The sequence below is a fragment of the Streptomyces tatrensis genome, from assembly GCF_049310065.1.
Taxonomy (GTDB): Bacteria; Actinomycetota; Actinomycetes; order Streptomycetales; family Streptomycetaceae; genus Streptomyces.
The window spans coordinates 2752643-3200005 of the sequence record NZ_JBMDLB010000011.1 but is presented as its reverse complement, the minus strand read 5'-3'; the positions used below and the strand labels follow the sequence as shown (position 1 = coordinate 3200005).

The 447363-nt window shown below is 71.7% G+C and carries 427 protein-coding genes, 1 tRNA gene, 1 other RNA gene, 4 pseudogenes and 1 riboswitch (1 of these 434 running past the window's edge); of the genes and pseudogenes, 212 read left to right on the top strand and 221 right to left on the bottom strand.

What is annotated here, in order from left to right; genetic code table 11:
• The 3 genes in view from ACODT5_RS30340 to ACODT5_RS30330 are tightly spaced (at most 1 nt apart) and all read right to left on the bottom strand, a layout consistent with a single transcriptional unit that may run on beyond the window.
• Positions 1-829, bottom strand: partial view of an aspartate ammonia-lyase gene (locus ACODT5_RS30340; RefSeq protein WP_422522343.1) — the beginning only. 1064 nt of this gene lie to the left of the window's left edge; 829 of the gene's 1893 nt are visible here — the first part of the coding sequence; the start codon lies at positions 827-829; its stop codon lies beyond the left edge, outside the window.
• 1 nt (position 830) lies between these two features.
• The gene (locus ACODT5_RS30335) at positions 831-1580 is read right to left on the bottom strand and encodes a class I SAM-dependent methyltransferase (RefSeq protein WP_422522342.1); all 750 of its coding nucleotides are present in this window, start codon (positions 1578-1580) and stop codon (positions 831-833) included.
• The gene (locus ACODT5_RS30330; protein WP_422522341.1) at positions 1565-2971 is read right to left on the bottom strand and encodes a class-II fumarase/aspartase family protein; all 1407 of its coding nucleotides are present in this window, start codon (positions 2969-2971) and stop codon (positions 1565-1567) included. The genes ACODT5_RS30335 and ACODT5_RS30330 overlap by 16 nt, the downstream gene beginning before the upstream one ends.
• A 112-nt stretch (positions 2972-3083) precedes the next feature.
• Here ACODT5_RS30330 and ACODT5_RS30325 point away from each other — a divergent pair, with 112 nt between their 5' ends.
• Positions 3084-4241 (top strand): aminotransferase class V-fold PLP-dependent enzyme, encoded by a 1158-nt coding sequence (locus ACODT5_RS30325; RefSeq protein ID WP_422522340.1) that lies wholly within the window; start codon positions 3084-3086, stop codon positions 4239-4241.
• Positions 4242-4714: 473 nt separating this feature from the next.
• Here ACODT5_RS30325 and ACODT5_RS30320 read toward each other — a convergent pair whose 3' ends face one another.
• Positions 4715-5398, bottom strand: a complete 684-nt coding sequence (locus ACODT5_RS30320) for a ScbR family autoregulator-binding transcription factor (protein WP_422525089.1) — start codon at positions 5396-5398, stop codon at positions 4715-4717.
• 269 nt (positions 5399-5667) lie between these two features.
• Here ACODT5_RS30320 and ACODT5_RS30315 point away from each other — a divergent pair, with 269 nt between their 5' ends.
• The 21 genes from ACODT5_RS30315 to ACODT5_RS30215 all read left to right on the top strand — a co-directional run bounded on the left by ACODT5_RS30315 (position 5668) and on the right by ACODT5_RS30215 (position 26432).
• Positions 5668-6717 carry a ScbA/BarX family gamma-butyrolactone biosynthesis protein gene (locus tag ACODT5_RS30315; protein WP_422522339.1) on the top strand — a complete coding sequence of 350 codons (1050 nt, stop codon included), beginning with the start codon at positions 5668-5670 and terminating at the stop codon, positions 6715-6717.
• A gap of 59 nt (positions 6718-6776) precedes the next feature.
• Positions 6777-7469 (top strand): HAD family hydrolase, encoded by a 693-nt coding sequence (locus tag ACODT5_RS30310; protein WP_422522338.1) that lies wholly within the window; start codon positions 6777-6779, stop codon positions 7467-7469.
• Between the two features lie 32 nt (positions 7470-7501).
• Positions 7502-8272: an SDR family NAD(P)-dependent oxidoreductase gene (locus tag ACODT5_RS30305; RefSeq protein ID WP_422522337.1), complete on the top strand. Its 771-nt coding sequence runs from the start codon at positions 7502-7504 to the stop codon at positions 8270-8272.
• A gap of 203 nt (positions 8273-8475) precedes the next feature.
• Complete coding sequence (locus tag ACODT5_RS30300) at positions 8476-9108, top strand: TetR family transcriptional regulator (RefSeq protein ID WP_422522336.1); 633 nt, start codon at positions 8476-8478, stop codon at positions 9106-9108.
• Between the two features lie 128 nt (positions 9109-9236).
• Positions 9237-10196 (top strand): 2-dehydropantoate 2-reductase, encoded by a 960-nt coding sequence (locus ACODT5_RS30295; RefSeq protein ID WP_422522335.1) that lies wholly within the window; start codon positions 9237-9239, stop codon positions 10194-10196.
• A complete protein-coding gene (locus ACODT5_RS30290; protein WP_422525088.1) occupies positions 10196-11254 on the top strand; it encodes an NAD(P)/FAD-dependent oxidoreductase in 1059 nt (352 codons plus the stop codon). Before ACODT5_RS30295 ends, ACODT5_RS30290 begins: the two co-directional genes overlap by 1 nt.
• 75 nt (positions 11255-11329) lie before the next feature.
• A complete protein-coding gene (locus ACODT5_RS30285; RefSeq protein ID WP_422522334.1) occupies positions 11330-11602 on the top strand; it encodes a 2Fe-2S iron-sulfur cluster-binding protein in 273 nt (90 codons plus the stop codon).
• A 111-nt stretch (positions 11603-11713) separates the two neighbouring features.
• Positions 11714-12466 (top strand): hypothetical protein, encoded by a 753-nt coding sequence (locus ACODT5_RS30280; RefSeq protein WP_422522333.1) that lies wholly within the window; start codon positions 11714-11716, stop codon positions 12464-12466.
• 86 nt (positions 12467-12552) lie between these two features.
• Positions 12553-13935, top strand: a complete 1383-nt coding sequence (locus ACODT5_RS30275; protein WP_422522332.1) for an ATP-grasp domain-containing protein — start codon at positions 12553-12555, stop codon at positions 13933-13935.
• Positions 13932-15317: an ATP-grasp domain-containing protein gene (locus ACODT5_RS30270; RefSeq protein WP_422522331.1), complete on the top strand. Its 1386-nt coding sequence runs from the start codon at positions 13932-13934 to the stop codon at positions 15315-15317. Before ACODT5_RS30275 ends, ACODT5_RS30270 begins: the two co-directional genes overlap by 4 nt.
• Positions 15314-16570 (top strand): ATP-grasp domain-containing protein, encoded by a 1257-nt coding sequence (locus ACODT5_RS30265; protein WP_422522330.1) that lies wholly within the window; start codon positions 15314-15316, stop codon positions 16568-16570. Before ACODT5_RS30270 ends, ACODT5_RS30265 begins: the two co-directional genes overlap by 4 nt.
• Before the next feature lie 50 nt (positions 16571-16620).
• Positions 16621-17700: an LLM class flavin-dependent oxidoreductase gene (locus ACODT5_RS30260; RefSeq protein ID WP_422522329.1), complete on the top strand. Its 1080-nt coding sequence runs from the start codon at positions 16621-16623 to the stop codon at positions 17698-17700.
• Entirely contained in the window at positions 17697-18953 is a 1257-nt protein-coding gene (locus ACODT5_RS30255) for an MFS transporter (RefSeq protein ID WP_422522328.1), read from the top strand. The genes ACODT5_RS30260 and ACODT5_RS30255 overlap by 4 nt, the downstream gene beginning before the upstream one ends.
• Complete coding sequence (locus tag ACODT5_RS30250; protein ID WP_422522327.1) at positions 18943-19443, top strand: flavin reductase family protein; 501 nt, start codon at positions 18943-18945, stop codon at positions 19441-19443. The genes ACODT5_RS30255 and ACODT5_RS30250 overlap by 11 nt, the downstream gene beginning before the upstream one ends.
• Positions 19440-19715, top strand: a complete 276-nt coding sequence (locus ACODT5_RS30245; protein ID WP_422522326.1) for a hypothetical protein — start codon at positions 19440-19442, stop codon at positions 19713-19715. The genes ACODT5_RS30250 and ACODT5_RS30245 overlap by 4 nt, the downstream gene beginning before the upstream one ends.
• Complete coding sequence (locus tag ACODT5_RS30240; protein WP_422522325.1) at positions 19706-20938, top strand: fatty acid desaturase; 1233 nt, start codon at positions 19706-19708, stop codon at positions 20936-20938. Before ACODT5_RS30245 ends, ACODT5_RS30240 begins: the two co-directional genes overlap by 10 nt.
• A 62-nt stretch (positions 20939-21000) precedes the next feature.
• On the top strand, positions 21001-21465 hold the full coding sequence (locus ACODT5_RS30235) for a cobalamin-dependent protein (RefSeq protein ID WP_422522324.1): 465 nt from the start codon (positions 21001-21003) through the stop codon (positions 21463-21465).
• Positions 21462-22928: a methylaspartate mutase gene (locus ACODT5_RS30230; protein WP_422522323.1), complete on the top strand. Its 1467-nt coding sequence runs from the start codon at positions 21462-21464 to the stop codon at positions 22926-22928. The genes ACODT5_RS30235 and ACODT5_RS30230 overlap by 4 nt, the downstream gene beginning before the upstream one ends.
• Entirely contained in the window at positions 22928-23890 is a 963-nt protein-coding gene (locus ACODT5_RS30225; RefSeq protein WP_422522322.1) for a quinone oxidoreductase family protein, read from the top strand. The genes ACODT5_RS30230 and ACODT5_RS30225 overlap by 1 nt, the downstream gene beginning before the upstream one ends.
• The gene (locus tag ACODT5_RS30220; RefSeq protein ID WP_422522321.1) at positions 23887-24924 is read left to right on the top strand and encodes an EamA family transporter; all 1038 of its coding nucleotides are present in this window, start codon (positions 23887-23889) and stop codon (positions 24922-24924) included. Before ACODT5_RS30225 ends, ACODT5_RS30220 begins: the two co-directional genes overlap by 4 nt.
• On the top strand, positions 24921-26432 hold the full coding sequence (locus ACODT5_RS30215; RefSeq protein WP_422522320.1) for a pyridoxal phosphate-dependent decarboxylase family protein: 1512 nt from the start codon (positions 24921-24923) through the stop codon (positions 26430-26432). Before ACODT5_RS30220 ends, ACODT5_RS30215 begins: the two co-directional genes overlap by 4 nt.
• Here the strand turns inward: ACODT5_RS30215 and ACODT5_RS30210 are convergent.
• Positions 26383-27741, bottom strand: coding sequence for a cation:proton antiporter (locus tag ACODT5_RS30210; RefSeq protein ID WP_422522319.1), 1359 nt, complete (start codon positions 27739-27741; stop codon positions 26383-26385). The genes ACODT5_RS30215 and ACODT5_RS30210 overlap by 50 nt on opposite strands.
• Positions 27742-27849: 108 nt before the next feature.
• Positions 27850-29064, bottom strand: coding sequence for a carboxylate-amine ligase (locus ACODT5_RS30205; RefSeq protein ID WP_422522318.1), 1215 nt, complete (start codon positions 29062-29064; stop codon positions 27850-27852).
• Positions 29065-29278: 214 nt separating this feature from the next.
• On the opposite strand from ACODT5_RS30205, the gene ACODT5_RS30200 reads away from it, so the two are divergent.
• Complete coding sequence (locus tag ACODT5_RS30200) at positions 29279-30550, top strand: MFS transporter (RefSeq protein ID WP_422522317.1); 1272 nt, start codon at positions 29279-29281, stop codon at positions 30548-30550.
• A gap of 33 nt (positions 30551-30583) precedes the next feature.
• On the opposite strand, the gene ACODT5_RS30195 is transcribed toward ACODT5_RS30200, so the two are convergent.
• Positions 30584-30982: a cupin domain-containing protein gene (locus ACODT5_RS30195; protein ID WP_422522316.1), complete on the bottom strand. Its 399-nt coding sequence runs from the start codon at positions 30980-30982 to the stop codon at positions 30584-30586.
• A 49-nt stretch (positions 30983-31031) separates the two neighbouring features.
• Between ACODT5_RS30195 and ACODT5_RS30190 the strand changes: the two genes are divergently transcribed.
• Both ACODT5_RS30190 and ACODT5_RS30185 read left to right on the top strand, forming a co-directional pair.
• Complete coding sequence (locus ACODT5_RS30190) at positions 31032-31868, top strand: helix-turn-helix domain-containing protein (protein WP_422522315.1); 837 nt, start codon at positions 31032-31034, stop codon at positions 31866-31868.
• Positions 31869-32001: 133 nt separating this feature from the next.
• Complete coding sequence (locus tag ACODT5_RS30185; protein WP_422522314.1) at positions 32002-33114, top strand: esterase-like activity of phytase family protein; 1113 nt, start codon at positions 32002-32004, stop codon at positions 33112-33114.
• 5 nt (positions 33115-33119) lie between these two features.
• Here ACODT5_RS30185 and ACODT5_RS30180 read toward each other — a convergent pair whose 3' ends face one another.
• The 3 genes from ACODT5_RS30180 to ACODT5_RS30170 form a co-directional block, all read right to left on the bottom strand.
• Positions 33120-34481, bottom strand: a complete 1362-nt coding sequence (locus ACODT5_RS30180) for a carboxyl transferase domain-containing protein (RefSeq protein WP_422522313.1) — start codon at positions 34479-34481, stop codon at positions 33120-33122.
• A gap of 277 nt (positions 34482-34758) precedes the next feature.
• A complete protein-coding gene (locus ACODT5_RS30175) occupies positions 34759-36354 on the bottom strand; it encodes a sensor histidine kinase (RefSeq protein WP_422522312.1) in 1596 nt (531 codons plus the stop codon).
• Positions 36351-37388, bottom strand: coding sequence for a rod shape-determining protein (locus ACODT5_RS30170; RefSeq protein ID WP_243329362.1), 1038 nt, complete (start codon positions 37386-37388; stop codon positions 36351-36353). Before ACODT5_RS30170 ends, ACODT5_RS30175 begins: the two co-directional genes overlap by 4 nt.
• A 242-nt stretch (positions 37389-37630) precedes the next feature.
• Between ACODT5_RS30170 and ACODT5_RS30165 the strand changes: the two genes are divergently transcribed.
• Positions 37631-38473, top strand: a complete 843-nt coding sequence (locus ACODT5_RS30165) for an esterase/lipase family protein (protein WP_422522311.1) — start codon at positions 37631-37633, stop codon at positions 38471-38473.
• Here ACODT5_RS30165 and ACODT5_RS30160 read toward each other — a convergent pair.
• Positions 38470-39066, bottom strand: coding sequence for an RNA-binding protein (locus ACODT5_RS30160; protein WP_422522310.1), 597 nt, complete (start codon positions 39064-39066; stop codon positions 38470-38472). The genes ACODT5_RS30165 and ACODT5_RS30160 overlap by 4 nt on opposite strands.
• A 79-nt stretch (positions 39067-39145) precedes the next feature.
• Here ACODT5_RS30160 and ACODT5_RS30155 point away from each other — a divergent pair, with 79 nt between their 5' ends.
• On the top strand, positions 39146-39910 hold the full coding sequence (locus ACODT5_RS30155; RefSeq protein WP_422522309.1) for an SCO2400 family protein: 765 nt from the start codon (positions 39146-39148) through the stop codon (positions 39908-39910).
• 71 nt (positions 39911-39981) lie between these two features.
• Here ACODT5_RS30155 and ACODT5_RS30150 read toward each other — a convergent pair whose 3' ends face one another.
• Complete coding sequence (locus tag ACODT5_RS30150; RefSeq protein ID WP_385375592.1) at positions 39982-40404, bottom strand: MarR family winged helix-turn-helix transcriptional regulator; 423 nt, start codon at positions 40402-40404, stop codon at positions 39982-39984.
• Positions 40405-40508: 104 nt separating this feature from the next.
• Here ACODT5_RS30150 and ACODT5_RS30145 point away from each other — a divergent pair, with 104 nt between their 5' ends.
• From ACODT5_RS30145 to ACODT5_RS30135, 3 genes are all read left to right on the top strand, one after another.
• Positions 40509-41531: an NADP-dependent oxidoreductase gene (locus ACODT5_RS30145; protein WP_422522308.1), complete on the top strand. Its 1023-nt coding sequence runs from the start codon at positions 40509-40511 to the stop codon at positions 41529-41531.
• A gap of 66 nt (positions 41532-41597) precedes the next feature.
• Positions 41598-42020 (top strand): organic hydroperoxide resistance protein, encoded by a 423-nt coding sequence (locus ACODT5_RS30140; protein WP_266909067.1) that lies wholly within the window; start codon positions 41598-41600, stop codon positions 42018-42020.
• A gap of 138 nt (positions 42021-42158) precedes the next feature.
• Entirely contained in the window at positions 42159-43010 is an 852-nt protein-coding gene (locus ACODT5_RS30135) for an EI24 domain-containing protein (protein ID WP_422522307.1), read from the top strand.
• Here ACODT5_RS30135 and ACODT5_RS30130 read toward each other — a convergent pair.
• Entirely contained in the window at positions 43000-43911 is a 912-nt protein-coding gene (locus tag ACODT5_RS30130; RefSeq protein ID WP_422522306.1) for an NAD(P)-dependent oxidoreductase, read from the bottom strand. The two genes, ACODT5_RS30135 and ACODT5_RS30130, sit on opposite strands and share 11 nt — an antisense overlap.
• Before the next feature lie 97 nt (positions 43912-44008).
• On the opposite strand from ACODT5_RS30130, the gene ACODT5_RS30125 reads away from it, so the two are divergent.
• A complete protein-coding gene (locus tag ACODT5_RS30125) occupies positions 44009-44359 on the top strand; it encodes a winged helix-turn-helix transcriptional regulator (protein WP_422522305.1) in 351 nt (116 codons plus the stop codon).
• 16 nt (positions 44360-44375) lie between these two features.
• On the opposite strand, the gene ACODT5_RS30120 is transcribed toward ACODT5_RS30125, so the two are convergent.
• The 3 genes from ACODT5_RS30120 to ACODT5_RS30110 all read right to left on the bottom strand — a co-directional run bounded on the left by ACODT5_RS30120 (position 44376) and on the right by ACODT5_RS30110 (position 46740).
• Positions 44376-45110, bottom strand: a complete 735-nt coding sequence (locus ACODT5_RS30120; RefSeq protein WP_422522304.1) for a class I SAM-dependent methyltransferase — start codon at positions 45108-45110, stop codon at positions 44376-44378.
• Between the two features lie 274 nt (positions 45111-45384).
• A complete protein-coding gene (locus ACODT5_RS30115) occupies positions 45385-46128 on the bottom strand; it encodes a carbon-nitrogen hydrolase family protein (RefSeq protein ID WP_422522303.1) in 744 nt (247 codons plus the stop codon).
• 36 nt (positions 46129-46164) lie between these two features.
• Positions 46165-46740 carry a TetR/AcrR family transcriptional regulator gene (locus ACODT5_RS30110; protein WP_422522302.1) on the bottom strand — a complete coding sequence of 192 codons (576 nt, stop codon included), beginning with the start codon at positions 46738-46740 and terminating at the stop codon, positions 46165-46167.
• Positions 46741-46910: 170 nt separating this feature from the next.
• On the opposite strand from ACODT5_RS30110, the gene ACODT5_RS30105 reads away from it, so the two are divergent.
• Positions 46911-49370 carry a beta-glucosidase family protein gene (locus tag ACODT5_RS30105; RefSeq protein ID WP_422522301.1) on the top strand — a complete coding sequence of 820 codons (2460 nt, stop codon included), beginning with the start codon at positions 46911-46913 and terminating at the stop codon, positions 49368-49370.
• 90 nt (positions 49371-49460) lie between these two features.
• On the opposite strand, the gene ACODT5_RS30100 is transcribed toward ACODT5_RS30105, so the two are convergent.
• Positions 49461-50366, bottom strand: coding sequence for a GDSL-type esterase/lipase family protein (locus ACODT5_RS30100; RefSeq protein ID WP_422522300.1), 906 nt, complete (start codon positions 50364-50366; stop codon positions 49461-49463).
• A gap of 250 nt (positions 50367-50616) precedes the next feature.
• Between ACODT5_RS30100 and ACODT5_RS30095 the strand changes: the two genes are divergently transcribed.
• Entirely contained in the window at positions 50617-51111 is a 495-nt protein-coding gene (locus tag ACODT5_RS30095) for a DUF3145 domain-containing protein (protein ID WP_267754836.1), read from the top strand.
• A 65-nt stretch (positions 51112-51176) separates the two neighbouring features.
• Here ACODT5_RS30095 and fabF read toward each other — a convergent pair whose 3' ends face one another.
• The 5 genes from fabF to ACODT5_RS30070 form a co-directional block, all read right to left on the bottom strand.
• Positions 51177-52454 carry a beta-ketoacyl-ACP synthase II gene (gene fabF, locus ACODT5_RS30090; RefSeq protein WP_422522299.1) on the bottom strand — a complete coding sequence of 426 codons (1278 nt, stop codon included), beginning with the start codon at positions 52452-52454 and terminating at the stop codon, positions 51177-51179.
• A gap of 76 nt (positions 52455-52530) precedes the next feature.
• Entirely contained in the window at positions 52531-52779 is a 249-nt protein-coding gene (locus ACODT5_RS30085; RefSeq protein WP_243329395.1) for an acyl carrier protein, read from the bottom strand.
• Between the two features lie 61 nt (positions 52780-52840).
• On the bottom strand, positions 52841-53845 hold the full coding sequence (locus ACODT5_RS30080; RefSeq protein ID WP_422522298.1) for a ketoacyl-ACP synthase III: 1005 nt from the start codon (positions 53843-53845) through the stop codon (positions 52841-52843).
• 19 nt (positions 53846-53864) lie between these two features.
• A complete protein-coding gene (locus tag ACODT5_RS30075; protein ID WP_422522297.1) occupies positions 53865-54797 on the bottom strand; it encodes an ACP S-malonyltransferase in 933 nt (310 codons plus the stop codon).
• Between the two features lie 89 nt (positions 54798-54886).
• Positions 54887-56104 carry a PucR family transcriptional regulator gene (locus ACODT5_RS30070; RefSeq protein WP_389697222.1) on the bottom strand — a complete coding sequence of 406 codons (1218 nt, stop codon included), beginning with the start codon at positions 56102-56104 and terminating at the stop codon, positions 54887-54889.
• A gap of 81 nt (positions 56105-56185) precedes the next feature.
• On the opposite strand from ACODT5_RS30070, the gene ACODT5_RS30065 reads away from it, so the two are divergent.
• Entirely contained in the window at positions 56186-56857 is a 672-nt protein-coding gene (locus tag ACODT5_RS30065) for a pirin family protein (protein WP_422522296.1), read from the top strand.
• Positions 56858-56907: 50 nt separating this feature from the next.
• Here the strand turns inward: ACODT5_RS30065 and ACODT5_RS30060 are convergent, their stop codons facing one another.
• Positions 56908-57735, bottom strand: a complete 828-nt coding sequence (locus ACODT5_RS30060; protein ID WP_422522295.1) for a serine hydrolase domain-containing protein — start codon at positions 57733-57735, stop codon at positions 56908-56910.
• Positions 57736-57786: 51 nt separating this feature from the next.
• Here ACODT5_RS30060 and ACODT5_RS30055 point away from each other — a divergent pair, with 51 nt between their 5' ends.
• Together ACODT5_RS30055 and ACODT5_RS30050 are read left to right on the top strand one after the other, a co-directional pair.
• On the top strand, positions 57787-58203 hold the full coding sequence (locus ACODT5_RS30055; RefSeq protein WP_422522294.1) for a MerR family transcriptional regulator: 417 nt from the start codon (positions 57787-57789) through the stop codon (positions 58201-58203).
• Positions 58200-59231 (top strand): aldo/keto reductase, encoded by a 1032-nt coding sequence (locus ACODT5_RS30050; RefSeq protein ID WP_422522293.1) that lies wholly within the window; start codon positions 58200-58202, stop codon positions 59229-59231. The genes ACODT5_RS30055 and ACODT5_RS30050 overlap by 4 nt, the downstream gene beginning before the upstream one ends.
• Before the next feature lie 237 nt (positions 59232-59468).
• On the opposite strand, the gene ACODT5_RS30045 is transcribed toward ACODT5_RS30050, so the two are convergent.
• The 3 genes from ACODT5_RS30045 to ACODT5_RS30035 form a co-directional block, all read right to left on the bottom strand.
• The gene (locus ACODT5_RS30045; protein WP_422522292.1) at positions 59469-60311 is read right to left on the bottom strand and encodes a DUF4429 domain-containing protein; all 843 of its coding nucleotides are present in this window, start codon (positions 60309-60311) and stop codon (positions 59469-59471) included.
• Between the two features lie 73 nt (positions 60312-60384).
• On the bottom strand, positions 60385-61524 hold the full coding sequence (locus tag ACODT5_RS30040; protein ID WP_422525087.1) for an alpha/beta hydrolase: 1140 nt from the start codon (positions 61522-61524) through the stop codon (positions 60385-60387).
• A gap of 282 nt (positions 61525-61806) precedes the next feature.
• Entirely contained in the window at positions 61807-62466 is a 660-nt protein-coding gene (locus tag ACODT5_RS30035; RefSeq protein WP_422525086.1) for a TetR family transcriptional regulator, read from the bottom strand.
• Positions 62467-62557: 91 nt separating this feature from the next.
• Between ACODT5_RS30035 and ACODT5_RS30030 the strand changes: the two genes are divergently transcribed.
• Positions 62558-64174, top strand: coding sequence for an MFS transporter (locus tag ACODT5_RS30030; protein WP_422522291.1), 1617 nt, complete (start codon positions 62558-62560; stop codon positions 64172-64174).
• A gap of 263 nt (positions 64175-64437) precedes the next feature.
• A complete protein-coding gene (locus tag ACODT5_RS30025; RefSeq protein WP_422522290.1) occupies positions 64438-64851 on the top strand; it encodes a peptidase inhibitor family I36 protein in 414 nt (137 codons plus the stop codon).
• Here the strand turns inward: ACODT5_RS30025 and ACODT5_RS30020 are convergent.
• On the bottom strand, positions 64832-65689 hold the full coding sequence (locus ACODT5_RS30020; protein WP_422522289.1) for a potassium channel family protein: 858 nt from the start codon (positions 65687-65689) through the stop codon (positions 64832-64834). The two genes, ACODT5_RS30025 and ACODT5_RS30020, sit on opposite strands and share 20 nt — an antisense overlap.
• Positions 65690-65760: 71 nt before the next feature.
• Positions 65761-68493, bottom strand: coding sequence for a pyruvate dehydrogenase (acetyl-transferring), homodimeric type (gene aceE / locus ACODT5_RS30015; protein WP_422522288.1), 2733 nt, complete (start codon positions 68491-68493; stop codon positions 65761-65763).
• A 435-nt stretch (positions 68494-68928) separates the two neighbouring features.
• Here aceE (ACODT5_RS30015) and ACODT5_RS30010 point away from each other — a divergent pair, with 435 nt between their 5' ends.
• The 6 genes from ACODT5_RS30010 to ACODT5_RS29985 all read left to right on the top strand — a co-directional run bounded on the left by ACODT5_RS30010 (position 68929) and on the right by ACODT5_RS29985 (position 73571).
• Complete coding sequence (locus ACODT5_RS30010; RefSeq protein ID WP_243329420.1) at positions 68929-69354, top strand: DUF3052 domain-containing protein; 426 nt, start codon at positions 68929-68931, stop codon at positions 69352-69354.
• A gap of 213 nt (positions 69355-69567) precedes the next feature.
• Complete coding sequence (locus ACODT5_RS30005; protein WP_243329422.1) at positions 69568-70026, top strand: peroxiredoxin; 459 nt, start codon at positions 69568-69570, stop codon at positions 70024-70026.
• Between the two features lie 160 nt (positions 70027-70186).
• Positions 70187-70762, top strand: coding sequence for a TerD family protein (locus ACODT5_RS30000; RefSeq protein WP_327252569.1), 576 nt, complete (start codon positions 70187-70189; stop codon positions 70760-70762).
• 194 nt (positions 70763-70956) lie between these two features.
• The gene (locus tag ACODT5_RS29995; protein ID WP_422522287.1) at positions 70957-71532 is read left to right on the top strand and encodes a TerD family protein; all 576 of its coding nucleotides are present in this window, start codon (positions 70957-70959) and stop codon (positions 71530-71532) included.
• A gap of 25 nt (positions 71533-71557) precedes the next feature.
• Positions 71558-72673, top strand: a complete 1116-nt coding sequence (locus ACODT5_RS29990; protein WP_422525085.1) for a DUF475 domain-containing protein — start codon at positions 71558-71560, stop codon at positions 72671-72673.
• A gap of 157 nt (positions 72674-72830) precedes the next feature.
• On the top strand, positions 72831-73571 hold the full coding sequence (locus ACODT5_RS29985; RefSeq protein ID WP_250745558.1) for a TerD family protein: 741 nt from the start codon (positions 72831-72833) through the stop codon (positions 73569-73571).
• Positions 73572-73623: 52 nt separating this feature from the next.
• Here ACODT5_RS29985 and ACODT5_RS29980 read toward each other — a convergent pair whose 3' ends face one another.
• Complete coding sequence (locus tag ACODT5_RS29980; RefSeq protein WP_422525084.1) at positions 73624-74394, bottom strand: TerD family protein; 771 nt, start codon at positions 74392-74394, stop codon at positions 73624-73626.
• 193 nt (positions 74395-74587) lie between these two features.
• On the opposite strand from ACODT5_RS29980, the gene ACODT5_RS29975 reads away from it, so the two are divergent.
• From ACODT5_RS29975 to ACODT5_RS29960, 4 genes are read left to right on the top strand one after another with little or no spacing between them, the layout of a single operon-like run.
• Positions 74588-75754 (top strand): HpcH/HpaI aldolase/citrate lyase family protein, encoded by a 1167-nt coding sequence (locus ACODT5_RS29975; RefSeq protein ID WP_422522286.1) that lies wholly within the window; start codon positions 74588-74590, stop codon positions 75752-75754.
• A gap of 32 nt (positions 75755-75786) precedes the next feature.
• Positions 75787-78417 (top strand): phosphoribosyltransferase, encoded by a 2631-nt coding sequence (locus ACODT5_RS29970; protein ID WP_422525083.1) that lies wholly within the window; start codon positions 75787-75789, stop codon positions 78415-78417.
• A complete protein-coding gene (locus ACODT5_RS29965; protein WP_422522285.1) occupies positions 78414-79244 on the top strand; it encodes an HAD family hydrolase in 831 nt (276 codons plus the stop codon). The genes ACODT5_RS29970 and ACODT5_RS29965 overlap by 4 nt, the downstream gene beginning before the upstream one ends.
• Positions 79245-79263: 19 nt before the next feature.
• Positions 79264-79923 carry an O-methyltransferase gene (locus ACODT5_RS29960; RefSeq protein ID WP_422522284.1) on the top strand — a complete coding sequence of 220 codons (660 nt, stop codon included), beginning with the start codon at positions 79264-79266 and terminating at the stop codon, positions 79921-79923.
• Here the strand turns inward: ACODT5_RS29960 and ACODT5_RS29955 are convergent.
• Together ACODT5_RS29955 and ACODT5_RS29950 are read right to left on the bottom strand one after the other, a co-directional pair.
• Positions 79920-80129 (bottom strand): FmdB family zinc ribbon protein, encoded by a 210-nt coding sequence (locus tag ACODT5_RS29955; RefSeq protein WP_422522283.1) that lies wholly within the window; start codon positions 80127-80129, stop codon positions 79920-79922. The genes ACODT5_RS29960 and ACODT5_RS29955 overlap by 4 nt on opposite strands.
• A gap of 38 nt (positions 80130-80167) precedes the next feature.
• Positions 80168-80635, bottom strand: coding sequence for an NUDIX hydrolase (locus tag ACODT5_RS29950; RefSeq protein ID WP_422522282.1), 468 nt, complete (start codon positions 80633-80635; stop codon positions 80168-80170).
• A 17-nt stretch (positions 80636-80652) separates the two neighbouring features.
• On the opposite strand from ACODT5_RS29950, the gene ACODT5_RS29945 reads away from it, so the two are divergent.
• From ACODT5_RS29945 to ACODT5_RS29935, 3 genes and pseudogenes are all read left to right on the top strand, one after another.
• On the top strand, positions 80653-81444 hold the full coding sequence (locus ACODT5_RS29945; protein ID WP_422522281.1) for a GntR family transcriptional regulator: 792 nt from the start codon (positions 80653-80655) through the stop codon (positions 81442-81444).
• A gap of 365 nt (positions 81445-81809) precedes the next feature.
• Positions 81810-82896: pseudogene (locus tag ACODT5_RS29940) on the top strand (RNA-guided endonuclease InsQ/TnpB family protein).
• Between the two features lie 338 nt (positions 82897-83234).
• On the top strand, positions 83235-84092 hold the full coding sequence (locus tag ACODT5_RS29935) for an MFS transporter (protein WP_422525082.1): 858 nt from the start codon (positions 83235-83237) through the stop codon (positions 84090-84092).
• 47 nt (positions 84093-84139) lie between these two features.
• On the opposite strand, the gene ACODT5_RS29930 is transcribed toward ACODT5_RS29935, so the two are convergent.
• Both ACODT5_RS29930 and ACODT5_RS29925 read right to left on the bottom strand, forming a co-directional pair.
• Positions 84140-84688, bottom strand: a complete 549-nt coding sequence (locus ACODT5_RS29930; protein ID WP_422522280.1) for a DUF4383 domain-containing protein — start codon at positions 84686-84688, stop codon at positions 84140-84142.
• A gap of 246 nt (positions 84689-84934) precedes the next feature.
• Positions 84935-86182: a hypothetical protein gene (locus ACODT5_RS29925; RefSeq protein ID WP_422522279.1), complete on the bottom strand. Its 1248-nt coding sequence runs from the start codon at positions 86180-86182 to the stop codon at positions 84935-84937.
• A 116-nt stretch (positions 86183-86298) separates the two neighbouring features.
• Between ACODT5_RS29925 and ACODT5_RS29920 the strand changes: the two genes are divergently transcribed.
• The 5 genes from ACODT5_RS29920 (at position 86299) to ACODT5_RS29900 (ending at position 89029) form a co-directional block, all read left to right on the top strand.
• Positions 86299-86373: transfer RNA gene (locus tag ACODT5_RS29920), tRNA-Val, on the top strand.
• Positions 86374-86790: 417 nt separating this feature from the next.
• A complete protein-coding gene (locus ACODT5_RS29915) occupies positions 86791-87123 on the top strand; it encodes a hypothetical protein (RefSeq protein ID WP_422522278.1) in 333 nt (110 codons plus the stop codon).
• A 205-nt stretch (positions 87124-87328) separates the two neighbouring features.
• The gene (locus tag ACODT5_RS29910) at positions 87329-87790 is read left to right on the top strand and encodes a hypothetical protein (protein WP_422522277.1); all 462 of its coding nucleotides are present in this window, start codon (positions 87329-87331) and stop codon (positions 87788-87790) included.
• A gap of 542 nt (positions 87791-88332) precedes the next feature.
• Entirely contained in the window at positions 88333-88509 is a 177-nt protein-coding gene (locus tag ACODT5_RS29905; RefSeq protein ID WP_422522276.1) for an HGGxSTG domain-containing protein, read from the top strand.
• A gap of 289 nt (positions 88510-88798) precedes the next feature.
• Positions 88799-89029, top strand: a complete 231-nt coding sequence (locus ACODT5_RS29900) for a DUF2277 domain-containing protein (protein WP_385372720.1) — start codon at positions 88799-88801, stop codon at positions 89027-89029.
• A gap of 31 nt (positions 89030-89060) precedes the next feature.
• On the opposite strand, the gene ACODT5_RS29895 is transcribed toward ACODT5_RS29900, so the two are convergent.
• The 6 genes from ACODT5_RS29895 to ACODT5_RS29870 form a co-directional block, all read right to left on the bottom strand.
• Positions 89061-89963, bottom strand: coding sequence for a universal stress protein (locus ACODT5_RS29895; RefSeq protein WP_422522275.1), 903 nt, complete (start codon positions 89961-89963; stop codon positions 89061-89063).
• Between the two features lie 152 nt (positions 89964-90115).
• The gene (locus tag ACODT5_RS29890; protein WP_422522274.1) at positions 90116-90631 is read right to left on the bottom strand and encodes a hypothetical protein; all 516 of its coding nucleotides are present in this window, start codon (positions 90629-90631) and stop codon (positions 90116-90118) included.
• An 863-nt stretch (positions 90632-91494) separates the two neighbouring features.
• The gene (locus ACODT5_RS29885; protein ID WP_385372726.1) at positions 91495-92121 is read right to left on the bottom strand and encodes a DedA family protein; all 627 of its coding nucleotides are present in this window, start codon (positions 92119-92121) and stop codon (positions 91495-91497) included.
• Between the two features lie 161 nt (positions 92122-92282).
• Positions 92283-93935, bottom strand: a complete 1653-nt coding sequence (locus tag ACODT5_RS29880) for an alkaline phosphatase D family protein (protein ID WP_422522273.1) — start codon at positions 93933-93935, stop codon at positions 92283-92285.
• Positions 93936-94111: 176 nt separating this feature from the next.
• Positions 94112-94777 carry an HNH endonuclease family protein gene (locus tag ACODT5_RS29875; RefSeq protein ID WP_422522272.1) on the bottom strand — a complete coding sequence of 222 codons (666 nt, stop codon included), beginning with the start codon at positions 94775-94777 and terminating at the stop codon, positions 94112-94114.
• Between the two features lie 480 nt (positions 94778-95257).
• Entirely contained in the window at positions 95258-95464 is a 207-nt protein-coding gene (locus ACODT5_RS29870; RefSeq protein ID WP_422522271.1) for a hypothetical protein, read from the bottom strand.
• 105 nt (positions 95465-95569) lie between these two features.
• On the opposite strand from ACODT5_RS29870, the gene ACODT5_RS29865 reads away from it, so the two are divergent.
• Positions 95570-96022, top strand: a complete 453-nt coding sequence (locus ACODT5_RS29865; protein WP_422522270.1) for a VOC family protein — start codon at positions 95570-95572, stop codon at positions 96020-96022.
• 601 nt (positions 96023-96623) lie between these two features.
• Here the strand turns inward: ACODT5_RS29865 and ACODT5_RS29860 are convergent.
• A complete protein-coding gene (locus ACODT5_RS29860) occupies positions 96624-97307 on the bottom strand; it encodes an HAD-IA family hydrolase (RefSeq protein ID WP_422522269.1) in 684 nt (227 codons plus the stop codon).
• Positions 97308-97440: 133 nt separating this feature from the next.
• A complete protein-coding gene (locus ACODT5_RS29855) occupies positions 97441-99042 on the bottom strand; it encodes a peptidoglycan-binding domain-containing protein (RefSeq protein ID WP_422522268.1) in 1602 nt (533 codons plus the stop codon).
• 337 nt (positions 99043-99379) lie between these two features.
• Between ACODT5_RS29855 and ACODT5_RS29850 the strand changes: the two genes are divergently transcribed.
• On the top strand, positions 99380-101440 hold the full coding sequence (locus ACODT5_RS29850) for an MDR family MFS transporter (protein WP_422522267.1): 2061 nt from the start codon (positions 99380-99382) through the stop codon (positions 101438-101440).
• Between the two features lie 46 nt (positions 101441-101486).
• On the opposite strand, the gene ACODT5_RS29845 is transcribed toward ACODT5_RS29850, so the two are convergent.
• The gene (locus ACODT5_RS29845) at positions 101487-101918 is read right to left on the bottom strand and encodes a GNAT family N-acetyltransferase (RefSeq protein ID WP_422525081.1); all 432 of its coding nucleotides are present in this window, start codon (positions 101916-101918) and stop codon (positions 101487-101489) included.
• Between the two features lie 279 nt (positions 101919-102197).
• On the opposite strand from ACODT5_RS29845, the gene ACODT5_RS29840 reads away from it, so the two are divergent.
• On the top strand, positions 102198-102593 hold the full coding sequence (locus ACODT5_RS29840; RefSeq protein WP_422522266.1) for a nuclear transport factor 2 family protein: 396 nt from the start codon (positions 102198-102200) through the stop codon (positions 102591-102593).
• A gap of 78 nt (positions 102594-102671) precedes the next feature.
• Here ACODT5_RS29840 and ACODT5_RS29835 read toward each other — a convergent pair whose 3' ends face one another.
• Positions 102672-103043 carry an antibiotic biosynthesis monooxygenase family protein gene (locus ACODT5_RS29835; protein WP_422522265.1) on the bottom strand — a complete coding sequence of 124 codons (372 nt, stop codon included), beginning with the start codon at positions 103041-103043 and terminating at the stop codon, positions 102672-102674.
• Positions 103044-103267: 224 nt separating this feature from the next.
• Here ACODT5_RS29835 and ACODT5_RS29830 point away from each other — a divergent pair, with 224 nt between their 5' ends.
• Positions 103268-105208, top strand: coding sequence for a bifunctional glycosyltransferase 87/phosphatase PAP2 family protein (locus tag ACODT5_RS29830; protein WP_422525080.1), 1941 nt, complete (start codon positions 103268-103270; stop codon positions 105206-105208).
• Between the two features lie 521 nt (positions 105209-105729).
• Here ACODT5_RS29830 and ACODT5_RS29825 read toward each other — a convergent pair.
• Together ACODT5_RS29825 and ACODT5_RS29820 are read right to left on the bottom strand one after the other, a co-directional pair.
• Complete coding sequence (locus tag ACODT5_RS29825) at positions 105730-106080, bottom strand: DUF6193 family natural product biosynthesis protein (protein WP_422522264.1); 351 nt, start codon at positions 106078-106080, stop codon at positions 105730-105732.
• A 174-nt stretch (positions 106081-106254) separates the two neighbouring features.
• Entirely contained in the window at positions 106255-107499 is a 1245-nt protein-coding gene (locus tag ACODT5_RS29820; protein ID WP_422522263.1) for a cytochrome P450, read from the bottom strand.
• 274 nt (positions 107500-107773) lie between these two features.
• On the opposite strand from ACODT5_RS29820, the gene ACODT5_RS29815 reads away from it, so the two are divergent.
• The gene (locus ACODT5_RS29815; protein ID WP_266877343.1) at positions 107774-108943 is read left to right on the top strand and encodes a steroid 3-ketoacyl-CoA thiolase; all 1170 of its coding nucleotides are present in this window, start codon (positions 107774-107776) and stop codon (positions 108941-108943) included.
• A 169-nt stretch (positions 108944-109112) separates the two neighbouring features.
• On the opposite strand, the gene ACODT5_RS29810 is transcribed toward ACODT5_RS29815, so the two are convergent.
• From ACODT5_RS29810 to ACODT5_RS29780, 7 genes are all read right to left on the bottom strand, one after another.
• Positions 109113-109517: an aggregation-promoting factor C-terminal-like domain-containing protein gene (locus ACODT5_RS29810; RefSeq protein ID WP_422517824.1), complete on the bottom strand. Its 405-nt coding sequence runs from the start codon at positions 109515-109517 to the stop codon at positions 109113-109115.
• A 333-nt stretch (positions 109518-109850) separates the two neighbouring features.
• Complete coding sequence (locus ACODT5_RS29805; protein WP_422522262.1) at positions 109851-110759, bottom strand: ECF transporter S component; 909 nt, start codon at positions 110757-110759, stop codon at positions 109851-109853.
• On the bottom strand, positions 110756-112951 hold the full coding sequence (locus ACODT5_RS29800) for an ATP-binding cassette domain-containing protein (RefSeq protein ID WP_422522261.1): 2196 nt from the start codon (positions 112949-112951) through the stop codon (positions 110756-110758). The genes ACODT5_RS29805 and ACODT5_RS29800 overlap by 4 nt, the downstream gene beginning before the upstream one ends.
• Before the next feature lie 5 nt (positions 112952-112956).
• Positions 112957-114273: an energy-coupling factor transporter transmembrane component T gene (locus ACODT5_RS29795; protein ID WP_422522260.1), complete on the bottom strand. Its 1317-nt coding sequence runs from the start codon at positions 114271-114273 to the stop codon at positions 112957-112959.
• On the bottom strand, positions 114270-114944 hold the full coding sequence (locus ACODT5_RS29790; RefSeq protein WP_422522259.1) for an SCO2322 family protein: 675 nt from the start codon (positions 114942-114944) through the stop codon (positions 114270-114272). The genes ACODT5_RS29795 and ACODT5_RS29790 overlap by 4 nt, the downstream gene beginning before the upstream one ends.
• A complete protein-coding gene (locus ACODT5_RS29785) occupies positions 114944-116209 on the bottom strand; it encodes an SCO2321 family membrane protein (RefSeq protein ID WP_422522258.1) in 1266 nt (421 codons plus the stop codon). The genes ACODT5_RS29790 and ACODT5_RS29785 overlap by 1 nt, the downstream gene beginning before the upstream one ends.
• 301 nt (positions 116210-116510) lie before the next feature.
• The gene (locus ACODT5_RS29780) at positions 116511-117575 is read right to left on the bottom strand and encodes a Strvi_7410 family MBL fold metallo-hydrolase (protein WP_422522257.1); all 1065 of its coding nucleotides are present in this window, start codon (positions 117573-117575) and stop codon (positions 116511-116513) included.
• A 231-nt stretch (positions 117576-117806) separates the two neighbouring features.
• Here ACODT5_RS29780 and ACODT5_RS29775 point away from each other — a divergent pair, with 231 nt between their 5' ends.
• Together ACODT5_RS29775 and ACODT5_RS29770 are read left to right on the top strand one after the other, a co-directional pair.
• A complete protein-coding gene (locus ACODT5_RS29775; RefSeq protein ID WP_422522256.1) occupies positions 117807-119285 on the top strand; it encodes an aldehyde dehydrogenase in 1479 nt (492 codons plus the stop codon).
• Positions 119285-119518 carry a ferredoxin gene (locus ACODT5_RS29770; RefSeq protein ID WP_422522255.1) on the top strand — a complete coding sequence of 78 codons (234 nt, stop codon included), beginning with the start codon at positions 119285-119287 and terminating at the stop codon, positions 119516-119518. The genes ACODT5_RS29775 and ACODT5_RS29770 overlap by 1 nt, the downstream gene beginning before the upstream one ends.
• Before the next feature lie 60 nt (positions 119519-119578).
• On the opposite strand, the gene ACODT5_RS29765 is transcribed toward ACODT5_RS29770, so the two are convergent.
• Entirely contained in the window at positions 119579-120064 is a 486-nt protein-coding gene (locus ACODT5_RS29765; RefSeq protein WP_422522254.1) for a hypothetical protein, read from the bottom strand.
• Positions 120065-120268: 204 nt separating this feature from the next.
• Positions 120269-120928, bottom strand: coding sequence for a TetR family transcriptional regulator (locus ACODT5_RS29760; protein WP_422522253.1), 660 nt, complete (start codon positions 120926-120928; stop codon positions 120269-120271).
• 247 nt (positions 120929-121175) lie between these two features.
• On the opposite strand from ACODT5_RS29760, the gene ACODT5_RS29755 reads away from it, so the two are divergent.
• From ACODT5_RS29755 to ACODT5_RS29745, 3 genes are all read left to right on the top strand, one after another.
• Positions 121176-122552, top strand: a complete 1377-nt coding sequence (locus ACODT5_RS29755) for a glycosyltransferase family 4 protein (protein WP_422522252.1) — start codon at positions 121176-121178, stop codon at positions 122550-122552.
• A 61-nt stretch (positions 122553-122613) separates the two neighbouring features.
• Positions 122614-123372: a class I SAM-dependent methyltransferase gene (locus tag ACODT5_RS29750; protein WP_422522251.1), complete on the top strand. Its 759-nt coding sequence runs from the start codon at positions 122614-122616 to the stop codon at positions 123370-123372.
• Positions 123369-124457, top strand: a complete 1089-nt coding sequence (locus ACODT5_RS29745; RefSeq protein ID WP_422522250.1) for a prenyltransferase — start codon at positions 123369-123371, stop codon at positions 124455-124457. The genes ACODT5_RS29750 and ACODT5_RS29745 overlap by 4 nt, the downstream gene beginning before the upstream one ends.
• A gap of 114 nt (positions 124458-124571) precedes the next feature.
• Here ACODT5_RS29745 and ACODT5_RS29740 read toward each other — a convergent pair whose 3' ends face one another.
• Positions 124572-124874, bottom strand: coding sequence for a hypothetical protein (locus ACODT5_RS29740; RefSeq protein WP_422522249.1), 303 nt, complete (start codon positions 124872-124874; stop codon positions 124572-124574).
• 127 nt (positions 124875-125001) lie between these two features.
• Here ACODT5_RS29740 and ACODT5_RS29735 point away from each other — a divergent pair, with 127 nt between their 5' ends.
• Positions 125002-125646 carry a hypothetical protein gene (locus tag ACODT5_RS29735; protein ID WP_422522248.1) on the top strand — a complete coding sequence of 215 codons (645 nt, stop codon included), beginning with the start codon at positions 125002-125004 and terminating at the stop codon, positions 125644-125646.
• Between the two features lie 112 nt (positions 125647-125758).
• Positions 125759-126217, top strand: a complete 459-nt coding sequence (locus tag ACODT5_RS29730) for a hypothetical protein (RefSeq protein ID WP_422522247.1) — start codon at positions 125759-125761, stop codon at positions 126215-126217.
• Positions 126218-126254: 37 nt separating this feature from the next.
• Here the strand turns inward: ACODT5_RS29730 and ACODT5_RS29725 are convergent, their stop codons facing one another.
• Together ACODT5_RS29725 and ACODT5_RS29720 are read right to left on the bottom strand one after the other, a co-directional pair.
• Positions 126255-127067, bottom strand: a complete 813-nt coding sequence (locus ACODT5_RS29725) for a CPBP family intramembrane glutamic endopeptidase (RefSeq protein WP_422522246.1) — start codon at positions 127065-127067, stop codon at positions 126255-126257.
• Between the two features lie 96 nt (positions 127068-127163).
• Positions 127164-128150 (bottom strand): AraC family transcriptional regulator, encoded by a 987-nt coding sequence (locus tag ACODT5_RS29720; protein WP_422522245.1) that lies wholly within the window; start codon positions 128148-128150, stop codon positions 127164-127166.
• A gap of 81 nt (positions 128151-128231) precedes the next feature.
• Between ACODT5_RS29720 and ACODT5_RS29715 the strand changes: the two genes are divergently transcribed.
• Positions 128232-129164: an NADP-dependent oxidoreductase gene (locus ACODT5_RS29715; protein ID WP_422522244.1), complete on the top strand. Its 933-nt coding sequence runs from the start codon at positions 128232-128234 to the stop codon at positions 129162-129164.
• Between the two features lie 33 nt (positions 129165-129197).
• On the opposite strand, the gene ACODT5_RS29710 is transcribed toward ACODT5_RS29715, so the two are convergent.
• The 4 genes from ACODT5_RS29710 to ACODT5_RS29695 all read right to left on the bottom strand — a co-directional run bounded on the left by ACODT5_RS29710 (position 129198) and on the right by ACODT5_RS29695 (position 133198).
• On the bottom strand, positions 129198-130208 hold the full coding sequence (locus tag ACODT5_RS29710; RefSeq protein ID WP_422522243.1) for an LLM class F420-dependent oxidoreductase: 1011 nt from the start codon (positions 130206-130208) through the stop codon (positions 129198-129200).
• Positions 130209-130311: 103 nt separating this feature from the next.
• Positions 130312-131133, bottom strand: a complete 822-nt coding sequence (locus ACODT5_RS29705; protein WP_422522242.1) for a hypothetical protein — start codon at positions 131131-131133, stop codon at positions 130312-130314.
• Positions 131134-131281: 148 nt separating this feature from the next.
• Positions 131282-132295 (bottom strand): N-acetylmuramoyl-L-alanine amidase, encoded by a 1014-nt coding sequence (locus ACODT5_RS29700; RefSeq protein WP_422522241.1) that lies wholly within the window; start codon positions 132293-132295, stop codon positions 131282-131284.
• A gap of 261 nt (positions 132296-132556) precedes the next feature.
• Positions 132557-133198, bottom strand: coding sequence for a class I SAM-dependent methyltransferase (locus ACODT5_RS29695; protein ID WP_327252521.1), 642 nt, complete (start codon positions 133196-133198; stop codon positions 132557-132559).
• Between the two features lie 210 nt (positions 133199-133408).
• Here ACODT5_RS29695 and ACODT5_RS29690 point away from each other — a divergent pair, with 210 nt between their 5' ends.
• Positions 133409-134032, top strand: a complete 624-nt coding sequence (locus ACODT5_RS29690; RefSeq protein WP_422522240.1) for a hypothetical protein — start codon at positions 133409-133411, stop codon at positions 134030-134032.
• Between the two features lie 51 nt (positions 134033-134083).
• Here ACODT5_RS29690 and ACODT5_RS29685 read toward each other — a convergent pair whose 3' ends face one another.
• Together ACODT5_RS29685 and ACODT5_RS29680 are read right to left on the bottom strand one after the other, a co-directional pair.
• Complete coding sequence (locus ACODT5_RS29685; RefSeq protein WP_422522239.1) at positions 134084-134926, bottom strand: uridine kinase family protein; 843 nt, start codon at positions 134924-134926, stop codon at positions 134084-134086.
• A 40-nt stretch (positions 134927-134966) separates the two neighbouring features.
• The gene (locus ACODT5_RS29680; RefSeq protein WP_422522238.1) at positions 134967-135602 is read right to left on the bottom strand and encodes an AAA family ATPase; all 636 of its coding nucleotides are present in this window, start codon (positions 135600-135602) and stop codon (positions 134967-134969) included.
• 108 nt (positions 135603-135710) lie between these two features.
• Between ACODT5_RS29680 and ACODT5_RS29675 the strand changes: the two genes are divergently transcribed.
• Entirely contained in the window at positions 135711-136811 is a 1101-nt protein-coding gene (locus tag ACODT5_RS29675; RefSeq protein WP_422522237.1) for a DUF8094 domain-containing protein, read from the top strand.
• Between the two features lie 57 nt (positions 136812-136868).
• On the opposite strand, the gene ACODT5_RS29670 is transcribed toward ACODT5_RS29675, so the two are convergent.
• Positions 136869-137753 (bottom strand): LysR family transcriptional regulator, encoded by an 885-nt coding sequence (locus ACODT5_RS29670; RefSeq protein ID WP_422522236.1) that lies wholly within the window; start codon positions 137751-137753, stop codon positions 136869-136871.
• A 77-nt stretch (positions 137754-137830) separates the two neighbouring features.
• On the opposite strand from ACODT5_RS29670, the gene ACODT5_RS29665 reads away from it, so the two are divergent.
• Entirely contained in the window at positions 137831-138577 is a 747-nt protein-coding gene (locus ACODT5_RS29665) for a CTP synthase C-terminal region-related (seleno)protein (RefSeq protein WP_422522235.1), read from the top strand.
• Here the strand turns inward: ACODT5_RS29665 and ACODT5_RS29660 are convergent.
• Positions 138528-138947: an ATP-binding protein gene (locus ACODT5_RS29660; protein WP_422522234.1), complete on the bottom strand. Its 420-nt coding sequence runs from the start codon at positions 138945-138947 to the stop codon at positions 138528-138530. The genes ACODT5_RS29665 and ACODT5_RS29660 overlap by 50 nt on opposite strands.
• 135 nt (positions 138948-139082) lie before the next feature.
• Here ACODT5_RS29660 and ACODT5_RS29655 point away from each other — a divergent pair, with 135 nt between their 5' ends.
• Positions 139083-139931, top strand: coding sequence for a helix-turn-helix domain-containing protein (locus ACODT5_RS29655; RefSeq protein WP_422522233.1), 849 nt, complete (start codon positions 139083-139085; stop codon positions 139929-139931).
• Positions 139891-140151: a DUF397 domain-containing protein gene (locus tag ACODT5_RS29650; RefSeq protein WP_422522232.1), complete on the top strand. Its 261-nt coding sequence runs from the start codon at positions 139891-139893 to the stop codon at positions 140149-140151. Before ACODT5_RS29655 ends, ACODT5_RS29650 begins: the two co-directional genes overlap by 41 nt.
• Before the next feature lie 53 nt (positions 140152-140204).
• On the opposite strand, the gene ACODT5_RS29645 is transcribed toward ACODT5_RS29650, so the two are convergent.
• The gene (locus ACODT5_RS29645; RefSeq protein WP_422522231.1) at positions 140205-140723 is read right to left on the bottom strand and encodes a hypothetical protein; all 519 of its coding nucleotides are present in this window, start codon (positions 140721-140723) and stop codon (positions 140205-140207) included.
• 301 nt (positions 140724-141024) lie between these two features.
• On the opposite strand from ACODT5_RS29645, the gene ACODT5_RS29640 reads away from it, so the two are divergent.
• The gene (locus ACODT5_RS29640) at positions 141025-143052 is read left to right on the top strand and encodes a serine/threonine-protein kinase (RefSeq protein ID WP_422522230.1); all 2028 of its coding nucleotides are present in this window, start codon (positions 141025-141027) and stop codon (positions 143050-143052) included.
• A gap of 28 nt (positions 143053-143080) precedes the next feature.
• On the opposite strand, the gene ACODT5_RS29635 is transcribed toward ACODT5_RS29640, so the two are convergent.
• Positions 143081-143791 (bottom strand): response regulator, encoded by a 711-nt coding sequence (locus ACODT5_RS29635; protein WP_422522229.1) that lies wholly within the window; start codon positions 143789-143791, stop codon positions 143081-143083.
• 4 nt (positions 143792-143795) lie between these two features.
• The gene (locus ACODT5_RS29630) at positions 143796-145058 is read right to left on the bottom strand and encodes a sensor histidine kinase (protein WP_422522228.1); all 1263 of its coding nucleotides are present in this window, start codon (positions 145056-145058) and stop codon (positions 143796-143798) included.
• Positions 145059-145252: 194 nt separating this feature from the next.
• On the opposite strand from ACODT5_RS29630, the gene ACODT5_RS29625 reads away from it, so the two are divergent.
• The 4 genes from ACODT5_RS29625 to ACODT5_RS29610 all read left to right on the top strand — a co-directional run bounded on the left by ACODT5_RS29625 (position 145253) and on the right by ACODT5_RS29610 (position 149879).
• Positions 145253-145900 carry a hypothetical protein gene (locus tag ACODT5_RS29625; protein WP_422522227.1) on the top strand — a complete coding sequence of 216 codons (648 nt, stop codon included), beginning with the start codon at positions 145253-145255 and terminating at the stop codon, positions 145898-145900.
• Between the two features lie 8 nt (positions 145901-145908).
• Positions 145909-146445, top strand: coding sequence for a hypothetical protein (locus ACODT5_RS29620; RefSeq protein ID WP_422522226.1), 537 nt, complete (start codon positions 145909-145911; stop codon positions 146443-146445).
• 95 nt (positions 146446-146540) lie between these two features.
• Entirely contained in the window at positions 146541-148673 is a 2133-nt protein-coding gene (locus tag ACODT5_RS29615) for an acyl-CoA dehydrogenase family protein (protein ID WP_422522225.1), read from the top strand.
• An 18-nt stretch (positions 148674-148691) separates the two neighbouring features.
• A complete protein-coding gene (locus ACODT5_RS29610) occupies positions 148692-149879 on the top strand; it encodes a thiolase C-terminal domain-containing protein (protein WP_422522224.1) in 1188 nt (395 codons plus the stop codon).
• A 589-nt stretch (positions 149880-150468) separates the two neighbouring features.
• Here the strand turns inward: ACODT5_RS29610 and ACODT5_RS29605 are convergent.
• On the bottom strand, positions 150469-151752 hold the full coding sequence (locus ACODT5_RS29605; protein WP_422522223.1) for an amidohydrolase family protein: 1284 nt from the start codon (positions 151750-151752) through the stop codon (positions 150469-150471).
• 254 nt (positions 151753-152006) lie between these two features.
• On the opposite strand from ACODT5_RS29605, the gene ACODT5_RS29600 reads away from it, so the two are divergent.
• Positions 152007-153248 carry a cytochrome P450 family protein gene (locus tag ACODT5_RS29600; protein ID WP_422525079.1) on the top strand — a complete coding sequence of 414 codons (1242 nt, stop codon included), beginning with the start codon at positions 152007-152009 and terminating at the stop codon, positions 153246-153248.
• Between the two features lie 149 nt (positions 153249-153397).
• Here ACODT5_RS29600 and ACODT5_RS29595 read toward each other — a convergent pair whose 3' ends face one another.
• Positions 153398-153775, bottom strand: coding sequence for a response regulator (locus ACODT5_RS29595; RefSeq protein ID WP_422525078.1), 378 nt, complete (start codon positions 153773-153775; stop codon positions 153398-153400).
• Between the two features lie 282 nt (positions 153776-154057).
• On the opposite strand from ACODT5_RS29595, the gene ACODT5_RS29590 reads away from it, so the two are divergent.
• From ACODT5_RS29590 to ACODT5_RS29580, 3 genes are read left to right on the top strand one after another with little or no spacing between them, the layout of a single operon-like run.
• Positions 154058-154930 (top strand): MaoC/PaaZ C-terminal domain-containing protein, encoded by an 873-nt coding sequence (locus ACODT5_RS29590; RefSeq protein ID WP_422522222.1) that lies wholly within the window; start codon positions 154058-154060, stop codon positions 154928-154930.
• A 59-nt stretch (positions 154931-154989) separates the two neighbouring features.
• Positions 154990-156066 (top strand): Zn-dependent alcohol dehydrogenase, encoded by a 1077-nt coding sequence (locus ACODT5_RS29585; RefSeq protein WP_266958368.1) that lies wholly within the window; start codon positions 154990-154992, stop codon positions 156064-156066.
• 24 nt (positions 156067-156090) lie between these two features.
• A complete protein-coding gene (locus tag ACODT5_RS29580) occupies positions 156091-157035 on the top strand; it encodes a 3-oxoacyl-ACP reductase (RefSeq protein ID WP_422522221.1) in 945 nt (314 codons plus the stop codon).
• A gap of 111 nt (positions 157036-157146) precedes the next feature.
• Here ACODT5_RS29580 and ACODT5_RS29575 read toward each other — a convergent pair whose 3' ends face one another.
• From ACODT5_RS29575 to ACODT5_RS29565, 3 genes are all read right to left on the bottom strand, one after another.
• Positions 157147-157788, bottom strand: a complete 642-nt coding sequence (locus ACODT5_RS29575; protein WP_422522220.1) for an HAD family hydrolase — start codon at positions 157786-157788, stop codon at positions 157147-157149.
• Between the two features lie 37 nt (positions 157789-157825).
• Entirely contained in the window at positions 157826-158956 is a 1131-nt protein-coding gene (locus ACODT5_RS29570) for a hypothetical protein (protein WP_422522219.1), read from the bottom strand.
• Positions 158957-159268: 312 nt separating this feature from the next.
• Positions 159269-161743: a serine/threonine-protein kinase gene (locus tag ACODT5_RS29565; RefSeq protein ID WP_422522218.1), complete on the bottom strand. Its 2475-nt coding sequence runs from the start codon at positions 161741-161743 to the stop codon at positions 159269-159271.
• A 101-nt stretch (positions 161744-161844) separates the two neighbouring features.
• Between ACODT5_RS29565 and ACODT5_RS29560 the strand changes: the two genes are divergently transcribed.
• Genes ACODT5_RS29560 through ACODT5_RS29550 form a run of 3 tightly spaced genes read left to right on the top strand, consistent with a single transcriptional unit; the run spans position 161845 to position 164881 of the window.
• Positions 161845-162714, top strand: coding sequence for a Nif3-like dinuclear metal center hexameric protein (locus ACODT5_RS29560; RefSeq protein ID WP_422522217.1), 870 nt, complete (start codon positions 161845-161847; stop codon positions 162712-162714).
• Positions 162711-163454, top strand: a complete 744-nt coding sequence (locus ACODT5_RS29555) for a zinc ribbon domain-containing protein (protein ID WP_422525077.1) — start codon at positions 162711-162713, stop codon at positions 163452-163454. Before ACODT5_RS29560 ends, ACODT5_RS29555 begins: the two co-directional genes overlap by 4 nt.
• Positions 163454-164881, top strand: a complete 1428-nt coding sequence (locus ACODT5_RS29550; RefSeq protein ID WP_422522216.1) for a bifunctional RNase H/acid phosphatase — start codon at positions 163454-163456, stop codon at positions 164879-164881. The genes ACODT5_RS29555 and ACODT5_RS29550 overlap by 1 nt, the downstream gene beginning before the upstream one ends.
• A 159-nt stretch (positions 164882-165040) precedes the next feature.
• Here ACODT5_RS29550 and rnpB read toward each other — a convergent pair.
• Positions 165041-165442: RNase P RNA component class A (rnpB, locus tag ACODT5_RS29545), an RNA gene on the bottom strand.
• A gap of 78 nt (positions 165443-165520) precedes the next feature.
• On the opposite strand from rnpB, the gene ACODT5_RS29540 reads away from it, so the two are divergent.
• Entirely contained in the window at positions 165521-166297 is a 777-nt protein-coding gene (locus ACODT5_RS29540) for a MerR family transcriptional regulator (RefSeq protein ID WP_422522215.1), read from the top strand.
• Positions 166294-167130 (top strand): hypothetical protein, encoded by an 837-nt coding sequence (locus ACODT5_RS29535; RefSeq protein WP_422522214.1) that lies wholly within the window; start codon positions 166294-166296, stop codon positions 167128-167130. The genes ACODT5_RS29540 and ACODT5_RS29535 overlap by 4 nt, the downstream gene beginning before the upstream one ends.
• 267 nt (positions 167131-167397) lie before the next feature.
• On the opposite strand, the gene ACODT5_RS29530 is transcribed toward ACODT5_RS29535, so the two are convergent.
• The 6 genes from ACODT5_RS29530 to ACODT5_RS29505 all read right to left on the bottom strand — a co-directional run bounded on the left by ACODT5_RS29530 (position 167398) and on the right by ACODT5_RS29505 (position 173660).
• Positions 167398-167994, bottom strand: coding sequence for a phosphatase PAP2 family protein (locus ACODT5_RS29530; RefSeq protein ID WP_422522213.1), 597 nt, complete (start codon positions 167992-167994; stop codon positions 167398-167400).
• On the bottom strand, positions 167991-169166 hold the full coding sequence (locus ACODT5_RS29525; RefSeq protein WP_422522212.1) for an MAB_1171c family putative transporter: 1176 nt from the start codon (positions 169164-169166) through the stop codon (positions 167991-167993). Before ACODT5_RS29525 ends, ACODT5_RS29530 begins: the two co-directional genes overlap by 4 nt.
• A 1-nt stretch (position 169167) precedes the next feature.
• On the bottom strand, positions 169168-169869 hold the full coding sequence (locus tag ACODT5_RS29520; RefSeq protein ID WP_422522211.1) for a hypothetical protein: 702 nt from the start codon (positions 169867-169869) through the stop codon (positions 169168-169170).
• 153 nt (positions 169870-170022) lie between these two features.
• Positions 170023-170535: an XRE family transcriptional regulator gene (locus tag ACODT5_RS29515; RefSeq protein ID WP_385372859.1), complete on the bottom strand. Its 513-nt coding sequence runs from the start codon at positions 170533-170535 to the stop codon at positions 170023-170025.
• Positions 170536-171066: 531 nt separating this feature from the next.
• Positions 171067-171972 carry a helix-turn-helix domain-containing protein gene (locus tag ACODT5_RS29510; RefSeq protein ID WP_422522210.1) on the bottom strand — a complete coding sequence of 302 codons (906 nt, stop codon included), beginning with the start codon at positions 171970-171972 and terminating at the stop codon, positions 171067-171069.
• A gap of 245 nt (positions 171973-172217) precedes the next feature.
• Positions 172218-173660, bottom strand: a complete 1443-nt coding sequence (locus ACODT5_RS29505; protein WP_422522209.1) for an RNB domain-containing ribonuclease — start codon at positions 173658-173660, stop codon at positions 172218-172220.
• A 267-nt stretch (positions 173661-173927) separates the two neighbouring features.
• Here ACODT5_RS29505 and yaaA point away from each other — a divergent pair, with 267 nt between their 5' ends.
• Positions 173928-174728: a peroxide stress protein YaaA gene (yaaA, locus tag ACODT5_RS29500; RefSeq protein ID WP_422522208.1), complete on the top strand. Its 801-nt coding sequence runs from the start codon at positions 173928-173930 to the stop codon at positions 174726-174728.
• A gap of 189 nt (positions 174729-174917) precedes the next feature.
• On the opposite strand, the gene ACODT5_RS29495 is transcribed toward yaaA, so the two are convergent.
• On the bottom strand, positions 174918-175556 hold the full coding sequence (locus ACODT5_RS29495; protein ID WP_422522207.1) for a MerR family transcriptional regulator: 639 nt from the start codon (positions 175554-175556) through the stop codon (positions 174918-174920).
• A 170-nt stretch (positions 175557-175726) separates the two neighbouring features.
• Here ACODT5_RS29495 and ACODT5_RS29490 point away from each other — a divergent pair, with 170 nt between their 5' ends.
• The gene (locus ACODT5_RS29490; protein WP_422525076.1) at positions 175727-176683 is read left to right on the top strand and encodes a hypothetical protein; all 957 of its coding nucleotides are present in this window, start codon (positions 175727-175729) and stop codon (positions 176681-176683) included.
• A gap of 4 nt (positions 176684-176687) precedes the next feature.
• On the opposite strand, the gene ACODT5_RS29485 is transcribed toward ACODT5_RS29490, so the two are convergent.
• Entirely contained in the window at positions 176688-177437 is a 750-nt protein-coding gene (locus ACODT5_RS29485; RefSeq protein WP_422522206.1) for a bifunctional DNA primase/polymerase, read from the bottom strand.
• A 191-nt stretch (positions 177438-177628) separates the two neighbouring features.
• On the bottom strand, positions 177629-178279 hold the full coding sequence (locus ACODT5_RS29480) for a TetR/AcrR family transcriptional regulator (RefSeq protein ID WP_422522205.1): 651 nt from the start codon (positions 178277-178279) through the stop codon (positions 177629-177631).
• A 115-nt stretch (positions 178280-178394) separates the two neighbouring features.
• Here ACODT5_RS29480 and ddaH point away from each other — a divergent pair.
• A pseudogene (gene ddaH, locus ACODT5_RS29475) lies at positions 178395-179213 on the top strand (dimethylargininase); the annotation flags it as partial.
• 87 nt (positions 179214-179300) lie between these two features.
• Here the strand turns inward: ddaH and ACODT5_RS29470 are convergent.
• Together ACODT5_RS29470 and ACODT5_RS29465 are read right to left on the bottom strand one after the other, a co-directional pair.
• A complete protein-coding gene (locus ACODT5_RS29470; RefSeq protein WP_422522204.1) occupies positions 179301-180305 on the bottom strand; it encodes a small ribosomal subunit Rsm22 family protein in 1005 nt (334 codons plus the stop codon).
• Between the two features lie 55 nt (positions 180306-180360).
• Positions 180361-181677 carry a Bcr/CflA family multidrug efflux MFS transporter gene (locus tag ACODT5_RS29465; protein ID WP_422522203.1) on the bottom strand — a complete coding sequence of 439 codons (1317 nt, stop codon included), beginning with the start codon at positions 181675-181677 and terminating at the stop codon, positions 180361-180363.
• A 108-nt stretch (positions 181678-181785) separates the two neighbouring features.
• On the opposite strand from ACODT5_RS29465, the gene ACODT5_RS29460 reads away from it, so the two are divergent.
• From ACODT5_RS29460 to ACODT5_RS29450, 3 genes are all read left to right on the top strand, one after another.
• Complete coding sequence (locus ACODT5_RS29460; protein WP_422522202.1) at positions 181786-182556, top strand: SDR family oxidoreductase; 771 nt, start codon at positions 181786-181788, stop codon at positions 182554-182556.
• Between the two features lie 90 nt (positions 182557-182646).
• The gene (locus ACODT5_RS29455; protein ID WP_422522201.1) at positions 182647-183504 is read left to right on the top strand and encodes a PhzF family phenazine biosynthesis protein; all 858 of its coding nucleotides are present in this window, start codon (positions 182647-182649) and stop codon (positions 183502-183504) included.
• The gene (locus ACODT5_RS29450) at positions 183504-184082 is read left to right on the top strand and encodes a GNAT family N-acetyltransferase (protein WP_422522200.1); all 579 of its coding nucleotides are present in this window, start codon (positions 183504-183506) and stop codon (positions 184080-184082) included. The genes ACODT5_RS29455 and ACODT5_RS29450 overlap by 1 nt, the downstream gene beginning before the upstream one ends.
• Before the next feature lies 1 nt (position 184083).
• Here the strand turns inward: ACODT5_RS29450 and efeU are convergent, their stop codons facing one another.
• From efeU to ACODT5_RS29420, 6 genes are all read right to left on the bottom strand, one after another.
• Positions 184084-184959 carry an iron uptake transporter permease EfeU gene (efeU, locus tag ACODT5_RS29445; protein ID WP_422522199.1) on the bottom strand — a complete coding sequence of 292 codons (876 nt, stop codon included), beginning with the start codon at positions 184957-184959 and terminating at the stop codon, positions 184084-184086.
• 18 nt (positions 184960-184977) lie between these two features.
• Entirely contained in the window at positions 184978-186282 is a 1305-nt protein-coding gene (efeB, locus tag ACODT5_RS29440) for an iron uptake transporter deferrochelatase/peroxidase subunit (RefSeq protein ID WP_422522198.1), read from the bottom strand.
• 34 nt (positions 186283-186316) lie between these two features.
• A complete protein-coding gene (efeO, locus tag ACODT5_RS29435; protein WP_422522197.1) occupies positions 186317-187468 on the bottom strand; it encodes an iron uptake system protein EfeO in 1152 nt (383 codons plus the stop codon).
• 187 nt (positions 187469-187655) lie between these two features.
• Positions 187656-188579 carry a heme ABC transporter ATP-binding protein gene (locus ACODT5_RS29430; protein ID WP_422522196.1) on the bottom strand — a complete coding sequence of 308 codons (924 nt, stop codon included), beginning with the start codon at positions 188577-188579 and terminating at the stop codon, positions 187656-187658.
• Positions 188576-189715 carry a FecCD family ABC transporter permease gene (locus ACODT5_RS29425; protein ID WP_422522195.1) on the bottom strand — a complete coding sequence of 380 codons (1140 nt, stop codon included), beginning with the start codon at positions 189713-189715 and terminating at the stop codon, positions 188576-188578. Before ACODT5_RS29425 ends, ACODT5_RS29430 begins: the two co-directional genes overlap by 4 nt.
• Position 189716: 1 nt before the next feature.
• Positions 189717-190709: a heme/hemin ABC transporter substrate-binding protein gene (locus ACODT5_RS29420; protein ID WP_422525075.1), complete on the bottom strand. Its 993-nt coding sequence runs from the start codon at positions 190707-190709 to the stop codon at positions 189717-189719.
• A gap of 183 nt (positions 190710-190892) precedes the next feature.
• On the opposite strand from ACODT5_RS29420, the gene ACODT5_RS29415 reads away from it, so the two are divergent.
• The 3 genes from ACODT5_RS29415 to ACODT5_RS29405 all read left to right on the top strand — a co-directional run bounded on the left by ACODT5_RS29415 (position 190893) and on the right by ACODT5_RS29405 (position 194926).
• Positions 190893-192416: an HtaA domain-containing protein gene (locus ACODT5_RS29415; protein ID WP_422522194.1), complete on the top strand. Its 1524-nt coding sequence runs from the start codon at positions 190893-190895 to the stop codon at positions 192414-192416.
• A 283-nt stretch (positions 192417-192699) separates the two neighbouring features.
• Positions 192700-194181, top strand: a complete 1482-nt coding sequence (locus ACODT5_RS29410) for an HtaA domain-containing protein (protein WP_422522193.1) — start codon at positions 192700-192702, stop codon at positions 194179-194181.
• Between the two features lie 19 nt (positions 194182-194200).
• A complete protein-coding gene (locus tag ACODT5_RS29405) occupies positions 194201-194926 on the top strand; it encodes a PhzF family phenazine biosynthesis protein (RefSeq protein WP_422522192.1) in 726 nt (241 codons plus the stop codon).
• Positions 194927-195072: 146 nt separating this feature from the next.
• On the opposite strand, the gene ACODT5_RS29400 is transcribed toward ACODT5_RS29405, so the two are convergent.
• Positions 195073-195720 carry a biliverdin-producing heme oxygenase gene (locus ACODT5_RS29400; protein ID WP_385378405.1) on the bottom strand — a complete coding sequence of 216 codons (648 nt, stop codon included), beginning with the start codon at positions 195718-195720 and terminating at the stop codon, positions 195073-195075.
• A gap of 146 nt (positions 195721-195866) precedes the next feature.
• On the bottom strand, positions 195867-196724 hold the full coding sequence (map, locus tag ACODT5_RS29395) for a type I methionyl aminopeptidase (protein ID WP_266909281.1): 858 nt from the start codon (positions 196722-196724) through the stop codon (positions 195867-195869).
• Between the two features lie 59 nt (positions 196725-196783).
• Here map and ACODT5_RS29390 point away from each other — a divergent pair, with 59 nt between their 5' ends.
• On the top strand, positions 196784-197023 hold the full coding sequence (locus ACODT5_RS29390) for a hypothetical protein (RefSeq protein ID WP_422522191.1): 240 nt from the start codon (positions 196784-196786) through the stop codon (positions 197021-197023).
• Between the two features lie 26 nt (positions 197024-197049).
• On the opposite strand, the gene ACODT5_RS29385 is transcribed toward ACODT5_RS29390, so the two are convergent.
• A complete protein-coding gene (locus tag ACODT5_RS29385; protein ID WP_422522190.1) occupies positions 197050-197655 on the bottom strand; it encodes a hypothetical protein in 606 nt (201 codons plus the stop codon).
• A gap of 173 nt (positions 197656-197828) precedes the next feature.
• Between ACODT5_RS29385 and npdG the strand changes: the two genes are divergently transcribed.
• Complete coding sequence (gene npdG, locus ACODT5_RS29380; RefSeq protein ID WP_351375796.1) at positions 197829-198554, top strand: NADPH-dependent F420 reductase; 726 nt, start codon at positions 197829-197831, stop codon at positions 198552-198554.
• A gap of 167 nt (positions 198555-198721) precedes the next feature.
• On the opposite strand, the gene ACODT5_RS29375 is transcribed toward npdG, so the two are convergent.
• Complete coding sequence (locus ACODT5_RS29375; RefSeq protein ID WP_422522189.1) at positions 198722-199066, bottom strand: hypothetical protein; 345 nt, start codon at positions 199064-199066, stop codon at positions 198722-198724.
• A gap of 45 nt (positions 199067-199111) precedes the next feature.
• On the opposite strand from ACODT5_RS29375, the pseudogene ACODT5_RS29370 reads away from it, so the two are divergent.
• Positions 199112-200187: pseudogene (locus ACODT5_RS29370) on the top strand (RNA-guided endonuclease InsQ/TnpB family protein).
• On the opposite strand, the gene ACODT5_RS29365 reads toward ACODT5_RS29370, so the two are convergent.
• Positions 200148-201362: an IS110 family RNA-guided transposase gene (locus ACODT5_RS29365; RefSeq protein ID WP_422522188.1), complete on the bottom strand. Its 1215-nt coding sequence runs from the start codon at positions 201360-201362 to the stop codon at positions 200148-200150. The pseudogene ACODT5_RS29370 and the gene ACODT5_RS29365 sit on opposite strands and share 40 nt — an antisense overlap.
• Before the next feature lie 262 nt (positions 201363-201624).
• On the opposite strand from ACODT5_RS29365, the pseudogene ACODT5_RS29360 reads away from it, so the two are divergent.
• Both ACODT5_RS29360 and ACODT5_RS29355 read left to right on the top strand, forming a co-directional pair.
• Positions 201625-201870, top strand: a pseudogene (locus ACODT5_RS29360) (zinc ribbon domain-containing protein); the annotation flags it as partial.
• A 311-nt stretch (positions 201871-202181) separates the two neighbouring features.
• Entirely contained in the window at positions 202182-202376 is a 195-nt protein-coding gene (locus ACODT5_RS29355) for a hypothetical protein (protein WP_385378417.1), read from the top strand.
• A gap of 15 nt (positions 202377-202391) precedes the next feature.
• Here the strand turns inward: ACODT5_RS29355 and ACODT5_RS29350 are convergent, their stop codons facing one another.
• Positions 202392-203216 (bottom strand): site-2 protease family protein, encoded by an 825-nt coding sequence (locus ACODT5_RS29350; protein WP_422522187.1) that lies wholly within the window; start codon positions 203214-203216, stop codon positions 202392-202394.
• A 72-nt stretch (positions 203217-203288) separates the two neighbouring features.
• Here ACODT5_RS29350 and ACODT5_RS29345 point away from each other — a divergent pair, with 72 nt between their 5' ends.
• Positions 203289-207593: an AfsR/SARP family transcriptional regulator gene (locus tag ACODT5_RS29345; protein ID WP_422525074.1), complete on the top strand. Its 4305-nt coding sequence runs from the start codon at positions 203289-203291 to the stop codon at positions 207591-207593.
• Between the two features lie 50 nt (positions 207594-207643).
• Here ACODT5_RS29345 and ACODT5_RS29340 read toward each other — a convergent pair whose 3' ends face one another.
• From ACODT5_RS29340 to panB, 3 genes are all read right to left on the bottom strand, one after another.
• Entirely contained in the window at positions 207644-208495 is an 852-nt protein-coding gene (locus ACODT5_RS29340; RefSeq protein ID WP_422522186.1) for an ABC transporter permease, read from the bottom strand.
• Complete coding sequence (locus ACODT5_RS29335) at positions 208492-209523, bottom strand: ATP-binding cassette domain-containing protein (protein WP_422522185.1); 1032 nt, start codon at positions 209521-209523, stop codon at positions 208492-208494. The genes ACODT5_RS29340 and ACODT5_RS29335 overlap by 4 nt, the downstream gene beginning before the upstream one ends.
• A 156-nt stretch (positions 209524-209679) precedes the next feature.
• Entirely contained in the window at positions 209680-210540 is an 861-nt protein-coding gene (gene panB / locus ACODT5_RS29330) for a 3-methyl-2-oxobutanoate hydroxymethyltransferase (RefSeq protein WP_422522184.1), read from the bottom strand.
• 285 nt (positions 210541-210825) lie between these two features.
• Between panB and ACODT5_RS29325 the strand changes: the two genes are divergently transcribed.
• Positions 210826-211854 (top strand): endonuclease/exonuclease/phosphatase family protein, encoded by a 1029-nt coding sequence (locus ACODT5_RS29325; protein ID WP_422522183.1) that lies wholly within the window; start codon positions 210826-210828, stop codon positions 211852-211854.
• A 13-nt stretch (positions 211855-211867) separates the two neighbouring features.
• Here the strand turns inward: ACODT5_RS29325 and ACODT5_RS29320 are convergent, their stop codons facing one another.
• The 4 genes from ACODT5_RS29320 to ACODT5_RS29305 form a co-directional block, all read right to left on the bottom strand.
• Positions 211868-213622, bottom strand: coding sequence for an NAD+ synthase (locus tag ACODT5_RS29320; RefSeq protein ID WP_422522182.1), 1755 nt, complete (start codon positions 213620-213622; stop codon positions 211868-211870).
• A 131-nt stretch (positions 213623-213753) separates the two neighbouring features.
• Positions 213754-215139: a DUF4352 domain-containing protein gene (locus ACODT5_RS29315; RefSeq protein ID WP_422522181.1), complete on the bottom strand. Its 1386-nt coding sequence runs from the start codon at positions 215137-215139 to the stop codon at positions 213754-213756.
• Positions 215140-215346: 207 nt separating this feature from the next.
• Positions 215347-217005 (bottom strand): multicopper oxidase family protein, encoded by a 1659-nt coding sequence (locus ACODT5_RS29310; RefSeq protein ID WP_422522180.1) that lies wholly within the window; start codon positions 217003-217005, stop codon positions 215347-215349.
• Positions 217006-217095: 90 nt separating this feature from the next.
• Entirely contained in the window at positions 217096-217614 is a 519-nt protein-coding gene (locus ACODT5_RS29305; protein ID WP_422522179.1) for a hypothetical protein, read from the bottom strand.
• A 255-nt stretch (positions 217615-217869) separates the two neighbouring features.
• Between ACODT5_RS29305 and ACODT5_RS29300 the strand changes: the two genes are divergently transcribed.
• Positions 217870-218532, top strand: coding sequence for a DUF998 domain-containing protein (locus ACODT5_RS29300; protein ID WP_422525073.1), 663 nt, complete (start codon positions 217870-217872; stop codon positions 218530-218532).
• 113 nt (positions 218533-218645) lie between these two features.
• Entirely contained in the window at positions 218646-219488 is an 843-nt protein-coding gene (locus ACODT5_RS29295; protein WP_422522178.1) for an alpha/beta fold hydrolase, read from the top strand.
• Here the strand turns inward: ACODT5_RS29295 and ACODT5_RS29290 are convergent.
• The 4 genes from ACODT5_RS29290 to ACODT5_RS29275 form a co-directional block, all read right to left on the bottom strand.
• A complete protein-coding gene (locus ACODT5_RS29290) occupies positions 219473-219892 on the bottom strand; it encodes a CBS domain-containing protein (RefSeq protein WP_422522177.1) in 420 nt (139 codons plus the stop codon). The two genes, ACODT5_RS29295 and ACODT5_RS29290, sit on opposite strands and share 16 nt — an antisense overlap.
• Positions 219893-220284: 392 nt before the next feature.
• Complete coding sequence (locus tag ACODT5_RS29285; protein WP_422522176.1) at positions 220285-220995, bottom strand: DUF305 domain-containing protein; 711 nt, start codon at positions 220993-220995, stop codon at positions 220285-220287.
• A complete protein-coding gene (locus ACODT5_RS29280) occupies positions 220992-221645 on the bottom strand; it encodes a DUF3105 domain-containing protein (RefSeq protein WP_422522175.1) in 654 nt (217 codons plus the stop codon). Before ACODT5_RS29280 ends, ACODT5_RS29285 begins: the two co-directional genes overlap by 4 nt.
• Positions 221646-221718: 73 nt before the next feature.
• Positions 221719-222129: a hypothetical protein gene (locus ACODT5_RS29275; protein ID WP_422522174.1), complete on the bottom strand. Its 411-nt coding sequence runs from the start codon at positions 222127-222129 to the stop codon at positions 221719-221721.
• Between the two features lie 172 nt (positions 222130-222301).
• Between ACODT5_RS29275 and glnA (ACODT5_RS29270) the strand changes: the two genes are divergently transcribed.
• Positions 222302-223663: a type I glutamate--ammonia ligase gene (gene glnA, locus ACODT5_RS29270; protein WP_243329674.1), complete on the top strand. Its 1362-nt coding sequence runs from the start codon at positions 222302-222304 to the stop codon at positions 223661-223663.
• A gap of 77 nt (positions 223664-223740) precedes the next feature.
• On the opposite strand, the gene ACODT5_RS29265 is transcribed toward glnA (ACODT5_RS29270), so the two are convergent.
• From ACODT5_RS29265 to ACODT5_RS29255, 3 genes are all read right to left on the bottom strand, one after another.
• Complete coding sequence (locus tag ACODT5_RS29265) at positions 223741-223983, bottom strand: TM2 domain-containing protein (protein ID WP_266909300.1); 243 nt, start codon at positions 223981-223983, stop codon at positions 223741-223743.
• A gap of 127 nt (positions 223984-224110) precedes the next feature.
• Entirely contained in the window at positions 224111-224575 is a 465-nt protein-coding gene (locus ACODT5_RS29260; protein ID WP_422522173.1) for a DUF2752 domain-containing protein, read from the bottom strand.
• A gap of 119 nt (positions 224576-224694) precedes the next feature.
• Positions 224695-226794 carry a PIG-L family deacetylase gene (locus ACODT5_RS29255; protein ID WP_422522172.1) on the bottom strand — a complete coding sequence of 700 codons (2100 nt, stop codon included), beginning with the start codon at positions 226792-226794 and terminating at the stop codon, positions 224695-224697.
• A 678-nt stretch (positions 226795-227472) separates the two neighbouring features.
• Between ACODT5_RS29255 and ACODT5_RS29250 the strand changes: the two genes are divergently transcribed.
• Positions 227473-230460: a bifunctional [glutamine synthetase] adenylyltransferase/[glutamine synthetase]-adenylyl-L-tyrosine phosphorylase gene (locus tag ACODT5_RS29250; protein ID WP_422522171.1), complete on the top strand. Its 2988-nt coding sequence runs from the start codon at positions 227473-227475 to the stop codon at positions 230458-230460.
• Positions 230461-230485: 25 nt separating this feature from the next.
• Here the strand turns inward: ACODT5_RS29250 and ACODT5_RS29245 are convergent, their stop codons facing one another.
• Positions 230486-231346 (bottom strand): siderophore-interacting protein, encoded by an 861-nt coding sequence (locus ACODT5_RS29245; protein ID WP_422522170.1) that lies wholly within the window; start codon positions 231344-231346, stop codon positions 230486-230488.
• A gap of 209 nt (positions 231347-231555) precedes the next feature.
• On the opposite strand from ACODT5_RS29245, the gene ACODT5_RS29240 reads away from it, so the two are divergent.
• Positions 231556-232473: a DUF418 domain-containing protein gene (locus tag ACODT5_RS29240; RefSeq protein WP_422522169.1), complete on the top strand. Its 918-nt coding sequence runs from the start codon at positions 231556-231558 to the stop codon at positions 232471-232473.
• Here the strand turns inward: ACODT5_RS29240 and ACODT5_RS29235 are convergent.
• Together ACODT5_RS29235 and ACODT5_RS29230 are read right to left on the bottom strand one after the other, a co-directional pair.
• Positions 232460-233191 (bottom strand): response regulator, encoded by a 732-nt coding sequence (locus ACODT5_RS29235; RefSeq protein WP_422522168.1) that lies wholly within the window; start codon positions 233189-233191, stop codon positions 232460-232462. The two genes, ACODT5_RS29240 and ACODT5_RS29235, sit on opposite strands and share 14 nt — an antisense overlap.
• Before the next feature lie 22 nt (positions 233192-233213).
• Positions 233214-234407, bottom strand: a complete 1194-nt coding sequence (locus ACODT5_RS29230) for a sensor histidine kinase (protein ID WP_422522167.1) — start codon at positions 234405-234407, stop codon at positions 233214-233216.
• 178 nt (positions 234408-234585) lie between these two features.
• Between ACODT5_RS29230 and ACODT5_RS29225 the strand changes: the two genes are divergently transcribed.
• The gene (locus tag ACODT5_RS29225) at positions 234586-236724 is read left to right on the top strand and encodes an FG-GAP repeat domain-containing protein (protein WP_422522166.1); all 2139 of its coding nucleotides are present in this window, start codon (positions 234586-234588) and stop codon (positions 236722-236724) included.
• Positions 236725-236728: 4 nt separating this feature from the next.
• Here ACODT5_RS29225 and ACODT5_RS29220 read toward each other — a convergent pair whose 3' ends face one another.
• Both ACODT5_RS29220 and ACODT5_RS29215 read right to left on the bottom strand, forming a co-directional pair.
• Entirely contained in the window at positions 236729-238438 is a 1710-nt protein-coding gene (locus ACODT5_RS29220) for an ABC-F family ATP-binding cassette domain-containing protein (protein WP_422522165.1), read from the bottom strand.
• 199 nt (positions 238439-238637) lie between these two features.
• Positions 238638-239513 carry an SDR family oxidoreductase gene (locus ACODT5_RS29215; RefSeq protein ID WP_422522164.1) on the bottom strand — a complete coding sequence of 292 codons (876 nt, stop codon included), beginning with the start codon at positions 239511-239513 and terminating at the stop codon, positions 238638-238640.
• A 109-nt stretch (positions 239514-239622) separates the two neighbouring features.
• On the opposite strand from ACODT5_RS29215, the gene ACODT5_RS29210 reads away from it, so the two are divergent.
• Positions 239623-240033 carry a winged helix-turn-helix transcriptional regulator gene (locus ACODT5_RS29210; RefSeq protein ID WP_422522163.1) on the top strand — a complete coding sequence of 137 codons (411 nt, stop codon included), beginning with the start codon at positions 239623-239625 and terminating at the stop codon, positions 240031-240033.
• 36 nt (positions 240034-240069) lie between these two features.
• Here ACODT5_RS29210 and ACODT5_RS29205 read toward each other — a convergent pair whose 3' ends face one another.
• The 3 genes from ACODT5_RS29205 to ACODT5_RS29195 all read right to left on the bottom strand — a co-directional run bounded on the left by ACODT5_RS29205 (position 240070) and on the right by ACODT5_RS29195 (position 242289).
• Positions 240070-240810, bottom strand: coding sequence for a PP2C family protein-serine/threonine phosphatase (locus ACODT5_RS29205; RefSeq protein WP_422525072.1), 741 nt, complete (start codon positions 240808-240810; stop codon positions 240070-240072).
• 100 nt (positions 240811-240910) lie between these two features.
• Positions 240911-241591 carry a hypothetical protein gene (locus ACODT5_RS29200; RefSeq protein ID WP_422522162.1) on the bottom strand — a complete coding sequence of 227 codons (681 nt, stop codon included), beginning with the start codon at positions 241589-241591 and terminating at the stop codon, positions 240911-240913.
• A gap of 71 nt (positions 241592-241662) precedes the next feature.
• The gene (locus tag ACODT5_RS29195) at positions 241663-242289 is read right to left on the bottom strand and encodes a TetR/AcrR family transcriptional regulator C-terminal domain-containing protein (RefSeq protein WP_422522161.1); all 627 of its coding nucleotides are present in this window, start codon (positions 242287-242289) and stop codon (positions 241663-241665) included.
• A gap of 121 nt (positions 242290-242410) precedes the next feature.
• Here ACODT5_RS29195 and ACODT5_RS29190 point away from each other — a divergent pair, with 121 nt between their 5' ends.
• Together ACODT5_RS29190 and ACODT5_RS29185 are read left to right on the top strand one after the other, a co-directional pair.
• Positions 242411-243949 carry an APC family permease gene (locus ACODT5_RS29190; RefSeq protein ID WP_422522160.1) on the top strand — a complete coding sequence of 513 codons (1539 nt, stop codon included), beginning with the start codon at positions 242411-242413 and terminating at the stop codon, positions 243947-243949.
• 80 nt (positions 243950-244029) lie between these two features.
• A complete protein-coding gene (locus ACODT5_RS29185; RefSeq protein ID WP_422522159.1) occupies positions 244030-245631 on the top strand; it encodes an amidohydrolase in 1602 nt (533 codons plus the stop codon).
• 13 nt (positions 245632-245644) lie between these two features.
• On the opposite strand, the gene ACODT5_RS29180 is transcribed toward ACODT5_RS29185, so the two are convergent.
• The 3 genes from ACODT5_RS29180 to ACODT5_RS29170 all read right to left on the bottom strand — a co-directional run bounded on the left by ACODT5_RS29180 (position 245645) and on the right by ACODT5_RS29170 (position 249387).
• Complete coding sequence (locus ACODT5_RS29180) at positions 245645-246565, bottom strand: phosphatase PAP2 family protein (RefSeq protein WP_422522158.1); 921 nt, start codon at positions 246563-246565, stop codon at positions 245645-245647.
• 126 nt (positions 246566-246691) lie between these two features.
• A complete protein-coding gene (locus tag ACODT5_RS29175; RefSeq protein ID WP_385377499.1) occupies positions 246692-247732 on the bottom strand; it encodes a LacI family DNA-binding transcriptional regulator in 1041 nt (346 codons plus the stop codon).
• A gap of 26 nt (positions 247733-247758) precedes the next feature.
• Positions 247759-249387 (bottom strand): glycoside hydrolase family 13 protein, encoded by a 1629-nt coding sequence (locus ACODT5_RS29170; RefSeq protein ID WP_422522157.1) that lies wholly within the window; start codon positions 249385-249387, stop codon positions 247759-247761.
• 219 nt (positions 249388-249606) lie between these two features.
• On the opposite strand from ACODT5_RS29170, the gene ACODT5_RS29165 reads away from it, so the two are divergent.
• Complete coding sequence (locus tag ACODT5_RS29165; RefSeq protein WP_422522156.1) at positions 249607-250884, top strand: extracellular solute-binding protein; 1278 nt, start codon at positions 249607-249609, stop codon at positions 250882-250884.
• Here the strand turns inward: ACODT5_RS29165 and ACODT5_RS29160 are convergent.
• The gene (locus ACODT5_RS29160) at positions 250868-252121 is read right to left on the bottom strand and encodes an RNA-guided endonuclease InsQ/TnpB family protein (RefSeq protein WP_422525071.1); all 1254 of its coding nucleotides are present in this window, start codon (positions 252119-252121) and stop codon (positions 250868-250870) included. The genes ACODT5_RS29165 and ACODT5_RS29160 overlap by 17 nt on opposite strands.
• Before the next feature lie 187 nt (positions 252122-252308).
• On the opposite strand from ACODT5_RS29160, the gene ACODT5_RS29155 reads away from it, so the two are divergent.
• From ACODT5_RS29155 to ACODT5_RS29140, 4 genes are all read left to right on the top strand, one after another.
• A complete protein-coding gene (locus ACODT5_RS29155; protein WP_422522155.1) occupies positions 252309-253367 on the top strand; it encodes a carbohydrate ABC transporter permease in 1059 nt (352 codons plus the stop codon).
• 23 nt (positions 253368-253390) lie between these two features.
• Positions 253391-254272 carry a sugar ABC transporter permease gene (locus tag ACODT5_RS29150; protein ID WP_422525070.1) on the top strand — a complete coding sequence of 294 codons (882 nt, stop codon included), beginning with the start codon at positions 253391-253393 and terminating at the stop codon, positions 254270-254272.
• Positions 254273-254348: 76 nt separating this feature from the next.
• Entirely contained in the window at positions 254349-255965 is a 1617-nt protein-coding gene (locus tag ACODT5_RS29145) for a glycoside hydrolase family 13 protein (RefSeq protein ID WP_422522154.1), read from the top strand.
• Complete coding sequence (locus ACODT5_RS29140) at positions 255962-256969, top strand: LacI family DNA-binding transcriptional regulator (RefSeq protein ID WP_422522153.1); 1008 nt, start codon at positions 255962-255964, stop codon at positions 256967-256969. Before ACODT5_RS29145 ends, ACODT5_RS29140 begins: the two co-directional genes overlap by 4 nt.
• Positions 256970-257657: 688 nt before the next feature.
• Here the strand turns inward: ACODT5_RS29140 and ACODT5_RS29135 are convergent.
• Positions 257658-258122 (bottom strand): DUF6415 family natural product biosynthesis protein, encoded by a 465-nt coding sequence (locus ACODT5_RS29135; protein ID WP_422525069.1) that lies wholly within the window; start codon positions 258120-258122, stop codon positions 257658-257660.
• A 132-nt stretch (positions 258123-258254) separates the two neighbouring features.
• Here ACODT5_RS29135 and ACODT5_RS29130 point away from each other — a divergent pair, with 132 nt between their 5' ends.
• From ACODT5_RS29130 to ACODT5_RS29120, 3 genes are all read left to right on the top strand, one after another.
• Positions 258255-259520 carry an NsdA family TPR-like regulatory protein gene (locus tag ACODT5_RS29130; protein ID WP_422522152.1) on the top strand — a complete coding sequence of 422 codons (1266 nt, stop codon included), beginning with the start codon at positions 258255-258257 and terminating at the stop codon, positions 259518-259520.
• Position 259521: 1 nt separating this feature from the next.
• Positions 259522-259836, top strand: coding sequence for a 4a-hydroxytetrahydrobiopterin dehydratase (locus tag ACODT5_RS29125; protein ID WP_422522151.1), 315 nt, complete (start codon positions 259522-259524; stop codon positions 259834-259836).
• 112 nt (positions 259837-259948) lie between these two features.
• A complete protein-coding gene (locus ACODT5_RS29120) occupies positions 259949-260326 on the top strand; it encodes a DUF6193 family natural product biosynthesis protein (protein ID WP_422522150.1) in 378 nt (125 codons plus the stop codon).
• A gap of 40 nt (positions 260327-260366) precedes the next feature.
• Here the strand turns inward: ACODT5_RS29120 and cutA are convergent, their stop codons facing one another.
• Positions 260367-260693 (bottom strand): divalent-cation tolerance protein CutA, encoded by a 327-nt coding sequence (gene cutA / locus ACODT5_RS29115; RefSeq protein WP_422522149.1) that lies wholly within the window; start codon positions 260691-260693, stop codon positions 260367-260369.
• Between the two features lie 102 nt (positions 260694-260795).
• Here cutA and ACODT5_RS29110 point away from each other — a divergent pair, with 102 nt between their 5' ends.
• The 3 genes from ACODT5_RS29110 to pulA all read left to right on the top strand — a co-directional run bounded on the left by ACODT5_RS29110 (position 260796) and on the right by pulA (position 269448).
• Positions 260796-261584, top strand: coding sequence for an aminotransferase class IV (locus tag ACODT5_RS29110; RefSeq protein WP_422522148.1), 789 nt, complete (start codon positions 260796-260798; stop codon positions 261582-261584).
• Between the two features lie 697 nt (positions 261585-262281).
• Positions 262282-264021, top strand: coding sequence for a carbohydrate-binding module family 20 domain-containing protein (locus ACODT5_RS29105; RefSeq protein WP_422522147.1), 1740 nt, complete (start codon positions 262282-262284; stop codon positions 264019-264021).
• A 42-nt stretch (positions 264022-264063) separates the two neighbouring features.
• Positions 264064-269448: a pullulanase-type alpha-1,6-glucosidase gene (pulA, locus tag ACODT5_RS29100; RefSeq protein ID WP_422522146.1), complete on the top strand. Its 5385-nt coding sequence runs from the start codon at positions 264064-264066 to the stop codon at positions 269446-269448.
• A 39-nt stretch (positions 269449-269487) separates the two neighbouring features.
• On the opposite strand, the gene ACODT5_RS29095 is transcribed toward pulA, so the two are convergent.
• The 8 genes from ACODT5_RS29095 to ACODT5_RS29060 form a co-directional block, all read right to left on the bottom strand.
• Positions 269488-270033, bottom strand: coding sequence for a GNAT family N-acetyltransferase (locus ACODT5_RS29095; protein ID WP_422522145.1), 546 nt, complete (start codon positions 270031-270033; stop codon positions 269488-269490).
• 39 nt (positions 270034-270072) lie between these two features.
• Complete coding sequence (locus ACODT5_RS29090) at positions 270073-270816, bottom strand: TetR/AcrR family transcriptional regulator (protein ID WP_422522144.1); 744 nt, start codon at positions 270814-270816, stop codon at positions 270073-270075.
• Between the two features lie 69 nt (positions 270817-270885).
• Positions 270886-272328, bottom strand: coding sequence for an RNA-guided endonuclease IscB (gene iscB / locus ACODT5_RS29085; RefSeq protein ID WP_422522143.1), 1443 nt, complete (start codon positions 272326-272328; stop codon positions 270886-270888).
• 367 nt (positions 272329-272695) lie between these two features.
• Complete coding sequence (locus tag ACODT5_RS29080; RefSeq protein ID WP_422522142.1) at positions 272696-273745, bottom strand: PDR/VanB family oxidoreductase; 1050 nt, start codon at positions 273743-273745, stop codon at positions 272696-272698.
• On the bottom strand, positions 273742-274644 hold the full coding sequence (locus ACODT5_RS29075) for a metal-dependent hydrolase (RefSeq protein WP_422522141.1): 903 nt from the start codon (positions 274642-274644) through the stop codon (positions 273742-273744). Before ACODT5_RS29075 ends, ACODT5_RS29080 begins: the two co-directional genes overlap by 4 nt.
• A 79-nt stretch (positions 274645-274723) precedes the next feature.
• Positions 274724-276649, bottom strand: a complete 1926-nt coding sequence (locus ACODT5_RS29070) for a hypothetical protein (RefSeq protein ID WP_422522140.1) — start codon at positions 276647-276649, stop codon at positions 274724-274726.
• 135 nt (positions 276650-276784) lie between these two features.
• Positions 276785-277600: a tyrosine-protein phosphatase gene (locus ACODT5_RS29065; RefSeq protein ID WP_422522139.1), complete on the bottom strand. Its 816-nt coding sequence runs from the start codon at positions 277598-277600 to the stop codon at positions 276785-276787.
• Between the two features lie 66 nt (positions 277601-277666).
• Positions 277667-278299, bottom strand: coding sequence for a rhomboid-like protein (locus tag ACODT5_RS29060; protein ID WP_422522138.1), 633 nt, complete (start codon positions 278297-278299; stop codon positions 277667-277669).
• A 66-nt stretch (positions 278300-278365) separates the two neighbouring features.
• Between ACODT5_RS29060 and ACODT5_RS29055 the strand changes: the two genes are divergently transcribed.
• Together ACODT5_RS29055 and ACODT5_RS29050 are read left to right on the top strand one after the other, a co-directional pair.
• On the top strand, positions 278366-279136 hold the full coding sequence (locus tag ACODT5_RS29055) for a hypothetical protein (protein WP_422522137.1): 771 nt from the start codon (positions 278366-278368) through the stop codon (positions 279134-279136).
• An 80-nt stretch (positions 279137-279216) separates the two neighbouring features.
• A complete protein-coding gene (locus ACODT5_RS29050; RefSeq protein ID WP_422522136.1) occupies positions 279217-280704 on the top strand; it encodes a PepSY-associated TM helix domain-containing protein in 1488 nt (495 codons plus the stop codon).
• A 602-nt stretch (positions 280705-281306) separates the two neighbouring features.
• Here the strand turns inward: ACODT5_RS29050 and ACODT5_RS29045 are convergent.
• The 4 genes from ACODT5_RS29045 to glnII form a co-directional block, all read right to left on the bottom strand.
• Entirely contained in the window at positions 281307-281435 is a 129-nt protein-coding gene (locus ACODT5_RS29045; RefSeq protein ID WP_422522135.1) for a hypothetical protein, read from the bottom strand.
• Between the two features lie 247 nt (positions 281436-281682).
• Positions 281683-282276, bottom strand: coding sequence for a winged helix-turn-helix domain-containing protein (locus ACODT5_RS29040; protein ID WP_422522134.1), 594 nt, complete (start codon positions 282274-282276; stop codon positions 281683-281685).
• Positions 282277-282632: 356 nt separating this feature from the next.
• Complete coding sequence (locus ACODT5_RS29035) at positions 282633-283541, bottom strand: DUF6891 domain-containing protein (protein WP_422522133.1); 909 nt, start codon at positions 283539-283541, stop codon at positions 282633-282635.
• 95 nt (positions 283542-283636) lie between these two features.
• On the bottom strand, positions 283637-284656 hold the full coding sequence (glnII, locus tag ACODT5_RS29030; RefSeq protein ID WP_422522132.1) for a glutamine synthetase: 1020 nt from the start codon (positions 284654-284656) through the stop codon (positions 283637-283639).
• A gap of 280 nt (positions 284657-284936) precedes the next feature.
• Between glnII and ACODT5_RS29025 the strand changes: the two genes are divergently transcribed.
• Positions 284937-285866 carry a Gfo/Idh/MocA family protein gene (locus ACODT5_RS29025; protein WP_422525068.1) on the top strand — a complete coding sequence of 310 codons (930 nt, stop codon included), beginning with the start codon at positions 284937-284939 and terminating at the stop codon, positions 285864-285866.
• A gap of 81 nt (positions 285867-285947) precedes the next feature.
• On the opposite strand, the gene ACODT5_RS29020 is transcribed toward ACODT5_RS29025, so the two are convergent.
• Positions 285948-286529, bottom strand: a complete 582-nt coding sequence (locus ACODT5_RS29020) for a hypothetical protein (protein ID WP_422522131.1) — start codon at positions 286527-286529, stop codon at positions 285948-285950.
• 186 nt (positions 286530-286715) lie between these two features.
• Here ACODT5_RS29020 and ACODT5_RS29015 point away from each other — a divergent pair, with 186 nt between their 5' ends.
• From ACODT5_RS29015 to ACODT5_RS29005, 3 genes are all read left to right on the top strand, one after another.
• Complete coding sequence (locus ACODT5_RS29015) at positions 286716-287423, top strand: NADPH-dependent F420 reductase (RefSeq protein ID WP_422522130.1); 708 nt, start codon at positions 286716-286718, stop codon at positions 287421-287423.
• Complete coding sequence (locus ACODT5_RS29010; RefSeq protein ID WP_422522129.1) at positions 287420-288346, top strand: ketopantoate reductase family protein; 927 nt, start codon at positions 287420-287422, stop codon at positions 288344-288346. Before ACODT5_RS29015 ends, ACODT5_RS29010 begins: the two co-directional genes overlap by 4 nt.
• A gap of 166 nt (positions 288347-288512) precedes the next feature.
• Positions 288513-289610: a serine hydrolase domain-containing protein gene (locus tag ACODT5_RS29005; protein ID WP_422522128.1), complete on the top strand. Its 1098-nt coding sequence runs from the start codon at positions 288513-288515 to the stop codon at positions 289608-289610.
• Between the two features lie 13 nt (positions 289611-289623).
• Here the strand turns inward: ACODT5_RS29005 and ACODT5_RS29000 are convergent, their stop codons facing one another.
• Positions 289624-290034: an ArsC/Spx/MgsR family protein gene (locus tag ACODT5_RS29000; RefSeq protein ID WP_422522127.1), complete on the bottom strand. Its 411-nt coding sequence runs from the start codon at positions 290032-290034 to the stop codon at positions 289624-289626.
• Positions 290035-290140: 106 nt separating this feature from the next.
• On the opposite strand from ACODT5_RS29000, the gene ACODT5_RS28995 reads away from it, so the two are divergent.
• Entirely contained in the window at positions 290141-290404 is a 264-nt protein-coding gene (locus tag ACODT5_RS28995) for a hypothetical protein (RefSeq protein WP_243329786.1), read from the top strand.
• Between the two features lie 15 nt (positions 290405-290419).
• Here the strand turns inward: ACODT5_RS28995 and ACODT5_RS28990 are convergent, their stop codons facing one another.
• Both ACODT5_RS28990 and ACODT5_RS28985 read right to left on the bottom strand, forming a co-directional pair.
• Positions 290420-291205, bottom strand: a complete 786-nt coding sequence (locus ACODT5_RS28990; protein WP_422522126.1) for a polysaccharide deacetylase family protein — start codon at positions 291203-291205, stop codon at positions 290420-290422.
• Between the two features lie 111 nt (positions 291206-291316).
• Entirely contained in the window at positions 291317-292447 is a 1131-nt protein-coding gene (locus tag ACODT5_RS28985; protein ID WP_422522125.1) for a PP2C family protein-serine/threonine phosphatase, read from the bottom strand.
• 76 nt (positions 292448-292523) lie between these two features.
• Here ACODT5_RS28985 and ACODT5_RS28980 point away from each other — a divergent pair, with 76 nt between their 5' ends.
• The 3 genes from ACODT5_RS28980 to ACODT5_RS28970 all read left to right on the top strand — a co-directional run bounded on the left by ACODT5_RS28980 (position 292524) and on the right by ACODT5_RS28970 (position 295686).
• A complete protein-coding gene (locus ACODT5_RS28980) occupies positions 292524-293231 on the top strand; it encodes a VIT1/CCC1 transporter family protein (RefSeq protein ID WP_422522124.1) in 708 nt (235 codons plus the stop codon).
• 101 nt (positions 293232-293332) lie between these two features.
• Entirely contained in the window at positions 293333-294226 is an 894-nt protein-coding gene (locus ACODT5_RS28975) for a TIGR01777 family oxidoreductase (RefSeq protein ID WP_422522123.1), read from the top strand.
• 209 nt (positions 294227-294435) lie between these two features.
• Positions 294436-295686 (top strand): FAD-dependent oxidoreductase, encoded by a 1251-nt coding sequence (locus tag ACODT5_RS28970; protein ID WP_422522122.1) that lies wholly within the window; start codon positions 294436-294438, stop codon positions 295684-295686.
• A 252-nt stretch (positions 295687-295938) separates the two neighbouring features.
• Here the strand turns inward: ACODT5_RS28970 and ACODT5_RS28965 are convergent, their stop codons facing one another.
• Positions 295939-297468: an NsdA family TPR-like regulatory protein gene (locus tag ACODT5_RS28965; RefSeq protein WP_422522121.1), complete on the bottom strand. Its 1530-nt coding sequence runs from the start codon at positions 297466-297468 to the stop codon at positions 295939-295941.
• 103 nt (positions 297469-297571) lie between these two features.
• Complete coding sequence (gene iscB / locus ACODT5_RS28960) at positions 297572-298984, bottom strand: RNA-guided endonuclease IscB (protein ID WP_422522120.1); 1413 nt, start codon at positions 298982-298984, stop codon at positions 297572-297574.
• 410 nt (positions 298985-299394) lie between these two features.
• Here iscB (ACODT5_RS28960) and ACODT5_RS28955 point away from each other — a divergent pair, with 410 nt between their 5' ends.
• The 5 genes from ACODT5_RS28955 to ACODT5_RS28935 all read left to right on the top strand — a co-directional run bounded on the left by ACODT5_RS28955 (position 299395) and on the right by ACODT5_RS28935 (position 302882).
• Positions 299395-299736: a hypothetical protein gene (locus ACODT5_RS28955; RefSeq protein WP_422522119.1), complete on the top strand. Its 342-nt coding sequence runs from the start codon at positions 299395-299397 to the stop codon at positions 299734-299736.
• Between the two features lie 88 nt (positions 299737-299824).
• Positions 299825-300622 carry a lipoyl(octanoyl) transferase LipB gene (lipB, locus tag ACODT5_RS28950; protein ID WP_422522118.1) on the top strand — a complete coding sequence of 266 codons (798 nt, stop codon included), beginning with the start codon at positions 299825-299827 and terminating at the stop codon, positions 300620-300622.
• Positions 300623-300741: 119 nt separating this feature from the next.
• Positions 300742-301689: a lipoyl synthase gene (gene lipA, locus ACODT5_RS28945; RefSeq protein WP_267758544.1), complete on the top strand. Its 948-nt coding sequence runs from the start codon at positions 300742-300744 to the stop codon at positions 301687-301689.
• Positions 301690-301975: 286 nt separating this feature from the next.
• Entirely contained in the window at positions 301976-302173 is a 198-nt protein-coding gene (locus ACODT5_RS28940) for an SCO2195 family GlnR-regulated protein (protein WP_250743563.1), read from the top strand.
• Between the two features lie 10 nt (positions 302174-302183).
• Complete coding sequence (locus ACODT5_RS28935; protein WP_250743562.1) at positions 302184-302882, top strand: DUF4191 domain-containing protein; 699 nt, start codon at positions 302184-302186, stop codon at positions 302880-302882.
• Between the two features lie 102 nt (positions 302883-302984).
• On the opposite strand, the gene ACODT5_RS28930 is transcribed toward ACODT5_RS28935, so the two are convergent.
• Positions 302985-303452 carry an RDD family protein gene (locus tag ACODT5_RS28930; protein WP_422522117.1) on the bottom strand — a complete coding sequence of 156 codons (468 nt, stop codon included), beginning with the start codon at positions 303450-303452 and terminating at the stop codon, positions 302985-302987.
• A gap of 186 nt (positions 303453-303638) precedes the next feature.
• Here ACODT5_RS28930 and glnA (ACODT5_RS28925) point away from each other — a divergent pair, with 186 nt between their 5' ends.
• Positions 303639-305048 (top strand): type I glutamate--ammonia ligase, encoded by a 1410-nt coding sequence (gene glnA / locus ACODT5_RS28925; RefSeq protein WP_422522116.1) that lies wholly within the window; start codon positions 303639-303641, stop codon positions 305046-305048.
• A gap of 90 nt (positions 305049-305138) precedes the next feature.
• Here glnA (ACODT5_RS28925) and ACODT5_RS28920 read toward each other — a convergent pair whose 3' ends face one another.
• Positions 305139-306296 carry a tyrosine-type recombinase/integrase gene (locus tag ACODT5_RS28920; RefSeq protein ID WP_422522115.1) on the bottom strand — a complete coding sequence of 386 codons (1158 nt, stop codon included), beginning with the start codon at positions 306294-306296 and terminating at the stop codon, positions 305139-305141.
• Positions 306297-306548: 252 nt separating this feature from the next.
• On the opposite strand from ACODT5_RS28920, the gene ACODT5_RS28915 reads away from it, so the two are divergent.
• From ACODT5_RS28915 to ACODT5_RS28875, 9 genes are all read left to right on the top strand, one after another.
• A complete protein-coding gene (locus tag ACODT5_RS28915; protein WP_422522114.1) occupies positions 306549-306899 on the top strand; it encodes a helix-turn-helix domain-containing protein in 351 nt (116 codons plus the stop codon).
• Positions 306900-306963: 64 nt separating this feature from the next.
• Complete coding sequence (locus tag ACODT5_RS28910; RefSeq protein WP_422522113.1) at positions 306964-307209, top strand: hypothetical protein; 246 nt, start codon at positions 306964-306966, stop codon at positions 307207-307209.
• A 97-nt stretch (positions 307210-307306) separates the two neighbouring features.
• Complete coding sequence (locus tag ACODT5_RS28905; protein WP_422522112.1) at positions 307307-307810, top strand: hypothetical protein; 504 nt, start codon at positions 307307-307309, stop codon at positions 307808-307810.
• Complete coding sequence (locus tag ACODT5_RS28900; protein WP_422522111.1) at positions 307807-308166, top strand: hypothetical protein; 360 nt, start codon at positions 307807-307809, stop codon at positions 308164-308166. Before ACODT5_RS28905 ends, ACODT5_RS28900 begins: the two co-directional genes overlap by 4 nt.
• Positions 308163-308576 carry a hypothetical protein gene (locus tag ACODT5_RS28895; protein WP_422522110.1) on the top strand — a complete coding sequence of 138 codons (414 nt, stop codon included), beginning with the start codon at positions 308163-308165 and terminating at the stop codon, positions 308574-308576. Before ACODT5_RS28900 ends, ACODT5_RS28895 begins: the two co-directional genes overlap by 4 nt.
• Positions 308577-308988: 412 nt before the next feature.
• On the top strand, positions 308989-309924 hold the full coding sequence (locus ACODT5_RS28890; RefSeq protein ID WP_422522109.1) for a hypothetical protein: 936 nt from the start codon (positions 308989-308991) through the stop codon (positions 309922-309924).
• 183 nt (positions 309925-310107) lie between these two features.
• Positions 310108-310539: a hypothetical protein gene (locus ACODT5_RS28885; RefSeq protein ID WP_422522108.1), complete on the top strand. Its 432-nt coding sequence runs from the start codon at positions 310108-310110 to the stop codon at positions 310537-310539.
• On the top strand, positions 310539-311219 hold the full coding sequence (locus ACODT5_RS28880; protein ID WP_422522107.1) for a hypothetical protein: 681 nt from the start codon (positions 310539-310541) through the stop codon (positions 311217-311219). Before ACODT5_RS28885 ends, ACODT5_RS28880 begins: the two co-directional genes overlap by 1 nt.
• Complete coding sequence (locus ACODT5_RS28875; protein WP_422522106.1) at positions 311216-311770, top strand: hypothetical protein; 555 nt, start codon at positions 311216-311218, stop codon at positions 311768-311770. Before ACODT5_RS28880 ends, ACODT5_RS28875 begins: the two co-directional genes overlap by 4 nt.
• A 36-nt stretch (positions 311771-311806) precedes the next feature.
• Here ACODT5_RS28875 and ACODT5_RS28870 read toward each other — a convergent pair whose 3' ends face one another.
• Positions 311807-312394 (bottom strand): hypothetical protein, encoded by a 588-nt coding sequence (locus tag ACODT5_RS28870; RefSeq protein ID WP_422522105.1) that lies wholly within the window; start codon positions 312392-312394, stop codon positions 311807-311809.
• 150 nt (positions 312395-312544) lie between these two features.
• Between ACODT5_RS28870 and ACODT5_RS28865 the strand changes: the two genes are divergently transcribed.
• A complete protein-coding gene (locus tag ACODT5_RS28865; RefSeq protein WP_422522104.1) occupies positions 312545-313498 on the top strand; it encodes a DUF2726 domain-containing protein in 954 nt (317 codons plus the stop codon).
• A 73-nt stretch (positions 313499-313571) separates the two neighbouring features.
• Here ACODT5_RS28865 and ACODT5_RS28860 read toward each other — a convergent pair whose 3' ends face one another.
• The 7 genes from ACODT5_RS28860 to ACODT5_RS28830 form a co-directional block, all read right to left on the bottom strand.
• Positions 313572-314327, bottom strand: a complete 756-nt coding sequence (locus ACODT5_RS28860) for a ComF family protein (protein WP_422522103.1) — start codon at positions 314325-314327, stop codon at positions 313572-313574.
• Positions 314324-315283 carry a DNA-processing protein DprA gene (locus tag ACODT5_RS28855; protein WP_422522102.1) on the bottom strand — a complete coding sequence of 320 codons (960 nt, stop codon included), beginning with the start codon at positions 315281-315283 and terminating at the stop codon, positions 314324-314326. The genes ACODT5_RS28860 and ACODT5_RS28855 overlap by 4 nt, the downstream gene beginning before the upstream one ends.
• Positions 315284-315692: 409 nt before the next feature.
• Positions 315693-316712, bottom strand: coding sequence for a tyrosine-type recombinase/integrase (locus tag ACODT5_RS28850; RefSeq protein ID WP_422525067.1), 1020 nt, complete (start codon positions 316710-316712; stop codon positions 315693-315695).
• A gap of 493 nt (positions 316713-317205) precedes the next feature.
• Positions 317206-317496 carry a hypothetical protein gene (locus ACODT5_RS28845; RefSeq protein WP_422522101.1) on the bottom strand — a complete coding sequence of 97 codons (291 nt, stop codon included), beginning with the start codon at positions 317494-317496 and terminating at the stop codon, positions 317206-317208.
• Between the two features lie 236 nt (positions 317497-317732).
• Positions 317733-318308 carry a hypothetical protein gene (locus tag ACODT5_RS28840; protein ID WP_422522100.1) on the bottom strand — a complete coding sequence of 192 codons (576 nt, stop codon included), beginning with the start codon at positions 318306-318308 and terminating at the stop codon, positions 317733-317735.
• A gap of 60 nt (positions 318309-318368) precedes the next feature.
• On the bottom strand, positions 318369-319088 hold the full coding sequence (locus ACODT5_RS28835) for a hypothetical protein (RefSeq protein WP_422522099.1): 720 nt from the start codon (positions 319086-319088) through the stop codon (positions 318369-318371).
• A gap of 354 nt (positions 319089-319442) precedes the next feature.
• Complete coding sequence (locus ACODT5_RS28830) at positions 319443-319709, bottom strand: hypothetical protein (RefSeq protein WP_422522098.1); 267 nt, start codon at positions 319707-319709, stop codon at positions 319443-319445.
• Positions 319710-319944: 235 nt separating this feature from the next.
• Between ACODT5_RS28830 and ACODT5_RS28825 the strand changes: the two genes are divergently transcribed.
• Both ACODT5_RS28825 and ACODT5_RS28820 read left to right on the top strand, forming a co-directional pair.
• Positions 319945-320592 carry a hypothetical protein gene (locus ACODT5_RS28825; RefSeq protein ID WP_422522097.1) on the top strand — a complete coding sequence of 216 codons (648 nt, stop codon included), beginning with the start codon at positions 319945-319947 and terminating at the stop codon, positions 320590-320592.
• Positions 320593-320618: 26 nt separating this feature from the next.
• Positions 320619-320888, top strand: a complete 270-nt coding sequence (locus ACODT5_RS28820; RefSeq protein WP_422522096.1) for a hypothetical protein — start codon at positions 320619-320621, stop codon at positions 320886-320888.
• A 154-nt stretch (positions 320889-321042) separates the two neighbouring features.
• Here ACODT5_RS28820 and ACODT5_RS28815 read toward each other — a convergent pair whose 3' ends face one another.
• The 8 genes from ACODT5_RS28815 to ACODT5_RS28780 all read right to left on the bottom strand — a co-directional run bounded on the left by ACODT5_RS28815 (position 321043) and on the right by ACODT5_RS28780 (position 324652).
• The gene (locus tag ACODT5_RS28815; RefSeq protein ID WP_422522095.1) at positions 321043-321681 is read right to left on the bottom strand and encodes a hypothetical protein; all 639 of its coding nucleotides are present in this window, start codon (positions 321679-321681) and stop codon (positions 321043-321045) included.
• Between the two features lie 401 nt (positions 321682-322082).
• Positions 322083-322673, bottom strand: coding sequence for a hypothetical protein (locus ACODT5_RS28810; RefSeq protein WP_422522094.1), 591 nt, complete (start codon positions 322671-322673; stop codon positions 322083-322085).
• A 277-nt stretch (positions 322674-322950) separates the two neighbouring features.
• Positions 322951-323307, bottom strand: coding sequence for a hypothetical protein (locus ACODT5_RS28805; protein WP_422522093.1), 357 nt, complete (start codon positions 323305-323307; stop codon positions 322951-322953).
• Between the two features lie 48 nt (positions 323308-323355).
• Positions 323356-323544 carry a helix-turn-helix domain-containing protein gene (locus tag ACODT5_RS28800; protein WP_422522092.1) on the bottom strand — a complete coding sequence of 63 codons (189 nt, stop codon included), beginning with the start codon at positions 323542-323544 and terminating at the stop codon, positions 323356-323358.
• A gap of 60 nt (positions 323545-323604) precedes the next feature.
• Complete coding sequence (locus ACODT5_RS28795) at positions 323605-323895, bottom strand: hypothetical protein (protein ID WP_422522091.1); 291 nt, start codon at positions 323893-323895, stop codon at positions 323605-323607.
• Positions 323895-324083, bottom strand: a complete 189-nt coding sequence (locus ACODT5_RS28790; RefSeq protein ID WP_422522090.1) for a hypothetical protein — start codon at positions 324081-324083, stop codon at positions 323895-323897. Before ACODT5_RS28790 ends, ACODT5_RS28795 begins: the two co-directional genes overlap by 1 nt.
• Positions 324080-324418: a hypothetical protein gene (locus ACODT5_RS28785; protein ID WP_422522089.1), complete on the bottom strand. Its 339-nt coding sequence runs from the start codon at positions 324416-324418 to the stop codon at positions 324080-324082. Before ACODT5_RS28785 ends, ACODT5_RS28790 begins: the two co-directional genes overlap by 4 nt.
• A gap of 66 nt (positions 324419-324484) precedes the next feature.
• Positions 324485-324652, bottom strand: coding sequence for a hypothetical protein (locus tag ACODT5_RS28780; protein ID WP_422522088.1), 168 nt, complete (start codon positions 324650-324652; stop codon positions 324485-324487).
• 595 nt (positions 324653-325247) lie between these two features.
• Here ACODT5_RS28780 and ACODT5_RS28775 point away from each other — a divergent pair.
• Positions 325248-325382 carry a hypothetical protein gene (locus ACODT5_RS28775; protein ID WP_422522087.1) on the top strand — a complete coding sequence of 45 codons (135 nt, stop codon included), beginning with the start codon at positions 325248-325250 and terminating at the stop codon, positions 325380-325382.
• Positions 325383-325461: 79 nt separating this feature from the next.
• Here the strand turns inward: ACODT5_RS28775 and ACODT5_RS28770 are convergent, their stop codons facing one another.
• The 13 genes from ACODT5_RS28770 to ACODT5_RS28710 all read right to left on the bottom strand — a co-directional run bounded on the left by ACODT5_RS28770 (position 325462) and on the right by ACODT5_RS28710 (position 338532).
• Positions 325462-326019: a hypothetical protein gene (locus ACODT5_RS28770; RefSeq protein WP_422522086.1), complete on the bottom strand. Its 558-nt coding sequence runs from the start codon at positions 326017-326019 to the stop codon at positions 325462-325464.
• A gap of 70 nt (positions 326020-326089) precedes the next feature.
• Positions 326090-326287: a helix-turn-helix domain-containing protein gene (locus ACODT5_RS28765; RefSeq protein WP_422522085.1), complete on the bottom strand. Its 198-nt coding sequence runs from the start codon at positions 326285-326287 to the stop codon at positions 326090-326092.
• A gap of 71 nt (positions 326288-326358) precedes the next feature.
• Entirely contained in the window at positions 326359-327432 is a 1074-nt protein-coding gene (locus ACODT5_RS28760) for a DUF932 domain-containing protein (protein ID WP_422522084.1), read from the bottom strand.
• 93 nt (positions 327433-327525) lie between these two features.
• Positions 327526-327906, bottom strand: coding sequence for a hypothetical protein (locus ACODT5_RS28755; RefSeq protein ID WP_422522083.1), 381 nt, complete (start codon positions 327904-327906; stop codon positions 327526-327528).
• A 155-nt stretch (positions 327907-328061) separates the two neighbouring features.
• Positions 328062-328343: a hypothetical protein gene (locus ACODT5_RS28750; RefSeq protein ID WP_422522082.1), complete on the bottom strand. Its 282-nt coding sequence runs from the start codon at positions 328341-328343 to the stop codon at positions 328062-328064.
• Positions 328344-328437: 94 nt separating this feature from the next.
• Positions 328438-328692: a hypothetical protein gene (locus tag ACODT5_RS28745; protein ID WP_422522081.1), complete on the bottom strand. Its 255-nt coding sequence runs from the start codon at positions 328690-328692 to the stop codon at positions 328438-328440.
• Positions 328693-328944: 252 nt separating this feature from the next.
• Positions 328945-329982, bottom strand: a complete 1038-nt coding sequence (locus tag ACODT5_RS28740; protein WP_422522080.1) for a PD-(D/E)XK nuclease family protein — start codon at positions 329980-329982, stop codon at positions 328945-328947.
• Positions 329979-331382, bottom strand: a complete 1404-nt coding sequence (locus tag ACODT5_RS28735) for a hypothetical protein (protein ID WP_422522079.1) — start codon at positions 331380-331382, stop codon at positions 329979-329981. Before ACODT5_RS28735 ends, ACODT5_RS28740 begins: the two co-directional genes overlap by 4 nt.
• A 1478-nt stretch (positions 331383-332860) precedes the next feature.
• A complete protein-coding gene (locus ACODT5_RS28730; protein WP_422522078.1) occupies positions 332861-333649 on the bottom strand; it encodes a DUF2786 domain-containing protein in 789 nt (262 codons plus the stop codon).
• A gap of 198 nt (positions 333650-333847) precedes the next feature.
• Positions 333848-335638: a serine/threonine protein kinase gene (locus tag ACODT5_RS28725; protein WP_422522077.1), complete on the bottom strand. Its 1791-nt coding sequence runs from the start codon at positions 335636-335638 to the stop codon at positions 333848-333850.
• Positions 335639-335769: 131 nt separating this feature from the next.
• Positions 335770-336879 carry a hypothetical protein gene (locus tag ACODT5_RS28720; protein WP_422522076.1) on the bottom strand — a complete coding sequence of 370 codons (1110 nt, stop codon included), beginning with the start codon at positions 336877-336879 and terminating at the stop codon, positions 335770-335772.
• A 149-nt stretch (positions 336880-337028) separates the two neighbouring features.
• Positions 337029-337436 carry an ASCH domain-containing protein gene (locus ACODT5_RS28715; protein ID WP_422522075.1) on the bottom strand — a complete coding sequence of 136 codons (408 nt, stop codon included), beginning with the start codon at positions 337434-337436 and terminating at the stop codon, positions 337029-337031.
• A gap of 103 nt (positions 337437-337539) precedes the next feature.
• Positions 337540-338532: a hypothetical protein gene (locus ACODT5_RS28710; protein WP_422522074.1), complete on the bottom strand. Its 993-nt coding sequence runs from the start codon at positions 338530-338532 to the stop codon at positions 337540-337542.
• Positions 338533-338748: 216 nt separating this feature from the next.
• Between ACODT5_RS28710 and ACODT5_RS28705 the strand changes: the two genes are divergently transcribed.
• Together ACODT5_RS28705 and ACODT5_RS28700 are read left to right on the top strand one after the other, a co-directional pair.
• A complete protein-coding gene (locus tag ACODT5_RS28705; RefSeq protein WP_422522073.1) occupies positions 338749-339963 on the top strand; it encodes a helix-turn-helix domain-containing protein in 1215 nt (404 codons plus the stop codon).
• A 41-nt stretch (positions 339964-340004) separates the two neighbouring features.
• Entirely contained in the window at positions 340005-340640 is a 636-nt protein-coding gene (locus ACODT5_RS28700) for an HAD family hydrolase (protein ID WP_422522072.1), read from the top strand.
• 17 nt (positions 340641-340657) lie between these two features.
• Here the strand turns inward: ACODT5_RS28700 and ACODT5_RS28695 are convergent, their stop codons facing one another.
• Entirely contained in the window at positions 340658-341038 is a 381-nt protein-coding gene (locus tag ACODT5_RS28695; protein WP_422522071.1) for a WhiB family transcriptional regulator, read from the bottom strand.
• A gap of 129 nt (positions 341039-341167) precedes the next feature.
• Between ACODT5_RS28695 and ACODT5_RS28690 the strand changes: the two genes are divergently transcribed.
• From ACODT5_RS28690 to ACODT5_RS28660, 7 genes are all read left to right on the top strand, one after another.
• Positions 341168-341608: a hypothetical protein gene (locus ACODT5_RS28690; RefSeq protein ID WP_422522070.1), complete on the top strand. Its 441-nt coding sequence runs from the start codon at positions 341168-341170 to the stop codon at positions 341606-341608.
• Between the two features lie 142 nt (positions 341609-341750).
• Positions 341751-341924, top strand: coding sequence for a hypothetical protein (locus ACODT5_RS28685; RefSeq protein WP_422522069.1), 174 nt, complete (start codon positions 341751-341753; stop codon positions 341922-341924).
• Complete coding sequence (locus ACODT5_RS28680) at positions 341921-342259, top strand: DUF6415 family natural product biosynthesis protein (RefSeq protein WP_422522068.1); 339 nt, start codon at positions 341921-341923, stop codon at positions 342257-342259. Before ACODT5_RS28685 ends, ACODT5_RS28680 begins: the two co-directional genes overlap by 4 nt.
• A 168-nt stretch (positions 342260-342427) precedes the next feature.
• Positions 342428-343618 carry a radical SAM protein gene (locus ACODT5_RS28675; RefSeq protein WP_422522067.1) on the top strand — a complete coding sequence of 397 codons (1191 nt, stop codon included), beginning with the start codon at positions 342428-342430 and terminating at the stop codon, positions 343616-343618.
• Positions 343615-344229, top strand: coding sequence for a 3'-5' exonuclease (locus ACODT5_RS28670; RefSeq protein ID WP_422522066.1), 615 nt, complete (start codon positions 343615-343617; stop codon positions 344227-344229). Before ACODT5_RS28675 ends, ACODT5_RS28670 begins: the two co-directional genes overlap by 4 nt.
• Entirely contained in the window at positions 344223-344807 is a 585-nt protein-coding gene (locus tag ACODT5_RS28665) for an AAA family ATPase (RefSeq protein ID WP_422522065.1), read from the top strand. The genes ACODT5_RS28670 and ACODT5_RS28665 overlap by 7 nt, the downstream gene beginning before the upstream one ends.
• Positions 344804-345583, top strand: a complete 780-nt coding sequence (locus ACODT5_RS28660; protein WP_422522064.1) for an aldo/keto reductase — start codon at positions 344804-344806, stop codon at positions 345581-345583. Before ACODT5_RS28665 ends, ACODT5_RS28660 begins: the two co-directional genes overlap by 4 nt.
• Before the next feature lie 129 nt (positions 345584-345712).
• Here ACODT5_RS28660 and ACODT5_RS28655 read toward each other — a convergent pair whose 3' ends face one another.
• On the bottom strand, positions 345713-345988 hold the full coding sequence (locus ACODT5_RS28655) for a hypothetical protein (protein ID WP_422522063.1): 276 nt from the start codon (positions 345986-345988) through the stop codon (positions 345713-345715).
• A 203-nt stretch (positions 345989-346191) separates the two neighbouring features.
• Between ACODT5_RS28655 and ACODT5_RS28650 the strand changes: the two genes are divergently transcribed.
• Complete coding sequence (locus ACODT5_RS28650) at positions 346192-346794, top strand: hypothetical protein (RefSeq protein ID WP_422522062.1); 603 nt, start codon at positions 346192-346194, stop codon at positions 346792-346794.
• 150 nt (positions 346795-346944) lie between these two features.
• Here ACODT5_RS28650 and ACODT5_RS28645 read toward each other — a convergent pair whose 3' ends face one another.
• From ACODT5_RS28645 to ACODT5_RS28605, 9 genes are all read right to left on the bottom strand, one after another.
• Positions 346945-347628 (bottom strand): GIY-YIG nuclease family protein, encoded by a 684-nt coding sequence (locus ACODT5_RS28645; RefSeq protein ID WP_422522061.1) that lies wholly within the window; start codon positions 347626-347628, stop codon positions 346945-346947.
• 68 nt (positions 347629-347696) lie between these two features.
• Positions 347697-348641 carry a hypothetical protein gene (locus ACODT5_RS28640; RefSeq protein ID WP_422522060.1) on the bottom strand — a complete coding sequence of 315 codons (945 nt, stop codon included), beginning with the start codon at positions 348639-348641 and terminating at the stop codon, positions 347697-347699.
• Positions 348638-349162, bottom strand: a complete 525-nt coding sequence (locus ACODT5_RS28635; RefSeq protein WP_422522059.1) for a hypothetical protein — start codon at positions 349160-349162, stop codon at positions 348638-348640. The genes ACODT5_RS28640 and ACODT5_RS28635 overlap by 4 nt, the downstream gene beginning before the upstream one ends.
• A gap of 2 nt (positions 349163-349164) precedes the next feature.
• Positions 349165-349521, bottom strand: a complete 357-nt coding sequence (locus tag ACODT5_RS28630) for a hypothetical protein (RefSeq protein WP_422522058.1) — start codon at positions 349519-349521, stop codon at positions 349165-349167.
• 2 nt (positions 349522-349523) lie between these two features.
• Positions 349524-349715, bottom strand: a complete 192-nt coding sequence (locus tag ACODT5_RS28625) for a hypothetical protein (RefSeq protein ID WP_422522057.1) — start codon at positions 349713-349715, stop codon at positions 349524-349526.
• Positions 349716-349918: 203 nt separating this feature from the next.
• A complete protein-coding gene (locus ACODT5_RS28620; protein ID WP_422522056.1) occupies positions 349919-351286 on the bottom strand; it encodes a DUF2637 domain-containing protein in 1368 nt (455 codons plus the stop codon).
• 73 nt (positions 351287-351359) lie between these two features.
• Positions 351360-351635, bottom strand: a complete 276-nt coding sequence (locus ACODT5_RS28615; protein WP_422522055.1) for a hypothetical protein — start codon at positions 351633-351635, stop codon at positions 351360-351362.
• On the bottom strand, positions 351632-351811 hold the full coding sequence (locus tag ACODT5_RS28610) for a hypothetical protein (RefSeq protein ID WP_422522054.1): 180 nt from the start codon (positions 351809-351811) through the stop codon (positions 351632-351634). Before ACODT5_RS28610 ends, ACODT5_RS28615 begins: the two co-directional genes overlap by 4 nt.
• Positions 351808-352050 (bottom strand): hypothetical protein, encoded by a 243-nt coding sequence (locus tag ACODT5_RS28605; RefSeq protein ID WP_422522053.1) that lies wholly within the window; start codon positions 352048-352050, stop codon positions 351808-351810. The genes ACODT5_RS28610 and ACODT5_RS28605 overlap by 4 nt, the downstream gene beginning before the upstream one ends.
• Positions 352051-352216: 166 nt before the next feature.
• On the opposite strand from ACODT5_RS28605, the gene ACODT5_RS28600 reads away from it, so the two are divergent.
• Positions 352217-352453 carry a hypothetical protein gene (locus tag ACODT5_RS28600; protein ID WP_422522052.1) on the top strand — a complete coding sequence of 79 codons (237 nt, stop codon included), beginning with the start codon at positions 352217-352219 and terminating at the stop codon, positions 352451-352453.
• A gap of 69 nt (positions 352454-352522) precedes the next feature.
• Here ACODT5_RS28600 and ACODT5_RS28595 read toward each other — a convergent pair whose 3' ends face one another.
• The 3 genes from ACODT5_RS28595 to ACODT5_RS28585 form a co-directional block, all read right to left on the bottom strand.
• Positions 352523-352723 carry a zinc finger domain-containing protein gene (locus tag ACODT5_RS28595; protein WP_422522051.1) on the bottom strand — a complete coding sequence of 67 codons (201 nt, stop codon included), beginning with the start codon at positions 352721-352723 and terminating at the stop codon, positions 352523-352525.
• A complete protein-coding gene (locus ACODT5_RS28590; RefSeq protein ID WP_422522050.1) occupies positions 352720-353169 on the bottom strand; it encodes a zinc finger domain-containing protein in 450 nt (149 codons plus the stop codon). The genes ACODT5_RS28595 and ACODT5_RS28590 overlap by 4 nt, the downstream gene beginning before the upstream one ends.
• A gap of 164 nt (positions 353170-353333) precedes the next feature.
• Complete coding sequence (locus ACODT5_RS28585) at positions 353334-354725, bottom strand: GntR family transcriptional regulator (RefSeq protein ID WP_422522049.1); 1392 nt, start codon at positions 354723-354725, stop codon at positions 353334-353336.
• A 708-nt stretch (positions 354726-355433) separates the two neighbouring features.
• On the opposite strand from ACODT5_RS28585, the gene ACODT5_RS28580 reads away from it, so the two are divergent.
• Positions 355434-355751, top strand: coding sequence for a MazG-like family protein (locus ACODT5_RS28580; protein WP_422522048.1), 318 nt, complete (start codon positions 355434-355436; stop codon positions 355749-355751).
• A 57-nt stretch (positions 355752-355808) separates the two neighbouring features.
• Here ACODT5_RS28580 and ACODT5_RS28575 read toward each other — a convergent pair whose 3' ends face one another.
• Entirely contained in the window at positions 355809-356462 is a 654-nt protein-coding gene (locus ACODT5_RS28575; protein ID WP_243329969.1) for a TetR/AcrR family transcriptional regulator, read from the bottom strand.
• A gap of 86 nt (positions 356463-356548) precedes the next feature.
• Between ACODT5_RS28575 and ACODT5_RS28570 the strand changes: the two genes are divergently transcribed.
• Complete coding sequence (locus ACODT5_RS28570) at positions 356549-357319, top strand: SDR family NAD(P)-dependent oxidoreductase (protein ID WP_422522047.1); 771 nt, start codon at positions 356549-356551, stop codon at positions 357317-357319.
• A gap of 36 nt (positions 357320-357355) precedes the next feature.
• Here ACODT5_RS28570 and ACODT5_RS28565 read toward each other — a convergent pair whose 3' ends face one another.
• The 6 genes from ACODT5_RS28565 to ACODT5_RS28540 form a co-directional block, all read right to left on the bottom strand.
• Positions 357356-357874, bottom strand: coding sequence for a DUF4240 domain-containing protein (locus ACODT5_RS28565; RefSeq protein WP_422525066.1), 519 nt, complete (start codon positions 357872-357874; stop codon positions 357356-357358).
• Positions 357875-358026: 152 nt separating this feature from the next.
• On the bottom strand, positions 358027-360711 hold the full coding sequence (aceE, locus tag ACODT5_RS28560) for a pyruvate dehydrogenase (acetyl-transferring), homodimeric type (RefSeq protein WP_422522046.1): 2685 nt from the start codon (positions 360709-360711) through the stop codon (positions 358027-358029).
• Between the two features lie 244 nt (positions 360712-360955).
• The gene (locus ACODT5_RS28555; protein ID WP_243330441.1) at positions 360956-361579 is read right to left on the bottom strand and encodes a GntR family transcriptional regulator; all 624 of its coding nucleotides are present in this window, start codon (positions 361577-361579) and stop codon (positions 360956-360958) included.
• Between the two features lie 244 nt (positions 361580-361823).
• Positions 361824-363581 (bottom strand): 2-oxoglutarate dehydrogenase, E2 component, dihydrolipoamide succinyltransferase, encoded by a 1758-nt coding sequence (gene sucB / locus ACODT5_RS28550; protein WP_422522045.1) that lies wholly within the window; start codon positions 363579-363581, stop codon positions 361824-361826.
• A 54-nt stretch (positions 363582-363635) separates the two neighbouring features.
• The gene (gene lpdA, locus ACODT5_RS28545) at positions 363636-365024 is read right to left on the bottom strand and encodes a dihydrolipoyl dehydrogenase (RefSeq protein ID WP_250742547.1); all 1389 of its coding nucleotides are present in this window, start codon (positions 365022-365024) and stop codon (positions 363636-363638) included.
• Positions 365025-365319: 295 nt separating this feature from the next.
• Positions 365320-366858: a leucyl aminopeptidase gene (locus ACODT5_RS28540; RefSeq protein ID WP_422522044.1), complete on the bottom strand. Its 1539-nt coding sequence runs from the start codon at positions 366856-366858 to the stop codon at positions 365320-365322.
• Positions 366859-367202: 344 nt separating this feature from the next.
• On the opposite strand from ACODT5_RS28540, the gene ACODT5_RS28535 reads away from it, so the two are divergent.
• From ACODT5_RS28535 to ACODT5_RS28515, 5 genes are all read left to right on the top strand, one after another.
• Positions 367203-369227, top strand: coding sequence for a hypothetical protein (locus ACODT5_RS28535; protein WP_422522043.1), 2025 nt, complete (start codon positions 367203-367205; stop codon positions 369225-369227).
• Between the two features lie 161 nt (positions 369228-369388).
• On the top strand, positions 369389-370921 hold the full coding sequence (gene pelF, locus ACODT5_RS28530) for a GT4 family glycosyltransferase PelF (protein ID WP_422522042.1): 1533 nt from the start codon (positions 369389-369391) through the stop codon (positions 370919-370921).
• Complete coding sequence (locus ACODT5_RS28525; protein WP_422522041.1) at positions 370918-372561, top strand: hypothetical protein; 1644 nt, start codon at positions 370918-370920, stop codon at positions 372559-372561. The genes pelF and ACODT5_RS28525 overlap by 4 nt, the downstream gene beginning before the upstream one ends.
• A 61-nt stretch (positions 372562-372622) precedes the next feature.
• On the top strand, positions 372623-373285 hold the full coding sequence (locus ACODT5_RS28520) for a spherulation-specific family 4 protein (RefSeq protein ID WP_422525065.1): 663 nt from the start codon (positions 372623-372625) through the stop codon (positions 373283-373285).
• The gene (locus ACODT5_RS28515; RefSeq protein WP_422522040.1) at positions 373282-374166 is read left to right on the top strand and encodes an endo alpha-1,4 polygalactosaminidase; all 885 of its coding nucleotides are present in this window, start codon (positions 373282-373284) and stop codon (positions 374164-374166) included. The genes ACODT5_RS28520 and ACODT5_RS28515 overlap by 4 nt, the downstream gene beginning before the upstream one ends.
• Before the next feature lie 53 nt (positions 374167-374219).
• Here ACODT5_RS28515 and ACODT5_RS28510 read toward each other — a convergent pair whose 3' ends face one another.
• From ACODT5_RS28510 to ACODT5_RS28490, 5 genes are all read right to left on the bottom strand, one after another.
• Positions 374220-375401: a sensor histidine kinase gene (locus ACODT5_RS28510; RefSeq protein WP_422525064.1), complete on the bottom strand. Its 1182-nt coding sequence runs from the start codon at positions 375399-375401 to the stop codon at positions 374220-374222.
• A gap of 71 nt (positions 375402-375472) precedes the next feature.
• The gene (locus tag ACODT5_RS28505; RefSeq protein WP_422522039.1) at positions 375473-376240 is read right to left on the bottom strand and encodes a hypothetical protein; all 768 of its coding nucleotides are present in this window, start codon (positions 376238-376240) and stop codon (positions 375473-375475) included.
• A complete protein-coding gene (locus ACODT5_RS28500; RefSeq protein WP_422522038.1) occupies positions 376237-378210 on the bottom strand; it encodes a phosphatidylglycerol lysyltransferase domain-containing protein in 1974 nt (657 codons plus the stop codon). Before ACODT5_RS28500 ends, ACODT5_RS28505 begins: the two co-directional genes overlap by 4 nt.
• An 82-nt stretch (positions 378211-378292) precedes the next feature.
• A complete protein-coding gene (gene cobT, locus ACODT5_RS28495; RefSeq protein WP_422522037.1) occupies positions 378293-379354 on the bottom strand; it encodes a nicotinate-nucleotide--dimethylbenzimidazole phosphoribosyltransferase in 1062 nt (353 codons plus the stop codon).
• Positions 379355-379495: 141 nt separating this feature from the next.
• The gene (locus ACODT5_RS28490; protein WP_422522036.1) at positions 379496-380701 is read right to left on the bottom strand and encodes a bifunctional adenosylcobinamide kinase/adenosylcobinamide-phosphate guanylyltransferase; all 1206 of its coding nucleotides are present in this window, start codon (positions 380699-380701) and stop codon (positions 379496-379498) included.
• A 104-nt stretch (positions 380702-380805) separates the two neighbouring features.
• Here ACODT5_RS28490 and ACODT5_RS28485 point away from each other — a divergent pair, with 104 nt between their 5' ends.
• Entirely contained in the window at positions 380806-381018 is a 213-nt protein-coding gene (locus tag ACODT5_RS28485; RefSeq protein ID WP_385383375.1) for a hypothetical protein, read from the top strand.
• Between the two features lie 72 nt (positions 381019-381090).
• Here ACODT5_RS28485 and ACODT5_RS28480 read toward each other — a convergent pair whose 3' ends face one another.
• Both ACODT5_RS28480 and ACODT5_RS28475 read right to left on the bottom strand, forming a co-directional pair.
• The gene (locus tag ACODT5_RS28480; protein WP_422525063.1) at positions 381091-381813 is read right to left on the bottom strand and encodes a class I SAM-dependent methyltransferase; all 723 of its coding nucleotides are present in this window, start codon (positions 381811-381813) and stop codon (positions 381091-381093) included.
• An 89-nt stretch (positions 381814-381902) separates the two neighbouring features.
• Positions 381903-382511 (bottom strand): DUF3043 domain-containing protein, encoded by a 609-nt coding sequence (locus tag ACODT5_RS28475; RefSeq protein WP_422522035.1) that lies wholly within the window; start codon positions 382509-382511, stop codon positions 381903-381905.
• Between the two features lie 232 nt (positions 382512-382743).
• On the opposite strand from ACODT5_RS28475, the gene ACODT5_RS28470 reads away from it, so the two are divergent.
• Both ACODT5_RS28470 and pspAA read left to right on the top strand, forming a co-directional pair.
• On the top strand, positions 382744-383538 hold the full coding sequence (locus ACODT5_RS28470; RefSeq protein WP_422522034.1) for a PspA/IM30 family protein: 795 nt from the start codon (positions 382744-382746) through the stop codon (positions 383536-383538).
• Between the two features lie 13 nt (positions 383539-383551).
• Positions 383552-383830 carry a PspA-associated protein PspAA gene (gene pspAA, locus ACODT5_RS28465; RefSeq protein ID WP_422522033.1) on the top strand — a complete coding sequence of 93 codons (279 nt, stop codon included), beginning with the start codon at positions 383552-383554 and terminating at the stop codon, positions 383828-383830.
• Positions 383831-383902: 72 nt separating this feature from the next.
• Here the strand turns inward: pspAA and ACODT5_RS28460 are convergent, their stop codons facing one another.
• A complete protein-coding gene (locus ACODT5_RS28460) occupies positions 383903-384667 on the bottom strand; it encodes a hypothetical protein (RefSeq protein WP_422522032.1) in 765 nt (254 codons plus the stop codon).
• Positions 384668-384737: 70 nt separating this feature from the next.
• On the opposite strand from ACODT5_RS28460, the gene ACODT5_RS28455 reads away from it, so the two are divergent.
• Complete coding sequence (locus tag ACODT5_RS28455; protein ID WP_422522031.1) at positions 384738-385559, top strand: adenosylcobinamide-GDP ribazoletransferase; 822 nt, start codon at positions 384738-384740, stop codon at positions 385557-385559.
• A 16-nt stretch (positions 385560-385575) separates the two neighbouring features.
• Here ACODT5_RS28455 and ACODT5_RS28450 read toward each other — a convergent pair whose 3' ends face one another.
• Positions 385576-386172: a hypothetical protein gene (locus ACODT5_RS28450; RefSeq protein WP_422522030.1), complete on the bottom strand. Its 597-nt coding sequence runs from the start codon at positions 386170-386172 to the stop codon at positions 385576-385578.
• A 168-nt stretch (positions 386173-386340) separates the two neighbouring features.
• Here ACODT5_RS28450 and ACODT5_RS28445 point away from each other — a divergent pair, with 168 nt between their 5' ends.
• Together ACODT5_RS28445 and ACODT5_RS28440 are read left to right on the top strand one after the other, a co-directional pair.
• Positions 386341-387060, top strand: a complete 720-nt coding sequence (locus ACODT5_RS28445) for a response regulator (protein WP_422522029.1) — start codon at positions 386341-386343, stop codon at positions 387058-387060.
• 217 nt (positions 387061-387277) lie between these two features.
• Entirely contained in the window at positions 387278-390409 is a 3132-nt protein-coding gene (locus ACODT5_RS28440) for an efflux RND transporter permease subunit (RefSeq protein ID WP_422522028.1), read from the top strand.
• Positions 390410-390502: 93 nt separating this feature from the next.
• Here the strand turns inward: ACODT5_RS28440 and nadA are convergent, their stop codons facing one another.
• Positions 390503-391705 carry a quinolinate synthase NadA gene (nadA, locus tag ACODT5_RS28435; protein WP_422522027.1) on the bottom strand — a complete coding sequence of 401 codons (1203 nt, stop codon included), beginning with the start codon at positions 391703-391705 and terminating at the stop codon, positions 390503-390505.
• Between the two features lie 318 nt (positions 391706-392023).
• On the opposite strand from nadA, the gene erpA reads away from it, so the two are divergent.
• Entirely contained in the window at positions 392024-392380 is a 357-nt protein-coding gene (erpA, locus tag ACODT5_RS28430; RefSeq protein ID WP_243330017.1) for an iron-sulfur cluster insertion protein ErpA, read from the top strand.
• 107 nt (positions 392381-392487) lie between these two features.
• On the opposite strand, the gene ACODT5_RS28425 is transcribed toward erpA, so the two are convergent.
• Together ACODT5_RS28425 and ACODT5_RS28420 are read right to left on the bottom strand one after the other, a co-directional pair.
• Positions 392488-393984, bottom strand: coding sequence for a hypothetical protein (locus tag ACODT5_RS28425; RefSeq protein ID WP_422522026.1), 1497 nt, complete (start codon positions 393982-393984; stop codon positions 392488-392490).
• A 93-nt stretch (positions 393985-394077) separates the two neighbouring features.
• Positions 394078-394296 carry a hypothetical protein gene (locus ACODT5_RS28420; protein WP_422522025.1) on the bottom strand — a complete coding sequence of 73 codons (219 nt, stop codon included), beginning with the start codon at positions 394294-394296 and terminating at the stop codon, positions 394078-394080.
• A gap of 132 nt (positions 394297-394428) precedes the next feature.
• Between ACODT5_RS28420 and ACODT5_RS28415 the strand changes: the two genes are divergently transcribed.
• Entirely contained in the window at positions 394429-395406 is a 978-nt protein-coding gene (locus tag ACODT5_RS28415; RefSeq protein WP_422522024.1) for a carbohydrate kinase family protein, read from the top strand.
• A 271-nt stretch (positions 395407-395677) separates the two neighbouring features.
• Here the strand turns inward: ACODT5_RS28415 and ACODT5_RS28410 are convergent, their stop codons facing one another.
• The gene (locus ACODT5_RS28410; protein WP_422522023.1) at positions 395678-397060 is read right to left on the bottom strand and encodes a cysteine desulfurase/sulfurtransferase TusA family protein; all 1383 of its coding nucleotides are present in this window, start codon (positions 397058-397060) and stop codon (positions 395678-395680) included.
• A gap of 350 nt (positions 397061-397410) precedes the next feature.
• Between ACODT5_RS28410 and ctaC the strand changes: the two genes are divergently transcribed.
• The 4 genes from ctaC to ACODT5_RS28390 all read left to right on the top strand — a co-directional run bounded on the left by ctaC (position 397411) and on the right by ACODT5_RS28390 (position 401893).
• On the top strand, positions 397411-398385 hold the full coding sequence (ctaC, locus tag ACODT5_RS28405; protein ID WP_422522022.1) for an aa3-type cytochrome oxidase subunit II: 975 nt from the start codon (positions 397411-397413) through the stop codon (positions 398383-398385).
• The gene (ctaD, locus tag ACODT5_RS28400; RefSeq protein ID WP_422522021.1) at positions 398382-400112 is read left to right on the top strand and encodes an aa3-type cytochrome oxidase subunit I; all 1731 of its coding nucleotides are present in this window, start codon (positions 398382-398384) and stop codon (positions 400110-400112) included. Before ctaC ends, ctaD begins: the two co-directional genes overlap by 4 nt.
• Complete coding sequence (locus tag ACODT5_RS28395; protein WP_403709455.1) at positions 400109-400507, top strand: cytochrome c oxidase subunit 4; 399 nt, start codon at positions 400109-400111, stop codon at positions 400505-400507. Before ctaD ends, ACODT5_RS28395 begins: the two co-directional genes overlap by 4 nt.
• Positions 400508-400645: 138 nt before the next feature.
• Positions 400646-401893 (top strand): L,D-transpeptidase, encoded by a 1248-nt coding sequence (locus ACODT5_RS28390; protein WP_385381432.1) that lies wholly within the window; start codon positions 400646-400648, stop codon positions 401891-401893.
• A gap of 121 nt (positions 401894-402014) precedes the next feature.
• Here ACODT5_RS28390 and ACODT5_RS28385 read toward each other — a convergent pair whose 3' ends face one another.
• On the bottom strand, positions 402015-402416 hold the full coding sequence (locus ACODT5_RS28385; protein WP_422522020.1) for a DNA-binding transcriptional response regulator: 402 nt from the start codon (positions 402414-402416) through the stop codon (positions 402015-402017).
• 200 nt (positions 402417-402616) lie between these two features.
• Between ACODT5_RS28385 and ctaE the strand changes: the two genes are divergently transcribed.
• The 8 genes from ctaE (at position 402617) to ACODT5_RS28345 (ending at position 410861) form a co-directional block, all read left to right on the top strand.
• The gene (gene ctaE, locus ACODT5_RS28380; RefSeq protein WP_008738823.1) at positions 402617-403237 is read left to right on the top strand and encodes an aa3-type cytochrome oxidase subunit III; all 621 of its coding nucleotides are present in this window, start codon (positions 402617-402619) and stop codon (positions 403235-403237) included.
• A 76-nt stretch (positions 403238-403313) separates the two neighbouring features.
• Positions 403314-404123, top strand: coding sequence for a cytochrome bc1 complex diheme cytochrome c subunit (gene qcrC, locus ACODT5_RS28375; protein ID WP_422522019.1), 810 nt, complete (start codon positions 403314-403316; stop codon positions 404121-404123).
• On the top strand, positions 404120-405178 hold the full coding sequence (gene qcrA / locus ACODT5_RS28370) for a cytochrome bc1 complex Rieske iron-sulfur subunit (protein WP_385381426.1): 1059 nt from the start codon (positions 404120-404122) through the stop codon (positions 405176-405178). The genes qcrC and qcrA overlap by 4 nt, the downstream gene beginning before the upstream one ends.
• Entirely contained in the window at positions 405175-406803 is a 1629-nt protein-coding gene (qcrB, locus tag ACODT5_RS28365) for a cytochrome bc1 complex cytochrome b subunit (protein ID WP_422522018.1), read from the top strand. The genes qcrA and qcrB overlap by 4 nt, the downstream gene beginning before the upstream one ends.
• 209 nt (positions 406804-407012) lie before the next feature.
• Positions 407013-408077 carry an anthranilate phosphoribosyltransferase gene (gene trpD / locus ACODT5_RS28360; RefSeq protein ID WP_422522017.1) on the top strand — a complete coding sequence of 355 codons (1065 nt, stop codon included), beginning with the start codon at positions 407013-407015 and terminating at the stop codon, positions 408075-408077.
• Between the two features lie 125 nt (positions 408078-408202).
• Entirely contained in the window at positions 408203-408361 is a 159-nt protein-coding gene (locus tag ACODT5_RS28355) for a hypothetical protein (protein ID WP_422522016.1), read from the top strand.
• 110 nt (positions 408362-408471) lie between these two features.
• Positions 408472-408588: riboswitch (SAM riboswitch) on the top strand.
• A 256-nt stretch (positions 408589-408844) separates the two neighbouring features.
• Complete coding sequence (locus ACODT5_RS28350) at positions 408845-410263, top strand: aminotransferase class V-fold PLP-dependent enzyme (RefSeq protein WP_422522015.1); 1419 nt, start codon at positions 408845-408847, stop codon at positions 410261-410263.
• Positions 410264-410276: 13 nt separating this feature from the next.
• On the top strand, positions 410277-410861 hold the full coding sequence (locus ACODT5_RS28345; protein ID WP_422522014.1) for a ferredoxin: 585 nt from the start codon (positions 410277-410279) through the stop codon (positions 410859-410861).
• A gap of 4 nt (positions 410862-410865) precedes the next feature.
• Here the strand turns inward: ACODT5_RS28345 and ACODT5_RS28340 are convergent, their stop codons facing one another.
• Together ACODT5_RS28340 and ACODT5_RS28335 are read right to left on the bottom strand one after the other, a co-directional pair.
• Positions 410866-411147, bottom strand: a complete 282-nt coding sequence (locus tag ACODT5_RS28340; RefSeq protein ID WP_266877137.1) for an Lrp/AsnC family transcriptional regulator — start codon at positions 411145-411147, stop codon at positions 410866-410868.
• Positions 411144-411878, bottom strand: coding sequence for a rhomboid family intramembrane serine protease (locus ACODT5_RS28335; protein ID WP_422522013.1), 735 nt, complete (start codon positions 411876-411878; stop codon positions 411144-411146). Before ACODT5_RS28335 ends, ACODT5_RS28340 begins: the two co-directional genes overlap by 4 nt.
• A 135-nt stretch (positions 411879-412013) precedes the next feature.
• Between ACODT5_RS28335 and ACODT5_RS28330 the strand changes: the two genes are divergently transcribed.
• The 7 genes from ACODT5_RS28330 to ACODT5_RS28300 all read left to right on the top strand — a co-directional run bounded on the left by ACODT5_RS28330 (position 412014) and on the right by ACODT5_RS28300 (position 421501).
• Complete coding sequence (locus ACODT5_RS28330; RefSeq protein WP_008738811.1) at positions 412014-412253, top strand: hypothetical protein; 240 nt, start codon at positions 412014-412016, stop codon at positions 412251-412253.
• A gap of 40 nt (positions 412254-412293) precedes the next feature.
• A complete protein-coding gene (locus ACODT5_RS28325) occupies positions 412294-413658 on the top strand; it encodes an NYN domain-containing protein (protein WP_422525062.1) in 1365 nt (454 codons plus the stop codon).
• 264 nt (positions 413659-413922) lie between these two features.
• Complete coding sequence (locus ACODT5_RS28320) at positions 413923-414954, top strand: C40 family peptidase (protein ID WP_422522012.1); 1032 nt, start codon at positions 413923-413925, stop codon at positions 414952-414954.
• A gap of 251 nt (positions 414955-415205) precedes the next feature.
• Positions 415206-416258: a C40 family peptidase gene (locus ACODT5_RS28315; RefSeq protein WP_422522011.1), complete on the top strand. Its 1053-nt coding sequence runs from the start codon at positions 415206-415208 to the stop codon at positions 416256-416258.
• Between the two features lie 82 nt (positions 416259-416340).
• Complete coding sequence (locus ACODT5_RS28310) at positions 416341-417546, top strand: hypothetical protein (RefSeq protein WP_422522010.1); 1206 nt, start codon at positions 416341-416343, stop codon at positions 417544-417546.
• A 995-nt stretch (positions 417547-418541) separates the two neighbouring features.
• Positions 418542-419684: a glycosyltransferase family 4 protein gene (locus ACODT5_RS28305; protein WP_422522009.1), complete on the top strand. Its 1143-nt coding sequence runs from the start codon at positions 418542-418544 to the stop codon at positions 419682-419684.
• 203 nt (positions 419685-419887) lie between these two features.
• Complete coding sequence (locus ACODT5_RS28300; protein ID WP_422522008.1) at positions 419888-421501, top strand: GMC oxidoreductase; 1614 nt, start codon at positions 419888-419890, stop codon at positions 421499-421501.
• Between the two features lie 43 nt (positions 421502-421544).
• On the opposite strand, the gene ACODT5_RS28295 is transcribed toward ACODT5_RS28300, so the two are convergent.
• On the bottom strand, positions 421545-423341 hold the full coding sequence (locus ACODT5_RS28295; RefSeq protein WP_422522007.1) for an AMP-dependent synthetase/ligase: 1797 nt from the start codon (positions 423339-423341) through the stop codon (positions 421545-421547).
• 228 nt (positions 423342-423569) lie between these two features.
• Here ACODT5_RS28295 and ACODT5_RS28290 point away from each other — a divergent pair, with 228 nt between their 5' ends.
• From ACODT5_RS28290 to ACODT5_RS28265, 6 genes are all read left to right on the top strand, one after another.
• Positions 423570-424364 carry a metallophosphoesterase family protein gene (locus ACODT5_RS28290; RefSeq protein ID WP_422522006.1) on the top strand — a complete coding sequence of 265 codons (795 nt, stop codon included), beginning with the start codon at positions 423570-423572 and terminating at the stop codon, positions 424362-424364.
• 83 nt (positions 424365-424447) lie between these two features.
• Complete coding sequence (locus tag ACODT5_RS28285) at positions 424448-424897, top strand: SRPBCC family protein (RefSeq protein ID WP_422522005.1); 450 nt, start codon at positions 424448-424450, stop codon at positions 424895-424897.
• Between the two features lie 804 nt (positions 424898-425701).
• Entirely contained in the window at positions 425702-426850 is a 1149-nt protein-coding gene (locus ACODT5_RS28280) for an ArsA family ATPase (protein ID WP_422522004.1), read from the top strand.
• 139 nt (positions 426851-426989) lie between these two features.
• Positions 426990-427508, top strand: a complete 519-nt coding sequence (locus tag ACODT5_RS28275; protein ID WP_422522003.1) for a DUF5304 domain-containing protein — start codon at positions 426990-426992, stop codon at positions 427506-427508.
• Positions 427509-427569: 61 nt separating this feature from the next.
• Entirely contained in the window at positions 427570-428511 is a 942-nt protein-coding gene (locus ACODT5_RS28270) for an ROK family glucokinase (protein WP_250743712.1), read from the top strand.
• An 87-nt stretch (positions 428512-428598) separates the two neighbouring features.
• A complete protein-coding gene (locus ACODT5_RS28265) occupies positions 428599-429348 on the top strand; it encodes an endonuclease/exonuclease/phosphatase family protein (RefSeq protein WP_422522002.1) in 750 nt (249 codons plus the stop codon).
• A gap of 748 nt (positions 429349-430096) precedes the next feature.
• Here the strand turns inward: ACODT5_RS28265 and ACODT5_RS28260 are convergent.
• A complete protein-coding gene (locus ACODT5_RS28260; protein WP_422522001.1) occupies positions 430097-430678 on the bottom strand; it encodes a hypothetical protein in 582 nt (193 codons plus the stop codon).
• On the bottom strand, positions 430671-431450 hold the full coding sequence (locus tag ACODT5_RS28255; protein ID WP_422522000.1) for an alpha/beta hydrolase: 780 nt from the start codon (positions 431448-431450) through the stop codon (positions 430671-430673). Before ACODT5_RS28255 ends, ACODT5_RS28260 begins: the two co-directional genes overlap by 8 nt.
• Before the next feature lie 163 nt (positions 431451-431613).
• Between ACODT5_RS28255 and ACODT5_RS28250 the strand changes: the two genes are divergently transcribed.
• The 5 genes from ACODT5_RS28250 (at position 431614) to ACODT5_RS28230 (ending at position 436641) form a co-directional block, all read left to right on the top strand.
• Positions 431614-432378: a lysophospholipid acyltransferase family protein gene (locus tag ACODT5_RS28250; RefSeq protein WP_422525061.1), complete on the top strand. Its 765-nt coding sequence runs from the start codon at positions 431614-431616 to the stop codon at positions 432376-432378.
• A 38-nt stretch (positions 432379-432416) separates the two neighbouring features.
• On the top strand, positions 432417-433625 hold the full coding sequence (macS, locus tag ACODT5_RS28245; RefSeq protein WP_422521999.1) for a MacS family sensor histidine kinase: 1209 nt from the start codon (positions 432417-432419) through the stop codon (positions 433623-433625).
• 95 nt (positions 433626-433720) lie between these two features.
• A complete protein-coding gene (locus ACODT5_RS28240; RefSeq protein ID WP_266913160.1) occupies positions 433721-434365 on the top strand; it encodes a response regulator in 645 nt (214 codons plus the stop codon).
• 172 nt (positions 434366-434537) lie between these two features.
• Positions 434538-435566 (top strand): 6-phosphofructokinase, encoded by a 1029-nt coding sequence (locus ACODT5_RS28235; RefSeq protein ID WP_385384066.1) that lies wholly within the window; start codon positions 434538-434540, stop codon positions 435564-435566.
• An 82-nt stretch (positions 435567-435648) separates the two neighbouring features.
• Entirely contained in the window at positions 435649-436641 is a 993-nt protein-coding gene (locus ACODT5_RS28230; RefSeq protein ID WP_422521998.1) for a 2-hydroxyacid dehydrogenase, read from the top strand.
• Between the two features lie 376 nt (positions 436642-437017).
• Here the strand turns inward: ACODT5_RS28230 and ACODT5_RS28225 are convergent, their stop codons facing one another.
• The gene (locus ACODT5_RS28225; RefSeq protein ID WP_422521997.1) at positions 437018-438928 is read right to left on the bottom strand and encodes an anthranilate synthase family protein; all 1911 of its coding nucleotides are present in this window, start codon (positions 438926-438928) and stop codon (positions 437018-437020) included.
• Positions 438929-439231: 303 nt separating this feature from the next.
• Between ACODT5_RS28225 and ACODT5_RS28220 the strand changes: the two genes are divergently transcribed.
• Both ACODT5_RS28220 and ACODT5_RS28215 read left to right on the top strand, forming a co-directional pair.
• Complete coding sequence (locus tag ACODT5_RS28220; RefSeq protein WP_385384057.1) at positions 439232-440596, top strand: class II 3-deoxy-7-phosphoheptulonate synthase; 1365 nt, start codon at positions 439232-439234, stop codon at positions 440594-440596.
• A 162-nt stretch (positions 440597-440758) separates the two neighbouring features.
• On the top strand, positions 440759-441025 hold the full coding sequence (locus tag ACODT5_RS28215) for a (2Fe-2S)-binding protein (protein ID WP_266877117.1): 267 nt from the start codon (positions 440759-440761) through the stop codon (positions 441023-441025).
• 31 nt (positions 441026-441056) lie between these two features.
• Here ACODT5_RS28215 and bfr read toward each other — a convergent pair whose 3' ends face one another.
• On the bottom strand, positions 441057-441533 hold the full coding sequence (bfr, locus tag ACODT5_RS28210; RefSeq protein ID WP_112446344.1) for a bacterioferritin: 477 nt from the start codon (positions 441531-441533) through the stop codon (positions 441057-441059).
• A 177-nt stretch (positions 441534-441710) separates the two neighbouring features.
• On the opposite strand from bfr, the gene ACODT5_RS28205 reads away from it, so the two are divergent.
• Complete coding sequence (locus tag ACODT5_RS28205; protein ID WP_422521996.1) at positions 441711-442343, top strand: sulfite oxidase-like oxidoreductase; 633 nt, start codon at positions 441711-441713, stop codon at positions 442341-442343.
• Positions 442344-442360: 17 nt separating this feature from the next.
• On the opposite strand, the gene ACODT5_RS28200 is transcribed toward ACODT5_RS28205, so the two are convergent.
• The 5 genes from ACODT5_RS28200 to ACODT5_RS28180 form a co-directional block, all read right to left on the bottom strand.
• Positions 442361-442927, bottom strand: coding sequence for a DUF4396 domain-containing protein (locus ACODT5_RS28200; RefSeq protein WP_422521995.1), 567 nt, complete (start codon positions 442925-442927; stop codon positions 442361-442363).
• Positions 442928-443015: 88 nt separating this feature from the next.
• Complete coding sequence (locus tag ACODT5_RS28195; RefSeq protein ID WP_422521994.1) at positions 443016-443891, bottom strand: deoxyribonuclease IV; 876 nt, start codon at positions 443889-443891, stop codon at positions 443016-443018.
• A 9-nt stretch (positions 443892-443900) separates the two neighbouring features.
• The gene (gene pknB, locus ACODT5_RS28190) at positions 443901-445847 is read right to left on the bottom strand and encodes a Stk1 family PASTA domain-containing Ser/Thr kinase (protein ID WP_422521993.1); all 1947 of its coding nucleotides are present in this window, start codon (positions 445845-445847) and stop codon (positions 443901-443903) included.
• A 100-nt stretch (positions 445848-445947) separates the two neighbouring features.
• Positions 445948-447150, bottom strand: a complete 1203-nt coding sequence (locus tag ACODT5_RS28185) for an RNA-guided endonuclease InsQ/TnpB family protein (protein ID WP_422521992.1) — start codon at positions 447148-447150, stop codon at positions 445948-445950.
• Complete coding sequence (locus ACODT5_RS28180) at positions 447147-447347, bottom strand: hypothetical protein (protein WP_422521991.1); 201 nt, start codon at positions 447345-447347, stop codon at positions 447147-447149. The genes ACODT5_RS28185 and ACODT5_RS28180 overlap by 4 nt, the downstream gene beginning before the upstream one ends.
• Positions 447348-447363 lie beyond the last annotated feature (16 nt).

Here is a 447363-nt window from a genome sequence, read left to right as displayed (position 1 = left end):
TAGAGATCTCCTGGAAGATGTCGCCGTTCTGGATGCAGTCGAAGAAGTTGGGGTGCTTGCGGACCGGCAGGCCGGTGACCTCGGCCAGGCGTGGATAGATGCGCTCGAGGTAGCTGGCACCCACCCCGAGGCCGGTGCCGACGATCGTGGCGCCCATCGGCACTTCCAGGCTGTTCGCGGCGGCGGCACGCAGGCGGGCGATGCTGCGCCGGACGACGGCGAGATACGCGCCGAACTCCTGGTCGAAGGTGATCGGCACCGCGTCCTGCAGACAGGTGCGGGCCAGCTTGACGGCGCCGCGGTACTCCTCGATCTTCTCCTCCAGCGCACTCTCGAGCACGCCGACGGCGGCGATCAGCGCCTCGAGGTCCCGGCGTAGCGCCAGGGTGATCGCAGTGGCGATCACGTCGGTGGTGGACTGGCACGCGTTGACGTGGTTGTTCGGGTGCACCAGGTCGTAACCCTTGCGGCCGCACAGGATCTCGTTGGCCCGGTTGGCCAGCACCTCGTTGACGTTCATGTTCGGTGAGGTCCCGCCGCCGCCGCTCATCATGTCGACGGGGAACTGGCGCCGGTCGAACCGGCCGGCCGCGACCTCGTCCGCGGCCTGGCAGATGGCCGCGGCCACCTGCGGCCTGAGGACGCCGATGTCCGCATTCGCGAGCGCTGCCGCCTTCTTGACGTGGGCGAGCGCGGTCAGGTAAGCGGGAAAGTCGCCCAGCACGGAGCCCGAGACGTCGAAGTTGCCCTGCGCGCGCACCGTGTTGACGCCGTAGTACACGTCGTCCGGCAGGCTGACCGTCCCCAGCTCGTCCTCATCTGTGCGCATCTCAGGCCCCACTTCCACCGGTGTAGCGTGCAGCGACGTACAGGACGGGGCCGCTCAAGTCGTTCTCCTTGGACTCGGTGTTGTCGTACATGCCGATCACTTCGAAGCCGTGCGTGGCCAGGTAGTGCTCCACCTCCATGGGGAACAAGAGCCGGAATCGGACGAAGTCCGTCCGGTCGGGTTGTCCGGCGATGGACCACACGCGCTTGCGCACGAGCAGTTGTTGCCGTCGGTCCAGCCGGTAGACGGCGTCGGCCGTGGCCTGCAAAGACGGGGTGTCGATGGTGAACCGGTGCCGCATGCTGCGCCCGTCCGGGTCAGAGATGGCGTTCGGCAGGTGCAGGAGCAGCAGCGTGCCGGGTTCGGAGTGCGCCGCGAAGGTCGCCATCGCGCTCTCCAGGTCGCAGGGTGCGTGCAGGTTGCACAGTGCCCAGCCGACGCACGTGATCACCTCGAACGTGGTGCCGAGCCGGAACTCGCGCATGTCGCCGACGTGGAATTCGATCCTGGGCCGGCGTGTGCGGGCGAAGGCGATCATGTCCGGTTGGAGGTCGACCCCGGAACACCGGACGCCGCGCCGGTCGTAGTAGTCGAGGTCGCGGCCGGTTCCGCAGCCGACGTCCAAGAGGCTGGCGGGACTACCGCCGAACAGCTCCAGGCACATGCGCGGGATCTCGTCCCCTGACCCGTCGTAGATCTCCTCGTATAACGCCGGATTGTCGTAGAGCAGGTTCTTCAGGCTGCTTTCCATGCCGTCCTTTCCTTGAGCCACTGCCTCGCCTCGTCGACGACGCCTTCCACGAGCCGCGCGGAGTCGCCGAGATAGCCGGATGGTTCGAAGACTGCCTCGAGGTGGGTCGCGCTCAGGTGTTGCAGCACCGAGCCTTCGCGCAGCAGCTCTTCCTTGAGGCTCAGGCCGCGGCTGCGCGCGTCCTGGCTGCGGTCGTAGACCCAGGTGTACGCAGGCTGCGCGCCTATCTCCGCCGCCAACAGCAGCATGAGGCGTTCGGTGCACACCTGGTCGCTTACGGCGCGCACGTTGGCCAGGAGCCGGTCCCGGTGAACGGCCAGCCCGCCGATCACATGCTGCAACGTGGCTGCGGCAGCGAGCGTGTAATGGGAGACGTCCGGCACGCAGGCCCATTCCAGGCGCAGGGTTCGTCCGTCGCGTTCGTGGTCGCCCGCCATCGCTGCGAGCGCCGGCGCTACTTGGGCCGCTGCCAGCCGGGCCAGCGCGACCACTTGCTCGCATGCTTCGGGGTTTCGCTTATGCGGCATGGTGCTGCTGCCGACCATGCCGGGCCGCCACGGCAGCTCGAGCTCGCCGAACTCCGGACGGGACAACGTCCGTACCTCGTCCGCGATTCTGCCCAGAGTCCCGGCCATCATCGCGAGAGCGCACACGTACTCGGCCACCCGGTCCCGGGCCGTGTGCCAGCCGACCCGGGGCACCTCGAGACCGAGACGCCGCGCGAAGACCTGGATGAGCTCCGGCCCCTGCCCGCCGAATCCGGCCATGGTTCCGACGCCGCCGAAGAGCTGGGCCACGAGGACGCGCCTGCGCATCTGACCAAGGCGCTGCGCATCGCGCAACACCTCGTCAATCCAGCCGGCCACCTTCAACCCGAACCCCATGGGCAGGGCAGGCTGGGCGTGGGTGCGCCCGAGCGCCGCGTCACTCGCGTGCGCCTCGGCCAGCTGGGCCAGGTCAGCCACCAGGGGTGTCAGCAGCCTGTCGAGCTCGTCCAAGACGTCGCGCATCTCAAGGCACTGACCTGTGTCCTCGATGTCCTGAGTGGTGGCGCCGACGTGCAGGTACCGTCCGGCCTCCGGACCGCACGCCTGCCGCACGCAGGCGAGCAGCCCGACCAACGAGTGACCGGTCCTGCCGATCTCGGTCCGCACCCGCTCGAGATCGAGGCCGCTCACGTCGGCCGCCGCTGCGATCTCGTCCGCCGCGGCTTGTGGGATCAGTTCCAGCTCGCCCTGGCTCAGCGCGAGCACAGCCTCCACCTCCAGCCAGCGCTGGAACCGGCACACGTCGCAAAAGATTCGCCGACTTTCGTCGGTGCCGTACCCGTTCCCGAAGAAGCGCGAGTCGACGATGTGCCCACGCTCGTGTCTACAGCTCTCTAATGGCATGCGGGCACCCTTACCCAGGGAATCGGAGATCTACTGATGTGCGTGCGGATCTCTGGCAGAGTCTGTCTCTGTGATCAACCCCGAGGAGGTCCGCGAGGACACGCCTGGCAGCGTGGGCCAGGTGTTCTTGGACAGCGCGGGCTCTTCGCTGATGCCTCGCCAGGTGCTCGACGAGGTCGTCGGGCACCTGCGACGTGAAGCCGAGATCGGCGGGTACCGTGCCGCCGAGGAGCGCCGCGCCGACCTCGACGCAGGATACGGCGTGGTCGCGGAGCTCTTGGGCTGCCGTCCGGACCAGGTCGCGTTCACCGACAGTGCGACAAGGTCCTGGCTGGCCGCGTTCGACGCGGTGCCGCTGAAGGCCGGGGACCGCATCCTCATCGGTGAGGTCGAATACGCGGGTAACGCCGTCCCGCTGCTGATGCGGGCCGAGGCGGTCGGGGCGACCGTAGAGGTCGTCCCGTCGGACCGGGACGGAGTGTTCTCGACCGCGGCGCTGGAGGAGATGCTCGACGAGCGTGTCAAGCTCGTCTCGCTGGTGCACGTGCCGGCCAACGGCGGTGTCGTCAATGAGGTCCGCCGGGTTGCCGACGCCGCGCACGCGGTCGGCGCGTTGCTCATTCTCGACGCGTGCCAGTCCGCCGGGCAACTGCGCCTCGACGCCGCTGGACTCGACGCCGACATCGTCACCGTCACCGGGCGCAAGTGGCTGCGCGGCCCCCGGGGCACCGGCGCCCTGGTGGTGCGCGATCGCGCCGCGAGACTCCTGCGGCCCCGCCTGGCCGACCTGCGCGGTGGCAGCTGGTACGGCCCGGGGGAGTACCGCCTGCGCACGGACGCCCAAGTATTCGAGCTCTGGGAGGCCGGGATCGCGCAGCGCCTCGGCCTCATCCGCGCGGCCCGTTACGCTCTGCGTCTCGGCGTCGGGGAGATCGAGGCCGCCGTCAAGGCCAGGGCCGCCCGGTTGCGCGTCGGCCTGGCCGGGCTCGCCGGTGTTGTCATCCACGACCTCGGCGCGGCCCGATGCGGCATCGTCACCTTCACCGTCGAAGGGATCGACAGTGCCCGGGTGCGGGATGTGCTGGCCGGTCAAGGCATCACGGTGAACGTGAGCCGCAGCCCGTCCACGTTGCTGGACATGACCCGGCGCGGCCTGAGCGGCATTGTCCGCGCGTCACCCCACTACTTCGTCGACGACGTCCAGATCGACAAATGCATCGACGTCGTCGCGGATCTTCCCCGACTCAGTCGACCGCCGAAGGGGAGGTGAAGGCGAGCCGGGCCGGCCTACCTGGGATATACGGATTTTCGTGGCGGACCTGCCCCAGGACCTGCCCAACCCGTGATCGTCCGGTTCATGGCCGACGCGGGAAGTCGGTGAGGCGATCGCCTCACCAAGTCCGATTCGGCAAGGCCGAGGAGGATCCGGCAGGATCGAAACAGGCGGAAAGGTCCGACTTGCTGGGGAAGTCGCAGGTGAGACGGGTCACGCCAATAGGTTCGAGTCCCACCCGCCCCACCACAGCCCGTGGTCGCAGGAAGGTTTCACCTCGTGTGAGCCGCGTCCACCGTGCATCACCGGTTCTCACCGGTCCCCAGGGAAGTGCGGCAGCGGCAGAGAGCCGTACGCGCCTGGCCTCTACCGCTCCCGGACGCCCGCGCCACGTCGATGACGGCGTCGGACCGTCCGCAGAAGGTTCCGACGGACCGTCCGCAGCAGGTTCCGACGGAGCGGCCGCTGGTTCAGGGCGTGTCCTCGGAGGGTGTCCCCACCGTTGCCGCCGAAGTCATCGCGTCCAGGAGGGCGGCCTTCGCGCGGGCCGGGTTCACCTCGGTGCGGGCGATGACGGTCGGGACGGCGATGCCGGGCATGAGGAGGCGCCACATGCGGATGACGCGGTCGTACAGGTCCGCGCGGTCCTCGCTGGCGACGGCCGAGTAGGTCTGCATGCCCGTACACGCCTCGACCACGAACTCGGCGAGCTCCGCGGGGTCGACGCCCGCCTGGAGTTCGCCCTTCTCGATGGCGACCCGCAGACAGTCGGCCATGATGCGGCTCCAGTCCTGGTACGGGGCGATGTCGCGGGAGCCGAAGGCGCCCTGTTCGTTGGTGAGGCGTACGCCCGCTCGCAGGAGGACGTCGGTCTGGAGCTGGTGGGCCCAGACCAGGGTGATGTCGACCAGGCGCTGGAGGCCCTCGGAGGAGAGCCAGGGGATGATCGAGTCGGGCTGCGCGTTCATGACCGCGCGGGCCAGGTCTTCCTTGGACTTGAAGTGGAAGTACAGGGCGCCGGCCGTGAGGTCGGCTTCCGCGAGGATGCGGTTGATGCTCGCGCCGGCGAATCCCACCTTGTCGAAGACGACGGCCGCAGCCCGGAGGATCTCCTTGCGGGTCTGGATGGCCCGTTCCTGCTTCGGCCGCTGCACCACGATGCCTCCTAGAACAAACAGAACATTTCTTATGTTACGTAAGGATTGCTGGTGGTGCTACTCCCCCGGTTCTGAGGGGAGTGTGCGGCAGGATCGGGCATGGCGGGATTGGATGCTATCAGTCGCCTTGACCAGAAAAGGATGCCCCTGGGCACCTCCGCTTGGCGAAGTGATGGGCTTTCCTTTGCCATCTATTTACTCAAAACAAAACGAGCATTCTTTATTTTCGTGGCTGGAACAGCGTCTGCTTCTCGGGGGGATCCCAGATGTCCGTCACCATCGCCAGAGCGAACCCGCATGACCTGCACGCCCTGCACGACCTGCTCGCCACCTCGGTTCCCGGGGAGTTCGTCCACAAGACGGTGCAGTCCGAAGTGCTGCTGACCGGCTGGTTCCCGGTGGAGCCCGACCGGTTCCGGGTCACCGCGCGCTGGCCCGTCGACCACGCCTTCTACGAGCCGGTGAACGGCTATCACGACCCGTTGTTCATCGCCGAATCCGTACGGCAGACCGTCCCGTTGCTCAGCCACGTCGCCTACGACGTGCCTTTCGGCCACCGCCAGACGTGGAGCACCTTCCGCTACGAGATCGACCCCGCCCCCCTGATCGCCAAGACCACGGCGGCCGAGGTCGAGATGGACATCCGCTGCTCGGACGTCGTCCGCCGCGGCGGACGGCTCGCCTCGGTGCGGATGCGGGTCGAGATGACCGTCGACGGGGTCCGGCTGGGCTGGGTGGAGACCGCCTTCTCCAACCTCTCGCCCACCATCTACCCGCGCCTGCGCGGCCCCTACGCCGACATCGCGGAGGCGGTCCGGCGGGCCGTTCCGCTGGCCCCGCCGCTGGCCCCCAGCCGGGTCGCCCGCTCGCGCTTCGCCGACGTGGTGCTCTCGCCCACCAACGCCCCGGACCGCACCCAGCTGCGCGCCGACCACTCCCACCCGTTCCTGTTCGACCACCCGGTCGACCACGCGCCCGGCATGCTGCTCCTCGAAGCGGCCCGGCAGGCCACGCACGCCGCGGCCGGGAAACGGCCGGTGATCGCCACCGCGATGGACGTCTCCTTCGCGCAGTACGTGGAGTTCGACGCGCCCTGCTGGATCCAGGCCGAAGCCGTCGGTGATCAGGTGCGCGTCCAGGCCGAGCAGAACGACGTCTCCGCCTTCACCGCTCTTGTCACCGCGACCCCGGTCCCGGCGTTCCTGCGCACGACCAGGCCGCAGGCCGCGACCCCGGCCAAGGCCCCGGCCGCGACCCCGACCCCGACCCCGGCCACGGCCCGTATCCCCGGGCAGCGCAGCCTCCGGGCATTCTGACCGGACCCGACCCGCACGACCTCGTTCCGACAACCAGCCCAACATCACGGGGGATCCACATGCTCCAACCGCTCGCCCATCTGCGCCTCGCGGCCGTCAACATCGACGGGGTCGTGCTGGAGGACACCTTCAGTCCGGTCATCCACCACTTCCTCGTCAGCCGCGGCTGCGCCTACACGGCCGACATCGAGCGCAGCATCTTCTCGCAGCCCCGCGCCATCGCCGGCCGGCTGCTCGCGGAGGCGATCGGCGGCACCATGACCGGCGCGCAGGCGCTGGAGGAGTACTTCGTGGAGCGGGCGGCGTACGTGGCCGCGCATCCGGTACGGGTGAGCGACGGGGCCCTCGAGCTCCTCGGGCGGCTGCGGGCGGCGGGGCTCGCGACCGTCTGCTACGGCGGCCTCGCCAAGGACCACTTCGACACCTTCCTCGGCGCGCACGCCGACCTCTTCGACGGCCCCGGCTACCTCTGCACCGACTCCTGCCGGCCCGGACTGCGCGAGATCGCCGCGGAGTTCGGGCTGGCGCACGACCGGGTGCTCGTCCTCGACGACGTGGCCCGGGTGGGGGAGGAGGCCGGGCGGCTCGGGATGTCGTTCGTCGGGCACCCGAGCGGCTTCGAGCACAGCTTCCAGCGGCAGTTGATGCGGGAGGCGGGGGTCCGGCATGTGGTGGACTCGTTGCACTCCGTCGACGCGGAGCTGCTGAACATCCTCGACAAGGAGGCTGCCGCCTCCGCGTCGGCGCATTGAAGACCGGTACGGCGAGGGGGCGTTGCGAGCACATGAGCAGTGAGAAGTTGCTGAGCGGCAAGGTGGCCATGGTCACGGGGGCATCGAGCGGCATCGGGGAGGCGGCCGCCCGGTTGTTCGCCGCGGAGGGGGCCGCAGTGGTCCTCGTCGCCCGGCGCAAGGACCGGCTCGACGTCCTGGTCGACGAGATTCGCGCGGCCGGCGGCCGGGCCGTCGCCGCCCCCGCCGACGTGGAGTCCTCCCGCGAAGTGGAACGTGCCGTGGCGACCGCCGTGGACACCTTCGGAGGCCTCGACGCGGCCTTCAACAACGCCGGTTACGCGACGGCGGGAGTGCCCCTGCACGAGATCGACGACGAGGTCTACGAGCGGACCGTCGGGGTCAATCTGCGCGGGGTGTGGAACTGCATGCGCCATCAGGTGCCGGTGATGCTCGCGTCCGGTTCGGGCGGCTCGATCGTCAACACCTCCAGCGTGGCCGGTCTGAAGGCCACCGGTGCCTCGGCCGCGTACGTCGCCGCCAAGCACGCGGTGATCGGGCTGACCAAGGCGGCCGCGCAGGACTACGCCCGTCAGGGGATCCGGGTCAACGCGCTCGTCGTGGGCTGCACCAGGACCGAGATGATGGACGGGGTCCTCGACGCGCACCCGGCGCTGGAGGAGACCTTCCTCTCCCACTCGATGCAGCACCGGATGTCGGCGCCGTCCGAGATCGCCCAGGCCGCCGTCTGGCTGTGCAGCGACCGTTCCTCCTTCGTCACGGGCACCGCGATGGCCGTGGACGGAGGGGCCAGCGCCTTGTAGGCCGGTCGTCGAGGAAAAGCGTCTCCTTCGGGGGCGGCCGGGGTCTCCCGGCCGCCCCCGAAGGCGTTCACGCCCCATCGACCGCGTTCACGTCCCATCGCTTTTTCGTCAATGGCGCACCAGGGGTCAGAAAGTAGAGAACGTTTGCTATGTTTTTTGGAATGAGAGACGGGGGGTCGGCGGCGAGGTAGGAGGTCAGGTGGATGGCGATCCAGGGGAGGGCCGTGCGGACGCGCGGCGCGCTTGTCCGGGCGGCGGCGGCGGAGTTCGACGAGGCCGGCTACGAAGGCGCCAGGCTGTCGCACATCAGTGAGCTGGCGGACGTCTCGATGGGGGCGCTGACCTTTCATTTCCCTGCCAAGGCGACCCTTGCGGCCGCCGTGGAGGAAGAGGGCCTGGCGATCACGAAGGCCCTGGTGGAGCGCCTGTCGGACGGGCGTGCCCCCGGCTTCGAGGCGGTCGTCGAGCTGACCGTCGGGCTCGTGGGGCTGCTTGAGGAGGACCTCGTCGTACGGTCCTGCGTGCGGCTCGCCAGAGAGCGTCCCGGTGGCGGGGGGCGGTGGGTGGACGTCTGGCTCCCGGCGGTGCGCGACCAGCTGTCCCTGGAATGCGCGGGTGGGCACTCGGTCCTGATCGAGGAGGTCCGGCAGGGGATGGCGGACCTGGTCGTATACCTGCTCGCTGGTGCAGAACTGCAGGTCAGAGGCGGTATCGGTGCCCCGGTCGGCGTGCCGTACAGCGCCGGCCGGCGGCTGGAGCGGATCTGGCGTCTGATCCTCGCGGGGGTCCTGGCCGAGCAGGCCTGGTCCGGGGGAACCTGCTCGCTCTCTTCTTGAGTGGGTGAAAACCCCTAGCAAAACAAAGCGAGCGTTCTGTATTGTTCTCGCTGTGGGGGCGATCCGGCCTCCAAGGCGCGCGCCCCTCGGGCGCCCGCTTGGCGCATCGCAGAGAAACGGGGAAGTCCGTGAAAGTAGCGGTGGTTGGAGCCGGCGGCATCGGCGGCTACTTCGGCGGCCGTCTCGCCGCGGCCGGACAGGACGTCCGGTTCATCGCGCGGGGACGCCACCTGGAGGCACTGCGGCGCGACGGGCTCACCGTCGAAGGCCCGGCGGACGGCTCCGGCGGCTTCTCCGTCTCCGCGAAGGCGCTGCGGGCGACGGACGACCCCGCCGGGATCGGGCCGGTGGACTTCGTCCTCCTGGCCGTCAAGACCTGGCAGTTGCCCGCCGCCCTGTCCCTGCTGAAGCCGCTGACCGGAGACGGTACGGCGGTCCTCACCACGCAGAACGGGGTCGGCGCGCCGGCCGAGGTCGCGGAGGCCTTCGGCAGGGAATCGGTGCTGCCGGGCAGCGCGAAGATCATCACGTATCTGGCGGGACCCGGCCGGATCCGCCATGTCGGCGGTCTCGGCTCCCTCACCTTCGGCGAGTGGGACAACCGCCCTTCGGCGCGGGTCGAGAAGCTGCGGCAGGCGCTCGACGAAGCCGGCGTGACGGCCGTGGTCCCGAAGGACATCTGGGCCGAACTCTGGGCCAAGTTCCTGTTCGTGGCCCCGTTCGGCGGTCTCGGCGCGGTCACCGACGCGCCGATCGGCGCCCTGCGCGGCCGACCGGGCACCCGGCGGCTGCTCGCGGACGCCATGACCGAGATCCAGCGGGTGGCCCTGGCCGCCGGCACCACGCTGCCGGCCGACATCGTGACCAGTACCCTCGCCTTCGTCGACGCGCAGCCCGCCGAGGGCACCTCGTCGCTGCAGCGCGACATCGCCGCCGGTCTGCCCTCCGAGCTGGAGGCGTGGACGGGCGAAGTGGTCCGCCTCGGCGCCCGCCACGGCGTCGCGACTCCGGTCAACGGCCTTCTCTACGAGGTGCTCAGCCTGCGCGAGGCGCTCGCCGCCGAGCGCCGCGCCGGGGCGGGTGCGTGATGGCCCCCCGTATCGACGCACCCGGTACGGAGGGCTCCCGTACGGCAGCCGCCGAGATCTCGGCGGACCTCGCGATCGTCGGCGCCGGCCCGGCCGGCCTCTACGGCGCCTACTACGCCGGCTTCCGCGGCCTGTCGGTCGCGGTGATCGACGCACTGGACGAGCCCGGCGGGCAGGTGTCCGCCATGTACCCGGAGAAGCTGCTGTACGACGTGGCCGGGCACCCCGGCATCAAGGGCCGGCACCTGGTCGACAACCTGCTGCGGCAGGCCGAGCCCTTCGACACCACGTACCTCCTCGGCCGCACGGCCGTCAGCCTGACGCCGCGGGGGACCGGCTGGAGGCTCGGCGCCGACGACGGCACCCGGGTGCTCGCGGGCGCCGTGGTGATCGCCGCTGGACTCGGCCGGTTCGTCCCGCGCAAGCTCCCCTGCTCCGTCCCCTACGAGGGCCGTGGTGTCGCCTATCACGTGCCGCGGCTCGACGCGCACGCCGGTCGGGAGGTGGTGGTCGTCGGCGGCGGCGACAGCGCCGTCGACTGGGCGCTGGCCCTGGCCCCGATCGCCCGGAGCGTGACCCTGGTGCACCGCCGGGACACCTTCCGCGCCCACGACTACAGCGTCCGTCAGCTGTTCGCCTCGTCCGTACGGGTCCTCACCGACGCCCAAGTCGTCGCCTGCCACGGCACCGACCGGCTGGAGCGGGTCGAGATCCGCGCCGGGGAGGAGTCCCTCGTGCTGCCGGCCGGTTCGCTGGTCGCCGCGCTCGGCTTCTCCTCCGGGCTCGGCCCCCTCGCCGGCTGGGGCCTGGAACTCGAACACCGCCGCATCCGCGTCGACCAGTCCATGCGGACCAACCTCTCGCAGGTGTACGCCGTCGGCGACGGCTGCACCTACCCGGGCCGGGTCCCCCTGATCTCGGTCGGCTTCGGCGAGGCGGGGACCGCCGTCAACCACGCGGCGGTGGCCCTGCGTCCGGGCCAGCGGCTCGCGCCCGAGCACTCGTCCGACACCCACCCCGGGGGCGTCCTCTCCGTGCCGGAGCCGGTCCCCGCGTAACCCGCCCCAAAGGCGCACCACTTCAACCTGCCCAGAGGGGGCTTGGAAGCGATGATCCTCCACACACTCACCCTCATGCCCGACGGAGTGGCGATAGCCCTCCCGAAGGGCTCGCCGCTGACGGACATCGAATACGAGACGTCCGAGCCGCTGATCCCCTTCGGCTGCCGCTCGGGAGCCTGCGGGGCCTGCGTCGTCGAGGTCATAGACGGCTTCGACGCCCTCGGCGAGAGCGACCCCGAGGAGACCGACTTCCTGGAGGACCTGGGCTGGGCGGGCGGCAACCACCGGCTCGCCTGCCAGTGCCGCCTCCTGGATTCCGCGACCGTCCGCGTCGTGGAGAACTAGTTCACCCGAACCCCGGTACCACGTGAACGCTCCCAACTTCCCGATCTTCCAGACCATCCGAACCTTCCAGACCATCCGAACCATCCGGACGAACCTGATCAGGAGAATGTCATGAAGAACCGTGTGACGAACGCGGGTTACGGCAACCGCAAGCCGTTCCTCAACGCCGCCGCCGCGGTCGAGCTGCGTGCCGAGATGGACCAGCAGATCGACGCGCAGGTCGTCGAGTGGTACGCCAACGTACCGGCCGCGGCCCACCTGGAGAGCAAGAACGTCGTCTCCGCCTACTACAAGCGCAACCTCATAGAGACCGCCTGGCGCATCCGCCTGCTGCGCGTCGCCGAGGCGAAGGCCCTCACCGAGATCGCCAAGCAGAGCCCCGAGGCGGCTCAGATCTGGGCCAACTACGAGCAGGAGGAGATGCTCCACGACGAGCTCTTCATCCAGGACCTCGCCAAGGTGGGCGTCTCGCGCGAGGAGTTCCTCGCGACGGAGCCGTACCTCACCACCAAGCTGCTCGCCGGCTACTTCTCCTACCTCCTGGACCACGAGGGACCGCTCGGCGTGGTCGCGTACTCCTACCTCGTCGAGTACGTGAACGTGAAGCTGGAGCCGCGCAAGCTCGTCGCCCTGAAGGAGTCGATCGGCGAGCAGAACATCGGCGGCCAGATCAGCCACTCGCACACGGACATCAACGACGACCACCCGGGCGAGGTCTGGGCGGCGGTGCGCCACCTGATCCGTGACGAGCAGGACATCGAGGCCTTCAGGAAGTACCTCCAGGAGCACCAGACCGTTCTGGCCCTGTACTTCAAGGAGCTCGCCGACAACACCGTCGCCGCGGACGAGAAGGCCGTCGCCTGATCGTGCCCGGCACGGGAGGCGCGCGACGCCGCTGTCGCCACAGCGGCGTCGCGCGCCGGCCCCTCGGCAAAGGAGCAAGGAGCATCGTGCACAAGCAGCACACGGGCGGGGGGATCCTCCTTCTCAGCCACGTCGGCTTCTCCTTCGTGGAGGACCTCGTCGAAACGCTCGGCGCAAGGCGGCTCAAGACCTTCGTCCTCAGCTCGCGGCCGGAGCCGGCCCACGCGGGACGCCTGGACGCACTGCGGAACATGACCGACCACCTGACGGCCGCACCGGAGCACGTCCTGACCTACCAGGACGTCACCGCCTGCCTGGAAGAACTCCACCGCAACGGCGAGACCGTCCTGGCCTGCGTCACGGTCTGGGAGGGCTACCGCCATCTGATGGCCTTCGCCAACGAGACGCTCGGCGTGAGCGACCTCGACGAGAAGCAGATCCTCGGACTCCGCGACAAACTCGCCTTGCGCAACCGGCTGTTCGACGCGGGACTCACCCGCGTCCGGGCGTCCGGGCTCACCCCGCAGACCCTCGCGCTCCGCCAGGGCGACGGGGGACGCCACTTCATCAAACCGGTGAGCGGCATCGCCTCCTACGGGGCCTTCCCGCTCACCCCCCGCACCACCTGGGCCGACATCGAGCGGATCACGGCCGAAGCGCGCGACGACACGGTCTACGCCTCGGCCTTCGGCGACGAGGGTCTGAGCTTCCTCGTGGAGGACTACCTGCCCGGGCGGGAGTTCAGCTTCGAGGTCGTCGCCGTCGACGGAACGGCCCACGTGGTCGCCCTGCACGAGAAGTGCGAGGTGACCGAGACGGCCGGCACGGTCCTGGAGAACGCCTGCACCAGCCCGCCGGTGAGCGTCGGCCCCGGGGAACGCGCCGCCGGCATCGCCTGGGTGCGCCGGATCCTCGCCGAACTCGACGTGCGCTGGGGCTGCTTCCACATCGAGGCCCGCCACGACGCGTCCCGTCCGCACGGGACCCGCTGGGACCTCATCGAGGTCAACCCCCGGGTCGGCGGCAGCCTGATCTCCCACAGCACCAGGGAGCTGACCGGCGGCTCGAGCCTCCTGGACCTCTGGATCGACGCGCTCCTCGCGGCCCGGAGCGCCGCTCCGACAGGAGCGGCGGAGGAGTTCGCGGAGCACCTCGCCGCACTCTCCTACACGGCCGACGGCGAGACGCCGACGGAGAACGCCACCTTCTTCCGGGTCTTCTTCGCCGAGAAGGGGCGTATCGCATCGGTGCGGGTGAGCGAGGAGCTCCCGCTCGAACCGGTGGTCACGCACATCCTGCTCAGGGCCGGCGACACCGTCGACGCCACCGCGCGCGAGGTGTTCCTCGGGCAGCTCCTGTGGAGCTACCCGCGCGGCGACGGCGACCGGCTGCTGCCGGAGGTGACGCGCACCTCCGCGCACGCCATCGACATCCAGTACGAGATCCAGGACGAGAGGGGCCCGTGGTGAGCCGACCGACCAGCCGGTTCCTGATCATCGACTACAACCTTTCCCGGGTCGACGACGTGCGCCACATGAGCGCGTACGCCCGTGAGCACCACGGCGCGGACGTCACCCTCATCCGCGCCGACCCGACCGCCGTCGACGCCGAGATCTGCGACGAGGTCATCGACCTCGACCCGCTGCGCGCCGACTTCGTGGAGGTGGCGGAGCGGCTCCTCGGGCCCCGGCGCGAGGAGTTCAGGGCGGGCGTCGTCTTCTCCGACAACGCGGTCCAGAGCGGGGCGCTGCTCCTGGAGCGCCTGGGACTGCGGATCGACTCGCCGGAGCTCGCCGGCGGGGCCTTCTGCAAGCACGAGTACCGGCTCAGCGAGGCGGCCCACCGCAAGTTGCTCGCCGCCCAGCGGCTGCTCGTACCCGACTTCGCCACGGTCGACTCGCGCGAGGGCCTGGAGGCCTTCTCCCGCAGCCACCCGGACGGCTTCGTGGTGAAGCCGACCAAGGAGGGCAACAACCGCGGCGTGGTCGTGGTGCGGCCCGGGGACTCCCTCGACGCCGCGTTCGCCGAGGTCGGCCCGTACGTCGAGGGCGGGGTGATCTGCGAGGAACTGCTGCCCTACCGGCGGGAGTACTCCTTCGACGGCCTGGGCCAGCTCTCCTTCGTCACCGAGAAGGTCAGTGCCACCGGCCGCTACCCCGTCGAGGTCGCCCAGATCCTGCCGGCCCGGCTGAACCACGCCGAGCGGTCCGCCGTGGAGCGGGCCGGACGGCAGGTCAACTGGCTGGTCGGACAGTACGAGGGCCCCTTCCACAACGAGATCAGGCTGAGCGACGACGCCGGTTCCACGGCGGTCGTCGAGCCCAACCGGCGGCCCGCGGGCATGAAGATCTGGTCGCTGGCCCGCTGGGTCTACGGCATCGACCTCTACCACCGCTGGGTCGACGCGGCCTTCGGGCACCCGGCCGGCCCCGCCCTGCCCGAGCCGGCCTGCTCGGCCGCCACGGTGATGCTGGGCGTGAAGACCGACCGGCCGTTCGCGCCGGAGGACGTCGCCCCCGGCGCGACCCCCTTCGAGGACGCCGTCGCGGCGACCGCCGCCATCCACCGGCTGCTCCCGCACGAACTCTCCGTCAGGGAGTTCGGCTGGGTTTCCCCCGCGCGGCGCCGGCTGCACGCCACCGCCCGGGACAACGCCGACTTCGCCGCCCAGGGCTGTGTGGTCCTCACCGCCACGGACGTCGACATGGGCGAGCTCGTCCAGACCCTGCGCGAGGCCTGGCTGGACGCGCTGGACGCGAGCTCCGGCCGGCGCCCGTTCCACGGGGCACCGCGCACGGCGGCTTCCGCGGCCCCCCTCGAACCGACCACGATGATGGAGGCAGCCCGATGAGGATCCTCGTCCTGCACCGCGTGCCGTACCAGAAGATCGCGTACCACCGGGGCATCGATCACGACCTGCACGAGGTCACCTACTTCGGCCGGCGGGAGGCGCTCGCGACCCTCCCGGACGACCTGCGCTGCGAGCGGGTGGAGCGCCCGGGGCTGCGGGCGCCCTACGACGAGGCGCGGACCTGGCTCGACGAGCGGCCGCGGAGCTTCGACCGGGTGATCTCGATGTCGGAGTACGAGCTGCTCGACGCCGCCCGCCTGCGCGCCGACCTCGGGGTCGGGGGCGCGACGGTGGAGCAGGTCGAACTCGCCCGCGACAAGGTCCTGATGAAGCAGGCCGTCGAGCGGACGGGGCTGCGCGTGCCGCGCTTCCTGCCGGTGGTGCAGTTCCTGGCGGACGGTGGGAACTCTCCGTGGACGGGCAGGACGGTCCTCAAGCCGCACCGGGGCGCGTCCAGTGTCGACGTCGTCGTCTTCGACAGCGCGGCCGAGGCCCACGAGGCCCTGGTCGGGCGGCGGACCGGAGTCTCCTCGATCGACGAGGACGGCAGGGGACTGCCGGAGCACGAGGTCGAGGAGTTCGTCGACGGGCCGATCCTGCACTTCGACGGCCTGGTCGAGAAGGGGACCGTGCTGACCCTGGGCGGCAGCGAGTACGTGGGCACCTGCCTGGAGTACGCGCACGGCACCCCGATGGGCTCCTTCCAGTTCGAGGCAACCGACCGGCTGCGCGACTGGGTCGCCACCGCGCTCGCCGCCGTACGCATCGAGAACGGCAGCTTCCACCTGGAAGCCATCCTCGACGGGACCGAGCCGGTCTTCCTGGAGGTCGGAAACCGGGTCGGCGGCGCGGACGTCGTCGACACCTTCGAACTGGCGACCGGCGTCCACCTGCCCTCCTTCGAACTGCGCATCCTGGTCGGCGATTCCGTCGCGGGCACGCTGCCGCAGCCCCCCGCCGACCGCTCCTGGTACGGCTGGTTCGTCCACCCCGGACACCACCTCGGAGCCCGCGTCTTCGACGGCTTCGACGGGGCGGAGTCCTTCCGCTCGGCGCCCGAGACCGTCACCTGGCACGAGCTGCAGGCCGGCAGCCCGCTGCCCGACCACATCACGTACGGAGCCCACGAGACCGCGCTCGCCGGCATCGTCGGCACCAACTCCCCGGAGAACACGCGCAGTTGGCTGACGCGCCTGTTCGCGTCGCTGCGGCTGCGGACCTCCGCCCCGCGCGCGCTCGATCCGGTCGCGTAGAGCCCCGAACCGCGCGACCCACCATCCGAGACCGAGAGAGAAGAAAGACCATGGCCGAACTCAGGTTCCACTGGGGCTCGTCGCTGGACAGCGGGCAGAAGAAGTCGACGCAGAAGTACCGCTCCGACCTGCTCGACCTGGACGGCGCGATCGAATTCGCGCAGGACGCGGACGCGCTCGGGGTCGAGTCCCTGCTGATGGCACAGAGCTACACCCTGCCGGACCCGCTGCCCATCATCGGAGCGCTGGTACGGGAGACCGAGCGGGTCAAGTTCATCCTGGCGTACCGGCCCGGCCTGCTCGCCCCCACCCTCTTCGCCCAGATCGTCAACACCGTGTCGTGGATGTCCGACCGCCGGGTCGCGCTCAACGTGGTCGCCGGCACCTCGCCGGTCGAGCAGGCCTACTACGGCGACTTCCTCGCCCACGACGAGCGCTACGCCCGAGAGGGAGAGTTCCTCGACATCCTGCACCAGCTGTGGAACGGCGAACAGCCGGTGACGTTCACCGGCGACCACTACCGGGTCGTCGACGCGCAGCTCGGCCTCGGCCACAAGGGCGGCGGCCGCCCCGAGATCTACATCAGCGGCAACTCGGCCGTCGCCCAGCAGACCGCCATCCGGTACGGCGACTGCTGGTTCCGGTACGGGGACACCCCCGAGGAGATCGCCAAGGCCGCCGCCCCCCTCGTCGCCGCCGGCACGGACGTGGGCCTGCGCATGCAGGTGCTGGCCCGCGCGACCCGGGAAGAGGCGCTCGTCGAGCTCGCCGAGGTGATGAGCGAGACCGACGAGAACCACCGGGCGTACGTGAAGGCCTTCGTCGAGGCCGGCGACTCCGAGGCGGTCAAGAACTCGATGCGCCTCGCCGAGCGGGCCGGGCACGGCTGGCTCTCCCCGGTCCTGTACTCCGGCGCCGTCGCCTACCGGGGCGGCCCGGCGCTGTGCCTGGTCGGCAGCTACGAGGAGGTCGCCGCGTACCTCATGGAGTACAAGGCCGCGGGAGTCGGGCAGTTCATCTTCTCCGGCTGGCCGGCCCGCGACGAGATGCGGAACTTCTTCACCCACGTGGTGCCGGCGGTGCGCGCGTTCGAGAAGGAGCACGACGTCTCCCTTGCGGGCGCGCGATGACCGTGGAACGGACCCGCCGCGGCCTCTTCGGGACCGGTGTCCTGGTCGGGCTGACGGCCGAGCAGGTGGTGATGTTCAGCGTCCCGCTGCTCATCTTCCAGGAGACCCGCCAGGTCTCCTCCCTCGGCATCGCCTACGCCGTCGAATGGCTGCCCTGCCTGCTCGCCTACCCCTTCGCGGGACTGATCGCCGACCGGGACGGCGGCCCGCGGCTCTTCTCGCGCGCCAACACCGCCCGCGCGGTCGTCATCACCTGCGCCGTCCTGCTCTGCGTCCTGCGGCCGTCGTGGACGGTACCGACCCTGATGGCGACCGGCGCCCTGCTCTCCACGCTCGTCGCGCCGATCCGGATGTCCATCGAGAAGGTCGTCCCGCAGCTGGCCCAGGGCGCGGACCTGGCCAGGACCCAGTCGCTCGTACAGAACATGGAACTCCTCGCCATGGCGCTCGGCCCGGGCGTGGCGATGGTGGCCGTGACCTTCCTCGGGAAGGTCTGGCTGCTCGCCCTCGCCGGCGCGCTCTTCGCGACCGCCGCCGGCAGCTGGCTGGTGCTGCCGCGCACCGCACCGCAGGCGCCGGCCCTGGCGCGCGGGGTCCGGGCGACCGCGGCCGACCTCGGCCTCGGCTGGAAGCTGCTGGTCGGCAACCGGCCGGTCATCCTGCTCGCCGGCCTGAACTTCGCGATCAACCTGGTCTTCTCCACCGTCCTCGCCGCGAACGCGGCAGTGGTGACCGGTGTCCTGAAGGCCCCCGAGTCGCAGTTCGCGATGCTCAACATGTTCGTCGGCATCGTCGGGCTGCTGAACCTGCTCCTCACCCCGCTGCTGCTGCGCAGGTTCGACGTGAACTTCCTCGGCTCGCTCGGCTACACGGTCCTCACCGGCTGTCTGCTGCTGCTCGGTACGGCCTCGTCCTTCTGGCTGTACGCGGCGGCGTTCGTGGTCGCGATGTCCGGGGTCGCGTACTTCAACATCTTCAACCGCACCCAGCGGGTGAAGGTCATCCCCCGGGAGCACCTGGGCAAGGTGATGGGCCCCTTCTTCCTGGTGGGCCTGCTCTCCTACCCCGTCGGCGGCCTCCTCATCGGCACCGTCGGAGCGACCGTCGGGCCCCAGCGGCTCGTTGCCGCCCTGGCGGTCCTGCTCGGCCTGTACGGCGCGGTCTTCCTGCCGCTGACCATGCGCAGCTTCCGCGAGAAGGAGGTGTCCCGTGTCGGCTCCGCAGCTCAGCCCGCCCTGTCCGGTGGACAGTGACACGTTCCGCGAGGCGATGGCGCACCTCACGGCCCCGCTGACCGTCGTCACCACCCGGGACGCGGCCGGGCGGCGGTGGGGGTTCACCGCCAGCGCGGTGACCTCGGTGTCGATGGACCCACCGCTCGTCCTGGTCGGCCTGGGCAACGAATCCAGCTGCCGGGAGGCACTGAGCACCTCGCCCGAGTTCGTGATCAACGTGCTCGGCGAGCACCACACGGAGATCGCCCACCGCTTCGCCCGGCGCGATGTCGACCGGTTCGCCCAAGGCGGCTTCGAGGACCTGCCGGAGAGCGGACTGCCCTACCTCACCGACGCCACCGCGGTGTTCCGCTGCACGGCCGTCGACCGGATACCGGCGGGCGACCACCAGCTGCTCATCGGCCGGCTCACCGGTCTGCGCACCCACGGAGAGGCCAAGCCGCTCCTGTGGTACCGACGGGGCTTCCGCGCCGCGGGCCCCACACCCGCGATGGGAGAACCCCGATGACCCGGACACCGAACAGCATGATCCCCGGAGTCGTGGACGGCACGGTCACGCCCACGCTGGACGCGGAGGGCAACCTCTCCCTCCACATCGTGGTCAGGAACGGCCGGGGCCGCTCCGGCGCCGACGACTACATCGAGATCGTCCTCACGGGCAGCGACGCACGAGAGCTGCTGTCCGTGCCGGGCCGGGTGACCTTCCCCTGCTCGGTCGGCGTCCGCCTCCAGTCCGACCCCTCCCGCACTTCCGCACTCCAGGAGTCCTCATGCCCGTGATCACCTCCGAAGCCCCCACGGTCCACCGCGCCGGGACCGAGACCGCCCAGGACCCGCGGGAGAGCATGAACGCGCTCCCCGGAGTGCTCCAGTACCCACTGACGGTCTTCACCGGAAAGGCCCTTCCCCAGCAGCGGTCCCTCCGCTGGACCCCCACCTTCCACCTGGTGACCGCGACCACGTCGCTGGTCCTCGGACTGCTCGTCAGCATCCTCGGGTACGGGCTCGGCGGCACCGGCCTGCTGTTGCTGCTCCCCGGATGGGCGATGACCCTGCACGGGTTCCGCAACCTCCGCATGATGATCTACCACCAGTGCTCGCACCGGAACATGTACCGGCGCCGAAAGCCGGACAAGGCCATCGGCCACGCCATATCGAGCGTGCTCGTCATCCAGAACTTCGCCCGCTACAGCCGTGAGCACGTCGCCGACCACCACGCCACCGGCCACATGACGCTCCAGGACCCCACGGTCCAGGCCTTCCTGGTCAGCCTCGGCATGCACCCGGGGATGACCCGCCGCCAGATGTGGCGCCGGCTCCTGCTGAAGCTGGTCTCGCCGCGCTTCCACTTCGCCTTCGCCGTCTCGCGCGTGCTGTCCTTCTCGAAGGAGTCCGCGCGCAGCGAGAAGGTCACCGCGCTCGCGCTGTACGGCACGGCCGTCGCCGCCACGGTCCTCACCGGTACGTGGCAGGCGCTGCTCGTGGTCTGGTTCGTGCCGCTCGTCCCGCTCTTCCAGATCAGCAACACCCTGCGGCTCTGCGTGAAGCACACCTTTCCCGAGGCGGGCCTGACGGACCGGCGCAGCCGGGCGTACTTCACCTCCCTCACCAACGCGATCTTCATCGGCGACCCCGCCCCCTCGGCCGAACTGCCCGCCGGGCGACGGGCCCTCGCATGGAGCCGCTGGACGCTGCGGATGCTGTTCGTGCACGCCCCGTCCCGCTACCTGGTGCTGACCGGTGACACCGTCGTCCACGACTACCACCACCGCCACCCGCGCAGCGACGACTGGTCCAACTACATCTTCGCCCGCCAGCAGGACGCCGAGGCGGCGGCCGCCGCGTGGGACCCCAACCGGCCGCCGTACCACGAGGTGTGGGGCCTGGTGCCCGCGATCAGCTACGTCTTCGACTCGCTGGCCGTGGCCGACGCCGAGGAGTTCGACGTGAACCGCCTCAAGTCCGTCAGCAAGCGCGAGCTCTTCGCCGCGTTCGACGACTGAGCCCGGGCCCGCCCCGCCCCCCTTCCTCCCCTCGTCCCTCCTCTTGATCCAGGAACTCACCGATGCGGACCACCTCCCACCCGGACACTGCAGCTCGTACCGTCATCCTCGGCGTCGCCGCCAGCGACAGCCACGCCGTGGCCAACCACCTCATCGCGTACTCGCTGCGCGGGCTCGGTTTCGACGTCGTCAACCTCGGCACCTGCACCCCCGTCGAGGAGTTCGCCGAGGCGTGCGCCCGCTACCCCGAGGCCGAGGCCGTGGTCATCGGCAGTCTCAACGGCCACGTCCACGAGGACCTGCGCGGGCTCGACCGGGCCAAGCAGTCCGGCCGGATCGCCTGCCCCGTCATCGTCGGCGGCAACCTGTCGGTCGGCAGCCACAAGGACGGCTCCTCGCACGACCGCCTCTACGCCGCGGGCGTGGACCACATCCTGGGTGACCCGTCCGAACTGCCCGGCCTGCTCGACGCGTTGCGCGCCGAGCGCGAGCGCGTCGCCGTGACCTCCGCGCTGGCGGCGTCATGAGCCCGACCTCGCTCCGGGCGCTCGGCAAGGCACCGCGCCCCGACACGACGGGGGCGCCACTGCCGACACCGGCCGAGTCCGCCGCCTACATCACCTCGCTGGGCAAGCCCACCGCCGCCGAGGTCCTCGACCGGTGCCGCGCGCAGGGCCGGGTGGCGATCCAGCCGCGCTGCGGCGTCGGCGGACACGAGGAGATGAAGGCGCTCCTCGCCACCCTGGAGGCAGAGGCCGCGCCCGACATCCTGACCCTCACCATCGACTCGCACACCCGCCTGCTGCGGTTCGAGGAGGCGCTGCGCACCCTCAACCTGCGCCCCGGCGACCTCAACGGCTACCCGATGGTGGCCCACGGCTGGCAGCGCGGCCGCGAGATCAACGAGCTGATCGCGGCGCCGCTGGAGATCCGCCACGGCTCCCCGGACGCCCGCATCCTGTTCGACGTGTCCGTGGCCTCCGGCATCACCTCCTTCGAGGGCGGCGGGATCTCGTACAACCTGCCCTACTCGAAGGCCGTCCCGCTCGCCGAGTCCCTCGGTGCCTGGCAGGACGTGGACCGGCGGTGCGGGGAGCTCGCCGAACACGGGGTGGTCATCGACCGCGAGCTGTTCGGCACGCTCACCGCCGTCCTCGTACCGCCATCCATCAGCCTCGCCATCAGCGTCCTGGAAGCCGTCCTCGCCGCCCGCGCCGGCGTGCGCTGCATCTCCGTGGCGTACCCGCAGGGCGGCCATCTCGCCCAGGACATCGCGGCCCTGCGGAGCATCCCGGTGCTGGCCGAGCGCTACCTTCCCGCCGGGGTCACCGTCCACGCGGTGCTCCACGAGTTCATGGGCGTCTTCCCCCGGGAGCGGGGCAACGCGGAGGACCTGATCCTCTACGGCGCGCTGGTCGCCCGGCTCGGCGGCGCCTCCAAGCTGATCACCAAGACCCATCAGGAGGCGTACGGGATCCCCGACACGGCCGCGAACGTGGAGGGCCTGCGGCTCGCCGACCGTGCCAACTCGCCGCTCCTCGACTTCATCACCGTCGACGACGTCCAGGTACAGCGGGAGATGGGGTGGATCCTCGAAGAGGTCGCCGACCTCGTCGAGCCGCTCCTGGAACGGGCCGACCTGATCGAGGCGATCGTCGAGGCGTTCGCGGAGGGCCGGCTCGACATCCCCTTCAGCGCCAGCCGGTACGCCCGCTCCGACCTCATCCCCCGGCGCGACCGCTCGGGCGCCATCCGCTACCTGTCGATGGGCGCGCTGCCGTTCTCGCCGGCCCACGTACGCCGCAACACCGAGCTCCTGCACACGGTCGACGGCCCGGATCCCGCCCTGGACACGCTGATGCGGGGACTCACCGGCGACATCAACCACTTCCGCCACGTCTTCCAGGAGGAGGATCCGGCCTTCGCCCGGCCCCGCCCCGCCCCGGCACCCGTCCGCGCCACCCGCACCCCGCGAACCGAGGAAATCTGATGCGAGCCGTCCACGTCACCGGGGCCGGTGCCCCCTCCGCCCTCACCCCCACGGAACTCCCCGAACCGGCCGCCCTCCCCGGCCAGGTCGTCGTCCGCAACACCGCCGTCGGCCTCAACTTCATCGACGTCTACTACCGCAACGGCACCTACCCGGCCCCGTACCCGCTCGTCCCCGGCCAGGAGGCCGCCGGCATCGTCACCGCCGTCGGCGAGGGCGTCGACGACGTCGCCCCGGGCGACCGCGTCGCCTACGCGACCCAGCTCGGCGCCTACGCCGAGTACACCGCCGTCCCCGCGGCCAAGCTGGTCCCCGTCCCCGAGACGGTGACCCTCGACGACGCGGCCGCGGTCCTGCTCCAGGGCCTCGCCGCGCACTACCTCAGCCACACCACCCACCCGGTGGCGGCGGGCGAGACCGTCGTCGTCCTCGCCGCCGCCGGCGGCCTGGGCCAGCTCCTCGTACAGCTGGCCGGGCACCGCGGCGCGAACGTCATCGCCGTCGCCTCCACCAAGGAGAAGCGGGAGACCGCTCTGGCGGCCGGCGCCCACCACGCCGTCCCCTACGAGGAGTTCGGGGAAGCCGTGCGCGAACTCACCGGCGGCGAGGGCGCGCACGTGGTCTACGACTCGGTCGGCGCGGCCACCTTCGAGACCAGCGTCAAGGCCCTGCGCCGACGCGGCACCCTCGTCGTCTGCGGCCTGTCCAGCGGCCCCGTACCACCGTTCGACGTGGAGCTGCTGCGCACCGCCGGCTCGCTCTACCTGACCCGTCCCACCCTCGCCGACCACGTGCCGGACGCGCCGTCCCTGCGGGCCGCGGCCGCCGAGCTGTTCCGCTACGTCTCCCAGGGCGTCGTCCGCCCGAACGTGCAGGCGCGGCTGCCGCTGGCCGAGGCGGCGCGGGCGCACGAGCTGCTCGAAGGCCGCGGCACCACCGGAAAGGTCCTGCTCACGCCATGAGCATCGACATCGGAACGAGCACGAGCACGAGTACGGGTACGGGTACGGGTACGAGCGCGAGCGCGGGTACGGGTACGAGCACGAGCGCGGGTACGGACGCGAAGGCGGGCGTGCGTCCCGCCGCGGCCGCCGGCCGCCGGGGCATCGGTGTGGTCCCGGCCCCGGCCCTGATGCTCATCGGCATGGTCAGCACCCAGCTCGGCGCGGTCTTCGCCAAGCAGCTGTTCGGCACGGTCGGCCCGGCGACGGTGACCCTGATGCGCCTGGGCTTCTCGGCCCTCGTGCTCCTGCTCTGGTGGCGGCCCTCCGTGCGCCTCGACCGGCGTACGGCGAGTGCGGTGGCCGCCCTCGGCGTGGCCATCGCGGGCATGAACATCTGCTTCTACCTGGCCATGGCCAGGATGCCGGTCGGGGTGGCGCTCACCGTGGGCATGGCGGGCCCGCTCGCGATCGCCGGCCTGTCCTCGCGCCGGGCCGGTGACCGGCTCTGGATCGTGCTCGCGGCCGTCGGCATCGCGCTGCTCGGCTGGCAGGGCGGCGCGGCGGGCCTCACCGGCCTGCTGATCGCCCTCGCCTGCGCCGTCTTCTGGGGCTCGTACGTGCCGCTGTCGGCCAGAGTCGGGAAGGTGATGCCCGGCGGTGGGGGGCTCGCGCTCGCCATGGCCTTCGGCACACTGTGCTCCCTGCCGGCCGGGCTCGCGGAGGGTGCGCAGACGCTCGCCCGCCCCGAGATCCTGATCTTCGGCTTCGGCGTCGCGATGCTGTCCTCGCTCGTTCCGTACACCTGCGAGATGGAGACCCTGCGCCGGGTGTCGGCCCTGGTCTTCGGCGTGCTGCTCAGCCTGGAACCGGCGATCGGGGCCCTGGTCGCCCTGCTCGTCCTGCACGAGACCCTCGCTCCGGCCCAGGTGGCGGGCCTGATCGCAGTCGTGGCCGCCTCGATCGGGGTCATCCGCGGCTCCCGCAAGGCCCCCGCCCCAGCCCCCGCCTCCCACCCCTCTCCCACCCTCACCGAAGGAACCCGGCAGTCATGATCTCCACTGGCAGGAACGCAGCCCTCGCAGGCCGTCCGGAGGGTCTGGAGCAGCTCAGGAGCCTCCTGGACACGGCCCTCGGCACCCTCCGCGACGCCTCCCTCAAGCGGGGCGGCCCGGTCGCGCCCGGCGGGCCCGAGGCGGCCTCCGCCGCGGTGCGCGAGGTGCTGGGCGGCGGACGGTTCCTCACCGACGAGCCCAGCGCGCAGCGGGTGACGGAACTCTTCGAGGCGTACGCCATGGGGGCCGTCGACCTCACCCACCCCTCGGCCGTGGCCCGCATGCAGTGCGCGCCCACCGCCGCGTCCGCCGCCGCCGACATGCTCGCCGCCGCACTCAACCAGTCCCTGCACGCCTGGGAGAGCGGCCCGTTCGCGCTCGAACTGGAGCGGCAGCTCATCCAGGAGATGGCCTCGTGGGTCGGCTTCGGCGCGGAGGCCGGCGGAACCCTGACGCCCGGGGGCTCCATCTCCAACCTGATGGGCCTGCTGTTCAGCCGGGACCGCGCCCTGAAGGACACCGGCGAGGTGTCCGCGACGGGACTCGCGGGCCGCCAGGTCCGCCCGCGGATCCTGTGCTCCGCCGCCGCCCACTTCTCGGTCGCCCGGGCCGCCGGCTTCCTGGGGCTCGGCCGGTCCGCCGTGGTGAAGGTGCCGGTGGACGACCGGGGCCGGATGCTCGCCGGCGAGGCCCGCCGGATCGTCGAGGGCTTCGCCGCCGACGAGGTCCCCATCGCCATCGTCGCCACGGCCGGCACCACCGACCACGGCTCCTTCGACCCGCTGCCCGAACTGGCGGACCTCGCAGGCGAGTACGGGATCTGGCTGCACGTCGACGCCGCCTACGGCATCGGCGCGCTGTTCTCGCCGAGCCTGTCCCCGCTCCTGGACGGCCTCGGCCGGGCCGACTCGGTCGCCTTCGACCTGCACAAGTTCGGCTGGACCCCGGCCTCTTCGAGCGTGATCGTGGTCCGTGACCGGCGGCACATGGAGTGCCTCGACGAACAGGCCGTCTACCTCAACCCGTCCGACGACGAGGCCCTCGGTTTCACCGCCCTGCTCGGCACCTCGCTCCAGACCACCCGCCGCTCCGACGCCTTCAAGATGGCCGCCACGCTGCTCACGGTCGGCCGCGAGGGCATGGGCGACTGGGTGGACGCCTGCCACGACCAGGCGCGCTACGCCGCGAGCCGGATCGCCGCCACCGACGGCCTGACACTCGTGGCGGACCCGCTGCTCACCACGGTCATCTTCCGCTGCACCCCCGTGGACGGGACCCCGGTCGCGGACGAGAGCGCCTGGAACGCGGCGGTGCGCCGCAAGCTGATGACGGACGGCCGCGCCCTGCTCGCCCGCACGAAGATCGCCGGACCGGACGGCACGCCGCAGGTCCATCTCAAGCTCGTCTTCCTCAACCCGACGACGACCGAGGACGACATCGACGCCCTGCTCACCGACGTCACGGCCGCGGCCCGGGAGCTCTCGGGGCAGGTGACGGCCGGGCGTTGAGCACCCGTACCGGAAGGACGTCCGGCTCCCGCGGGCGGGCCCGGGAGCCGGCCCGGTCGACGCGTACCGGAGCCTTCGGAAGGAAGGGTCCGGTGAGCACGGTCGTGAACAACGCCATCACGACCATCATGGTGAACATCCGGCCGTCCAGGACGCCGAGGCTGACACCGGCATTCAGGATGATCAGCTCGGTGAGGCCGCGCGTGTTCATCAGGATGCCGAGGGTGCCGGCCTCCCTCCACGGCAGTCCGGCCAGTCTCCCGGTGACCGAGGCGCCGATCAGCTTGCCGGCGGAGGCGACGGCGATGATGGCGGCCAGTTCGAGCAGATCGCGGCCGGACAGCGCGCCGATGTCGACGTTCAGCCCGGTGACGACGAAGAAGACCGGCAGCAGCACCAGGCTCATCCCGCCGAACGGCCGTTCCACCCCTTCGCCGAGCACGCCGCGCGGCTCTCTCGGCATGACGAAGCCGAAGGCGAACGCGCCGAATATCGCGTGGATCCCGATCCACGTCGTCACGTAGGAAGACAGGAACAGCCCGGCGACGAGCACCACGACGAACTGCGGCGGCATTCGGTCGCGGACCCAGCGGCGCACGAGGAATGCCAGGAGGGGGCGCACGACGAGCAGCATCGCCGCGATGTAGAGCACCGAAAGGACGGCTGTTCGCGCGAAGTCCCCGGAACCGCCGGACGCGGTCACGAGGGCCGCCACCAGGGCGAGCAGGCACCAGGCGAGGACATCGTCGATGGCGGCACTGGCCAGTGCCAGTGCGCCGACGCGCGTTCCCGTCATCCGGTGTTCCGTCAGAATGCGGGCCAGGACGGGGAAGGCGGTGATCGACATCGCCGCGCCCATGAACAGTGCGAACGCGGTGAAGGGGATGCGCGTTCCGCCGACGCTGTCGTGCCGGTCGTACAGCAGCGCCGCGAGCCCGACGGCCAGGCTGAAGGGGACCACGACCGAGGCGATCGAGACCGCTGCCACGGTGCGGTGCCGGCCCCGCAGCAACCTCTTGTCGAATTCCCAGCCGATGCCGAACATGAAGACGAGCAGCCCGACGTGGGCTATCGCCGCCAGGTACGGCCGGACCTCGCCGGGGAAGACGCGGGCAGGGAGGTCTCCGGGCAGCAGGCCGAGGAGGCTCGGACCCAGGGCGATGCCGGCGATGATCTCCCCGACGACGGGCGGCTGGCGCACGTAGCGGACCAGCCACCCCAGGACCGCGCCGGCGACGAGGACGATGGCGATGTCGGCCATGGTGATGGCGATGAGCGCTTCTGAACTCCGAGCAGAGAAGTCCGCCACGATCGGCCTCCGTACGGTTCAGGTCCGGTGCGAGCCGCAGGTGGGGGATCGGCCCCGCCTGCGGCCCCGGCGTTCTCCGGGGTGGGCTCCGGCGGCATCAGGCGGAGGTCAGGGGGCCTCCGTCTCGTCCGCCAGGTGGCGCAGGACGTCCTTCAGGTCGCCGCGGCGGGTGAAGGCCGTGCGCTGGCGGTGGGCGCCCGAGCCGTCGCGCAGGAGGCCGGCCATGGTCCTCGCCGCGTGGTCGAGGTCGCCGGACGCGGCCAGCGCGGGGGCCACCAGGTCGAGCAGCGCCTCCGCCAGGTCCGCCGCCGGGAGTTCGACGCCCGTGTACGGGTCCAGCCCGAAGCCCTCCAGGCCGTCGTGGGCGGCCCGCCAGCGCGCGAGGCGCAGTACGTCGTCCCGTACGGGCGGGTCGGGCCGCTGCTCGGCGATCTCGCGCAGGGCCGTGGCGACGAGGCCGCGGGACAGCTCGGCCTGGAGGATGGCCGAGTCGATGTCCGGGGACATGTCGGGGGCCCGCAGTTCGAGCGTCGGCCAGTTCCCCGAGGGCCGCAGGTCCCAGTAGACCATCTTGGTGTCGAGGGCCGCCCCGGAGCCGAGCAGGGTCTGCACGGAGCGCCGGAAGTGGGCCGTCGAGGCGAAGTGCGGGGGCAGTCCCGCCGAGGGCCACCCCGCCCAGGCCATCGCCCGCCAACTGGCGTGCCCGGTGTCGCGGCCGCCCCAGAAGGGGGAGTTGGCCGCCAGCGCGATCAGCGTGGGCAGCCAGGGCCGGATCCGGTTGGAGACGGCCACCGCCGTGTCCACGTCGAGGGTGCCGATGTGGACGTGCCGGCCGCAGCTGACGAGGGTGTCGGTGAGCGCGCCGAAGCGCCGTGCCTGCTCGCGCTGGCGCGGCTCGTCGTCGGTCAGGTGGAGCGGGCCCTCCACGGCGAGGACCGGCGAGGGCGCGGCCAGCAGCCGGCAGCCGTGCGCGCGGGCCGCCCGGGCGAGGGTGCGCCGCAGGCCGGCGAGCTCGCTGCGCAGGATCGCGGCCGAGTCGGCGACGGGGGTGGAGATCTCCACCTGGTAGCGGGTGCCCTCGGGGTGCAGTTCGTGGGGGAGCCCCGCGGCGGTGGACAGGACGAGCGGGGCGGCCGGGACCACCCTCAGGGTGCGGGCGTCGACGAGGAGGAATTCCTCCTCGACCCCCAGGGTGAGCGGGAAGACCGGATCGGTCGCGCTCGGTGCACCTGTCTTCGTGGTGCCGGTGCCGGTGCCGGTGCCGGTGCCGGTGCCGGTGCTCGTGATGCTGGTGCTCGTGGTGCTGGTGCCAGGTTCGATCACTGCGCCTCCCTGGACATACGAGTCTTTTCATCATGAGCTGAACTCCAGGGGAGGAGCGCACGTCTATTCGGTCAAATGTCCGGTGATAGTGGCGAGTTAGCGGCAAGGAACGTGCCGCCGCGGGGCCCGGGTTCCGGGTGGGGTGAGTGTTGCGCGTGCGTGAACGCACGGTCCGTTCCGGCGGGGCCCGAGCGGTGGCTGCTTATCATCCGTTGTGACCCGTACGACCGCTCCGCCCCCGTCCATCCGCCCCCGACGCCGCATACTGGCCGACCTCACCCCGCTGAGAACCTCCCCGGATTTCCGGCGGCTGTGGTTCGGCGGGATCGTGTCCTGGCTGGGCCAGGCGATGACTGCCCTGGCCATTTCGCTCCAGGTCTACGAGATCACCGGCTCCAGCTTCTCCGTCGGACTGGTCGGCCTCTGCTCGCTCGTCCCGCTGGTCGCCTTCGGGCTCTACGGCGGGGCCATCGCCGACACCGTCGACCGCCGCAAGCTCGGCCTGGTCAGCGCGCTCGGCCTGGCCGCCCTGTCCTTCGCCCTGGCCGGCGCCGCGCTCCTGGACTACCACCGGATCTGGCTGCTGTACGCCGTCGTCGCCCTCCAGTCCCTCTGCGGGGCGCTCAACGGGCCCGCCCGGTCCGCGATGATCCCGCGGCTGCTGCCCGCCGAGCAGCTGCCCGCCGCCAACGCCCTGAACTCCGTGGTCATGACCTTCGGGATGACGGCCGGCCCGGCACTGGGCGGGGTCATCGTCGGCTGGTGGGGCTACCAGGCCGCGTACCTGATCGACGCCCTCACCTTCGGAGCCGCCCTCTACGCGATGTGGCGGCTGCCGTCGATGAAGCCCGAACGGAAGGCGGGCGGCACCGGGCGGGCCTCCGTCCTCGACGGCCTGCGCTTCCTGGGGACCCGGCCGAACATCCGGATGACCTTCTTCTCCGACCTGGCCGCCATGGTGCTGGCCCAGCCGAAGGCGCTGTTCCCGGCCGTCGCCGTGCTCTGGTACGGCGGCGACGCCAAGACGGTCGGGCTGCTCGTGGCCGCCCCCGCCGTCGGGGCGCTGCTCGGGGGGCTGTTGTCCGGCTGGCAGGGCCGGATCCGCCGGCACGGGGTGGCGATCCTGCTCTCCGTCGCCGGGTGGGGGCTGGCCATCGCGGTGTTCGGGCTGACCCGGAACCTCTGGCTCGGGCTGCTCTTCCTGGCCCTGGCCGGGTGCGCCGACAGCGTCTCGATGGTGTTCCGCACCACCATGCTCCAGGCCGCGACCCCGGACGAGATGCGGGGCCGCCTGCAGGGCGTCTTCATCGTGGTCGTCGCCGGCGGGCCCCGGCTCGGCGACTTCCTCGCCGGAGCCGCCGCCGAGCTCACCTCCCCGACCGTGGCGATCACGGGCGGCGGGCTCGGCTGCGTCCTCGTACTGGCGCTGCTGGCCGCACGGTGGCGGGGGTTCGCCCGCTACGACGCGCGGTCGCCCCAGGCCTGAGGGGCGGGCTCCGGCACGAGGCCGGGCGATCCCTTACGCGTCCACCGGCTCGCGGGTGCGGTCGCCGGCCTGCCCGCCGGTGTTGAGGGTGCCGGCGGGCTCGAACATCAGGATCGCCGTCTCCCCGTCGGCCCGCGGGCAGTGCTCCACGCCGCGCGGGACCACGTAGATCTCCCCGGGGTTCAGTACGACGTCCCCGGCGCGCAGCCGGATCGTCAGGGTGCCGCTGACCACGAGGAAGAGCTCGTCGGTGTCCTCGTGGGTGTGCCAGACGAACTCGCCCTGGATCTTGGCGATCTTGACCTCGTAGTCGTTGACCCGGGCGATGCGGCGCGGGGCCCACTGCTCGGTGAAGCCGGCGAGCTTCTCCGCGATGTTCACCACGGCCGCCGCCGGGCGGCCGTTCTCCTGCGTGCTCTCGGATGTCGTCATGCGGGCAGGCTGCCCGAGCGCGCGCCGGCCGGTCTTGTACGTTCCTGACATGCCGGTCGCGATACGTCCCCCCAGCACGGTCTCGGCCTGGCAGCCGCCGGTGCCGGGGATCGCCGAGGTGTTCCACGCCCGGTTCACCGATCACGCCTACCCCGCCCACGTCCACGACACGTGGGCGCTGATGATCCTCGACGGCGGCCGCGTCGACTTCGGGCTCGACCGCGAACGCCACGGCGCCGGCGGCTCGGACACGGTGGCCCTGCTGCCGCCCGGGGTGGTCCACGACGGGCGGACCGTCACCGAGACGGGCTTCCGCAAGCGCGTGCTGTACCTCGACGCGTCCGTCCTCCCCCAGGCGCTGACCGGGGCCGCCGTCGACGCGCCGCTGCTGCTCGACGCCGCCCTGCGCGACCGGGTCCACGGACTGCACCGCGCCCTGGGCGCGCGGGAGTTGCCGGCCGGTGCGGTCGAGCTGCTGGAGGCGCAGTCGCGGCTCGCCTTCGTCCAGGAGCGGCTGCGCACGTGGCTGGAGGGACGCCGGGCGGTCCCGTACGGGGTTCCGGGCCCGGACACGGCCGTACGACTGCGCGAGCTCCTCGATGCGCGGGTCCTCGGCGGGATCACCCTGGAGGAGGCTTCCGCGCTTCTGGGACACGCCCATCCCACCCACCTGATCCGCAGCTTCCGGCAGGCGTTCGGGCTCCCTCCGCACGCCTACCTCACCGGGCTGCGGGTCGCGAAGGCGCGGCGGCTGCTGCTGGCGGGGATGCCGCCGGCCGAGGCCGCGGTGGCGGCGGGCTTCTACGACCAAGCGCACCTGACACGGCACTTCGGGCGGCACGTGGGGACCAGTCCGGGGAGGTTCGCCCGATCCGGACGGGTGTGAAGGGAAGTTGGCGGTTTCGTTGCCATTGCGTTGCCGGGTCTTCCGTTTTCTTTCGGTTAGCCATATGACAGTTAGGAAGTTGACTCCCACCCCCCGCCTCGCACCTCCCCTTTGATCCAGGAGGAAGGCCTTCATGCGCCTTCGTACGCTCGTCACCACCGCCGTGGCCACCGCCGCGCTCTGCGGAACCCTCGTTCCGCAGGCCCTCGCGGCCTCCGCGGCCCGCACGGCCCCCGGGGCGCCGAAGGAGGACCGTTCCTGCTCGCCGTACCTCTCGGTCGCCGGCTACTCGGACTCCCTCGACAAGACCCTCGTCGAGGGGAAGCTGGTCGGCGGGCTCTCCGGGCTCTCGGTGGACCGGGACGGCAGCATCGCCGCCATCTCCGACAAGTCGGTCCTGTACAAGCTGAACGTGGGCCGCGGCGACACCCCGACGGCCACGGCCGCCGCGCGGCTGCCGCTGACCGACGGCGCGGGCAAGGCCCTCGACTCCGAGGGGATCGTCGTCGACCGCGACGGCACCTACCTGGTGACGGACGAGACGTCCCCGGCGATCCGGCGGTACGCCCGCACCGGTGAGGTGCTCGGCTCGCTGCCGATCCCGGACGGGTTCAAGCTCGCACCCGCGGGCCGGGCCACCGTCAACCAGACCTTCGAATCGCTGACCCTGCTGCCCGGCGGACACACCCTCGTCGCCGGAGTCGAGGGCGTGCTGGCCGGCGACGGCAAGGACGCGCAGGGGCGGACGCTCCAGCGGATCCAGACCTGGGAACGCCGGGGCCGGAGCGGCGAGTTCGTCCTGGGCCGGCAGTACGCCTACCCGGTGGACGCCGGGCACGGGCTGGTGGAGCTCGCGCCGACGCGCGACGGCCGGCTGCTCGTGCTGGAGCGCGGGTTCACACAGCAGTTCAAGATCACGGTACGGCTGTACCTCGCCGATCCCCTGGGAGCCACGGACACCTCGAAGGTGACGGCCCTGGCGGACGGTCCCGGTCTGCGGACCGCGCGCAAGACGCCGATCGGCGACCTCGACGGCTGCCCGACGCTGGGCGCGCCGTCCAAGCTGCCGCAGAACCACCCGCTGGTCGACAACGTCGAGGGCATGGTCGTCACGGACGACGACGGCCGCGCCGGGTCCGGACGGGTCCGGCTGCTGCTGGTCAGCGACGACAACGAGTTCCCGCAGGAGATCACCCGGCTCTACCGGCTGGACGTGAAGCTGCCGGCCCGGAGCTGGGGGCGCTAAGCCGTCTAGGCCGTCGGCTCCTCCTCCTCCGCGGGGGAGACGATGCCGCGGGCGACCCCCAGGGCGACCAGGTCCTGGGGGCGGACGCGCAGCTGGTCCGCCGTCGCCGGAGCCGACTCCGGGGGGCGCTTGAGGATGGCCGCCGCCAGTTCGGGGGCGATCACCGAGAAGTAGCTGTCCGGGGTGACCCAGGTGTTCCCCGGCGCCGCCAGGGCCAGGGCGCCGCCCGAGCCGCCCTCGCCGATGAGGAGCGTGGTGACGGGGACCGCGGCCGAGGCGAGCGCCGCGAAGGCGTCGGCGATGGCCGCGCCCGCGCCCGCGTGCTCGGCGGCGGCGTCGTTGGCCGCGCCCGGGGTGTCCACGAGGGTGAGCACCGGGATCCCGAGCCGGTCCGCGAGCCGGATGACACGGGCCGCCGTACGGTACCCGGCCGGGCGGGTGGCGGTGCCGCACTGGGCGGCGTAGGCCACGGCCCGGCCCTCGCGGAGCCCGAACCCGCACAGCATCCCGGGGTCGGTGCCGCCCGCCCGGTCGCCCGAGAGAGGGAGGCGGAGCTCGAAGTACGCGTCCAGGTACCGCCCCGCGCGCGGCCGGCCGGGGTGCCGGGCCTGCCGGACGGCGTCCCACCCCGTGGGCGGCAGCGCTACGGCGGACAGCGCGGCGGGGGGTTCCACGGGCTCGGGGGAGCGGGGCGCGGCGAGCACCCGCAGCCAGGCCGCCAGGGTCGCCGGGAGCTCCGGTGCGGGAACGACGGCGTCCACGTGCCCGGCGGCGTACTGCCCCTCGGCGGTGTAGGCGGCCGGATCCGCGTCCGGCGGCCGCACCCGGGACCCGGCGAACCCGACCTGCGCCCCGGGCAGCGCGAGGATCACGTCGGCCCCCGCCCCGAGGGTGGCCCAGCCGCCGCCGGTGGTGGGGTCGCGCAGGACGGCGATCTGCGGGAGGCCGGCGGCGCGGGTGAGGGCGGACTGGCGGGCCACGCGCTGCAGTTGGGTCAGCGCGAGCATGCCCTCCTGCATGCGGGAGCCGCCGGTGGCGATGAGGGAGACCAGGGGGAGGCGGTGGGTGCGGGCGTGGGCGTACGCCGCCTCCAGGCGGTCGCCGGTGCGGTGGCCCAGGGACCCGCCGAGGAAGCCGAACTCGAAGGAGATCACGGTGGCTTCGTGGCCGCCGAGGAGGGCGGTGCCGGTGACGACGGACTCGTCCTCGCCGGTGCGGGCGGCGGCCCGGGCGCGGGAGTCGTCGTAGCCGGCCCAGCCGAGGGGGCCGTCGGGGGCGGAGTTCCCCGGCGGGGTGGGGAGTTCGGTGAAGGTGCCGGGGTCTGTGGCGGAGGCGATGGCGGCGCGGGCCGAGGGGCGGGTCGTCACGCCGCCAGCGTACGGGCCGCCGCCTGCTGCCCCGCTCGCGCGGTGGCGGGCCGACCCTGCGGGGCGAAGTCCCCGACCCGCCCTTCCACCGTTCCCCGGGCGCTGCCCGGACCCGGTCCTCAAACGCCGGACGGGCTGGGTGCATCCAGCCTCGCCGGCGTTTGAGGCGCGGGGTCTGGGGCGGAGCCCCAGGGGGTCCGGGCGCAGCCCGGGGAACGGGCGAAGGGTGGGTAGGGGACTTCGCCCCGCAGGGCCAACCGGCCGCCGGCCGCCGGGGTCAGAGCGGGGCTTCCCAGGTCAGGGTGGTGCCCCGAGTGCCCGATTCCGTACGGCCGTCGTCGGAGACGGTGAGGCGGACCCGGGAGGGGACCGCGTCGACCTCGACCTCGATGGAGGTGACCTCCGCGCGGCGGTGCGCCGCGGCCAGCGCCCCGCGCAGGGCGCCGAGCAGCTCACCCGCGACCGGATCCGGCAGCAGCGCGTCCACCGTGCCCGCGAAGTGCACCGACGGCTGGAAGCCCAGCAGGACCGCCGCCCCGCCGGTCTCCCGCAGGACCCGGCCGCGGAAGGTGGTCGGGGCGTCCGTCGGGGGCTGCTGGAGGGCGAAGATGGCCGTGCGGACCTCCTGGATGGTGGAGTCGAGCTCGTCCACGGCCCGGCTCAGCTCCTCGCCGACCGTGTCCCCGGTGGGTGCCTTGTCGGAGCGCCGCCGGGTGCTCTCCAGCATCATCTCCGTCGCGAACAGCCGCTGGACGACCAGGTCGTGGAGGTCACGGGCGATGCGGTCCCGGTCCTCGTAGACGGCCAGTTGCTCGCGGTCGTGCTGCGCGTCCGCCAGGACCAGGGCCAGCGCGGCCTGGGAGGCGAACTGCGAGGCCAGCAGCCGGTCCACGGCGTCGTAGGCGGGGCCGCCGCGGACGCGCGGCAGGGCGAGCGTGCCGATGAGCTGCCCGCCGCTCTGCAGGGGCAGCATCATGCTGGGGCCGAAGCGCTCCCGTACGTGCGTGGTCATCCGGGGGTCCGTCGCCGAGTCGTCGATGAAGACCGGCTCGCCGCCCAGGAGCTGTTCCAGGACCGCCGAGCCCGGGGCGATGGCCGTGCCCACCAGGTCCCCGGGGTCCCCGTGCGTGGAGGCGGCCACGATCTCCATGCCGCCCTCGGGGGTCGGCTGGAGGACGACCCCGGCCGCCGCGTCGGCCAGCAGCCGGGCCCGTTCGGCGACGCACATCAGCGCGTCGGCCGCCGGGCGGCCCGCCAGCAGGGTGGTGGTCACGGCGGCGGCGCCCTCGATCCAGCGCTCCCGGCGGCGCGCGGTCTCGTACAGCCGGGCGTTGCCGATCGCTATCCCCGCCTGCGAGGCCAGGACGCGCAGCAGCGCGAGGTCCTCGTCCGTGAACGGGCCGCCGCCCTGTTTGTCGGTGAGGTAGAGGTTGCCGAAGACCTCGGTGTGGACCCGGATCGGGACGCCGAGGAACCCCTTCATCGGGGGGTGCCCCGGCGGGAAGCCCGCCGCGCGGGGGTCCTGGTTCAGGTCCTCCAGCATCAGCGGGCGCGGATCGGTGATCAGGGCGCCGAGCAGGCCGGAACGGCCGTCCGGCAGCCGGCCGATCGCGGTCTTCTCGGCCTCGGTCAGACCGGAGGTGAACAGCGCGGTCAGCCGGACGCGCTCGGGGTCGACGACCCCGAGCGCTCCGTACCGTGCCGCGCACAGGTCGGTCGCCGAATCCACGATGTGCTGGAGGGTGGTCCGCAGTTCGAGTTCGGAGCCGACGTTGAGGACCGCTTCCAGGAGGACGGGCAGGCTGGCGACTTGGCGGGCGGCGAGGTCGTTCCCGTCCCGGGGGGCCGCCGGGGACGACTCGGCCCGCGTCATTCGGCCAGGGGGTTCAGAACCATGGGGGAGATCTTCCCTTCGATCATCATGCCGAGGCCCAGTACCGCGCAGACGTCGGGGCGTTCCGCGATGGCCACGGGCATTCCGGTGGCGTCGCGGAGCATCTGGTCCAGGCCCGGCAGCAGGGCGCTGCCACCCACCATCATGATCCCTCGGTCCGTCAGGTCGGCCACCAGGTCCGGCGGGCAGTCGCGCAGCACCTTGCCGATGCCGTCGAGCACGGCGGTCAGCGGGGTGTAGATGGCGTCGCGGACGGCCGCGGTGTCGACGTTGACGGAGCGGGCCAGTCCGGTGGACACGTCGCGGCCGTGGATGAGGGTGGAGGCCGGGCCCTCGGCGGTGATGCCGTTGCCGTGCAGGGCCAGTTGGAGCGGGCGGACGGCCTGGCTGGGCAGCATCAGCTCGTGCGCGTGGCGCAGGTGCTGGACGACGGCGTGGTCGATGGCCTCGCCGCCGACGGGGATCCGCACGGCGGTGACGATCGAGCCGAGGGAGAGGACGGCGACCTGGGTGGCGGCGGCCCCGCACACCATGATCATCGTCGCGGTCGGCTGCTCCACGGGCAGTCCGCAGCCGACGGCCGCCGCGATCAGGGTGTCGACGAGTTCGACGCGGCGGGCTCCGAGCCCGACCATCGTCTCCACCGCCGCGCGCTGGGCGAGCGGGTCGGCGTCGTGCGGGGTGCAGGCGGCGGCCCGGAGCCGGGGCTTGCGGCGCAGGGCGCGCCGCAGCTTCTCGCCGAGGAGGTGGCGCAGCATGCGCTGGGCCATCTCGATGTCCACGACGGTGCCGCCGGAGACGGGGCGGACCACGCGGATGTAGTCGGGCGTGCGGCCGGTCATCCGCTCGGCGAAGGTGCCGACGGCGATGAGTGCACCGGTCCGCGTGTTCACGGCGGCGACACTGGGCTCGTCCACGACCAGGCCGAGGCCCTTGACGTAGACGCGGGTCCTGGCCGCTCCGAGGTCGACGGCCACGTGGCAGCGGCGCAACTGCTCAAGACTGACGGTCACGGCAGATCCTCCCGAGAGCACTGACGCAAGAAGACCGGCGGGTGCCGGTCACACTTCGTATCTTCTCGGGTGAATTACCCGTATTGCCCGATTTGATGCTCCGGGTGGGGGGTGTCGTGAGATACGGAAGGGTCACGAGGGGTGCGGGTGGGTGCTGCACGGGGGTGGAATTCTGCGACGCCAGGCGCGACCATGCCCGCACCGATCGTGCTACTCGCGCGTAACAAGGTAAAGGGGACTCGATGCTGACGGTCCGCCAGCGACTGCTGGCCCTGCTGACGCTCTGCCTGGCGCTGCTCGCGGCGCCCGCACTCCCGGCCCAGGCCGCCGGACCGTCCTCCGGTCCGCCTTCCGGCGCGGCTTCCGGCGCGCCGCGGTCCGGCTCGGCTTCCGGCCCCGCCCAGGCCCAGGCCCAGGCGCAGGCGCAGGCGCAGGCCCCGGCGCAGGCTCCCGCCGGCGCCCAGTCCCAGCCCGCCTCCGCCCCGGCCGTCGCGCGCAATCCGGTGGTCTTCGTGCACGGCTACAACGCCGACCCCGGCGTCTGGGGCTCCCTGCGCGAGGACCTGCGCGCCGACGGATACGCGGACTCCGAGCTCTTCTCCTTCGGCTACGACACCCACCAGTCGGTCAACGAGGTCCTCTCCGGACGGCTCGCCGCCTACGTGGACGAGGTCCGCCGGCAGACCGGCGCCGCCCGGGTGGACCTGGTCGCCCACTCCTTCGGCTCGCTGGTCACCCGCTGGTACGTGAAGTTCGGCGGCGGCGGCTCGTACGTGGACCGCTGGGTCTCCCTGGCCGGCCCCAACCGCGGCACCTCCACCGCCTGGGCCTGCGCCCTGTGGGACCAGGCCTGCCGGGACATGACCCCCGGCTCGTACGTGGTGAAGAACCTGAACTCCGGTGACGAGACCCCCGGCACGGTCGGGTACGCCACCTTCTGGTCCCACTGCGACGAGGTCATCAACCCCGACGACAGCGTCCCGCTCACCGGGGCCCTGAACACCCCCGTCGGCTGCCTCAAGCACAACGACCTGCTCGGCGACGACCCCACCTCGGCGGGCGTACGGTCCTTCCTGCGTTCCTAGCCGTATGCCTGCTCCACGGACACTTCCTGGAGCAGGCCGTACGTGAACTCCGCGACGCAGGCCCGCCCCGACGCGGTGAACGCGAGGCGCCACCGCGTCGGTGCGGTGCCCTCCATCGGGCGGACGGGGGCGAAGGCCCGCGCCACCTCGTCGACCGTCGCCGACCAGGGCAGCAGGTCCTCGGGCGACTCCAGTACGGGACCGGGCGCGCCCGGGGCCCGGACCAGCCACTCGTTCCAGACGGCCCCGTCCGGCGCGGCGAGCACCTCGAAGCGCAGATCGGGCCAGAGCGGCACCGGCCACAGCAGGGCCTCGCACGTCAGGTCGCCGATCGTGCGGGAGGTGACGGCCTCGGGCGGGCCGAGCACCGAGCGGTAGCGGGCCAGGGCGCCCCGGGAGCGCGGCGAGCGCACCATGGCCTGCCAGCGCTTGTTGGCCTCCCGCTGCTCTGCGAGGGAGGCGCCGAGCCGCCGTCTGGCCTCCTCCGCGAGTCCCGGCTGGAAGTCCGCCATCCGGCGCAGCAGCACCAGTTGGAAGCCGGCGGGGCCGAAGGGGCCCGGGGGGAGGGGTGGTGTCCCCGGAGTCTTCGTCATGGACCCGAACCCTTCCACACAAGATCCTCACGATCCCGGTACACGGCCGTTGTGAGTGAACGCGTAGCCTGCGGGCGCCATGGACTATTGCATCGCCTGCCGCAGGTACCTCAACGGCGCGCTGGCGTGCGCCGGATGCGGGACCCCGGCCGAACACCTGATATCCGCCGCGCCCGTCGCGCCCGCCCCCGGCTCCGCCGCCGGGTTCGCAAGCGACCCGGCCGCGCTCGCCGACGTGTACGCCGACTCCCTCGTCGTGCTGTCCGGGGAACGGGGGCAGGGCCAGGGCCGGGCCCAGGGGCGCGCCGCCGCCCGCCGCCGGACGGGGCACCGCCGACGCCGCCGGACCGCGCTCACCGTGGGGCTCGGGCTGATGCTCGCCGCCGGAGCCTCCCTGGGCCTGGCCCGGCTGGCGACCGACGGGGAGCGCACCGACCGGGCGGCCACGGTGGTGCTGACCGACGAGGCGGGTCCCGCGGAGCCGGCTCCGCTGCCCGGCCTGACGGGGGATCCGGTCGCGCCCTCGGGGACGGCTTCGGCAAAGGGTCCGGCCGCCGGCTCCGGGAAGGGCACGGCCGGGGGAGCGAAGCCGGGCGGCGCGGGCCGGAGCACCGAGGGCTCGACGGCCGGGTCGTCGGGCTCGGCCTCCGGGGCGGGGCCGTCGCGCAGGGCTTCGCGGACTCCCACGTCCGCCGCCCCGACCGCCTCGCGGTCCGGTCGCTCCGCGACTCCCAGCGCGAGCTCGAAGGGACCCAAGGGGAAGCCCCCCAAAAAGCCGGGCCAGTCCGAGTCGCCGTCTCCGTCCCCGTCGCCCACCCGCGACTGCTGGTGGTTCTGGTGCTGACGGCCTGACCGCCCACGGACGACCCGCGTACGACCTGCGGGCCGCCCGTGGGCCCAGCCTTGCCCTCAGCCTCAGCCCAGCATCCGCCTGAGCAGGTCCCGCAGGACCGCGCGCTCGGCCGTGGAGAGCCCGGCCAGCGGCTCCCGGGCGAAGTCCAGCGACTCGCGCAGCCGGTCGGCGGTCTGCAGGCCGTCCTCGGTGGGCGCGGCCAGTTTCACCCGGCGGTCGGCCGGGTCGGGGCGGCGCTCGACCAGCCCGCGGCTCTCCAGGCGGTCCACGATGCCGGTGATGTTCGACGGCTCGCAGCGCAGCTTCTGCGCGATCTTGCGCATCGGCATGGGCTCCAGGGAGAGCAGGTTCAGTACGCGGGCCTGGGCGCCGGTGAGCTGGTGGCTGGAGGCCGCGTGCTCGTACTCCTGGTGGTAGCGGGTCACGACGTCGCCGATGAGCTCGACGACTTCGAGGGTCAGGGGATCTGCGCGACGGCTGGGCATGGATCCAGCGTACCCATTTACTTGACAACATGAAATATCCAGGCGCATGGTTGTTTCACGTCCTGAAGCATTTTGCACTTCTTCCCCCATCCAGGAGTGACGCCATGTCCGAGATCCCCGCCGTCAGCCGTGAGTGGCACCTCGTCCGCCGCCCGCAGGGCTGGCCCGTCGCCGAGGACTTCGCCCTGCGCGAGGTGCCGGTCAGTGCCGAGCCCGCCGCCGGCCGGATTCTGGTGCGCAACCTCCACATGTCCGTGGACCCGTACATGCGCGGCCGGATGAACGACGTGAAGTCGTACGTCCCGCCCTTCCAGCTCGACAAGCCCATGGACGGCGGCGCGGTCGGCGAGGTCGTGGCCTCGGCCGACGAGCGCTTCGCGGTCGGCGACCACGTGCTGCACGGTCTGGGCTGGCGCGAGTACGCGGACGTCGACGCCAAGTACGCCACCCCGGTGGACGCCTCGCTCGCCCCCCTCTCCGCCTACCTCGGCGTCCTCGGCATGCCGGGCCTGACCGCCTACGCCGGGCTCCTCGAGGTCGCCTCCTTCAAGGAGGGCGACTCCGTCTTCGTCTCCGGCGCGGCCGGTGCGGTCGGCAGCCTCGTCGGCCAGTTCGCGAAGATCAAGGGCGCCTCCCGGGTGATCGGCTCCGCCGGCTCCGGCGAGAAGGTGACCCTCCTCACAGAGAAGTACGGCTTCGACGCCGCCTTCAACTACAAGAGCGGCCCCGTCGCCGAGCAGCTGAAGGAGGCCGCGCCCGAGGGCATCGACGTCTACTTCGACAACGTCGGCGGGGACCACCTGGAGGCCGCCATCTCCTCCCTGAAGGTCCACGGCCGGGCCACCCTGTGCGGGGCGATCGCCCAGTACAACGCCACCGAGCCGGTGCCCGGCCCGCGCAACCTCGCCCTCGTCATCGGCAAGCGCCTGCGCCTGCAGGGCGTGCTGGTCGGGGACCACGCGGGACTGCAGCCGCAGTTCGTCCAGGACGTGGCCGGCTGGCTGCGTTCCGGGCAGCTCGTCGCCGACGAGACGGTGGTCCACGGAGTGGAGAACGCCACCGACGCCTTCCTCGGAATGCTGCGCGGTGACAACACCGGAAAGATGATCGTTTCTTTCACCGGTTAGGCTCACTGCACACCGCCGTGACGCGTGGGCGCGAGTCCCGGCGATTTACCAGGAGGATTTCCTTACATGTCCATCCAGCAGTCCGACGTCGCGTACACCGCTGTTGCCACCGCCGAGAACGGCCGTGACGGTCGCGTCGCCACCAACGACGGTCGCCTCGAGGTCGTCGTGAACCCGCCGAAGGAGCTCGGTGGCAGCGGCGAGGGCACCAACCCCGAGCAGCTGTTCGCCGCCGGCTACAGCGCCTGCTTCCAGGGTGCGCTCGGCGTCGTCGCCCGCAACGAGAACGCCGACATCACCGGCTCCACGGTCACCGCCGAGGTCGGCATCGGCAAGAACGACGACGGCTTCGGCATCATCGTCAAGATCTCGGCCTCCATCCCGAACGTGGACGCGGCCACCGCCAAGGACCTCATCGAGAAGGCCCACCAGGTCTGCCCGTACTCCAAGGCGACCCGCGGCAACATCACGGTCGAGCTCGCGGTCTGATCTCCGACCCGCTCGACCGGTCCGTCCGGTTCGTCCGGTACGACCGCTCCATCGAAGGCCGCACCCCGGCACCGGGGTGCGGCCTTCGGCATGCCCCGGCGTCCGCCCGCCCGGACGCCCGCCCCTAAACTGGGAACCATGCGTGATCTTGCGGGGGGATTCGGCTATCTGCTGGCCGGACAGCGATGGGTACTGGGACACGGCCGGTGGCTGGGCTTCGGGCTGCTGCCTGGGCTCGTCTCGCTGGTCCTTTACGCCGGAGCGCTCATCGGTCTCGGCTACGGCGCCGACGACCTGACGGCCTGGGCGACCCCCTTCGCCGACGGCTGGTCCTCCCCGTGGCTCGGCCTCTTCCGCGGCTTCCTGACCGCCCTGGTCTTCTGCCTCGGACTCTTCCTCGCGGTGATCACCTTCACCGCCGTGACCCTGCTCGTGGGCCAGCCGTTCTACGAGTCCCTCTCGGAGCAGGTCGACCGGACCGAGGGCGGCGAGGTCCCGGAGTCGGGCCTCACGCTCGCCCAGGAGCTGTGGATCTCCGCCCGCGACAGCCTGCGGATCCTGGGCCGGGTGCTGCTCTTCGGCATCCTGCTCTTCGCGCTCGGCTTCGTGCCCGTGATCGGGCAGACCGTGGTCCCGGTGCTCGGCTTCTGCGTCTCCGGCTTCTTCCTCGCCCAGGAGCTCACCTCCGTCGCCCTGATGCGCCGCCGGGTCCAGCTCACCGAGCAGCTCGCGCTGCTGCGCGGGCGGCGGATGCTGGCCCTCGGCTTCGGGGTGCCGCTCGTCGTGTCCTTCCTGGTGCCGCTGGTCGCCGTGTTCCTGATGCCGGGCGCGGTGGCCGGGGCGACGCTCATGGTCCGGGACCTGGTGGGCGAGGACGCGGAGCAGGGGCCGGAGCAGGCGCAGGGCCAGGGCCAGGGCCAGACGCAGGCCCAGACGCAGGGCCAAGGTCAAACGCAAGGCCAGGGTCAGGGCAAGCGGCTCAGCGCCTGAGCAGAGTGATCGCCCCGGCGGTGTCCTCGCCGGAGTGGGCCGCCGGGTCGGCCGCCAGTCGCTCCCGCATCAGGTCCAGGTACGGACTGATCAGCTCGGGGCTGACCCCCTGCTCCGCGGCGGTCCGCAGGTAGGTGGCGCTCGCCGTGACCTGCATGGCCAGGTTCGACTCGACGCCCGTGGTGAAGTCCCCCGAAACCAGCCGCTCGGCGGCGGCGCCCGCGAAGAAGCCCATCGCCCCCAGCCACTCGGTCAGCAGCGGCGCCAGGTCCTCGGGGGAGATGTCCTCGCCCTCGATCAGCGCGTAGGCGTGCGAAATCCCGGCGAAGAGTCCGGTCATCGCGCTCAGCAGGGCCACGTCGTGCAGGGCCGCGTGCCCGGGGTCGGAGCCGACGAAGCGGGCGCCGGCCGGGACCTCCAGGGTGCTCCGGTGGGTCTCGAACAGGTCGGGGGAGCCGCTGTAGAAGACGTACCCGCCGGCCGCGGGAGCGCCGATCATCGACGGGGTGGCCATGATCCCGGCGTCGAGGAACCGGGCCCCGCGCTCCTGGGCCCACGCGGCCCGGGCGCGGCCGTCGGCGGGCGTGCCGGTGGTCAGGTCGACCAGGTCCTTGCCGGCGAGGTCCAGGCCCTCCAGTGCCTCGCCGACGCTGGCGTGGTCCAGCAGGCAGACCACGATCAGGCCGTTCGCCGCCACCGCCTCGGCGGGGCTCGCGGCGACGACGGCGCCTTCGGCCGCGAGGGCCTCGGCCTTGGCGGGGGTGCGGTTCCAGACGGTGAGGGGGTGCCCGGCGGCGAGCCAGGTGCGGGCGAGGGCGGTGCCCATCGAGCCGAGCCCGAGGAGGGTGAGCGGGGTCTTCGTGCCGGTCTGCGTACGGGTCTTCGTGCTGGTGTCGGTCATGCCGTTTAGCCTGGTGGAGAGCCGCCAGGTGCTCAAGTACGCACTTCGGAGTGGGTGGTTACCCCGAGGTGAGCGAACAGGTGGGGAGGGGTGCGTGATGGCCACGACACAACGGCCCGGTGCGGATCACTGCGGGATCGCCGCGGCGATGTCCGTGATCGACGGCAAGTGGAAGGTGTCGGTGCTGTGGGAGCTGGAGCAGTGCCCGCGCCGCTTCGGCGAACTGCGCCGCCTGGTCCCGGGGGTCTCGGAGAAGGTGCTCGCGGCCCAGCTGCGCGAGCTGGAGACGGACGGCATCGTCCACCGCGAGGTCTACGAGGAGGTCCCGCCGCGCGTGGAGTACTCCCTGACCCCGCTCGGCCACGACCTGAACGAGGCCCTGGAGGCCCTGGGCGCGTGGGGCGCGAAGCACCTGCTCCCCGACGCCGCCCAGACGGTCCCCGCGTGAGGCAGGGGCCCGGCCCTCACTCCGGGCGGCGGAACAGCGCCGTCCACAGGAAGGCCTCGCCGAAGGTGCCGGAGGAGGCGGGCTCGTCGTTCATCCGGCGCAGCTCCACCTCGGTGAGGCCGTCGAAGACCCAACGCAGTGCCTCCGGGGTGTACGCGAGCCCGCCTTCGAGGCGGGCCCTGCCGTAGAACTCCGCGTCGGGCAGCTCGGAGCCCATCGCGCCGGAGGCGAAGCAGGTCAGGGCGAAGCGGCCGCCGGGCGCCAGCAGCCGGTCCAGCAGGGCCAGGTAGCTGACCCGGCGGTGCGGCGGCAGGTGGTGGAAGCAGCCCGAGTCGTAGATCAGGTCGTACGGGCCCACGAGTCCGGTGCCGGCCGCGCCGAAGGCGTCCCCGTGGTGGAAGCGGATCCGGGCCCCCGCGGTGCGGGCCCGCTCCCCGGCCCAGGCCAGGGCCGCCGGGGAGAGGTCGACGGCGTCCACCTCGAAGCCCCGGGCGGCCAGGTGCAGGGCGTTGCGGCCGGGACCGCAGCCCAGGTCCAGGGCGCGGCCGGGCGCGGGGATCAGCCCGCGGTCGAGGCAGGAGACCAGGTTCTCGTCGGGCTTCGCCGCGAAGAACGGCACCGGCCGCTCGCGGTCCGCGTAGAAGCCGTCCCACCAGGCGGAGCCCCCGGCCGTCCAGCGGTCCGCCTCCGGTGCGAAGAGCCCGTCCATGAGGGCGAGCACGTCGTCGACACTGCGTATGTTCCGGTCCATCCGAACCCCCTTCACTCTGTCCCCGATTTTATCGACGAACAGGATGAAATCCCAGGTCAGATGGGGTGTGGAGAGTGGCTGGCGGACCATGTGGCGCCCTGTGGCCGGGCTGCCGCTACCCGCCCCCGCGGGTGCGGAGGCCGGGGGCCCGAGGGGCCGCCCAACGCCCCCGCGACCCCTTTCCCGGCCGGTCCGGGGCCTGTTTCCGTACGGGTTCCGGAGCCGCGCACTCCCGCACGCGACCCCGCCGGCGGGCGCGCCCCCGGGCGCCCCGTCAGGCCGTGGCCGGCGCCTCGGCCCGGACCTCCGCCGGCACCTCCGCCACGGCGATCGACGGCGTGTGCGCGTCCGCTTCGGCGAGCAGGGTCCCGCCCGGTGCCCATACGGCCGCGCCCCCGCAGCCCGTCCACGGCCCGGCGGGTCCGGTGTGGTTGGCGAGGGCCACGTACATCCCGAAGTCCCGGGCGATCCCCGGGTGGACCGACGCGCGCTCGGCGACGCCGTCGCCCGTGCCGTAGAGCGAGCTCGCCAGGTGGACCCGGCAGCCGGCCGCGGCGCCCGCGGCGGGCACGTCCGCGAAGTGGTTGTCGAAGCAGATGCCCAGGGAGAAGCGGATCCCGCCGAGCTCGAAGCGGCCCGGGACCGTCCCCGCGGCGAAGACCTCCTGCTCGTGCCGGAACAGGTGCTGCTTGGCGTACGTGGTCACGTGCGCGCCGTCCGCGTCGTGGACCAGGGTCGCGATGACGGGCCGCGGGCCGTCCGTGCGCAGCGCGACGTTGACGGCGGTGGCGATCCCCGTGGAGCGGACGGGGTCCAGCCGGGGATCCTCGGCGTCGGCCAGCCACAGGCCGGGGTCGGCGGCGAGCGCGGCCGGCTCGTAGCCGGTCAGGGTGAGCTCGGGGAACACCACCAGCCCGGCACCCTCCTCCCGGGCCCGGACGGCGAGTGCGGCCGCCCGTGCGGCGTTGGCGGACACGTCGGCGGGGGCGCAGCTCAGCTGCGCGGCAGCGATCTTCACCCGGCCCAGCATGCCAGCACCGAGGGACGACAGGCCCTAGTCCCGTGCCCCCTGGATCAGGTCCAGGAAGGCGCGGAAGGCGCCGGGCATGTCCACGGCTTCGGGGGCGAGCAGCCACTGGTACTGGAGGCCGTCCATCACCGCGGCCAGCAGCGGGGCCGCCTGCTCGGGGGTGAGGCCCGAGGGGAGCCGTTCGCCGAACTCCGCGCGCAGGACCGCCGCCATCGCGGAGCGCACCTGCGCGTACCGCTCGGCGAAGAACTCCCGCGCCGGGTGGCCGTCGGTGACGCTCTCGCCGAGCAGCGCCGAGAAGGTCTGCACGATGCCCGGGCGCATGGCGTTGTACTCCACCAGCGAGGCCAGCAGGTCCGGGCGCCAGGCGTCGGCCAGTGCGCGGGTGCCGCCGCCGGTGTCCCAGCGGTCGCGCTCCTCCAGGACCGCGACCAGCAGTGCCTCCTTGGTCGGGAAGTAGTGCAGCAGCCCCTGCTGGGTCAGGCCCACGCGCTCGGCGACCGTGCCCAGGGCCGCGGCCCGGTAGCCGCGCTCGGCGATCACTTCGAGGGCCGCGCGGACGATCTCCGCACGCCGTTCCTCGCTCCTGGCCCTGACCATCGCCCCGCCACCCTTCCGTTCACACCTGCCAGCAGGACCGTACGGCATGAAGAGATTACGAACAGATTACGAACCCTACCGCTCTACAGGTAACGGGTCCACCATGGGGTCACCGCACAGCGCCGCACCGCACAGCACCGCGCAGCGCACCCCGCACTCAACGAGGAGGCATGGCCGTGACCGATGCCGATCAGGTCCGCAACGACGCCGTAGAGACGGCCCTGGGCAAGCTGGACCTCGACACCAAGGCCCGCCTGCTGGCCGGCCAGGACATGTGGTCCCTGCCCGCCGTCCCCGAGATCGGGCTGAAGTCCCTGGTCATGTCCGACGGCCCCATCGGGGTGCGCGGCGTGCGCTGGACCGCCGACGACCCGTCGATCGCCCTGCCCTCCCCGACCGCGCTCGCCGCCGCGTGGGACCCCGAGCTCGCCCGCCGGGCCGGCCGCCTCCTGGCCCAGGAGGCCCGCCGCAAGGGCGTCCACGTGCTCCTCGCGCCCACCGTCAACCTGCACCGCTCCCCGCTCGGCGGCCGGCACTTCGAGTGCTACTCCGAGGACCCGTACCTCACCGGCGCGGTCGGCAGCGGCTACGTGAACGGCGTCCAGGACGGCGGCGTCGGCACCACCGTCAAGCACTTCGTCGGCAACGACGCCGAGACCGAGCGCTTCACCGTCGACAGCGTCATCGCCCCGCGCCCGCTGCGCGAGCTGTACCTGGCCCCCTTCGAGGCCATCGTCGCCAACGCCCACCCGTGGGGCATCATGACCGCCTACAACCGGGTCAACGGCACGACCATGACCGAGCACCGCTACCTCGTGAACGAGGTGCTGCGCGGCGAGTGGGGCTTCGACGGCTACAACGTCTCCGACTGGATGGCCGCCCGCTCCACCACCGGCGACATCCTCGGCGGCATGGACGTGGCCATGCCCGGACCCGTCACCGTCTACGGAGCTCCGCTCGCCGAGGCCGTCCGCGCCGGCGAGGTCCCCGAGTCCGCCGTCGACGACGCCGTCCGCAACGTCCTGCGCCTCGCGGCCCGCGTCGGCATCCTGGAGGGCGCCCCCGCCGCGGTCGGCGAGGTCCCGGCCCCCATCGACGGCCAGGCGCTGGCCCGCGAGCTGGCCGCCCGCGGCTTCGTCCTCGTACGCAACGAGCCCGTCGCCGACGGGACGCCCGTGCTCCCGCTCGGCACCGCCCCCGGCCGCACCGTCGCCCTCAGCGGCGCCGCCGCCCGCGACGCCCGCGTCCTCGGCGGCGGCAGCGCCACCGTCTTCCCGGAGCGGATCGTCTCCCCGCTGGACGGACTCACCGAGGCCCTGCCCGACGGGGCGCTGACCTTCACCGTCGGCGCCGACCCCAGCGACGAACTGACCCCCGCCGACAAGGGCTTCGAGCTCCGCGCGGTCTGCCGCGACGCCTCCGGCGCCGTCATCGGGACCGGCTCCCTGCCCACCGGCCAGGTCCAGTGGATCGGCGACGACCTGCCCGAGGGCGTCACGTACGACACGATGGCGAGCATCGAGGTCACCGGCACGTTCGTACCGCGCGAGAGCGGCGAGCACGCCTTCGGCACCCGCGGACTCGGCGCCTTCACCCTCGCCGTCGGCGGTGAGACCCGCTTCGACGGGGTCCAGCCGATGGGCGACGAGGCCGACCCCTTCGAGGCGTTCTTCGGCGCTCCCCAGGTGCGGACCCGCCTCGCCCTCACCGAGGGCGAAGCCGTCGAGGTCTCGCTGACCTACCAGGTCCCCGACATGACGACCCTGCCGCTCAAGGCGATCATGTTCTCCTTCCTCCACCTCGGCCCGCAGCGCTCCCCCGACGAGCTCATCGCCGAGGCCGTGGAGGCCGCGCGCGCCGCCGACACGGCCGTCGTGGTCGTCGCCACCACCGAGCGGGTGGAGTCCGAGGGCTTCGACCGGGGGGACCTGGCCCTCCCGGGCCGCCAGAACGACCTGGTGCGCGCCGTCGCAGCGGTCAACCCGAACACCGTGGTCATCGTCAACGCGGGCTCCCCGGTGGAACTCCCGTGGCGCGACGAGGTCGCCGCCGTCCTGCTGACCTGGTTCCCCGGGCAGGAGGGCGGGGCCGCGCTGGCCGACGTACTGCTCGGCGAGGCCGAGCCGGGCGGGCGGCTGCCCACCACCTGGCCCGCCGAGTTCGCCGACGCGCCCGTCACCGAAGTCGTCCCCACCGAGGGGCGCCTGGAGTACACCGAGGGGCTCTTCATCGGCTACCGGGCCTACGAGAAGCACGGGATCGCCCCGGCCTACCCCTTCGGTCACGGCCTCGGCTACACGGACTGGGCCTACGAGTCCCTGGAGGTCACCCCCGCGCTGGCCACGGTCCGCGTCACCAACACCGGCACCCGGCCGGGCCGCGAGACCGTACAGGTCTACCTGGCGCCCGTCGCCGACAGCGTGGAGCGCCCGGCGAGCTGGCTCGCGGGCTTCGCGAGCGTGACCGCCGGACCCGGCGAGAGCGTCGAGGTGGAGATCCCCCTGCCGGAGCGCGCCTTCGAGATCTGGGACCAGACCTCCCGCTCCTGGCAGCGGATCGGCGGAGGCTACGAGGTCCGCGCGAGCCGCTCGCACGGCGACACGCGGCTGACGGCGGCCCTCGACCTGTAATGGCCGGAAATCACCCCTCTCGGGGTGATTGAAAGAGCTGGACCGGGGGTGGGCCCTGACACCCGCCCCCGGTCCGATCCACCTGTCGCGTCAACGCGGAGGCTCCGCGGAGGTCACCTGTCGGTGCGCCAGTTCCGCGAGCCGCGCCTGCCCGTCCTTGCCCGGGTGGAACCAGTCCCAGCGGCTCAACTGATCCGCCGAGAAGGGGTACTGGAACACCGCGCCGCCGTCGTAGCGGCACAGCCGGTCCTTCGCGCAGACCTGGCGCAGCACCTCGTTGTACTCGACCACGCGCGCCCGCACCTGCTCCCGCCGGGCCGTCGCACCGGCGGTCGCCGAGGTGGGATCGGCGAGCATCGACTGACAGATGCCCAGCTTCCAGATCCGGCGCACCATCGGGTCGTCCTTGCCCTGCTTCCACAGCCGCTGGAGGTCCGGGACGCTGGAGACGTACACCTGCGAGGACGGCGAGGCCGCCCGCAGTCCGGCCAGCGCGGTCTCGAAGCCGGAGCGGAAGGCGGCCACCGGAGTCATCGACGAAGCCGAGGGCCGGCAGGCGTCGTTCGAGCCCACCATCACCGTGACCAGGCCCGGCTTGTGCCCGGCCGCCGAGGCGAGCTGCCCCGGCAGGTCCGCCATCCGGGAGCCGGTCACCGCGTAGTTCCAGCTGCGCGCGGTCACCTCGGCCTCGCCGAGCAGCCGGGCCGCCAGCGAACGCACCTCGGGGTCGTCACCGGTGGCCCAGGAGGCCTCCGGACAGTCGGCCAGCACCGAACAGGCGTCGAAGCCGCGCGTGATGGAGTCGCCCACGGCGGCGACCGAGGCCGGCGCGGTGTTCCACCGGGGGGCCGCCTGCGCCCCGCGCTCGCCCCCGGCCTTCGCCCCGTCCGCCGAACACCCGGTCAGCGCACCCGCCGCCAGGAGCAGCGCGGCGGCCGCCGCGCCCGCGCCCGCGGAGGTCCGACGCGCGCGGCGGCGTGGGGCGGTGGTGCGCATGCGGAAGGTCCCTCCTCGTCGCCCCCGCGTCATTCGGCGGCGTCCTGCTGAGTGAATGCTCTGTGTTTACGGGGCTCGGAGCGACCGTACGTCACACCATGACCCCCGGCGCACGGTAGCTTTTTCCCGTGGCGTTTCGGCCGCAAGTCCCGCAACGCAATGTCAAATAATTTCCGTTACATTACATCACGTCACATACTGTCCGTTTTCTGGAGTTTATTCCCGACCTCGTCCCACACTGGAGGTCCCGGTGACGACACGTGGAGTCCTGTACGTGCACTCCGCACCGCGCGCGCTCTGCCCGCACGTGGAATGGGCTGTTGCGGGGGTGCTCGGGGTGCGGGTGAACCTCGACTGGATCCGTCAGCCCGCCTCCCCGGGCACCTGGAGAGCCGAGTTCTCCTGGCAGGCCGAGGCGGGCACCGCCTCGAAACTCGCCTCCGCACTGCGCGGCTGGCACCTGCTCCGCTTCGAAGTGACCGCGGAACCCTGTCCGACCGCCGAGGGCGAGCGCTACAGCTCCACTCCGCAACTGGGCATCTTCCACGCCGTCACCGGCATGCACGGCGACATCCTGATCCCCGAGGACCGGCTGCGCGCCGCCCTCGCCCGGTCCGCGCACGGCGAGACGGACCTGGAAGCGGAGATCGCCAAACTGCTCGGCAAGCCCTGGGACGACGAGCTCGAACCCTTCCGCTACGCGGGCGAGGGCGCCCCGGTGCGCTGGCTCCACCAGGTGGTCTGAAGCCCGGACATGCCGAAGGCCCGCCCGGGATTCCCGGGCGGGCCTTCTACGCGTCAGCGGCCGGCTCAGACAGTCCTGAAGGCCAGCGAGACGTTGTGGCCGCCGAAGCCGAAGGAGTTGTTGATCGCGGAGATCGGGCCCTCCGCCGGGAGCTTGCGGGGCTCGTCGCGCACGATGTCCGCGTCGATGTCGTCGTCCATGTCGTCGAGGTTGATCGTCGGCGGGGCGAGGCGGTGGTACAGCGCCAGCACCGTCGCGACGGTCTCGATGCCGCCGGCGCCGCCGAGGAGGTGACCGGTCATCGACTTGGTCGCCGAGATCGCGATGTGGTCCAGGTCGTCGCCCAGCACCTTGCGCAGGGCCTTCAGCTCGGCCGTGTCCCCCTGCGGGGTGGACGTGGCGTGCGCGTTCACGTGGACCAGCTCGGCCGGGTCCAGACCCGTGTTGTCGAGCAGGTTCCGCAGGGCGGCCGACACGCCGCGGCCGGTGGGCTCCGGCTGCGCGATGTGGTGGCTGTCCGCGGACAGGCCCTGGCCCAGCACCTCGCAGTAGACCCGGGCGCCGCGCGCGGCGGCGTGCTCGGCGGACTCCAGGACCACGACGCCGGCGCCCTCGCCGAGGACGAAGCCGTCGCGGGCCTTGTCGTACGGACGCGAGGCCGTGGTCGGGTTCTCGTTGTTCTTGGACATCGCCATCATGTTGGCGAACGCCGCGATCGGCAGCGGGTGGATGGCCGCCTCGGTACCGCCGGCGACGACCACGTCGGCACGGCCGGTGCGGATCATCTCGACGGCGTAGCCGATGGCCTCGGCGCCGGAGGCGCAGGCGCTGACCGGAGTGTGCACACCCGCGCGGGCGTTGACCTCCAGGCCGACGTTGGCCGACGGGCCGTTGGGCATGAGCATGGGGACGGTGTGCGGGGAGACCCGGCGCACGCCCTTTTCCTTCAGTACGTCGTACTGGTCGAGCAGGGTGGTCACGCCGCCGATGCCGGAGGCGATGACGGTGCCCAGGCGCTCGGGCGCGATGGAAGCGCCCGTCGTCGTCTCTGCGCCCGCCGGGTCGGTGTAACCGGCGTCGGCCCACGCCTCGCGGGCCGCGATGATCGCGAACTGGGCCGAGCGGTCCAGCTTGCGGGCCAGCGGCCGGGGAAGGACCTCGCTCGGGTCCACGGCGATGGTGGCGGCGATGCGGACCGGGAGTTCGGCGTAGCGCTCGCCCTCGAGGGGCTTTACGCCGGAACGGCCGGCAAGCAGACCTTCCCAGGTCGAAGCGCTGTCGCCACCCAGCGGAGTGGTTGCGCCGATACCGGTGACGACCACGGTGCGATTGGTCGGGCTCACAGGAATTCTTTCTCCACGTTTCAGGGGGTGAATTGTCACGGCGCCACCGCCAGGTGGCGACAAACGCTCGTCAGGCTCAGGCCTGGTGCTTGAGGATGTAGCTCGCGGCGTCGCCGACGGTCTTGAGACCCTTGACGTCCTCGTCCGGGATCTTCACCTCGAAGCGCTCTTCGGCGGCGACGACGACCTCGACCATGGACAGCGAGTCGACGTCCAGGTCGTCGGTGAAGGACTTCTCGAGCTGGACGTCCTCGGTCGGGATGCCGGCGATCTCGTTGACGATCTCCGCGAGACCTTCGACGATTTCTTCCTGGGTGAAGGCCATGTTGGCGCTCCTTCTATAGCTAGCTGGGGTCAAACGGAGCCCGGGATGTGGATCCCGGGCCCTAGGGGAGGGTAACGACCGTGGCGGCGTAGACGAGCCCCGCCCCGAAGCCGATGACGAGCGCGGTGTCGCCGCTCTTCGCCGCTCCGGTCGCCAGGAGCCGCTCCATTGCGAGCGGGATCGAGGCGGCCGAGGTGTTGCCGGTGGTTTCGACGTCACGGGCGACCGTGACGTGTTCCGGCAGCTTCAGAGTCTTCACCATCGAGTCGATGATCCGCATGTTCGCCTGGTGCGGAATGAAGACGTCCAGGTCATCGGCGGTGATCCCGGCTGCGTCGAGCGCCTGCTGGGCCACCTTGGCCATCTCGAAGACGGCCCAGCGGAAGACCGCCTGGCCCTCTTGCGTGATGGCCGGAAACTTCTCGCCGCCGTCCTTGCCGAGGTACTCGTCCCACGGCACGGTCTGCTTGATGGTCTCGGACTTGTCGCCCTCCGAACCCCACACCGTGGGGCCGATGGCCGGCTCGTCCGAGGGGCCGACGACCACGGCGCCCGCGCCGTCACCGAAGAGGAAGGCCGTCGCGCGGTCCTCCAGGTCGGTCAGGTCCGAGAGCCGCTCCACGCCGATGACGAGGACGTACTCCGCGGAACCCTCGACGACGAGGCCCTTGGCCAGGGTCAGGCCGTAGCCGAACCCGGCGCAGCCCGCGGAGATGTCGAAGGCGGCGGGCTTGCCCGCGCCGATGCGGTGCGCGATCTCGGTCGCCACGGCCGGGGTCTGCTTGAAGTGCGACACCGTCGAGACGATCACGGCGCCGATCTTCTCCGGAGCGATCCCGGCGGCGGCCAGGGCCTTGCCCGAGGCCTCCACCGACATCGCGGCGACGGTCTCCTGCGGGGAGGCCCAGTGCCGCGTCGCGATACCGGAACGGGAGCGGATCCACTCGTCGGAGGAGTCGATGGTTTCGAGGATGACCTCGTTCGGCACCACACGGATCGGGCGGTAGCCGCCGACGCCGAGGATGCGGGCGTACGGGGAGCCCTTGGCAGGCTTGATCTTCGTCATGCTGAGTGGGCTCCTTCTCTCAGACCGCGTGCTCGGAGACGAGCGCCGCGGCCTTTTCGAGATCGTCCGGGGTCTTCAGGGCCACGCTCGGTACGCCCTTCAGCGCGCGCTTGGCCAGACCCGTCAGGGTGCCACCGGGGGACAGTTCCACGATCCCGGTGACGCCCAGTGCGGCGAACGTCTCCATGCACAGGTCCCAGCGGACCGGGTTGGCCACCTGGCCCACCAGCCGGGCGACGACATCGGCGCCCGTGGTCACGACCTGACCGTCCTTGTTCGAAACGTACGTCAGCGCCGGGTCGGCCGGGGAGAGGGCCGCCGCGGCCTTCTCCAGGCCGGCGACCGCCGGAGCCATGTGGTGCGTGTGGAAGGCGCCCGCGACCTTGAGGGCGACGACCTTCAGGGAACCCTCGGGCTTCTCGGCCTCCAGGGCCGCGATCTGCTCCATGGTCCCCGCGGCGACGATCTGACCCGCGCCGTTGACGTTCGCCGGAGTCAGACCCAGCTTCTCCAGGTGCGCCACGACCACGTCCGTGTCCCCGCCGAGGACGGCGGCCATGCCCGTCGCGGTGATCCCCGCGGCTTCGGCCATGGCGAGCCCGCGCGTGCGTACGAAGGACAGCGCGTCCGTGTCGGACAGGACCCCGGCGTACGCGGCGGCGGTGATCTCGCCGACGCTGTGGCCCGCCACGGCGCCGAAGGCGGTGGGGCCGACCGCGGGGACGGCGGTGAGTTCGGCCGCGGCGAGCAGGCCGGCGGCCACCAGCAGGGGCTGTGCGACGGCCGTGTCACGGATCTCGTCCGCGTCGGCCTTCGTGCCGTAGTGGGCAAGGTCGAGCCCGATGGCGTCCGACCAGCCGGCGACGCGGTCAGCGGCGCCGGGCAGTTCGAGCCAGGGAGTCAGGAAGCCGGGCGTCTGTGCGCCTTGGCCGGGAGCGACGAGTACGAGCACCCTCACACTCTCTCTTGTGTTCGGTCCGCGCCGCCCGTGGGGACAGGGACGAAGAACCATCGGGGTAATTGTTGATGTCCGACAAAAGCTTAGGACTGAGGATCGCCGTCGGCCAGACGCCCGAGGATCAAAGCGATCCTCAGCGTGAACGCGGAGCGGACATCGGAGGGCGACCAGCCGGTGACGTCTGTCACACGTCGGAGCCGGTAGCGCACGGTGTTGGGGTGCACGAACAGCATCCGGGCCGCACCTTCGAGGCTGCTCGCCTGCTCCAGATAGACGCTCAGAGTCTCCAGCAGCGCCGACCCGGCCTCTTCGAGCGGTCTGTAGATCTCCTCCACCAACTGCTCGCGGGCCGAAGGGTCGGAGGCGATCGCGCGTTCGGGCAGGAGATCATCCGCGAGGACCGGCCTCGGCGCGTCCTGCCACGCCGTACAGGCCTTGAGCCCGGCCGCGGCCGCCTGCGCCGATTTCGTGGCGTTCAGCAGGTCCGGGACCACCGGTCCGGCGACCACCGCACCCGCCGCGAACGGCCCGATCAGCGACTTCGCCACCTGCATCGGATTGTCGCTGCCACCCGCGATGACCACGAGCCGGTCGCCCAGCACCCCCGTGAGCACCTGCAGCTTGTGGTGGCGGGCGGCCCGCCGGATCGCCTCGACCGTCAGCTCGCTGTCGCCCTCCGGAGCCGTGCCCAGCACCACGCACACGTGCTCGGGGGAGTTCCAGCCGAGCGCCGCGGCCCGCGACAGCGCGCCCTCGTCGGCCTCCCCGGACAGCACCGCGTTGACCACCAGGGACTCCAGGCGGGCGTCCCAGGCGCCACGGGCCTCGGCGGCCTGGGCGTAGACCTGGGCGGTCGCGAAGGCGATCTCCCGGGCGTACACGAGCAGGGCCTCGCGCAGGATCGACTCGTCGCCGGGCGCCGCGACCTCGTCGATCGCGGTCTCCATGACCTCGATCGTGGTGCGCACCATCTCGACGGTCTGGCGCAGGGTGATGGCCCGCGTCAGCTCGCGCGGAGCCGTCCCGAACACATCGGTGGAGATCGCCTGCGGGGTCTCGGGATGCCGGAACCACTCGGTGAACGCGGCGATGCCGGCCTGGGCGACCAGGCCGATCCAGGACCGGTTCTCCGGCGGCATCGCCCGGTACCACGACAGCGTCTCGTCCATGCGCGCGATGGCGTTCGCGGCGAGCCGGCCGGAGGACTTCTCCAGCCGTCGCAGCGTCGCGGCGTGCGGATGGGGCGGAGCCGGATGCGCGGGGTGGACCGCGGGTGAATGCTCACGTTCGGGTTGGGGCACGTGACAAGACTGCCTTATCGGGGCCGCTGCGCGGAGTCCGGTCCCGTCCCGGGCCGTGCTCCGCGGGCTACGGTGGCCTCCATGATTGATGTACGCCGAGGCTCCGACCGCTACGAGGGCGGGGAAGCCCGGGCCGGGATCACCACCCGGCACGCCTTCTCCTTCGGCCCGCACTACGACCCCGACAACCTGCGGTTCGGCCCGGTCATGGCGTGCAACGAGGAGAGCCTCGCCCCCGGCGCGGGCTTCGACGAGCACCCGCACAGCCACACCGAGATCGTGACCTGGGTGGCCGAGGGCGAGCTCACCCACCAGGACGCCACGGGCGCCGCCACCCTGGTGCGGCCCGGTGACGTACAGCACCTCGGCGCGGCGTCCGGGACCCGGCACGTGGAACGCAACGACGGCCCCGTGCCGCTGCGCTTCGTCCAGATGTGGCTGGCGCCGGCCGATCCGGCCGGGGAGCCCTCGTACACGCTGGTCAGGGGCATCGCCGACAGCACGCCCTACGCCGTGCCCGCGGCCGGGGCCGTCCTGCACGTACGGCGTCCGGGTGCGGGCGAGCGGATCGCCGTACCGGCCGCCGGCCGGGTCTACCTGCACGTCGTACGGGGAGACCTGTGGCTGGACGGCGCGGCCGCCGGGGGCGCGGACGAGCTCGGCCCCGGGGACTCGGCGCGGATCACCGGCGAGGGGGAGCTGGAGCTGGTCGCCGGATCCCCGGCCGAGGTGCTGATCTGGGAGTTTGCGTAGGCGGGGTCCCGCAGGCGGCCCCGTACGCGGGTGGTTCCGTACGCAGCGCCTCAGCGGGTCCTGAGCTCCGCGAGGACCGCGTCGGTGAACGGGGGCCAGGCCTCCACGGCCCACGGGCCGAAGGCGCGGTCCGTCAGCGCCACGCAGGCGGCGCGGGCGTCCGGGTCCACCCACAGGAAGGTCCCGGACTGCCCGAAGTGGCCGAAGGTGCGCGGCGAGGAGCCGGCGCCCGTCCAGTGCGGGGCCTTCCCGCCGCGGATCTCCAGACCGAGCCCCCAGTCGTTGGGGGACTGGTGGCCGTAGCCGGGCAGGACGCCCTTGAGCCCCGGGTGGACCACGGAGGTGGCCTCGGCGACGGTGCGCACGTCCAGCAGCCGGGGCTGCTGCAGCTCGGCGGCGAAGCGCAGGAGGTCGGAGACGGTGGAGACGCCGTCCTTGGCGGGAGAGCCCTCCAGGCTGCTCGACGCCATGCCCAGCGGCTCGAACACGGCCTCGGCCAGGTACGCGGCGAAGGGGATGCCGGTGGCCTTCGCGATGTGGTCGCCGAGCTCCTCGAAACCGGCGTTCGAGTACAGCCGGCGCTGCCCGGGAGGGGCCGTCACGCGGTGCTCGTCGAAGGCCAGCCCGCTGGTGTGGGCGAGCAGGTGGCGCACGGTGGAACCCTCGGGCCCGGCCGGCTCGTCCAGCTCGATCGCGCCCTCCTCGTAGGCGACGAGGGCGGCGTAGGCGGCGAGCGGCTTGGTGACGGAGGCCAGCGGGAAGCGGTGGTCCACCGGGCCGTGGGAGCCGAGCACGGTCCCGTCGGCGTCGACCACGGCCGCGGCGGCGGTCGGGACCGGCCAGTTCTCGATGTTGCGCAGACTCTGCAAGCTCTCCATGCGGCCGAGGGTACTTGCTTGGAGTGCACTCCAAGGATTTAGCGTGGGGCCATGAGCCCGACCCGGAGCCCCCTGCAGACGCGGACGCGGTACACGATCAGCGAGGTCGAGGCCCGGACCGGGCTGACCCAGCACACCTTGCGCTGGTACGAGCGGATCGGCCTCATGCCGCACGTGGACCGCTCCCACTCGGGGCAGCGCCGGTTCACCGACAAGGACCTCGACTGGCTGGGCTTCGTCGGCAAGTTGCGCACCACCGGAATGTCCGTGGCGGACATGGTCCGGTACGCCGAACTCGTCCGCGAGGGCCCGCACACCGCCGCCGACCGGCGCGAGCTGCTGGAGCGCACGCGCGAGGAGGTGCGCACGCGGATCACGGAACTGACCGACGCGCTCGCGGTCCTGGACTACAAGATCGACACGTATGCGATGTGCACCACCGTCGCGGGAGAGGAAGACCGGACATGACCGACAACACCGCCGGGATCGAGCAGGTCGAGCAGGTCGAACTGGGCAAGGGCGGCCCGCTGGTGGGCGTCCAGGGGCTCGGCTGCATGGGCATGAGCGAGTTCTACGGGGACACGGACGAGGCGGCCGCCCGGCAGACCCTGGACGCGGCGCTGGCCGCCGGGGTCACCCTCTTCGACACCGCCGACGTCTACGGGCGGGGCGCCAACGAGGAGTTCCTCGCGCCGTTCGTGGCCGCGCACCGCGACCGGATCACCCTCGCCACGAAGTTCGCCATAGAGCGGACGGACGACCCGCACTACCGGGGGATCCGCAACGACCGCGCGTACGTCCGCGGCGCGGTCGAGGACAGCCTGCGCAGGCTGGGCACCGAGGTGATCGACCTCTACTACATGCACCGGCGCGATCCGGCCGTTCCGTTCGCCGAGTCGGTGGGCGCGATGGCGGAGTTGGTGCAGGAGGGCAAGGTGCGCCACCTGGGGCTCAGCGAGGTGACCGGGGCGGAGCTGCGCGAGGCGCACGCGGTGCACCCGATCGCGGCGCTCCAGTCGGAGTGGTCGCTGTTCAGCCGGGACGTGGAGCGCAGCGCGGTGGGCGCGGCGGCGGAGCTGGGCGTGGCCCTGGTGCCGTACTCCCCGCTCGGCCGAGGCTTCCTGACCGGGGCCTTCGCGGACGCGTCGGCGGACCTGACGGCCGGTGACTTCCGGCGCCACCAGCCCCGGTTCACGGGTGACAACGCGCGGACGAACGGCGCGCTGCTGGCGCCGGTACGGGAGATCGCGGCGGCCCGCGGGGCCACGCCGGCCCAGATCGCCCTGGCGTGGGTGCACCAGCGGGCGGCGGTGCACGGCCTGACGGTCGTTCCGATCCCGGGCACCCGCAAGCCGACCCGCCTCGCGGAGAACGTGGCGGCGACCCGCATCGCCCTGACGGCCGAGGAACTGTCCCTCCTGGACCCGATCGCATCCCACGTGGCCGGCGACCGCTACCCGGACATGAGCGCGACCTCGGCGGCGCGCGAGGTCTGACCGGGTGCGGCGCCGCTGCCGGGGGCCAGCCCCCGGACCCCCGCGCCTCAAACGCCGGCGGGGCTGGATTTTGCCTGGTCGGGGCTGGATTGCCCGCAGGGCAATTCCAGCCCCGCCGGCGTTTGAGGCGCGGGGGTCCGGGGCGGAGCCCCAGGGGGTCCGGGGCGCAGCCCCGGGGAACGGAGGAAGGGCGGGTCGGGGACGGCCCCGCAGGGCCGCGCCGAGCCCCCCGCGGGGTCAGGCCCCGGCCGTGAAGCGGTCCCGCAGCGCCAGGTACTCCGCATCCGTGAGGAGCCCCGCACTGTGCAGCTCGGCGAGATGCTGAATCCGCTCCCAGGACCGCGGCCCCGGCACCCCCGCGCCGGAGGCGACGACCGCCCGTGCCCGCAGAGCCGCAAGCACCGAAGCCGCGAACGGCAGCGACTCGTGCACGGCCCCGTACCCCACGCCGAAGACGGCGGAGGCCAGATCGTGGTCGGCCCGGGGATCACCGGCGCCCTCGCGGGGCAATAGCCGCAGGTGCCCGCCGGAGCGTTCCGGGGAGTGCCAGACCAGCCCGGCCAGGGCGGTCAGCGGATACCGCTGGTCGCCCGCCTTCCACTTGGTGCTGGTGGCCCCGGTGCGCGACCAGTGGAAGGTGACGGCGCCGCCGTCGAAGGCGAGCCGGGCGTCGTACGCCTTCAGCGTGGCCGGGGGCTCCGGTACGGAGACGAGGAACCGCTCGGCCGGCCCGGCCGGCCCCAGCCGCTCGCGCAGGGCCTCGGCGAAGGCCTCGGCCCGGCCGGCCGCGCCACCACCCGGCGCCACCAGCCGGTACGGATCGCAGGCTTCTCTCAACTGTCCCGCCGCGGCCTCCATCAGGGGGTCCGCTCCCACCCGCACGCGGGCGTGCAGCACCACCGTGTCCCGCCGTCCCACGGTCAGGCCCACCCCGGACAGCGCTTCGAGGGGAATCCGGCGTTCCCCCAGGGCGTGCCAGAGTCTGGGCGTTCTCATCCCCCGTGCGAAGCGGATGATGAGCGAGTTCGTGGTGCGGTCGAACTCCCAGACGGCATGGTTTCCGGCCAGTACGTCACCCATGCGGCACATCGTAAAGGGACGCACCCCCGTGCGTCCCCCCGCTGTGAGGTCCGATTTCGGGTCGGCCGAGCGGTCAGGGACCGTCCGTCCCGGATGTTCCGCGTCGGCACGTGTCGTCCCCGGCGGCGCACACCGTGGAACCGAACGCACCGGTTCCGATTTTGGCGAAGTTGTCCAGGGATTCGGTCCCTGGCTCGAAGTAGCCGGTGTGGCTCTTGGCGCCGGCCGCCGACAGGACCCGTGCGCCGAACTCCCCGGACACCGGATCCGCGCCGTGGCCCAGGCCCCCGAACTCCAGGTGGGGCACGTCGGCGATCCAGTCACCGGCGTCCCGCATCGCCCACACCCGCGCCGAGGTGCCCAGCTCACCGGCGTTCTCGGCGCGCATTCCGGGGCTGCCGGCCACCACGATGTCCGTGACCCGCTGCGGCAGTTCGTGCGCGGCGACCCCGCACACCACCGAGCCGTAGCTGTGGCAGAACAGCGCCACGCTCGCCCGTCCGGGCAGCGCGGAGGTCAGCGAGCGCAGCCGGGCCGCGCCGTCCACGGCCATCCGCCCGGTCGCCGCGTCCATGCCGACTCCGGTCGGGGCCGTGTAGCCGGCCCAGGCGATGACCGCGGTCCGGCTGCCCGGGGCGGCCGCGCGCTCGGCCTCGTAGAGGGATTCCGCCATGCCGACGGGGGAGGTCAGCCGGCGCATCGTGCGCTCGAAGGTGAGCGCGTCGGTGTCGACCCCGGGGACGACCACCGAGATCCGGCGGGCCTCGCCGAGGTCGCCGAACACCTCGGCCGCGAGGCCGCCGCCGGTGGGGTCGAAGACGAGGATCTGCCGGCCGGGCTCGGCGAGGGACTCGAAGCGGTGGGCGCGCCGGGCCGCGGTGGCGCGGTCGGCGGGGGCCAGCGTGGTGTCGTGTGCGCGGGTGTCCTCGACCCGCGCGGCCTGCTGCAGGGCCATCCGGTTGGCCCGGTAGCGGACCCCGGGCGGCGCGCCGTCGAGATTGCCGACCACCAGCGGGTGGCCCTCGGTGAGCCGCGCGCGCTGGGCGCCGTCGAGGCGTGCGAAGAACCGTGCCACCACGGACGACGGGGCGTCGGCGGCGGGCAGGGCCCGGCCGTCGAAGCGCGATCCGGCCCAGGCGGTGAGCGCGGCCTCGCGCGGGGACGCCCCGTTCGCGGTCCGGTAGACGGCGGTCCAGCCCGTGGTCGTGAGCATCAGGAAGACCACCGCCAGCGCGAGCAGGGCGCGCAGGGCGGCCGGGCGCGCGGGGGCGTCGGCGGAGTGGGCGTGGGCGGGGCCGGGCAGGTTCACTGCGCCCAGCCTAGGAGACCTCGGCGGCTGCCTGCGCGCCGGGTGACGGGAGTCACCGCCGACCGTGGGACGGCCCGCCGGCGGGTGCGCCCGTACGGGACCCGCGTGCGCGGGCGTGCGCATCCGTACGGGATCTTCGCCAGGCCGGGAGGCGACCGCGGCGAGGCCGGGAGGCGACCGCGCCGGTCAGGCGGGCCGGCGCCAGTCGGCGGCCAGTGCGGGGCCGATCTGGTCGAGGTAGACCTCGGTCATCCGCCGGATGGTGGCCACGCTGATGTCCTCGCCCTGTCCCCAGAGCCGGCCGGTGACGCGCATCACGCCCGTGAAGGCGGCGACGGCCACCCGCGGGCGCGGGTCGGCGTCCACGTCCAGGCCCTCGCGCTCGGCTATCAGCCGGGCGATCTGCTCCTCCAGGTCGGTGGAGCGGCGCAGGTGCACGGCGAGCAGGGCCGGGGTGGACTCGATCAGCCGGTAGCTGCGCATGTACAGGTCGATGGGGACCAGGTCCGAAATGGCCTCGTCGACGGTGTCCCAGGCGTCGAGCACGGCCGAGCGCATGGCCTCGAAGGGGCCCTCGGCGGGCGGGCGGGAGCGCAGCGCCGCGACGAAGTGCGATTCGACCAGGTCCTGGACGGCGAAGGCGACCTCTTCCTTGTTGGCGAAGTACCGGAAGAAGGTGCGCTGGGAGACGTCCACGGCGTCGGTGATCTCGTCGACGGTCGTCTCCTCGTACCCCTGGGCGATGAAGAGGAGGAGGGCCGCGCGCAGCAGGGCGTCGCGCGTGCGCTGTTTCTTGCGCTCGCGCAGTCCGGCGGCCGGTGCGGGCGCGGGCCGCTGATCGGTCATCACGGCGGTCAGGGTACCTGTGACGGACCTGACAGTGACTGTCTGACGAACCGGCCTGTGAAGTGTCAGTCGCTGTCACTAACCTGTCCGCATGACTAGTCAGACCACCGTCGACGGCGGGGACGCACTCTCGCTCAGCAAGGAACCGGCCCCCTCGCCGGTCCGTACGGGCCTCCGGGGCCATCCGTGGCTCACCCTGTTCGCCGTCGCCATCGGCGTCATGATGGTCACCCTCGACGGCACGATCGTCGCCGTCGCCAACCCGGCCATCCAGAAGGACCTCGGCGCCTCGCTCGCCGACGTCCAGTGGATCACCAACGGCTACCTGCTCGCCCTCGCGGTCTCCCCCATCACCGCGGGCAAGCTCGGCGACCGCTTCGGCCACCGCCAGACCTTCCTCATAGGCATCGCCGGTTTCGCCGTCTCCTCGGCGGCCATCGGCCTGGCCGGCGGGGTCGAGCTCGTCATCGGCTTCCGCGTCGCGCAGGGCGTCTTCGGGGCGCTGCTGATGCCCGCCGCGCTGGGCCTGCTGCGCGCCACCTTCCCTGCCGAGAAGCTCAACATGGCCATCGGCATCTGGGGCATGGTCATCGGCGCCTCGACCGCCGCCGGGCCGATCGTCGGCGGCCTGCTCGTGGAGAACGTGAGCTGGCAGTCGGTCTTCTTCATCAACGTGCCCGTCGGCATCCTCGCGCTCGCCTTCGGCCTGTTCATCCTGGTCGACCACCGGGCCGAGAACGCCCCGCGCTCCTTCGACGTCGTGGGCATCCTGCTGCTGTCGGCCGGGATGTTCTCGCTGATCTGGGCGCTGATCAAGGCCTCCGAATGGGGCTGGGGCGACACCAACACGCTGACCTTCCTCGGCGGGTCCGTCCTGTGCTTCGTGGCCTTCGCCCTCTGGGAGAACTCCGTCTCCGAGCCGCTGATCCCGCTCGGGATGTTCCGCTCGCTGCCGCTGTCCGCGGGCACGGTCCTGATGGTCCTGATGGCCTTCGCCTTCATGGGCGGGCTGTTCTTCGTCACCTTCTACCTGCAGAACGTCCACGGCATGAGCCCCGTCGACAGCGGCCTGCACCTGCTGCCGCTGACCGGGATGATGATCGTCGGATCGCCGCTGGCCGGCATCGCCATCACCAAGGTCGGCCCGCGGCTGCCGCTCGTCGCGGGCATGGTCGCCACCGCCGTCGCCTGCTTCGGGATGGCCCAGCTGACCCCGGGCACCTCCACCCTCACCATGTCGCTCTGGTTCGCCCTGATGGGCCTCGGGCTCGCACCCGTCATGGTCGGCGCCACCGAGGTCATCGTCGGCAACGCCCCGCTGGAGCTCTCGGGCGTGGCCGGCGGGCTCCAGCAGGCCGCCATGCAGGTCGGCGGCAGCCTGGGCACCGCCGTGCTCGGCGCGGTCATGGCCAGCAAGGTCGGCAGCGTCTTCGAGGACAACTGGGCCGGCGCCGGGCTGCCGCCGCTCACCCCGGAGCAGGCGGACCTCGCGGAGAAGGGCATCCAGGTCGGCATCGCGCCGATCCCGCCGGACGCGCCGGAGCAGCTCGCGGCGGCCATCACGGGGGTCGCCAACGACACGTTCGTGTCAGGGATGAGCACCGCCTTCACCGTGGCCGGCGTGGTCGCGGTGCTCGCCGCGGTCGTCGCCGGCTTCACGAAGCGCGGCGAGAACGCGGAGGCGGGCGCGGGCGCCGCCCACATCTAGCCCCGCCCCGGCGGCCCGGCCGTGCACAGGGTCCCGCTGGCTCTGTGTCGCCGGCCGCGCGGCCGTGGCGGTCGGGAAGGCCCCGGAGGCGTCAACTCCGGGGCCCTGGCAGCCCCGCCGGACGGTTCCGGCGGGGCTGTCGCCTATCAGGGTGGACCCGCTCGCGGCCCCTTCCGCCGAGACGTCCGCGCAGGTCAGCGTGGTGCCGACGGAGCCTTCGGAAACGGTCCGGGGCCCGTACGTCCACCAGGAGTTGACCCGTCATGCGTACGTGGAGCACGACTTTCGTATCGGCCGCCGTCCTCGCCGCCACCCTGCTGATCCCGGGCACCGCCGGCTCCGCGCACGCCGCGGGCAACGGACCGGGGAAGGGGAGGGCCGCCGGGCCGCCCGCGCTCGGGGCCTGCGCCACCGGGCAGCTGTGCCTGTGGGCGAAGCCGGAGTTCAAGGGCGCCCGCACGACCCACGAGCTGAGCACCCTCGACATCAACAGCTGCACCGCGCTGCCCGCCGGGACCACCGCCCAGTCCCTCACCAACCGGACCGGCCGCCCGGTCACCACCTACCAGTCGGCCGAATGCGCCGAGACCGGAGAGTTCCAGACCTATCCGGGCGACGGGGTGTGGCTGCCCCAATCGCCCTACCAGGTCAGGGCGTTCAAGGTGTGGGAGCGCTGACGGCGCCGCCGCCGCCCGCCTGGACCGGCCCGCCCTGGGCGCCGATGCCCGCGCCCGGGCCGGGCTCCCGGGCAGGCACCGGGGCCTGCGGGAGCCCGCCGGCCCCGGCGGGAGCCGCCCCGCCGAGCCGGGCGACCTCGGCGCGCAGCGCCCGTACCTCCGCCGCCAGTTCGGAGATCGCCGCCGTCTGGGCGCGCTCCACCCGGTCGTCGCGTTCGAAGCGGGAGATGAACCAGGCCGCGATGTTGGCGGTCACCACACCCAGCAGCGCGATCCCGGACAGCATCAGCCCCACCGCCAGCAGCCGGCCGAGCCCGGTGGTGGGGGAGTGGTCCCCGTACCCGACCGTCGTCATCGTGGTCACCGACCACCACAGGGCGTCCCCGAGGTTCTTGATGTTGCCGTCGGGGGCGTCCCGCTCCACGCTCAGCACCGCGAGCGAGCCGAACATCAGCAGCCCGACCACCGAGCCCGCCACGTACGTGGTGAGCCGGATCTGCGGGGCCATCCGCGCCCGCCGGCCCACCAGCATCAGGGTGGAGACCACGCGCAGCAGCCGCAGCGGCTGGATCATCGGCAGCACCACCGCGATCAGGTCCAGCCAGTGGGTCCGTACGAAGGCCCTCTTCGACTGCGCCAGGCCCAGCCGGACCAGGTAGTCGGCGGCGAAGGCGGCCCACACCACCCACTCGGCGTGCTTGCAGGCGCTGTGGACGGCCGGGCTCGCGTCGGGCAGGACGATGGGCACCGCGTAGGCCACGGCGAAACCCAGGGCGAGCACGAGCAGCGGGGTCTGCGTCCGGCGTTCCCACCGCGCCTGGGGAGAGGGTTGCTTCATGGGGAGCATCGTAAGGAACGCGTAAGGGCGCCGGGACAGGTGTCCCGGCGCCCCTCACGCAAAGGCGACTGCTACGCGTCGCCGCCCGCCGCGCCCGGGTCGGCCGCCCGGACGTCCAGCAGCTGGTACCGGTCGATCGCCTGCTTCAGCGCCGAGCGGTCGATCTTGCCTTCCTTGGCCAGCTCGGTCAGCACCGAGAGGACCACCGACTGCGCGTCGATGTGGAAGAAGCGCCGGGCCGCGCCCCGCGTGTCCGCGAAGCCGAAGCCGTCCGCGCCCAGCGAGGTGTACCTGCCCGGCACCCAGCGCGAAATCTGGTCCGGAACCGCCCGCATCCAGTCGGAGACCGCCACGAACGGACCCTCCGCGCCGGACAGCTTGCTCGTCACGTACGGGACGCGCTGCTCCTCCTCCGGGTGGAGCAGGTTGTGCTCCTCCACGGCGACGGCCTCGCGGCGCAGCTCGTTCCAGGAGGTCGCCGACCAGACGTCCGCCCTGACGTTCCACTCGGCGGCCAGGATCCGCTGCGCCTCCAGCGCCCACGGCACCGCCACGCCCGAGGCCATGATCTGCGCCCCGACGGCTCCCGAGGTGCCCTCGGAGATCCGGTGGATGCCCTTGAGGATCCCGTCGACGTCCACGTCGGCCGGCTCGGCCGGGTGCTGGATGGGCTCGTTGTAGACCGTCAGGTAGTAGAAGACGTCCTCGGCGTCGGGGCCGTACATGCGCCGCAGACCGTCCTTGACGATGTGCGCGATCTCGTACCCGTACGCCGGGTCGTACGCCACGCAGCCCGGGTTCGTCGAGGCCAGCAGCTGGGAGTGGCCGTCGGCGTGCTGCAGGCCCTCACCCGTCAGGGTGGTCCGGCCGGCGGTCGCGCCGAGGACGAAGCCGCGCGCCAGCTGGTCCGCCATCTGCCAGAACTGGTCACCCGTGCGCTGGAAACCGAACATCGAGTAGAAGACGTAGACCGGGATCAGCGGCTCGCCGTGCGTCGCGTACGCCGAACCCGCGGCGATCAGCGAGGCCGTGCAGCCCGCCTCCGAGATGCCGTCGTGCAGCATCTGGCCGGTCGGCGACTCCTTGTACGCGAGCAGCAGGTCGCGGTCGACCGCCTCGTACTGCTGGCCCAGCGGGTTGTAGATCTTGGCGCTCGGGAAGAACGCGTCCATGCCGAAGGTGCGGTACTCGTCGGGGGCGATCAGCACGAAGCGCCTGCCGATCTCCTTGTCCCGCATCAGGTCCTTCAGGATGCGGACGAAGGCCATCGTGGTGGCGATCGACTGCTGCCCCGAACCCTTCTTGGCGGCCGCGTACGTGGCGTCGCCCGGCAGCTGGAGCGGCTTCGCGCGCACCACGCGGGTCGGCACGTAGCCGCCGAGCGCGCTGCGGCGGTCGTGCATGTACTGGATCTCGGGGGAGTTGCGGCCCGGGTGGTAGTACGGCGGCGCGCCGTCCTCCAGCTGGGCGTCCGTGATCGGGATGTGCAGACGGTCGCGGAAGCGCTTGAGGTCGTCGGCCGTCAGCTTCTTCATCTGGTGGGTCGCGTTGCGGCCCTCGAAGTTCGGGCCCAGGGTCCAGCCCTTGACCGTCTGCGCGAGGATCACCGTCGGCTGGCCCTTGTGGGCCTTGGCCGCCGCGTACGCCGCGTAGACCTTCTTGTGGTCGTGGCCGCCGCGTCCCAGGTGCTGGATCTGCTGGTCGGTCATGTTCTCGACCATCGCGCGCAGCCGGTGGTCGCCGCCGAAGAAGTGGTCGCGGATGTACGCGCCGGACTCGGTGGCGTACGTCTGGAACTGCCCGTCCGGGGTGGTGTTCATCTTGTTGACCAGGATGCCGTCGCGGTCCTGCGCCAGCAGCGGGTCCCAGGAGCGGTCCCAGATCAGCTTGATGACGTTCCAGCCGGCGCCGCGGAACTGCGACTCCAGCTCCTGCATGATCTTGCCGTTGCCGCGGACCGGGCCGTCGAGGCGCTGCAGGTTGCAGTTGACGACGAAGGTCAGGTTGTCGAGGTGCTCGCGGGCCGCGATGGACAGCTGGCCGAGCGACTCCGGCTCGTCCATCTCGCCGTCGCCGAGATACGCCCAAACGTGTGACTTGGAGGTGTCCGCGATCCCACGGGCCTGCATGTACCGGTTCATCCGCGCCTGGTAGATCGCCCCGAGCGGGCCGAGGCCCATCGAGACGGTCGGGAACTCCCAGAAGTCCGGCATGAGCCGCGGGTGCGGGTAGCTGGAGAGGCCGTACGGGGCCTTCGACTTCTCCTGGCGGAACGCGTCGAGCTGCTGCTCGGAGAGCCGGTCCAGGAGGTAGGCGCGGGCGTAGATGCCGGGCGAGGCGTGGCCCTGGAAGAAGATCTGGTCGCCGCCGTCGCCCTCGTCCTTGCCCCGGAAGAAGTGGTTGAAGCCCACGTCGTAGAGGGAGGCGGAGGAGGCGAAGGTGGCGATGTGACCGCCGACGCCGATCCCCGGGCGCTGGGCGCGCGAGACCATGACGGCCGCGTTCCACCGGGTGGCGTTGAGGACCTTGCGCTCGATCTCCTCGTTGCCGGGGAAGAAGGGCTCGTCCTTGGTGGCGATCGTGTTGACGTAGTCCGTGGAGCGCATCTCGGGCACGGCCACGCGCTTCTCGCGGGCCCGCTCCATCAGCCGCAGCATCAGGTAGCGGGCGCGCTCACGGCCCCGCTCGTCGACCGCGGCGTCCAGGGAGTCGAGCCACTCCTGCGTCTCTTCCGGATCGAAGTCCGGTACCTGACTCGGCAGGCCACCAATGATGATCGGATTGCGATCGGATGCGGAAGCCACGCTGTTCCTTCGCTGTCGGGGGAGTCGTGCCTTGGGTTCGCCGCCTCCCATGGTCTTACGCTCGGCAGAAATCGTCATCTTTACCGTTGGGTAATCCCTGGAGGTGGCGGGATTGTGCTGGCTGCGGCGACGACAACGCCCAAACCGCAACCTTACGCCCATGTCGATCACCCCCTTCGCAAGGCCGTTCGTCCCTCAAACAGGTGCGAAAGTCCCGAGGCCGTGCCGAATGAGGTGGAATGGTGTGGGATGAATCACCAGGGGTACATCCGGAAGGGCTGAAAGTTGCGGCGAGACGGCCGCAATCGTCACCGTTTCGACGGTCTCGGCGGCCGGGTACTTGCGCGATCCGCCGCGCCCGTGTGGACTACGCCCAATGCTGCGCGTACGCGCGCCGCCGAAGAACATTCACCGAACATGAGCAGGAGGCACCCCGTGAGCGCGACCGCGGACCACGCGGAGAACCTGGCCGCCAGGCTGGGTTTCCAGTCCGAACAGGTGGTCCAGGAGATCGGCTACGACGACGACGTCGATCAGGAATTCCGTGATGCCGTAGAGGATCACGTCACCGAACTCGTCGATGAGGACTACGACGATGTCGCAGACGCGGTTCTGCTGTGGTTCCGGGAGGACGACGGCGACCTGACGGACGCCCTGGTCGATGCGACCGAGCTGGTCGAGGACGGCGCACTGATCCTGCTGGTGACTCCCAAGACCGGCAAGGACGGTTTCGTCGAGGCCAGCGACATCAGCGAGGCCGCCGAGACCGCCGGCCTCTCGCTGGCGAAGGGTCTCCCCGTCGGCAAGGAGTGGACCGCCACCAAGCTGGCGACTCCGAAGACGGCCAAGTCCAAGCGCTGAGCCGCGCCCCGCAGCCATGCGGACACACGCACCCCGTTCGCCGGAAGCTTCCCGGTGGGCGGGGTGCGTGCGTTTCGCGGCGGGCCGGCCGGGGCCGGACGCGCGACGGACCGGTAGGCCGCGGATAAGCGGCGGACCCCCAAGCGGCGGACCCATAAGCTGGGATCACCCGAACAGCCCAACGCAGGGATGCGGGACGAAGGGATGCGACAGATGGCGATCGAGGTCGGCAGCAAGGCCCCGGACTTCGAGCTCAAGGACAACCACGGCAGGGTCGTACGGCTCTCCGACTTCCGCGGGGAGAAGGCTGTCGTGCTGCTCTTCTACCCCTTCGCCTTCACCGGCGTCTGCACCGGCGAGCTCTGCGAGCTGCGCGACCAGCTCCCGCGCTTCCAGAACGACGACGTGCAGCTCCTCGCGGTCTCCAACGACTCGGTGCCCACCCTGCGCGTCTTCGCCGAGCAGGAGGGGCTGGAGTACCCGCTGCTCTCGGACTTCTGGCCGCACGGGGAGGCCTCCCGCGCCTACGGGGTCTTCGACGAGGAGAAGGGCTGCGCGGTGCGCGGCACCTTCGTCATCGACCGTGACGGCATCGTGCGCTGGACCGTCGTCAACGGGCTGCCCGACGCGCGTGACCTGAACGAGTACATCAAGGCTCTCGACAGCCTCTGAGTCCGTACCGCAGGCTCATGGGCGCGTGCCTCCAGGCGCGTGGGCCCGTTCGCCTCGAATAAGCCCGTACAGGCGGGAACCCGTCACTAGGATCGAAACGTTGATCCGGTAGCAAACGCACGACGGGGCCCTGCCCCACACAAAACCTTATGGAGGACCCGTGGGAGTCAGCCTCAGCAAGGGCGGCAACGTCTCGCTGTCCAAGGCCGCGCCGAACCTGACCGCGGTCATCGTCGGTCTGGGCTGGGACGCTCGCACCACCACCGGCGTCGACTTCGACCTCGACGCGAGCGCGATCCTGGCCAACGACCAGGGCAAGGTCACCGGCGACGCGAACTTCGTCTTCTTCAACAACCTGAAGAGCCCCGACGGCTCGGTCGAGCACACCGGTGACAACACCACCGGTGAGGGCGAGGGCGACGACGAGGCCATCAAGGTCAACCTCGCCGGCGTGCCCGCCGACGTGGCGAAGATCGTCTTCCCGGTCTCGATCTACGAGGCCGAGAGCCGCCAGCAGAGCTTCGGCCAGGTCCGCAACGCGTACATCCGCGTCGTCAACCAGGCCGACAACACCGAGCTCGCCCGCTACGACCTGTCGGAGGACGCCTCGACGGAGACCGCCATGGTCTTCGGCGAGCTCTACCGCAACGGTGCGGAGTGGAAGTTCCGCGCCATCGGCCAGGGCTACGCCTCGGGCCTGCGCGGCATCGCGCAGGACTTCGGCGTCAACGTCTGATCCTGCTCCACCCGAGCAGACGTTCCATCCGTCCGGCGCCGTGCACTCGTGTGTACGGCGCCGGACCGGCTTTACGGCCACGCAGACCACGCCGGCCACACCGCCGCACGGCCAGACCGCCGTACCGCCACACCGGCGTACCGCCACACCGCCGTACCGTCACATCGCCACCGTCGTCCGGGGAGGACCACAACATGGGCGTCACACTCGCCAAGGGGGGCAATGTCTCCCTCTCCAAAGCCGCACCGAACCTCACCCGGGTTCTGATCGGCCTCGGATGGGACGCGCGCTCGACCACGGGCGCCGACTTCGACCTCGACGCCAGCGCACTGCTGTGCAGCAACGGCCGTGTGCTCGGGGACGAGTACTTCGTCTTCTACAACAACCTGACGAGCCCCGACGGCTCCGTCGAACACACGGGTGACAACCTCACCGGCGAGGGTGACGGCGACGACGAGTCGCTCATCATCGATCTCACCAGGGTTCCGGCCGGGGTGGACAAGATCGTCTTTCCCGTCTCGATCCACGAGGCAGAGGCCCGCCGGCAGAGCTTCGGCCAGGTCAGCAATGCCTTCATCCGCGTGGTGAACGAGGCGGACGGTCAGGAACTGGCCCGCTACGACCTCTCCGAGGACGCTTCCAGCGAGACGGCGATGATCTTCGGCGAGGTCTACCGGTACGGGGGCGAATGGAAGTTCCGTGCCGTGGGGCAGGGGTACGCGTCGGGGCTCCGCGGCATCGCTCTAGACTTCGGGGTCAACGTTTCGTAAAGCCGTACAACACGATGGGATGCCAGTGGTTCTGAAAACCTTCGGCTGGTCGTTCGCAGTCACTGCGCTCGGACTGGTCGCAGCGGTGCTCTACGGGGGGTGGGAGGCCTTCGGGATCGTTGCGATCCTGTCCATCCTTGAGATCTCGCTGTCCTTCGACAATGCGGTGGTCAACGCCGGAATCCTGAAGAAGATGAATGCCTTCTGGCAGAAGATCTTCCTCACCATCGGTGTTCTCATCGCCGTGTTCGGCATGCGCCTGGTCTTCCCGATCGTGATCGTCGCGATCAGCGCCAAGATCGGGCCGATCGAGGCCGTCGAACTCGCGGTGCGCGACCAGGACATGTACAAGCAGCTCGTGACGGACGCCCACCCGTCCATTGCCGCCTTCGGTGGCATGTTCCTGCTGATGATCTTCCTCGACTTCATTTTCGAGGACCGCGACATCAAGTGGCTCGGCTGGCTTGAGCGCCCGCTGTCCAAGCTCGGCAAGATCGACATGCTGTCGGCGTGCATCGCGCTGATCGTCCTGGTCATCACCTCGATGACCTTCGCCGTCAACGCCCACCAGCACGGCGGCACGCACGTGGACAAGGCGCAGACGGTCCTGATCTCCGGCGTGCTCGGTCTGATCACCTACATGATCGTCGGCGGCCTCTCCGGCTACTTCGAGAACAAGCTGGAGGAGGAAGAGGAGCACGAGCACGAGATCGAGGAAGCGGCGAAGAAGAGCGGCAAGCCCGTCTCGGCCGTCGCCATGGCCGGCAAGGCCGCGTTCTTCATGTTCCTCTACCTCGAAGTCCTCGACGCCTCCTTCTCCTTCGACGGGGTCATCGGCGCCTTCGCCATCACCAGTGACATCGTGATCATGGCCATCGGCCTCGGTATCGGTGCCATGTACGTCCGGTCGCTGACGGTCTACCTGGTCCGCCAGGGCACCCTCGACGACTACGTCTACCTGGAGCACGGCGCGCACTACGCCATCGGCGCGCTCGCCGTCATCCTGCTCGTCACCATCCAGTACGAGATCAACGAGGTCATCACCGGCCTCGTCGGCGTCGTGCTGATCGGGTGGTCCTTCTGGTCCTCGGTGCGCCGCAACAAGCGCCTGGAACTGGAGGGTTCCACCGCCGAGGCATGATCGCGGCGGTAATGCGGAACGCTCAAGTGCGGGGCGGTCCGGAAGGTCCACGGACCTTCCGGACCGCCCCGTCCGCATGTCGGGACACCGGCGTGCCTGCATGTCGTCGGGGGATCAAGGGGCGCCGAGGGCGCCAAGGGATCAGGGGGTTGTGGGGATGGGATTCTTCGACGGCATCAGGGGCAGCCGCGGCACGCAGTTCCAGTCGGGCAGTGCCTCGTCGAACGCGATCGAGCTGACCAAACGCCATCCGACGGTGTCGCTCACCAAACAGGGGGCGGTGCACGGCAATCTGCGCGTGAACCTCTCCTGGCGGATGCGGACCTCGGACATAGGCGGCCGCAGCGCCGGCCAGAGCGGGCAGCTCTTTCGGCATCCGTTCAAACTGTTCAAGCCCGACATGGTGCAGGCGCACACCCAGGGCATGGTCAATGTCGACCTCGACATCGGCTGCCTCTACGAACTGACCGACGGGACCCGGGGAGTCGTCCAGCCCCTGGGGAACCTGCACGGGGACATCAACAGCCCGCCGTACGTGAAGCTCAGCGGGGACGACCGGTTCGGGGCGCCCTCCGGCGAGACGATCTTCGTCAATCTCGACCACGCCGAGGAGATCAAGCGGCTGCTGGTCTTCGTCTACATCTACGACCAGACCCCGGCCTTCGACCGGACGCACGCCCTGGTCACCCTCTACCCGATCACCGGACCGCGCATCGAGATCCCGCTGGAGGAGCGCCACCCGCACGCCCGCTCCTGCGCGGTCGTCTCCCTGGAGAACGTCAAGGGGGAGCTGATCGTGCGGCGCGAGGTCACCTTCGTCTACGGGTTCCAGGCCGAGCTGGACCGGCTGTACGGGTGGGGTCTCCAGTGGGGCCGGGGCTACAAGACGAAGACCTGACGGGGTCGGCGGGGCAGGCCGGGGCCTTCGGCCCGGCCGTCCCCGCCGTCGCTCACCGGCGGATGAACTGCGGGCCCTGCACCGGCAGCCGGAAGGCCGCGTCCGGGGCCGGGGCCGGCACCGGGGCCTGCGACACCGGCTGCGGGTATCCGTAGGCGGGCTGGGAGACCGGCGGGGCCTGGGTGGGCGGCGCCGGGGTCGCGGGGGAGGCCGAGGGGGCCTGTCCCTGCCCCTGGGCCTGCGCCTGCCCCTGGGCCTGTCCCTGGGCCTCGGCGGCGTTCTCGTCCACGGAGATCCCGTGGTCGGTGGCCAGGCCGACGAGCCCGTTGGAGTAGCCCTCGCCGAGCGCGCGGAACTTCCACGCGTCGCCGCGCCGGTACAGCTCGCCGCAGATCAGCGCCGTCTCGGCGCCCGTCTCGGGCCGTACGTCGAAGTAGGCCAGCGGTTCGGAGCCGCCGGTGGCGGTGGCGTCGTAGAGCAGGATCCGCAGGTCGTGGACCCGTTCGAAGGGGACGTCCTCGGCGGAGGCGACGACGAGGATCCGGTCCACGGCCGGGGTGACGGCCCTCAGGTCCGCCTGGACGGCGTCGGTGATCCCGTCGCCGAGCTGCTTCTTCCCGAGCCGCCACACGGCCCCCGAGGGGTGCCGGGGCTGGTTGTAGAAGACGAAGTCCTCGTCCGAGCGCACGCGCCCGTCCGCCCCCACGAGCAGCGCGGAGGCGTCCACGTCGGGCACGTCGGGCCCCCCGGTCCAGCGCAGCACCGCGCGGACCGCCAAGGCGGCCACGGGGATGTTGGAGCCCTTCTGCATCGCGTGCGTCATGCCGGTCATCCTGCCCTCCCGGGCGGGACCGGGACAATGCGGCCCCCCGTAGACCTTGTCCGGATCGCGAGACCTGGGCATGGTGCAAGAGGGTTACCTGGATTTCATGTGCTTGAGGAACTCTTGACTCACGTTCGTACGTACTATTACCGGCCATGCCAGATCGGCCGCCGAGCCTGTACGGGGGAAGCACATGCGTCACTTCGGGCACGTATCGCCCACTGTCCGCAAGGACCTCTTCCATCAGGAGCCGGCCGAGTTCACCGCCGCCTCCCCCTCCGCCACGCTCGCGGCCGCCCTGGGGGCCACGCTCTACAGTCCGGCCACCCGGCCCCAGCTCGCCCGTGACATCCGCAAGCAGGCCGGCCTCGGGGTCGTCTCGATGGTCCTCTGCCTGGAGGATTCCATCAGCGACGCGGACGTCGCGGGCGGCGAGGAGAACCTCGTCCGGCAGTTCGCCGCCCTCCACGAGGACCCGGCGGAGCTCCCGCTGCTCTTCATCCGCGTCCGGGAGCCCGAGCAGATTCCCGACCTCGTCCACCGGCTCGGCGGCTCGGCGGAGCGGCTGGCCGGATTCGTACTTCCGAAGTTCAGCGAGAGCCGGGGCATCGCCTTCCTGGACGCCGTGGCCCAGGCGGAAGCCGCGAGCGGACGGTCCCCGCTGTACGCGATGCCGGTCCTGGAGACCCCCGAGCTCCTCCACCTGGAGACCCGGGTCGAGGCCCTCGCCGGGATCTCCCGCACGGTCAACAAGTACCGCGAGCGGGTCCTGGCGCTGCGCCTGGGCGTGACCGACTTCTGCTCCGCGTACGGGCTGCGGCGCACCCCCGACATGACCGCCTACGACGTCCAGATCGTCGCCGGGGTGATCGCCGACGTGGTCAACGTGCTCAGCCGCGCCGACGGCACCGGCTTCACCGTCACCGGGCCCGTCTGGGAGTACTTCCGCAGCCAGCAGCGCCTCTTCAAGCCGCAGCTGCGCCGCAGCCCCTTCCTGGAGGAGGGCGTCGAGGAGCTGCGCACCGCGCTGATCGAGCACGACCTGGACGGGCTGCTGCGCGAGATCGAGCTCGACCGGGCCAACGGGCTGCTGGGCAAGACCTGTATCCACCCCGCCCACGTCACCCCGGTCCACGCGCTCTCGGTGGTGTCGCACGAGGAGTTCAGCGATGCTCAAGACATCCTGCGCCCCGAGAGCGGAGGCGGCGGAGTGATGCGTTCCGCCTACACGAACAAGATGAACGAAGTGAAGCCCCACCGGGCCTGGGCCGAGCGCACCATGCTGCGCGCGGAGGTCTTCGGTGTGGCGAAGGAGGAGGTCGGCTTCGTCGATCTCCTCACGGCCGGGCTCCAGGTGTGAGCGGGCCGTTGACTGCGAAGAAGGGCAAGAAGATCGAAGCGGTGTGGTCGGGAACGTGGGTCGCGGACCGGCTGGGCGTGAGCCTGGAGGAGGGTGCGGGCGACGGCCCGCGGCTGGACGAACTCCTCGGGCTGGCGCTGCGGCGCAACCCCAAGCGGGCCCACCTGCTGGTCTCGCGGGTGCTGGGCAAGCACGTCCCGCAGTCCCCGGCGGCCGTGTACGCCGCCGGGTACGGGCTCGGCGAGCGGGTCCGGGAGCTGCTGGGCGAGGCGGAGGCGGCCTCGGCCGTGGTCCTGGGATACGCGGAGACCGCGACCGGGCTGGGCCACTGCGTGGCCGACGGCCTGGGCAGCGCCCCGTACCTGCACTCCACCCGCCGCCCCGTGACCGGCGTGGAGGCCGCCGGCGGCTTCGAGGAGGCCCACTCGCACGCCACCTCGCACCTGCTGCTGCCCGAGGACCCGAAGCTGCTGGCGGGCTCGGGACCGCTGGTCCTCGTCGACGACGAGTTCTCCACCGGCAACACCGTCCTGAACACCATCGCAGACCTCCACGCCCGCCACCCGCGCGGCCACTACGTGGTCGTCGCCCTGGTCGACATGCGCTCCCCGGCCGACCGCGACCGCCTGACGGCCTTCGCCGCCGACCTGGGCGCCCGCGTGGACCTCATATCCCTGGCCTCGGGCACGGTCTCCCTCCCGGAGGGGGTGCTGGAGAAGGGGCAGGCCTTGGTGGAAGAACACGAGGCCCTGGCGGCTGCGGCCTCCGCTTCCGAAGCCACTGCTGAGGTCGCGTCCGCCGCAGTGGCAGCGGCAGCCGCAGCCGCTCCCGCCTCCGCCGCGAGCGCGGCCGGGCACGCCGCTGCCGGATCCGAGCCCACTGCGGGCGAATCGCAGCCCGGGGGTGGGCAAAATCAGCCCCTGCGGCGTTTGCGCAGCGGGGTCCGGGGCGGCGCCCCGGCAGACGACCCGCACCCGGTCACCCGCGTGGAACTGGGCTGGCCGGCCGGGATACCCGACGGCGGACGCCACGGCTTCACCCCCGCGCACCGCGCAGCCCTGGACGCGGCGCTGCCCGCCATGGCGGACCGGCTCGAGGCCGCGCTCGGCGCGGCCCCCGCCAGGGTCCTCGTACTCGGCAACGAGGAGCTGATGTACGCCCCGCTGCGCCTCGCGCAGGCCCTGGAGGCGTCCGGCGCCGCGGCCGAGGTCCGCTTCTCCACCACCACCCGCTCACCGGTGCTCGCCGTGGACGACCCCGGCTACGCGATCCGCACCCGCCTCGTCTTCCCCGCCCACGACGACCCGGCCGACGGCCCCGGAGACCGGTACGCGTACAACGTGGCGGGCGCCGGCTTCGACGCCGTGGTCGCCGTCGTGGACTCGGCCGGGGACACCGCAGAGCTCCGTACCGGCCTGCTCGCGGCCCTCGCGCCGCACACCGGCCGGGTCGTGCTGGCGGTCATACCTTCGTACCTACCCGACCGGCAGGAGCCGATCATGACCGAGCCCCTGCGCGAGCCACTGGGCGAACCACTGCGCGGGCCCGCCTTCTCCTCCTACGCCGCCGAGGACGTCGGCTGGCTGCTCCAGGACCTCTCCGACGTGGAGCTGGAAGCCCCGACCGAGGAGCGCGAGGAGGCCATCCAGGCGGGCGGCGCGCACTACGCGGAATCGCTTCCCGTGGAGTTCCAGCCGTCCCCGGAGTACCAGCAGCTCTACCAGAGCGCGCTGACCGCCTCCGCAGCCCGGATGGCCCGCGCCGTCGGCACCGTCACCGAGACGGTCCTCGCCGAACGCTCCCCGTCCCCCGTACTCGTCTCCCTGGCCCGCGCCGGCACCCCCGTCGGCGTGCTCATGCGCCGCTGGGCGCAGGCCCGGCACGGCCTGGACCTGCCGCACTACGCCGTCTCCATCGTGCGCGGCCGCGGCATCGACGCCAACGCGCTGCGCTGGCTGGCCGCCCACCACGACCCGGCCGACGTCGTCTTCGTCGACGGCTGGACCGGCAAGGGCGCGATCACCCGCGAACTGCGCGAGGCGCTGGGCGAGTTCGAGGGCTTCAACCCGGAGATCGTGGTCCTCGCCGACCCCGGCTCGTGCGTGGAGACGTACGGCACGCGCGAGGACTTCCTGATCCCCTCCGCCTGTCTCAATTCCACTGTTTCCGGACTGGTCTCGCGTACGGTTCTCAGGTCAGACCTGGTCGGGCCCGCCGATTTCCACGGCGCGAAGTTCTACCGCGAGCTCGCCGGCGCCGATGTCTCCGTCGCGTTCGTCGACACCGTCTCCGCGCACTTCGAGGAGGTGGCCGAGGCCGTGGACGCCGAGGTCAAGGAGCTCCTCGCCGCCGACCGCACGCCGACCTGGGTGGGCTGGCGGGCGGTGGAGCGGATCAGCGAGGAGTACGGCATCCACGACGTGAACCTGGTGAAGCCCGGCGTCGGCGAGACCACGCGGGTGCTGCTGCGCCGGGTGCCGTGGAAGATCCTCGCGCAGCGCGGCGCCGGGGCCGACCTGGACCACGTACGACTCCTCGCGGAGCAGCGGGGGGTGCCGGTGGAAGAGGTCGACGGCCTGCCGTACAGCTGCGTAGGACTCATCCATCCCCGATTCACGCGCGGCGCCACGGGCGCCGACGGAAAGGCTGTGGCCACCAAGTGACCGTTCTCGTAGCCAGTGACCTCGACCGTACGCTCATCTACTCGGCGGCCGCGCTCGGCCTGACCATGCCCGACCCGGTGGCCCCGCGGCTGCTGTGCGTGGAGGTGCACGAGAGCAAGCCGCTGTCGTACATGACCGAGACGGCGGCGGGGCTGCTGGCGGAGCTGTCCGCCGACCCGGGCGCGGTGTTCGTGCCGACCACCACCCGGACCCGCAAGCAGTACCAGCGCATCCGCTTCCCCGGACGGCCGGCGAAGTACGCGATCTGCGCCAACGGCGGCCAGCTCCTCGTGGACGGGGTCCCGGACCGGGACTGGCGCCGCCAGGTCGCGGCGCGGCTCGCCGCGGAGTCCGTGCCGCTGGAGGAGATGCACGCGCACCTGATGTCCGTCACCGACCCGGCGTGGCTGCGCAAGGCGCGGGTGGCGGAGGACCTGTTCGCGTACCTGGTCGTGGAGCGGGCGCTGGTCCCCGCGGAGTGGATCAAGACGCTGACGGAGTGGTCCGAGGCGCGCGGCTGGACGATCTCGCTCCAGGGCCGGAAGATCTACGCCGTCCCGCGGCCCCTGACCAAGAGCGCGGCCATGCACGAGGTGGCCCGGCGTACGGAGGCCACGAGCACGCTGGCCGCCGGGGACTCGCTGCTCGACGCGGACCTGCTGCTCGCGGCGGACACGGCCTGGCGGCCGGGCCACGGGGAGCTCGCCGACGCCGGCTGGACGGCGCCGCACGTGACCTCGCTGGCACAGGCGGGCGTGCTGGCCGGCGAGGAGATCGTGCGCGCGTTCACCCGCGAAGTGGCGCGACTGGGCACACCGGCCGCCTGATCTTGGGCACACTGGGCCCATGACCAAGGGCAACAGCACCAAGATCACGGACGAGCTCTACCAGTACATGCTCGCGCACAACCCCCCGCTGGACGAGGTCCAGCGGGGGCTGGTGGCGACGACGTACGAGGTGTTCCCGGACTCGGCCGGAATGCAGTCGGCGGAGGAGCAGGGGCCGCTGCTGGCCTTCCTGGTCCGGCTGACCGGCGCACGGCACATCGTGGAGATCGGCACCTTCACCGGCTTCTCCTCCCTGTCGATGGCCCAGGCCATGCCGGCGGACGGACGCCTCATCGCGTGCGACGTCTCGGAGGAGTGGACGGCGTACGCCCGCGAGGCCTGGGCCAAGGCCGGCGTCGCGGACCGCATCGACCTGCGGATCGCGCCCGCGCTGGAGACGCTGCGCGCGATGCCCGCGGAGCCGCACATCGACATGGTGTACATGGACGCGGACAAGCAGAGCCAGGTCGCCTACTGGGAGGAGCTCGTACCGCGGCTGCGCCCGGGCGGTCTCCTCGTCACGGACAACACGCTGTACCACGGCCAGGTCCTGGACCCGGCGGCGACCGGCGGGGCGGCGGGGGTCCAGGCCTACAACGACCACGTCGCGGCGGACCCCCGCATGGAGTCGGTGCTGCTGGCCATCTCCGACGGCATCACCCTCTCCCGCAAGCGCTAGCCGCAGCCGCCCCCGCCACAGCAGCCTCCGCCGCCCATGGGTGCGGCGGGGGCCGAACTGGTCCCCCCGACGGCGACGGCGGAGAGCAGCCTGACGGTGTCGGCGTGCCCTGCGGGGCAGTCGGCGGGAGCGGAGGACTCGGCCATGGGCCGGCTGACCTCGAAGGTGTCTTCGCAGGTCCGGCAGCGGAATTCGTAACGGGGCATGCGGACAGGCTACGCAGTGGCCTGCCTGCCGGGAAGCGCTACAGCGCCGTGCTGAGGCGTCGGCCGTCGTGAGTGCGGACGTGTGGGGCCGAGGGAGAGAGCGCGTCGAGGAGGCGGACGGCGTAGACCTCGGACATGCGGGCGGTGATCTCCTCGGGGGAGAGCCAGGCGACTGAGGTGGACTCCTCGGAGGTGCGCTCCGTCCCTCCGGAGGGCTTGCAGCGAAAAACCAGGGCGACAATGCCGCGCGTCATGTTCTTGTAGACGCCGGTGAGGCGGTCCACCTCTACCTGGATCCCGGTCTCTTCCAGCACTTCACGCCGGACGCCGTCCTCGGGTGCCTCGATGAGCTCCAGGACACCGCCGGGAAGTTCCCAATGCCCGTTGTCGGCACGGCGGATCGCCAGCAAGCGTCCGTCGTCGCGGACGACGGCGCCGGCCACGGACACCGAATGCAGCGGCGTTGACCGGCTTTCGTGAGTGCTGTTACTCATATGCAGGAGCATAAGAGGGAGTGAAGGACATGGGAGTACCAGTGGGCGATGCCAGGGCCGTGCCGCGGTACGTGCAGATCGCTGACGATCTCGTCCAGCAGATCCGGGCAGGCGTGCTCAAGGCGGGCGAGGTGGTGCCCAGCGAGTCCGAGCTCTCGGACCGGTACGGGGTCGCGGTCGGCACCATCCGCAAGGCGATGGTGGAGGTCCGTGCGAGCGGCCTCGTCGAGACCCACCACGGCAAGGGTTCCTTTGTGAAGGCACGCCCTCCGGTGCAGCACCGGTCCTCCGAGCGCTTCCGCCGCTCCCTGCGGAGGGGTGGGCAGGCGGCGTACCTCGCCGAGTCCGAGCGGTCCGGCGCCGAGGCGAAAGTGAGCGTTCTCTTCATCGGCCCGGTGGAGGCTCCCCGCGACATCGCGGAGCGGCTCGCCCTCGCCGAGGGCACACAAGTCCTTGCCCGACGCAGGCTGTACTTCCGGGACGGTGTCCCGGTGGAGACGGCCGCGTCGTACGTGCCCTGGGACGTGGCCAAGGACATCCCGCAGCTCTTCGCCGAGAACCCAGGTGGCGGCGGAATCTACGGCCGCCTGGAAGAACACGGCCATGTCTTCGCCGAGTTCGTCGAGACCTTCCGGGCCCGGCAGGCGGCCAAGTCGGAGGCGTCGGAGCTCGCGCTCAGCCCGGGGAGCGGAGTGGTCCGAGCGCGGCATCGCCGTGCTTCCGTTGGGAAAGCGGTTCGAGGCGGTGCGCCTCCCCGAGTCCCTCGTACACGCCGCCGTCCGCAGCTCGTCCCATCCAATCGTGGGAGACGTGCTGGCTGAAGCACTGGACGGCGCGGTCATCCACGATTCGCGGGGGCGCCTACTACGCGATCGTCCCGCTGGACACGATCCTCAAGTGGCGCTCGAAGGCACCCGGGGCGGAATGCCTCGGGGATGGCACGCACTTGGGCGTGCCATCCCCGGACCGTGAAGAGTCTTGTTCCTCCCATCCGATTTACTGGGCCGTGCCTCCGATGGAGGCAGGGGACACCTGTGATCCCGCCTCGGTTGCGTTGCTCACCCGAGTGGGGCTGGCGCGGCTCGCGGAAGAGACGCTCGAACCGCCGACGTCTGCTGTGTAAGAGCAGCGCTCGTTGGTTGAGGTGAACACCCAAGGGTCCTAGACGAGGAGGGGAGGAAAAGCAGTGCGTCGTGCATATAAGTTCCTCCTCCGCCCGACAGCCCGGCAGGCTGCGGCGTTGACGGAAATGCTTGCTGATCACTGCACGCTCTACAACGGGGCTCTCCAGGAACGCCGTGACGCCCGGCGTCACGTCTCGAAGACGAGTGTCAAAGGCGGGGGACACTCCGGGCTACCCTCGTTTCCGTGGGGTGAGCTGGTTCGACACGGTGGACTTCCCCAAGGACGGGGACGGCTGCCGCTGGGACAGTACGCCGCAGGACCGCCAGACCCGCGTGCGATTCCAGGGCGTGGGACATATCCGCGTCCACCAACACCGCCAGGTACGCGGCCGTGTGAAAACAGTCAGCGTCAAGCGTGAAGGCCGACGCTGGTACGTCGTCCTCGCGTGCGACCAAGTCCCGGACGAGCCGCTCCCGGCGACCGGCTCCGTTGTCGGCATCGACGTCGGCGTGACGTACTTCCTCACCGACTCCAACGGCGGCCACGAACCCAACCCGCGTCCCGGACAGGCGGCGGCGGAGGCACTCGCCGACGCGCAACGCGACCTCGCCGAATTCGGTCGCTGCAAGGCCAGGGACCGGACAAAGCGACACCGCAGGGCGGTGGAGAAGGTTGCCGAGCTGCACCGCAAGGTCCGGCTACAGCGACTCGACCACGCGCACAAGAGCGCCCACGCTCTCGTGGGTGCTCACGATGTGATCGCGTACGAGAAGCTGAACATCGCGGGTATGGTCCGCGCCCCCAAGCCGAAGCCCGACCCCGACGAGCCGGGCACATTCCTCCCCCATGGCGCTGCGGCGAAGGCCGGTCTGAACAAGTCCATCCACGATGCGGGTTGGGGGGTGTTCCTGGGCATCCTCGCGCACAAGGCTGAAAGCGCCGGTCGTGTGGTGATCCCGGTCAACGCCCGCAACACGTCCCGCACGTGCCCGCCCTCCGCTGGAGGATGCGGGCACGTGTCCAAGGACAACCGCACCACCCAGGCGAAATTCGAGTGTGTTCAGTGCGGCTTCACCGCCAACGCCGACCACGTCGGCGCTCTCAACATTCTCCACAGGGCCGGGCTGGCCCTCTGCGACGTGGCATAAGCCACCGACACAGGAAGCCTTCGGGTTTACCCGGGGTGGAAGTCACCAACTACCTGGACCGCAGTGTCAAGTGCCCTGTCGATCTTGGCGCCGGATATGGCCGACGGCCTCGGCATCTCGCCCGAGGCGATCCCCGGCCCCGCATCGACTACGCCAGGGCCCTCGCCGGCCGGTCCACCATGCCTCTGGTCCTTCGCCCTGGGCTTCGGCCTCCTCTTCGCCACGAGAGCCCCCGCCTTCCCCTGCAACGGGCGCGTCGCCGCCTCCTGGTTCCCGCGCGCCGAACGCGGCCGGGCGGTCGCCGTCTACACCTCGGGGCCGCTTGAAGGAGGAGGGGTATCGGCCTCGGCGTCGCCTTCCCCCTGATCGCCTGGATGGCCGCCACGCTGGGCTGGCGCCACGTGTTCTGGATCCTCGGCGGCATGGGCATCGCCTGGGCGCTGGTGTGGGTGAAGGTCATCCGCAACCGCCCCGAACAGCACCCCAAGGTCGGCGAGTACGAACTCGTCCACATCACCGAGGACGAGGCCTCCGCAGACGGCTCCGCCCGGGCCCGGGAGAAGGGCACCTTCCGCCGGGACATGGGCTTCCTGCTCCGCCAGCGGCGCATCTGGGGCGTCTTCCTCGGCCAGTTCGCCATCGCCTCGACGCTGTACTTCTTCCTGACCTGGTTCCCGACCTACCTCACCAACGAGCGCGGCCTGAGCCTCGACAAGGGCGGTCTGACCGGAGTCCTGTCCTTCGTCGCCGCCCTCGTGGGCGTGCTGTGCGGCGGCAGTTGGTCCGACTGGATGGTCAAGCGCGGCATGTCGGCCTCCTTCGCCCGCAAGACCCCGATCGTGACGGGCCTGGCCCTGGCGGGCGTCATCGTCGCCGCCAACTACGTCACCTCGAACGCCGCGATGATCGCCATCATGTGCGTGGCCTTCTTCGCCAACGGCCTCGCGTCCTTCTCCTGGGTCCTGGTCACCGAGATCGCCCCGGAGCGGATGCTCGGCGTGGCCGGCGTGGCCGGCGGGGTCTTCAACGTCTTCGGCAACCTCGCCGGCATCGTCGTCCCGATCGTCATCGGCTACATGATCGGCGGCGGCGACGGCTCCTTCGCCCTCCCTCTGATGCTGATCGGCGGCATCACGATCGGCGGCGCCCTGTCCTTCCTCTTCCTGGTCGACAAGGTCGAACGCATCGAGGCATGAGAAGGCGGCCGCGCCCTCGGACGCCTGAGAGGGCGGCCGTGTCCTCCTTACGCGGGCCGGCCGACGGGCCTCGCGCCCGCGCCCGCACTCCTGCGTGCCCGCTGCTCCCGAGCCGCCTGCTCGGGGTGGCGGGCGCGCCAGTACGGATTGTCGTGCGGCAGGGCGCTGCCCACCCGCCCGTACATCCCGAACCACATCAGCATCACGCCCACCACGAAGCTGAACAGCACGTTGGGGATGTGGAAGGCCAGGAAGTTCAGCTCCGTGTCGAGCAGCGCGAGGTTCACGAACCCGCTCGCGATGAACAGCACGCCCAGCACGATGTTGAGCGTCGAGGCGAAGCTGCCGCCGATGACCATCCCGGCGAACAGCAGCAGCCCGATGCAGATCGACAGGACGCTCAGCGCGCCGTTGGTGTTCAGCGCGAGCACCGTGTCCCCGCCGGTGTCGAAGAACCCGATCCGGTCGATGAGCCCCAGGATCCCGAAGGCCACCAGCAGCAGTCCGGTCAGGCCGGCCCCGATCCGGTAGACCTTGCTGAGCCGGTGATCACTGGGCAGGTGCTCGTCGAGGCGGGCGTTGACGGGACGCATCATGCGGCTCAGGATCCCGGGGGAGTTCCGGGGCGGCGCTGCCGTCGCGTACGGCTCGTGGGCCACGTAGGGCGCGTAATTCTCATGGGGCTCGTGGCACCCGTAAAGCGCATGGGCCCCGTACGACTCCTGCGGCTTCTGAGGTGCGGGTGAAGCGTGGGCGGCCATGGCGCCCTCCTCTGCTCCGTTCCTGGCCCCTCCAGCATCCGCCGATGCCCGCACGCGGACAAGTCCGGCAGTCGCCGCCCCTCAGGCGTGACCGCGCTCGGTCCGGATGTCCGTCACCACCCGCTGCACGGAGGACCGTACGGCCTCCATCTCCTGGAGGAAGGCCCAGTAGTCCGGGTGGCGGTCCTCCAGCGCGGCCAGCGCCCGGGTCACCCGGGCCACCGCATCGTCCAGCGGGCGGGCGTGCCGGTCCTCGGGGACCGTACGGCCCTCCATCGCCAGGCGCTGCGCGTCCCGGATCGCGAACCGGGTGCGCTGCACCTCCGCCTGCGGATCCCGCGCCACCGCCTCCAGCCGGGTCAGCCGGTCCTGCGCCGCCGACACCGCCTCGTCGGTGGCGTCCAGCGAAGCCCGTACCGCCTCGACCAGGGCCGCTACGACGGCCCACTGCTGCAGGTCGCGCGCCCGGCCGGCCTCCGCGAGCCGGTCCTCGGCCTGCGCCACGTCCCGTACCGCCTGCTCCGGCACCTGCTGGAGGTCCTGCCAGCAGGCCGCGCTGAAACGCCGGCGCAGCTCGCTGAGCACCGGATCCACCCGGTCCGCCCGGTTGCGCAGCGCCTGCGCCCGGGTCCGCAGGCTCACCAGCCGCCGGTCGATCTCCGCAGCCCGCTCCGGGAGCCGCGCCGCCTCGGCCCGTATCGCCTCGGCGTCGCGCAGGATCCGGTCGGCCCGCTGCACGGTCTCCTGTACCCCGTGCTGCGCGGCGCCCTGGTTCAGCTTGGTCAGCTCCGGCGCGAGCGCCGCCAGCCGGGCGGCCAGGTCGTCCGCCCGGATCCCCTTGCCGCGCACCTCGTCCAGCGCCGTGCTCGCCGCGAGCAGCGCGGCCCTGGCCCGCTCCCGGGCCGGCGCCACCCGCGCCAGCTGCGTCTCGGCCCGGTCCAGCAACGGCTGCAGCCCGAGCGCGAACCGGTCGAGCTCGCCCTTGACCCGTACCAGCTCGTCCTTGGCCCGCGTGAGCTCCTCCCGGGCCCGCGTCGCGGCGGACGCCTCCAACTCCACCCGATCGAGATCGTGCGCGTCGACGGCGTCGATGTAGACATGACTCACTTGGTCGATGCGCTGCCCGAGCGCGACGAACCCCTCGCCCACCCGACGCGCCTCCGGCGAGCCGTCCGCGGCCGCGATCGTCTCGATCGAGATCCGCAGATCCCGCTGCGCGGTGTCCAGCTCGTAGAACGCCGCCGCGGCAGCGTCCTTAGCCGCCTGCGCATCCGCCCGCCGACTCTCGTCCCGCCCGCCGCCGAACCACCGCCGGGGTGCCGTCGTCACAGTCGCCTCTCCCGTACCCGGTCCGTCCGCAATTCCCCTGCCCCGGTCCATTCTCCCCCACGGGAACGGGTTTGCGTGGGGGGTGTGCCCTGCATGTAGGCTGTCCACTCATCCACGGGTGCGTAGCTCAGGGGTAGAGCGCTGCTCTTACAAAGCAGATGTCGGCGGTTCGAAACCGTCCGCGCCCACCAGCAAGAAGACCCCCCGCCGATCACGGCGGGGGGTCTTCTGCATCTAGATCTGGCAGCAAGTGGGAGCGGACCGGGAGCGCCCCGCCCCCTGAGTAGCCGGTGCATGTGACCGATGGCCTCGCGATGCGTGTCCTGTACGACGTGCGGGTGCGCGCGATCTCCATGACGACCCGAGGCGGAACGCCGGTGGTGGTCAGCAGCGTCGCGGCCCCATGGCGCATGTCCGGTCGACATCGCTGCCACGACGGCTTTCCGATCTGCTGCAGCGTGGCCGCTACGATCGGCCTATGACGTCACATAAGGCAGATGCCTCGTAGATCCCCGCACGAGCTGAGGTCCGCCGCACCCGAAAGTCAACGCGGTGCGGTAAGCACGTTGCTCATCAGCGTGTGTCCTGGGCCGCCGATATGTACTGCCGTGCATACGTACCTCTTCGCCGATGGCCTCGACGTGGTGGCGCGCAGCGATAGCAGAATGGCCGGCCTCGACCCGAGGCAACTCCTCCGCCCGGGCGGACCGCTCTATCCGACGGATATGCCACGCACGGTGGATGTGGCAGCCGAGGCGCGGCCCGAACCAGGGTCAGACAGGCTAACCGTCCGGATCAGGCTTCGCGGCGAGACGGTCACCTGGTCCGACGTGATGTACCCGGGCCCTGCTGGCGGGGCGATCGAGGAAGTTCGCTTCCGCCTGCGGCAGTACCTGGGCGAGATCGAGCGAGTATACGCGGCGTTGCAAAGCCGGTCCTGACCGCAGCTGAGCGCCTTCCCAGGCCGTGGTGGGGCCGTGGGAGGGTGCTCAGGCGCTCAGATGGTAAGTGATGCCGACAACTGCCGACAGCTCACCCGCTGGTCAGGACGCGGGGCGTCAGTTGTGTCAAATGTATGGCCGCTCCACAGTCGCTCCGGCGACCAAGTCCTGCGCCCCGCACTTCAGTTGCGGCACTATGAGCAACGTGGATCTTGAGGGGATAGGCGCACTGTCTGCGGCCGTCGTGGCGAGCATTGGGATTCCCGCGAGCATGCTGATCGGCCGATGGCAGATGAGGGCGGCACTGCGTGCGGCGGAGGCCACCAGTGAGGCAGGACTGGCTCAAGCCGCGTCTGCATATCGTGCGGCGCTGGATGCCGTTCGCGCCCAGGCGAACGCCGCTCACCTGCAATGGCGTCGCGGTATCCAACGGGAGGCCTACGCCTCTTTCCTCCTTGCCGCGAATCGAGTGCGGGAGCTGGGTGAGCGTTTTGCCATGGATAACGGGGATGGCCTATCGGCGGAGACCATCAGAGCCGGGATGGTTGAAAATGGCGACGCTCTAGCAACCCTCAAGGCAGCTCAAACAGTCATTGAACTAGAGGGACCTGACGATGTAGCCGCCCCTGCTGCAGGAATGACCGATGCTGCTCAGGTAATGCCATGAGGCTCATGGAGGCGCTCGTCGGCCTCCGCTCCACCAGCCCCTCAGGACTCGACGAGCCGGGTGGGCGCCATCCCCGTGAGGTCCGAAGTGCGGAACGGTCATGTCGTGACGCCTGGAGCGCCCTGCCGCCCGGCACCATGGACGACGACGAGTTCAGAGCCCTGCTAGAGGGATGGTCGTCTCGGCCCCAACCTCTGGCAGCTCGTACCTCGATGCCGTTCGCCAGTTCGGCGAGAAAGAAGTGGACTTCGTCCGTGCAGCCAAGACCGAGCTGCACGGTCAACCCGCTTTGTAAGGCCCGCCCCCCTTACTTCGACCGGCCTTGCCGCGGCTTCCGTGAGGTGCGGCTTTTCGTGGACCGACACGGCTTGGCTCGGCGCTCGTAGGTCACTGACCTGCGGAGACTGAGCAGACGCGCGGGGCCTGCGGAGTCGTGTGCCGACGGTGCCCCTGTCCGCCTTGCCTGCGCCTTGCCGGTGGCATTCCTTGGCGAGACCATCCCGGGGTCAGATCGTCGACTGCGTGGAAGTAGGTGGGGGCGGATGACTCAGCCCAGGTGTGGGGCGCTGACGGCCAAGGGGCGGCCGTGCACCAAGCCCGCGATCATGAACAGCTCTCGGTGCCAGTTACACCAGGGCGGCTGGTCGAGCTACGGGGTGGCGCAGCGGAAGAAGAAGGAAGCTGAAGCGAAGATGCGGAAGCTTCGGAAGAAGAGGTGAGCTGGTGGGCGGCCTGCCTCTGACATCCATGGGTGACATCAACGGGGGCGAACACCGACAGTGTCGGGGGGCTGCGGAGGGGCATCGAGGCCTGCGTTGAATGGGTGAAGTGCGGGGGCCGGGCGAGCCTGCGAAGCAGATGCCGGCGGTTTGAAACCGGCTGCCGCTACCAGTGACAGGGCCCCCACCCGATCTTGGTTCGGGGCTTTCGCGTGCCACACACCGTCGTACTGCCTTTCCTGCTTCCGGCCCCGTGCGGGGGTTGTGCGGGGCGCGGGATAGTGGGGGTATGTGCCGATCCATTAAGACGTTGCGTCCACCCGCGATTCCGGAGAAGGCGACCGAGGAGGAGATTCGGGCTGCTGCCTTGCAGTACGTGCGGAAGGTGTCCGGGTTCAGGGTGCCGGCCGCGCACAACCAAGAGGTTTTTGAAGCTGCCGTCGACGCTGTCGCGGAGGCTACTCGGGAGTTGCTGGACGGGATTCACGTGAGGGGAGCGGGGGCGGCCGTGGCCGGGTGAGGATTGGGCGGGTGGACGGTCAGGTGGGGGGTCAAGCCGCTGCGGGGACGGCGTCTTCCTCCAGGGGGACCACCGCGACCGGGCAGCCGGTGTGGAGCAGTACCGCGTTGGTGACGGAGCCCAGGCGCGGGGAGAGCGGGCGCTTGCGGTGGCGGCCGATGACGATCAGGTCCGCGGCCTGGGAGGCGGCGACCAGGTGGCCGGCCGCGTCGCCCGGCGCCGAGAGCTGCTCGATCTCCACCTCCGGGAACCGCTCGGCGTACGGGCGCAGGTGCGCGGCGGTCAGGGCCGTGACCACGTGGGCGTTGGCCGTCTCCTCGTCCGCGGCAGTGGCGATGGCGCCGGCGGTGGTGAAGGTCCGGCCGGGCCAGGCGTGTGCGGCGACGACCTGGAGCCGGGCCCCGCGCCGGGTCGCCTCGCGGAAGGCGAAGTAGGTGGTGCTCGGGTCGGGGGCCGCGCTGTTGAGGCCGAGTACGACCTGCCCGTACGGGTCGTGCACGGGCGGCTCGGCGCGCGGGACGACCACTACGGGGCAGGCGGCCTGGACCGCGCAGGCGATGCCGTTCGAGCCGAGGAGGAGGCTGGCGAAGCCGCCGCGGCCGCGCGAGCCGAGGACCATCAGCTGGGCGTCCTCGCCCAGGCCCGGCAGTACGTGGTCCGGGGCGCCGGGGTACGAGGCGTACTCGATCGGAGGGAGTCCGGCGCGGCCGTCGAGGGCTTCTCGGACCCGGATCAGTACGGGGTCGTCGTCGAGGCCCGGCTCGTCGAAGCCTCCGGCCAGGGCCGCGCCGACGCTGTTCATGTAGAGGCGTGCGTGCACGATGCGCAGCGGGGCTCCGGCCATCAGGGCCTGGGATATGGCCCATTCCAGTGCCCGGTTTCCGTTCGCGGAACCGTCGACGGCGGCGATCACGAGGCGCGGGCTCTGGTCCATGGCGGGCTCCTTGAGAGGCAGCGGTGCGTGGACTCAGCCTTGCGGGAGGGGGCTCCGGGCGGGAGTGGTGAAAGTCCCGAACGGGGCGGGACCATCGGCCACTCCCGCACTCCCGAAGTGGTGTTGTGGGTGGGTGGGTGGGTCGGGGCCGCTCAGGAGGCGTGGCCCGTGCGGCGGCGCAGGATCCAGGCGCCTGCGCCGAGTGCACCGGCTACGAGGGCGCCGCCGATGGCGATCTGGCCGGGGCTCATGGCGTCGACGCTGCCGCCGAGTCCACCGCGGGCGGCGCCCGGGGTGATGTTCAGCGCCACGGTGACGCGCTCGCCGCCGGGGCCGCCGCACTCGAAGGTGACGGGGTGTGAGCCGGCGCTGATGTTCCGGGAGGTGGTGGCGGCGCCGAAGAGGTTGGTGGCCTCGGCGTTGCCGGGGGTCAGCCAGACGTCGCCGAAGGCGCGGGAGGTGGCCTTGCCGGTGCGGGTGCCGCAGCCGGTGACGTTCAGGCTGACCCGGCCCCCGGGGGCGACGTTGGTCGGGGAGACGCTGCCGGAGGGCTGGGCCTGGGCGAGGGTCGGCGGAGCGGCCGCGGCGAAGGCCACGGTCGCGGCGGCGACGGCCAGCAGGCGGGGGAGGCGGCGGTACTGGCGGGGGCTGTGGGGGGTGGCGGGCATGGAGAGGACTCCTCGGGCTCCGGGAACGGCGCGGCGCGGATTCGAGTACGCACCGTTCTCTGGACGCTAGGAGCCCGGCGCGGCCGCGGCGATCGCTGCCGGGTGAACGGGTGAGCCACTGCTCCGCTCGGGGGAGTCGGGGCGTCGTAGGTGTTGTGGGCCGGGGAGCCCCTTCGCGGGATCGGCCCGGAGGCCCGGGCCTGGCGGGCTTCCGGGCCTCGGGGCCTTTTGTGGGGAGCGGGAGAGCGCGGGGGCAGGTCCGAGGTGGGGCCTGGGGCCTGGGGCCTGGGGCCGTCAGGCACTCGGTGCGAGCCGTACGTGGGGCGGGATCGGAGGTTGGACCGCTGAGGGCCTGGGACAGGCGGCCGAAGCCGGACAGGGGCCGGGGTCTGCAGCTCGCGTCGCCTGTCGGAGTTGTTGGCGAGGCCGATGCGCCGAGAGCTTGGCAGGGCTGCCGGTAGGGGAGCGGGGGGCGGAGGTGGTGTCGGGGTCGGAGTTGGCCTCGGGCGGATCCGGACTCGTGCTGCTGCCGGAGGGGGAAGGGGGAGCGGAATGGGTCGTGCCGGTGCCGGTACCGGTCCGGGTTGCGAGGGTGTGGGCTGGGGGCCTGGCGGGGTGGCGGGCTGGGTGATTGCCGCTGGGGACGGTGCGCCGCTGCTCCGCGCGGGGTGGTGGGCGGAGCGGGGGGTTGAGGGAGTGGGCCGGAGCGGACGGGGCAAGGTGCGGGCCCGTCTGGTGCTGTGGGCTCGACGGGCAGCGTGGGGCTTCGGGGGTGGGCGCGTCGGAGTGTCCTGGTGCTGCAACCCGCGGCCCCGGTGGTGCGGGGGTGGTTGGTGAGGATGGCCCGGGCGTGTGGGGGTGGGTTACGTGGTGGGGGTGGGGGTGGGGCGGCGGACCACGAAGGCGGCCAGGGAGCCCGCGGCGAAGAGGGCGATCAGGGAGATCGCGGTGCCGAGCCAGGTGGTGCCCAGCCACTGGGTGCCGAAGTAGCCGAGGGCGATGCTGTAGCCGGCCCAGGCGATGGCGGCCAGGACCGACCAGGGCAGGAACTCCCTGACCTTGCGTTGGGTCTTGCCTGCTCCGAGGGAGACCACCGAGCGGCCGGCCGGGGCGAAGCGGGCGACCACCACCAGGGCGCCGCCGCCGCGCGCGAGGGCGGTGCCGAGGCGCTCGTGGGCCCGGGTGAGCCGGCGGGAACGGGCGATGGCCCGGTCGAGACGGGCCCCGCCCCGCCGGGCCAGCCGGTACGCGGCCATGTCGCCCAGTACCGAGGCGGTGACGGCCGTCACCAGCAGCGCCAGGATGTCCGGTACCCGGGACTGCACGGGCACGGGTCCCGCGGCCCCGGCTGCCGCAGCGGCGGCTGCGGCAGCCGTGACCACCAGCACCCCGCTCGGCAGCACCGGCAGGAACACGTCGAGCAGGATGGACAGCGCCACGAGGGCGTAGATCCATGGGCTCGAAGTCAGCGAGCCCAGAGTCTCAAGCAAAACGGGACTCCCCAGTCCGGTAGACGTGCCTCGGCGTGAGGCGCCGCGACGTCGCGGGGAGCGGCAGGGGCGGCTGACAGCGGAACAGCGTACGCCGGGCGTCCACGGACCGGACGCCCGGGGCGGTTCTCCGGCCTGACGGGTCGCCCCCGCCGGCCGCGTCAGCGGGGAGGTGTGAGGTCGCGGTCCAGGACCGTCACCAGGCGGGGGCCCTTGCGCGCCTGGTCCAGGCGCAGCCGCGCGGAGCGCCCCGACAGGGCGAGCGTCATGATCTGGTTGCCGAACCAGGGGCCGCCCGTACGCCGCCAGCTCAGCGGGGGCCGGCCCGTCCGGCCGTGTCGGGAGAAGCCTCGGCCCAGCCACCGGCCCAGCCGTGACCAGCCCAGCCGGAAGCCCCATTTCACGGCGGTGTGGATGGAGTTGTGGACGGGGGAACAGGTGAGCTGGAACACCTGTGCCGTGCTCGGTATTCGGGGTTCGGCCACGTACGCGTGGTGGACGTCCCCCGAGAGCACGCACACCGTCGCCGGCGCCCTCGGGCCCGTGCCCACTTCCTCGATCAGGTTGCTGAGCATCGCGAACGAGGCCGGGAACGCCGCCCAGTGCTCGAGGTCGCTCCGCCGCCGCAGATCCTCCCCGATCCGGGCCCACCTCGGGCCGCGCTCCCCGCGGCACAGCGCGGCATTCCACACCTCCGCGTCGTGTACGAGCGGCGGCATCAGCCAGGGCAGTGACGAGCCGATGAGGAGGTGGTCGTACCCCCCGTGCCCGGCCAGGGCGTTGTCGCGGAGCCACTGCCGCTCCTCCGGGTCGAGCATGGCCCGCCCGTCCTCGGCGAGCACCCGGGCGGCCCGGGTGTCCACCATCAGCAGCCGGGACCGGCCGAAGTCGCGGCGGTAGCTCCAGCGCACCGTGGCCGGGTCGGCGTCCGCGGAGGTGGCGAAGGCCCGTAGCGCGTCGGTGCCGTCGGGGGTCGCCCGGACCGCCTCGAACACGGGGTCGGCCGCGAGCTCGGCGGGGGAGAGGTTGCCGAGGTGCTGGTACACCCAGTACGACATCAGGCCGCTGACGACCCGCTCCTGCCACCACGGGGTGGCGCGCATCTCCGCCAGCCATGCGGCGCTGGTGTTCCAGTCGTCGATGACGTCGTGGTCGTCGAACATGTGCAGGCTGGGGACGGTGGACAGGAGCCAGCGGATCTCCGGGTCGAGCCAGGACTCGTAGTAGAGCCGGGTGTACTCCTCGAAGTCCGCGACCTGGGCGCCGGGGGCCTCGCGGAGGTCCCGCCGGGCCGCCAGCCACTGGCGGGTGGAGCGGGAGAGGTGGTCCGCGTACACCTGGTCGCCGAGGAGGAGCAGGACGTCGGGCCGCACGGCCTCCGGGTCGGCGGCCAGATCGGCGGCGAGGGTGTCGAGCGCGTCGGGGCCGTGCGGTCCGCGCCGGTCGGCCGGAGGGGCGGCCTGACGGCAGGAGCCGAAGGTCAGGCGGAGGTCGGGAGCGGTCGTGGAGCCCGGCCTGCCCACGGACGGGGTGGTGATGGTGCTCGGGGGGAACGGGCTGTCGGGCAGCGGCCAGACCCGCAGACCGTCGAGGAGGACCTCGTAGGCAGTGGTGGAGTCCGGTGTGAGGCCGGTGACCGTGATCAGCGCGTAGTGGTGGCCGGCTATCTGGAAGGTGTGGACGCTGCCGCCGGAGCCGTCGGCGCAGCGCACTTCGGCGGTGCACGGGCGGTCCGCCTCGATCCATAGCGTGGCGGAGTCGCCCGCGTCCCAGTCGACGTGGCGCAGCAGCGGTCCCAGGCGCAATGCCCCCATGCAACTCCCCCTCCTTCTTCCAGCGTTGCCGTTCGATCACCGTACGACGGGGAGGGGGTGATCCACCTCCCCCTGGCGGGGGAAAGATCCTTGGCCAGGGGTGGGGTGGGGGGAGCGGCGGGTGGGGAGTGAGGTGCGGGGGGTGCGTGGGGGGTGCGTGGGGGTGCGTGTGGGTGTCAGCAGGCGTTGAGGATGTTGACCAGGGCCGTCTTCTCCGTCGAGTCCATGCTCAGGGCCCAGTACTGCTTGACCCCGACCCACATGCGCGCGTAGGTGCAGCGGTAGGCGGTGCGCGGCGGCAGCCACTTGCCGGGGTCGAGGTCGCCCTTCGCCTGGTTCACGTTGTCGGTGACCGCGATGAGCTGGGGGCGGGTGAGGTCGTTGGCGAACTGCTGGCGCTTGGTGGTGGTCCAGGAGTTGGCGCCGGAACGCCAGGCCTCGGCGAGGGGGACCATGTGGTCGATGTCGACGTCGGAGGCGGCCGTCCAGGTGGCGCCGTCGTACTCGGAGTACCAACTGCCGCTGACGGCGGCGCAGGCGGAGTCCTGGACCACGCCCGAACCGTCGCGCTTGAGGACGGTCTCGCGGGTGTTGCAGGTGCCGGAGACGGTGCTCCAGTGGGGGAAGAGGTCACGGCTGTAACCGGTGGTGGAGCCTTCGGTCTTCGGGGTGACGGTCGCGAGGTAGGAGCGGGCGGCCGCGGCGCTGATGGGGGTGGGGGGCGAGGCGGCGGCGGTGGGGGCGGTGAGGAGGGTGGTCAGGGAGGCCACCGCGAGTATGGAGGCGAGCGTGCCGAGTCGACGCGCGTAGACGGAGGTCGTGGAGGGGTGCTTGGAGGACATGAGGGGCTCCTGGATGGGGGTGAGGGGTGGGGGGTGAGGGCGGGCAGGGGTGATCGGGTGATTGGGTCGACGCGTGCGCTGTGGGGCCTGGCCATGCTGGCCGCGCCGGGTTTCTGGGGGATGGGCGCGAGGTGACAGTCTGAAGGCATGAGCATGTCATGGCGAGGTGGGTGACAGGCCTTGGGGTGGGGGGAGTTGGGGTTCGGGGTGGGGTTGGGTGGGGATGGGGTTAATGTCCTGGCCCTGGTACCGGTTTGAGTCTGCGTACGGTACGGCCCTTGGGCTTTGGGCCCGGCTCTCGTTCCGGTGCCGGTTCGAGCTCCGCTTCCGGCCCGGGCTCCGGCTCCGGTCGCGGTCCTGTGTCCGTTTCGGTGTCGGGACTTGTGGCGGGACTGGGCGTGGTGGCGGGAGCTGGAGCGGCTGCGGACATGGCAACGGCGCCGCGCCCGGTCGTTCCGGGGGCGGCGCCGTGAACTGAGATCAGAGTCCGGTGGTGAAGGGGTTGTTGTGGACCGAACCGGAGCTGTAGGTGGTCCGGTCCTTGCGCAGCTGCTCGGTGCGCTCCAGCTCGATCAGGAGCCCCTCCGCCGTCTCCGAGCGACGGCGCCTTTCCCGGCGCATCACCTTGACGGCGAGGTACAGCCCCACGATCCCCATCAGAGCGAAGAGGACGATCAGTTCGGTCATGACATTTCCCCCGTGGTCACGCTCTCGACCCGCGCATTCCAGTGATCCGGTGCGTCATGGCCGACCGTACCTTCCATTGTCAGACCTCCCTGCGAGGCTGAGTAGATGGAGACCACGCTGCAACTGACCATCGACTGCGCCGATCCGCGGGTGATGGTGACGTTCTGGACCGAAGCGCTGGGTTACGTGCCGGAGCCGGCGCCGGACGGGCATGCGACATGGCGCGCGTACTGGGAGGGCATGGGGGTGCCCGCGGAGGAGCTGCCCGAAGGGGTGGGGGAGGTGCCGGAGTCGATCGTGGATCCGTCCGGGCGGGGGCCCCGGGTGTGGTTCCAGCAGGTTCCGGAGCCCAAGGCCGGCAAGAACCGGGTGCACCTGGATCTGAAGGTCAGCGGTGGGCGCGGGGTTCCGATGGAGCTGCGGACGCGCCGGGTCGACGAAACGGTGGAGCGGCTCACCGGTGCGGGGGCGACTGTGCTGCGCGTGCTGGACGAGTTGGAGACGCACTACGCGGTGGTGCTGCAGGACCCTGAGGGGAACGAGTTCTGCGTCGCTTGAGCCGGCTCGGGACTGCTGGTGTACCGGACAGCCGCAGCGGGCAGTCGGGGACGCCGTGCCGGGTGTAGGTCGGCAACTCGCCGTTGCAGCCGAAGGCGTGGAGCGGCAGGGGATCGGGGTTGAACCATGCCGGGCGGTGGTCCTCCGCCCACGCGGCTGCGGCGTCGACGCGGTTCAGGTGGGCCAGTAGGTACTCGGGGGCGGGCCCGCCACTGAACTGCACGAGGAAGCCCTCGGTGTCTACGGCTCACCAGTCCCACGTGAATCCAGGTCTAGGGTTCCGCAGGATCGTCACCATGCCGCCACCGTGCTTGGGCCTGCGCAGGCGTGGTGGAGATGATCCACAGCGAACGGCCTGGCCCAGGCGGCGGGCGCGCTGGGGCGGGACGCCCGTGTCGGGTCGCCGCGTCAGGTCGCCTGGGGCGGTCCCTGGAAGTGGTCCCCGGGGCTGGTCGTCAGGGCCGGGGTGTCGGGGGTGGCCGTATGTGCGCCGGCCTCGGCGTTTCGGGTTTCGGCGGCCGGGGTTTCCCGTAGGGCGCCGGCGGACCGACCCTGCCGGGTCTGTCCGTCGGGGTCGGGTTGCCCGGTCGCGTCGTCCGGGTCAGGCCGTCTGGACGGTGAGGGTGATGGAGCCGTCGGGGGAGGTGGTGACGGCGACGGCCGTCAGGTCGAGGACGTGGGCGGTGGGGGCGTGGGCGGCGGCGCGGGGGCCGACGCCGATGACCCGCATGCCCGCGGCGCGGCCCGCGGCGATGCCGGCGGCCGAGTCCTCGAAGACGATGCAGTCGGCCGGGTCCACACCGAGGGCGGCGGCGCCCATCAGGAAGCCCTCCGGGTCGGGCTTGCTGGCCTGCACGGACTCGGCGGTGATCCGGACCTCGGGCATCGGCAGGGCGGCGGCCGTCATCCGGGCCGTGGCCAGGGCCGTGTCGGCGGAGGTGACCAGGGCGTGCGGGAGGGTGCTGAGGGCGGCCATGAAGGCGGGAGCGCCGCCGATCGGGACCACGCCGTCGGTGTCGGCGGTCTCGCGAGCGAGCATCACGGCGTTCTCGGCGAGGTTCTCCTCCATCGGGCGGTCCGGGAGGAGGATCGCCATCGTGGCGTAGCCCTGGCGGCCGTGGACCACCTTGAGGGCTTCCTCGGGATCCAGGCCGTGGGCGACGGCCCAGTCGTACCAGCAGCGCTCGACCACCGCGTCCGAGTTGACGATGGTGCCGTCCATGTCCAGGAGCAGGGCCTTGGCGGTCAGGACGGCGGGGGCGGTGGTGGTGCTGCTGGCCGGCATCGGAGGAGCTCCAGACGGGACGGGAAAAGAGAACAAGTGGTTCCGTCCACCGGTCAGGGAGTGAGGACGGAACCACTTTGTTCCTGAACAATACAAAACGAAGAGGGGTGCTCGCCACCGGATCCGGTGTGTTCTATCCCTCCAAGGCGCGGCGGGTCGCCGGACCGTAGACGCCCCACGGGTCCTCGTCGATGCCGTTGTACGCCTGGAACGTCGAGACCGCCGATTCCGTACGGGCGCCGTACCGGCCGTCGTACTTGCCACGGTAGATGCCTTGCGCTGCCAGCAGGCGCTGGAGCTTCTCCACCTCGGGGCCCGAGTCCCCGTACCGCAGGGTCGGCGACGAGGGGGGCCGCGAGGTCGGCGCGGAGCGGCTCGGGGTGGGGGACGGGGTGGCCGAGGGGCTCGGCGAACGGCTCTGGGTGCGGGACGGCGAGGGAGACGGGGAAGCGGACGCTGAGGGGGATGCGGACCGGGAGGGGCTGGGGGTGGGCGACGGGGGCCGGCCGGTGCTCTCGGCGGGGTGCGGCGGGGCGACCTGGGTGAGGCTGCTCAAGGGGGAGGAGGGCTTCGCGTCGAGGAGGGTGGTCTCCGGTGCGCCGGAGTCCGAGAAGGCCTGCAGGACGAGGACGGCCGCGCCGATCACGGTGGCGGCGGCCGCGGTGATGGGGAGTGCGCGGATGCGGCGCCGCGGGGGATCGGAGGGGTGCGGCCCGTCCGCCCCGTCCATCCCGTGCGTTCCGTACCCGTATGCCGGGCCGGCCTGGTCCCACGCCGGGGCCTCGGGCGACCCGTACGAGCCGTGGGGCCCGGGCGTCGCGTACGGCTCGTACGCAGGGATCGGGCGCAGCTGCATCGTTTCTTCGGGTGGGGAGACTACGGGTGTCCCGTACGCGGGAGTCTCGGCCCCGGGCGGCAGTGGCGCGGTGCGGATGGGGTGGGTGGGGCCCGCGTAGGGCGACGCGGTGCCCGCCGGGTCGGTGTAGGGCGGCGGGGTGTTCGACGGGCCGGGGCGTGGCGGCAGGCCGGCCGTTTGGCCCGGGGTGGTCGCGGGGTTCGGGGAGACGGGGCGTGCGGTCGCGTCCGCCGGGTCCGCCGGGTCCGGGTGGGGCTTGGTGGTGTCGGCGGGGCGCGGGCTCGCCGTGGTGCCCGCTCCGTCGGGCGCCGTGGTCCTCGCGGGGCCGGGGTACGGCGACGGGCCGGGCGTCCGGCCCGGGTGCGCCGCGGGATCCCGGGAGTCGGCGGGCGCGGTGGTGCCCGCCTCGTCGGCGTCGGATGGCAGGCCGGCCGTCCGGCTCGGATGCGCCGTGGAGCCGGCCCAGTCGGGGTGCGGCGGAGCGCCCGGGGCGGGGTTCGGTGTGGTGGCCGCCTGGCCGGGGTGATGCGGGGTGGCCGCCTGGCCGGGGTGTTGCAGGGCGCCCGCCGGCCCGGGGCGGTGCGGGGTGCCCTCCGGGGCGGAGTGCTGTGGAGCGGCATCCGACCAGCCTGCCTGTGGGGGTGTTGTGCCCGTCAGGCTGGCGTGTGGCGTGGTGTCCGCCTGGCCTGGGTGTGCCGTGGTGCCCGCCTGGCCGGGGTGATGGGGGGTGCCCGCATGCCCGAGGTGATGCGGGGTGCCCGCCGGGGCGGAGTGCTGTGGAGCGGCATCCGGCCAGGCTGCGTGTGGGGGTGTGGTGCCCGTCTGTCTGGGGCGTGGTGTGGTGCCCGCCTGGTCTGGGTGTGCCGTGGTGGCCGCCACGGCGGGGTGCTGCGGTGTGGCGTCCGACCAGGCTGTGTGCGGGGGTGTTGGGCCCGGCTGGGGCGGGTGGGGCGGCGGGGTTGCCCGGCTCGGGGGTGGGGTGGGGTTCGGGAGGGATACGTAGGGGCGGACGCGCAAGGGCTGGAAGCCTGGTGCGCAGTCGCAGGCCCCTCCTGTTGTGCTGCATTCCGGACATTGCTCGGTGCTCACTCGAATCCCTCCCTGGGCGCTGCCTGCGATTATGCAGACCTCCGGTAACCCGCCCAACCCGCCCGACAGGCCATAACCGGACACACCGCTCAGGATGGAGGAGTCGATCAGGCCTGAGGAGGAGCCGATGGTGCAGGACGTGACCACGGAGCCCGACCCGCGGAAGCGGACATCCGGCCCCAGCGCCGAACACGCCTCACGTGAGGTGCTCGTTTCCATCGGTGCGCTGTTGCTGGGGCTGCTCATCTCTTCGCTCGACCAGACGATCGTGTCGACGGCCCTGCCGACGATCGTCAGCGATCTCGGCGGGATGTCGCACCTGTCGTGGGTGGTCACGGCCTACATGCTCGCCTCGACGGCCGCCACGCCGCTGTGGGGCAAGCTCGGGGACCAGTACGGGCGCAAGAAGCTCTTCCAGTCCGCCATCGTGCTCTTCCTGATCGGGTCCGCCCTGTGCGGCCTGGCGCAGAACATGCCGCAGCTCATCGGCTTCCGCGCGCTGCAGGGACTGGGCGGCGGCGGGCTGATGGTGCTGTCGATGGCGATCGTCGGAGACATCGTCCCGCCGCGCGAACGCGGCAAGTACCAGGGGCTCTTCGGCGCGGTCTTCGGAGCCACCAGCGTGCTGGGTCCGCTGCTGGGCGGGCTGTTCGTGGACCACCTGTCGTGGCGCTGGGTCTTCTACATCAACCTCCCCATCGGTCTCGTCGCCCTCGTCGTCATCGCCGCGAGCCTGAAGATCCCGGTGCGCACCGAGAAGCACACCATCGACTACCTCGGCACCTTCCTCATCGCCTCCGTCGCGACCTGCCTGGTGCTCGTGGCCTCGCTCGGGGGCACGTGGGGCTGGAGCTCCCCGGAGATCATCGGCCTCGCGGTACTCGGCCTGGTCCTGCTGGTCGCCTTCGTCATCGTCGAGCGGCGGGCCGTGGAGCCGGTGCTCCCGCTGAAGCTCTTCCGGATCCGGACCTTCACCCTCTGCTCGCTGATCAGCTTCATCGTCGGCTTCGCGATGTTCGGCGCGATGGTCTACCTGCCGACCTTCCTCCAGGTGGTCCAGGGTGTCTCCCCGACCATGTCGGGCGTCCACATGCTGCCGATGGTGCTCGGACTGCTGATCACCTCCACCGTGTCCGGCCAGATCGTCAGCCGCACCGGACGCTGGAAGGTCTTCCCGATCGCGGGCACGGCACTGACGGCGGTCGGGCTGCTGCTCCTGCACCAGCTGGAGCGCACCAGCTCCACCTGGGAGATGAGCGTCTACTTCTTCGTCTTCGGCGCCGGCCTCGGACTGGTCATGCAGGTGCTCGTCCTGGTGGTGCAGAACTCGGTCAGCTACGCCGACCTCGGTGTCGCCACCTCCGGCGCCACCTTCTTCCGCTCCATCGGCGCCTCCTTCGGCGTCGCCATCTTCGGCACGATCTTCACCAACCGGCTCGACGACAAGCTGGCCAGTGCGCTCAGGGGGGTCCCGCTGCCGCCGGGGCTGGACGTGAACAGGCTGGAGGCCGACCCGCGCGCCATCGGCGCCCTCCCCGCCGTGCTGCGACCGCGCGTGCTCGACGCCTACGCCACCTCCATCACGGACGTCTTCCTCTACGCGGCACCGGTGGTGCTGGTGGCCTTCGTCGTGGCCTGGTTCCTGAAGGAGGACAAGCTGCGCGGTTCGGTGACGGCGCCCGATGTCACCGAGACCCTCGCCTCCAACCCCGTCCAGCGCTCCTCGCGGGATGAGGTCGCCCGCGCCCTGACGGTGCTCGGGACCCTCCAGGGCCGCAAGCACGTCTACGAGAAGATCACCGCGAAGGCCGGCTACGACCTGCTGCCCGCCGCCAGCTGGATGCTGCTGCGGATCAACAAGTACGGAACCGTCGATCCGGCCGTGCTGGCGGAGAAGACCATGGTGCCGTTGCGGGCCATCACGGACGCGGGCCGCCAGATCGAGGAGCGGGGGCTGGCCGTCCGGGAGGGGCTGCCGCTGGTCCTGACGGAGAAGGGGCGCGAGAGCGCGCTGAAGCTGTCCGCCGCACGGGAGGAGTCGCTCGCCGAACTGCTCGGCGACTGGTGGACCGCGGACCGGCCGACCGACCTGTCCGAGCTGGTCGCGGAGATCAACTCGGAGCTCTGCGGTTCCGTCGACGAGGAGCCCTACGAGACCTTGCCCCGCCGGGACCACTCCGCCAGATGAGCCGCCCCCGCGAGGTGACCGGTCAGGCCAGGCGCGGTCAGACCGGTCAGACCAGGCGCTTCTCGAACCAGTGCTCGGCGTAGGGACCGGAGCTGTACGCGGGTATCTCCGCGTACCCGTGCCGCGCGTACAACGCGCGGGCCTCCACCAGGTCGGACCGGGTGTCCAGCCGGACCCGCTCGGCGCCCAGCGCGCGGCCCGCGTCCTCCAGCACCCGGAGCAGGGCCGCCCCGCCGCCGGTGCCGCGGGCGCGCGGGTCCACGTACACCCGGGTGAGCTCGGCGGTGACGGGGTCCAGGAGGCGTATGCCTCCGCAGGCGAGGGGCCGGCCGTCGAGCCTGCCGACCACGAACCGGCCCGTCGGCGCCGTGAGCTCGTCGTCCGGGAAGTCCAGGAGGCCCTGGTCGATCTCGGCCTCGGTGACGGACCGCCGCCAGTACCGGCCGGCGACCTCCGCGTAGTACGCGCGGCGCAGCAGCGTGGCGTCCGGGGTGTGGAACGGCTCGGCGGAAACCTGCCAGGTCCCGCACGAGGGCGAGGGCGAGGACGAGGACGAGGACGAGGACGAGGACGTGGGTGACGAAGTGGGCGAGGAAGCGGGTGCGGTTGTGGTCGTCGGAGTGGTCGAAGTGGGCGTCTCTCTGCTGGTCATGACGTCATTGTGGAGCGGTTCCCGGCCGCCCGCGCTGGAATATCCACAGGGTCGGGCCGATGATAGGAAAAAGGGCAAACCGTTCACACGAAGGGCGTGACCGTCATGTCGGAGCATCCTGACTGTGCCCTGATCCGCCGCGGCTACGAGGCTTTCGGCCAGGGCGACATGGAGAAGCTGAGCACGATGATGACGGCCGACGTCATCCAGCACATGCCCGGGAGCGGCCCCCTCTCGGGTCACCACAAGGGGCGGGAAGCCGTCTTCGACCTCTACCGCCGGCTCGGCGAGGAGACGAACGGCACATTCAATGTGCATCTGGACAAATTGCTCGCCGACGGCCGCGGCCACGTCATGAGTTTCCACACGACGCGCGCAGACCGCGGCGACCGCGGGATCGAGATCCATGAGGGGATCTTCTTCACGATCGTCGCGGGGAAGATCAGCGACCTCGACGTCTGCACCGAGGACATCGAGGAGGCCGACGCCTTCTGGGCCTGAGAGGACCGGGCGGGACCGACGGGGAGCCCGAGGAAAGCGAGAAGGGCCCGGAGCCGCGGCTCCGGGCCCTTCCGACGCTCAGCCCTGCTTCGGCGCCGCCTGCTGCACGACCTCGAACGACCACACCGACGAGCCCGTGGCAGCGGGCTTCGGCCGCTCCGCAGCGCCCTCCGAGCCCTCTCCGCCGGCCGGACCGCCACCCGGGCGCCCCGCGCCGCCGCCCTGGTGGGCCGCCTTCATGGGCCCGTCCATCCACGCCTGGAAGTCCTCCTCGGAACGCCACCGCGTGTACACGAGATACTGGTCCGTGCCCTCGACGGGACGCAGCAGCTCGAACCATTCGAAGCCGTCCGAGCTCTCCACGGAGCCCGCACGGGAGGCGAACCGCTGCTCCAGAACCTCCCGCTGTTCGTCCGGGACGGTGAGGGCGTTGATCTTCACGATGCTCATGCCCGCCATCCTAGGTATCGCGCGGGGGATATCGTCGTGCGGGTAAATGAAGCACGCGGTATGAAACGCGGTACGAAACGCGGCAGCCAGGCGAAGTCAGGGTTGCGGTCAACAGGGCGGGAGGCCGGCGAGGCGTGGCTAACGCGGCGGAGCACAGTGGTGCGAACGGACATGCCGGGGTCATAGGCGGTAGCGGCAGCGGCAGGCTCGGGGCGGCACGCCTCATGCTGTGGGCGCTGGCCTTGCTGCTCGCCGTCAGGCAGGCCGCGGTCGTGCTGCGCGTGCCACCGGGCGAGTGGCTCAGCGGCTTCCACCTGCCGGGCAGTCTCCCGGGCTCGCTCTACACGAGCGGCCAGTTCACCGGGACCCCTTTCGCGGGGCTGGTCCTCAAGCCCCTCCTGGGGCTCGCGGCGCCCTCCCTGGAGGTGGCCTGGACCTGCGTGACGCTGCTGCTCGTGGCCGCCGTCGGGCTGGTCGCCGCGCGCGCCCTGCCCGACCCCGTGCCGCGGCGCACCGCGCTGCTCGCCGCGCCCGTGCTGGTCGCGCTGATGATGGTGTCGCTGCCCGTCCGCGAAGCCGCCCTGCCCGGGCAGACCGCCGTACTGCCGGTGCTGCTGGTGCTCCTCGCCGTGTTCCGGGTCCCGAGCGAGCGCCCCTCCGGGTTCCTGCTCGGCCTGGCCGCGGCCCTGCAGCCCGCGCTGCTGCTCTTCGCGCCACTGCTGTGGCTGTCCGGACGCAGGGCCACCGCGCGCACCGCCGCCGTGACCTTCGCCGGAGCCACCGCCCTGTCCTGGGCGGCCCTGCCCAGCGACGCGTGGACGTACTGGGTCCAGCACCTGGCCGGCACCGGCCTCGGCGGCGAACCCGGCAGCATCGCCAACCAGTCCGTGCACGGGGCCCTGCTGCGCCTGGGCCTCTCCGGCCCCGGCGAGATCCTCCTCTACGCCGCCCTCGCGGCCCCGATCGTCTGGATCGGCCTGCGCCGCGCCGCCCGCTACGCCCGCGACGGCCAGCTGCTGCTCGCCGTCGCGATCACCGGCTGCGTGGCCGTCGCCGTGTCCCCGACCGGCTGGCGCCACCAGATGCTGTGGGTGCTGCTCGCGGTCGCCGGCAAGGTCGGCAAGCGGGCCGCCGACCGGCCGGTGTGGCCGGTGGCCGTGGTCCTCGCCATGACCCTGCCGAGCGACGTGCTGCTGCCCAACCTGGTCGCGCTGGCCCCCGTACGGGACAACGTGCTGCTGCTCGCGGCCCTCGCGGCGGCCTGCGCCGTGCCGTTCCTGCCGCGCTCCTCCCCGTACTGGCGCGAGCCGGTCCCCACCGCCTACGGGCGGCCCGCGCCCGCGCGGTGGTCGCGGGTGCCGCTGCTGCCGTTCTGGCGGCGCGTGCTGTCGCGCCCGAACCTGCTGCTGGAACTGCTCCTGATACGGGTCGGGTACTCGCTCTACTCGCACATCCGGGCCGCCGCGCCCACCAGTCGCACCCTCGCCGAGGGCAACGGCAGCCAGATCCACGGGATCGAGAAGGCGCTCGGCATCGACATCGAGCACGCGGTGAACCACGCGGTGGTGAACACGCCCTGGCTGGAGGCGTTCTTCAACTTCTACTACACCTCCTTCCACTTCGTGGTCCCGCTGGCGATACTGGCCGTCCTGTACTGGCGCCGGCCCAAGGACTACCGGTGGGCGCGGGCCTCGCTGGGGCTGGCGACCGTGCTGGCGCTCATAGGCTTCTGGCTGTATCCGCTCGCGCCGCCGCGGCTGATGCCCGGCATGGGCTACGTCGACACCGTGCACGGGGTGCAGGACCTGGCGAACCCGAGCTACGGGGCCATGACCGCGATCTCCAACCAGTACGCGGCGATGCCCTCGCTGCACTTCGGCTGGTCGCTGTGGTGCGGGATCGTGATCGTGATGATCGCGCCGAAGGGGTGGCAGAAGCTGCTGGGTGCGCTGCACCCGACGATCACGGTGTGCGCGATCGTGGCGACGGCCAACCACTGGGTGCTCGACGCGGTCGGCGGGGCGATCGTCGTCGTGGCCGGGTTCGGACTCGTCTACGTGCTGTCGGGGCCCCGGGGCGATGCGGTGCCGGCCGGGGTGGCCGTGCCGAGGCCGCGGCAGCCGGAGCGGGTCGGGGCGGGGTCCGCGGAGCGGACTCGGGCCTAGCGGGCTTGCCGCCTGTGCGGCGACGACGAAGGGGTGCCGGGGCGGTGTAGCAGCCCGCCTCGGCACCCCTTCGCGATGGATCGCCGCGTTCTGTCAGGATCCGCCCGCGGGGCGGCTTGCGCCACTCGGGGCGCGTGCGGTGGCGGTGGGCCCTGCGGGGCTGTCCCCTACCCACCCTGCGCCCGTTCCCCGGGGCTGCGCCCCGGACCCGCCCCGGGCTGCGCCCGTTCCCCGGGGCTGCGCCCCGGACCCGCCCCGGGCTGCGCCCGTTCCCCGGGGCTGCGCCCCGGACCCGCCCCGGGCTGCGCCCGTTCCCCGGGGCTGCGCCCCGAACGGCTTGGGCTGCGCCCGGACCAGCCTCGGGATGTGCCCCGGACCCGCCCGGGGCTGCGCCCGTTCCCCCGGGGCTGCGCCCCGAACGGCTTGGGCTGCGCCCCGAACAGCTTGGGGCTGCGCCCCGGGCCTGCCTCGGGGTTGCGTGGGCATGGCTTGGGCTGCGCCCCGGCTCCGAGGCGCGTGGGTTATGCCGTCGGTAGGTGGGCGATCACGAGGGCTATGGCTGCGGTTGCCGTGTCCGCTTCGCCCAGGACCGTGGTCTGGCGGGGGCCGCGGACGCGGAAGCGGCCGTCGGGGAGGGGTTCTACGGCCGGGGCGGTCACGGCGAAGGGGTGGCCGGCGGAGGCGCTGAACCACAGGGTGAAGTGGCTGGTGTAGGGGTATAGGCGACGGAGCTCCGGCTCCTCGCGGGCGGCCTCGATGAGGGCCAGGACCCCCTGGCTCATGGGCTCGGAACCGCCGTCGAGATCGACCATCCGCTGCCACGTAGTGGGCAGGCGCTGCCACCGTCTCGCGCTGGGGTCCTCAAGGTTCATCCGGGCAGTCTGGGGTCCGGTCCGGTGCCAAGGCAATGATCTCGCAGGTGGCGAGACGGTAACGACCGGCGACCCGCCGGTAACAAGGGACAGGGACGGCAGCCGAGGGACGGCAGGGGCCGGGCGTGGGAGGTGGGGCCCCTGCCGTCCTGGATCACGGGTCAGTGATGGCCGTCAGCCGTGGCTGACCCGCAGTTCCTTGATGCCGTTCAGCCAGGCCGCGCGCAGCCGGCGCGGGCCCTCCCCGACGAGGCGCAGGTCGGGCAGGGCGTCGGCCAGGGCGTTGAACATCAGGTCGATCTCCATGATGGCCAGCGACTTGCCGAGGCAGAAGTGCGGGCCGCCGCCGCCGAAGCCCAGGTGCGGGTTCGGGTCGCGGGTGATGTCGAAGACGCCGGGGTTCTCGAAGACCTCGGGGTCGTGGTTGGCCGAGGAGTAGAACATGCCGACGCGGTCGCCCGCCTTGATCTTCTGCCCGCCCAGTTCGGTGTCCTGGGTCGCGGTGCGCTGGAAGGACACCACGGGGGTGGCCCAGCGGACGATCTCCTCGGCGGCGGTCGAGGGCCGGGTCGCCTTGTACAGCTCCCACTGCTCGGGGTGGGTCAGGAAGGCGTGCATGCCGTGGCTGATCGCGTTGCGGGTGGTCTCGTTGCCGGCCACGGCGAGGAGGAGCACGAAGAAGCCGAACTCGTCGGAGCCCAGGTTGCCCTGGCCTTCGGCGGCCACCAGCTGCGTGACGATGTCCTTGGCCGGGCACTCCTTGCGCTCGGCGGCCAGGTTCATCGAGTAGCCGATGATCTCCGCCGCGGCGTTGCCGCCGACCTCGGCGGTGATCGCGTACTCCGGGTCGTCGTACGCGATCATCTTGTTCGACCAGTCGAAGATCCGCGACCGGTCCTCCTGCGGTACGCCGATCAGCTCGGCGATGGCCTGCAGCGGGAGCTCGCACGCCACTTGGGTGACGAAGTCGAAGCTGCCGTCGGCCGAGGTTTCGAGGGCTTCCGCGACGATCTTGCGGGCCCGGTCGCGCAGGGCGTCCTCCAGCCCGCGGATGGCCCGCGGGGTGAAGCCGCGCTGCACGATCTGGCGTACGCGGGTGTGTTCCGGCGGATCCATGTTCAACATGATCAGTCGCTGGGCATCTATCGCATCGCGCTGGATGTGCTCGTTGAAGCGGATGATCGCCGTGTTCGTCGTCGAGGAGAACAACTCCGGGTGCGTGGAGATGTACTTGACGTCCGCGTGCCGGGTGACGGCCCAGTACCCCTCGTCGTCGAAGCCGGTGATGCCCCGCGGCTGCGGGCACCACCACACGGGTGCGGTCTGCCGCAGTTCCGCGAACTCCGGGTAGGGGACCCGGTCTTGGAGTACGTCCGGGTCGGTGGCATCGAAGCCTTCGGGCAGTGCGGGGCAGGTCATCGGGCGGCTCCAAAGTCTGACGGCCCATCAGAAGTTGGCTTGAAGGTAGTAACGAGTTCTAGAAGTGACAAGGGGCCCCGCGCCAACTGTTGCGTGTGGAATCCGTGTAAGCCGCGTGCAAGACCCTTGCGTACCGGGTGTTCTGGTCATAAGACTGCGGGGAGAACTAGAACGCGTACTAGTTCGGGTGGGGCGCCGGGACGGCCCGCCCGTCGCTGAGGCGCGCTAGCCGATGCGCGCTGTGCGCTACGCAGGAGCAGGAGAGGACGAGCTCATGGCCGCGGAACCCGTCATCGTCGAAGCCGTACGCACCCCCATCGGCAAGCGCGGGGGCGCGCTCGCCAATCTTCACCCCGCCTACCTTCTCGGCGAGACCTACCGCGAGCTCCTCGCCCGCACCGGCATCCAGCCCGACTGCGTCGAGCAGATCGTCGGCGGCACCGTCACCCACGCCGGCGAGCAGTCGATGAACCCGGCCCGCAACGCCTGGCTGGCCATGGGCCTCCCGTACGAGACCGCCGCGACCACCGTGGACTGTCAGTGCGGCAGCTCCCAGCAGGCCAACCACATGGTCGCCAACATGATCTCCGGCGGGGTCATGGACATCGGCATCGCCTGCGGGGTCGAGGCCATGAGCCGCGTGCCGCTGGGGTCGGGATCGAAGCACGGGCCCGGCAAGCCCTTCCCGGACGAGTGGAACGTCGATCTCCCCAACCAGTTCGAGGCCGCCGAGCGCATCGCCCGTCACCGGGGCCTGACCCGCGAGGACGTGGACAAGCTCGGGGTCCTGTCCCAGCAGCGGGCCGCCGCCGCGTGGGCCGAGGAGCGTTTCAAGCGCGAGACCTTCGCCGTGCAGGTGCCCACCACGGAGGCCGAGCAGGCCGCGGGGCAAGGCATGTGGCGGCTGGTCGACCGGGACGAGGGCCTGCGCGACACCTCCATGGAGGCGCTCGCCCGCCTCAAGCCGGTCATGCCGACCGCCGTGCACACTGCCGGGAACTCCTCGCAGATATCCGACGGCGCCGCCGCCGTGATGTGGGCCTCGCGCAAGATGGCCCGCGCGCTCAAGCTGCGGCCGCGCGCCCGCATCGTCGCCCAGACGCTGGTCGGCTCCGACCCGCACTTCCACCTCGACGGGCCGATCGACGCGACGCGGGCCGTGCTGGGCAAGGCCGGCATGTCCCTCAAGGACATCGACCTCGTCGAGATCAACGAGGCCTTCGCCTCCGTCGTCCTCAGCTGGGCCCAGGTCTTCGACCAGGACCTGGAGAAGGTCAACGTCAACGGCGGCGGCATCGCGCTCGGCCACCCCGTCGGCGCGACCGGAGCCCGGCTGATCACCACCGCGCTGCACGAGCTGGAGCGCCGGGACAAGGAGTTCGCGCTGATCACCATGTGCGCGGGCGGCGCGCTGGCGACCGGCACCATCATCCAGCGGCTGTAGCACCTGCTGCGCCGCCTTTGGACCCTGTGGGATGGGATCGCGAAGGCCCCGGAGGCCGGACCTGGGGAGGTCGGCCGCCGGGGCCTTCGCATGCGGTGCTGCGGTGCTGCGGTGCTGCGGTGCTGTGCGGGTGCTGGCCGTTCTGGTTTTGCCTGCTGCCGCTGGTGGTTTAGTACCAGTGGTGGTTCTGCCAGAACGTCCAGGCGCCGGCGGGGCTGCCGTAGCGGGAGTTCATGTAGTCCAGGCCCCACTTGATCTGCGTGGCCGGGTTCGTCTTCCAGTCCGAGCCCGCCGAGGCCATCTTCGAGGCCGGCAGGGCCTGGACCAGGCCGTAGGCGCCCGAGGAAGCGTTCGTGGCGGTGTGGTTCCAGCCGCTCTCGCGGGACACGATGTTGTTGAACGCCGCGAACTGCGCCGGGTCCTTGATCATCTGCTGGGCGATCGCCTTGGCACTCATCGGGGCGGCCTGCGCGGGAACGGCGGCCAGCATGGAGCCGGCGACACCCAGGGCGAGGACGGAACCCACGAGGGTCTTCTTCGAAGCGGCGATGCGGCGGATGACGGCGTTGGACACGGACGGACCTTTCGACGGGGGCAAGGACAGTCGCAGACGTGCACGAGCCACTCACGTGGAAGGGAGGGGTTCATCGGCGGGAGCGGAAGACCCGGAGGTCTCCGTCCGCCTTGCGACTCATCCAGTTCTACGGGGGTAGAGCGCGCCTGGCAACGACCCCTCTTACTAGTGGTCCTCGCAGCCGGGGTGCAACGGCCCCTCTTGGGGCGGGTGGGCATCGCCGCTGGTGGGGGGCTGTGCGCGGGGGTGGGTGCGGGCCGTTCGAGGACTACTATCCCGGGTCGTATGTGACCTAGGTCCTGTGGGGCGGGTCACCGGCGGACGGCCCGGATCTCACCCTCCGTGGCTGTCCGTACGCCTTCCAGGGGAAGGTTTGGGTGGATTTGCGCCCCCCGGATCGAAGGCCACAGGCGCGTCGAACGCCGCTTTCCGGGTCGCCCGCCGCAACGCCCTCAGCAGGGTCCCGCCGAGCGTGAGGGTCAGTACGACGGTCAGCGCGGCCCGGCCCAGGTCCCAGCCCATCGAGGTCACCAGGCAGTACGCGAGGAAGCGCGCGAGGTTCGCCGGGACGGGGTCCCCGGGGTGGAAGGAGATGCCCTGGCCCATGCCCTGCAGGATCACCCAGCCCTGGAGGTTCATGATCGTGCCGTACGCGAACGAGCCGAGGAACCCGTACAGCGCGAGCATCGCCAGCTCGGCCCGCCCCCGGATCCGGTCCGGACCCGGCAGCAGCCCGGCGCCCAGCGAGAACCAGCCCATGGCCAGCATCTGGAACGGCATCCACGGCCCGACACCACCCGTGAGCAGGGCCGACGCGAACATCGTGACCGCGCCCAGGACGAAGCCGAAGCCCGGGCCGAGGACCCGGCCGCTCAGCACCATCAGGAAGAACATGGGCTCCAGGCCACCCGTACCGGCGCCGAGCGGGCGCAGCACGGCCCCCACCGCGGCCAGTACGCCGAGCATGGCGACGGCCTTGGCGTCCATCCCGTCGTCGGAGATGGTCGCGACGACCACACCGACCAGGAGCGGGAGCAGGGCCGCGAAGAGCCAGGGGGCGTCCTGGGCATGGGCGAAGCCGGACTGGCGGTCGGCGAGGAGCGGCCAGCCGAAGCCGGCGAGACCGATGAGGGTGACGAGGGCCAGGGCGGTGGCGGCGCGGGGGCCGATGCGGAGGGGGCGGGAACGGCGGCGGACGGCCGGGGCGGCGGGGCGGCTCGCGGCCGGGGTGGGGGTGCTCATGAGCCGGCCTGCGCGGAGAGGGCCGCCTCGACCTGGGAGACCGTGAGCCAGTGGCCCGGGGCCAGGATCTTGGCCACCTGTGGGGCGAAGGCGGGGGAGGAGACGACGACCTCGGCGGTCGGGCCGTCCGCGACGATCTCGCCGCCGGCCAGGATCACCACGCGGTGGGCCAGCTCGGCGGCGAGCTCCACGTCGTGGGTGGCCAGGACGATGGCGTGGCCGTCGGCGGCGAGCCCGCGCAGGATCTCCACGAGGCGGGCCTTGGCGGCGTAGTCCAGCCCGCGGGTCGGCTCGTCGAGGAGCAGCAGGGCCGGGCGGCCGGTCAGGACCAGCGCCAGGGCGAGGGCCAGGCGCTGGCCCTCGGAGAGGTCGCGCGGGTGGGTGTCGTCGGGGACGTCGGGCAGGAGCGCGGCGACGAGGGCACGGCAGGTGCCGGGCGCCTGGCCGGCGTCGTGGTCGGCGGCGGTGCACTCGGCTGCGACGGTGTCCGCGTAGAGGAGGTCGCGGGGCTCCTGGGGGACGAGGCCGACGCGGGTCACCATCTCGGGGGGCGGTGTGAGGTGGGGGGTGCGGCCGCTGACCGTCACCTGGCCGGTGGTGGGCTCCAGGGTGCCGATGAGGGTGGCGAGGAGGGTGGACTTTCCCGCGCCGTTGCGGCCCATCAGGGCGATGGTCTCGCCCCTCGACACGGTGAGGGTGATGTCGCGGAGGACTTCGGCGCGGCCGCGGCGGAGGGAGACGGCCTTGATCGTGGCCGGGGTGGGTGCCGGTGCCCCGGTGGGGTCGGTGGGGTCGGTGGGGGCGGCCGGGGCCGGCTGGGGGGTGCGGAGGCCGCGGCGGCGCAGCCGGGCGAGCAGGCCGGGGCGGGGGCCCTGCGGGCGGCCGTCCCCTACCCACCCTTCGCCCGTTCCCCGGGGCTCCGTCCCGGACCCCTTGCGGGGCTGCGCCCCGGACCCCGCCGGAGGCTGCGCCCCGGACCCCTTGCGGGGCTGCGCCCCGGACCCCGCCGGAGGCTGCGCCCCGGACCCCGCCGAGGGCTGCGCCCCGGACCCCGCCGGAGGCTGCGCCCCGGACCCCGCCGAGGGCTGCGCCCCGGACCCCGCCGAGGGCTGCGCCCCGGACCCCGCCGAGGGCTGCGCCCCGGACCCCGCCGGGGGCTGCGCCCCGGACCCCGCCGGGGGCTGCGCCCCGGACCCCGCCGAGGGCTGCGCCCCGGACCCCGCCGGGGGCTGCGCCCCGGCACTGGCGTGGGGCTGCGGCCCGGATTCGGTACCGGATCCCGTACCGGGCGCGGCTTCGGGCTGCGGGCCGGTACCGGGCTCCGGCTGCGCCTTGGGCTCCGGCTGCGTTTCCCGGGCCGTCAGGGTCGGGGGTGTCGTGGTCAGGAGGGTGCGGAGGGGGGTGGCTTGGCGGCGGGCGTCGCGGATGGAGAGGGGGAGGGGGGACCAGGACGCGAGGCGGCCCAGGGCTACCACCGGGGGGTGGACCGGGGAGATGGCCATGATGGCGGAGGGGGTGCCCAGGACGGCGGGTGCGCCCGGGGAGGGGAGGAGGAGGACGCGGTCGGCGTACTGGACGACCCGCTCCAGGCGGTGCTCCGCCAACAGGACGGTCGTGCCCAGGTCGTGGACCAGGCGTTGCAGGACGGCCAGGACCTCCTCCGCCGCCGCCGGGTCGAGAGCCGATGTCGGCTCGTCCAGGACCAGGACCTTCGGGTGCGGGGTCAGGACGGAACCGATCGCCACCCGCTGCTGCTGGCCACCGGACAGGGTGGCGATGGGGCGGTCGCGGAGGTCGTTCAGGCCGAGGAGGTCGAGGGTCTCCTCGACGCGGCGGCGCATGACGGAGGGCGGCAGGCCCAGGGACTCCATGCCGTAGGCGAGCTCGTCCTCGACGACGTCCGTCACGAAGTGGGCCAGCGGGTCCTGGCCGACCGTGCCGACCACGTCCGCGAGCTCCCGCGGCGCGTGCGTGCGCGTATCGCGGCCGGCGACCGTGACCCGGCCCTTGAGGGTGCCCCCGGTGAAGTGCGGGACCAGACCCGAGACCGCGCCGAGGAGGGTGGACTTGCCGACGCCGGAGGGGCCGACCAGGAGGGTCAGCTCGCCTTCCGGGAGTTCGAAATCGGCGTGGGAGAGGGAGGGGGCGGCCGCACCCTCGTACGTCACCGATACGTCTTCGAAACGGATCACGGGGCTCATGACTCCTTCGGTAGCGGGGCCACCAGCGCCGGGAGGAGGCCGATCAGGATCGCCGCGGCCGGCCAGAGCGGGAGGGTCGGGACGACGAGGGGGACGACACCGGGGCGCAGGGCCTCCGGGTCCAGGGACGCGGCCCGGATCAGCAGCGCAGCCACCGCCGCGCCCGACCCGGCGACCAGCCAGGCCCGTACGCCCCACCGGTCCGGCCGGTACCGGGTCCGGATCGACCGGCGGCCGCCGAGGCGCAGCCCGGCCAGGGCCAGGAGGAGGGAGAAGAGGAGGAGGGTGAGGCCGTATCCGGCGCCCTCCGCCGCCAGCAGCCCGTACGTACCCGCGCACATGCCGAGCAGCCCGCCGAGGGTGAGCACGTTGGTGGTGTGACGGACGGCGGCCGGAACGTGCGCGGTACGGCCGTAGCCCCGCGCGTCCATCGAGGCGGCGATGGCCACCGAGCGTTCCAGCGCGCCCTCGAGGACCGGCAGGCCGATCTGGAGGATCGCCTTGATGCCGCCGGTGGGACGGCCGCGCAGGCGGCGGGCCGTGCGCAGGCGCACCACGTCCGCGACCATGTTCGGCGCGAAGGTCATCGCGACGACCACGGCTACGCCGACCTCGTACAGGGCCGCGGGCAGCGACTTCAGCAGCCGCGCCGGGTTCGCGAGCGCGTTGGCGGCCCCGACGCAGATGAGGAGCGTGGCCAGCTTCGCACCTTCGTAGAAGGCGAAGACGAGCTGCTCGGCGGTGACCCGGCCACCGAGCCGGATGCCCTGCGTCCAGTCCGGGAGCGGGACCTGGGGGAGCGTGAAGAGGGTGTGCGCGCCGGGGATGGGGGAGCCGAGGAGCATGGAGAAGACCAGGCGCAGGCCGATGACGAAGAGCCCGAGCTTGACGAACGCCCCGTAGGAACGCGCCCACGGGGCGTCGGTACGGCGGGCCGCGACCACGTACCCGGCGACACCGACGATCAGGCCGAGGAGGAGCGGGTTGGTGGTGCGGGAGGCGGCGGTGGCGAGCCCGAGGGCCCAGAGCCACCAGGCACCCGCGTGCAGGGCGTTGCCACGCGTGGCCTCGGGGGCCTGCCACTTCTTCTTGTACGTCGGCACGCGCGGGCTGCCGGTTGCCCGGTCGGCGACTCGGCCGGTCGGGGGCGGGACGTCGCCTGACGCGCCGTGGGGCGTGCGCCCGGCCTGCGGCCGGGCGGGGTTCCCACCCGCACCACCCGTGCGGGTGGACGGGCGGGTGCGGGTGGCCCTGATGGTGGGTTGCCCGCTGTCGGCGACCGCCCCGCCGTTCTCCTTGGGGCCGTCCGTCATCGGGTGCGGCGGCGGCGGGACTGCCAGAAGGCGGCTGCGCCCAGGGCGGCCACCGCTGCGATGCCCGCGAGGAGGCCCGCCGACGGGCCCCCGCCGTTCGGGTCGGAGTCGGCGGTCGGCTCGCCCAGGGCGGTGGCCGTTGCCGTGACGGTGTCCTCGACGGGTTCGCCGCAGCCCTGCTTCGGGTAGCCCGAGATCGCGCACAGCAGCGCCGCGCTGTTGTAGCGCAGCGGCTTGGCGACCTCGGCCAGTGCTTCGGCCGTCGTGGCGTCCGGGCCGACCTGCGCGCACGCCGTACGCGGAGCGTCCTGCGGCGGGGTCTCGCCCGCCTGGGCTTCGGCGGGCGTGCCGAAGTCGATGACCAGGGCGATCCGCTTCTTGCCCGCCACCGGGGCGGTGGCCGAGCAGATGGCCGCGAAGTCGGCGTCCGCACGCGGCGGGGCGGCCTGATCGGCCGCGTCCTTGCTCACCACGAAGTGGAAGCCCTGCACGGAGCCGTCCGCCGGGCGCAGCGAGGAGGGGCCCTGGGTGGCGTACGCCCACGTGCCGCCCGCGCCGTCCCAGAACGACCAGTAGCGGTACGTCGAGGCCAGGGCGGGGGAGGCGGCCAGCACCGTCAGGAGGACACCGAGGACAAGGGCCGGCAGAGCCGGACGGCTGCGGCGGCGCATCAGAGCTGGTTCCGCTTCCGGCGGCCGCTCAGCACGATGCCGATGCCCATGCCGGCCGCGGCGCCCGCGAGGATCATCCACCAGACGTTGCTGCCGGAGTCCTTCTCCTTCTTCTCGTCCTTCTTCTCCGCCGGCTGGTCGGACGCCTTCGCGGAGGTGCTCTGCGGCGCCGGGCCCGTGGCGTTCAGCGCCGCGACCAGGTCGGTGCCGCCGAAGGCCTTCGGGTCGGTGCCCGTCGCGTGCGCGGTCAGGATCAGGGTGCCCAGGGCTGCCGGGCTGCCCTTGGACCACTCGGCGGAGTTGGTCTTCAGCCACTCCAGGGCGCCCGCCGCGGACTGCTTGTGCCCGGCCGCGGCCAGGGCGATGACCGCGTCGGCCGTGTTGCCGGTGTCGGCGGTCGACTGGTCGGCGCCCGGGGTGAGGGCGACGAGGTGGCCGTCCTTCTTCAGGGCCTCCGCGAGGTATCCGGCGCCGCCCTGGGCGGCGGCCGCCGTGTCACCGGCAGTGGCCGGGCAGGCGAGCGGGGCCGCGGGGGTGTCCGTGGAGGAGGGCGCGACGACCGGGCCCGTGCCGAGTCCGGCCAGGACGACGGCGGCCGTCGCGTCGGCGCTGGCGGACAGCTTGCCGCCGGCCGGCTGGAAGGCGAAGGCGCCCCGGTCGGCCGCCGGCTCGGCGGAGCAGCCCAGCTGGAAGCCGAGGAGGGCCTCGTACGGGGACTTGCCCGACTTCGACTTGACCTCCGCCGGCTTCTCGCCCGCCGCTTCCAGGGCCCGGATCACGAGGGCGGTCGAGTTGGAGTCCGAACCGGTGTCCATGGCGCCGCCGGGGTTGTTGCTCCAGCCGCCGTCATCGTTCTGTACGGACTTCAGCCAGCCGACCGTCTTCTTCACCGTCTCGTCGTGCCCGCCGAGCGCGGCCAGTGCCTGCACGGCGACCGAGGTGGCGTTGGAGTCGATGAAGGCCGAGGCGTCGCAGGCCTTGGCCGGGTCGGCGCGGAAGGCGGCGAAAGAGCCGTCGGCGCACTGCTGGCCGACGAGCCAGTCCACGGCCTGCTGCGCGGGCTTCACGCCCACGGTGTGCTGGGCGAGCAGCGCGAACGACTGCCGCCACACACCGTCGTACGTCGGGTCGTTCTTGCCGTAGAGCCCGGAGGGGACGACGGGCGCCGGGGACGGCGTGGCGACATCGGCGAGGGCCGCGGGGGCCGCGCCCACGCAGAGCACGGCGGAGACGGCGAGCGTGGCGGCGCTGCGGCGGACGTTCATGGCGGGGCGGGTGCCTCTCGTGCTGGGGACCCGGAGGCAGGCAGCACAGCGATGGAGGCTGGCACCGGGCTCCGGCTCCGTTTACCTCGACGGTGCCGGCCGCCGGAGGACCCGGCGGCACGAGCCGCGCACCTTGGGCACGGGGCAATCCGGCTCCCCGCCCCGGTGCTGCCGGGGTGGGTCACGGTTGCGGGTCAGCGCCGGATTCGCACCGGCTTCCCCCCGTACGGAAGTGTGGACGACGCCCGTACTCTACCGGCCCGTAGCTCCGGTGCCGGGTGGCGCCGCCCACCAGCACCCCTTACACGGCGCGGTACGTCACGGGGTCGCTGCCCGGCACCGCCTCCGCGCGCCCCTGCTTCACCAGGCGCCGCAGGTGGGCCTCCGCTTCGGAGACGGCGATGTTGCGGGAGCCGTACGGGATCTGCTCCCAGGGCCGGTTCCACTCCATCCGCTCCGCCAGCGCCCACGGGGTCAGGGGCTCGGCCGCGAGCAGTTCCCGCAGCCCGGTCAGCCGCTCCTCGTGGTGGTCCAGGAGCTCCCGTACGCGGCCCTGCGCGTCGGTGAAGGCGTACTGGTGGGCCGGGAGCACCTCGGCGGGCTGGAGGCGGCCGATGCGTTCGAGGGAGTCGAGGTAGTCGCCGAGGGGGTCGGTGACCCGCTCGGAGGAGGGGTCCTCGTAGAGGCCGATGTGCGGGGAGATCCCCGGGAGCAGGTGGTCCCCGGAGAAGAGGCGGCCGTTGCCGGGCAGGTTCTTCGGGTGCTTCTCCTCCAGGTGCAGGCAGACGTGGCCGGGGGTGTGCCCGGGGGTCCAGATCGCCCGCAGCCGGCGGCCGGCCAGCGGCAGCAGCTCGGCGGGCACGATCTCCCGGTCGGGGACGGCGGCCCGCAGTCCCGGGAGGGTGCTCATGCGGCCGCTCGCGCGGGCGGCGCGCAGCGGGGCGATGTGCTCCTCGGGAGCTCCGGAGGTGGCCAGCTTCTCGGCCATGTAGTCGAACCAGACGCCGGGTTCGGAGGACCGGGTCCGCACCACGATCTCGCTGTCGGCGGCGTGCATGGCGATCCAGGCGCCGGACGCCTCGCGGACCTGCCCGGACAGGCCGTGGTGGTCGGGGTGGTGATGGGTGATGACCACGCCGTGCACGTCGGCGACGGCGATGGAGAGGGCGCCGAGGCCGGCGACGAGGGTGTCCCAGGACGCGGGGTCGTCCCAGCCGGTGTCGATGAGGACCGGACCGCGGTCGGTGTCGAGGACGTGGACGAGGGTGTGGCCGAGCGGATTGTCGGGGATGGGGACCTTGATGCCCCACACGCCGCCGCCGTGATCGGTGACCTGAGGTGTCACGCCTGGTGTGTCCTCTGCCATGAGGGGCTCCGCTCTAACGAGAACAGGTCTTACGAACCAACGAGAACAGGTCTAACGAGAACGTGTTGCATTAGTCGCCCAAGTCGACCACTTCTGCGGGCTCCTGACTAGTCGTTGGATCTTCGGGGTCCCGGCCGACCCGATTGCACGGGCGGTTCGGTCAGCGCCGTGGACTCCTAGAACTAGAACTGGTATCAGTTCTGCAACGCCAAGCCGCAGGAGGCATCAGCCATGACCGAGCTCGTGGAACACGGAAAACTGTTCATCGGCGGTGAGTGGACGGATCCGCTGGGCTCCGACACGATCAAGGTCGTCTCGCCGCACACCGGGCAGGTCATCGGCAGCGTCCCGCACGCCTCGAAGGCGGACGTCGACCGGGCCGTCGCCGTGGCCCGCAAGGCCTTCGACGAAGGCCCCTGGCCGCGCACCACGCTCGAAGAGCGGATCGCCGTCGTCACCCGGATCAAGGACGCCATAGCCGTCCGCCACGAGGAGATCGCCCGCTCGATCAGCTCCCAGAACGGGTCCCCGTACTCCTGGAGCATCCTCGCCCAGGCCCTCGGCCCGATGATGGTCTACGACGCCGCGATCACCGTGGCCCGCGACTACCCCTACGAGGAGTTCCGCCAGGGCGTCCTCGGCCCGATCCTCGTCCGGCGCGAGCCCGTCGGCGTCGTCGCCGCCGTCATCCCGTGGAACGTCCCGCAGTTCGTGGCCGCCGCCAAGCTGGCGCCCGCGCTGCTCACCGGCTGCACGGTGATCCTCAAGCCGTCCCCGGAGGCGGTCCTCGACTCCTACATCCTCGCCGACATCGCCCGCGAGGCCGGACTGCCCGAGGGCGTGCTGTCGATCCTGCCCGCCGACCGTGAGGTCAGCGAGTACCTCGTCGGCCACCCGGACGTGGACAAGGTCGCCTTCACCGGCTCCGTGCCCGCCGGCCGGCGGGTCATGGAGGTCGCCTCGAAGAACCTCACCCGCGTGACCCTCGAACTCGGCGGCAAGTCCGCGGCCGTCATCCTCCCGGACGCCGACCTCGGCACCGCCATCGCCGGCATCGTCCCCGCGGCCTGGATGAACAACGGCCAGGCCTGCGTGGCCCAGACCCGCGTCCTCGCCCCGCGCAGCCGCTACGAGGAGATCGCCGAGGCGCTCGCCGCCGCGGCCTCGGCGCTGGTCGTCGGCGACCCGATGGACCCCGCGACGCAGCTCGGCCCGCTGGTGGCCAGGCGGCAGCAGCAGCGCTCGCTCGACTACATCCGGATCGGGCAGGAGGAGGGCGCCAAGGTCCTGTCCGGCGGCGGGCGTCCGGCCGCCTCCGACCTGGACCAGGGCTGGTACGTGGAGCCGACCCTCTTCGGAGACGTCGACAACTCGATGCGGATCGCCCGCGAGGAGATCTTCGGCCCGGTCGTCTGCCTGATCCCGTACGGGGACGAGGCGGAGGCCCTGCGGGTCGCCAACGACTCGGAGTTCGGGCTCAGCGGCAGCGTCTGGACCGGCGACGTCGAGCACGGCATCGACTTCGCGCGCCAGGTGCGGACCGGCACCTTCAACGTGAACACCTTCAGCCTCGACATGCTCGGGCCGTTCGGCGGCTACAAGAACAGCGGCGTCGGGCGGGAGTTCGGCCCGGAGGGGCTGAGCGAGTACCTGGAGCACAAGATGATCCACCTCCCGGCAGGGTACGCACCCCCCGCGGCCGGTGCGTGATGGGTGACCGGTGGCACGTCGAGGTGGACCGCGGGGTCTGCATCGGCTCGGGGATGTGCGTGAACCACGCCCCGGACGGCTTCGCCCTCGACTCGGCGCGGCAGTCGCATCCGCGGGTGGCGGAGACGGACGCGAGCGAGCCGGTGCTCGCGGCGGCCGAAGGGTGCCCGGTCGAGGCGATCGCGATCACCCTGCTGGGGAGCGGCGAGGCGGTGTTCCCTCCGGAGGAGTGAGGGGGCCGCCGTGGGGCCGGGGCCGGGGTTCGGGCCCTGGCCCCGGACTTCTCCGCCGGATCAGACGCTGAAGTCGCCGAGCTCCCTGGACAGGATGTCGGTGCCGTCCTGCTGGATGTGCAGCACGACGTTGTTCCAGCTGAGGTGGAGCAGGTTGACGCGCCAGTTCCCGTTGGGGCAGATGTCGTCGGCGGAGGGAGTCGGCGGTGCGGCGAGCGTCACGTTCCGGAACGTGATCTGACCGTTGCGCGGGGTGAAGTTCGTCTGGTCGCCCACCGGGTTCGGAGTGAAGGTGCCCTGACCGGGGGCGATGTTGCCGCCCCGGTTGCTGCACACGTACTCGGCAGTCACGGAGTCTGCCGTGAGGAAGGCGGCCGTGGGGTCGTTGCCGAGGCCGGCTGCCTTGCCGCTGCACTGGAGTCCTGCGGTGATGGATGTGGTGCAGGTGATCGCACCGATGAAGTGTTCACCTTGGGCCGTGGCCGTGGACATGCTGGCGGCGGTGGCAACAAGGGTCATGGCAGCAGCGGCGAGAGCGCGTCGCATGTGTGGGTCTCCGTGTCTTCGCTGGGACGGTGGCGGGTGCCGGACGCCCAGGGGGGCGAGTCGACCCAGTAGGTATGGCGCCCCCGAGACGGAGTCATGCACACATTGCGACGGGTGGAGTACAAAAAGTGACTGATCGGTGTCCGGCTCGCCGCCGGTACCGGTCGACGGCGCCGTTGCCGCCATCGCCCCGACCCGGTCGAATCAGGCCTTTTTCGGCGGCGCTTCCGGTGCCCTTTCCGGCGCCGTGAGGTCGATCAGGCGGCAGACCGTTTCGATGTCGATCTTCACCTGGGCGATCGAGGCCCGGCCCGACAGCCAGGTGATCAGGGCCGAGTGCCAGGTGTGCTCGATGACCCGGACCGCGGACAGCTGTTCCGCCGTCGGCGGGGCGTCCAGGCCCATCGCGTCCAGGATGATCGCCGTCGTGAGGCGGGACACCGTGTCCACCTCCGGGCTCACGCTGCGGTCCGCGAAGGTCAGGGCGCGGACCATCGCGTCCGCCAGCTGCGGCTCGCGCTGCAGCGCGCGGAAGGCGCGCATCAGGGTCTCCGCGACCCGGGCCGCGGGCTCGTCCCCGGCCGGCGGGCGCTTGCGCAGCGTTCCGTGCATGTGCTGCAGCTGGTCCTGCATGGTCGCGACGAGCAGGTGCACCTTGGAGGGGAAGTACCGGTAGAGGGTGCCCAGGGCCACGCTGGAGGACTCCGCCACCTCGCGCATCTGCACCGCGTCGAAGCCGCCGCGGCTCGCGAGCTGGGCGCTGGCGTGCAGGATCCTCCTGCGGCGTGCCTCCTGGCGCTCCGTCAGGGGCGGAGACGCCGGTGTGGTGACGGCTGGGGTCACGGCCTTCGCTTCCGCTGTCATCTGTCCCGTTCCGGTTCCAAGGCGTTCCAGTTCCAAGGCGTTCATGCGTGTGCGGGGCTGCCGCCGGGTGCTCGCGCGCCCAGCATGGCAGGCGCCCGAGCCGTGGCGCGAATCACCCGCCACCCCTCTTACGGTGTGGTTTCCGGCCGGTAGATTCAATGCTCTTCAACGGATCAAGTCTGAAACTTGTTCTACATTATCCGAGCGGTTACGCTCCGGCGAAAGTGCAGGGAGAAGGGGGCCGAGAGTGACCGCAGAGGCCATGGTGACGAGCCCTCTCACGGGTCCGGCCGCCGACGGCAGCCGCCCGTTGCGGATCGCACTCCTCACCTATAAGGGGAACCCGTTCTGCGGTGGCCAGGGCGTTTACGTCCGCCACCTCGCGCGCGAGCTCGTGAAGCTGGGCCACACCGTCGAGGTCATCGGCGCGCAGCCCTACCCGGTGCTCGACACCGACGCCCTCACCGGCGCCGGCGCCACCCTCACCGAGCTGCCCAGCCTGGACCTCTACCGCAGCCCCGACCCGTTCCGCACTCCCAAGCGCGACGAGTACCGCGACTGGATCGACGCCGTCGAGGTCGCCACCATGTGGACCGGCGGATTCCCCGAGCCGCTGACCTTCTCGCTCCGCGCCCGCCGCCATCTCGCGTCCCGCGCCGGTGAGTTCGACGTCATCCACGACAACCAGACCCTCGGCTACGGGCTGTTGGCGGACCTCGGTGCCCCGCTGGTCACCACCATCCACCACCCCATCACCGTCGACCGCGAACTGGACCTGGCCGCCGCCAAGGACCGCAGGAAGCGCGCCTCCGTGCGGCGCTGGTACGGGTTCACGCGCATGCAGGGCCGCGTCGCCCGGCGGCTGCCCTCCGTGCTCACCGTCTCCGGCTCCTCCAAGAAGGAGATCGCCGAGCACCTCGGCGTCCAGGACGAGCGCATCCACGTCGTCCACATCGGAGCCGACACCGACCTCTGGTCGCCCGATCCCGCCGTGGCCGAGGTGCCCGGGCGGATCGTGACCACCTCCAGCGCCGACGTCCCGCTCAAGGGGCTCGTGCACCTCGTCGAGGCACTCGCGAAGCTCCGTACCGAACAGCCCGACGCCCACCTCGTCGTCGTCGGCAAGCGCGCCGAACAGGGCCCGGTGGCCCGCGCGATCGAGACGTACGGACTCCAGGACGCCGTCCGCTTCGTCAAGGGCATCACCGACACCGAGCTCGTCGACCTCGTCCGCAGCGCCCAGATCGCCTGCGTGCCCTCGCTGTACGAGGGCTTCTCGCTCCCGGCCGCCGAGGCCATGGCCACCGGCACCCCGCTCGTCGCCACCACCGGCGGCGCGATTCCCGAGGTCACCGGCCCCGACGGCGAGAGCTGCCTCGCCGTGCCGCCCGGCGACGCGGGCGCGCTGGCCGCCGCCCTGGGCCGGCTGCTGGGCGACGCCGAACTGCGCACCCGGCTCGGCGCCGCCGGCCGCGAGCGGGTGCTGTCCCGCTTCACCTGGGCCAAGGCCGCCGAGGGCACCGTCGTCCACTACCGCGCCGCCATCGAGCGGGCGGCGGCGGGCGCGCAGGCCCCCAAGGCCGGGAAGGCCGCGCAGGCCCCGAAGGCCGCAACGACCCGGTGACCTCCACCTTCCGTCCGATGCAGTTCCCCTCTCCACTCCGCGACCGCGAAGGCAGGACCACGTGCTGACCGTCGATTTCTCCCGGTTCCCGCTCGCCGCAGGCGACCGCGTACTCGATCTGGGCTGCGGCGCAGGCCGGCACGCCTTCGAGTGCTACCGGCGCGGCGCCCAAGTGGTCGCCCTCGACCGCAACGGCGAGGAGATCCGTGAGGTCGCCAAGTGGTTCGCCGCGATGAAGGAGGCCGGCGAGGCCCCGGCTGGCGCCACCGCCACCGCCATGGAGGGCGACGCCCTCGCGCTGCCCTTCCCCGACGAGCCCTTCGACGTCGTCATCATCTCCGAGGTGATGGAGCACATCCCCGACGACAAGGGCGTCCTCGCCGAGATGGTCCGCGTCCTGAAGCCCGGCGGGCGCATCGCCATCACCGTGCCGCGCTACGGCCCCGAGAAGATCTGCTGGGCGCTGTCCGACGCCTACCACGAGGTCGAGGGCGGCCACATCCGCATCTACAAGGCGGAGGAGCTGCTCGGCAAGATGGAGTCCGCGGGCCTCAAGCCGTACGGCACCCACCACGCGCACGGCCTGCACTCGCCGTACTGGTGGCTCAAGTGCGCGTTCGGCGTCGACAACGACAAGGCGCTGCCCGTCAAGGCGTACCACAAGCTCCTGGTCTGGGACATCATGAAGAAGCCCGCGCTCACCCGGCTCGCGGAGCAGGCGCTGAACCCGGTCATCGGCAAGAGCTTCGTCGCCTACGCCACCAAGCCGCACCTCCCCGTCGGCGCGGCCGCCGCCGAGGCCGTGGGCGCCGCGCAGTGAGCTCTCCCGAGCGCACCGCACCCGAACACCTGGTCCTGGACGGCGTACTGACCGCCGAGCAGGCCGCCGCCACCGTCGCCGGGATCCTCGCCGCGCAGCGTGCCGACGGGGCCATCCCCTGGTTCCGCGGGCACCACCTCGACCCGTGGGACCACACCGAGGCCGCCATGGCCCTCGACGCGGCCGGCGAACACGAGGCCGCCGAGCGGGCCTACGACTGGCTCGTACGCCACCAGAACGAGGACGGCTCCTGGTACGCGGCCTACGCCGACCGCGAGGACGGGGTCGACACCCGCGAGCCGCAGGACGCGAGCCGGGAGACCAACTTCGTCGCGTACCTCGCCGTCGGCGTCTGGCACCACCACCTGTCCACCGGCGACGAGGCCTTCCTCGACCGGATGTGGCCCGCCGTGTACGCGGCCGTCGAGTTCGTCCTGCGGCTCCAGCAGCCCGGCGGCGAGATCGGCTGGAAGCGCGAGCCGTCCGGCGCGGACGTCGCCGACGCGCTGCTCACCGGGTCCTCCTCCATCCACCAGGCGCTGCGCTGTGCCCTGGCCATCGCCGAGTACCGGGGCGACCCGCAGCCCGACTGGGAACTGGCCGCGGGCGCCCTCGGGCACGCGATACGCCGGCACCCGGAGCGGTTCCTGGACAAGTCCCACTACTCCATGGACTGGTACTACCCCGTCCTCGGCGGGGCGCTGACCGGCGCGGAGGCCAAGGCCCGGATCGAGGAGCGGTGGGAGGAGTTCGTCGTCCCCGACCTCGGCGTACGGTGCGTGCTGCCGAACCCCTGGGTGACGGGCGGGGAGTCCTGCGAACTGGCGCTCGCGCTGTGGGCGACGGGGGAGTCGGACCGGGCCCTGGAGATCCTGCGCTCGATAGGCCACCTGCGGGCCGACAACGGCATGTACTGGACCGGGTACGTCTTCGACGACCGGGCGGTCTGGCCCGTCGAGCAGACCACCTGGACGGCGGGCTCGCTGCTCCTCGCGGTGGCCGCCCTCGGCGGCGACGAGGCCACCGGCACCATCTTCGGCGGCCTGACGCTGCCGGCCGGCCTGGAGCCGGACTGCTGCGCGTAGGCCGCCTGTCGTACGGATCGCCCCCCGGCCCGTGCCGGGGGACGGACACCGGCACGGGCCGGTCGGGGGGCGCGGGCGTGCCGGTCGTGGGGCGCGGGTGCGCCGACGTGACGGTCAGCGGCGGTAGAGACGGCCGGCGATGGCGTGGCCGATGACGAGGTAGGCGACGGCCGCTATGCCGTAGCCGACCACCACCTGGATCCAGTCGCGGTCGAAGGTGAACAGGTCGTAGGACCAGCCGGCCAGCCAGCTCGCCGCGTCGTGGATGAAGTCCACCAGGGCATTGCCCTGGTTGGCGTCCAGCAGGTACAGCAGGATCCACAGGCCGATGATGAAGGCCATGACGTCCGCCACGACCGCGACGGCGCGGCCCGCCTGGCTGCTTCCTCTGGTGTTCACTCGCGTGTGTGTGGGCATGCCGCTCGTGTTGCCGCTTTCGGGCCGGCTAAACCCGAAGGCGTAGACCCGAACGGGTCGCCCGGGTGGCGGAGTCGGATGGCCGGGGAGAGGCTGCGGGGGACGCCTCAGTCCCCGGAGGAAACCCGTGTCCGTACCCACCACAGCCGTCCGTTTCCGCCGCGCCCTCACGGCGGTGCTCCTGTCCTGCGCCCTGCTCGGCGGTGCCACCGCCTGCGGCTCGGGCGGTGGCGACAAGACCGCCGCCGGTCAGGCCGACGAGGTCTCGGTGGCCATGGCCGCGTTCGCCGAGGCCGACGCCGCGGCCTCCGCCGAGGACGCGGAAGCGGCCGCCGCCACGCCCTCGCCCAGCACGCAGGCAGAGAAGCAGAAGTTCGCCAAGGCCCGCTTCGTCGCCAACGCGGGGCTCGCGGCCGGCGCCACCTACCAGTGGATCATCAAGCCGTACCAGGCCGGCAAGTTCAAGAAGGGCGCCAAGGGCCGCACCTTCGCCCTGGTCAAGGCGGGCCTCGCGGGCGCCTTCGCCTACAACCGGCTGAAGGCCGCCACCGAGAACGCCAAGGGCGACCCGCTGCTGTCGAAGGCCGTGGGCCCGTTGACGGCGGGCATCGACTCCCTCAAGGGACTCGGCTCCAAGCTGCGCAAGGGCCAGGCGGGCGACGCCGACATCGGCGCCTTCCAGGACGTCATCAACGGCGTCAAGGAGGCCGGGAAGAGTGCGGGCGCCACGGTGACCGACAAGATCCCGAGCGCCGGGCAGCTGACCGGCTGAACCGGCAGAGCGCGGCCGGCGGCTTCCCGGAGCCGCCGCGCTGGAACAGGAACGGGCCGGACCGGAATACTCCGGTCCGGCCCGTTCCTGTTCCACCTGTTTGAATGGGGCGGTGATCGAGTACGTGGTCCTCGCCGGCGCCGCCGCCGGAACCGCCTGGCTGATGCGCCGCAAGCACCTCCGGCGCCAGGCCGTCGCGCCCGTGCCCGGCATCCCGTGCATGGCGCGCAGGCCCGCGGGCACCGGCCGCTGGCGCAGCGGCCGGGTGTACGCGGACCAGGGCGCGGCCCGCTGGGTGCCGAGCCGGGGAGAGCCCCTGTCCCTGACCGGCGGCCGGGCCACCGGCGTACGGGCTCCCTCCGTGAAGGAGGGGATCTCCATCAACCCCGGCTCGCGGATCGTGACCTGTGCGTTCGAGGTCGGCGGCATCGCGGACGGCATGGAGATCGCCGTGATGCCGCTGGACCTGCGGGAACTGCTGGCCGCGGTGGAGCAGTCGGACGCGGGGGCGTCGGGGGCGTCGGGGGCGGCAGGGGCGGCGGGGAGTGCAGGGACGACAGATCCGGACTAGGTCGCCCCTTTCGGATCTTGCCGGGTCGGCTGGGCCGTCAGCCCTGGACGGCCGGGGCCGGGACCGCGGGCGCGGGCTCGATCGTGCGGCGCTTGAGGAGCAGCGCCACGATGAGGGTGACCTGGAGGAGGACGACCAGGGCCATGCCCAGGGACGCCTGGGGCTCGTCGCCCACGAGGTTGGAGATCAGGCTGGTGTCCCAGAGGCCGTGGACGAGCATCGGCAGCAGGATGACTCCGCCGACGCGCAGACACAGGTAGAAGAAGTAGCCCGACGTGGAGACGACGAGGGCCTGCACGATCGCCTGCGGTCCCTGGCCGATGGCGTTGCTGACGTGCGCGAGGCCGAAGACGAGCGAGGAGTAGAGGGCGACCTTGCCCTCCGTGAAGCCGGCCCGGTGGAAGACGTGCACGCCGATGCCGCGGAACATGAGCTCCTCGCCGACACCGACGAACAGCCCGAGCAACAGCAGGCAGGCCACGAGGGAGGCGCTCTGGTCGGAGAGGTGTCCGTAGTTCAGGCCGATCAGCGCGACGACGAGCATCGAGATCGGAACCCAGCGCACCCAGCGCCGAACGGGCGCCCGGTAGTACAGGACTTCGCGCCACCAGCCGAGCCAGGTGACCACGGCCGCGGCGAACACGATCGACGCCCCGATCGGGATCAGCGCGTTGCGCACCAGGGACTCGGTGGTGGGGAACTGGCTGTCGGAGTAGCCGGTGTCCACGCCGACAAGGCGTCCCAGCCCCTGGATGATGCCCAGGTACACGATCACCACGACCAGGAACCAGGGCCACGACAGCCTGCGCCCCGGCCGGTCGTCCTGTATCGCTTCCGTCCCGTATCCCACGACTTCTCCTTCTCATCCGCCTTCGCGATAAGAATCCCATAGGGAATGGAACAAAAATCCCAGGACCGCCCAACCCGGGCGTACCGGCGCGCATCCCTACCCGATCCGGGCCGTCCCCTCGTCGCGCCGCCCGCCGCGGAAGCGTCCGGGCGGGATTCCGTGGGCCCGTTTGAAGGCGTGGGCGAAGGCGTACTCCGAGGTGTAGCCGGAGCGGGCCGCCAGGACCGACAGGGGCGTGTCGGTGGTGCGCAGCAGGCGCGCGGCCGTGGTCATGCGCCACCACGTCAGATAGGCGAGCGGCGGCTGCCCGACGCGTTCGTGGAACCGGCGGGCGAACGCGGCCCGCGACAGCCCGGCCCGCGCCGCCAGGGAGGCGACCGTCCAAGGGTGCTCCGGTTCGGCGTGGACGGCCGCCAGCGCGGCGCCGACGGCGGGGTCGGCGAGCGCCGCGGCCCAGCCCGTCCGCCCGGCCTCGCCGTCGGGCCCACCGGCTCCACCGCCTGCACCGGCCCCGCCCGGTCCGCAAGCCCCGCCCACGTGTGCCCGTAGGACGTACAGCAGCAGCACGTCCAGCAGGGCCGGGAGCAGCGTGTCCGTCCCCAGACCGGGCTCCTCGGCCTCGCGGGCCAGCAGGGCCACCGCCTCGGCCGCGCCGGGCTGCCCGCCCGGCAGGTGGAGCACCTCGGGGAGTTCGCGCAGCAGTGGATGCGTGAACTCCGCCTCGATCCGGTACCCGCCGCACAGGGTCACGGTGACCGGCCCGGCGCCCGGTTCCCCGACGGTGTCCCGGACGAGCAGGGCGGGCTTGCGGGTGGGGTCCCAGCGGGGTTCGGCCGGCTCCGCCGAGGGCTCGCCGAGCAGGGTGTACCCGTGCCCGTGCGGGAGGAACAGCACGTCCCCGGGGTTCAGGCGGACCGGCCCCGAGGCGGTCGCCAGCAGGCAGCTCCCGCTGAGCACCACCTGGAACCCGGCCGACCCGGGGACCGCGGGGAACCGCTGGCCCCAGGGCGCGTGCCACCGTACGAGCGCCGACGTGGGCCTGCCCGTACGCATGAGCGCGATGACATCGCTGAGTACGTCCACGCCGGGCAGCTTAGACGGATGCGCAGGAAACATGGATCCTCACGCATGGATCGTCTTCACCCCGGCTCATAGCGTGGGGGCATGAACACAACCCGACAGCCCGCCGCCACGATGCTCGCGGCCCGCATCCACGCCTACGGCGGCCCCGCCGTCATCCGCCACGAGGAGGTGCCGGTCCCCGTTCCGGCTCCCGGCGAGGTCCTGGTGGAGGTGGCGGCCACCTCCTTCAACCCGTCCGAACTCGCCCTGCGCGCCGGGTGGCTGCGGGAGGTCCTGCCCCTGGACCTGCCGTACGTCCCGGGCTGGGACCTGGCCGGCACGGTCGTCACCACCGGGGAACGGGTGATCGGCCGGCTGGACGCGGGCGGAACCGCCGCCCCGTACGTGTCCGTCGCCCCCGGACTGCTGGTCCCCGCCCCCCGCTCCCTCCCCCTCACGGCGGCGGCCGCGATCCCGGTGGCCGGACTGACGGCCTGGCAGGCGCTGTTCGAGGCGGCCGGGATCGGCCCGGGCAGCCGGATCCTGATCAACGGGGCCGGCGGCGGAGTGGGCGCCTTCGCCGTGCAGCTCGCGCGCTGGGCCGGGGTCACCGTGGTGGCGACCGCGAGCCCGCGCAGCGCCCCGGCGGTGCGGCGGTACGGGGCCCGGCGGGTGATCGACCACACCGCCGGCCCGCTCCGCGCGGCCCTGGAGGGCGAACCCCTGGACGCCGTGCTCAACCTGGCCCCGATCACCCCGCAGGCCGCCGCCGCCCTGCCGGCCCTCCTCGGACCGGGCGGCGTGGCGGTCTCCGTGGCGACCCCGATCCCCGGCGGCATCCACCTGGTGGCCCGCCAGGACACCGGGCAGCTCGCGCGCCTGGTCGAGCTGGTCGACGCGGGCGACCTGGAGGTCGCCCCCGCCGCGGTCCGCCCGCTGGCCGACCTGGCCGACGTACACGCGGAGGCGGAAGCGGGAACCCTCGTCCGCGGAAAGACGATCCTGGTTCCGGACGCGGTCCGGCGCGCCGCCTAGTGCTGTGACCCGGTGACCTTTCCGGTCACGGCACTAGGTGTTCAGCTCCGCCAGGACCCGCAGGGTGTGCGGGTCGGGGGCGGTCAGGAGCAGGTCGGTCACCGGGCCCTTGCGCCACAGCTCCAGGCGTTCGGCGATCCGCTCCCGCGGGCCGACCAGGGAGATCTCGTCCGCGAAGGCGTCCGGGACGGCCATGACGGCCTCTTCCTTGCGCCCGGCCAGGAACAGCTCCTGGATCCGGTGCGCCTCCTCCTCGTAGCCCATCCGGCCCATGAGGTCGGCGTGGAAGTTGCGTGCCGCGTGCCCCATCCCGCCGATGTAGAAGCCCAGCATCGCCTTCACCGGGAGCAGGCCCTCCGCGACGTCGTCGCAGACCTTCGCGCGGGCCATCGGGGCGATCATGAACCCCTCGGGGAGCTCGGACAGCGAGGCCTGGTAGACGTCGGTGCGGGTCGGCGACCAGTAGAGGGGGAGCCAGCCGTCCGCGATGCGGGTGGTCTGGGCGATGTTCTTCGGGCCCTCCGCGCCGAGGAGGATCGGCAGGTCGGGCCGCAGCGGGTGGGTGATGGGCTTGAGCGGCTTACCGATGCCGGTGCCGTCCGCGCCCCGGTACGGGTGGCTGTGGAAGCGGCCGTCCAGCGCGACCGGCGCCTCGCGGCGCAGCACCTGGCGGATGACGTCCACGTACTCCCGGGTCGCCGTCAGGGGGCTGGACGGGAAGGGGCGCCCGTACCAGCCTTCGACCACCTGCGGCCCGGACAGGCCGAGGCCCAGCATCATCCGGCCGCCGGACAGGTGGTCCAGGGTCAGGGCCTGCATGGCGGTGGCGGTCGGGGTGCGGGCGGCCATCTGCGCGATGGCGGTGCCCAGGCGGATCCGCGAGGTGTGCGCGGCGATCCAGGTGAGCGGCGTGAAGGCGTCCGAGCCCCAGGCCTCGGCGGTCCACACGGAGTCGTAGCCGAGGTTCTCGGCTTCGGCGGCGAGGTCGAGGTGGTCCGGATTGGGGCCGCGGCCCCAGTAGCCGAGTGCGAGTCCGAGGCGCATGTGACGGTCCCCTCCACGAATCTGACGATGCGTCAGGTGACTGTAGGGCAACGGCCCCCCGCCCGGAAGGGCGGGGGGCCGTTGTGGGCGGGCGTGCGCGGGATCAGCCGCGCTGGATGCCCGAGGTGTCGTTCAGGACGCCGCGGCGGCCGTCCTGGGTCTGGGCGATCAGGGTGGCCGGACCGCGCTGCTCCACGGCCAGGTACCAGGTGCCGGGCGCGAGCTCCGCGATCGGGGCGGGGTTGCCGTCCTCGGCGAAGAGCGGACGGGCCACCGGAACGGCGAACCAGAACGGGGTGAAGTCCGTCGCCGGAGCCGGCTGCGGGGCGGCGTCCTGCGGGGCCTGGGGCTGCTCGTGGCCGCCGCCGTAGGGCGGGACCGGCTGCGGGGCGGCCCCGTACGGCTGCGGCTCCTGGCCGCCCGGGTATCCGTACCCGGCGCCCGGCTGCGGCTGGTGCTGGCCGCCGTACGGCGGGACGGCCGCGGCGGCGGGCTTCGGGTCCGGGATCAACTGCCCTGCGAGGGCGGGCACCTTCGACCCGAAGAGGGTCGCGCCGGCCAGCACGGCCGTGGCGAGGAAGCCGATGACGGCGCCCGCGCCCAGGTCGGCCCCGGTCGGGCAGGTGATCAGGCCCCAGAGTGCCGACCAGGCCGCGGCGACGGAGAGCACCGTGCCCCAGGCCTGGAAGGGCAGGCCCAGGAGCTGGCGCCCGGCGGGCAGCAGGCGGGCCGCGACGAGCAGGCCGACGGCGATGAACGCGAGCAGGAAGATGCTCGGCAGCGCCAGGTGGTACGCGTCGGTGTCCCACGCGCTCGGTGCGTCGAAGTTGGGCACGGAGTAGAAATCGAGGAACGAGGCGATGAACAGCAGCGCCGCTGCTCCGATCACCACGCCGTCGCCTCGTGTGAGGGATCGGATGTTCACGTCTTTGGGTGTCCTTCTCGGTCTCGTCGTCTCGTGGTGCCGTGGGTGCCCGCCGTGACGCAGGGGGCGGGCGGCACCATGGTACGGAGCTTCGCCGCGGCCGAGGGATCGGGGCTGCGGGCCGTCCGGGAGGACGGTCCCGGTGGCCCTACCCGCCGAGGAAGCCGACGATGCCGTCCGCGATGCCCTGGGCCGCTTTCTGGCGCCACTGCGGACTCGACAGCTGCGCCGCGTCCTTGGCATCACGCATGTTGCCGCATTCGATGAACACCTTGGGCCGGGTGGAGAGGTTCAGTCCGCCCAGATCGTCGCGGACGACCAATCCGGTACCGCCGCCGAGGTAGTTGGCGGGCGCGGAACCGGTGGTCCGGGCGAAGTTCCCGGCGATCCGCTCGCCGAGCTGCCGGGACGGCCCGATGATCTTCGCGGTGTCGGCGCCGCCGCCCTTGACCTTGGCGGGGAGGATGACGTGGAAACCGCGGCTGCCGGACGAGACCCCGTCCGCGTGGACGGAGACCACGGCGTCGGCGGCGGCCTCGTTGCCGATGCGGGCGCGCTCGTCGATGCACGGGCCGAAGGGGCGTTCCTTGCCGGCCTCGTGGGTGAAGACCACCTTGAGGCCCTTGGCCTCCAGGACGGTGCGCAGGCGCCGGGACACGTCCATGCTGAACTCGGCTTCCATGTAGCCGGAGTTGGTGGTCGTGCCGGTGGTGTCGCACTCCTTGCGGTTGGTGCCGATGTCCACCTGGCGGTTGATCTCGGTGGTGTGCTTGAAGTTCCCCGTGTTGTGGCCGGGGTCGATGACGACGGTGCGGCCGGCGAGGCCCTTGGCGGCGGCGGGACTCGGGGCGCTGCCGGTCCCTCCGGGGGTCGCACCGGGGGCCGCGCCGGGGACGGGGCTCGCGGCCGGAGCCGACGCGGAGGGTGCCGACGCGGAGGGTGCCGACGCCGACGCCGAGAGCGGCATCACGATCCGGGGCGGCCGCGAGTCGTCGCCGGCGCCCCCGCTCAGCGCCTCGGTCAGTACCCACCCGGCGAGAGCGGCCGGGGCGATCGTGGCCACCGCGACGACGAGGGTCGACCGTCGGGCGTACCAGGGCCGGTCCGGACTGATGGACGTCGAGGACTCGGGGAGCGGCGGGGAGCTTTCGTCGTAGCGCACCCGGCGATGCTAGACGGGAGGTCGGTCGGGTGTACGGACCCTGGGCCATCCGGGGGCGCGGTGCGCTTATATGCTCCGCCGGCGGGGAGTCCCGTCCCCCCGGCCGTCGTGCACGGGTGCGGCGCCGTTGCCGGGGGCGCTGCCCCCGTACCCCCGCGCCTCAAACGCCGGCGAGGCTGGATGTTCCAGCCTCGCCGGCGAGGGCGGGTAGGGGATGCCCCGCGCAGCGGCACGCAGGCAGCCGCCCTGGACGAGGCGGGGTCAGATGCCTTCGCCCGTGCGCCGGAGCACGCGCAGCGAGTCGGTCACCGAGACCTCCTCGAAGGCGCCCGAAGCCAGGGCGCGCACGTAGATGCGGTACGGGGCCTGGCCGCCGTCGGCCGGGTCGGGGAACACGTCGTGGATCACCAGCGTGCCGCCCTCGGCGACGTGCGGGGCCCAGCCCTCGTAGTCGCCCGTGGCGTGCTCGTCGGTGTGGCCGCCGTCGATGAAGACCAGGCCGAGCTTGCCGCCCCAGGCCGCGGCCACCTGCGGGGAGCGGCCGACGATCGCGATGACGTGGTCCTCCAGGCCGGCCTTGTGCAGGGTCCGGCGGAAGGTGGGCAGGGTGTCCATCAGCCCGATCTCCGGGTCGACGACGCTCGGGTCGTGGTACTCCCAGCCGGGCTGCTGCTCCTCGCTGCCCCGGTGGTGGTCCACGGTGAGCGCGCTCACCCCCGCCTCGCGGGCGGCGTCGGCGAGCAGGATCGTGGAGCGCCCGCAGTAGGTCCCGACCTCCAGCAGCGGCAGCCCGAGCCGCGCCGCGGAGGCCGCGGCCTCGTACAGGGCGAGCCCTTCCCCTACGGGCATGAACCCCTTGGCGGCCTCGAAGGCGGCGAGGGTCTCCGGCTTGGGGCTGGCCATGGTGTTCCTCCTGCGGGGTGGGCGGCATGCGGCGTACGTCCCCGTACACCGGCGGCCCATGGTGCCTTACCCGCTGGTAGGACGCCATGCCCGGGCCCGTCTGCCGTCCCGGGGCGGGCTGTGGCGCGCGGCTGGTGACACAGATTACTGTCGATCACCTATCCGACAGTTTTAATTGTCGTTCTGCCTCTCGGCAGGTAAACATGTCACATGGATGATTCGGCACCGATCCCGACCCCCGACAGGAATGACGAGGACTTCTGGGCCACCGTCATGGCCCTGGTGGAGCCCGCCTGGAGCGAGCCCGCCGAGAACGAGTCGTTCGACATGGACGACCAGGTGCTCGACGCGGTCCGCCCGCTGGCGCAGCGCATCTCCACGCGCGCGCGGGCCTACCGGGCCGCCGGCAAGCCCTTCGACTCCGCCCTCATGGCCGCCCCCGACGTACAACTGGCCCTGCTGCGGGCGCTCTACGAAGCCAAGCGGTCCGTCGACCGGATGGCGGAGAGCGCCGCGACCGTCGCCGGCCGCAGCGGAGCCAGCTACACGCAGCTCGGCGCGGCCTGGGGTGGCATCAAGCGCCAGTCCGCCCGCCTCAAGTGGCCCCACGCGGTGGCGAAGCGGTCCGCCAGCGAGTCCATCCCGCTGCGCTACGCGGGCGGCACCGCCGTCATCCACCACGAGCCGGACGCCGACGCCTGGTGGTACACGGCCGTCGCCGCGGACGGACGGGAGGAGGAGTCGGAAGCCGTACACCCCACGTACGCCGAGGCCATCGCCCGCGCGACCGAATTCCTCCTGGGCCGCGCAGAGCCGGACGGGCCGGCTTCCTGAGGGGAGGGCGACGGCAGGGCGGGGGTCCGGCAGGGCGGGCGTGCGGCCCGCTCAGTAGCCCCTGACGAGGAGTCCGGCCCGGGTCTGGGGCCAGGTGGTGCTCAGGTAGTGGTCCTCGGCCGCGCGCCAACGAGTGATCCATTCCTCGGAGTTCTCGCCGCGCGCGCGTACCCGGCGCAGGCAGACGTCCCGCGGGGTGTCGACGTAGGCGGTGAGGTCGTAGTACGGGGCCAGTTCCGGGCGGGCGGAGTAGACCCCCTCGACGATCACCGTGCCGCCGGCGGCGACCTCCTGCCAGGCCCCGAGCCGTCCGGTGCTCCAGTCGTAGAGCTGGTAGCGGGCTGCCCGGTCGGCCCGCAACGGGGTCAGGGCCTGGTCCCGGAGGCGTTCCCAGTCGAAGTAGCGGTGGTAGCCCTGTTCCGCGTCGAGACGCTCGCGTTCCCGCTCGGGCATGGGACGGTAGAAGTCGTCCACGTGGACGACGACGGCGCCTTCGAGGCGCCCGGCCACCGCCGCGGCCAGGGTCGTCTTGCCCGATCCGCCGGAGCCGTCGACGGCGAGCATCTTGCAGGCCCCCCGGGTCCGGGGCAGCCGCAGGAAGACTTCGGCAATCTCCTGCGCCCGCTCCGCGACGTCCGCGAGTTGTCCGCCCTCCCGTACCCCGGCCGTCCGCGCGGCGCTCGACAGCACGATCTCCTTCGCCTCCCCCAGCCCGATTCCCAGCAGCCCCCGGGTGACGGCGATCGAGTCCATGACTCCCGCCCCGAGATCCCGTAGCAGCCGTTGGACGTGCTCGACGTCCCCACCCTGGTCGAGTAACTGCGCGCACCGGTCGACCAGGTGGGCGAGGAGGGCGGCACGGTCCGGCGGGAGGCCGCGGAGGCTTTCGGGCACGAGAACTCCTTGTGGGCGGTGCGGGGCGGAGCGGGGCGGGCTAGCGAGCGAGGCCTCCGGTGCCGATCCCCGCGCCGATCCCGGGGCCGGACTCCAGGCCGGAGGTCAGGCCGGTGGACAGGCCGGAGGCCAGGCCGGTGGCGGCCAGGACCGCTTCGACCGTCTCCTCGATCGTCTGGGTGGCGTTGTCGATCCACGTTCCCTCCTGCCCGAGTTCGGAGCGCATCGCTTCGTCCAGCGGGGACCAGTCCACGGCGAGGGCCTTCTCGCGGGCCTGGTTGCGCTGCCACGCGACCGCCGGGCCGGGGGCCAGTACGACGACGTGCAGCGGCACCGCCGTCAGCGCCGCGCGGTAGAAGTCCAGGTGGGAACGGCGGACCACGACGTCATCGAGCACCGGGACGAAACCGGCCCGCGCGAAGCTGTCCGCCAGCAGGCAGGCGTTGCGGGCACGCAGGAAGATCTGCCGGTCGGCCTCCGGGTTCGCGGCCGGGGACGGCCACTGCCCGCCACTGACGATCATGGCCTGGAGCGCGTCCACCTCCACACGGGCCGACATCCGCAGCCGCGCGGCCAGCGCCTCGGCCACCGAGGACTTCCCGCTCCCGGGGATGCCGGTCAGGAGGACGGCTCCCACGGCCGGTTCGCGGTCGACGGGTATCGGGTTCAGGGTCATGGAAACTCTCCGGGTGGTCACGGTCGTGGGAGTCCTGAAGGAGCCCCTGTCGTCATTCTCGCGCCTTATGATCACGTCGATCTGAGGGACCGACAGGGGGAGCGGGCCATGGGCAGGCATGCGTGGAGCACGATGGGGGCCGCCGTCCTCGCAGGGACGGTCATGGCCGGATGTACGGGCGGGGGCGGGGCCGCCGAGTCTCCCGGCCGGGCTTCGGGCAGCGCCGCAACCGACGCCGCGCCGGCACCTGCGCTGACGCAGGCGCAGGCCAAGGACGTCTTCGAGAGGTACCTGCTGGCGAAGGGCGCGGCCGCCGAGAAGGGGGACGTCGAGGCGATGGCCAAGGTGGAGGGTGGCCGGCAGCTGGAGGAGAGCCGGGCCGCTGCGCGGCTGAACCGGATCAAGGGGACCAAGGCGACACCGGTCCGGTACGTACTGCCGACGTTTCTGATTCCGCAGGCTGCGGGGGGTGCTCCGGCTTCCCGGGGATTCGCCGTGCTGAGCAAGTGGGAAGGCAGGGAAACCGATCGGAGTTCCCTCCTGCACTACTTCACCCGCGACGGGGACGGCGGAGAATGGAAGGCGGTGGCGGCCACCTGGGTGGTCACGGTTCCCCCACCGGCAGGTCAGGCCGGCGAGCCGGCGCCTTCTCCGAAGCCGGGGGTCATCAAGGTCCGGCCCAAGGTGATTCCGGAGCTGGCGCGGGGAGCGGCGGACAGCGTGGAGCTGTCGCCGACCGCGACCGCGGACACCGGCGTGTGTGGGCGGTACGCGGAGTACTTGAGCTTCACCGCGCCGGCGGGGAAGCCGGACAGCCCGCACTTCGAGCGGGGGGACTTCACCGGCAAGCTGGTGGACTACTTCAACGGGTGGGACGAGAAGACCTTGCAGCGCAGCTTCTCCTACCGTCCGGTGGGGGAGGAACTGCCGGTGTTCCGGCTGAAGGATGGTGGCTCCCTGGTCACCTGCACGCTCGAGGGAACGTACCGGGACCGGGGCCGCACCCCGAAGAACTCGATCACGTTCGACGCGGACAGCGACTCCGAGGCGCTGCTGGGCGGGGGCGGCCGCAAGTGGGCCAGCATCGAGGAAGTGTGGAGCGTGACAGCGGTCGTGGAGGTCCCGCCGGGCGGTGGACCCGCGACGGTTCTGTCCACCGATGCCTATGACGCGGCGAAGCTGTCGGCTAAGGGCGTGGAGTGGAAGTAGGGCGGCGGCGTACTCACCCCGACGCGGGCACGAGGGGCCGGTCCGGCCGGGCGGGTGCTATCCCACGGCCGTGAGCAGGGCCGCCAGCCGCGCCGCGTGCGGGGTCGGGGCCGTGGGGTGGAGGAGTTCCGTGCGGTGGACCAGGCGCGGGGTGCGGACCGGTACCGCCGTGGTGCCGGGGAAGACGGCCGCCAGGGAGAGGGGGAGGGCGGTCAGGCCGTGGCCGGCGGCGGCCAGGGCGGCCAGGGAGTGCGGGTCGGTGCCGTGGTGGCGGATCCGGGGGTGGAAGCCCGGGGTGTGGCTGACCTCGCGGAGCCGGGCGAGGGGGACCGCCGTGTCGGGGGCGTCGATCCACTGCGCCTGCGCGAGGTCGGGCAGCCGGACCGAACTGCGCCGCGCCAGGGGGTGGCCGTGCGGGAAGAGCACCGCCAGGGGCTCCTCGGTGACCGCGAGGGTGACGGTGGGGCCGAGGTCCGGCAGCGGGAGGGGGTCGCTGGGCGCGGCCACCCCGTCCACGAGGCCGAGGTCGGCGCGGGCGGTCAGGACCTCCTCGACCACCGCGTCCCGGCCCACGACGTGGACGTCCACCTCCACCGGACCGGCGGCGCGCAGCCGGGCCAGGGCCCGCGCGAGGGCCGGGCCGAAGGCCGCGGGGGAACAGGCCAGCGTCAGCCGGGCGTCGGGGGCCCGGTGCAGGCGGGCGATGTCGGCGCGGGCCGCGTCCAGGCGCAGGAGCAGCGCGGGGGCGTGTTCCATCAGCCGGAGCCCCGCCTCGGTGGGGGCGACGGGCCGGCGCTCGACCAGCCTGGTGCCCAAGTCGGCTTCGAGCGCCGCGATGTGCTGGGAGACGGCCGACTGCGTGTAGCCGAGGACCGAGGCCGCGGAGGAGAAGGAGCGGTGTTCGAGGACCGCGACGAAGGTGCGCAGCAGATGCGGATCCATGTGCATCAGTATCGCTTATGCAGGTAGTGAGGATCATCGTTGGACGTGATGGACCGGCAGCTCGCAGGATGGCCGTCATGAACGCGAACCACGCCACGGGGCACACCGAACTCACCGCACCCACCGCCCGCATCGCGCTGATCGCGGACCGCTCCGACGCCGTACGGTCCCACGCCCGCGTCCCCGGCCTGCTGGAGGCACTGCGCCTGCGCGAGGGCCTGGACCTGGACGCCTACTGGATCCCGACCGAGGAGGCGGGCCAGGGCATGGACGGCTTCGACGCCGTCTGGGTCCTCCCCGGCAGCCCCTACCGCAGCGAGGACGGGGTGCTCACGGCGATCCGGGACGCCCGCGAGAACGGCATCCCCTTCCTCGGCACCTGCGGCGGCTTCCAGCACGCCCTGCTGGAGTTCGCCCGTACGGTCTGCGGCCTCGACCGGGCCGCCCACGCCGAGAACGACCCGGCGACCGCAGAGGCGGACGCGGTGGTCGTCCCGCTGGCCTGCTCGCTCGTGGGCCACGAGGGGACCGTACGGGTCACCCCCGGCTCCCGCGCCGCCCGGCTGCTCGGCGCGGACCGCACGCAGGCCCGCTACCACTGCAACTACGGCCCCAACCCGCTCCACTTGGACCTGCTCCGCGCCCACGGCATGACCTTCACCGGCGCCGACGAATCCGGCGACATCCGCATCGCCGAACTCGCCGAGCACCCCTTCTTCCTGGCCACCCTCTTCCAGCCCGAACTGGACGGCGACGGCACCCGCGCGCACCCGCTCATCGCAGGCCTGGCGGCGGCCGCCGTCGAGCACGCGCGGAGCCGCTAGCCGCAGGGGGAGGGGCGTCGCACTCGAACCACACGGTCTTTCCGGTGGAGTTCGCGTCCGTGCCCCAGCGGTCGGTCACCGCCTCGACTAGGAGCAGGCCGCGGCCGCCCTCGCTCAGCTCCCCGGAGTCGGGCGCGAGGCGCGGGGGCGCGGGGCAGCCGTCCGAGACCTCCACGCGCAGCCCATCCGGCTGCCGGAGGATGAGGACCACGCAGCCCCGCCCGGGTACGTGGCGCACGACGTTGGCGACCAGCTCGGTGAGCGCGAGCTCCGCGGCGTCGGCCAGGGCGTCGAGCTCCCACTGCGTGAGGAACATCCGCAGGATGCGGCGCATGTGCCGGGCCGAATGGTCACCGACGGTGAAGCTCATGCGATAGCTGCCGTCAATTCCAGCTGATGAGGGGCCAGTTGCGAGATTCATGACATCAGGGTGAGGTGGCGTCGTTACGCTCGGCTATGGACCGAAACGAACGCCGCCTGGCGTGTACTTGGGGGTGACCGCTCCATGGTCAACATCCGCAGCCTCGATCCCAGCGCCTCCCCGCTGGACTACTACCGTGCCGAACTGCGCCGCCTGCGGGAGGCCGCAGGGCTCAAACAGGGGCAGTTGGGCGACATCATCTTCTGCGCGGGCTCGCTGATCGGGCAGATCGAGACCGCGAGGAAGGTGCCGACCCGCGACTTCTCGGAACGGGTCGACGCCGCGCTGGACACGGGCGGGGTGTTCTCCCGCCTGGTGGGGCTGGTGCTACGGAGCCAGCTGCCGACGTGGTTCCAGGCGTACGCGGAGATGGAGGCGAAGGCGACCTACATCTCCACCTTCCAGGCGCAGCTGGTCTATGGACTGCTGCAGACGGAGGCGTACGCGCGGGCCGTGCTCGGCGTGCGGCACGACAAGCGCCTCGACGCGCAGGTGGCCGCCCGCATGGAGCGGCAGCGGATCCTGGACCGCGAGCACCCGCCGCTGATGTGGGTGGTGCTGAGCGAGGCAGTCCTGCACCAGGAGATCGGCGGCCGGGAGGTGATGCGAAACCAACTCGCCCACCTGTTGGAGCTGCGCGACCGGGAGTGGGTGCGGGTGCAGATCCTGCCCTTCGAGGCGGGAGCGCACGCGGGGCTGCCGGGCTCGTTCAACCTCCTGCGCTTCGACGACGACCCGGATCTCGTCTACACCGAGGACTTCGTGCAGGGGCACATGACGGCCAATCCGGCAGGCCTCAGGGAGGGTTCGCTCCGTTACGATCACCTGCAGGCCGCCGCGCTCTCCGTGGAGAAATCGGCGGAACTGATCGCCCGCGTAATGGAGGAACGCTATGGACACCATCCAGAACCTGACGGGCGCGCGGTGGCGTAAGTCCTCGTACAGCAGCGACACCGGCGGCGATTGCGTCGAGTGCGCCCCGCTCGGCGACGCCGCCTGGCACAAGTCCTCGTACAGCGGTGACACCGGCGGCTGCTGCGTGGAGATCGCCCCCCAGCCCTGCCGGATCGCCGTCCGGGACTCCAAGGTCCCCGACGGCCCCGTCTTCACCGTCGGCCCCGCCGCCTTCGCGGAGTTCGTCCGCGGCCTCTGACGGCAGGCCGCTGCTCCGGACGCCACAGGCATCCGGAGCAGCGGGCCCGGTGTTTACGAGGGGTCGGTCAGGCCGACGATGACCTGGCTGTTGAGCCCCACCTGATACCAGACGTCGGTCGACGTGCCGTCTTCCCACTTCTGGGTCAGGACGACCTTGGCGTTGCCGTCCGCTTGGCCCGTCTCCGCCACGTCGTAGCTCTCCGGCGCGTCCGCCCGACGGAAGACCGGGTTGACCTTGTGCTCGCCCTCCCAGACGGTGAGGGCATCGTCGAGCTCGGTCGAGAGGAACCGCTTGCGGACCGCGGAGTGGTCGAGGCCCTCGCTGTGCGTGGCGTTGACCGCGTCCTGGTATTCGGCGAAGAACTGGGCGACGGTCCGCTCCGACGCCGTCGCCCGCTGGGCGGCGGCCGCCGGAGCCTGACGGCTCTCCGCCTGTACGGGGAGTGAACGAGCAGGCCGGAGCCGGCGAGGAGCGCCGCGGTGACCGCGCCGATCACCGCGCTGCGGAGGTGGGGACGGTGGGGCATGGGGCTCCTCGGGGAAGAGTGCGGAGGGAACACGCGCACTCAAGCAACTTCCGGGGAGCGGGCATAGCGGCCATTGGGGGCCCGGTCGCGCCGGGCCTCCGCCGGGTGCCGGGCCTTGCCCGCTCTCCCTTGCGGAGAAATGCTTCCGGTGGCGCCGGTCCCCGGGCGGCAGGGCTCGGCAGGAGTACCCGTACGGCCGGTGGTACGGAAACCGTCCGCCGGGCCGTTTCTCGCACTCACCCGACCTTGCCTTCAGGGTGAAAGGGAACTGGCTCTACCCTGAGCCGAGTTCGACGGGGCGGGCCGACCGGCCGCCCGCAGGGGATCACCGGGGGACGGGCAGCATGGGCAGCGGGAGCAGCAAGGGGCAGGGCAGCGATGACAACGTCGATGGTGGCATAAAGCCGCTCGCCCCCGGGGATCCGAGCCGGATCGGGCCGTACCTGCTGCTCGGGCGGCTCGGCGCCGGGGGGATGGGGCGGGTGTTCCTGGCCCGGTCCGAGGGCGGGCGTACGGTCGCGGTGAAGGTGGTGCACGAGGAGCACGTGGCCGACGCGCAGTTCCGGGCCCGTTTCCGCCGCGAGATCGACGCCGCCCGGAAGGTGGGCGAGCGGTACACCGCGCCCGTGCTCGACGCGGACCCCGACGCCGAGCGGCCCTGGGTGGCCACCGGGTACGTCCCCGGGCTCTCGCTGGAGCAGATCGTGCGCCGGTACGGCCCCCTGCCCGTGGCCTCTGTCCACGCGCTCGCGGACGGGCTGCTGCACGCGCTGAAGGACATCCACACCGCCGGGATCGTGCACCGCGACCTCAAGCCGTCGAACGTGATGCTGACCGTCGAGGGCAGCCGGGTCATCGACTTCGGGATCTCGCGCGCCCTGGAGACCTCCGTCGAATCGCTGCTCACCAGCACCGGCATGGTCGTCGGCTCGCCCGGGTTCATGTCGCCCGAGCAGGTGCGCGGGCAGCGGGCCGGGGCGAAGAGCGACGTGTTCACGCTCGGCTGTGTCCTCATGTACGCGGCCACGGGCGAGCTGCCCTTCGGGCACGGCGCCAGCAACCAGCACGCGGTGATGTTCCAGATCGTGGAGGGCGAGCCGGCCCTGGAGCGGGTGGCGGACCCCTCCCTGCGCGCGCTCATCGGCCGCTGCCTGGTCAAGGGCGTGGAGGAACGGCCCGGCGTGGACGAGCTGCTGGAGGATCCGGGGCGGGTCCGTCCCGCGGTGCGCGGCGGGGCATGGCTGCCGCCCGAGGTGGTGGAGCGGCTGGCCCGGCAGGCGGCGCGGCTGCTCGACGCGGAGGCGGTACCGGCAGAGGAGCCGGTGCCCCCGTCCGTGCCGGTGGGGGACGCGCAGACCCCTGACCGGGGGACGCTCGGGCTGCGGCCGGAGGCGGAAGGGGTCGGCGGGTCGGGAGGGTCGGGAGGGTCCGGCGAGCAGATCGTCGTGGTCGTCGATCCGGCGGGCGGGGCGGTGCCCGCATCGGCGACCGGTCCGGCTGCAGGTCCCGCAGCCGGCCCGGCGACCGGCGACGGTACCGCGCAGCGCGAACGGCGAGGCGCGCGGCGCCGGTTGACCGTCGCGGTGCCGGTGGTCCTGGTGTTCACCGTTGGCGGGGGCACGGTGGCCGTGCTCCAGCCGTTCGGCGGCGGTGGCGACGGGGCGCAGGCCTCGCCCCCGGCGAGCAGTGCGCCCCTGACGCCCGGCGCCTCCTCCGGCTCACCTTCGGCGGCGAGCGGTTCACCCGCAGCCCCGGCCGATCCGAACTCCGAGAGCCCCCAGGCCGCGCAGAGCCCGCCCGTACCGGCGCCGGACGGCCAGGGCGGCGCCGCAGCCGGCGCGGGGACTCCCGGCGGCGGCTCCGGCACCCCGGGCGGCAGCGGTGCGAACCAGGGCGGCGCCGGGGGTCCGGCCGCCGGAGGCGGCACGGGTACGGGCACCAGCCCGAGCGCCACCCCCGGGGGATCCGGATCGGGATCGGGATCGGGCTCGCCCAGCGGTGGCGGTTCGCCCAGCGGCGGCGGAGGCTCCGGCGGCGGCGACGCGGTTCCCGCGTACTTCGCCGGCACCTGGACCTACAAGGGCGACTTCAACATCGGCCAGCCGGGGACGGTGATCATCACTCGCTCCGGGGCGGTCCGCCTGATCAACGAGTCCCAGATGGGGCACTGCGAGAACATCGCCAAGGTGACCTCGCTGGCCTCGGGCGGCACCCGGATCAACATCGGCTCGGCGGCGGTGGACAAGTCCAAGTCCACCAGCCAGTTCTGCGGTGTCCTGGACCCCTCCTTCTTCACCAAGAGCCTGCCGGCCGGCCTCCAGCACAACGTGGGCCCCTCGCACGGCGAGGGCTACTACTACGAAAAGTCCTGACGCCCGCAGGAGTAGGGGAACAGCGGTGTCAGGCGCCGCTCACCAGGCCGGTCTCCCAGGCCCACGCGGCGATGCCCACCCGGTTGCGCACCGCCAGTTTCGCCTGGATGTTGGCGACATGGGTCTTGGCGGTGCCCGGCGAGATGAACAGTTCGGCGCCGACCTCGGCGTTGGTCAGCCCGCGTGCGACGAGCAGGGCGATTTCGCGCTCCCGCGCGGTCAGGGGGTCCTCGGTTGCGGGCCGCGGCTCGGGAACGGTCCTCGGCCGGGGTTGCGGCTGGGGTTCCGGCCGGGGGTGAGGTCCGGATGGCGGCGCGGACAGGCTGCGCAGCAGCCGGACCGTGAGCTGCGGGCTGATCAGGGTGTCCCCGGCCATTGCCGCCCGAACCCCCTCGATCAGCAGGTTGGGGCCCGACCGCTTCAGCAGGAAGCCGCAGGCGCCGTTGCGCAGTGCGGTGTGCACGTAGTCGTCCAGGTCGAACGTCGTGACGACGACCACGCGGACGGGGTGTTCGGCGTTCGGGCCCGCCAGGATCCGGGTGACCTCCAGGCCGTCCAGGCGTGGCATCCGGATGTCGGCGATCACGACGTCGGGCCGCAGCGTACGGGCGAGTTCGACCGCCGTCTCACCGTCGGATGCCTCCCCTACGACGGTCATGTCGGGCTGTGAGTCGAGGATGAGGCGGAAGCCGTTGCGCACGTCTTCCTGGTCGTCGGCGATCAGGATGCGGGTGGTCACGTGATCATGATGCCGTGGCGGGTGATCCGGTGGCGGGAAGAGTCGCGATCACGCGCCAGCCGCCCTGGTACGGGCCCGAGGTGAAGGTGCCGCCGCAGGCGCGGACGCGTTCGGCCAGCGCGAGCAGCCCGCCGCCGCCCCTGGCGCTCTTGGTGCCCCGTTCGAGACGGGGGAGTGCGGGCAGGTGCGAAGAGCGGCCGCGGCCGCCGTCGTTGGTCACGCTGACTTCGACGGTCGTACGGTCCGTGCTGAGCGCGACGCGTACACCGGCCGCTCCTGGCGCGTGGCGGCGTACGTTGGTGAGCGCTTCCACCACGACCCGGTGGACCGTGGCGGCCCCCTCGCGGGAGAGCGCGTCGGTGACGCCCGGGGCCAGTTCGAGACGGGCCGCTGTCTGCCCTGTTCCGCTGAACCGGTCGACCACTTCGCCGAGTTGATCCATGCCGGGAAGGACCGTACGGGCGCCGCCCGCAGCCTCGTCCCCGGTCAGGCCGTCGCTGTCGCCGCTGGTGCCACGGTCGCCGGGACCGCCCGTGCTCTTGCGGGTGTCCTCGTCGGCGGCGTGCAGCAGCCGCACCGTACGGTCGATCGAGGCCAGTGCCGCGAGTCCGGCCCGCTCGATCCGTTCCAGCGCCCGGGCCGCCGCCACCGGATCGTGCTCGGCCACGAACCGGGCCGCCTGGGCCTGCACGACGATGCCGCTCACGTCGTGGGCGACGAAGTCGTGCAGATCGTGGGCGAGTTCGAGCTGCTGGGCGCGGCGCGCGGCGAGGACCGCCTGGCGGCGGCGGTCCTCCATCAGGCGCGGATAGCCGCCGACGACGGTCGCGATGACGACCGGCGCCGACCAGAAGGACATCAGCCCGAGGTACTCGAAGAAGGAGGCGTCCGGTACGAGCGGGACGGTCCATGCGGCGACGGCCAGGGCGCCGAGGCCGCCGCCCGTCAGGAGCTGCCGCCGGGGCGACCAGCGCACCGCCGCCGTCAGGAGCAGCAGCACGGCTCCTACGGCCACCATGTGCCACGGCGCTCCTCCGGCCGTACCGCGTCCGGGCCAGCCGAACGAGGCCACCAGGAGCAGGGCCCCGGCGCCGCCCGTCGCGGCCCCGGACCACTGGCGCGACCGCGGTAGGCAGCCGAACGTCGCGAGGGCGATTCCGGTGGCGGCGAGCGCCGGCAGCGGCCGTACGCCCAGGAAGACGGTGGCGGCGCAGCAGGCGGCGGTGAGGACGCCGACGACGGCGCGGTCCCGGTGTGCCATGTCCATGATCTTCACCTTTACGACCTTAGAGGCTGTCCGAACCGGTGGCCTCTGCCGAACGGCATAGAGGGGACCGTCGAGCCCTCGAGTGGATCTCCCCATCGGCCGATGGTCGCGGATCGTCCCGGTGGCGGAGGCTGATGCCACACCGAAAGCACCGAAGGGCGACTCAACCGGCCGCCAGGATCAAGGAGTTCACGATGTTGCGCAGCACCACTCTTCGTACGTCCGTCGTCGGCGTCGCCGCACTGGCGGTCATCGGCGGCCTCGCTGTCACCGCCTCCGCCTCCGTCTCTGCTGCTGCCTCCGCCTCGGACGAGGCGAAGAAGTCGCCGAAGGAGTCGAGTCTCACCGGCTCCGCCAAGATGGACCGGGCGGACGGCCAGCAGGTCCGCTTCTCCTTCGACGCACACGGCTTCGCCCCGGCCGAGCCCGACGAGCCGGACGCCCCGGCCGGCACCTCGCGCGGCACCTTCCGGTTCAGCCACTACTCCGCCGACGGCAAGCAGGGCGCGTACGCCGAAGGCCGTATCGACTGCCTGCTGACCGGCGGTCCGGTAGCGACCGCCACCGGCATCATCACGAGCTCCGACCTGCCCCCCGGCGCGGTCGGCAAGCGCGTCGGTTTCACCGTCTACGACGGGAAGGGCGACGGGAAGAAGGACCGGGTCGGCTACAGCTGGGCCGTGTCCTCCTTCGACGGTCCGGAGGTGCCGAAGTGCCTGAGCGCCGCACCGTACGAGACCGTCGAGAGCGGCGACTTCAAGGTCGTGCACGTGCTCCCGCCGAACCCGTCCGCGGACTCCGTGAAGTCTGCGGACTCCGCGAACTCGGGGAACAAGGAATGAGGGCGGCCATGGAGAGCCGACCGAGCCGTCGAGTGGTGCGGCTCGCCCGCCTCGCCGCGCTCGCACCGCTGCCCACGGGGCTGTGGCGGATCGCCGGAGCGGTCGGAGTACCGCTCGGCTTCTCCGGGGGTGACCCGCTGGCGGACGTCAGCTTCGGCAGCGGCTTCTCGCTCTACATGATCGGCCTGAGCGTGTTCGCCGAGGTGCTGGGATTCCTCGCCCTGGGCCTGGTGCAGCGCTGGGGCGAAGTCACCCCGGATTGGCTGCCGTTGATCGGTGGCAGGCGTGTCCCGCCGCTCGCCGCCGTGATCCCCGCCGGCCTGGGGGCCGCCGCGCTCACCCTGTTGGGAGCCCTGGGGGCGATCGGCTGGAACGACCCGGGGAACATGGGTGCCCCCGGTTCCCCCACGGGCGTGGCGTACTGGGTGATGACGGCCTGCTACCTGCCCCTGGTGGCCTGGGGGCCACTGCTGGCGGTCGTCACCGTGGCCTACCACCGCCGCCGAAGGGTCGCGACTCCCGGCCGCCGGCTCGTCCTTGCGTGAGGCTCCGGCCCCGGCGGCGACGGCAGGTCCCAGAGTGAGAACACGTTTCAGTTCTGACCTTCCGTCAGAATGCAACGTGTTCTACTCTGCCGCGCATGGGCATCGGAATCACACAGGAACAGCGGGAGTTGGCCGAGGCCGTACGCGGCTGGGTCGCGCGGGCCGTGCCGCCCGAGGAGGTGCGCAAGCTCCTCGACACCCCGCCGCAGACGGGCTCGCGGCCCGCCTACTGGGACGGGCTGCTCGCCTCCGGGCTGCTGGAGCCGCACCTGGAGGGCGGGAGCCTGCTCGATCTCGCCGTCGTGGTGGAGGAGGCCGCCCGGGCGGCGCTGCCCGGGGCGTACCTGCCGAGCGTGCTGGCCTCCGTACTCCTGGACCGGGCCGGGGCCGAACCCCTCGGCGGGCGGGTCGGGGCCGTGGCGCTCGGGCCCGGGGACCTGACCGCCGTCGCCGTGGAGGGCGGGTACCTCCTCGACGGGACCGCGCCGCCGGTGCTCGGCGCTGGCGAGGCCGACCTCGTGCTGCTCGCCGCCGAGACCGCGCACGGGACCCGCTGGTTCGCCGTCGACGCCGCCGCGCTGGACATCCGTACCCAGGACAGCGCCGACCCCACCCGGCCCACCGCCGAGGTCCGCGCCCGCGGGGTCACCGCCGGGCCGGGCGCCCTGCTGGAACTGGACGCCGCCCTCGTGCGGGACCTCGCCTGCATGCTGTTCGCCGCCGACGCCTGCGGCACCGCCGCCTGGGCGCTGCGCACCGCCGCCGAGTACGCGAAGGTGCGCGAGCAGTTCGGGCGGCCCATCGGGCAGTTCCAGGGGATCAAGCACCTGTGCGCCGACATGCTGGTGCGCGTGGAGCAGGCCCGGGCGCTCGCCTGGGACGCCGCGCAGGCCATGGAGGAACCGGCCGAGGTGCGCTCGCTGGTGGCAGCGCTGGCCGCGGGCACCGCGCTCGACGCCGCGTACTCCTGCGCCAAGGACTGCGTCCAGGTGCTCGGCGGCATCGGCTTCACCTGGGAGCACGACGCCCACATCTACCTGCGCCGGGCCCTCGTCGCCCGCCAGCTCCTCGGCTCCGGCGACGGCCACCGGGTCCGGGCCGTGCGGCTCGCCGCCGCCGGCGCGCGGCGCGAGCTGCGCCTGGAGCTGCCCGCGCGGGCCGAGACCCACCGCGCGAAGGCCCGTACCGCCATCGCGGACGCGGCCGGCCTCGACCCCGCCACCGCCCGCCGGGTGCTGGCACCCACCGGGTACGCGGCCCCCTACCTGCCGGCCCCGTACGGGCTCGGCGCCGGACCCGTCGAACAGCTCGTCGTCCAGCAGGAACTGGCGGCCGCCGGGGTCAAGGTCGCCGACCTCGGGATCGCCACCTGGGTCGTGCCCTCGCTCCTCGCCTACGGGACCCCCGAGCAGCAGGAGCGCTACCTGCTCCCCACGCTGCGCGGGGACGTCACCTGGTGCCAGCTCTTCTCCGAACCGGGCGCGGGCTCCGACCTGGCCTCACTGCGGACGAAGGCGGAGCGGTCGGCCTCCGGGGACGGCTCCTGGATCGTCAACGGGCAGAAGGTGTGGACCAGTTCCGCGCACAGCGCCGACTACGGGATCCTCCTGGCCCGCACCGACCCGGACGCCCCCAAGCACAAGGGGCTCGGCTATTTCGTGGTGGACATGAAGACCCCCGGGATCGACATCCGGCCGCTCAAGGAGATCACCGGCGAGGCCCTCTTCAACGAGGTCTACTTCGACGACGTGCCGCTGCCGCCGGACGCCCTGGTGGGCGCCGAGGACGGGGGCTGGAAGGTCGCCCGCAACACCCTGGGCAACGAACGCGTCCACATGGCCGACCAGATGACCTTCGACACCGGCCTGGAGGCACTGCTCGCCCGCTCCGCCGAACTCGAAGGCGGATACCGGGTGCGGATCGGGGCCCTGGCCGCCGAGGCGCACGCCCTGGCCTGCATCGGGCTGCGCACCACGCTCCAGCAGGTCTCCGGACTGGAGCCGGGGGCGGGCGCGTCCGTACGCAAACTCGTCCAGACCCCGCACCAGCAGCGGACCGCCGAGCTCACGCTCGAACTGCTGGGTCCGGCGGGCGCGGTGAGCGAGGGGGCGGGGAAGCGGGCGGTGCACGGCATGCTCATGTCCCGCTGCCTGACCATCGCCGGGGGCACCACGCAGGTCCAGCTCAACGTCGTCGCCGAGCGGATTCTCGGCCTTCCCAGGGACTGAAGGGTAGTGGGGACACGCATGAAGTCGTACATCGTGGGCGTCGGCATGACGAAGTTCGAGAAGCCGGAGTCGAGGGACTGGCAGTACTGGGACATGGCGAAGGAAGCGGGTGACGCGGCGCTCGCGGACGCGGGCATCGACTACGGGCTCGTCGAGCAAGTACCGGTCGGCTACTGCTTCCAGGCCTCCACGGCCGGCCAGCGGGCCGCGTACGAGCTGGGGCTGAGCGGGGTACCCGTCTACAACGTCAACAACAACTGCGCGACGGGCTCGACGGCGCTGATGATGGCGCGGCAGTTCGTGGAGGGCGGGATCAACGACTGCGTGCTCGCGCTGGGCTTCGAGAAGATGAAGCGCGGAGCGCTGGGCGGGGGCACGGACGGCGGGGACTTCAAGACCTCGCCGGTCGCCCGGCACTACGGGATCATGGCCGCCGGCCACGGCTTCGAGATGTCGCCGCCGACCGCGCAGATCTTCGGGAACGCGGCGCGGGAGCACATGAAGCTCTACGGGACCACGGCCGCGCAGCTGGCGGCGGTCGGCGCGAAGAACCACCGGCACTCGGCGAACAATCCGAACGCGCAGTTCCAGGACGTGTACACGGTCGAGGAGATCCTCGCCGCGAAGACGATCCACGAGCCGCTGACCAAGCTCCAGTGCTCGCCGACCTCGGACGGGGCGGCTGCGGCGGTCGTCGTATCGGAACGCTTCGTGGAGCAGCACGGGCTCGGGGAGCGGGCGGTGGAGATCGTCGCCCAGTCCATGACCACGGATACGGAAGCGTCCTTCGCCTCCGGCTCCTGCATCGACGTGGTCGGCAAGCCGATGACGGCGGCGGCGGGACGGGCGGTCTTCGCGGCGTCCGGGCTCGGGATCGATGACGTGGACGTCATCGAGCTGCACGACTGCTTCTCGATCAACGAGCTGCTGACGTACGAGGCGCTGGGCATGTGCGAGGACGGCGGGGCGGGCGCGCTGGTGGAGTCGGGTGCGACGACGTACGGCGGGCGGTGGGTCGTGAACCCCTCGGGCGGGCTCATCTCCAAGGGCCACCCGCTGGGCGCTACGGGGCTCGCGCAGGCGGCGGAGCTGGTTTGGCAGCTCCGCGCTGAGGCGGGTCCCCGGCAGGTCCCGGGAGCACGGGTCGCGCTGGCGCACAACATCGGGCTGGGGGGCGCGGCGGTGGTCACGCTCCTGCGGCGGTAGCCCTGGCGGGTCCGGGTCCGGGTCCGAGTCCCGGTCGCCTGGTGCGGCGCCGTTGCCGGGGACCAGTCCCCGGGCCCCTGCGCCTCAAACGCCGGCGGGGCTGGGGTGTGCCGGTGTCGCGCTCGCTGCGGGTGGGGGCCGGTGCCGGGGGCGGGGTGGGGTGTCGGCCTGGACTGCATGATTTAGGCGCCCTCTGCTCTACTCCGACGGTGATGCCTTGTAGCGCGCCACAAATCACGCTTTACGTCCAGGCCAACACCCCACCCCGCCCCCGTCCCCGGCCCGGGCACCCTGGTCCCGACCCCGGCCGGGGTTTGTCTTTTCAGCCGTCCGGCGTTTGAGGACCGGGGTCTGGGGCGGAGCCCCAGGGGTCCGGGCGCAGCCCGGGGCCCCTGCTTTCAGCCCGTCCGGCGTTTGAGGACCGGGTCAGGGCCGGCCCTGGGAACGGTGGAAGGGCGGGTAGGGGACTCTGCCCCGCGCAGCGGCAAGGGTCGCAGCGGGGACTTCGCCCCGCGCAGCGGCAACGGGCGCAGCCGGGCTGCGGACGGGGGCGGCCCCGCGCAGCGGGTAGGGCGCGGGGCGGCGGCGCTCAGACGCGTGCGGGGCTCAGCGGGGCCAGGCTCGGCATCAAGCGCACCGCGTTGTCCCGATTGATCGCCCGCTGGTGCGCCACAGTCAGCGCGGAGTCACCCGCCAGCGCCGGCAGGGCGATGCCCGTGACCATCTCCGAAGGGCACGCCGGCCAGTCGCTGCCGAAGAGGATGCGGTCGGGGGACGCCATCGCCAGCAGGGTGCCCGCCGGGGACATGGGCCCGGCCGTGTCGTAGTAGAAGCGGAGCAGGTGGTCCCGGACCATCGCCGGGTCCACGGGCGGGGTGAACGCGCCCGCGAAGGCCTGTACCCGGGTGGCGATGTGGGGGAGGAAGCCGCCCGCGTGCGGCAGGATCACCGACAGGTTCGGGAAGCGGTCCAGGGTGCCCTTGTGGATCATGTTCAGTGCGGCCCGTGTGGTGTCCAGCAGGAAGTCGCACAGGAAGTTCGGGATCCCCGGCACGGCCACCGCCCCCGGTCCGCCGCCCGCCCCTGACCCGCCGCCCGCTCCCGGTCCGTGGCCTGCGCCAGGCCCGGTACTCGGTCCCGGTCCGTGGCCTGCCCCGCGTCGCGTGTCCGGGCCCGGTCCGTGGCCTGCCCCGCGTCGCGTGTCCGGGCCCGGCCCGTGGCCCGCGCCGCGTCCCGTGTCCGGACCCGGCCCGTGGCCCGCGCCGCGTCCCGTGTCCGGACCCGGCCCGTGGCCCGCGCCGCGTCCCGCCCCCGGCCCGCCGCCGGGCGGCATGCCGCCGGCCAACCCCGGCAGGTTGTGCGGGTGGGTGTCCACGATCGCGGATCGTTCGTTCAGCTCCGCGAAGAGGGGGTCGTACGAGGGGTCGCCCAGGTAGACGCCGCCGTAGTTCGCCGTGACGTTCACCCCCACCGCCCCCAGTTCGTCGAGGCCCCGCCGCAGCGCCCACCGCGCGACCTCCGGGGCGTCGAGGAAGAGGGGGGCGTGGAACGCGAAGCGGCCCGGGTGGGTCTGCGTCACCTCCGCCGCCGCCCGCAGGGTGATGGCCGTGGCCTCGCGCAGCTGGGCGGACGTCGTGTAGCGCGCCGGCAGCATCGGCTTGAGGACGGCGGTGGCGATGCCCGCCCGGTTCATGAGGTCCAGGGCCGCCGCCGCGTCCCAGTGCGCCCACGGCGGCAGGGCCTTGCGGTTCGCCAGGCCCTGGCCCTCGGCCCACTCCAGCCACTCCGGGGCGCAGAAGTGGTGGTGGACGTCGATCCTGCTGTCGCTGCCGTCGTCCGGCGGGGGCGTGGTGGGGTCTGCGATGTCCGGCATGGGGGGACCTTATGGCGGGGTCGCGCGGGTGTTCGCGGGACAGGTCGGGGACCCGGCCGATCCGCTCAGGCGGGCGTAGTTTCGGGCCCGAACGGGGTAACGGAGGTTATGCGGGCCACGGGCCGAGGGAGTGAGGTGGCTGGACAGTCGAGCCCCACGAGAGGTCTGAGCCCGTGACGACCGAACCCGCAGTGGCCGTGAGTGACGGCCTTCCCGTCGGCCTCCCCGTCGACGAAGCCGTGGCGGCCGTGTCCATGGGCACGCCGGAGTACCGCACGTGTCCCTACCCGGTCTACCGGACGCTGCGCGAGCAGGCCCCCGTCAGCAAGCTGACGACGCGCCACGGGGTGGACACGTATCTCATCACCCGGTACGACGACGCCCGGCTCGCGCTGTCCGATCCGCGCATCGGCAAGGACATGCACGAGGGCATCGACATCTACCACTCCGTCTTCGGGAACACCTGCGACGCCCTCGACGACAACCTGATCTTCGCCGACCCCCCTCGGCACACCCGGCTGCGGCACATCGCCCACGAGGCCTTCACCCCGCGCCACGTCAAGCTCCTGCGCCCGCGCATCGAGCAGCTCGCGGGCGAACTGCTGGCCAAGTGCCCGACGGACACCCCCGTCGACCTGATGGCCTCCTTCGCCCTGCCGCTCCCCATCATGGTCATCTGCGAACTGCTCGGCATCGTGGGGGACGAGCGCACGGATGTCCTGAAGTGGTTCGGGCAGGTGACGCGTTCCCGGTTCAGCAAGGACATGGCCGACGACCTGGCCGCGGCCGAGCACTGGCTGCGGAACTACTTCCTCGGCCTGGTCGCCCGCAAGCGCGCGGAGCCCGCCGACGACTTCCTCACCGTGCTGATCCAGACGCAGCACGAGGACGGGGCCCTGACGGACGACGAACTCGTCTCGATGATGTGGGTCCTGCTCTTCGCGGGTCACAAGACCACCACCTACCAGATCGGCAACGCGGTCTTCTCCCTGCTCGCCCACCCCGACCAGCTGGCGCTGGTGCGGGAGGACCGCGCGCTCCTGCCCCAGGCGATCGAGGAGCTCGTCCGGTTCGAGTGCTCCGTGGAGACCTCCACGTTCCGCTACGCACTGGAGGACATGGAGATCGGGGGAGTCGCCATCCCCCGGGGCGCCCTGGTCCAGATCGCGATCTCCTCCGCGAACCGCGACCCGGAGAAGTTCGCGGAACCGGACACCCTGGACGTGACGCGCAAGGGGCTGCAGAGCACCCACCTCGGCTTCGGTCACGGACCGCACTACTGCCTCGGCGCCCCGCTCGCCCGCATGGAGCTGGAGACCGCGCTGACGGCCCTGCTCGACCGGTTCCCCGACATGATCCTGGCCACGCCGGAGCCGGGGCACGAGGACTGGCTCAAGGGGCCCTTCCCGGCCTTCCGCGGGCTGGAGAAGCTGCCGGTCGCGCTGGACCCGTCGCGGATGGTCGACGACTGGACGGCGCGCGCCTCCACCGGCTGAGCCGTCTCCGGCCCTGCGTACGCCGGGCCGTCTCCGGCCCCTCGTACGCCGGCCCTGCGTACCCCGGCCCTTCGTCCGCACGCCGTACGTGCACCCGCCCCGCCGGTCCTTCGCAAGGATCCGCGGGGCGGAGGCATGTCCGGGAGGGCCTACGAGGCCTGCGGGGCCTGCGGGGCCTCCAGCGCCGGGTCGACCACCGACTCCCCCCGGGAGGCGCGGCGGATGCCGTCCGCGAGGTCCTCGACCGGGCCGTCGCGCAGCACCAGGCCGGCCGCGCCGGCGGTGAGCGCGGCCTCCGGCAGGCCCGGGTGGGCGGAGCCCGTCATCACCAGGACCCGGCATTCCGGATCCTCCGCCAGGAGCACCGGGACGCGCTCCACCGACTCCGTCAGCGCCACCGCCGGGCGGGCCAGCGCCGAAGCCACCACCTCGATGTCCGGCTGGAGGCCGAGGAGGACCGCCAGAGCCGGGTTCGGCGGGTCCAGGAGCACCCGCAGGGATCGGGCGGGGCGCAGGGGAACGGGCATCTCATCCACCCGGCCAGGGTAGGGGCGAAGTGTCCCGTGACGGCGTAACGCACCGCGGGAGAAGTGGGTCTGACAGAGAGTCAGGAGTCTTCCCAACTGCTGGGGCTTGCGTTATACATTCCTTCACCGGGCAACCTAGAACGCGTTCTAGAGAGCCGGGTCCCGCATACGACCTCGGTGCGGCCGACGGTGCGGACGGCCGCGCCGAGGTCTTCCAAGGCACCGCGCTTCCACAGCCGGTGCCCCAAAGACGGTGTCTCCAACACAGGGAGCAGCACGCCCATGCCGATCGATGCCGCCAAGGCCCTCGCCGCCGAACCCCGCCAGGGGAACATCGCCTGGGACCACAAGGACATCCAGCTCTACCACCTCGGACTCGGCGCGGGGACCTCCCCGAACAACCCCGGGGCCGCCACCGACCCGGACGAGCTGCGCTACACCCTGGAGTCCAAGCTCCACGTGCTCCCCAGCTTCGCGACCGTCGCCGGCGCCGGCATGGCCATGATGGGCGGCCTCGCCGCCCCCGGCATCGAGGTCAACCTCGCCAACGTGCTGCACGGCAGCCAGTCCATCGAGCTGCACCGGCCCATCCCGGTCAAGGGGCAGGCCGCCTCCACCGCCAAGGTCGCCGCGGTCTACGACAAGGGCAAGGCGGCGGTGATCGTCCTGCGCACCGAGGTCGCGGACGCCGACGGGCCGCTGTGGACCTCCGACGCGTCGATCTTCGTCCGCGGCGAGGGCGGCTTCGGCGGCGACCGCGGCCCCTCCGTCAAGGCCGAGCAGCCCGAGCGGGCGCCCGACCGGATCGAGGAGCGGAAGATCCGCGAGGAGCAGGCGCTGCTGTACCGCCTCTCCGGAGACTGGAACCCGCTCCACGCGGACCCCGAGTTCGCCAAGATGGCCGGCTTCGACCAGCCGATCCTGCACGGCCTGTGCTCGTACGGGATGACCCTCAAGGCCGTGGTCGACACCGTCCTGGACGGCGACGTGTCCCGCGTCCGCGCCTACCGCACCCGCTTCGCCGGGATCGTCTTCCCCGGCGAGACCCTGCGGATCCGGATGTGGCAGGAGCCCGGCCGGGTCCTGGTCACGGTGAGCGCCGCCGACCGGGACGACGCCCCGGTCCTCGCCGACACCGTCGTCGAACACGGCTGAGCGGACGCAGCAGCCGAAGCACGCGAGAAACCCCGCACACCCACCGAAGGAGCCGCACCGTGCGCGCAGCACTGCAGAGCGAGATAGGCCAGGACAAGCTCGAGGTCGTCGAGGACATGCAGGCCGTGGGCTTCGGCCCCGGCAAGGTCAAGATCCGCATCAAGGCCACCGGCCTGTGCCACTCCGACCTCTCCGCGATGAGCGGCGTCCTCCCGCAGCCCGCCCCCTTCATCCCGGGCCACGAGGGCTCCGGAGTGATCACCGACGTCGGCGACGGGGTCACCAGCCACAAGATCGGCGACCGGGTCCTGGTCTGCTGGCTCCCGCCCTGCGGGCACTGTCCCTCCTGCAAGCGCGGCCAGGGCCACCTGTGCCTGGAGGCCTTCGGCAACGTGGCCACCCCCAACTTCCAGCGCGGCGACAGCAGCATCTTCGGCTTCGCCGGCACCGGCACCTTCGCCGAGGAGATGGTGGTCCCGGCGGGCTGCGCCGTACCGATCCCCGACGACGTGCCCTTCGACATCGCCGCCCTGATCGGCTGCGGAGTCACCACCGGACTCGGCGCGGCCATCAACACCGCGAAGGTGGAGGCCGGTTCCTCGGTCGCCGTCATCGGCTGCGGCGGCGTCGGCATCTCCGTCATCCAGGGCGCCAAGGTCCAGGGCGCGGCCCAGATCATCGCCGTCGACCCGGTCGCCTCCCGGCGCGAGGCCGCGCTGCGCTTCGGCGCCACCGAGGCGGTCTCCCCGGAGGAGTTCGCCGACGCCAAGAACCGGATCACCGCCGGCGAGGGCTTCGACTACGTCTTCGAGGTCGTCGGCAAGTCCGCGACCACGAAGACCGCGTACGACATGACCCGCCGCGGCGGCTCCGTCGTCGTGGTCGGCGCGGGCGCCCTCGACGACAACTACTCGATCAACATGTTCTCCCTCTTCTTCGACGAGAAGAAGATCCTGCCGTCGATGTACGGCGGCGGCGACGTGCTCCGCTCCTACGAGCGCACCATCGCGCTGTGGCGGGCCGGCCGGGTGGACCTGGCGGGCCTGATCACGCACCGCGTGCAGCTCGCCGAGATCAACGACGCGCTCGACCAGATGCGTACGGGCGTGGCCCTGCGCACCTGCATCGAACTCTGACCCGTTTCGAGAGGAACCGTACGGATGTCACTGCCACTTGAGGGACTCGTCGCCATCGTCACCGGGGCGGGCCGCGGCCTCGGCCGGTCCGAGGCGGTCGAACTCGCCCGGCTCGGCGCGAGCGTGGTCGTCAACGACTTCGGGCAGCCCGGCCGCGACGGCTCCGGCGAAGCCTCGGCCGCACCCGCGGAGGAGGTCGCGGCGGAGATACGCGCCGCGGGCGGGGCGGCGGTGGCGCACCTGGGCGACGTGGCCGACTTCGAGCAGGCGCGCGAGCTGGTCGAGCTGGCGGTGAACAGCTTCGGCAAGCTCGACATCCTGGTCAACAACGCGGGCATCCTGCGCGACCGGATGGTCTTCTCCATGTCGGAGCCGGAGTGGGACTCGGTCATCCGGGTCCACCTCAAGGGCCACTTCAACACGACCCACTTCGCCTCCGTCCACTGGCGCGAACGCTCCAAGGCGGCCGGCGGACCGGTCTACGGCCGGATCATCAACACCTCCTCCGAGGCCTTCCTCGGCGGCTCGGCCGGCCAGCCCAACTACGCGGCGGCCAAGGGCGGCATCGTGGGCCTGACCACGTCCACCGCCCTCGCTCTGGCCAAGTACGGGGTGACGGCCAACGCCATCTGCCCGCGCGCCCGTACCCGCATGACGGAGGACGTCTTCGCGGGCTTCCAGGTCCCGGAGGAGGGCAAGCTCGACGCCCTCGCCCCCGAGCACGTCTCCCCGCTGGTCGGCTACCTGGCCTCCCCGGCCTCGGCGAAGGCCAACGGGCAGCTGTTCGTGGTCCACGGCGGCATCGTGGTCGTCATGGAACGCCCCAAGGTGGCGGCGAAGTTCGACACCACCAAGGAGTCCTTCTCCTACGAGGAACTCGACGAGGTCCTCACCCCGCACTACGACTCCCGCCCGGCGAACGAAACCTTCGCGGCGGCGGAAGTCCTCGGCCTCAAGCACGACGGCTGACCGGTACGAGCGACGAGCAACGAGTAACGAGTGGTTCCGGTGGGGCGGCGGACCTTCGGGCCCTCCGCCCCACCGGCGTGCCCGGACGGTCCGCCGGACAGGGGCCGTCCCTCACCGCGCGAGGGCGAAGGCCAGTGGCTCGTGGAGGTCGGCCGGCTCCCGGTAGTGCACGCCGGTCATGCCCAGCGCGACGGCCGCCTCGATGTTCTCCAGCCGGTCGTCGATGAACAGGCACCGGTCCGGAGCGGCACCCGCCCGCCCGGCCGCGATCTCGTAGATCTCCCGGTCGGGTTTGGCCACGCCCACCCGGGCGCTGCTGACCACGTGATCGGCGAGGTCCGTCAGCCCGAGCGCTTCGAGGTCGTCCTCCAGGGCGAGGGTCGCGTTGGTGACCAGCACCAGGGGCGTGCCCGACGCCCTGACCCGGCGCAGCATCGCCACCACCGTCCCGTCGGCCGAGAACGGCGACCCGGCGAAGGCCCGGGCCAGTTCGTCCGCGCGCGCCGGGGACAGCCTGCCGTCCTTCGCGAGTTCGGCCGCGACCGCGTCCACCCACTGCTCCGGGGTGGTGAGCCCGAGCAGCAGCGGCCCGTCCAGCGCGGGAGCGAAGGCGACGGCCGAGGTCGTGCCCCGCGGGAGGCCGGCCGAGTCCTCCAGCGCGGCCACGTGTGCCGTGTCGTAGAAGCGGATCACGTTGTCGAGGTCGCAGAGGACCGCGTCGTAGGGCTTGGAGTTCGTCGCGGAGTTCGTCACCGGGCCTGGATAGCAGACGCGCGGAAGCGGGAGGCGTTCACCCCAGCGGGGCCTGCTGCAAGGGGACCGGGCGGGCGGGGGCCGGGGGGAGGGGGATGGGGTCCAGGCGGATGGGCGGGGGCGGGGAGACCGGGAGGGTCATGCCCAGCAGTCCGCACGGGACTTCGGGGGTGGCGTACGGGAGGTGCAGGCGGCCCTCCGGGGTCCAGCGGCCCGTTCCGCCGAGCCAGCCGGCCGGGGCGCCGAGCCGGAACACGTGCCGGTCGGTGGGGCGCCACAGGGCCAGCCCGGCCACGGCCTCGCCGTAGCCGTCGCCCGCCTCGTCCACCCGCAGGGCGACCCCGCAGCTCTCCGGCATCAGCACCTGCCCCGGCTGCACCGCGAAGGGCGTCGCCGTGGCCCCGACGGCCCGCAGGCACTCCGGGAAGCGCACCGGGCGGGCGCTGCCCAGGACCCCCCAGCCGAGCCGGGGTTCGCCCGGCGCGTCCGAGCGGATCAGCAGCAGCCCGCTGTCGGCGTCGGCCAGCAGCAGCCGGTCGTTGCTGGCCTCCGCGATCTGGAGCAGCGGCGAGATCTCCCCGGCCCGCCGCAGGTCCACGGCCACCGCCTTGGTCACCGGCCCGTCCGGGCCGTCCAGTTCGCGGTCCAGCGATAGCAGCCGGCCGGTCCGGTCCAGCCAGACCCCGCCCGAACAGCGCCCCGGGATCCGGGCGACCCGCTCCGGCCCGAACGGGACCCCGGCCACCTGCCACACCGTGGTCGCGGTGGCCCCCACGGCCAGGGCGAAGGCCCCGTGCCCGTCGGGGGACGGGGGCAGCAGGGTGACCCGTACGCCGTCGGCCGCCGGGATCGCGCCGAGCTGCAGCTCCCCGGTCCGGGGCCCCGCGCCCGCTTCGCCGCCGCCCGTCGGGTACAGCAGCGCGAAGCCGTGCCGCTCCGCGACCCGCCGGTGGATCAGCACCCGCCCGTCGGCCAGCGGCAGCACCTCGCTGTCGGCCTCCTCGGGCTGCGCGAGGGGCAGGGGCACCGCGTACGGCTCGGGACCGGTCAGCGTCCAGCGCTCCGGATAGCGGGCTTCACCGTCCCCGGCCAGCCGGGCGGCGTAGGACCCGTCCGCGGCGATGGTGAACGGGGTCGCGCTGGTCTTCTCGATGGCACAGACAGTCATCGCGGTTACCTCCGCCGAGGAACGTAGTGATCGCGCTTCCCCCCGGACAACGCGACAATCCCCGCTTCACACATACGGGTGGCGGGGTGGCGATTCGGCTGTGCAGGGAGAGGTGATTGTGCTGTGCGATATCAGGGCGTTTGGGGTGAGGGCCCTGGTTAGGCACACCTAACCTACTTTTCCGGTCTTTGCCCGCTCCCCGTCCTCGGGAGACGTCCCCCGCCCCTCCGACACCGCACGCCCCCGCGGCGGCCCGTCCGGCCGGGTGGCCCGCCCGATCCCGCAGCCCGTCCGGCCACGCAGCCCGCCCGGTCAGGTGGCCCGTGCCGTCCAGACCGGTCCGAGCCCGGGGAGGCCCGCCGCGCGCGCCTCCTCCGGCTCGGGGGCGAGCCCCAGCCGCTCCCGGACCCCGCGGGTCAGGTCGTGCCGGGCGCCCATCGCCCGCGTCAGCTCCGCCAGCAGCTCCCGCCACATCGGCCGCGCGACCGCCTCCCCGTGCAGGGCGGCCACCCCGGCCGCCTGCGCGCAGCGCCCGCGCAGGGTGACCGGCTCGTCCGCCCCGAACAGTTCGCTGCGCCGCGGCAGTACGGAGTTCAGCAGCGGCAGCGCCTCCGCCGGCCGGTCCCGCGCGGACAGGGCCGGCGCGAGCCGGAACCAGGCGTCCACCGTCAGCCGGTCCCCGCTCCCGAGCAGTGCCTCCAGATCCGGTGCCAGCTCCTCCCACTGCGCGAGGTCCGCCGCCGGATCGACGGCCCGGGTGGTCAGCGCCAGCAGGTAGCGGGCCCGTAGCACCCGCTCCCCGGCGGGCCCCTGGTGCGCGTACAGCGCCGGCATCAGCTCCACCAGCAACGCCCGCGCCTCCGCCGGGCGGCCCGCGCCCTCGGTGTGCTCCGCCAGCCGGAACCGCGCCAGCAGCGTCAGCGGATGCTCCTCGCCGAGCGCCGCCGTGCAATCGCTGATCAGCACCCGCCAGGTGGGCAGCGTCTCCTGCGCGGTGCCCGCGTCGGCGACCCGGCCGGCCATCACGATCCGGGCCGCGTACGTCTCCTCCCGCCCGTCCTCCAGCAGCCCGACCAGGTTGGCGACGAGCACGCGCAGCCGGGCGGCGGCCTCCGCGTTGTCCCGCAGCCGCAGGACCGCGTCGCACAGCTCGCGGCGGGCGTCCGCGCCGAGCGACCCCACCGTGCGCTGCTCGGAGTCGAGCCGCGGGATCAGGGAGAGCCACAGCTGGACCGCGCCCACGTCGTCGCCGGCCTTGGCCGGCTGCGTGACGTACTGGTACCGGGTGTGCAGGGTGAGGCTGTCGCTCTCCCCGAGCACCCGGCGCAGATCGCGCACGACGTCCGCGTAGAGCCCGGCGGCCTCGCGCAGGGCGCCCGCACCCGCCAGGTACCAGGGCAGCAGGCAGCGGGCGTAGAGGGTGCGGCGGTCCTCGGGCCCGTGCAGGGCCTCCATGCGGGGCACGATCTCGCCGAGCAGCGCGGAAGCCTCCCCGAACAGGCCGTCACGGGCGCAGGCGCAGGCCAGGTCGAAGCCGAACTCCACGGTCAGCGGGTCCTCGGCGCCGAACAGCCGGACGGTGTCGGTGAGCAGCTCGCCCAGGGCCGGCCGCGCGATCCCGGGATCGTCCTCCGCGCGCGCCACCCGGCCGCGCTCCACCAGCGCGGCGCGGATCCGGGCGCTGAAGACCTCGCCGGGGTCGGGGTCGGCGTACTCGCCCTCCAGCACCTCGTCCGCGTCCTCCTCCTCGGCGGGCTCCTGTACGGGCGGCGCAGGCGCGGGAGGCAGGTCCGGCTCGGCCGGTACGTACGCTCCCGCACCGGCGGAACCGGCGCCGGCGGAACCGGCGCCGGCGGAACCGGCGCCGGCGGAACCGGCGCCGGCGGACCCGGCGCCCGCCGCCCCGGCCCCCGCGGCCGCGGCCGCGGCCGCGGCGAGCGTGCGGCTCAGCGTGCGCAGCCGGTCCACCACCTCCGCGGCGTCGGCCGGCCGGTCCGCCGGATCCTTGGCGAGCAGTTCCATGACCAGCCGGTCCACGGGCGGGGGCACCGGCAGGTACGCGCTCGGCGGCGGCGGTACCTCGTGCACCTGCTGGTACACGACCTGGAGCAGGCCCCGGTCCAGGGTGAAGGGCGGCCGCCCGGTGAGCATCGTGTAGAGGAGGCAGCCCAGGGCGTACAGGTCGGTCCGCCCGTCCACCGGCCGGCCCTCGCACTGCTCGGGTGCCATGTAGGCCGGGGTGCCGACCATCCGGGCTCCGGTGAGCTTCGTGTGGTGGGTGTCGTTGTCCTCCAGGAATCGGGCGATGCCGAAGTCGAGGAGCTTGACCAGCCCGCCGTAGGTGACCATCAAGTTGCCGGGCTTGAGGTCCCGGTGGCCCCCCGCCTCCGGCCCGTGCGCCGACTCCAGGGCCAGCGCGATCTGCTCGGCCCAGGCCAGTGCCTGCGGGAGCGTCGGGAGCCGCTGCGCGAGCCCTTCCGCGAGCGAGCGGCCCCGTACGAGCTCCATCACGATGTAGACGAGGGGTACGTCGTCCTGCGCCACGCTGTTGTAGTCGTACACGGCGGCGATGTGGGGGTGCGCGAGCCGTCCCGCCGCCGTCGCCTCCCGGCCGAGCCGGGACACCAGCTCGGGGACGAGCGCCGGATCGGCTTCCTCGCGGATCAGCTTGATCGCGACCTTGCGGCGGATGCGCCGGTCGATGCCCTCCCAGACCTCGCCCATGCCGCCCACGTCCAGGCGCCGGACCAGCCCATATCGGGCGTCGAGTACTTCTCCGGCACGCACGGATCCCCCCGTTTCCCCTGCCGCCGCAGACAGTGTCCGCATCAGCTCGCGGATGGGACGGGAAGACCGGGGCCGGTCGCCACGGACGGTAGCCTTGGCCTGTGCCCCGTCTCTCTGAAGTCATCGCCGCGCTGGACGCCCTGTGGCCCCCCTCGCGGGCCGAAGCGTGGGACGCCGTCGGGACCGTCTGCGGCGACCCCGACGCCGAGGTCTCCCGGGTCCTGTTCGCCGTCGACCCCGTCCAGGAGATCGTCGACGAAGCGGTGAAGCTGGGTGCCGACCTGCTCATCACCCACCACCCCCTCTATCTGCGGGGCACCACCACCGTCGAGGCCGGCACCTTCAAGGGCCGCGTCGTGCACACGCTGATCAAGAACGACATCGCGCTGCACGTCGCCCACACCAACGCCGACACCGCCGACCCCGGCGTCTCCGACGCCCTCGCCGGCGCCCTCGACCTGCGCGTCACCGGCCCGCTGGTGCCCGACCCGACCGACCCCCACGGCCGCCGGGGCCTGGGCCGGCTCTGCGAGCTGGACCGCCCCGAGACGCTGCGCGAGTTCACGGCGCGCGTCGCCGCCTGGCTCCAGCCGACCGCGCAGGGCATCCGGGTCGCCGGCGACCCCGACGCGATGATCCGCCGGGTCGCCGTCAGCGGCGGCTCCGGCGACAGCCTCTTCGCGCAGGTCCGGGCCTCCGGTGTCGACGCGTACGTCACCGCCGACCTGCGCCACCACCCGGTGTCCGAGGCCCGCGAGCAGAGCCCGCTCGCCCTCGTCGACGCCGCCCACTGGGCCACCGAATGGCCCTGGTGCGAGCAGGCCGCGGCCCAGCTCGACGCCATCTCCGAGCGCAACGGCTGGGGTCTGCGGACCCACGTCTCGCGCACGGCCACCGACCCGTGGACGGCGCACGCGCCGTCCGTGACATCCCCTTTGACGTCCCCTTCTCACCCTGGAGCCCCCAACTGAACGCCGAGCCCGCCGACCAGATCCGACTTCTCGACGTCCAGGCCCTGGACGTCCGGCTGTCTCAGCTCACCCACAAGCGCAAGATGCTCCCCGAGCACGCCGAGGTCGACTCGCTGACCAGCGACCTGGCCCAGCAGCGCGACTTCCTCGTCGCCGCCCAGACGCAGGCCACCGACGCCGCCCGCGAGCAGACCAAGGCCGAGCAGGACGTGGACCAGGTGCGCCAGCGCGCCGCCCGCGACCAGTCCCGCCTGGACACCGGCGTCGGCATCTCCGCCCGCGACCTGGCCAACCTGCAGAGCGAGGTCGTCTCCCTCGCGAAGCGCCAGGGTGACCTGGAGGATGTGGTCCTGGAGGTCATGGAGCGTCTGGAGGGTGCGCAGGAGCGCGTCACCGAGCTCACCGACCGGGTCGCCTCCCTGGAGGCCAAGCTCGTCGACGCCACCGCGCGCCGCGACGCCGCCACCGGCGAGATCGACGCCGAGCTCGCCGGCATCGCCAAGGACCGCGAGGTCATCGTCACCGCGATGCCGACCGCGCTGATCGCCCTGTACGAGAAGATCCGCGTGAAGCAGGGCGGCGTCGGCGCCGCCCGCCTGTCGCAGCGCCGCTGCGAGGGCTGCCGCCTGGAGCTCGACCTCGCCGAGGTCAACGAGATCAAGGCCGCCGCCCGCGACCAGATCGTCCGGCACGAGAGCTGCGGCCGCATCCTGGTCCGCATGGCCGACTCGGGCATCTGATGCCGCAGTTCGTTGTGGAAGCCGACGGCGGTTCCCGGGGCAACCCGGGGCCCGCCGGTTACGGCTCCGTCGTCCTCGACCCGGTGACGGGCGAGACGCTGGCCGAGCGCGCGGAGTACATCGGCGTCGCGACGAACAACGTGGCCGAGTACAAGGGCCTCATCGCCGGGCTGAAGGCCGCCCGCGAACTGGACCCGGACGCGGTGGTCCTCGTCCGCATGGACTCCAAGCTCGTCGTCGAGCAGATGTCGGGCCGCTGGAAGATCAAGCACCCGGACATGAAGCCGCTCGCGGCGGAGGCGGCGAAGGTCATGCCGCGCGCCCAGGTGACGTACGAGTGGATCCCGCGCGAGAAGAACAAGCACGCGGACCGGCTCGCGAACGAGGCGATGGACGCGGGCAAGCGCGGCAAGCAGTGGGAGCCGTCCCACTCCTCGGCCGCCCTGGACGCGTCGGCGGCCCGCACCCTGGCGACCCCGCCGCCGGCGGGCCCCGTGGGCGACGCCGCAGCGGGAGCCGCGGCCGTCCGCGCCGCGCTGGCCTCCGGCGGTGGTACGCGAACCCGTGCGACCTCGGCTGCGGGCGCGACGGCCGGCTCCGCACCAGCGGACACCCTCTTCGGGGACTTCCCCGAGCCGGCGGCGGCTCCGCACCCCCAGCCCCCCGCGGCCCCGGCCGATCCGGCGGCCGGCGCCACCACCAGCACGGGGACCGGCTCCGGCTCCAGCACCGGCACGGCCGCAGGCACCGGTACGGCCACCGCTCCCGCCCCCGCGGCGGGACAGGGCTGGGGGCCCGACATGGGTCCGCCCGCCACCTTCGTGCTGCTGCGCCACGGCGAGACCGCGCTGACCCCGCAGAAGCGGTTCTCGGGCAGCGGCGGCAGCGACCCGGAGCTCTCCGCCGCGGGCCGCCGCCAGGCCGCCGCCGTCGCTGAGTCGCTGGCCGCGCGCGGCACCATCGAGACGGTGATCAGCTCCCCGCTGCGCCGCTGCCGGGAGACCGCGCAGGCCGTCGCCGACCGGCTCGGGCTCACCGTCACCGTCGAAGAGGGCCTGCGCGAGGTCGACTTCGGCGCCTGGGAGGGGCTGACCTTCGCGGAGGCGCGCGAGCGCCACCCCGAGGACCTCCAGGCGTGGCTGGACTCCCCGAAGGCCGCCCCCACGGGCGGCGGCGAAAGCTTCGCCTCGGCCACCCGCCGCATCTCGGCGACCAGGGACCGGCTGCTCGCCGCGCACGCGGGCCGCACGGTCCTGCTGGTCTCGCACGTGACGCCGGTCAAGATCCTGGTCCGCCTCGCACTGGGCGCCCCGCCGGAGGCCCTGTTCCGCATGGAGCTCTCGGCGGCCTCCCTGTCGGCGGTCGCCTACTACGCCGACGGCAACGCCTCGGTCCGCCTCCTGAACGACACGTCCCACCTGCGCTGACCCGGCTGTACCGGGCCGAGGACCTCGGTCGGGGTCCCGGCCCGGAGCGCGGGTCTCCCGGCCGGTCACGGCCACCCCTTCCTCGCGCAGACCCCACACGGGAGGATCGCGAAAAGGCCCGACCTGCCGCGGAGCGGTGATCGGGCCCGGAAGGTACGGCAGACGAGCCGGCCTGTACGCCGGGTTCTGTCGCCCGGTGACCTTGCGGTCGCCGGGGAGACGGCCATCCATCTAGGACCGGCGTTGCCGCCGGCCTCGTGCGGTCTACCCGCGAACTCGGGCGGGCAGCCCTCGAGCGTTCGCGCAGGGCCGTCCGAGAACGACCCCTCTTGACCTTGCTCCGGGTGGGGTTTACCTAGCCGCCTGAGTCGCCTCAGGCGCTGGTGGTCTCTTACACCACCGTTTCACCCTTACCGGGGGCCGAAGCCCCAGGCGGTCTGTTTTCTGTGGCACTGTCCCGCGGGTCACCCCGGGTGGCCGTTAGCCACCACCCTGCCCTGTGGAGCCCGGACGTTCCTCGGCGGGATCCGGGGATCCCGACGCGGCCGCCCGGCCGACTCGTCTGTCGTGCCGCCCATCGTACCGGCTGCGTCATCACGGCTTGACCTTGACGCAGCGGCAGGGTTTCTACTGGAACCCATGCGGATCGGAGAGATCGCCGCGCTCGTCGGGGTCACCACCCGGGCGATCCGGCACTACCACCACGTCGGCCTGCTCCCCGAGCCGGACCGGCGCCCCAACGGCTACCGCGCCTACAGCGTGCGCGACGCCGTCCGGCTGGCCCGGGTACGCCGGCTGACCGAGCTCGGGCTGAGCCTCGACGAGGTGCGCGACGTGCTCGCGGACGACGCGGGGCGCGAGCTGGCCGAGGTACTGGCCGAGCTCGACGCCGACCTCGCCCGCCAGCAGGCCGAACTGGCCGAGCGCAGACGGCGCCTGGCCGTCCTGCTCGCCGCCCCGCCCGGGGAGGCCGAGCCGGTCTCGCCCGCGCTGGCGGAACTGCTCGCCAGGGCGCCCGCGACGGCCTCGCCGTCCGCCGCGCTCGACCGCGAGCACCTGGGCCTGCTCGACGCCTCGGGCGCGGTGGGGGAGGAGCTCTACGCCGTGCTCGGCACGGTCGCCGCCGATCCGGCCGTGCTCGCGCTGTACGAGCGGCTCGACGAGCTCGCCGACGCGGACGGGGACGACCCCCGGATCGGGCCGCTCGCCGCGGAACTGGTGGCCGCGGTGCCCGCCGAGGCCTTCGCGGCGATGGCGACGGCGTCGGCCGGGGGCGCCGGCGGGCCGCAGGAGCTGCCGGGCTTCCTGGAGGCCCTGCTCGCCGAGTACGCCCCGGCGCAGGCGGAGGTCGTCCGCCGGGTGATGGAGGCCTTCACGGACACGTGGGCCGCACGGACGAAGAGGGGCCGGGAATGAGCGCGATACGCGCGGCACGGATCGGGGTGGCCGCCGTGCTTCCCATGGAACTGGCGCTGGTGGTGTGCGTGGCCGCCGGAGTGCGCCCGCCCGGCTGGGCCCTGGCCGTCGCCGAGGTGATGGTGCTGGGGGTCCTCCTCCTGGAGGCCGGCGTCCTGTACTCCCTGTACGCCGCCGCCCGCGCCCGCGGAGCCCACCCGGGCGCGGCCCGCCGCGAGGCCGTACGGGCCGTGGTCCCCGAGACCGTACGCCGCCTCGTGCTCCACGAGCTGCGCGCGTCCGCCTCGCTGGCCCGCTGGGCGCTGCGCCGGCCGCCGCACGGGGTGCGCCCCGCGGACCACGCGGCCCCGTACACCGGACCGCAGACGGCCATGATGTACGGGCTGGTGTTCGTGTCGCTGATCGAGACGGTGGCGCTGGCCTTCCTGATCCCCTGGCCGGCCGTCCACCGCGTGGTGCTCGTCCTCGACGTGTACGGGGTGCTGCTGATGCTCGGGCTGCACGCCGCCTGCGTCACCCGGCCGCACGTCGTGAGCCCCGACGGGACCCTGCGGATCCGCTACGGAGCCCTCTTCGACCTCACCGTCCCGCCGGACGCGGTGGCCTCGGTCAGGGTGGACCGCCGCTACCCCGAGGGACGGCTCGTCACCCTCTCCGAGGACGGGGTGCTCGACCTGATCGTCGGCAGCCAGACGACGGTCACCGTGGAACTGCTCCGCCCGCTCTCCTTCCGCCGCCCGCTCGGCGCCCGCGCCGAAGCCCGCGTCGTCCGCTTCCACGCGGACGAGCCCCGCGCACTGGTCGACGCACTGCGGCAGCCCACACCCCCGTGACGGGCTGCCGCAGTGACGGTCGTGTGCGCCGAGCGTGACAAGCGGTTGCGCGCCTGTCTTGTCGAAAACGGCACGGCTCGAAAACGGGCTGCCCTAGGGCCTGTCGTCAAACTCCCGTCTGCCGCGCGACGCCTGGCACGCGCTCTCGCCGCACCGGGCGAAAGCCAAGTACGTCCAGTACGCGGGCTTCCGCCCGGCACGCCGAGAGCACGCACCAGACGCCGCAAGGCCGCCCTCCGGGCGACGACGGGAGTTTGACGACAGGCCCTAGCGGACCAGCGTGAAGGTGGTGGCCGCCACGGCCGCGCCCAGTGCGGTGCCCGCGAGGACCTGGGCGAGGGTGTGGTCCTTCAGCTCGACCCGGGACCAGCCGACGACGGCGACCAGCGGGTAGGCGAGCAGCAGCCAGGGGCCGTAGGTCAGGGCGAGCATGGCGGCGCTCCCGGAGGAGACGGCCGCGTGCACGCTGATCTTCCAGACGGGGGTCACGGCGAGCAGGGCCGCGAGGGTGGCCAGCATGGCCGCGATCAGCGCGATCATCGTGCGGGGAGAGCCGAGGAGTGCCATCAGCAGGATGCCGGTGGTGACCGAGCCGATGATGAACACCATGACGGTGATGCGCTGTCGGCGCTGCCCGACGTGCCGGTCGGCCCAGCGGCCGCGCCGGATGCCGTACTTGATGAAGGCCAGCGGGATGACGGCGGCGAACAGGCAGCCCAGGAGCCCCCAGCCGATTCCGGCGAGGCCGGCGGTGTGCCAGCCGATCAGGAGGGTGTCGGCGATGATCCAGGTCTTGGGATCGAGCCCGTCGGTGATCAGGCGGGCGGATCGGGACTCGGTGGGCTGGGCGAGCGTGGCGGTCACGCCGTGGCCTCCTGGCTGGTGGTGGTGGTGAGGAACGCGTCGGCCACGGCGGAGTGGTAGATCCGGGCGAGCTGGATGAGCCGCAGCACTTCGGCGGAGAAGTCGATCTCGTCGATGCCGGCGGTGGCGGCCGGCTCCTGGGCGCCGTGGAGCGGCAGGATCCCGCGGGCCTTGCCCTCACGGGCCGCCCGCATCCGCAGGGCCTCGGCCGCCGGACTCGTCGCCGGGTCGAACCCGGCCTCCAGGGCGGCGCGGTGCGCGCGCTCGCGGACCTCGGGGGCGGTGTACGCGTCCAGGGTCAGGGCGGCGTCGCGGATCTCGATCACCCGCCGGTACAGCCGCAGGCGCGGGCTGCGCAGGAGTCCGGTCTTCAGGACGATGTCGGGGGTGACCGCGGTCAGGTCCTGCCAGAGCGGCTGGAGCTGCCGGTGGTGCCGGCCGTCCTGGACGGTGCGCCAGGCCACGCCGAAGGCGGGGATGCTGCTCCCGATGAGGATGAAGCCGATCGCCAGGTACTTCAGGGCGTCGGTGACGTTGTCGACCGCGATGTCGCTGGTGTCGTCCGTGAGGCCCGCGAGGCGGCTCGCGATGTACCCGGCCCGCAGCAGGGTGTAGAGCACGCCGACGGCCGTTCCGATGCCCATGAGGCGGACGCCGGTCCGCAGCCACAGGGCGCTGGCGTGCCGGGCGCTGCCCCAGAAGAGCCAGGTGGCGGTGGCCATGGCGATGCCGAGGTAGACGATGAAGAGGAGGTAGTAGGCCGTGGCCCAGCCGTTGCCCGCGGTCTCCTCGAAGAAGTCGGTCATCTCGCGGGGCCGCGGGACGAAGAAGACGAAGAGCACCGCCATCGCCGACATGGCGGTCAGGGCGGCGTAGTGCCGGGTCCGCAGCCGGCGGCCTGTCTCCGGGCGGGCGATGGCGACGACGAAGTCGACGACCGCGCCGGCCGCGATCATGCCCAGCCAGTGCTTGAGGAGGGTGGAGAGGTTGTTGACCCCCGCCCAGTCGTCCAGGGTGCGCATCACGCCGGGGAGGCGGAGCGTCATGGAGACGGTCAGGGCGGCGAACGCCGTCCACAGGGCCCGCTGTTTGACCGACCGGACGGCTGAGGGGGCGCGCCAGAGCGTCACCGTCCAGAGCATGACCAGGATGGCGATTTCGAGGTGTTTCACTTCACGACCACGTATTTCGAACGGGGTGCCCGAGGGCGTCATGGAGGCGTACGAGACGGTCCTCGGCCTCACTGTCACGGGAGGTCGACTGCGTCGTGTCGTAGCGGCCGGCCCGCTCGTGGATGAGCGTGGCCAGGGTCTCGGCCTGCCGCTCCTGCGGGCTGGCGAACTTGCTCCGCCCCATGAGGTGCGCCAGGCGGTCGATGTCGAGGCCGAGTTCCTCGTCGATCGATTCGGTCCTGCGCGCCACGTTCCTGATCCGGGCCGCCTCGGTGCGGATGATCGAGGCCACGGGCAGCTCGGGGCGGTCGAGTCCGGAGACGGCCGTGTGCGTACGCGTCAGCAGGCGCTGGAAGTGTTCGGAGGCCCGGGCGATCTCCCGGTCCGACGGCTGTTCGGGGATGTCGAGTTCGGGAGCGACATGGCCGAGCAGCATGTGCGAGATCTCGTGGAGGACGATCTGCACCTTGAGGATCTCGGCCGCGACGGCGTCGTAGAAGACGAGGTCGGCGACGTCCAGTCCGAGCCAGATCCCGCAGGGCAGGGCCGGGTCGGGGGGTCCGTCGAGGGGCAGCAGGATCAGCGGGCGGCCGCGCTGCGCGGCTATGCCCTCGCAGAAGGCTTCCAGGTCGAACGGCCGGGGGATGACGAGCCGGTCCGCGACGGCGGCGCACTCCGCGTCGGCGCGCTTCCACCAGCGCATGGTCGCCCTCCCCGCCCGTCGTCGCCCAGTCCGCACACCCGATCGGGTCTGAGAGTAACCGGAAGCACAGCAGGGGCTCGGTGAGGACGTATCGGTGGCCGGAATATGGCCGATCGGGTGAGGCGCGTGGCTGATTTTTGGCTGGTCCGGGCCTCAGGACTCCTTGCCGCGACGGCGGCGGGGCTTCACATCCGGAAGCCCTTCGGCCTTCCGCAGCTGCTTGATCAGGCCGGTGACGGACCGCATGGACCCGGCGGACAGCCCGCTGAGGCGGAAGGCCGCGGCCTTCACCTGCTCGTCCTCGAGGACCTGGGCGAACTCGTCGGCCGCGGCGGCCTTGCCCATCTCCTCGCGCAGCCGCGCGATCCGCTCCTCGATCCGCTGCTCGATCGCCTGGGCGTTCTCGCCGTCGGCCAGGTATCCGACGGTGACGCCGAAGAAGTTGGCGATCGCGCGGATCGAATCGATGCCCGGATTCGGGTTGTTGTTCAGGCGGATGGTCTGGACCGTGCCGTGCGAGACGGAGGGCCCGGACAACTTCCTGGTGCCCTCGGCGATCTCCTGGTACGTGTACGGCCCGCGGCCCGCCGGATGGATCGTCTCGATCAAGAAGCCGAGGCGGTCACCCATGGTGTCCCGCCGGTCGGTGGGGGTCTCCTCACCCATCACCGTCACTGCTCCCGTCTACGGCTGGATCCGATGGTCCAGTACTAAATCATCACCGGCATTATCTACCTGCCTAGATGGCTTTCGCCACACAGTGCAACGAAGTTCGTCTACCCAGCTAGCGGACCCCGGGGAATGTGACCCACGCCACACTGCCCCCGGGGCGCCCCGCGGGACCTTGACAGGGCATGTGTGCCGCGGCGTATCTTCGTCCAGCCGTCTAGCCCACTAGATGCTCCGGCGCTCAATCACTCGACGCAAAGCGTCTAGCCGACTGAGTCGCGGAGCCGGTGGGCGGGGGCGGAAGGAGCAGGAGCCGCGATGCCGTCACGACGGCAGGCTCCGGGCGCGGGACGCGCTCGCCCGCGGGCTGAGGTACGGGGGTCCTCAGCCCGGGGCGGGCGAACCGCTCGCGGACGGGAGCCGACGCCCGTCGGCGGGATCGGGCGGGGTCCGGTCTGGTCGGCATGGCATGGCATGGCATGGCCCGGCCCGGCCCGGCCCGGCCTGGTCTGGTCGGTCAGTCCCGTCCTAGCCGGACAGCATCACGCTGCTGACCCGGCCCGCCATCCGGTCCAGTACCGAGCCGGGCGCCAGGCCGCCCCTCAGCAGGACGAACCGGGACGGGGGCAGCCCCGTCATCGCCTTCACCTCGCGGCTCAGGTGCGCCTGGTCGTGGTAGCCGCACGCCGCCGCCACCTGCGCGGCGGCCGTTCCCGCCGCCAGCATCCGCAGTGCGTGCTGCAGCCGGAACACCCGGGCCATGGCCTTGGGGGACAGGCCCACCTGCTCGCGGAACCGGGCCCGTACGGTACGGGCGCTCCACCCCGTCGAGGCGCTCACCCGGGTCAGGGAGCGGCTGTTCGCCCAGAGCCCGGCGAGGGCTCCGTCGACCTCGGGCGCGGGGGAGGGGCCGCGGTCGAGGCGGGCGCAGAACAGCTCGTCGAGCAGGGTGAAGCGCTCCGTCCACGAGGGGAGCGCCTGGAGCCGTTCGGTGAGGTGGCGGCCCTGTGCTCCGAGCACGTCCGCCAGGTCCACGTGGGCGTCCTCGAAGTGCCACATGGGGATGCCGAACAGCCGGTAGCAGCCCTGCGGGGTCATGTTCACCTCCAGCCCGTGCACCACTCCCGCGTGCACCCCGATCGCCGGCACCGTGCGCGGGCCGCTGATCATGGCCCGGGCCGCGGGCCGCAGTTGGGCCGCGGAGAGGTTCTCCGTACGGGAGACCCACAGGCCTTCGGAGAAGCTGAAGACCAGGGTCACGCAGCCGGTGGGCAGCTCCAGTCGGCGCCTCGGGGCGGTGAACTCGGTGTGGAAGCCCGTGTAGTTGATGACGAGCGGCCGCAGCGCGGCGGCCGGCCGGCGGCGGCGCGCCGACCGGCGGCCCGGGGCGGCGGTGGGCATCGCGCGTGCGTCGAAGGTCTCGACGGATCCCATGTCCGGTCCCTCCCGCCGCTGTTGCGCGGCCGGTGATACCGCGCGGTCGGCCGATGATGGCAGGTCACAGGGGGCGATGGCCAGAGTGGTCCGGCGCTCGGACCCTCGAATCCGCGGAGCCGGACGCGTCGTCGGCCACCGGCTCCGCCACCGCTGGCAGCCACCGCTGACAGCCACCGCTGACAGCCGGGGCGGGCCGCCCCGGCGACGCCCTGCCCGGCGACGCCCCGCCCCGGCCGGACCCGCTAGACCGGCGCGAAGAGCACCTTCGCCCGCCCCGGGTCCGCCTCCGTCAGCCGGACCCTGATCCGGTCGCCCAGCGGCAGCTCCGCCGACGCGGACTCCACGCGGCCGATCACCGCCGGATCCTCCAGGTGGACCGTGCCGACCAGCGGCTCCCGGTCCTTGACGTCGATGACCGTCGCCTCGAAGATCTCCCCGACGCGGTCCTTGAGCAGCGCCGCCTCCACCAGGTCCACGGACTCCCGCTCCGCCGTGTTCGCCAGCCGGGTCCCGTCCGACATCTCCTTTGGCAGGGCGTCGAGCGCCTCCAGCGCCCAGCCGGGGGGCTCCGTCCCGGCGACGGACGCCACGCACAGCTCGCCCGTGTACCGGTCGACGAGCCGGCGCAGCGGCGCGGTGCAATGGGCGTACGGGGCCGCGACCGCGGCGTGCAGCACGGGGTCCGGGGTCCGGCCGCCGGTGAAGACCGTGTAGCCGGCGCCGCGCAGCAGGGCCGTGCACTCCTGGAGGAAGGCGGCGTGGGCGGGATGGTGCGGATCGAGCCCGCGCACGAGCTCCGCGTACGGGACGTGGTGCGGCCAGTCGATCCGCAGGGCCTTCGCCGCCCGGCGCAGCCGCCCGACCGCTCCGTCGGGGGCGGTCGGCAGGGTCCGCAGGATGCCGGTCCCGGCGGCGAGCATCAGCTCGGCGGCGGCCATGCCGGTCATCAGGGAGATCTGCGCGTTCCAGCCGTCGGCCGGGAGCGGAGCCCGGTAGGCCAGGCTGTACGAACCCTCGTGCTCGACGATCTCCTGCTCGGGCACGTTCAGCGAGATCCCCCCGCGCTCCGTCTCCAGGGCCTCGCGCAGCCGCCCGATGTCCTTCAGGAGGGCCAGCGGCTCCTCCGCGGTGCCCGCGTCGATGGCCTTCTGGACGCCGTCGTAGTCGAGTTTGGCCCGGCTGCGCACGAGCGCGCGGCGGACGTCGGTGCTCTCCACCCGCCCCTCGGCGTCCAGGTCGAGCCGCCACAGCAGGGCCGGGCAGGTCTGGTCGGGGAGCAGGCTGGCGGCGCCCTCCGAGAGCACGGCCGGGTGCAGGGGGACCTTCTCGTCGGGGAAGTAGAGGGTGGTGACCCGGCGGTGGGCCTCGGCGTCGAGGGCGCCGCCGGGGGTGACGTAGGCGGCGACGTCGGCGATGGCGTAGTGGACCCGGTAACCGCCGGAGGGGCGCTTCGCCAGGTGCATGGCCTGGTCCAGATCGCGTGCGGTCGGCGGGTCGATCGTGAAGAAGGGGATGTCGGTGGCGTCGAGATCGGGGAGGAGGGGGCCGCGTACCGCCCGCTCGGCCTCGGCGAGTACGGGCGCCGGGAACTCCTCCGGCACGTCCAGCTTCGTCCGCAGTTCACGCAGCGCGGCCCGCAGGGCAGCCCCGTCTGCGCCGGTCATGATCATATGACGGCGTGGCATGAGCCGAGCCTAGGGGGTGTCTTGCCGATCAGGCCGGATCAGGGAGCGGTGTCTGGTGTCGTGCATCGCAAGGCGGAGGAGGGAGTCGACGCGGAGCGTCGGCGAGTGACGACAACGCGGCGAGGCGCGGTGCCAGGCGCCGCGAGCCCGGCCTGATCGGCAAGACACCCCCTAGGGCCGGTGGGGCCGGGCGGCACGGCGAGCCGTCTACCCTGGTCGGGGGCCGCACCCCCGTCGCTGTGCCGTGCCCGTCTAAGGAGAACCACCGTGCTCGTGCTGCTGCCGCCGTCCGAAGGAAAGGCCGCCGGCGGCTCCGGCGCACCGCTGAAGCCGGAGACGCTCTCGCTGCCGGGGCTGGCCGCGGCCCGGGCCGCGGTGCTGGAGGAACTGGTCGAGCTGTGCGTGGGCGACGAGCTGAAGGCCCGCGAGGTGCTCGGCCTGAGCGAGGGCCTGCGCGGTGAGGTCGCGAAGAACGCGGAGCTGATGACGGCGGTCGCCCGGCCGGCCGGCGAGATCTACACGGGCGTCCTCTACGACGCGCTGGGTCTGTCGACCCTGACGCCCGGGGCGGCGTCGCTGGCCGCGGAGTCCCTGCTGGTTTTCTCCGGGCTGTGGGGGGCGGTCGGGGTCGCCGATCGCATTCCCTCTTATCGCTGCTCGATGGGCGTGAAGCTGCCGGGGCTGGGGGCGCTGGGTGCGTTCTGGCGCGAACCCATGGCTTCGGTGATGCCGGAGGCGGCGGGGGAGGGGCTGGTCCTGGACCTGCGGTCCTCGGCGTACGCGTCGGCTTGGAAGCCGAAGGGGGAGGTGGCGGGGCGCACGGCGACGGTCCGCGTGCTGCACTCCCAGATGGTGGACGGGGTGGAGAAGCGGTCGGTGGTGAGCCACTTCAACAAGGCCACCAAGGGGCGTCTGGTGCGCGACCTCCTGTCGGCGGGTGCGGTGCCCGTGTCGCCGGAGGAGCTGGTGACGGCCCTGCGGGACCTGGGGTTCACGGTGGAGGCCGAGGCGCCCTCGAAGCCGGGCAAGGCCTGGTCCCTCGACGTGGTCGTCACCCAGATCCACTGATCGGGCGCGGTTCCTGCCGGTGGCTGCGGGTGGGGCCGGTGCCGGGGGCGGGGTGGGGTGTCGGCCTGGACTGCATGATTTAGGCGCCCTGTCATCGGCTTTGAGGGTGGCGGGCTTTTTGCGCGCCACACATCACGCTTTACGTCCAGGCCGACACCCCACCCCGCCCCCGTCCCCGGCCTGGGCGGGTCAGTCCGCTCGGGGGGTTCCGTAGGTGCGGGACGAGGCGTCCACCTGAGCGAGGCGGCGCAGCGCTGCGAACATGGCGTCGCCCAGGACCGTGCCGACCGCGACCGATTCGACCAGGTCCTCCCGTGCCACCGCGTGGGTCGTGTACGCCAGGTCCGCGCCGGCCACCAGCTCGGCCGCCTCCGCGTACGTGTCGAGTACCTCGGTGAAGGCTCCGTGACCGGACCGCTCCAGCGCGGCCAGCGCGGCGGCCAGTGCCTCGCCCGCGGGGGTGTCCGCGTCCACGTGCCAGCCGCGCCGCTCGATGATCCCGGCCACCTTCGCCCGTGCGAGCTCGGTCTCGGCATCGGGCGTGCCGTGGTGTTCGGGAACCAGCGCGTCCGCCACCGAGCCGAGCATCTCGTGGACCGACCGGTCCTTGTCGTCGATGGAGCGGATCACTTCCCCGATGGCCGCCACGGGGAGCTTCCCCACCTCCAGGAGGCCGCGGATCAGGCGCAGCCTGCGCTCGTGCGTCTCGTCGTAGTGCGCCTGGTTGGGGCTGCTGAGCAGACCGGCCGGGAGCAGGCCCTCCCGTACGTAGTACTTGATCGTCGGTACCGGTACCCCGGTCCGCGCGCTCAGCTCTCCGATGCGCATCTTCGTTCCGTCCGTCCCTGAGCCCCTTGTGTGTGCCATGCCCATCATAGATAGTGGCACTACCGGATAGTGGTGAGTGTCACTATCTATTCTCCCTGGGGGTAGAGATGTCGTTCCCATTGGCTTTTCCGCGTACCTGGCACCGTCCGCTGGTGGTGTTCGCCGGCGTCATGGCGTTATGGGCGGCCGGTTCCGCCGTCGGCCTCCTCGTCGACGACCGGACCCTGCTGGGCGCCCCGGTCTGGGCCAAACCCCTCAAGTTCGCCGTCTCGCTCGCCGCCTACGCCTTGAGCCTGGCCTGGATGATCTCCCTGCTCGAACGGGCCCGGCCCCGGCTCGCCCGGCCGGCGTGGTGGGCGGGCACCGTGGTGGTGGCGACCAGCGCCGTGGAGATGGTGCTCATCACCGCACAGGCCGCCCGTGGCCGGCAGAGCCACTTCAACTACGCCACTCCCTTCGACGCGCGGCTGTACGACGTCATGGCCGGGACCATCGTGACGCTGTGGCTGGGTGCGCTGGTGATCGCCGTCCTGCTGTTCCGGGCCCGGATCGCCGACCGGGCCACCACGTGGTCGATCCGGATCGCCGCGACCCTGGCGCTGGCCGGCGCAGGGCTCGGCTTCCTGATGACCCAGCCGACGGCCGCGCAGCGCGCGGTCGGCGACGACCGGGCCGCGATCGTGGGCGGACACGCCGTGGGGGTGCCCGACGGCGGCCCCGGCATGCCGCTCACCGGCTGGTCCACCACCGGCGGCGACCTGCGCGTCCCGCACTTCGTCGGGATGCACGCGCTCCAGTTGCTGCCGCTGTTCGTCCTGGTTCTGGCCGCCCTCGCCGCGCGGTTCGCCGTGCTGGGGGAGGAGCGGGTACGGCTGCGCCTGGTGCTGGTCGCGGGCGCGGTGTACGGGGCGGTACTGGCGCTGCTGACCTGGCAGGCGCTGCGGGGTCAGCCGCTGACCGCGCCGGACGGGACGACGCTGGGCGCGGCCGGGCTGATCCTGGCGGCCGCCGTACTGGGGACCCTGCTCAGCCTCCGCCGGGGCGGCGGGCCCGGCGCGCGCGAGGGCGCCGGCCCGGCGGGACCCCGTTCCGTGCCGCGGCCTTCGGTGCGGAGCTCCGGCTCCTAGGGCGTCAGCGGCCCAGGGGCCAGGCGACCTTGGCGGGGGTCTGGTCGGAGGCGCCGGCGTAGGTGGCGCACGCGTCCGTGAGGGTTTCCAGCAGGGTCAGCGGGTCGACGAGCGGGTGCTCCATGCCGCGGAGCCAGGTCACCGCGAGGTCACCCGGGAGCGCGGCCGGCGGGACCAGTACGTAGCTGCCGCGGCAGTGCCAGCGCAGTCCGGGGTGCTCGTCCATCGTCTCGGGGTGGCAGTCCAGTTCGCAGGGCCACCACTCGTCCTCGTCCTCGGGCGTGCCCCGGGTCGCGGTGAAGAAGAGCATCCGGGCCTGGTCGCCCGTACCGCCCGATTCCGCCACCGGTCCGACCTCGACGCCGGCGGCCAGCAGGCGTTCCAGCGCGCTGTGCCCGGCCTCCAGGGGGACGTCCAGTACGTCGTGGACCATGCCCGTCGCGGTGATGAAGTTGGCCGCGGGCTGGTTGCGCGCCCAGCGTTCGACCTGCGCGCGGTCCGTCGTGGACTGCGTCTGCCAGGCGAAGGACACGGGGTGTCGCGCGGGCGTCGGACAGCCGACCCGGTCGCACGAACACCGGTAGCCGGCGGGATGCGCGGCGGGCGAGATCGGCAGACCGGCCGCGGCGACGGCCAGCAGCAGCGCTTCGCGTTCTCGTGCGGGGTCCGCGGCGTCGGGTTTGGGCTTGCGGCGCAGCCACTGGGAAATCCTGCTCTGCTCGCCGCGTGTGACGCGGCCCGACTCAGACCCCATCTATCCCCTCACCTACACCGTTGCCCCGGCAGACCCTCACATGTTCCCACCATCCTGGGCGCCGGATGACCGCACCCCCCGACCAGGAGACCCACATAACCATAGAAATCAGCCATATGTTCTCGGCCGTCAGGAGCCCATGACTTATCCCACCCCGGCCCCGCCCCGACCTCTCGGGGTCCCGCCCCTGGTCAGGGCCTCGCGCCGGCTCCGCCCAGCACCGAGTCCACCAGCGCGTCCGCATACGCGTGCGTGAGCGGCGCGGTGCGCAGCAGCCAGCGGTAGGTCAGAGGTCCGAGCAGCATCTCCACGGTCAGCCGCAGATCGGTGTCCGGCGGGAGCTGTCCGGCGTCGCGGGCCGACCGCAAACGCTCCTCGTACAGCGCGAGCTGGGGCTCCAGCAGCTGCTCGGTGAAGCGCGCCCCGAGCTCGGGGTCGGTGGCGCCGGCCGCCGTCAGGGCGCGCGCGGGGGCCGCGTACCGCTCGTCGGCGAACTCGTCCACCGTCGCCCGCAGTACGTACTTCAGGTCGGCGGCCAGGTCCCCGGTGTCGGGGAAGCCGGTCCACGCCCCCTCGGACTGCGCGTCCCCGGCGAGCGCGACCGAGGCGTCCAGCAGGACCGCGGCCTTCGACGGCCACCAGCGGTAGATGGTCTGCTTGCCGACTCCGGCGCGGGCGGCGATGGCCTCGATGGTCAGCTTGTTGTAGCCGACCTCCCCCACCAGATCGAGCGCCGCGTCCAGGATGGCCCGCCGCGAGCGGTCGCTGCGGCGCGTGGCGTCCGGGGACCGGGGGGCGGAGGCGGGGCCGGTGCCGGGGTCAGGGAGGGGACTGGAGCTCATTTCGGCAACTTATCAACCACGAACCGCTCGTCTTTCAGCCGTTCAGGAAACCACCCAATCAGTTCACTGCGCCGTCCTCGCGGAGGAGAGACGATTCTCTTCTCATCACCGTGAGGAGCCCTCATTGCGCAGAGACGCCACACCCCGGCGGTACCTGATGTGCCCACCCGCGCACTTCAAGGTCACGTACTCCATCAACCCGTGGATGGACCCCACGAAACCGGTGGACCTGCCCCTGGCCCTGGCCCAGTGGGAGGACCTCCGCGACCGCTACCGGGCCCTCGGCCACACCGTCGAAACCCTCGTCCCCGACCGCATGCTGCCCGACATGGTCTTCGCGGCCAACGGCGCCCTCGTCATCGACGGCCGGGTACTGGGCGCGCGGTTCGCCTACCCCGAGCGGGCCGCCGAGGCGGAGCTCCACCTCGACTGGTTCCGCAACAACGGCTTCCAGGACGTGCACGAGCCCTCGCACGTCAACGAGGGCGAGGGCGACTTCGCCGTCACCGCCACCTACATCCTGGCAGGCCGGGGCTTCCGCTCCAGTCCGCTCTCGCACGACGAGGCCCAGGAGTTCTTCGGCCGCCCGGTCATCGGTCTCGACCTGGTCGACCCGCGCTACTACCACCTGGACACGGCCCTGTCCGTGCTCGACGGCGACGAGGTCATGTACTACCCGGACGCCTTCTCCGCGGGCAGCCGGGCGGTCCTGCGCCGGCTCTTCCCCGACGCCCTGCTCGCCGAAGCCCAGGACGCGGCGGCCCTCGGGCTCAACGCGGTCTCGGACGGCCGGCACGTGCTCCTCCCGCAGGAGGCGACCGGACTCTTCGCACCCCTGCGGGCGCGGGGGTTCGAGCCGGTCCCGATGGATCTGGGGGAGCTGCTCAAGGGCGGCGGCAGCGTGAAGTGCTGCACGCAGGAGCTGAGGCCCTAGCCGCGGGCGGCGCGCTCCGAACGGGCCTGGGCCCCTGCGGGCTCAGGCCCCCGGGGCTCGGGCCTCAGGAGCTCGGGCCTCAGGGCCTCAGGCCTCCTGCGGGGGCGGCCACTCCTGGCCCCAGTCGGCGTCGCGCGCCGCCTTGTACAGGTCTCCGTGGCGCTTGGTCACGTTGACCCGGGTCTGCCCCTCGGCCTCGGGTCCGCACAGCTCCAGCTGGACGAGCCCCTTCCGGATCTGCGGCCTGCGCGTGATCCGGGCGGCGGCCGGCTCCACCGGGAAGCGGGTGGCGGCCACGTAGCTGAACTTCTCGTCCTCGTAGGCGAGGGAGCCGCCCTTGACCTGCCGGTGCAGGGAGGACCGGCTGACCCGGGTCGAGAAGTGGCACCAGTCCTTGCCGACCTCGATCGGGCAGGTCCCGTCGTGCGGGCACGGCGCCGCGACCCGCAGCCCGGCCTCGATCAGCTGGTCGCGGGCCTCGCGGACGCGCAGGTACCCCTCCGGCGTGCCCGGTTCGACCAGCACCACGGCCTGACCGGCCCGCGCCGCCTCGGCGATCACCTCGCGGCGGGCTTCCGGAGTCAGTTCGCCCAGCACGTAGGAGACCGTCACCAGGTCCGCCTCGGGAATCGTCAGCCCGGCCCCGATGACGGTCCGCCGCCACTCGGCGGCCCGCAGCGTGGCGGAGGAGGAGGCCGCGGCCAGCTCCTTGCCGAGGAGCAGCGCCGGGTCGGCCCAGTCCAGTACCGCCGTCTCGCGGGGACCGCCCCAGGTGGCGTCAGCCGCCCAGGCCGCCGCGCCGGTGCCGCCGCCCACGTCCACGTGCGAGGCCGGGGACCAGCCCGGGGCCGCTTCGGCGAGCCCGTCCAGGGCGGACCGTACGGCCTCGAAGGTGGCGGGCATCCGGTACGCCGCGTACGCGGCCACGTCGGCGCGGTTGCGCAGGACGGGCGTATGGGTCGGGATCTCGCCCCGGTAGTTGGCGATCAGCCGCTCCACGGAGGCCGTGGCCTGCTTCTGCGGGAGGCCTTCGAGCAGGCCGGCGAGGGCGCTGCGCAGGGTTTCGGCGGTGGTGGTGGCGGAGTCGTTCACCCGCCAAGTTTACGGGGCCGGGCCGGCCGTGACGCCCGTGCCCGGCCCCGGACGGTCAGAGCGCCGTGCTGCCGGTGCCGCCGGTGCGCCAGGGGCGGCACAGGACGACGAAGCAGAGGACCGCGAGGAGGGAGCAGGCCGCCTGGACCACGGCCATCGGTACCGCCGTGTCCTCGCCCGCGATGCCGACCAGGGGGGAGGCCACGGCTCCGACCAGGAAGGAGGAGGTGCCGAGCAGCGCGGAGGCCGAGCCGGCCGCGTGCGGGGCGCGCATCAGGGCCTGCGCGTTGGTGTTCGGCAGCACCAGGCCCATCGCGGACATCAGGACGAACAGCCCGGCGCAGATCGCGAAGAGCCCGACCTCGCCGAAGACCCCCGCGGTCATGAGGAGCAGGGCGGTCGAGGCCGCCAGGATGATGGCGAGCCCGTACCCCAGCACCTTGTCCAGGCTGACCCGGCCGACCAGCAGCTTGCCGTTGATCTGGCCCACCGCGATCAGGCCGAGGGAGTTGACGCCGAAGAGCAGGCTGAAGGTCTGGGCCGAAGCCCCGTAGATCTCCTGCACGACGAACGGCGAGGCGGAGATGTACGCGAACAGCGCCGCGAAGGAGAACCCGCCGGCCAGCGTGTAGCCGGCGAAGACCCGGTCGGCGAACAGCCCGCGCATGGTCCGCAGCGCGGCGCCGACGCCGCCGGTCTGGCGCCGCTCGGGCGGCAGCGTCTCGTCGAGCTTCCGCCAGACCAGGACGGTCAGCAGGGCTCCCACGACGGTGAGGACGACGAAGACCCCGCGCCAGTCGGCGAAGCGCAGCACCTGCCCGCCGATGAGCGGGGCGATGATCGGCGCCACGCCGGATATCAGCATCAGGGTGGAGAAGAACCGGGCCATCTCGACCCCGTCGTAGAGGTCGCGCACGACGGCCCGCGCGATCACGATCGCGGCCGCGCCGGCCAGGCCCTGGAGCAGCCGGAAGGCGATCAGCAGCTCGACGGTCGGGGCGAAGGCGCAGATGGCGGTGGCGAGGACGTAGACGACCATGCCGATGAGCAGGGGGCGCCGACGGCCCCACTTGTCGCTCATCGGGCCGATCACCAGCTGGCCCAGGGCCATGCCGGCGAGGCAGGCGGTGAGGGTGAGCTGGACGGTCGCGGCAGGGCTGTTCAGGACCTTGGTCACCGTCGGCAGCGCCGGCAGGTACATGTCCATGGACAGCGGGGGGAGCGCGGTGAGCCCGCCGAGGATGAAGGTGACGAGCAGCCCCGTCCGGCGGGCGGCCGTCAGGGGTGCGGTGGTGGTGATGGTGGGGGAAGGGGAAGGGGTCGAGGGCGACGAGTCCTTCGAGGGCGCTGTCGCGCGGCCTCTCTCCGACATGCGGAAACTCCAGTCTTATCGTCATTTCTCAGCACCCCTGCCGCCCCATGCTCTCAGCAATCGGAACGTTCCGGGACGGGCGGCCCGTGTGACGTAACCTGCGGCCCCATGAACGCACGTGTGAAGCAGATCGCCGTAGTGACCGGAGCCGGATCCGGAATCGGCCGCTCAGTGGCCCTCACCCTCGCCGCCGCCGGATGGGCGGTGGCCGTGGCCGGCCGCAGGACCGGGCCGCTGGAAGAGGCCGCCGAGGCCGCCAGAGCCGCCCACCCGGACGCCGACGTGCTGTGCGTACGGGCCGATGTGAGCGACCCGGACGACGTGACCGCGCTGTTCGAGACCGTTCGCGAGCGCTACGGGCGGGTCGACCTGCTCTTCAACAACGCCGGCACCTTCGGCCCGGCCGGAGTCCCGCTGGAGGACATCTCCTACGAGGCCTGGCGCTCGGTGGTCGACGTCAACCTCACCGGCTCCTTCCTCTGCGCGCAGGCGGCCTTCCGGGTGATGAAGGCCCAGGACCCGCAGGGCGGCCGCATCATCAACAACGGCTCCATCTCCGCGCACGTGCCCCGGCCGAACTCGATCGCCTACACCGCGACCAAGCACGCCATGACCGGCCTGACGAAGTCCCTGTCGCTGGACGGACGCCCGTACGGGATCGCGTGCGGGCAGATCGACATCGGCAATGCGGCCACCGAGATGACCGAGCGGATGCAGACCGGGATCCTGCAGGCCAACGGACAGCTCGCGGTGGAGCCCGTCATGGACGCGTCCGACGTGGCGCGCACGGTGCTGCACATGGCGGAGCTCCCGCTGGGGGCCAACGTGCAGTTCGCCACGGTGATGGCGACCGCGATGCCCTACATCGGGCGCGGCTGACCCGTTTCGCACCCGTCCCGGGGCTGTCCCGACCTGCGCATACGCTCCGGATCCGGGAATGCGGGCCCGCGGGCCGCAGTTGAGGCGATCATGACCGACGTACTGCGCTACACCGCCTTCTCCGACGACCCGGCCGGCGGCAACCCCGCCGGTGTCGTCCTCGACGCCGCCGGCCTCGACGAGGCCGCCATGCTGAAGATCGCCGCCGAACTGGACTACAGCGAGACGGCCTTCCTCACCGCCCCGCCCGAGGGCCTGGGCGGAGCGGACGGCAGGGCCTTCACCGTGCGCTACTTCAGCCCCAAGGCGGAGGTCCCCTTCTGCGGGCACGCCACCGTGGCCACCGCCGTGGCGCTGGGCGAGCGGATCGGCACGGGCGAGCTCGTCTTCGCGACCCGCGCGGGCACCGTGCCGGTGTCGGTGACCCGCGAGGGCAATGGGCTGCGCGCCACCCTGACCAGCGTCGAACCGCACACCGAGGACCTGGACCCGGCCGACCTCGCCGAGGCCCTGGCCGCGCTGGACTGGCCCGCCGCCGACCTGGATCCGCAGTTCCCGCCGCGGATCGCCTACGCCGGCGCCCGCCACCTGGTGCTCGGCGCCGCCACCCGGGCCCGGCTCGCGGACCTCGCGTACGACTTCGACCGGCTGGCGGCGCTGATGCAGCGCCTCGACCTCGTCACCGTGCAGCTCGTGTACCGGGCGGGTCCGGCGGAGTTCCACGTGCGCGACCCCTTCCCGGTCGGCGGCGTCGTCGAGGACCCGGCGACCGGCGCGGCCGCGGCCGCCTTCGGGGCGTACGCCCGCGAGATCGGCCTGGTCCCGGCCGACGCCGTCCTCACCCTCCACCAGGGAGCCGACATGGGCCGCCCGGGCGTCCTGACGGTGGAGCTCCGGTCCGGCGACTCCCGGGTCCGGGTGGGCGGCGCGGGGGCGCTGATCCCGTAGTGCGCATCGAGACGTACGAAGTCCTGCCCTCCGGGCTCGCCGCGCAGGTGGCGGCCCTGGAGGCGCAGGCATGGCCCGGGTCGTCCCCCGGGCACGACCCGGCGCTCGCCCCGCGCGCGGTGCTGCTCCTGGGCGCCGACGGGCGGGTCGCCGCCTGCCTGGCGCTGCTGCACAAGCCGGTCCGGCTCGCGGACGGGCGCACGTACCGCGCGGCCGGGCTGAGCGGCGTGGTCACCCGGGCCGACGTACGGGGGCGCGGCCACGGGGGCCGGCTGGTCGCGGCGGCCCGCGCCCTGCTCGCCGCCGATGCGGCGGTGGACCTGGCGCTGTTCAGCTGCGACCGGGAGCTGGTCCCGTTCTACGAGGCGGCCGGCTTCGAGGTGCTGCCCGGCACGGTCCTGGTCGGCGGCACCCCCGCGGACCCCCTCGCGACGGACGCCCCGGGCCTCACCAAGACGGTGCTCGGATGGTTCCCCGCCCGCGCCGCGGACGGTGAAGGCCGCGCGGACCAGGTCCGCGCGGCCTTCACCGGCATCCGCGTCCCCCTCTACCCGGGGACGGTCGACAGGCTGTGGTGAGTCAGGAGCCGCTCGGCGCCGACTCCTTCGACCCGGACGCCGGCGCCGGCGCCGGAGCCGGCTCCGGCTTGCCGCGCTTGACGAGCGACGGGGCCAGGAACAGGGCGAGCACCGGGACCAGGTACAGGGCCCACACGACGACCTGGAGCACCGTCGGGTCCGGCTGGAAGTTGAAGGTGCCCTTCAGTAGGGTCCCGTACCAGCTGTCCGGCGGGATCGTCGAGCTGATGTCGAAGGCCTTGTCGTTCAGCCCCGGCACGAAGTCGGCCTCCTGGAGGTCGTGGACCCCGTACGCGAGCACGCCCGCGGCGACCACGACCAGCATGCCGCCGGTCCACGTGAAGAACTTCGACAGGTTGATCTTCAGCGCACCGCGGTAGAACAGCCAGCCCAGGACGATCGACGACCCGATGCCGAGCAGCACACCGATCAGCGGGCCCGCGCCGTCACCGGCCGCGTGCACCGAGCGCCACACGAACAGCGAGGTCTCCAGGCCCTCCCGGCCGACGGCCAGGAACGCGGTGGCGACCAGGGCGCCGGTGCCCATGGCGAGCGCCGCGTCGAGCTTGCCCTGGAGCTCGGCCTTCAGGTGCCGCGCGGTGCGCTTCATCCAGAAGACCATCCAGGTGACCAGGCCGACCGCGACGATCGACAGGGTGCCGCCGATGGCCTCCTGCGCCTTGAAGGTCAGTTCCTGCGTGCCGAACTCGAGGCCCGCGCCGAAGGCCAGGGACACCGCGGCGGCCAGGCCGACGCCCAGCCACAGCGGCGCCAGCCTGTCCCTGTTCCCGGTCTTCACCAGGTATGCGATGAGGATGCAGACGACGAGGCTGGCTTCCAGCCCCTCGCGCAGTCCGATCAGGTAGTTGCTGAACATCTCGGTTCTCCCCGTCCCCTACGCGAACAGCGTCCGGCCCCACCAGTCGTCCTTGTCGCGGACGCCCGGCGGGACGGCGAAGACGGCCGAACCCACGTGCTGGATGTATTCGTTGAGGACGTCGGACTTCGCCAGGCTGCGCTGCACCGGGACGAAGCCCTTGCGGACGTCGCGCTGGTAGGCGAGGAAGAACAGGCCCGCGTCGAGCCGGCCCAGTCCGTCCGTGCCGTCGGTGAAGGAGTAGCCGCGGCGCAGCATCATCGCGCCGTTGTTGGTGTCCGGGTGCGCGAGGCGGACGTGCGCCTCGGGCTTCATCGCCTTCAGGAACGGCTCGTCGCGCTCCTTGGACTTGCCCACGGGGGCACCCTCGCCCTTGTCGCGGCCGAAGATGTCCTCCTGCTCGCCCAGGGGGGTCCGGTCCCACGTCTCGATGTTCATCCGGATCCGGCGCGCCACGAGGTACGAGCCGCCGGTCAGCCAGTCGCTGCCGTCGCCGGCGCCGACCCACACGTGCTTGTCCAGGGCGGCCTTGTCGGTGCCCGAGATGTTCCGGGTGCCGTCCTTGAAGCCCATCATGTTGCGCGGGGTCTGCTCCTCGGGCGTGGTCGAGGAGGTCTTGCCGAAGCCCAGCTGCGACCAGCGCACCGCCGTCTTGCCGAAGCCGATGCGGGCGAGCTGGCGGATGGCGTGCACGGCGACCTGCGGGTCGTCGGCGCAGGCCTGGACGCACAGGTCGCCGCCGGAGCGGGCCGGGTCGAGGTTGTCGCCGGGGAAGAGCTCCAGGTCGATCAGGGCCCCGGGGCGCTTGCCCTCCAGGCCGAAGCGGCCCTTGGCGAACAGGCCCGGCCCGAAACCGATGGTCAGGGTGAGGCGGGAGGCCTTCAGGCCCAGCGCCTCGCCCGTGTCGTCCGGCGGGGCCTCCGGGAGCCCGCCGAAGCCGCCCTCGCCGACCGGCTGACCGGCCGTCATCAGGCGGGCCGCGGCGGTCCAGTCCTTGAGGAGCTGGATCAGCTCGGCGCGGTCCTTCGTCTTCACGTCGAAGGCCGCGAAGTGCAGGCGGTCCTGGACGGCACTGGCGATACCGGCCTGGTGCTCGCCGTGGAACGGCACGGCCGCGCCGGCCGCGGCCGCCGAGACCATGTCGGGGCCCGAGTTCAGAGCGACGGCCGTACCGCCGGCCGCCGCCGCGCCGAGCGCGAGGCCCGCGCCGCCCCAGCCCAGCACGGCCCGGCGCGAGGGCGCGCCCGGGGCGGCCTGCTCCGGGGAGCCGTCGCGCGCACCGTCGTCCGGTGCGGACTCCTGCTCGGACACCGATTCGCTCATGTGAGGATCTCCCGCCTGCTCTGCTGTTCCGGAGTTACTTCGCGACCGCGGCGGCCAGCTTCGAGAGCGGCTCGGCCAGCGCGTTGACGCCGTCGGAGAGCTCCTTGCGCTCGGCCTCGCCGACCTTGTCGTACGAGACGAACTCGTACACGGCCTTGTTCGGGCGGTACTTCTCCAGCAGGTTGTTCAGCGCCGCGAACTGCTTGTCCAGCTCGGCGGTGAGCGCGGGGTCGGTCTTCGAGGTGACCGGCTTGAGCAGCTCGTACGCCTTCTCGGCGCCCTCGACGTTGGCCTTGAAGTCGACCAGGTCGGTGTGGCTGTAGCGCTCTTCCTCACCCGTCACCTTGCCGGTGGCGACCTCGTCGAGGAGCTCCTTGGCGCCGTTGGCCATCGAGGTGGGGGTGATCTCGGCCTGGCCGACCTTCTTCTGCCACACGGCCAGGTCGGCCATCAGGGTCTCGGCGAGCTTCTTGTCCGCGTCGTCGATCTTGTTGCCCTCGAAGAGGGACTTCTCCAGCTTGTGCCAGCCGGTCCAGTCCTTCTCCGGGTCCTGGCCCGCCTCCAGGCCGTCCTCGCGGAGGTCGACCTTCGGGTCGATGTCACCGAAGGACTCGGCGACCGGCTCGGTGCGCTCCCAGCCGATGCGCGAGGGGGCGTACGCCTTCTTCGCGGCGTCGACGTCGCCGGCCTTGACCGCGTCCGCGAAGACCTGCGCCTTGGGGATGGTCTCGTCGGCCTGCTCCTGCACGTACTTGCGGTACGCGGCGACCGCGGCGTCGGCCTCGGGGCTGCGCTTCACGGCGGCGCCCCCGCCGGTGGCCTTGACCTGCTGGCGGATGCCGTCGCCCTTCATGCCGGGCTTGCAGGCGATCTCGTAGTCGCCCGCCTTGAGCTCGGCGGTGATGGTGGCCTTGGTGCCGGGGCCGATGTTCTCGCGCTCGGTGACGATGCGGTCGTCGGGGAACAGGACGTAGAGCTCGGTGACCTTGGAGCCCTTGTTCTCGACCTCGATGGTGACCTTGCCCGCCGGGAACTCCTTCGCGGAGACCTCGCAGGCCGAGTCGGAGGCGGCCACCTTGATGACGCCGTCGCCGGACGCGTCGCTCTTCTCGGAGCAGCCGGTGACCGCGGTGAGGGCGGCCACGACGGCTGCCGCGGTGACGACGGTGAGGCGGGCGGGGCGCATAGGGGGCTCCTGGCAGTCTGGCGTTCGGCAGACGACCGCCCCGATCGGGTGGGGGCGGCCGGTGAGGCGGACCTAACTTAACCGAGGCTTACCTGACCCATACCCAGACGTCCAGTGATTCAGAGCACACCTCCGACCGCCGGACACGGGGCTGTCACGGACGCCCCACGACGCTCCCATGCCGGGGTCAAGCCGAGGTCAAGCCCTGGTGGGCGTTCCGTACGGCGGCACGCTCCGCTCCGGGATTCCCCGGCTCGCCGTCCCGTACGGGGACCACCAGCGGCGCCCCGGTGCGCGGGTGCGGGAGGACCTCCACCGGCTGGCGGTAGACCCGGCTCAGCAGCCCGTCCTCGAACACCTCCGCGGGCGGGCCGTCCACCGCGATCCGGCCCTCGTGCAGGACGGCCACCCGGTCCGCGTACGCCGCCGCCAGACCCAGGTCGTGCAGGACCACCACGACCCCGTCCCCGGCCGCCGCCCGCTCCCGGCAGATCCGCAGCACCAGCTCCTGGTGGCGCAGGTCCAGGGCCGCGGTCGGCTCGTCGAGCAGCAGCAGCGGGGCCCGCTGGGCCAGTACGCGGGCCAGCGCGACCCGGGCCCGCTCGCCGCCGGACAGCGCAGAGAACGGGCGGGCCGCGAAGCCCGTCACCTCGGTGGCGGCCATCGCGGCGGCCACCGCCTGCTCGTCGGAGTCGGCCAGCTCGGTGCCCGCCCAGGGGGCGCGGCCCATCCGTACGACGTCCTCCACCGGAAAAGGGAAGGCCAGTGCGGCCGATTGGGGGAGCACCGCCCGGCGCAGCGCCAGCTCGGGGGCCGGCCAGTCGCCCACCGGGCGCCCGTCGATCCGGACCTCCCCGGAGTCCGCCGGCAGGTCCGCGGACAGGGCCGCCAGCAGGGTGGACTTGCCCGCACCGTTCGGCCCGACCAGGGCCAGCACCTCCCCGGCCCGCACGGTCAGCCCGATCCCGGCGAGCACCTCGCGCCCGCCGAGCCGTACGCGCAGGTCCGTGACCTCGGCGAGCGGCGCACCGGGGGCCGGCCGGGCGGGGACGGTGCGCTTGTTCCCGCGAAGGCGGAGCGCGGCGAGGCCGGAACGCAGCCGGACGCTCATGCCCAGCCTCCTTGCTTGCGGCGGGTGCGGCGCAGCAGCCAGAAGAAGAACGGGCTGCCGAGCAGGGCGGTCAGGACGCCGAGCGGCAGCTCGGCGGGCTGGGCGAGGGTCCGCGCGGCCAGGTCCCCGGCGACCAGCACCACGGCTCCGGCGAGCGCGCTGCCGGGCACCAGGAACCGGTGGCCCGGACCGTTGGCCATGCGCAGCAGGTGCGGCACGAGCAGCCCGACGAAGCTGATGATCCCGGCCACGGCGACGGCCGCCGCGGTGAGCAGCGCGACGAGCAGGATCAGCGCGAGGCGCAGCCGCTCCACGTCGACGCCGAGGTGGCGGGCGGGGCGCTCGCCGAGGGACAGCAGGTCCAGCTTGCGGGAGTAGAAGGGGGCGAGGGCCAGGCCGGCCAGCGCGCAGGGCAGGACGGCGAGCACCTTGGGCCAGGTGGCCTGGGCGAGGGAGCCGAGCTGCCAGAAGGTGATCTGGTTCACCTGGCCGCTGTCCGCGAAGAAGATGAACAGGCCGATCAGGGCGCCCGCGAAGGCGTTGACGGCGATGCCGGTCAGGATGAGGGTGACGACCTCGGTCTTCCCGCCGTTGCGGGAGAGCAGGTAGACGGCGCCGACGGTGATCAGCCCCGCGACGAACGCGCAGGCGGTGACGGTCCAGTTGCCGAAGAAGGTCAGGCCCAGCCCGATCGCGGCGACCGCCCCGACGGCCGCGCCCGCCGAGATCCCGATGACCCCGGGCTCGGCCAGGGGGTTGCCGAACACCCCCTGCATCAGCGCCCCGGCGCAGCCGAGGCCGGCGCCGACGAGCAGGGCGAGCACCACGCGGGGCAGCCGTACGTTCCACAGCACGCTCTCCCCGACCCGGTCGAGGGCGGCGCCCCCCAGCCCGAGGCGGTGCTGCACCGACCCGACCACTTCCCCGAGCGGGATCTCGTAGGCACCCACTCCGGCGGAGACCAGCGCGAGGAGCACGAGTACGGCGGCCAGTGCGCCGGTGAGCCAGGCGGAACCCCACCGCCGCCGGGGCGGTGCGCCGGCGGCGGTGGGGGCGTCCCGGGACGCCGCCCGCCCGGGAGCGGGAAGGGGGTCCGCTCCGGGCGGCGTCTCGGGGGCTTCGTAGGAGAGGGACACGTCAGGAGGCCTTGCCGTAGAGCTGGGTGATGAGGGAGGTCAGGACCTGGTCGGTGCGGGGGCCGTAGTTGAGCAGGACCCCGTCGTCGACGGTGATGACCCGCCGGTCCATTCCGGCCGGGGTCTGGGCCACACCCGGGATCTTGACCAGCCCGTCCACGCCGCCGACGGACTCCAGGCCCTTGGACATGACGAGGATCGCATCGGGCGCTGCCGCCGCCAGTGCCTCGCTGGTGATCGGGGTGAAGTCCTTGCCGAGCCCCGACTCCGGGCCCGTGTCCAGCGCGCCGGCCGCCTCCAGCAGGGAACCGGCGCCGGAGTCGGAGCCGCCCATCAGGTACACGGAGGCCGTGCCGCGCAGGTAGAGGAAGGCCACGCGCGGCTTCTTGCCCGAGGCGGGCAGGGCCTTGCGGGCGGCGGCGATCCGGTCGGCGGTGCGCTGGTTGAGGCGCGCGCCGGCCTCCTTGACGCCCAGTGCGGCGGCCACCGCGTCGGTGCGCTCGGCCACGTCCTCCAGGGACTTGGCCGGGGCCACCACCAGGAGGGGGATGCCCGCGTCGCGGATCTGCTGGATCGCCTCGGCGGGGCCGGAGGTGGTCTCGGCCAGCACCAGGGTCGGACGCAGCGACAGCACGCTCTCGGCGGAGACGTCGTGGCCCCGCGTCACCACCGGGAGCTCCGCGGCCTGTTCGAAGGTGGCGGTGATGTCCTTGGCGACGACCTTGGGGCCGAGCCCGAGGGTGTACACGATCTCGTTGAGGCCGCCCGTCAGCGGCACCACCCGGTCCGCCGAGGTGACGGTGACTTCGGCGCCGTCCGCCGAGGCCACGGTCGCCGGAAGGACGGGTACGGGCGCCGGGGCGAGCGGTTCCACCCGGTCCGGGACGGCCGGGGCGCCCGCTCCGGTGGCGGGGGAGGGGGCGGCCGTACCTCCGCAGGCGCTCACGCCGAGTGCCAGGACCACGGAGGTCAGGGCGACGGCGAAGCGGGACATGCGGGTTGAGGCGGCGGGCGTAGGCACGAAGGCACCGTCCTGATCGTCCGACTGGGGTGGTGGACCCGGTTCGCTGGGGGTGGGGGCCCGGTTCGAGGTTCCGGGTGCCAGGGGGTTTCCCACCCGGCCGAACGTAGCTTAGGTTAGCCTAACCTCGCTCGCTAGACCCTGGAGGGGACATTCATGTCCGCAAGACCCACCCGTGCGTCCGCCGTCGCCCTACTGGCGACCCTGGCGGCTCTGGGAGCCGTTCTGCTCCCGGCGACCGCCGCCCAGGCCGCGGGCCGCACCGTGGAGGGCGGCCGGCTCGACTGGGGCATTAAATCCTCCTTCCAGAGTTACGTCGCCGGGCCGGTGTCTAAAGGAGGGGCCAAGCTGAAGAACGGAGCCGCCACGGCCGGCGGCAGCCTGTTCCGCTTCCACTCCGCCAGCGGCTCCTACGACCCGGACAGCGGCTCCCTGGAGTCCTCCTTCAGCGGCGGCGTCTCCTTCCAGGGCCACCAGAAGGCGGACGGCACGTACGAGCTGGACATGAGCGTCAGCCGCCCCACCGTCAAGATCAGCGGCGGCAGCGGCACCCTCTACGTGGACGTCTCCAGCAAGGCCAAGGAGGGCGGAGCGGTCACCACCGCCTCCCAAGTCCCCTTCGCCAAGCTGGGCCTGGGCGGGGTGAACATGAAGGGCGGCAGCAGTCCGGTCGCCCTCGCCAACGTCCCGGCCACTCTCACCGAGCAGGGCGCCAAGGCCTTCGCCGGCTACTACGCGGCCGGCGCGCAGCTCGACCCGGTCTCGTTGTCCGTGGACGTCAAGGCCGCCGCTGCGGCCCCCTCGTCCTCGTCCGCGCCCTCGCCGACCGCTCCGGCCGCCTCCCAATCCCCGCAGGCCGCCGGGCAGTTCACCGACGCCGCCGTGGACTGGGGAGTACGGCGCACCTTCCGCGAGTACGTCTCCGGCTCCATCGGCCAGGGCAAGTGGGAGCTGGCCGAAGGCGCCCAGGACGGCGGCGCGCTGTTCCGCTTCCCGCAGGGCAAGGGCGCCTACGACGGCGCGAAGGGCACCCTCGACGCCGCCTTCGCCGGGTCCGTGCACTTCACCGGGGCCCACCTCGACCTGAAGCTCGCGAAGATCACGGCCAAGGTGGAGAACGGCAAGGGCGTGCTGTCCGCCGACGTCACCACGGGCACGGACACCAAGCCCGCCGTCCCGCTCGTGGAGTTCGACGCCAAGGGCCTCACGACCGAGGGCGGCCTCGCCACCCTCACCGAAGCCCCGGCCACCCTGACCGAGGGCGGAGCCGCGGCCTTCAACTCCATGTACAAGCCCGGCACCGAGATGGACCCCGTCTCCCTCGCGGTCGCCCTCGACGCCACCGCGAAGCTCCCGGCCCTCCCGAACCTCGGCTCGACGGCCACCCCCGCAGCCCCGCCGGCCCCGACCGCGACCCCGGCCGCCGCCGCGAAGGCGGACGGGTCCTCGAACACCGGCCTGTACGCCGCCCTCGCGGTGGCCGTCCTCGTCCTCGCCGGCGGAGCGGCCTTCCTGGTCCTGCGCAACCGCCGCAAGGGGGCGACGCCAGCGCCGGGCACCGGAACTCCGGCCCCGGCTACGGGCGCTGAGCCCGCGGCTGCCGACCCGGCACCCGGGAACCCGGACTCCCCGGGCTCCCCGGATGCCTCCGGGGGTGACGGGGCCGCACCGCGCGGCTGACCCGCGCCCCGAACCCGTACCGACCGCCGGGCCCTTCGGCAGGGCCTCGTACGGCCCGCACCGGCGGGGCCCCGCACCACCCCCGCCCGGCGGGCCGGGCTCACCCGAACCGCCCGAACCGCCCGGCCCGCAAGCCCCGCAAGCCCCGCAAGCCCCGTAAGCCCCGTAACCACGCTCGAGCCCCGCAGGCCCCGTACCGCCAGGGCTCGGCTTCGCCCTGCTCGCGAGGGCCACCGCACCACACCCCTTCCGCCTCCTCCACCCCCGTTCAGGAGACCCCGCCATGTCATCCATCCGCCGTCCGCTCGCCCTCGCAGCCGCCGTGGCCACCGCCGCGGCGATCGGCGCCACCGCGTTCGTCCTGCCCGCCACCGCGGCGGGCAGCGCACCGGCCGCCTCCGCGGCGCAGGGCGCCCCCGCGACGATCCCGGTCGTCGACGGCACCCTCGACTGGGGTGTGCTGGAGAGCTACCGCACCTACGTCACGACCATCGCCCAGGGCGAGATCACGGTCGCGGACGGCGCGAAGAAGACCGCCAAGGGCTTCACCTTCGGCTCGGCCACCGGCCAGTACGACCCGCGGACCCACCTCGTGACAGCCGCCTTCAAGGGCAGCGTCACCTTCAAGTCGGCCGCGCACCGCTTCGAGGTGAAGCTCGCGAACCTGCGCATCGACACCGGCAAGAAGATGCTGGTCATCGACGTCACCCGGGACGGCGTCCTCACGAAGGACGTCGGCTTCGCCAAGGTCGCCTTCGGCGGGCAGTCGATGGCGAACCTGGCCACGACCCTCACCGCGGACGCTGCCAAGCTCCTCGGTTCGGACAGCTACAAGGACAAGGCGGGCGACCCGCTGACGGCCGTACTGAAGTTCCCGCCGCCGCCCTCCTCCAGCCCGTCCCCGTCGGCCTCCGCCTCGGCTTCCCCTTCCCCCTCGCCCTCGCCCTCGCAGAGCGCGTCCCCGTCCCCGTCGGCGTCGGTGCCCCCCTCCCCGTCGAAGCCGGCCTCCCCCTCGCCCTCCGCCTCCACCAGCTCCCCGGCCACCGAGGGCCCGCAGCAGATCCTCGGCGGCAAGCTGGCCTGGGGCATCAAGGAGTCCTTCCGCAAGTACGTCCAGAGCGCGGGCGGCACCGTCACCCCCACCGACGGCGCGGTCGCGAACGGCGACAGCTTCGCCTTCGCCGGCGGCAAGGGCACCCTCGACACCAAGGCGCAGAAGCTCAACGCCACCTTCGCGGGCAACCTGCGCTTCCAGTACGCGGCCCACGGCATCGACATGACCTTCGGCAACGTCCGCATCAACGCCGAGGGCGCCAAGGGCACCCTGGTCCTGGACGTGAAGACGGCCGCCGGGGTCAAGGCGAACGTCCCCTTCGCCACGCTCGACCTCTCGAAGGCCGAGTACAAGACCAAGGACGGTGTGCTCACCCTGAACGCCGTGCGCACCGCGCTCACGGCGGAGGGCTCCGCCACCTTCGCCAACGACACCACCGGCTCCATGTACCCGGCGGGCACCCGGGCGGACGACGTCAACCTGACCGTCTCCGTGGACAAGGATGCCGTCCTGCCCCCGGCCGGCACCGGCGGCAGCGGCACCACGGGCGGCACCGGCACCACCGGAGGCGGCGGCACCGTCGGTGGCGGCCTCGCCGCCACCGGCGCCGAGATCCCGGCCGGAGCCCTGCTCGGCTCCTCCGCCGCCATCATCGCGGCGGGCGCGGGCGCGGTGTTCGTCGCACGCAGGCGCCGCACGGCCCAGAACTGACCCGTGCTTCAATTCCCGCGTGAACGATCTCGACGTCCTGAGGGTCTTCTGCGCGGGTGACGGCAGCCACGGCAATGTGCTGGGCGTCGTACGCGACGGCCGGACCTGCCCCGACGACGCGTCGCGGCAGGCGCTGGCCGCCGAACTGGGCTACAGCGAGACGGTGTTCGTCGACGATCCCGAGCGCGGGATCGTCGACATCCGCACCCCCGGCACCCGGATGTCCTTCGCCGGGCACCCGTTGGTCGGAGTCGCGTGGCTGCTCGACATCGAGGAGCTCCAGCCCCCGGCGGGAGCCGTATGGGCGCGCGACGACGGGGAGTTCACCTGGATCACCGCCCGCCCTGAATGGGTCGAGGGCAAGCGCACCGAGCAGTACGCCGATGCCGCCGAGGTGGACGCGCTGCCCAGCCCGCCGCCGGGCGAGGGCTGGCTGTACGCCTGGGCGTGGGAGGACGAGGCCGCGGGCCGGATCCGGGCCCGCGGTTTCCCGCGCAGACATTCGTGCGGCGACAGCCGCTCCTGTGGAGCCGGGGCTTGCCCCGGTGGGGTCATCGTGGAGGACGAGGCCACCGGCTCGGCGGCGATCGTCCTGACGGCCGAACTGAACCGGGCTCTGAACATCACCCAGGGCGCGGGGTCCCAGATCCTCACCGCCCCGGGCCCCGACGGCACCGTGGAAATCGGCGGCCGAGTCCGCTTCGCCACGTCCGTCCTCGCGAAATCCAGCCTCGCCGGCGTTTGAGGCGCGGGGTCTGGGGCGGAGCCCCAGGAGCCTGAGGCGCAGCTGCCGCGCCGGAGGCCGCCGCGCCCCGGGGCGCGGCACGGAAGGGGGGTGGGCCCAATGGGCCCGCCCCCCTTCCCCGTTCAGCCCGCCGCAGGCGCTGCGCGTTACGCGCTGAGCGGGAACTGCTCGCCCAGCTCGCGGAAGACCGCGCCGTTGTAGTCGAAGGCGCGCTTGCACTCGTCGATGATGCGCTGCTTCTCCAGGTCGTCCGCGGCGATCGTGTCCAGCAGCTCGCGGTAGGTCCGCTTGAAGGCGGCCGGGTTGGAGATGTCCGCGAAGACGTAGAAGCGGACGCCGTCGCCCTTGCGCTCGAAGCCCCAGGTCCGCTCCGCCTTGTCGCGGATGATCTGGCCGCCGGAGAGGTCGCCCAGGTAGCGGGTGTAGTGGTGGGCCACGTACCCGCCCGGCCAGGAGGCCGCGCACTCGGCCACGCGGGCCGCGTAGGCCTCGGTGGCGGGCAGCGCGACCAGGGTCTCGCGCCATTCGGGACCCCGCAGGTGGGCCAGGTCCCGCTCGATCTCCGCGAGGCGCATCAGCTCGGGCTGTATGAACGGCCCGGCGACGGCGTCGTCCCGGAGCGCCTCGGCGGCGTCCTCCAGCGCCTTGTACACGAACCACAGCTGCTCGGTGTAGCGCGTGTACGCGTCCACCCCGAGCCGGCCGCCGAGCAGGTCGCTCATGAACGTCGAGGTCTCCGCCTCGGTGTGCTGTTCGTGGGAGGCGACACGGATGACGGTGGAGAAGGCGTCCAAGGCGGACCTCCGAGAGATCGGAAGAAAAGGGGAGCGGGGCGTGGCGGCCGTGCCGCCACACCCGATCCTCCTACTTAGGCTTACCTAAGTCAATGTGTTCCCGACGCCTTGTCGGTAAAAACCTCCGCGAGGTGACATTCCTCGGATCAGGGGAGCGTCAGGATCTCCGCTCCGGTGTCCGTGACCACCAGTGTGTGCTCGAACTGCGCGGTCCGCTTGCGGTCCTTCGTGACCACCGTCCAGCCGTCCTCCCACATGTCGTACTCGTGGGTGCCCAGGGTCAGCATCGGCTCGATGGTGAAGGTCATCCCGGGCTCGATGACGGTGGTGGCGTGCGGGCTGTCGTAGTGCGGGACGATCAGGCCGGAGTGGAAGGACGAGTTGATCCCGTGCCCGGTGAAGTCCCGGACGACGCCGTAGCCGAAGCGCTTCGCGTACGACTCGATGACCCGGCCGATGATGTTGATCTGCCGGCCCGGCCTGACGGCCTTGATGGCCCGGTTCAGGGACTCCCGGGTGCGCTCCACGAGCAGCCGCGACTCCTCGTCCACGTCCCCGCAGAGGTACGTGGCGTTGTTGTCGCCGTGCACCCCGCCGATGTACGCGGTCACGTCGAGGTTGACGATGTCGCCGTCCCGCAGGACGGTCGAGTCGGGGATCCCGTGGCAGATGACCTCGTTGAGCGAGGAACACAGGGACTTGGGGAAACCGCGGTAGCCCAGCGTCGAGGGGTAGGCGCCGTGATCGCACATGAACTCGTGGGCGACCCGGTCCAGCTCGTCGGTGGTCACCCCCGGTGCGATCAGCTTGGCGGCCTCTTCCATCGCCTGGGCGGCGATCCGGCCGGCGATGCGCATGGCCTCGATGGTCTCGGGCGTCTGCACCTCCGGTCCGGTGTACGGAGTGGGCGCGGGCTTGCCCACGTACTCGGGCCGGCGGATGTTTCCGGGAACGGAACGGACGGGAGTGAGCTCGCCTGGTACGAGCAGCGACTGGCCAGACATACGAGCGAGTGTATCGAGCGGGTATGGGGCAGCATGGCGACAGAGAGAGGAGCCTGACGATGGCCCTGTTCAAGAAGCGCCAGGTGGGCAAACCCGGCGAGTGGTACTACTGCCTGGTCCACAAGAAGGTCGAGGAAGGCCCCGAGTGCCCGGCGAAGGACCGTTTCGGCCCCTACGCGACACCCGAAGAGGCGAACCACGCCATGGAGACGGCGCAGGAGCGCAACCTCGAATGGCAGAACGACCCCAAATGGAACGACAAGACCCGCGAGACCGAAGAGGGCACGGGCGCCCCGTAGGCCCCCCGTAGCCGCTGCTTCGGCTCCTACCAGCGGCTGGGCGGCGGCGCGGCCAACTGGTCGGCCAGCCGCGCCAGCCGGTCCCGGAACCGCCTCGGCCCGCGCTGCACCGGCAGGCTGTTCTCCCCGGCCGCCGCGCTGACCAGGTGCTGCACGGTGTCCAGGTCCAGCTCGGCGGCCCCGTCCGGTACGGACAGCACCTCGTGCGCGAGCGTCCCGAGATCCGGGTCCCCGCCGTCCATGGACAGTACGGTCGCCCCCGCGCGCCGGGCGTCGTGCACCCGCTCGAGCAGCCCGTCCCCGGGCCGCTCCGGAGCCACCACCAGCAGCGTGTGACCGCGCCGGGCCGCTTCCAGCCGGCTCAGCCCGACCGACAGGTGCGGGGCGTCACCGGGCAGCACCTGGTGGCGTACGAGCGTGGGCGCCAGCTCCGGCAGTCCCGACCAGGCGGCCTCGTCGACCAGGTGGGCCGCCAGGTGCCAGGGCTCGTACTGCTCGGTCCCGACCAGCAGCAGGTTCCCGCCGGCCGGTACGACCGACCGCCGCAGCGTCCCGGCGAACCGGCGCGCGGCGCCGGGCCACTCCGTACCGGCGAGCACCTCGCGCAGCAGCGCGACTCTCACGGCGTCCATACCGGCATCCTGCCGCATGGAAGGGACAAAGGGGAGCGGTTCCCCCCATCTCCCGCCCCGCCCCCACCCCCGAGCCGCCCCGCCCCGCCCCCCCGAGCCGTCTCGCACCTCCCCGGGCATCTCACACGGTCCGTGCATTCGACTCTGACGATCTCGCGGCTACCCTCGCCCCCATGACCTCCACAGACAGCACGCAGCAGCCCGCGCAGGCCCCCGCCAAGGCCCCCGCCAAGGACCCGTGGGACCTCCCCGACGTCTCGGGCCTCGTCGTAGGCGTCCTCGGCGGCACCGGCGACCAGGGCCGGGGCCTGGCCTACCGGCTCGCCCGCGCCGGCCAGAAGGTGATCATCGGCTCCCGCGCCGCCGACCGCGCGCGGACCGCCGCCGACGAGCTCGGGCTCGGTGTGGAGGGCGCGGACAACGCCGAGTGCGCGCGCCGCAGCGACATCGTGATCATCGCGGTGCCGTGGGAGGGCCACGCCAAGACCCTGGAATCGCTGCGCGAGGACCTCGCCGGCAAGCTCGTGGTCGACTGCGTCAACCCGCTCGGCTTCGACAAGCAGGGCGCGTACGCCCTCCAGGTCGAAGAGGGCAGCGCGGCCCAGCAGGCCGCCGCCCTCCTCCCGGACTCCCGCGTCACGGCCGCCTTCCACCACCTCTCGGCGGTGCTCCTCCAGGACGAGTCGATCGACGAGATCGACACCGACGTGATGGTCCTCGGCGAGGTCCGCGCCGACACGGACATCGTCCAGGCCCTCGCCGGCCGCATCCCCGGCATGCGGGGCGTCTTCGCGGGCCGCCTGCGCAACGCCCACCAGGTCGAATCCCTAGTGGCCAACCTCATCTCCACCAACCGCCGCTACAAGGCCCACGCGGGCCTGCGCATCACGGACGTCTGACCTACCCGGGCCACCGGGTCCGCACAGGGCCCGCACCGGGCCCGCACCGGGCCCGCACCCGCCGGGCCCGCTCGGGCCCCGCCCACCGGGCCCCACCGGGGCCACCCGCCCGCCCGACCCTGCACGGGACCGACGGACCGGGTGGCCCCGCGGAGCGTCCCGCCCCCTCAGCCGCGCCGCCCGCCGCGCCCCTCGGCCGGGCCCAGGTGAGCCACCACACCGTGGTAGAAGCGCTCCACGGCATCGTCCACGCTGCGGATGAACCCGGACTCCGTGCTCCCCCGCGTGCTCCCCATCCCCTTGAGCAGCGACAGCCGGAAACCGACGACGGCCGAGCCGTCCGCGGGCAGCAGATCGCCCGGCTCGGGCCGCAGCCGCTCCAGCGTGCCGCGCGGCCCGCTCCCCGGCCCCGCCCCGGCGCCCGGCCCGGCGCCCGCCCCCGCCGTGACGAGACTCTCCACGTGCAGGTCGGCCGGAGCCCCGTCGAGCAGCTTCAGCAGCCGCTTCACCATGGCCAGCGGGTACGGGTCGTTCGGAGATGCCGAAGGGGGGCCGTGATGATCCGTACGTACAAGTTCCTCATGCGGCCCACCACGGGTCAGGCGGCCAACTTCGGCGCGATGCTCAGGGACCACTGCACGCTCTACAACGGGGCGTTACAGGAACGCCGCGGCGCTTGGCTGCACCCGTCAAGGACCCCTGTCAGGTACGGGACGCAGTCTGCGCAGCTCAAGGACATCCGGGCGTTCGACCCTGGGCACCAGGGACGGTGGTCGTTCTCCTCGCAGCAGGCAACGCTTCGCCGTCTGGACAGGGCGTTCGCCGCGTTCTTCCGTCGGGTCAAGGCCGGCGAGGCTCCCGGCTACCCGCGCTTTCGCGGGGCGTCCTGGTTCGGCACGGTGGTTTTCCCGAAGGACGGCGACGGCTGCCGCTGGAACTCCACTCCGAAAGACCCCGTTACCCGTGTCCGGTTCCAAGGCGTCGGGCACGTGAAGGTCAACCAGCACCGGTCGGTGGTCGGGCGGGTCAAGACCGTCTCGGTGAAGCGTGAGGGCAGGAAATGGTTCGTCATCCTCACCGCGGAGCAGGATCAGCCCGAACCACCGACCAAGACAGGCAGCGTCGTTGGCATCGACCTGGGTCTGGTTTCCTTCCTCTCGGACTCGAACGGCGTGCACGTACCCAATCCCCGTCACGGCCGACGAGCCGCCTCCCGGCTCGAAAGGGCACAGCAGGACCTCGCGCGGTTTCCACGAGTGCGGCGGGACAAGCGCACCGCCAACCACCGACGCGCAGTCGAAAGGTCGCAGGTCTGCACGGCAAGGTCCGTCGTCAGAGGCTTGACCACGCGCACAAGACCGCCCTCACGCTCGTCCGTGAACACGATGTCATCGCGCACGAAGGCCTCCGGATCCGCAACATGATCAAGGCCCCCGCGCCCAAACCTGATCCGGGACAGGCAGGTGCGTTCCTGCCCAACGGCTCGGCGGCCAAGGCCGGACTCAACCGCAGCATTGCCGACGTCGGATGGGGGGGGTGTCTCTATGTCTTTCGTCAAGGACGTGGTGTCGGGTATCGGGCTGTTTGCGGTGGTCATGCGGTGAGGGTGACGGTGGGGGTTCTGGACTCGTAGAAGGTGCCGTCGCGGAGCATGGCGAACAGGACGCTGATGCGTTGGCGGGCGAGGCGGAGGAGTGCTTGGGTGTGGGTTTTGCCGCGGGCGCGTTGGCGGTCGTAGTAGGTGCGGGAGGCGGGGTCGGCGTTCATGCAGGCGAAGGCTGAGAGGAACATGGCGCGTTTGAGCTGCCGGTTTCCGCCTCGTGGTGCGTGTTCGCCGTGGATTGAGGTCCCTGAGGATCTTGTCGTGGGGGCGAGGCCGGCGTAGGAGGCGAGGTGGGCGGCGCTGGGGAAGCTGGTGCCGTCGCCGACGGTGACCAGCAGGACGGCGGCGGTCCTGACGCCGACTCCCGGCATCGAGGTCAGGACCTGGTGAAGAGGGTGGGCCTCCAGCAGGCTGCTGATCTGCGCTTCCAGCGCCCGGCGCTGGTCATGGACGGCGGCGAGGGAGGCGGCCAGGGACGGGATCACGATGTCGAGGGTGCCGGTTCCCGGGACCACGACGGTCTGTTCGTCGAGAGCGTTGAAGACGTCGTCGATCAGCCGGACGGCCATGCGTGGGGCTTTGGGACGAATGAGTTCGGCGAGTCTGCGGCGGCCGGCTTTCCGCAGTGCGGCCGGGGATCCGTAGCGCTCGAGGAGCCAGGTGACCGCAGGGTGGTCCAGCCGCGGTCCCAGGACTCGTTCGAGGCTGGGGTGGAACTGGGTCAGCAGGCCGCGTATCCGGTTGCTGGTGCGGGTGGCTTCGGCGGCGAGGTCCTGGTCGAAGCCGGTCAGCACCGTGAGCTCGGCGGTGATCTCGTCGGTCAGCTCCAGCGACCGCAGGACGTGCGGCATGGTGCGGGCGGCGTCCGCGATCACCGCCGCGTCCTTCGCGTCCGTTTTCGCCTCGCCCGGATACAGATCAGCGATCCGCCGCATCGCGAGTCCGGGCAGGTAGGCGACCTCGCAGCCCGCGTCGCGGGCGACGGTCAGCGGCAGAGCCCCGATCGATGCGGGCTGGTCCACGATCACCAGCACCGTGCCGAACTTCGCGATCAGCTTGTCGAAGACGGCCCGTAGTTTTGGCTCGCTGTTGGGCATCGGCTTGTCGAAGACTTTCTTGCCCGCCGGCGTCAGCCCGTGACCGTGGTGGGCGGTCTTGCCTACGTCCATACCCAGGAAGACGCCCACATCGCCGGTGTCTAACATCGCACCCCTCCCAGGTGGTTGGATCCTTCCGGCCTCGGCGGCGGCACCGTGCTCGCGCATCCACGTTATGCAGACCTGCCGCCCACGCTTCTGCCCGGCATTGCGCCGGACCGGGCGGTGGCCGGGTCTCTCATCAGCGGCTCCGACGGCACCCCACGGACCCGGCGACACCACCCCCCAGGCCATCACTTCGACAGAGGGGACACAGTCATACCGGGCCCGGAGGCCAGCAGCCCCATTGCAGGACCGCGAAAAACATAACGGGGGGGGGGTGTTCCTGGTGATCCTGCACGCCAAGGCTGAAAGCGCCGGACGGGAAGTGATCGCAGTGGACCCCAGCAATACCTCCCGGACATGCCCCGAATGTGGGCATGTCGCCGCGGAGAACCGGCCCGCACAGGCGACGTTCCACTGCGTTGGCTGCGGCCATCGGGCACATGCCGACACGGTCGGAGCAATCAACGTTCTGCGGGCCGGGCTGGTCCGTCGCAAAGCCCAACGGGCCTAGCGAGAAGCTCTCACCTTCAGGAAGAAGGACAGGGGGAGGAGTCACGTTCTGGAAGCCGTGGCGGGTAGGAGCACACGGCAATCAGCGGCGGCTTCGGACGGCTGCGCGGTGGCATCCGCGGCGGATTCACACGGCCGGGCCGCCCTCTCCGTGTGAGACGCACCCCCTGCGCGGTGCGTCTGGGGTGAACCGTAGTGGCGGGAGGAGGAAAAGATCACGGGATGCGGAAATCGGCCGGACCCGAGCACGCGGGGGCATGGGGGACACTGGAGGGGCTTGAACCGCTTCAGTGCCCCCGAGGAGCCCCCGTCATGCCCCGCCTTGCCGTGTTCGCCGTCGTTCTCTGCGTCCTCGCCACTGCCGCCGCCGTGGTCTCCTTCGTCGAGGGCAGCCTGCTCGGGATCGTGTGGGTGCTGATGGCGGGCATCACGTCGAACATGGCGTGGTTCTACGTGCGCAAGGCGAAGATCGAGAAGGCCGCGGCAGCGGCCCGCACCGCGGGCTAGGGCTGCTGACAGACCCTAGGGCGCCAGGCAGAGGCCGTTGGCGTCCTGCCAGAACTGGTAGAGGTCGCGGCCGCAGTACGCCTCCAGCTCGCCGATGCCCAGCGCCGACAGCACGCCGTACACCGCGTTGAAGAAGTACGCGTTGATCTCCGGGATCCACAGCAGCGCGAAGACGGCCAGCAGGCCGAACGGCGCCAGGGGTGCCACCTCGCGGCGGACCTTGTGGGAGAGCCAGGGCTCGATGATGCCGTAGCCGTCCAGGCCCGGGACCGGCAGGAAGTTCAGGATCGCCGCCGAGACCTGGAGCAGGGCCAGGAAGCCGAGCGCGAAGCGGAACGCCATCGGGACCCCGTCCAGGGCGTTCAGCCAGAACGGGGCCGTGCAGACGGCCGCGAAGGCCACGTTCGTCAGCGGGCCGGCCGCGGAGATGAGGCTGTGCCGCCACCGGCCCTCGATGCGGTCGCGCTCGATGTACACCGCGCCGCCGGGCAGACCAATGCCTCCCATGATCACGAAGAGGACGGGGAGGACGATGCTGAGCAGCGCGTGCGTGTACTTGAGGGGGTTCAGCGTCAGGTAGCCCTTCGCGCCGACGCTGAGGTCGCCGCTGTGCAGGGCGGTGCGGGCGTGCGCGTACTCGTGCAGGCACAGGGAGACGATCCAGGCCGCCGTGACGAAGAGGAACACGGCCAGCCCGGTGCTGGTCGAGTACCCCGTCCACACGGCCCACCCGGTCACCGCCATGACGGCGAAGATGCCGAGGAACACCGGACTGATCCGCCGATCGCCGCGATCGTGCGTGTGGTGATGCCTACGGTTCTGACTGCCCTGGGGACCCATACGGCGAACCTATCCCGGAGGCGGCGCCCGAGGGGGCCCGGGGCCGGAGACAATGGGCCGGTGCGTTACGCGATGCTCGGCACCACTCAGGCCATCCGCGACGACGGGAGCACCGTACCCGTCGGCGGACCGCGGCTGCGCGCGCTCCTGACGGCGCTCGCGCTGCGGCCGGGGCGGGCGGTGCCGGCGGCCTCGCTCATCGAGGAGGTGTGGGACGGCGACCCGCCCGCGGACGGTCCCGCGGCGCTCCAAGCGCTGGTGGGGCGGCTGCGGAGGGCGCTGGGGCGCGAGGCGGTGGGGTCCGGGGAGGGCGGCTACTGGCTCGTCGCCGACCGGGACGACATCGACCTGTACCGCTTCGAGCGGCTCGCGCGGGCGGCGGCGCAGGCCGCTCCCGCGGAGGCGGCCGCCCTCTACGACGAGGCCCTCGGCCTGTGGCGGGGCGAGCCGCTCAGCTCCCTGCCGGGTACCGGGACCGGGCCGGAGGCCGCCCGCTGGGAGGCGCTACGGCTGGACGCGCGCCGGGGCCGCCTGCACGCGGCGCTGGCGCTGGGGGAGGCGGAGCGGGTCCTGCCGGAGCTGACCGCGCTGTGCGCGGGGCTGCCGCTGGACGAGCCCCTGCAGGCCCTGCGCATCCGCGCACTGCGCGACGCGGGCCGCCCGGCGGAGGCGCTGGCCGCTTACGAAGGGGTCCGACGCGACCTGGCCGCCCGCCTGGGCACCACCCCGGGCCCCGCCCTGCGCGCCCTCCACAGGGTCCTGCTGACCGACCCGACGTCGGCCGTCGCCCCGCAGACCGCGACCGGCCCCGGGCAGCACCCCCCGGCCCCGGCCGGACACGGTCACCCCGATCCCACGGCCGGACCCGGGCTGCTACCTCCGGCGCCGAGCGGACCGGACCGTGCCACGCCGACCCCCGGTCCCGGCCAGACCGATCAGCCCGCCCGGACGCACCAGGCCGGTCCTACCGGGGAGCCCAACCACCCCGCCGAACCCTCACGAGGCCACGCGCCCCAGGCCCCGCCCGCCGCCCCCGCGCAGTCCCCGCCACCCGCCCCTGGCGGACCCGCCGAGATCACACCGGGTTCCTCCGCTGCCCTGTCCGGCCCTGGCGGGCACGACGGGATCACGCAAGGTTCCTCCGGCACCTCGTCCGGGCCTGGCAGGGACACCGGGGTCACGCCGGGTTCCTCCGGCCCGTCCGGCACTGGCGGGCCTGCCGGGATCGCGCCGGGTTCCTCCGCTGCCCTGTCCGGCACTGGCGGGCCTGCCGGGATCAGGCAGGGTTCCTCCGGCACCCCGTCTGACCCTGGCGGGCCTGCTGGGATCACGCCGGGTTCCTCCGACGCCCTGTCCGGGCCCGGTGCGCACGGCACGGGTTTCGGCCATGACGGTCGGCACACTGACCCGGCCGAGCCGCACCGGTCCGCCCCGGCGCCGTCCGGGCATGGGGCGCACCCCGCCGCGCTGCCCGGGACCGCCGCCGCGGACCCGGCCGGGCCCGGCCGGGCGGACTCCGGCCACACCGCCGGTCCGGGCGGGCCGGGGAGCGGGGACCCGTACGGGGCCGGGGCCGGTCACGTACCGCCCGGGCCGGGCGCGGGGAACCTGCGGATGCGGCTGACCACCTTCGTCGGGCGGGAGGAGGACATCCGGGTCATCGGGGAAGACCTTGCCCGGTCGCGGCTCGTCACCCTGCTCGGACCCGGCGGCGCCGGCAAGACCCGGCTGTCGCAGGAGGCCGCCGAGGCCCACGCACGGGCCGGCCACGGCGCGTCGGACACACCTCCCGCCAACCCGGATCACCTGTCCGCCACCCCGGCCTCTGGCGGTACCGGCCTCGCCCCCGGCGGCTTCGCCCCCGCCCCCGGCGGCTTCGCCCCCGCCCCCGGCGGTACCGGCCTCGGCTCCGGCGGCTCCGGCCGCACCGGCACATCCACCGAGGGACCCGGCACACCCCCGGAGGGACCCCGCTCCGCCCCCGGTCGGCCCGGACCCGCCTCCGGTGGGCTCGCCTGGGCCGACGGGGTGTGGTTCGTGGAGTTGGCTCCCGTGGACGATCCGGAGGACGTCGCCGAGGCCGTGCTCGTCGCGCTCGGGGCTCGGGAGACCAAGCTGCGCGGCGGCACCGCCGAGGAGATGCGGGTGCTCACCGAGCGCGGGGACCGGCCCCTCGACCGCCTCGCAGAGCATTGCGCGCGGCGCCGGATGCTGCTGATCCTCGACAACTGCGAGCACGTCGTCGACGCCGCCGCCCGCCTCGCCGAGGAAGTGCTCGCGCGCTGTCCCGGCGTACAGATCCTGGCCACCAGCCGCGAACCCCTCGGCGTGCCGGGGGAGACCCTTCGCCCGGTGGACCCGCTGCCCGACCCGGTCGCGCTGCGGCTGCTCGACGACCGCGGGGTCGCCGCCCGGGCCGGGTTCAGCGTCGACGACGACCCGGCCGCCGCCGTGGAGATCTGCCGCCGCCTCGACGGGATGCCGCTCGCCATCGAGCTGGCCGCCGCCCGGCTCAGGCTGCTCACCCCCCGCCAGATCGCCGAGCGGCTGGACGACCGGTTCAGGCTGCTGACCGGCGGCTCGCGCACCCACCTGCCCCGCCAGCAGACCCTGCGCGCGGTGGTCGACTGGTCCTGGGACCTGCTCGACGAGCCCGAGCGGGCCGTGCTGCGCCGGCTGTCCGTCTTCGCCGGCGGCTGCGACCTCGACGCCGCCGAGGCCGTCTGCGCGGACGGGGGATACCTCGATGGCGCCGACGTCGCCGACCTGCTCGGATCCCTCGTGGACAAGTCCCTCGTCGTCGCCGCCCCCGACGGCCCCGCCGGGATGCGCTACCGCCTCCTGGAGACCGTCTCCGAGTACGCGGCCGACCGCCTCGCCGAGGCCGGCGAGGACCGGGCGCAGACCGAGGGCCGCCACCTCACCCACTACCGCGAACTCGCCCGCGCCACCGAGCCGCTGCTGCGCGGCCACGGCCAGCGCGCCGCCGCCGACCGGCTGGCCACCGATTACGAGAACCTGCGCACCGCCCTGCGCCGCGCCGTCGCCGCCAAGGACGTGGGCGAGGTGCTCTGCCTCGTGCACTCCCTCGGCTGGTACTGGCACATGCACGATCTGCGCGCCGAGACCCGCCACTGGGCGGGTGCCGCCGCAGCCCTCGGCCCGGACCCCTTCGCCGCGCCCGTCGTCCCCGCCCCACCCGTCTACGAGCAGATCGTCGACACGCCCCCGCCCTACGAGGGCGAACTGCTCACCGAGGCCTGGCGCGGTATCCAGCTGATGTGTCTGGTCGCCCGCGACCAGATCAGCTCCACCTGGTCCACCCCCGAGGTCCGCGCCCAGGCCGAGGGCGTGGTCGCCGCCTACCGTCCGGGGCTGCCACAGACCTGCCGGGCCCCTTCCTTCCTGTGGATCTACGCCGTCATGATCTCCGGGGACGTCGAACTGCTCCACCGCGCCACCGAGGAGACCGTCGAGACGGCCCGCGCGCTCGGCTACCGCTGGGAGCTGGCCTCCGCCCTCCAGCTACGGGCCAACGTCCTTGCCAACCGCGCCGACGGGGCCGGCGGCGCGTCGCGCGATGCCGAGGAGAGCCTCGCCCTCTACGAGTCCCTCGGCGACGACTGGGGCTGCGCCGAAGCCCTCTCCGCCCGCGCCGAGGCCCGGGAGAAGCGCGGGGAGTACGCCCTGGCCGCCCAGGACTACCGCGCCGCGATCGAGTACGCCCGGCGGCTCGGGGCCAAGGCCCAGGTCACGGTGTTGCAGGTGCGGATGGCTGGGACCCTCGCCGAGGACGGCCACCTGGAGGAGGCCGAGGAGCTCCTCACCGGCCTGCTCGCCGGCGCCATCCACCAGTTCGGCAACGAGGCCGTGCCCGCCGCCCAGATGTTCCTCGCCTGCATCTACGGCCGCACCGGCCGCCTCGCCGAGGCCCGCGACCGGCTCCAGTCCCTGCGCGAGGAGTTCGCCGTCGGCGCGTTCGCCATGTTCGACGGCTTCCTGCTCGGCCTGCTGGCCTGGATCGACAACGAGGAGGGCCGGTACGAGGACGCCATCGCCCGGCTCCGCCAGGCGATCGAAGCCGTCCGGGACCCGCTCTCCATGATGCTCGCCCCCCACCTCCCGGCCGCGTACCTGATCACCGGCGCCCGCTCTCTCGTCCAACTCGGCGGCCGGGCCCGGGAGTACGACGCCGCGCGGCTCATCGGCGCCTACCACGCGCTGCTGCCGCCCGCCCACTTCCCGGTCACCACCGAGCGCGCGGACCTGGAGCAGGCGGAGCGCCTGGCCCGGGCCGCGCTCGGCGACGCCGCGTACGAGGCGGCGTACGCCGAAGGCGGCGGCCTCACCCTGGAGGAGGCCACCGCCCTCGTCTGACCCGTGCGGGGTCCGCCCGGGACGCGATCCGGAACGGACCGGTCCGCGGATCAGGTCTTCTGGCGGAACTTCCGCACGGCGAGCGGCATGGTCACCAGCGTGATGCCGACCGACCAGGCCAGCGTGATCCACACGGAGTTGCCGAGCGGGGTCCCGTTGATCAGGGAGCGGGCCGCGTCGGCCAGGTTGGACAGCGGGTTGACGTCGGTGAAGCTCTGCAGCCAGCCGGGCATCGTCGTCGGCGGGGCGAAGATCGAGCTGCCGAACTGCAGCGGCATCAGGACCAGCATCGCCACGCCCTGGACGGCCTGGGGGGTCTTCATGCTGAGACCCAGCAGGATGAAGATCCACATCAGCGAGGCGCCGAAGACCGCCGACAGCCCGATGGCGAGGAACAGGTCGAGCACCGAGGACTTGATCGACAGGCCGAGCAGGAAGCCCATGCCGAGCAGGATCGTGATGGCGACCATCATCCGGCCGAGCTCGACCACGATCTTGGCGATGAGCACCGAGGAACGGGCGATCGGCATGGACCGGAAGCGGTCCATCACGCCCTTCTTGAAGTCGTCGTTGACCCCTGTGCCGACACCCATGGCGATGTTCATGCCCATCATCGCCATCAGGCCCGGGACCACGTAGTTGACGTACTCGCCCTGGTTGCCCTTGCCGGAGATCGCGCCGCCGAAGACGAAGACGAACAGCAGCGTGAAGATGATCGGCATGAACAGGACGTCGAACATCGACTCCGGGTCCTGCTTGATCTGCAGGACGTTGCGCCGGGCCAGGGCGCCGATGTGGCGCAGGTTGCCCCGCAGACCGATCCGGCCCTCGTCCGCGAGGACGGGCCCGCCGGCCGGGGCGGCCGCGGTGGGGCTGGGCTTCGTCGTGGTTACGGTGCTCATGCCGCGACCTCCTCGGTCTGCTGGTTGGGGATGGAGTCCTCGACGGTGGGCTTCTGTCCGGTGATGGACAGGAACACCTCGTCCAGGCTGGGCAGGTAGGTGCTGATGTCGGAGATCCCGTACCCGCGGGCCGCCAGCAGGCCCACCACGGCGGTCAGCTGCTCGTCGGCGAGGATCGGCACCAGCAGGGCGCCCTCGTCCGGGACGGCCTGGGAACCGGCCACCCCGTCCAGGCCGGCCTCCGCCAGGGAGCGGGCCATGCCCGGCAGGTCGGACGGGTCGGTGGGGCGGATCCGCAGGGTCCGGCCGCCGACGCGCGCCTTCAGCTCGTCGACCTTGCCGTTGGCGATGACCTTGCCCTTGTCGATGACCGTCAGCTCGTTGGCGAGCTGCTCGGCCTCCTCCATGTACTGGGTGGTGAGCAGGACGGTGGCCCCCTCGGCGACCATCCGCTGCACCTCGTCCCAGACCTCGTTGCGGGTGCGGGGGTCCAGGCCGGTGGTCGGCTCGTCCAGGTACAGCACGGCCGGGCTGCCGATCATCGAGGCGGCCAGGTCGAGCCGGCGCCGCATGCCGCCGGAGTAGGTCATCACGGCCTTCTTGGCGGCGTCCGTGAGGGAGAACCGCTCCAGCAGCTCGTCGGCGCGGCTGCGCGAGTCCTTGCGGGACAGGTCCAGCAGCCGGCCGATCATGTAGAGGTTCTCCCAGCCGGAGAGCTTCTCGTCGACCGAGGCGTACTGGCCGGTCAGGCCTATGGTGCGGCGCAGCTGCCGGGGCTGGCGGACCACGTCGAAGCCGGCGACCCGGGCGGTGCCGGCGTCGGGGGTGATCAGGGTGGAGAGGATGCGGACCAGGGTGGTCTTGCCCGCGCCGTTGGGGCCGAGGACCCCGAGGACGGTTCCCTCGCGGACATCGAGGTCCACACCGTCGAGGGCTTTGGTCTCGCCGTAGTGCTTGACCAGCCCCCGGACCTCTACGGCGTGCGAGCCGTTCAGGGGATTGTTGTCGTTTCGCGTCATGTCCACCATGGGACCAGACGCCACTGACAAACCACCGACATGCCGCCGACAGGCGACCGACAGCCCCCGCGGAGCCACCGACAGCCCGCCCGCGGGGGCACCGACAGGACGTCGGCGGGGTCCGCGGGCAGGCCGTCGGCAGTCAGCCGTCAGCCGGCCGTCCGCCTAGTGGAAGGCGTGCTCTTCCTGCGGGAACGTTCCGCCGACCACGTCCTCGGCGAAGGCCTTCGCCGCGTCGGCCATGGTCGCGCGCAGGTTCGCGTACTGCTTGACGAACTTCGGCATCTTCCCGCCGGTCAGCCCCATCATGTCCGTCCACACCAGCACCTGCGCGTCGCACTCCGAGCCCGCGCCGATGCCGACCGTCGGAATGTGCAGGGACCGGGTGACCTCGGCGGCCAGCTCGGCCGGGACCAGCTCCAGCACCACCGCGAAGGCACCCGCGTCCTGCGCCGCCTTGGCGTCGCGCAGCAGCTGGTGCGCGGCCTCGTCGCCGCGGCCCTGCACCCGGTAGCCCATGGCGTTCACGGACTGCGGGGTCAGGCCCAGGTGGGACATGACCGGGATGCCCGACTGCACGATCAGCTCGGTCTGGGCCAGCGAGCGCTCGCCGCCCTCCAGCTTCACCGCGCCGACCCCGGCCTCCTTGACGAGCCGGGTGGCGCTGCGCAGCGCCTGTACGGGGCCCTCCTGGTAGGAACCGAAGGGCAGGTCGCCGATGATCAGGGCCCGGCTGGTGCCGCGTACGACGGCCGCCGACAGCATGGTCATCTCGTCCATCGTCACCGGGACGGTGGTCTCGTAGCCGAGGTGACAGTTGCCCATCGAGTCGCCGACGAGCATGACCGGGATGCCGGCCTCGTCGAACACGGACGCCGTCATGGCGTCGTAGGCGGTGAGCATGGGCCACTTCTCGCCGCGTTCCTTGGCGAGGGTGAGGTCGCGGACGGTGATGCGCCGGGTGCCCGAGCCTCCGTACAGGGTGGGGGAGGAGGCTTCTCGGGCAGGCGAAACGGCATGCGTCATTGCAACTGCTCCTTGATGTTCATCTCGAGGCGCCCTTACGGCGTCCCCGGACTCACCACCATGGTGGCACTCTCCGGGCCGTGGCGGGAAGTGGCACGAGGTCCGGTTCGTCACGGCGGCCGGGCCGCGGGGCAATGTGCGCGTTTGGTGACAAGCGGAACCCCGGCCGCTGGACCGTTCGTCCTCCCGGACGTACGGCCGAGACAATCGGCGCGGAACGCTCCGCACATCGCCTAGGGTCAAGAGGCGGGGACGGAGCGCGAGCACGGCAGCGAGGGCAGTGGCATGGCACAGGCGTACATGACGGAGACGGGGAGCGACGGCTCGGAGCCCGAGCCCTCCCGAGCGGGTCTCCGGCGCCGGCTGGCCGAGCTGCGGCGGGATCCGGGCATCTGGCGCCGCGGGATCGTGCTCGCCGCGCTCGCGGTGCTGATCTCGCTCGTCATGGTCTTCCACGCCGAGCTGCCCAACGACATCGGCAACCTCGGCAGCCTCACCGAGACCTTCCTGCCCTGGCTGGGCCTGGCCGTCCCGGTGCTGTTCGCCGCCGCGCTGTTCCGCAAGTCCGCGACCGCGCTGATCGCGATACTGCTGACCGCCGCGGTCTGGGTGAACCTCTTCGGCGGCCTGGTCACCGACAAGGCGCACGCCGGCGGCAACCTCACGGTCGCCACCCACAACGTCGACGCCGACAACGCCGACCCGGTCGGCACCGCCGCCTCGGTCGCCGGTGCCGGGGCCGATGTCCTGGCCCTGACCGAGCTCAAGGGCAGCGTCGTCCCCGTCTACGAGAAGGCCCTCGCGGGGACGTACAAGTACCACTCCGTCGAAGGCACCGTCGGGCTCTGGAGCAAGTACCCGCTGGTCTCCAGCAAGCCCGTCGACATCAAGATGGGCTGGACCCGGGCCATGCGCGCCACCGTCAAGACCCCGCACGGAGAGGTGGCCGCCTTCGTGGCCCACCTCCCCTCGGTCCGCGTCAAGCTCAACGCCGGCTTCACCGCCAACCAGCGCGACAACAGCGCCGACGCCCTCGGCGCCGCGCTCGCCTCCGAACCGCTGCAGCGGGTCATCCTGCTCGGCGACCTCAACGGAACCGTCAACGACCGGGCCCTGTCCGAGGTCACCTCGCAGCTGCGTTCCACCCAGGGCGCGTCCGGCGACGGCTTCGGCTTCAGCTGGCCCGCGCAGTTCCCGATGGCCCGCATCGACCAGATCCTGGTCCGCGGGGTCACCCCCGAGGCCTCCTGGACCCTGCCCCGCACGGGCAGCGACCACCTGCCGATCGCCGCCCGCGTCACCGTGAACCCGTAGTCCGGAGTCTCTCCTACGCCTGCTCGCGCCAGCCGTTCGTGATGGGCAGCCGGCGGTCCTTGCCGAAGCCCTTCGCGGAGATCTTGGTGCCCGGCGGGTACTGCCGGCGCTTGTACTCGGCGGTGTCCACCATCCGCAGGGTCTTCGCGACGAGCTCGCGGTCGTAGCCGGCCGCGACGACCGCCTCCAGGCCCTGGTCACGGTCCACGTACAGCTCCAGGATCCCGTCGAGCACGGGGTAGTCCGGCAGCGAGTCCGTGTCCACCTGTCCCGGGCGCAGCTCGGCGCTCGGCGGCTTCACGATGGAGTTCTCCGGGATCGGCGGGGTCTCGCCGCGCTCGGCCGCCGCCCGGTTGCGGTACTCGGCGAGGCGGAAGACGTCCGACTTGTAGACGTCCTTGATCGGGCCGTAGGCGCCCACGGAGTCCCCGTACAGGGTGGAGTAGCCGACGGCCAGCTCCGACTTGTTGCCCGGGGCCAGCACGATGTGGCCCTCCTGGTTGGAGAGCGCCATCAGCAGCGTGCCGCGCAGCCGGGACTGGAGGTTCTCCTCGGCGAGCCCGGTCAGGCCCAGCGCGCCCATGTACGCGTCGAACATCGGCTCGATCGACACGGTCCGGAAGTTCAGGCCGGCCCGTGTCGCCAGCTCGGCCGCGTCGCCCCGGGAGTGCTCCGAGGAGTACTTGGAGGGCATCGAGACGCCGTACACGTTCTGCGCGCCGATCGCGTCGCAGGCGATCGCGGCGACGAGCGCGGAGTCGATGCCGCCGGAGAGGCCGATCAGGACCGACCGGAACCCGTTCTTCCGTACGTACGCGCGCAGACCCACGACCAGCGCGTCGTAGATCTCCTCGTCGTCCTCCAGCCGGTCGGCGTAACCGCCCGTCACGACCGGCTCGTACGGCTCCACCGGCTCCTCGGTGAGGATCACGCGGTCGATGCGCAGGCCGTCGTCCACGGTGCCCTCGACGGGCGTGGCCGAGGCGGCCGGCAGGTCCAGGTCGACCAGGACGCAGCCCTCGGAGAACTGCGGAGCGCGCGCGATGACCTCGCCCGCGGAGTCGACGACGATCGAGTCCCCGTCGAAGACCAGCTCGTCCTGGCCGCCGATCATCGCCAGGTAGGCGAGGGTGCAGCCGGCCTCCTGGGCGCGCTTCTGCACCAGCTCCAGGCGAAGGTCGTCCTTGTTGCGCTCGTACGGGGAGGCGTTGATCGAGATCAGCAGCCCGGCCCCGGCGGAGCGGGTGGCCGGGACGCGCCCGCCCTCCTGCCAGAGGTCCTCGCAGATGGCCAGGGCCACGTCCACGCCCCGCACCCGGATCACCGGCTGGGTGTCGCCCGGCACGAAGTACCGGAACTCGTCGAAGACTCCGTAGTTGGGGAGGTGGTGCTTGCCGAAGCGCAGGACGACCTGCCCGCCGTACAGTACGGCGGCCGCGTTCTCCGGGGAGCCCGCCGGGCGGCCGAGCCTGGGCGCGGCCTTCTCCGTACGGTCGAGGTAGCCGACGACGACCGGGAGGTCCCCGAAGCCCTCGTCCGCCAGGCGCCGTGCGAGGGCCGGCAGCGCCTGGCGGGAGGCTTCGACGAAGGAGCCGCGCAGGGCGAGGTCCTCGACGGGGTACCCGGTCAGCACCATTTCCGGAAACGCCACCAGGTGGGCGCCCTGTTCGGCGGAGTGCCGGGTCCAGTGGACGACCGAGTCGGCGTTGGCGGCGATGTTGCCGACCTGCGAGTCGATCTGATTCAGAGCGAGGCGTAGTTGAGGCACGCGGCCCAGTCTAATCGTCTTTCTGACGCGATGTCCTGGGAGTTGCCCGAGTCGCCCTGTCCGCGGGGGTCGTGGCGGCCGCCGCGGTCGTCGGTTCGGCCGCCGGCCCGGTCGTCGGACCCGTCGCCGGATCAGCCGATCGGGCCGCTCCAGATCGCGTCGTCGTAGTCGACGCCGGGCGCGATCTCGAAGTGCAGGTTCTTGGTGCCCTTGGGCACGACGAAGGCGAAGGTGCCGGTCATCGACTCGCCGGCCATGACCGAGCCCTTGAACATCTTCGGCACGGAGGCGTCGAAGGCCATCTCGGCCTCGGTGCCCTGGTCGTCGCGGGCGTTCGGCAGGGCCAGGTCGACGTCGAGCGCGGCCCCCGAGTTGTTGACGATCTTCACCGTCACCTTGACCGCGTTGCCGTTGCGGGCCTCGGGCGGGTAGGCCGTCGAGGACGGCTTGTACGCGACCGCGCGCTGCACGGTGACCTGGACGCCGTCCTCGTAGGTGTAGGGCGCGCCCCAGGCCAGGGCCGAGGTCACGCCCGGGATGTCGGAGGGCGAGGCCTTGGGCGTCGGGCTCGCCGGGGCGTTCGGGGTGGGCAGGTCGTAGTCGTCGTAGTTGTACTCGTAGTCGCGGCTGTCGGCGATGTTCCTGTCGATCCTCTCGAAGACGCTCTTGGTGATGAACCAGCCGCCGGTGGAAGCACCGAGGCCGAGGAGGCTGAGGACGGTGCCGACCGCGGCCAGCGTGGCGCGGGGGGCGCCGCGGCGGGCCTTGACGACGGCCGCGATGCCGAGGCCGGTGCCGGTGAGGGCGAGGAGGGCGCCGGCCCAGAAGAAGAACGGGACCAGGCCGACGAAGATGCCGAACAGGCCGAGCAGCAGGGCGGCCACGGCCAGGCCGTTCGAGGCGGCCGGGGGCGCCGGGAAGCCGGGCCCCTGCGGGCCGCCGGGATAGCCGGGGTAGCCGCCGGCGTACCCGCCGGGGGGCGTGGCCCAGGGGTTGCCGGGTGCGGGGGCGCCGGGGGCGCCGTACGGGGCTCCCCACGCGGGCGCCGGGGCAGCGGCGGCGGCCACCGGGGCGGGGCTGACCGGAGCGAAGGAACCGGGGGCGGCGGGGGCGGGGGCGCCCACCGGTGCCGCGTACGCGGGCTGCGCCGCCACCGCGTCTGCGGGCTGGGCCGGGGCGGCGTCCGCGGGCTCGGCCGGGACGGTGTCCGTGGGGGCGGCGTCTGCGGGCTGCGCCGGAACCGTGTCCGCGGGCTGGGCCGGGGCGGCGTCCGTGGGTGCGGTGGGGGCGGCGTCCGGGAGGTCGGTGCGGGGGGCTGACGGTGCCGCGTTCGCGGGCTGTGCCGGGGTTTCGGTCAGGGGCGGGGTCGGGGGCCGGGGCGGTGCGAGGGCCGGGAGCTTGTCGAGGGACAGGGGCTGTGCGGGCGCCGGTATGGGAGCCGCCTCGGATACGGGGGTCCCCGCGGGCTCCGTCGGCGGGCCGGACGGGGTGCTGGGCGGGTTCGGCGGGGTGCTCATACCGGCGGGAAGTCCTTCAGATCGCAATCGGTGCGTGACGATCAACAGCCTGTCATGGAGTTCGGCCTCCCCGTCGGGCATTTCGGCCCCCCTGTGCCCGCCCTACGGACCCCTGCGACCGCCCCCGGCCGGGCCTGCGGCGCGCGGAAGGGGGCGCGCCGCGGGCCCGGTCCGGGGCGGGGCCCGGCAAGATCCGGAAGAGACGGCCTAGCGCAGGTAGCCGAGGACGGTCATCATCCCGGCCTCCGCGTGGAAGACGTTGTGGCAATGCACCATCCACAGACCGGGATTGTCGGCGTCGAAGTCCACCGTCAGCCTCCCGTTCGGAAGGACCACCGCCGTGTCCTTGCGGGCCCCGCCCGGCCGGCCGCCGAGGGCGAAGGTGTGCCCGTGCAGGTGGAGCGGGTGCCACATCGTCGTGGAGTTGTCGAACTCCAGCCGGACCCGTTCCCCGGCCTTCACCGGGTGCCGCTGGTCCGGTGCGTACGGCTTGCCGTCGAAGGCCCAGTCGTACTTCGCCATCCCGCCGGTCAGCTTGATCCGCACGGTCCGGTCCGGTTCGCGCGCGGCCAGCGCCACCGGCTCCGCCGCCTTCAGGACGTCCGCCGTCAGCGGTCGCCCGGACAGCTCGGCGGGCCGGGTCGCGGCGGTCGGCGCCGCCCCCGCACCGGTGCGCAGCACCGCGAGCGCCGACGCCGAGTCCCCCTTGCCCTCGGCGAGGGCGGTCAGCGGGAACACCCCGTCGCCCGCCGTCACCAGGACGTCGTAGCGCTCGCCCATGCCCAGCAGCAGTGAGCGGGCGGCCGTGTGCCCGACGGGGAAGCCGTCGGTGTGGGTGACCGTGAACTCGTGGCCGCCCAGGGCGATCCGGAAGGCCGTGTCCCCGCCCGCGTTGATGATCCGGAGCCGGATGCGGTCGCCGGGGCGGGCGGTGAAGACCGAAGGGTCCTCGGGGGTGCGGCCGTTGACCAGGTAGTGCGGGTACGCGACATCGCCCGGGTCCTTGCCGAGGACCTCGCTGACTCCGCCCATGAGGACCCGGGACGGGCCGCCGCTCGCGACGGGCGCGGGAGTGCCCGTGGTGCCGGACCCGGACCCGGACCCCGACCCGGAGCCGTGGCCCGAATGGCCGCCGCCGCTCGAGCTCATGTCCATGCCCTTGCGGAGTTCGGCGAGCACGGCTTCGGGGGTGGAGCCGTCCACGCCGTCGAGCCAGTCGTCGAGCACGACCACCCACTCCTTGTCGTAGGAGAGGGGCTCCTTCGGGTCCTCGACGATCAGCGGCGCGTACAGGCCGCGGTCCTGCTGGACCCCGGAGTGCGGGTGGAACCAGTACGTCCCGGGGTGCGGGACAGCGAACTTGTACGTGAACGACCCGCCCGGGGCGATGTCCCGCTGGGTCAGCCCCGGTACCCCGTCCATGTCGTTGCGCAGCGCCAGGCCGTGCCAGTGCAGGGAGGTGGCCTCGGGGAGGTTGTTGGCCAGGGTCAGGGCGAGGGTGCCGCCCGCGGTGGCCCGTACCTCCCGGCCCGGGAGCTCGTCCCCGTACGCCCACGAGCGGACGGAGCGTCCGGCGCCGAGCTCGAGCGGGGTGGCGGTCGCCGTCAGCCGGACCTCGGTGAGGGGACCGGTGGCCTTGCGGGCGGCTTCGGCGGCCCGCACCTCGGCGCCGGCCGGGTCCACGTAGCCGCCGGGGGCGGGGGCGGCTGACCCCTTGCCCGTGGAGCCGGCGCCGTGGTCCATGCCGGCCATGCCGGAGCCCGAGCAGGCGGCGAGCAGCCCGGAGCCGGCGAGGGCGGCGCCCGCCCCGAGGACGGCGCGGCGGGAGGGGGAAGGGGATGACGGAGAGGGAACGGAAGAGCGCATGGTGGAACACCTCGTGATGGTGTGAGGCAGGCAGGTGGGCACCGTCTGCCGCCGCCCCGCAGGCGTGCGGGGGCGACGACGGAGCCCGGCCTATACGCGCAGCACCGTCAGCAGGGCGAGGAGTTCGCGGGGTGGCGGCGGGTCCGGACCGCCGGACCGGCCCGGCGCGCGTGCTGCGCCCCCGAGCGGCGCGGTACGGCGCGGGCCGGCCAGTCCGGCTCCGAGGACGAGCAGGGTGAGGGCGCCGAGCACGGCGAGACACACGGACATGGGGTCCATGCCGGTGTGCTGCGGGCGCGGGGCCTCGATGGTGACGGTGACGGTGGCGGCGGCTTTGGCGGCAGCGGCCGCCATGTCCGCCATGTCCGCCATGTCCGACGGGGCTGCCGGGTCCGGCGCCTCGGCCGGTCGGCCTCCGTGCGCCGCCCCGGACGGCGCATGGCCGCCCTGGGGAACGAAACGGGCCGAAGACACGTCCTCCATGGCGTGGGCCGGAGTCGGATGGCCCAGCGTGTGCATGCCCGCGATGCCGAGCAGCAGCGCGGCGAACAGCAGCAGCCGGGGCCACCGGGCTGCTGGTCGCTGGGTGCGCGAGGCTGGGCGGGTCATGGGCGGAACCCTACCCGGGGTGGGTATCCGATCGGAGGACCGGGCCCGGCCGCGTTTAGGATTAGTCGCATTATGTCCATAAAAGGCACGCCGTCCCCGCCGCCTCCGTCGTCGCCGAATCCCCGGGACTCCGGGCACCCCGGGGACCCCCTCAAGCACGTGAAGCCCGTCGAGTCCCGGAGATCCTGGAAGTCCGTGAACAGGCCCTCGACCGCGACGGGTCCCGCCGCCACGGCCGGGGCCGGTGCCCCTTACGTGGCCCTCCTCATCGGGCTCGGCGCCGCCGCCTACACCGCGTGGGTCCTCGAAGTCGTCCTCTCCACGGGCCTCAACCCCATCGAGACGTACGTCAGCGAGCTCGCGGCCCAGGACCAGCCGCTCGGCGGCCTGTTCCGGGCCACCGACTTCACCGCCGGCCTCCTCGTCCTGTTCGGCGGCCTCCTGGCCCTGCTCCGCCTCGCCACCCGCGTCGAACCCCGCCGCCTCTGGTCCGTCGCCGGCTGGTCCGGGATCACCCTCTTCGGCGCCGCCACCGCGGCGGACGCCTGGCTGCCGCTGAGCTGCACGCCGACCGTGGACCCCGAATGCGCGGCGCGGGAGACCGCCGGGCTGGTCCCCGCCACCCATCAGGCGCACGCCGTCAGCAGCAGTCTGGCCATGACGGGAGCGCTCGTCGGGATCGTGGCCCTCACCCTCGCCGCCCGCCGCTACGGCCGCCTCGCCCCGCTCGCGCGGTTCGGGCCCGTGCTCGTCGTGCTCGAACTGCTGGCCACCGCCTGGACCCTGGTCTCCATCGCCCTGTTCACCGCCGGGCACGGCACCTGGGCGCTCGGCGCCGGCCAGCGGCTCCAGGTGCTGTTCGTGGCGGTCTGGCTGGGCCTGCTCGCGTACTCCGTCCACCGCGAACGCCGTACGTGAGCGCACCCCGGGCCGGGGCGGTTCCCGGAAGGTTCGTACGCCTCCCAGCCGGCCCTGCCGGCTCCGTCGGCCCCTCAGACCCCACAAGCCCCGCACGCCCCGTCGCCGACGGGGTGCCGCTGCACGTCCTCGTGGAGGGCTCCGGCCCGCCGGTCGTCCTCAGCGCCGGGCTCGCCATGGCCTGGTTCGACTGGGACCCCGTGGCGGAGCTGCTCGTCGCCGCCGGCCGTACCGTCGTCCGCTTCGACCGTCCCGGCCACGGGCTGAGCGCCCCCGCCGTGCGCCCGCCGTCCGCGGCCGGGGAGGCGCACCGGATCGCCGGACTGCTGGACGCGGTGGGTCTGGGCGGCGAGCGCGTCACCGTGGCCGGGCACTCACTCGCCGGGTTCCACGCGGAGGCCTTCGCCCGGCTGTACCCCGCGCGCACCGCGGCCCTGGTGCTGGTCGACAGCAGCGTCGAGGAGCGGCCCCGCACGGCCCTGCCCGCCGGGCTGCGCACCGGCGCCGCCCGGGTGCTGGGCCGGGCCGTGACCGCCGCCGGGCTGCCGGCCGCGCTGGGGCCCTGGGCCCGGCGGACCGCCGTACGGGCATCCCGCGCGGGCGGCGCGGACCCGGCCGCGCGGGACCTCGTACGCCGCTGCTACCGGACCGGCAGGGTCTGGCGCGGAGCCCTGCTGGAGAACTCCCGCTACCCCGACACGGCCGCCGAGCTGCTGGCGCTGCGCGCGGAGTTCCCGCTGACCGCGCCCGCCACCGTCCTGGCCGGCCACGACCCCGGCGCGCGCCGCCCGGACCTGGCCTGGCTCGGCCGCCAGGCGGCGCTGGCCGACGCGCTGGGAGCCCGCTTCGAGGTCGCGGAGCCGGCCGGACACCTGGTCATGCTGGACCGCCCGCACCAAGTGGCGCGGGCGGTCCTGTACGCGGTGCGACCGCGGAGCCCTCAGTTCCGGGCGTAGACCTTCTCGGCCCAGCCGGCTATCTGCTCCTCCGACAGGTGCTTGGCCAGGTCGGCCTCGCTGATCATCCCGACCAGCCGCTTGTTGTCGATGACGGGGAGCCGGCGGATCTGGTGGCTCTGCATCTCCTCCAGCACCTCGGAGACGTCGGCGCCCGCGTCGATCCAGCGCGGGGTGCCCTGGGCCATGTCGCCGGCCGTGATCTTCGACGGGTCGTGCCCCTTGGCCACACAGCCGATGACGATGTCGCGGTCGGTCAGGATGCCGCAGAGGCGTTCGTTGGAATCGCTGATGGGCAGCGCGCCCACATTGAGGCGGCTCATCAGCTGAGCGGCCCGGTCCAGGGTCTCGGTGGCGGGGATCCACTGGGCCCCGGGGTGCATGATCTCTCCGGCGGTGGTCATCGCGTAAACCTCCTGAGCACGCCGTAGCGGCCGGGCGCGGGTGCGCCTGCCTCGGCGTCCCCATCCTCATTCGCCCGTTCGGCCCCCGCGACCCGGCGGGGGCCGGAGGGGGCCGTACGGGTGACCCCGCGCGGGTGCGGCCCTGCGGTGCGGGGGCCCTGCGGGGGCCTGCGGGGCTGTCCCCTACCCTCCCCCAGACTCCGTCCGGGGGGACCCCCGGTTCCACCGTTCCCCGGGCTGCGCCCGGACCCCCCTGGGGCTCCGCCCCAGACCCCGCGCCTCAAACGCCGGCGGGGCTGGATGTGGCCGGCGCCGACCCGCACGTGAACGCCGGCGGGGCTGGAAAATCCAGCCCCGCCGGCGTTTGAACGGCTCCGCACGCGGACGACGGGTCACCCCGCGGCCGGCGGCTCCGCTCCGCGCTGCTTCAGCATGTCGGCCATCAGCTGGAGCTCCGCCTGCTGGGCGTCCACCATGCCCTGGGCCAGCGCCCGCTCGGACGGGTTCCCGCACTGGGCGGCACAACCTTCGGCCATCGCGACGCCACCCTTGTGGTGGTCGGTCATCAGCCGCAGGTAGAGCACCTCGGCGTCCCGGCCCTCGGCGGAGCCGAGCTGCGCCAGCTCCTCCTTGGTGGCCATGCCGGGCATCAGCGCGCCGGGCTTGGTGGCGACCCCGGCCCCGCCCATGGCATGGCCCGCCATGCCGTGGTCCTCGCCGTCGGCCCCCATCCAGGACATCGGGGGCTCGTCGGCCACCGTCTTCGGCAGGCCCCACATGTCCAGCCAGCCGAGCAGCATGCCGCGCTGGTTGGCCTGGGTGTTGGCGACGTCGTAGGCGAGGCTGCGCACCGGCTCGTCCTGCGTGCGGTCGCGCACGATGAAGGACATCTCCACCGCCTGCTGGTGGTGCACCGCCATGTCCCGGGCGAAGCCGGCGTCGGCGGAGTAGAGCCCCGGTGTCCGGGAGGCCGCGGGCGCGGAGTCGGGTCCCCCCGCGGTGGCGACCGTGGCTCCCACCGCGAAGAGCAGCGCCAGGGCCACGGCCGAGCCCGCGGCCCAGTACGTACGGGTCACGGAGCCGCGACCGGGCGTACGGGTCACTTGTCGGCCAGCCCGTTCGTGCAGGCCGCGCCCGGCTCGGGGGTCTGCGGGCCCTGCACGTACTTGGTGAAGAACTGCGCGACCCGGGCGTCGTCCGCCTTGTCCACGGTCAGCTGCTTGCCCCACGCGCTGAGCATGATCGCGCCGGACTGCTCCTTGACGGGGCTCATCAGCGTGTACGGGGTCTTGGCCACCTTGCCGGCGAGCTTCTCCACGTCGGCCGGGGCGGCCTTCTCGTTGTACGTCACCCACACGGCGCCGTGCTCGATCGAGTGCACGGCGTTCACCTCGGGAATCGGGTTCTTGTAGACGTCGCCGTTGCAGTTCATCCACCGGGGGTGGTGGTCCCCGCCGACCGGCGGGGTCATCTCGTACTTCACCGGGGTCTCGACGTGCTTGTTGCCGAGCTTCTTGGCGTCCCAGGTCTGCTCGCCGGCGACCGGCGCCTTGGCGAGCGCCTCCCTGGCTTCCTTGTCGTTCTGCTGGTCGATCATCACCCACGCGCCGAAGCCGATGAGCGCGGTGACGACGGCGGCCGACGTCGTGATCGCGATGGCCTTGTTGCGGCGGTCCCGCGACTGGTCGGCGCGGCGCATCTCGGCTATCCGCGCCTGGCGGGAGCTGTTGGTTTCGGAGTTCCTGCTGGCCATGGCCCTGAATCCTTTTTGCTGAGGGGGGTGGAGTGGAGAACGCGCTACCTGAGCGCCGCCGAACCGGGACCCGTCAGGTCCGCAGCACTTGGAGGGCGTGCAGGTCGGGGCCGCGCGCGAGCGCCGAAGGGGGCCGGATCCACGCCGCGGGCGCGGGGCGCACGGCGGCGGGCACGGGCGTCCCGCCGGCCACCAGGGCCGCGGGCGGCGCCGGGGGCAGCAGTCCGGGCAGAACGTGCGAGAGCGGGGAGCAGCCGGGCCTGTCGTACGGCGCCACGCAGACCACGTGCGGCGCGCCCGGCGCGTGGGCGGTGTGCCCGGCCCGCGCGACCGTCCCCGCGGCGGCCGGCTGCCCGGCCCCGACCCCGGCCGTCCGGCACAGGAACGCCGCGCCGGCCAGCACCCCGAAGGCCATCAGGAGGACGGCATGCCTGAGCAGCGGACGTCTCCGACGTCCCTGCTCGTCCCGCGCATGGCCCCCCATGGGCGCCGATGGTAATGCTCATGACCGGCCCTAGGTCAGTGCGGGGGTGCCACCGGCTTTGCGGGGTGCGTAATCTGGCGGAAACCACCGCTGGCGATACTGGGCCGGCCCGACTGTGCCCGTGCCCTCGCGGCAGTGGTGCACAGGCCGCCTGAACTGCGAGGATGAAGCCATGGACAAGCAGCAGGAATTCGTCCTCCGGACGCTCGAGGAGCGCGACATCCGCTTCGTGCGCCTGTGGTTCACCGACGTACTGGGCTTCCTGAAGTCCGTAGCGGTCGCGCCGGCGGAGCTGGAACAGGCCTTTGACGAGGGCATCGGATTCGACGGCTCGGCGATCGAGGGGTTCGCGCGGGTCTACGAGTCCGACATGATCGCCAAGCCGGACCCGAGCACCTTCCAGATACTGCCGTGGCGCGCGGAGGCCCCCGGAACGGCGCGGATGTTCTGCGACATCCTGATGCCGGACGGCTCGCCCTCCTACGCGGACCCGCGGTACGTCCTCAAGCGCATCCTGAACAAGACCTCCGACCTGGGCTTCACCTTCTACACCCACCCGGAGATCGAGTTCTTCCTGCTGAAGGACAAGCCGCTGGACGGCACCCGGCCCACCCCGGCCGACAACTCGGGCTATTTCGACCACACCCCGCAGAACGTCGGCATGGACTTCCGCCGCCAGGCGATCACTATGCTCGAATCCATGGGCATCTCGGTCGAGTTCAGCCACCACGAGGGCGCCCCCGGCCAGCAGGAGATCGACCTGCGCTACGCCGACGCCCTCTCGACGGCCGACAACATCATGACCTTCCGCCTGGTCATGAAGCAGGTCGCCCTGGAACAGGGCGTCCAGGCCACCTTCATGCCGAAGCCGTTCTCGGAGTACCCCGGTTCGGGCATGCACACCCACCTCTCCCTCTTCGAGGGCGACCGCAACGCCTTCTACGAGTCGGGCGCCGAGTACCAGCTCTCCAAGGTCGGCCGCTCCTTCATCGCGGGCCTGCTCAAGCACGCGGCGGAAACGGCCGCCGTGACCAACCAGTGGGTCAACTCCTACAAGCGCATCTGGGGCGGCTCCTCCCGCACCGCCGGCTCCGGCGGCGAGGCCCCCTCGTACATCTGCTGGGGCCACAACAACCGTTCGGCCCTGATCCGCGTCCCGATGTACAAGCCGGGCAAGACGGGCTCCTCCCGCGTGGAGGTCCGCTCGATCGACTCGGGCGCCAACCCCTACCTGACGTACGCCGTCCTCCTGGCGGCGGGCCTCAAGGGCATCGAGGAGGGCTACGAACTCCCGGCCGGCGCCGATGACGACGTCTGGGCCCTGTCCGACGCGGAACGCCGCGCGATGGGCATCGAACCGCTCCCGCAGAACCTCGGCGAGGCCATCGCCCTGATGGAGCGCAGCGAACTGGTCGCCGAAACCCTCGGCGAACACGTCTTCGACTTCTTCCTCCGCAACAAGAAGCAGGAGTGGGAGGAGTACCGCAGCGAGGTCACGGCCTTCGAGCTGCGCAAGATGATGCCGGTCCTGTAACCGGGGCAGAGCTGGATACGCCTACGGCCGGCCCCCTCAGTCATGAGGGGGCCGGCCGTAGGGCGTTACCGGGCACGTCAGGCGCGCAGCACGCGGCCCGCCTTGTCGGTGCGGTCGTCCTTGACGAGGAAGAGGATGCCGTCGATCAGGGCCCAGAAGCCGAGGCCGCCGCAGGTGAGCAGCTGGGCGATGGCCATGCCGGTGTGGCCGGTGTAGAAGCGGCCGATGCCGAGGCCGCCGAGGAAGATCTGCAGCAGGCCGGCGACCAGCTTGGACTTGTCGGAGTACGGCTGACCGTTCGGGGCGATGTTCTGGGACATGCAAAAGCTCCTAGTGAAACTGCTGTTCAGCGGGGACGTGTGCCACGACGGCTGGCCGTAGCGGAAGTACTGACCTGCGACGGCTGTGCATGGTTGCCCTGCGGCCCGCAACGTGATCAACTCGTGATCACGTGACCGCATTTCGAACAACTGCCCAGGTCAGGGCGACCCCTACGATCGCAGCCTGTCCCCGGATCCCGATCACCGGGTGGTACTTCCGCCCGCGCAGGCCCTCGGCGACCCAGCGGGCGTAGAGGAAGAGGGCGAGCGGCAGCCCCAGCAGGAGCAGCACCGCGTTGTCGTGGAAGGCCGCGGCGAAGTCGCCGTGCAGGAGGTCGTAACACATCCGGGTGGCCCCGCAGGCCGGGCAGAGCAGGCCCGTCAGCCAGTTGAAGGGGCAGCGGGGGAGCCAGTGGCCGGCCTCGTGCGGATTGATGCCCCAGAGGTACGCGGCTCCCGCGCCCAGCACGGCGAGCGAAGCGAGCGGGGCCGCCGCCGGCCGGCGGAGCAGCGGCGTGTGCGGCCGGGCCGGCTGGAGCCCGCCGCGGGAACCCTGGTCCCCTCCGCAGGCGTCCGGCAGGTCTGCCGACATGGGCGCTCCCTCCTTGACGTACCCGTACCCGTACCCGATACCCGCACGTGGTCGTGTGGGAGCAATCGGAGGCCCATCCTCGCACCGGGGCGTCCGCCCGGTTTCGGGCAGGGGAGCGGCTACGCCCGCGGCACCGCGCGGTGCCAGGTGGTGCGGGTGGGGGTCGGGAGGGAGGTGGCCACGTGGAGTTGGGCGTCCAGGCCCAGGACCGCCGCCGTCAGGGCGCCCCCCGGTTCCTGGATGCCTGCCGGGGCGCCCGCGTAGAGCATCTGGGACTCCGTCCACGCCGGCGGGCCGCCGAGGCCCGTCGTGCCGACCGTGCCCGAGCCGGCGCGGCCCGTGATGAGGCGGCCCGCCACGCCCACCGCGCCGTAGCCCGAACGCCCCCCGGCCTCCGTGACGCTGGAGACCGCCGGCTTCACGGCCCCGGGCCCCGCCGTGACCACGGCGGTGCGCACGACCCCCGAATCGGGGCGCCGGAAGTAGAGGCGGACGCCCGCAGCCTCCGGGGCGGCGGTGAGGGGGACGGTGGTGGCCGGGAGCCCGGTCGGGAAGGGGCCGGCCAGCGGGGCGCCCGGGGCGGGCTGGATCCAGACCACCACCGACTGGGTGGTGGCGGCGTAGACGTGGCGGCGCCCGGCGGAGTCGGTGACCGTCACCGGGTCGGACTGGAGGTCGGCGCCCCCCAGGTGCTGCCAGCCGCCGAAGGCCCCCGAGGGCTCCTGGGTACGGGCGAGCAGGGTGCGCCGGGAGTCGCGGACGTACACGGTCAGCCGCCCGTCCGGGCCGACAGCGGCCGAGGGCGCGCTGATCAGGGAGGTGCCGGGCCCGTCCCCGGTCTCCGGGGTACCGAGCGGGACCCACGCCCCGAACGGACCGCCGGGCACGGACTGGGCGGCGTACACGATCTCGCGCCGGTAGTCCCCCGGCCGGTCGCCGAAGACGGTACGGGTGGCGAGTACGGCGACCCGCCCGTCGGGGAGGCGGGCGGTGGTCGCGCCCGGGTCGATGCCGGTGCCCGGCAGCAGCACCGGACCCTGCCAGGCGGCGCCCGGGCCGGTGCCGGTGCCGGCCCCGCGGTTCCACACGGCCATCTGGCCGTCGAGGACGGCGAAGGCGTACAGCCGGCCGGGCGGACCCTGCACCAGCCAGGAGGAGTGGTCGCCGCGCGCGTAGCGCAGCGACTGGGCCCAGTTGGGGCCGGTCGGGTAGCCCCCCACCTTGCGGTCGCCGCAGCCGGACGGCGAGCCGCAGTGGTTCCGCTTGTCCTGCCAGCCGTACGTCTTCAGGTAGCCGATCTTCGTGGCGGCCGTCTGCGGGTCCAGCGTGTGCGGCAGCTTGCTGTTGAGGTAGCCCAGGTAGCTCTGGACCGTGAAGTGCGGCCGCTGCCCGAACGGGACCCGCGCGGCGTACGAAGCGGCCCCGGCCTGCGCGAACCGTGCCCCGTACATGTGGTCCTGATGATCGGTGAGCCGTCCGGAGTCGACGTGCCGGCCCGGCGTCGGGTCCTGCATCCGTATCGTCGTCGGCTTGTACCGCTCCAGGACCCCCGCTATCGCCGCTATCACCTGGTCCTTGGTGAAGGTGGGCTGCTGCCTGACCGGAGTGCCGGCGGCGAGTTGCGGGACGAGCGCCGGTATCCGGCCGTTCCACAGGCCGCGCATGCTGTGCGGGCTGTCGGAGACGGCGGCACGGGCCTCGCGCAACTGCAGCCAGACCAGGTTGACGTGGGGCTTCGCCACGAGGACGTCGAGCTCGGCGTGGCCGCCGCCCGCGGTGGGTATGACCGTACGGCTCCACGGGCTGGTGCGGTCGCCGGTGGCCATCTGCGCGTAGGCGGAGCGTATGCCGTTCTGGCGGGCTTCCGCGTAGTGGCTCCGGTCGCTGGGCTGCGCGGGGTCCTTGGTCGCGGGGCCTTCGGCCTGGTTGCGGCCGTCGGCCTCGCCCGAGGTGAGGTACAGGGTGGTGAGCGGGGTGCCGGACGCGATGGAGCGGCTGACGTCCGGGTTCATGAAGAACAGGTCGTCGTCCGGGTGGGCGACGATCTGGACGACCGAACCGGCGGTGGCGCTCACAGGAAGAGCGGCCGGGGAGTCGGTTCCCGGGACGGCCTCGGCCGCGGTCTGCTGGCCGGAGGCGACGGCGAGCGCACCGGTGACCCCGATGGTCAGCATCGGGACCACGGTCGCGAGGAGGAAACGTCGGCGGGACAGGGGCATCGGCTACGCCTTGGGGTCGTTCCGGCAGGAAGAACCGCGTGAAACTGTCGGTCAGTCACTGAGAGTCCGATCCGGGCAAGTTGGTTCACCCGGATCGCCGATGACTTCCGATTCGTGGCAATGGGCACCCGGGTGCGGCCCGTGTCGGTGTTTCGTACGTGTTCTCCGTCACGTCGCGGACGGTCGGCCGCGTCGGCCAGGCCGGCCACGTCGCCAGGCCGGCCACGTCGCCACGTCGCCAGGCCAGCCACGTCGCCAGGCCAGCCACGTCGCCACGTCGGCCACGTCGCCACGTCGGCCACGCCGCCACGTCGGCCACGCCGCCACGTCGGCCACGCCGCCACGTCGGCCAGGCCGGCCGCGTCGGCCGCCGGTTCAGGGCCGGACCGCTTCACGGGCAGACCGGTTCCAGGCCGGGAGGAGACGTTCGGCCGCCCCGCCCGGCCGGGGTTCCCGGGCTCCGCCGGGCCACCGGCATCCGCCGGCCGGGCGGGGGCGGGCCGCAGGCATCGCGGCCTGCCGATAAAAGGACATTCCGCCCCTCGCGCTCGCGGTGAGCCGAACGCCTGCTCCGGCTAGGCTCTCCCCGGGCGGAAGCGCGGACCTGCCGAAGGCGGCACCCCCGCGAAACCGCCCGGCCAGGGCAGAGGCAGGCCGACGTACGCGGGAGGCGGCGGGATGACAGTCCCGGGACGCAGGAGCAGTACCTTCAGCCGGCTGCTGCGCAGCGGGTTCACCGACCCCTCGGCCGCCGCCCGGCTGCTCGACACCGACGCGCTGGCCGCCGTACGCACCGATCCGGTGCTCCTCGACGCCCTCGGGGCCACCGCCGACCCCGACCTCGCCCTCCTCGGGCTGGTCCGGATCGCCGAGGCGCAGGCCCCCGAGGAACTGCCCGTCCTCCTCGACACCCTCGTCAGTGCCAAACCCCTGCGCGACCGCCTCCTCGGCGTACTCGGCGCCTCGGAGGCCCTCGGCGACCACCTCGCCCGCCACCCCCGGGACTGGCAGGCCCTGGTCACCTACGAGGCCGCCGATCTGCACCCCGGCCTGCCCGAGTTCGAGAACGGACTGGCCGGCGCGGACGACCCCGTCACCCTGCGCGTCGCCTACCGCCGCTGCCTGCTCTCCATCGCCGCCCGCGACGTGTGCGGGACCATAGACGTGGCCCAGACCGCCGCCGAACTCGCCGACCTGGCCACCGCCACCCTCCGCGCGGCCCTGCGCATCGCGACCGCCGCCGCCCCCGAGGACGCGGCCGTCTGCCGGCTCGCCGTCATCGCCATGGGCAAGTGCGGCGGCAACGAGCTGAACTACGTCTCCGACGTCGACGTCATCTTCGTCGGCGACGCGGCCCCCGGCGCCGACGAGGGCAAGGCCGTCCAGGCCGCCGCCCGCCTCGCCTCCCACCTCATGCGGATCTGCTCCGAGACCACCGTCGAAGGCACCATCTGGCCCGTCGACGCCAACCTCCGCCCCGAGGGCAGAAACGGTCCGCTCGTCCGCACCCTCGCCTCCCACCTCGCCTACTACCAGCGCTGGGCCAAGACCTGGGAGTTCCAGGCCCTCCTCAAGGCCCGCGCCGTCGCAGGCGACGAGGCGCTCGGCGCCGAGTACATCGCCGCCATAACTCCCCTCGTCTGGCAGGCCGCCGAACGCGAGAACTTCGTCCCCGACGTCCAGAAGATGCGCCGCCGCGTCGTCGACAACATCCCCGCCGCCCAGGTCGAGCGCGAGCTCAAGCTCGGCCCCGGCGGCCTGCGCGACGTCGAGTTCGCCGTCCAGCTCCTCCAGCTCGTCCACGGCCGCTCCGACGCCACCCTGCACTCCGGCACCACCCTCGACGCGCTCAGCGCCCTCGCCGCCGGCGGCTACGTCGGGCGCGCCGACGCCGCCCAACTGCACGACGCGTACCGCTTCCTGCGGGCCATGGAGCACCGCATCCAGCTCTACCGGCTGCGCCGCACCCACCTCGTCCCCGAGGACGAGGCCGACCTGCGGCGCCTGGGCCGCTCGCTCGGCCTGCGCACCGAACCGGTCGCCGAGCTCAACAAGGCCTGGCGCCGGCACGCCTCCGTGGTCCGCCGCCTGCACGAGAAGATCTTCTACCGGCCGCTCCTCGACGCCGTGGCCCAGCTCGCCCCCGGCGAGACCCGGCTCTCCCCGCGCGCCGCCGGCCAGCGCCTCGAAGCCCTCGGGTACGCCGACCCGGCCGCGGCCCTGCGCCACCTCGAAGCCCTCGCCTCCGGCGTCACCCGCGCCGCCGCCATCCAGCGCACCTTGCTGCCCGTGCTCCTCGGCTGGTTCGCCGACTCCGCCGACCCGGACGCCGGCCTCCTCAACTTCCGCAAGGTCTCCGACGCCCTCGGACGCACCCCCTGGTACCTGCGCCTCCTGCGCGACGAGGGCGCCGCCGCGGAGAACCTCGCCCGCGTGCTCTCCGCCGGACGCCTCGCCCCCGACCTCCTCCTGCGCGCCCCCGAGGCGGTGGCCCTGCTGGGCGACCCCGAAGGCCTGGTTCCCCGTACCCACGAGGCCCTGGAACAGGAGGTGCTCGCCGCCGTCGGCCGCGCCGAGAACCCGGAGGCCGGGGTGGCCGCCGCCCGTGGAGTCCGGCGCCGCGAACTGTTCCGCACCACGGCCGCCGACATCATCGGCTCCTACGGTACGGAGGACAATCCGGCCGAGGAGGACCACGGAGCCCTGGTCGACCGGGTCGGCCGAGCCGTCTCCGAACTCACCGCCGCCACCGTCGCCGGAGCCCTGCGCGCCGCCGTTCAGGGCCACTGGGGAGACACCCTCCCCACCCGGTTCGCGATCATCGGCGTCGGCCGCTTCGGCGGTCACGAGCTCGGCTACGGATCCGACGCCGACGTCCTGTTCGTCCACGAGCCGCGCGAGGGCGTCGACGAACAGGTGGCCGCCAAGGCCGCCCAGAGCGTCATCGCCGAGATGCGCAGGCTCCTCCAACTCCCCACCGCCGACCCGCCGCTGCTCATCGACGCGGACCTGCGCCCCGAAGGCCGCTCCGGCCCCCTGGCCCGCACCCTGCCCTCGTACGCGGCCTACTACCGGCGCTGGTCACTGACCTGGGAGTCCCAGGCCCTGCTGCGCGCCGAACCGGTGGCCGGCGACATCGAGCTCGGGCAGCGCTTCATCGACCTGATCGACCCGCTGCGCTACCCGGTGGAAGGCCTCGGCGAGGACGCCGTCCGCGAGATCCGGCGCCTCAAGGCCCGGATGGAATCCGAACGCCTGCCCAGGGGCGCCGACCCGACCCTGCACACCAAACTCGGCCGCGGCGGCCTCAGCGACGTCGAGTGGACCGTCCAGCTGATCCAGATGCGGCACGCCTGGGCGGAACCGGGCCTGCGCACGACCCGCACCCGCGAGGCCCTGGCCGCCGCCCACGCGGCCGGCCTGATCCCGACCGAGGAGGCACAGATCCTGGACGAGGCCTGGGTCCTGGCCACCCGGGTCCGCAACGCCGTGATGCTGGTCCGCGGCCGCGCGGGCGACACCTTCCCCTCGGAAGCCCGCGAACTGGCGGCGGTCGGCCGCTACCTCGGCTACGCGGAGGGCACGGTCGGCGACATGCTGGAGGACTACCGCCGCATCACCCGCCGCGCACGGGGCGTGGTGGACGAGCTGTTCTACGGCGGGTAGGCCGCTCCTAGTCGTCCTAGTCGTCCTAGTCGTCCGAGTCCTCCCCGTCGTCCCCGTCCGGAGCCGCGCCGAGGAGCTGCTCCTCGCTGAGGCCGAGCCGCCAGTACCCGCAGAAGGTGACGGCCCGGCGGTCGAGCCCCCGCTCCCCGACGAGGTGGCGGCGCAGCGCGCGGACGGTGCCGGACTCGCCGGCGATCCACGCGTACGGGCTGCCCGGGTGCGGTGGCGCGTACGCGCGGACCTCCTCCAGGACCCGGTCCGCGCGCTCCGCTCCCGCGCCGTCCCGGATGATCCAGGTGATCTCGGCGTCGGCCGGGGTGGGCAGGGCGATGAGGTCCTCGGTGCCGGCGGCCTCGATCCAGGCCCGGGCCCTGATGCCCGCCGGCAGCCGTTCGAGGATCGCCGCCAGCGCGGGCAGGGCCGTCTGGTCCGCGAAGAGGATGACCCCGCTCGCCTCCGGCGGGAGGCGGAACATCACGCCGGCGTTGTCCGCGAGGGCCGGGCCCTGCACGGTGATCCGGTCCCCGGGGGAGGCGCCGAGGGCCCACCGGGTGGCCGGGCCGACGCTGCCTTCGTGGAGGGCGAAGTCGATGTCGATCTCGTCCGGGGCGCGGCGCTGCTCGCGGACCGTGTACGAGCGCCGCACCGCGCGTTCCTCCTCGGGCAGGGCCCGCCAGGCGGCGAACCAGTTCTCCCCCTCCTCCACGGGGACGACGGGGACGCTCTGGTGGGGGTGCGGCAGGAAGAGGGAGAGGCTCTGGTCGTAGCCGCCGGACTCGAAGCCCTTCAGGTCCTCGCCGCCGAAGGTGATCCGGAGCATGGACGGGGCGATGCGGCGCGTGCGAAGGACCCGTAGGGCGAAGAACGGGAAGGGGTCGGTGGCCATCGGGACTGCCTTTCGGTCCGGGCGGTCCACGGGTGCGCCGACCTCCCCGCATCCTGCCCGAAGGCTTTGCCCGCGCGAATCAGGCGCCCCGCCCGGCCTGCCGTGGAGCCGTACTTTGGTACGGCCGGGATACGCCGCCGGGGCGACGACCGGGCGCCAGGGAGCTTCGTAGCGTGGGGGAGACCCCGTCCCCCGCTCCAGGAGCACCCTTGTACCCCCCGATCCCCCCGGCCCCCGACGTGGCGGGCATCCCCGTCCTCACCGCCCGGCGACGCATCGACGCGCTCGACGCCGTCCGGGGCTTCGCGCTCTGCGGCATCCTGCTGGTGAACATCCCGCAGATCACCGGCATGATCGGCTACCGGGTGCCGGGGGAGCTGCTGCCCGCCCGCGAGGTGCTCGACCTGACCGTCCAGCACCGGTTCTTCCCGCTCTTCTCCTTCCTCTTCGGGCTGCTCGTGCTGCTGCCCTCCACCTGGCTGCCGCGCCGGGCCGTCCTCGCGGCCGGCCTGCTCGCCACGGGCGCCGGGGTCACCCTGGCGGGCGGCGGGCTGGCCGTCATCCCCGGACTCTTCCTGCTCGGGTCCGCGACCGCCCGCTACGGCGTCGCCGACACCCTGGAGGGACGCGGCCGGCAGATCACGGCGCTCTTCGCCGTGTCCGCGCCCGCCGCCGTCGCGGCGACGCTCTGGCAGCAGGACACCTGGCTGGACGCCATCGCCACCCGCTCCGCCGCCATCGCCGGTCTGCTGGCCGCGACCGCCTACGTCTGCGGCTTCCTGCTCCTGCTGCGCAGCCCGGTCGGCCGGGCCGTGGAGTCCGTGTTCGCACCGCTCGGACGGCTCGCGCTGACGAACTACGTCGGCGCCACCCTGATCGTCGTCGCCCTCTCCCCGGTGCTCGGCCTGGACGGGTCCGGGCGCTGGACCGCCGCCCTGCTGCTGGCCGCCGCGATCCTCGTCCTCCAGGTGATCGTCGGCCGGGTGTGGCTGAAGAGCTTCCGCTACGGGCCGCTGGAGTGGGCCTGGCGCTGCGTGACCTGGTGGGAGTTCGTCCAGATCCGACGATCGGGCCGGGGCGCGGGCGGTGCGCACCGGGCCGGCGCCGCGCGGGTCAGCGGGGCGTGACCAGCCCGTTGGCCCAGGCCCAGGAGGCGATCTCGACGCGGTTGCGCAGCCTGAGCTTGGCCTGCACCCCCGTCATATGGCTCTTCACGGTCGACAGGGTGATCCACAGCTCGTCCGCGATCTCCTGATTGGTGTGCCCGCGCGCGACCAGCCGGACCACCTCCAGCTCCCGTTCCGAGAGCCGCTCCCGGCCGGGCCCCGATGCGGGGCCGGGCCGTCCCGCCAGGGGGCTGCCGTCCTGGGCACCCAGGTGCTCCAGCAGCCGCAGCGTCACCGAGGGCGAGACCAGCGCGTCGCCCCGGGCCGCCGCACGGACGGCTTCGAGGAGCAGTTCGGGCCCGGCGTTCTTCAGCAGGAAGCCGACGGCGCCGGCGCGCAGGGCCCCGTAGAGGTAGTCGTCCTGGTCGAAGGTGGTGACGATGACGACCTTGAGCGGGTCGGCGATCCCGGGTCCGGCGAGGGCGCGGGTCACGTCGAGGCCGTCGAGCCTGGGCATCCGGACATCGACCAGACAGACGTCGGGCCGCAGTCGCCGGGCCAGCTCCACGCAGGCGGCGCCGTCCGCGGCCTCGCCGACGACCTCCAGATCGGGCTGGGCGTCGAGCATCAGCCGGAAGCCGAGCCGCACCATGTCCTGGTCGTCCGCGATCACCACACGGATGGGCCGCGCGACCGGGAGGGACGGGGCGGCAGGGGCCGGGGGAGGAGCACTGCTCATACGGGCCATTCTCGCGCAGGGCTCAGGTCCGGCCCCGGACCGGCAGCGTGGCCGTGAGCCGCCAGCCGCCCGTGGGCAGCGGTCCGGCACGGAGGGCGCCGCCGACGGCTTCGACCCGCTCGCGCAGGCCGATCAGGCCGAAGCCGCCCCGGCGGCCGATCAGCGGTGGACGGGCGGAGGCGCCGGGGCCGTTGGAGACGGTCACGCGCAGCACCCCGGCTGCTCCGCTCTCCGCCTCCTCCGCATCGACCTCGACTTCGACGGTCGCGGCGTCCGGCGCGTGCCGTCCGACGTTGGTCAGCGACTCCTGCACCACGCGGTGCACCGTGGTCTCCACCTCGGGGTCCAGGACGGCGGTGCGGGCCCGCGCCGAGACGGTCAGCCGGGCCGCCGGACCGTGGCCGTCCCGGCCGGACCGGGCGACCAGCAGGCCCAGTTCCGCGAGCAGATCACCCGGCCGGACGGTCGCGGCCCCGTCCTCGCGCAGGACCCGTACCAGGCGGTGCATCGAATCGAGGGTCTCGTTCCCGGCGGCCTCGATGGAGCGCAGCAGCGGGTCGAGCTGCTCCGGGGAGCTCTCCCGGACGATCCGGGCCGCCTGGGCCTGGACGACCATGCCGGTGACGTGGTGGGCGACGAAGTCGTGCAGGTCGCGGGCGAGCCGCAGCCGTTCCCGTTCGCGGACCTCGCCCACGGCCCAGGTGCGCCGTTCGTCGAGGGTGCGCAGGTACCAGCCCAGTGCGGCGGCTCCGCCGGCCGCGAGGGTGAGCAGGAAGGCGAGCGAGGTGCGCTCGGAGGCGTGGCCCATGCGCAGCGGAGCGGTCGCGACCGCCGCGGCCAGCAGCAGGCAGAGCCCGAGGGCCAGCGGTCCGGCCCGGCCGCGGCGGGCCGTCCGGGTCAGCAGGGTCAGGAGCACGAGGACTTCGCCCATCCCGAAGCCCACGGTCCCGCCGCGCAGCGCGAGGAAGAGGGTGGTGGCCCCGGAGAGCAACACGGCCGCGGCGGCCCGCCCTTCGACGGGTACGCGCCTCCCGCGCGGGGCGGGCAGCAGGGCCACGAGGGCCACGGCCGCGCCGGCGGCCAGCAGCAGCGGGACGCCGTAGGGGCGGGCGGTGAGCAGGTCGAGGAGCCAGAGGGCGAGGAACGCGGCGCCCGTGAGCAGCGCCGCACCGTGGCGCCCGAGCCGCCCGGTCGCGGGAAGTCGTGTCGCGTCCATGGGCCGAACGTACCGGCCGGGGCCCGGTGCCCCTGGCTTTGGCGTCGCGCCGGGCGGCCCCTCAGCCAAGATCACGGCTTCCTATACGCTGCGCGTGCGTGCGGCCGTACGTGCACCTCGTACGGCTCGTGCGCCTCGTACACCTCATGTGTCTGATGCCCGGGGGGGCTCTTTCCTTATGACTTCGCATTCCCGCACGATGCTCGGCGTCGCGCTCACTCCCGTCCTCGCGCTCGCGCTCGCCGCGCCGACCGCCTTCGCGGCGCCGGGCCCGGCCCAGGACGCTTCCACCGCCGCGGCCGCGGCGGCGCAGCTCGGTCCGTGGACCAAGCCGACCCGGCTCGCCGGGCCGTTGTACCAGATGGTGACGGCCACGAACGGCACCGTGGTGGCGGTCGCGGCGATGGGCGGTGTGGTCCTGCGGCGTCCCGCCGGGTCGGCGGACTGGATCGCTTCGGATACCAAGCTGCCGGTGAACGGCCTCAACGGGACCCGGCCGGGAATCCTGACGGCGCTGCCCGACGGGTCCGTCCAGTGGGACTGGACCTACACCGACGTGCCCAATGACGTGAGGCTCCGGACCGCGATGCTCGCGCCGGGCGCCACCGATTTCTCGGCGCCGCAGGACCTGATGGCGACCGGCTACGGGCACCCCAACGTCCGCATCGCGGGCAGCGCCTCGGGCCACGTCGTCGCCGCCTGGTACACGAACGGCAAGGTCTACGCCTCCGAGCGGACGGCCCAGGGAACCTGGTCGGCCCCCGCCCTCCTGGCCACCGCGGCGGATCCCGACAGCATCGGAGACGTGTCCCTCGCGGTCGCGAACGACGGTACGGCGCTGGTGTCCTGGGGCGGCGTGCTCGTGGAGCGTGACGGCGTCAAGGTGCGCCAGTACCAGACCTTCGAGAAGACCGTCGGCGCCGCACAGTGGAGTGCGCCGAGCGATGTCGCCCTGGCAGGCGTGCCCCGGGACGTGAAGCTCTACGCTCACCCCAAGGGCGGGTTCCACATGCTGTGGAACAGCCAGAACTTCGAGGTGCTGTCCTACGCGCGCAGGGCGGCCGGCACCATGTCCTGGAGCCCCGCCGAGCTCGTCGGCTCAGGGGACGCTCTCCACATGAACGCACCGATCGATCTGCCGAACGGCGACGTCCTTCTGACCGGCGCGAACGGCAAGGCCTGGTATACCGTGCGCTCGGCTGTCAAGGGCACGTGGGCGACAGGCCAGCGTTTCCCGGACTCGGCCCACGTTTCCTACAACCTCCTGCGCAGCGCGCTCGCGCCCAACGGCACGGTCGTCGTCACCTGGACCCACGAGAGCGGCGGGAGCCGCAACGCCAAGGTGTCCACGTTCGCGGGCGGCACCTGGTCGGCGCCCACGACGCTCAACGACCCGGCCCTCGGGCCGAGCAGCGCGGCCGTCGGCGTGGCCATCGACGGTCAGGGCCGGCCGCTCGTGCAGTTCGCCCAGTCCGAGAAGGCCGCCAACGGCTCCAGCTACGCGGTCCACTTCCTCGCGACCACCGCCACGCGCAAGCTCCCCGTACGCCGCGACCTCACGGGCGACGGCAAGGCCGATGTCCTCGGCCTCTCGACCACGGGCAACCTCAAGGTCTACTCGGGCACCGGTCTCACCGCGGCCCCGTTCACGGTGCCCGGCTGGGACCCGGCCGCCGAGGTGCTGCCCTTCGGGGACCTGAACGGCGACCGCTGCAACGACGTGTTCGTCCGCCTGCCGGGCGGCGAGGCCCGCATGTACACCCCGGTGTGCGGCGGACTGCCCTCGCCCGGATCGGCGTACAAGAAGATCGCCTCGGACTGGAAGGCGTACAACTCCTTCTCCGCTCCCGGCGACCTCACCGGGGACGGCCGCACCGACATGCTGGCCCGCGATGCCGCCACCGGCAGCCTCTACCTCTACGCCGACAACGGCGCGGGCGGCTTCGCGCCGCGGGTCAAGGTCGGCACGGGCTGGAGCGGGTACAAGAAGATCATCGGTGCGGGTGACCTTACCGGCGACGGCAAGGCCGATCTCCTGGCCCTCGACGCCTCCGGTGAGCTGTGGCGCTACAACGGCACCGGGATCGGTACCGGCACCGGCGTCTTCAAGAGCCGCGTCCTGGTCTTCAAGGACTGGGGCGGCAGCTACAAGGACGTCGTCGGCGCCGGAGACCTGAACGGTGATGGCAAGGCGGACCTCCTGTCCCGTGACACGGCGGGACGGCCGTGGCTGAACGCGGGCAACGGCACCGGGGTCTTCGGTAACCGGACCGCCATCGGCACCGAGCCCATCTGGCAGTACACGAAGATCTCCTAAGGTCCTATGCGGTGTTGACCGGCTGGAACTGTGGTGCACCGTCCCGTAGTTCCAGCCGGTCCCCGGCGAACGCCGCGCGGAAGCGGGGGTCGTGGGAGACCGCGACCACCGCTCCCGGGTAGCCGGCGAGCGCCTGCTCCACCTCCTCGACCAGCGCGAGGGACACGTGGTTGGTCGGCTCGTCCAGGACGAGGACGTCGGCGGGCCGGGTCACCAGGCGGGCCAGTTCGAGGCGCCGCCGCTGCCCGGCGGACAGCGCCGCGACCGGTACCGGCAGGTCCTCCTCGCGGAACAGTCCGAGCGTCAGGAGCTCCTCCGCGTGTTCCTCGGGCAGCCCGGGGAGCCCCGCCGCGAACGCGGAGAGCAGCGGGATCCGGACGGGGGAGCGGGGCAACTCCTGCGCCAGATAGCCGAGTCGTACGTGCTCCGCGCGGCGCACCGTGCCCGTGTCCGGGGCCAGGTCGCCGGCCAGGACGCGCAACAGGGTGGTCTTCCCGGCCCCGTTCGGCCCCGAAACCAGCAGCCGCTGCCCGGGCCGTACGGCGAGGGCGGCGATCCGGAGCCGGTCGCCGACCCGGATCCCGGAGAGTTCGAGCAACGGCCCTTCGGAGGCGGGTTCTTGGGAGGGCTCCGGGGTGGCGATCCCGGCGCCGAAGCGCAGCGGCACCGGCGGCGGTGCCACCGGCTCCGCGTGCAGCCGCTCGAGGTGCGTCCGGGCCGCCCTGATCTGCCCGGACAGCTTGGCCTCCGAGGAACGGCGGTGCTTGCCGAAGCCCTGCCCGGGGTCCCTGCCGGTGCGGTCGAGCCGCCGGCCCGACGCCGCGACCAGGGCCTCGGTGTGCGCCAGGTCCCCGCGCCACTCCGCGTACCGCTGCGCCCAGCGGCCGCGCGCGGCGGCCTTCGCCGCGAGGTATCCCGCCCAGCCGTCCCCGTACCGCACGACCGTGCGCAGGTCCCGGTCGACCTCCAGGACCGTGCTGGTGATCCGCTCCAGGAAGTCCCGGTCGTGGGTGACGACGACGAGCGTGCCCAGGTGGGTGCGCAGCCGCTCCGCGAGCCAGTCGACGGCCCGCCGGTCGAGGTGGTTGGTCGGCTCGTCCAGGAGCAGGAGTTCGGGCGCGGCGGCCAGTACGCAGGCCAGCGCGAGCCGTGAGCATTCGCCGCCGGAGAGCGAGCCGAGGGTGCGGTCCCGGGCGACGTGGCCGAGGCCGAGCCCGTGCAGCGCGGCGTCGGTGCGGGCGTCGGCCTGGTAGCCGCCGCGTTCCTCGTAGGCGGTCAGGAGCTCGCCGTACGCGTCGAGGAGCGAGGGGTCGGCCTCGGCGCCGGCGGCGCCGAGGGCGGTCTCGGCGGCGCCGATGCGGGCCGCCAGTTCCCTCAGATCGGCGAGGGCGAGGTCGACGGCGTCCTGGACGGTGAGTCCGGGTGCGAGGTCGAGGGTCTGGGCGAGGTGTCCGGTGCCGCCGGGGAAGACGGCGGTGACCTCGCCGCCGTCCGGCTCCTCGGCTCCGGCGAGCAGCCGCAGCAGGGTGGACTTGCCGGAGCCGTTCTCGCCGATGACGGCGGCCTTCTCGCCGGGCCGTACGGTCAGCGACACCTGGTCGAGCACGACCCGGTCACCGTAGGCCTTGGTGACTCCGGACAGCGTGAGCTGGGACTTGGGCTCGGACTTGGGCTCGGACTTGGGCTGGGACTGCTGATGGGCGCGCGAGCGCATGGGGATCCCCTCGGGGTACTCGTACTACTTCTTCCACGTTCTCCTTCTGGGTGCGGGCAGCGCGGACGCGCGGCGGAGGGGCCGGGACGGGCCGGGCCCTCACGCCGCGTCCGCGCCGCGGATCAGCGGAAGAAGTAGTACGAGTACGAACCCATGGGGCCAGGGTAACGCGAGGCGATCCGTTGCGTCTCGCGGGTTTTCAGTCGGCGCTCCGGGCGGTGGCCACGGCCTCCGCGACCGTCTGTGCCATCGGCGTCGTCGGGCGGCCGATCAGCCGGGACAGGTCGCCGGAGGTGCCGGCCAGCCGGCCGCGCTCGATGGCGAGGTCCACGTCGACCAGGATCGCGGCGAACGGCGCCGGGACTCCCGCGCCGATGAGGACCGCCTGGTGGGTCTCGGGGGTCACGGCGTTGTACGTGATCTCCTGGCCGGTGGCCACCGCCACCGCCGCCGCGTACTCCGCGAAGGACCACGCCGCGTCACCGCTCAGCTCGTACGCCCGGTCGAGGTGGCCCTCCCCGGTCAGCACGGCCGCGGCCGCCGCCGCGTAGTCGGCCCGTGCCGCCGAGGCGACCCGGCCCTCGCCCGCGTTGGACAGGACCGCTCCGTGCGCGAGCACCGGAGCGAGGTTGCCGGTGTGGTTCTCGGTGTACCAGCCGTTGCGCAGCAAGGTGTACGGCAGGCCCGAGGCGAGGATCAGCTCCTCGGTCGCCCGGTGCTCGGCGGCGAGGTCGAAGTCGGCCTCCGGGCCGCCCAGGATGCCGGTGTACGCGAACTGCGCCACCCCGGCCTCCTTCGCCGCGTCGATCGCTGCGGAGTGCTGGGCCACCCGCCGGCCGACCTCGCTGCCGGAGATCATCAGGACCCGGTCGCCGGGGCGGAAGGCTCCGGCGAGGGTCTCGGGGGTGTTGTAGTCGGCGATGCGCAGTTCGACGCCCAGGGCGGCGAGCGGGGCGGCCTTCTCCTTGTCGCGGACGACGGCGGCGATCCCGGCGGCGGGGACTCCCCGGGCGAGGAGCTCGTCGATGACGAGACGGCCGAGGGCTCCGGTGGCTCCGGTGACGACGATGCTCATGGCGGGTTCACTCCTGATCTGGGCCTTGCTCCCCGTTTCCGGGCTGTGCACTCACCGTACGATGGGCGCTAACTAAACGGCAGTACCCACTTTGAAGTAAGGTACTGGCATGGGAGTAAGTGAGATGCGCGAGAAGTGGACCCAGGCCGAGGCCATGTGCCCGCACCGACTGGTCCTGGAGCACGTCACCAGCCGCTGGGGCGTCCTCGTACTGGACGCGCTGCTGGGCCGCTCGTACCGGTTCAGCGAACTGCGCAGGGAGATCGGAACGCTCGCCAAGGTCAGCGAGAAGATGCTGACCCAGACCCTCCAGACGCTGGAGCGCGACGGCTTCGTGCACCGCGACGCCAAGCCCGTCATCCCGCCCCGCGTCGACTACTCGCTCACCCCGCTGGGCCGCGAGGCCGCCGAGCGGGTCCGCGCGCTCGCCCAGTGGACCGGTGTGCGGATGGAGGACGTGCAGCGGGCGCGCGAGGCCTACGACGAGTCGAAGCGGCAGGCCGCGGCCCTGGACCAATAGCGGGGCCCGGCGGGCCCGGCGGGACCCGGAGCGGCCTCAGGCGCCGATGCGGACCAGCGCGAGCGTGATGTTGTCGGGCCCCCCGGCCTCGATGGCGGCCTTCCAGAGCTCGAAGGCGGCCTTGCCGTCGTCGTGCGCCCGCAGCACTTCGTCGATGGCCTCGTCGGGCACCGGGTCGGTCAGCCCGTCGGTGCACACCAGGTAGCGGTCGCCCGCGGCCAGCGGGAAGGTCGCCACGTGGGGGGTGAGGACGTGCTCGGCGCGGCTCCCGCCGAGGGTCTGCGTCACCGCCGACGTGGTGCGCTGCCCCGGCTCCAGCGGCGGGCTGTCGTCCACGCTGACCTGGCGCAGCCCGTCCTCGGCCACCCGGTACACCTTGCTGTCGCCGACGTTGAAGGACAGCAGCGACTCCGGCAGGACCAGGGTGCCGGCGACGGTGGTGCCCATGGAGGTCAGCTCCGGACGGCCCTCGGTGGCGGCGTGCACCGCGCGGTTGCAGAGGCTCAGCGCGCCCTCGATCGCCTCGGCCCCTTCCAGCGTCGGGCCGAGCAGGGCGAGCTCCCGTACGACCAGCTCGCTGGCGACCTCGCCGGCCGGCTGCCCGCCGAGGCCGTCGGCGACCGCGACCAGGAGCGGCCGGCCGAGGGGGAACAGCAGCGTCTGGGGGCTCCGGGTCGTGGTCCCGCACAGCGTCCACGGCCCGATGACCAGGCTGTCCTCGTTGTGCTCGCGGACCAGCCCGACATGGCTCAGGGCGGTCACGGCTATGTACTCCACCACGAGGGTCCCGCCTCTCCATGACGGCAGACGCGTTCATTCCCCCGACTCCCATTGTCCCGCCGCCCGCCGACCGGCGCGCGGTGGTCGCACCTGCGGGCTACCCGCCGTGGGTGTCCCTGCGCAGCGAACGTGCCAGCTCGTGGACATGCCGTGCCTGCCCGACGGACAGCCGCCGCACCGCCCACACCAGCGCGGCGGCGTCCACGGCCTCCGCAGACGGAGGGGGCGGCTCGCGCAGCGAAACGCCCGTCAGCAGTGCCAGTTCGCAGGGCTCGATCCCCAGGAGCGCGGCGAAGTCCGTGACCAGGCCAGGGGTCAGCTCCTTGCGGCCGGAGCCGATCGCACCGTAGGTGGCCGAGGACAGGTAGGTGGGCGTCACGAGCCCGAGCGTCTTCGCCATGCCCGTCCAGTCCAGGTTGCGGTACTGGAGCATGCGGACGACCCAGGCCCCCGGGCCGCCGGCGAGGGGGGCCTGCAGCTTCGGGGCGAAGCCGGAACGCCGTTCCTCCTGCGGCAGCGAGCGGATCAGCCGGAGGAGTTCGCTGCGTCGTGCGGCCGGCAGGCGGACCGCATCCGTCACCGTGCCGGTCGTCCACCTCGCGGCCGCGGCGTCCAACGGGGCGAGGTCGTCAGGGACCTCCCGCCGTGCGAGAACGAACAGGTCGACGGCATGGAAACCCAGCGGGGGTCCGAGCCGTCGGAGCAGGACCTGACCGGGCTTCTCTCCCGCGAGAACCGCCCGGATCCCGTCCCCGGGCACCGCGACGCGGTCGGTCAACTCCTCTGGAGTGATCCCTCTGTGTTTCAGCAGGCGCGCCAGCATCGCGCCGAACCCCGGATGGGGCGGTGTCACGCCGCCCCACCCTCCGTGCCCGCCCCGCCGCGCAGCGCCACCGCGTACGCCAGGAACGCCGCCAGGCCCACCTCGAAGGCGGCCTCCGCGCGGCCCGGGCCCTGGGCGGCCAGGGCGCGGGCGAGCAGGGGGGTGCCCGGGGTCGGCTCCCACATGGCGTCCGGGGCGGCGAGGTCCAGGGCCGAGCCCAGGACCAGGTTCTCCAGGCCCGTGAGCAGCGGCATCACCTGCTCCGCGGCGAAGCCGGCCCGCAGGAGCAGGGCCACCGCCCGCTCGTACTGCGCGAGCACCGCGGGCGCCCGTACCGGGGTGGTCATCAGCAGCGGGATGGCCCGCGGGTAGGCGGCGAAGGCCGCCCGGTACGAGCGGGCCCAGGCCTCCAGCGACCGGTCCCAGGGCTCCGGTGAGGACAGCGTGTCGCCGTCGATCCGGGCGCACACCCGCTCGCGGACCAGCTCGATCACCCCGGCCCGGCCGTCCACGTGGTGATACAGCGACCCGGTCTGCACCCCGAGTGCCCGGGCGATCTGCGGGACGCTGAACTCCCCCTGATCGGCGAGCAGTTGTAGGGCGGCAGCGCCGATCCGCTCCCGGTCGAGCAGTGGGGTGCGTGGCCGCGCCATCGTATTTCTCCCGCCGTCAGGTCTTCCCGTACGCCAAAACCGGAGGCTACATTGCCGCAAACCGAAAGCCTTTAGGTTTTCGGGTTCCCGCCGCCTGCCGTTCGCAGAAGGGTGCTCCCGCATGCCCGAAACGCCGAAGCCGCCGAAGGCGCCGACGCCGCCGAGAACCGGTACCGACCTGCGCCGCGGCGCGCTCGGTACCGCCGACATCTCCTTCTTCGTCGTCTCCGCCGCCGCCCCGCTCACCGTCATGGCCGGCGTCGCCCCCGTGGCGATCCTCCTCGGCGGCATCGGCGCCCCCGCCGGCTACCTCCTCGCCGGCCTCACCCTCGCGGTCTTCGCCGTCGGCTTCACCACCATGAGCCGCCACGTCCGCAGCGGCGGCGCCTTCTACGCCTACATCGCCCGAGGCCTCGGCAAGCGCGTCGGCATCGGCGCCGCCCTGCTCGCCCTCATCGGCTACAACGGCATGGAGATCGGCGTCTACGGGCTCCTCGGCACCACCACCGCCGACACCGGGCAGGCCCTCGCCGGCCTCGACGTCCCCTGGCTCCCCGTCTCCCTCGCCGGCCTCCTCCTCGTCTGGTACGGCGGCTTCCGCTCCATCGACTTCGGCGCCAAACTGCTCGGCGTCCTGCTCGTCGCCGAGACCGGGATCCTCGTCCTGCTCGCGGGCGGCGTCCTGCTGGAGGGCGGCGCCCACGGCCTCTCCCTCGGATCCTTCGCCCCCGGCGCGGTGCTCGTCCCCGGCACCGCCGCCGTCCTGGCCTTCGCCTTCGCCGCGTTCACCGGTTTCGAGTCCACCGTCATCTACCGCCGCGAGGCCCGCGACCCCGACCGGACCATCCCGCGCGCCACCTACATCGCCGTCGCCTTCCTCGGCCTCTTCTATGCTTTCATCGTCTGGACCGTCATCCAGGCCTTCGGCTCCGGGGAAGTCCTCGCCGCGGCCGCCGAGGACCCGGCGGGCCTCTTCTTCACCGCCATCACCACCTACGTGGGCCCCTGGGCGGCCGACCTGATGCACGTCTTCATCGTCACCAGCGTCATCGCCTCCCTCCTCGCCTTCCACAACGCCATCAACCGGTACGCGCTCGCCCTCGCGGAGGAGGGCGTGCTGCCCGCCGCCCTCGGCCGGATCCACCCGCGCCACGGCTCCCCGTACGTCGCCGGCGCGGCGCAGACCGCCCTCGGCGCCGTCGTCGTCCTCGGCTTCGCCCTCGCCGGAGCCGACCCGTACCAGCAGCTCCTGCTCTGGGTGAACACCCCGGGCATGATCGGCCTCATGGCCCTGATGCTGCTCGCCGCGATCGCCGTACCCGTCTACTTCCGCCGGGTCCGGCACGACGAGGGGCCCTGGCGGACCCTGATCGCGCCCGTCACCGCCGCCGTGCTGCTGGCCGTCGCGATCTGCCTGGTCGTCTCCAAGGTGGCCCTCTTCACCATGGCCTCCACCACCGTCAACACCCTCCTCGTGGCCCTCGTCCCCGCCGTATTCCTCGCCGGTCTCGCCCTCGCCCAGCGCCTGAAGACCCGCCGCCCCGAGGTGTACGCGCGGTTCGCGGAGGAACCGGCAGGGGCAGCGGCACCCTCAGCGCCCGCGGCGCGCGGGGAGTCCGCCGCACACGGGGAGTCCGAGGCACCCGTAGCGTCCGCATAGCCCGCAGCACCCGTACAGCCCGTACAGCCCGACCAGCCCGACCAGCCCCACCAGCCCGAACCCCCGCAAGGAGCAGAGCCGTGCCCGCTGCCGACACCGTCCTCACCGGAGCCCGCGTCCGCACCCTCGACCCCGCCCGCCCCGAGGCCTGCGCGGTGGCCGTCGTGGGCGGCGAGATCGTCGCCGTCGGGGACGAGGCCGACGTCCGCGACTGGCGCGGCCCCGGCACCGAGACCGTCGACCTCGGCGGCGCCACCCTCACCCCCGGCCTCACCGACGCCCACAGCCACCCCGTCTGGGGCATCGAGATGGCGGAAGGCACCGACCTCTCCGCCGTCACCGACCTCGACCAACTCCGCGCCGCCCTGCGCACCTCGGAGCGGGGCCCCGGCGGCTGGGTCACCGGCTTCGGCCTCGACCACAACGCCTTCGGTGGCCGGCCCGTCGACAAGGCCCTGATCGAGGAGGCCCTCGCCGGAGCCCCCGCCTTCCTGCGCCTCTACGACGGCCACTCCGCCCTCGCCTCCGGCGCGGCCCTGGCCGCCGCCGGGATCACCGGTCCGCGCTCCTTCGCCCAGCGCTCCGAGATCGTCTGCGACCCCGACGGGCGCCCCACCGGCCACCTCGTCGAGCACGCCGCCATGGCGCTGGTCGGCTCGCTCGCGCCGAAGCCCACGTACACCGAGCGCCGGGAACGCCTCGTCCGGCTGCTCGGCGACATGGCCGCCACCGGCCTGACCGGCGCGCACGTCATGGACCTCGGCGACGGGGACGTACCCGCCCTGCTCGCGACCGCCGAGTACGAGGGGGACCTGCCGCTGCGCCTGAACCTCGCCCCCTGGTGCATGCCGGGCGCCACCGGCGAGGAGCTGGAGGAGCTGATCGAGCTCCAGCGGGTCATGGGCCGCCACTGGAAGGTCGGCGGGGTGAAGTTCTTCATGGACGGCACCGTCGAGGGCGGCACCGCCTGGCTGGAGCACGCCGACTGCCACGGCCGGGGCACCGAGGCCTTCTGGCCCGACCCGCACGCCTACGCCGAGGCGGTACGGGTCCTCGACGCGGCCGGGGTGCGCACCGCGACCCACGCCATCGGCGACGCGGCCGTGCGGCACGTCCTGGACACCGTGGAGTCCCTGGGCCCGCGGGGCCGGATGCGGCACCGGATCGAGCACATCGAGACGGTCCCGGACGGCCAGCTGAAGCGGTTCGCGGAGCTCGGGGTGATCGCCTCGATGCAGCCGCCGCACACCGCGTACACCCGGGCCGACCACAGCGACGAGTGGTCCAAGCGGCTGGGGGAGGAGCGGGCCGGCCGCGCCTGGCGCTGCCGGGACCTGCGCGAGGCCGGCGCCGTGCTCGCCCTGGGCTCGGACTGGCCCATCGCCCACTACGACGCCCGCCAGGTCCTGGCCACCGCCCGCGACCCGCGCGGCGCGGCCTCGGCCGGTACGGGAGCCCGGACCGGGGCGGCGCTGAGCGGGCTGATGGCCCTGGAGGGCATGACCTCGCACGCCGCGCTGGCGGCGGGGGAGGAAGCGGTGGCGGGCCGCATCGCGGCCGGTTTCCGGGCGGACCTGACCGCCTTCGGCCTGGATCCGGTGGCGGCTCCGGCGGACGAACTGGCCGGGGCGCCGGTCCGGCTCACCATGTCGGGAGGCCGGATCACCCACCGGGAAGGGTAGGGCGGGCCGGGGCTCAGCGCTGGAAGCGGGCCAGTGCCGGATGGTTCAGGAGGGCGGCCGTCACCGGGTGGCGGCCGGTCTCCTCGGGCCGGCGCGGCAGCCGGTGCGGGAGGGATCCGTACCAGGCGCGGGAGACGGCGTACCCGAAGGCCAGGCAGATCATGCCGCCGACGGCGTCGAGCCAGAAGTGGTTGGCGGTGGCCACGATCACGACCAGCGTCGCCGTCGGGTAGAGCAGGCCCAGGATCCGGGCCCAGGGGGCGGAGGCGACCGCGAAGATCGTCAGCCCGCACCAGAGCGACCACCCTATGTGCATGGACGGCATGGCCGCGTACTGGTTCGACATGTGCTTGAGGTTGCCCGAGGCCATGGAGCCCCAGGTGTGGTGGACCAGCACGGTGTCGATGAAGCCCCGCCCGTTCAAACCCTGCCCGTTCATCAGCCGGGGCGGCGCGAGCGGGTAGAAGTAGTAGCCGACCAGGGCCACGCCCGTGGTGGCGAAGAGGACGAGCCGCGTGGCCGCGTAACGCCCGGGATGAAAGCGGTAGATCCAGACCAGCACGCCGATGGTCAGAACGAAGTGGAGCGTGGCGTAGTAGTAGTTCATGCCCACCACGAGCCAGGTCACCGAATTGACCGCGTGGTTGACCCTCTCCTCCACGGCGATGCCGAGCGCCTGCTCCGCCTTCCAGATCCAGTCGGCGTTCGCGAGCGCGGCCGCCTTCTGCTCGGGCACGGCGTTGCGGATCAGCGAGTACGTCCAGTAGCTGACGGCGATCAGCATGACCTCGAACCAGATCCGGGGTCGCCTGGGGACGCGCAGCCTGGAGAGCAGTGCGCGCTCGGACGACTCCGGGCGGTCCTTGCTCTCGGTCACGGGGGGTGACGAGACGTCCGTCCGGGTATCCAGTGTCTTCACGCTCGCTTCACCCATAGGAAAAGAGTCTGCCAGATGCGGACTCTGACCCGATCATCCCCTGGGACGGTCTTGGCCGCAGCCTCTCCACCTCCGGAACGAGCAGAGGCCATGCGCCCCTAGGGGAAACGGCAGGGGCGCGCCTCAGGGGCGTGCGTCGCCGCGGCCCTGCCGCGGGCCCGAAGCGGTCGAACCGCGGACCACGAGCTCGGGGAGGAACACGAACTCGCTGTGCGGGGCCGGCGTACCGCCGATCTCCTCCAGCAGGGTCCGTACCGCGGCCTGGCCCATGGCCTGCACGGGCTGGCGGATGGTGGTCAGCGGCGGATCCGTGAACGCTATGAGCGGGGAATCGTCGAAGCCCACGACCGAGACGTCCTGGGGGACCTTGAGACCCTGCTGCCGGGCGGCCCGGATCGCGCCGAGCGCCATCATGTCGCTCGCGCACACCACCGCCGTGCAGCCGCGCGAGATCAGCGCGGCCGCGGCGGCCTGGCCGCCCTCCAGCGTGTAGAGGGAGTGCTGGATCAGCTCCTCGACCTCGTCCTCGCCGAGTCCGAGCCGCTCCTTCATGCCGAGGCGGAAGCCCTCGATCTTGCGGAGCACCGGCACGAACCGCTTGGGCCCGACGGCCAGCCCGATCCGGGTGTGCCCGAGCGCGGTCAGGTGGGTCACCGCGAGCTGCATCGCGGCCCGGTCGTCGGGGGAGACGAAGGGGGCCTGCACCTTGTCGGAGAAGCCGTTGATGAGGACGTACGGGACGCCCTGGCCGCGGAGTTGGTCGTAGCGGCCCATGTCGGCCGTGGTGTCCGCGTGCAGCCCGGAGACGAAGATGATCCCGGACACCCCGCGCTCGACGAGCATCTCCACGAGCTCGTCCTCCGTGGACCCGCCGGGCGTCTGCGTGGCCAGCACCGGGGTGTAGCCCTGCCGGGTCAGCGCCTGGCCGATGACCTGGGCGAGCGCCGGGAAGATGGGGTTGTCGAGCTCGGGCGTTATCAGGCCCACGAGCCCCGCGCTGCGCTGGCGCAGCCGTACGGGACGCTCGTAGCCGAGTACGTCGAGGGCGGCCAGCACGGACTCACGGGTGCCTGCGGCCACACCGGGCTTGCCGTTGAGCACGCGGCTGACTGTGGCTTCGCTGACCCCCGCCTGGGCTGCGATGTCGGCTAGCCGTGCGGTCACGGGATTGGACTGTACCGGTCGGACGTTCACAATGACCACCACGTGCACGAATCCGGGGGAAGCCGGACGCTGCGGCCGTCCGTCTCCACCGGGGCGCTGGACAGGACGGGGCGCCCGGGCGAGGGCAGTTCGAGCGGGACCGGCCGGGTGTTGAGCGTGCACGCGAAGCCGGGACGGGTGAAGAGCAGCACCCCCTCGGGCGCGGGCAGCCACTGCATCCCGGGCTCCGCGGCCGTGACCCCCGCTTCCGGCGCTCCGAGGCCCGCCATCGCCCGGCGCAGTTCCAGGGCGGCGCGGTAGAGCTCCAGGGTGGAGTGGGGGTCGCCGGTCTGCGCGGCGACGCTGAGCCCGCCCCAGCCGGCCGGCTGCGGGAGCCAGCTCCCGGCCGGCCCGAAGTCGTACGGGGGCTCCTCGCCGGACCACGGGATCGGCACCCGGCAGCCGTCGCGCAGCCCGTCCTGCCCGGCGCCGCGGGTGAAGGCCGGGTCCTGGCGGGCGGAGTCCGGGAGGTCGACGACCTCGGGGAGGCCGAGCTCCTCGCCCTGGTAGACGTACGCCGATCCGGGCAGCGCCAGCATGAGCAGCGCGGCCGCCCGCGCCCGGGCCAGGCTGCCGTACCGCGTGACGTGGCGTACGACGTCGTGGTTGGACAGCACCCAGGTGGTCGGGGCGCCGACCGAGGCGGTGGCGGCCAGGGACTCGTCGATGACGGTCCGGAGCGCGCGGGTGTCCCACGGGCATTCCAGGAAGCGGAAGTTGAAGGCCTGGTGCAGTTCGTCGGGGCGGACGTACAGCGCGAGCCGCTCGGAGGTGGGCGCCCAGGCCTCGGCGACCCCGATGCGCGGGACCTCGTAGGAATCGAGCAGCCGCCGCCAGGAGCGGTGGATCTCGTGGACGCCGTCCTGGTCGAAGAAGGGGAGCGGCTCGGTGCCGATCAGGGTGGCCTGCGCGCCGCGGCCGATGTCCGGCAGGCCCGGGGCCTTGACCATGCCGTGCGCCACGTCCACCCGGAACCCGTCGATGCCGAGGTCGAGCCAGAACCGCAGGACGGCGGAGAACTCCTCGGCGACCTCCGGGTCCTCCCAGTTCAGGTCGGGCTGCTCGGGGGCGAAGAGGTGCAGGTACCAGGCGCCGTCCGGGGTCCGGCTCCAGGCGGGGCCGCCGAAGACCGACTCCCAGTCGTTGGGCGGGAGCTCCCCGGAGGAGCCCCGGCCGGGGTGGAAGTGGTAGCGGTCGCGGGCCCCCGGCTCCCCGGCCAGCGCCGCCCGGAACCAGACGTGCTGCTCGGAGGTGTGGTTCGGGACCACGTCCACGATGACCCGCAGTCCCAGGGCGTGCGCTGCGCGGATGAGGTCGTCGGCGTCGGAGAGGTCGCCGAAGAGGGGGTCGACGGCCCGGTAGTCGGCGACGTCGTAGCCGCCGTCCGCCTGCGGGGAGACGTAGAAGGGGGTCAGCCACACCGCGTCGACCCCGAGCCGGGCCAGGTGGGGGAGGTGCTCGCGGACCCCGCGCAGGTCCCCGATCCCGTCGCCGTCGCTGTCCGCGAAGGAGCGCACGTACACCTGGTAGATGACGGCATCGCGCCACCAGCCGCCGCTCGCGGTGGCGTTGCTGGAAGCGCTTGCAAGCCGGGAGGCGGTCAACTCGTGGGTCATATCGGGTCAACGCGCGTACGACCCCCCTGGTTGCGGGCCCGGACAGTCGAAGAGGGTTCGAACTAACAGCAAGCTGCGGCAACCGTCCGGACACACGGATGTAACGATCACCCCTTCTTGCAGAAAGTTCCCGCAAGGTCTTTCGGTCGGCTTTCAGGCTTGTTACGTTCTCGGCAACTCGGGACGCGAGGCGCGGCCGGGATCATCGAAGGAGTTCATATGCGGCGTGGCATAGCGGCCACCGCGCTGGTCGCGGCTCTGGCGCTCGCGGCGACGGCTTGCGGCGGTGACACCAAGGACGGCGGCAGTGGCGGCGCCAAGGCCGACGGGGAGCTCTCCGGCACGGTCACGTGGTGGGACACCTCGAACGACGCCGAGAAGGCGTCCTTCCAGAAGCTCGCCGAGGCGTTCACCGCCAAGCACCCCAAGGTGACCGTCAAGTACGTCAACGTCCCCTACGGCGACGCGCAGAACAAGGTCAAGAACGCCTTCAGCAGCGGCTCCGAGGCCCCCGACGTCATCCGTGCCGACGTGGGCTGGGTCGCCGACTTCGCCTCCCTCGGCTACCTCGCCGAGGTCCCGGCCGAGACGGCCAAGAAGGTCGACGCCGAGTTCCTGCCCCAGGCCGCCGCCAGCGGCAAGTACGAGGGCAAGACCTACGCCGTCCCGCAGGTCATCGACACCATGGGCCTCTTCTACAACAAGAAGATGCTCGCCGACGCCGGCGTCCAGCCCCCCAAGACGCTGGAAGAGGTGAAGACCGCCGCCGCAGCCATCAAGGCCAAGACCGGCAAGGCCGGCCTCTACCTGCGCGGCGACGACTCCTACTGGTTCCTCCCCCTCATCTACGGAGAGGGCGGCGACCTCGTCGACGCGAAGACCAAGACGGTCACCGTCGACAACCCGGCGGGCGTCAAGGCCTTCAAGGCCGCCCGCGACCTGGTCACCTCGGGCGCCGCGATCACCAACGCCACCGACGGCTGGACCAACATGCAGACCGCCTTCAAGACGGGCGAGGTCGCGATGATGATCAACGGCCCCTGGGCCGTGGCCGACAGCTACGCGGGCGACCAGTTCAAGGACAAGGCCAACCTCGGCATCGCCGCGGTCCCGGCCGGCTCCGTCAAGGCGGGCGCCCCGCAGGGCGGCCACGACCTCGCCGTCTACGCGGGCTCCAAGAACATCGCCGCCGCGAACGCCTTCGTCGACTACATGACCTCGCAGGAGGTGCAGGTCCAGTCCGCCAAGGAGCTGAGCCTGCTCCCGACCCGGACCGCCGCCTACGAGCAGCCCGAGGTCAAGGCCAGCGAGATGGTCCAGTTCTTCAAGCCGGCCGTGGACAAGGCCGTCGAGCGCGCCTGGATCCCGGAGAACGGTGCCCTCTTCGAGCCCCTCAAGGTCGAATACACCAAGGCGGTCACCGGGGCGTCGAGCCCGGAGGACGCGGCCAAGGCGGCCGGCGTCGAATTCCGCAAGATCCTCAAGGGCTGGAATTGACGTGCTCCCCGGCCTGACGGCCGGGGATTCCCGTCGCGGCCGGGTGGCCGACACGGTGGCTTCCTGTTTCATCGCGCCGTGCCGGAATTGCTCCCGGTCTCACCAGCGCTCCGCAGGCGTTTAGCCTGTCCGCCCGCCCGGCGGCCAGGGTGTTGTGAGAAGCGTTCTCGTCACGATCGTGGACGGTCTCGCATCGCGTGCAGGTCCACGTACGGATATGAAGGGGTTTGGGGCCGTCATGGTGTCCACAGGTCGAGCACACCCGGGAAGTCGGCACGAAGCGGCCGATCTTCCCGAAATGCCGGCCGTACTTGGCGGCCTTGTACTCCAGCATGTTGACGAACGAGGTCCAGCCCGCGTCATGAACGGACTTGGCCAACCTGGTGCGTGCGAGTGCGGATACCGCGAGGTCTTCCACGTACACCGCTTGGTTGTCGCGGATGATGCGTGTGGATGCCTTGTGGTGCCAGTCCCGCCGCTGGTCGGAGACCCGACTGTGCCGTCTGGCGAGCTTGACGCGGGCCTTGGCGTGGTTCTTCGAACCCTTGACCTTGCGCGACAAGCTCTGCTGCGAGCGCTTGAGCTTCTTCTCGGCCCGGCGCAGGAACTTCGGCGAAGTGATCCTCGTGCCGTCGGAAAGCACGGCGAACGTGGTCAGCCCGAGGTCGATGCCGACTTCGGCATCAACGGCCGCCAGGACCGTAGGTTCGGTGTCGACGACGAAGCTGGCGAAGTATCGGCCGGCACGGTCCCTGATCACCGTCAGCGAAGTGGGCGTGGCGGGCAAGGGGCGGGACCATGTGACCTTGAGGTCTCCGACCTTGGCCACGTAAAGCCGGCCGCTGTCCCTGAGGGAGAAGGCATTCCCGGTGAGACGGATCGACTGCCGGGAGTCCTTCTTCGACTTGTAGCGGGGAGGAGCGTTCCTCCGGCCTCCGGATCTTCCCCTGATCGAATCGAAGAAGTTCCTGAAGGCGGAGTCAAGGTCCCGCAGGGACTGCTGGAGGACGACAGCCGACACGTCGGCCAACCAGGCCCGCTCCTCGGTTCGCTTGGCCTGGGTGATGTGCCGTTTGGACAGGTCCGCCGACGTCACGTACGGCAGCCCTGCCTCGTGCGCCGCCTTACGGGCGCGAAGGCAGTCGTTCCAGACCACCCGGGCGCAGCCGAAGGCCTGGGACAGCGCCAGGCGCTGCGGGCCATCGGGGTGGACCCGGAAGTTGTAACGGAGCTTCACGAGCGTGACTTTAGGGCTGGACCATGCCGCATCATCCACAACCACCAGAACGGGCCGGATTCGACTACTCCGGCCGTCGTCGCGACAGAACAGGGGCACTACGTGTTCATTCCGGGGCGCAGACGCCGGGAAGAGTGCGTACGTAGCGTGCGCCAGGACTTTGCCGCAGGAAGGCAGGCTGACTGAGATGGCTGCTCACACCAGCCAGTCGGTGGCGAAGGCCGCGGGCAGCGAGACCGGTCCTGACACCGGTCCCGCCGCCCGCGGCCGGAGCCGCAGGACTGACGGCAGGATTGGCAACAGGACCGGCGGAAGCAACCGCCCCGGGCTGAAGCGGGCCCTCGCCACCCACTGGTACGCCTGGGCCATGATCACCCCCGTGGTGCTCGTGCTCGGCGTGATCATCGGCTGGCCGCTCGTCCGCGGCGTCTACCTGTCGCTGACGGACGCCACCGAGCGCAACGTCGGCCGCACCATCGGCGCCAACCACATCGAGGCGACGTACGAGTTCATCGGACTCGACAACTACGCCGACGTCCTCGCCGACCCGGTGTTCCTGCAGCGGCTGGTGTGGACGGTGACGTGGACCGTCGCCTGCGTGTCGGTCACCTTCGCGCTGGGCCTCGGCCTCGCCACCGTGCTCAACCGCGAGTTCAAGGGACGCGCCACCTACCGGATGGCACTCATCCTGCCCTGGGCCGTCCCCGGATTCGTCTCCGTCTTCGCCTGGCGGTTCCTCTTCAACCGCGACAACGGCATCCTCAACAAGATCCTCGAAGGCGGCGGCATCTCCGCCGTCCCGTGGCTCGACGACCCGACCTGGGCCAAGATCGCGGTCATCGCCGTCAACGTCTGGCTCGGCGTCCCCTTCATGATGGTCGCCCTGCTCGGCGGCATGCAGTCCATCCCCGGCGAGCTCTACGAGGCGGCCGAGATGGACGGGGCCAGCCCCTGGCAGCGGTTCCGCCACATCACCCTGCCGGGACTGCGCACGGTCAGCATGACCGTGATCCTGCTCTCCACCATCTGGACCTTCAACATGTTCCCGGTGATCTTCCTGCTCACCCGGGGAGGCCCGGGCGACTCCACGGAGATCCTGGTGACCCAGGCCTTCCGCGAGGCGTTCGTGACGAGCCCGCGCGACTTCGCCGTCTCGGCGACCTGGGGCGTACTGATCCTCCTGCTGCTCACGATGTTCGCGCTGGTCTACCGGCGCTCGCTGCGCAAGCAGGGAGAGGTGTGGTAACCGTGACGACCAACTCCGAGACGATCAAATCCGAGACGACCAACTCGGCGAGGTCCGCAAAGGCGGCCTCCGTCCGCCCCCGCGGCAAGCGCTCACCGCTCGCCTCCGCCGGGCTGCACGCCACCCTGGCCGTCGCCGCCGTGATCGCCGTCTTCCCGGTGCTGTGGGTCCTGCTGACCTCGCTCAAGCCCGCGAAGCACGCCATCTCCACGGACTTCGTCAAGGAACCGACCCTCGACAACTACAGCTACCTGCTGGAGTCGACCTCCTTCCTCTCCTGGTTCGCCAACTCCGTCCTCGTCGCCGGCATCACCACCGTCCTCGGGGTGTTCATCGCCGCCACCACCGGATACGCCGTCAGCCGCTTCAAGTTCCCCGGAATGAAGCCGCTGATGTGGACCCTGCTCATCACGCAGATGTTCCCGATGGCCATCCTCATCGTCCCGCTCTACAACCTCATGGGCGACCTGGGACTGCTGAACCAGCCGATCGGCCTGGTGATCACCTACCTCACCATCGCCGTGCCGTTCTGCGCCTGGATGATGAAGGGCTTCTTCGACACCATCCCGGTCGAGATCGACGAATCCGGCCGCGTCGACGGGCTCAACCCCTTCGGCACCTTCTGGCGCCTCATCCTGCCGCTCGCCAAGCCGGGCCTCGCCGTCACGGGCTTCTACGCCTTCATCACCGCCTGGGGCGAGGTCGCGTACGCCTCCGCCTTCATGGTCGGCGAGGAGAACCTCACGCTGGCCGGCGGCCTGCAGACCTTCGTCACCCAGTACACCTCCAACTGGGGTGCGATGAGCGCGGCTTCCATCCTCATCGCGATCCCCGCGGCGTTCTTCTTCCTCTTCGCCCAGCGTCACCTCGTCGCCGGGATGACGGCAGGCGCGACCAAGGGCTGACCCGCCCGCGCGCGCACGGGCCGACCACCCGGTGCCTGCCCCCTCTCACCCCCGGCCCGACCCATTCAAGGACGACATGACCCAGCACCTCGCCGCCGAACCCTCCCTGGACGGCCTCCCCACCTCCACCGGCACCCAGCCCGGCTGGTGGAGAGAAGCGGTGATCTACCAGGTCTATCCGCGCAGCTTCGCCGACTCCAACGGAGACGGCATGGGGGACCTCGAAGGCATCCGCACCCGACTGCCCTACCTCAAGGAACTCGGCGTCGACGCCGTGTGGCTCAGCCCCTTCTACGCCTCCCCGCAGGCCGACGCGGGCTACGACGTCGCCGACTACCGGGCCATCGACCCGATGTTCGGCAGCCTCCACGACGCCGACGCCGTGATCCGCGAAGCCCACGCGCTGGACCTGCGGATCATCGTGGACCTGGTCCCCAACCACTGCTCCGACCAGCACGAATGGTTCAAGCAGGCGCTGCGCGAAGGCCCGGGGACCCCGCTGCGCGAACGCTTCCACTTCCGCCCGGGGCGGGGTGCGGACGGTACGGAACCCCCCAACGACTGGGAGTCCATCTTCGGCGGACCCGCCTGGACCCGGGTCGCCGACGGAGAGTGGTACCTGCACCTCTTCGCTCCCGAGCAGCCCGACTTCAACTGGGAACACCCGGCGGTCCAGGACGAGTTCCGCTCGATCCTGCGCTTCTGGCTCGACCTCGGAGCCGACGGCTTCCGCATCGACGTGGCCCACGGCCTGGTCAAGGCCCCCGGCCTGCCCGACCTCGGCCGCGGCGAACAGCTCAAGCTGCTCGGCAACCAGGTGCTGCCCTTCTTCGACCAGGACGGCGTCCACGAGATCTACCGCTCCTGGCGCCGGGTCCTCGACGAGTACGCGGGCGACCGCATCGGCGTGGCCGAGGCCTGGACGCCCAGCGCCGACCGGACGGCCATGTACCTGCGGCCCGACGAACTGCACCAGGCCTTCAACTTCCATTACCTGAACACCGGGTGGGACGCGCAGGCCCTGCGCGCCACCATCGACGAGTCCCTGGACGCCATGCGCCCGGTCGGCGCGCCGACCACCTGGGTGCTGTCCAACCACGACGTCGTACGCCACGTCACGCGGTACGGGGGAGGGGCCGAGGGCCTGGCCCGGGCCCGGGCGGCCGCGCTGCTGATGCTGGCGCTGCCCGGATCGGCGTACGTCTACCAGGGGGAGGAGCTCGGCCTCCCCGAGGTCGTCGACCTCCCGGACTCCGTCCGCCAGGACCCGGCCTTCGCCCGCGGCGCCGGGCAGGACGGGCTGCGCGACGGCTGCCGCGTACCGATCCCGTGGTCGGGCACCGAAGCCCCGTACGGCTTCGGCGAGGGCGGCAGCTGGCTGCCGCAGCCGGCCGAGTGGGCGGGCCTGAGCGTGGCCGCGCAGACCGGCGACCCGGACTCCACCCTCGAGCTCTACCGCGCCGCGCTGCGGCTGCGCCGCTCGCACCCGGAGCTGGGCGCGGGCGACGCGGTGGAGTGGCTCGAGGCCCCGGCGGGCGTCCTGGCCTTCCGCCGGGGGGACTTCACCTGCACGGTCAACACCACGGCCGAGCCGGTACGGACGCCCGCGCCCGGCACCGTACTGCTGGCGAGCGGGCCGCTGCCCGACCCGTCGGAGCTGCCGGCCGACACGGCGGTGTGGTGGCGGGGATGACCTCCCCGCTGCGGCTGACGGACATCGCCGCGCAGGCCGCGGTCAGCGAGGCGACCGTCAGCCGCGTGCTCAACGGCAAGGCGGGCGTGGCGTCCGGCACCCGGCACAAGGTGCTGGCCGCCATGGACCTGCTGGGCTACGAACGCCCGGTCCGGCTGCGCCGGCGCAGCAACGGCCTGGTGGGTCTCCTCACACCCGAGCTGACCAACCCCATCTTCCCGGCGTTCGCCCAGGTCATCGAGCAGACCCTGGCGGGCCACGGATACACCCCGGTGCTGTGCACGCAGACCCCGGGCGGGGCCACCGAGGACGAGCTGGTGGAGCAGTTGGAGGAGCGCGGGGTCACGGGCATCGTGTTCCTCTCGGGCCTGCACGCGGACTCCTCGGCCGACCCGTCCCGCTACCAGCGGCTCGCGGCGCGGGGCGTCCCCTTCGTCCTCATCAACGGCTTCAACGAGCAGGTCCAGGCCCCCTTCATCTCCCCGGACGACCGCGCGGCCGCGGAGATGGCGGTCCGCCACCTGGAGGACCTGGGCCACCGCAGGATCGGCCTGGCCATCGGCCCGACCCGCTACGTCCCGTCGGCCCGCAAGGAGGCGGGCTTCGTCGCCGCCCTCCCCTCCGCGGCGGCCGAAGGCCTCATCCAGCGCACCCTGTTCACGGTCGAGGGCGGCCACGCAGCAGGCGGAGCCCTGCTGGACCGGGGCTGCACGGGCATCGTCTGCGGCAGCGACCCCATGGCCCTGGGCGTCATACGGGCGGCCCGCGAACGGGGCCTGCGCGTCCCGCAGGACATCTCGGTCGTCGGCTTCGACGACTCCCCACTGATCGCCTTCACGGACCCCCCACTGACAACGGTTCGCCAACCGGTCCGAGCCATGGCCACGGCAGCGGTGGGCGCCCTCCTGGAGGCCATCGCCGGCACCCCGGTCCAACGCACGGAGTACGTCTTCCAGCCGGAGCTGGTCGTACGGGGATCCACGGGTCAGGGGCCGGGGGAGTAGGCCCGGGGGCTACGGACCTTCGCTCGGGCGGGGCCTTCACCCCCCTCTCACCACCGCCCCGGGCGGTGGTTGCCCACCCGCCCCCCTCGGTGGTGAGGCTGAGGCGCGGAGCGCTGTCGGTCGGGGCCGGGGGGTAGGCCTGGGCTGCGGGCCGGTCAGCGGCTTTGACAAGTGCCGGGGGGAGCCCGGCAGTCCAGTGTCCTTTCGGTGCGGGCCGGTCCCTCAAGGGCGCTCCCTGCGGTCGCGTCGCTTCGCGATGGCCTTCGGCCACCCTTGACCGACCGACCCACCCCGAAACGCCACAAGACTTCCGGGATCCCCCCGAGGAACGGCCGGGAGGGAGGAGTGGGGAGGAGCGGCCCCGTCTGAGATGCCAGCGTCCCCTCCGGTCGGTCATCCGCACACGGCCCCGGCAGGACCGTGACCTCAGCCGGTACGGACGCGCGGGGCGGTCAGAGCATCCAGGGACGGGCGTCTGAACACCCTTCCCGTGACCTTTGACCGCCACCACGAGCGCAGGGACGACGAGACGGACCTCAGGGTCGGTGGGCGCATCAGATCGCTACACACTCCCACTCGGCTTAGCGACTCCCGGCCGTCTCGGGCTGGGATCAGTAGGTGCTGGTGACGATGACGGCAAGGACTCCGAGGACGATCAGGACGTAGATGGTCTGCCGCAGGCGCTCAGTCACCGGTCACGCGCCTGGATCGGCCGGCACTCTGGGTCTGTCGAGTCGTGGGCGTGTTGGTCTGGGCGGACGCCGGACATCGAATGTCCGGGGATCGTCTCGCAGTCCTCGTTCAGGATCGGTCGATCGCAGTGACAACAAAGGCGCGTTGGTGGGTGCTCGTAGTCGCTGAGAACTGTCTTCAAGGCCCGCGCAATTCTGGCCAGTCCGCGAGCATGATTCCAATTCGCGTTCGGCTCGGAAGTCCGTGGGCCGACCGCTGAGGTGTACTCCCAATCCGCGACCGCATTGGAGAGTCGCGGGTCCCGATGGTGGTTGGGAAGACGTGTCACGGCAGCGTGGAGCTGATGACCGCATGTGATGAGGTCATCGATGAGTTGTGCCACACCCTCAGCGGACGGGCGCTGCGGATATGGGCCGAGAGCTTCAGCGATCAACTCCTGGATGTTCTTGCCTGCTTGCATCGTCACCGGCTACCTCGATTCGTCAGCGCATTCCGTGGTTGTAGGTGGATGATGTCGCTGCACTCAGATGGCAGATAGGCCATCACGTGGCCATCGATGGCCATGTGGCGGCCATGGCCGGAGACAGGCGCGATGACACCTCACACTGGGGCCATGGGCCACCGAAATGACGCGCTCAGGGCCGCCCGACTGCGGGTCGGATGGCGCAGCATGGACACCGCTGCGGCAGCCCTCAGCCTTCACGGGCAGAACTTCCTCGACGACCGTTCGTACGAGGTGTCTGCGCGAACGTGGAGGCGCTGGGAAGGCAGCAGCCCCGGTTGGCCGTCGGAAGAGACGGCGACGGTGCTGCACGATGCTCTCGGCCGATGGCCTGAGGACCTCGGCTTCCGAGTACCTGTCGGTTGGGTCCGACCTGAAGCCCATCAAGAGGATGACGTGAAACGCAGGACGTTCGTAGCCGTCACGGCGGCCGCGCTCATGCCCGGACCCGTTGCCACGCAGCATGTCGACCCAGCCCTCATCGACTACTTCCAGCAACAGCTGGAAGGTCACTACCGCGCCGACATGTTTCTTGGTCCTCACGATCTTGTCGGCACCGTCAGCGCGCAGTTCCAGCTCATCGACAAACTCGTCCGCAGTGCGAAGGGCGAGACTCGCCGCGGACTTCTTCGCGTTGGTGCCGCATACGCCGCGCTCGTAGGCTGGCTCTACCAGGACGCCGGAGACCTCGGCGCGGCCGCGTTTTGGCGGGGCGTAACGCAGGAGATCGCGGCCCGCGCCCGGGATCCGCATCTTGTCGGGTACTCACTCGTCAACCTTGCTCAGGTTCGCACTGACCTTGGTGACGGTCACGGCGTAATCGACCTGTGCGAGGCCGTGCTTGATGACGGTCACATCGTCCCCAAAGTGAGGGTCATGGCGATGCAACAGCAGGCCCACGGTGCGAGTCTCACAGGCGACCGGACCGCCGTCGACCGCCTGATCGACACTGCAGGCGGGCTCATCGCCCGCGTGGACGACGACCTGCCGTGGGGTAACGCCTGCCGGCGCACTCCGGGCTACCTTGAGGTGCAGCGGGCCACCTGCTACGGCCGCCTCGGCCTGGGCCGGGAGGCGGAGTCATTGTGGTCGCAAGTCCTCGACGCGGTTCCCGCGACCGCGCGGAGGGACCGTGGCGTGTACCTAGCCCGACACGCCACGGCGGCCGCCGTGGCCCGGGAACCAGAACAGGCGCTAGAGATCGCTCGCGCGGCAGTGGAGATCGCGACAGAGACCCGGTCCGCGCGGATGCTACGCGAACTGCACTTGCTGGAGCGAGAGATGAGGCCGTGGCACGATGCTCCGGTAGGCCGGGACCTCGTGGAGGTCCTGGCGCCCGTGAACGAGGGGAGCTGACATGGGCGTACCGAAGCCGTTGTCCGACGAGGTGATCGTCGAGCACCTGGCGGGGCTGCCGGGGTGGGAGCGCGTGGGGGACGAGATCACCCGAACCTACGAGATCCGCTACCACGCGGCCGTCGCGGCGATCGTGACCATCGCTGACCGGTCCCGACGCGTCCAGCACCATGCTGACCTGGACCTCCGCATCGACAGTCTGCGCGCGTCGATCACCACGCATGATGCCGGTCACCGTCTGACCCACGCGGACTTCGACCTCGCACACCGCATCGACGCCATCGTGGCCGCGCACCAGGCACTCCCGCTGGACTGACGCCGGACAAACGGAAGACCCCCTCCCGGACTCCGAAGGGCCGAGAGGGGACGTTGCGGTGCGCGGCCGCGACGTGTCGTACTGCTGCCTCGGCTTCTGAGACTCTGCTCCTATGGATTCAACAGGCACGGCGGAGGACGTCGTCGAGGCCCAGTGGGCGAGGCTTCACTCCTCAGATCGCGTGGACGGGCACCTGGTGCGCGCCGCCTACGCCGAACCCAGGCTGCGGCAGCTCTTCCCCTGGGTCGGCATGTGGGAGCTGCACTTCAGCCGCTGCACCGAGCATCCCTCCACGTGGGACGTGCCCTACATCGCCCCGAGGCAGGGTGGGGGCTTCGTCGTGGCGGGCCCGTCCAGGGTGGAATCCGTCGGCGAGGCCGACACCGCCGAGACGGCCGTGAAAATGGTGGCGGACCGTCTGCCTCCAGGCTGCGGCCGAGCGGTTGTCGGCAACCGTCATGACCTCGCAGATTTGGCAGGGGAACACTGACGAACGGATCACGACCTTCCCGGGCCGCACACCTCTGCGACTACTCCTGGGCGGTCTCCTCGGCGACCCACGTCAAGTAGGCGTCCGAGCCGCCTTCCACGGGAAGCACGATCCACTCCGGTACGTCGTAGGTGTGCTCCTGACCGACCCATGCGCCAAGAGCGGGCAGCTGATCGCGTGTCGTCTTGTAGGAGATGCGCCACTCCGTAGCCGTTTCCACCTGCCCCTTCCACCGGTAGACGGCAGTGAGCGGCGCGTCGATGTGCGCGCAGGCCGCCAGCCGGGCCTCCACTGCGCCCCGCGCCAGCTCCCTCGCCCCTTCCTCGTCATCGATGGTTGTTTGCGCGATCACGATGTCGATCGACATGACGGCCCTCTTCCGTTGCTGGTCTGCCCGTTGGACGTTACCGACGCTCCGCACGGATCGCCGGGGAGCGGCGGACAAAGCGGCTGTGACAGCATGGCGCGAGTGCTGAGCATAGAGATCAACGGTCTGCCCGCAGAGGTCGAGGACGTGCACCGGGTGGCGACCTGGAACTACGGGCACTTCACGTCGATGCAGGTCCGCGAGGGGGCGGTGCCGGGTCTCGAGCTCCACCTCCGACGGCTGGCCGGTGCCTCCCTGGAGCTCTTCGGCGAGGCGGCCGTGCAGGACGACGCCCGGATCCGTGAACTCATCCGGCACGGGCTCGGCGACCGGTCTGCTGCGTCAGTGCGGGTGAGCGTCGTTCCCGCAGTCGGCTCAGAGGACCGTACGGACGTCATGGTGTCGGTCTCGGACGCCGTGGCCGACAGCCCCCGGCCGGCCCTGCGGGTTCGTACGGCGACGTATGAGCGCGACCTGCCGCACCTCAAGCACGCGGCGACGATGGGGCTCACCTACGGGATGCTCCAGGCCCGCGAGGCGGGTTTCGACGATGTCCTGTTCGTCGGCCGGGACGGGTTCGTACGTGAGGGCTCGGTCTGGAACGTGTCGTTCTGGGACGGGGAACAGGTGCTGTGGCCCGAAGCCCCTGTGCTGCCCGGCATCACCATGCAGCTGCTGCAGGCCGGCCTGACCCGCGTCGGTGCGCCGTGGTCGACCCGTCGGCTGACAGCCAACAACCTTCCCGAACTTCAAGCCGCCGCGGCGAGCAACTCTCAATGTCCCAGCCAGCCGCTGGCCTCCATCGACCAGGTCGCCTTCTCCGACGGGGGCTCGGTCCTGACCGAAGTCCTCGACAGGGCCTGGGCCTCGGTCCCCTGGGACGTCATCTGACGGTCTCATCGTCACCGCGTCGTCAAACAGACCATCACAAGTACGCATTCCTCGCCCCCGTGTAGATCAGCCACGGACGGTCGGTAGTCGCCAAGCAGAGAAGGACTGTGTAGCGATCTGTCGCGCCCACCGACCCTGAGGTCCATCCCATCCGCCTTGCACTCTGGGTGGCGGGCGACGGTCTCGGGAAGGGTGTTCAGACTGCCCGGCCCTGGATGCTCTGATCGCCCCGCGCGTCCGTACCGGCTGAGGTCACGGTCCCGCCGGATCGGTGTACGGATGGCCATCGGCCGAAGGGGGCTGCGCATCTCGGACGAGGCCGCTCCTCCCCACTCCTCCCCCCAGGCCATTCCCCGGGGGGATCCCGGAAGTCTTGTGTTTTTCCGTGGTGGGGCGGTCCGTCAAGGGTGGCCGAAGGCCATCGCGTAGCGACGCGACCGCAGGGAGCGCCCTTGACGGGCCGTCCTGCCACGGAAGGACGCTCGACTGCCGGGACGCCGCCCGGCGCTCACGCAGCCACCGCCCGGCCCGCAGCCCAAGCGCCCCCCGCCCCCGACTCCGTCCGGAAACAATTCTGCAATCTCTTGCGCAAGGTCTTGCAGAGCCTCCGCCCGGCACCTACGGTCGCTGCAATCCCCAACTCGGCCGTGACCGGTCCCCACCCGGCTGCGCGCCTCTCCGCCAGGAGGCACACCGCATGCCCACCCGTGCCCGCGCCGCCAGAGCCGCCGCCGCGCTGCTTTCCGTATCCGCCGTCACCGCCGTGGCCGCCTTCGCCGTCGTCGGCGGGCCCGCCCCCGAGGCGCGTGCCGCCGCCCCAGGTGAGAAGGACGTCACCGCCGTCATGTTCGAGTGGCGGTTCGACTCCGTGGGGAAGGCCTGCGCGGAGAGCCTCGGGCCCGCCGGGTACGGCTACGTCCAGGTGTCGCCCCCGCAGGAGCACATCCAGGGGGCCCAGTGGTGGACCTCGTACCAGCCCGTCAGCTACAAGATCGCCGGGCGGCTGGGCGACCGTACCGCCTTCAAGGCCATGGTCGACGCCTGTCACGCCGCCGGCGTGAAGGTCGTCGCCGACTCCGTCATCAACCACATGGCGGCCGGCGACGGGACCGGAACGGGCGGGAGTTCGTACACGAAGTACAACTACCCGGGCATCTACTCCGGCGGAGACATGGACGACTGCCGGTCCTCCATATCGAATTACAATGACCGCGGGAACGTCCAGAACTGCGAGCTCGTGCAGCTCGCCGACCTGGACACGGGCGAGGACTACGTGCGCGGCCGGATCGCCGGCTACCTCAACGACCTGCTCTCCCTCGGCGTCGACGGCTTCCGGATCGACGCCGCCAAGCACATGCCCGCCGCCGACCTCGCGAACATCAAGTCGCGGATGTCGAACCCGAACGCCTACTGGAAGCAGGAGGCGATCCACGGCGCCGGCGAGGCCGTCTCGCCCTCCGAGTACCTCGGGAGCGGGGACGTGCAGGAGTTCCGCTACGCGCGGGACCTCAAGCGGGTCTTCCAGAGCGAGAACCTCGCCTACCTGAAGAACTTCGGCGAGGCGTGGGGGCACATGCCCTCCGGGCAGTCCGCCGTCTTCGTCGACAACCACGACACCGAGCGCGGCGGCGACACCCTCAGCTACAAGGACGGGTCCGCCTACACGCTCGCCAGCGTCTTCATGCTGGCCTGGCCCTACGGTTCGCCCGACGTGCACTCCGGCTACGAGTGGACCGACCGGGACGCCGGACCGCCGAACGGCGGGGCCGTGAGCGCCTGTTACGCCGACGGGTGGAAGTGCCAGCACGCCTGGCGGGAGATCTCCTCCATGGTCGGCTTCCACAACTCCGCGCGCGGCCAGGCCGTCACCGACTGGTGGGACAACGGGGGAGACCAGATCGCCTTCGGTCGCGGGGCCAAGGCGTACGTGGCGATCAACCACGAGGGCTCGGCCCTGACCCGGACGTTCCAGACCTCCCTCGCGGGCGGCGACTACTGCGACGTGCAGAGCGGCCGCACGGTGACCGTGGACTCCGCCGGGCGGTTCACCGCCACCCTCGGGGCCGGGACGGCCGTCGCCCTGCACGTCGGCGCCCGCGGGTGCGGCAGCACCACGCCGAGCCCGACGCCGACCCCCACCGCCACCGCCGGTGCCTCCTTCGCCGTCAACGCCACCACCGTCGTCGGCCAGAACATCTACGTCACCGGCGACCGCGCCGAGCTCGGCAGCTGGAACACCGCCGCCGCGCTCAAGCTCGACCCGGCCGCCTACCCCGTCTGGAAGCTCGACGTCACGCTCCCGCCCGGCACGGTCTTCGCGTACAAGTACCTCCGCAAGGACGCCGCCGGGAACGTCACCTGGGAGAGCGGAGCCAACCGCTCCGCCACGGTCCCCGCCAACGGCAAGGTCACGCTGACCGACACCTGGCGCAACTGACCCTCCCGCCCCACCCCCGTCCCGCACCCGAGGAGATCCGCCTTGATACGCCCCGCCCTCGCCGGCGCCGCGGGAGTGCTCGCCGCCACCCTGGCCGTGACGCTCCTGCCCGCCCTGCCCGCCGCCGCGGCGGCCGCCGCCAAGGCGCCACCGGCCCCGCCGTCCGACGCCAAGCTGGCGGCCGAGTCCGCACGGCACGACCTGACCCGGGAGCAGTTCTACTTCGTGCTCCCGGACCGGTTCGCGAACGGCGACCCGCGCAACGACCGGGGCGGGCTGACCGGTTCCCGGCTGGAGACCGGCCTGGACCCGACGGACAAGGGCTTCTACCAGGGCGGGGACCTCAAGGGGATCACCGACCGGCTGGACTACATCAAGGGGCTCGGCACCACGGCCATCTGGATGGCGCCGATCTTCAAGAACCAGCCGGTGCAGGGGACGGGCAAGGACGTCTCCGCCGGCTACCCCGGGTACTGGATCACCGACTTCACCCAGGTCGACCCGCACTTCGGGACCAACGCCGATCTGGAGCGGCTGATCGACAAGGCGCACGGGAAGGGGATGAAGGTCTTCTTCGACGTCATCACGAACCACACCGCCGACGTCGTCGACTACCGGGAGGCGTCCTACGGGTACCTGTCGAAGGGCGCCTTCCCCTACCTGACCAAGGACGGGGTGCCGTTCGACGACTCGACTGCGTTCAATTCAGGAGCGGCCGCCGGCGGGAAGGGGAAGTTCCCGAAGACCGACACCGACTCGTTCCCCCGCACCCCCTTCGTCCCCGCGGCGAAGAAGAACCTGAAGGTCCCGGCCTGGCTCAACGACCCGACGATGTACCACAACCGGGGCGACTCCACCTTTGCCGGGGAATCCTCCGACCAGGGCGACTTCTTCGGCCTCGACGACCTGTGGACCGAGCGTCCCGAGGTGGTGGAGGGGATGGAGGAGATCTACGAGAAGTGGGTCGAGGAGTTCGACGTCGACGGCTTCCGGATCGACACCGTCAAGCACGTCGACACCGGCTTCTGGACCCAGTGGGCCACCGCCCTCGACGCGTACGCCGCCCGCCAGGGCCGCAAGGACTTCTTCATGTTCGGCGAGGTCTACTCCGCCGACACCGCGATCACCTCCCCGTACGTGACCCGGGGCCGGCTGGACGCCACCCTCGACTTCCCGCTCCAGGAGGCGATCCGTTCGTACGCCGCCCAGGGCGCGGAGGCCAGGCGGCTTGCCTCCGTCTTCGGCGACGACTACCGGTACACCACCGACAAGGCGAACGCCTACGAGCAGGTCACCTTCCTCGGCAACCACGACATGGGCCGCTTCGGGACCTTCCTGAAGCAGGACCGGCCGGGGGCGGGGGAGCAGGAGCTGCTGGACCGGTACCGGCTGGCCAACGAGCTGATGTTCCTCTCCCGGGGCAACCCGGTGATCTACTCCGGCGACGAGCAGGGCTTCACCGGGGCGGGCGGGGACAAGGACGCGCGCCAGCCCCTCTTCGCCTCCCGGGCCGCCGACTACCTGGACGACGACCAGCTCGGAACGGTGCGCACACACGCGAGCGATGCTTACGATCCGGAGCACCCGCTCTACAAGCAGATCAGTGCTCTCGCACAGCTGACGAAGGCCCACCCGGCCCTCCGCGACGGCGTCCAGAGCGAACGTTTCTCCAACGGTTCGGCCTACGCCTTCGCCCGCACCGACCCCCGCACGCGCACCGAGTACCTGGTCGCGGCCAACAACGCCACCGAGCCCCGCACCATCGAGCTCGACGCCCCGGCCGGCACCCAGTACCGCACCCTCTACGGAGGCACGGCCCTCCTGCGCGCCTCGGCCGCGGGCAAGCTCACCGTCCCCGTCCCGGCCCTCGGCTCCGCCGTCCTCCAGGCGATCGCCCCGGCCGCCAAGCCCACCACCACCCCCACCCTCACCCTCAAGGCCCCGGCCCCCGGCGCCACCGGCACCGTCGAGCTCTCGGCCGAGGTCTCGGGCGACCCCCTGAGCCGGGTCGTCTTCGCCGCCCAGACCGGCACGGCCACGTGGCAGGTCCTCGGCTCCGCCGACCACGCCCCGTACAAGGTCACCCAGTTCATCGACCCGGCCACCGCCGCCGGCACCCCGCTGCGCTACAAGGCCGTGGTCGTCGACTCCGCCGGCCGCACCGCGAGCGCCCTCGCCGCATCGGTCACCGGCCAGACCCCGCCCGCCGAAGTCCCCACCGCCACCCAGCGCGACTACGCGATCGTCCACTACAACCGCCCCGACGGCGACTACACGAACTGGCGCCTATACGCCTGGGGCGACCTCGCCGAGGGCGAAGCCACCCCCTGGCCCACCGGCCACGACTTCACCGGCCGCGACGCCTACGGCGCCTTCGCCCACGTCAAGCTCAAGCCCGGGGCGAGCAGCGTCGGCTACCTCGTCATCGACAAGGACGGCACCAAGGACGTCGCCACCGACCGCACCATCGACGTGACGAAGACCGGCGAGGTCTGGCTGGAGCAGGGCAAGGAGCCCGTCCGCACCGAGCGCCCCGCCTACCCGCCGCAGGACCAGTCGAAGGCCGTCCTGCACTACCAGCGCCCCGACGGCGCCTACGAGGGCTGGGGCCTGCACGTCTGGACCGGAGCGGCGACGCCCACCGACTGGTCCAAGCCGATCCTCCCCACCCGCACCGACTCCTACGGCGCCGTCTACGAGGTCCCCCTCGCCGCCGGGGCCACCAGCCTCAGCTACATCCTCCACAAGGGCGACGAGAAGGACCTCCCGTCCGACCAGTCCCTCGACCTGAAGAGCAACGGGCACGAGGTGTGGATGCTGGGCGGCCAGGAGAAGTACCTCCTCCCGCAGCCCGCCGGCAGCGCCGCTGCCCTGGACCTCACCAAGGCCCAGGCCGTCTGGATCGACCGCGACACCGTCGCCTGGAACGCCCCGCCCGCCGCCGCCTCCCTCCAGCTCCTCGCCTCCCGCGAAGGCGCCGTCAAGGCCGAGAACGGCACCCTGACCGGCCGGGCCCAGTGGCTTCGACTGGCGAAGACCGAGCTGACCGCCGCCCAGAAGCAGAAGTACCCGCACCTGGCCGCGTACGCCGCCTTCGCGGTCGACCCGCGCGACCGGGACCGCGTCCGCGAAGCCCTGCGCGGCCAGCTCGTGGCCAGTGCCCGCGCCGCCAACGGCGCCGTCCTCGCCGCCACCGGGGTTCAGCTCGCCGGGGTCCTCGACGACCTCTACACGACGACGACCGCCCTCGGCCCCGTCTTCAAGGACGGCCGCCCCACCCTCTCCGTCTGGTCCCCGACCGCCCAGCAGGTGACCCTCGAACTCGACGGCCGCACCGTCCCGATGCGCCGCGACGACGCCACCGGCGTCTGGTCGGTGCGCGGTGACCGCGACTGGAGCGGCAAGCGCTACCGCTACGCCGTCACCGTCTGGGCCCCGAGCACCGGCCAGGTGGTCCGCAACCTGGTCACCGACCCGTACTCCACCGCCCTGAGCACGGACTCCGCGTACAGCCTGGCCGTGGACCTCGCCGACCCGAAGCTCGCCCCGTCCGGCTGGCGCGAGCTGAAGAAGCCCGCGCCCGTCCCCTTCACCTCCGCGCAGATCCAGGAGCTGCACGTCCGCGACTTCTCGGTCGCCGACAGCACCAGCGCCCACCCCGGCCAGTACCTGGCCTTCACGGACACCGCCTCGGCGGGCATGCGCCACCTGCGCGAGCTGGCCGCCGCGGGCACCTCGTACGTCCACCTCCTGCCCGCCTTCGACATCGGCACCATCCCCGAGAAGCCCGGGGACCGCACCGAACCCGCCTGCGACCTGAAGGTCTACGCCCCCGACTCCGAGGAGCAGCAGGCCTGCGTGGCCGCCGCGGCCGCGAAGGACGCGTACAACTGGGGCTACGACCCGCTGCACTACACGGTCCCCGAGGGCTCGTACGCGAGCGACCCCAACGGCACCGCCCGCACGGTGGAGTTCCGCCGCATGGTGCAGTCCCTGAACGGCGCGGGCCTGCGCACGGTCATGGACGTGGTCTACAACCACACCGTGGCCGCCGGCCAGTCCGACAAGTCGGTGCTCGACCGCATCGTCCCCGGCTACTACCAGCGGCTGCTGGCCGACGGCTCCGTCGCCACCTCCACCTGCTGCGCCAACACCGCCCCCGAGAACGCCATGATGGGCCGCCTCGTCGTGGACTCGGTGGTCACCTGGGCCAAGCAGTACAAGGTCGACGGCTTCCGCTTCGACCTCATGGGCCACCACCCGAAGGCCAACATCCTGGCCGTGCGCGCCGCCCTCGACGCGCTGACGCTCCAGAAGGACGGGGTCGACGGGAAGAAGATCGTCCTCTACGGGGAGGGCTGGAACTTCGGCGAGGTCGCGAACGACGCCCGCTTCGTGCAGGCCACGCAGCAGAACATGGCCGGCACCGGAATCGCCACCTTCTCCGACCGGGCCCGCGACGCGGTCCGCGGCGGCGGCCCCTTCGACGAGGACCCGCGCGTCCAGGGCTTCGCCTCCGGCCTGTTCACCGCCCCCAACGCCTCCCCGGCGAACGGCACTCCGGAGCAGCAGCGCGTCCGGCTCCTCCACGACCAGGACCTGATCAAGGTCGGGCTGACCGGCAACCTCGCCGGGTACGCCTTCACGGACTCCACCGGCCGGGCGGTCAAGGGCTCCGAGGTGGACTACAACGGAGCCCCGGCCGGGTACGCGGCGGCTCCCGGCGACGCGCTCGCGTACGTCGACGCCCACGACAACGAGACGCTCTTCGACGCCCTCGCGTTCAAGCTCCCCGAGGGCACCTCCACGGCCGACCGGGCCCGCTCCCAGGTCCTGGCCATGTCCGTGGCCGCCCTCTCCCAGGGCCCGGCCCTCTCCCAGGCGGGTACGGACCTGCTCCGCTCCAAGTCCCTGGACCGCAACTCCTACGACAGCGGCGACTGGTTCAACGCCATCCTGTGGGACTGCAAGGACGGCAACGGCTTCGGCCGCGGCCTGCCCCCGGCGGCGGACAACCGCGCCAAGTGGCCCTACGCGAAGCCCCTGCTGGCAGCGCCCGCACCCGGCTGCGCGGAGATCGGCGGCGCCTCGTCCGCGTACCGGGACCTGCTGAAGATCCGTACGACGGAACCGGCCTTCGCCCTCACCACCACCGAGGCGGTCCAGGCGAAGCTGGCCTTCCCCCTCTCGGGACCCGAGGAGACCCCGGGCGTGATCACGATGGCCCTGGGCGACCTGGTGGTGGTCTTCAACGCCGCCCCCACCGCCCTGACCCAGCGGGTCCCGGCCCTCGCGGGCACGGCCTACGCCCTGCACCCGGTCCAGGCCTCGGGCACGGACCCGGTGGTCCGGCAGGCGGCGTACGACGCGGTGAAGGGGGAGTTCGCCGTCCCGGCCCGCACGGCGGCGGTCTTCAAGCGGGGGTGACCCGTCAGGGCGGGGGTGCGGGTCGGAGCGGGGGAGCGGTCAGGCCGAGTTGACCAGGGTGAGCTGGTCCAGCCGCTTCTCCAGCAGGATCACCCCGTACACCTGCCCGTCCTTGCCCACCTTGTGGGGGAACTCCCCGACCACCCGGTAGCCCGCGGACTGGTAGTACGCGACCAGCCGGGGGTTCGTGGAGACGCAGTTCAGCCGCGCCCGTTCGCGGCCGGCCTTGGCGATGCGCCGCTCGAAGTGTTCGAGCAGCCGCCGGCCGGCCCCGGCGGGCGCGGCTTCGCGTTCGACCATGAGCCGGTGCACGTAGCCGGCCACGGGCGGCTGGATGCCCCAGGCGTCCTCGTCGGACCACCACAGCTCGTACGCCCCGACGGCGTGCCCGTTGCCGTCCGAGGCGATCCACACCTCGCCCTCGCGCATGACCGAACGGAAGTGGGAGGGGTCCTTCTGCCCGGGCTTCCACTGGTCGATCCCGTGGGCGGCCATCCAGTGGGCGGCCTGGTCGTACAGCGCCACCAGCGTGCCGGCGTCCTTCTCCTCGGCCTGCCGGAACACGATCCCGTCGTCAATGATCACGCGGGCATTATTGCGCACCATTCGATCAAGGACGGTCGGTCAGCGCGGACCGGGCACCGAGGGGCCGGATCCCGTCGGACTGGGCTCTTTGGGGACGAGGGCCACGAGCCGCCCCACCAGTTCCCCGAACGGCCCGTCGGCCGGCTCGTCCACGAGGATCCGTACGAGGATGCCCGCCATCTCCGCGTCGTAGGCGGCGCTCACCGCGGCCAGCGCCGCGAAATCGTGCACCAGCTGCAACTCCAGCTCGGCGCGCGGGATCCGCCGGCCGTCCAGCCAGATCAGCGCCGTCGACTCGGCCAGCGACACCCACGAGCGCACCACGAGCTCCAGCCGGGCCGGCGGAGCCTGCCGGTCGACGCCCAGGTGCGAGAGGATCTGCTCGTACGCCGCCTGCCGCACCTCGTCGATCATCGCGTTGGCCCGGCTGCTGCCGACCGCCGGACCGCCCCGCATCAGCGCCGAGAAACCGGGCCCGTGGTCGTCGACGAAGGCGAAGAACCGCCCCATGACCCGCAGCAACCGCGCCCCGAGCGGCCCCTCCTGGGGCTCCACGAACCGCAGCGCGAGCTCGTCGGCGGCCCGCCGCAGCGCAGCCTCGTAGAGGCTCAGCTTGCCGGGAAAGTAGTGGTAGACCAGCGGCCGCGATATCCCCGCGGCCGCCGCGATCTCGTCGATGGACACATCGTCGGGCGACCGGTGGCTGAACAGCTCCAGCGCCACCCCGATCAGCTGCTGCCGCCGCTCCTCGACACCCATCCTGCGCCGCACCCCGGTTGTCATAGGCTCTTCTTCTTTCGTGGACGCTCCCTGCTTCAGCTGGGAGGGGAAATGAATCCTTGAGGGCGGAGCTCAGGAGATCTCTGGCAGTGTCGATGGCGGGCCGGCGACGGCAGCGGGGCCTTCGGGGTGGGTGGTGTAGGCGTAGCCGTCGGCCCGTTGGACGAGGCGGAAGTGTTTGTGTCCGATGCCCTGGATGAGGCCATGCGCCGTCTTAATATTGAATCTGCCGGTGGCCCGCACGGCGATCCGTCCGGTGTGGGTACCGGTCTTCTTGCCGGTGGGGACGACGGCGCGGGCGAGGTCGCCGGTCTGGTAGCCGAAGAACTGCTTCTGCCTCGGCAAGCGGAGACGAGGGAAACCGTATTTGTCAGTGCGGGTGCGAGTGTAGGTGCCGCGCCCGGTTGCGGTGACCGCGAGGATGCGGGCCGGGGCGCGGGTGACGGTGTTGAGTTCGCCGACGCAGAGGGCGTCGAGGGTGTGGGTCTTCGGGGTGCCGGTCCGCTGCCGGTTCCATTTGGTGCGGCCACCGGATGCGGTGTACACGGTGGGGAACGCGGCATCGAGGGCGCGCCACAGTGCCCAGCGGGTGGCGTTGACGGCTGCCGCGTCGCGGAGCGGGGCTTTGGCCTGGGCAAGGATTCGAGCCAGCAGCCGCGGAGATTCTCTGAGGAAGTGTTCGACGCGCTGGTTGGACTTCTTCTCGTTGCAGGGGATGCAGGCGGTGCACAGGTTGGAGATGCGGTCACTGCCGCCCCGCGAGCGTGGGTGGATGTGGTCGATGTTGAGAGGAACTCCTGTGGCACCGCAGTAGGCGCAGGCCCTGTCCCATTTGGCGAGGAGGTACTCGCGGGCTTCTGTGCCGTGCAGGGTGCCGTGCTGGTATTCGGCGCCTTCCAGCGGTCCGCCGTGGGACATGGCGTGTGTGTCGAACGCGACCCGCTCCACGTGCACGGCGCGGATGGGTGCCCAGCGTGCGAGCCGTGTGGTCCACGACATGGTGGTGTCCACGCGGTGACGCAGCGACGGGGCGAGCCACCCCTTGGGGCGGGTGCGGTTGGAGAAGCGGGGCGCGCGGTAGCGCAGGTTCCGGGTGCGTCGGCCGCGCCGGTAGGCGGCACGGGCGGAGAGCTTGTCCCGGATGGTGCCGCCTCGATGAGTGAGTTCGATCGCGTACAGGCCACGGCGCTCGCCGTCCTTCGCGGTGAACACGGCGATGCCCGTGTGCTTCGAGCCTGGGTCGATCCCGAGTTCCACGCCGTCCACCTGCGACTGATCCGTCGTGCGGTCTTTCAACCGGATGACGAACGGGGTGCGGCGAGCAATGACGGCCCGGCTCTGATGGAGGAGCTTGCGGGCCCTTGCCGGGCTGGTGGGTTGGAGCGGTGTGCCGTGCTTGTCCAGGACGAACACGACGGGGTGGCCCTCACGGGCCTTCTCCCCAACCTGATGGTTGGGGGTGACGCCATCGATGCCAGGTGAGGCATCGGTGGTCTCCCCTCGCACATGTTCCACGCCGGTTACCGCATGAGTGCGGTGTTCGCGTCCCGTTTCGTCCCCGATCCGGGGGGTGTCTACTGACTCGAATTCCAGAGCAGCCCGCTGAGGAAGCACGGACTGGTGGGTCTTCTCGCCTACGTGGAACGTAGCCAACTTCGTTCACCTCTCAAAGGCGTTGGCTGGTGCTGGTAACGGCGGCCTTCAGCCACAGGGGCTGAAAGCCCGCTCCTTCAGGAGCGGGATCCCGTTACGCGGACACCCTACTTGGACCCCTGAGCGGCTCTTCGGCCACGGGTTGCGCCGAGAGTGAGAGCTTCCCTGAGGGCATGGTTCCACCGTAGCGAATGGTAGGAACGCGCTCTTGGTGTTCGGGTGAGGAGGGTCAGAGGTCCAGGACGAGCCAGTCGCCCTTCGCGCGGGAGACGCACAGCAGCATGGAGTCCTCGCGTTCGCCGTCCGTGAGGAGGGTGTCGCGGTGGTCGATGTCCCCTGCCAGGACCCGGTGTTGGCAGGTCCCGCAGAAGCCCTGCTCGCAGGAGTACGGGGTGTTGGGCAGCTCCCGGCGGACCGCGGTCAGGGCGGATTCCGCCGCCGCCACCTCCACGACCCGCCCCGAGCGGCGCAGTTCCACCGTGAAGGGCTGCGCGTCCCCGCCGGCCGCCGCCGGGGCGAACCGCTCCAAGTGGACCGGGGTGCCCGCCGGCGCCGCCGCTTCGACCGCCGCCATCAGGGGGGCCGGGCCGCAGCAGTAGACCAGGGTCTGCGGGCCGAGCGCGCCGAGCACGCCCAGGTCGGGGAGGCCCGCCTCGTCCTCGGGGACGACCGTGACCCGGTCCCCGTACCGCGCGAGTTCGGCCAGGAAGGGCATCGAGGCCCGCGAGCGGCCCCCGTAGAGCAGGGTCCAGTCCGCGCCGGCCGCCGTCGCCGCCCGGAGCATCGGCAGGACCGGGGTGATGCCGATCCCGCCCGCGACGAAGGCGTAGGACGGGGCCGGGACGAGGGGGAAGCGGTTGCGGGGCGGGCGGACCGGGAGCTCCGCGCCCTCCACCAGCTGGGCGTGCGCCTCGCGCGAGCCGCCGCGGCCGTCCTCCACGAGCCGGACCGCGATCGTGTAGCGGCCCCGGTCGGCGGGGTCGCCGCACAGGGAGTACTGGCGGACCAGCCCCGACGGGAGCTGCACGTCCAGGTGCGCACCCGGGGCCCACTCCGGGAGCTCCGCCGATTCCAGCGTCAGGGACAGCACCCCGTCCGCGGGCTCCGTACGGGAGACGATCAGCGCCGGGATCCACCGGCGCGGCGAGTACCCCGAGACCGGGGTCTCCAGCGCGGGCAGCGGCCACAGCGGCGATCCGGAGTCGATGCGCCGGCCGATCGCGCGCTTCGCCAGCCATGCGGCGCCCGCGAGCGCGGTCACCGTGAGGGCGCGCTTCATCCGCGGGCACCGCCGTTCGCGCCGGGGGAGGAGGCCAGGTAGGCGACGGCCTGCGCCGTGGAGCCCTCCTGCGAGGGGTGGTAGGTGCGCGAGAGGTACGTCGGGATCGACTTCAGCATCGCGCCCGTGGACGGCAGGGTCCCCTTGCGGCCCGAGCGGTAGAACTGGCCCACCGAGGCCTTGGATCCCGGCGGGAGCCCGGGATCGTGCTCCATGAAGTAGCGCGATCCGCGCTGCCACAGGAAGACCAGCGCCGTGAAGGCCGTGGCCCAGGTGCGCGCCCGGCGCCGGTAGTTGCCGTCCAGGTGCATGAACAGGTCGAAGGCCACCGACCGGTGCTCGACCTCCTCCGCGCCGTGCCAGCGCAGCAGGTCCAGCATCACCGGGTCGGCGCCGCGCCGGTCCAGCTCGTCGGCGTTGAGGACCCAGTTGCCCAGGAAGGCCGTGTAGTGCTCGATCGCGGCGATCATCGCCACGCGCTCCATCAGCCACCACTTGCGGGGTGCGCCCGGCGGCAGCGTCCGGTCGCCGAGCAGCTTCTCGAAGAGCCAGTCGATCTGCGCCGTGTAGGGCGTCGGGTCCAGGCCCAGCCGCTTGAGGTGGGGGAGCACGTCGTCGTGCGCGCTCGCGTGCATGGCCTCCTGGCCGATGAACCCGACGACGTCCTCGCGCAGCCGCTCGTCCGTGATGTACGGGAGCACCTGCTTGTAGACGTGCACGAACCAGCGCTCGCCCGCCGGGAGCAGCAGGTGCAGCACGTTGATGGTGTGGTTGGCGAAGGGGTCGCCGGGCAGCCAGTGGAGCGGGGTGTCCTCCCAGGAGAAGGACACGTTCCGGGCCTTCAGATCTATGTGCTCCGACGCCACGGGGGCGGGCGACGCGGGCGGCGTATTAGACATGGCGTCAATGTACTGATGGGTAGAGGGGAGGGAAACCCCTCTGCCGCCACTTCCTACGTCCTTCCCGGCCGGGCCGGGACTACCTCAACACCCCTGCCTTCGAGCCGTCCGTGAGCTTGCCCGTCAGTTCCACCTGCGCCCCCGCCGGAGCCTTCACCGCCAGCCGGTTGCCCACCGCGACCCCGCTCACCTGGCCGCCGCCCACGGTCAGCGAAGCGAACTGCGCACTGCCCGCCGCCAGGACGTACCACTGCCCGGCCTTCGACTTCCACAGCACCCCGGCCAGCACCCTCGGCTCCCGGGGCCCGCACGCCGGCGAGCCCTCGGCCTTCGCCGCCTGCGCCGCCAGCGGCGCGCCCGGGGCCAGGAACTGTGCCTGCACCCGGTCCGCCGTGCCCTGCCAGGTCTCCGCCCGGGTGCACAGCCAGGTCGCCGTGCCGTCGCCCTCCGGCAGCGGCTGCTTCGCGTACGTCCACGCGTTGACCGTGCGCACCCCGTGCGAGCGCACCGAGGGCAGCAGGCACGCGATCCGCGACCAGTCGCCCAGCTCCGCGCCCTCCGTCACGTTCCGCTCGGCGCCCGGTGCCCCCGAGGTCAGCCGGGCCGGGGTCAGCTCGCCCAGGTCGGTGATCAGCCGGGTCGAGCCGTCGCCCGTCATCGCCAGGGCGTTCCAGCTCGTACAGGTCCCGTCGGGGGCGGGGCTCGGCACCGGCGGAGTGACCCCCTCCGGCGTCAGCTCGAGTCCCGTCGGGGCGTCCGCCGGCTTCAGCAGGTCCCGCCGCGTCGCGCCCGTCACCCACGGCGCCGCCAGATAGCGGACGTTGCCGTCGACCCGGCTGAGCACCAGGGCCGCCGCCGTGTCCGCCGAGGCGCCGTCGGTCCGGGCGAAGTCGAGGGCGGCGATGTCGGTGCCGGAGCGCGGTTCGGCGTACCGCACCACGCGCAGGCCGTCGTACAGCAGGACCACGACGGCCTGGTCCACGGTCCCGGCGAACAGCAGCTGCGGGGGCCCCATCGGCGGCCCGGACGGGGTGCCGGGGGTGGCCGAGACCACGACCGAGCGGCCCGGCCGGGCCCAGACGGCCAGTGCCCGCCGCAGCAGCGCGGCATCGTCGACGCGGTCGCCGCGCGCGGGCCAGCCGGAGTAGTCGGTACGGGAGGAGGTGCCCCAGACCGCGGGCGCGACCCGGACCAGCTGCCCGGGGTCCAGGGCCTGCTCCGCCGCCGCGTTCCTCGCGTAGAGGGGCGCGGCCGCCCCGTCGGCCCCCCACCCGCCGCCGGGCAGCGCGAGCAGCACCCCGCACACGGCCAGGGCGACCCCGGCGGCGATCCCGCCCCGCACGAGCCGGCGGCGGCGCAGCAGGTCGGTGGGCCGCGCCTGCAGCACGCAGGGGTCGAACTCGGGGGAGGCGAACAGCTCGTCGGTCGACGGATCCCCCGACTCCGCGACGGCGGCGGCCGGGTTGGCCACCCCCGCCTCGGTCAGCACCCGCAGCACCTCGGGCTCGGGCAGCCGCTCCAGCGCCCGCAGGACGCACGCGGCCCGGCCCGGCCCGTCGAGGGTGGCCAGCCACTGGTCGAGCGCCAGCTCCTCGGCCCCGCCCGAGCGCGGGAACAGCCGCAGCCCCCACACCTGGGGCAGCAGCGGCGGCAGTTGGGCCCGCCGGGGCAGCGCGCGGAACGTCACCGGGATCCCGGCCTCCAGGGCGGAGCGCAGCACGCGCAGCCGCACGTACGCGTACCCGGACTCGGGCCCCGCCCCGCCCCGCTGCCCCGGAACCCCGCCCTGCACCGCCGCCTGCGCGGCCGCCCCGTCCCGCCGCCCGCGCGGCAGGGCGCGCTGGGCCAGCGAGTGGGCGGTGAGCACCCGCCGGTTGCGGCCGAGGGCGGGCGGCAGCACCAGGTAGGCCAGTCGCACCAGCCGTGGATAGTGCTCGACGATGGCGGCCTCGGCCTGCTCGACATCGGGCGGGAGGGGGCGGGTGGCGGTATCCGGCGCAGTCACGTTCAGCAGAACGAGCGAATGGTCGGATGGTCACCGGGTCCCAGTGCGCATGTTCGGACCGGGTCTCCCGGCGCGGCGGGCGCGGTCGCAAGGACGACCCCGCCGGAGGGATCGCCGGAGGTGTCGCCGGAGGGGTCAGGCGATGAGGCGGGCGCGCAGTGCCTCGACCGTTTCGTCGGGGACGCCGAGGCCCTCGCGCACGTACTTCTCCATCGAGCCGTAGCGCGTGTCCACCTCGTCCAGCGCGGCCTCCAGGTAGGAGGGGAAGACGCCGATCAGCGCCAGCGCGATGTCCGGGTCGCCGCCGGCCGCCGTGAAGCCCTCGATCATCGGGGCGAAGGCGATCCGCACCGCCGGGTTGACCGACAGGTACTCGCTCATCAGCGTCTCGTCGTCGGCGCCGAGCAGGGACAGGACCACGGTCGCGCCCCAGCCCGTACGGTCCTTGCCCGCCGTGCAGTGGAAGAGCAGCGGCCCGGACTCCGGGTCGGCGAGCTCGGTGATCAGCAGCCGGTACGCGGCCTGCGCGGAGGCGGAGCTGACCAGCGAGCGGTAGATGCCGGCGAACAGGGCCTGCGCCTTGCCGCCGCCCAGGTGTTCCTCGGCCACCACCGGGTCGGACAGGAGGTCCTTGAGCTGGGCGGCGGGAATCTTCCCGGGCCCGCCTTCGCCCGAGCTGTCGGCCGTCATCTTGTCGGCCAGGGCGTCGGCTATGAGCAGCCGGGTTCCGGCCGGTATCCGGTCGGGGTGATCGCCGCGCTCCACGCCGGAACGGAAATCGATGACGGTGCCGATGCCCAGCGCGGCCACCTCCAGGTCGACGTCGAGGTCGAGCCGGTCGAGCTGGCCCGAGCGCAGCGCCAGGCCCGGGCGGACGCTGCGGCCGTCGGCGAGCGGAGTGCCGCCGAGGTCCCGGAGGTTGGCGACGGTCGTGGCGGAGGTGGCGGTCATCGTGGCGGCTCCAACGTGATCAGAGAATTGCGATCGGAGAATCGAATGATCAGGGAAATGAATGGCTCAGGACGAAGCGCGCTGGGTGACGCGTGTCATCCATCTGATTTTCGGAGATTTCGCTCCGGAAAGATAATCGGCGGCCAGCGAGACCCCGAGGCCGAGCCCCAGTGCCACCAGGTGCCCGGCGTCGGTGAAGGTCCGCTCCCGCCGCAGGACCGGTCGGACCGCGAGCGCCAGCAGCCCGACCCGGGCGGTGGTGCGCACCGCCCCGCTCGGGAGCGCCGAGGTCAGCGCCCCGAGCACGGTGTTGAAGCCGTAGCTGGTGCCCACGTCCACCGCCCGCCGGGTCCGGGGGCCGGCCGTCCGGCGGAGCACTCCGTAGACCAGGAGGGTGGCCGTGACGTGCCCGAACAGGAAGGCCGCCGCCGTCCACCAGGCCCCGTGGGCGTACTCGGCGTACCCGAGGACGGCCACCAGCAGGAGCGCGTACGGCAGCGGCATCGGCTCCTCGACGAGGAACGCGCTGGCCGGCAGGGTCTCCCAGCGGCCGGCGTCCAGGTTGTCGGCGTTGGTGGAGCAGCGGCGCAGCAGCCGCTCCCGCGCCCCGGGATCCAGCCGCTCCAGGGCGTGCGCCCCGAGCTGGACCGCGCCCGTATACACCGCGCTCATCGGGACCGTCAACGGTAAGGGGCTCATCGGACCATGATCGGCCACGGGGGCGCCCTTGGGCGAGGCGGGGGGCCGTGGCAACATTCCCTGGTCATGTCAAACACCCCCGCGCCGATGCGCGCCACGCGGGCCGCGGTATTCGCGGCGGTGGCCGTCGCACTGGGTGCGGTGGGGCATTCGTACATGTCCGGTACGGACCTTCCCGCGATGGTGCTTCTGTCCGCCTTCGGGCTGACAGCAGGGCTCGCCTGGCTCTCCGCCGGGCGCCGGCGCGGACCGCTCCCCATCGCCGCGTCGCTGCTCGCGGTGCAGGCGGTCCTGCACCTCCTGTTCTCCTCCTCTTCCTCCTCTTCCTCGTCTTCCGCCTCCTCCGCGGCCGGTGGCCGCCATCGGGCGGATACGAGTGCGGGTGCGGGCATGGACGTGGGCGCGGGCATGGAGGGCGCGGCCGATGCCGTGCAGGGCATGCACCCCGTGGACGGCATGAGCGGCATGGAGGGCATGGCCGCCATGGGCGACATGGCCGCCGGCCACGCCCATGACGGGCTCGGCATGATCGCCGCGCACGCCCTCGCCGGGCTGTTCTGCGCGCTCTGGCTGGCCTGGGGCGAGGCCGCCGTCTTCCGGCTCGCCGCCGCCCTCGCGGCCGGGGCGCTGCTCGCCGCCCGGCCGCTCTCCCGGGTCCTCGCGCTGCTCCGGGCGCGCGGGATCCCCGTACCGCCGGCGCGGGCGTTCCGGCCCGCCGGGTACGAACGGCCGCGCACCCTGCGCGGTGCCGTCCACGCGCACACGGCAGAGCGGCGCGGGCCGCCCGCGCGCACGTGGATCCGTACCACGGCCCCCGGCCGTCCTGCCCGCGCCTGACCGAACGGCGCATCCCCGGCAAGGGGAGGGGCGAGACCTGGGGCCGCCCACCCATGTCTTCGCCCACACTTAGGACACGCATGTCTCTCGACGAGGCAGGGAAGATCCGCGCAGCGGACCCCGAAGCCCCCGACGCAGCCGACGCCCCCGAAACCACCGCGGCCGAGCCCGCCCCCACCGCCGCCCGCACGCCCGGCACCTGGGCCGCCCTGCGGCCGCTGCTCCTGCGCCTGCACTTCTACGCCGGGGTGCTGATCGCCCCGCTCCTGCTCGTCGCCGCCACCACCGGGCTGCTCTACGCCGGCTCCTGGCAGGCCGAGAAGTTCCTCTACGCCGACGAGCTGACGGTCGACCGCGTCGGCGCGAGCGCACAGCCGCTCAGCGCGCAGGTCGGCGCCGCCGTGAACGCCGCGCCCCAGGGCAAGGTGACGGCCGTGTGGCCCGCGCCCGAGGCGGATGCCACCACCCGGGTGATCATGGAGAGCCCGGGACTCGCCGAGGGCGAGACCCTTACCGTGTTCGTCGATCCGTATACGGCCGAGGTCCGCGGGACGCTCACGACCGTCGGGGACGCGCTGCCGTTGCGTGCCTGGCTGAGCGAGTTCCACGCCAGCCTCCACCTGGGGGAGTTCGGCCGGAACTACAGCGAGCTCGCCGCGAGCTGGCTGTGGGTGGTCGCGCTCGGCGGGCTCGCGCTGTGGATCGGCCGCAAGCGGGCCCGTAAGGCCGCCCTCGTCGTGCCGGAGATCCGCGCGGCGACCGGCCGCCGCAAGACCCTGTCCTGGCACGGCTCCGTCGGCGTCTGGATCGTGGTCGGCCTCGTCGGCCTCTCCATCACCGGCCTGACCTGGTCGAGGTACGCCGGCGAGAACATCGGGGAGCTCAAGGACGGCCTCGGCGGGGGCACCCCGGCCGTGGCCGCCAAGCTCCCCGGCGCCCCGGCAGCCGACGCGGGCGGTGAGCACGCCGGGCACGGCGCGGCCGGCGGTGACCAGGCGGCGATGCCCGCCCCGGTCGACGTCATAGGCATCGACGGAGCGGTGGCGGCGGCCCGGTCCGCCGGGGTCACCGAGTCGCTGCGGATCAGCCTGCCCACCCCGGGCAAGGGGTACGTGGTCAAGGAGCAGGACAAGCAGGTGCCGGTGCACCTGGACGCGGTCTCCGTGGACCCCGCCGACGGCCGGGTCATGGACGAACTCCGCTTCTCCGACCACCCGCTGCTCGCCCAGCTGACCCGCTTCGGCATCGACCTGCACATGGGCCTGACCTTCGGGCTCGCCAACCAGCTGGCCCTGGCCGCGCTGGCGGTCCTGGTGATGTTCATGGTCGTCTGGGGTTACCGCATGTGGTGGCTGCGCCGCCCGACCAAGGAGCGCACGCTCTCGGCCGGCCGGCCCCAGCCGCGCGGAGCGTGGCGGAAGCTGCCGGTGACGCTGCTGCTCCCGCTGGCCGCGGCGACGGCCGTCGTGGGCTGGTTCGTACCGATGCTGGGCATCAGCCTGCTGGTGTTCCTGGCGGGGGACCTGGTGCTGGGCTTCGCGGCTTCCAGGCGCACGGCGAAGGTCTAGACGGACGGCCCGGGCCCCCCTCTCGGGGGCGGCCCGGGCCCGTCCGGTCAGCCCTTCTTCCAGAGCGTCAGCGTGGTGACGTAGTCGGGCATGTCGCTGAGGGACCCGTTGTCCGCCGGCGCTCTTTCCCGTGGCCGTCAGGAAGGACAGTCCCGCGTCGCTCCACTCCTGGTAGGTGAGTTCCATTCCCTGGTCCTTGCCGATCTCCCCATGGGGAACGATCTTCGGGGCGTCCAGGTCGACATGGGTTCCGGTGCTGATGTAGGGCCCTCGCAGCGTCAGGGGCTTGTCCTGGAAGACCACCGTGTACGCGGACTTCGGCGCGGCGGACGCGGAGGGCGAGGACTTCGGCGCGGGCGTCGGGTGGTTCGGCTGCGGCGGCCCCGGGGGCCGGGGCGGCGCGAACGCCGTGTCCGCGGCGTGCAACCCGCCGGGGGTTCCGGTCCCCGTACCGGCCGGACCGAACCCGCCCGCGCGCGCCGCGCCCGCAGCGGCAGCCGAGCCCGGGTCCGCCACCGTCGGCGTCGGCGGATTCTCCGCGGCCCGCACCCGGCGGGCGATCTCCTGCCCGACGGGCTCCGGGAGCCAGCCGTCGAAGTCGTTCAGCGGCCGCCCGGCGAACAGTTCGCACAGCGCGGCGAGCTGTCGGCGGCCCGGGCGATCCCGAAGTCGATGACGTACGGCCCGGCCGCGCCGAGCAGCAGGTTGGCGGGCTTCAGGTCGCGGTGCACGACCCCCCGCGGCGTGGATGGAGCCGAGGGCCCGCGCCGTGCAGCCGATCAGCTGGAAGACCGTGCTCAGCGGAAGCGGACCGTAGGCGCTCAGGGCGTCGTGCAGCGACAGTCCCGGTACGAACACCGAGGCATGATCAGCACGGATGTGCGCAGAAATCCCCTGTGTGGCGGCCCGAGTTGGCCCGGATCTGCCCGGCCCGGGCCCGTACTCCCCCTCGTCGGTACGGGCCCGCCCTCGTGCAGGTCAGGGGGCGTACTTGTACCCCACGCGGCGTACGGTCTGGATCGCGCCGCGGTGGGCGGTGCCCAGCTTGCGGCGCAGTCGCGCGACGTGGACGTCGACCGTGCGGCCGTCGCCGACGTGGCCGTAGCCCCAGACGGTGGTCACCAGCTGGTCGCGGCTGTGCACCCGGTGCGGGTGCGCGACCAGGTGGGCCAGCAGCTCGAACTCCAGGTACGTGAGGTCCAGGACCTCGCCGTCCACCTCGGCGGTGCGCTGCGCGGGGTCGATGCGGACCAGTGCGTCGCCGGTGGAAGCCGCCGCGCCGGGAGCCGCGGCGGCCGGAACGGACTGCGGGGAGAAGGCGATCGGCGGCTGCTGGTCGGCCGGTACGAGCACCAGGTAGCCGACCATCGGAGGCTGGCCGGGCAGGGCGGGCAGGGTGTGCTGGGGAGCGGGCAGCCAGGTGGCGCCGGGCGGCAGGAAGTCCACGACGCGGGCCACCTCGTCGCGGTCCACGGCCCGCAGGCGGTGGCGCGGACTGGGCGGGAACGCCGGGTAGGTCAGGGGAGAGGCCGCAGCGGAGGCGGCAGAAGCGAAGGAACGGGTGTTCGCCATGAGTGGTCAGCTCTTTCACGCGGAGTGGTCGGCAGGAGACGTACGCAAAGGCGTCGTCTTGTGTCGTACCGCGCAGACCGAAGGCCTCGGGGAAGGTCGGTTGGAGGTCCCGGAGGCTTTAGAGGGCCGGCGCGTTCTTCGCGCGGCAACACACCCGGTCGAAATCGTGATCCTGACGGGAAGGCCAGAACGGCTCGAGGTCGCTGCGACCGGTCGAGGAGTTGTGCGAGTAGCTGGCCATGGCCCCATTCAATCAGATGCAGGGGCGCCGGGGCAGACCCCGTCTCACCTGATGGAGCGGAATCTCACATTCCGTGATCATGCCATGAACGGACCATTGCAATCCCGACAAACCCTCACCCGCCCAGCCGCTTCTTCCACGCCATCCCGGTGACCCGTACCGCATCCTGGGCGGATCCGTCCCACACCCATGTCAGCCCCACCGCGTCCAGCGCCCGGGTGACCTCCCGGCCCACGGAGGCGGTGAGCTCCTCGCCGGGCTCGAAGCCCCCGTAGAGCAACCACAGGTCGTGACCCGCCGCGGCACCCTCGGTGCACTGCGAGTGGAAGAAGACGAACCCGCGGGCGTCCTCCCGGCCCGCCGCCCGAATCTCCGCGAGGCCGCAGTTGCGGCAGCAGGCGAAGTTCTCCCGCGCGGTGATGCCTGCGGCGCCGAGCGAGGCGAAGGCCCGAGCCAGCCGCTCGGGGTCGGTCTCGCCCACCCAGTGCGCCTGCTCCGCCAGCCGCTCCCGCCAGAGCCGGTCCACCAGGTGTTCGGCCTGCGCGCGCGACACCGGCCGGACGCCGTCCGCGACGAGGTACTCCTCGGCGTTCTCGCTCAAGGTCGCCCGGTCGTCGTAACCGCACCGCAGCTTGTCCCGTACGAGCCCGGTCAGCTCCTCCTCCACCTCCGGGGCGAGCGGGGGCACTTCCCCGACCGGAAACTCCAGCCGCTCCCAGGCCGGACCGAGGTCCCAGCCCTTCTCCTGGCGGGCCCAACGGACCATCACGTCCACCACCTCGGCCGCCGTCGGGACGAAGGCCTGGAAGTGCCGGCCGGCGGCGCCGTCGCGGTGCTCCAGCTGGTAGTCCCCGCCGGTCTCGTGCCACACCTGGACGAACACGTCCGGCTCGTCCGGCAGTCGCTCCACGATGAGGAAGCGGTCGCCGTCGGCGCCGAGGCGCCCGACGAGCTCGGACAGCCAGGGCAGGGCGGGCCGACGGTAGGTCTCGGCGGGCTCGGTGCGGAGAGTCACGGGCAGCATGGCCCCACGATGGCAGGAGCCACCGACACCACGGCGCCCGCCCCCCCGAGGGGGAGGACGGGCGCCGTGGTGGTGTCAGGGGTGGCCGGCCGGGATCAGACCAGGCCGTCCTTCTCCAGGGCGGTGCAGCAGGTGTCCGTGATGAGGCGGGTCACCACGTACGGGTCGACGTTCGCGTTCGGGCGGCGGTCCTCGATGTAGCCCTTGCCGTCCTTCTCCACCTGCCAGGGGATGCGGACGGAGGCGCCGCGGTCGGAGACGCCGTAGCTGTACTCGTTCCACGGGGCCGTCTCGTGCAGGCCCGTCAGGCGCTCGTCGATGCCCGCGCCGTAGTTCTTGACGTGGTCCAGCGGCTTGCTGCCCTCACCCAGGGATTCGGCCGCGGAGATGATCGCGCGGTAGTCCTCGCGCATCGCCTTCGTGGAGAAGTTGGTGTGCGCGCCCGCGCCGTTCCAGTCGCCCTTGACCGGCTTCGGGTTCAGCGTCGCGGAGACGTTGAAGTCCTCGGCGGTGCGGTAGAGCAGCCAGCGCGCGATCCACAGCTGGTCGGAGACCTCCAGGGGGCCGACCGGGCCGACCTGGAACTCCCACTGGCCGGGCATGACCTCGGCGTTGATGCCGGAGATGGCCAGACCCGCCGCGAGGCAGTGGTCCAGGTGCTTCTCCACGATGTCGCGGCCGAAGATCTCGTCCGAGCCGACACCGCAGTAGTAGCCGCCCTGCGCGGCCGGGAAGCCGTTGACCGGGAAGCCGAGGGGGCGGGCGCCGTCGAAGAAGGTGTACTCCTGCTCGATGCCGTAGATCGGCTCCTGAGCGGCGAACTTCTCGGCGATCGGACGCAGCAGCGCGCGGGTGTTCGACTCGTGCGGGGTCATGTCGATGTTCAGGACCTCGCACAGGACGAGGACGTTGTCGCCGCCGCGGATCGGGTCCGGGCAGGTGAACACCGGCTGCAGTACGCGGTCCGAGGCGTGGCCCTCGGCCTGGTTGGTGCTCGAACCGTCGAAGCCCCAGATCGGCAGCGCGTCGCCGTCCGCCATGATCTTGGTCTTGGAACGCAGCTTCGCCGTCGGCTCGGTTCCGTCGATCCAGATGTACTCAGCCTTGTAGCTCACGGGGCCCCATCCTTCGGTGCGTCGCTCCGGCGCAGACTCTGCGGGTGCTGCGCTGCGTCCTGCGGATCGCGTACGGCGGTTCACGTCCCTGTGGCTCGCGTACTGCGAATTCGTTCTGCGGTGTAGACCGCAGCGTGCCCGCTCACGATTTCTCTTCCGTTGCCCGTGTGTGAACCCCGTGTTACCGAGGTTTACGCCGCAGGTGGGCGTGGTCGAGAGGGTTGCCGTCGGGACGCCCGTACGGGTGGGGCAGACTAGGAGGGTGAGCATTTCGTACGATTTGACGTCCGCCGGAGATGCCGCCGCTGAGGCCGCTTCCGGGCCCCGCCCCCGGGTCGGGCTGCTGGGCACAGGCCCCTGGGCCCGCCGCACGCACGCCCCCGCCCTCGCCGCGCACCCCGGCTCCGAGTTCGCCGGAGTCTGGGGCCGACGCCCCGAAGCCGCGGCCGAACTGGCGCACGAGTTCGGGGTGAAGGTGTACGAAGACCCCGACGCGCTGTTCGCCGACTGTGACGCCGTGGCCTTCGCGCTCCCGCCCGACGTGCAGGCCCCGCTCGCCGTGCGCGCGGCCGCCGCCGGCTGCCACCTCCTGCTCGACAAACCCGTCGCCACGACCCCGGCCGACGCCCGCGCGGTCGCCGATGCCGTGGCCGAGCACCGGGTCGCCTCCGTGGTCTTCCTCACCCTGCGCTTCGCCGAGCCGACCGCCGGCTGGGTCACGGAGCAGGCGGAGCGCACGGGCTGGTTCACCGCCTCCGCGCACTGGCTCGGCGCGGTCTTCCCGCCCGACGGCGAGCCCAGCGCCTACGCGGACTCGCCCTGGCGCAAGGCCAAGGGCGGGCTGTGGGACGTGGGCCCGCACGCGCTGTCCGTACTCATCCCGGTCCTCGGCGACGTCACCAGGGTCAGCGCCACCCGCGGCCCCGCCGACGTGGTCCAGCTGGCCCTGCGCCACACCTCCGGCGCGGCCAGCACCGCCGTGCTCAGCCTCAGTTCCCCGAGCGCGGCCGCCGGGGTGGGACTGGAACTGCGGGGGACCGCCGGCGTCTTCGGCCTGCCGGACTGGAGCGACGTACCGGGGGCCTACGGCCGTGCCCTGGACGCGCTGCTCACCTCGGCCCGCACCGGGGTGCCGGACGTACGGGGGGCGGAGTTCGGAGCCCGGCTCACGGAGATCCTGGCGGAGGCGGAGGGGCAGCTGCCGGAGTAGCGCCCTCGCCCTCGTCTCCCCCTGCCGCTGCCCCTGGGTTGTCCGATCGGAGTGAGGCCCCCGCCACGCGTGGCGGGGGCCTCACTTGATCACCGCGTTGGCCGCGATGATGGCCAGCCCGATCGTGGCGTCGGCGACCCCGATGAGCAGCGCCGAGGCGAGCTTGTAGCCGACGCGGAGGGCCACGAAGGCGCCCCAGGCGAACAGCATCGCGGTGTTCACGCCGAGCCCGACGGCCGTGACCCCGTGCGAGTCCCAGTCGGTGAGCCCGGCGACGAGCAGGAGCAGCACCGTGGGCAGCGTGGCCGCGATCATGGGCCACTCGTTCCACAGCGCCCGCCCCAGGATCCGCCACCGGTGACCGGCGGAGCCGGCCTGGTGGGTGCTCATGTGGTGCGAGTACCCGTGCGCGAGCCCGGCGGTGGCGGCGGTGACGAGCACCCAGCTGGCGTCGTAGAAGGGGGTGTACTCCCCGCCCTTCTGGTCGAGCGCGGCCAGCAGCCCGGACGCGAGGACGGTCCCGTACACCCCGCCGAACATCCAGTCGGCGCCGCGCCGGGGCGGGGGGAGCGGGGGGAGCGCGGACACCGGGAGGTCCGGCGGCACCGGCGGCACCGGAGGCTCGCCGGGCGTGGTGGGCCTCGGGTGCTGCTGCTCGTTCACGACGGATCCTTTGGTGCGGTACGTCCCCTTTGTGCTGGCCCCACCCTACGAGGCGCGAGATGGGGCCGAGGTGAAGGCCCGGGACGGGGATGGGGCGGCGCGTGGGCGACCCCGGCCGCGGGAGAGGCCTCGCCACCGGTGGCGCAGCGGCGGAATACCGTGGATCGCGGGCGACTTGAACCCCGCATGGCAACTCTTGGACTCATCGGAAGCGGCAACATCGGAAGCACCCTCGCGCGGCTCGCCGTGGACGCGGGGCTGGACGTGGTCCTCAGCAATTCCCGGGGACCGGAGACGCTGGACGGCCTCGTCGCCGAGCTCGGCCCGCGGGCCCGGGCCGCCACCCCCGCCGAGGCGGCCGCGGCCGGCGACTGGGTCGTGGCCACCATCCCGCTGGGGAAGTACCGCGAGCTGCCCGCCGACGCACTGGCGGGCAAGGTCGTCCTCGACACGCTCAACTACTACCCGGAGCGGGACGGGGTCTTCCCCGCCCTGGAGGCGGAAGAGGCCACCACCAGCGGGCTCGTCCAGGAACACCTCTCCGGGGCGCAGGTGGTCAAGGCGTTCAACAACATCTACTTCAAGCACCTGCTCTCCCTCGCCCGCCCGGCCGGCTCCCCGGACCGCTCGGCCCTGCCCGTCGCGGGCGAGGACCCGGCCGCCCGCGCGTCCGCCACCCGCCTCCTCGACCTGCTCGGCTACGACGCGGTCGACGCGGGGACGCTCGCCGAGAGCTGGCGCTTCCAGCGCGACACGCCCGTGTACGTCCTCCCGTACGCCGAGGACACGGGCGGCCCGGGAGGCTTCTACGAGGCTCCGGGAGCCGTTGCCGACGCGGCGTCCGTCCGCGCCGCCCTGGCGAAGGCCGTCCGGCCCGCGGGCTCCGCCGGATGAGGATCCTGACGGTCGGAGCGGGCGCCGCGGGCGGCTACTTCGGTGCGCGCCTCGCCCGCGCAGGCCAGGACGTCACCTTCCTGGTGCGCCCCCGGCGGGCCGAGGTCCTGCGGGCGCGCGGGCTGCGGGTCAGCGGGCCGGGGGAGGAGATCGCCCTCGACCCGCAACTCGTCACCGCCGACAAGCCGGCGGGGCCGTACGACCTCGTCCTGCTGTCCGTGAAGTCCACCGCCCTGGAAGCGGCCACCCGGGACCTCGCCCCGGCGGTCGGTCCCGGGACGGCGATCCTGCCCCTGCTCAACGGGATGGCCCACCTCGACCACCTCGCGGACCGGTTCGGGGAGGCGGCGGTGCTCGGCGGGGTGGCCAAGGTGGTCACCACCCTGAACGAGCACGGCGACATCCTCCGGCTGGCCCCGCCCACCGTGGTGCTCACCGGCGAACTCGACGGCCGTCCCTCGGCCCGGGTGGACGCCGTGCGCGAGGTGCTGGCCGGGGCGGGGATCGACACCCCCGAAGTGCCCGACATCGTCGGCGCCATGTGGCACAAGTGGGTCTTCATCACCAGCCTGGTGGCGGTGACCTCCCTGGCGCGCGGAGCCGTCGGAGAGGTCAACGCCGTGCCCGGCGGGACCGGGTTCGGGCTCGCGGTCCTCGCGGAGGCGGCCGCCGTGTCGGCCGCCGCCGGGTACCCGGTACCGGAGTCCGAACTCGCCTCCACCGCACGGACGCTGTCCGCACCGGGCTCGCCGCTGACCCCGTCGATGTACCGGGACCTGATCGCCGGCCGTCCGACCGAGGTCGAGCACGTGCTCGGCGACCTGTCCGCCAGGGCCCGCGCCCTCGCCGTCCCCACCCCGCTCCTCGATCTCGCCACCCTCCAACTGCGGGTGCACCAGCGGCGGGTGGTGGCGGGGGAGTAGAGCGGGCCCGGGGCCTGCCCGAATGGCCTCAGGGTCGGTCGTGCAGGCCCCTTCGGGGTGGCCTGGGGGTCGGGTCAGGGTGATCACCGATGGGCAACGCGCGGCGGGTGGCGGAGTGTTGGTGTCAGAGCCCACCGAGTCGAGTCGCCTTCTCCAGGAGCCACCGATGAACGCACGCCGCCCCCGCACCGCCCGCCGGATCGCCGCCACCGGCATCGCCCTGGCGGTGTTCACCGTGGGTGTGGGCGCCCCGGCCGCACTGGCTGCGCCCGGAGGGTCCGCGGGCTCCGCCGCGACCGCGGCCCGCGCCCGGTCGGCGGCCACCCACGAGCCCGCCGAGCTGCGGGCCTTGCTGGCCTCCCTGCCCGACGGGCTCTCCACGGGGGCCCTGGTGCGGCTGTCCGGCGAGGGGCTGCGCACGCCGTGGACCGGGACGGGCGGGCCGGTCGCCGCCGACGCGGAAGTTCCGATCGGCAGCGTCACCAAGCTGTTCACGAACACCCTGGTGCTGCGGCTCGTCGCGGAGCGCCGGATCGAGATCGACGCGCCGGTGCGCCGCTACCTGCCCGACCTGATACCCGGGGCCTACGCCGAAGTCACCGTCCGGCAGCTCATGGACCACACCGCCGACCTGCCGAAGGCCGCCGGCGATTCCGCCGACCCGCGCACCCTCGTGCTCGAGACGTTCGCGAAGGACGCGGCCGGCGGCTCCGGCCGCACACCCGCCCCGGGCACGGTCCAGCAGTACAACGGGATGAACACCTTCGTCGCCGGCCTGCTCGTGGAGCGGATAACCGGCCGGACCTACGCGGAGGAACTGCAGCGCCGCATCCTGCGCCCCCTGGGGCTGCGGCAGACCCGGATGTCTACGGATCCCCGGACGGCCAGGTTCTGGGCGGAGGGCGGTCTGGTCTCCACCGCGGCCGATCTGGACCGCTTCATGGCCGCACTGCTGGGCGGCAGGCTGCTGCCGCCCGCGCAGCAGCGGCACCTGTACGAGGTCCCGGACGTGCCCAACGCCGCGGAGAACAAGTGCGTTTCGCCGAAGGCCTGCTTCAGCGCGGCCGGCTTGATGCGGTACGAGACGGCCGGCACCACGGTCTGGGGCAAGACGGGCTCCGGCCCGGGCTGGTCGACCGGAGCGTTCGCCACCGAGCACGCCGGCCGCCGGCTCGTCTTCGCCTCCAACCCGGTGCCCGGTACGAGCGGGACGCAGCAGGTGGGGCGCGTCGTGCAGTTCGTAGACGCGGGCTTCGCCGGCTAGGCCGTCTCGCGCCTCAGGTGCGGGGGCCGGAGGTGCGGGAGAGGGCTTCGCGGACGGCCTCCTCCGAGCGGGCCACCACCGCCGTGCCGTCCTCGGCCGTGATGATCGGGCGCTGGATCAGCTTCGGGTGCGCCGCCAGGAGGCTGATCCAGGCCCCGCGGGCGGCTTCGGTCTCCTCGCGCGGCAGGTCCCTCCCCCAGACTCCGTCCGGGGGGACCCCCGGACCGGTCTCCCTGGCCAGGGGGTCCGAGGTGCGGGTGATGTCCCAGGGCTCCAGACCCAGCCGGCCCAGGACCTCGCGGATCTCGGCCTCGGAGGGGACGTCCTCCAGGTAGCGGCGGACGGTGTACTCGGCGCCCTCGGCGTCCAGCAGGGTCAGTGCGCTACGGCACTTCGAGCAGGCGGGATTGATCCAGATCTCCATGCCCGAAAGCGTAGCGAGGTGCCGTCTGGCCAGGTCCTTTGTCAGTGGTCACCGGTAAAATTCAAGGAGAAGGACAGGACGCCAACTTGCCTTTGGGAGGCTGTAGATGGCCACTGCCATGACCCTGCACACCATCGGGCCCGTCAAGAAGAAGCCGCTGCCGGCGGGGCTGCCCCGCGAGTGGTACGAGAGCCACAACCGCCGGCTGAAGGCGATGCGGCTGGCGATATCACTGCTCGACTCGGGCACGTATGACGCTCAGCGCGCCACCAACCGCAAGATCCGCACGATGGCCGTCCGGACGGGCATCCGCCGGCCGTCGAACGTGACCTGCAAGCTGGTCCGTTCCTTCATCCGCGACGCCGGGTAGGCGGGCCGGCAGGTCTCAGCCCGCCTCGGGGACCTTCGGGAAGCTGAAGCCGTAGCCCTGCTCCTTGAGCCACGGCAGCAGCTTTTCGAGGGCCTCGACGGACTGGGAGCGGTCGCCGCCCCCGTCGTGCATGAGGATCGTCGGCCCTTTGGTCTTCAACTGGTCCTGCACGGTGCTGACGATGGTGTCCGTGCCGCGCCGGTTGAAGTCGCCGGGGTCGACGTTCCAGCCGAGGTTGGCCATGCCGTTGCGGGCGGCGATCTCCCGGCTCTCGGGGGTGAAGGCGCCGCCGGGGGCGCGGTAGTACCAGATGCGGGCGGAGCCGCTCGCCTCGTCGATCATCCGCTTCGCGTCCATGATCTCCTTCTCCTGGTACGCGACGTCCTTCTTGTTCATGGCCGTGTCGTGGCTGACCGCGTGGTTGCACAGGCGGTGGCCGGCCGAGGTGATCTCCTTCACCAGGTCCGGGTGCTTCTTCGCGTTCGGCCCGGTCAGACAGAAGGTGGCCTTCGCGCCGTGGGCCGCGAGGAGTTCGAGCGCCTTCGGGGTCCACCTCGGGTCCGGGCCGTCGTCGAGGGTGAGGTTGACGACCTTGCCCCCGTCCTCGGCAGCGCGCACCAGGGCCGAGCCCACCTGGAGCGGGGCGGGGGCCTCGATCTGCTGGTTCTGCGCCGAATCCGGTTCCGCCACCGCCTCTTCCCCGGCCAGGCCGAACACGATCGCGCCGGTGACCAGGGCGACGGCTCCGGCCGCCGCGATGATCGCCGTGATCCGCTGGTTGTGTTTGTACGGTGCGCGCATCGAAGGGGCCTCGGATTCCGTGCTCGGGGGGCTGGAAGGCCCGAGCAAAACACGGAAATTGACCCAAATGGGCGCTTGTCATCGTTTGGTCATGTGATCAGTACGGCGCGGTCACCGTGTGCCGGAGGCCCTGCCCGAGGCCGCGCCCGGCGCCCCCTCCGGCTCCGGGTACGGGGACAGCACCAGCAGGGCCACGTCGTCGCGCGGCCCGCCCCCGCTGAAGGACCTGAGGTCCCGCCACACCGCCGGGGCCAGCCCCGCCGGATCCGTCGCCAGTACGGGCACGCGTGCGGCCAGCGGGTAGAAGTTGCCCGCCGCGTCGCGGGCCTCCGTCACCCCGTCCGTGTACATCACCAGCCGGTCCCCGGGGAGGACCCGGAGCTCGGCCGGCGCCGCCGGGGTGGGGCCGGCCAGTCCCAGGCCCAGCGGAGGCCCCGGGTCCACGTCGACTTCCGAGACCGTGAAACCCCGTAGCAGCAGGGGCGGGGGGTGACCGCACGACACGATCCGTACGAGGTCCAGCCCGGGCGGGAACTCCAGCAGCACAGCCGTCGCGAAGAGCTCCGCGTGCTCCACCGACTCGGCCGCCGAGTCCGCCAGCAGCCGCCGGTCCAGCCGGGCCGCCACCGTCGTGAGCTCCGCGTCGTCCAGGACCCCCTCCCGGAAGGCGCCGAGCAGCGAGGCCACGGTGCCGACGGCGGCCAGGCCGTGGCCCTGGACGTCGCCGATCAGCGCGCGCACGCCGTAGGGGCCGGCCCGTACGTCGTACAGGTCGCCGCCGACCAGGGTGCCGTGCTGGGCCGCCCGGTAGAGGCCCGCGCAGCCGATGGTGCCGACCCGTTCGGGGACGGGCGGCAGGACCGCGAGCTGCGCCGCCTCCGCGACGGTGCGCACGCTCACCAGCTGGGCGTCCCGGCGTTTTCGGACCCAGGCGACCACGATGCTGAGCAGCCCGATCACCGCGACGGTCCCGAGGTCGGAGCCCTGGGCGTGGGCGATCCCGAGCGAGGGCAGGCCGATGAGGAGCAGCACGACCGCGGCGAAGACGGCCGTCCCGGCGGCCCCGTAGGCGAAGGCGGCCACCGGGGGGAGCCCGGCCAGGAAGTAGCCCAGCTCCACGTCGCCCGGGGTGATGCGCTGCACGAACACCAGCACCACGAGGGCCACCGCGGGCGCGAGGCGGGCCCAGCGCGGCGGCGGCGCCCCGCGCAGCCAGCCCGGCTCCTCGCGTCGGCGTCTCACCCCTCCACCCTGATCCCGGCGCGGAAGGCGCGCACGCCGGGTGGCTCCGTAGGGCTGGGGCCGCGACAGTGGGGGCGTGACGGAAGCGGATGGGGCGGCGGAGCAGAGCGCGGCGATCAGTACCCGGCTGAACTGGCTGCGCGCGGGGGTGCTCGGAGCGAACGACGGGATCATCTCCACGGCGGGCCTGGTCGTCGGCGTCGCCGGGGCCACGACCTCGCGGACGGCGATCCTGGCGGCGGGCGTTGCCGGGCTGCTGGCGGGCGCGCTGTCGATGGCGGCGGGGGAGTACGTGTCGGTCAGCTCCCAGCGGGACTCGGAGAAGGCGGCGCTGGACGTGGAGCGGCGCGAGCTGGAGGAGTCGCCGCAGGAGGAGCTGGAGGAACTGACGGGGCTGCTGGTCGGCAGGGGGCTGAGCGAGTCGGTCGCCCGGGAGGCGGCGGAGCAGCTGACCGAGCGGGACGCGCTGCGGGCGCACGCGCGGGTGGAGCTGGGGATCAACCCCGACGAACTGGCCAACCCCTGGCACGCGGCGGCGGCGAGCCTGGTGGCGTTCACGGTCGGGGCGCTGCTGCCGTTGCTGGCGATCGTCCTGCCGGACGCCTCGGAGCGGGTCCCTGTGACCGTGATCGCGGTCCTGCTGTCCCTGACCCTGTGCGGGGTGCTCGGCGCACGGCTGGGCGGGGCACCTCCCGGCCGGGCGATCCTGCGCAACGTCGCAGGCGGCGCCCTCGCCATGGCGGTGACCTACGCGGTCGGCACCTGGCTGGGCACGGCCACCTGAGGGGCCCGCTGCCGGAGCCCGGCGTGCACCCGGTGCCGCGCCGGAGCCCGCGCTGCGGCCGGGCAGCCCCGCGGCCGCGGGCCCGCTGCCAAGATGGGGGCATGCGTATCGCAGTCACCGGTGCCACCGGGCTCATCGGCAGCGCCCTCGGGCGGTCACTGAAGGCCGACGGACACGAGCTCGTCCGCTTCGTGCGGCGGGAGCCGGCCGGGCCCGGCGAGGCACGGTGGGACCCCGCGCGCGGGTACGTGGACCCGGCCGGGCTCGCCGGCTGCCAAGCCGTCGTGCACCTCGCCGGGGCCGGCGTCGGGGACCACCGCTGGACGGCCGCCTACAAGCGGGAGATCCGCGACAGCCGGGTCAAGGGCACGGCCGCCATCGCCTCGGCCGTCGCCGCCATGGACGAGCCGCCCGCGACGCTCGTCTGCGGTTCCGCCGTCGGGTACTACGGAGACACCGGAGACCGCGCCGTCGACGAGGACTCCCCGGCCGGCGAGGGGTTCCTCCCGGAGATCTGCGTGCAGTGGGAGGCCGCCGCCGCGCCCGCCCGGGAGGCCGGGATCCGGACCGTGCACGCCCGTACCGGACTGGTCGTCGCCGCCGAGGGCGGGGCCTGGGGGAAGCTGTTCCCGATCTTCAAGGCCGGCATCGGCGGCCGCCTCGGCAACGGCCGCCAGTACTGGTCGTACATCTCGATGCACGACGAGATCGCCGCCCTGCGCCACATCATCGACACCCCGGCCCTGTCCGGGCCGGTGAACCTCACCGCCCCCGAGCCCCTGACCAACCGCGAGGTCACCGCCGCGATGGGCCGGGTCCTGCACCGCCCGGCGGTGTTCGCCGTGCCCGCGCCGGTCATGCGCGTGGTGCTCGGGGAGTTCGCCCAGGACGTGCTGGGCAGTCAGCGGGCGCGCCCCGCCCGGCTGCTGGAGTCCGGGTTCGTCTTCCGGTACCCGGGGATCGAGGAATCGATCAGGGCCGCCCTGGAGGCCTGAAACGCCCCGGGACCGGGGCCGGAAAGCCCCGGCGCTCCAGGGGGGAGCGCCCCGGCGCACGCGTGCGACCATCCGTGAGCCGAATGCGACCGCCGTGCGACCGGAGTTGACCGCATTGCCCGCGATAGCACACCCAACTCGGGTTCCGCTGGAGCTGGTTGGGGGAAGGAGGTTCCCCACACAGCCGGGCCGACCTCGGGGAGGGGCACGTGCTCAACAGCGCACACGCACACCATGCGGACGTGGTCATCGTAGGAGCCGGAGTCTCCGGACTCGCGGCAGCGCACCACCTGATCGCGGCCGGAGTCACGGTCATCGTCCTGGAGGGCGCCGACGATCCCGGCGGCCGGATGGCCACGGAGACCGTGGACGGCTTCCGGCTCGACCGGATCGGCCAGCTCCTGAACACCGCCTACACCGAACCGGCCCGCACCCCGGGCCTGGAAGGCCTGGTCCTCAAGCCCTTCGCGCCAGGCGCCCTCGTCCACAGCGAGGGCCGCACGTTGCGGGCCGGCGCCCTCACCCCGGCCCGCGCCCTGACCAGCGGCTCCCTCGACCAGGCCCGGATCGGCGCGGCGCTCGCCCGCCTCGCCGCGCTGCCCGAGGAACGCCTCCTGGCCCGCCCCGAGCGCACCGCGCACGCCGCACTGAGCTCCAGGAGCCTCGGTACGACGCTGCGCCCGCTCCTCGCCGCGCTCCTGCGCGACCCCGCACTCGGCACCTCCAGCCGCGTCGCCGACCTGGCCCTGCGCACCTTCGCGCGCGGCCGCCTCGCCGTACCCGAGGGCGGCGCCGCCACCCTGCCCGGACTCCTCGCCGCCGCGCTGCCGCCCGGCACCGTACGCACCGGGGTCCGGGTCCGCTCCCTCGCCACCAACCTGGTCACCACCGAGGGGCACGGCGACTTCAGCTGTCGCTCCGCCCTCCTGGCCACCGGCGCCCGGGCCGCCGCCGAACTGCTCCCGGGCCTGCGCGTGCCCGCCTTCCACCAGGTGACCGTGATGCACCACGCCACCAGCACCCCGCTCGCCTGGGACGGCTCCCTGCTCCTGGACGGGGACCCGGACTGGCCCGTCGCCCACACCGCGGTGATGAGCGCGGTCGACCCGACGCGCGCGCCCGCCGGCCGCAGCCTGGTCACCACGACCGTGCTCGGCCCGCCGCCGCCCACCCGGACGGTCGCCTCGCGACTGGCCCGGCTCTACGAGACCGCGACCCGGGACTGGGAGCTGCTCGCCGTCCACCACACCCCCGAGGCGGTCCCCGCCATGCCGCCGCCGCAGGACAACCGGCGCACCGTCCGGGTCCTGGCCGGCCTGTACGTGTGCGGCGACCACCGGGACACCAACACCGTCGAAGGAGCCCTCCGCTCAGCCCGCCGCGCCGCGGCCGCCGCCCTGCGCGACTTCGGCATCCCCGTCCCCTCCACCCCGAAGGCCGCCCTCCCAATGGCAGCCTGAGCCGACCACCCACCTGAGGCTGCACGGCCCTGCGGGCAACCACCCCCTTCGGGGCTGGCCGGCCCGCAGGGCCAAACCGGCCCTGTCCAGGGACGGCCCGCAGACAGAGTCAGCCGGCCCGCAGGGCAAAATCAGCCCCGCCGGCGTTTGAGGCGCGGGGTCCGGGGCGGAGCCCCGGGAGCGGACCCGCAGGGGCACCACGGCGGTGTGCCCCCGGGCCCGGGGGCACACCCCCCCGGCCGGCCCGCAGGGTCAGGACAAGGCGGCCACCCGGTCCCGGTACCCCCGCACCGCCGACGCGTCCCGGTACGGCTCGAGCCGCCGCTCGAAGTCCCGTACGTACTCCACCGCCCGCACCGACCGCATCTCCATCGCCTGCTGCGCAGCCTCCGCACCCAGCGCACACGCCTGGTCCAGCTCGCCCAGCCCCAGCCGCGCCGTGGCCAGCACCACCCGGCAGAACAGCCGCGAGCGCGCGTACGAGGGCGCCCGCAGCTGCAGGGACCGCTCCGCGTGCTGCGCCGAGGCCCGGTACTGCTGGAGGTCCCGGTGGCAGTGCCCGAACTCGTCCGCGAGCTGCGCCTCGTCGTAGTCCCGCGCCCAGTGCGGCACGTCGTCCCCCGGCCGGGCCGCTCCCAGCGCCCGCTCGGCCCGCACCAGCGAGGCCGTCGACGCCCTGACCTCCCCGAGCACCGCGTGCCCGCGCGCCTCCGCCGAGTGCAGCAGCGCCTGCACCACCGGCGGCGGCCCGGAGCCCACGCCCTGCTGGGCCACCCGGGCCAGCTGCACCGCCTCCCGGCCGTGGCCGAGGTAGACCGCCTGCCGGCTCATCGTGATCAGCACGTACGCCCCGTACGGCCGGTCCCCGGCGGCCTGGGCCAGCCGCAGCGCCTGGACGAAGTACCGCTGGGCGAGCCCGTGCGCGGCGATGTCGTACGAGGTCCAGCCCGCGAGCCGGGTCAGATCGGCGGCGGCGGCGAACAGCCGGCGCCCGGTGGTCTCCCCGTAGGTGCCGCGCAGCATCGGCTCGGCCTCGTGCTCCAGGTACCGCACCAGGGCCTGGCGGGCGTGGCCGCCCCCGTAGGCGTGGTCCAGGGTGCGGAACAGCTCGCCCACGGATCTGAGCGCCGCGATGTCGCCGCCCGTCACCCGCTGCCCGGGACCGCGGTCGATCTGCCGCTGCCGGGGCACCGAGGCCCGGCCGGGCAGGGGCCGGCCCTGATCGAGACGGCCCTGATCGAGCCGGCTCGGGTCCAGGCGGCTCGCGTCCAGACGGCTCTGGTCGGGGCGGCTCTGTTCGGGAACCCGGGAGGCGGCCGGCTCCGCGCCCCGGCCGACCCGCTCGTCGGCGCGCCCGATCAGCCAGTCGCGGCTGGGCACCACCAGACCGGCCGGGGTGAAGGCGATCTTGCGCAGCTCGGCGTGCGAACCGGAGTCCTTGCGCCAGAGCCCGCTCGCGATGTCGACGGCCTCCTCGGGGGTGGCCGCGAACTCCAGCCCCGCGTACACCGGGGCGCACGCGTCCAGGCCCAGGTCCTGGGCGGACAGCCGCCGCCCCAGGCGCCGCGTGAACACCTCCGCGATCAGCGCCGGGGTGGTGCCGCGCGGCTGCTGCCCGCGCAGCCAGCGGGTCACGGAGGTCTTGTCGTACCGCAGATCGAGACCGTGCTCCAGACCGAGCTGGTCGACACGGCGGGCGAGCCCGGCGTTGGAGAACCCGGCCTCGGCGATCAGTGCCGAGAGCTGCCGGTTGGGGACACGCTGGGCAGGTCGTTCCGTCATCGGATTTCTTTCGTGGAAACCCCTGCTTGAGCTGGGGGAGGGAGCGAATCCTTGGGGGCAGAGGTGCGGAGCGCCGGAGGTCTCTTCGGTTTGTCGATGACGGTCATGTGGGGCCGGTGGGTCCTTCGGGCCGGGCGGTGTAGGCGTATCCGTCGCCTCGTTGGATGAGGCGGAAGTGTTTGTGTCCGATGCCCTGGATGAGGCCGTGGGCGGTTTTGACGTTGAAGCGGCCGGTTGCGCGGACGGCGATCCGGCCGATGTGGGTGCCGGCCTTCTTGCCGGTGGGGACGACGGCGCGGGCCAAGTCGCCGGTCTGGTAGCCGAAGAACGTCTTCTGCCTGGGCAGACGCAGGCGGGGGAAGCCGTGCTTGTCGGGGCAAGTACGGGCGTAGGTGCCGCGCCCGGTCGCGGTGACCGTGAGGACACGGGCCGGCGTACGCGTGATGGTGTCGAGGAGACCGACACAGAGGGCGTCGAGGGTGTGGCTCTTAGGGGTGCCGGTCCGATGTCGGTTCCATTTCGTGCGGCCGCCTGAAGAGGCGTGCACCTTCGGGAATGCGGCGCCGAGGGCGTGCCACAGGGCCCAGCGGGTGGCGTTGACGGCTGCCGCATCGCGGAGCGGGGCTTTGGCCTGGGCGAGGATCCGGGCCAATAGGCGCGGGGACTTCCTGAGGAAGTCTCCGACCGGCTGGTTGGACTTCTTCTCGTTGCAGGGGATGCAGGCGGTGCACAGGTTGGAGATGCGGTCGCTGCCGCCGCGCGAGCGGGGGTGGATGTGGTCGATGTTGAGGGGGACGCCTGTGGTGCCGCAGTAGGCGCAGGCCCTGTCCCATTTGGCGAGGAGGTACTCGCGGACTTCCGTGCCGTGCAAGGTGCCGTGCTGGTACTCGGCCCCCTCCAGCGGTCCGCCGTGGGACATGACATGGGTGTCGAATGCGACCCGCTCCACATGAACTTCGCGGACGGGTGCCCAGCGTGCGAGCCGGGTTGCCCACGACATGGTCGTGTCCACGCGGTGACGCAATGATGGCGCGAGCCAGTGCTTGGGGCGAGTGCGGTTGGAGAAGCGGGGCGCGCGGTGGCGCAGATTGCGGGTTCGCCTACCGCGCCGATAGGCGGCGCGAGCCGTGAGCTTGTCCCGGATGGCGCTGCCTCGGTGGGCGAGTTCGATCGCGTACAGGCCGCGGCGCTCACCGTCCTTCGCGGTGAAGACTGCGATGCCGGTGTGTTTGGAGCCGGGGTCGATCCCGAGTTCCACGCCGTCCACCTGTGACTGGTCTGCGGTGCGGTCTTTCAGCCGGATGACGAACGGGGTGTGCCGGGCCACGACGGCGCGGCCCTGCTTGAGGAGCTTGCGGGCTCTGGCGGGTGTGGTCGGTTGCAGTGGTAAGCCGTGCTTGTCCAGGACGAACACGACGGGGTGGCCTTCACGGGCCTTCTCCCCAACCTCGCGGTTGGGGGTGACGCCGTCGATGCCAGGTGAAGCATCGGCGGTCTCCCCTCGCACATGTTCCACGCCGGGTACCGCACGAGTGCGGTGTTCGAGTCCCGTTTCGTCCCCGATCCGGGGGGTGTCTGCTGACTCGAATTCCAGAGCAGCCCGCTGAGGAAGCACGGACTGGTGGGTCTTCTCACCTGCGTGGAACGTAGCCAACTTCGTTCACCTCCACCTATGTGGTCTTGGCTGGTGCTGGTAACGGCGGCCCTCAACCACGCGGGTTGAAAGCCCCCTCCCTCAGGAGGGGGATCCTGTTACGTCAGGAGACCGTGGATTGGTAATAGACCGGAGCCGGCCCTGTGAACGGCGTGAATGTAGCGGCGAACCTCGCCCGTACCGCCCTCTCTGTCCCACATTCATCCGATCGTGTGCAGAACCGGTGGGTCTCTTTACGGACCGACCCCCTCCATCCGCGTACGCTGCGCCCCATGACCCGCCGGCCCACCGGGGAGCCTCCCCCCGGCAGCTGCGAGCGCCCCGGAGGCGACGGCAGCCACGCAGAGTCCACGGCCCCGCCGCTCGTACCCGACCTGGTCGCGCCCGAGCTCACCGAGGCGGAGTGCCGGCGCTGCGGGACCTACATCGCGGGTCTCGACGGGCGCTACGCGTGCGGGGTCTGCGGCTGGGTGAACGACCACACCGAAGGGCACCGCCGGCTGCCCCGGGCGGACGAGGACCCGGACCGGCCGCCGAAGGGCCGCAGACGGCCGAAACAGCTGCCCGGCCCCCCGGATCCGGGGCTCTGGGCGGTGTCCGGGACGGGTGCCTGACAGGGCGCGCCGGGGCCGCCGTACCCTTGCTTGGTGCGATAGGTGCACACAGCAAGTTCGTCGGCAGGTTCAACGAGGAGGCGCCGCGGTGGCTGAGCTTGGGTTTGTCCGCATGGGCTTCGGCCCGGAGGCCGTCGAGTACACGGTGGCCTGGGAAGAGCAGCGCCGGGTGCACGCGGCACGCTTCGCGGACGAGATCGAGGACACCTGCCTGCTGCTGGAGCACCAGCCGGTCTACACCGCCGGCCGGCGCACCGCCGACAACGAGCGCCCGCTCGACGGCACGCCCGTCGTGGACGTGGACCGCGGCGGCAAGATCACCTGGCACGGCCCGGGCCAGCTGGTCGGCTACCCGATCATGAAGCTGCCCCGCCCCGTGGACGTGGTCGCCCACGTCCGCCGGCTGGAGGACGCGCTGATCCGCACGGCCGCCGAGTTCGGCCTGGAGACCACCCGCGTCGAGGGGCGCAGCGGGGTCTGGGTGCTCGGCGACCCGGTGGAGGAGCGCCCGAAGATCGGCGGCCTCTCGCTGGACTTCGACCCGAGGCTGCACGACGAGGAGTTCGACCCCCGGCTGAACGGCCCCGAGTACGCCCCGTCCAACGCCGGCCAGCGCCGCGAGGACCGCAAGCTCGCCGCCATCGGCATCCGCGTCGCCAAGGGCGTCACGATGCACGGCTTCGCGATCAACGTGAACCCCGACAACACCTGGTTCGACCGGATCGTCCCCTGCGGGATCCGCGACGCCGGTGTGACCTCGCTCTCCTACGAGCTGGGTCGCGAGATCACCATCGCCGAGGTGCTTCCGGTGATCGAACGGCACCTGAAGGACGTACTGGAGCAGGCGGAGCCGAAGCCGCGGGAGATAGAGCCCGCCGCGGGCTGATCCCGGGGGGACCCCGGGGAATGGGTCGGACCGCCCGCAGGTTGGCCGAGTGAAGAACGTATGAAATTACGGGCGTACCCTGGTGGGCGCCGAAGAATCGAAGTCACAGGGAGCCGGTCGTGTCCGCAGTCGCACCCGACGGACGCAAGATGCTGCGCCTAGAGGTCCGTAACGCCCAGACGCCCATCGAGCGCAAGCCCGAGTGGATCAAGACGCGGGCGAAGATGGGCCCCGAGTACACCAAGATGCAGGCCCTGGTGAAGGGCGAAGGACTGCACACGGTGTGCCAGGAAGCCGGCTGTCCGAACATCTACGAATGCTGGGAGGACCGCGAGGCCACCTTCCTCATCGGTGGCGACCAGTGCACCCGGCGCTGTGACTTCTGCCAGATCGACACGGGCAAGCCCGAGGCGCTGGACCGCGACGAGCCCCGCCGCGTCGGCGAGTCCGTCGTCACCATGGACCTGAACTACGCCACCATCACGGGCGTCGCGCGCGACGACCTGGCGGACGGCGGCGCCTGGCTCTACGCGGAGACCGTGCGCCAGATCCACCAGCAGACGGCGGGCCGCGAGAGCGGCCAGACCAAGGTCGAGCTGCTCGCCCCGGACTTCAACGCGGTCCCGGAGCTGCTGGAGGAGGTCTTCGCCTCCCGCCCCGAGGTCTTCGCGCACAACATCGAGACGGTGCCCCGCATCTTCAAGCGGATCCGCCCCGGCTTCCGCTACGAGCGCTCGATGGACGTCATCACCCGGGCGCGCGCCTACGGCCTCATCACCAAGTCCAACCTGATCCTGGGCATGGGCGAGGAGCGCGAGGAGGTCAGCCAGGCGCTGAAGGACCTCCACGAGGCGGGCTGCGAGCTCATCACCATCACGCAGTACCTGCGGCCCTCGCCGCGCCACCACCCCGTCGAGCGCTGGGTGAAGCCGGCCGAGTTCGTGGAGCTGGCGCAGGAGGCCGAGGAGATCGGTTTCTCCGGAGTCATGTCCGGTCCGCTGGTCCGGTCCTCGTACCGCGCCGGCCGCCTCTACCAGCAGGCGATGGAGAAGCGCGCGACCGTCTGATCGTCACGCGCGCCTGAGGCGTGCGAGGTGCGCGAGACGCGTGGTGCGGGTGGTATGTGAACTCGCGCACAAAGTCTTACTTGTGGGTAACACCGCATCGATGCGGCCCCTAGGCTCTTTCTCGAGAGGTTCTTCCCCGAGAAGGGCTCTGGTGGGCCGCATCAAGGTTTCATCACTGTTTGACCAGTCGGTCACGCACTGGTAACACCAGACGGTGACGATTGTTCGACGCACCGCACACACGCTTGGCACCCCCCGACGTGAGCTCCGTGAAAGGGTCGACACCATGCAGGCCGCGCCCGTACGCGCCATCGCCATCCCGTCCTTCACCGACGCCGTCCGCGGCCTGGAGTCACTGCTCATGAGCGGCGCCCGCCGGAACGCCTGGACGGCCGTCCTCGAAGACCGCCGCAGGGCCAAGGACCGGGTCGAAACCGAGCACGTACTCGAGGCCGCGGCGACCCGCACCGAGAAGGCCACGTAAACTTCGCTGCATGGCGAGGAAGTCAAACGCAGAGACTGCTGCGAACCCCGGGCGACTGAAGCAGATCGCCCTGACGTACAAGATGACGCGCAAGGCCGACCCGAAGGTCGGTCTGATCGTCGCGGGCGTGGGAATCGTCACCTTTGGTGTCTTTCTTGCGATCGGCTTCCTGATCGACCACCCGGTCTACCTGGGCATCCTGGGCTTCCTGGTGGCGTTCCTGGCGATGGCGATCATCTTCGGACGGCGAGCCGAGACGGCCGCCTTCGGACAGATGGAGGGACAGCCGGGCGCGGCCGCGGCCGTACTGGACAACGTGGGCAGGGGCTGGACCACCACCCCCGCCGTCGCGATGAGCAAGCAGCAGGACATCGTGCACCGTGCCGTGGGCAAGGCCGGCGTGGTCCTGATCGCCGAGGGCAACCCGAACCGGGTGAAGCCGATGCTCGCGAACGAGAAGAAGAAGCTGGCCCGGATCATGCCCGACATTCCGGTCCACGACTTCATCGTGGGCAAGGGCGAGGGCGAGGTGCCGCTCAAGAAGGTCCGTACGACCCTGATGAAGCTGCCCCGTGTGCTCTCCGGGCCCCAGATCACCCAGGTCAACGACAAACTGCGGGCCATGGGCGACTTGCTGAGCAACATGCCGATCCCGAAGGGCCCGATGCCCAAGGGGATGCGCATGCCGCGCGGCGGAAAGATGCGCTGATCCGCTTTTCGTATACGACACAGAGGGGCGCCCCGGGCCGATGGCCCGGGGCGCCCCTCTGTGTTGCGTCTCTGTCGTGCGTCTGTCTTGCGATCCTTCGTCTCAGATCCTGACCTGTACGGCGCGGCTGAGGCGGTCGTGCAGTCCGCGGCCGTCGCGGTCCCAGACGAGGGCCGGGATCAGCAGGGCGAGCAGTGCGGTGCGCACCACCACGCGGCCGAATCCGAGCCGTCCGCCGTCCTGCGAAACGACCCGGAGGCCCAGGATCCGCTTCCCGGGGGTAAAGCCCACGGTGCCGACCGTCAGGACCACCAGGGCGACGAAGACGGCCAGCGTCCAGTTCCCCGAGCCGTTCCAGTCACGGCCCGTGATCAGGCCGTACGCGATGAGCTGGCAGCTCAGCCAGTCGATGGCCACGGCGCCGAGCCGGCGGCCGAAACGGGCCACCGAGCCGGGCCCCTGCTGCGGCAGGCCGAGCTGTTTGCCGGGGTACCCGAAGTCGGCACCCATCCCCTCGGCGGCCTCGCGGGGGCCGGAGAGCCAGGATCCGATTGCTTGCCTCTTGTCCACGCGAACACGGTACCTGTGCGGCTCGACGCCGTTCCGGCGGGACCCTGGTTAACTTGTGCGAAACAAATGGGTCATGCTTGAGAAACCCCGTCTGCTTATGGTCGGGTCAGCGTGCGGCACCGCACTGACGCACCACTAGCTATAAAAGCCCGCCCCTGCCCCGGGGTCGGGAGTAGGAGGAGTTGGATGTTCAAGAACGCCGACGAAGTGACGCAGTACATCCAGGACAACGACGTCAAGTTCGTTGACGTCCGCTTCTGCGACCTGCCTGGTGTGATGCAGCACTTCACCATCCCGGGGCGCGCGTTCGACCCGAACGAGGAGCTGGCCTTCGACGGCTCCTCGATCCGCGGCTTCCAGGCGATCCACGAGTCCGACATGGCGCTGCGCGCCGACATCACCACCGCGCGCCTGGACCCGTTCCGCAAGGACAAGACGCTCAACATCAACTTCTTCATCCACGACCCGATCACGGGCGAGGCCTACAGCCGCGACCCGCGCAACGTCGCGAAGAAGGCCGAGGCGTACCTCGCCTCCACCGGCATCGCCGACACCGCGTTCTTCGGCCCCGAGGCCGAGTTCTACGTGTTCGACAGCGTGCGCTTCGCGACCTCCGCGAACGAGGGCTTCTACCACATCGACTCCGAGGCCGGTGCCTGGAACACGGGCTCCGAGGAGAACAACCGTGGTTACAAGGTCCGCTACAAGGGTGGTTACTTCCCCGTAGCCCCGGTCGACCACTTCGCCGACCTGCGCGCCGAGATCTCCCTCGAGCTGGACGCCCAGGGCCTCCAGGTCGAGCGTCAGCACCACGAGGTCGGCACCGGTGGCCAGGCCGAGATCAACTACAAGTTCAACACGCTGCTCGCCGCGGCCGACGACCTGATGCTCTTCAAGTACGTCGTGAAGAACGTCGCCTGGCGCAACGGCAAGACCGCGACCTTCATGCCGAAGCCGATCTTCGGTGACAACGGCTCGGGCATGCACGTGCACCAGTCGCTGTGGGCGAACGGCGACCCGCTGTTCTACGACGAGTCCGGCTACGCGGGTCTGTCGGACATGGCCCGCTACTACATCGGCGGCATCCTCAAGCACGCCCCGTCGCTGCTGGCGTTCACCAACCCGACGGTGAACTCCTACCACCGCCTGGTCCCGGGCTTCGAGGCGCCGGTCAACATGGTGTACTCGCAGCGCAATCGCTCGGCCGCCATGCGCATCCCGATCACGGGCTCGAACCCGAAGGCCAAGCGCGTCGAGTTCCGCGCCCCGGACCCGTCCTCGAACCCGTACCTGGCGTTCGCGGCCCTCCTGCTGGCCGGCCTCGACGGCATCAAGAACAAGATCGAGCCGATGGAGCCGATCGACAAGGACCTCTACGAGCTCTCCCCGGACGAGCACGCGAGCGTCCCGCAGGTCCCGACCAGCCTCGAGGACGTCCTCAAGGCCCTGGAAGCGGACCACGAGTACCTCCTGGCCGGCGGTGTCTTCACCCCCGACCTGATCGAGACCTGGATCGACTACAAGCGCACCCACGAGATCGCCCCGATCGCGCTGCGCCCGCACCCGCACGAGTTCGAGCTCTACTTCGACCTCTAGAACCAGATGCGCCTGACCTGCAAGTTTTCAACGACTTGTGGGTCGGGGCCCACAGCGGGCCCACTGTACTGGTAAAAGCGTGGCAGGTCATCAACTCCCTGTGAACAGGGCGTCGATGGCCTGTCGCGCTTTGTCGTCGTCCCTCGGCATGAGGTGTACGTAACGTCTGAGAGTAAACGATGGGTCGGTGTGACCCAGGTGATCCGCGAGAGCCCTGATACTCACACCGGCCGACAGCAGCACGCTGGCGTAGAAGTGCCGCAGGCAGTGCATGGTGTTCTCCCACGGCCCGGCACCCAGTCCGGCCTTGATCAACGAGGGCTTCCACACCTTGTCGTTGAAATAGTCCCGGTCGATCGCACCCTTCTCGCGAGTGGAGAAGATCAGCCGAACGGACCTCTCCTTCCATGATTCCTCCGGGCGGCCCTGCTCCTGCCACTTGAGAGTGATCGTGCGCGGCGGATGCTTACGCAGATGCTCACGAAGCCGGGATGCCGTCGTGTTCGGCAGCGGCACGATCCGCTCTTTTCGAAATTTCGGCAGCGCGAACACCGGTCTCGACCTCAGCCGCTTGACCTGCCTGCGAATGTGGATCACCCCGGCCTCGAAGTCGATGTCCTCCTCGGCGATCCCAAAAATTTCGCCTTGCCGCAGACCGCAGCCGCTGCCGAGATCCACCATCGTCTGATACGAGGCTGGCAGTGCCTCCCGGACGCCCTCGACCCACCCGGGAAGCCACGGAATGATCTTCTTCGGCTCAACCTGGGGGCGCTTGACCACCGCCTTGACCTTGCAAGGGTTGCGCCGGATCATCCCGTCCTCGACGGCTGCCTGGAACATCTGCGACACGTTGGCGAAGATCGTCCGCGCGTAAGACGCCGAGACCCGCTCCTGCAAGCCGTGGTTCCACGCCTGCACCATTGACGGCTGCCGTTCCAAGGTCGCCAGCTCACGGCTGCCGAGATAGGGCCACACGTGCACGCCGAAGCGGCTGATCATGCCCTCCATCGAGGACTCATCCACCGTGAGACGTGACAGCCACTCCGTGCCGAACACCTTGACCTTGATCTTCCCGGCCTTCGGGTCGTTGTAGGTGCCCGCCGATAGCTGACCCTCGATCTCGCTGGCCTTCGCGTCCGCACCCTGCGGTCCCGTCTTCCGGCCGAACAACAGCTCCTTCTGCTCCCCGTCCGGGTCACGCCAGCGCACCGCCCACCGATGGCCCCGGCCGTGCTTGGTCGCAGCCACCTTCCCCACATGATCCGGACACGGCGCGTCATCAGGTCCCGGCCTCGACTTGTGCCACCGATCAGCGACATGGACCTTCGCCACCTGCAACAACCCCCATCACAACGCCGAATCAAACACGCGTGATCTTAGGGATCGTTAGGGTTCTTGATGTGGGAACGAGAGACGTACTCACCAAGCCCGAGGAAGGCCACCCCATGCACATCTCCACTGACCGGTACCTGACGATCACCACACCACGGATGGAGAACCGTGCCACGCCTGACCACCGGCTACATGACCCCCGAGGAGGTGGCCGACCTCCTTCGCGTCAAGGTCGCCACCCTCTACGAGTGGCGTTCCAACGGGCGGGGCCCCAAGGCCACCAAGATCGAAGGATTCCTGCGCTACCACCAGGCGGACATCGCCGACTGGCTGGAACGCTCCAACCCCGAGCGTGACTGGCTCACCCTCACGGAAGCCGCCAAGATCCTGGGCGTCAGCCCCAACACCATGTACGACTGGAGGCGTAAGCGGAAAGGCCCGCAGGCCGTGAAGCTGGAGGGCGCACTACGCTTCGACAAGGACGAAATCCTGCACTACAAGGCGAGGCGCACCGCCTAGCCCAGACGAGAGGGGCCGCGTCGATGACGGGGCGCCTCTCGCTGGTCGAGATCATCATGGGCTCATGAGCACCGTGCCGCGCCGACCCGGCTGGCCGTACCAGCCGGGCGAACTTCCGCCCGACCAGCCCCGGCTCTGCCCCGGCCCCCCGCCCCCGCTGCCACCCCGCGGGCCGGTCGAGCCGGAAGATGGGCCGCCAGACACCCCCGGCGGGGACGCCGCGTCAGGTCTGCTGGCCGCCTGGCAGACCGCGGCGGCGCCGGCCGAGCCGTGGAATCCCGACGACAGCCCACACCACACCGCGGATTGACGCCATACCAGATATCGCGTCGAGTGATCGGGTAAGACGCGCCGATTTTCTCCGGCCATGCCGTGAAATGTCAGTGCAGTAAGTCATCATCGCCCCCATGAGCATGGCAAACCCCGGTAGGCGAGCCGGTGGCATCGGGTTGGGGCCCGACGCGACCGGTCTCGCGTCGTCGGGCCCCGACAGGCCGACGCCCTGCTGCCGGTGCGGAGGCCCCGCCCGCGTCGGCGCCCCCACCCGTATGTGTCGCGGCGCCGCCGGCCAGCCTGTCACGTGGCGGCTGTGTCATACCTGCTCCGCATACGAGGCCACGCTCAACCCCGACGACATCATCATCTCCGACGCGATCTCCTGCGCCGTAGTACCCGGCTACGCCCCCAGAATCCTGGAAGCGCTGGACGCCCTCGCCGCTGTCGGGCGCCCCCTGCGCTGCCCCGAGTTGATCAACGGTGCCGAGACGTTCGCCGCCCACTACCCCGGTCTGTCCGCAGGGCACCCGCAGTCCCGCTGGGCCCACCTGAGCACCCAGGCCCTCGCGGGCCTCGCGGACCTCCTCGACGAGATCGCGCACGAGATCACCGGCGACCGCATCGGCACCCCATGACCACCACTCGCCGTGTCCTGCGCGCCCACCCCGAACTCCCGGACTGCGCCGAGTGGCAGACCATCACCGTCCCCGATGAGCCCGGCAGCCCCGAGCCGTCCCCGGCCTCCGCCGAGACCGGGGACGCGCCGCCGCTCACTCCCGCCCATGCACGGCTGGCCAACGCCATCGCGCTGGACCGGATCACCGCCAGGGTCCTCGCGTCCTGGCAGACGCCCACCGGTCAGCGGGCGTACTCCCCGGCCGAGTGCGTGCGCATCGGTATCGCCGCCCGAACCCTCCGTGCCCTCCTCGACCCGGCCAGCAGCGGTACGGAATCCAACAATTCAGAACTCGATCCGAGGAGCATCCCGTGATCACGTACAACCGCCCCCCGACCCCCGCCGACATGGCCCGCCGAATGGCAACCCTCTCCAACCGGCAGGCCCCCGGCCCACGAACGGCAACATTTCCCAACCGCCGCGTAGCTGCCCAGGTCATCGCCGCCGTCGGGGACGGCGTCGAACTCGGCCTCAACCGAGCGGCCCGCCGCCAGCGCGCCAAAGCGATCACCGCCTCCGTGGCGCCGATCATCGACGACGCCGACCGCCAGCGCCGCTACGCCGCCGCCCGCGACCGCGCCCTCGGAACCAAGGTCGGCCGCGAGAAGGGCGAGAAGCCGACGGTCCTGCCGCTTAGCGAGGAGAGCTTGCGCCGCCTCGGCCGCACCAAGCGCGAACGCAAGGAGTACGCCGCCGAACTCCGCGCCCGGACCCTCTGCGGCTAGATGTCCCCGAGCTCCAACTGCATCACAACCCCGGGAAGCGGCTCCTGAACGGCAGCCGTCCTCACCAACCGGGGATCAACCGGCTGGAGAGCCCCCGGGCATGACGTCAGCAGCCCCGCATCCAGACGGTGCATCGGAGAGTCATGACGGGACCACCGCCAACTCATCGGTGTCCGAGCAGGAGTGATCGCCACATCCCGCCCGCACTTCGGACACCGCGCACGCGGACACCGAGTTCTCATCCCAACCACCCCTCCGAATCCGATCAAGACGGCCCCACCCGCCCACAGGAGGACCCCTCCCACGATGAGCCGTAACCCGACCAGGCCACCGCACCACCCCCCTGTGATCGGGACCGCGCGGAGTGTTCCTTCCTGTCCGTCAACTATGCCGCGCACGGAAGGAAACCTGCATGCCTCATGACATGACGGGCGTCCTCGCCTTCGAGCGCATCGCCTCCCGTCTCGCGGGCAGAGCGACCAGCGACTCCATGAGGGACAAGTTTCTGTGGATCGGCACCGAGATGAAACGGGCTGCTGAACTCGGCCTGCTGCCCGAGGACTCAACCGCCAGCCTGGACCGACTCCTCACCAATCAGATTCAGGCCGTCTACCTCGTCGCAGCGGACGCTGGCCGGCTGCGCCGTCCCGGCTGGCCCGCGGGCCCCTCCCGCGAAGGAACACGGGCAAGCCGCCGCCGGATACTCCGCGCCATCATCAGAGAAGCCCAGGTTGGCGCCATGCCAGGAAAGGTAGCCATGCCCGACCTCCTGCCCCCGGTCACCGAGGAACAGTGGCAGCAGATCGTCCACGTGATGACGGCCCCGCCACCGTGGCACTTCCTCGCCGCCAGCCCGCTGGCCGCCGCCCGCGTTGCCGCCTACGCCTGCCTGTTCCGCGCCACCGGGACCCGCACCTCCCAGATCGACTCCCTCACCTTGGACAACCTCCCCGACTACACACCCGACGACCCCGCCACCCCCACCCTCGTCACCTGGGGGGACAACGCGCAGCCCCTCGACGACCTCGACCGTCGGCTCCTGCGCCGCTGGCTCCGAGTGCGCCAGAGCCTGGTCGCCACCCTCGAAGGCACCCCCCACAAGCACCTGTGGGTCGCCATTGCCACCCAAGGAGCCGGGTCTACCGGACGCGCCATCCACGCCGGAAGCCCCCTCGCCGGGCCCCACGTCCTACGCGACGCTTACATCTCCGCCGTACGCGCCGTGAACCTCCACTGCCAGAACGACGAAGGCTGGGAACCCATCCCCACCGGCCTTGACCAGCTACGCCGGGGCGCAGGCGGCAGGAAGAAGTACTCCGCGCCGCAAGCGGTCCCGTTGGCGTCCTGACGACACGGCCAGCAACGGCATGTAGGCCAGGCACCTCCGCATTCCCTCCGATCCACCCCCGGCAGGTACGAAATGCCTCTCAACCCGACTGACGGATGGCCGCCCGACCAGCGTCAGGCAGTACTGCTCCTCGGCCGGGCGCGGGGTCACCGGTCGGTTCGGCACCGCACCGCGACCGCGAGCATGATGGGGATCATCTGGGATGCCCGGCTGTCGTTCGCCCGGCTCCACGGGCTGCGCGTCGGTGATGTGAAGCTGGGCCGGTCGGCCCTGGTCGTGGACGGGGCCGCGTACGCGCTGAGCCCCCTGACGGCTGCCAGCCTGGCCGAATGGATCAAGAGGCAGAAGGCGCTGGCCGGTCGGCTCCCGGAAACCTTGCGGCACGACCGGCTGTGGGTGACGCATCAGGTCACGATCACCCGCGACGGCGGCGGGAAGAACGCCGGGGTGATCAAGAAGCCCGCCGGTAGTCCGATTCAGGCGGACGGGCTGAGGAACTGGTACCGGTCGATCGTCCACGAAACCAATGCCCGGCACGAGAGCAGCACGGGGTGGCGGCGCATCGACGTCGACCTCGGCCTGTTCTACGGCGCGGCCCGAGAGGCAGCCGTCTGATGACCGCGTTCAGCACGAAGTTCCGCATGGACCCGAACCTCGACCTGTGCACCAGGCAGCCAGGCGAGTCCAGCCGCCACTTCGCCCGCTTCGAGGCCTTCCTCTACATGGGCTCCACCCGCACCCTGAAAGGGCTGGTGGAGAAACTGGCTGAGCAGGGCGACGCGCTCCACTACGACTACGTTCGCCAGATCGCCCGCGCCCACGCCTGGGACAGGCGGGTGGAAGCCTGGGACAGGCTCGAAGCCCGCCGCCGCTCCACAGACCGGCTGCTACGGGTCGAGAAGGAGAGCGACATCCAGACCCGGCTCACGCACCAGGTCGCCTCCCGCCTGGTGAGTGCCGGTCTTCAGGACATCACTGCCAACCCGGACGTCATGAAGACCGAGACGAAACTGGCACTCGGCCTGAAGGCGATGGAGGTCTACAACAGGCAGACCGCCCCACTCCAAGGCGCGGCCGGCCCCGCCGTCGAAGTCAACGTGACCGCCAGCGCGCAAGCCGGGGCAGCAGCAATCAGCGGCGTGCCGGGCATGGAGCAGGTACAGGCCATGACATTGGAGGAACGGCGGGAACTCCTGGACCGGACCGTGGAGGAGATGCAGCGCCGACGTGCAGGGGCCGAACCGTCCGGCATCTACCGCATGGACCGCATGGACGACGAGGACGACCTCCGGTGAGCGTGCGGCCGGTACGGTCCACCGACGCCCTGGACCTCATGGCTGTCGACCCGGTGCGAATGGCGCTGGAAATGGCCGACGAGGCCACCCGCCACCGGGCCGAAGCCGAGCAGGAGCGGCGTCTGCGGAAGGCAGCCGAGGCGACTGCGCGGGAGCGGGACACCGTCCTGCGCGCAGCCCGCGCCCGCCAGCGCGCCGACACCCTCGCCCGGCAGACCGCCGAGCAGGCCCTGGCCGACGAGCAGGCCCGCACCGCCACACTGGTCGCCGCCGCCATCACCGCCGAACGCGCCCGAGCCACCGCAGCAGCAGCCGCCTACCGGGAACGCCGCGACCGCGTCCAGCACGAGCTGGAGCGTCGCCTGGCCTCTGCCCAGACACAGGCAGGTCGGCTCGCGGCCGAGGTGGAGACCGCGCTCGGTCTACTGGCTGCCAGCGAGGAGAGCCAGATCGAACTTCGTCGGCAACTCAGGGCTGCCAGCACCCCGGACGTTTCCCAAATTCTCGGCACCGGGGACGACGGCCGCCCAGCCCGCCGGAGACGCCGCTGACCTCATTCGGCCGGCGCCGCCGTGCCCGTGCTGTGCTTACTCCGATGGATCGGAAACCGTGGTCGGTTGCTGATCTGTCGGCTCAGGGAGCAGGACGAGCAGGTTGGCGAAGACCCATGCGTCTACGACGGTGGGATAGGCGGCGATCCAGTCCGTGGGCTGAGACGCGTGGGGCTCCTCCAGGCCGTGGCACCACTGTGAGATGAGGTTGTCGCCTGCTGCCAGATCGGCGACGGCCGCGCGCAGTTTCACCGCATGCTCAAGGATCGCTTCGCGGCGCGCAGACCAGATGTAGCCGATCGATGCACCCTCGTGGGCGATGAAGTTCCGGGCTTCCCGGGCCTTGTGGAGCGTGTCCATGTCCATGGTCACGCCCATGGGGTGACTGGCCAGGCCGTGCAATGTGCCGCCCAGCATCTTGTCTGCCGGGGCGGCGACGATCATCTCGTCCAAGGTGAGGAGCGGGTCTGCTTGCTGGGCCGTGATCATGTTGCCGATGCGCAAGACGTACTGGCATTTGTCTTCGTAGGCGTTCGCCAGGTGGAGCGCTCGGCCGACGGCGAGGAACAAGGCGTCCAGCAGCTCCGGGTCTGGCGGCGCGAAGCGACTCAATGACCAGCTCATGCCCGCGACGGTAGCGCTCGCCGCCGGTAGACCGCTGCGATTTGTCGGTCCCTGCTACTTGCCGCGCGCGATATCTGTCTGGGAGTTGTGCCCCCGCCGGTCGTGAGATCACGCTGCGGAACCGCTCCCTCGTCGGGTACATACCAGTGCATGAGCCCTAGCGCGATCAAACGCCTCACCGTCAACCGGAGCGAGGAGCTGGCCCATCACCTCATAGGCAAGGCCGTCCAACGGAACGGCGACCAGATATCCCTCAAGTCCCGCCTGGCCGACGTCATCGACGTCGAGATGATCACCGGTACCTCCGGGCCCGATCTGACCTACGCCATGAAGGCCCACCTGGACTTCGTCATCGCCGACGAGAAGTCAATGCCCCGCTTCGCCATCGAGATCGACGGCTCCAGCCACTGGGCAAACGATCGCGTCCGGTCCAACGACGAGCGGAAAGACCGCCTGTGCGAACAAGCGGGCCTCCCACTGATCCGCGTGGGCAGCCACTTCGCCCAGAAGGAAGGCAGATGGACGGTCCTTGAGTACCTGATCTCCAACTTCTACACCTGGCGGGCATCCGAAGCCGCCCAGGAGCGAGGAGAGCTTCCCGACGACTTCTTCTTCAGCCCGTTCCTCATGCTGCGCCCAGAGACCAAGCCCGGCGAATACCTCTTCGACACCCTCGACGCGGACGCACGCACCCTCATCACCCGCCTGTGGAGGGAGGGCACGCTGCCGACCCCAGTCGTCGAATGGCACTCCTTCAACGTCCCCGAGCGCCGCTCCGTTAAGACGTACGCCTTCATATCTGCCGCCCCGGACCGCTTCCTGGTCGGCGCCTCGGAGGTCCGCGCCTCCGGGTTCTCCGGCATCACCAACAGTGAACTCGGCGAACAGCTCGCCATTGCAGAGATCGGCTCGCTCGCGAGCCAGTGGGCCAACGGCAAAGCCGTGGCGATGAACACCAAGCACGCGACTAAAGCCCTGGACGAGGTCAGGCAAGCCGCGGTCGAAGACCGCTGCCTGACCACGGTGCCGACGGATGCGCACGAGCTGAAGCTGAGAAGCGCACAGCGCGAACAGCCACCCCCCACACCTCGAACAGAGCGATAGCTGCGGGCGCCGGCGGCGCCTTGAGACGACGGCGGCCCCGCACCCCGGATGGGGTGGGGGCCGCAGCAGTCGGTCAGTATTTCCAGGGGACCCGGGCGAGGACCAGACCCCGGACCTCGGCGGCCCCGGAGGCCATCAGCCGGTGGGCCAGGTAGTTCAGCTGGAGTCCGGTAGTGCACACGTCGTCGATCAGGAGGATCTTCTTGCCCTTGAAGTCGGCGGCAGAAGTCTTCTGGATGGCCATGACGTGCTCCCAGGCAGCTTCTTCCTTGGCGACGAAGCCCTTGTCCTTGGAGGTGACGGTCGCTTTCGTCTTGACCAGCATCGGCTTCTCAGGGTGCGGGAGAGGCCACCAGCCAAGAGCGTCCGCCGTGTGTGCGGCTGCCATGATCGTCTCGATGTGCTGCAACGGCTGTCGCTCGGCGTGGGTGGGGTTACCGATGATGAGGTCGATGTCGGAGACCATCTGGTTGTGCGTTTCCATCCAGCCGACCAGGAGACGCCCGAAGATCCCTCCCCACGGTGCGTTACCCGCGACCTCCTTGAACTGCCTCAGGGTGGAGCTGAACGGGTCCGTGTACTGGGCGACCGCGTCGATCCGGGTGATGCTCCGCCTCCACCGATCCCGGCCCTCGGACCAGCCGCACAGACTGTTCGCGCAGGGCACGCCGGGCTTGAGGACCTGCGAGCAGATGGGGCAGTGGTCGTCGGGGATCGGCTTGAGGGTCTTACCGGCGCAGTCTCCGCATATCCGGGGGGTGCCGTTGACGCGGTAGGGGCACCGCGCGCAGTGGGGGAATCCGAGCGGCTGGGGAAGTTCGTCGGTCACAGGCCCGCCAGAGCGAGCTGGATACGCTGCTGGCTTGCCTTCCGGACACGCTCGGGACTTCCGAGACGTCTAATCACATCGTTCAGTTCGGCGACCTCTACAGCCCGGCCGTCGGCGATCATCTTCGCCGCCCACGGCTGGGTTGCCGCCAGCGAGCGAAGCAGGAATACCTGCTTGCCGTGCTCGGCCGCAATCCTGGCCTGCATCTTCGCCCCGGACGTACTAGACGCCTCGATGACCACACTGCCCATGCTCGCGCCCGACGTGACGACATTGCGGCGTGGGAACGTCCAGCGGGCCGGTGGGCTCGTCGGCCAGAACTGGGACAGGATCGCCCCTCCGTCTTCCACGATCTTCTTCGCCAGCGGCTTGTTCTCCGCCGGGTAGACGTTCGCCGCGATGCCTGTGCCCATCACGGCCACGGTGCGGCCCCCCGCCTCCAGGGTCGCCTTGTGCGCAGCGGTGTCGATGCCCTTCGCCAAACCGCTGAAGATCACCACACCCTCATCGACCAGGCCCCGCGTCATGCGGGCCGCCCGGCGAAGACCCTCCTCAGAGGCCCCCCGCGTGCCAACCACCGCAATCGAGCGGGCGTCACGCGGTTCCAGCTCTCCCAGGTAGAACAGGAACGGAGGCAGATTCGGCACCAGCCTCAGATTCGCCGGATAGTTCTCGTCCAGCACCGTGACCAGCCGGGCCCCGGCCTTCTCGGCCGCCCTTAGCTCGGACATCACGCGCTCACGCGACTGGTCCTGGGCGTCAAGACCGCCCCGCAGGATGGGCAGAGACTTACGGGCAGCGACAGAGTCCTCGGGGATCTCCCCGGCCAACAGGGCTTCCAGCCCCGCCTCCGACTGGCAGGTACGGGCGATCACGTGCCAGTCCACGGTCGCACCGTCATGGTGCAGCGAGCACAGGGTCAGCAGGTTCACCTGCTGTTTTGAGACGTCATTCATGAGGGATTCCTTCTACTCGTGGCCCAGTGCTGTTCGAAGGAGTGGTAATCACGGGCCGTCTCCATCATTGCGTACGGCTCATTGGCGCGCAGCAGCCGGGGCCAAAGTCACCCGACTACGACGCTATCGGCCTCATGGCGTGAGATTCGGCAGCAGTACGCAGGACACCCCGGACAGGTGACGACCAGCAGCGCTCTACGCCGGCTGCGCCGTGTCCCCGTTCGGGCTCACTGGTCACAGTCTGAGAGCAGCGCCCGCACCCCGTTGGGGACCGCGGGAGGCTGACGGCCCCGAGACCGGCAGCCGCTGCGGGGTCTCCCAGCACAGCCTCGGGCACGGCCCGGTCTACACCGGCCAGGCTCGGGGATGCTCGGACCGTCTAAAGCTCACCCAGCGGTGTTCGGATCTGTCACAGGCCGATTCCGATCAGGGCGTTGTCTTCCCACTGGTCCGCATCCTCGAAGTAGCCCTCCATGGAGACGGAGTTGGGGGCCCAGCCGCCTTGTTTGGCGATGACGCTGCGGTCCCGGCCTGCACGCTTGGCTTCGGTGGCGAGTCCTCGACGGGGGCTGTGTCCGGTGAAGACGATGCCGAGGTTTGTGCGGTTACCGGCCCGTGTGACGACGTCGCCCACGCCCTCGGCGGTGAGGCCTCCGGGCAGCAGGGTCTTGGCCTTCCAGTGCACACCGCAGAAGGCGTACTCGTCGGGTCCGGCCTGGCGTGCTTGCTGCCAAGCTGCCCATGCGCGAACGGCGCAGGTGGAGGGGCGGCTGCCGTAGGGGACGGGAACCTTGCGGGGGCGGGTCTTGGAGACTCGGATGTCGACCACGAGGCCGTGCTCGTCGGCCACTATGTCGCGCACGCGCAGGGCGGCCACTTCGTGCTCGCGACCGGCGATGACGAAGTGGGTCAGGATCATGGCCCGGTCCCGTAGACCTTCGAGGTCGTCGGGGCAGGCGGCGGAGATGGCTTGCAGGTGGGGGATCAGCAGCGCGGGCGCCTGGCCCCGGCCTCGCTGCTCGCCCGCCTCTTCCATTTCCTTGATTTTGCGGCGCAGGAGTTCACGTGCGGCCTCGGCGGTCTTGTCGTTCAGGTCGAGCCGGAACCGCTGGCGCCCGGTGACGACGACGCCGGATAGTCGGCGGCGGATCGTGTTAGGTGCGAGGAAGCTCCCGTCCTTCTGGCCGGGCTGGAGCCAGAGCCATTCCACGAAGGCGACGAGGGAGCCGGGGGTGATGGCCGTCAGGGGCAGGTTCCAGGCGTACGCGAAGCGCTGCCAGTCCCGCCAGTCCTGTTCATACCCATCTGTAGTGTTCTTCGGCCGCTTGCCCTGTACGTGCTGCTTCGCCCGCTCTTCCAGTTCCGCGAGCTTTGCCCTGGTTGCATCGTCATAGTCCTCGGGCATGACGATCGACCCGACTTCTTCCATCACCGCCGGAAGCAGACTGTCCGATGTGATGATTTCCGTCAACATCCCTCCAGATTCACCCGATTGGCGCACTTGATGACCCCGGATATCCAATGTTGTTCGGGGTCAGTGATCAGACCCTAGCGGAACGCCTCATGTGTGACGAGTGGGATAAGCAGGTCAATTCGCGGCGGCTGATTGACGGTTGCCGGATGACGGCAATCCGCGGTGGACGTCATCGGGTCGATGAGGTCAGGCCGACGATTTCTTGGAAAACAGAAACGGCCCACGCCTCCGGTCGGGGTGCGGGCTGCCGTTTGGATCTTCCTCAATGTCCCGTGGGACATTGAGGCTACTTTGCGGTGCTTCTATGGAGTATCGGTGTAGATGTCGCAATGTCCCACGGGACATTGCGGTGACTTCCTGTACTTCTCTGGCGGTATCGGGATGGATGCCGCTTCCGATCATCGACTCACCCGCGTCGCCGTGGACGGACGGCGGACGGACGTCTGGGTCAGTGAGTGCTGGCGTACCGCGTCTTGGCCTCGGGTGTGAGCTTTCCGTCCTTGCAGTCGGACGGCTGCTCGACCATGTAGAAGAGGACGGACCAAAAGTCGCCGTTGGTGGCAGCGCTGCCCTTGACTCTGTCGGTGGTGTACCAGCACACGGTCCACGGGTCGTGCTTGGAGTTCGTCATGTAGTCCAGGGCGCTGTACTTGCGTCCTCCGGCACCGATGTCGAGGCGCGTGGTGTACCCGGCTTCCTTACCCGCTTGGGAGGCTTCGAGGAAGGACTTGCCCTGCATGTTGCCGAGGCTGGGAGCTATGTCGTCTGTTCCCTTACAGCTGGTCAGCGCTGCGATAAGTGCTGCGGCGGTCAGGGCGAGTGACGTGGTCTTTCGTCGGCTGCTGAGCACGGAGCGATCCCTTCAAGGGAGGCCCGACTGCGTGGCGCGGTCGGGTCTGAGTCTCGGTGGCGTTCGTGTGGCGTCGTGGCCGGCGTCGCCGTGGACGGACGGCGACGCGCTGGGGTTTTCGGTTTTCAGCTCAGGGAACCGGCGAAGCCGCCGTTCTTGGCTTCCTCTTCGGTGAGCAGGAGCTTGCCGCGTCGGCCGACCTCGACCTGGTACGAGACCTTGCCCTCGGGTACGCCGGTGACGGTGACGGGGAAGGTGCACGTGTTGGAGTCGGTGGACTTCCAGTCGCCCGTGTAGGTGCCGGGGCCGAGGGTTCCCTGGCCGAGGACGGTTCCCTGAGTGTCGTAGACGGTGACGGTGGTGCCCGAGCGCATGTCCTGGTATCCGCCGGTCCCGGCGCAGCCGTTCTCCCGGGAGGAGACCTTCCCGATGGAGCTCTTCTCGCCTCGGGCGGTCATGGTGCCGGTGAGGGTGAAGACGCCGGGCTCCTTGGCCTTGGGTGTCTCCTCGGGGGCGGTGGCGAGGTAGGTGATGCCGCTTCCGAGGATCGCTCCGGCGAGGAGTCCGGCGGCGGCCGGTATGAGCCAGGCCGGGCGGGTGTGGGGCGCGGGGGCCGGCGGCGCCGGTATTTGGGGGGCGTACGGAGGCGGGTAGCCGTAACCGTGCGGCGGGGTGGTCGGGGGTTCGGGCGGGACAGTCATCGGGGGTCCTTTCAGACGGGGGGCCCGGCCTGTTTCTGGTTCGGGCTGGGCGGCGCGTGGTCAGCAGTTGGTGCGGAACAGGGTGTGCGCCTGGGCAGTGGTGACCGCCTGGTCCTTGATCTGGGAGACCAGCAGCCTGGCGATGTAGTCGGGCTCCTGCCTGTACCGGCTGCACATGTATGCGCGGTCGGACACCGACATGGTCAGCCAGGACAGGTCCAGGGCCAGCGGCGGGTCCTGGGAGGCGCCGCCGCTGCCGCTCGTACCGCCGCTCGTGCCCCGGCTCGGAGGGGGCGTGTATGCCGGGGTGGAGGGCGTCTGATTCCTGATCTTTTCCTTCGCGGCCTTCACAGCTTCGGCGTGGGCGTCGTACCGGTCGGTCAGGCCGGGGGCGAGCCTGCCCTTCTTGCAGTCGTCCTTCTTTTCCACCATGAAGAAGTCGACGGACCAGAACCCGGGGTCCTCCTCGGACGAATCGGTGTCGATGTAGTCTGGCTTGGTGGAGCACACAGTCCATGCGGCGTAGGCGGGCGGCAGGTTCTCGGGCTCGTAGGTCATCGTGTAGGGGATGCCGAGGTCCACGCGGTCCGAGGTGTCGAGCTTCGCCTGGATGACGCGGTACCCGGCGGCCTTCGCGACGGTGTGGGCTTCGCTGTAGGTCTTGCCGGTCTGGTCGGCGAGTTCGGGCTGGGGCGTCTTGGCGGTGCATCCGGCGAGGGCGGCGGCGAGGACCGTGCCGGATATGACGAGCGCGGCAGCCTGGCGGCGGGGGAAGGTCACCGGGAGTCTCCTTGAAGGTTCCGGCCATGGGCCGGGGATGGGGTCAGCGGATGTGGAGGTACGGCTTCTTGAAGAGGCGTACGCGGATGCCGCGCCGGGTGACGGTGATGCGGGGGGCGAACTTCGGCAGGAGCCGGTAGGAGATGCGCATGGTGCGGGCCTTTCAGGCTGGGTGCAGCCCGTGGCCGGGCGGGCAATTGGGTGGTACGCCCGCCGGTCTCTACCTCGGGTAGAACCGGGTGACGCTAACAAGGTGTTGACGTCATCAGAAGGGTCGTCTCACACCCTGGGAGGGGTTGGCCGGCGGCGCCGCGGATCTCCGGGCGGGCGCATCGGCGCCCGCCCGGCAGGCCGTCAGAAGCTCGCGATCTCCGCATTCTCGACGGCCATGGCCAGGGCTTCGAAGTGCATGTCCTGGTCGTCTCGCAGGCCGGACCCGTCCAGGGCGCGGGAGAGCTGCTGGACGTCTTCGGCGTAGGTGTCGCCGTCGCCCTCGATGAAGGTGACGGCGGCAAGGAGAAGGCCCTTGGTGCGGTTGTCGCCGACTTCGCCGACGAGGGCGGCCAGAAGGGTCGAGGCGACTTCCAGCTTCGTCTCGGCTATGTCGGTGTCGATGCCCATTAGGTTCTCCCTTATGTCCAACTGCACGTCTTTCGCGCTGTTGTGATTAGTTTAGGAGAATAATTCTTGTATGTCGGGCCCAAGTTGAGGAAAAACCGCAGGTCAGAGGGTGTCCCCGGACACGCGAGAGCCCCGGACGATTGGGTACCCGGGGCTGAGGTCCGAAACGTCTCATACGCCCCCATTCACCCGTTTGGAAGACGGCGTAGCCGGCCGGATCGCCGACGCTTGAGACATGACAAAGCAGCCGTCGACAGCATGGAACTCCGAGGCCGTGCAGCGGCTCCTCACCACCCGTGGGTGGTCGCCGATTCAGGTCTCCTACCGTCTGTGGGCGGAGGCTGAACTGGAGGTGCACGAGCGGCGCGTGGCCCTCTGGCGTGACGGGAAGGGCGAGCCTGACGAAGGCGCCCAGAAGGCGCTGTTCGCCGTGTTCGGCCGACCGCCAAAGGAGGTCAGCCCGGAGCGGGTGTGGTCGTCCGGGGACGTCCGGCAGTTCCTTGACGATCGTGGCTGGTCCCCGATGCGGATGGTTCTCCGCCTGTACGCCGCGTGCGAACTTGAGGTCAGCGAACGGGAAGTGCAGCGGTGGCGCGATGGGAAGACGCCCGCCGCAGCCGGGCAGCGGGCACTGCACGTCACCTTCGGGGAGCCGCCGGAGGAGAACAAGCCCACCGAGCCGTGGACGCCGGGGGAGCTGCGGGACGCCATGAAGGCCGCAGAGTTGACTGCGTTCCAGATCGCGCTGCGGATCTTCCAGGTATCCGGGCTGGAAATCTGTGAGCGGGAAGTCCTGCGGTGGGCGTCGGACGCACCCGACTACGAATGCACCCCCGGCGCCGCCGAGAACCGCGCCCTCCACGAGGTCTTCGAACTCCTGTGAGGCGGCGTCTGTTCCACCCGAGGGCCGTGCACGGCCTGCCCGTGGCCGTGCACGTCTCCTCCTACGCCCAGGACGCCGTCCACGGCCCGTGTGTCCTCGCGGAGGTCCACCGGCTCGACCAGGACGCCCCCGGCAGCCCCGGCCCGCTGCTCGTCACCCACGCCGGGCTCGTCGCCCAGCTCGCCCGCCACATCGGCCACACCGTCCTCGGCCGGTTCGAGCAGACCGGCGGACTCACCACCGGCTGGGTGCTGAGCCCGCTGTGTGAGGCCCCGCACCGGGCCGCCTGCCGCTGAATCCGCGGCGGCGCCGGCCGATCTGTGCGCACGGGTGGGGCCGTCACCGGTGGCGGCCTACCAGTTCCCCAGGGGCGGCCGGATAGAGCCAGTACGCACCCGCCTCCCCATCACCGGCAGGCCGCCGCTAGTGGCGTGTGCTCCCGGAGGTGGCCTACTGCGGGCTCGCCTCACCGGCGCGGATCAGGAAGTAGCTGATGTCCACGTCGATGCCGAACGCGCTGCCTGCCCGAAGGGTGCCGTCCTTGACCTTGCCCAGCGGGGTCAGTGCGGTGAGGGCGTTGTGGCGGGCGGCGGCGGCCAGACTGTGGGAGCTGCGGGCCTTCAGGGAGCGTTCGATATCCGGCCCGTACTTGACCACAGAGGTGGTCTGCTGTGGGGGGATGGCCGGGTGGGTCATCAGGAGAAGTCCGAACAGGGCGGTGTCGGCGTCTCCGGCTTCGCGGGCCTTGGCGAGGTCGTCGGCTATGCGTCGTCGGTAGTCTCCTACCGACTTCTGTGCAGGGTCGGCGAAGTCAAAGGTGTAGCACGCCTTCAGTTCGATCAGGGCCAGGGGCTTATGGCTGGCCTTGTCGAGGATGGCCAGGTCGGTGCGGGCGCGCTTCCCGTTGGTCGCCCACTCGCGGGCGGCGACGTGGTCGGGAAGGCTCGTGTGCAGAGTCCAGGCCAGGCGGTCGCGCACTGGCGACTCCGGCTTGGATGTCAGGGCCAGGTAGGCCAGTTCGTCGGGCGCGAAGGACGCGCACGCCGTCTTGAGTGCCCGCTTGAGTGACTTGCTGGTGATGACGGTCATGCGGCGTGGTCTCTTTTCCGAGATTTCGTGGGCGCGTTCCTCGCGCTCACGTGATCATCTTAGGAGAGCAAGTAGGTTTTGTCGGGCCCAAGTTGAGGTGAAACCGCAGGTCAGAGCCATAGAGGCTAGCTCGCGTGGGCGCCTCCGCCTCCACGGTCGAGGCCGCCTCATTCCGCGGCGGCGCCGGCCGAATCCTGGACACGAGCGAGGCCTCCACCGGCTGCGGCCTACCGGCTTCCCAGGGGCGGCCGGATAGAGCCAGTACGCGCCCTCCTCCCCGCTACCGGCAGGCCGCCGCCACCGGCATCGACCACCAGCGACGCCCTACCGGCTCCCCGCAGTGCAGACGGGAGCGACCCTCACCCATCGGGCGAGGGTCGCTCTCAGACGCTCACAGCGACTTACAGGGCGTCGACGAGGTCGGCGCCCATCGTCAGGATCGTCGCGCGCTCCAGGTGGGCGCAGTGACGCTCCAGCAGTGCACCCTTCACGCCCTTGCCCACCAGGTCGGCGCGCAGTTCGTGAGCGGCGTCCAGGGCGGCCTCGTTCGCCTTGCCGAGGAAGGTCGGGATCATGATCTGGAGCGCGGCGGTGGTGTCGGCGTCGGCCATGAAGTGCACGCGGTGCGTATAAATCCCACGTCCGCTGGCGTTGCGCAGGTGTTCGACGTCGGTGGCCGCGCCCAGGGTCTCGGCTATGCGGCGGGCGGCTCGGCTGGCGGGGCTGCCGGTGTTCCGCATGTTGCAAATGTCGACGGTGAAGCTGGTCGGGCGGGGCTTGGCCTTGGCGGCGAGCGGCTTGGAGTTCTTGCAGTGGGACCAGCCGAGCCCGTTCGCGGCGATGCCGGCCTCGGTCGTGGCGGCCTCGACGCTGTCGGTGGTGAGACGGAGACCGGTCGTGATGCGGCACGCGCACGCCGTGTGGATCACAGTCCGCTTCTTCTTCGCGTTGTGGCTGACGCGGATGGTGTTGGCGGTGGCGGCGGCGTTCATGTCGGTCTCGTTTCTGGTCTCTCGGAGCGTGTCTCTCGCGCTCTCGATGTCTTAATTCTAGGAGACCAACCACCTCATGTCGGGCGGGAGTTGAGGTAAAATCGCAGGTCAGCGGGTGTCCCCGGACACACCGCCGATTCCGCCTGGCGGCTCCGGGCCGCCGGGTGCGTACTGGCTCTATCCGGCCGCCACCGGGGAGCCGTCAGCCGCGCAGCAGCGGCACCCACCACGCAAGACGGCCCCCGCCCTGTCCGGGCGGGGGCCGTCACGAGCAGCCTCAGGGCTGCGGGAAGTACCTGTAGGTGGGCCGCCCCTCCCACTCGTCGGGCGTCGGCAGCCCGATCTCCGGGTGGTCGGCTATGACCTCGCCGATCAGGATGTTCAGCCGGGGCCCGTACGGCTCCGTGTCCGTCACCGTCGCCACGCACACGACGATGCCGTCAGGATTGACGAAGCGGACCAGGCCAGCCGCCTTCGCCCGCTTGGGGTTGAACGGCCACACTCCGCGCGAGCGCTCCCACACCGCGTGCGGGTCCAGGCCGGACTCCCACCCCATCATCCGGCGGCCCAGCGGGTCGGGCTTCAGCGGGGATTCCTGGAGGTGGCCCAGCTTGAGTTGAAGGATCTCTTTCATCGGGGACTCCTGATATCGGTTGAGGCAGGGGGCGGCGTCACGAGCACTTCAGGCGGCACGCGCCATCGTGGTCCCGCCGCGCTGGCGGATACGGACACCCGCCCGGACGAGCGAGTTGTGGATGAACCCTTCCGAGCGGTCCGTGGCCAGCGCCACGGCCTTCATCGAGTTCCCGGCCAGGTAGAGGGCGACGATGCGGCGCTGTTCGGCGGTCGAGGTGGTGCGGCCCTTCGGCATAACGAATTCCTTCATTTCATGAGGGGGCCGCCCCCTGTGGCGGGGGCGGCCGTCAGGAGGTCAGCGGCAGTCGCGGCAGTACGCGCAGGGGTCCGGGTCGGAGCCGGGCACCGCGCACGCTGCCAGGAACGCCTCGTAGCCGTCCCTGTCATGGACGAACCAGCGGGAAAGCCATCGGTCGGCCTCGCGCCAGTTGGCAGCCTGCTCCTCGGGCGTCAGCTCCACGGGGACCGGGCACGTGCCGGAGCCGTTCGGGTAGGTGTTGCGGACGGCTCCGGGGCGGGAGTTGGCCAGACGCCAGCGCAGATTCATGGCGATGGCCAGGGACGTCGGCTGGAGGGATATCGGCATCAGGCGCTCTTCCGGTGGGTGTTGGTCTTGCGCCGGTTGCGGCCGATCATCCAGACGATCAGGTTACCGAGGCCGCCGGTGAACAGCAGCAACATCAGATGGAGGGCGGCGGTACGGGACAGGCTGCCCACGTTCACTGTCGTGCCGCCCCTGGTGAGGGACACGACGGGCGTGCGGTCGGTCTTCACTTGGCGATCTCCCAGGTGACCGAGCAGTTGCGCGGGACCCGCTGTGTGGTCTCGGCGACCGTTATCTCGGCGGTGGTGCTGAACGTGCTGCCGGGGTTGAGGTGCATGTCCATGTCCACGGAGTGCTCCGGGAGGCCGGTGCCGGTGACGCGGACCGTGAACGTGTGCGGCTCGGTGTCCCGGTTGACGACCTCGAACTCGGCCAGGACCTTGTCGTCCTTGTCCGTGCAGGAGATGAGGCGGGCGGCCTCTCCTCCGTCGTAGGCCGGGGCGGTGCAGGCGGCGAGCAGGGCGACGGCGGCGCCGGCCGCGGCCGTGATGACGGTGGTTCGCAAGGGTTCTCCTCGGGTGGTGGCTGCTGACTGGGCGGGCCCGCCCGTGTGGGGCGGGCCCGGCGGGTGTCAGCCGAGGAGGGTGGTGCGGACGATGACGTCCATCCAGGCCATCACGGCCACGTACCACAGGTAGGTGATCGCGCCGAGGGCGGCGAAGAAGGTGGCGATGGAGAGGGCGTAAGCGGCCTTGAGGGCGGTCGTGGCGGTCTGCCAGTGGGTTCGGATCACGTTCATCGGGCGCTCTCGTTTCTGATTTCACAGCGCGTCTCTCGCGCTTATGTGATCAGTTTAGGACGGTAAGTCCGTTTTGTCGGGCCCGAGTTGAGGGAAACCCGCAGGTCAGAGGGTGTCCCCGGACACAACCCCGACACCGCCTACCGGCTCCCCGCGAACGCCCCGATAGAGCCATTCCACGGCCTGCCAACTGGGTCAGGCAGGCCGCCGCTGGCGGCCGCCTCGGTCGTCCCCGCCGCGACGAAGGCGCAGCCGTCGAGGCTTGGCGCATCCGGGGCGGACGCCACAGGCCGCCTGAATTGCCCCTGCCGGGAAGACGTCACCGAAGAGGCCGGAGGTCAATTTTCAGCCATCAGAAACATGTTGGCTCGAAGACCAGAAAGCGCACAGCGAAAACAGTTACCGCTGGGGCGTGGTCGGCGCAGGGCGTGCAGGTCGGCGGGGCGGCGATGCCGGACGCCACCGAATAACGGGTCCCGCCCTGTGTGAAAACCGAGCCGCTCCTCTACTAATTTCCCAGGGCCTCCCTGTACAGAAAAGGCCCCTGACCTGCGGAGATAGCCAAAAACCTCCGTTGCGCGGAGGAGGTTTCGGCGTGCACTCTCCTCCCTGTCCGCAAGACACACCGAACCCTGAGGGGGACCCCGTGCAGATCGCTTGTGCTCTCATCACCGCCGCCGCCACCATCGCCGCCGCGTACCTCATGCGCAGGCCCAAGGGCGAGAAGTAGACGCCCGCCGGTTGAACGCCAGCGGCGCCGCCGCCGAGTCCGCGGTGGACTGGGCCGGCGGCGCCGCGATGGTCGTCGGCTACCAGGTGCGCAGCGGGAAGCCGCCCGCGAATGTCGTGTCGGGCTGGGGCGGCATCGGTTCGCCGGTGGCGTGGTCGACCGCGTACGCGGAGAACACCTGCTCCTCGGTGAGCGGGGTCAGGGCTCCGTCGTGCAGCGACCAGCCGCGCACGGTCTCCTTGTCGCCCTCGCCGATGGTGCGCATGACGAGCCCGCCCCGGGATGCGGTGACCAGGGCTGCTCCGAGGAAGACACCGAAGGGGGCGTGGTGCGCGCAGACCTGCGCGGTGGTGGTGGTGTCGAGTTCGAAGCCGGTCACGTGGTGTTCGCCGCCGAGGTTCGTCGACAGGACGAGGCTGTGCCGGGCAGGGTCGGCTCCGGTGATGAGGGAGCGCAGGGCTTCGGTGGCCCTCTGGTGGGCGTCCAGCATGGCGATCTCGGCGGCCATCACGTCGTGGCCGACGTGATCGGCGATGGCTGCGAAGGCGGCGTCCAGGAGCGGGGTGTGGCGGTCGAGGGTCTTGGATCGCAGACGGCGGAGCTGGTGGAGGCGACGGGGGCTGCGGGTGCGGGGCATGGCGGGTTCTCCTCGGGGCGGGGCGGGCCGCCCGTACGGCGACGGGCGGCCCACGGGGGTAGGGCGGCGGTTACGCCTTCTTCTGCTGCCGGTTGAGGGGGGCTCCGCCTCGGGAGCGGAACTCGGCTCCGGCGGCTGTGAGGGCCTTGTGGACGGCTCCGTACGAGCAGCCGAGGTCGCGTGCCAGGACGCGGATGGAGCGGCCCTGCTCGTAGCGCTCGACGAGCTTGGGGTAGGTGTCGGGGTCGATTTTGAGGCTTCGGGTCATGACGTGCTCCTTCTCTTGGGGGGCGGGGGTGTGGCCGCCCGGGGGCGGGCGGCCACACGATTTCTGGGATTTCAGAGGGCGAGGAGTTCGCCGGTGTTCGCGTTCTTCACGGTGCGGCCGTGGACAAGCTTCTGGCTGATGACGTCGCCGAGGACGATCGCGGCCTTCCGCTTGAGGGGTTCGGGGCGCATGAGGGTGCGCTGGGTGTGCCGGTCGCGGCGGACGTCGTCGTCCTTCGTCTGGAAGCCGCGCCCGTGGTCGAGGTATTCGCCCATGGCCTGCATGACGCCGTAGGCGTTGCCTCTGATGCCGTCGCAGGTCACCGACTGGTACATGGCGCGGAAGGTGTTCTCGGCGTCCTGGATGTTGGCGCGGACCCGGTCGGTGATCTGGGCGGTCATGTCCTTGGGCCAGAACCACAGCTTGGCGAAGGTGTCGAAGTCGTCGTCGGTGACGGAGAAGCCGGTCAGGGCTTCGGCCCACTCCACGTAGGTGTCGTGGTCGGCGCGGGCTCCGGCCAGGGCGAGGCGGATCTCCTCGACGCGGTCCTTCCAGTTGGTGGTGTGGTAGATCGTCGCCACGGTGCCGTTGCGGCTGGCCTCGCCGATGGAGGCGTTGACGGTGTTCATACAGACCACGCGCACGGAGGTGGACAGGGCCTTCAATGCTCCGGTGCCGTCGTGGGAGTTGATGAACGCGGCGTAGGGGAGGGTGAGGGACGTGTCGCCGCCGATCTGGATGGGGTCGCCGAGCTTGAAGAGGACCCAGACGGTCTTGCCGCCGTCGAGGGAGCCACCGGCGTCCATCTCCACTTCGCGGTCGGCGAGGACGGCCTGGGCGATCTCTCCCATGGCCTGGTGGTTGATGACCTCGTAGGTGCTGGTGACGACGGCCAGGGGCTCTTCGGCGTCCATGCGGTCGGAACGGAACACGGCCTTGTGAGTGCGCAGGCCCCGGTACTTGGGCTGGCCGGTCTCGAAGTCCAGGCCGTCATCGGTGAAGAGAGGCACCTCCACCGGGTCCCAGGTCAGGCCGGACCAGACGCGGAATTCCTGCCAGTCGCGGGGCGGGCGGGAGGTGACCATCCCTTCCTTGTGCCACGCCGGGTGCCGGTGGAAGTAGCCCGATTCGAAGAGGGCGGACATGCGTTGCTCCTATGCGTTGAATGGTGTCGATTACGCTGGGCGTGGCCCGGTCGGAGGGCAGGTCGAATGCCCTCCGACCGGGCTTTTCGCATGTCAGCGGTCGGACTTGCGCCACTCGCTCAGAGCCCGGTTGGCGAGGACCGCGACGCGCTGCGCGTAGCCGAGTGCGACGAGCGGCTGGTTCACGCGGACCAGCATCGGGATCGGCGTCATGTAGGCCGACGCGTCGGTCAGGGCGCGGGCGGTGGAGCGGTGCTTGCCGCCGATGTCACCTCGGGTCACGCGGATGTGCAGCGTTTGCGCGGCGGCCTCGTAGATCGCGCCGAGCGCCTTCCAGTAGGTCTCCTCGTCGGGCTGCTCGCTCTCCGGCTGGAGGACGATCCCGACGGTGGCGTGGGTCCAGACGCTGGCCTGTTCGGCGAGCTGGGAGCGGATCTGCCGGATCTCGGCTATCGGGTCGATGACGTCGGTCATGGGGTTCCTTCCGGGTCTGTGCATGGAGTGCGTCTCTCGCTCTCTCACGTGATCAATTCTCTCGGAGCAAATGGGGCATATCAACCCAACTGCTCACAATGTGAGAGGAGTTGAGGCAGGGCGGGCTCAGGTCGAATGAGCCCGCCCCGGCGGCGTCAGAAGCGGGTGCGCAGGAGCTCGCGGCGTTCCGGCTGGACGCACTCGCGGCACCACTTCTGCCCCTCGCCCGGCCCTTCGGCGGGGGCCGGGCCGTCGAGCCCGGCGCCGCACATGGCCCAGGCGCTCGTGATGGTGCGGGCCTCGCGGTACTCGGCCCACAGGGAGTCGGGCTTCGCGGGGATCTCGCGGGTGGTCCAGCCCTTGCCCGCCACGACGTGGACGAGGATGTGGCGGTCGTCGCCTACGCGGTAGCCGTAGGGGGCGGTGATCGTGCTCAACTCGGGCCTCTCGATGGCGTCTGACGTGTGGCGGTTCGCGGGGCGGCCGTCCGGGGCAGGTCGAATGCCCCGGGGGCCGGCGGCGCCGCGTTCGTCAGGCAGCGGGGGCCAGGTCGTCCTTGGCGACCTTGACGGTGGAGATCGCGTTGTCGTCGAAGGAAACGCGGACCCAGTCGAAGTCGACGGAGCGGACGCGACCCTTGCGGCCAGCGACCTCGACTCGGTCGCCGCAGTCCCACAGGCGGCGCTTCGCGGGGGCCGGGGCCTTGGGGGCGCGGAGTGCGGCCCGGGTGAGGGCGTGGGTGTCGTTGGCGATGCGGGCGAGGTTCTTGCGGGCGGTGTTCTTCACGTCGCGTCCGTTTCGGGTAGTTCGTCCTCGTCTGTGATGCAATCATCTCGGACTGGCATGTACCGATCAATGGATGCGGTGGAAAAGCCCAGGTCAGATGGGGTGACCCCGGACACAACAAAGCCCCGAGGCGACGCCTCGGGGCTTCAAGCGGATGGAGGAGCTGCCTCCCCCAGGGGCAGCTTTACCTAGGGGAGACAGCTCCCTTCACGGTACAACTGCACCTCACGGCTTCTACAGATTGACGCCAGGTCACCGGGTGCGGGTGACGACGACCTCCACGGAGTCCCGGTTGCGCGCGTACGGCACGGGGATCTCCGCCTCCTCCAACAGCTCCCGCATCCGCCTCTGGTCAGGACGGCTCGCCCCCGGCTTCCGGGCGATCTCCGCCCGGTAGATGTCGTCCTCGTAGGTGCCGGTGGCGGTTCCGCCGAGGACGGCGAGCCAGAACTCCTCGTCCTCGGCCGCCGACTTCTTCGCCGCACGGGCCACGGCGAGGCCGGCCGCCGCCTCGGCGATGCCCGTCCCCTCGTTCAACAGGACGGCCTGCGCCCCGCTCACGCCGGGCTGGGCTCCCGGCCAGCACCGCGTCAGCCACGGGCAGCGGTCGCAAATCCGCGACAGCCCCGGACCCGGAGCCTCCCTGGGCGCCCACAGCGGGCCCATGGACGCCCATCGTTGGATCTGCTCGATGCGCTGCTCAACCTCGCGCAGGACCGCTTCTGTGACGTCCCACAAGACCAGGCTGGTGCGCCCGGTGGTCCTGCATACCCACAGCACCCCCGCACGCTCGATGCCCTGTCCTGCCTGGCGCAGGGCGAGGGCGTAGCCGCCGAGCTGGAGCCGGTGCCTGCGCGGCACGGTCAGCTCCTTGTCGCCGAGCCGGGCGACGGTCTTGACGTCGATCACGAGCCCCCCGCCCGCATACAGGACGAGGTCGCTGCGCCCGTCGAGGACGACGTCGCCGACGGTGAGGGTCACCGACTGCTCAACGGCCGTCAGCTCCACGCCCAGGGCCTGAGCGAGCCGGGGAATCAGCCCGGCGTGGATGTAGCGGCCCAGGGCGGCTGTGCGCTGCTCGTCGGGCTCTCCCGCCGGTTCGGCCGGGGTGGCACCGGACAGGCAGAACGCGGCGGCCCGCGCACACGACCCAATCCCGGATATCGAGAGACAGCCGGTTTCGTGGTAGTCGGCGTCGGCCTCGATGAGAAACGCGCTGGTGATCGCCCGGTTCACGCGCTCGGCGAGAGCCTGTGTCTCAGCCTCGCGGGTCTCGGCTGCGGCCGTCACTTGGCGGCCTTCGGGCACTCGTTGGCGTGCACACCGGCATTCGCGGCCAGCTCGATCTCATTGCAGGAGCAAGCGGGCACGACGTTCGGCTTGGGCAGGTTCCGGGCGAGGTCTGTCAGCCGGGTGCGCAGTGCCATGCCGTCGACGACCTGATCGGAGAGTCCGCTGGCGGACGCGGACGCGAACAGGGCGCCGATCTCCTTCGGTTCGGTCAGACCCTGCGCCTTCTCCCACAGTTCGGCGGCACGGGCCTGGGGGGAGTCCGGGTCGACACTGCCGAGGTCCACGCCGGTGCTCTTCTTCGCCTCCGGCTCCGACTCGTTTGCAGGCTTGGGCTTGGCGACGCGCTTCTTGGGTGCGGGCTTCACCGGCTCCGGCTTCGGTGCGGGCGTGGCGGCGGGCAGCGTGGCCTTGCGGGAGTACAGCAGCGTCCGCAGCGTCGTGCCCTCGGCGGGCACGGTCACGGTCATCAGGCCGCCCGTGTTGGCGTCGGTGATGGCCTGCTCGATCACGGCCCGATCGGTGGTGTCCTGAACGGACTCCCACAGGGCGGTAGCACGCGTCTCGGAGGTCGGCTCAGGGTCGGGGATGCGCACGGTCGCAGTCGGGCGGACCTCAGCGGCTGCACTGGTGCTGGGCTCCGGCTTCTCCTCCGGCTCCGGGGTGGGCTCCGGCTCAGGCTCGGGGGTCGGCGCGGGCTGCGCCGGTTCGGGTGACGGCGACGCCGGCGGAGCCGCGGAATCAGACGACGGCGCTTCCGTCGGCTCCGGCTCCGGCTTCGCGGCCTGCGCTACAACCGCCGCCACACCAGCCTGAGTACGGGAGCGCTGAGGGGCGATCGGGGCCAGGTGTGCGGTCTCGTCCATCGCACTGACACCGGCGAGCAGCCACGGTGCGTGGAAGCCGAGGCAGTTCATGACGGCGCGGTGTCCGAGCATCTGCCGGGTGTGGCGGTGCCAGTAGCTGGAGCCTCGGTAGCCGGGGTCGAACAGGTTGGCCGCTTCGGCGTCAGCTCGGGTGTAGGTGAAGCGGTCCTCGCTGCCGTCGGGGTGGGTGAGGACTGCGGTGCAGGCGTTCGCGTCCCAGTCCTCGTAGTCGATGTCGTACCCGGCCGCGTGGGCGATGGAGCGGGCCAGGTCGGAGCGCATCCCGAGGCCGCCGTCCGGCTGCCCGTCCTCGTTGCTGCTCGGGTAGAGGCGGGTCAGCGCCGCGTACTCGCTGACCGCCGGGCCCAGGTCTTCGGCGGCCATGAGGTGGACCAGCACGTTCGCAGGGTTCCCGCGCAGGTGGGGCGGGAGGACGGTGGCGCCCGCCAGCCGCTCCGCGAGGTCGTACAGGTCGCCCAAACTCCGGCGGACGGGGGCTGCTGTGTGCGGGCGCGGCTCAGCTACAGTGGTCACGTTGTCCTCTTTCGTTCATTCCGGGCGAGCGTGGCGGCATTTGAGGACCCGAGGGGCTAACTCGGGTCCTCTTCGCGTTCCGTATTCATATTGTCGCGGATAATTCGATGTGGATCAATCCGGTCAATGGTCTTGAGATGGCCTTTACTTGGCGCCGTTAAGCTCCTCGGCTTTCCTTTGGATGACACCGATGAGTGAGGCGACTGGGAGAGATTCCACGCTGAAAGTCTCCGTGTGACCTCCTAGCCATCCCATTTGTTCAGCCGTGAGAAACGAACGAAACCCGAAGTCCCCCCGGATCACCTGGAGGACATGCTTCTCTAGCAAGGCGGCTTCCGCCCCCGTACGGCATGTCACCTGCATGATCAAGCGCCAGCCCCGCGTCTGGAAGGCTTTGACTCGATCACTCGGGGCCTTGAGCTGAGATATGCCAACCTTGACGGCCTTAAGCTCCCGGCTTTCCAGGGCGTATAGCCTCGCAGGCTTGGTGAGATTGAAACCGTGGCTTGCGCAGTGGCTGCACCCTCCACCTGTCTGTGAGACCGTATTGTGTCGAGGCTCAACGATGTTCCCGCAGCGGTTGCAAAGACATCTCCACGGCTTTGCAGAGCCCGGGTACGGCTCCAAAGGTGTCAGCTCGGACAGCAGCATGATTTCTCTTGCCTCGGCATCAGTGAGTGGGCCGTAGCCGCCGCAGAATCGGCAGCCGCTGCCATTCCTGACCCGGTAGAGAGTCGGAGAAGACGTCTTGCCGCACCGCTGACAGCGACACTCCCAGGGTTTGTTAATCCCCTCGTAGGCCGTCAGCGGAGTGAGGCCAGCACCTTCCATGATTGCTGCGGCCTCGTCTTGCGGCGTGACGCCATGACCGGCGCAGTGAACGCAGCTTCCCCCGCGCTTCACCGTTGCAAGACGGGGCGTGCTGATCTTGTTGCACTCAGCGCACCGGCATCGCCAGGGGCGGCCAGCTCCGGGGTACGGCTCCAACGGTATGTAGCCAGCAGCACGCATCACTTCGACGGCTTCTGCCGGGTCGAGAGGGCCCCTACCAGCGCATCCTCGGCACCCCCGCCCCTTCAAAACGGTGTTCACCCTCGCCGGGACGGGTGAGCCGCACTCATCGCACGAGCAGAGCCACCGCCTTCCGACTCCTCCGGGGTACGGCTCCAGCGGGGTGAGGCCAGCTTGTCTCACCACCTCGACGGCCTCCGCGTCAGTCATGCGTCTGCCAGCCGGAGCCTTGTCGTCAGTCACTTCCTGTTCCTCCCATAGGTAGAGGCAAACGACGGTTCGCGGCGAGGCCGGCGGTGCCGTCTTCTTCTTGAGGTGCGGCTGTAGTCGACACAGAGGACCCGAGCGGTCTCACTCGGGTCCTCTGTGTGATCTGCTTAATGATTATCTCGGATAACTCGCGTTGTGATCAATTGATCCGAGGAATTATTTACGGCGTTTTGCCTGGTCAGGCATGGTGCGGGTGGTCAGCCGCTAATTGCGGTGCGCTTGTTGTTCACCTCGCGCTGGCCGACCATCGCACGCGATCCGTCCTTTTTGCCTTCAAGGAATCCGTCGGCGTTTATGCCACGGCCCTTCGCGCCCTTCTTGAGGTTGGGCACCAGCTTCTCCATCTCCTCGCGGGCGCGGTCCGACTCCGACTTGAGGACGATCTCGCCCTTGCCGGAGCCCATGACCTCGTCGACGACGCCGAGACGGGCGGTCTTGATCTTCTTCGCGGCGTCGACGCCGAAGCCCATCAGGTACGAGCGGCGCCAGGTCTGGAACTCGCGGTTCTCCGTCTTGGCGTCCAGGCCCATGTCGCGCAGCCTCTGCCGGTAGTCGGCGGAACCCTTGGTCATGCCGTTCTCCGCCTGGAGCAGGACGAGCGGCACCAGCTCCTTGATGATCTCCAGCGTGTTCTCCTCGGCGTAGATCACGCAGTCCATGAAGTAGATCCCGGACCGGGTGGCGTTCTTCACGCTGCGACGGAACATGGCACCACCCATGACGGTGACGACCTGGAACACGAGATCCACACGCTGGCGCCCGGCGTTATCGGAGTTCGTTACGCGGTAGGTCCAGGTGGTCACGGCGCCGCCGGCCCGGTGGCCCTCGTCGTCCATTCCGAGCTCGTGCTCTTCGATCTGGTGCCGGGTCATCAGCTCAGCCGCGTGGGCGTAGAAGACCTGGGCCTCATGCTCGGAGTCGGTGCCCTTGGCCTTCGCCAAGACCTTCTTGATGCGGGCGATCGTCTTTTCGCTGGCGGTGCTCATCGTTCGGTCTCTCCTCGGGTGCAGCATGCAGGCGTCTCTCGCCCGGCTCCGGACGTGACGCGACCCGCTCACCAGGGCGGTGAACGGGTCGCAATCGGGCGTTCGTTTGATATGACTATTAAAGGACGCCAACTGGGGTATTTCAACCCAGAATTAGAGAGTTTTCCCAGGTCAGAGGCCACATGCGGATACGCCGTCTCACACGTGTGCGAGCTCGCAGACCGTCTTGTTCTCGCTGAGGCTGCGGTACTTCCCCTTCGGCAGGCTGAACTCCACCCCCATGTTGTAGCGAGCCGGGACAACAGGGGTCATGAAGGTCATCGTGCCGGTGTCCGGTTGCGGGTCACCCTCCCGGAAGTCCTCGTTGCCCGACAGGTCGTCCCGGTAGGGGACAGTGCACACCAGCGCTATGGGCGCGCGCGTGCCGTTGGTGATGTTCATGGAGCACTTGCGCCGGTCAGCGTCCGTCGAACCCCCATGGTCCATCCCGCAGATCGCATCGCCGTGAAACTCGAATGGCTTCGGGTTCGGGTCGAACAGGATGGACTCCTTGTCGCGGCCCGTCTCCTCCGCGAAAACCATGTCATTCCTGTCGGTCTCCGGATAGATAGCCGAAGGACTGGCGGAGGCCGTAGGGCTCGGCGTCAGGGTCGGCGTTGGGCTCGGCGAGGGGTACACCGGGCCGCCGTCGTCCGGCCCGTCGATTGAACCGAGCTCGTCCGACCCTCCCGCATGGTCCACGGCTGCGGTCTGCTGCGGTGCAGCGGCATCCGCCGTACCGTCGTCGTGCGGCGCGTAAATCGCCCAGGCGAGAACACCTGCCGTCACGGTTGTCGCCAGAGTCAGTTTCGATACGAAAGTCATCCACCGCCATATCGGAATCCTGTCGCCCGGCTTCCTCGGGGCCCGGTAGGAATAGGGGCCGAGGCCGGGGACATAGCCGCCACTTGCGGCACGCGCATGAGTCCGCGCCCGGAAAGACAGACGGGGCCGCATTTGCGGGGCGGGACCGTAGCCGGGGACTGGCGGGGCGACAGGAGTGGGCGGTACGGGCGGGGCCTGGATGTCACGCGACAGGTCGCGGGCAGGGACAGGGACATCCCACCGGGAGACCGGCGGCGGGAGCACGTAGTCCGACTCGATGAACTCGGCGATGCGCGTGAACTCCATGGTGGGGAACACGGTGGTGCCCTGTGGCCCGTACATGCCCGCGACCGTGTCCGCGAGGTCGGCGGCGAGCGGGCGGGCGTCCGGGTCCATCTGGAGTGCTGCGTGGACTTGTTCGGCCAGGCGGTCGGGGATGCCTTCCAGTGTGTACTCGTCGCCGCGTTCCATACGGAATTCGATGCCGGTCGGCGGCCCGTAGGGATGCTTCCCGGAGGCGGCGAACGCGACGAGGACGCCCCAGGCGTACACGTCGGACGCGGTGGTCGTGATGCCTGTGCGGAGCTGTTCGGGGGCCATCCAGCCTCGTGTGCCGGTGTTGACGCGGGTGGCGGTGACAGCGGTCGCATCGAGTAGGTGGGCGATGCCGAAGTCCACGACGCGCGGGCCGTCTGCGGCCAGGATCACGTTCGGCGGCTTGAGGTCGCGGTGGGCGATACCTGCGGCGTGGATGCAGGCCAGGGCGTGGGCGGTCGCTGCGGCGAACGTGAGGAGGTTCCCGGGCGTGAGCTTGCCGTGGTCTCGTATGTGCTCGTGGAGCGTGTTGCCCGGTACGTACGGGGTGGCCAGCCACGGTCGTTCGGCTTCGGGGTCCGCGTCGATCAGCGGGACGAGGTAGGGGCCGGTGACCTTGCGCAGTGCGGCGGCCTCACGTGCGAACCGCTTGCGGTGGTCACGGTCCCTGGCGTGGTCCTCGTGGAGGACCTTGACCGCGAGGGGCTGGCCGCTGTCCGGGTGGTACGCGTAGTAGACGGTTCCCATGCCACCTGCGCCGATGCGCTGCAACGGTCGGTAGGGGCCTATCCGGTCGGGGAGTGAGGGCACGTGAGGACTTTCTCGGAAATGAGGTCGGCGGGATGGCGAATGGTCGCCAGAGCCGTGGATCGGATTGTGGCGGATGCTCTGCCCCTGTCAGCACGGGCGCCCGAAGCGTGGACGCCAACGCTGGGATCAGGTCAGGCGGCCTCTGTCTCGGCGGGCTCCTCCGGCTCGATCCGGGACACCAGCGCGCCACTGGTGGGGATGTACCGGCCGCCCCCGACGACGGCCTTCAGGACCCGGCTACCGCCGCTCTTTCGGGTCTTGGGGTGCTCCGCGTCGCGGATCTGCCGGGATCGCTCCACCTCCGCGTTCACGGCGTCCTCGCCCAGCAGAGCCGCCCGCTCCTCGTGCAGCCTCGCGCCGAGGTCCGCGCCGAAGCCGTGAAGGTACTGGCGTCGGTAGACGGAGTTCAGCCGCCAGAACTCCTTGTCCTCGGGCATCGAGCCCCGGAGCTTCGCCCGGTACTCGATGCTGGCTGCGCTCAACGCGAACTCGGCCTGCATGATGAGCGCGGGCAGCAGCACTTCCAGCGCCACTACCGATCCGGCCGGAGCCCAGACCAGGATGTCCAGGTAGTTGATCGCCGACTTCCGCTCGTTGTAGACGGGCCGGGACAGGATGCTGCCGCCGTACGCGGCCACCACGGCCTCGACCATCGCCCGCCGCGAGGTTGCCAGATTGTCAGAATTCGAAACCCGCAGGAGCAGCCGCTCCACCTGCTCCTCACCCAAGGCGAGCTGATGCATGGCCACCGCCTGAGCGGCCTCCACATGAGCCGACGTGACCTTCTCCCCGCCCTCCAGGACCTGGGCCATGAGAGCCCGCAGCGGTGCCAGCAGTTCCTCCCCAGGCTCTCCGCTCGCCAGCGGCAGCTCCTCGAAGCCACCCTCGGGCTCCGCCTCCGGCTCATCGTCGTGGTGCTCCTCCGCGGCCGGCGCCGCCGCCATCTCGGTCTCGGGCTCCGGCTCGGGGTCCGCGTCGAAGAGGGAACCCTGCGCACCCTCCGGCTCCGGCTCGGGCTCCACGGGCGCGGCCTCGCTCATCGCCTTGAGGAATGCACGCTCGCAGCGGGAGCACACCTCGGGGGCGTGGGTGGCCAGGTGGGCCGCGCTGGGGATCTTGGAGCCCTTGGCCGGGCACCAGTTGTCATCGGTCTCGGGCCGGAAGATGTGCAGTCGGCTGGCCGCGTGCTCCCGCCCGACGCGGTAGACGAGGCCGTCGGGCAGTTCGGTGATGACGCTCATGGAGGACTCCTGGTCCGGAAATGACCCGACCCGCGCACCAGGGGTGGTGAGCGGGTCGTTCGGTCGTGCGTTCGATGTGATTAGTCTAGGATCACTCTCCGCAACCGTCAACTACTTACGGTGGTTTTCCCAGGTCGGAAGCCCTGCGCCTACGCCTCCTCAATCAGCCGGGCCATCACCGCCGGGTCCGGGGCGTACAACGACTGTCGCCCCCTCATCGGCACCGGACGGCTAAGCGGCCGGGGGTCTGCGAGGTGCCAGTACCAGAGGTTGTCGCCGTCCTCGGCCCACATTTCCGACCCCTCCGGCGGTGTCCGCGAGCAGCGCACGACCTGCACGCTCCCGACGACCGCACCGAACGTCAGATGCGACGGCCTCGGGCCGGGGCCCTCCCAGTGCTTGGCCGCGTGGACCCAGATCCTGCGCGGCCCCGTCGTCCACGTCCGGATCTCCACGGCCCGGTCCCCGCGAATGATCAACTCGGCCCACGGGTTGTGGATGGTGAGGCATCGCCACAGGTGGGGAGGCCCGGTCGTGTCTATCGTGAGGTTGTCCATGTCATCGACATTTTCGGAACGCCAGGATGGCGTTCAACCCGGCCACGGGTGACCCCTGTCACCCGGAATCCGCGGCGGCGCCGGCCGGTTGGCCTGACCGACGTCAGGGCCTGGTGAAGGACTTGTCGATGCGGACCAGGTCAAGAAGCTTGGTGGAGCCGATGGTGTCGGTGCGGTCGGCGCATCCGTCGGGTGCGTGGGAGGTGTCCACATCGCTGGCATTGACGGTGATGTAGTGAACGCTGCCGAGTGCTCGGTTGGGTGCCAGCTTCCAGGAGTATTCGCGGCACCATCCGCCGTTGGCAGTGCGCTTGCCGAGGAGGAAGTCCCATTCCAGACCAGCGGGGTCCTGGGCGGCGGGGTAGGCGGCGTCTTGCGCTCTGAGGTCCATGACGATGCTGCCGCCTTCCTGTACGGAGAAGATTGTTCCCCTTCCGTAGGTCAGGCCCCTGCTGTAGTAGGGCAGCGTGCGTGTGCCGTAGGGGTCGGGGCAGGTCCAGTTCAGGGCGGCCTTGCCGGTAGCGGTCTCGGTGATGCCGCAGGACGAGTTGATGGCGCGGATGTCGCGGAGGCTGATGCTCAGGTCGTAGGCGTTGTTCAGTGCCTTGAAGGTGAAGTCCTGCTGGAGCCAGTTGCGCATGTTGTCGGGCTCGGGGAAGTAGCGGGCGCCGCTGGCGGTGGTGGCGGGGACCTTGACGTGGACGATGGTGTTCAGCGGCCGGTAGAGGCGCGTAGGGGTGTCGGTCCGGGGGCAGGCCATGTTGGCGGCCTCGGAGTTGGTCATGGTGGCGTTCGCGATGGCGCCGGGGTTGGGGTTTTCCGGGTAGAACGCGGGCACCTGAACCTGGGCGGGGAGTTTGCTCTCATCCGTGAACGCCTCGGTGAGCTGCCGGTCGAATTCCTGGCCATCGGCCAGGGCTGCGGCGGGCATGGGTGCGGAGTCGGAGCAGGTGTAGGGGATGGTCCCGCGTATGAGGGCCACGTCGAAGGTGAGGGCGAAGGACATCCACGTCGTCGTGGTGTCGGCCCGGACGGGTGACGCAACCAGGGCTAGAGGGGTCAGGGCTGCGATCAGGAACGCGAGACGCTTCCTCATTGGAGTCTCCCTTGGTGCGTAGCGGAGCCGGGGCCGACCGCTCACCCGGAATCCGCGGCGGCGCCGGCCTGACTCCATCGGGTCGATCGTGGCAAGTCTCTTTGAATGGCAGCGCCCCCACCGGCAATCGGGTCCGGTGGGGGCGATCTGCTGTCCCCGCTGCTGTGGGGCGGGTACGGTCCCAGTACAGCCATGCACCGGAATAGGAGCAATGCTATGGGGAGTTGGGACAGCTACACCACAGGCGAACGAATCAAAATCCTGCGCGGCCCCGACCTGACACAGGAGCGTCTGGCGGAGCTGACGGGCCTGTCCGTGCAGACCATCCGGGCCGCCGAGCAGGACGCGACTTTAACGCTGCCGACTGTTCTGGCGCTCTCGGACGCTCTCCATGCTGATGCGGCGGTCATCCTCGGCCAGCAGGCCCCACGCCGCGCCATGTCCACGGGAGACCGGCAGGCGGCCCGTGCGCTCTCGGCAGCGGTTCATGACAGTGCCGCCGGGCTGATTCCCGAACCCGCCGAGGAGACCCCGCCTACCGCCGCTGCTCTGACCGCTGCGGTCAACCACGTGTGGGAGGTCTGTTCAGACGGTGACTACTCCCGGACCGCGTCGCTTGCAGCGCCCCTGCTCCGTGCTGCCGTCCTGTACCGGCACACGGCTCCCGCCGACGAGCAGGGTGCGGCCGAGGCCCTGCTGTCGGATGCCTACCGGGCCGCCGCGACCGCAGCGAACTATGTGGGATCGCGGGATCTCGCCTACGCGGCTGTCGGGAACGCGGCTCATCATGCAGCCCGGTCGTCGGACCCGGTGCGTGCCGCGCTGGCCGCGACGCTCCGCTCCCGTGTCCTGCTCCGTGATGCTCGTCTGGTCGACGCGCGGCGTGTTGCGGAGGAGACGGCCCGTCTGATCGAGCCGTCGATGTCCGAGCGCGACCCCCGAGTGTGGGCCGCCTACGGGCGGGCCGTGGTGTTCGCCGCTGTCGTCGCGTCCCGTCTCGGGGATGCCGACCTGTCCGCCGACCTGCTGTCCGAGGCCCACGCGGCAGCCGCCCGTCTCGGACGCGACGTACGCCCCGACGGGGCACAGTTCGGCCCCTCCTACGCCACACATCAGGCCATCGGGATTCATGTGGCGATCGGCAGCACCGGGCAGGCCCTCAGCCTGGCCGAGCAGTTCCGCGACCGGTCCGGCCTGTCTCACGCCTCCCGTTCACGAGTCGATCTGGACGTGGCGGTCGCTCAGTGCGACGCCCGTCAGTGGGATGCCGCGCTGGACACGCTGCTCCATGCGGCGGACGACAACCCGACCTGGGTACGACACCAGGCCCTGGCCGGAGTCATCATGCAGCGCGCCGGACGCGGCAGCACCACCCGGCTACGACGAGCGGCAGCGGCTCTCGGCATCCCCACCGGCAGCACCACCCGCTGAACACCTTCCATTTCACCCGCACCACCTGTACGGAGCTCCTGATGTCCCCTGCCCTGCCCTCCGCGTTGATCGTTGATTTCGCGGGCGTCATGACGACGTCCCTCGGAGCCTCATGGGCCGTCTGGAACGCCCGACTCGGCCTCCCGCCCCGCCACTGGAGGATCGCCCTTCACGACGATCCTGCGGCGCATTCCATGTACCGGGCGCTGGAGTGCGGCGAGATCGGCCAGACCGAATGGAACGCGTGGGCAGGCCGGGTGCTCGGAGTGGACGGGACGAATCTGATGGGGCGGGGGCACGCCGAGGTACGGGCGGCCGAGCCGATGATGGCCGTGGTCCGGGCCGCCCGCCAGGCCGGCGTCGCCGTGGCTCTGTTGTCCAACTCGTACGGCACCGACCCGTACGACCCCTATCGGGAACTGGGGGTGTGGGACCTGTGCGATGTCCACGTGATCAGTGAGCGCGAGGGCATCGCCAAACCGGATCCCGCCATCTACCAGCGCACCCTGGACCGCCTCGGACTCCCGGGCTCGGCCTGTGTGTTCGTGGACGATCGGGCCGAAAACCTGACACCTGCGCGGGCGCTCGGCATCACCACCGTGCACGCCACCAGCCCCCAGACGGCAGCCGACGAGGTCGCCAGCCTGTTCGGCCTCACCTGCGACGCCACCTCCTGATCTGCGGCGACAGGAGCCTATGCGGCTGCGCTCGGCGCCCGTCTCCTCAGGGATCGCTTGTGTTCCTCGCGAGCCACGGACAGTAGCCGCCACCAACTGGACACCGTCGGTCGTCGCCGCAGCAGTGCTCGCCGCTCCCGCTCGGTCATGCCGCCCCAGACGCCGAACTCCACCCGCTCGTCCAGTGCGGTGGCCAGACATTCGGTACGCACCAGGCAGCCCGTGCACACGGCCTTCGCGCGGGCCTGAGCCGCCCCCGGGACGAACAGCTCCTCCGGGTCCGATCTGCTGCACGACCCCTGCTGCGCCCAATGGATGTCCACAACACTCGTCTCCGCTCGGTAGGTTGGCCCGAGCCTCGTGTGTGGACCATGCCGCAGGCAATCACTCGAAAGCATGATTGTCCTAATTCCGACTATCACGTCCCATGGACTACCACGGGGCGTGGTAGTCGGCAGGGAATCGACCGTCCGGCTACCACGCCCCGCATGTTCACCAACCGTGATCACGCGGTCACGATTGATCCCATGCTGAGCGAACCCCGCAAGGGCCGCCGCGTCCCCGTCATCGTCTACGTCTGCACCTCCGACCCGGACACGGCCGACCTGATCGCCGACCACTGCCGCCGCTACGCCGAGGGCCGAGACTGGCCCGTCACGGACACGGTGACGGACACCGACCGACAGCAGCCGCTGGAGCAGCGGCCCGGCTGGTCCAGCGTCATAGCCGCCCTCGGCGACGCCGCGTCCGGCGTGCTCACCTACTCGCCCCTCATGGTCGCCGCCGACTCTGCCGGGTTCGAGCGGCTTCGGACCCTGACCGGCGACCGGGGAGCGTTCCTCGTCGCCGTCCGCACGGCCACCACCGGACCGGACACGCTGCCCCGCCGCACCGCACAGGACAGTGAGCGCCGCCGGAACCTGGCGGACGCCGCTGCGGGCGTGCACCCCCACAGCCCGTACGCCTGACACCCACAAGCCGGGCAGCCCGAGTCCGCCGACTCCCCGTTCCCCCGAAGGGCTGCCCACCCGCCGCCGCTGCCCGTGCCCCCCGTCCCCCGGCAGACACGGGCAGCGGCACCCCTCCCGACACTGACCCCGGAGCCCGACCATGACCAGCCAGCAGGAGAGAGCGCCACTTCCCACCCGTACCCCCGACGGCCCGACGAACCCGGGCCAGCCGTCCTCCACGCTTTCCGAGATTTCGACGCACGGCTGGAACGCCTTCCTGGCCCGTACCGGGCCGCTGCCCGGCGAAGACGAGCCCGAGGGCACGGAGCAGTGACCGTCGTGGAGAAGGCGCCGCCGACGGTCGCGGACATGCGCAGCGACAGCAACCTGGCCATGGACCTGGCTTCTTACGCCCACGGGACCGGACCGGCCGCCGACCAGCTCCGGCGTCGGCTGCGCTCCCACATCAGCCTGCTGGCCGACCCGGCCGAGGAGTACGCGAAGGGCCTGGCCGACGACCGGGCCCGCGATGTGGCCCTGGGCACCGTCGCCTACGCCCGCACCCTCCTCACCGCACAGATCACGGACCCGGTGGCCGCGCTGCGCCTGCTGGCCAAGCACACCGACTTCCTGCTGCGGTACGCCACGGCTCACCGGCAGGGCCGGTAACTCCCCGGCGCGGCCGGCGGCGCCTCAACTGGTGCGGCCGCGTCCGTGGCCGGACGAGGGCGGGCGCCGACGGAGCAACCCCGCCCGCCCCTGTGACCCCTGCCGCCGGGCGCCCGTATGCCCTGTCACGCCCGGCGACAGGACTTCTGATGGAAGGACTCTTCCCGCATGACCGTGACCACGTTCCAGCGCAGGCCCCTGCCGCTGATGACGCCGAAGCAGATCGAGCTGCTGGAGCCGAATCTGGCCGACCCCATCGAGTACCGCAAGTCCGGCTTATCCCTCAACCACGTCATCGGCTGCCCCCTGGAGTGCGGCTACTGCATCCGCCACCTCTACAAGAACTTCGGCATGAAGGTGCCGCGCGCCCTCATGTCGGACGAGGACGCGGTGGCCGCCCTGGTGGGGCACCAGTACTTCCGGCCGCACGTCACCCCGATCCAGGTCTTCAACAAGGCCACCGACCCGATGCTCCCCATCGTCAAGGGCCACACCTTCAACACGCTCCGGCTCCTGGACGAACGCGGCCTGACCAACCACGTCCTGGTCATCACCCGCTGGCGCGTCACCGAAGAGGACTGCGCCGTCCTGAACTCCTTCAGGAACATCAAGCTGACCATCCTGGTCACCTACTCCGGCATCGGCCACACCGGCATTGAGCCGGTCGACTCCGACATCGCCGCGACCAGCCTCAAGACGCTGTACGTCAACGCCCAGTCGTACCGGACGATCCTGTACTGGCGGCCCATCGTCCCCGGCCTCAACGACTCCGACGAACACCTGGCCTTCGCCAAGACCCTGTCGGAGCACGCGCACGCCACCGTGTTCACCGGCCTGTTCTTCCGCGACGAGATCGCCGCCTACTACGAGGAGAACAAGCTCCCCTCCCCGTACGAGGACACCGCGCGGCGCAAGATCATGCCGGAGCGGTTGGAGGACCGCATCCTCGACCTGTTCCGGCGCTCGGCCGACTCCGAAGAGCCGTGGGGTCCGCTGTTCCGCAAGACCTCCTGCGCCGTCGCCTACGCCCACGGCCTGGCCGACTACAACGGGCATTACGGCGTGAAGGAGCTGTGCAACATCTGCCCCAAGAGGCAGTTGGGGCTGTGCGCGGCGGCGTGGAACGCCCCGGCCCTGCCTGACGCGGAGCGGCTGGCGAAGGAGCTGGGGTCAACCGGTCCGGTGGAGATTACCGAACGGGCGGTCATCACCGAGGGCCTGGCCGAACAGCCCCGCTACTACATGCAGCACGGCTACGGTTTCCAGGTCCACGACCGAGCCCATCCCCACCGCGAGCGCCGACACGGCCGCGCCGAGATCGGCTGGCGCGAGGGGGAGCAAGGAGCCCCCACCCCGTGAACTTCTCCACCTGGCCCGCCCCCCTGTTCGTCGTCGACGTCGAAGGGAACGGGGCCACCCCGCCGGATCTCGTCGAGGTGGCGCTGATCCCCGTCACCGGCGGGCGCCCGGAGCCGGAAGCCGCCCGATCGTGGCTGATCCGGCCCCCGGTTGCCATCCCGCACCTCATCACCCGCATCCACGGCATCACCAACGCGATGGTCGCCGACGCCCCCGTATGGGCGGACGTGGCCGGTGAGGTGGCCGGGCTGCTGGACGGGGCATGGATCGCCGCGCACTCCGCCAGCGTCGAGTACAACGTCCTGTCCCGGCACCTGCCCGACTGGAAGCCCGCCGGGGTCATCGACACCCTTCGCCTCGCCAAGGCCACCTTCCCCGGGCACAAGGGCTTCGGCCTGGACGCCCTCATCAACCACACCGGCATCAGCCTCGACGGCGTCGCCGGCACGCGCCACCGCGCCGGATACGACGCCCACGCCACCGCCCTCCTGCTGCACCACCTCGCCTCCCACTACGACTCGTGGGACGCCATGGCCGCCAAGGCCGTACCGCCGGGGATGCCCGGCCTTCCCGAACTCGACCCCCAACCCGAGGAGCAGACACTGTGGTAGCCACCCGCGTAGCCTTCACCGGGACCCACTCCACCGGTAAGACCACCCTGATCCGGCGCGTCGAAATGGAACTGCGGGCCACCGGCCTCACCGTGGCCCGCACCCCGGCCTCCTTCGCCCAGCAGGCCGCCGAACTCGGCTTCCCCAAGCTCCACAAGCAGAGCCCCGAGTGCACCGAGTGGATCATCGCCGCCTCCGGCGCCGCTGTCGCCGAGGCCACCCTGAAAGCGGACGTTGTCCTGATCGACCGCTCCGCCGTGGACCCCCTCGCCTACTACATGGCCGCCCTGGAACGCTCCGGCCAGGACCCCGACCCGAAGGTCATGGATGGGCTCGTCCGCCTGGTCCAGGCCCACGCCGCCACGTACGACCGCCTCTACGCGACGGTCCTGGACCCCTCCGTCCCGCTCGGCGACTGCCGAGACCGTGACCCGGACTACCGCGCCTCCGTCGACCGGAACATCCACTCCCTCATGACCAGCCTCAACCTGCCCCACCAGAAGATCACCAGCACCGACTTCAACGGCAACGCCGTAGCCGTCATGGTCGAGCGCATCACCGCGAAGGCCGCCGCGTGACGCCCCCTGCGGGCTCCATCACCATCGCGGGCAAGACCGTCTCCCGTCTCGGCTTCGGCACCATGCGCCTGACCGGCCCCGGCACCTGGGGCGACCCGACAGACCTCGGCGAAGCCGTCGGTGTCCTGCGGGACGCGGTCCACGTCCACGGCATCACCCACATCGACACCGCCGACGCGTACGGTCCCCACACCGTCGAAACGCTGATCCGCCAGGCCCTGCACCCGTACCCGCCGGAACTGCTGATCGCCACGAAGGTCGGCATGGCCCGCCCCAGCCCGAACGTGTGGAAGCCGCTCGGGCGCCCCGAGTTCCTGCGCGCCACCGTCGAGCAGTGCCTTCGGCGCCTCGGCGTAGACGCCCTGGACCTGTGCTACCTCCACCGCAACGACCCGAAGGTGCCGTTCCTCGACCAGGTCGGCGCGCTCGCCGAACTCCAGCGGGAGGGGAAGATCAGACACATCGGCCTGTCCAAGGTCACCCCGGCCGAAGTGGACATCGCCGCGACCGTGGTCACCGTGGCGGCCGTGCAGAACAAGCTGAGCCTCGCCGAGCCGAGGGACGCGGATCGGGGAGTGGAGCACTGCCGGGCCGCCGGTATCCCGTACGTGCCCTACGCCCCGCTCGGGGCCGGGGCGCTGACCGAGGACGGCGGGGTCGTGAAGGCACTTCACTGGCTGCTCGACCTCGGCGACCATGTCGCCCCGATCCCCGGCACCGGTTCGGCAGCCCACCTTGCTGAACTGGTCGAGGCAGCAGGCTCGTACAGCCGCTGACGTACGACGAGAGCGCCCCGCCCACCGGATGTCTGGTGGGCGGGGCGCTCCTCGTTCACGGCGACCGCGGTACGCCGCACAGTGGCGGCGGTGCCGGCGTCGTCTGCACCTGATACTTTCCGGCCCCGGCTACCGGGGGAACAGCCACGCCAGGATGGCCACCACCACCCCCACCACAGCGGCGACCGCAGCCGCGTACGCCAAGCCGGACAGCGGCGCAGGAGCGGGCGCGGGCGTCGGGGGCGTGGTGGCGGTCTGCGGAGGGGTGGGCCGGTTGACCAGCGCCACGATGACGAAGCCCGAGTACATCAGCGCGAACAGTCCCCCGCCGACACCGAGGGCCAGGGCCACCAGCGGGACGTTCTCAGAGGCGGCCTCGGAGGCCGCGATGATCCGTGAGTCCATGCCGACCAGCGTCCCGACGTCCAAGTAAGTGATGTATCGGGAGAGTCAACTACTGCCCGTGCAACGCTTATCCCATGAGTAGAGGCCATGGGCGCGTACAACGACAGCTTCTTGAGTCCCTTCGCGCCTTGAACAGCAAGCGGCCCGACGCATGGGTTCAGATGCGGGACCTCGCCGGAGGAGACGCCGCCACCCGATCCGACATGGAGAAGACTCGCCGTGCCCTCCTCACCCTGGAACGAGAAGACCTGGTCCAGATCGGGCACATCGAGTGGCGGAACTCGGAGGTGATCGTCGCCCGGCTCAACGGGCCGCACAAGGAGATGCCCCTGGGCCCGCCGGAGAACCGGCCCCTCGTCGAGATCCAGGGAGGACTCGCCGCCCTCGTCGAGTTCTACAACGACGCCCTCCATGAAGCAGGCTCGCTCGCCTACCTGAAGGTCCACTGGCACCCGGAACCCGTCCTCAAGGTCCCCATCCTCTCCCTGGAGGGACACCGCCGGACCGTCGTCGACTACGACCCCAGGACACGCCTGGCCATCAGGGCCGCCCAGCTGGAAGACTGGCTCACCGCCCAACGCCGCGAAAGGCAACGGGAGAAGGTCGAAGCCGCCACCGCCCGACAGGCCCTCCACGCCGCAGACGAGCGGGTGGAGGATGCGTTCCTGGCCGCCCTTCTACGGTTCATCGAGGCCCCCCACGACACCGAAGACCGCGAGCGTCGCGGTCACCAGGTGATGACCCTCTTGAGGCTCATCACCCTCAGCTACCCGGCGAACAACGGCACCTCGCCCGAGCCCGGCTGACCGATCGCCTGCACAGACGGGGCCACGCAGCCCGCACCTGGCACGTGCGGCACAACGAGGAGCGCCCCGCCCACCGTGTTGGTGGTCGGGGCGCTCCTCGTTCACGGCGACCGCGGTACGCCGCACAGAGAAGGCGGTGCCGGCGGCGCCTCAGCGGGTTGGCAGGACTGGCACAGAGATCGGGTGGGGACGTCGGACGAAGTACCGGATGACTCCGACCAGGCCGGACAGAAGGCGGGATGCGTAGGGCTGGAGCACTCGGCAGACGAAGAACATCGACGCTGCCGCGATGACGTCGACCGAGGTGAAGTCGTAGGACGTGATCCACACCTTCAGATCGCCCCACCAGCCCAGCACCCAGTCGTCCCACTCCATGGCGTGCAAGTAGTCCACGGAGACCTGGACGGCGGCGGCCACGAAGAGCAGATCCCAAAATCTCCAGAAGACTTCAATGAAGCGTTGCTCGAAGTCCGATTGCTTCCAGTACTTCACGTGGGAGGCGAGGTAACCTCCTCGGATCCGAACCACTGGCATGGGTTCCGCTTTCGTGGCCTCGCGCTTACCGAAGACCGCGTTCCGTACGGTCTCGATCGGGTCGAGGGCGCCGAAGTCGAACCACTCGCCCTGCACCCGGTACAGGTGGAATCGTGAGTGCAGGGCGGCTTCCAGAAGTTCGGTTCCGGGTGTGCTCCACAGGACGTGGAGCTTTTCGGGATGTCCGGTCTGAAGAACCTTCAGGCGGTCCTCCGGGCGTCTCGCGGTGTACCCGATCTTGACCGGTCCTCGTGTTCGTGGGCCGATGAGATAGACGCTGGAAGTGGTGCTGTCGGGCACTTCTCTCCGATCGCTTGACGGTGGGTAAAGGAGTAAACGGTTAGCGCTGACCTGCGGCTTTACCCGTCTCAGGCTGCTTCATCCTCGACGGGGGAGGGGTTAGATGTGGGGTACACGGTCAGGTCCGGCACCAGGTGAGCGGGCAGGTGCAGCATGCGGCCCAGGGCCTTCTCGACGCCGTCGTACGTGACACCCAGCTGCTTGTCCCCGCCGACGCTCACGACCTTTGTGGGGATGTCCGCGTCGCGCAGCTTCGAGGGAAAGGTGGCCGACGTGATGCCGAGGAACTGACCCTGATGGTGTAGTCCGTGAAGCAGCTCGACACAGTGGATGCCGTTCTGGTTGTTCTGCTTCGCGATGGCCACTGCCTGCTCGACGTAGGTCCGCAACTCCAGCTTCCACTTACCGGTGTCCACGATCACGGGCTGGTCCCCAGAGGGTTCGAGGACCAGGAACGCGGTGTCGGCCAGGAGTTCAGCGGGGACGGGACGGACGGTCTTCTCGAACGGCTTGTCGCCCCACATGCAGCAGGCGGTCACGGAGCTGCTGACGGCCAGGACGAACACCATCCCGTCGATCAGCGCGGTTCCTGCCACCACACCGGCCACGGGCGAGGCCAGCACCAGGAGTCTGCGGAACTTCGTCCAGTGCCGCATGTGCCGGATCTGGCCGGGGTCGACGGGGCGGACCTCGAAGTCCCCCAGGGCGGCCAGGGCGGCTTCGTGACGGCGTCCCTCGTTCTCCGCCAGGGTCAGGTCGGCCTGGGCGGCGGGGACGAGGCCCCCGTCCTCGGCGGCGATCCGACGCAGCTTCGCCGCTCTGCGGTGCGCCCGTCTGGCTTCGCGGGCATGCTCCTCGACCGCTTCGGCGTGCGCTTCCGCGCGGGCCTTGACGATCCTGCGGTGCAGCTCCTCAGCGGAGACAGTGTGGCCACCGGCCCAGTGGGCGAGAGCGAGGGTGATGTGTCCGTATCCGGCGGTGGTGCGGGCGATCAGGGGTCCGGGCTTGCTCATCCGATCATTCCCTCCCCGATCCAGGTCATCAGCGGGACGCCGATCATCGACGCGATGCCGCCGAGGGAGGAGGCGATGCCCCAGGTCGAGCCGGTCAGGGCGCCGGAGATGGCGAGTGCGCGCTCTCCCCAGCCCTTGGCGAACCAGATGAACAGGCCGAGCAGGATCATCAGGGTCAGGGCGATCCAGGAGCCGGAGTAGCCGAGGACTTCGCCGGTGGACAGCTCTACCGCTCCGGCGCCGGACTGGCCGACGGCGGCGTTCCCGATCTCCTGGCCGAGCTTGTTCCCGGTGCCGGTGAATGTGCCGGAGATGTTGCCGATGATGCCGCCGACGACGGCCGACGCGAGCACCATGACGAGGAAGGCTGCGGCCCAGGGGAGCCAGACCCGGCGCTTCTTCAACGCCTTGAAGGTGCGGCCGTTGCTGTAGAAGATCACGGCTCCGGTCACGACCATCAGGCAGAAGCCGAAGGCGGCACCGGCGCGGGTGACGACGTGGGTGGTCTCGATCAGGTCCATGGTCAGGCCCCCACAATCCAGATGGTCATCAGGTGGCGGGTCGGGGCGGCGAGCAGCGTTCCGCCCACGGCAGCCATGAGCAGGGCGGCGCTCGCCCACCGGCGGATTCGGCCGCCGGTCGCCATGCCGACGGCGCACACCGTCGACGTGATGCAGGCGATGGCGAACGCGGTGTTCACGCCGACCTCGGCGGATACGGGGATGGCGACCTGTTCGGCCCACACCACGGCCGGGAACATGGCAGCGGAGATCAGCGTGAGGGTGCGCACGGGGCGCAGGGCGCGGACGGTGGCGCGTACCCGGTTCCAGTCGATGCTGTGGTGAGCGTCGGGGGTGAGGACGGGAATGCGGTCGGTCACGGTCACCACCCCGCCGGGGCGACGCCGAGGGCAGCCAGGTGGGCGCGGATGGCGAGTTCGTCTTCGTCGTGCGCGGTGTCGACGGTGCGCGGCTCGGCCGGCGGCGCCGCGGTCTGCCAACCGGACGGCAGAGCGGGTATGCGGGCAAGCTGCGGCTCCGCCGTGACCGTGGCGGGCAGGTGTTCGTTGATCATGTCGGGCTCCCAGGCCCGTTCCCCAGTCGCGAGGGTAGTCGTACAGGCGTGCGACCGTGAGGGGTATTTCGTACGCCGGACACGGCGGGCGCGGATGTGCGCGAGCATGGTGGCCTCTCGTCTGTCTCTAGTACGGGCGTGGGTGAAGGGGGCCCCGAGCCGAGCCATAGGAAGTTCCAGCTCGGGGCTCCCGGTCTGCGGGGTCAGTCGGTGGGCTGACGCTGGCGGTACTCGCCCAGGGCGCGGTTCAGGGTCGGGACGCTGGTGTCGTTGTCCTTCGCCCAGACGGCCTTTGCCGGTGGCTTGTCCCCGGCCGTTTCGGCCCTTTCCACTTCGGCCATGTAGGCGTCGGCAAGGGCCGCTCGCCGCTCTTTCCCCTCGCGTTCGCGGGCGGCGTTTGCCGTCTCGAAAGGGCCGGGGGCGGCGGGGTGTTCGGGACCGTAAAGGGCCGGGGGCCGGGCCTCGGCCCTTTCCGCGTTGACCTGCGCTTTTGTCGACACGTCGTCACCGGCCCTTTCCGGTGCGATGTCCGGCGTGAGCGGGCTGTCCTCGGGGTCTGCGGCCCGGCTGTTGCCGATGTCCTCGGTGCAGCTTTCGCTGTTGCCGTCGGGCAGCTCGTCCGGCCCTTTACGGTCGTCGTCTTCTGTTGCCGTGCGTGCGGTGACGACCGCGCGTCGGCCCTTGCTGCCGGACTCCGGGAGAGCGGCCGTTGCCGGTACGGCGGGCGGAAGGGCCGGGAGCCCGGCGCCACTGACGGCGGGTTCGGAGATCATCTCTATGGTCTTGTCGGCGGCCTCCTCCAGCGTCTCCTCGCGCTCGACGGTGACCTCGGTGGGCGTGGTGCGGCGGGGGCGGGTGACCCAGAAGGCGGGGTCGATGCCTGCGGCGGCCAGTCCGGCGGGTGCGGTCTCGGTCAGCGGTACGCCGTGCTGGGCGAGGCGTAGCGGCATGAGGGCTTCGACGGGTGCTTTGCGCCGCCAGGCTCGCCCGTAGCGGGCTTGGAGCTGGGTCCGGTAGATCAGCCGGTCCTGTTCTATGCCGACTGCCTGTTCGTAGGAGTGGAGCTCCCACAGCTTCATGCGGCGCCACAGCTTGAAGGTGGGGACTGTCGACAGGAGCCAGCGGGAGAGCCGCACGCTCTCCATGTGTCGGTCGGCGGCGATGTTCGCGAGGTGGCCGACCGCGTGGCGGGCGGCTTCGACGGTGACCACGAACAGGATCGGGATGGCGGCGTGCATGCCGACGCCGAGGGGGTCGGGCCATGCTGCCGCGCCGTTGAAGGCGATCGTGGCCGATGTGAGCAGCCATGCGGTCTGGCGCAGGAGCGGGAAGGGGATGCGCATCCAGGACAGCAGCAGGTCGAGGGCGAGGAGGACGACGATCCCGGCGTCGATACCGATGGGGAAGACCAGGGCGAAGCCGCCGAAGCCTTTCTTCACGGCCAGGTCCCGGACGGCTGAGTAGGAGCCCGCGAATCCGATCCCGGCGACGATGACGACGCCTGCGATGACGACTCCGATGAGGGCGCGCATCGTGTCATTGAGCGGGGGCCGGTCAGTCGGGCTGGTCATCGGTAGGGCTCCTGGTCGGGGTGGGGTGCCGCCCCGGCGGGGGCCGGGGCGGCGGTCGTACGGGGTTCGGTCATCAGTCGGGACTGCTGCCGGGATTCCGCGGCGGCGCCGGCCGCGCCTTGGAGGGGTGGAGACCGGGGCCGAGAACAGCCCTGATCTCGCCGGGGTCGATGCCAAGGGCGGCCAGGTGCTGGCGGAGCGCTGCACGGTCGGTCCGACGCTGACTCTCGTCGGCCCATAGGGTCCGGCGACGTAGGCGAGCCTCGGCTCGGGCGGTCTCGATCGCTGCCGGGTCCAGCGGGGTGCGGGCGCCGGTCTCCGGGTCGATCTCGTACAGCGCCCGGCTCACCGGGACCACAACCCGCGCTTCGGCTCGGCGCTCTTGATCTGCTGCCGGGCGGGCTTGGCTTCGAAGTCGCGGGCGCGCTTGGCCTCCTTGCGGGGGCTGCGGGCGCGGCCCATGGTGTTGCCGCCGCCCTCGCTGTCGTGGTTCCCCGGGTCGGAGAAGGAGTACCGGCGGCTCACCGGGCACCTCCGTTGGTGAACGCGTTGAGGTGTGCGGTGACGTGGCGGGCGACGCGGGGGTCCCGGCAGATGGCAGGAATTCGGGTGCGGGCCTGGGTGGTGGCCCGCCAGCAGCCGTAGCCGTGGTCGCGCAGCCGCTCCTCGCGGTGGGATCGGAGAGCGTTGTACCGCTGTTGGTACTCGTCGGCGCTGTCCAGGGCGGCGGCAATGGCCGTACTGGTGCCCGTAGGGTTGGGCATAGCTGATCACTCCAATGCATCTGGGGTGCTCGGTCAGGCCCTCGTTCCGGTGTTCGCTGCACCGGTCGAGGGCTTTTTTGTTGTGCGGTTCTAGCGTGTTCCGCACCACTCAAGTGTTGCGCAACATACGATGTTGCGCAAGATGGATCTCACGTACGATACGCGCATGTCGAGCGAGAGCAGCAACCCGAAGAAGACCGTGCGCATGAACGCGGCCGACCTGCGGACCCAGATCGTCAAAGTCCTCGGCGCACGGGTGCAGTACGGCAAGGAGCACATCCAGGTCATGCGCTACAAGGAAGCCCAGGCGGTGATCGTCCCGCTGGACTGGTACGAGAAGGCGCTGGAAGCTCTCGCCGAGCAGGACCGGCTCCCCGCCGAGCCAGACCCGAACGACACGTAAACCGCCTGCGCTCTCGCTCAGCCCCCACCGCGACCACGCGACGGGGGCTTTCGCATGTCTGCCCGCAGGTCACGCCGGGGGCCTCTCCGAGGCAGCCCGACGGGTGGCTTCGTCGATGCGGGTCTGGTGGGTTCTGATCCGTGCGGCCGGGTTGGTTCTGATCCGACATGGCCGGTCGATGCGGGCTTCGCACCAGGGGCAGTCCACGCCGAGCGGGTCTCCGGGCTCGTGAACGACAGGGGCCGGGGCGCGCAGACGGGGCTTACTCATGTCGGGACTCCAAGGGGTTGGCGCTGGCCGGCGGCGCCGCGGTTTCGGGTCAGGGTTGGAGGGCGGCGAGGACGCGGGCGGCGTGAGGCTGGACGACGCCGGTGCAGTGGATTCCGGTGGGGGTTGCGCACACCGAGCACCAGCGGGTGAGGGCCAGGGACGCTGCGGGCGGCCGAGGTCCGGCCTGGGCAGGAGCAGGGGGTGCCGGGGGCGGTACGGCAGGTGGGACAGACGACGGTGGCCGCGAGCGCGAGGTAGGCGCGGACGGCCCGGTCGGGGTGTGCGTCCGCGAGGTGCCGGTCGGGCTGGTCGCGGACGTGACAGGGCCGTCCGGCGCGGGCCGTGCAGGTCGGGCAGGAGAACGCACTAGTGACGGCCTCCGCTTCGGCCTGGTCCTGCTGGCGGTCCGACTCCAGCCAGAGGACGGGAGAGTTGGGGTCGGTCAAGATCGGAGTGATCCCTTCAACGTCGACGCGATTGGGGTGATGACGTCAGGCCGGCGACGCCGTGATGTCGTGGCGGCCAGTGCTGTGTGGCAGGCAGAAAGGAGGCTCTGACCTGCGGAGTGACATGAATGAGACGCGGCAGTTGAGACGCTGACACGGTGGGGTCAGGCGGCTTCCTCCCACTCGGCGCGGGCTGCCGCGTGGCGGGCGATCAGCACCTCATACGGGGGCTCGGGGCTGTCCCAGATGAGGTGTCCGTCATCCGCGACGCGCCAGCCGGGGATCACCTGACCGGTCTGGGTGTCGATGACGTCGCTGCCCCAGCGGGTCCACGTCGTGACGGCTTCCAGGCCGGTGCGCAGGGCGGTCTTGGCCTTGCGGACGGTGTCGCGGGCCCCTTCGAGCCACCGCTTCCACCGCTCCCGCTGGGAGTGGTGCCGGAGCTTGCGACGCTCACCGACTCCAGCCGTGCCCTGGGTGATCGCGGTCTCTTCCCAGAGGTCTGCGGCCTCGCGGGTGTCGGGGGCCGCCAGAGCTGTCCGGGCTGCCTCGGTGAGTTGGTAGATCTCACCGGCCTTCTCTACGATGCCGGACTCCACGAGCTTGCCCATGGCCCGGTATCCGGTCCTGCGCTGGAGTCCGGCCGCGTCGAACCACTCGGAAGCCGTGCGGTCGGGGGTCTCGGAGTCGCACATGGCGGAGACCAGGGTGAGGCCGGAGTCGGCCAGGCCCCGGTGGGCGAACGCGTCCAGGCTCATGAGCTGGGTCATGACCTGCCCGTTCACCTCGACAGGTACAGGCTGGGGGTGTGTCACGGATGAGACACCTGGTGCGGGGGGACCGGTGGGCACCTGGGGGTGTCTCATCGGTGACACATCGTCTGGACAGCTCAGCAGCAACCATTCATCCGCATCCGACCCGCGCCCCCGGACTGTCCGCCGCAGCAGCCCGCGCTCCTGCAACTCGGTGTCGGCCCTGGAGACGGTGTTGGTGCTGACCCCGGCCTCCTCCGAGAGCTGACGGACGGACGCCTGGTGATCCCGGCCCCCGGCCTTCAACGCGATCTCGACGTGGGCGAGGAGTACCCGCTTCGTCTTGCGGCCGGTGAACTTCATGGACTCCGCCCGCTCCCGCAGGGTCAGAAGGTCCGTAATCGCGTCCTGACGGCTGGCGATCGGGTCGCTGGAGGAGATGTGTCGGGTGACGCGGTCCCAGACACGTTGGAGCAGCTTGATCGCGTCGTCGTAGCCCTTGCGGTGGACCCGCTCGCGGTACCAAGCCCCGCCCTTGTGCGGGCCGAGAAGAAGAAGGTGGTGGAAGTCGGGCCAGGAGCCTCCGGCGCGGTGGATGCCGCCCGCGATGACACAGGCGATCTGGAAGGCGTGGTCCGCGTTCGAGCCCCGGTCTTCCTTGCGGTCGGAGGAGAGCACCACGGGCAGGGCGACCTTGCGCTGGCCGGGGATCCTGATCTTCGTCAGCGGAAGAAGTTCGCCGTCAACGTCGCCCTCGGTCAGCATCCGATAGGCGCGAGGGGCCGCAGAGGCCAGACGGGACATGAGGTCGCCGGACTTTGACGGCCCACCAATCCGCGGATTTACGGCATTGAAGTCATGACATCCAGTAGCGTTGGAAACGGCATTCAGCACTCTGCCGCTGACGGTGTTCGGGTTGCGGTACGCGCCGTTGAGACGCGCTCCGTGATCAGGTACCGTCACGGCTGTACCTCGTTCCTAGCAAGGAACATGGGGGGTGCCCTTCGAGTCAGAGGGCCCGGCCGCTGCGAGGGAGACGCCAATCACACGCGCAGCAGTCAGGTAGAAGACTTGATCTAGAAGGCCAGCAAGAGGCCGTCCCCTCGGGGGCGGCCTTTCGCGTTTCACGGCGACGCCGGCCGCGCCGACCACCTGCTCCTGAGTCCCGTGTCCGGGCATGGCAAAGCCCTCGGCCCGCATGGCTGCGGGGTGTCCGAGGGCAGGGTGCGCGAGAGTGTGGAGCTGGCTGGTCAGCCCTGGGGCCGGGCCCACAACGGGCCCACCAGAGAATCCGAGAAGGGTCGAACCGCTGCCGACCGCATCGGACTGTTTCTGCACGTCATCCGCCCTTTCTGCGGATCAGTGCAGGTGGGGCGAATCATCTACTTAGTTCTTCGACCTCTAAGCCGTGCCGTGGTCGTGCTGACGCACTGATCGAACGAAGCCCCGCCCCCCTCCTGCAGAGGGGGGCGGGGCTTCTGCGTTGCGGCGGCGCGGCGCTAGCTTCGGGGGATGGACGACACCTGGAAGACCATCGGGGCCCTCGCGGCCCGGTTCGACGAGCACGACAGGGGGCGCGGGGTGGCGCACGAGGAGAGCGTGACGCTGCAGATCCTGAAGATCGGCGAGGAGTTCGGGGAGGCCGCGCAGGCCGTGATCGGGGCCAAGGGCACGAATCCGCGGAAGGGGAACTCGCACACCTGGGGGGACGTGGAGGCGGAGGTCGCGGACGTCCTCGTCACCGCGATGGTCACGCTGGCCCGGATGCGGCCCGACGCCCCCGCCTTCTTCGCGGAGCACCTGCGGGAGAAGTCCGCCAGGTTTCTCTGACGGGCAAGTTCTCTGACGGGCCGGTCCTCCGACGGGCAGGTCCTCCGACGGGCGCGCTCAGCGCATCAGCGGCATCGCGCCCGTGAGGTCGCGCAGGCAGCGGACCGCGAGTTCCGCGGGGGAGCCGGGGCCCGAGGGCGGGGTGTCCGTGGTGGACCAGAGTTCCAGGGAGATGCGGATCGCGTCCGTGGCCGCCGCCGCGAGGAGCCGGACGGCGAGGGGTTCCGCGTCCGGGCCGGCGAGCCGGGCGACGACCGGGACCAGGCGCTCCTCGGAGTCCTGGTTGACCCGGTACCAGACCGCCCGCAGGGCCTCGTCGGTCGTGGCGGCGCGCAGCAGGCCGCGGGTGACCTCCAGGCCCTCGTCGAGGGCCTGGGGGCCCGTGAGGGAGCGCGTGACGGCACGTTCCAGGGCCTCGGTCAGCGGGGTGCCGGGGTCCTCCTCGGCGAGCAGCGCGCGCCAGGCGTCGCCGCCGCCCGCGAGCAGGGGGGCGACGGCCTCCTGCTTGTTGCGGAAGTAGCGGTAGAACGTGCGCAGGGCCACGCCCGCGCGGTGGGCGATGTCCTCGGCGGTGGTGCCGTCGGGGCCGTGCTCGGCGAAGAGTTCGCAGGCGGCGCGGGCGATGTCGAGCTGGGTGGCCGCCTTGCGGCGCTCGTTCAGCGACTGGGCTCCGGGGCCGGCCTGGGGAGAGTACGGACGAGGGGATCTCACCGGGGAAGGATACCTCGGCCCCGGTGAGTAAATGCATGTTTTGACAGTCTGGCAAAACGTGTCATGACGGGAGTACGCTCGTCTCCATGAACCGTTACGAAGGACGTCGCGTCCTCATCACCGGCGGCGGCTCCGGCATCGGCCAGGCCACCGTCCACCGCATCCTCTCCGAGGGCGGCCGCGTCCACACCGTGGACGTCAACGAAGCCGGTCTCAAGGCCACCGCCGACCAGGCGGCCGCCGACGGCCACGCGGACCGCCTCACCACCGCGGTCCTCGACATATCCGACGAGGCCGCCGTCAAGACGGGCGTGGCCGCAGCGGTCGACACCCTCACCGGAATCGACGTACTGGTCAACGCCGCGGGCATCCTGCGCTCCGCGCACACCCACCAGACCACGCTCGAGTTCTGGAACAAGATCATCGCAGTGAACCTGACCGGTACGTTCCTGGTCATCCGCGAGTCGCTCCCGGCGCTGCTGGCGGGCGACCAGCCGGTCGTCGTCAACTTCAGCTCCACCTCGGCGTCCTTCGCCCACCCCTACATGTCCGCCTACGCGGCCAGCAAGGGCGGCATCCAGTCCATGACCCACGCGCTGGCCGCCGAGTACAGCAAGCAGGGGCTGCGCTTCGTCGCCGTCGCGCCGGGCTCCATCGAGAGCGGCATGACCACCGGCACGGGCCCCGGCCTGCCCGAGGACACCGACTGGAGCCTGTTCGCCAAGCTCGCCCCGGCCCTCGGCCAGGGCTTCGCAGGCCCGCAGACCGTCGCCGGCGTCGTCGCCATGCTGGGCTCCGAGGACGGCGCCTTCATCACCGGCACGGAGATCCGTATCGACGGCGGCACGCACTACTGACCCGCGTACGGGGGAAGGGGGCGGGGGACGGGGGCGTCAGCCCCTGAAGCGGTCCCACAGCCGGGGGAAGCGCTCCGCGAGCACGGCTTCGTTCTCGAAGTCCAGCGCGGCGCCCTCCGGCTCCGCCGCCTGCAGCGGGATCCCCAGATCCGGCGCGACCGACCCGGTCAGCTGCTCGTACGCCTCGTCCGCCGCGTACCCCAGCTCCTCGCCGTCCCCGTCGATCTCCTCGTCGAACTCGTCGAGGAGCTCCGCGAGCTGGTCCGGATCGTGCACCCCGCCCTCGAAGACCTCCCGGCCCTGGCCGATCAGCCAGCACCGGAAGTAGTCGAAGGCGTCGTCGCTGGCCCCGTCGAGCAGCACCCACGCCGCGCCCCACAGTTCCCAGGTGTACGCCCGGTTGTACCGCGACTCGAAGTGCCGGGCGAAGTCCAGGACGGAGTCCGGGTCGAGCTGTGCCAGCCGCTCCACGAGCAGCTCGGCGTGTTCCTCGGGGTCGCCCTCGGCGGCCTCGCGGGTACGGTCGACCATCTCCCAGAACTCCGTCTCGTCCATCACCGCTCAAGCATCACGGGTACACCCCCTCGCCGCCACCGCGCATGCCGCGAAAGGCCGGTCCGGGCCCCCGCACGGCCGCATGCGAACGCGAAAGGCGGCCCGCCCCCGAAGGGACGGACCGCCTCACGGTCGCTCAAGGACGCGGGGGCCTACAGGCCGTAGCGCTCCCGGGCCTCCTTGATGGAGGACGCCGGGACCTCGCCGCGGCGGGCGAGCTGGGCCAGCGCGGCCACCACGATCGACTGGGCGTCGACACCGAAGTGGCGGCGGGCGCCCGCGCGGGTGTCGGAGAGGCCGAAGCCGTCCGTGCCCAGCGAGGTGTAGTCCTGCTCGACCCACTGGCTGATCTGGTCCGGGACCTGACGCATCCAGTCGGAGACGGCGAGCACCGGGCTGGTGACGCCCTCCAGGGCGCGGGTGACGAACGGGGTGCGCATCTCCCCGCGCAGCAGCGCCTCGTCGCACTCCAGCGCGTCGCGGCGCAGCTCGCCCCAGGAGGTGGCGGACCAGACGTCGGCGGCCACGTTCCAGTCGGCGGCGAGCAGCTTCTGCGCGTCCAGCGCCCAGTGGATGGCCGTACCGGAGGCCATCAGCTGGATCTTCGGGGCGTCGGCGGCCGGGGCCGCCTCCGCGAGGTCCGCCGCCGTGTTGAAGCGATAGAGACCGCGCAGGATGCCCTCTTCCACGCCCTCGGGCATGGCCGGCTGGACCTTCGGCTCGTTGTAGACCGTCAGGTAGTAGAAGACGTCTTCCGGCTTCTCGCCGTACATCCGGCGCAGACCGTCCTTGACGATCACCGCGATCTCGTACGCGAAGGCCGGGTCGTAGTTGAGCGACGCCGGGTTCGTGGACGCGATCAGGTGCGAGTGGCCGTCCGCGTGCTGCAGGCCCTCACCCGTCAGGGTGGTGCGGCCGGCGGTGGCGCCGACGATGAAGCCCTTGCCGAGCTGGTCGGCGAGCTGCCACATCTGGTCGGCGGTGCGCTGCCAGCCGAACATCGAGTAGAAGATGTAGAACGGGATCATCGGCTCGCCGTGCGTCGCGTACGACGTACAGGCGGCGATGAAGTCGGCCATGGCGCCGGCCTCGGTGATCCCCTCGTTGAGGATCTGGCCGTCCTTGGCTTCCTTGTAGTACATGAGCTGGTCGCGGTCGACCGGCTCGTACGTCTGGCCCAGCGGCGAGTAGATGCCGGCCGACGGGAAGAGGGACTCCATACCGAAGGTACGGGCCTCGTCGGGGACGATCGGAACCCAGCGCTTGCCGGTCTCCTTGTCCCGCATCAGGTCCTTGACGAGCCGGACGAAGGCCATGGTGGTGGCCATCTCCTGCTTGCCGGAGCCCTTGAGCAGCGGGGCGAAGGAACGGTCCGCCGGAGCCGGCAGGGCCACGTGCTTGACCTTGCGGGCCGGGGCCGGGCCGCCGAGCGCCGCGCGGCGCTCGTTCAGGTACTGCACCTCGGGGCTGTTCGCGCCCGGGTGGCCGTACGGGACCTGGCCGTCGGCGAAGGCGCTGTCCGGGATCGGGAGGCCAAGGAGGTCACGCATGTCCTTGAACTCGTCGATCGTCAGCTTCTTCATCTGGTGGTTCGCGTTCTTCGACTCGAACCCGGCGCCCAGCGTGTAGCCCTTGACGGTCTGCGCGAGGATGACCGTCGGAGCACCCTTGTGCTCCAGGGCGGCCTTGTACGCGGCGTAGACCTTGCGGGGCTCGTGGCCGCCGCGGGAGGTGTGGAAGCACTCGGCGATCTTCGCGTCGGAGAGCACACCGGCCAGCTGCACGAGCTCGGCGTTGGCGCCGAAGAAGTGCTGGCGGATGTAGGCCACGTCACGGGTCGCGTACGTCTGGAACTGCGCGTCGGGTACCTCGCGCAGGCGGCGTACCAGGGCGCCCGTGGTGTCGAGCTGGAACAGCTCGTCCCAGGCGGAGCCCCACAGCGACTTGATGACGTTCCAGCCGGCGCCGCGGAACTGGGCTTCCAGCTCCTGCACCACGCGGAAGTTCGCGCGGACCGGACCGTCGAGGCGCTGCAGGTTGCAGTTGATGACGAAGGTCAGGTTGTCGAGCTGCTCGCGGGAGGCCAGGGCCAGGGCGGCGGTCGACTCGGGCTCGTCCATCTCGCCGTCGCCCAGGAAGGCCCAGACGTGCGAGTTGGCGGTGTCCTTGATGCTCCGGTTCTGCAGGTAGCGGTTGAAGCGCGCCTGGTAGATCGCGGAGAGCGGGCCGAGGCCCATGGAGACCGTCGGGAACTCCCACAGCCACGGCAGGCGCCGCGGGTGGGGGTAGGACGGGAGGCCGTTGCCGCCGGCTTCCTGGCGGAACTTGTCGAGCTGCTGCTCGGAGATCCGGCCGTCGAGGAAGGCGCGGGCGTAGATGCCGGGGGAGGCGTGGCCCTGGATGTAGAGCTGGTCGCCCGATCCGTCGGCCTCCTTCCCGCGGAAGAAGTGCTGGAAGCCGGTCTCGTACAGCCACGCGGCGGAGGCGAAGGTGGCGATGTGGCCGCCGACGCCGTACTTGGAGCCGCGGGTCACCATGGCGGCCGCGTTCCAGCGGTTCCACGCGGTGATCCTGGCTTCCATCGCCTCGTCACCGGGGAACTCCGGCTCCGCGGCGGTGGGGATGGTGTTGACGTAGTCCGTCTCGAGCAGCTTCGGCAGCGCGAGGCCTGCGGCCTCGGCGTGCTGAAGGGTGCGACGGAGCAGGTATTCGGCGCGGCGCGTACCGGCGGCCTTGGCGACGGCGTCGAGCGAGGCCGCCCATTCGGCGGTCTCCTCGGTGTCGCGGTCCGGGAGCTGGTCGAGCTCGCTCGGAAGCTTTCCTACGGGGTCGGACATCGGTGTGCGCCGCCTTCCGGACAAAGGAGAGGTGGTGAAGAAATCCCTGACGGGCAGGACAGGGTCGTTGGACCCGGGTGGGGTCCGCGGATGACTGTAAGGCGCTGATCGATGATCGATCAAATGAAAGTGACGAAGAAACGCCCATATGACAAAAGTCGGCACCGGGTGCCATGAAAACAGGCACCCGGTGCCGGGCAAATCGGGGCAAGAGGGGTGCCCCTGCGGGAGTGCGTTGGCTAGATCACGCCCTCGGCGCGCAGCCCAGAACGTGCCGCTTCACGAGCAGACCGATGTCCGGATCCTGATTGCGGAAGGCGTCCACAAGGGCTTCGTGCTCCTCGGCGTAGGACTTCTGGACGGTGCCCAGCCACCGGATGGACAGGGCCGTGAAGACCTCGATGCCCAGGGACTCCCAGGTGTGCAGCAGCACGCTGTTCCCGGCGGCCCGCACCATCTCCCGGTGGAAGCCCACGGTGTGCCGCACCTGGGCCGTGCCGTCCGCGCTGCGGTCGGCCTCCCACAGGGCCGCCACGTGCGGCTCCAGGGCCGAGCAGTCGGCCGCCAGCCGGGGCGCGGCCAGCTCGGCCGCGATCTGCTCCAGGCCCGCCCGGACCGGATAGATCTCCTCCAGGTCCGCCGCCGACAGGTTCCGTACGCGCACGCCCTTGTTCGGCGCCGACTCGATCAGCCGCAGCGTCTCCAGCTCGCGCAGGGCCTCGCGCACGGGCGTCTGGCTGACCTCCAGCTCCACCGCGATCCGGCGCTCCACGATCCGCTCACCGGGCTTCCAGCGCCCGCTGACGATCCCCTCCACGATGTGCTCGCGGATCTGCTCGCGCAGCGAGTGCACGACGGGTGGGGTGATCATCGGGGCTTCATCTCCTGAGGGGTGTGCAGGGGGCATGCCGGGGCATGCGGGGCCTTGATGCGTAGACAATACGGCGGCGCCGCTCGTCGCGATGCGTTCCTGGTCAGAGGCGCAGCGTGAGGCTGGTTACAGCCGTCAACCGGAATGCCCCAGCGTACGACGACGGCGCCCCCGCCCGGGACTTGTAGGTCCGGGCGGGGGCGCCGTGCGGGACAGCCGCTGTGAGCTGCCGTGGAGAGCCTTACAGGCCGAGCTCGACCTCGAACTCGCCGGCCTCGAGGATCGCCTTGACGGCCGAGAGGTACCGGGCCGCGTCCGCGCCGTCCACCAGGCGGTGGTCGTAGGACAGGGTCAGGTACGTCATGTCGCGGATGCCGATGTTCGTGCCCTCGGCGGTCTCGATGACCACCGGGCGCTTGACCGTCGCGCCGATGCCCAGGATGGCGACCTGGTTCGGGGGCACGATGACCGTGTCGAACAGCGCACCGCGCGAGCCGGTGTTGCTGATGGTGAAGGTCGCGCCCGACAGCTCGTCCGGCGTGATCTTGTTGCCGCGGACCTTGGAGGCCAGGTCGGCGGTCGCCTTGGAGATGCCCGCCAGGTTGAGGTCACCGGCACCCTTGATGACCGGGGTCATCAGGCCCTTCTCGGAGTCCACGGCGATGCCGATGTTCTCCGAGTCGAAGTAGGTGATGGTGCTCTCGTCCTCGTTGATCCGGGCGTTGACGACCGCGTGGGCCTTCAGCGCCTGGGCCGCGGCCTTGACGAAGAACGGCATCGGGGACAGCTTGACGCCCTCGCGGGCGAGGAAGCCGGCCTTGGCCTTCTCGCGCAGCTTCATGATCTTGGTGATGTCCACCTCGACCACGGAGCTGAGCTGCGCCTGCGAGTGCAGGGCCTTCATCATGTTGTCGCCGATGACCTTGCGCATGCGGGTCATCTTGACGGTCTGGCCACGCAGCTCGGAGACCGCGGCGGCCGGAGCCTTCGCGGCCGGAGCGGCAGCGGCCGGAGCCGGGGCGGCAGCGGCGGCCTTGGCGGCCTCGGCGGCGGCCAGGACGTCCTGCTTGCGGATGCGGCCACCGACACCGGTGCCCGAGACCACGGACAGGTTGACGCCGGACTCCGTGGCGAGCTTGCGCACCAGCGGGGTCACGTAGGCACCCTCGTCACCGGCGGAAACCGGGGCGGCGGGGGCGGCTGGCGCCACGGGGGCGACCGGAGCCGGAGCGGCGACCGGGGCCGGAGCGGCCACGGGGGCAGCCACGGGCGCCGGAGCGGCCGCGACCGGAGCCGGGGCGGCAACGGGAGCCGGGGCGGCAACCGGAGCCGGAGCGGCGACCGGAGCCGGAGCGGCGACCGGAGCGGCCGCGGGAGCCGCGCCCGCCGCACCGATGACGGCCAGACGTGCGCCGACCTCGGCGTTCTCGTCCTCGGCGACCAGGATCTCCAGCAGGACGCCGGCGACCGGGGCGGGGATCTCGGTGTCGACCTTGTCGGTCGAGACCTCGAGCAGCGGCTCGTCGGCCTCGACCGACTCGCCGACCTGCTTCAGCCAGCGGGTGACGGTGCCTTCGGTGACGGACTCGCCCAGGGCGGGGAGCACGACATCGGTGCCGGTGGCGGCATGGCCCCCGGCAGTCACAGCAGCGGCCGGGGCCTCGGCGACCGGGGCGGGGGCCGCGGGGGCCTCCACGACCGGAGCCGGAGCAGCGGCGGCCGGCTCGGCGGCCGGAGCCGCGGCAGCGGCCGGCGCGCCCGAACCGTCGTCGATGACGGCCAGCTCGGCGCCGACCTCGACGGTCTCGTCCTCGGCGACCTTGATGGAGGCCAGGATGCCCGACACGGGGGACGGGATCTCGGTGTCGACCTTGTCGGTCGAGACCTCGAGCAGCGGCTCGTCGGCCTCGACGCGCTCGCCCTCGGCCTTCAGCCAACGGGTGACAGTGCCCTCAGTGACGCTCTCACCGAGCGCCGGAAGGGTTACGGAAACCGACATGGTTTCAGTTGCTCCTAACGAATGTGCGGAAGTGGTCGTCGCGCCCAGTGACGATTAGTCGTGTGCGTGCAGGGGCTTGCCGGCGAGCGCCAGGTGCGCCTCGCCCATCGCCTCGTTCTGCGTCGGGTGCGCGTGGATGAGCTGCGCGACCTCGGCCGGCAGGGCTTCCCAGTTGTAGATCAGCTGGGCCTCGCCGACCTGCTCGCCCATCCGGTCACCGACCATGTGGACGCCGACCACGGCACCGTCCTTGACCTGGACGAGCTTGATCTCGCCCGCGGTCTTCAGGATCTTGCTCTTGCCGTTGCCCGCCAGGTTGTACTTGAGGGCCACGACCTTGTCCGCGCCGTAGATCTCCTTGGCCTTGGCCTCGGTGATGCCGACGGAGGCGACCTCGGGGTGGCAGTACGTGACGCGCGGCACACCGTCGTAGTCGATCGGGACGGCCTTGAGGCCGGCCAGACGCTCCGCGACCAGGATGCCCTCGGCGAAGCCGACGTGCGCGAGCTGGAGGGTCGGGGCGAGGTCGCCGACGGCCGAGATGGTCGGCACGTTGGTCTGCATGTACTCGTCGACCACGACGTAGCCGCGGTCCATCGCGACGCCCTGCTCCTCGTAGCCCAGGCCCTGGGAGACGGGGCCGCGGCCGATCGCGACCAGCAGCACCTCCGCCTCGAAGGTCTTGCCGTCGGCCAGGGTGACCCGAACGCCGTTCTCGGTGTACTCGGCCTTGTCGAAGAAGGTGCCGAGGTTGAACTTGATGCCCCGCTTGCGGAACGCGCGCTCCAGCAGCTTGGAGCTGTTCTCGTCCTCGACCGGCACGAGGTGCTTGAGGCCCTCGACGATGGTGACGTCGGTGCCGAAGGACTTCCACGCCGAGGCGAACTCGACGCCGATGACGCCGCCGCCCAGGACGATGGCGGACTCGGGCACGCGGTCCAGGACCAGGGCGTGGTCCGAGGAGATGATGCGGTTGCCGTCGATGTTCAGGCCCGGCAGCGAGCGCGGCACGGAGCCGGTCGCCAGGAGCACGTGGCGGCCCTGGATGCGCTGGCCGTTCACGTCGACGGACGTCGGCGAGGAGAGGCGGCCCTCACCCTCGATGTAGGTCAGCTTGCGGGAGGCGACCAGACCCTGCAGACCCTTGTACAGGCCCGCGATGATGTCGTCCTTGTACTTGTGCACACCCGCGATGTCGATGCCCTCGAAGGTGGCCTTGACACCGAACTGGGCGGCCTCGCGAGCCTGGTCCGCGATCTCGCCCGCGTGCAGCAGAGCCTTCGTGGGGATGCAGCCGTTGTGCAGGCAGGTGCCGCCGAGCTTGTTCTTCTCGATCAGGGCAACGTCCAGACCCAGCTGGGATGCGCGCAGTGCCGCGGCGTAACCGCCACTGCCGCCGCCGAGGATCACTAGGTCGAAAACGGTGCTGGCGTCGTTCGCCACGTCACGTCCTCCATGCATGTGCGCCGAGCACCGGTCCTCTGTGACCGGGCGGCGGCTGGTATACGGCCGCTTTTTCTTCGGCCCTGTGGTGGGGGCCCTGTCCTGCCGAGAACCCATCTTCGCATTTGTCGGCGGAACGCGGGACGCCGGGCCTGCCCTGGGGCAGGTCGTTCTGCCCGAACCGGGGGTTACCGCAGCGTAGAAACCTACGGATTTCGTTGTCAGTGAACAGGCCCCGGCCGCGATCAGAAAAACTGATCATGGCCGGGGCCCGTGTGAGCTCAGCTGCCGGGCGTCAGCCCAGGTCGCCCGTGGACGTGCGCTCGGCCAGGCGCACCAGGGTGCGGACGGCCGAGCCGGTGCCGCCCTTGGGGGTGTAGCCGAACGGGGCGCCCTCGTGGAAGGCGGGGCCCGCGATGTCGAGGTGGGCCCAGGTGATGCCCTCGCCGACGAACTCCCGGAGGAAGAGGCCGGCCACCAGGCCGCCGCCCATGCGGACACCCATGTTGGCGATGTCGGCGGTGGGGGAGTCCATGGACTTGCGCAGGTCCTCGGGGAGCGGCATCGGCCACGAGGCCTCGCCGACCTCCTCGGCGATCTCGTGGATGGAGGTGCGGAAGGCGTCGTCGTTGGCCATGATGCCGAAGGTGCGGTCGCCCAGGGCCATCATCATGGCGCCGGTCAGGGTCGCCACGTCGACGATCGCGTCCGGGTTCTCCTCGGAGGCCTTGGTCAGCGCGTCACCCAGGACCAGGCGGCCCTCGGCGTCCGTGTTGAGCACCTCGACGGTCTTGCCGCTGTACATGCGCAGCACGTCGCCCGGCTTGGTGGCCGAGCCGGAGGGCATGTTCTCGGCGAGCGCGAGCCAGCCGGTCACGTTGACCTGGAGGCCGAGCTTGGCGGCCGCGACGACGGAGGCGAAGACGGCGGCGGCGCCGGCCATGTCGCACTTCATCGTCTCGTTGTGGCCGGCCGGCTTCAGGGAGATGCCGCCGGAGTCGTAGGTGATGCCCTTGCCGACGAAGGCGAGGGTCTTCTCCGCCTTGGGGTGGGTGTAGGAGAGCTTCACCAGGCGCGGCGGGTTCTCGGAGCCCTTGCCGACGCCCATGATGCCGCCGTAGCCACCCTTGATCAGGGCCTTCTCGTCCAGGACCTGGACCTTGATGCCGTTCTCCTTCGCGGCCGCGCTGGCGACGGCGGCGAAGGCCTCGGGGGTGAGGTCGTTCGGCGGGGTGTTGACCAGGTCACGGGCGATGTTGATCTCGGTCGCGACGATCGTGGCGCGCTCGGCCGCGGCCTTGTGCTCCTTGTCGCGCGGCTTGGCGCCGAGCAGGGCGATCTCGGCGAGCGGCTGCTTCGGGCCGCTGTTCTTGCCGCCGTCCGAGGCCTTCTTCTCGCCGCCCTGGTAGGCGGTGAACGCGTACGCGCCCAGCAGCGCGCCCTCGGCCACGGCCGTGACGGCGGAGGCGTCGTCCAGGGGGAGCGCGAAGCCGGCCTTCTTGGCGCCGTGCAGTGCGCGGGCGGCGGCGCCGGCGGCACGGCGCAGCGCCTCCTCGTCGTAGGACTCGTCCGTGTCGGGGAGGGCGCCCAGCCCGACCGCCAGTACGACCGGGACCTTGAGGCCGTCCGGGGCCGGCAGCTTGGTGGTCTCGCCTTCGGCGCCCGAGGCACCGAGCGCGTCGAGCACGGCGGCGAGCTTGCCGTCGTACGCCTTGTCCACGGCCTCGGCGCCCGCGGCGACGACGGGGCCCTTGGGGCCCTTCGCCACGCCGACGACGAGGGCGTCGGCGCGCAGCGTCGCCGGTCCGGCAGTGCTGAGAGTCAGAGCAGTCACGGTGGTGAATTCTCGCTTCCGTTTTGGTGGTGTGGGCCGAGTGGGTGGACGGCCGTCCGTAGCGATCGTATTCGGGCCCGATGGCCGCCGGAAATGAGCCTACGCGTACGTACTCGTCCGCACGCCACTCGAAGGTTTGGCAAGTTGTTCGATCACGAGGCGGGCAGGTTCACCCATCTGTGGCTTCTGTTCCAGGTTTGCCTCTTAGGCCTGACGAGGTCCGAAACACTCGGACCACTCTCGCAAGGGGACGCGGGGTCCCTTTGCATCATTTCCACAGAGCCTCCCCGGTCTGGCCCAACGCCACAGGCCGAAGTCGAGGATCTGCGGGGGGAAAGGCCGAAATGGTCCACAAGAACCGGATGAACAGGCTCGCCGCCGTCTGCCTCGCGGCCGCCATAGCATCCGTCGCGGTACCCGGAGCGGCCGCGCAGGCGGCGGTCACTCCGCGGGTCGACCTGAGGGTCCTCGTCGTCGACGACGGCGGGAGCTCGGTCGAGGCGATCACGGCGGAACTCCGCGACACGGGGGTTCCGTACACCCGCATCGACCTGGGCAGCGGGAGCCGTCCGGTCGTCAACGCGGCGTTCCTCGCCGACACGGTCGACGGTCGGCCGCGCGCCAAGTTCCAGAGCGTGGTGCTGCCGAACGAGAACCCGTTCGGGACGGGCTCGGCCGAGATGGCCGCGCTCAGCGCGTACGAGACGGCGTACGGGATCCGCCAGGTCGACGCGTACACCTGGGCGCACCCGGGCGTCGGCCTGGAGTACACCGACAACGGAGGCTACAGCGGCACCCTGGACGGCACCCAGGCCGATGTCACCGCCGCCGGCAAGGCGGGCCCCTTCGCCTACCTCGGGGGGCAGGTGGCCTTCGAGGACAACTCGGCGCTGATCCCCGAGAGCTACGGGTACATGGCCAAGCCGCGGCCGGGCTACACCAGCTACCTCGACGCCCCGGTCGGCTCCGGACGGGCCTCGCTCGTCGGCGAGTACACCCACGACGGGCGCAGCGAACTGGTCGTCACCTTCGGCTACAACCAGTACCAGCAGCAGTTCCGGCTGCTGGCCCGGGGCATCGTCGAGTGGATGACCCAGGGCGTCCACCTCGGCCAGGAGCGCAACTACTTCGCGGTCCACGTCGACGACGTCTTCGCCCCAGACGCCCGCTGGAACAAGGACCTGAACTGCACCCCGGGCGACTACGCCTGCGCCGGCGGCGAGGGCCAGGAGTCCACGATCCGGATGACGGCCGCCGACGCCGTGTACGCGGCGCAGTGGCAGACGTCCAAGAACTTCAAGCTCGACATGCTCTTCAACGGCGGCGCCGGTGAGGAGTGGAAGGCGGAGAACGGCGGGGTCGACGCACTGACCGCCCAGCTCGTCGCCGACCGGGCGAAGTACCGGTGGATGAACCACACCTACACCCACCCGTTCCTCGGCTGCGTCCAGGACACCACCACCGTCCCGTGGACCTGTACGAAGAACAGCGCCGGCGCGATCAACTACATGAGCCGCGCCGAGATCTCGGCGCAGATCCGGGACAACAACAACTGGGCCGTCTCCAAGGGCATCACCACCGACCGCACCGAACTGGTCACCGGTGAGCACTCCGGCCTCAAGACGCTTCCGCAGCAGCCCCAGGACAACCCCAACCTGGCCGGCGCGCTCGCCGACAACGGCGTGAAGTGGGCGGGCAGCGACAACTCCCGCGAGCCCGCGCAGCGGGCGGTCGGCGCCGCGCTGACCGTCCCCCGGCACCCGATGAACGTGTACTACAACACGGGCACCAACGCCGAGATGGCCGACGAGTACAACTGGATCTACACCAGCCGGGCCGACGGCGGCAGCGGCATCTGCGAGGACAACCCCGGCACCTCCACCTGCCTGCCGGACCCGCTCGACGCCACCACCGGCTACCTGGACTACATCGTTCCGGCCGAGGCCAGGACCGCCATGCGGCACGTCCTGAACAACGACCCGCGCCCGCACTACGTCCACCAGTCCAACCTCGCCGAGGACCGCACGCTCTACCCGGTGCTGAACCAGGTCCTCGACACCTACCGCACCCTCTACGCGCCCTCCGCGCCCATCGTGAACCAGAGCATGAAGGACACCGGCGTCGAGCTCCAGCGCCGCGCGGCCTGGAACGCCGCGGTCGCCGCCAACCAGGTCACCGCCTACCGCATCGGCAAGGTCGTCACCGTCAAGGCGCCCTCCGGAGTCGTGGCCCCGGTCACGGCGCCCACCGGCACCAAGAAGCAGCTCCTGCTGGGCACCGCGGACTTCGGCACCGCCTACGCCGGCACCCGCTCCGCCTGGACGGCTCCCGAACTGCTCCAGAGCGCCGTCACGCTGAACATGCCCTGACGCTCCACCTGCCCTGACCAGCGGTCACGCCCTGACCACCGATCAAGCCTCGACCACCGGCCGGGCAGCACGTCACAAGACAGCCACGCGTACCACCTAGCGCCGGCGCTCCGCGAACCACGGGCGCCGGCCCCTTTTCCGTCCTTGGGGGGACACACCGCATGAGCCATGGGCGCCATGTCACCATGCTCACCGAAGGCACCTACCCGCACGTCCACGGGGGCGTCAGCACGTGGTGCGACCAACTGGTCCGCGGCATGCCGGAGGTCGACTTCAACGTCATAGCCCTGACCGGCTCCGGACGTGAGCCGGTCACCTGGGAGTTGCCGCGCAACGTCTACCGACACACCAGCGTTCCCCTCTGGGGTGCTCCGCCGCCCCGCAGACTCCGCTCAGGACTGCGCGGCAAGGCCCGGCGCGGTTTCGCCGAGACCTACGAGACCTTCCTGCTCTCCCTGCTCGACCCCGCCCGCGGCGGATTCTCCGAATCCCTGCGCGAGCTGGCCGCCCTGGCCCGCTCCGGGCGGCTGGCCGCGGCCCTGCGCTCCGAATCGGTGCTGCGCCTGCTGATGACCGTCTGGACCCGCCCCGGCCTGGTCACCGCCGCCGCCGAGCCCACCATCCACGACGCGCTCACCGCCACCGACCTGCTGGAACACGCCCTGCGCCCGCTGTCCGTGCGGATCCCGCCCGACAGCGTCGCCCACGCCGTCAGCAGCGGACTGGCCACCCTCCCGGCGCTCGCCGCCAAGTACCTCGACAAGGTGCCCTTCCTCCTCACCGAGCACGGCATCTACCTCCGCGAGCGCTACCTCGGCTACCGCAGCGCCGAACAGCGCTGGCCCGTCAAGGCGCTCATGCTCGGCTTCTACCGCGAGCTCAACACCGAGGGCTACCGGCAGGCCGACCTGATCACCCCGTGCAACCAGTACAACCGCCGCTGGGAGGAGCGCGGGGGCGCCGACTCCGAGCGGATCCGCACCGTCTACAACGGCGTCGACCCGCACGCCTTCCCCGAGGCCGGTCCCGAGCCGGAGGTCCCCACCCTCAGCTGGTGCGGCCGCATCGACCCCATCAAGGACCTCGAAACCCTCATCCGCGCCTACGCCTTCATGCGCGACGAGCTCCCCGCCCTGCGGCTGCGCCTCTTCGGGCCGGTCCCGGCCGGCTGCGAGGAGTACAAGCTCAGGTTGGAGAAGCTCGCCGCCGAGCTGGGGGTGAGCGACGGGATCTCCTACGAGGGCCGCATCGAGAAGGTCGCCCAGGCCTACGCGGCCGGCTCGATCGTGATGCTCTCCTCCATCAGCGAGGGCTTCCCCTTCTCCATCATCGAGGCCATGTCCTGCGGCCGCACCACCGTCTCCACCGACGTGGGCGGGGTCCGCGAGGCCGTCGGCGACACCGGCCTCGTCGTCCCCCCGCGCGAGCCCGAGACCATGGCCCGCGCCACCCTCGCCCTGCTCCGCGACGACGAACGCCGCGCGGAACTGGGCCGGATGTCCCGCAAGCGGGTGGTGGAGAAGTTCACGCTCCACCAGTCCGTGGACGGCTTCCGCCACATCTACCGCGAGCTCGCCGGCCAGCCCGTCCTGCCCGTCCACGTGGGCGACGAGTGGACCCAGCGCCTCGCCGACCCCTGGTACAAGGGCGACCCCTGGTACAAAGAGCTGGCCGCCGACGGGAGCCTGTGGTGAGCGGATCCCTCTGGCTCAAGCCGCCCGGCCCGGACGGGGCCTGGGTGCCCGTCGGCCACGCCGCGGCGGCCGGGCGCGGTACGGCGCCCGCCGCGGACGCGGCCGACGCGCTGCCCGGCATCCCCCGGCCGCGCCGCGAAGGACGCGAAGGCGGCGAGGGACGCGAAGGGCGCGAGGGGCGCGACGGACCGGCCGCCGACCCGATGGACGAACTCGCCGAGCGCCTCGACGTGTTCATCGCCGCCGCCGTCCACCCCGACGAGATCGCCGCCGTCCTGGAATCCGACGGCATGACCGACGAGCACATCCGCCTCGCCTACGGCCGCCAGGACTCCTTCGGCCTCGCCGAGGAGCTCTACGCCCGGGTGCCGCGCTCCTTCCCGGAGCCCGACAAGGTCCCCGACCCCTGGAAGGTCCCCCTCACCGCCTGCCTCCTGCGCGGGGTGATCTTCGCCCTGCCCGGGCTCGCCTACCTGCTGGGCGCGCCCCTGCTGGACGGCCCCAAGGACCGGCTGGGGCTGCCCGCCGGGACGCTCACCCTGCTCGCCGGGGCGCTCATCGGCTGGGTCTGGGACCAGACCCTGTCCCACCGGGCGTACTCCTGGCTCGGCCTCGGCGACCGGGCCGCCGCCGGGCGGACCCTGCTCGCCGGAGCCCCCGCGGGGGCCCTCCTGGGCACCGCCGCCGCGCTGGCGGTACCCGGCGGGCCCCCCTTCTCCTACGCCTTCGCCGCCGGTCAGGCCCTGTACGTCGGGGCCGCCACCGTGCTGCTCGTCCTCGGGCGGGAGCGCCTGCTGCTGGCCGCGCTCGCACCGATGGCCGTCGGGGCGCTGCTCTCGCTCTTCCTGGAACTGCCGATTCCCGTCCGGGTGTTCCTGCTGACGGCCTCCCTCCTGGCCGCCTGCGGCCTGGCCGGACGGGAACTGCCGCTGGCCGACGGCCTACGGGCCCTCGCGCTCCGAGTCCGAGGCTGGACGGAGCACCGGCCGGGCGAACGGGGCCCGGTGCGCTGGCAGATGCTGCGCGGCGCCGAGGAGGTGTACGCACCGCGCGGACCCCGGCTCGGGGACTCCGTCCCGTACGGGGTGTTCGGTCTGGGCACCGGCCTGCTCGTGCTGTACGCGGCCCTCGGGGAGGTGCTCGCCGGCGGTCCCGCCGAAGCGGTCGCGGCCCCGTCGGCGGTGGCGCTGACCCTCAGCATGGGCCCCGCCGAATGGCTGCTCCACCGGTTCCGCAGCGGCAGCCTCGCCGGCCTGCGCGCGGCCCGCTCGCCCCGGCAGTTCTGGCTGCGCATGCTCTCCACCCTGGCCCGGTGCCTCGCCACCTACCTGGCGGTGCTGCTGGCCCTCGGCGTCACCGGAACCCTGCTCTGGCCCGGCGCGCCCGGCCTGACCGGGGTCCGGGTCGCCACCCTGCTGCTGCTCGGGGCCGTGATGTGGACCGGGCTGCTCCTGCAGTCCTTCGGGGCGGTCCGGCCCGCCGCGGTGGTCTGCGCCTCGGCCGCCGTCGCGCAGAGCCTGGCCCTGCTCCTGGGCCTCGGCCAGCCGCGCGCCGTGCAACTGGCCGTGGCCGGAGCCGCGGCGCTCGCGCTGGGCACGCTGGTCTGCCTGCTGCTCGGCCGTGCGACGGCCCACCGCTGACCCCGGCAAGCCGCTCCCGCCACCCCCGACGCACGTGACCCCGTACGAGAAGAAGGACCTCATGCTCCTGGTGCCCCTCTACGAGCACCCCGCCGACCGCCCCGAGTACTGGGAGCGGCTCATCCGCTCCGCGGGCCGGCTGCACTCCGTGGTGCTCAACCCCGCCAGCGGTCCGGGCGAGGCCCCCGACGAGCGGTTCGCCGCCGTCGCGGAAAGGCTTCGCGGGGCCGGGGTGCCCGTCCTCGGGTACGCCGACACGGACTACGGGCGCCGCCCGCACGCCGCGGTGGTCCAGGACCTGCTGCGCCACCGCGACTGGTACGGCACCGACGGGACCTTCCTGGACCAGGCCGCGGCCGGTCCGGAGTTCCTGCCGCACTACCGGCGGCTCGTCGTCGCGGCGCGGGCCGCCGGAGCCCGTACCGTCGTCCTCAACCACGGAGTGCACCCGCACCCGGGCTACGCCGAACTCGCCGACCTGCTCGTCACCTTCGAGGGGCCCTGGGACGCCTACCGGGACGCCGCCGCGGTGCCCCCGTGGACCGCGGACCATCCCGCCCACCGGTTCTGCCACCTCGTCTACGCCGTCCCGCCGGGCGCCCCGGCCGCCGAACTCGCCGAGCGGCTGGCGGCCCAGCGGGGAGCGGGGGTGCACTGCGCGGTCCCGGGGACCGGCGCGCACCCGTGGGGGACCCTGCCGTACGCACTGGAGGCCGCCGGATGAGACGCCCGTCCGCCCGCCCGTCCACCCGCCCGTCCGCCGACCCGTCCGCCCGCTCGGCGGTGCGCCGCCGCCTGCTGTTCCTCGTACCCCTCCTCCTGCTCGCGGCCTGCACCTCCGGCCCGGACCGGGACGAGGACGGGGAGGACCGGCCCGACGACCTCTCGCCCGCCCCCGCCCCGGGGGAGCGCTGGCAGCCGGCGCCCGGGGTCAGCTGGCAGTGGCAGATCACCGGGAAGCTCGACACCTCGGTGAAGGCGGCGGTCTACGACATCGACGGGTTCACCACCACCAAGGAGCAGGTCGCCGAGCTGAAGGCGGCCGGCCGGCGGACCATCTGCTACCTCTCCACCGGTGCCTGGGAGGACTTCCGGCCCGACGCCGGGGCCTTCCCGGCGTCGATGCGCGGGGAGGGCAACGGCTGGGAGGGCGAGCGCTGGCTCGACATCCGGCGGCTCGCGGAACTGGAACCGCTGATCGCCAAGCGGTTCGACATGTGCCGCGACAAGGGCTTCGACGCGGTGGAGCCGGACAACATGGACGCCTACCGCAACAAGTCCGGCTTCCCGCTCACCGCCGGCGACCAGCTGGACTACAACCGGCTGATCGTGCGCCTCGCGCACGACCGGGGCCTGTCGGTCGGCCTGAAGAACGACCTGGACCAGATCCCGGAGCTGGTGGGGGACTTCGACTTCGCGGTCAACGAACAGTGCGCCCAGTACGACGAGTGCGGCCGGCTGACCCCCTTCATCGCGGCGGGCAAGGCGGTCTTCCACGTGGAGTACGAGCTCCCGGCGAGCCGGTTCTGCGCGGCCTCGCGCGCGCTGAAGCTGAGCTCGCTGGAGAAGAAGTACGACCTCGGCGCCTGGCGGAAGGCCTGCTGAACGCCTGCTGAGCGCCTGCTGAGCGCCTGCCGGGGGAGGGCCGGGGCAGCCGCTCAGCCCACCGGGAGGATCGCGTGCACCCGGTAGCCGCCCCCGAAGCGGGGCCCGGCGAAGCAGGTGCCGCCCAGGGCCACGGCCCGCTCGCGCATGCCGAGCAGGCCGTGTCCGCCGCCGGGATCGCCGGGTTCCGGCGAGGGGTCCGCCGCGCAGCCGCCGTCGTCCAGCACGGTCACCTCCACCGAGCCGCCCACCCGCACCACGCTGACCTCGGCGCCGGCCTCCGGGCCCGCGTGCTTGCGGACGTTGGTCAGCGCCTCCTGGATCACCCGGTACGCCGCCAGGTCCACGGCGGCCGGCAGCGGAACCGCGGCGGCCGGGCCCAGCTGGACCATCACCTTCACCGGGAGCCCGGCGTTGCGGAAGGTGTCCACCAGGTCGTCGAGGACCGCCAGACCGGGCGCGGGCTCCGTCGGCGCCTCCGGGTCGCCGGACTGGCGCAGCAGCCCGACGGTCGCCCGCAGCTCGTTCAGGGCCGAGCGGCTGGCGTCCCGTACGTGCGCCAGGGCCTCCTTGGCCTGGTCCGGGCGCTTGTCCATGACGTGCGCGGCCACCCCCGCCTGCACGTTGACCAGGGCGATGTGATGGGCCACCACGTCGTGGAGGTCCCGGGCGATCCGCAGCCGCTCCTCGGCGACCCGGCGCCGGGCCTCCTCCTCTCGGGTCCGCTCGGCGCGCTCGGCCCGCTCCTGGATGGCGTCGATGAAGGCCCGCCGGCTGCGCACCGCGTCCCCCGCCGCCGCGGCCATGCCGGTCCAGGCGAAGATGCCGAGGTTCTCCTGCGCGTACCAGGGCAGCGGCCCGGCGAGCATGGCCACGCCCGTCAGCCCGGCCATGGTGAGCAGGCCGAGCCTCCAGGTGGTGGGCCGGTCGGTGCGGGAGGCCACCGTGTACAGGGCGATCACCGTGCACATGGCGACGGGCGCCCGTGGCTCCCCGGTGGTCAGTTCCAGCAGCGAGAGCCCGACGGCCACGGCCAGCACGGCGCGCGGCCGCCGGCGCCGCAGCACCAGGGCGCCCGCGCCGAGCACCATGAGGACCAGCGAGAAGGGCTCGGGGGTGCGGGTTCCGAAGGTCGGCCCGTGCTCCCCGTGCGGGTCGGCGAAGGACCCGACGACCATGGCGACGAGCGCCCCGAACGCCAGTACGGCGTCGGTGGCCAGCGGATGGTCCCGCATCCACTGCCGCGTGGGGGCGAACGGCCCGAGGTGTGTCGTCACCCCGATACGGTACGGCCCCGCACGCGTTCTCAGACCCGGGGCGGCGCCGCGGGTGGAGTCCCGGGCGGAGCCGGTGGCGCGGTCGGTGGCGGGGTCGGTGGCGGGGTCGCGGCCGGGGACCGCCCCAGCGGGGCGCGGGAGCGCTCCGGGCCCCACTTGGCGCGGACCAGGCAGATCAGCATCACCGAGGCGATGGCGGCCAGGTGTTCCTTGCCCGCCAGGTTGTCCTTGAAGAGCAGCTCGCCGATCATGACCAGGATCACGGCGGAGCCGGTCACGTACGCCCGGTAGCGCCAGCAGACGTACACGGCGAGCCCGACCACCGCCGCCGAGGGCCCGGTGTCGTTGACGATCCTGTCCGAGTCGGGCAGGCCGAAGAGGTGGTCCGGGCCCAGCGAGAGCCCGATCCGCGCGTACATGGTCCCGGCGAGGGTGGCCACGTAGCCGATGACCAGCGTGCGCCACCAGCCGATGCAGATCTCCGAGATCCCGAAGACGAGCAGGATCTGCGCGAGCGCACCCCACACCGGCAGGTCCAGCGCCGGGACGAACAGCGACAGCGGGGTCCGCAGCAGGGCGAGCCAGAGCGGGTCGACGGCCTTGACCGACCCGAGGTCCTGCACCGGCTGGAAGCCCCATGAGGTCTGTTGCACGATCTGGAAGACCGCGGTCAGGCAGACCGCGCCGAGGGTCATCGGGATCGCCCGCCACGTGTCGCGGACGAGCGCGTCCCGGACCGTGCGGTACAGGGGCCCCCACTCGCGGCGGGCGAACCGCCGCAGTGAGGCAGTGCTCAACGCTTGCTCTCCAGATGTCTGCGGTGCATCCACTTCGGCAGCCCGGGTGCTTCCAGGAAGCCCTCGGCCCGGCCCGCCGCGATCCCGATCCGCAGCAGGTCCGAACTCTTCTCGAAGAGCATGAACCGCGGTTCCCAGATCGGCCGGTATTTGGCGTTGGCCCGGTAGAGGGACTCGATCTGCCACCAGCGCGAGAAGAAGCTCAGCAGCGAGCGCCACAGACGCAGCACCGGACCGGCGCCGAGCTTCGACCCGCGCTCGAAGACGGAGCGGAACATCGCGAAGTTCAGCGAGACCTGTGTGACGCCGATCTCCTTCGCGCGTTCCAGGAGTTCGATGACCATGAACTCCATCAGGCCGTTCTCGGAATCCCGGTCACGGCGCATCAGGTCCAGCGACAGGCCCTTGGGACCCCAGGGCACGAAGGACAGCACGGCGCGCAGCTCGCCCTCGCCGTCGAAGCACTCCAGCATCACGCACTGGCCGTCGTCGGGATCGCCCAGCCGGCCCAGCGCCATCGAGAAGCCGCGCTCGGTCGCGCCGTCGCGCCAGTCGTCGGCGCGCAGCAGGAGTACGTCCATCTCCTCGGCCGGGATGTCGGCGTGGCGGCGGATGCGGACGGTGTACCCGGCCCGCTTGACCCGGTTGTACGCCTGGCGGACGGTCCGCATGGCGCGGCCCTCCAGGGTGAACTCGTCGGTCTCGACGATGGCCTCGTCGCCCAGTTCCAGCGCGTCCAGTCCGTGCCGGGCGTAGATCTGCCCGGCCTCCTCACTGGCGCCCATCACGGCGGGGACCCAGCCGTGCTCGCGGGCCTCGGCCAGCCAGGGCTCGATGGCGCCGGGCCAGGCCTCGGGGTCGCCGATCGGGTCGCCGGAGGCCAGCGAGACCCCGCCGACGACGCGGTAGGTGACCGCGGCCTTGCCGGTGGGGGACCAGATGACGGACTTCTCGCGGCGCAGCGCGAAGTAGCCCAGCGAGTCGCGGTCGCCGTGCCGGGCGAGCAGCAGGCGCAGCTTCTCCTCGTCCTCCTCGCCGATCGGGTCCACGGCGCGGCGCGAGCGGAAGGCCGCGAACAGCACGGCGAGCAGCAGCAGCGTCGACATGACGTTGATCGTCACGTCCACCCAGCCCGGGGTGGTGATCGTGTTGTACGCCTTGTCGCCCGGGGCCAGGGTGACCAGCCGCATCAGTCCGTACCGCCAGCGCGCCAGGAACGTGGCGTCCGCGGCGTCGGGGTCGGTGTTGGTCGCGCCGACGAGCAGGGCGGCGACCAGCGAGGTCACCAGCAGCCCGACGGAGGCGACCAGGCTGGCCAGCAGCGGGTTGGAGCGGTCGCCCTTGGCGTAGAACTCCCGGCGGCCCAGCAGCAGGGCGCCGACGAAGAGCGCGGTCAGCCCGAAGGCCACCCAGTTCTGCGGGTGGACGCGGAACTCCGGGTAGCAGAACTCGTACGAGCCCCCCGAGCACGGGGTGAAGGAGGCGACGGCGGCCATCGCGAAGGCCGCCAGGAGCAGCCCGCTGAGCACGAGGTTCAGGATCCAGGCAGCGCGTTTGCGGCGGCCCATGGTGACGGTGAGCAGCAGCGAGAACGCCGCGGAGGCGAAGCCCGCCGTGAGCAGGTACGGGGTGTAGAAATCGGCGGTGCTGTGCCGCCGCAGGTCCTGGCCGAGCGAGAACCACACCGCGCTGAGCAGGTTGACGAAGGTGACGGCGCGCAAGTACCACACCGCGAAGGTGGCGCTGCGCCGAGAGCGGACGCTTCCCCGGCCGGTTTCCCGGGTGTTCCCCTGACCGGCCGACGCGCTTCCCTGGGTGTTCCCCTGGGCGTTGGACTGAGTGGTGGCCCGGGCACCGGCCTGGGCGTTCCCCCGCCCGCCCCCCGGATTGTCTCTGCCGTTCGGATCCCCACCGGTTCCTCGGTCGGTCTTCCGATCGGTCTCTGCGCTGGTCAAACGGACCTCTCCCATAAAAAGCGATGATATGGGGCATCGCGGTCCGTGCTGATGTCCGGAGAACCGCGGCCTGGTCAAGACCGCGGACCCCGGAGACTCATTCGGTGGGCTCGACCGCCCGTTCGGGGAGTTCCGCCGCGAGTGCGGCGGCCGCCTGGACGAGGGGAAGGGCCAGCAGCGCCCCGGTTCCTTCTCCCACAGTGACGCCGTGGTCGAGCACGGGGTTGAGTGCCATCCGGTCCAGTGCCTTCGCCTGGCCCGGCTCGCCGCTGGCCTGTCCGGCCAGCCACCAGTCCGGCGCCCGGAAAGCGGCCCGCTGGGCCACCAGTCCGCAGGCCGCCGAGACGACCCCGTCGAGGATCACGGGGGTGCGGCGCACCGCGCACTGGAGCAGGAAGCCGGTGATCGCGGCGACGTCGGCGCCGCCGACGGTGGCGAGCAGCGCGACCTGATCCCCGAGGACGGGCCGGGCGCGTCGCAGCGCGTCGCGGATCGCCGCGCACTTGCGCATCCAGGTCAGGTCGTCGATCGGCATGCCGCCGCGGCCGGTGACCACGGAGGCGTCGGTGCCGCACAGGGCGGCGACGAGGGTCGCGGCGACGGTGGTCCCGCCGACGCTCAGGTCGCCGAGGACGACCAGATCGGTCCCGGAGTCGGCCTCCTCGTCGGCGATCTGGATCCCGAGGCGCAGCGCGGCCCGGGCCTCCTCGATCGTCAGCGCGTCCTCCACGTCGATCCGCCCGCTGCCGCGCCGGACGCGGTGCTTGGTGATCTCCTCGGGCAGCAGGTCGAGATGGCAGTCCAGGCCGGCGTCCACGATCCGTACGGAGGCGCCCAGCCGCCCGGCCAGGACCGCCACCGGGCTGCGGCCGTCCAGGACGGCCCGCACCAGCTCGTGGGCGCTGCCCGCGGGACGCACGGAGACCCCCTCGGAGGCCACCCCGTGGTCGGCGGCGAACAGCACGACGCGGGGCCGCTCGATCGGCTTGACCGGCACCTGGCCCTGCGCGGCGGCGAGCCACTCGGCGAGTTCGTCGAGCCGCCCCAGCGCCCCGACCGGCACGGCCAGCCGTTCACGGCGTTCCTCGGCGTCACGCCGGACGCCCCCGTCGGGGCGCTCGATCAGATCGGAGAAGTCGTCGAGATTCAGCGTGGTCATTTGCCAGAGGGTACAGCGGCCCCTAGGGCCTGTCGTCAAACTCCCGCCTGCCTCGCGACGCCTGGCAGACGGGAGTGTGACGACAGGCCCTGGCGGTGCCCGAACGGTCCGTGCGCCGCGTTCCGTTGCAGGTGCCCGCGGCTACTGCTTCAGGACCAGCGCCTGCCCCGCCACCACCAGGAGGACGTGCTCGCACTCCCCGGCGACCCCCGCGTTCAGGCGCCCCAGCTCGTCCCGGAACCGGCGCCCCGACGCGGTCGCGGGGACCACGCCCGAGCCGACCTCGTTGCTGACCAGCACCACCGGCCTGCGGGTCGCGCGGACCGCGGCCACGAGCGATCCGGTCCGTTCCCGCAGCTCCGCGGCGCCCTTCTCCGCCCACACCGCGTCGTCCCAGGCCCCGGCCCGGTCCATCGCGTCCGTGAGCCACAGCGCCAGGCAGTCGATGAGCAGCGCCGGGCCCTCCTCTTCCAGCAGCGGCACCAGATCGCAGGTCTCCACCGTCCGCCAGGACGCGGCCCTGCGCTCGCGGTGGAGCCCGACCCGCGCGGCCCACTCCGCGTCGCCCTCGCGGGTACCGCCCGTGGCCACGTAGACCACCTCCGGGTAGCCGGTCAGCCGGCGCTCGGCCTCGTACGACTTGCCCGACCGGGCGCCGCCCAGGACCAGGGTCCGCCGCGGCACCTCCGGCGCCGGCCGGTACTCCCCGGCGGCCACCGTGGTCCCGTCCGCCACGGTCCGCGCGCCCGCGGCGGCGCACCGGCGCTCCAGTTCCGCCCCGGGCGGGGTGTCGTGGTCCAGGTGGACGGCGATCACGTCCGTCGCCGGGCCCACCGCGCCGCTGGCCCGCAGCCGCGCCAGCGCCTCCGGCCGGCCGAGCAGGTCCGCGAGGACCACGTCGTACGGGCGCCGCCCGCTGGTGCCCGCGGTCCCGGCCGGGGCGCCGCCCGGCGGCAGGTAGAGCATCCGGGCGCCGTCCGGCCCGGTCACCTCGTACCCGGTGCCCGGCGCGTCCATCGGCACGGCCCGCACCCGGTGCCCGGAGATCACCGCGAGCTCCCGCCCGTCCGGCACCCGCCCGGCGGCCGGCAGCCCCGGCGGCAGCTCTACGGCGGGACCGTCGTGCGGGTGCGTCAGCAGGACCTGCCGTACGGCGGCCAGCGAATGCCCCGCCCGGGCGCCGGCGAGCACCGCCCCGGGGGTCAGGTCCAGCAGCAGCGCCCCGTCCACGAGCACGGAGGTGGCGGCGCGCGCCCGGGGCCCCACGGAGAGCGCGCAGGCGGCGCAGGGACAGCCGGGGCGGGGCAGTCCTTCGGGTGTGCCGGTGCCGAGCAGAGTGAGTTCCACAGGATGATCCTCCCGCGTCGCCGGGACTGCTGCGCGCCCGGTTAGTCTGCGGGCACACTCAAGGCGAGAAGCGTGTGAGAAGCGGACGAGCAACGGAGGCGGACATGGCGTGGACGTGGCGGTTCGAGACGGCCGACGGCAGTGAGACGAGCCCGTCGGTGGTGCCGGAGGAGTTCACCACGCAGGGGGACGCCGAATCCTGGATCGGCGAGTACTGGAAGGACCTGCTGGAGGGCGGTACCGAACAGGTGAAGCTGTCCGACGACAACGGGACCCAGCTCTACACGATGAGCCTGCGCGAGGCCGCCGAACTCTAAGGGCCGGGGCGCGCGAAAGCCCGGACCCCTTGAGGGGTCCGGGCTCTGCCGTGCACAGGGGTGCCCGGGCGCTCAGCCCCGTACGCCGCACAGGTGCAGCAGCGCTGCGACCCCGCGGTAGGGGTCGGTCCGCCCGGCGCGGTCCTCGGCGGCGAGCAGTCCCTCCAGTTCCGCGTCGGCGGGGAGCTTGTCGCCGGCCTCGGTGCCGTCGGTGAAGACGCGCACCCCGTACCAGGTCTGCAGCGGGGCGCCGATCCCCGACAGGGTCGCGGTCAGCGTGGCCAGCCGGTCGGCGCGTACGTCCAGGCCCAGCCGGTTCGTGTAGCCGACGCCGTCGAAGGCCGCCAGCGCGGCCGTCCAGTCGCCGTGCAGGCCGGGCCGCATCGCGAGGGCGTCGCCGTTGCGCACCAGCAGGGACAGCAGTCCGCCGGGGGCCAGCATCCGGGCGAGCCCGGCGAGCATGGCGTCCGGCTCGGGCACGTACATGAGGACGCCGTGGCAGAGCACGACGTCGAAGCTGCCCGGCAGGAAGTGCGCGCCGGTCTCCCGGCCGTCGCCCTCCATGAGGCGGACGCGGTCCTGGATCCCGGGGGGCTCGGCGGCCAGCACCTCACGGGCGACGGCCAGCATGGCCGGGTCCTGCTCCAGCCCGGTCACCATGTGCCCGGCGCGGGCCAGGCGCAGCGCCTGGGTGCCCTGGCCCATGCCCACGTCGAGGACGCGCAGCCGCTGCCCCACGGCGAAGCGGTGCGCGATCTGCTCGTCGACCTGACGGCCGACGAGCTCTTGGCGCACCACGTTGCGGAGCCCGCCCAGGCCTTCGAGCCAAAGCCGGGCCCCGTCCGTGAAGCCACCCCCGCCGAACGCTCCGGGCGTTCCTCGGCTCAGGGCCGTTCCCCGCGCTTGACCTGCGGCTTCGGCAGACGAAGCCGGCGCATCTGGAGGGTGCGCATCAGGCCGTACGCGACGGCGCCGCGCTTGGGCTCGTCCGGGAAGCGCTCGTTCAGGGCCTTGCGCAGGCGGATGAACATGCCGACGGAGTCGACGATGATCAGCGCGATGACGCCGAGCCACAGCAGGAGCGCGATGTTCTGGATGGACGGCACCCGCACCATGCTCAGCACCAGGATGATCACGGCCAGCGGCAGGAACATCTCGGCGACGGAGAAGCGGGAGTCCACGAAGTCGCGCACGTACCGGCGCACGGGACCCTTGTCGCGGTTGGGCAGATAACGCTCGTCGCCATTGGCGAGAGCCTCGCGCTGCTTGGTCATCTCGACCCGGCGGCGCTCACGAGCTCGCTTGGCATCCTCCTTGCGGTTGCCGGTCGAGGCCACCACGGCCTTGCGCTGCGACTGGGCCACAGCACGCTTCGGCGTCGGGCGGCCCTTCGGGGCCTGAGGGTCACGGGACTGCGAGAGGTCGGCGCTCACCTTGTCGGTGGCGGCGTCCTTCTCTTCCTTGGAGGATCGGCTACCAAACACAAAACCCAAGGGTACGTGGTTGCGGGCACGGCCCCCATCCCCGCGGGGAACGATCCGGCAACGGCGGGCGTCCTCCTGAGGGGAGCACCTACTCCTTACGCCTGACACGGCGGACGATCAGTCGTCCTGGAGGAGGAGCGCATCCCCGCTCGAACAGTGCGGTAATAGAGACAGGGCCCGTACTGTGGGTCTTGTTGGTGACCTGGAGCACAGTCCGTCTAGAAGGGGGCGCGCGAAGCCCATGAGCGGTGTCATGAAGCGTATGGGGATGATCTTCCGCGCGAAGGCGAACAAGGCCCTGGACCGGGCCGAGGACCCGCGCGAGACCCTCGACTACTCGTACCAGAAGCAGCTGGAGCTGCTTCAGAAGGTGCGCCGCGGGGTCGCCGACGTGGCGACCTCCCGCAAGCGGCTGGAGCTGCAGCTCAACCAGCTCCAGGGGCAGTCCAGCAAGCTGGAGGACCAGGGCCGCAAGGCGCTGGCCCTGGGCCGTGAGGACCTGGCCCGCGAGGCCCTGTCCCGTCGCGCCTCGCTGCAGCAGCAGGTCAGCGACCTGGAGGTGCAGCACCAGACCCTTCAGGGCGAGGAGGAGAAGCTGACCCTCGCCGCGCAGCGGCTGCAGGCCAAGGTGGACGCCTTCCGCACGAAGAAGGAGACCATCAAGGCCACGTACACGGCCGCCCAGGCGCAGACGCGGATCGCCGAGTCCTTCTCCGGCATCTCCGAGGAGATGAGCGACGTCGGCCTCGCCATCCAGCGTGCCGAGGACAAGACGGCGCAGCTCCAGGCCCGCGCCGGCGCGATCGACGAGCTGCTCGCCTCCGGCGCGCTCGACGACCAGAGCGGCCTCGGCTCCAAGGACGACATCCAGGCCGAGCTCGACCGCCTCTCCGGCGGGACGGACGTGGAGCTGGAGCTCCAGCGCATGAAGGCCGAGCTGGCGGGCAGCCCCTCCGCCCAGCAGCCGTCCATCGAGGGCGGCGCCCCGGGCGCCGGCCAGCCTTCGCAGACCCAGCACCGGTTCGACAAGCAGTAGGACGGGGCCCGTCATGATTGTCCGCATCATGGGGGAAGGTCAGGTGGAGCTGGCGGACAGCCACTTCACCGAGCTCAACACGCTGGACGACGAACTGCTCGCGGAGATGGAGAGCGGTGACGAGGAAGGCTTCCGGCGCACGCTGGGCGAGCTGCTCGACGCCGTACGGCGGCTCGGCAAGCCGCTGCCCGACGAGGCGCTGGAGCCGTCGGAGCTGATCCTGCCCGCCCCCGACGCCTCACTGGACGAGGTGCGGGAGATGCTCAGCGACGACGGGCTGATCCCGGGCTGACCGGGAACGGATGCACACGTGAAAGAGGAAGGGCCCGCCCCCACGGGGCGGGCCCTTCCTCTGTGCCGTCCGTCAGCGCAGCTCCTTCTTGGAGGGCCGTTCGGTGTCCGGGGTCCCGCCGATGAAGTTCTCGAACTTGCGCCGCGGCGAGGCCCACCGGCGGTCGTGGTGGAAGGCGCGCAGCCCGGCCTTGGCGCGGGCCTTCGGGCGGTTGACGTAGAACTTCTTCGCGTACGGGGACCCGGGCCGGGCGAGGCGGATCGCCCCGATCAGCGCGACGAAGGGGATGACCGTGCCGAAGAACGCGGTGCGCGCCTTGCCCTTCCACAGGGCGATCAGGGCGAGGAAGAAGTTCGTCGCCGTGTTCATGGCGACCAGCCCGCGGTTGTGCCGTTCGTCCTCGGTGAGGTCGTTGACCCCGAAGGGCACGAAGCCGCCCAGCACCAGCGCCACGATCGCCGCCGTCAGGACCACGATCTCCACGCTCTTGCGCCCCTGCTCGCTCCAGTAGACGTCGTCCAGGTGCAGGATCAGCGCGAACTCGTCCAGCACCAGCCCCGCGCCCAGGCCGAAGATCACGGCCGACAGGCCGGCCCCGAAGCTGTGCCGGGCGCTGCCGATCGCGCCGAAGCCGCCGATGATCACGAGGATCACGCCGGGGACCACGTGGTGGATGTGCATGCCGCCCGGGGTGACGTTCTTGAAGGGCCCCCGGCCCGCCCGGATCATGCGGGTGATCATGCGGGTGACCAGGAACGACAGGACGAAGGCGACCAGGGCGAGGAGCAGCGGGAGCTTCCCCGGCTCCACAATGTTGCGAAACCACCAGTGACCCATGCCACCACCTCCCGATTTGGGGCGTTATGGGTAACTTACCGGTCCTGTCGAGCGGGTAGCGTTCGCGCCGATGACAGATTCGTACGACGGCCCGCCCCTGACCCCGCCCCCGGACCGGGCCTCCCTCCTCGACGGGGTCCGCTTCGCCTTCGGCACGCTCACCGTGCTGCCCGCGCGCATCACCCGCTGGGACCGCCCCGCAGCCCGCACCGGCATGGCCTGCGCCCCGCTCGCCGGGCTCGTCGTGGGGCTCCTCGCGGCGGTGCCCGGCGTCCTCCTGCTGCTGTGCGGCGGCGGTCCGCTGCTCGCCGCGGCCGTCACCGTCGCCGTACCGGCGGCCCTGACCCGCGCCCTGCACCTGGACGGCCTCGCCGACACGGTGGACGGACTGGGCAGCGCCAAGCCGGCCGACGCCGCGCTGCGCATCATGAAGCAGTCCGACATCGGCCCCTTCGGGGTGGTGGCGCTGGTGTTCGTGCTGCTGGTCCAGGTCGCGGCGCTGGCCGACGTGTACGCCGACAGCTGGATCCGGGGCGCCCTGGCGGCCGTGGTCGCCGCCGTCACCGCCCGGCTCGCCATGACCCTGGCCTCCCGCGACGGCGTCCCCCCGGCCCGCCCCGAGGGGCTGGGCGCGGCGGTCGCCGGAGTCGTCCCGCGCGGGGCCGCCGCCGTGGTCGCCGTACTCGTGGTGGTCCTGTCCGCCGCGGTCGCGCTGCCCCTGGGCCTGCCGGCCGCCGCGCAGCACGCGGTGGCCGTCCTGGCCGCCCTGCTGGCGTCGGAGGCCCTGCTCCGCCGCTGCGTGCGCCGCTTCGACGGGGTCACCGGTGACGTGTTCGGAGCCCTGGCCGAGGTCTCGGCGACGACGGCCCTGGTGCTACTGGCCCTGGGCTAGGAGCTGTCCCGCACGGCTACCGCATGCCGCGGTTCCGGCGCAGGTAGTACGCCCGGGTCACCACCGCCAGCAGCGGCCCCCACGCGAGGACGGGGAGGTAACAGGCCCACAGCGCCCATGCGCCGGGACCGCTGGTCGGGAATGCCTCGCCGTTGTCGTTGAGCGGCGGTACGAAGTGAAAGACGTAGTTCAGGGTCGCGTACGCGCACAGCGCCGTGGCCAGGAACGCGCCGATCGAGGCAGGGACGACGGCCGCGCGGACCGGTACCACGCGGCCCCCGGCGAACGGCACCCAGCCGGGCAGCCGTTCGCCCCACGGCCGGACCAGCCCCAGGGTGAGCAGTGCCAGGCACTCCGAGACCAGCGAGAGCGACAGCACGTACGGCCGTTCTCCCGGCAGCCACACGTGGCCCGCGTACCAGTCGGGCCAGCCTGTGACCAGCGCGATGCGCCACAGTCCCGACGGCAGGACGCACAGGGGGATGGCGTACGCCGCCCACCTGATGCCGCGCGGCACGTCCAGGCCGGGCCCGGCAGGGTTCCGCCCGCCCTCGCGGCCTCCGGTCCCGGCCGACGCGACAGCGGTGGCGTTCATGGTGGTCATGGCGTTCATGACGGTCTCCCCCTCATCCGGATGCGGCCCGGCGGGCCGCGGACTTACGCCCACCAGCCTCGCCCGCGCCCGTCCGCCGCGCTTCCGTCTACGGTCCCGACCCTGCTCCCCCGGACGGGGGAGGGGACCGGCGGGGCCGCGCAGCGCCTCCGCGCCTACTCTGACGGTATGACCCAGCCCGCCGACGCCGGCCCCGCACCCCGCATCACGGTCCTCCTCGCCGACGACCAGGCGCTGCTGCGCAGCGCGTTCAAGGTGCTCGTCGACTCCGAGGCCGACATGTGTGTCGTCGGGGAGGCCTGCGACGGGGCGCAGGCCTTCGAACTCGCGCGCACGGAGCGGCCCGACGTCGTGCTCATGGACATCCGGATGCCCGGCACCGACGGCCTCGCCGCCACCCGGCTGATCACCGCCGACCCCGAACTGGCCGACGTGCGCGTGGTGATGCTGACGACCTTCGAGGTGGACGAGTACGTGGCGGCGGCCCTGCGGGCGGGCGCCTCCGGGTTCCTCGGCAAGGGCGCCGAGCCCGAGGAGCTGCTCAACGCCATCCGCGTCGCGGCCGCCGGCGACGCGCTGCTCTCCCCGGCCGCGACCAAGGGCCTCATCGCCACCTTCCTCGCGCAGGGCGGCGGCGACGGGGCCACCCCCGCCGCGGGCGCCGCCCACGTACAGCGCCTCGCCGCGCTGACCGGACGCGAGCGCGAGGTCCTCGTCCTCGTGGCGGCGGGCCTGTCCAACGACGAGATCGCCCGCCGGCTGGAAGTCAGCCCGCTCACCGTCAAGACGCACGTGAACCGGGCCATGTCCAAGCTCGGCGCCCGCGACAGGGCGCAATTGGTGGTCATCGCCTACGAATCGGGACTGGTCCGGCCCAGGGCCGACTAGCCGCTCGCGGTTCGGAGCGGTTCGGAGTGGTTCGCAGCAGTTCGCAGTAGTCCCGCCTACTGCGGACGCGGTATGCCCCGGATAAGGACGGGACCTGGGGGCGACGTCGGCGGGCCGGTGCGCACGAGAGGCTGAGGGGCCCCGCGCGTGCCCGAAGGCACGGCTCCGTCATGCCTCGTAGACGTCACCGCGTCCCTGCAGAGAGATCCTCATAGCCATGTTCCGGCTGTCCCGCTTCAGCCTCGCCCAGAGGGCACTGATCGGCCTCGTGTCGCTCGTCGCGCTCCTCTTCGGCGCCATAGCCATCCCGCAGCTCAAGCAGCAGCTGCTGCCCTCCATCGACCTGCCGATGGTGTCCGTGCTCGCGCCGTACCAGGGCGCCTCTCCCGACGTGGTCGAGAAGCAGGTCGTCGAGCCGATCGAAGCCATGCTCAAGGGCGTCGACGGCATCACCGGCATCACTTCCACCGCCAGCGAGGGCAACGCCCTCATCATGGCGACCTTCGACTACGGCGACGACGGCACCAAGCAGCTCGTCGCCGACGTCCAGCAGGCCGTCAACCGGGCCCGCGTACGGCTGCCCGCCGAGGTGGACCCGCAGGTGATCGCCGGTTCCACCGACGACATGCCGACCGTGGTCCTCGCCGTCACCTCCGACAAGGACCAGCAGGCGCTGGCCGACCAGCTGACCGCGTCCGTGGTCCCCGCGCTGGAGGACATCGCGGGCGTCGGCCAGGTCACCGTCGACGGGGTCCGGGACCTCCAGGTCACCGTCACCCCCGACAACGCCAAGCTCGCCGCCGCCGGCCTCGACGGCGCGGCCCTGGCCCAGGGCCTCCAGGCGGGCGGCGCCACGATCCCCGCCGGCTCCTTCGACGAGGCGGGCAAGAACCGCACCGTGCGCGTCGGTTCGGGCTACACCTCGCTCGCCCAGCTGGAGGACCTGCGCCTCACCGCCGGCCCGGGCAAGCCCGCCGTCCGTCTCGGCGACGTGGCGAGCGTGAAGCAGGAGCCCGCCAAGGCCGACTCCCTCACCCGCACCAACGGCAAGCCCAGCCTCGCCCTGGTCCTCACGATGGACAAGGACGGCAGCGCCGTCGCCATCTCGGACGCGGTCAAGGACAAGCTGCCCGAGCTGCGCACCACCCTCGGCTCCGGCGCCGACCTGGCCGTGGTCAGCGACCAGGGCCCGGCCGTCGCCAAGTCCATCTCGGGCCTGACCACCGAGGGCCTGCTCGGCCTGGTCTTCGCGGTCGTCGTGATCCTGGTCTTCCTCGGCTCGCTGCGCTCGACGCTGGTCACCGCGGTCTCCATCCCGCTGTCCGTCGTCCTCGCGCTGATCGTGCTGTGGACCCGCGACCTCTCCCTCAACATGCTGACGCTGGGCGCGCTCACCATCGCCATCGGCCGGGTCGTCGACGACTCGATCGTGGTCCTGGAGAACATCAAGCGCCACCTCGGCTACGGCGAGGAACGACGACACGCGATCATCACCGCGGTCAAGGAGGTGGCCGGCGCGGTCACCTCCTCCACGCTCACCACCGTCGCCGTCTTCCTGCCGATCGCCTTCGTCGGCGGCATGGTCGGCCAGTTCTTCGGCCCGTTCTCCATCACCGTCACCGCGGCCCTGCTGGCCTCGCTGCTCGTCTCCCTGACGGTCGTGCCGGTGCTCTCGTACTGGTTCCTGCGCGCGCCGAAGGGCGTCAGCGAGGGCGACGCCGCGAGCATCGAGAAGGCCCGCCGCGAGGCCGAGGAGAAGGAGTCCCGCAGCAGGCTCCAGCAGTTCTACGTACGGGCGCTGGGCCTGGTCACCCGCCGCCGGGTCGCCACCCTGGTCGTCGCCGCCGTGGTGTTCATCGCGACGCTGGGCATGACCCCGCTGCTCAAGACGAACTTCTTCGACCAGGGCGAGCAGGAAGTCCTGAGCATCAAGCAGCAGTTGCCGCCCGGCACCTCGCTGGCCGCCGCGGACGAGGCGAGCCGCAAGGTCGAGAAGGTCCTGGACGGGACCGACGGGGTCAAGGACTACCAGGTCACCGTCGGCTCCTCCGGCTTCATGGCCGCCTTCGGCGGCGGCACGGGCTCCAACCAGGCCTCCTACCAGGTCACGCTGGAGAACTCGGGCAAGACCGAGTCCGCCAAGAAGCACATCGAGACCGCCCTCAAGGGGCTCGACGGCATCGGCGAGACCACCATCGCGGCCGGCGACGGCTTCGGCAGCCAGAACCTCAGCGTCGTCGTCAAGGCCGGTGACGCCGCCGTCCTCGCCCGGGCCGCCGAGCAGGTCCGCGCCGAGGTGGCGAAGATCGAGGACGTCACCGACGTCCAGAGCGACCTGTCCCAGTCCGTGCCCCGGATCTCGGTCACCGCCACCCCCAAGGCGGCGGAGTTCGGTCTGAACCAGGCCGCGCTCGGCGCCATCGTCGGGCAGGCCGTACGCGGCAACCCGGCGGGCAAGGCCGTACTGGACGACACCGAGCGGGACATCGTCATCAAGTCCGCGCAGCCGGCCACCACCCTGGCCCAGCTGCAGGCACTGCCCGTCGGCCCCGTGAAGCTCGGCGACATCGCCGAGGTCAAGGAGGTCCCCGGCCCCGTCGCGATGACCCGGATCGACGGCGCCCGCGCCGCGACCATCAGCGCGAAGCCGGTCGGCGACAACACCGGCGCCGTCAGCTCCACCCTGCAGTCGAAGATCAAGGCCCTGGACCTGCCCGCGGGCGCCACGGCCACCATCGGCGGCGTCGGACAGGACCAGAGCGAGGCCTTCGGCCAGCTGGGCCTGGCCATGCTCGCGGCCATCGCGATCGTGTTCATGCTGCTCGTCGCGACGTTCCGCTCGCTGGTCCAGCCGCTGATCCTGCTGGTCTCCATCCCCTTCGCGGCGACCGGCGCGCTCGGCCTGCTCCTGGTCACCGGCACCCCGCTCGGCGTCCCGGCGCTGATCGGCATGCTGATGCTCATCGGCATCGTCGTGACCAACGCGATCGTCCTGATCGACCTGGTCAACCAGTACCGGGCCCAGGGCTACGGCGTGATCGAGGCGGTCGTCGAGGGCGGCCGCCACCGGCTGCGCCCGATCCTGATGACGGCACTGGCGACGATCTTCGCGCTGCTCCCGATGGCGCTGGGCGTCACCGGCGAGGGCGGCTTCATCTCGCAGCCGCTCGCCGTGGTCGTCATCGGCGGCCTGATCAGCTCCACCGTGCTGACCCTGCTCCTGGTGCCGACCCTCTACACGATGCTGGAGCTCCGCAAGGAGCGCCGCAGCGCCAAGAAGAGGGCCCGCCTGACCGTGGTCCCGTCCCCGGCCGCCCCGGCGGACGAGGAGAGCCCGGTCAAGGTCTGACCCGCACGGGAACCCGTACCGCGGGAACCCGCACACGCCGAAGGGCCGCCCCTCACAGGAGGAGCGGCCCTTCGGTCGTTGCCGCCGGCCGGGCTACGGAAGCGCGAGCATCCGCTCCAGGGCGAGCTTGGCGAAGTCCGCGGTCTCCTTGTCGACCTGGATCTGGTTGACGAGGTTGCCCTCGGCCAGGGACTCCAGGGTCCACACCAGGTGGGGGAGGTCGATGCGGTTCATGGTCGAGCAGAAGCAGACCGTCTTGTCGAGGAAGACGACCTCCTTGTCCTCCGGGGCAAAACGGTTCGCCAGACGCTGGACGAGGTTCAGCTCGGTGCCGATGGCCCACTTGGAGCCGGCCGGGGCCGCCTCCAGCGCCTTGATGATGTACTCGGTGGAGCCGACGTAGTCCGCGGCCGCCACGACCTCGTGCTTGCACTCGGGGTGGACCAGCACGTTCACACCGGGGATCCGGGCGCGCACGTCGTTGACCGAGTCGACCGAGAACCGGCCGTGCACCGAGCAGTGGCCGCGCCACAGGATCATCTTGGCGTTCCGCAGCTGCTCGGCGGTCAGGCCGCCGTTCGGCTTGTGCGGGTTGTACAGCACGCAGTCGTCGAGGGTCATGCCCATGTCGCGGACGGCGGTGTTGCGGCCCAGGTGCTGGTCCGGGAGGAAGAGCACCTTCTCGCCCTGCTCGAACGCCCACTCCAGGGCCTTCTTCGCGTTGGACGAGGTGCAGATCGTGCCGCCGTGCTTGCCGGTGAAGGCCTTGATGTCGGCCGAGGAGTTCATGTACGAGACGGGGACCGTGGCGCCGGCGACGCCGGCCTCGGTCAGCACGTCCCAGCACTCCGCGACCTGCTCGGCGGTGGCCATGTCGGCCATCGAGCAGCCGGCGGCCAGGTCCGGCAGGACCACCTTCTGGTCGTCCGAGGTGAGGATGTCCGCGGACTCGGCCATGAAGTGGACGCCGCAGAAGACGATGTACTCGGCCTCCGGCCTGGCGGCCGCGTCCTTGGCGAGCTTGAAGGAGTCACCGGTGACGTCGGCGAACTCGATGACCTCGTCACGCTGGTAGTGGTGGCCGAGGATGAAGACCTTGTCCCCGAGCTTCTCCTTGGCGGCGCGGGCGCGCGCCACGAGGTCCGGGTCCGACGGCGAGGGCAGGTCGCCGGGGCACTCCACCCCGCGCTCGCTCTTGGGGTCGGCCTCACGGCCGAGCAGCAGCAAGGCAAGGGGCGTCGGCTGGACGTCCAAGGGCTGGTTGTCCAAAGGCTGGGCGGTGGTCACGACACGCACCCTTTCTGTTCTGCGACAAGGGACTTCTGAAGCCACTCTGAAGGCATCGCTTCGACTTCTCGTCTATTTGACGTTATCTATCATAACTGCTTCACGTCACTTTGACGATGCCGATAGTGTCGATGTGACGAATTCGCCCGCCCGCCACGGGGACCTCGCGGGGACCCACCACCGCGCGACGGTGTGCGAGCATGGAATTTCTGAAACACGCGTCGGGTCCCGGAATGAATCCGCGGTCCCGCTCGTTGCCACCGACGGCAAGAGTCCGACGTTTCCCCGCTCCCGGCGGGGAGCCGCCCACTTCGGGAGTGAATGCAGATGTCCGTACAGGACGAAAAGACCACCGTGAGCGACGGCATCCTCCTGTCCGACGCCGCCGCCGAAAAGGTCAGGACCCTCCTGGAGCAGGAAGGCCGCGATGACCTGGCGCTGCGCGTCGCCGTCCAGCCCGGCGGCTGCTCCGGCCTGCGCTACCAGCTCTTCTTCGACGAGCGCTCCCTCGACGGCGACGTCGTGAAGGACTTCGACGGTGTGAAGGTCGTCACCGACCGGATGAGCTCCCCGTACCTGCACGGTGCGTCGATCGACTTCGTCGACACCATCGAGAAGCAGGGCTTCACGATCGACAACCCGAACGCCACCGGCTCCTGCGCCTGCGGCGACTCGTTCAACTAGGCCCTGAAGGCTCCGAAGGCCCTGAGGGCCCGGCCGAGCCCGTAGGACCACGAGAGGGGCCCGCCCGCGGACATCCGCGGACGGGCCCCTCTCGCACGTCCCGGCACCTACTGGCGGGGGACGGCCTTCCCGTTCGTCGCGTCGATCACCTTGCGGTCGCCGAGCGGCTGCTGGAGCGTGGCCGTCACCGTCATCTCCTGCGCCAGCATGATGCAGGCCTGCCCCGGCTTGTTCGGGGTGTCCGTGATCCTCACCATCACCGAACCGGGCTGCTCGCGGACCTCCAGGGCGTACGTGCTGCACACCCCGCCCCAGAAGTTCACGGTCAGCGTCCGATCGGCCGAGGCGTACGAGAAACCGGGCACGGTCTGCCCCTTCGCGGGCGGGTCGACCGGGGTGGGCAGCTCGAGCGGGGGAGCCTCCTGGGTCAGGGACGCCGGCTGGGCCACCGTGTGGCCCGGTCCGCCGCTCTTGCCCGCCACCTCGAACAGCCAGGCCGGCACCAGGCCGCGGCCCGCCTGCACCGTGCCCGGGACCAGCCCGAGCTCGGCGCCGCGCACCGACTCCGTCCGCGTCGGCTTCATCGGCCGGGGCTCCGGGTTGCAGGGGAGCGTGTCCGTGGCGCCGTCCGGGGAGTCCGGGGTCAGCGGGACGCTCGTGGCGCAGCCGCTCGGGCCGGGGTCCGTGGAGCCGGAGCCCCGGGACTTGTCGTTCAGCCGGGCCAGCGCGTCCACGGCGCCGATCACCGGCTGCTCGGCGGCCCGCACCGGAGCCTTCAGCTCGCCACTGCCCGACACCACCAGGGAGTCCACCCCGACGCCGATCCGGGTGGACCAGCCCTGCGTGGGCAGGCCCCCGATCACCGGGTCGGCCGTCACCAGGCGTACGGAGCCCTGGGCGATCCGGGCGTCGAGCGCGGCCGAGCCCTGGCCGACGGCGGCCAGCACGGGCGCGGCGGCGGCCTTGGCTGCCTCCTCGGAGACGGGCGTCCCGGTCGTGCCGCCGTGCTCCTGGCCCAGGTCCTGGGGGAGGGTGGCCGGTCCGCAGGTGTCCTTGCCGCGCACGCAGTCGTCGCCGGTGCCGCCGCCACCCTGGAAGCGGGAGAAGTTCCAGGTCCCGGGAGCCTTGAGGTTCACCGTGAGCCGGGGCCCCGAGCCGTCCGCGATCTCCCCGGCCTGCCAGGTCTCCCCGACGAGCCGGGGCGCGCCGGAGATCCCGAGCGCCGCCGCGAGCCGCGCCACCTCGGCGGAGGTCACCTCGCCGCCCGCGGTGAAGGTCGGCGCCGTGGCCGGGCCGTCCGGGAGGGGCACGTCGGCGGTGTACGTGACCCCGCCGCCGGAGGGGTCGGGCTCGCCGGGGGCGATGCCGGGCCCGGGCGGAGTGGGCAGCGCGCGGGGAGCGGAGGCCGCGCTGTCGCCCGTACGGCCCTCTCCGTGCGCGGTCGAAGCCCAGTACGCGGTGCCGCCGCCCGTGAGCAGGACGGCGGCCGCGATCGAACCGACGACCCAGACCGGCCGCCGTCGTGCGGCACGTGCCGCGCCGGGGGCGGCGAGCGCCTCGGGTGTCTCGGGTGCTTCCGGTCCATCGGATTGTTCGCTGGTCACCGCATCGCTCCTTTGCCCGTCCCGCATGGGGTGATGCGGGTGTGACGGAACAGACGCGGATCCGGTTCCGCCGGGGCCGCCCGGCCGGACGGGCTAGTAGCCGTAGACCGCTGTGGAGGCGATGAGCCGGGCCGAGGCCGCCGGGACGCGGATCCCGATGATCTGCGAGGGAGCCACCCGATCCGGCCGCGGATCCGCGGGAACCGGCCAATGCGGGGCCATCCGGGCGCAGTCGCCCAGCAGCTGCTCGAAATCGGTGCCCGGCGCGTTCTCGGAGGTCCGGACGTGCCCGAAGCCATCGGTGTAGGTCATGGGGCACGGTAGGCACGGCACCGTGAGTGAAGAAAGAGCTACTACGGGGTAGTTTCGGCCGGTCGGCTGTTCGTCCCCCGACCGGGTAGTTTTGACTGTCCCCTTGCCTTCCCCCGCAGGAGCGTCCACGCCGTGCGTATCGCAGTCACCGGCTCCATCGCCACCGACCACCTCATGACCTTCCCCGGCCGCTTCGCCGACCAGTTGGTCGCGGACCAGCTGCACACGGTCTCCCTCTCCTTCCTCGTCGACAACCTCGACGTACGGCGCGGCGGCGTCGGCCCGAACATCTGCTTCGGCATGGGGCAGCTCGGCGCCCGGCCGATCCTCGTCGGCGCGGCCGGCTCCGACTTCGACGAGTACCGCGCCTGGCTCGACCGGCACGGCGTCGACACCCAGTCCGTGCGGATCTCCGAGGTCCTGCACACCGCGCGCTTCGTCTGCACGACGGACGCCGACCACAACCAGATCGGCTCCTTCTACACGGGCGCGATGAGCGAGGCCCGTCTGATCGAGCTGAAGTCGGTCTCGGACCGGGTCGGCGGCCTGGACCTCGTCCTGATCGGCGCGGACGACCCCGAGGCGATGCTGCGCCACACGGAGGAGTGCCGTACGCGGGCGATCCCCTTCGCCGCGGACTTCTCGCAGCAGATCGCCCGGATGGACGGCGACAACATCCGCACCCTGATGGAGGGCGCGACGTACCTCTTCTCGAACGAGTACGAGAAGGGCCTCATCGAGGCGAAGTCCGGCTGGACCGACGCGGAGATCCTCTCGAAGGTCGGCACCCGGGTCACCACGCTCGGCTCGAACGGCGTCCGCATCGACCGGGTCGGCCACGACCCGATCGTGGTCGGCTGCCCGGAGGAGACCGCGAAGGTCGACCCCACGGGCGTCGGCGACGCGTTCCGCGCGGGCTTCCTGACCGGTCTGGGCTGGGGCGTCGGCCTGGAGCGGGCCGCGCAGGTCGGCTGCATGCTGGCCACGCTCGTCATCGAGACCCTCGGCACCCAGGAGTACACCCTGGGCCGTGCCCACTTCATGGAGCGCTTCACGAAGGCCTACGGCGACGAGGCGGCGGCGGAAGTCCAGTCCCACCTCCCGGCGTAGCCCCTCACGGGGCCGGGCGCCGCTCCCGTCTGTGCGTGGGCCCGGTGGGCGGGTGCGGGTGTTCGGCCCTGCGGGGCGGAGGTCCCCTACCCGCCCTTCGCCCGTTCCCTGGGGCTCCGCCCCAGACCCCGCGCCTCAAACGCCGGCGAGGCTGGGTGTATCCAGCCCGTCCGGCGTTTGAGGACCGGGTCCGGGCGGAGCCCCAGGGAACGGCGGAAGGGCGGGTAGGGGACAGCCCCGCAGGGCCACCCCGCCGCGGCCGCGCCCTGGGTCAGACCGCCCGGCGCACCGTGTACGCAGTACCGAGGGGACGCGGGGCTTCGCCCACGTACACCTGCCCCCGCATCGCGCACCACGCCGGAATGTCCAGCCGCGCGACCTCGTCGTCGGACACCACGGTCACCGTCCCCCCCACCGGCACCCGCCCGATGGCCCGCCCCAGTTCGATGACCGGCTGCGGACACCGCAGCCCGAGGGCGTCCAGTTCCAGGGATTCCGCCTCCGGGTCGGCGCCCATCACCGGTTCCACCACTCCGAGTTGCTCGCGGACCCCCGCCACCAGCCCCGGCAGGACCTCCAGGAAGCCGTTGACCTCCGCCGCCGTCGTACCGGCCGGCAGGGACACCCGTACGTTCCCCTCCGACAGCACCCCCATCGCCCGCAGGACATGGGACGGCGTCAGCGTCGAGCTGGTGCACGAGGAGCCGGAGGAGACGGAGTAGCCGGCCCGGTCCAGCCCGTGCAGCAGGGTCTCCCCGTCGACGTACAGACAGGAGAAGGTGACCAGGTGCGGGAGCCGGAGGTCGGGATGGCCCACCACCTCCACGTCGGGCACCAGCCGGGCGACCCGCCGCCGCAGCCGGTCCACCAGGATCCGCAGCCGGGCGGCCTCCGCGTCCGCCTCGGCGCGCACCGCCCGCAGGGAGGCCGCCGCGGCGACGGCCGCGGGGAGGTTGACGAAACCGGGGGAGCGCCCCGACTCCCTTTCGTCGGCGGGGCCTTGGGGGGCGAAGCGCACTCCCTTGCGGACCGCCAGCAGGCCGACCCCGGCCGGGCCGCCCCATTTGTGGGCGCTGGCGCACAGCACGGACCAGCCTGCGGGCACCGGCCCCCAGCCCAGCGACTGCGCGGCGTCCACCAGCAGCGGGACCCCGGCGGCGGCGCACACCTCGGCGACCTCCGTCACGGGCTGGACGGTGCCGACCTCGTGGTTGGCCGACTGGAGGCAGGCCAGCGCGGTGGCGGGCCCCACGAGTTCCCCGTACGAGGAGGCGGAGACCCGGCCGAAGCGGTCCACCGGGACCTCCTCGACCCGCCCGCCGCCCGCCGCGTGGAGCTCCGCCGCGTGCAGTACGGAACTGTGTTCCACCGCCGATACGACCAGATGCCCGCCGACGCGCCGACGACCCGCCAGGACCCCGGCCATGCCCGAGTGAACCGCGTGCGTCCCCGAAGGAGTGAACACGAGCTCGTCGGGACGGCAGCCCACCGACTCCGCCGCCGCCTCCCGCGCCGCGTCCAGCAGCAGTCGGGCCCGGCGCCCTTCGCGGTACAGGCGGGCCGGGTCGGCCCAGCCTTCGTCAAGGGAGGCCTGGAGCGCCTGCCGGGCCACGGGGTGCAGCGGGGCGGCGGACGCGGTGTCGAAGTACGGCATCCGGTCACGCTAACCGGCCGCCGCGCCGGCGCCGCGACCGGCGGGCCTGTCGTCAAAGTGCCGCCCTTCGGGCGACGACGGCGCTTTGGCGACAGGCCCGATGTCAGGCCCCGTCAGATGCCGCCCGGACGCCGCCATTCGGGGCCCGTTGGGCCGTCCCCCGTACGGCGGATCCATCCCTTCGGGGTCAGTAACGGCGCGTTGGGCACCCTCCCCGCGCGACCCCAAATAGCGTCCAGTAGGGTTTGGTCCGCATAAACATCCAAACCCCTGCCTGCGTCAGGGCCGGCGACCGACCCGAATGCGGCCGCGGCCGGCCGCGCGGGCCGAGACTCTCGGGAAGGCGCTACGTGAGTCCCTACGGCTCCGACCGCTCGCCGCGGCGCCCGATGCGGCGGAAGCTGCTGCAGGCGCTGACTGCGGGCGTGGTCCTGGCGACCGCCACTGGTTGCTCGTATACATGGAAAGACTTCCCCCGCCTCGGATTGCCCACCCCGGTCACTGAAGAGGCGCCTCGCATCCTCTCCCTGTGGCAGGGGTCCTGGGCGGCCGCTCTGATCACCGGCATCCTCGTGTGGGGCCTGATCATGTGGAGCGTCATCTTCCACCGGCGCAGCCGGACCAAGGTCGAGGTTCCCCCGCAGACCCGGTACAACATGCCCATCGAGGCGTTGTACACCGTGGTCCCCCTCATCATCGTCTCGGTGCTCTTCTACTTCACCGCGCGTGACGAGTCGAAGCTGCTCGCCCTCTCCGCCAAGCCGGCGCACACGATCAACGTGATCGGCTACCAGTGGAGCTGGGGCTTCAACTACGTCGAGGACGTCGACGGCGATGCGGCGACCCCGAAGGCCGGCGAGGTTCCCAAGGAACTCGCCTCCCTCCCGGACCGCTACACCAAGGACTTCCCCGCGGGCGCCGAAGGCGTCTACACCAAGGGCGTCCCGAGCGACCGGAACGCGGAGACCGGCAACCCGGGCCCGACGCTCTGGCTGCCGAAGGGCGAGAAGGTCCGCTTCGTCCTGTCGTCCAACGACGTCATCCACTCCTTCTGGGTGGTCCCCTTCCTGTTCAAGCAGGACGTCATTCCGGGGCACACCAACGTCTTCGAGGTCACCCCGACCCAAGAGGGCGTCTTCATGGGCAAGTGCGCCGAGCTCTGCGGTGTCGACCACTCCCGAATGCTCTTCAACGTCAAGGTCGTCTCCCCGGAGGCGTACAAGGCGCACCTGAAGGAGCTCGCGGAGAAGGGTCAGACCGGCTTCCTCCCGGCCGGTATCCAGCAGACCGACCCGGCCCGCAATGCTGAGGTGAACAAACTGTGAGCATCCTCAACCAGCCTCAGGGTGCCGAGGCCGACTCGTACGAGAACGAGTTGCCGGTACGGAGCAAGCAGCCGGGCAATGTCGTCGTGAAGTGGTTGACCACTACCGACCACAAGACCATCGGCACGATGTACCTGCTCACGTCGTTCGTGTTCTTCCTCATCGGCGGCCTGCTGGCGCTCTTCATGCGCGCCGAGCTGGCCCGTCCGGGTACGCAGATCATGTCGAACGAGCAGTTCAACCAGGCGTTCACCATGCATGGCACGATCATGCTGCTGATGTTCGCCACCCCGCTGTTCGCGGGCTTCGCGAACTGGATCATGCCGCTGCAGATCGGCGCGCCCGACGTGGCGTTCCCGCGGCTGAACATGTTCGCGTACTGGCTGTACCTCTTCGGTTCGACCATCGCGGTGGCCGGCTTCGTCACCCCCTCGGGTGCCGCCGACTTCGGCTGGTTCGCCTACTCCCCGCTGTCGGACGCCGTCCGCTCGCCGGGCATCGGCGCCGACATGTGGATCATGGGTCTGGCCTTCTCCGGCTTCGGCACGATCCTCGGTTCGGTCAACTTCATCACCACGATCATCTGCATGCGCGCCCCCGGCATGACGATGTTCCGCATGCCGATCTTCACCTGGAACGTGCTGCTGACCGGTGTCCTGGTCCTGCTCGCCTTCCCGGTGCTGGCCGCCGCGCTCTTCGCGCTGGAGGCCGACCGGAAGTTCGGCTCGCACATCTTCGACGCGGCCAATGGCGGCGCCCTGCTATGGCAACACCTCTTCTGGTTCTTCGGACACCCAGAGGTGTACATCATCGCGCTGCCGTTCTTCGGAATCGTTTCCGAAATCATTCCGGTCTTCTCGCGCAAGCCGATGTTCGGTTACATCGGCCTGATCGCCGCGACGATCTCGATCGCCGGCCTTTCGGTGACCGTGTGGGCCCACCACATGTACGTCACCGGCGGTGTGCTGCTGCCGTTCTTCTCCTTCATGACGTTCCTCATCGCGGTTCCGACCGGTGTGAAGTTCTTCAACTGGATCGGCACCATGTGGAAGGGCTCACTGTCCTTCGAGACCCCGATGCTCTGGACGATCGGCTTCCTGGTCACCTTCACCTTCGGTGGCCTGACCGGCGTCATCCTGGCCTCGCCCCCGATGGACTTCCACGTCTCCGACTCGTACTTCGTCGTCGCGCACTTCCACTACGTCGTCTTCGGCACCGTGGTCTTCGCGATGTTCGCGGGCTTCCACTTCTGGTGGCCCAAGTTCACGGGCAAGATGCTGGACGAGCGCCTCGGCAAGATCACCTTCTGGACGCTGTTCATCGGCTTCCACGGCACCTTCCTGGTGCAGCACTGGCTGGGCGCCGAGGGCATGCCGCGTCGTTACGCGGACTACCTCGCGGCGGACGGCTTCACCCTGCTGAACACCATCTCGACGATCAGCTCCTTCGTGCTGGGCCTGTCGATGCTGCCGTTCATGTACAACGTCTGGAAGACGGCGAAGTACGGCAAGAAGGTCGAGGTCGACGACCCGTGGGGCTACGGCCGTTCGCTCGAATGGGCGACGTCTTGCCCGCCGCCGCGGCACAACTTCCTCACCCTGCCGAGGATCCGGTCCGAATCCCCGGCATTCGATCTGCACCACCCCGAGATCGCGGCCCTCGACCACCTTGAGGACCACTCCGTGGCCGCCAAGGCCGTCGCTGGTGGCAAGGAGGCCGGCAAGTGAAGATCCAGGGCAGGATGTTCCTGTGGCTCGCCGCCTTCATCCTGATCATGACCGTCGTGTACGGCGTGTGGTCCAAGGAGCCGGTCGGCACCACCGCGCTCGCACTGGCCTTCGGCCTGAGCGCCATGATCGGCTACTACCTGGCCTTCACGGCCGCGCGCGTGGACGAGATGGCCCAGGACAACCTGGAGGCCGACGTCGCCGACGAGGCGGGCGAGCTGGGGTTCTTCTCCCCGCACAGCTGGCAGCCGCTCTCGCTGGCCATCGGTGGCGCCTTCGCCTTCATGGGCGTCGTCTTCGGCTGGTGGCTGATGTACTTTTCGGCGCCGCTGATCCTCGTCGGTCTGTGGGGCTGGGTGTACGAGTACTACCGCGGCGAGAACCAGAACCAGTAGCCGCACCCGCGCCACTGCTTCCCGCAGCGGCCACAGCGTGAGACCAGGGGCCCGGACACCTCCAATGGAGGAGTCCGGGCCCCTCGTTTGCAGTCACCCCGCGCGCCGTAATTGTCATATCTTCATAGCGTTGGTTCCATGAACCAGTCACCGCGTCTTTGGACGGTTATCGGCTGCTCCCTGCTGGTCGCGTCCCTCGGGGCCGGCGCCACCGCATGCGGGTCGGGCGACGACAACCCGCTGTCCGCCCGCCCCTACGACGCGGGCGATCAAGTCGCCCTCAACCAGTCCTCCGGCAGCCGCCCGGTCGACCCGGACCGGCCCCTGGAAGTCACCGCCAAGAGCGGCGACGGCCGGATCACCGACGTCAGCGCCGTGGACACCCACGGACGCCGCCTGGCGGGCGAGTTGTCCGCCTCCGGCGACCGCTGGCACAGCACCGTCCCGATGGCCGCCGGCGTCCGCTACACCGTCCTCGTGAGCACCGAGGACGAGCGGGGCGCCCCCGGGCAGCGCACGCTCACCTTCGACACCACTCCGGCCCAGAAGGTCCTCAAGGTCGAATTCGGCCCGGACGAGGGCAAGTACGGCGTCGGACAGCCCATCACGGCCGAACTCAACGAACCCGTGAAGGACAAGGCCGCCCGCGCCGTCATCGAGCGGGGTCTGGTCGTCGACGCCCCGGCGGAGGCCGTGGGCGCCTGGCACTGGGTGGACGACAAGAAGCTCCACTACCGGCCCAAGGACTACTGGCCCGCCAACACCACCGTGTCCGTCCGGAGCAACCTGGAGGGCATCAAGATCGCCGACGACCTGCACGGCGCCGCCTCCAAGCCGCTGAAGCTGGAGATCGGCGACCGCGTCGAGGTCACCACGGACGCCTCCTCGCACTGGATGACGTTCCGGCGCAACGGAGAAGTGATCAATTCCATTCCGGTGACCACCGGCAAGCCCGGGTTCTCCACCCGCAACGGCGTCAAGGTGGTGCTCGGCAAGCAGTACTACGTCCAGATGCGCGGCGACACCGTGGGCATCGGCGGCAGCGAGTACTACAACCTGCCCGTCTACTACGCGACGCGCGTCACCTGGAGCGGTGAATACGTCCACGCCGCGCCGTGGTCCGTCGGCTCCCACGGCTACGCCAACGTCAGCCACGGCTGCACCGGCATGAGCACGGGCAACGCCGCCTGGTTCTACGAGAACATCACCGAAGGCGACATCGTCCGCGTCATCAACAGCATCGGCGACGACATGGACATCTTCGGCAACGGCTTCGGCGACTGGAACATGGACTGGAAGGACTGGCGCGAGGGCAGCGCCCTCCTCAAGGGCACCCAGGAGGGCCGCAGCCCGGTCGACCAGGCCCGCCTGCGTCCGCAGGTGTAACCACCGGGCCAGGAGCGCCTGGAGAGGCCACAACCGGGGCACGGGTGCCCGTACGGACCGTACGGGCACCCGTGGGCCCGGTATGCGCCGGTAAAGGGCTGTGCGGGGCGCACAGGCCCCGTTACGCCGCCGGGGAGAGCCGCGCGCGCAGCAGACCGGCCAGGGCCTGCGCGAAGTCCACCGGATCAACCGGAAGGGTGACCGCGGCGTCCGCGCGGCTCCAGGTGGCCAGCCAGGCGTCCTGCGGACGGCCCATCAGGAGCAGTACGGGCGGGCACTGGAAGATCTCGTCCTTGATCTGCCGGCACACGCCCATGCCCCCGGCCGGAACCGCCTCGCCGTCCAGCACGCACACGTCGATGCCGCCCGCGTCCAGTTCCTTCAGGACGGCCGGCAGCGTGGCGCACTCCAGGAACTCCACCGGCGGCAGATCGGCGGCCGGCCTGCGCCCGGCCGCCAGCCGCACCTGCTCCCGGGTGCCCGAGTCGTCGCTGTAGACCAGAACCCGCGCAGTCGCCCGCATTTCGTTCCTCCACGTGTCCCGTGAATCACGTTGATGTTGCGCGGGATGCTACTCCGTCCGACCCGGTGTCAACATCGGTTCGCACAGGCTGACGATCAGACCTCCGAAGGGCGATCTGATGGGCCGTTCGGACCTTGCACACGCCCCTGACACTCCGAACGGCACCCCCCGGGGTGAGCGCGGGATAAGGGACCGACATAATGTCGGTCGTGGCGACAGCAACGACAGTAGATACCGGGCACGCGCACCCGACGGTCAACAGGCCGAACCTCGTCAGCGTGGGAACCATCATCTGGTTGAGTTCCGAGCTGATGTTCTTCGCGGCCCTCTTCGCGATGTACTTCACCCTGCGATCCGTGACGGGCGCCGAGTACTGGACAGAACAGGCTTCGGCCTTGAATCTGCCCTTCTCGGCGACGAACACGACGATCCTGGTGCTTTCTTCGCTCACCTGCCAGCTCGGCGTATTCGCCGCCGAGCGCGGTGACGTGAAGAAGCTCAGGACGTGGTTCATCATCACGTTCGTCATGGGTGCGATCTTCATTGGCGGCCAGGTGTTCGAGTACACCGAGCTGGTCAAGCACGAGGGCATGAGCCTCTCGTCCGGTCCGTACGGCTCGGTCTTCTACCTGACCACCGGCTTCCACGGTCTGCACGTGACGGGCGGTCTCATCGCCTTCCTGCTGGTCCTCGGCCGGACGTACGCGGCCAAGAGGTTCACCCACGAACAGGCCACGTCGGCCATCGTCGTGTCCTACTACTGGCACTTCGTCGATGTCGTCTGGATCGGCCTCTTCGCGACGATCTACCTGATCAAGTAGCGAACACGTCGCCGGGCCGGACCCGGCACTCCATCCAGACACACCGACGCAGAAGATCCTGACACCGGGGTAATCCGTGAAAAAGCTCTCCGCACGACGACGCCATCCGCTGGCGGCGGTCGTCGTTCTACTCTTCGCGCTGGCGGTTACCGGGGGGCTGTACTCCGCCTTCGCGCCCGCGGGCAATGCGAAGGCCGACGAAACCGTCCAGTCCCTCGCCATCGAGGAGGGCCAGAAGCTCTACGCCGTCGGCTGCGCAAGCTGCCACGGTACCGGCGGTCAGGGTTCCTCTGACGGCCCCAGCCTGGTAGGCGTCGGCTCCGCTGCCGTCGACTTCCAGGTGATGACGGGCCGTATGCCCGCCCAGCAGCCCGGCGCCCAGGTGCCGAAGAAGCCCGTCATCTACACCCAGGCGCAGGCCGACCAGCTCGCCGCGTACATCGCGTCCCTCGGAGCCGGCCCGATCACGCCGACCGAGAAGCAGTACGACCCGGCGGGTGCCGACATCGCCAAGGGTGGTGAGCTGTTCCGCAACAACTGCGCGCAGTGCCACAACTTCACCGGCGAGGGCGGCGCGCTGACGGACGGCAAGTACGCCCCCAACCTCGAGGGCGTCGAGCCGAAGCACGTCTACGAGGCCATGCTCACCGGCCCGCAGAACATGCCCTCCTTCCCGGACAGCACCATGCCGGAGAAGCAGAAGAAGGACATCATCGCGTACCTCCAGCACGTGAACGGCGAGAAGTCGACCAACCCTGGTGGCCTCAAGCTCGGTGGCCTCGGCCCCGTCTCCGAGGGTCTCTTCGGCTGGGTCTTCGGACTGGGTGCGCTGATCGCTGTCGCCGTCTGGGTCGCGGCCCACACCGCTAAGGCCAAGAAGTCATGAGTAGCCAAGAGATTCCCGAAGAGAAGCACCTGCCGAGCGAGCAGGGCGACGCGCACCACGGTGCCGTGGCAGTGGCGGACGACCCGTTCGCCGACCCGGGTCTGCCGGTTCACAAGCCGCGGATCCAGGACATCGACGAGAGGGCCGCGAAGCGCTCCGAGCGCACGGTGGCCTTCCTGTTCACCCTGTCGATGCTGGCCACGATCGGCTTCATCGCCTCGTTCGTGATCCTGCCGGTCGACAAGATCGTCTACATCTTCCCGATCGGGAAGGTGAGCGCTCTCAACTTCGCCCTGGGCATGACCCTCGGCGCGGCCCTCTTCTGCATCGGCGCGGGCGCGGTCCACTGGGCCCGCACCCTGATGTCCGACGTGGAGGTCGCCGCCGAGCGTCACGAGATCGCGGCCCCGGCCGAGGTCAAGGCGCAGGTCATGCAGGACTTCGCGGACGGCGCGCGCGAGTCGGCCATCGGCCGCCGCCCGCTCATCCGCAACACGATGTTCGGTGCGCTGGCCCTGCTGCCGCTCTCCGCCGTCGTGATCCTGCGCGACCTGGGCCCGCTGCCCGAGGACAAGCTGCGCAAGACCATCTGGGCGCGGGGCAAGATGCTCATCAACCAGAACACGATGGAGCCGCTGCGTCCCGAGGACATCGTCGTCGGTTCGCTGACCTTCGCCATGCCGGAAGGCCTGGAGGAGGACGCGCACGACTTCCAGGTGCAGATCGCCAAGGCCGCCCTGATGATCGTCCGCATCCAGCCGGAGAACATCAAGGACAAGAAGGAACTGGAGTGGTCCCACGACGGGATCGTGGCCTACTCCAAGATCTGCACCCACGTCGGCTGCCCGATCAGCCTGTACGAGCAGCAGTCGCACCACGTGCTCTGCCCGTGCCACCAGTCCACCTTCGACCTCTCCGACGGCGCCCGAGTCATCTTCGGCCCGGCTGGTCACGCGCTCCCGCAGCTGCGGATCGGCGTCAATGACGAAGGTTTCCTCGAGGCGCTCGGCGACTTCGAAGAGCCCGTCGGTCCCTCTTTCTGGGAGCGCGGATGAGCACTGCCACTCAAACCAAAGAGCGCAAGGCTCCGGCCGGCGAGCGCGTAGCCGACTGGGCCGACGGCCGGCTGGGCATCTACAGCCTCGCCAAGGCCAACATGCGCAAGATCTTCCCGGACCACTGGTCCTTCATGCTGGGCGAGATCTGCCTCTACAGCTTCATCATCCTCATCCTCACGGGTGTGTACCTGACGCTGTTCTTCCACCCGAGCATGGCCGAAGTGCACTACGACGGTTCGTACGTCCCCATGCAGGGCGTCGCGATGTCGGAGGCCTTCCGCTCGACCCTGGAGATCAGCTTCGACGTCCGCGGCGGCCTGCTCATCCGGCAGATCCACCACTGGTCGGCGCTGATCTTCATCGCGGCGATGCTCGTGCACATGATGCGCGTGTTCTTCACCGGCGCGTTCCGCAAGCCCCGTGAGGTCAACTGGGTCTTCGGCTTCCTGCTGCTGGTCCTCGGCATGTTCACCGGTTTCACCGGTTACTCCCTGCCGGACGACCTGCTCTCGGGCACCGGTGTCCGCTTCATGGAAGGCGCGGTCCTGTCCGTGCCGATCGTCGGCACGTACCTGTCGTTCTTCCTGTTCGGCGGAGAGTTCCCCGGCGGCGACTTCGTGGCCCGGTTCTACTCGGTCCACATCCTGCTGCTGCCCGGCATCATGATGGGCCTGCTGGTGGCCCACCTGATCCTGGTCTTCTACCACAAGCACACCCAGTTCGCGGGCCCCGGCAAGACCGAGAAGAACGTCGTCGGCATGCCGCTGCTCCCGGTCTACATGGCCAAGGCCGGAGGCTTCTTCTTCCTGGTCTTCGGTGTCATCGCGGCCATCTCGGCGATCGCCTCGATCAACCCGATCTGGGCGCTCGGCCCGTACCGCCCGGACCACGTGTCCACCGGTGCGCAGCCCGACTGGTACATGGGCTTCTCCGAGGGCCTGATCCGTGCCATGCCCGGCTGGGAGATCAACCTGTGGGGCCACACCCTCGTCCTGGGTGTCTTCATCCCGCTGGTGATCTTCCCGCTGGTCCTGGCGGTGATCGCGGTCTACCCGTTCATCGAGTCCTGGGTCACCGGGGACAAGCGCGAGCACCACATCCTGGACCGCCCGCGCAACGCCCCGACCCGTACGGGCTTCGGTGTGGCATGGCTGACGTGGTACGTCATCCTGCTGATCGCCGGTGGAAACGACATGTTCGCGCAGTACTTCCACCTGTCGATCAACGCGATCACCTGGTTCGCCCGCATCGGCTTCTTCGTCGGTCCGGTCATCGCGTTCATCATCACCAAGCGGATCTGCCTCGGCCTCCAGCGCCGGGACCGGGACAAGGTGCTGCACGGTCGCGAGACCGGCATCATCAAGCGCCTGCCGCACGGTGAGTTCGTCGAGGTCCACGAGCCGCTCTCGCAGGGCAAGCTGCACGCGCTCACCTCGTACGAGCAGTACGAGCCCGCCGAGATCGGCCCCACGGTCGACGAGAACGGCGTCGAGCGCAAGGTGAAGGCGCTGGAGAAGCTCCGCGCCAAGCTCAGCAAGGGCTACTACGGGGAGAACAACCAGATCCCGAAGCCCACGGTCGAGGAGTACAAGGAGATCCAGAGCGGCCACGGCCACCACTGATCTCCCGCAACACGGCTTCACAGCTTCACGCATGACGCACCACGCACCACGCATGACTGCTTGAGGGACTGATTTCGGTCAGTCCTGGTGTCGCCACGGCGAGAGCCCCGTCCAGTGTCTGGACGGGGCTCTTTGCCGTCCCCGGGGCTGGATAGGCTGATCCCCTTCCCATTCGACGTGGAATCCTCGACGAGCAGCAGGAGCGGACCATGACCTTGGTGACCCCGGCAGGCGGCGACAGCGTGGCGGCCCGCGGCTGGCCGGGCGTTCTGGACGCCCTGCTGTCCGGCCGGGACCTCGGCGCCGACGACACGGCCTGGGCCATGGACCGGATCATGCGCGGGGAGGCCACCGACGCCCAGATCGCCGGATTCGCCGTCGCGCTGCGGGCCAAGGGGGAGACCGTGGCCGAGATCAACGGCCTGGTCCGCGCCATGTACGAACACGCCAACCTGATCGAGGTGCCGGGCCGGACGGTGGACATCGTCGGCACCGGCGGCGACGGGGCCAAGACGGTCAACATCTCCACGATGTCGGCCATCGTGGTGGCCGGTACGGGTGCCAAGGTCGTCAAGCACGGCAACCGGGCCGCGTCCTCCGCGAGCGGCTCCTCGGACGTCCTGGAGAAGCTGGGCGTCAACCTCGACCTCACCCCCGCGCGGGTGGTGGAGGTGGCCGAGGAAGCCGGGATCACCTTCTGCTTCGCGGTCAAGTTCCACCCCGCGCTGCGGCACGTGGCGGCGGCCCGCCGGGAGCTCGGGATCCGGACCACCTTCAACTTCCTCGGCCCGCTGACCAACCCGGCGCGGGTCCGGGCACAGGCCACCGGTGTGGCCGACGCCCGGGTGGCCCCGATCGTCGCGGGCGTCCTCGCGGAGCGCGGCTCCTCGGCGCTCGTCTTCCGCGGCGACGACGGGCTCGACGAGCTCACCACCACGGCGACCTCCCGGGTCTGGTGGGTCCGCGACGGCGAGGTCAGGGAGCAGGGCTTCGACCCGCGCGACATCGGCATCCCGCTGGTGGACGTCTCCGCGCTGGCCGGCGCGGACGCCTCCTTCAACGCGGACGTGGCCCGCCGGCTGCTGGCCGGCGAGACCGGCCCGGTCCGCGATGCGGTGCTCCTGAACTCGGCGGCGGCCCTGGTGGCGCTGGACCCGGGCGCGGGCACTCTGGAGGAGCAGCTGGCCGCGGGTGTTGTACGGGCGGCGGAGTCGGTGGACTCGGGCGCGGCGCGGGATGCGCTGGCGCGCTGGGTGGCGGCGAGCAACGCGTAGGGCTGGGGCGGCCGGCGGCGGTTCCCGCCGGGCTCATCGCCGGTCGGAGGCCGGCGCAGCCGGGCGAGGCCCGGGAGGCCGCTCGCGGCCGAGTGGTGCGAGCGCGGCACGTGGAGTGGGTCGCGGTGCTCCTGAACTCGGCGGCGGCCCTGGTGGCGCTGGATCCGGGTGCGGGCACTCTGGAGGAGCAGCTGGCCGCGGGTGTCGTGCGGGCGGCGGAGTCGGTGGACTCGGGCGCGGCCCGGGATGCGCTGGCGCGCTGGGTGGCGGCGAGCAACGCGTAGCCGTCCCCGTTCCCGTTCGACGGGATCCGGCCAAGATCCAGCATTGACCCCGGTCCGCCATGTGGACCGGGGTCTTGCGTTCGGAAGATCGTGTGGCAGGATTCTCCTCAGGTCACGAGTGACAGCGTTTAGGCCCCGGCTTGCTGTCCGGCAACCCTCCTTCCGTGGCGGGGTGCCCCGGGTGATGACCAGGTCGTAGGCAGTGAGGTCTACGGCAAGCGCGGATCCCTCGAACACCAGGGGTCCTGGTCTCTCGAGGAGCGTTTTCCGTGAGCAAGCGAATGCGATAGGGCGACTCCGCCCCTTCTTCACCCCCCGGAACAGGGTCACTTCCGCGTACCCGCAGCACGCCTGCGGCAGCACATCTGTGCGCGGCCGCCGATCCGTATTCCGGGGCACTCCCGTACCCCGAACGGCCGCAGCGCCGTATCCGCGTACGGGCACACCGAAGCCATTCACACCTGCCTGCCGGGAGATTCCGCCATGTCCGCAACCCTGAACGCCGTCACCGCCACCGCGACTGCTGCCGTCGTCGACCCTGCTTGTGTCGAGCCGCTGCCGGTCCTGGGCCGGGACGTCACCGTGCCGCTCGTCACCGGCGGCGAGGTCACCTACGCCGCCCTCGACTACGCGGCCAGCGCCCCCGCGCTGCAGCGGGTCTGGGACGACGTCGCCGCGTACGCCCCGTACTACGGCAGCGTCCACCGCGGCGCCGGGTACCTCTCGCAGCTCTCCACCGACCTGTTCGAGCAGAGCCGGGTCACGGTCGCCGAGTTCCTCGACTGCCGCCCCTCCGACCAGGTGATCTTCACCCGGTCCACCACCGACTCCCTCAACCTGCTGGCCGCCGTGCTCCCGGCCGACTGCCAGGTCTTCGTCTTCGAGACCGAGCACCACGCCTCGCTGCTCCCGTGGACGAACGCCCAGGTCACCTACCTCAACGCCCCCCGCACCCCGGACGAGGCCGTCGCCACCCTGGAGCGCGCCCTGGCCGACCGCGACCCATCCCCTAGCTCTTCGAGCTGGGGAGACCCCAAGGGCCCGGCGCTGGTCTGCGTCACCGGCGCCTCCAACGTCACCGGCGAGCTGTGGCCCGTCAAGGAGCTCGCCGCCGCCGCGCACGCCCACGGCGCCCGCATCGTCCTGGACGCCGCCCAGCTGGCCCCGCACCACCCCGTCTCGGTCCAGGACCTCGACGTGGACTGGGTCGCCTTCTCCGGCCACAAGCTCTACGCCCCCTTCGGCTCGGGCGTGCTCGCCGGCCGCGCGGACTGGCTCCAGGAGGCGGACCCGTACCTCGCCGGCGGCGGCGCCTCCCGCAAGGTCGCCCGTCGCGAGGACGGCGGCGTGGATGTCGAGTGGCACACCACCGCAGCCCGCCACGAGGCCGGCTCCCCGAACGTCATCGGCGTCTACTCCATCGCCTCCGCCTGCAAGGCGCTGAACGAGGCCGGCTTCGAGAACCTCGTCGCGCGCGAGCAGCGCCTCATCGCCAAGGTCCGCGAAGGCCTCGCCGAGGTTCCGGCGGTCCGCGTCCTGTCCCTCTTCGGCGACGACGCCCCCCGCGTCGGCGTCATCTCCTTCGTCGTCGACGGCTGGAACAGCTCGCACTTCGCGGCCGCGCTCTCCGCCGAGTACGGCATCGGCGTCCGCGACGGCCTGTTCTGCGCCCACCCGCTGGTCCGCACCCTCCTCGGCAGCGAGCCGCAGGCCCAGGGCGAGTGCGGAGCCCCGGAGGCGGCCCCGGGGGAGCGGTCGCTGAACGCGATCCGCGTCAGCTTCGGCGCAGGCACCCCCGACGAGCACGTCGAGCGCTTCGTCCGCGCGGTCAAGGAGCTCGTCGCGGACGGCGCCAAGTGGCAGTACCGCACCGAAGAGGGCCGCTGCGTCCCGGCCGTCTGACAGGCTGCGGGGCATGACGTACTGGGACCCGATACCGACCGTGCGGGCCCTCGTGGGGCGTCCGCTGCCCCAGTGGGGACCGGAAGCACTGCCGGTCGTGCACGACTGGAGCGGGGCCGCGCCCTACGGGTGGGAGAAGCGGGACTGGCGCAGCGTCCCGGGGCCGTTCTACGCGTCGGAGACCGATACGTGCTGGATGGGACGCGGCTGCGCGCCCGCCCACGTGCTCTATGACGACGACGGGTACGGACAGGAGTTCGTCTACCGGCAGCCCCGGACTCCGGCGCAGGCACGAGACCTGGTCTGTGCGGCCGAGTGCGATCCCTTCGGGGGATACGGGGGAGACGGCGACGCGCACTGGACCCCGGACCTCGTCCGCGGCTGGTGGCGGGAGCGGGGCCGGGTCCGCGAGTGGGCCGTGGCCCTGCACCGGAGCTGGTCGGTCTCCGACGGGGTGTACGAGCGCGAGGCCGCCGACGGGGCCCGTGCGTACGTGGAACACATCGACGGCGATCTCGCCGACTACCTGCGCGGCTACCTGTTCTGGCTGGCCGAAGCCCGCCCCGCCCGGCCGGGCGAGGCGTTGCCCGCGCTCTGAACCGCTACGCGTCGAGGCCGATCGCGAAGGCCGCCTCGAGGTCGTGCTGGGAGTACGTGCGGAACGCGACGTGCGTGTCCGTGGCCTCCACGCCCGGGATCTTGCTGATGCTGCCGGGGATGATGTCGGCCAGGTCCTCGTGCCGGGACACCCGGACCATCGCGATGAGGTCGTACGTGCCGGTGACGGAGTAGACCTCGCTGACGCTGTCCAGCGCGGCGATGGCCTCGGCGATCTCGGGGATCCGGTCCACGCTGGTCTTGATGAGCACGAGTGCGGTGATCACGGTTGGCTGTCTCCCTCGACGGCAGTCACTGGTCGACCCACTCTAGTCCCACCTCGGTAGCGGGCCCACGCGTAGAGGAAGCCGGCGGAGAAGCCCACCACGTGGGCCAGATAGGCGACTCCGGGACCGCTCGCCGCCCGGTGCGCCGCCAGCCACTGCAGGCCGAACCAGAACATCAGCACGATCCATGCGGGGAAGCGCAGCGGCAGGAAGAAGAGGAACGGGAACAGGCTCGTCACCCGTGCCTTGGGGAACAGGTACAGGAAGGCCCCCAGGACCGCGGAGATCGCCCCGGAGGCCCCGACCAGGGTCTGGTCCGAGGAGGCGTAGGCCGCCGCGTACGCCGCCAGGGCCAGGTAGCCCGTACAGACGTAGAAGCAGAGGAACCAGGCCCGGCCCATGCGCCGCTCCGTCATCGCCCCGAAGACGTAGAGGAAGAGCATGTTGCCCAGCAGGTGCAGCCAGCTCCCGTGCACGAACAGGGCCGTGAGGGGGGTGAGCGCCGCCCGGCCCGAGCCGGTGAACAGCTCGTCGGGGACCACGCCCCAGCGCCGGAAGTACGCCGTCCCGTTGGTGAGCAGCTGGTCACCCGCCCCGTAGACCGGGTTCAGCCCCGACGCCGGGCTCAGTACGAACACCACGCAGCAGCCGGCGATCAGCGCGTGGGTGACCACCGGGCCCCGGGCGGCCTCGCGTACGGCCTGCCACCTTACGATCATGCGACCGAGCATGACCCAGCCGGGCCCACCAGCGGGTGCGGCAGGCCGTAGGGTTACGAGCTACGCACGCACGCGCGCGCCACCCGTGACGACACGGGAGGGTGCGGTGCTTGCGCCATGTGAGCGATAGAAGGAGAGAGCGGCCTGATGACGGTTCCCCTGCCGACCGACACCACCCGGTGGCGCTGCACGCTGTGCGGCAACCTCACGCGCTTCGACGTCACCCGTTCGTCGAAGGTAGTGGAGTACGTCCACCTGGACCTCGCCGGGGAGCCCAAGGTCGAGGAGCGCGAGGTGGTCAATGAGACCATCGAGTCGGTGCGCTGCCGCTGGTGCAACGCGGTGGACCAGATCGAGCTCGTCGACAGGCCGGGCGCGGACTCCTGACGGAGCCCCGCCCACAGGTGAATGACGGTAGGGGTGACGGATTGTGGAGCCAGCAAGCGGCGCTGAGCCGGCCGACGCGGCCGGTGACGCCGCGGAGGTGCTCGACCGCCCGCTGCCGGAAGGCGTGCGGCGCCGGGTCGTCGCACTCGTCTCCGACGCCTTCGGCGGGCTGACGGTCGCGGACCTCCCGGCGCAGCTGCGCCAGTACGCCCGTTTCACCCCGACCCGGCGCGCCAAGTTCGCGGGCAACGCCATGGCCACGGCCGTGGAGAGCGACCCCGTCTTCCGGGGCCGGGTCGCCGACAAGCTCCGCGAGACGCAGGCCGACCTGGCCTCCGCGCTGGAGTCGGGCGCGCCGCCCGCCGCCGCCGACCCGCTGGACGTGGCGGCCGCCGCGTACGTGCTGCGGCCGGCCGGCTGGGTCAAGCTGGTCGCCGCCGCGGGCGAGGAGGCGCAGCGCGCCGACGCCGAGCGGGTCGACGAGGAGGCCCGCCGCGAGATGGAGCGGCTCCGCGAGGAGCTGGCCCACGTACGGGACCTGCAGCGCACGGGCGTCGACCAGGTACGGGCCGACCTGGACGCGGCGCGCAAGGAAGCGGAATCGCTTCAGCGCAAGCTGCGCAGCGCGCTGAGCGACGTCAAGCGGGGCGACGCCGCCCTGCGCAAGATCAACGCGGAGGTCGACGGCATCCGCGCCGAGGCGGCCGCCCAGGTGAACTCGGCGGAGAGCGAGACCCGGCGCCTCAAGTCCCGCCTCGCGGAGGTGGAATCGGCGCTGGAGACCTCGCGCCGGGCCACCCGCGAGGGGCGCAGCATCGAGGACATGCGGCTGCGGCTGCTGCTGGACACCGTGCTGGACGCGGCCGCGGGACTGCGCCGGGAGCTCGCGCTGCCGCCGGTCTCCACGCGGCCCGCCGACACGGTGGAGGCGGTGGAGCCGGGCCGGATGACCCCGAAGGACATCGCGGCGCGCGCCCTGTCGGAGACCGACCCGGCGCTGCTGGACCAGCTGCTGGCGCTGCCGCAGGCCCATCTGGTGGTCGACGGCTACAACGTCACCAAGACCGGCTACCCGACGATGCCGCTGGAGAAGCAGCGCCTGCGGCTGCTGGGCGGGCTGTCGATGCTCGCCGCGCAGACGGGCGCCGAGATGACCTGTGTCTTCGACGGGGCGGAGCTGGCGGCCCCCGTGCTGCTCGCGCCGCCGCGCGGGGTGCGGGTGCTGTTCTCCAAGGCGGGGGTGACGGCGGACGAGCTGATCCGCCAGCTGGTGCGCGCCGAACCGGCGGGCCGTCCGGTGGTGGTGGTCTCCACCGACCGCGAGGTCGCCGACGGGGTGGCCAAGGTCGGGGCGCGGCCGGTGGCGTCCGCCTTGTTGCTGAAGCGGCTTTCGCGCGTTTCGTAACTGCTGCGCCCTATGCCGGAATTGGCAGGGCCTCGCAGGAACGTACCGTCAAGTCATCGACACAGAGCGTGTGCTGTAGGTAAAGAACCTGGTCGGACAGCGAGTTTTTTGCCGACAGGATTTGAACTGATCACAGAAGGGTCACTAGGGTCAGTCAAACCTTCGTGCGGTAGTTCACTCATTCGGGGTGATGGCGAAGGTGTCGCTGAGTTTCTAGGACGGATTGCGTCCTTCGGCGGCTCTAGGAAGAAGGAGATCGCCTTCGTGGCGTCCCACCGTCGACCCAAGCAGCCGACCCGCATGCGCACCACCGTGCTCGGCGTCACCGCGGCAGCCGCCGTCGTCCTCTCGGGGCAGGCCGCTCACGCCGCCCCCGCCAAGCCGAACAAGGACGAGGTCAAGGCGAAGGTCGACGCCCTCTATGAGGAGGCGGAGCAGGCCACCGAGAAGTTCAACGGGGCCAAGGAGCGCCAGGACAAGCTCGAAACCGAGATCGGGCAGCTCCAGGACAAGGTCGCCCGCGGTCAGGCGGACCTCAACGCCCTGCGCGGCACGCTCGGTTCGATGGCCAGCGCCCAGTACCGCAGTGGCGGCATCGACCAGTCCCTCGCGCTCTTCCTCTCGGCGGACCCGGACAACTACCTCGACAAGGCCTCCACCCTGGAGCAGCTGAGCGGTCAGCAGGTCGAAGCGGTCCAGAAGATCCAGGCCAAGCAGCGCACCCTCGCGCAGCAGCGCCAGGAGGCCGCGGGCAAGCTCACCGACCTCGAGGCCACCCGCAAGGAGCTCGGCGAGAAGAAGAAGGCCTCCTCGGACAAGCTCGCCGCGGCCCAGGCCCTCCTCAACACCCTGACCGCCCAGGAGCGCCAGCAGATCAAGGACGACGACTCCCGCGCCAGCCGCGGCGCCGGCGAGCGCGTCCCCGACCTCGGCAACGCGAAGCCCTCCGGCCGGGCCGGCGCCGCCCTCGCGGCCGCCAAGACCAAGATCGGCAGCGCGTACATATCCGGGCACGAAGGCCCCAACTCGTTCGACTGCTCGGGCCTGACCCAGTGGGCGTACAAGCAGGCCAACGTGTCGATATCGCGCACCACGTTCACGCAGATCAACGACGGCACCCGGATCGGCAAGAGCCAGCTCCAGCCCGGTGACCTGGTGTTCTTCTACGGCGACCTGCACCACGTCGGCCTGTACGCGGGCGGCAACACGGTGCTGCACGCCTCGAACCCGCGCAGCGGCGTCAAGTACGAATCGATCGACAACATGCCGTTCCAGTTCGGCGTGCGCGTCGGCTGACGCCCCCCTCCGCCCAGGACCCGACCGGACGCGCCGCACACCGCCCATCCGGGCGAATTCCGAGGCCCCGCTCTGACCACACGCCCCGCCGGTGACCTGCGTCTCCGACGGGGCGTCACTGTGCGTGCCCGCCGGAGGTCGTTGGCCGGTGCCCTCCCGCGCGGCTACTGTCTGCCAGCGCGGAACCCCGGCACACGGCCGCCCACGGAGGGCGGACCCGGGTCCCGCTCAGCAGGAGGGAGCGGTTTCACGTGGCGTCCCATCGCCGGTCCGGGCCCAGCGCCCTCGACCGGAACACCAAGGTCACCGTCCTCACCGCCGCGGCGGCGGGAGCAGCGGCCCTCATGTCGGGCGCACCCGCCGGTGCTGCCCCCGGCCTCCCGCAGGAGCCCGCGGCGGGCACCCGCGCCCAGGTCGACCGGCTCTTCGAGGAGGCCGAACAGGCCACCGAGCGTTTCAACCAGGCCGGCGAGCGCGCCGGCCGGCTCCGCGCCGAAGTCGACCGGGTCCAGGACGCGGTGGCCCGCGGTCAGGACCGCATCAACACCATGCGCGGGGTGCTCGGCGCCTACGCCGGAGCCCAGTACCGGGCCGGCGGCATCGACCCCGCCGTCGAGCTGATGCTCTCCGAGAACCCGGACGACTACCTCGCCAAGGCCGCCGCCCTCGACCGGCTGTCCGGGCGCCAGGCCCGCCAGCTCGACGAACTGCGCTCCGAGCAGCGCCGGCTCGGCCAGGAGCGCCAGGAGGCGTCCCGCAAGCTCTCCGAACTCGACGCCCTGCGCGCCGACGTGGCGAAGGAGAAGCGTGCCGTCACCGCCAAGCTCGCCGCCGCCCGCCGGCTGCTGAACGCGATGCCCACGCAGGAGCGCGCCGACTTCGACCGGGCCTCCCGCTCCGGCGGCCGCCCCGACGCCCTGCCCGAGCTCCCCGACCCCGCGGCCTCCGGGCCCTCCTCCGGCCGCGCCATGACCGCCGTGATGGCGGCCCGGTCCGCCGTCGGACGGCCCTACGTGTGGGGGTCCACCGGCCCCTCCGGCTTCGACTGCTCCGGACTGATGGTGTGGTCGTACCGGCAGGCGGGCGTCGCCCTGCCCCGCACCTCGCAGGCGCAGCGGCACGCCGGGCGGCGGGTGTCGCTGTCGGAGGCGCGCCCGGGGGACCTGGTGACGTACCGCTCGGACGCCAGCCACGTCGGCATGTACGTCGGCAACGGCCAGGTGGTGCACGCCCCGTACCCGGGAGCGCGCGTGCGGTACGACCCGGTCGGGATGATGCCGGTGTCCTCGGTGACCCGGCCGTAGAGGGTGTCCGCGGACGCCGCTCCTTGATCCGGCCCGATCGGCAGGACGCCCGGCCCGGGGTTGCGCTGCGTACGATCGGGTGATGTTCCCGGTCCTGGGCCGCACCCCTCGCCTGAGTGGGCGCCGGCGCCCGCGCGCACTGCCGCTGGTGCTGCTCTGCCTGCTGCTGCTCTGGGTGCCGCTCGCCGGGTGCGGCGCGGGTTCTCCTTCCGGCTCCGGCACCGGCTCCGGTACCGGGGAGCGCTCGGTTTCGGCGGATCCCGGCGAGCGGGACGTCCGGCGGGCCGTCGCCGACTGGTCGGCGGCCCCGCCCGCGGCCCTCGCGGCGATCCCGCTGGAGGGGTGGTCGTACGAGGTCTCCGCGGTCCGGGTGGACGGCGTACGGGCCTTCGCGCGCGCCGAGCTGCGCTACCGGCTCACCGGCTACGACGCCGCCCCGGCCGGCTCCGCCCGCGAGGTGGAGCTCACCCGCGAAGGCGGCTCCTGGGCGGTGACCGCCGACCGCCCCGCCCCGGGAGCCCTGCCGCAGCTGTGGGACCAGGGCCCGGTGTCCGTGGAGCGCGGGGCGCACGCCCTGGTGCTCGGCGGCGCGGGCCAGAGCTCCGGCTCCCTTTCCGACATCGCCGCCGAGGCCGACAGGGCGGTGCCCGCGGCGAGCGCGGCCTGGCCGCGGCGCTGGGCGGGCCGGGTGGTGGTGCTGGTCCCCGGCTCGCTGGACGCGATGGCGGCGCTGCTGGGGCGGCCCGCGGATGAGTACCGGGGCCTGGGCGCCGTCACCACCGGGCGGACCGGGGCGGGCCCCGCCCCCGCCGACCGGATCGTGGTCAACCCGGAGGGGTACGGGCAGCTCACGGCCGAGGGCCGCCAGGTGATCCTGACCCACGAGACCACCCACGTCGCCACCCGGGCGGCGACCACCGCCAAGACCCCGCTCTGGCTCTCCGAGGGCTTCGCGGACTGGGCCGCGTACCGCGACAGCGGCCGCACCCCGGCCGAGGCCGCGCCGGCCCTCGCCCGCGCGGTGCGGCAGGGCGACCTGCCGGGGGAGCTCCCCGCGGCCGGGGCCTTCGCCTTCGGCGGCGACGCGGACGCACTGGCGCGGGCCTACGAGGGCTCCTGGCTGGCCTGCCGGCTCGTCGCCCGGCGGTGGGGGGAGGCGGCGCTGGTGTCCCTGTACGAGAAGTCGGGCCGGGAGTCCCTCCCGACGGCACTGGCGGACACCCTGCACACGGATCCCGCGGCCCTGACCCGCGCCTGGCAGCAGGACCTGACCCGGGAGTTCCGCTAGCCGGCGGCCCGGGCCCGATCGCGCGGCGCCGTTGCCGCTCCTCAAACGCCGGAGGCGCTGATCTGGCCCCGTCGGCGCCAGCCGGAGGCGCTTCGGTGCGGCTCCCCGCCGTGGTCCGTGTGCGGGTCCGCTCCCGGGGACCAGCCCCCGGACCCCCGCTCCTCAAACGCCGGAGGGGCTGGTTTGGCCCCGTCGGCGCGAGCCGGAGGCGCTTTGGTGCGGCTCCCCGCCGTGGGCTGTGTGCGGGTCCGCTCCCGGGGACCAGCCCCCGGACCCCCGCTCCTCAAACGCCGGAGGGGCTGGTTTGGCCCCGTCGGCGCGAGCCGGAGGCGCTTTGGTGCGGCTCCCCGCCGTGGGCTGTGTGCGGGTCCGCTCCCGGGGACCAGCCCCCGGACCCCCGCTCCTCAAACGCCGGAGGGGCTGATTTTGCCCGGCGGCGCCGGACAAGTTCGGGTTGGCGCCGCGCACATGCGGCTGGAGCCGGGTAGGTCCGGGGCGGCGTCGTGCACGTCCGGGTTGGCGCCGGACAGGTTCGGGTTGGCGCCGCGCACATGCGGCTGGAGCCGGGTAGGTCCGGGTTGGCGCCGAGCACGTCCGGATTGGCGTTGCACACGGCAGGCGCCGGACACGTCTTGGGGTGGCGCCGGGCACATCCGGGCTGGCGCCGGCCATATTCAGCCTCGCCGGCGTTTGAGGCGCGGGGTCTGGGGCGGAGCCCCAGGGGCCTCCGGCGCAGCCCGGTTTCGGGTCCCCGACCCGCCCGCGCACCGCTTCGTAAGGGCGCGCCCCACAGGTTCCGGGGCCGCGGGGCAGAGCCCCACGCGCTCCCGCCCCGCGGGGCACCGCCCCGCAGGGCCCCGCCCCGCCGGGCACCGCCCCGCCGGGCACCGCCCCGCCGGGCACCGCCCCGCCGGGCACCGCCCCGCCGGGCACCGCCCCGCCGGGCACCGGGTCCGCAGGGTCCCGCCGTGGGCCTCCGGTAGGGTCGGCAGGCGATGGACAAGACGCTGATCGTGACCAACGACTTCCCGCCGCGACCGGGGGGCATCCAGGCCTTCCTGCACAACATGGCGCTCCGCCTGGACCCCGACCGGGTCGTGGTCTACGCCTCCACCTGGAAGCACTCCGCCGAGGCCCGCGCCGCCACCGCCGCCTTCGACGCGGAGCAGCCCTTCCAGGTGGTCCGCGACCGCACGACGATGCTGCTGCCGACCCCCCGGGTCACCCGCCGGGCCGTGGGCCTGCTGCGCGAACACGGCTGCTCGTCGGTGTGGTTCGGCGCGGCGGCCCCGCTGGGCCTGATGGGTCCCGCGCTGCGCCGGGCCGGCGCGCGCCGGATCGTGGCGACCACGCACGGGCACGAGGCGGGCTGGGCGCAGCTCCCGGTCGCGCGCCAACTGCTGCGGCGCATCGGCGAGGGCACGGACACGCTGACCTACCTGGGGGAGTACACCCGCTCGCGGATCGCCCCGGCCCTGACCGACCGGGCGGCGGCGCGGATGACGCAGCTCCCGCCGGGGGTGGACGAGAAGACCTTCCACCCGGGGTCGGGCGGCGCGGAGGTCCGGGCCAGGCTGGGCCTGACGGACCGGCCGGTGGTCGTCTGCGTCTCGCGGCTCGTCCCCCGCAAGGGCCAGGACACGCTGATCGAGGCGATGCCGCGGATCCTGGCGGCGCTGCCGGACGCCGTCCTGCTGATCGTGGGCGGCGGCCCCTACGAGGCCGACCTGCGGGCCCTGGCCGCCTCCACCGGGGTCGCGGAGTCCGTCGTCTTCACGGGCGCGGTCCCGTGGTCCGAACTGCCCGCCCACTACGGGGCCGGGGACGTCTTCGCGATGCCCTGCCGGACACGGCGCGGCGGGCTCGACGTGGAGGGCCTCGGCATCGTCTACCTGGAGGCCTCCGCCACGGGCCTGCCCGTGATCGCGGGCGACTCCGGCGGCGCCCCGGACGCCGTACTGGACGGGGAGACGGGCTGGGTGGTCCCCGGCGGCGCCCCGGCCGAGACCGCGGACCGCGTCGTCACCCTGCTCCGGGACCCGGCCCTGCGCGCGCGCATGGGCGAGCGCGGCCGTGCCTGGGTCGAGGAGAAGTGGCGCTGGGACCTGCTGGCGGAGCGGCTGCGCGAGCTCCTGTAGCGGGCGCCGCGCACGATGCGCGGGATCCCCTTTCCGTACGGAGGGGGGATTATCGCCCCCGAGGGCCCGATCGCGGGCGGAGTCGATCAAACCGCACGGGCCGCGGCGGGTCCCGCCTACGGTCGAGCCATGTCTGACTGTTACTCAGAAGCGTGTCAGTGCGGGTTATGGCTGGTTGGGCGGAATCCGCTCATGATGCGGCCATGACACCAAACCTGACACGTCGTCACGTTCTCGGTCTCGGCGCCCTGCAGACCGCGGCGGCCCTCGGCTTCACCCGGATCGGCCTGCAGTCCGCGGCCGCCGCCGAGCCCGCGGCCGCCACGTACGCCCCGGCCATCGTGGTCGGCTCCGGCTACGGGTCGGCCGTCGCCGCGCTCCGCCTCGGGCAGGCCGGCGTGCGGACCGTCGTCCTGGAGATGGGCCGGCTCTGGGACACCCCGGGCGCCGACGGGAAGGTCTTCCCCGCCACCTCCGCCCCCGACCAGCGCTCGATGTGGTTCCGCAACCGCACCGAGGCCCCGCTCGCCCAGTTCCTCTGGCTGGACGTGGTCAACCGCAACATCAGCCCGTACCCCGGCGTCCTGGACCGCGTGAACTACGGCGACATGTCGGTGTACGTGGGCCGCGGCGTCGGCGGCGGCTCCCTGGTCAACGGCGGCATGGCGCCCACGCCGAAGCGCTCGTACTTCACCGAGGTCATGCCCAGGGTCGACGCCGACGAGATGTACGGCACCTACTACCCCCGGGCCCGCGCCATGCTCGGGGTCAACGACATCGACCCGGCCTGGTTCGAGTCCACGGAGTGGTACCGCTTCGCCCGGATCTCCCGCAAGCACGCCCAGAAGACCGGACTGAAGACCACCTTCGTCCCCAACGTCTACGACTTCGAGTACATGAAGCGCGAGGCCGCCGGGACCGCGACGAAGTCGGCCCTCGCGGGGGAGGTCATCTACGGGAACAACCACGGCAAGAAGAGCGTCGACAAGACCTACCTCGCCGCCGCCCTGGGGACGGGGAACGTCACCATCGAGACCATGCAGCGCGTGGTCGGCGTACGGCAGGACCCGGCCGGCGGCTACGTACTGACCGTCCAGACCAGCGACCTCACCGGCCGCGTCACCCAGGTCCGCGAACTGGGCTGCAAACAGCTCTTCCTCGGCGCCGGCAGCCTCGGCACCACCGAGATCCTGCTGCGCGCCCGCGAGACGGGCACCCTGCCCGCCCTGAACGACAAGGTGGGCCTCGGCTGGGGCCCCAACGGCAACGTCATGACCGCCCGCGCCAACCACCTGTGGGACACGGTCGGCGCCAACCAGGCCACCATGCCCGCCCTGGGCATCGACGACTGGGACAACGCCTCGAACCCGGTCTTCGCCGAGATCGCCCCGCTCCCCATGGGCTTCGAGCACTGGATCTCGATGTACCTGGCCATCACCAAGAACCCGGAGCGCGGGCACTTCACCTACGACCCGGCCAGCGACTCGGCGAAGCTCCAGTGGACCCGGGCGCAGAACGCCCCGTCCGTCCAGTCCGCGAAGCGGCTCTTCGACCGGATCAACCGGGCCAACTTCACCATCTACCGCTACGACCTCTTCGGCGACAACAAGAACTTCGCCGACAACTTCACCTACCACCCGCTGGGCGGCTGCGTCCTCGGGGACGCGACCGACGACTTCGGCCGCGTGAAGGGCTACCAGGGCCTCTACGTCACCGACAGCTCGCTGATCCCCGGATCGCTCGGCGTGAACCCCTTCGTGACCGTCACCGCGCTCGCGGAACGGAACATGGCGCGGGTCCTCGCCGACCCGCGCTGATCAGCGGCCTCCGGCCGCGGGGCGCTAGCCCGAAGGATCGGTCCTAGCCCCGGTAGAGGGCTTCGATCTCGTCCGCGAAGTCCTTCGCCACCACATTCCGCTTCAGCTTCAGCGAAGGCGTGATGTGCCCGGACTCCTCCGTGAACTGGGAGGGCAGAATGCGGAATTTCCGCACCGATTCCGCCTTGGAAACCGCCGCGTTGCCGTCGTCCACGGCCTTCTGGACGGCGGCGACGAGATCCGCGTCCTCGCGCAGCTCCGCCGCCGTCACACCGGTCGGCTTGCCGTGCTCCGCGGCCCACCGGCCCAGGAACTCCTCGTCGATGGTGACCAGGGCGGCCACGAACGGCCGGGCGTCGCCCACCACCATGCACTCCGCGACCAGCGCGTGCGCCCGGATCCGGTCCTCGATCACCGCGGGCGCCACGTTCTTGCCGCCCGCCGTGACGATGAGCTCCTTCTTGCGCCCGGTGATCGCCAGGTAGCCGTCCTCGTCGAGCGTGCCGACGTCGCCGGTGTGGAACCAGCCGTCGGTCAGCGCGTCGGCGGTGGCCGTCGGGTTGTTCCAGTACTCCTTGAAGATGTGCTCGCCGTGCAGCAGCACCTCGCCGTCGTCGGCGATGCGCACGACGGAGCCCGGGAGCGGCTGGCCGACCGTACCGATCTTCGTCTTGTCCCACGGGTTGAAGGCCGTGGCGGCGCAGGACTCGGTCAGGCCGTAGCCCTCCAGCACTGTGAAGCCGATGCCGCGGAAGAAGTGGCCGAGCCGCTCGCCGAGCGGGGCGCCGCCGGAGATCGCGTACTCGCCGCGCCCGCCGAGGACCGTGTGCAGCTTGCTGTAGACCAGCTTGGAGAAGACCTTGTGCTTCAGCTTGAGCTTCAGCGACGGCCCGCCCGGCAGGTCCAGCGCACGGCTGTACGCGATCGCCGTCTCGGCCGCCGCGTCGAAGATCTTGCCCTTGCCGTCGGCCTGGGCCTTGGCGCGGGCCGAGTTGTAGACCTTCTCGAAGACGCGCGGTACGCCGAGGATCAGCGTGGGCCGGAAGGACTGCAGCTCGTCGGTGAGGTTCTTGATGTCCGGTACGCAGCCCAGCCGGATCGGCGCCAGCACGGCCGCCACCTCCACCAGGCGGCCGAACACGTGCGCGGCCGGCAGGAAGAGCAGCACGGAGCACTCGCCGGTCCGGAAGAGCGGACGCAGCCGGGCCACGATGTTCCCGCACTCGGCGAAGAAGCTGCGGTGGGTCAGCACGCAGCCCTTGGGACGGCCGGTGGTGCCGGAGGTGTAGACGATGGTGGCCGGGTCGTCGGCGCCCGCGAGCGCGCTGCGCTCGTCGACCTCGGCGTCGGAGACGCCGGCGCCGGCCGCCTTCAGCGTCTCCAGGGCGCCCTGCTCGATCTCCCAGACCTCGCGCAGCTCCGGCAGCCGGTCGCGCAGGGCGGCCACGGCCGCGGCGTGCCCGGGGGACTCCACGACGACGGCGACGGCGCCGGAGTCGCCGAGGATCCACTGGATCTGCTCGGGGGAGCTGGTCTCGTACACGGGGACCGTGACGGCGCCCGCGCTCCAGATCGCGAAGTCGATCAGCACCCACTCGTAGCGGGTGCGGGAGATCAGTGCGACCCGGTCGCCGGGCCGGATGCCGGCCGCGATCAGGCCCTTCGCCGCGGTGCGGACCTCGGCGAGGAACTGCGTCGCGGTGACGTCCTGCCACGCGCCGCCGACCTTGCGGGCCATGACGGCGGTGTCTGGATGCTGAGCGGCATTGCGGCGGATGAGATCCGTCAGGTTCCCGTCCGACGGGACCTCGTACAGGGCCGGAAGGCTGAACTCGCGCAAGACTGCTGCTCCTCTGGGCGCCATCGCCACCATGTGGACCGACCGGACGTTACCCACCGGTAGTGGGTTCCGGATAGAGGGAACCGGCCAGATGTTCCCTGCGTCACATGTCGCGACCGTGTCCTGCCGACGATAGTCGACCCCGTTTGCGACTCGGAAGTAACCGCAGGTCCGCCCGCCTGGTCCGATTCCCTACCCGCGGTGGCCAAGCGCCCCTAGGGTGGCCGCATGGGTGGCTCTATGGGTGGTGCGCAGAACCGGACACGGGTCCACGTCGTCAGCGACGTCCACGGCAATACCGAGGCCCTGGCGCGGGCCGGGGAAGGCGCCGACGCGCTGATCTGCCTCGGCGACCTCGTCCTCTTCCTCGACTACGCCGACCACTCGCGCGGCATCTTCCCCGACCTCTTCGGCGTCGAGAACGCCGACCACATCGTCGAACTGCGCACCGCCCGCCGTTTCGAGGAGGCCCGGGACTTCGCCCGCGGACTGTGGGTCGGGCTGGACCGGGAGCGGCTCGTCGAGGGCGCGGTCCGGCGCCAGTACGCCGAGATGTTCGCCGCCTTCCCCCGGCCCACCTACGCCACGTACGGGAACGTGGACATCCCCGGGCTCTGGCCCGAGTACGCGGGCCCCGGCCTCACCGTGCTCGACGGGCAGCGGGCCGAGATCGGCGGCCGGGTCTTCGGCTTCGTCGGCGGCGGACTCCCCTCGCCGATGCGCACGCCCTACGAGGTGCCCGAAGAGGAGTACGCCGCCAAGGTGGAGGCGCTGGGCGAGGTCGACGTGCTGTGCTCGCACATCCCGCCGGAGGTGCCGGAGCTCTGCTACGACACGGTGGCGCGGCGCTTCGAGCGGGGGAGCGGGGCCCTGCTCGCCGCGATCCGCCGGATGAAGCCCCGGTACGCGCTCTTCGGCCACGTCCACCAGCCGCTCGCCCGGCGGATGCGGATCGGCGCCACCGAGTGCGTGAACGTCGGGCACTTCGCCGCCACGGGAAGGCCGTGGGCCCTGGAGTGGTGAGCTCTTGACGCGCGATAGCCTTCACGCGGCGGCCCCGTGTCGTCCGCACACTTCCTCGAACTCCCCCCGGAGGAGCGACCGCGATGGCGGAACACACCAGCTCGAGCATCACGATCGAGGCGGCCCCGGCCGACGTCATGGCCGTGATCGCCGACTTCGCCCGCTACCCGGAGTGGACCGGCGAGGTGAAGGAGGCCGAGGTACTGGCCAAGGACGACGCCGGCCGCGCCTCCCTCGTCCGCCTGCTCCTCGACGCGGGCGCGATCAAGGACGACCACACGCTGGCGTACACCTGGCCCGCCGAGAACACGGTCAGCTGGACGCTGGACAAGTCCCAGATGCTGAGGCAGCTCGACGGGTCCTACCAGCTGGCGCCGGTCGCGGGCGGTGCGCGCACCGAGGTGACGTACTCGCTGACGGTGGACGTCAAGATCCCGATGCTCGGCATGATCAAGCGCAAGGCGGAGAAGGTCATCATCGACCGGGCGCTGGCGGGCCTGAAGAAGCGCGTGGAGAGCCACAGCCCCTCGTAACCCTTTTTTGACGCGCCGCTCGCGCGGTGCGGCCCCTTGGGGGCCTTACCGGCTTCGCGCCGCTGCGCCGGGCACCTTCTTGACGCGCTGCTCGCACCACTCGGCCCTGGCGGGCCTCCTGGGCTTCGCCGCGCTGTGCCGGACTCCGTCCGGCGGTGGCTGGTCGGCGTGCCCGCCCCTGCCGTCTGGGGCGGGGGCCGGTGGGCGGGTGCGGCGGGCTGTGCCCTGCGGGGCGAGTTCCCCTACCCGCCCTTCGCCCGTTCCCCGGGGCTGCGCCCGGACCCGTTGCCGCGTGCGGCGGCGCCGTTGCCGGGGGCCGGCCCCCGGACCCCCGCGCCTCAAACGCCGGCGAGGCTGGATATGGCTGCCTCCGGGCAGTCCAGCGCACGGTGAGCTGCGCTCCGCGGGCTTCGGCCCGAGTGCCGCTCATGCCGTGCCGCGCACACGTGCTGCGCAAGCTGTGCTGCGCACACGTCCAATCCTGCGCCGGCCAAAATCCAGCCCCTCCGGCGTTTGAGGAGCGGGGTCTGGGGCGGAGCCCCAGGGGGGTCCGGGCGCAGCCCGGGACCCCCGCCTTGCAGCCCGTCCGGCGTTTGAGGACCGGGGTCCGGGCAGAGCCCGGGGAACGGGCGAAGGGCGGGTAGGGGACTTCGCCCCGCGCAGCGGAACGTCCGCAGCCGGGGCTGCGCGCGTGCGGCCGGTCCCGGGGACCGGGTGGGCTTCGGGGGCGTGGCAGGCTGGCGGGGGCCAACGGCCGGCCCCGCCGGGGATCGGGGGCCAGGCCCACGCGGAGCTAGGAGCAGCATGCACACCCTTCTCGTCACCGGCCCCGGCGGCGCCGGCCGCAGCACCGTCGCGGCGGCCACCGCACTCGCCGCCGCACGGCAGGGCCACCGGGTCCTCCTGCTCTGCTCCGGCCCCGGCGAACCGCCCGTGACCCCGGAAGGCACGCTCAGGGTGGCCCGCGTCGACTCCGGCGAGGAGTTCCGGGACGAGTTCGTCTCGCTCCAGGAGCGCGGCTCCGCGGTCCTCGGAATGCTCGGCGCCCGCCCCCTGCACGCCGACGAGATCACCGAGCTGCCCGGCGCCGAGCAGTTCGCCCTGCTCCGCGCCCTGCGGCGGGCCGCGGACGAGCCCGGCACCGACCTCGTGGTGGTCGACCTGCCCCCGCTGCACCAGGCGATCACCACCCTCGCCCTCCCCGCCCAGCTCCGCCGCTACCTCGCCCGGCTGCTCCCCGCGGAGCGCCAGGCGGCCCGCGCCCTGCGCCCCGTACTGGCCCAGCTCGCCGGCGTCCCGATGCCCGCGCAGTGGCTGTACGAGGCCGCCGCCCGCTGGGACGAGGACCTGGCGGCCGTCCAGGACGTCCTGGAGGCCCCCACCACCTCCGTACGGCTCGTCGCCGAGCCGGGGCCCGCCGCCGACGCCGCGCTGCGCCTGGGCAGGCTCGGGCTCGCCCTGTACCGGCTGCCCGTCTCGGCGCTCGTCGCCAACCGGATGCTGCCCGCCGGATCCACCGACCCGTGGCTGGCGGGACTCGCCGCCCAGCAGGAGAAGTACGCCGCCCAGTGGGCCGGAGACCAGAGCCTTCCGGTGCTCCCCGTACCCCACCTGGGCCGGGACCCGCACGGCCCCGAGGACCTGGCGGAGCTGGCTCCGGCCCCCGCTCCGGCGATCGCGCCCCGCCCCGCCTGGGCCGTCGAGGACCGGATCGCGGAGGACGGGGTGCTGCTCTGGCGGGTCCCGCTGCCCGGCGCCGAGAAGCGCGAGCTCGGCCTGGTCCGGCGCGGGGACGAGCTGCTGCTCACGGTGGGCCCGTACCGCAGGATCGTTCCCCTGCCCGCCGCGCTGCGCCGCTGCACCGTCTCCGGGGCCGCCCTCGCCGAAGGCGAGCTCCGCATCCGCTTCACCCCGGACCCGGACCTGTGGCCCCGCGGCGGCGGGAAGGCGTAGAGGACGGGCCGCAGCAGGGCCGCAGGGCCTGCGGGCCTGGGGGGCGTACCGCCGTTCGGGTAACGTCGGAGGGAGCAGGAGTCCGCACCGTGCAGGAGTCCGTACCGCACGTCCAGCCGCCGCCGCAGGAGAGTCCGCCATGAGCGAGGCCACCAACCGCCCCACCGATCCCTCCGCCGGGGACGACGCCTGGGCCGAGGCCTGCGCCGAGGACCTCGCCGCCGAACGGGAGCGCCGCAGGTCCGAGCAGGGCGCCTCCGCGGGTGCCACCGCCGGGACCGCCGCCGAGGAGCTGTTCAAGCTCTTCGAGGCCGTCGCCGACAAGGTGTCCGACAAGGTCTCCGCGCTGAACAACCCGCTGTTCGGGGTCGCCGCGCAGGGCGCCGTACGACAGTTCGTCAACCAGGCGAAGAGCGCTGCCAAGCCCGTCGTCGAGCGCAACCCCGAGGTCTTCGACCACCTCGCGGCGGCCGGCTCGGAGCTGCTCGCGGCCTACCGCTCCGCGGTCGAGGGCCACGAACGCCGCTGGACGCGCGACGAGCCGGCCCCCGGACGGGGGAGCGGGACCGCCGGGACCGCCGAAAACGCCGCCGGGAACGCGAAGGACCCCCGTGACGAGGGCAATGACGGCCCCACCGAGCGGATCGATCTCGACTGAACCTCCGCCTCCCTCGGGTACGGTTGACAGCGGCGGGGTTTGACCGGAAACCGAGGGACTAATGGGACTCACCATCGGCGTCGACATCGGCGGCACGAAGATCGCGGCCGGCGTGGTCGACGAAGACGGCACCATCCTTGAGACGTACAAGGTGCCCACCCCGCCGACCCCGGACGGAGTGACGGACGCGATCTGCGCCGCCGTTTCCGAGGTCAGCGCCAGCCACACCATCGACGCGGTCGGCATCGGCGCCGCCGGATACGTCGACGACAAGCGCGCGACCGTACTCTTCGCGCCGAACATCAACTGGCGGCACGAGCCGCTGAAGGACAAGGTCGAGCAGCGCATCGGCCTGCCCGTGGTCGTCGAGAACGACGCCAACTGCGCCGCCTGGGGCGAGTACCGCTTCGGCGCCGGCCAGGGCCACGAGGACGTCATCTGCATCACGCTCGGCACGGGCCTGGGCGGCGGCATCATCATCGGCAACAAGCTCCGGCGCGGACGCTTCGGCGTGGCCGCCGAGTTCGGCCACATCCGGGTCGTCCCGGACGGCCTGCTGTGCGGCTGCGGCAGCCAGGGCTGCTGGGAGCAGTACGCCTCCGGGCGCGCGCTCGTCCGGTACGCCAAGCAGCGCGCCAACGCCACCCCCGAGAACGCCAAGGCCCTGCTCGCGCTCGGCGACGGCACCCCCGACGGCATCGAGGGCAAGCACATCAGCGAGGCGGCCCGGGCCGGCGACCTGGTGGCCATCGATTCCTTCCGCGAGCTGGCCCGTTGGGCGGGCGCCGGCCTCGCGGACCTGGCCTCGCTCTTCGACCCGTCGGCGTTCATCGTCGGCGGCGGCGTCTCGGACGAGGGCGACCTGGTCCTCGACCCGATCCGCAAGTCCTTCAAGCGCTGGCTGATCGGCGGCGCGTGGCGTCCGCACGCGCAGGTGCTCGCGGCGCAGCTCGGCGGCAAGGCCGGTCTGGTCGGCGCGGCGGACCTGGCCCGCCAGGGCTGAGACCGCCCGCCCAGCTGCAACCCGTATCGGCGGACTGCCCGCCGCGCCCCCTGGGGTGCGGCGGGCAGTCTCGTTATGTTGCCGGGTATGGAACTCACCGAGCTGCCGAACTCCCGTACCGAAGCCGATGGTTCCGCCGTGATCCGGGTGCTCTCCTACAACGTCCGCTCACTGCGCGACGACGAGGACGCGCTGGCCCGGGTGATCCGCGCGTGCGCGCCCGACCTGGTGTGCGTGCAGGAGGCGCCGCGGTTCTTCCGGTGGCGCAAGCACGCGGCGCGGCTGGCCGCGAAGTGCGACCTGGTGGTCCTGTCGGGCGGCGCGACGGCGGCGGGACCGCTGCTCCTGTGTTCCCTACGGGCCTCCGTGGAGCGGACCGAGGACATACTGCTGCCGTTGACCCCGGGCCGCCACCGGCGGGGTTTCGCCACGGCGGTCGTACGGCTTGGCGGGGTCAGGGTCGGCGTGCTGAGCGCGCACCTGTCGCTGGACGGGCCCGAACGGCTGGCCCAGTCGGAGCTGCTGCTGGAGCGGCTCGCGGGGATGGACGTGCCGTACGCGATCGCGGCGGGGGACATCAACGAGGGCCCGTCGGGGGCGGCCTTCCGCCGGCTGGCGGGGGCGCTGCAGGACTGCCGGGTGGTGGCGCCGTGGGGTGGGGAGCACACGTGGGTGCGGTCGGCGGTGCCGCGCCGGATCGATGCGGTCTTCGCCAGTGCGGGGGTGGAGGTGCTGGCCTGCGGTGTCCCCGAGGGCCTGCCCGGAGTCACCCCGGTGGACCTCGCCCGCGCGACGGACCACCTCCCGGTCCTGGCCGCGCTGCGACTGCCTTTTTGACGCACCCCTCGCACCGCTCCGCGGGCTTCGCGCCGCTGCGCCGGGCACCTTCTTGACGCGCTGCTCGCACCACTCGGCCCTGGCGGGCCTCCTGGGCTTCGCCGCGCTGCGCCGGACTCCGTCCGGCGGCTGGTCGGCGTGCCCGCCCCTGCCGTCTGGGGCGGGGCCGATGGGCGGGTGCGGGTGGCCGGGCCCTGCGGGGCGAGGTCCCCTACCCGCCCTTCGCCCGTTCCCCGGGCTGCGCCCGGACCCGTTGCCGCGTGCGGCGGGGGTCCGGGGGCCAGCCCCCGGACCCCCGCTCCTCAAACGCCGGAGGGGCTGGATTTGCCTGGTGGGGCTTGGCTGGCTGGGGCGGAACTGCCCTTCGGGCAATCCAGCGCGCCTACGAGCACATGCACGCTGACGCCGGCCAAATCCAGCCCCGCCGGCGTTTGAGGCGCGGGGTCCGGGGCGGAGCCCCAGGGGTCCGGGGCGGAGCCCCAGGGGGTCGGGCGGAGCCCGGTACCCCTGCTTTCAGCCCGTCCGGCGTTTGAGGACCGGGGTCCGGGCAGCGCCCGGGGAACGGTGGAAGGGCGGGTAGGGGAGCTCCGCCCCGCAGGGCCCGGCCACCCGCACCCGCCCACCAGCCCCCGCCCCCGGCGGCAGGGGAGAGCGCGCCGACCCGCCACGGCCGGACGGAGTCCGGCGCAGCGGCGCGAAGCCCAGGAGGCCCGCCAGGGCCGAGTGGTGCGAGCGGCGCGTCAAAAGATCAAACGACCGCGCCCCGACCGGGGTCGTCGTCCTCGTCCTCGCCCGTGGACATCCGCGCGACCAGCGTGGCGAAGCCGCCGAGGAAGCCGCCGACGCCCAGCGTCGTCAGCCACCAGGTCATCTCCCACTGGAGCAGCACCGCCAGGAGCAGCAGGACCGGTCCGCCCACCACCGCCAGCCAGGCGAACTTCGACGTCGCGTCCGCCTCCGGCAGCTCGGGCTCCGGGGGGACGAAGTGCCCCTCGTCCTTCGCGGTCTCGGGGGAATCGTCGGGGTCGGCCAGGGAGTGGTCCCGTGGACCCGGCCCGACCGCGCCACCCACGCCCGGGGCGAACACCACCGAGCTGCCCAGGGCCGCCGACGGCGGTTCAGGGGTGGCCGGGTTCGCCGGATCGGCCGAAGGCGCCGGACCGGCCGGTTTCACGTCCTCCTCCGGCAGGAGGAGGTTCTCGATCGGCCGGAACGGTCTCGCGCCCGGCGGATCCGCGGGCTCCTGGCCGTAGCCGGCCACGATCGCCGCCCACGCCGCTTCCTCGTCCAGCGGGGGAACACCCCCGGAGGACTCCTCGTGCTCAGCCACCGCTGGCCGCCCCCTCCCTGCCCAAGCTCTCCGACAGCCGCCCGACGAACGCGTAGCTGTCCGCGAAGATCCGCTCCGCGTCATGGTCCAACGTCGCGACGTGGTAACTCTGTTCCAGCAGCGTCTCGGTGACGTCCGTGGAGGACACCCGCGCCAGGATCCGCGTCGAGTCCGTCGGCCGCACCACGTGGTCCTGCGGGCTGTGCAGCAGCAGCAGCGGCTGTGTCACCTGCGGCAGTTCGGTGTCCAGCATCTGCAGGAACTTCCGCAGCGAGTGCGCGGCCCGGGTCGGGACCCGGTCGTAGCCGACCTCGTCCGCGCCCGGCTTGGCGATGTCGCTCGCGATGCCCGGCGTGGAGCGGATGAAGTGCTTGACCACCGGCAGGGCCACGGCCAGCGGGTCGTGGATCTTGTTGACCGGGTTGACGAGGACGATGCCGCTGATGCTGTCCCCGTGCTTCGCGGCCAGCCGCAGCGTCAGCGCGCCGCCCATCGACAGCCCGAAGACGAACACCTGGTCGCAGCTGTCGAGCAGCTCCCGCAGCGCGCGGTCCACCTCGGCGTACCAGTCCTGCCAGCCGGTGAGCTGCATGTCCTGCCAGCGCGTCCCGTGCCCGGGGAGCAGGGGCAGCGACACCGTCAGTCCCTGCGCGGCCAGATGGTCGGCCCAGGGCCGCATCGACTGGGGGGAACCGGTGAAGCCGTGGCAGAGGAGGACGCCGACCTTTCCGCCCTCGTGGCGGAACGGCTCGGCTCCAGGGAGGACGGGCACCAGGGTCTCCTTCGAGGGGGGCGGGGGGTGCGTAGCGCTGTGTGACTTCACCGTACGCGACGGGGGTGGCACCGACCAGGGTCGTCGGACGGCTCCGGGGACGACCAGGGGATAAGGTCTGTTCGACAGACACAGGAAGGCTTTCGAGTTGATCTACGGCGCAATGAAGTTCTCCATCGGCGGTTCCCTGAAGCTCGCCTTCAGGCCGTGGGTGGAGGGCCTCGAGAACATTCCCGCAGAGGGGCCGGCGATCCTCGCGAGCAACCACCTGTCCTTCTCCGACTCCTTCTTCCTCCCGGCCGTGCTGGACCGCAAGGTGACCTTCATCGCGAAGGCGGAGTACTTCACCTCCCCGGGCGTCAAGGGCAAGCTGACGGCCGCCTTCTTCAAGGGCGTCGGCCAGCTCCCGGTGGACCGTTCCGGTGCGCGCGGGGCCGGCGAGGCCGCCATCAAGAGCGGCATCGACGTCATCGAGCGCGGAGAGCTGTTCGGTATTTACCCCGAGGGGACGCGTTCACCCGACGGCCGGCTGTACCGCGGCAAGCCCGGCGGTCTGGCCCGGGTGGCGCTGGCCACCGGCGCGCCCGTGATCCCCGTCGCGATGATCGACACGGAGAAGATCCAGCCGCCCGGCAAGGTGGTGCCCAAGCTGATGCGCCCGGGCATCCGGATCGGCAAGCCGCTGGACTTCAGCCGCTACCACGGCATGGACGGGGACCGCTTCATCCTCCGCTCGGTGACCGACGAGGTCATGTACGAGATCATGAAGCTCTCCGGCCAGGAGTACGTCGACATCTACGCGACGGCCGCCAAGCGCCAGATCGCCGACGCGGAGAAGGCCGCCGCCAAGAGCGAGAAGGCAGAGAAGGCGGACGGCGCCGAAAGCACCGCGAAGGCCGACCCGGCCGCCGCGGACAGCGACAAGTAGCAGCACACGGGCGGGACCGCCCGTACGGGGTGGGGGAGATGGCGAAGCGCGAGCGCGTCGTACGCATGTCGGTCGAGCAGCCGCTGTGGCGTGCCCTGACGGCCTACCGGCTGCTCACCATGGTCTACGCGGCGCTGCTGTTCGCGTCCGCCTACAAGGGGTTCGACCGCCCCTGGATCGCGGCCTCCTACCTCGCCTTCCTCGCGGGCTGGACCCTGGTCACCCTCCCCAAGGTGGCGAACGCCGCCAGCTGCACCAAGCGGTTCCTGGGCGCCGACCTCACCGTCGCCTGCGTCGGGATCCTGCTCACGCCGCTCGCGGACACCCATGCGCGGATCGCGGACGGGGGACCCACCATCCCCTCGATATGGACCGCGGGCTCCGTCCTCGCCTTCGCCCTCAAGGGCGGCTGGCGCTGGGCCTGTTTCGCCTCCAGCTTCGTCGCCGCCGCCAACCTGGTCCAGCGCGGCGAGCCCACCCGGGACACCCTGCACAACGTCCTCCTGGTCTGGGTGGCCTCCATCGCCATCGGCTACGTCGTCGAGGTCGCCCGGGCCAGTGAGGCCACCCTGGCCCGCGCCCTGGAGATCGAGGCCGCCACCCGCGAACGCGAACGCCTCGCCCGCGACATCCACGACGGGGTCCTCCAGGTCCTCGCGATGGTCCAGCGGCGCGGCACCGAACTGGGCGGGGAGGCCGCCGAACTGGGCCGGATGGCGGGGGAGCAGGAGGTCGCGCTGCGCACCCTGGTCTCCAGCGGACTGGCCCGACCCTCACGGATCTCCCGCGACGAGGCGCTCGGCGCGATCGTGGCCTCCTTCGAGGTGGAGGAACCCGGCGCCGACGAGGGCGAGCTGGATCTGCGGACCCTGCTCGCCCCGCACGCGGGCTCGCGGGTGAGCTTCGCCGAACCGGGCACCCCGGTGCCGTTGCCGGTGCCCGCGGCGCGGGAGCTGGCCGCGGCGGTCGGGGCCGCCCTCGACAACGTGCGCAAGCACGCGGGCGAGGGGGCCAGCGCCTGGATCCTGGTCGAGGACTGGGGCGACGAGGTGATCGTGACCGTCCGGGACGACGGCCCGGGCATCCCGGCCGGCCGTCTGGACCAGGCGGAGGACGAGGGCCGGATGGGAGTGGCCCTGTCCATCCGGGGCCGGCTCCGCGACCTCGGCGGCAGCGCCGAGCTGGTGTCCGTCCCGGGGCAGGGCACCGAAGTGGAACTGAAAGTACCGAGGGGGAGCACGCAGTGAACGAGTCGAGCGAGTCGAGCGGGCAGCACGGGCAGCACGGGCAGCACGGTCCCGGCGGTCCGGGCGGGCAGAACGGCCTGGCCGGCATCAAGGTCATGGTCGTGGACGACCATCCGATGTGGCGGGACGCGGTCGCCCGCGACCTGTCCGCCGCCGGCTTCGACCTGGTGGCCACCGCCGGAGACGGACCCGAGGCCGTGCGCCGGGCCCGCGCGGCCGCCCCGCACGTCCTGGTCCTCGACCTCAACCTGCCCGGCATGCCCGGGGTCCAGGTCTGCAAGGAGCTGGTCGGCGCCAACCCGGCGCTGCGGGTCCTCGTGCTGTCCGCCAGCGGCGAGCACGCAGACGTCCTGGAAGCGGTGAAGTCCGGCGCGACCGGCTACCTGCTGAAGTCCGCGGGCGCCCAGGAGCTCATCGACGCCGTGCGCCGCACGGCGGCCGGCGACCCCGTCTTCACCCCGGGCCTGGCCGGCCTGGTCCTCGGCGAGTACCGGCGCCTCGCCACCGACCCGGCGCCGGCCGCCTCCGACGAGCCGAAGGCCCCGCAGCTCACCGACCGGGAGACCGAGGTGCTGCGGCTGGTGGCCAAGGGGCTCTCGTACAAGCAGATCGCGGAGCGGCTGGTCATCTCCCACCGCACCGTGCAGAACCACGTGCAGAACACCCTGGGCAAGCTCCAGTTGCACAACCGGGTGGAGCTCGTCCGGTACGCGATAGAGCGGGGCCTCGACGACGCGTAGGGCGGGCAGGGGGCGAGGCAACCGCTCGTACGAGTGAACGGGCGTACGCAACGCCCCGCAATTCCCCCGGAATTGACCCTTCCCGGCATCTTGCTGTGACCTGAGTCACCACTAGCGTGACCGTCATGCGGGCCCCGCGGCCTCAGCGGGCCCTGTGGCGAAGGGAAATTCCATGAAGGTCGGAGTGCTGACGGGCGGCGGCGACTGCCCCGGGCTCAACGCGGTGATCCGCAGTGTCGTGCGCAAGGGCGTGCAGGAGTACGCCTACGATTTCGTCGGTTTCCGGGACGGCTGGCGCGGCGCGGTCGAAGGCCGCACCGTCCCCCTCGACATCCCCGCCGTCCGCGGGATCCTGCCGCGCGGCGGGACCATCCTCGGCTCCTCGCGCACCAACCCGTTCAAACTGGACGACGGCGTCCGCCAGATCAAGGAGAACCTCGCCAAGTACGAGGTCGACGCCCTCGTCGCGATCGGCGGCGAGGACACCTTGGGCGTGGCCGCGAAGCTCTACGAGGAGTACGGCATCCCGTGCGTCGGGGTCCCGAAGACCATCGACAACGACCTGTCGGCCACCGACTACACCTTCGGCTTCGACACCGCCGTCGGCATCGCCACCGAGGCCATCGACCGCCTGCACACCACCGCCGAATCGCACATGCGGGTGCTGGTCGTCGAGGTGATGGGCCGGCACGCCGGCTGGATCGCCCTGCACTCGGGGCTGGCGGGCGGCGCCAACGTCATCCTCATCCCGGAGCAGCGCTTCGACGTGGACCAGGTCTGCGCCTGGGTGAGCTCCCGGTTCAAGGCGAGCTACGCGCCGATCGTGTGCGTGGCCGAGGGCGCGATGCCCAAGGACGGCGACATGGTGCTGAAGGACGGGACGAAGGACTCCTTCGGGCACGTGCGGCTGTCGGGCGTGGGCGAGTGGCTGGCCAAGGAGATCGAGGCGCGGACCGGCAAGGAGGCCCGTACGACCGTGCTCGGACACGTCCAGCGGGGCGGCACGCCGAGCGCGTTCGACCGGTGGCTGGCCACCCGCTTCGGACTGCACGCGATCGACGCGGTGCGCGACGGGGACTTCGGGAAGATGGTCGCGCTGAAGGGGACGGACATCGTGCGGGTGCCGATCGCCGAGGCGACGGCGAAGCTGAAGACGGTGGACCCGGCGCTGTACAAGGAGGCCGGAGTGTTCTTCGGCTGAGCCGCAGCGCGGGCGCGGACCGTGGGTCGTAAGGTGACAAACGACCCATGGTCCGATTCTTTTGCGCAGTACGGGAGCGAACGTGGAAATCCTGGCATTCGGGGTGCAGGGAGACGAGAAGCCGCTCATCGAGAAGGCCTTCGCGGGACAGCACGAGGTGCGCTGCCTGGACGTCTTCCTGAGCGAGGACACCGCCCCCATCGCGGCCGGGTACGAGATCGTGTCGTCGAGCGTCAACGCCGACCTGAACGGCAGGGTGCTGCGGACCCTGGCGGCGGGCGGGACGAAGATGATCGCCCAGCGCTCGACCGGCTTCAACAACATCGACCTGGACGTCGCGCGGCAGCTCGGCCTGACCGTCAGCCGGGTGTCGTACTACTCCCCGTACTCGGTGGCCGAATTCGCGTGGACCCTGGCCATGGCGGTGAACCGGCGGATCGTCCGCGCCTCGAACCGGACGCGAGACTTCGACTTCCGGCTGAACGGCCTGATGGGCCGGGACATGCGCGGCCGTACGGTCGGCGTGCTCGGCACCGGCAAGATCGGCGAGGCGTTCACCCGGATCGCGCACGGGTTCGGCATGAACCTGCTGGGCTGGGACGTGGCGCAGAACCCGGCGTGCGTGGAGCTGGGCATGAAGTACGTGGACAAGGAGGAGCTGTTCGCGTCCTCGGACCTGATCAGCCTGCACGTTCCGCTGCTGGAGTCCACGCACCACATCATCGGCGCCGAGGCGCTGAAGATGATGAAGGACGACGCGATCCTGGTGAACTCCAGCCGCGGCGGCCTGGTGAACACGGACGCGCTGGTCACGGAGCTGCGGTCCGGGCGCTTCGCGGGGGTGGGCCTCGACGTGTACGAGGCGGAGGCCGGGCTCTTCTTCCTGGACAAGTCCCTGGTGGTCGTCGAGGACGACACCCTGGCCCGGCTGGTCACCTTCCCGAACGTGGTCGTCACCTCCCACCAGGCGTACTACACCCGCGACGCGGTGGGCCAGATCATCGACACCACGGTCGCCAACGTCGCGGACTACCTGGCGGGCCGCCGCTCGGAGAACACCCTCTCTCCTTCTTGACGCGCCGCTCGCGCGGTGCGGCCCTGGCGGGCCTTACCGGCTTCGCGGCGCTGCGCCGGACTCCGTCCGGCGGTGGCCGGGCGGGGTTGCCGCCCCTGCCGTCGCGGCGTGGGGTCCGGTGGGCGGGTGCGGGTGAGTGGGCCCTGCGGGGCGGGGTCCCCTACCCGCCCTTCCACCGTTCCCCGGGCTCTGCCCGGACCCGGTCCTCAAACGCCGGACGGGCTGGGTGTGCCGCTGCGCGGCACAATCCAGCCCACGTCGGCCACATCCAGCCTCGCCGGCGTTTGAGGCGCGGGGTCTGGGGCGGAGCCCCAGGGAACGGGCGAAGGGCGGGTAGGGGACCTCAGCCCGCGCAGCGCCCCGCCGCCCCCGGTGGCTATGCCGGAGCCGGGGCGCGGAGGGCGGCGATCAGGTCGCGGACGACCTCCGCACCCCGCAGGGTCAGGACCGACTCCGGGTGGAACTGGACCCCCGCGAAGCCGCCGGAGGCGGAGCGCAGCGCGTGGACCTCACCCGTCGCGAGGTCCCGGGAGACCTCGATGCCCCGCAGGGCCAGGGACCGCTCCCGCTCCGCGGAGCAGTGCGCCGCGTACGTGTTGTAGAAGCCGACGACCTCCTCGGCCCCGAACAGCGGGATCCGCGTCTGCGCCCCCTGCGCCGGCTCCGCCTTGCGGACCAGCGGGAGCCCCAGCTCGGCGGCGAGCAGCTGGTGGCTGAGGCAGACCCCGAGCAGCCCGCCGCGGTGCGAGGTCAGGAGCTCCGCCGTCAGCTCGCGCATCGCCCGGATCTTCGGGTCGTCGAAGTCCCCCGGGTCGCCCGGGCCGGGGCCGAGCACGATCGGCCCGTCCCAGGCCAGGGCGGCCGCCCGCAGCCCCGGATCGTCGTAGCGGCGTACGGTCACCTCCAGCCCGGCCACCCGCAGCACGTGCCCCAGCATCGAGGTGAAGGTGTCCTCCCCGTCGACCACCAGCGCGTGGCCCGTCACCTGCGCCGGCCGCTCCTGCATCCGCAGCCAGAACGGCGCCAGGTCCTCGCGGCGCGCCGCCAGGGCCGCCTGCACCCGGGGGTCGTCGGCCAGCCGCGGCCCGCTGAAGGAGGGCCGCACCGCCGCCGGGCGCACGCCCAGCGCAGCCAGCACCCCGGCCGCCTTCGCGTGCGTCTCCGCCACCTCGCCCGCCGGGTCCGAGTGCCGTACGAGGGTGGCCCCGACGGGCACCCGCAGCGCGCCGTCCGGGGCGATGTCCGCCGTGCGGATGAGGATGGGGGAGTCGAGGGTCTGGGCGCCCGAGGCGTCCAGGCCCAGCAGGGCCAGCGCGCCCGCGTAGTAGCCGCGGCCGCCCGTCTCGTACCGCTCGATGACCCGGCAGGCGTTCTGCACCGGCGATCCGGTCACCGTCGCCGCGAACATCGTCTCCTTCAGGACCTCGCGGACGTCCAGCGAGGAGCGGCCGCGCAGTTCGTACTCGGTGTGCGCGAGGTGCGCCATCTCCTTGAGCCGGGGACCGACGACCACCCCGCCCATGTCCCCGACCGTGCACATCATCTTGAGCTCCTCGTCCACCACCATGGACAGCTCCTCGGTCTCCTTGCGGTCGCCGAGGAAGGTGAGGAGGGAGTCGGCCGTCGGCCCCCCGGCCGGATAGCGGTACGTACCGCTGATCGGGTTCATCACGACCGTGCCCCCGGACATCCGCACGTGCACCTCGGGACTGGCCCCGACGAGGGTGCGGTCCCCGGTGTGGACCACGTACGTCCAGTACGCGCCCCGCTCGCCCTCCAGCAACCGCCGGAACAGCGCCAGGGCGTCGGCGCGGCCGAAGCCCTCGATCCGGCCCTCGTAGGTGCGCCGGATGACGAAGTTCGCGCCCTCGCCCCGGCCGATCTCGTCCTCGATGACCCGCCGGACGGTGTCCGCGTACTCGGCGTCGGGGACGTCGAAGCCGCCGTCGTCGACCCGTACCTCGTGGGCCGGCAGCGCGGCCAGCGCCTCCGCGAGCGGGATCTCGTACGCCTCGTCGGCGACCAGCACGCTCAGCGGCGTGCCGTCGTCGCGCACGTCGAACCCGCGCTCCAGCATCTGCCGGAAGGGGACGAGCGCCAGGGCGGGACGCTCGCCGACGGGCAGGTCGGCCAGGTGCTCGGCCTCGTGGACCGGGCCGATCAGCAGCTCGACGGTGTCGTGGTCGCGGCCGGGCGTGCGGCGGCGCAGCAGTGCGAAGGGCGGGCAGGCGTCGTCGAGCAGACGGCCAAGGAGCGGGTGCGTGTGCGAATGCGGGTGCGCGTGCATGGAGTGGGCGTCCTATCCGGTATTCGGAGGGAGGGACGGCCGGTGTTCCAGCGGCTGTGTTGACTCACAGAACGCGGAAGGCCGCCCCTCGGGGCGGCCTTCGTTTCGCTCGTGTCTTCAGGTACGCGCGAGAAGTGGGCCGCCGGGAGCGGGCCACCACCAGTTCTGGTTCGAGTGCGCGTACATGTCGAGAACCCTAGCCCACCGGTCCGGCCAGGGCTGGTAAACGGGTGAGTAACACAGGGAGAGACATCCGTCTCACGTAGTGGTCGGCGACCGGGAGGCGCGGTGTGACGCCGTAATGTGTGTGGGGTGACCGTGAACGCAGAAACCCAAGCCCCCGCCTCCAAGGCGACCTGGCGAGACCTTCCCGCGGCGCAGCAGCCTTCGTACCCCGATGCCGAGGCCCTGCGCGCTGTCGTCGCGGACCTCGAGTCGTATCCCCCCCTCGTTTTCGCGGGCGAATGCGACCAGCTGCGCGCCCGTCTGGGAGCCGTCGCCAAGGGCGAGGCGTTCCTGCTGCAGGGTGGCGACTGTGCCGAGGCCTTCGATGCCGTCTCCGCCGACCACATCCGCGCCAAGCTCAAGACGCTGCTCCAGATGAGTGCCGTCCTGACGTACGCGGCCTCCGTGCCGGTCGTCAAGGTCGGCCGCATCGCGGGCCAGTACTCCAAGCCCCGCTCCAAGGACACCGAGACCCGCGACGGCATCACCCTGCCGACCTACCGCGGCGACTCCGTGAACGGCTTCGCCTTCACCGAGGCCTCCCGCGTCCCGGACCCCGAGCGCCTCAAGCGCATGTACCACGCCTCGGCCTCCACGCTGAACCTGGTGCGCGCCTTCACCACCGGCGGTTACGCCGACCTGCGCCAGGTGCACGCCTGGAACCAGGACTTCGTGAAGAACTCCCCGTCCGGGCAGCGCTACGAGCAGCTCGCGCGGGAGATCGACAACGCGCTGAACTTCATGAAGGCCTGTGGCACCGACCCGGCGGAGTTCAAGGCCGTCGAGTTCTACGCCTCCCACGAGGCGCTGCTCCTCGACTACGAGGGCGCCCTCACCCGTACGGACTCGCGCACCGGCAAGCTGTACGACACCTCCGGCCACATGGTCTGGATCGGTGAGCGCACCCGCCAGCTGGACCACGCGCACATCGAGTTCTGCTCGCAGATCGCCAACCCGATCGGCATCAAGCTCGGCCCCACCACCACGGTGGACGAGGCGCTCACCTACATCGACCGCCTCGACCCCGAGCGCGAGCCGGGCCGGCTGACCTTCGTCGTGCGCATGGGCGCCGACAAGGTCCGCGACAAGCTCCCCGAGCTCGTCGAGAAGGTCACCGCTTCCGGTGCGACCGTCGCCTGGGTCACCGACCCGATGCACGGCAACACCTTCGAGGCGGCCTCCGGCCACAAGACGCGCCGTTTCGACGACGTGCTCGACGAGGTCAAGGGCTTCTTCGAGGTCCACAAGGGCCTCGGCACCCACCCGGGCGGCATCCACGTCGAGCTCACCGGTGACGATGTCACCGAGTGCGTGGGCGGCGGCGACGAGATCTTCGTCGACGACCTGCACCAGCGCTACGAGACGGCCTGTGACCCGCGCCTGAACCGCAGCCAGTCCCTGGACCTGGCCTTCCTCGTCGCCGAGATGTACCGCGACCAGTAGGCGTAGGCGCAGTGTGAGCACCTCATGACGATGGGGCGCGGATCGAATGTGATCCGCGCCCCATCGTCGTTCCCGGCTCTTTTAGGGAACCCTAAGTTTGGGTATGGTTAGGTAAGCCTCACCGAATAGGGGATGGCTCGCCGAACCATTCCTGCCAGGGAGGTGAACCGCGTGTACGTCTGCTCTTGTTTCGGGATCACCGACAAGCAGGTCAAGGACCACGCGGCCGCCGGGGCCTGCACCCCCCGCCAGATCGCCTCGGCCACGAAGGCCGGCACCGACTGCGGGTCCTGTGTACGGACCATCCAGGGCCTCCTCGGCCGCGGGGCCTGCCCGCGCCGTGAGCTGCTGGAGAAGGGCGACGCCGCCGCCGTGCTCGCCGCGGACCCGCTGGTACCCGCGGGCGCGGAGCTCGCCGAAGCCGCGTAGGACGCCTCCCAAAGGACCAGGCCGGTACGGACTAGCTCGGCTGCTCGATGAGCTGCGCGATGTAGAGCGCCTCGCCGATGGACTCGATGAGCTCCAGCTGGGTGTCGAGGTAGTCGATGTGGTGCTCCTCGTCCTCCAGGATCTCCTCGAAGAGCCGCGCCGAGGTGACGTCACCCTTGCCGCGCATGACCTCGATGCCGCGCTTGAGGCGGTCGATCGCCTCGACCTCGACCTGCCGGTCGGCCTGGAACATCTCCGTCAGCGTCTGGCCCACGCGGACGTGGAAGAGGCGCTGGTAGTTCGGCAGACCGTCGAGCATCAGGATGCGCTCGGTGATCTTGTCCGCGTGCTTCATCTCATCGATGGACTCTTCGCGCGTGTACTTGGCGAGCTTCGTCCAACCCTTGTTGTCCTGGATCCGGTAGTGGAGCCAGTACTGGTTGATCGCCGTGAGCTCGCCGGTCAGCTGCTCGTTCAGGAATTCAAGGACCTCGGGGTCGCCCTGCATCGCAGAGGCTCCTTCCAAAGCAATGTCACAGCAATGTGACGGGGCAGGTGCGCGCATCCTTGCACCGCCGCAGGAGGCCGTCCAGTAAGTGCCTCCTTAGTGGGAGTTACCGCGACTTGCCCGAAATCCGGGCGAAGCTGGTCATGACCACCCCGCCAAGTCTGTCACCATGGAGACATGGGTCAGCCGGAAAGCCGGGAATCTCCGGGATCAGAGCAACTGGAGCTTCCCCCGGGGCAGCGGTTGCAGCGAGGCTGGCCGGTCACCCACTACGGGCCGGTACCCAAGTTCAAGCCCGAGCGCTGGGAGTTCCGCGTCTTCGGCGCGACGGCCGACGGTGAGAAGCACTGCTGGAACCACGAGGAGTTCGCGGCCCTGCCGTTCGACTCCGTCGAGGCGGACCTGCACTGCGTGACGAAGTTCAGCATGACCGGTGCCGAATGGGGCGGCGTGCTCGCCCGCACGCTCCTCGCCCTCGCTCCGCCGTCCCCGCAGGTCACGCACGTGATGGTGTGGGCCGAGTACGGCTTCAGCTCCAACATGCGCCTCGCGGACTTCGCCTCCGAGCGGGCCGTCTTCGCCACCCACCAGGGCGGTGAACTCCTCACCGCGGAGCACGGTTTCCCGCTCCGGCTGGTCGTGCCGCACCTCTACGCGTGGAAGGGCCCCAAGTGGGTCCGCGGCATCGAGTACATGACCGCCGACCGCCGCGGCTTCTGGGAGGAGCGCGGCTACCACAACATCGGCGACCCCTGGCGTGAGCAGCGCTACTCGTACCAGGAGGAGCCGGGGGACGGTCCCGAGCTGTAGCTCATCGGTTCGGTGGCTCAGTGGTGGTACTGGTGGACCACGGCGTGGCCCTTGCCGCGGCCGATCATCCACTTGTTGACCGGCGTCGTGACGACGAAGGCCACCGCGAAGGCGATCGCGAGCGCCGTCCAGAACAGCGCGTCCGACAGCATCGCGTCCATGGCTCCGGGCCAGAGCAGGATCACCCCGTTGTCGATCACTTCCATGACGGCGATCGAAAGGGTGTCCGCCGCCAACGCCACCCGGATGGCCGTACGGAAGTCCAGGCCTGCGGCGCGGATCCCGCGCAGGGTGAACGCGTAGCCGAAGAAGAACGCGAGGGCGATCGCGAGGGTCATGGTCGGGGCGTTCCCCCAGCCGAGCGCGGTGCCGATGACCATGCCGAGCACCTCGCCGATGGCGCACCCGGTGAGGCAGTGGAGGGTGGCCTGTGCGGCGGCGGCCCAGGTGACCTTCCCGCCCCCGGCGGCGGTGTGGCCGTGGCCGTGAGCGTCGTCGTGGCTGTGGCTGTGGCTGTGGCCGTGGCTGTGGTTGTGACCGTGGTCGTGCTGGTCTCCGTGCTGCTGCTCGTGCGCGTGTTCCATGACAACCCCCTGGCGAGGAACGCCGGATAGCGGCTCTGTCGGTCGATATGACAGAACCGTATACCCCCCAGGGGTATTCCTCAACAGGTCAGCCGAGCGCGCGGAGCTCCTTCAGCAGCGCCACGTCCGCCGCGTGCCCTTCCTTGCCGCCCGGTGTCTCGGTGATCAGCGGTACGCCCTCCATCGCCGGATGCGTGAACAGTTCGGCGAAGGCGTCCCGGCCGATGTGGCCCTGCCCGATGTTCTCGTGCCGGTCCTTGTGGGCGCCCACGCCCTCCTTGGAGTCGTTGGCGTGCACCAGCTTCAGCCGGCCCTCGCCCACCGTGTCCACCAGCAGGTCAAGGGTCTGCTTCGTCCCGCCCGGCTCCGCCAGATCGTGCCCGGCCGCGAAGATGTGGCAGGTGTCGAGGCAGATCCCGAGCATCGAATGGCGGTCGAGGGCGTCGAAGTACGGGCCGAACTCCTCGGCGGTCGAACACAGCGAGGAACCCTGCCCGGCCGTGGACTCCAGCAGCAGGAAGGGGTCGTCGTCGTGCGTCAGCTCGTCCAGCAGCGGCAGCATGTGCTCCCTGATCTGCGCGTACGCCGCCTCGCGCGGTCGCCCGCCGGTCGCCGAGCCGGTGTGCACGACCACCCCCAGCGCGCCGATCGCACGGGCCCGGCGCAGCGAGTGCCGCAGTGATTCCACGGACTTCAGGGCGGTCGCCTCGGTGTGGGAGCCGAAGTTGATCAGGTACGGGGCGTGGACGTAGGCCGGGATCCCCTCGGCCCCGCAGGCCTCGCGGAACAGCTCGTCCTGCGCCGGATTGCCGACCGGGGTGGCCCAGCCGCGCGGATTGGCGACGAAGACCTGGACGGCCTCGGCGCCCATCTCGCGGGCGTACGCCAGCCCGACCGAGGCGAGCCCGCCCGCGACGGGCACGTGCCCGCCGACTGGATTGCGGCCCGTTGAATTGTTGTTCATGGCGTGCTGTTACAGCCCCTTGGTCCTGATGGTGATCGTGCTGCCCTCGGCGGCGTTCTGGCCCGCGGGGACCGACTGGGATTCGACGGTGTTGCTGAAGGAGAGGAAGGGCTTGTCGACCTTGACCGTGAAGCCCAGCCCCTCCAGGGTCGCCCGGGCCGCGTCGGCCTCCTGGCCGGTGACGTCCGGGACCGGGATCTGGCGGGGGCCCTTGGACACGGTGAGGGTGACGGTGTCGCCCGCGGCGGCCTGGGTGCCCGCGCCGATCGACTGGTTGGCGACCGTACCGGCGGGGGAGGGGGAGTTGACCTGCTCCGGGGCCGTCTCCACCTTCAGGCCGAGGCCCTCCAGGGTGGAACGGGCCTGGTCGAGGGAAGTGCCCGTGACGCGGGGGACCGGCACCGGGCGGCCCTTGCTGACCACCATCGCGACCAGGGTGTCGAGCGCCCGCTTCTGGCCGCCGCCCGGGTCCGTGCTGATCACCGAGCCCTGCGCGACGTCCTGGCTGAAGGCCTGGGTGACGGCGCCCGGCGTCAGGCCGGCCGAGGTCAGCTCGGCCTTCGCGGCCTCCAGGGGCTTGCCCTTGAGGTCGGGAACCATGATGACCTCGGGGCCGCGCGAGACGGTGAGCGTCACCGCGCCGTTGCCGCGGATGCGCTTGCCGCCGGCGGGGTCCGTGTTCATCACGGTCCCCTTGTCGAAGGCCGCGCTGAACTTCCGGTCGACCCGCTTCACCCCGAGCCCGGCCGCCGACAGCTGGGACTTGGCCTCCGCCTCGGTCTTCCCGAGCAGGTTCGGGACCTTGGTGAACTGGCCGGAGCTGATGTACCAGACCCCCGTACCGAGGCCCAGGCAGAGCAGGACGCCGAGCACGGTGAGCAGGACGCCGGGACGGCGGATCCGCGAGGCGGCCGGCGCTGGGGGCAGGGGCGGAGCGGTGAGCCGGGAGGTGTGGGACACGGGCTCGGAGTGCGAGGCGTGCGAGGTGTGCGCGGCATGTGAGCCGTGTGAGCCGTGCGAGGGCACCGGGCGGGGGATCACGCTGGTTCGGTCCTCGGCGGCGGTCCGCTCGGCGGCCCGGGCCTGCGGCGGTACGGCGTCCAGCTCGGCGTCGCCGAGCTGGGCACGGGCGTCCATGGCCAGCCCGAGGAGGGCGGCGGCGTCGTAGGGACGCAGATCGGGGTTGCGCGCGGTGGCCTGGGCGACGAGCTCGTCCAGCGCGGCGGGCAGCCCGGGGACGGCGGCCGACGGGGGCGGGACGTCCTCGTTGAGGTGCTGGTAGAGCACCTGGGCGGGGTTGGAGCCGGTGTGCGGCTTGGAGCCGGCGAGCATCTCGTAGAAGACGACGCCGCAGGCGTAGACGTCCACGCGGGTGTCGGTGACGCCGTTCTCGATCTGCTCGGGCGCGAGGTAGGAGACGGTGCCGAGGACGGACCCGGTGGTGTTGGTCACGGAGTCCACGGACCGGACCAGCCCGAAGTCGGCCACCTTGACCCGGCCGTCGTCGCCGATCAGCACGTTCTCGGGCTTCATGTCCCGGTGTACGAAGCCGGCGCGGTGCGCGGCGCCGAGGGCGGCGAGCACCGGTTCGAGGATGTCGAGGGCCGCGCGGGGCTGGAGCGCGCCGCGCTCGCGGAGCACGTCGCGCAGGGTGCAGCCGGAGACGTACTCCATGGCGAGGTACGTGTACGGGCCGTGCGTGCCCTGGTCGAAGACGGCCACGACGTTGGGGTGGGCCAGGCGGGCCACGGACTTGGCCTCCCGGATGAACCGGTCGACGAAGCCGGGGTCGGCGGCGAGGGCCGGGTGCATCACCTTCAGGGCGAGCACGCGGTCCAGGCGGGTGTCGACGGCCCGGTAGACCGTGGCCATGCCGCCGGCCGCGATGCGGGCGTCCACGCGGTAGCGGCCGTCGAGCGTCTGCCCGACGAGGGGGTCATCCAGGGTCGTGTCCACCCGGCGATTCTACGAGGGCCGGGTGGGGCCCTGTCCCGGGCCGGGGCGGTTGCAGCCCACCTTTGAATCCTCCCCGCCCTGAGGGGCGGGGATTCCTGGCTCACGCAGCCTGGCGGCCCAGCGGGCTGTCAGGTCTTCCACGATCGGCACCAGCCGGGTTGAGACCAGCCCGGACCAGCATCACGCGGGCGGAGTTCTTGTCCCTGGGGGACGCGGCTCCGCATGCGGTGCAGGTGTAGGTACGTTCTGAGAGCGGTAGTGCGTGCTTGGTTCTCGCTCCGCACTGTGCGCAGTCCATGGTGGTGTGCGCGGGATGGACGAGGTGCACGATGCGCCCGTGCTTGCGGGCCATGGCGATCAGTACCGACTTGGTGGCGGTAATCGCGGCGTCGGCGGCCTTGCGGGCCATGGTCGACTTGGCGAGGAACTTCGGCCGGAAGTCTTCCACGGCCAACGCGTCATGATGGCGGACCACGGACTTAGCCCACTTGCGGCCGGTGTCCTGGCGCTGCCGGGCTACCTTCTTGTGGAGCTTCGCCGTCAACTTCTTCGCGGCCCGGTAGCCCCGCGAACCGGGCTTGCCCTTGGCCGGTTTCCGGCGGGCCATCATCCGCTGGTAGTGGGCGAGCCCGGCGGCGGCCTTCCGCCCGTGCTCCTGGTGCGGGAGGTCGTGGGCGTCGCTGGTGGTGGTCGCGATCTCCCGCACACCCCAGTCGATGCCGATCACCGCGCCCGTCTCCGGGAGCGGCTGGACTTCGGTGCAGACGACGAAGGACGCGTACCAGTGGCCGAGGCTGTCGCGGTAGATCCGCACCGACGACGGGTCCGCCGGGAGTGCGCGGGACCACACCACCCTCAGGCTGATCCCGCCCGTGACGTGCAGGCGGCCATCCTTGATCCGGAAACCGCGACGGGTGTAATTGAGCGTGGGATCGGCATGGGACTTCTTCTTGAACTTCGGCATCCCCGCCCGCTGCCGCATCGGCAACCGGGCCTTGATGTCCTTGAGCGCCTTGGCCCGGGACTTCCCGAAGTCCCGGATCAGCTGCTGCTGCGGAACACTGCTGCCATCGCGCAACCACGCATTCATGGTGCGGGTTTCGGTCAGCATCTTGTCCAGTCGTGCGGGACCGCACTTCTCGTTCTCGGTGTGGGCTTTCTTCGACCGAGCGGTGCATTCGTTCCAGATCCACCGGCACCGGTCCCACTCACCCAACAGCTTGGCGAGCGCGGTCGACGACACGCGAAGCCGGTAGGTGAACCGGGCGTGCCCGGTCTCTTCCGTTTCCTGAGATGCCGTCACGCCGTCAACCTAACCGTGGTGAACTCGCGGCCGGACGCGTCGCGGATTTGGGCCGGCTCCATCGAGCGCTCGTGGGTGACGGAGTCTGAGACGCTCTTGTGGATCATGGCCATGAACTCCCCCTCATTGCCGCAAGCGAGGTCGCGGACACGGTGGCGCAGAAGCCGATGAGGGACGTACTCGTAGCGCTCACTCATCCGACGCTCCCTCAAA

What these genes read in the sequence shown, in the direction of transcription:
- ACODT5_RS29835 (WP_422522265.1), bottom strand. Translation starts at nt 103,043, where the DNA reads ATGAGCATCGTGAAGATCAACGCCCTCACCGTCCCGGACGAACAGCGG.
- ACODT5_RS28800 (WP_422522092.1), bottom strand. Translation starts at nt 323,544, where the DNA reads ATGCCGAAGGGCCGCACCACCTCGACCGCCGAACAGCGCCGCATCGTC.
- ACODT5_RS29985 (WP_250745558.1), top strand. Translation starts at nt 72,831, where the DNA reads ATGGGATTCTTCGACGGCATCAGGGGCAGCCGCGGCACGCAGTTCCAG.
- erpA (WP_243330017.1), top strand. Translation starts at nt 392,024, where the DNA reads ATGTCCGTACAGGACGAAAAGACCACCGTGAGCGACGGCATCCTCCTG.
- ACODT5_RS28515 (WP_422522040.1), top strand. Translation starts at nt 373,282, where the DNA reads ATGAGACGCCCGTCCGCCCGCCCGTCCACCCGCCCGTCCGCCGACCCG.
- ACODT5_RS29875 (WP_422522272.1), bottom strand. Translation starts at nt 94,777, where the DNA reads ATGTCCTCCAAGCACCCCTCCACGACCTCCGTCTACGCGCGTCGACTC.
- ACODT5_RS29930 (WP_422522280.1), bottom strand. Translation starts at nt 84,688, where the DNA reads ATGATGCGTCCCGTCAACGCCCGCCTCGACGAGCACCTGCCCAGTGAT.
- ACODT5_RS30135 (WP_422522307.1), top strand. Translation starts at nt 42,159, where the DNA reads ATGCGTGATCTTGCGGGGGGATTCGGCTATCTGCTGGCCGGACAGCGA.
- ACODT5_RS30105 (WP_422522301.1), top strand. Translation starts at nt 46,911, where the DNA reads ATGGCCGTGACCGATGCCGATCAGGTCCGCAACGACGCCGTAGAGACG.
- ACODT5_RS28825 (WP_422522097.1), top strand. Translation starts at nt 319,945, where the DNA reads ATGACAAAGCAGCCGTCGACAGCATGGAACTCCGAGGCCGTGCAGCGG.
- ACODT5_RS29740 (WP_422522249.1), bottom strand. Translation starts at nt 124,874, where the DNA reads ATGCCCACACACACGCGAGTGAACACCAGAGGAAGCAGCCAGGCGGGC.
- ACODT5_RS28695 (WP_422522071.1), bottom strand. Translation starts at nt 341,038, where the DNA reads ATGCTTTCGAGTGATTGCCTGCGGCATGGTCCACACACGAGGCTCGGG.
- ACODT5_RS30290 (WP_422525088.1), top strand. Translation starts at nt 10,196, where the DNA reads ATGGCCCCCCGTATCGACGCACCCGGTACGGAGGGCTCCCGTACGGCA.
- sucB (WP_422522045.1), bottom strand. Translation starts at nt 363,581, where the DNA reads ATGTCGGTTTCCGTAACCCTTCCGGCGCTCGGTGAGAGCGTCACTGAG.
- ACODT5_RS28855 (WP_422522102.1), bottom strand. Translation starts at nt 315,283, where the DNA reads ATGAATGACGTCTCAAAACAGCAGGTGAACCTGCTGACCCTGTGCTCG.
- ACODT5_RS28955 (WP_422522119.1), top strand. Translation starts at nt 299,395, where the DNA reads ATGACCCGCCGGCCCACCGGGGAGCCTCCCCCCGGCAGCTGCGAGCGC.
- ACODT5_RS28580 (WP_422522048.1), top strand. Translation starts at nt 355,434, where the DNA reads ATGGACGACACCTGGAAGACCATCGGGGCCCTCGCGGCCCGGTTCGAC.
- ACODT5_RS28445 (WP_422522029.1), top strand. Translation starts at nt 386,341, where the DNA reads ATGACCCAGCCCGCCGACGCCGGCCCCGCACCCCGCATCACGGTCCTC.
- qcrA (WP_385381426.1), top strand. Translation starts at nt 404,120, where the DNA reads ATGAGTAGCCAAGAGATTCCCGAAGAGAAGCACCTGCCGAGCGAGCAG.
- pspAA (WP_422522033.1), top strand. Translation starts at nt 383,552, where the DNA reads ATGATTGTCCGCATCATGGGGGAAGGTCAGGTGGAGCTGGCGGACAGC.
- ACODT5_RS29945 (WP_422522281.1), top strand. Translation starts at nt 80,653, where the DNA reads ATGGGAGTACCAGTGGGCGATGCCAGGGCCGTGCCGCGGTACGTGCAG.
- ACODT5_RS28730 (WP_422522078.1), bottom strand. Translation starts at nt 333,649, where the DNA reads ATGAGCACCGCCAGCGAAAAGACGATCGCCCGCATCAAGAAGGTCTTG.
- ACODT5_RS29620 (WP_422522226.1), top strand. Translation starts at nt 145,909, where the DNA reads ATGGAGAGCCGACCGAGCCGTCGAGTGGTGCGGCTCGCCCGCCTCGCC.
- ACODT5_RS28705 (WP_422522073.1), top strand. Translation starts at nt 338,749, where the DNA reads ATGGGGAGTTGGGACAGCTACACCACAGGCGAACGAATCAAAATCCTG.
- ACODT5_RS30260 (WP_422522329.1), top strand. Translation starts at nt 16,621, where the DNA reads ATGGCCGAACTCAGGTTCCACTGGGGCTCGTCGCTGGACAGCGGGCAG.
- ACODT5_RS30305 (WP_422522337.1), top strand. Translation starts at nt 7,502, where the DNA reads ATGAGCAGTGAGAAGTTGCTGAGCGGCAAGGTGGCCATGGTCACGGGG.
- ACODT5_RS28635 (WP_422522059.1), bottom strand. Translation starts at nt 349,162, where the DNA reads ATGGACCTGATCGAGACCACCCACGTCGTCACCCGCGCCGGTGCCGCC.
- ACODT5_RS29375 (WP_422522189.1), bottom strand. Translation starts at nt 199,066, where the DNA reads ATGGTGAAGCGGCTGCTGAAGCTGCTCGACGGGGCTCCGGCCGACCTG.
- ACODT5_RS29305 (WP_422522179.1), bottom strand. Translation starts at nt 217,614, where the DNA reads ATGACCCGCCCAGCCTCGCGCACCCAGCGACCAGCAGCCCGGTGGCCC.
- ACODT5_RS28565 (WP_422525066.1), bottom strand. Translation starts at nt 357,874, where the DNA reads ATGGACGAGACGGAGTTCTGGGAGATGGTCGACCGTACCCGCGAGGCC.
- ACODT5_RS29815 (WP_266877343.1), top strand. Translation starts at nt 107,774, where the DNA reads ATGGCCGCGGAACCCGTCATCGTCGAAGCCGTACGCACCCCCATCGGC.
- ACODT5_RS30310 (WP_422522338.1), top strand. Translation starts at nt 6,777, where the DNA reads ATGCTCCAACCGCTCGCCCATCTGCGCCTCGCGGCCGTCAACATCGAC.
- ACODT5_RS29900 (WP_385372720.1), top strand. Translation starts at nt 88,799, where the DNA reads ATGTGCCGATCCATTAAGACGTTGCGTCCACCCGCGATTCCGGAGAAG.
- ACODT5_RS28290 (WP_422522006.1), top strand. Translation starts at nt 423,570, where the DNA reads ATGGGTGGCTCTATGGGTGGTGCGCAGAACCGGACACGGGTCCACGTC.
- ACODT5_RS29220 (WP_422522165.1), bottom strand. Translation starts at nt 238,438, where the DNA reads ATGCGCTCGCGCGCCCATCAGCAGTCCCAGCCCAAGTCCGAGCCCAAG.
- ACODT5_RS28640 (WP_422522060.1), bottom strand. Translation starts at nt 348,641, where the DNA reads ATGAGCAAGCCCGGACCCCTGATCGCCCGCACCACCGCCGGATACGGA.
- ACODT5_RS29145 (WP_422522154.1), top strand. Translation starts at nt 254,349, where the DNA reads ATGACCCAGCACCTCGCCGCCGAACCCTCCCTGGACGGCCTCCCCACC.
- ACODT5_RS30085 (WP_243329395.1), bottom strand. Translation starts at nt 52,779, where the DNA reads ATGGCCTTCACCCAGGAAGAAATCGTCGAAGGTCTCGCGGAGATCGTC.
- ACODT5_RS29465 (WP_422522203.1), bottom strand. Translation starts at nt 181,677, where the DNA reads ATGTCGGAGAGAGGCCGCGCGACAGCGCCCTCGAAGGACTCGTCGCCC.
- ACODT5_RS29255 (WP_422522172.1), bottom strand. Translation starts at nt 226,794, where the DNA reads ATGCCCCTGTCCCGCCGACGTTTCCTCCTCGCGACCGTGGTCCCGATG.
- ACODT5_RS28205 (WP_422521996.1), top strand. Translation starts at nt 441,711, where the DNA reads ATGGGTCAGCCGGAAAGCCGGGAATCTCCGGGATCAGAGCAACTGGAG.
- ACODT5_RS29325 (WP_422522183.1), top strand. Translation starts at nt 210,826, where the DNA reads ATGGCACAGGCGTACATGACGGAGACGGGGAGCGACGGCTCGGAGCCC.
- ACODT5_RS28845 (WP_422522101.1), bottom strand. Translation starts at nt 317,496, where the DNA reads ATGCAGGGCAAGTCCTTCCTCGAAGCCTCCCAAGCGGGTAAGGAAGCC.
- efeU (WP_422522199.1), bottom strand. Translation starts at nt 184,959, where the DNA reads ATGTTCAGCAACTACCTGATCGGACTGCGCGAGGGGCTGGAAGCCAGC.
- ACODT5_RS29625 (WP_422522227.1), top strand. Translation starts at nt 145,253, where the DNA reads ATGTTGCGCAGCACCACTCTTCGTACGTCCGTCGTCGGCGTCGCCGCA.
- ACODT5_RS29690 (WP_422522240.1), top strand. Translation starts at nt 133,409, where the DNA reads ATGGATGATTCGGCACCGATCCCGACCCCCGACAGGAATGACGAGGAC.
- ACODT5_RS28225 (WP_422521997.1), bottom strand. Translation starts at nt 438,928, where the DNA reads ATGCACGCGCACCCGCATTCGCACACGCACCCGCTCCTTGGCCGTCTG.
- ACODT5_RS30130 (WP_422522306.1), bottom strand. Translation starts at nt 43,911, where the DNA reads ATGACCGACACCAGCACGAAGACCCGTACGCAGACCGGCACGAAGACC.
- ctaE (WP_008738823.1), top strand. Translation starts at nt 402,617, where the DNA reads ATGTCGGTCGTGGCGACAGCAACGACAGTAGATACCGGGCACGCGCAC.
- aceE (WP_422522046.1), bottom strand. Translation starts at nt 360,711, where the DNA reads ATGTCCGACCCCGTAGGAAAGCTTCCGAGCGAGCTCGACCAGCTCCCG.
- cobT (WP_422522037.1), bottom strand. Translation starts at nt 379,354, where the DNA reads ATGACCACGCTGAATCTCGACGACTTCTCCGATCTGATCGAGCGCCCC.
- ACODT5_RS28460 (WP_422522032.1), bottom strand. Translation starts at nt 384,667, where the DNA reads ATGGGTCACTGGTGGTTTCGCAACATTGTGGAGCCGGGGAAGCTCCCG.
- ACODT5_RS30225 (WP_422522322.1), top strand. Translation starts at nt 22,928, where the DNA reads ATGCGAGCCGTCCACGTCACCGGGGCCGGTGCCCCCTCCGCCCTCACC.
- ACODT5_RS29035 (WP_422522133.1), bottom strand. Translation starts at nt 283,541, where the DNA reads ATGCTGCCCGTGACTCTCCGCACCGAGCCCGCCGAGACCTACCGTCGG.
- ACODT5_RS30020 (WP_422522289.1), bottom strand. Translation starts at nt 65,689, where the DNA reads ATGAAGCAACCCTCTCCCCAGGCGCGGTGGGAACGCCGGACGCAGACC.
- ACODT5_RS28510 (WP_422525064.1), bottom strand. Translation starts at nt 375,401, where the DNA reads ATGCGGGACCATCCGCTGGCCACCGACGCCGTACTGGCGTTCGGGGCG.
- trpD (WP_422522017.1), top strand. Translation starts at nt 407,013, where the DNA reads ATGACCTTGGTGACCCCGGCAGGCGGCGACAGCGTGGCGGCCCGCGGC.
- ACODT5_RS29650 (WP_422522232.1), top strand. Translation starts at nt 139,891, where the DNA reads ATGGACACCATCCAGAACCTGACGGGCGCGCGGTGGCGTAAGTCCTCG.
- ACODT5_RS30245 (WP_422522326.1), top strand. Translation starts at nt 19,440, where the DNA reads ATGACCCGGACACCGAACAGCATGATCCCCGGAGTCGTGGACGGCACG.
- ACODT5_RS29680 (WP_422522238.1), bottom strand. Translation starts at nt 135,602, where the DNA reads ATGACCCTGAACCCGATACCCGTCGACCGCGAACCGGCCGTGGGAGCC.
- ACODT5_RS29850 (WP_422522267.1), top strand. Translation starts at nt 99,380, where the DNA reads ATGGTGCAGGACGTGACCACGGAGCCCGACCCGCGGAAGCGGACATCC.
- ACODT5_RS29895 (WP_422522275.1), bottom strand. Translation starts at nt 89,963, where the DNA reads ATGGACCAGAGCCCGCGCCTCGTGATCGCCGCCGTCGACGGTTCCGCG.
- ACODT5_RS29420 (WP_422525075.1), bottom strand. Translation starts at nt 190,709, where the DNA reads ATGTCCCGCTTCGCCGTCGCCCTGACCTCCGTGGTCCTGGCACTCGGC.
- ACODT5_RS28350 (WP_422522015.1), top strand. Translation starts at nt 408,845, where the DNA reads ATGTCCGCAACCCTGAACGCCGTCACCGCCACCGCGACTGCTGCCGTC.
- ACODT5_RS29490 (WP_422525076.1), top strand. Translation starts at nt 175,727, where the DNA reads ATGGCGTTATGGGCGGCCGGTTCCGCCGTCGGCCTCCTCGTCGACGAC.
- ACODT5_RS29130 (WP_422522152.1), top strand. Translation starts at nt 258,255, where the DNA reads ATGACACCTCACACTGGGGCCATGGGCCACCGAAATGACGCGCTCAGG.
- ACODT5_RS30235 (WP_422522324.1), top strand. Translation starts at nt 21,001, where the DNA reads ATGCGGACCACCTCCCACCCGGACACTGCAGCTCGTACCGTCATCCTC.
- ACODT5_RS28305 (WP_422522009.1), top strand. Translation starts at nt 418,542, where the DNA reads ATGGACAAGACGCTGATCGTGACCAACGACTTCCCGCCGCGACCGGGG.
- ACODT5_RS29060 (WP_422522138.1), bottom strand. Translation starts at nt 278,299, where the DNA reads ATGAGCCCCTTACCGTTGACGGTCCCGATGAGCGCGGTGTATACGGGC.
- ACODT5_RS30315 (WP_422522339.1), top strand. Translation starts at nt 5,668, where the DNA reads ATGTCCGTCACCATCGCCAGAGCGAACCCGCATGACCTGCACGCCCTG.
- ACODT5_RS30050 (WP_422522293.1), top strand. Translation starts at nt 58,200, where the DNA reads ATGACCGACAACACCGCCGGGATCGAGCAGGTCGAGCAGGTCGAACTG.
- ACODT5_RS30005 (WP_243329422.1), top strand. Translation starts at nt 69,568, where the DNA reads ATGGCGATCGAGGTCGGCAGCAAGGCCCCGGACTTCGAGCTCAAGGAC.
- ACODT5_RS30060 (WP_422522295.1), bottom strand. Translation starts at nt 57,735, where the DNA reads ATGGAGAGCTTGCAGAGTCTGCGCAACATCGAGAACTGGCCGGTCCCG.
- ACODT5_RS28450 (WP_422522030.1), bottom strand. Translation starts at nt 386,172, where the DNA reads ATGAACGCCATGACCACCATGAACGCCACCGCTGTCGCGTCGGCCGGG.
- ACODT5_RS29280 (WP_422522175.1), bottom strand. Translation starts at nt 221,645, where the DNA reads ATGGCCAGCAGGAACTCCGAAACCAACAGCTCCCGCCAGGCGCGGATA.
- pelF (WP_422522042.1), top strand. Translation starts at nt 369,389, where the DNA reads ATGAGCCATGGGCGCCATGTCACCATGCTCACCGAAGGCACCTACCCG.
- ACODT5_RS29390 (WP_422522191.1), top strand. Translation starts at nt 196,784, where the DNA reads ATGGCCCTGTTCAAGAAGCGCCAGGTGGGCAAACCCGGCGAGTGGTAC.
- ACODT5_RS29050 (WP_422522136.1), top strand. Translation starts at nt 279,217, where the DNA reads ATGTCTCTCGACGAGGCAGGGAAGATCCGCGCAGCGGACCCCGAAGCC.
- ACODT5_RS29860 (WP_422522269.1), bottom strand. Translation starts at nt 97,307, where the DNA reads ATGCCGGCCAGCAGCACCACCACCGCCCCCGCCGTCCTGACCGCCAAG.
- ACODT5_RS30025 (WP_422522290.1), top strand. Translation starts at nt 64,438, where the DNA reads ATGCGTACGTGGAGCACGACTTTCGTATCGGCCGCCGTCCTCGCCGCC.
- ACODT5_RS29540 (WP_422522215.1), top strand. Translation starts at nt 165,521, where the DNA reads ATGCGGATCGGAGAGATCGCCGCGCTCGTCGGGGTCACCACCCGGGCG.
- ACODT5_RS29335 (WP_422522185.1), bottom strand. Translation starts at nt 209,523, where the DNA reads ATGGTGGACATGACGCGAAACGACAACAATCCCCTGAACGGCTCGCAC.
- ACODT5_RS29010 (WP_422522129.1), top strand. Translation starts at nt 287,420, where the DNA reads ATGAGGATCCTGACGGTCGGAGCGGGCGCCGCGGGCGGCTACTTCGGT.
- ACODT5_RS28335 (WP_422522013.1), bottom strand. Translation starts at nt 411,878, where the DNA reads ATGCTCGGTCGCATGATCGTAAGGTGGCAGGCCGTACGCGAGGCCGCC.
- efeB (WP_422522198.1), bottom strand. Translation starts at nt 186,282, where the DNA reads ATGAGCGAATCGGTGTCCGAGCAGGAGTCCGCACCGGACGACGGTGCG.
- ACODT5_RS28195 (WP_422521994.1), bottom strand. Translation starts at nt 443,891, where the DNA reads ATGAACAACAATTCAACGGGCCGCAATCCAGTCGGCGGGCACGTGCCC.
- ACODT5_RS29165 (WP_422522156.1), top strand. Translation starts at nt 249,607, where the DNA reads ATGCGGCGTGGCATAGCGGCCACCGCGCTGGTCGCGGCTCTGGCGCTC.
- glnA (WP_243329674.1), top strand. Translation starts at nt 222,302, where the DNA reads ATGGACAAGCAGCAGGAATTCGTCCTCCGGACGCTCGAGGAGCGCGAC.
- ACODT5_RS30080 (WP_422522298.1), bottom strand. Translation starts at nt 53,845, where the DNA reads ATGACGAAGATCAAGCCTGCCAAGGGCTCCCCGTACGCCCGCATCCTC.
- ACODT5_RS30285 (WP_422522334.1), top strand. Translation starts at nt 11,330, where the DNA reads ATGCCCGACGGAGTGGCGATAGCCCTCCCGAAGGGCTCGCCGCTGACG.
- ACODT5_RS28265 (WP_422522002.1), top strand. Translation starts at nt 428,599, where the DNA reads ATGGAACTCACCGAGCTGCCGAACTCCCGTACCGAAGCCGATGGTTCC.
- ACODT5_RS30280 (WP_422522333.1), top strand. Translation starts at nt 11,714, where the DNA reads ATGAAGAACCGTGTGACGAACGCGGGTTACGGCAACCGCAAGCCGTTC.
- npdG (WP_351375796.1), top strand. Translation starts at nt 197,829, where the DNA reads ATGACCTCCACAGACAGCACGCAGCAGCCCGCGCAGGCCCCCGCCAAG.
- panB (WP_422522184.1), bottom strand. Translation starts at nt 210,540, where the DNA reads ATGACGCATGCCGTTTCGCCTGCCCGAGAAGCCTCCTCCCCCACCCTG.
- ACODT5_RS29790 (WP_422522259.1), bottom strand. Translation starts at nt 114,944, where the DNA reads ATGCGCCGCCGCAGCCGTCCGGCTCTGCCGGCCCTTGTCCTCGGTGTC.
- ACODT5_RS29880 (WP_422522273.1), bottom strand. Translation starts at nt 93,935, where the DNA reads ATGGGGGCATTGCGCCTGGGACCGCTGCTGCGCCACGTCGACTGGGAC.
- ACODT5_RS28330 (WP_008738811.1), top strand. Translation starts at nt 412,014, where the DNA reads ATGACGGTTCCCCTGCCGACCGACACCACCCGGTGGCGCTGCACGCTG.
- ACODT5_RS28285 (WP_422522005.1), top strand. Translation starts at nt 424,448, where the DNA reads ATGGCGGAACACACCAGCTCGAGCATCACGATCGAGGCGGCCCCGGCC.
- ACODT5_RS30255 (WP_422522328.1), top strand. Translation starts at nt 17,697, where the DNA reads ATGACCGTGGAACGGACCCGCCGCGGCCTCTTCGGGACCGGTGTCCTG.
- ACODT5_RS30055 (WP_422522294.1), top strand. Translation starts at nt 57,787, where the DNA reads ATGAGCCCGACCCGGAGCCCCCTGCAGACGCGGACGCGGTACACGATC.
- ACODT5_RS29180 (WP_422522158.1), bottom strand. Translation starts at nt 246,565, where the DNA reads ATGGGTGAAGCGAGCGTGAAGACACTGGATACCCGGACGGACGTCTCG.
- ACODT5_RS28760 (WP_422522084.1), bottom strand. Translation starts at nt 327,432, where the DNA reads ATGTCCGCCCTCTTCGAATCGGGCTACTTCCACCGGCACCCGGCGTGG.
- ACODT5_RS29765 (WP_422522254.1), bottom strand. Translation starts at nt 120,064, where the DNA reads ATGCGACGCGCTCTCGCCGCTGCTGCCATGACCCTTGTTGCCACCGCC.
- ACODT5_RS29290 (WP_422522177.1), bottom strand. Translation starts at nt 219,892, where the DNA reads ATGACCACCGCCGGAGAGATCATGCACCCCGGGGCCCAGTGGATCCCC.
- ACODT5_RS28275 (WP_422522003.1), top strand. Translation starts at nt 426,990, where the DNA reads ATGAGCGAGGCCACCAACCGCCCCACCGATCCCTCCGCCGGGGACGAC.
- ACODT5_RS28390 (WP_385381432.1), top strand. Translation starts at nt 400,646, where the DNA reads ATGAACCAGTCACCGCGTCTTTGGACGGTTATCGGCTGCTCCCTGCTG.
- ACODT5_RS28780 (WP_422522088.1), bottom strand. Translation starts at nt 324,652, where the DNA reads ATGAACGTGATCCGAACCCACTGGCAGACCGCCACGACCGCCCTCAAG.
- ACODT5_RS29955 (WP_422522283.1), bottom strand. Translation starts at nt 80,129, where the DNA reads ATGCCCCGTTACGAATTCCGCTGCCGGACCTGCGAAGACACCTTCGAG.
- ACODT5_RS28410 (WP_422522023.1), bottom strand. Translation starts at nt 397,060, where the DNA reads ATGCCGTACTTCGACACCGCGTCCGCCGCCCCGCTGCACCCCGTGGCC.
- ACODT5_RS30040 (WP_422525087.1), bottom strand. Translation starts at nt 61,524, where the DNA reads ATGCTCACGACCACGGGCTGGACCGCCGTCTACCGGACCGCGAACGGG.
- ACODT5_RS29805 (WP_422522262.1), bottom strand. Translation starts at nt 110,759, where the DNA reads ATGAGCACCCCCACCCCGGCCGCGAGCCGCCCCGCCGCCCCGGCCGTC.
- ACODT5_RS28755 (WP_422522083.1), bottom strand. Translation starts at nt 327,906, where the DNA reads ATGACCGACGTCATCGACCCGATAGCCGAGATCCGGCAGATCCGCTCC.
- ACODT5_RS29040 (WP_422522134.1), bottom strand. Translation starts at nt 282,276, where the DNA reads ATGGCGAACACCCGTTCCTTCGCTTCTGCCGCCTCCGCTGCGGCCTCT.
- ACODT5_RS29510 (WP_422522210.1), bottom strand. Translation starts at nt 171,972, where the DNA reads ATGGGATCCGTCGAGACCTTCGACGCACGCGCGATGCCCACCGCCGCC.
- macS (WP_422521999.1), top strand. Translation starts at nt 432,417, where the DNA reads ATGGCGAAGCGCGAGCGCGTCGTACGCATGTCGGTCGAGCAGCCGCTG.
- ACODT5_RS30145 (WP_422522308.1), top strand. Translation starts at nt 40,509, where the DNA reads ATGTCCGAGATCCCCGCCGTCAGCCGTGAGTGGCACCTCGTCCGCCGC.
- ACODT5_RS30165 (WP_422522311.1), top strand. Translation starts at nt 37,631, where the DNA reads ATGCTGACGGTCCGCCAGCGACTGCTGGCCCTGCTGACGCTCTGCCTG.
- ACODT5_RS29830 (WP_422525080.1), top strand. Translation starts at nt 103,268, where the DNA reads ATGCTGTGGGCGCTGGCCTTGCTGCTCGCCGTCAGGCAGGCCGCGGTC.
- ACODT5_RS29615 (WP_422522225.1), top strand. Translation starts at nt 146,541, where the DNA reads ATGGGCATCGGAATCACACAGGAACAGCGGGAGTTGGCCGAGGCCGTA.
- ACODT5_RS29710 (WP_422522243.1), bottom strand. Translation starts at nt 130,208, where the DNA reads ATGCGCCTCGGACTCGCACTCGGCTACTGGGGCCGCGGCCCCAATCCG.
- ACODT5_RS29760 (WP_422522253.1), bottom strand. Translation starts at nt 120,928, where the DNA reads ATGACAGCGGAAGCGAAGGCCGTGACCCCAGCCGTCACCACACCGGCG.
- ACODT5_RS30110 (WP_422522302.1), bottom strand. Translation starts at nt 46,740, where the DNA reads ATGGTCAGGGCCAGGAGCGAGGAACGGCGTGCGGAGATCGTCCGCGCG.
- ACODT5_RS29505 (WP_422522209.1), bottom strand. Translation starts at nt 173,660, where the DNA reads ATGCCACGCCGTCATATGATCATGACCGGCGCAGACGGGGCTGCCCTG.
- ACODT5_RS29340 (WP_422522186.1), bottom strand. Translation starts at nt 208,495, where the DNA reads ATGAGCACCGTAACCACGACGAAGCCCAGCCCCACCGCGGCCGCCCCG.
- ACODT5_RS30035 (WP_422525086.1), bottom strand. Translation starts at nt 62,466, where the DNA reads ATGACCGATCAGCGGCCCGCGCCCGCACCGGCCGCCGGACTGCGCGAG.
- ACODT5_RS29355 (WP_385378417.1), top strand. Translation starts at nt 202,182, where the DNA reads ATGCCCCGCCTTGCCGTGTTCGCCGTCGTTCTCTGCGTCCTCGCCACT.
- ACODT5_RS29430 (WP_422522196.1), bottom strand. Translation starts at nt 188,579, where the DNA reads ATGAGCGTCCGGCTGCGTTCCGGCCTCGCCGCGCTCCGCCTTCGCGGG.
- ACODT5_RS28870 (WP_422522105.1), bottom strand. Translation starts at nt 312,394, where the DNA reads ATGAGCTGGTCATTGAGTCGCTTCGCGCCGCCAGACCCGGAGCTGCTG.
- ACODT5_RS30065 (WP_422522296.1), top strand. Translation starts at nt 56,186, where the DNA reads ATGATTGATGTACGCCGAGGCTCCGACCGCTACGAGGGCGGGGAAGCC.
- ACODT5_RS29660 (WP_422522234.1), bottom strand. Translation starts at nt 138,947, where the DNA reads ATGAGCTTCACCGTCGGTGACCATTCGGCCCGGCACATGCGCCGCATC.
- ACODT5_RS29120 (WP_422522150.1), top strand. Translation starts at nt 259,949, where the DNA reads ATGGATTCAACAGGCACGGCGGAGGACGTCGTCGAGGCCCAGTGGGCG.
- ACODT5_RS28500 (WP_422522038.1), bottom strand. Translation starts at nt 378,210, where the DNA reads ATGGGAGAGGTCCGTTTGACCAGCGCAGAGACCGATCGGAAGACCGAC.
- ACODT5_RS30160 (WP_422522310.1), bottom strand. Translation starts at nt 39,066, where the DNA reads ATGACGAAGACTCCGGGGACACCACCCCTCCCCCCGGGCCCCTTCGGC.
- ACODT5_RS28900 (WP_422522111.1), top strand. Translation starts at nt 307,807, where the DNA reads ATGACCACCACTCGCCGTGTCCTGCGCGCCCACCCCGAACTCCCGGAC.
- ACODT5_RS29975 (WP_422522286.1), top strand. Translation starts at nt 74,588, where the DNA reads ATGCGTCACTTCGGGCACGTATCGCCCACTGTCCGCAAGGACCTCTTC.
- ACODT5_RS28280 (WP_422522004.1), top strand. Translation starts at nt 425,702, where the DNA reads ATGCACACCCTTCTCGTCACCGGCCCCGGCGGCGCCGGCCGCAGCACC.
- ACODT5_RS29670 (WP_422522236.1), bottom strand. Translation starts at nt 137,753, where the DNA reads ATGGATCCGCATCTGCTGCGCACCTTCGTCGCGGTCCTCGAACACCGC.
- ACODT5_RS28965 (WP_422522121.1), bottom strand. Translation starts at nt 297,468, where the DNA reads ATGACGGAACGACCTGCCCAGCGTGTCCCCAACCGGCAGCTCTCGGCA.
- ACODT5_RS28345 (WP_422522014.1), top strand. Translation starts at nt 410,277, where the DNA reads ATGACGTACTGGGACCCGATACCGACCGTGCGGGCCCTCGTGGGGCGT.
- ACODT5_RS29260 (WP_422522173.1), bottom strand. Translation starts at nt 224,575, where the DNA reads ATGTCGGCAGACCTGCCGGACGCCTGCGGAGGGGACCAGGGTTCCCGC.
- ACODT5_RS28995 (WP_243329786.1), top strand. Translation starts at nt 290,141, where the DNA reads ATGGCCACTGCCATGACCCTGCACACCATCGGGCCCGTCAAGAAGAAG.
- ACODT5_RS28690 (WP_422522070.1), top strand. Translation starts at nt 341,168, where the DNA reads ATGCTGAGCGAACCCCGCAAGGGCCGCCGCGTCCCCGTCATCGTCTAC.
- ACODT5_RS28650 (WP_422522062.1), top strand. Translation starts at nt 346,192, where the DNA reads ATGGAGAAGACTCGCCGTGCCCTCCTCACCCTGGAACGAGAAGACCTG.
- ACODT5_RS29190 (WP_422522160.1), top strand. Translation starts at nt 242,411, where the DNA reads ATGCCCGAAACGCCGAAGCCGCCGAAGGCGCCGACGCCGCCGAGAACC.
- ACODT5_RS28250 (WP_422525061.1), top strand. Translation starts at nt 431,614, where the DNA reads ATGAAGTTCTCCATCGGCGGTTCCCTGAAGCTCGCCTTCAGGCCGTGG.
- ACODT5_RS28770 (WP_422522086.1), bottom strand. Translation starts at nt 326,019, where the DNA reads ATGCCCCGCACCCGCAGCCCCCGTCGCCTCCACCAGCTCCGCCGTCTG.
- ACODT5_RS28815 (WP_422522095.1), bottom strand. Translation starts at nt 321,681, where the DNA reads ATGACCGTCATCACCAGCAAGTCACTCAAGCGGGCACTCAAGACGGCG.
- ACODT5_RS28885 (WP_422522108.1), top strand. Translation starts at nt 310,108, where the DNA reads ATGATGGGGATCATCTGGGATGCCCGGCTGTCGTTCGCCCGGCTCCAC.
- ACODT5_RS30150 (WP_385375592.1), bottom strand. Translation starts at nt 40,404, where the DNA reads ATGCCCAGCCGTCGCGCAGATCCCCTGACCCTCGAAGTCGTCGAGCTC.
- ACODT5_RS29075 (WP_422522141.1), bottom strand. Translation starts at nt 274,644, where the DNA reads ATGTCTAATACGCCGCCCGCGTCGCCCGCCCCCGTGGCGTCGGAGCAC.
- ACODT5_RS29905 (WP_422522276.1), top strand. Translation starts at nt 88,333, where the DNA reads ATGACTCAGCCCAGGTGTGGGGCGCTGACGGCCAAGGGGCGGCCGTGC.
- ACODT5_RS29235 (WP_422522168.1), bottom strand. Translation starts at nt 233,191, where the DNA reads ATGAGCAGTGCTCCTCCCCCGGCCCCTGCCGCCCCGTCCCTCCCGGTC.
- ACODT5_RS29125 (WP_422522151.1), top strand. Translation starts at nt 259,522, where the DNA reads ATGGGCGTACCGAAGCCGTTGTCCGACGAGGTGATCGTCGAGCACCTG.
- ACODT5_RS29365 (WP_422522188.1), bottom strand. Translation starts at nt 201,362, where the DNA reads ATGTTAGACACCGGCGATGTGGGCGTCTTCCTGGGTATGGACGTAGGC.
- ACODT5_RS28470 (WP_422522034.1), top strand. Translation starts at nt 382,744, where the DNA reads ATGAGCGGTGTCATGAAGCGTATGGGGATGATCTTCCGCGCGAAGGCG.
- ACODT5_RS28300 (WP_422522008.1), top strand. Translation starts at nt 419,888, where the DNA reads ATGACACCAAACCTGACACGTCGTCACGTTCTCGGTCTCGGCGCCCTG.
- ACODT5_RS29485 (WP_422522206.1), bottom strand. Translation starts at nt 177,437, where the DNA reads ATGGGGTCTGAGTCGGGCCGCGTCACACGCGGCGAGCAGAGCAGGATT.
- ACODT5_RS30125 (WP_422522305.1), top strand. Translation starts at nt 44,009, where the DNA reads ATGGCCACGACACAACGGCCCGGTGCGGATCACTGCGGGATCGCCGCG.
- ACODT5_RS30190 (WP_422522315.1), top strand. Translation starts at nt 31,032, where the DNA reads ATGCCGGTCGCGATACGTCCCCCCAGCACGGTCTCGGCCTGGCAGCCG.
- ACODT5_RS30120 (WP_422522304.1), bottom strand. Translation starts at nt 45,110, where the DNA reads ATGGACCGGAACATACGCAGTGTCGACGACGTGCTCGCCCTCATGGAC.
- ACODT5_RS29825 (WP_422522264.1), bottom strand. Translation starts at nt 106,080, where the DNA reads ATGAACCTTGAGGACCCCAGCGCGAGACGGTGGCAGCGCCTGCCCACT.
- ACODT5_RS29610 (WP_422522224.1), top strand. Translation starts at nt 148,692, where the DNA reads ATGAAGTCGTACATCGTGGGCGTCGGCATGACGAAGTTCGAGAAGCCG.
- ACODT5_RS29775 (WP_422522256.1), top strand. Translation starts at nt 117,807, where the DNA reads ATGACCGAGCTCGTGGAACACGGAAAACTGTTCATCGGCGGTGAGTGG.
- ACODT5_RS28605 (WP_422522053.1), bottom strand. Translation starts at nt 352,050, where the DNA reads ATGCCCAACCCTACGGGCACCAGTACGGCCATTGCCGCCGCCCTGGAC.
- ACODT5_RS28455 (WP_422522031.1), top strand. Translation starts at nt 384,738, where the DNA reads ATGACAGATTCGTACGACGGCCCGCCCCTGACCCCGCCCCCGGACCGG.
- ACODT5_RS29170 (WP_422522157.1), bottom strand. Translation starts at nt 249,387, where the DNA reads ATGACCCACGAGTTGACCGCCTCCCGGCTTGCAAGCGCTTCCAGCAAC.
- ACODT5_RS28235 (WP_385384066.1), top strand. Translation starts at nt 434,538, where the DNA reads ATGAAGGTCGGAGTGCTGACGGGCGGCGGCGACTGCCCCGGGCTCAAC.
- ACODT5_RS28420 (WP_422522025.1), bottom strand. Translation starts at nt 394,296, where the DNA reads ATGACCTACACCGATGGCTTCGGGCACGTCCGGACCTCCGAGAACGCG.
- ACODT5_RS28720 (WP_422522076.1), bottom strand. Translation starts at nt 336,879, where the DNA reads ATGAGCGTCATCACCGAACTGCCCGACGGCCTCGTCTACCGCGTCGGG.
- ACODT5_RS28850 (WP_422525067.1), bottom strand. Translation starts at nt 316,712, where the DNA reads ATGGAAGAAGTCGGGTCGATCGTCATGCCCGAGGACTATGACGATGCA.
- ACODT5_RS29265 (WP_266909300.1), bottom strand. Translation starts at nt 223,983, where the DNA reads ATGTCCCAGAACATCGCCCCGAACGGTCAGCCGTACTCCGACAAGTCC.
- ACODT5_RS29090 (WP_422522144.1), bottom strand. Translation starts at nt 270,816, where the DNA reads ATGACAACCGGGGTGCGGCGCAGGATGGGTGTCGAGGAGCGGCGGCAG.
- ACODT5_RS29840 (WP_422522266.1), top strand. Translation starts at nt 102,198, where the DNA reads ATGTCGGAGCATCCTGACTGTGCCCTGATCCGCCGCGGCTACGAGGCT.
- ACODT5_RS29715 (WP_422522244.1), top strand. Translation starts at nt 128,232, where the DNA reads ATGAACACAACCCGACAGCCCGCCGCCACGATGCTCGCGGCCCGCATC.
- ACODT5_RS28990 (WP_422522126.1), bottom strand. Translation starts at nt 291,205, where the DNA reads ATGCGCGCACCGTACAAACACAACCAGCGGATCACGGCGATCATCGCG.
- ACODT5_RS29245 (WP_422522170.1), bottom strand. Translation starts at nt 231,346, where the DNA reads ATGGCCACCGACCCCTTCCCGTTCTTCGCCCTACGGGTCCTTCGCACG.
- ACODT5_RS30335 (WP_422522342.1), bottom strand. Translation starts at nt 1,580, where the DNA reads ATGGAAAGCAGCCTGAAGAACCTGCTCTACGACAATCCGGCGTTATAC.
- ACODT5_RS29315 (WP_422522181.1), bottom strand. Translation starts at nt 215,139, where the DNA reads ATGAGCACCCCGCCGAACCCGCCCAGCACCCCGTCCGGCCCGCCGACG.
- ACODT5_RS28625 (WP_422522057.1), bottom strand. Translation starts at nt 349,715, where the DNA reads ATGATCAACGAACACCTGCCCGCCACGGTCACGGCGGAGCCGCAGCTT.
- ACODT5_RS29215 (WP_422522164.1), bottom strand. Translation starts at nt 239,513, where the DNA reads ATGAGCATCGTCGTCACCGGAGCCACCGGAGCCCTCGGCCGTCTCGTC.
- ACODT5_RS28830 (WP_422522098.1), bottom strand. Translation starts at nt 319,709, where the DNA reads ATGGGCATCGACACCGACATAGCCGAGACGAAGCTGGAAGTCGCCTCG.
- ACODT5_RS28975 (WP_422522123.1), top strand. Translation starts at nt 293,333, where the DNA reads ATGCGTATCGCAGTCACCGGTGCCACCGGGCTCATCGGCAGCGCCCTC.
- ACODT5_RS29250 (WP_422522171.1), top strand. Translation starts at nt 227,473, where the DNA reads ATGACAGTCCCGGGACGCAGGAGCAGTACCTTCAGCCGGCTGCTGCGC.
- ACODT5_RS28710 (WP_422522074.1), bottom strand. Translation starts at nt 338,532, where the DNA reads ATGAGGAAGCGTCTCGCGTTCCTGATCGCAGCCCTGACCCCTCTAGCC.
- ACODT5_RS29665 (WP_422522235.1), top strand. Translation starts at nt 137,831, where the DNA reads ATGAACGCGAACCACGCCACGGGGCACACCGAACTCACCGCACCCACC.
- cutA (WP_422522149.1), bottom strand. Translation starts at nt 260,693, where the DNA reads ATGTCGATCGACATCGTGATCGCGCAAACAACCATCGATGACGAGGAA.
- ACODT5_RS28700 (WP_422522072.1), top strand. Translation starts at nt 340,005, where the DNA reads ATGTCCCCTGCCCTGCCCTCCGCGTTGATCGTTGATTTCGCGGGCGTC.
- ACODT5_RS29480 (WP_422522205.1), bottom strand. Translation starts at nt 178,279, where the DNA reads ATGAGCTCCAGTCCCCTCCCTGACCCCGGCACCGGCCCCGCCTCCGCC.
- ACODT5_RS28620 (WP_422522056.1), bottom strand. Translation starts at nt 351,286, where the DNA reads ATGACCAGCCCGACTGACCGGCCCCCGCTCAATGACACGATGCGCGCC.
- qcrB (WP_422522018.1), top strand. Translation starts at nt 405,175, where the DNA reads ATGAGCACTGCCACTCAAACCAAAGAGCGCAAGGCTCCGGCCGGCGAG.
- ACODT5_RS29495 (WP_422522207.1), bottom strand. Translation starts at nt 175,556, where the DNA reads ATGCGCATCGGAGAGCTGAGCGCGCGGACCGGGGTACCGGTACCGACG.
- ACODT5_RS29230 (WP_422522167.1), bottom strand. Translation starts at nt 234,407, where the DNA reads ATGGACGCGACACGACTTCCCGCGACCGGGCGGCTCGGGCGCCACGGT.
- ACODT5_RS29695 (WP_327252521.1), bottom strand. Translation starts at nt 133,198, where the DNA reads ATGGCCAGCCCCAAGCCGGAGACCCTCGCCGCCTTCGAGGCCGCCAAG.
- ACODT5_RS29065 (WP_422522139.1), bottom strand. Translation starts at nt 277,600, where the DNA reads ATGACCGCCACCTCCGCCACGACCGTCGCCAACCTCCGGGACCTCGGC.
- ACODT5_RS28715 (WP_422522075.1), bottom strand. Translation starts at nt 337,436, where the DNA reads ATGGACAACCTCACGATAGACACGACCGGGCCTCCCCACCTGTGGCGA.
- ACODT5_RS28905 (WP_422522112.1), top strand. Translation starts at nt 307,307, where the DNA reads ATGAGCATGGCAAACCCCGGTAGGCGAGCCGGTGGCATCGGGTTGGGG.
- ACODT5_RS28910 (WP_422522113.1), top strand. Translation starts at nt 306,964, where the DNA reads ATGAGCACCGTGCCGCGCCGACCCGGCTGGCCGTACCAGCCGGGCGAA.
- ACODT5_RS29520 (WP_422522211.1), bottom strand. Translation starts at nt 169,869, where the DNA reads ATGCGCTGGTGGAAGCGCGCCGACGCGGAGTGCGCCGCCGTCGCGGAC.
- ACODT5_RS30215 (WP_422522320.1), top strand. Translation starts at nt 24,921, where the DNA reads ATGATCTCCACTGGCAGGAACGCAGCCCTCGCAGGCCGTCCGGAGGGT.
- bfr (WP_112446344.1), bottom strand. Translation starts at nt 441,533, where the DNA reads ATGCAGGGCGACCCCGAGGTCCTTGAATTCCTGAACGAGCAGCTGACC.
- ACODT5_RS29055 (WP_422522137.1), top strand. Translation starts at nt 278,366, where the DNA reads ATGTCAAACACCCCCGCGCCGATGCGCGCCACGCGGGCCGCGGTATTC.
- ACODT5_RS30300 (WP_422522336.1), top strand. Translation starts at nt 8,476, where the DNA reads ATGGCGATCCAGGGGAGGGCCGTGCGGACGCGCGGCGCGCTTGTCCGG.
- ACODT5_RS29460 (WP_422522202.1), top strand. Translation starts at nt 181,786, where the DNA reads ATGAACGCACGTGTGAAGCAGATCGCCGTAGTGACCGGAGCCGGATCC.
- ACODT5_RS29140 (WP_422522153.1), top strand. Translation starts at nt 255,962, where the DNA reads ATGACCTCCCCGCTGCGGCTGACGGACATCGCCGCGCAGGCCGCGGTC.
- ACODT5_RS28675 (WP_422522067.1), top strand. Translation starts at nt 342,428, where the DNA reads ATGACCGTGACCACGTTCCAGCGCAGGCCCCTGCCGCTGATGACGCCG.
- ACODT5_RS28585 (WP_422522049.1), bottom strand. Translation starts at nt 354,725, where the DNA reads ATGTCCCGTCTGGCCTCTGCGGCCCCTCGCGCCTATCGGATGCTGACC.
- ACODT5_RS28200 (WP_422521995.1), bottom strand. Translation starts at nt 442,927, where the DNA reads ATGGAACACGCGCACGAGCAGCAGCACGGAGACCAGCACGACCACGGT.
- ACODT5_RS29960 (WP_422522284.1), top strand. Translation starts at nt 79,264, where the DNA reads ATGACCAAGGGCAACAGCACCAAGATCACGGACGAGCTCTACCAGTAC.
- ACODT5_RS29015 (WP_422522130.1), top strand. Translation starts at nt 286,716, where the DNA reads ATGGCAACTCTTGGACTCATCGGAAGCGGCAACATCGGAAGCACCCTC.
- ACODT5_RS29630 (WP_422522228.1), bottom strand. Translation starts at nt 145,058, where the DNA reads ATGGACATGGCACACCGGGACCGCGCCGTCGTCGGCGTCCTCACCGCC.
- ACODT5_RS30045 (WP_422522292.1), bottom strand. Translation starts at nt 60,311, where the DNA reads ATGGGTGACGTACTGGCCGGAAACCATGCCGTCTGGGAGTTCGACCGC.
- ACODT5_RS28485 (WP_385383375.1), top strand. Translation starts at nt 380,806, where the DNA reads ATGGCGTGGACGTGGCGGTTCGAGACGGCCGACGGCAGTGAGACGAGC.
- ACODT5_RS29195 (WP_422522161.1), bottom strand. Translation starts at nt 242,289, where the DNA reads ATGGCGCGGCCACGCACCCCACTGCTCGACCGGGAGCGGATCGGCGCT.
- ACODT5_RS28600 (WP_422522052.1), top strand. Translation starts at nt 352,217, where the DNA reads ATGTCGAGCGAGAGCAGCAACCCGAAGAAGACCGTGCGCATGAACGCG.
- ACODT5_RS29640 (WP_422522230.1), top strand. Translation starts at nt 141,025, where the DNA reads ATGGGCAGCGGGAGCAGCAAGGGGCAGGGCAGCGATGACAACGTCGAT.
- map (WP_266909281.1), bottom strand. Translation starts at nt 196,724, where the DNA reads ATGTCTGGCCAGTCGCTGCTCGTACCAGGCGAGCTCACTCCCGTCCGT.
- ACODT5_RS30100 (WP_422522300.1), bottom strand. Translation starts at nt 50,366, where the DNA reads ATGCGCACCACCGCCCCACGCCGCCGCGCGCGTCGGACCTCCGCGGGC.
- ACODT5_RS29950 (WP_422522282.1), bottom strand. Translation starts at nt 80,635, where the DNA reads ATGCTCCTGCATATGAGTAACAGCACTCACGAAAGCCGGTCAACGCCG.
- ACODT5_RS30155 (WP_422522309.1), top strand. Translation starts at nt 39,146, where the DNA reads ATGGACTATTGCATCGCCTGCCGCAGGTACCTCAACGGCGCGCTGGCG.
- ACODT5_RS28310 (WP_422522010.1), top strand. Translation starts at nt 416,341, where the DNA reads ATGTTCCCGGTCCTGGGCCGCACCCCTCGCCTGAGTGGGCGCCGGCGC.
- ACODT5_RS29415 (WP_422522194.1), top strand. Translation starts at nt 190,893, where the DNA reads ATGTCCGCAAGACCCACCCGTGCGTCCGCCGTCGCCCTACTGGCGACC.
- ACODT5_RS28535 (WP_422522043.1), top strand. Translation starts at nt 367,203, where the DNA reads ATGGTCCACAAGAACCGGATGAACAGGCTCGCCGCCGTCTGCCTCGCG.
- ACODT5_RS29865 (WP_422522270.1), top strand. Translation starts at nt 95,570, where the DNA reads ATGGAGACCACGCTGCAACTGACCATCGACTGCGCCGATCCGCGGGTG.
- ACODT5_RS29785 (WP_422522258.1), bottom strand. Translation starts at nt 116,209, where the DNA reads ATGAACGTCCGCCGCAGCGCCGCCACGCTCGCCGTCTCCGCCGTGCTC.
- ACODT5_RS30230 (WP_422522323.1), top strand. Translation starts at nt 21,462, where the DNA reads ATGAGCCCGACCTCGCTCCGGGCGCTCGGCAAGGCACCGCGCCCCGAC.
- ACODT5_RS29550 (WP_422522216.1), top strand. Translation starts at nt 163,454, where the DNA reads ATGCCGCAGTTCGTTGTGGAAGCCGACGGCGGTTCCCGGGGCAACCCG.
- ACODT5_RS29275 (WP_422522174.1), bottom strand. Translation starts at nt 222,129, where the DNA reads ATGGGGGGCCATGCGCGGGACGAGCAGGGACGTCGGAGACGTCCGCTG.
- ACODT5_RS30195 (WP_422522316.1), bottom strand. Translation starts at nt 30,982, where the DNA reads ATGACGACATCCGAGAGCACGCAGGAGAACGGCCGCCCGGCGGCGGCC.
- ACODT5_RS28765 (WP_422522085.1), bottom strand. Translation starts at nt 326,287, where the DNA reads ATGACCCGAAGCCTCAAAATCGACCCCGACACCTACCCCAAGCTCGTC.
- ACODT5_RS29105 (WP_422522147.1), top strand. Translation starts at nt 262,282, where the DNA reads ATGCCCACCCGTGCCCGCGCCGCCAGAGCCGCCGCCGCGCTGCTTTCC.
- ACODT5_RS30265 (WP_422522330.1), top strand. Translation starts at nt 15,314, where the DNA reads ATGAGGATCCTCGTCCTGCACCGCGTGCCGTACCAGAAGATCGCGTAC.
- ACODT5_RS28805 (WP_422522093.1), bottom strand. Translation starts at nt 323,307, where the DNA reads ATGAAAGAGATCCTTCAACTCAAGCTGGGCCACCTCCAGGAATCCCCG.
- ACODT5_RS29820 (WP_422522263.1), bottom strand. Translation starts at nt 107,499, where the DNA reads ATGACCTGCCCCGCACTGCCCGAAGGCTTCGATGCCACCGACCCGGAC.
- ACODT5_RS28655 (WP_422522063.1), bottom strand. Translation starts at nt 345,988, where the DNA reads ATGGACTCACGGATCATCGCGGCCTCCGAGGCCGCCTCTGAGAACGTC.
- ACODT5_RS28385 (WP_422522020.1), bottom strand. Translation starts at nt 402,416, where the DNA reads ATGCGGGCGACTGCGCGGGTTCTGGTCTACAGCGACGACTCGGGCACC.
- ACODT5_RS29080 (WP_422522142.1), bottom strand. Translation starts at nt 273,745, where the DNA reads ATGAAGCGCGCCCTCACGGTGACCGCGCTCGCGGGCGCCGCATGGCTG.
- ACODT5_RS29995 (WP_422522287.1), top strand. Translation starts at nt 70,957, where the DNA reads ATGGGCGTCACACTCGCCAAGGGGGGCAATGTCTCCCTCTCCAAAGCC.
- ACODT5_RS29455 (WP_422522201.1), top strand. Translation starts at nt 182,647, where the DNA reads ATGACCGACGTACTGCGCTACACCGCCTTCTCCGACGACCCGGCCGGC.
- ACODT5_RS29515 (WP_385372859.1), bottom strand. Translation starts at nt 170,535, where the DNA reads ATGGGTGAGGAGACCCCCACCGACCGGCGGGACACCATGGGTGACCGC.
- ACODT5_RS29980 (WP_422525084.1), bottom strand. Translation starts at nt 74,394, where the DNA reads ATGACGCACGCGATGCAGAAGGGCTCCAACATCCCCGTGGCCGCCTTG.
- ACODT5_RS30220 (WP_422522321.1), top strand. Translation starts at nt 23,887, where the DNA reads ATGAGCATCGACATCGGAACGAGCACGAGCACGAGTACGGGTACGGGT.
- ACODT5_RS28865 (WP_422522104.1), top strand. Translation starts at nt 312,545, where the DNA reads ATGAGCCCTAGCGCGATCAAACGCCTCACCGTCAACCGGAGCGAGGAG.
- ACODT5_RS29605 (WP_422522223.1), bottom strand. Translation starts at nt 151,752, where the DNA reads ATGCCGGACATCGCAGACCCCACCACGCCCCCGCCGGACGACGGCAGC.
- ACODT5_RS29350 (WP_422522187.1), bottom strand. Translation starts at nt 203,216, where the DNA reads ATGGGTCCCCAGGGCAGTCAGAACCGTAGGCATCACCACACGCACGAT.
- ACODT5_RS29135 (WP_422525069.1), bottom strand. Translation starts at nt 258,122, where the DNA reads ATGCAAGCAGGCAAGAACATCCAGGAGTTGATCGCTGAAGCTCTCGGC.
- ACODT5_RS30030 (WP_422522291.1), top strand. Translation starts at nt 62,558, where the DNA reads ATGACTAGTCAGACCACCGTCGACGGCGGGGACGCACTCTCGCTCAGC.
- ACODT5_RS28440 (WP_422522028.1), top strand. Translation starts at nt 387,278, where the DNA reads ATGTTCCGGCTGTCCCGCTTCAGCCTCGCCCAGAGGGCACTGATCGGC.
- glnA (WP_422522116.1), top strand. Translation starts at nt 303,639, where the DNA reads ATGTTCAAGAACGCCGACGAAGTGACGCAGTACATCCAGGACAACGAC.
- ACODT5_RS29590 (WP_422522222.1), top strand. Translation starts at nt 154,058, where the DNA reads ATGCCGATCGATGCCGCCAAGGCCCTCGCCGCCGAACCCCGCCAGGGG.
- ACODT5_RS30140 (WP_266909067.1), top strand. Translation starts at nt 41,598, where the DNA reads ATGTCCATCCAGCAGTCCGACGTCGCGTACACCGCTGTTGCCACCGCC.
- ACODT5_RS28240 (WP_266913160.1), top strand. Translation starts at nt 433,721, where the DNA reads ATGGTCGTGGACGACCATCCGATGTGGCGGGACGCGGTCGCCCGCGAC.
- ACODT5_RS29155 (WP_422522155.1), top strand. Translation starts at nt 252,309, where the DNA reads ATGGCTGCTCACACCAGCCAGTCGGTGGCGAAGGCCGCGGGCAGCGAG.
- ACODT5_RS29795 (WP_422522260.1), bottom strand. Translation starts at nt 114,273, where the DNA reads ATGACGGACGGCCCCAAGGAGAACGGCGGGGCGGTCGCCGACAGCGGG.
- ACODT5_RS28180 (WP_422521991.1), bottom strand. Translation starts at nt 447,347, where the DNA reads ATGAGTGAGCGCTACGAGTACGTCCCTCATCGGCTTCTGCGCCACCGT.
- ACODT5_RS28935 (WP_250743562.1), top strand. Translation starts at nt 302,184, where the DNA reads ATGGCGAGGAAGTCAAACGCAGAGACTGCTGCGAACCCCGGGCGACTG.
- ACODT5_RS29310 (WP_422522180.1), bottom strand. Translation starts at nt 217,005, where the DNA reads ATGCGCTCTTCCGTTCCCTCTCCGTCATCCCCTTCCCCCTCCCGCCGC.
- ACODT5_RS29570 (WP_422522219.1), bottom strand. Translation starts at nt 158,956, where the DNA reads ATGACTGTCTGTGCCATCGAGAAGACCAGCGCGACCCCGTTCACCATC.
- ACODT5_RS29000 (WP_422522127.1), bottom strand. Translation starts at nt 290,034, where the DNA reads ATGGAGATCTGGATCAATCCCGCCTGCTCGAAGTGCCGTAGCGCACTG.
- ACODT5_RS29410 (WP_422522193.1), top strand. Translation starts at nt 192,700, where the DNA reads ATGTCATCCATCCGCCGTCCGCTCGCCCTCGCAGCCGCCGTGGCCACC.
- ACODT5_RS28570 (WP_422522047.1), top strand. Translation starts at nt 356,549, where the DNA reads ATGAACCGTTACGAAGGACGTCGCGTCCTCATCACCGGCGGCGGCTCC.
- ACODT5_RS29225 (WP_422522166.1), top strand. Translation starts at nt 234,586, where the DNA reads ATGACTTCGCATTCCCGCACGATGCTCGGCGTCGCGCTCACTCCCGTC.
- ACODT5_RS29535 (WP_422522214.1), top strand. Translation starts at nt 166,294, where the DNA reads ATGAGCGCGATACGCGCGGCACGGATCGGGGTGGCCGCCGTGCTTCCC.
- ACODT5_RS28940 (WP_250743563.1), top strand. Translation starts at nt 301,976, where the DNA reads ATGCAGGCCGCGCCCGTACGCGCCATCGCCATCCCGTCCTTCACCGAC.
- ACODT5_RS28890 (WP_422522109.1), top strand. Translation starts at nt 308,989, where the DNA reads ATGCCTCATGACATGACGGGCGTCCTCGCCTTCGAGCGCATCGCCTCC.
- ACODT5_RS29770 (WP_422522255.1), top strand. Translation starts at nt 119,285, where the DNA reads ATGGGTGACCGGTGGCACGTCGAGGTGGACCGCGGGGTCTGCATCGGC.
- ACODT5_RS29600 (WP_422525079.1), top strand. Translation starts at nt 152,007, where the DNA reads ATGGGCACGCCGGAGTACCGCACGTGTCCCTACCCGGTCTACCGGACG.
- ACODT5_RS29780 (WP_422522257.1), bottom strand. Translation starts at nt 117,575, where the DNA reads ATGGCAGAGGACACACCAGGCGTGACACCTCAGGTCACCGATCACGGC.
- ACODT5_RS28840 (WP_422522100.1), bottom strand. Translation starts at nt 318,308, where the DNA reads ATGACTGTCCCGCCCGAACCCCCGACCACCCCGCCGCACGGTTACGGC.
- ACODT5_RS29595 (WP_422525078.1), bottom strand. Translation starts at nt 153,775, where the DNA reads ATGCCCGTTCCCCTGCGCCCCGCCCGATCCCTGCGGGTGCTCCTGGAC.
- ACODT5_RS30175 (WP_422522312.1), bottom strand. Translation starts at nt 36,354, where the DNA reads ATGACGCGGGCCGAGTCGTCCCCGGCGGCCCCCCGGGACGGGAACGAC.
- ACODT5_RS28270 (WP_250743712.1), top strand. Translation starts at nt 427,570, where the DNA reads ATGGGACTCACCATCGGCGTCGACATCGGCGGCACGAAGATCGCGGCC.
- ACODT5_RS29890 (WP_422522274.1), bottom strand. Translation starts at nt 90,631, where the DNA reads ATGCCCGCCACCCCCCACAGCCCCCGCCAGTACCGCCGCCTCCCCCGC.
- ACODT5_RS28810 (WP_422522094.1), bottom strand. Translation starts at nt 322,673, where the DNA reads ATGAACGCCGCCGCCACCGCCAACACCATCCGCGTCAGCCACAACGCG.
- ACODT5_RS28520 (WP_422525065.1), top strand. Translation starts at nt 372,623, where the DNA reads ATGCTCCTGGTGCCCCTCTACGAGCACCCCGCCGACCGCCCCGAGTAC.
- ACODT5_RS30185 (WP_422522314.1), top strand. Translation starts at nt 32,002, where the DNA reads ATGCGCCTTCGTACGCTCGTCACCACCGCCGTGGCCACCGCCGCGCTC.
- ACODT5_RS29005 (WP_422522128.1), top strand. Translation starts at nt 288,513, where the DNA reads ATGAACGCACGCCGCCCCCGCACCGCCCGCCGGATCGCCGCCACCGGC.
- ACODT5_RS28595 (WP_422522051.1), bottom strand. Translation starts at nt 352,723, where the DNA reads ATGAGTAAGCCCCGTCTGCGCGCCCCGGCCCCTGTCGTTCACGAGCCC.
- ACODT5_RS29385 (WP_422522190.1), bottom strand. Translation starts at nt 197,655, where the DNA reads ATGGACGCCGTGAGAGTCGCGCTGCTGCGCGAGGTGCTCGCCGGTACG.
- ACODT5_RS29580 (WP_422522221.1), top strand. Translation starts at nt 156,091, where the DNA reads ATGTCACTGCCACTTGAGGGACTCGTCGCCATCGTCACCGGGGCGGGC.
- ACODT5_RS29210 (WP_422522163.1), top strand. Translation starts at nt 239,623, where the DNA reads ATGGGAGTAAGTGAGATGCGCGAGAAGTGGACCCAGGCCGAGGCCATG.
- ACODT5_RS28685 (WP_422522069.1), top strand. Translation starts at nt 341,751, where the DNA reads ATGACCAGCCAGCAGGAGAGAGCGCCACTTCCCACCCGTACCCCCGAC.
- ACODT5_RS29345 (WP_422525074.1), top strand. Translation starts at nt 203,289, where the DNA reads ATGCTCGGCACCACTCAGGCCATCCGCGACGACGGGAGCACCGTACCC.
- ACODT5_RS30240 (WP_422522325.1), top strand. Translation starts at nt 19,706, where the DNA reads ATGCCCGTGATCACCTCCGAAGCCCCCACGGTCCACCGCGCCGGGACC.
- ACODT5_RS29675 (WP_422522237.1), top strand. Translation starts at nt 135,711, where the DNA reads ATGGGCAGGCATGCGTGGAGCACGATGGGGGCCGCCGTCCTCGCAGGG.
- ACODT5_RS30330 (WP_422522341.1), bottom strand. Translation starts at nt 2,971, where the DNA reads ATGCCATTAGAGAGCTGTAGACACGAGCGTGGGCACATCGTCGACTCG.
- ACODT5_RS28880 (WP_422522107.1), top strand. Translation starts at nt 310,539, where the DNA reads ATGACCGCGTTCAGCACGAAGTTCCGCATGGACCCGAACCTCGACCTG.
- ACODT5_RS29655 (WP_422522233.1), top strand. Translation starts at nt 139,083, where the DNA reads ATGGTCAACATCCGCAGCCTCGATCCCAGCGCCTCCCCGCTGGACTAC.
- ACODT5_RS28795 (WP_422522091.1), bottom strand. Translation starts at nt 323,895, where the DNA reads ATGCCGATATCCCTCCAGCCGACGTCCCTGGCCATCGCCATGAATCTG.
- ACODT5_RS29870 (WP_422522271.1), bottom strand. Translation starts at nt 95,464, where the DNA reads ATGACCGAACTGATCGTCCTCTTCGCTCTGATGGGGATCGTGGGGCTG.
- efeO (WP_422522197.1), bottom strand. Translation starts at nt 187,468, where the DNA reads ATGCGCCCCGCCCGCCTCACCGTCGTCACCGCGGCAGCCGTCGTGGCC.